Raw genomic sequence first — 451801 nt, forward strand, 5'->3', positions numbered from 1 at the left:
CGGCGCACCGTGCTGAACATGATGACTGCTCGCGGCGTGAGATCCTCGCGCCCCTCGTACGCATAGCGATTGTTCGACATACGGCCCTCGTGGTTGTTCGAATGACCGCAGACCTTAGCAAAGCCGAACACGCTCGCCATCCCTGTATCATTCGGTCAAGCGTGTAATAGGCCGCTTGACCAGGCCGCACGGCGAAAGGCGCATCGCGCAATTGTTTAAGAACAGTTTCGGGAACGGTCCCGCGATACGCCCTCTTTCGCCTCCAGCCTCGCCCATGCCGCACGTCGACAGGGTGCGCGCGCCATCCGCCGCGCTATCCTTTCCCACCTCTCGTTCACTCGTCACACACCATGAGCACACGCTACAACCGCCGCCAGCGCAAGAAACTCCACATCGGCGAATTCCAGGAACTCTCGTTCAACGCCACCGCGCATTACCGCAACGACATGACCGACCTCGAGCGCGGCCAGTTGATCGATGCGTTCATCGACTTCGTCGAAGCGAACGGGCTGCTGACCGTCGCGTCCGCGGACGAAGGCATCGGCGCGTACGTGATCTCCGGCGCGCCGCGCGGCACGACGACCGACGCCGATCGCGAGCTCGTGCGCGGGTGGCTGGCCGCGCGTCCGGAGCTGAAGGACGTCCAGGTCAGCGAATTCGCCGACGCGTGGTATCCGGACGCCTGATCTCCCGGTTTGACGCTGCCTTCAGGCAGCGCCCCGCCACCACGGCGGGCCAGGTCGACGTCGTTTCTGCAGAATGATCATGATGGCCGCCGGCGTTGCGGCGCTCTCGTTGCTGTCCGCGTGCGGCAGCTCGGCGCGTTGAGCCAACGCACCGACGGTAGCAGCGCCGGCGCCCGCATCGTCGTCGATCAGTCGCCGGAGCCGCCCGCGACGGCCTCCGATCCCTTCCTTTTCCCGACGGTCCGCCTGCAACCCGCCGTCGATATCGGTCCTGAAAGCAAGACACGTTAAACTCTCACCCTCGCGTGGTGCGCCGCCCGCACCCGCCATCCATCGCCAGCCGCGTGCCCTCGGGCCGCCCCGACCCATGGAGTGAGTGTCAATGAGCGGCGGACTCCCGTTTCCCGCATCCCGCAAGTCGTTGCCGTCCTCGACGGTCTTCCTGATCGTCGCCGTCGCCGCGCTGCTGTCCGGCTGCGGGCTGCTGCCGGTCCAGAACCCGCCCGCGCCGATCAGCGAGGCGCTCGTCGAGCCTGTCGAGGAAACCGCCGGCGAGCCGCTGACGATGCCGCCGGTGCCCGCGCCGACGCAACCGGAGGAACCGGAAGCGCCGAAGAAGCCGCACCGCGAAGTGGCGCGGCCGAAGCCCGTGCAGCGCCCCGAATCGCCGACCCCGCCGCCGCCTCCGCCCCCGCCGCTCGTCGCGACGCGCGCGCTCGACCGCACCCAGATCCATGCGCTGCTCGACAGCGAAGTCGCGCGCCGCAACGGCAAGGTGGTCGGCCGCGCGGTCGACATGGTGGTCGACGCGGGCGGCAAGCCGCGCGAGATGATCGTCAACCTGCAAGGCTTCATGGGGATCGGCGACCGCAAGGTCATCTTCCCGTGGAACGTGTTCCGCTTCACGCCGGGCGGCAAACAGGAGCCGATCGTGCTCGACGTGCCGTCGGGCGACCTGCCGCCGGCCGCGCGGCCGAAGGCCGTGCCGCTGTCGGGCTCGGCTGCGGCGTCGCCGGCGACGCGGCTGCCGATGCTCGACAGCGATGTCGAACGCCCGAACGGCACGAAGATCGGCCGGATCGTCGACGTGCTGATCGACCGCGGCGCGCAACCGCAGGCCGTCGTGCTCGACCTCGGCGGGCTCGTCAATACCGACCGCCGTTCGATCGCCGCGAGCTGGGGCGCGCTGCGCTTCGTCACGCGCGACAAGGCGCTGCACCCGCAGCTCGACCTGAACGACGCGCAGATCAAGGCAGCGCCGCCGTACGCGGCCGACAAGCCGATCGTCGCGGTTTTCCCGCCCGTTGCCCCGGCGGCAGCGGTGCCGGCTTCGTCTGCGAGTGCCACCCGATGACGATCAAGCATTCCGTCAGCGTTCGCAGTCTCCGGGCCCTCGACTGGCTCAACTTTTTCGTTGCAAACGTTCAAACCGGGTTCGGTCCGTTCATCGCGTCCTACCTCGCGTCGCACAAGTGGACGCAGGGCGAGATCGGCATGGTGCTGTCGATCGGCACGATCAGTGCGATGGTCAGCCAGGTGCCGGGCGGCGCGGCCGTCGATGCGCTGAAGAACAAGAAGGGCGCGGCCGCGTGGGCGATCGCGGCCATCATCCTGTCCGCGGTGCTGCTCGCGTCGAGCCCGACGATCGTGCCGGTAATCGCCGCCGAGGTGTTCCACGGTTTTGCGAGCTGCATGCTGGTGCCGGCGATGGCCGCGATCTCGTTCTCGCTCGTCGGCCGCGCCGACCTCGGCGACCGGCTCGGCCGCAACGCGCGCTGGGCGTCGATCGGCAGCGCGGTCGCGGCGGGCCTGATGGGGCTCACCGGCGAATACTTCTCCGCGCGCGCGGTGTTCTGGCTGACCGCCGTGCTGGCGCTGCCCGCGCTGTTCGCGCTCGCGATGATCCAGCCGACGCACCAGGTGATTCCGCAGTCGTCGAAGCCTGACGACGTCGACGAAGCCGGCGAGCGCGAAACGCTGCTCGAACTGCTGCGCGATCGCCGGATGCTGATCTTCGCGGCCTGTGTCGTGCTGTTCCACCTGTCGAACGCCGCGATGCTGAACCTCGCGGCCGGCGAAGTCACGGCCGGGATGGGCGAGAACGTGCAGCTCGTGATCGCCGCGTGCATCATCGTGCCGCAGGCGATCGTCGCGATGCTGTCGCCGTGGGTCGGCCGTTCCGCGCAGCGCTGGGGGCGCCGGCCGATCCTGCTGCTCGGCTTCTCCGCGCTGCCGGTGCGCGCGTTGCTGTTCGCCGGCGTCAGCAGCCCGTACCTGCTCGTGCCGGTGCAGATGCTCGACGGCATCAGCGCGGCCGTGTTCGGCGTGATGCTGCCGCTGATCGCGGCCGACGTCGCGGGCGGCAAGGGCCGCTACAACCTGTGTATCGGGCTGTTCGGGCTCGCGGCCGGGATCGGCGCGACGCTCAGCACGGCCGTGGCCGGCTACGTCGCCGATCACTTCGGCAACGCGGTCAGTTTCTTCGGGCTCGCCGCGGCAGGCGCGCTCGCGGTGCTGCTGGTCTGGCTCGTGATGCCCGAAACGCGCGTCGACAACGGCGACGCGACAGCCGACGAACCGGCGCCCGCCTCGCCCGAACAGGCGCATTGACGGCGGCGCGCCGCCGCTACCCGCTTCTTGGCCGATGCACGATGGATACGATCAGGACACTCAACGAAGCCCGCCAGCAGATCCAGCAGTCGATCTTCGATCTGTTCAAGGGGCTGTCATTCAGCGAGCGGCTCGCGCAAGGCGGGCTGATGGCGGTGCAGGCCGTGTGCGGCGCGTGCCTCGCGTATGCGATCGGCCGCGCGGTGCATAGCGAGCAGGCGGTGTGGGCGGCGATCACCGCGATCGCCGTCACGCAGCACAACTACTCGGACACGATGTCGCTGTCGCGCGACCAGTTCATCGGTGCGATGGTCGGCGGCGCCCTGGGCTTCGCCGGTGCGGCGTTGGGCGGCGATCGCCTCGTCGCGTATGCGATCACGGTCGCGGTCGTGATCGTCTGCTGCTGGTGCCTGAACATCGGCAGCGCGGCACGGCTCGGCGGCGTGACCGCGACGATCGTGCTGCTGTTCCCCGGCAACGGCCCGCTGTGGGACGTTCCGCTGATCCGGTTCGGCGAAGTGACGCTCGGCACGGTGTGCGCGCTGGGCGTGTGCTGGGCGATGTCGAGCATCGAGCGGCGCTGGTTCCGCCGCGCGGCGGCAAAGTAACGCGGCGCCGGGCAACGCGCCCGGCAGCCGGATGAACGATCGGAACGCTGCGTGACGGTGACGGGGACGGGCCGGGCGGTTACGGACCGACCCGCAGCACGATGCCCGAGCCGATCTGCACGAGCAGGTAGTCGCCGCCGACGCCGACCCAGTGATAGCCGCGCGGCGGCGCGCTCAGGTGATAGCCGCGCCAGTCGTCGACCACGTATTGACGATCGCGGAATTCGTCCGGCAGCCGGTCGCCCTTGTGCCAGTCGCGGCGCGGCCCGTCGGCCCAGCGCGGCGGCACGTCGTCGCGATGCATCGCGTGACCGGGCGGCACATGTTTCGGGCCATGCCCGCGATGCATGCCGGGGCCGCCGTGGTCATCGCGATTGCCGTGGTTGCCGTGATCCTGCGCCATCGCCGTGGTGGCGGCGCAGCCGGCCGCGATCAGGGCGGCCAGCATCGTGCCGTGCATCCTCTTCATTGTCCTTCCCTCCGTGGTGTCACGTCGAACAAGAAACGACCGGGCTTGCCCGATGAAGACTAGCACACGGCCGGCCGCATGACCGCGCGTCACGCCGCCTGCTGCTGGTACTGGATCCGGTGCAGGTGCGCGTAGAGGCCGCCGTGGCGCAGCAGTTCGTCGTGACTGCCCTCCTCGACGATCTTGCCGGCCTCGAGCACGAGGATGCGGTCCGCGCGCTCGATCGTCGACAGCCGGTGCGCGATCACCAGCGTCGTCCGGCCTTCCATCAGCCGCTCGAGCGCGGCCTGCACGTGGCGCTCCGACTCCGAATCGAGCGCCGACGTCGCTTCGTCGAGGATCAGGATCGGCGCGTCTTTGTAGATCGCGCGCGCAATCGCGAGCCGCTGGCGCTGGCCGCCGGACAACCGCATCCCGTTGCCGCCCACCAGCGTATCGAGCCCGTCGGGCATCGCGGCGACCGCGTCGGCGAGGTTCGCGGCCTCGAGCGCGGCCTGCACGCGCGCGCGGTCGGGCGTCTGCCCGTAGGCGACGTTCGCGGCGATCGTGTCGTTGAACAGCACGACGTCCTGGCTCACCATCGCCATCTGGCTGCGCAGCGCGTGAAGATCGTAGTCGGCAACCGGCACGCCGTCGACCAGGATCGTGCCGTCCGTCGGGTCGAAGAAGCGCGGCAGCAGGTTCACGAGCGTCGTCTTGCCGCTCCCGGACGGGCCGGCGAGCGCGATCATTTCGCCCGGCGCGACCTTGAACGAGATGCGGTCGAGCGTCGGCCGTTCGGCCGCGCCGTAATCGAACGACACGGAGCGGAACTCGATCTCGCCGCGCGCGTGCGACAGCGGCCGCCCGCCGCCTTGCGGCTCGGCCGGCTCGTCGATCAGCCCGAAGATCAGCTCGGCGGCCGTCATCCCGCGCTGCAGCGGCTGGTTGACGTCGATCAGGTGCTTGAGCGGCGAGATCACCAGCAGCATCGACGTGACGAACGCGACGAAGCCGCCGACCGTCGTCTGGTCGTTCGACGACTGCACGACCGCGATCGTGATCACGACCGCGAGCGCGATCGACGCGAGGAACTGCGTGAGCGGCTGCGCGAGGCCGCCCGAGATCGTCATGCGCATCGCATAGCCGCGCAGGCGCTTGCTCATCGTCGTGAAGCGGTCCATCTCGTACGCTTCGCCGTTGTGCACCTTGACGACCTTGTAGCCGCCGACCGTCTCCTCGACGATGTACGACAGTTCGTTGGTCAGCGTCTGGTGCTCGCGGTTCAGGCGGCGCAGCCGGCGGTTGATCTTGCTGACGAGCCAGCCGATGCCCGGCAGGATCACCGCGACGATCAGCGTGAGCCGCCAGTTCAGGTAGAACAGGTAGCCGAGCAGGAAGATCACCGTCAGCGAGTCGCGCACGAGCGTGACCATCACGCCCGTCAGCACCGACAGGATCTGGTTGACCTCGAACACGATCGCGTTGATTACCGTGCTCGCGGTTTCGCGCTGGAAGAACGACGCGCCCGTGTGGAGCATCCGCTGGAACATTTCGAGCCGCAGCTGCAGCAGGATGCGGTTCGATACGTAGTTGAGCAGGTAATTCGACGTGTACTGCGAGACGCCGCGCACCAGCGCGAGGCCGATCACCGCGATCGGCACGTACCATTTCGCGCTGTCGCTGCCGTGCGAGCCGAAGCCGTGGTCGAGCAGCGGCTTGAGCAGCGCCGGAATGCCGGCTTCGGTGGCCGCGACGACGCCCATCGTCATCACGGCGAGCACCACGATGCCGACGAGCGGCCGGATGTACGGCCACAGGCGCTTGAGGACCGTGAGCGGCGACGTGCCGGTGCCGTCCATCGGTTTGCGAAGAGTGTTCTGGGTTTCCAAGGCAATCCTTCTTGAGCCGCGATGCGGCGCCCGGCGCGTGGCCGCCCGGGTGTGCGCCCCGTCGGGCGGGTGCCGGAAAGGGCTCAACATTATAGCTGCACCGCCCCCGCGGGCACGCCCGTCGCCGATGCGGGCCGCGGCCGGGCCGAAGGTATACTGCCGCTCACCGTTTTCTCCGCCTTTCCGACGATTTCATGGCTGAACCCTCCCTCGGCGTCGCCCTCATCGCCCTCAACGCATCCGCGCGGCTCGCGCAGTGTCTCGATGCGCTGTCGTTCGCCGACGACGTCGTCGTGATCGACGGCGGCAGCACCGACGATACCGTCGCGATCGCGCAGGCGCACGGCGCGCGCGTGATCGTCGAGCGCGACTGGCCGGGCTTCGGCCCGCAGAAGAACCGCGCGCTCGACGCGCTCGGCACCGACTGGATCCTGTCGCTCGATACCGACGAAATCGTCACGCCGGAACTCGCGCGGTCGATCCGCGACGCGATCCGCGCGCCGGCCGCGCAGGTCTATGCGCTCGACCGGCTGTCGAGCTTCTGCGGCCAGTGGATCCATCACAGCGGCTGGTATCCGGACTGGGTGCCGCGGCTGTTCCGGCGCGGCACCGCACGGTTCTCGGACGATCTCGTGCACGAGCGCCTCGTATTCGATACCGCCGCGCAGCGCCTGACCGGCAAGCTGATGCACTACTCGTACGAGGATTTCGAAACGGTCGTGCGCAAGCTCGACGCGTATTCGACGGCCGGCGCGCGCCAGCGCCGCGCGGCCGGCCAGCGCGGCGGCTTCGGCAAGGCGCTCGGCCGCGGCGCGTGGGCGTTCGTGCGAACCTACGTGCTGCGGCGCGGGTTCCTCGACGGCCGCGCGGGCTTCATGATCGCGGTGTTCAACGCGGAAACCGTGTACTACCGCTTCCTGAAGCTCGGTCACGAGCCGACACGCTAGGCACCCGCCCGGTGCGCGATCGGCGCGGCGTTACAATGCCGGGTTGCGCGCACCGTGCGTGCCCGCCCGAGCGGCCGCGCTGCGCGCCGCCCGTCACGACGACCACCGAATCCGACCGCCATGTTCTCCATCATCATCCCGACCTGGAACAACCTGCCGTACCTCAAGCTCGTCGTCGACAGCCTGCGCCGGCATTCCGCGTACGACCACCAGATCATCGTGCACGTGAACGACGGCTCGGACGGCACCCTCGACTGGGTGCGCAACGAAGGGATCGAACACACCGCGTCGCCGACCAACATCGGCATCTGCCATGCGGTCAACCTGGCCGCCGCGCGCGCCACGCGCGACTACGTGGTCTACATGAACGACGACATGTTCTGCTGCCCGGGCTGGGACACGGCGCTCGTGCGCCGCATCGAACAGATGCCCACCGACCTGTTCATGCTGTCGGGCACGATGGTCGAGCCGGTCGACACGCGCAACCCGTGCGTGGTCGTCAGCAATTTCGGCCGCGACGCCGAGCAGTTCGACGCGGCGGGCCTCGTCGCCGCGACTCCGAAGCTGGTGCGTGCCGACTGGCTCGGCTCGACCTGGCCGCCGACGCTCGTGCACCGCGACTGGTGGAACCGCATCGGCGGCTACAGCAGCGAGCTGTCGCCGGGCATGAGCAGCGACAACGACTTCTCGATGAAATTCTGGGACGCCGGTTGCCGGATCTTCGTCGGCGTCGGCGACAGCCTCGTGTACCACTTCCAGCAGAAGAGCACCGGCAAGATCGTCAAGAACGACGGCCGCCGCCAGTTTCTGAACAAATGGGGCATGACGCAGGCGACGTTCGACCGCTACTACCTGCATCGCGGCGAGCCGCTCGGCACGCAGATCGCGCTCGATACACCGGTGGTGGAAGGCCGCCTCAAGCGCGCGCTGCTGCGCTCGCGGATCAAGCGCGCGTTCAGCTGATCCCGCCCCGAAAACCGCACGGAAACCTGCCCTGCTTCGCGTATACTGCGCCGTTCGTCCCGGGTCTCTCGCCGGGATAAGCGACGCGGCGCAGATGCCCGCAAGCCGCATTCGTCCATACGACAGGTTCCGATGCTTTCGTTTTCCGCTCCCGCCACGCGGCGCCTGACCGCCGCCCGCGCATTCGCCGTCGCCGCGCTCTGCATGGTGCCCGTTTCGACCGCGCTGACCAACGTGTTCTGCGGGCTGTTCGCCGCCGCGCTCGTGATCTCCCCCGAGTTCTGGCGCGACCTGCGCTCGTTCGTCGCCGACCCGGCTTCGCTCGCGGCGCTGCTGATCCTGGCCGCGCTGGCCGCGAGCGTCACCTATACGGTCGCGCCGCACAACAAGGCGTGGAACTGGGTCGCGAAGTACGACAAGCTGCTGCTGCTGCCGTTCGCCGTGCTCGCGTTCCGTCATTCGAACTGGGCGCCGATCGTGCGGCGCTGCTGGTTCGGCACGCTGTGCGTGATCCTGCTGCTGTCGACGACCAACTATCTCGGGCTCACCGCGATCGGGCCGGCGTATGCGACCCAACTGCCGCTGTCGCGCGCGTGGGTGTTCAAGAACCACATCGCGGCCGGCATGTTCGGCGCGCTGCTGTTCTACCAGGCGGCCGATCTCGCGCTCGCGGCCCGCACGGCGCTGTCGCGCGCCGCCTATGCGGCCGTCGCCGCGTGGTCGCTCGTCAACGTGTTCGTGATGCTGCAGGGACGCACGGGACAGGTCATCGCGCTGCTGCTGATCCTCGTCGTCGCGGTGCGTTTCGTGCTGTTGCTGCGCCGGCAGTCCGCGCTGCGCGCGGGGCTTGCCGCCGGCGTGCTCGTCCTGGCGGGCGTCGCGCTCGTGGTTGCTGCATGCACGGTCCACAACGGCCGGCTGACGAAGGTCGTGACGGAAGTGCAGCAATACCGGCAGAGCGATGCGGCCACGTCGACCGGGCTGCGCCTCGAGTGGTACAAGAAGGGGCTGGAGCTGTATCGGCAGCGCCCGGTGATCGGCTACGGTGCGGGCGGCCTCGAATCCGAATTCGAGAAGCTCACGGCCGGCAAGACGGCCGCCGAAGGGCAGCTCACGTCGAACCCGCACAACGAATACCTGCTGATGGCCGTGCAGCTCGGTACGATCGGCCTGCTGCTGTTCGTCAACCTGATCGTGCAGATCGCGCGCGGCAGCCGTACGCTCGATCCGCGCTCGCAGCACTTGCTGCTCGGGTGGCTCGCGATCTTCGCGATCGGCAGCCTCGCGAATTCGCTGCTGCTGGATTTCGCCGAAGGGCACCTGATCGTGCTGCTGGCCGGCATCCTGCTCGGTTGCGGCGAACGCGGCGAAGCGCTGCCGCGCGAAACGTCGGCGATCCGGCGCAGCGTGTAACGCACGCCGGCATACGTTCCGCTGCCCTGCCCGGCCGGGTTCGGGGCAGCGGACATCCACCGCCGATGCGGGCGAGCCGCGCGGCTCTCCGCGAAACACGCCCCTGCGAACGAAGAAAAACGCGCGCTTGCCGCGCGTCAGTCGGATCCGGTGCGGTGCAGCCGCGACGTGTCGACGACGATGTCGGCCGGGCCCGGCGGATTCAGCCCGAGCATCTCGGCTGCCGCGGCCTTCACGCGCTGCGCACTGAGATGAACGAGGCAGTCGCTGCGGCTGTCGACATGACGCTCGCAGCCTTCGTGCCGGCACGGCACGCAGTCGCCTTCCCCTTGCAGCAGCCACACGTTCCCGTGCCGGCCCGAGCCGCGCAGCGACCACGGATTCTCGGTCGCGGGCCAGTGCTGCGGCCACGGCCCCCAGCGCACGGGGTCGGACGGCCCGAACAGCGCGATCGTGTCGGTGCCGGTCGCGGCCGCGACGTGCGTCGCGCCGGTGTCGGGCCCGATGAAGAGCCGCGCGCGCCGCACGAGCTCCGCGCTCTCGCCGAACGTCAGGCGGCCGACCAGGTTCAGCACGTCGCCACCCGCCTCGCTCGCGACCTGCTCCGCATACTCGCGCTCGCGATCGGCCGGGCCGCCCGACAGCGCGACCGCGAAGCCCTGCTCGCGCAACCAGCCGATCATCTCTACCCAGCCGTCGAGCCGCCATTGCTTGTAGCGGAACATCGGATACGGATGCAGCACGACCAGCGGCTTGCCGGCGCGGATCGCGGGCGACTCGGCGAGCCACGCGTCGAAACGTGCGCGCCGCGCGGGATCGTCGCCGATGCCGGGCGCGACGACCTCGGACACCGGCTCGATGCCGATCACCGGCGCAAGCGCGAGCGTACTGACGACCGTATGTGCGGATTCATGGTGATTGATCGCGATCCCGTTCAGCATCATCCGCGTGAGCCACGTGACGCGGTTCGGGTCGACGAGGCCGACCCGCTTGCGACCGGCGAACCAGCTGTAGAAACGCGGCCGGTCGGAACTCAGCGCCGCGCACGCGAGATCGTAGCGGCGCCACATCGACAGCGCGTCGCGCAGCCGCTCGCCGAACCCCGCGCGCTGCGCGACCACGATCACGCGCCGCACGTCCGGATTGTGCTCGAGCACGCCCTCGGTGCCGCGAAACACCAGCATGTCGATCTGCGCGTCCGGCCAGCGGGCCTTCAGCGACCGGACGAGCGGTGTCGTCAGCAGCACGTCGCCGATACGGCGCGGCGCGGCAACGAGGATGGTTCTGGGCGGACGGGCGGAGGAAAACAGGGCCACGGTGATCGTCTGGCTGGCTGAACAAGGCTGGCAATGTACAGGATTTTGCAGCAGCCGGCGCGGCATCGCGCACCGGCCGCGCAGGCTGCCGCGATGCGGCCCCGCCGGCGCAGCGTCGTGCGGGACGCGGCCGCACGACGCGCCCGGCGCTACGATGCGATCGGCGCGATCGCAGGTGACGTGGCGGCGGCCGGTTGCGCGAGCGCCGTACCGGCCGCGGCTTCGTCGCGATGGCCGGCCTGCGGCAGCAGGTGGCGCACCGCGCGCTCGACCGCATCGATACCGATCGCGTCGACGGTCGGGCCCGCGCGCAGGATCACGTGCGGCACGCCGAGCGGATGCCAGCGCAGGTATTTCTCGGGACGATCCTCGAACAGGGCGGCCACCGGTACGCCGAGCGCCGACGCAAGATGCACGGGCGCGCTGTCGGCCGAGACGATCGCATCGAGCAGGCTCGCGGCCGCCACCAGCTCGGCGACCGACGAAGGTGCGACATGCCGTGCATTCACGTCGCGCCACAACTCGCCTTCGGCAGCGTGGCCGATGGCCGGATCGCGAAACACGATCACGTCGGCGACCGGTGCGAGGCGCTCGCCGAGGTCGCGCCAGCGGTCGGCGGGCCAGCGGCGCTCGACCGCCTTGTTCGACACGAACAGCCCGACGCGCGGCCTCATGCGCGCGCCGAGCAGCCGATGCCACGTTTCCTGCAGCGTGCGATCGGGATGCACCGACAGCGCGAGGCGATCGAGATCGGCGCAACCGAGTTCGGGCACGAGCCGGAAGCCCGACAACGCTTCGTGGCACATCGGCCGCCGCGCGACATGCTCGGGCTTGCGATCGTCGAATTCGGTCTCGGCATCGTGCCAGCGGCAATCCTTCGCGCGAAGCTGGCGCGCGAACTGCATGCTGCTGCGATGCATGCCGCCGTTCGGCACGATCACGAGGTCGAACCGCAAGCGGCGCAGACGGCGCACGAGGCGCAGCCGGTCGAGGAATGCGCGCATCCGGCCGGGACGATCGTTGCGCTCGCACTGGCGGCTGTACACGTAGGTGTGGATCGTATCCACGTCCGGGTTTCCGGCCAGCGCGGCCGCGTTGTAGCGGTTCGCGACCACATGCAGCTCCGCGCCCGTCCAACGCGCCTTCAGCGCGCCGAGAAACGCCGTCGTGCACAGCATGTCGCCCAGAAAATCAATCCGGATCACGAGGATCCGCTGCGGCGGGTTTCCATTGGCCATGGTCATGTGGGGACAATCAGTTTTTATCGTCGCGACGGGCCGTTCCACGGCATCCTGGTCCGAGGGCTTACCGTGCCGCGCGCTGCCGCACGCCGCACGGATCCCGCCCCTGTTTACGCGCGCTATCGGCGATGCTCGCCATGCGAACCCGCGGCACGCGTCGCGTTCGGACGGTCAGCGCGGGATTGTATAGCGTCCGGATGGCCAGCCCAAGACCCCGGCTGCCGCCACACGTAAAAACGGCCCGCCGCACCGCACGATGGCGATGCGGCGGGCCGCCTCTGCGCGACCGCCGCCGAAGCGGGGCGCGGTCAGTACGTGATTTCGACGACGCTGCCGTCGAACGCCGCGCGCAGATCCGCCAGCAGCACGTCGCTCGGCTTCACGCGCCACGCGTCGCCCAGGCGCATTTCGCCTTGCGCGCGCGCGTTGCTGTAGTGGATCTGGACGGCAAGCCCGTTCGGCAGCGGCGCCGGCGGGCGCCGACCGCCATCGCGCCCCCCGCCGCGCGGCGCGGGCGCTTCGACCACGTTCGCCGCGGCCGGATCGTCGTTCGACACGTGCGGCTCGAGCACGCGGCGCAGCGCGAGCGCGTCGGCGTTGCCGTTCATCGTCAGCCGCACGGCCTGCGCATAGCGGCTACGGGCGCGTTCGAGATCCATCACGGTATCGGCGGTGAAGCGAATGCCGCCGGTAAACGCGTCGTTGCGCGCCTGCCCCTGCACGATCAGCAGCTCGTCTTCCTTGAACAGCGCCTTGTTCGCCTCGAACTGTTCGTTGAAGATCGTGATCTCGCACTGGCCGGAGCCGTCGTCGAGCAGCGCGATCAGCATCTTGCCGCGCTGGGTCATCTGCGTGCGCAGCGACGCGATGATGCCGGCGACGAGCTTGTCGCGCCCTTCCTTCAGGTCGCCGACCTTCTGTCGCACGAAGCGGCGCACTTCTTCGCGATACGCGTCGAACAGATGACCGGACAGGTAGAAGCCGAGCGCGGCCTTTTCTTCCTGCAGGCGGCGCTTGTCGTCCCACGCGGGTTCGTCGACGAGCGCGTGCGCATGCGGCGACTCGGCGCCCATGTCGAACAGCCCGGCCTGCATCGCGTTCGCTTCGGCCTGGTCGGCCGCTTCCATCGCGAGCGGCACCGACGCGATCAACTGCGCACGGTTCGGGTTCAGCGAGTCGAACGCGCCGGCGCGGATCAGCGCCTCGACCGTGCGGCGGTTGACGACGCGCCGGTCGATCCGTTCGCAGAAGTCGAACAGGTCGGTGAACGCCTTTTCCTCGCGCGCACGCAGGATTTCCTCGATCGCGTTCTGGCCGCTGCCCTTCACCGCGCCGAGCCCGTAGCGGATCGTGCGCGAGCGCTTGCCGTCGGCTTGCGCGACCGGCTCGAACCGGTAATGCGACTGGTTGATGTCCGGCGGCAGCACGGCGAGGTTGTTCACGACGCAGTCGTCGAACAGGATCTTCACCTTGTCGGTGTCGTCCATCGCGAGCGTCATGTTGGCCGCCATGAATTCGGCCGGATGGTGCGCCTTCAGCCACGCGGTGTAATACGCGAGCAGCGCATACGCGGCCGCGTGCGACTTGTTGAAGCCGTAGCCCGCGAACTTCTCCATCAAGTCGAAGATCTCGTCGGATTTCTCGCGCGTGAGGCCGTTCTTCGCCGCACCCTCGGCGAAGATCTCGCGATGCTTGGCCATCTCCTCAGGCTTCTTCTTGCCCATCGCGCGACGCAGCAAGTCCGCGCCGCCGAGCGAATAGCCGCCGATGATCTGCGCCATCTGCATCACCTGCTCCTGATAGACCATGATGCCGTAGGTCTCTTTCAGGACGGGTTCGACGCGCGGATCCGGATAGTCGACCTTCTCGCGCCCGTGCTTGCGTGCGCAGAAGCTCGGGATCAGGTCCATCGGGCCCGGACGGTACAACGACACGAGCGCGATGATGTCCTCGAAGCGGTCGGGCTGCGCATCCTTCAGCATGCCCTGCATCCCGCGGCTTTCCAGCTGGAACACCGCGACCGTGTTGGCCTTCTTCAGGATCTGGAACGACGCCGGATCGTCGAGCGGCACCTGCGCGAGCGACCAGTCGGCCTTCGACGGATCGAGGCGGCGGATGTAGCGCTCGGCCCAGTCGAGGATCGTCAGCGTCGTGAGGCCCAGAAAGTCGAACTTCACGAGGCCGACGGCTTCGACGTCGTCCTTGTCGTACTGGCTGACCACGCCGCCGTCGTCGCCCTGCGTGTACAGCGGGCAGAAATCGGTCAGCTTGCCGGGCGCGATCAGCACGCCGCCCGCGTGCATCCCGACGTTACGCGTCAAGCCCTCGACGCGCTGCGCGAGATCGAGCAGTTGGTGGACTTCGTCCTCGTGGTCGTAGCGCTCCTGCAGCTGCGGCTCTTCCTTCATCGCGTCGGCAATCGTCACGTGCTTGCCGGGCTTGAACGGAATCAGCTTCGCGACGCCGTCGGTGAACATGTAGCCGAGGTCGAGCACGCGGCCGATGTCGCGCACGGCCGCCTTCGCGGCCATCGTGCCGAACGTGGCGATCTGCGACACGGCGTCCGCGCCGTATTTCTCCTTCACGTACTGGATCACGCGATCGCGGCCGTGCTGGCAGAAGTCGATGTCGAAGTCGGGCATCGACACGCGTTCCGGGTTCAGGAAGCGCTCGAACAGCAGGTTGTAGCGCAGCGGATCGAGATCGGTGATGCCGAGCGCGTACGCGACCAGCGAGCCGGCGCCCGAGCCGCGGCCCGGGCCGACCGGCACGCCGTTGTTCTTCGCCCAGTTGATGAAGTCCGCGACGATCAGGAAGTAGCCGGGAAAGCCCATCTTCGTGATGGTCCCGCACTCGAATTCGAGGCGCTTGTAGTACGTGTCGCGCTGCGCGTCGCGCTCGGCTTCGACCGGATACAACTGCGCGAGGCGGGTCTCGAGCCCTTCCTTCGACAGCTGGACCAGGTAGTCGTCGAGCGACATGCCGTCCGGCGTCGGGAACAGCGGCAGTTTCGGCTTGCCGAGCTCGAGCTTCAGGTTGCAGCGCTTCGCGATCTCGACCGTGTTCGCGATCGCCGACGGCAGGTCGGCGAACAGCGCGGCCATGTCGTCCTGCGTGCGGAAATACTGGTCGGTCGTGAAACGCTTCTGGCGCCGCGGGTTCGCGAGGATGTCGCCTTCCGAGATGCACACGCGCGCCTCGTGCGCGGTGAAATCGTCGTCGGTCATGAACTGCGTCGGGTGCGTCGCGACGACCGGCAGCTTCAGCGACGCGGCGAGCGTCGCGGCCTGCTGGATGTATGCCTCGGCGCCCGGCTGGCCGTAACGCTGCAGCTCGATGTAGAAGCCGCCCGGAAACACCCGCGCCCAGCGCTCCGCGTGACGGCGCGCGGCTTCTTCGTTGCCCGCGGCCAGCGCGAGCCCGATATCGCCCTGCTGCGCGCCCGACAGCGCGAGCAGCCCCTGCGCGAGCTCGCCGTCGAGCCAGCTCGCGTCGAGTTCCGCGCGGCCGCGGTACTGGTTCGTGAGCCACGCCTTCGACAGCAGCTCGCAGAGATTCAGGTAACCGACCTTGTCCTTGACCAGCAGCAGCAGCCGCGACGGCTTGTCGCGGTCGTCCGGATTGGCTATCCAGACGTCGCAGCCGGCGATCGGCTTGATGCCCTTGCCGCGGGCTTCCTGGTAGAAACGGACGAGACCGAATGCGTTGCCGAGATCGGTGAGCGCGAGCGCGCCCTGACCGTCCGCGGCGGCCGCCTTGACGATGTCGTCAATGCGCACGATGCCGTCGGCGATCGAGAACTCGGAGTGAACGCGAAGATGGACGAAGCGAGGATCTGACATGGGCGCTATTGTAGCCGCCTCGCCGCGCAGGCTGCCCAAAAAATGCCCGCTTTGGCCGTTCGGCCGATGCACGCGACGACGCGTCGCGCGGCTGGCCGATCGGCCGGATACCGATGCCCGCGCCGTTTGCGGGATAATACGGTTTTTCGAATCAACGCCCCGGCTTCGCACCCTTTTTTGCGGGCCGCCGTGCGGCCGTTTTCCCGTCGGACCATCATGACCATCGTCAACCTCGCCGCCTACCACTTCGTGTCGCTCGACGCGAACGAGCAATGGCGTCCGCTCGTCACCGCCCGCTGCAACGAACTCGGCCTGCGCGGCACGATCCTGCTCGCGCCGGAAGGCATCAACCTGTTCATCGCCGGCACGCGCGAAGCCACCGACGCGTTCATCGCGTACATCCGCCACGATCCGCTGTTCGAAGGCAAGTTCGCGACGCTGCAGTTCAAGGAAAGCCTGTCCGACTCGCAGCCGTTCCGCCGCATGCTCGTGCGCCTGAAGCGCGAGATCATCACGATGAAGAAGCCCGCGATCAAGCCGGAACTCGGCCGCGCGCCGTTCGTCGATGCGCGCACGCTGAAGACGTGGCTCGACCGCGGCCACGACGACACGGGCCGCCCGGTCGTGATGCTCGACACGCGCAACGCGTTCGAAGTCGACGTCGGCACGTTCGACAACGCGCTCGACTACCGGATCGACAAGTTCAGCGAATTCCCGGAAGTGATCGACGCGAACCGCGCCGATCTCGAAGGCAAGACGGTCGTGTCGTTCTGCACCGGCGGCATCCGCTGCGAGAAAGCCGCGATCCACATGAAGGAAATCGGCATCGACAACGTGTACCAGCTCGAAGGCGGGATCCTGAAGTACTTCGAGGAAGTCGGCGGCGCCCACTATCACGGCGACTGCTTCGTGTTCGATTACCGCACCGCGCTGAATCCGCAACTCCAGCCCACCGAGAACGTCACGTGCTTCGCGTGTCGCGCGGTCGTCACGCCGGAAGCGCAACGATCGCCGAGCTACGTGCCCGGCCAGTCGTGCCCGGCCTGCGCGCAGGCAGCCAGCGCCGCGTAACGGCGCGCCTCCCCCACGTCTCACCGCGCCCCGCCGATGAACCCCGGCTATCGCGGCCGCTTCGCGCCCTCGCCCACCGGGCCGCTGCACTTCGGCTCACTGGTCGGCGCGCTCGCGAGCTGGCTCGACGCACGCGCGCACGACGGCATCTGGCTCGTGCGCATCGAGGATCTCGACGGCCCCCGCACGGTGCCCGGCGCGGCCGACGACATCCTCGCGACGCTCGCGCATTTCGGGATGACGCCCGACGACCCGCCCGTCTGGCAGAGTACGCGCGACGCGGCCTACGCGGCCGCGCTCGAGCGGCTCGTCGCGGCGGGGCGCGTGTATCCGTGCGGCTGCACGCGCAAGGAAATCGCCGATTCGCTGCGCGCCGCGCATGAACGCCACACGACGCTCGCGTATCCGGGCACCTGCCGCACCGGCCTGCACGGCAAGCCTGCACGCGCATGGCGGCTGCGCGTGCCGGACGGCAGCGACGCGGTCGTCACGTTCGACGACCGCTGGCAGCACACGCAATCGCAGAACCTCGCGACCGAAGTCGGCGATTTCGTGCTGAAACGCGCGGACGGCCAATGGGCGTATCAGCTCGCGGTCGTCGTCGACGATGCCGACGCCGGTATCACGCACGTCGTGCGCGGCGCCGATCTGCTCGATTCGACCGCGCGCCAGATCTATCTGCAGCGCTGCGTCGGCGTGCCGACGCCCGCATACCTGCACGTGCCGGTCGTCGTCGATGCGAACGGCGAAAAGCTCAGCAAGCAGACGGGCGCGACGGCGCTCGAGCGCCACGATCCGCTGCCGGCGCTGCGGGCGGCGGCAGCGCATCTCGGTCTGGCGGAAGGCGGCGATCTACCGGGCCATACGATCGACGCGTTCTACGCGGCCGCGACCGACGCGTGGGCACGTCGCTTCGGGCCGCGCGCCGGTTGAACCGCCTGCGCGACACCGGCCCGTAGCGACTGCGTTCCGGCATCCGTCAGCGGCGCATCCGACCGCATGAAAGCGTGACGGAAGCCGGAGCACCTCGTCCGCTGCGACACCGCATCAAAATATCCAATCCCGCACGCGGCAAGCTTTCGCGGCCGCGCGCACGCCCCGCCCCGATCGCGTCGCCCAATGAAAAACGGGCACATGCTCGTCGCATGCACCCGCTTGTCCGGCAGCGCCGACGCGCCGCCGCTGCGCTCCGCCCGGCTTACGCCGACGGCTTGCGCGGCATCCCGAAGCCGCCGAGCAGCGCGGCGACCTGGCGCTTCGGCCCTTTCTTTTCCGGCTGCTGCGCGGGCTGCGCGTCGTCCGGCTGCTTCGCGGACGCCGACGGCTCGTACGGCTTCAGGAAGAAATCATCGACCGGCGCTTCGTGGCGGCGATGATGGCCGCCGCGCTCGGTGCTGCCCGACCGGCGACCCGATGCACCGCGATGCTCGTCGCGATCGCGCCGACCGCCGCGCTCGCCACCTCGTTCGCCACCGCGCTCGCTATTGCGCTCGCCGCCACGTTCATCGTGACGCTGGCGCGCCGGCTTGTCGAGCGTGAGCGTCTGCACGTCGAGCGGACGCTTGATCAGCTTCTCGATATCGGCGAGCTGCTTGCGCTCGTTCGGGCTGCACAGCGACAGCGCGTCGCCCGTCGCACCCGCGCGGCCGGTACGGCCGATCCGGTGCACGTAGTCTTCCGCGCTGAACGGCAGGTCGAAGTTGATCACGGCCGGCAGCTCGGCGATGTCGAGGCCGCGCGCGGCCACGTCGGTCGCGACCAGCGCTTCGATCTCGCCGCGCTTGAACGCGTCGAGCGCCTGCATCCGCTCGATCTGCGTCTTGTCGCCGTGAATCGCCGACGCGACCACGCCGTCGCGCTCGAGATTGCGCGCGAGCCGGCCCGCGCCGATCTTGCTGTTGCAGAACACGATCACCTGCTTGAGGCCGCGATCGCGCAGCAACTGCACGACGGCCGCCTGCTTGTCGCCCTCCGCGACGTCGTAGACGATCTGCGTGACGTTCGCGTTCGTCGAGTTGCTGCGCGCGACCTCGATCGTCTGCGGGTTACGCAGGTAGGTCGATGCGAGCTTCTTGATTTCGCCCGAGAACGTGGCCGAGAACAGCAGCGTCTGACGGTCCTTCGGCAGCAGGTTCAGGATGCGCTGCAGATCGGGCAGGAAGCCCATGTCGAGCATCCGGTCGGCTTCGTCGAGCACGAGGATCTGCACCTGGCCGAGGTTCGCCGTCTTCTGCTGCACGTGGTCGAGCAGGCGGCCCGGCGTCGCGATCAGGATCTCGACGCCGCGGCGCAGTTCGGCCGATTGCGGGTTCATGTCGACGCCGCCGAACACCACCGCGCTGCGCAGCGGCGTGTGCTTCGCATACGCGTGCACGTTCGCGGCGACCTGGTCGGCGAGTTCGCGGGTCGGCGTGAGGATCAGCGCCCGCACCGGGTGGCGCGCCGGGGACGCGCTCGTGTTCGCTTGCGGCAGCAGGCGCTGGATGATCGGCAGCGAGAAGCTCGCGGTCTTGCCGGTGCCCGTTTGCGCGGCGCCCATGACGTCGCGGCCGGCGAGCACGACCGGAATGGCCTGCGCCTGGATCGGCGTCGGCGTCGTATAGCCCTGCTCGACAATGGCTTTCAGGATATCGGGGGCAAGGCCGAATTGATCGAAGGTTGCGTCGACGGGCTTGGCGACAGAATCGGACATGGTGGCGTTTCGCTCAAAAGGCGCGGCGGGGACATCGTGCGTCAGGCCGGCCGGGGCCTGCGCTCATCACAATTCGGAAATAGACGGAGCCGCGGCGCGCCGCGCGGCGCCGCTCTGGCGCTTGGGACCGGTTCAATGCGAACGCTGGACGCCAGGCCGTGCGGACTCCGTTCGGCGCGAATGCCGGCGGAAAGGGCCGTATTGTAGCACCGTGCGGGCATCTGTCCGTGACAACGCCGCGAACGGTCGCGACGGCGGTTCGCGCGGCGGGTCTGCCCCGGCCTGCGGAGGCGAGCGGCTGGCCGATCGGCGTAGCCGTATCGGCGGATGAAAAATATCAGGGGTTCGATCGCGCAATCTCGCATCGGGATGCCCGCCGTCGGCCGCGCGTACGGGCCTTCAGCCCGGCGCAACCGGTCAGGGCGAACAGGCTCCGCGCCCGCTGCTCAGCCCTTCTTCTTTTTCTTATCGACCTGCACGCAATCGCCCAGCAGCGGCGGCGACTTCGGGTCGGCGATCTCGTCGCGCAGCGTCGCTTCCTTGCCTTTCGTCCACCACGTATAGCGGCCGGCCTGGTAGCGCGCGCCCGACCCCGACACCGTGTCGACGAACAGCATCTGCTTGCCGTCGACCGGCACGAGCGCGAAGCTCTGGCCGTTGCCCGCGAGCCAGTACGACACACGCACCGGCGCCTTGTGGTTCGCGCACTGGTAGACGGTAGGCTGGCGCGCGTCGGCGTCGATCTCTTCGACGGTCAGTTGCGCGGCATGCGCGATGGAAACGGCACTGCCGGCGAGCGCAAGCGCGGCGAGGGTTGGGCGAATCATGCAGGTCCTCTCACGAGACGGGTGGAAGCGCGCCATCGGCGGGCGCGCGGTTATTGTTTATCAGGCTGCGGGAAATCGCGTCGGCCGCCGGAATCACGGATCGATCACGTCCGCGCACGCATCGGTCGGCGCCGCGGCGACATGGCCGACGAGCGGCACGATCTTGAGCCCGGCCGACGCCACCCGGCACGGCGCGGCCGCGAGGCCGCAGCCCGCGAGACTCGCGATGAGCGCCAGCGCGGCGCCCAGCTTTCCAATACGCAACCACCTCGACGCCATCGTCGTCTCCTCGTTCCGTCAACGCGCCGACACGGGCCGCACGGCCGCGGCCGCGCGCTTCGCGCGTTCGCGGGCTTCGTCGACGGTCGCGCCGGTCGCCAGCGCGACGCCCATGCGCCGCTTCGCAAAACTCTCCGGCTTGCCGAACAGGCGCAGGTCCGCGCCCGGCACCGCGAGCGCGTCGCGCACGCCTTCGAACGCGATCCCGCGCTCGTCGAGCCCGCCGTAGATCACCGCCGACGCGGCCGGCGTGCCGAGCGCCGGATCGACCGGCAGCCCGAGAATCGCCCGCGCATGCAGCTCGAATTCCGACTGGCGCTGCGACGCGAGCGTGACGAGGCCCGTATCGTGCGGCCGCGGGCTCACCTCGGAGAACCAGACGTCATCGCCGCGCACGAACAGCTCGACGCCGAACAACCCGCGCCCGCCGAGCGCCTCGGTCACCTTGTGCGCGATCTCGCGCGACTTCTCGAGCGCCGCCGCGCTCATCGGCTGCGGCTGCCACGATTCGACGTAGTCGCCCGCCACTTGCACGTGGCCGACCGGCTCGCAGAAGTAGGTGCGCGTGTCGAGCGTCGCCGGGTCGATCGCGCGCACGGTCAGTTGCGTGATCTCGTAGTCGAAATCGACGAAGCCCTCGACGATCACGCGGCCGTGGTTCACGCGCCCGCCCGCCATCGCGTAGTCCCACGCGGCTTGCACGTCGGCGGCGGTCTTCACGACCGACTGCCCCTTGCCCGACGACGACATCACGGGCTTCACGACGCACGGCATGCCGATCTTCGCGACGGCCCCGCTGAAGGCCTCGAACGAATCCGCGAACGCATACGGGGAAGTCGGCAGGCCGAGTTCCTCGGCCGCGAGCCGGCGGATCCCTTCGCGATTCATCGTGAGCTGCGTCGCGCGCGCGGTCGGGATCACCTCGGCGAGACCGGACGCCTCGATCGCCGCGAGCGCGTCGGTGGCGATCGCCTCGATTTCGGGGACGATCAGGTGCGGGCGCTCGGCTTCGACGATGGCCCGCAGCGCGGCCGGGTCCGTCATGTCGATCACGTGCGCGCGATGCGCGACCTGGTGGCCCGGTGCGTCCGGATAGCGATCGACCGCGATGACTTCGACGCCGAGACGCTGCAACGCGATGATGACTTCCTTGCCGAGCTCGCCCGCGCCGAGCAGCATGACGCGCGTGGCCGAGGGTGAAAGCGGCGTACCGAGCCGCTGACCGATCTGCATGTGATTTCCCGCTGGTTCTGTTGGAGGACGAAAACGGCTTCGATGTTAACACGGGCATCGGAGCCGGTTTGGGCGGTTGGGCCGCACCCGCGCGCGATCGCGCGAGGCCCGCGGGCGCCCCGCGAACGTTTTCGCACGCGAAGTGTCGGCTCGCCTGCCGCGGGGCGGGTGCGTTACTCTTACGCCTTGATCAGAATCCGAAGAGGAACGAGGCTCATGTCCCACCTGTCTGCCGCCGCACGCGCACGCACCGGCCTGCTTCGCCCGTTGCGCGCGCCGCTCTGCGCGTTGACGCTTGCCACGCTTCTCGCCGCCTGCGCGATGCCGACCCATCCCGATTCCGCCGCCCCCGCGCCCGACCCGTACAACCCGGCCGCCGTCCAGTTGCTCGACGACACGAGCTGGGAACTCACCAGCTGGGTGAACGCCGACGGCACGCCACGCGCGATCCCGCACGGCGACAACGGCGAGCCGATCAGGCTCGCGCTGTCGACCGACTCGGGCATCCGGCGCGCGAGCGGGTTCTCGGGCTGCAACCGCTACATGGGCACCTACGCGATCAAGAACGGCCTGCTGAGCTTCGGCCCGCTCGCCGGCACGCGGATGGCCTGCCCGAACACGCTCGGCGGCCAGCTCGAATCCGCGTACCTCGACGCGCTCGCCCACATCGAGAAGACCGGCGTACAGATGCGCGCGCCCCAGCAATTGCAGATCGTGACGCAGGCCGGCGCAACACTGACGTTCACGCACCGGAGCCCCTGATGCACGGCGCGCGCGAAGGCCGACCGACCGCCTTCGCGTGGCGCGCGACGCGCATGTGCGATCCACGTGCGTCGCGCGGCGTGAATCGGAATCACGCCGCGTTAGAGTCTTGTTCGCCGGCCGGTTAAACTCGGCGGGTCGCGCCCCGCGCGCCCCTCCCCACTCCTGTTTCAAAGCATGCACACGGTTGTCTTCGGCTGGTTCGGCATCTCCGCCGTCTGGTTCCTCCTTCTCTTCTGGCGTCTCGTGCAGGCGATGCTGCCCGGCGGCGCCGGGCTCGCCGGCCGCGGCTCGATCCGCCTGTGGCTCGGCTTCGCCGCGGTATTCGTCTCAAGCGTCACGCTGACGAGCCCGCTGTCGGGCCCCGACACGAACGCGCTCGGCCATGCGTGCTCGGCCGGCTTCGCCCACGTGCTCGGCCCGATCGGCACGCCGGTCGCGATGGTCGTGCTGTTCTTCGCCGGCTTGCCCTGGCTGACCGGCATCGGCTGGCGGCAGTTCGCCGCGTGGGTCGACACGTCGTTCGGCGTCAAGCTGTCGCGCGACGGCGGCGACGACGACGCGCGCGGGATCGCCGACCTGCCGCGCAGCGCGCTGCATCGCGACGACGACGTCGTACAGCCGACCACCGCCCACACCGTCAACTCGATGGCGCCGCGCCAGAACGGCCGGTATTCGCGCCCGACGGTGTGGAAACCCGATCCGCAGGCGCGACCGAAGCCGCGCAGCAAGACGCCACCGCGTCCGCTTGCGGAGCCCGTCGCGCCGTCGGGCTGGCTGAAGCCGACCGCGCCGCAGCGCACGCCTGCGCCGGCCGCGCCGATCCCGGCCAGCGCGATGCCGCCGCCGACCACCGGCAGCACCGCCAGCCTCGCGCGCGCCGCGGCGAACGCGCAAATGCCGCGCCCCGCGCCGGCGCCGCTGCCGGCCGGATTCGAACCCGTCCGGCCGCGTCCGACCGCCGCGCGGCCGGCCGCCGCCGCGCTGACGCAGACGGCGCCGCGCGCCACGGTCACGCCACGACCGGCCGGTACGCAGCCGCAAACGCAGCGTCCGCCGGTGCGCCCGGTCGCGGGCACGACGGCAGCCGGCCTGTCGCCGGACGCGGCCCGACGCCGCCCGGCGCCCCCCGCGCCGGCGCGCGCGCCGCTCTATGCGTGGAACGAGAAGCCGGCCGCGCCGATTACGCCGGCGCCGAGCGTTCACGACACGCTGCGCTCGATCGAGGCCAGCACCGCGCAATGGGCGACGCTGGGCGGCGCGCAGTCGGGCGATGCGACGCACGCGGCGGCCCCAGCCGCTGCCGTGGCCGGCGTAACCGCGGCAGCGGGCAGCGTCGCGGCATCGGCATCGGCCGCCGCGTCGAACGCGTTCGTCTCCGCGGCGCACGGCGTCGCAGCCCAGGACGCCCATGTTCCGGCCGAATCCGCGACCTCACCCGCTTACGACGACGGCGCACCGATCGTGCTCGACGCCTTCATGCCGGCGGAATCCGGTATCGCGCAGGCTCCGGTCGGCGATTTGTCCACTCCTGCATTCGATGACGCTGAATCGAACGCACGGTGGAATCCCGGCATCGACGATGCCGCGTTCTCGCATCGTGCCGACGACGAGATCCGTCACGTCGACCAAGCGGCCACCGCGCCGTCGATCGACGCGCCCATCGACCTCGCGCGGTGGGAAGACGTCGTCAGCCCGGCAGCTTCTGCGCTCGACGTGTCGACCGAAAGCCCGATCGCCGAGTCGCTGGCGCACAGCGCGGGATCGGAGTCCACCCATTCAGCCTTCACGCCAGCAGGTGCTGCAGCCGTTCGCGATCCCGGCATCAGCGAGCCGACCGCGTCCGTCGATATCGACGACAACGACGACGCACAACCGGCGCCTGCAATCGATCGCGCTGCACCGGAAGCTGCCAAGCCGGTCGAGGCGGACCCCGCGGCACCGTTGTCGGCCGTCACTCAACGCGCGACGGCCGCTACATATTGGACTGCGCCGACGATGCAGCCTGCCGCGACGCAGACAACCGTCGCAGCGGAATTGCCGAAAGCGCCGGCGGTCCAGCCGTTTGCCGCAGCATCGACGGCTGCGGCTGTCGCCGCATCGCCGCAGGTCAGCACGGCGCCTGACTCGACTGCCCCCGCATCGAGCATCGCGCCCGTCGCCGCCGCCGTTTCGCCGGTCGGCGCGACCGGCACGGCGTCCGCTTTGCCGTCGCAACCGGCCGCATCGGCATCGCCTGCCGGTGTCACGGGCATGACTTACGGTTCGCTTCCCCCCGCTTCGACGCCCGGATCGACCGATGCGCCCGCCGCGACGCCATCGACGACCGGCGCGTCGGGTTCGACGTTCGGTTCGACTGCGCAAGCGCCTGCAACACCTGCGCCCGCCACCGCGACACCGGCGACTTTCACGTCCGCACCCATCGCTGCGCCGTCTTCCGCGCCGGCATCGACGTTTTCCACCGACACGGCAACCACATCGACCACGTTGACCGGCACGACGACCTTCGCTCCATCCGGCTCATCGAGCGCGGTCGCGCCGCAGCCGGCAATCGGCCTGCCCGCGTCGCCAGCCGCGTCCGCACCGGCGTCACCGTCCTTCAGCGCGATCGCGCCGACGACCACGGCCGCCGCGACGCCGGCTTACCAAGTCGCAGCCGCTGCAGGCGGATCGCCGACGTCCATCGGTGCGGCCACCGCGACGCAGGCGCCGTCGATCGCGACTGTCCCTGCCGCAGTCGCGACCCCGACGCTCACGACACAGCCCGCGCCTGCCGCCTCGTCGGCGAGCTGGTCCGTGTCGCATGACGTGACCGCCACACCGCCCGCGGCAACCGTCCCCGGCGCGAACCTCCCGCCCACGCCGGCAACCGTCATTTCCGCGCCGCCGCCCGTCGCGATCCCGCCCATCGGCGCACCGGCCACCGACGCAATCGAGACGACCGAACCGGCCCCGGCCGCGCCCCCCGCCCGCCCGCCGCGCCCGAACGCGTTCGAATTCCACGCGCCCGCGTCGTTCAACGTCGAACTGCCGACGCTCGACCTGCTCGAGCCCGCGTCCGACGACGTCGAAACGATCACCGAGGAACACCTCGCGCAAACCGCGCAAGTAATCGAACAGCGGCTGCAGGAATTCAAGGTGCCGGTGACGGTGGTCGGCGCATCGGCCGGCCCCGTGATCACGCGCTTCGAGATCGAGCCCGCGCTCGGCGTGCGCGGCAGCCAGATCGTCGGGCTGATGAAGGACCTGTCGCGCGGCCTCGGCCTCACGTCGATCCGCGTCGTCGAGACGATCCCCGGCAAGACCTGCATGGGTCTCGAACTGCCGAACGCGAAGCGCCAGATGATCCGCCTGTCGGAGATCCTCGAATCGCGGCAGTACCAGCATTCGCCGTCGCAACTGACGATCGCGATGGGCAAGGACATCACCGGCCACCCGGTCGTCACCGATCTCGCAAAGGCGCCGCACATGCTCGTGGCGGGCACGACGGGTTCGGGCAAGTCGGTCGCGATCAACGCGATGATCCTGTCGCTGCTGTACAAGGCGACGCCGGAAGACGTGCGGCTCATCATGATCGACCCGAAGATGCTGGAGCTGTCGGTCTACGAAGGCATCCCGCACCTGCTCGCGCCGGTCGTCACCGACATGAAGCTCGCGGCGAACGCGCTGAACTGGTGCGTCGGCGAAATGGAGAAGCGCTACCGGCTGATGTCGGCCGTCGGCGTGCGCAACCTCGCGGGCTTCAACCAGAAGATCCGCGACGCAGAGGCGAAGGAAAAGAAGATCGGCAACCCGTTCTCGCTGACGCCCGAGGATCCGGAGCCGCTGTCGACGCTGCCGCTGATCGTCGTCGTGATCGACGAGCTGGCCGACCTGATGATGGTCGCCGGCAAGAAGATCGAGGAGCTGATCGCCCGCCTCGCGCAGAAGGCGCGCGCGGCCGGCATCCACCTGATCCTCGCGACGCAACGGCCGTCCGTCGACGTGATCACGGGCCTCATCAAGGCGAACATCCCGACGCGCGTCGCGTTCCAGGTGTCGTCGAAGATCGACTCGCGCACGATCCTCGACCAGATGGGCGCCGAGTCGCTGCTCGGGATGGGCGACATGCTGTTCCTGCCGCCGGGCACCGGTTATCCTCAGCGCGTGCACGGCGCGTTCGTCGCCGACGAGGAAGTGCACCGGATCGTCGAGTACCTGAAGCAGTTCGGCGAGCCGCAGTACGAGGAAGGGATTCTCGACGGCCCGGCCGCCGACGGCGCGACGCAGGACCTGTTCGGCGATGCGCCGGATGCGGAAGCCGATCCGCTGTACGACGAAGCCGTCGCGTTCGTCGTGCGCACGCGGCGCGCGTCGATCTCGTCGGTGCAGCGTCAGTTGCGCATCGGCTACAACCGCGCGGCGCGGCTCGTCGAGCAGATGGAAGCCGCGGGCCTCGTGTCGGCGATGGGCATCAACGGCAGCCGCGAGGTGCTCGTGCCAGCCGCGGCCGACTGAGCAAGCCGGCAGCACGGCCGCCGGCATCGATACGGGCGCGCCGCGCAAGCGGCTGCCGCAAATACGAAGGGCGCTGCCTCGGCCGCGCCCTTCTTGCATCGACCGGGAATCGGCCGCGATTTACTGCGCGACCGGCACCAGCTTGAAGTCGACCGGCTTGCCGACCGCGACCTTCTGCGGATTCGCGCCGAGCTGCCCCGTTTCGACATCGCGACTGAACACGTAGAACGTGTCGCTGTCCTGGTTGCCGACGATCAGCCACTTGCCGGTCGGGTCGATCAGGAATTCGCGCGGCGTCTTGCCGAGGCTCGACTGGCGGCCGACGCGCTTCAACCGGCCGTCGGCCTGGTTCACCGCGTAGATCACCAGGTCGTTCGCGTCGCCGCGGTTGCTCGCGTACAGGAAGCGGCCGTCCGGCGACAGGTGGATCGCGCCGCCGCCGACCTTGCCCTTGAAGCCCGGCGCCGTCATCGGCACCGTCTCGACCGGCGTCAGCTTGCCGTCGCGATAGCCGAACACCTCGACCGACGCGTTGAGCTCGCTCGTCACATACGCGAAGCGGCCGTCCGCGCCGAACACCATGTGACGCGGGCCGGAGCCTGCCTTCACCGGCGTGTAGCGCGTGTCGGTCGGGCTGATCAGCCCGCGGCTGCCGTCCACCGTGTAGCGGTAGCCGTAGATCTTGTCCGCGCCGAGATCTTGCACGAACAGGTAGCGGCCGTCCGGCGAAAACACCGTCGAATGCACGTGCGCGCCGTCCTGGCGGCCCTTCACGGGCCCGGTGCCTTCGTGGTGGACCGCCAGCACGGCCTGGCCGGCCGCGCCGTCGTCGCGCAGCGGAAACACCGCGAAGCTGCCGCCCGGGTCGGCCGCGACCGAGTAGTTGGCGGTCACGAGGTACTTGCCGTCCGGCGACAGCGCGAGATAGCAAGGGTCGTTCCCTTCCGACGATACACGCTCGATGAAGCTCAGCGCGCCCGTCTTCGCGTCGAAGCGGAACGCGCTGACGCCGCCGCGCTGCGTCGCGGGCCCGTCGTCGCCGGGGAGTTCGTTGACCGCGTAGACGGTGCGACCGTCGCGGCTCGGCAACAGATACGACGGATTCACGGTCTTCGCCGACGATACCGGCGCGACGCTGCCGGTTTTGGTATCGAAGCGATAAACGTAGATCCCGTCGCTGCCGCCACCCGTATAGGTGCCGACGAGCAGGTTGTAGACGCCGTCGGCCGGGGCGGACGATTGCTGCGCGAATGCGTGGGTCGCGGACAGGGAAAGCACGATCGCGAAACCTTTCATCCAGTGAGCGAACCTAAGCGGCAACCCTCGTGTCGAAGCGCGTGCGTCACGCTCCCGTAAACGGTTGGCCATTGAATCCTCCTTGCATCGAGTCGCTTCAAGTGTTGAGATAGGACGAAACGCCGGCCGTTCATGCGCTCCGCCGCCCGGCCGAGTATACGGGGCGCGGCGCCCGGGCGTGAAGTCCGGGCCGCCGACGTCCGCATTGTGAACTCGAATACCCAAGGATCGCCTGCCCATGCCCGCCCTGATCGAAGACTACGCCCTCGTCGGCGACGGCCACACGGCCGCGCTGATCGCAAAAGACGGCTCCGTCGACTGGCTGTGCTGGCCCCGCTTCGATTCGGGCGCCTGCTTCGCGGCGCTGCTCGGCACGCCCGAGCACGGCCGCTGGCTGCTTGCTCCGGCCGCCGACGCCGCGATCACGCACACGACACGCCGCTATCGCGGCGACACGCTGATTCTCGAAACCGATTACGAAAGCGCCGACGGCGCCGTCACCGTGATCGACTTCATGCCGCCCGGCAACGGCTGGTCCGAACTGGTGCGGATCGTCGTCGGCCGCCACGGCACGATGAAGATGCGCATGGAGCTCGTGTTGCGCTTCGACTACGGCTTCTCGATTCCGTGGGTCACGCAACTGACCCGCGAGGACGGCATGAAGGCCATCGCGGGCCCCGATACCGTCGTGCTGCGCACGCCGGTGCCGCTCACCGGCAAGAACCTCCATACGCTCGCGGAATTCACGGTGAGCGCCGACGAGCGCGTGCCGTTCTCGCTCGGCTACGCGGCGTCGCACATGCGGCTGCCGCCGGCGCGCGACCCGCTGTCGATGCTCGCGCGCACCGAGAACTACTGGCTCGAATGGTCGGGCCGCTGCCAGGTGCAGGGCCGCTACGCGGCCGCCGTGCGCCGCTCGCTGATCACGCTGAAGGCGCTCGCGTACGAGCCGACCGGCGGCATCGTCGCCGCGCCGACCACCTCGCTGCCCGAGAAGATCGGCGGCAACCGCAACTGGGACTACCGCTACTGCTGGCTGCGCGACGCGACGATCACGCTGCTCGCGCTGATGCGCGGCGGCTACTACGACGAGGCGCGCGCGTGGCGCACGTGGCTTGGCCGCGTGATGGCCGGCTCGCCCGAGCAGATCCAGATCATGTACGGGATCGCCGGCGAGCGCCGGCTGCCGGAAATGGAGCTCGACTGGCTGCCCGGCTACCAGGATTCGCTGCCGGTGCGCGTCGGCAACGGCGCCGCGAACCAGCTCCAGCTCGACGTGTTCGGCGAGGTGATGGCCGCGCTGCATCTCGCGCGCGTGGGCGGCCTGCAGGCCGACGACACGGTCTGGTCGGTGCAGTGCGCGCTGCTCGACCACCTCGAGAAGATCTGGCAGGAACCCGACGAAGGGATCTGGGAAACGCGCGGCGGCCGCCGCCATTTCACGTTCTCGAAGGTGATGGCGTGGGTCGCGTTCGACCGCGCGATCAAGTCGGCGGAAATGTTCCGGCTGCCCGGCTCGCTCGACCGCTGGCGCGCGCTGCGCGAGCGGATTCATGCGGACGTCTGCGCGAACGCGTGGCACGAAGGCAAGCAGGCGTTCGCACAGAGCTACGGCAGCGACGAGCTCGATGCGAGCGTGCTGCTGCTGCCGCAGCTCGGCTTCCTGCCGCCGGAAGACCCGCGCATCGTTGGCACGGTCGACGCGATCGAACGGGAATTGCTGCACGACGGGCTCGTGATGCGCTACCGCACGACCGAATACGACGACGGCCTGCCGCCGGGCGAAGGCACGTTTCTCGCGTGCAGCTTCTGGCTGGTCGACAGCTACGCGCTGCTCGGCCGGATCGACGACGCGCATCGGCTCTTCAGCCGGCTGCTCGCGCTGTCCAACGACCTGGGCTTGCTCGCGGAGGAATACGACCCGGTGGCCGGGCGGCTCGTCGGCAACTTCCCGCAGGCGTTCTCGCACGTGGCGCTCGTGCATACCGCGATGAACCTGATGCACCATGAAGACGCGATGGCGCGCGCGGCCGGCCAGCCCGCGCCGGCCGTGGCCACCGGCCGCTGAGCGGCGGCGCGGGCCCTTGTTCATAGATCGTCAAATCGCAAAAATTTGATGAAAAAACCGGGAAATGTTGCATTGCACAAACGATCGTTGTCCGATATGATCGACGAGATTGTCCGGCTGCAATGCAACATGGCCGGCCGCTGACCCACACGGCACGCCGCGACGCCTCACGCCGCCCTTGCGCACCGTCCCCCCACGCGGGAGTAGCCTGCATGCTTTACCAACTGCACGAATTCCAGCGGGCGATGCTGAGCCCGCTCACGGCCTGGGCCCAGGCCGCGTCGAAGTCGTTCGCGAATCCGTCCAGCCCGTTCTCGCTGATGCCCGGCGCGCCGCGGATGGCGGCCGCCTATGAGCTGATGTATCGGCTCGGCAAGGATTACGAAAAGCCGGAATTCAACCTTCATCAGATCGTCAAGGACGGCCACAACATCCCGATCGTCGAGCAGACGATCATCGAGAAGCCGTTCTGCCGGCTGCTGCGCTTCAAGCGCTATTCGGACGATGCCGACGCCGTCACGCAACTGAAGGACGAACCGGTCGTGCTGGTCTGCGCGCCGCTGTCGGGCCACCACTCGACGCTGCTGCGCGACACGGTGCGCACGCTGCTGCAGGATCACAAGGTCTACATCACCGACTGGATCGATGCGCGGATGGTGCCGGTCGAAGTCGGCCCGTTCCACCTGCACGACTACATCGCGTACATCCAGGAATTCATCCGTCACATCGGCGCGCGCAACCTCCACGTGATCTCGGTATGTCAGCCGACGGTGCCGGTGCTCGCGGCGATTTCGCTGATGGCGAGCCGCGGCGAGGACACGCCGCTCACGATGACGATGATGGGCGGCCCGATCGACGCGCGCCGCAGCCCGACGTCGGTGAACTCGTTGGCCACGCAACACTCGACCGCGTGGTTCGAGAACAACGTGATCCACACGGTGCCCGCGAACTATCCGGGCGAAGGCCGCCAGGTGTATCCGGGCTTCCTGCAGCACACGGGCTTCGTCGCGATGAACCCGGAGCGCCACGCGCAATCGCACTGGGACTTCTACCAGAGCCTGCTGCGCGGCGACGAGGACGACGCCGAAGCGCACCGCCGCTTCTACGACGAATACAACGCGGTGCTCGACATGGCCGCCGAGTATTACCTCGAGACGATCCGCGTCGTATTCCAGGAATTCCGGCTCGCGGAAGGCACGTGGGACGTCGAGGGCGAGCGCGTGCGTCCGCAGGACATCAAGCACACCGCGCTGATGACGATCGAGGGCGAACTCGACGACATCTCGGGCAGCGGCCAGACGCACGTCGCGCACGAGCTGTGCACGGGCATCCCGCAGGACGACCGCCGCAGCCTGACCGCCGAGAAGTGCGGCCACTACGGGATCTTCTCGGGCCGCCGCTGGCGCACGATCATCTATCCGCAACTGCGCGACTTCATCCGCGAGCATGCGCCGGAGCCGAAGAACGGCGCGACGAAGTTGCCCGTCGATGCGCAGGATGCGACCGCGATCGGCGTCGTGCCGGCCGCCAAGCCGGAGCCGGAAACGGCGGTGCGCGTCACCGCCGCGAAACGCACGCGCGTGAAGGCGCCGGCCGTGACGGTCGCGCCCGCCAGGACGCCCGCCGCGAAGGCCGCGCCCGCGGCGAAACGCGCGGCAGGCAGCCCGCGCGCCAAAACCGTGCGGGCCCGCAAGGCCGCCTGACGCGCCGCATCCCGACGCAAAAACGCCGCCGTTGCTTCGCGCAACGGCGGCGTTTTTTTATTCGGCCGCGGCCGCGATGGGGCGGCTCGTCGGCTCCTGCGTTCGTCGCGTCAGCGCCGCAGCAGATAGGCGAGCAGCACCTCGGTGTTCATTCGGACCATCTCCGCGCGCTCGTCGGTGTCGGTGAAGTCGCGGCCGAGCGTCGCGGCGAGCGTGAAGCGGTTCGACACGATGTAGTAGCCGAGCCCCGACAGCGTCACGTAGAAGCGCAGCGGATCGACGTCGCCGCGGAACAGCCCCGCCCTCTGGCCGCGCATCAGCACGTTGCCGAGCTTCGCGACGATCGGCGACATCATCTCGCGAATCCGCGTCGACTTGTGCAGATAGCGCGCTTCGTGCAGGTTCTCGTTGTTGATGAGCCGGAGCAGCTCCGGATGGTCGCGGTAGTAGTCCCACACGAAATGCGCGAGCCGCGTGACGGCTTCGACCGGCGCGACGCCGTCGAGATCCAGCACGCGCTCGGCCTCCGTCAGCGCGGAGAACGCGTGTTCGAGCACCGCCGTGAAGAGCTGCTCCTTGCTGCCGAAGTAGTAATAGAGCATGCGCTCGTTCGTTTCGGCCCGGCGCGCGATCTGATCGACGCGCGCGCCGAACAGCCCGCCATTCGCGAACTCTTCGGCTGCCGCCATCAGGATGCGGCGGCGCGTGCCTTCAGGATCTCTTTTGATTTTTGGCTGATTCATGGTGGCGCTTTGCTATGTGAGCCGCTTGATTCGGACCGACACCCCACCGCCTCGGCGCCGGCCGCCCTGGAACGGGCGCGCCGCGGGCGGCCGCCCTCCTGCTGAGCCCCTGCAAAAAAGCGGTTCGATTATGCGCATAGACGGCGTCCGGCGCAATGCGGGAAATCGGCGATAATCGAGCTTTGGCAAACCTTTCCGGCCGCGCCCGACGCGGTCGAGAGCCATTCGGCGCCGCTGCGCCTGTTGTCAGCCTGTCGTCACCGTGACCGATTCCAAAACACTCGCGGATCGCATCGAAGATCTGCTTCCCCAGACGCAATGCACGAAGTGCGGCTATAACGGCTGCCGTCCGTACGCCGAGGCAATCGCCGCCGGCAACGCGAACTACAACCAGTGCCCGCCCGGCGGCGCCGAAGGCATCGCGCGCCTCGCGAGCCTGCTCGGCAAGCCGGTGATTCCGCTGAACCCCGTCAACGGCACCGAGCATCCGCGCGCGCTCGCGTTCATCGACGAAAACCTGTGCATCGGCTGCACGCTGTGCATGCAGGCGTGCCCGGTCGACGCGATCGTCGGCGCGCCGAAGCAGATGCACACGATCGTCGCGTCGCTGTGCACGGGCTGCGACCTGTGCGTGCCGCCGTGCCCGGTCGACTGCATCGCGATGCTGCCGGTGACCGGCGATCGCACGGGCTGGGACGCGTGGTCGCAGGAACAGGCCGACGCCGCGCGCGAACGCCACGACCTGCGGCTCGCGCGCCAGCGCCGCGAGCGCGAGGCCGCCGAAGCGCGCGCCGCCGCCCGCCGCGCGGCCAGCGCCGCGAAGCCGGCCGCGGAGGCATCGGCCGCGCGGCCCGGCTCGGCGGGCACGCCGGCCGCCGCACCGGCCGACGACGCCGAAGCGAAGAAACGCGCGATCATCGCCGCCGCGCTCGAACGCGCGCGCAAGAAGAAGGAAGAGCTGTCCGGGCAAGGCGCCGGGCCGAAGAACACCGAGGGCGTGAGCGCGGCCGTCCAGGCGCAGATCGACGCGGCCGAGGCGCGCCGCAAGCGGCTCGCCGAACAGCAGGCGCAGCGCGATGCCGACGCGGCCTCGGGCAGCAACGACCCCGACAACGACGCAGGCAGCGGCGATCCGGACGACCCGGCCGTGCCGCCCGACCAGAACGCTCCATGAACGCCAACAAACGACGCGCGATCTACGAAACGCTGCAGAGCCTCAATCCGCATCCGACCACCGAGCTCGAATACTCGACGCCGTTCGAGCTGCTGATTGCCGTAATGCTGTCCGCGCAGGCGACCGACGTGTCGGTCAACAAAGCGATGCGGAAAATGTTCCCGGTCGCGAACACCCCGCGACAAATCGTCGCGCTCGGCGAGGAAGGCGTCACCGAGTACATCAAGACGATCGGCCTCTATCGCACCAAGGCGAAGAACGTGGTCGCGACGTGCCGGATCCTGCTCGAGCGCTACGACGGCGAAGTGCCGGCCGATCGCGAAGCGCTCGAAGGCTTGCCGGGCGTCGGCCGCAAGACCGCGAACGTCGTGCTGAACACCGCGTTCGGCCAGCCGACGATCGCGGTCGACACGCATATCTTCCGCGTCGCGAATCGCACCGGGCTCGCGCCGGGCAAGGACGTGCGGGCCGTCGAGACCGCGCTCGAGAAGTTCACGCCGAAGGAATTCCTGCAGGACGCGCATCACTGGCTGATCCTGCACGGGCGCTACGTCTGCAAGGCCCGCCGGCCCGAATGCTGGCACTGCGCGATCGAGCCGCTGTGCGAGTTCCGGCCGAAGACGCCGCCGCCCAACGAGTGACGCGCGTCAGCCGCGACTGACGTATCCACGCATCGCACCGGCCGCTCGGGCCGCGCGCGATACCGGCCGGCGCCGTTGCGCGCCGGCGGCTTCCTCTTCCCCGTCATGCATTCGACGTCGCCGTCGCGTCGTCGGCGGCCGCGCCGCCCGCGCGCACGAGCGCCAGCACGGCCGCCAGGATCGCGACGCCGCCCGCCCACTGCAGCGGCGACAACGCTTCCCCGAACAGCAGCGCCGCGAGCGCGACCGTCACGACCGGTTCGAGCGTCGACAGCATCGACGTGCGTGCGGCCCCGAGCCGCTCGAGCCCGGAAAAGAACGCGAGCATGGCCGCGACCGTCGACACGAGCGCGATCGCGAGCATCGACGCCCAGCCGCCGGCCGTCGCGGGCCAGCGCGGCGGCGCGCCGAACGCCGCCGTTCGCATGACGGCGATCGCGACGAGCGTCGCGGTGGCCGACAAGCAGATGATCGCGGTGGTCGCGAGCGGATCGACGCCGCGCGTCGCCTTCGTGCCGCCGACGATGTACAGCGAGTAAATCACCGCGGCGGCCAGCGCGAGCGCGATTCCGAGCGGCTCGCCGTGCCCGCCGCCGACCATCAGCGCCGAGCCCGCGACGCACAGCACCAGCGCGACGGCCTTGGCACGCGTGAGGCGCTCGCCGAGCCACCACGCGGCCAGCAGCGTGACGAACGCCGGATACAGGTACAGCAGCAGCGCGACGAGGCTCGCCTGCGCGTGCTGCAGCGCGCTGAAATAGCAGAACGACTGGCCGACGTAGCCGAGCGCGCCCATCGCCACCAGCGGCGCGAGCGCCCGCCCGCGCGGCCAGGCGACGCGGCGGTGCCGCGCGATCGCCGCGAGCACCGCGCCGCCGATCGCGAAGCGCACGATCAACAGCCCGAGCACGTCGACGCCGGCCGCATACGCATAGCGGCCGAAAATCGCCATCGCACCGAATGCGGCGGCGGACAACGCGACGTAGAGCGCGCCCTGCAGCGCGGCGGACGAGGAGCGGACGATGGCGGTCATGATGAAAGATGAAAGCGGGCGAGCAACGCGCCGTGACGGGAATCGTCGGAGTGTAGCGGCGCGGCGGCGGCGAGCCTAGCCCGCGCTTACCCGTTGCGCGACGGGCGGCCGTAACACCCGCCCCGCCGCCCGCCTCCAGCCGCCCTGGTGGCCACCGCCAGCGCCGTCGGCCGCGCCGGCGTACAATGCGCAACGCGGCATGACGCCGCCCGAATCACGACGTTTCCCCACCATGTTCAATCCAAGCCGCGACGACGTGCGTCGCTTTTTCACCGAGACCTGGCGCAAGCAGCGCGCAGGCGAGATCCTGACGCCGCTGGAAGCGATCGCGGCCGACTGGATCGTCGAGCATCCCGAATACCACGACGAACTGGCCGACGCCGACGGCGCGGCCGCGCGCAACTACACGCCCGAGGAAGGCCGGACGAACCCGTTCCTGCACCTGTCGATGCACCTCGCGATCAGCGAGCAGCTGTCGATCGACCAGCCGCCCGGGATCCGCGCCGCGCACGACAAGCTGGCCGCGAAGCTCGACTCGACCCACGACGCGCAGCACGCGATCATGGAATGCCTCGGCGAGACGATCTGGGAAGCGCAGCGCACGAACACGCCGCCCGATACCGACGCGTACCTGCAGCGCATCCTGCGCCGCGCGTCGCGCGACTGAGTAGTGCCCCGGGGCCGGCACATCGACCTGCGCCGGGCCGCGGACAAAAAAATACCCCGCCGAGGCGGGGCATTCCTGCTGCGCGAGCCGCTGAGGCCCGTCGCGCTTACTTCTTGAACACGAGGTCGGTTTCCTTCAGCGACTCGATGTAGGACGCGATGTCCTTCATGTCGCTGACCGACAGGTTCTGGACCTGCGCCTGCATGATCGCGTTGTTGCGGCCGATCAGCGGGTTCGTCAGCCCCATCTGGTACTGGCGCATCGCCCACACGAGATAGTCGGCGTGCTGGCCGGCGAGGCGCGGGTACTCCGCGTTGATCGGCTTGTTCAGCTGCGCGCCGTGGCAGGCCGCGCAGTTGTGCGACTCGACCAGTTCCTTGCCCTTCGAGATGTCCGCTGCGTGCGCGGTACCGATCGCGAGGCCGGCCGCCAGTGCCACCGCCGCCGTCTTGAATGCGTTGTTCATGAATGCTCCTGTCCCGCCGGAGAGATCGGCGGCGCGCGCTTTACTTGTAGGGGTTGTCCTTCGTGTCGGCCTTCTGGGCGGCGTAGTACGCCGACAGATCCGCGATGTCCTGGTCGGTCAGCGAGCCGGCGATCGCATTCATCGACGGGAAGTGACGATCCTTCTTGCGGTAGGCCTTCAGCGCGTTCTCGAGGTATTGCTGGTTCTGGCCGCCGAGGACAGGCACCCGGTAGACCTCCGGGTACGCCGCGCGGTAGTCCTGGATGCCGTGGCAACCGATGCACATGGCGGCCTTGCTCGCCCCGTCCTTCGGGTTGCCGACCACACCGGCCGCCTGCGCGCTGCCCGCGAGCGCCACGAGCGCTGCGACAACGACGTGTTTGCCGACGAATTTGTTCATAGCTCTTGTAACCTAGCTTGAGGGGAAACTGGCGCCGAAGCGGCAACGGCCCGCGCCGTTTTGCTTGTCGGTCGCCACGCAGGCCAAAAAAAACGGCCAGATTGTACCGCGTCGGCGGGGAATGCGTCCATACGGCGCCCCGGCGGGCCCTGCCACAGCCCCGCAACGATACGCGGGCGCGGCCCGCCCGGACAGCCCTTCTGACTTATACTGGGTTTTTTTCCCGTTGAAGAAGAGCGCCGCCATGCGTTTCGAAGGGTCCTCGCAGTACGTCGCCACCGACGATCTGACGCTCGCGGTCAATGCCGCGCTGACGCTGCAGCGCCCGCTGCTGATCAAGGGCGAGCCCGGCACCGGCAAGACCATGCTCGCCGAGGAAGTGGCCGCCGCGCTCGGCATGCCGCTGCTGCAGTGGCACATCAAGTCGACCACCAAGGCGCAGCAGGGCCTGTACGAATACGACGCCGTGTCGCGGCTGCGCGATTCGCAGCTCGGCGACGCGCGCGTGAAGGACATCGCGAACTACATCGTCAAGGGCGTGCTGTGGCAGGCGTTCGACGCCGAGCAGCCGAGCGTGCTGCTGATCGACGAGATCGACAAGGCCGACATCGAATTCCCGAACGACCTGCTGCGCGAGCTCGACCGGATGGAGTTCCACGTGTACGAGACGCGCGAGACCATTCGCGCGAAGCACCGTCCGCTCGTCATCATCACGTCGAACAACGAGAAGGAGCTGCCCGACGCGTTCCTGCGCCGCTGCTTCTTCCATTACATCCAGTTTCCCGATCCGTCGACGATGCAGAAGATCGTCGCCGTGCATTTCCCGAACATCCGCGAGGAACTGCTGCGCGCGGCGCTCGAGAGCTTCTTCGAATTGCGCGGCGTGTCGGGGCTGAAGAAGAAGCCGTCGACGTCCGAGCTGCTCGACTGGCTGAAGCTGCTGCTCGCCGAGAACATCTCGGCCGACGCGCTGCGCAGTGCCGACGCGAAGCAGATCGTGCCGCCGCTCGCCGGCGCGCTGCTGAAGAACGAGCAGGATCTGAGCCTGCTCGAACGGCTCGTCTACATGAACCGGCACAACCGGTAACCCACCCGCGAAGGCCCGGCCATGCTGCTCAATTTCTTCTACGCGCTGCGCGCAGCCAAGCTGCCCGTCTCGGTGAAGGAATACCTGACGCTGCTCGAATCGCTGAAGGCCGGGCTGATCTCGCCGTCGATCGACGCGTTCTACTTCCTCGCGCGGATGACGCTCGTCAAGGACGAGCAGTACTTCGACAAGTTCGACCAGGCGTTCGGCGCGTATTTCCACGGCGTGTCCGCGCTGCCGTCCGAGGCGTTCGACATCCCGCTCGACTGGCTCGAGAAGCGCCTCGAGCGCGAGCTGTCGCCCGAGGAGAAGGCGCAGATCGAAGCGATGGGCGGCCTCGACAAGCTGATGGAGCGTTTGAAGGCGCTGCTCGACGAGCAGAAGGAACGCCACGAAGGCGGCAACAAGTGGATCGGCACCGGCGGCACGTCGCCGTTCGGGCACGGCGGCTACAACCCGGAAGGCGTGCGCATCGGCGGCCCGTCGAACGGCAACCGCACCGCGGTGAAGGTGTGGGAAGCGCGCGCGTACCGCGACTACGACGATTCGGTCGAGATCGGCACGCGCAACATCAAGGTCGCGCTGCGGCGGCTGCGCCGCTTCGCGCGCGAGGGCGCGGCCGAGGAGCTCGACCTGCCCGGCACGATCCGCAGCACGGCCGCGAACGCCGGCTGGCTCGACCTGCGGATGGTGCCCGAGCGCCACAACAACGTGAAGGTGCTGATGCTGCTCGACGTCGGCGGCTCGATGGACGACCACATCAAGCGCACGGAAGAGCTGTTCTCGGCCGCGAAGGCCGAATTCAAGCACCTCGAATTCTTCTACTTCCACAACTGCGTGTACGACCACCTGTGGAAGAACAACCGGCGCCGCCACTCCGAGCGCACCGCGACGTGGGACGTGCTGCACAAGTTCACGCCCGACTACAAGCTGATCTTCGTCGGCGACGCGACGATGAGCCCGTACGAAGTGCTGCAGCCCGGCGGCTCGGTCGAATACAACAACCCGGAAGCCGGCGCCGTGTGGCTGCGCCGCCTCGCCGACCAGTTCCCCCACCATGCATGGCTGAACCCCGAGCCCGAGCGGCTATGGGAATACCGGCAATCGGTCGCGATCATTCGCGACGTGCTCGGCCAGCGCATGTATCCGCTCACGCTCGCGGGCCTCGAAACCGCGATGCGCGCACTCAGCAAGTAACGACACCCACCCGCAGATACCCAGGCCGCATCCGAGCGGCCGCCCCGGAGAGAGCATGAACCCTTCGCCCACCGCGAGCGCGAGCCGCGCCGGCGGCCGCCGCTTTTTTGCCGATACGTCCGTGTCCACGCTCGTCGCCGGCTTCGTCGCGATGATGACCGGCTACACGAGTTCGCTCGTGCTGATGTTCCAGGCCGGCCGCGCCGCCCACCTCACCGATGCGCAGATCTCGTCGTGGATCTGGGCGCTGTCGATCGGCATGGCGCTGACGACCATCGGCCTGTCGCTGCGCTTTCGCGCGCCCGTCGTCGTCGCATGGTCGACGCCCGGCGCCGCGCTGCTGGTCGCGTCGCTGCCCGGCGTGCCCTACCCGGAGGCGATCGGCGCGTTCGTCGTGTGCGCGCTGCTGCTGACGGCCGTCGGCGTGAGCGGGCTGTTCGACACGCTGATGAAGCGCATTCCGGCCGGCATCGCGGCCGCGCTGCTCGCGGGCATCCTGTTCGAGATCGGCATCGAGATCTTCCGCGCCGCGCAGTTCCAGACCGCGCTCGTGCTCGCGATGTTCTTCACCTACCTGATCGTGAAGCGGCTCGCGCCGCGCTACGCGATTCCGACGACGCTGATCGTCGGCACGGCGGCGGCCGGCGGCCTCGGGCTGCTCGACTTCAGCCGCTTCCACATCGCGCTCGCGCAGCCCGTGCTCACGATGCCCGCATTCTCGATCGCGTCGATCGTCAGCATCGGCATTCCGCTGTTCGTCGTCGCGATGGCGTCGCAGAACGTGCCGGGCATCGCGGTGCTGCGCGCGGACGGCTATCAGACGCCTTCTTCGCCGCTGATCGCGACGACCGGCCTCGCGTCGCTGCTGCTCGCGCCGTTCGGCTCGCACGGCGTGAACCTCGCGGCGATCACGGCCGCGATCTGCACGGGCCCCGAAGCGCACGAGGATCGCGCGAAGCGCTACACGGCCGCCGTGTGGTGCGGCACGTTCTACCTGGTCGCCGGCATCTTCGGCGCGACGATCGCCGCGCTGTTCGCCGCGCTGCCGAAGGCGCTCGTCGTGTCGGTCGCCGCGCTCGCGCTGTTCGGCTCGATCATGAGCGGGCTCGCGAACGCGATGCAGGACGTGAAACAACGCGAAGCGGCGCTCGTCACGTTCATGGTGACCGCCTCGGGCCTCACGCTGCTGTCGATCGGCCCGGCGTTCTGGGGGCTCGTCGCGGGCGTCGTCACGCAGGTGATTCTGAACGCGCGACGCCCCGCGTGACGCGGCTCGCCGCCCGCCGCGGCGCGCGCCCGACGCGCCAAAACGTGCGCGACACGAATCGGGCCTAAAATGATGGATCGGAAGCGGCGCCCGGCGCCGCTTCGCTTCGCCGCCGCGCTCGCGCGGCCCGTGAGAACCCGGCGCCCCGCGCTCTTCTTCCGAATCGCCATGACTACCGCACTCGACCAGCTGAAGCAGTACACGACCGTCGTCGCCGACACGGGCGACTTCCAGCAGCTTGCGCAATACAAGCCGCAGGACGCGACCACGAACCCGTCGCTGATCCTGAAGGCCGTCCAGAAGGATGCGTACAAGCCGATCCTCGAGAAAACCGTCCGCGATCATCGCAACGAAAGCACCGATTTCATCATCGACCGCCTGCTGATCGCGTTCGGCACCGAAATCCTGAAACTGATCCCGGGCCGCGTGTCGACCGAGGTCGACGCACGCCTGTCATTCGACACGCAGCGCTCGATCGACAAGGGCCGCGAGCTCATCAAGCTGTACGAAGCGGCCGGCGTCGGGCGCGAGCGCATCCTGATCAAGCTCGCGTCGACGTGGGAAGGAATCCGTGCGGCCGAGGTGCTGCAGAAGGAAGGGATCAAGTGCAACATGACCCTGCTTTTCTCGCTCGTGCAGGCCGCCGCGTGCGCGGAAGCCGGCGCGCAACTGATCTCGCCGTTCGTCGGCCGCATCTACGACTGGTACAAGAAGCAGGCCGGCGCGGAATGGAACGAAGCGCGCGACGGCGGCGCGAACGATCCGGGCGTGCAGTCGGTGCGCCGCATCTACACGTACTACAAGACGTTCGGCTACAAGACCGAAGTGATGGGCGCGAGCTTCCGCACGACGAGCCAGATCACCGAGCTCGCCGGCTGCGACCTGCTGACGATCAGTCCCGATTTGCTGCAGAAGCTGCAGGAGAGCAACGACACGGTCGCACGCAAGCTGTCGCCGGACACGCTGCAGGACAAGCCGGCCGAGCGCGTCGCGATCGACGAGGCATCGTTCCGCTTCCAGCTGAACGACGAAGCGATGGCGACCGAAAAGCTCGCCGAAGGCATCCGCGTGTTCGCCGCCGACGCGGTGAAGCTCGAGAAGCTGATCGACGCGCTGCGCTGAATCGCGCCGCGCGTCAGCGGCTGTCAGCAAGCCTGACGACAGGCGTCAGCCCACGCGCTGAAAACGGCTGCGAATTTCGTGTTCGCGGCCGTTTTATTTTTCATTCCATCGTCAAGCGCGCGCACTACAATCCACGTCACGGGTACGACGGCCGCCTCCCGATGCACCCTTTTCCCCCAGTCAGTCTTGCACGACGCCACGCCAGCGCCGACGCGCCGGCATCGCACATTCCAGGAGACAACGATGCAAGTTCAACCGTACCTGACGTTCTACGGTCGTGCCGACGAAGCCCTTCAGTTCTACGAAAAGGCGCTCGGTGCGAAGACGATGTTCAAGATGCACTTCAAGGACGCCCCGCCGAATCCCGATTACCCGATGTCGCCGGAGATGGCCGACAAGGTGATGCACGCGAGCTTCACGATCGGCGAGTCGATGATCATGTGCTCGGACGGGGACTGCAGCCAGCCGGCGGGCGCCGCGCACGCCGGCTATTCGCTGTCGCTGAACCCGACGACGGTCGACGAAGGCCAGAAGCTGTTCAATGCGCTCGCCGACGGCGGCGAAGTGACGATGCCGTTCGGCAAGACGTTCTGGGCGCTCGGCTTCGGGATGGCGAAGGATCGTTTCGGCGTGCACTGGATGGTCAACGTCGAGGATCTGTCGCAGCGCGAGGAACTCGCGAAACGCGCGCAGGGCTGACGCAAGAACGAACGCCCGCCACCTTGCGGTGGCGGGCGTTTTCGTTGCTGCGCGACGCGTGCGCGGCACACGGCCGCGCACCGCCCGTATCAGCCCTCGACGACGTCGAGATAATCCTCCGGCCGCGTGCGATCCTCCGCATGCGTCATCCCCATCACGCGCACCAGCACGCTCACCGCCACCGACACCACCAGGTTCACGATCAGCGACCACACGGCCGCGTAGCCGGGAATCGCGAGGCCGAACAGGTGGATCGTGAAGATCGAACTCGCCAGCTTCAGCGAGACCGCCATCCACGTGCCGCACACGATGCCGGCCGCCCAGCCGGCCAGCAGGCCGCGATGGTCGAGCACGCGCGTGTACAGGCCGAGCACGATCGCGGGCAGCGTCTGGATGATCCAGATCCCGCCGAGCAGTTGCAGCTGGATCGCGTAGGTCAGCGGCAGCCCGAGGATGAACGCCACCGCGCCGACTTTCACGATCAGCGATACGAGCTTCGCGACGTGCGTTTCCTGGTCGTGCGACATATTGCGGTTCACGAACTCGCGATGGATGTTGCGCGTGTACAGGTTCGCGGCCGCGATCGACATGATCGCCGCCGGCACCAGTGCGCCGATGCCGATCGCCGCGAACGCGACGCCGACGAACCACGACGGGAAGTACTCGAGGAACAGCGCGGGCACCGCGAAGTTCGGGCCGAACGCCTTGAAGTACGGCGCGTACTGCGGCATGTCCTTCACGCCGGAGGCGAGCGCCATGTAGCCGAGCAGCGCGAGCAGGCCGAGCACGAACGAGTACGCGGGCAGCATCGCCATGTTGCGGCGGATCGAGTTGCCCGACGACGACGACAGGATCGCCGTGACCGAGTGCGGATACAGGAACAGCGCGAGCGCCGAGCCGATCGCGAGCGTCGCGTACGCGCTGTAGCCGTTCAGGCTCATCGCGTCGGGCGCCTTCAGCAGCAGCTTCGCGGGCGGCACCGCGGAGAAGATGTGCCCGAAACCGCCGAGCTTCGCGGGGATCACGATCACCGCGGCGGCGATCGTGACGTAGATCAGCACGTCCTTCACGATCGCGATCATCGCGGGCGCACGCAGCCCCGACGTGTACGTGTAGGCAGCGAGGATCGCGAACGCGATGATCAGCGGCAGATCGCCGACGAAGCCGGTCGTGTCGAAGCCAAGCGCGCCGATCACCACCTCGATGCCGACGAGCTGCAGCGCGATGTATGGCATCGTCGCCAGGATGCCCGTCACCGCGATCGCCAGCGCGAGCATCCGGCTGCCGTAGCGCGCATTGACGAAATCGGCGGCCGTCACGTAGCCGTGCCGCTTCGCGATGCTCCACAGCTTCGGGAACACGACGAACGCGAACGGATAGATCAGGATCGTGTACGGCAGCGCGAAGAAGCCCATCGCGCCGGCGCCGAACACGAGCGCGGGCACCGCGACGAACGTGTAGGCCGTGTAGAGATCGCCGCCGAGCAGGAACCACGTGACGATCGTGCCGAAGCGGCGTCCGCCGAGGCCCCATTCGTCGAGATGGGCAAGATCGCCGCGCCGCCAGTTCGCGGCCAGGAAACCGATGATCGTGACGCCGATGAACAGCAGAACGAAGACGAAGGTCGCGCCGAGATTCATTGCGCACCTCCCTGCGTGCCGCTCGCCTTCCATGCGTTCTTGGTCTTGAAATACACGAACGCGGTGATCACCGCGCTGATGAAGACCCACAGCAACTGGTACCAGTAGAAAAACGGAAAACCGAGCCATTGCGGTTCGATCTTGCTGTACGACGGTACCCAGACCATCGCGATCAGCGGCAGTACCAGCAGCCAGAGCCAGCGCTTGGCGGCCCGGTTGGCGTCGGCATCGTGAGCCATGACGTCTCCTCTTCTATCCCGGTTATCGATCTTGTTGAGCGGGTACGGCGCCGAGAGGAGCGGCAAAACGGGTAGGCTGCGGCTCCCCTGGCTTCGCGCCAGTATAGGAGCCGCGAGCACGCGGTCAAGCAGGGGCGAACCCGAGGTGATCCGCCCCTTGTCGTGCGGTTGCACCGGCCTGTCGCCGGTGCCTGCGACGTCAGATCGCGAACGCGGCGTCGCGTGCGCCGGTCGTGGCTTTCAAAGCTTTCACCCACTTGCGCGCGGGCAGCTTCAGCGTGTCCTCGATCAGCTTCGCGCGGGCTTCCAGTTGCGCGAACGGCACGTCGAGCGCGGGGCCCGAGAACGCGATCGCGATCCGGTTGCCGTCGTGCACTTCGGGCAGCGCGATCACGCGGTGATCGAACGCCGCGTTCAGGTGCTTCATGTTGCGCACGAAGCTCGGATGATCGCCGAACAGGTTGATCGTCGCGATGCCGGCGTCGGCGAGGCAGCCGCGCACCGCGCGATAGAACGCGACGCTGTCGAGCACGGGGCCGCGCGCGGTCGCGTCGTACAGGTCGATCTGGATCGCGCCGGTCGTGCCGCGGTTGGCCGGGTCGTTGACGAAATCCCATGCGTCGGCTTCGTGTACGACGAGGCGCGCGTCGTCGGGCGGCAGCGCGAACATCGTGCGCGCGGCGACGATCACGGCCGGGTTCAGCTCGACGGCCTCGACCTTCGCGTGCGGCAGGAAACGGTGCGAGAACTTGGTCAGCGCGCCGGTGCCGAGCCCGAGCTGGACGATCCGCCCGGGCGTTTCCAGGAACAGCAGCCACGCCATCATCTGCTGCGCGTATTCGAGCTCGATATGCAGCGGCTTCGAGATCCGCATCGCGCCCTGCACCCACTCGGTGCCGAAGTGCAGGAAGCGCACGCCGCCTTCTTCGGAGAACGTCACGGGCGCGAAGCGCGGCTTGCGCGGCGCTTCGAGCACCGGCACGTCGTCGTGTTCGTCGATGTCCGGGCGGCGCTTCACGCGCGGCGGCTGGAGTTTTTCCGAGCCGTTGTACGCGGACGGCTTGCGTTGCTTGAACGCGCGCGCCTCGGCGGACGCACGCTTGATCAGTCGGGTCATGTTGGTTGAATCTCGCTGGGTGATGCTGGATGACGCTGGATGGGCGGACGAGAGGATAGCATTGGTGGGGGGGCGGGGCCGGGGGGGGGGGGGGGGGCCCCCCCCCCCCCCGCCCCCCGGGGGGGGGGCGCGGGGGGGGGGGGGGGCGCGGCCCCGCCCCCCCCCCCCCCCCCCCCCCCGGGGGGGGGGGCGAGCGCGCCCGCCGCCGGTCCGCCTCGATGTTCCGGCCCATTCGACTGCTGATACGACGACGATCGACATCCGCGAAACCCGCCGCCAGCCCGATCCGGAACGCGATCGATCATTTACTTTCTTGCAATAAAAAGCCCGTTCGCCCGCCCGAACCTATGCCAAACTGAAACGGCATTCGGGGAGGCACACAGCGGCCATGACGCATACAGCGACGGACCACGCACCGCCAGATCGCCAGGGATGGCTCTCCAGAGAGCGGCTCGTCCTGTACAGCGCGGCGATCCTGGTGTTCCAGCTCGTGCTGCTGGGTATCTGGGCATTTTCGTACTGGGCGCTGCATCTGCCCGGCGTGCCGCCGCCGGGTATCGACTTCCGGGTATTCTGGAGCGCGTCTTTCGTTTCCCTCCACAGCGGGCCGCTCGCCGCTTTCGACCTTCACCAGATGTTCGCGACGGAAGCCCGATTGCTGCCCGACTTCCCGCCCGCGCAAATTTTCGCACCGTGGGTTTATCCGCCGACCTTCCAGTTGCCGGTTTATCCGCTGGCGCTGCTGCCCTATGCCGCTTCGTACAGTCTGTTCGTCAGCATCGGCATCGCAAGCGCGTTGGCGGCGTGCACGCTCGCGATGAAGGATCGCCCCCTGCCGTGGATCACGCTGCTCGCATTCCCTGGCATCTGGGTCGTGACGATCTGCGGGCAGAATTCCTTGCTGACCCTGGCGTTCGCTGCCGGCGCACTGGGATGGCTCGAACGACGACCTCTCGTCGCCGGCGTATGCGCCGGCATGCTCGTCATCAAACCGCAACTGGCGCTCCTGTTTCCGTTGCTGTTCCTCTGCGGCGGACATTTCCGCACGCTCGGCGCGATGGCCATCACGGCCGCGCTGTTCTGCGCGGTCAGTGCGCTGGTGCTCGGCGTGCCGCTGTGGATGCGCTTTTTCGACACGCTATCGTGGTTCAGCCAGTTGATCCTGGTGAACAATGCGGGCGGAATCTGGAGCGCGATGCCGACGCCGTTCGCGATGTCACGACGGCTGGGCGCCAGCCTGCCGACCGCCTTTGCCGTTCAGGCGGCCATCGCGATACCGGCCGTGATTGCGACCGCGGGTCTATGGGCGAGGAAGAAGCATGCAGACTTATGCGCGGCAGCGGCAATCGTCGCGACGCTGCTGACCCAGCCGTACCTCATCTACTACGATCTCGCGTGGCTGCTTCTTGCGATCATTTACGTGTGCAAATACGACCGGACGACCCGCGCGCTCCGGTGGACGGACCATGCGGTCATCGCGTTGGCGTGGTTGCTGCCGGGGCTCTCGTTTTTCCTCGTGTTCAGGCCCGCGATGGGGCAACCGGGCGCCGTCCTGTTGCCGATATTTCTGATACTGATCGTCTACCGCGCATCGCTTCATCGCGCGGCTGACGTAACAACATCGGTGGCCGTACAGGAATCGTCCGGCTAGCGCGCCGGCTCGCCGGCCCACCGCTAGACAGCCGCCAGAACCGGTCGCCATTTTGTCCAGTTTGACACCGGCGTCGATCAGCCAGCATGCTGCTGCGGCGCACGCATTTTCTTTCGACGTGACCGGTCGTACCGTAACGTCATCGAAGCCTGCCAACATCCGCTCTGACCATACCTGCTCCATCACACGGGATTTCGTAAGCATGAGTCACATCCACTTCATTGGCGGGGAAAAAGGCGGCGTCGGCAAATCGCTCGCGGCCCGCGTGCTGGCCCAGTATTTCATCGATCGCAGCATGCCCTTCGTGGGCTTCGATACCGACCGATCGCACGGCGCGCTACTGCGGTTCTATGCCGATTTTGCCGCGCCTGCCGTGCTCGACCAGCACGACAGCCTCGATCCGGTCATGGAATCCGCGCTCGAAGATCCGCAGCGGCGCATACTGGTCGATCTCGCGGCCCAGACGCGGCAACCGCTCGCCAAGTGGCTCGACGATTCGGACATAGTCGCTTTTGCAGAAGAACACGGCCTCACGTTGACGTGGTGGCACGTGATGGACACCGGACGAGATTCGGTCGATCTGCTGCGGCAATGGCTCGACGAATTCGGTGGACGAATCAAGCTGGTGGTGGTGCTGAATGAAGTCCGCGGCGATCGCTTCGAGATTCTGGAGGCATCCGGCGAACGCGAGCGGGCCGAAGCCCTTGGCGCCAGCGTGATTACGCTGCGCCGCCTGCTCGATACGACGATGCAGAAGATCGATCGACAAAGCGCGAGCTTCTGGGCCGCGGTCAATCATCCCGACCGCGCCGCCACGGGGCTCGGCTTGCTGGAGCGGCAGCGCGTCAAGGTCTGGTTGCATCGTACTTACGAGGCGCTGGGCACGCTCGCGTTGTAGCGCGGGCCCCGCCGACGGCGCGGCGTGTGCAGCGAGTGGCTCGAATGGCTCATGCCGGGAAAACCTGGAGGTTCAATGGCCGATCACGACAGACTGCATCCACTCCGTCCGTTCCTGAAAAACTGGGTTTGGGAGCACGGTCGAATCGGGACGCGCTATCTGGACTGCGTCGATGGCGAAATCAAGTTCGACGAAGGCAAGAAATCGCATTTCGCTGCGGAGCAATATACCTACGTGCCGCTGGGCAAGAACGCCGACGACGACGCATCCGCGGACGGTCCCGCGATCCACGAGGCGGGACTTGCCCGCTTTTTGCGGGCGGCGCAGATGGGCACGCCCGGGGAAGCCGGTTCCGTGGCGGAGGTTCAGCGCGCCGTGCAGGATTGCGTGGAGATCGGCCTGTTCAGCGCGTATCAATGGGAGGCTCGCCAGGCATTGGCCCGCTACGCGCAGGAACCCATGTTCGAGGACGAGATCCGCGCGGCGGTTGTCGACGACGTCCGGCGAACTTACGTCGGCATGCGAGAACAGCTGGCGCTGTACGATTTCAGCGTGCTCTACGGCTTGCCCACGCCGCTGCTGATCAGCGACACACCGTTCATCGACTGGCGCGTGACGACCAGTCCGGCACTTCCGTTCGTATCGCTTCCGCTGGGACCATACTGCCTGCTGGTAGGCGCGCCGTCGGGCAGGAGTAGCCGAATCGGCCCGGTGGTCTGGAAGGCCGCTGCCGCGATGGGGCCGTTGAAGGACCACAATCGCCAGATCGAGAAGCATGCACGTCTGTGGCTGGTGGCGACCACCGATGATCAACTCGTCGCTGCACAAAGTCGCATTGCGTCGACCACGGGCGCCAGGCAAGGCGCGGCGAAGCCCTGACCGGGAGAGACTCGGAATCCAACGCGTCTCAGGCGCGAAGTGCGCGCCAAAGCACCAGCTTCTGCTCGAACGACAACATCGCATTCGCCGGGCTCGACGAAGGCAACACGAGGGTTTCATAACCCGCCGCGCCGATCACATCGGCAAACCGCCCTGCCGTCTTGCCGTTGAAGCACACGCGCTTGAGCAACGGCGCATGCGCGCGCAACGAATCGAAATCGTTCGGCTTCGCATTCCTGATCGCGGAATCGAGACTGCCCTGTCGATGGCACGCATCGAGCACATCCCAGATGCCGATGCCGTGCGACAGCACGCGTTCGAGCCGCACGTCATACGCGAGCTCATGCAGCCCCGGCTCGCCGAGCACCGCACCCAACAATCGCCAGAACTGGTTGCGCGGATGCGCGTAGTACTGCGCGGCGTCGAGCGACGCCTCGCCCGGAAAGCTGCCGAGGATCATCGTGTGCGTATCCGGCGCGACGACCGGCGGAAAACCTTGCAGCATCACACGTCTCCGTGCGACCCGACCGATCGCGGCCCGTCGCCGTGCGCGGCGAGATGGCGCCACAGCGTCGGCAGCATGCACTCGGTGACCATCAGCGGCTTGCCGTGCCGCTGGAACACCGAGCGCCGCGCGGCAAACGCATGCGGCGCGCGCGCGCCCTGCAACGCATGGCTCGCGAGCGCATACAGCGGATGACCGGCGATCACGCGCCGGCTCACGAGCGCCGAGCGCTCGACCTGCGGATCGCTGTACAGCAGCTCCGCGAGCGGCCGCGTGCGCAGCCGCCGCATCGCCTGCCACACGCCCTTGCTGGCCGCGAGCGGCGCGATGCTGTGCGCGGCGACGTACGGCGTGCCATCGACCGACAGGATCACCTCGCGCACCCACATCGGCGCGCGCGGCGAGCTGGCTAGCGCGTCGGGCTCGTCGAACCACGGCGCGTCGACGGCCTCGCGCGTCACGCGCACGGTCACGCGGCCGAGCCGCGCGAGGTGCGCGGTCAGCGATCCGCCGCGCGTCAGCCAGTCGCGCTGGTCGAGCGTGCAGCCAGGCCGCGGCGTCTCGCGCCAGCCGGCCTGTGCGCCGTCGAATCGCATGCGCGCGTTCACGCGGCCCGCGACAGCAGCAGCGCGTTGGTCCGCTTCACGAAGCTCGCCGGATCGTCGAGCATGCCGCCTTCGGCCAGCAGCGCCTGATCGAACAGCAGATGGCACCAGTCGCCGAAATCGGCGCTGTCGGCGTTCAGCTGCTTCACGAGCGCGTGCTCCGGGTTGATCTCGAGGATCGGCTGCATCGCCGGTGCGTTCTGGCCGGCCGCCTTCAGCATCCGCTGCAGGTAGCCGCTCATGTCGTTGTCGTCCGCGACGAGACACGACGGCGAATCGGTCAGGCGGAACGTGACGCGCACTTCCTTCACCTTGTCGCCGAGCGCTTCCTTCATCTTCTCGACGACCGGCTTGATCGCCTCGCCGGCCTGCTCCTGCGCCTTCTTCTCCTCGTCGTTCAGCTCGCCGAGATCGAGATCGCCGCGCGCCACGCTCGCGAGCGGCTTGCCGTCGAATTCGTGCAGGAACGACAGCATCCATTCGTCGACGCGGTCGGTCAGCAGCAGCACCTCGACGCCCTTCTTGCGGAACACTTCGAGATGCGGGCTGTTCTTCGCGGCCTGCCACGTATCGGCGGTCACGTAGTAGATCTTGCTCTGCTCAGGCTTCATGCGCGACACGTAGTCGGCGAGCGACACGTCCTGCGCGTCGGTGTCGCCGTGCGTCGACGCGAAGCGCAGCAGCTTCGCGATGCGCTCGCGGTTCGCGTGATCCTCGCCCAGGCCTTCCTTCAACACCTGGCCGAACGCGCCCCAGAACGTCTTGTACTTCTCCTTGCCGACATCGTCTTCCGCGTTCGCGAGCTCCTCGAGCATCGACAGCGCACGCTTGGTCACGCCTTCGCGGATCGCCTTCACGTCGCGGCTTTCCTGCAGAATCTCGCGCGACACGTTCAGCGGCAGGTCGGCCGAATCGACGACGCCCTTCACGAAGCGCAGGTACTGCGGCAGCAGTTGCTCGGCGTCGTCCATGATGAACACGCGCTTCACGTACAGCTTCAGGCCGCCGCGATAGTCGCGGTTCCACAGGTCGAACGGCGCGTGCGCCGGCACGAACAGCAGCTGCGTGTATTCGCTGCGGCCCTCGACGCGGTTATGCGTCCACGTGAGCGGATCCTGGTGATCGTGCGCGATGTGCTGGTAGAACTGCGTGTACTGCTCGTCGGTGACGTCGCTCTTCGAGCGCGTCCACAGCGCGCTCGCCTGGTTGACGGTCTCGTCCTCGTCCTTCAGGACCATCTCGCCCTTTTCCTGATCCCACTCTTCCTTGCGCATCAGGATCGGCAGCGCGATGTGGTCGGAGTACTTCTGGATGATCGACTTCAGGCGATGCGACGACAGTAGCTCGTCCTCGCCTTCGCGCAGGTGCAGCGTGATCGTCGTGCCGCGCTGCGCGCGCTCGATCGCGTCGATCGTGAAATCGCCCTCGCCCGCGCTTTCCCAGCGCACGGCTTCATTCGCCGGCAGGCCCGCGCGGCGCGTTTCGACAGTGATCTTGTCGGCGACGATGAAGCCCGAGTAGAAGCCGACGCCGAACTGGCCGATCAGCGCCGCGTCCTTCTGCTGGTCGCCCGACAGCTTCGTGAAGAATTCCTTGGTGCCCGAACGCGCGATCGTGCCGAGGTTCGCGATCGCCTCGTCGCGGCTCATCCCGATGCCGTTGTCGTCGATCGTGATCGTGCGCGCGGTCTTGTCGAAGCCGATGCGGATGCGCAGGTTCGGATCGTTCTCGTACAGCGCGCTGTCCGCGAGCCCTTCGAAACGCAGCTTGTCGGCCGCGTCGGACGCATTCGACACCAGTTCGCGCAGGAAGATTTCCTTGTTGCTGTAGAGCGAATGGATCATCAGGTGGAGGAGTTGCTTGACCTCTGCCTGAAAGCTCATCGTTTCGTGTGCCATGGATGCTGTTTCCTCTTACTTGAACTGGAAAGGGGGGACGCCGGCGCCCGGCGCGCGATGCCGGCGGACCCATGAAGGACGGACCGTTTGGGACGGCCCGTCTGGGACGGCCCGGTTGGGACGACCGCCTGGCGCCAGCGGTTTGCGCGCGTATCTGGGGACGGCGCCGGGCATTTCAAGAGCCGGCCGGCCGCGCCGCGTCACGACGCGCGCCGCACCGCCGAATCGATATAGCGCGCCAGCAGCCCCGGCAGCGCCGGATCGCCGCAATTCGCGACGTTGAAGCGCATCCACGTGGACGGCGATTGCTGCGGCGAGAACAGGCTGCCCGGCGTCAGCAGGAAGCCGGCTTCGTGCGCGACCGCCGCGAGCGCGTCCGAATCGACGCCCGTGTCGGCCCACAGGAACATCCCGGCCGCCGGCATCGTGAAGAGCCCGAGCCCCGTGCGCTCGAGCATCCGCGCGGTCTTGTCGCGCACGCCGTCGAGCCGCGCGCGCAGCCGCTCGACGTGGCGCCGGTAATGCCCTTCGGTCAGGATCTTGTACAGCACGCGCTCGTTGAGCTCGGGCGTGGTCATCCCGACCAGCATCTTCTGGTCGGTGACGGCCTTCGCGATCTCCGGCGCGCAGGCGACATACCCGACCCGCAGGTTCGCCGCGAGCGTCTTCGAATAGCTGCCGAGATAGATCACGCGCTTCAACTGGTCGAGGCTCGCCAAGCGCGTGGCCGGGTAGCTCGGCGGGCACAGGTCGCCGTACACGTCGTCCTCGACGACGAGGAAATCGTAGGCCTCCGCGAGCTTCAGGATCCGGAACGCCTGCGCGGCCGACAGCGACGTGCCGGTCGGGTTCTGCAGCACCGAGTTGATCACGAGCATCTTCGGCCGCCACATCTGCACCAGGGTTTCGAGCGCGTCGAGGTCGGGGCCGTCGGGCGTATACGGCATCCCGACGAGTTGCGCGCCCTGCGCCGCGAAACGGCCGAACATCTGGAACCACGCGGGATCGCCGACGATCACCGCATCGCCCGGCCGCATGTAGATCCGCGAGATCAGGTCGATCGCCTGCGTGATGCCGGAAACCAGCACGATCTGTTCGGGCTTCGCGCCGATCTCGACTTCGGCGAGGCGCGTCTGCAGTTGCTGGCGCAGCGGCAGGAAGCCCTGCGCGGTGCCGAAGCCGAGCATCTGCGCGCCCGACTGGCGCCCGAGCGCGCGCAGCGCGCCGGTGATCAGCTCGCCGTCGAGCCAGCGGCCCGGCAGGTAGCCGAGGCCCGGGCCCTTCTCCGGGCTGACGGTGTGCAGCATGTTGCGCAGCAGCCAGACGACGTCGATCGTGTTGTGCACGGGCGCGGCCTCGGCCGTGCGCGCGACGCCGTCGGCCGGCTGCGGGCCGGCGCCCGTGCGCTCGCGCACGTAGAAGCCGGAGCCGCGCCGCGAGTCGAGGTAGCCCTGCGCGACGAGGCGCTCGTAGGCCTCGACGACGGTGAAGCGCGACACGCTCTTGTCGAGCGCGAGCTTGCGGATCGACGGCATGCGCATGCCGGGACGGAACACGCGCTCGTCGATACGCCGCCGCGCCCACTGGACCAGCTGGTCGACGAGCGTGAGCGTGGCCGTGTCGTGCGGCGCGGGAATCTGGGCGAGTGGGACGGTGGACATGGGCGGCAGCTCCAACTGTACCGAAGGCTATCGCGCCGATTGTACCGTTACTGTGCCGGTAGCGACGATTACAGTTGACCGGAATGGCGATCGTGCGGCCGCCGGTCCGACCCAGCCACACGTGGCGCTGCGCCCGCCGGCCCGCGTCGCGGCCGGTGCGCCGGCTGGTCCGCCCCCCGTCCGGCCCGTCGCCCGCCTACCATGACACTTTCGCTTCCCGACCGACGCTCATGCCAGCCCGCTCCCTGACACTCGACCATCTCGTGATCGCCGCGCGCACCCTCGACGAAGGCGTGCGCCATGTCGCCGACGCGCTCGGCATCGAACCGGCCGGCGGCGGCCGCCACCCGCTGATGCGGACCCACAATGCGCTGTTCGGCGCGTGGGGCGGGCTCTACCTCGAAGTGATCGCGATCGACCCCGACACGCCCGCGCCGGGCGACGAGGCGAAGCCGCCGCGCGCGCGGCTGTTCGGGCTCGACGACCCGTCGATGCACGCGCGACTCGCGCAAGGCCCGTTTCTCGCGCACTGGGTCGCGCGCGTCGACCGCCCGCGCCAGCTTGTGCTGTGGCAGCGCCAGTACCCGGCCCGCATCGCGCCCGTCGTCGCGATGCGGCGCGGCGACCTGAGCTGGGGCCTCACGGTGCCCGACGACGGCAGCTTCCCCGCGTGGCAAGGCGCGGGCGACGGCCTCGTGCCGTCGCTGATCCAGTGGGACAGCCCGCGCCATCCGGCCGAATCGCTGCCGAACGACGGCGTCGCGCTGAAGGCGCTCAAGGGCGTCCACCCGCATGCGGATACGATCCGCGAGCAGCTCGACTGGCTCGGCGCCGCCCACCTGCTCGACGTCGAATCCACCGACGGCCCACCGGCGCTCGTCGCCGAATTCGACACGCCGCAGGGCGCGCGCACGCTGCGCTGAGCGCCCACCCGATCACAACCACCCTGCAAGACGGAGACACCCACGACATGAATTCGCGCGAAACCCGGGGCATGCTGCTCGGCCTAATCGGCGTGATGATCTTCAGCCTGACGCTGCCGATGACGCGGATCGTCGTCTCCGAACTCAATCCGCTGCTCAACGGGCTCGGCCGCGCGCTCGCCGCCGCCGTGCCGGCCGGCCTGCTGCTGTGGTGGCGCGGCGAGCGGCTGCCGACCCGCGCGCAACTGAAGAGCCTCGCGATCACGTCGGCCGGCGTGATCATCGCGTATCCGGTGTTCTCCGCATGGGCGATGAAATCGGTACCGGCCTCGCACGGCGCGGTGGTCAACGGGCTGCAACCGCTGTTCGTCGCGCTGTATGCGGCGTGGCTGTCGCACGAACGGCCGTCGAAGGCGTTCTGGGCCAGCGCGGTGGCCGGCAGCGCGCTCGTGATCGCGTTCGCGCTGCGCGACGGCGGCGGCACCGTGCAGGCCGGCGACGCGCTGATGCTCGTCGCGGTCGGCATCGGCGCGCTCGGCTATGCGGAAGGCGCGCGCCTCGCGCGCCAGATCGGCGGCTGGCAGGTGATCTGCTGGGCGCTCGTCGTGTCGGCGCCGTTCCTCGTGCTGCCGGTCGGCTGGCTCGCTTGGATGCAGCACGCCGCGCATCCAGGCCCGCTCGCGCTGCGCACGTGGCTCGCGTTCGGCTACGTGACCCTCTTTTCGCAATTCATCGGCTTTTTCGCGTGGTACGCGGGGCTCGCGATGGGCGGCACCGCGCGCGTCGGCCAGGTGCAACTGCTGCAGATCTTCTTCACGATCGCCTTTTCCGCGCTGCTGTTCGGCGAAACGGTCACGTCGTCGACGTGGCTGTTCGCGGCTGCCGTGATCGCGACCGTGGTGCTCGGGCGCCGCTCGGCGGTCGCCACGGCGCCGCGCCCCGCTCGCGCCGGCTGATGAGCTGCGCCATAATGGACGTTTTGCCTGATCGGTTTTGCCTGACTGGCCGTGCTTACCCAGCCGCGAAGGCTTCATCGTGCCCGTACTGCCCACCCGGCAGCGTCGAAGCGATGCGCCCGAACGACCTTTCTTGACTGACCACGATATCCGAACGAGGAGACTATGAATCCGAACGACCTGCATCCGCCGCACTGGCAGCTTTCCGAACGCGCCCGCAAGCTGACGAGCTCCGCGATCCGCGAGATCCTGAAGGTCACGGAACGCCCCGAGGTCATCTCGTTCGCCGGCGGCCTGCCCGCCCCCGCGACGTTCCCGGCGGAACGCATGCGCGCCGCCGCCGACCGCGTGCTGCGCGACGCGCCGGCCGCCGCGCTTCAGTACAGCGCGACCGAAGGCTACCTGCCGCTGCGCGAATGGATCGCCGAGCGCTACAGCGTGCGCGTGTCGCAGGTGCTGATCACGACCGGCTCGCAGCAGGCGCTCGACCTGCTCGGCAAGGCGCTGATCGACCCGGACAGCCCGATCCTCGTCGAAACGCCGACCTACCTCGGCGCGCTGCAATCGTTCTCGCTGTACGAGCCGCGCTACGTGCAGGTGCCGACCGACGAGCAGGGCCTGCTGCCGGAAGGTCTCACCCCCGAACTCACGCAAGGCGCGCGCCTGCTGTACGCGCAGCCGAACTTCCAGAACCCGACCGGCCGCCGCCTGCCCGTCGAGCGCCGCCGCGCGCTCGCCGCGTTCGCGCAGTCGAGCCCGTTCCCGGTGCTGGAGGACGATCCGTACGGCGCGCTGAACTACCAGGGCGAGCCGCTGCCGACGATGCTGTCGATGGCGCCCGACCACGTCGTGCACCTCGGCACGTTCTCGAAGGTGCTCGCGCCGGGCCTGCGGATCGGCTACATCATCGCGCCCGAGGAGCTCCACTTCAAGCTCGTGCAGGCCAAGCAGGCCACCGACCTGCACACGCCGACGCTCACGCAGCGCATCGCGCACGAAGTGATCAAGGACGGCTTCCTCGACGAGCACATCCCGACGATCCGCGAGCTGTACAGCGCGCAGTGCGACGCGATGCTCGGCGCGCTCGCGCGCCACATGCCGGAAGGCGTCACGTGGAACCGCCCGGAAGGCGGGATGTTCATCTGGGTGAACTTGCCCGCGCAGATCGACAGCATGAAGCTGCTCGCCGCGGCCGTCGACAACCACGTCGCCTTCGTGCCGGGCGCGCCGTTCTTCGCGGAGAACGCGCAGCAGAACACGCTGCGCCTGTCGTTCGTGACGGTGCCGCCCGAAAAGATCGAGGAAGGCGTCGCGCGCCTCGGCAAGCTGCTGCGCGAGCGCCTCTGATCCCCCCTTTTTTCCCTGTCACGACTCTCTACGAGGAATCGAACGCATGGCTAACGTCTACGACAAACTGAAGTCGCTCGGCATCGAGCTCCCGACCGCCGGCGCACCGGCCGCGGCCTACGTGATGAGCGCGCAAAGCGGCAACACGGTCTACCTGTCGGGCCACATCGCGAAGAAGGACGGCAAGGTCTGGGCCGGCAAGCTCGGCGCCGATCTCCAAACGGAAGACGGCAAGGCCGCCGCCCGCTCGATCGCGATCGACCTGCTCGCCACCCTGCACGCGCACACCGGCGACCTGAACAAGGTCACGCGCATCGTCAAGCTGATGAGCCTCGTCAACTCGACGCTCGACTTCACCGAACAGCACGTCGTGACGAACGGCGCATCGGAACTGATCGCCGAAGTGTTCGGCGACGCGGGCAAGCATGCGCGCTCGGCATTCGGCGTCGCCCAGATCCCGCTCGGCGCGTGCGTCGAGATCGAACTGATCGCCGAAGTCGCGTAACGGGCGCCGCGCGATGCCCGGCCGTCTCGTTCGTTTCAAGCAGGTCGACGTGTTCACGTCGGCACCGTTCAAGGGCAATCCGCTCGCCGTGGTGTTCGACGCCGATTCGCTCGGCGACGACGCGATGCTCGAGATCGCCCGCTGGACGAACCTGTCGGAAACGACGTTTCTCTGCACGCCGACCGATCCGGAAGCCGACTATCGCGTACGGATCTTCACGACGGGCGGCGAACTGCCGTTCGCCGGCCACCCGACGCTCGGCACCGCGCATGCGTTCCTCGAAAGCGGCGCGCGGCCGCGCACGCCGGGCCGGCTGATCCAGCAGTGCGGGGTCGGCCGCGTCGCGCTGCGCGAGCAGACCGACGGCTGGGCGTTCGCCGCGCCGCCGGCACGCGTCACGCCGCTCGACCGTTCGGACTACGCGGTACTGGCCGCCGCGCTGCGCAGCGACGCGCTCGACCTGGACGCCGAGCCGTGCGCGGTGGACAACGGCGCGCCGTGGCTGGTCGTGCGGCTGAAGTCGGCCGACGCGTGCATCGGCCTGTCGCCCGATCCGGCCGCACTGGCGGCGCTGACCCACCGCTACGGCGTGGACGGCCTCGCCGCCTACGCGCCGCATGCCGAAGGCGGCCCCGCGACGTTCGAGATCCGCTGCCTGATGACGGGCGGCAAGTTCGGCATCCCCGGCGAGGACCCCGTCACCGGCAGCGCGAACGCCGCGCTGGCCGGGCTGCTGACGCGGCAGGAACGCCGCCCCGGCCCGTCGTATACGGCCCGCCAGGGCACGGCGATCGGCCGCGACGGCCGCATCTTCGTCAACTACGACGCGGACGGCACGACCTGGATCGGCGGTGACGTCGTCACGGTCGTCGACGGCACGTTCCGGTCGCCCGACTGACATTTCGCGATGTGCGATGGCGCCGGCTCGTCCGGCGCCCCGCGCTTTGCCCAGCTATCGCAAAAACGTTCCAGCCAGTAATATCGGGCCTAATCCGTTGTTTCGGAGGTCTGTCCATGGTTGCGCGTCCCGCGAACGAACAGACGTCGGGACAATCCGAACCATAGTCGGCCATCCAGACGGATGGCGCACGCGAGCAGGACGCCGCCCTCTTCGATGAGCTCCGCCCGGTCCAACCACACGCCGCCGAACCGGCCGCTGCGCGCGCCGCGCAAATCGCGCCGGCGTGCGCTGTTTGCCATCCCGCTGCTCGGGATGCTGGCGCTCGCGCTGCTGTGGGCCGTGATCATCGCGCGGCTGTCCGTTGAAAAGGACAGTGCGTACAAGGAAGCAGCGGCTTCCGCGGCGATCCTGTCGTCCGCGCTCGAACAGCATACGGTCAAGGCGATCCACCAGGTCGACCAGATCACCCGCTTCGTCAAGTTCGAATTCGAGAAGTCGCCGGCGCGCTTCAATCTCGCGAGCGCCGTCGAGAAAGGCGTCGTACCGAGTGACACGCTGATCCAGGTATCGCTCGTCAACGCGAAGGGCATCCTGTTCGCGAACACCGCCGAACTCCATCCGCAGCCGATCAACCTGTCCGACCGCGAGCACTTCAAGGTCCACCTCGCGCACAACGACGACCGCCTCTTCATCAGCAAGCCCGTGCTCGGCCGCGTGTCGAGCCACTGGACGCTGCAGATGACGCGGCGCCTGAACAATCCGGACGGCAGCTTCGCAGGCATCGTCGTGGTGTCGGAAGACCCGAGCTACTTCACGAACGATTTCTACAACAACGCGGCGATCGGCAAGGAAGGCGTGATCGCGGTCGTGTCCGACACGGGCGCGGTGCTCGCGCGACGCACGGGCTCGGTCAGCAATGCGCCGGGCGCGTTTTCGGCGTCGGGCGTCTACCCGATCGCGGAGCGCGTGACGGGCACGATCATCGATCCGATCGACGGCGTGACGCGCATCGTGTCGTACCGCCACCTCGACGGCTACCCGCTCGCGGTGATGGTCGGGCTGTCGCAGACGGAAGAGTTCGCGGACTACACCCACACGCGCAACGTCTACCTGCTGATGACGAGCTTCATCACGCTCGCGATGCTCGCGTTCTTCGGCGTCGCGACGGGCCTGATCGGCAAGCTGCTCGGGCGCGAGCGCGAAATGACGCAGCTCGCCGAATACGACCTGCTCACCGGCCTCGCGAACCGCTATGCGACGCTGCGCGGGCTGCGCAACGACGTGTCGATGCCCGCGAGCCTGTCGCGGCTCGGCCTGCTGTTCATCGATCTCGACAACTTCAAGACCGTCAACGACACGCTCGGCCACAACGCCGGCGACATCGTGCTGCAGATGACCGCGTCGCGCCTGGCCGATGCGGTCGGCGACGAAGGCTCGCTCGCGCGCATCGGCGGCGACGAGTTCGTCGTCGTGATGAAGGGCGACGACGTCGAGCGGCGCGCGGTGCGGCTCGCGGAAGCGATCATCCGGATGTTCAGCGAGCCGTTCGACGTACGCGGCAGTTCGTTCGTGCTGCACGCGAGCATCGGCATCGCGCTGCACACCGTCGCGAACGAAAGCGAGATCGACCTGCTGAAAAAGGCCGACCTCGCGATGTACAGCGCGAAGGACGCCGGCAAGAACTGCTACCAGTTCTATGCGCCGCACCTGTCGCACCGCGCCGACCACCTGATGCGCTGGGAACAGCAATTGCGCGTCGCGCTCGCCGAGGGGCAGCTGTTCCTCGCGTATCAGCCGAAGATCGACCTCACGCACCGCACGATCACCGGCTTCGAGGCGCTCGCCCGCTGGGATCATCCCGAACACGGCGTGATCTCCGCGAACGAATTCATCTCGATCGCCGAATCGACCGGCCTGATCGTGCCGATCGGCGACTTCGTGATCCGCACCGCATGCGCGCAGATCGCACGCTGGCACGACGAAGGCCACGACACGCTGACGCTTGCGGTCAACATCTCGCCCGTGCAGTTCTGGCGCGGCGACCTGATCGAGACGATCTCGCAGGCGCTGCAGGACACCGGCATCGACGCAAACCGGCTCGAGATCGAGATCACCGAAACCGCGATGATGGAATATCCGGAACTCGTGTCCGAGAAGATCGTCGCGCTGAAAAAGCTCGGCATCCGGATCGCGCTCGACGATTTCGGCACCGGCTATTCGTCGCTGTCGTACCTGCACCGCTTCTCCGTCGACACGCTGAAGGTCGACCGCTCGTTCGTGCAGGCGATTCCGACCGATCGCAGCGTGTGCGTGATGGTGTCGTCGATCGTGCATCTCGCGCGCTCGCTCGGGCTGACCGTCGTCGTCGAGGGCACCGAAACCGAGGAACAGATCACGTGGCTGTCCGCGCTCGGCGAAATCGAGGCGCAGGGCTTCCTGTTCTCGCGCCCGGTGCCGGCCGATGCGATTCCCGCGCTGATCGCACGCTTCGGCGTGCGCGGCGATCATCCGAACGTCGTCGCGCATCGCGCGACCGGCAGCACGGGCGGCTGAGCCGCACCGCCGCAGCCGCGGCGCGCGTTTGCGCACCGCCGCAATTGTTACGTTTTCCGATCCGTTCGTTCAGTTCATTAACTAGCGTTTTCGCGCATGGTAGTGTCACGATGCGCGGCGGACAATCGGGAGGGCCGACGTGTCGGCGGGCCGTTGCCACGGCCTTACGCGAGAGATCTGGCCCTGCGCCAACCACACAATCATGACAACCGTCGAAGTCGAAGCGACCGCGCGTGTCGAAGAGGCACCGGCATCCCTATGGACCTTGTTCAAGGTCGTCGCCAGCATTTCGGCCGTCTCGTGGGGCGGGCTTTCGATGATGGCGCAGCTCGAACGCCACTACGTGGAGCGGCTGCAGCGCATCGAGCCGCACGTCTTCGGCGATCTCGTCGCGCTCGCGTGGCTCGTGCCGGGCCCCGTCGGCTGCAATGTCGCCGTGCAGGTCGGCCAGACGCTGCATGGCCGTGCCGGCGCATGGATCGCCGGCATTGCCAGCGTGCTGCCGTTCTCGGTCCTGATGACGCTGTTCGCGATCTTCTATCAGACGCCGCTCGTGCGCTCGCTGGCCGCGCCGGTGCTGATCAATCACTTCGGGATGGTGCTCGCCGCGCTGATCGGCGTCACGTGGGTCAAGCAGTTGCGCTCGCTCGCGCGTACGCGGCTCGAACAGGCGATCGCCGCGTTATCGACGATTCTGCTTGCTTTCGCGCATAGTCCGGCCGCTTTCGTCGCGATTCTGTTCGCCGCGTTCGCAGCGGGCTGGCTGACGGGGCCGTCGCAACGCGACACGGTCGATTTCACGCTGTCCAGGCGCGATCGCGGCCTGCTCGTGCTGCTCGGCGTGCTCGTCGTGCTGTTCGCGGTGCCGCTGCCCGGCGATTACCAGGCGGATCTGCTGTGGCCGCGCCTCGCGGGCGCCGGCATGACGCTGTTCGGCGGCGGCTTCTCCGCGCTACCGGTGCTCAAGACGCTGTTCGTGTCGCCGGCGACCGGCATCTCCGATCACGACTTCACGCTGGCGTTCGCGTTGTCGCCGGTCGCGCCGGGGCCGTTGCTGAACGTCGTGCCGTTTCTCGGCTACCTGACCGACGGCTGGGCCGGCGCGCTGCTCGCCACCGCCGCGCTGTTCATTCCGTCCGGGTGCCTCGTCGTGTTCGCGCAGAACCATCTGTTCCGGCTCAAGCGCCATTCGCGCTTCGAGCACGGGATGCGCCTGCTGCGCGCGGCAACGACGGCCTTTCTCGTGGTCGCCGTCGTGAAGATCCTGCATCGAGAACCGGCCGACCCGGTTTACTGGCTGACGGGCGCGTTCGCGACGCTGTGCTTCACGCGCTTCAAGGTGCCCGTCTATGCCGTGTACGGCGTGGTCGCCGCCGTGTGCAGCGTGTGGCTGTGGGCCGCGCACTGACGGGCGGCGGCCGTCGCCCTGCTCGCGCTGGCCGGCCTGACTCCGTCAACCGGCCTGCACCGCGACCCGGCGCGCGATCCAGCGGGCGCGCAGCGCGTCGTACGCGAGGTTGAAGCAGAACGTGTAAGGCAGGAAGAACAGCACGATGCCGAGGTCGAGCAGCAGCGCCTCGACGAGGCTCACGTTCAGCCACCACGCGGCAACCGGCACCACCATCGCGACGAGGCCGAGCTCGAACGTCACCGCGTGCGCGATCCGCATGCCGAGCGTGCGCGACCACCCGGCCCGCCGCTCGAAGCGGTCGAACAGCGTGTTGAAGGTCATGTTCCACGCCATCGCGATCAACGACACCATCACCGTCAGCACGCCGACGTGCGACACCGGCATGTCGAGCAGCCACGCGCCGATCGGCGCGCACAGCGCGATCGCCACCAGTTCGAACGTCAGCGCGTGCAGCAGGCGTTCCGTCACCGTTTTATTCGTCTGTTTCATGATGCTCTCCGATGCATGACTTGATTCATGCTGGCCATTCTGATCGGCACAACCGTGTTAATCCAGTTTGATATCATCGGTTTTACCGATATGAAGTCACCAGGAGCCCTGCATGCACCACGCCCCGGAAGCGCTGCTCGCATTCGCCGAAGCGGCACTGCTCGGCTCGTTTACGGCCGCGGCCCGCAAGCTCGGCAAGCGTCAGTCGACCGTGTCGGAAGCGATCGCGAATCTCGAGATCGATCTCGGCGTGCAGTTGTTCGACCGCTCGACGCGCACGCCGACGCTCACCGATGCCGGCCGTGCGCTGCTGCCGCAGGTGCAGCGCGCGCTCGAGGCCAGCGCGGCGATCGACCGCACGGCCGCCCGGCTCGCGCACGGCGAGGAAGCGCGGCTCACGCTCGTCGTGTCCGATACCTACCAGTCGAAGCGTTACGAGGAAACGTTGATGGCGCTCGAACGGCGCTTTCCGGCGCTCGAGCTCGAATGCCAGATCGCCGAGCACGACGACGTGCTCGACCTGATCCAGCAGGGTCGCGCGCAACTCGGGCTGATGGCCGCGCGCGCGGCCTACCCGGCCGATATCGGCGCGGCGACGGTGGCCGAGGAATCGGAGATCGGGCTGTTCGTCGGCCGCACGCACGCGCTCGCCGAATACGGCGACGCCGAGGTGCCGCACGCGGCGCTGCGCGACGTGCGCGAACTGCGCCTCAATACCTACGTGAAGACGGAAGGTCGCGGCACCGACGACCGGATCGTCGTCGGCACGCAGCACTGGCTGGCGCCGAGCTACCTGATGCTGCTGGAGATGGCCGTACTCGGGTTCGGCTGGGCGGAACTGCCGCGCTGGATGGTCGAGCACTTCGCGCGCGACCGCCTGTGCGAGCTGCGCGCGCGCGGCTGGCCACGCCGTGTACGGGTGGATGCGGTCTGGTCGCGCAACCGGCCGCTCGGGCCGGCCGGCTCATGGCTGCTCGACGCGATGCTGGCCGCATAGCGGCGCGCGCCGCCGGGCGTGCGGCCGACGGCCGAGGGCGAAGGGCTGACGCCGGCCGGTCAGAAACCGCGCGACAGCACGGCCGCGCCGATCGTGACGACGCCGAGCACGAGGTTCACGACGACCAGCAGGCGCACCGCATTCACCGCGCGGGCACCGTCCGGCCAGTTCTGCGCCTGCACCGCACGGCGAATGCGCGGGAACAGCGCGAAGCGGATGTGCCCGAAGATGAGCATCATCACGACGCCGAGCCCGGCCATTGCATGCAGCGACCACGTCGCGTGCGCGCCGCCGAAGCTCATCAGCAGGAAACCGCCGGACAGCAGGATCACGATCACGGCCGCCGACACCCAGTTGAAGAAGCGGCCGAACACGCCTTCGATCAGCGGCAGCCGCAACTGCGGCGACAGGTCGGACAGCGCGGGGCGCAGGCAGAAGTGCGCGAAGACCATCCCGCCCACCCACACGGCGACGGCCAGCAGGTGAAGAAACAGCGCGACGGCAACGGCGTGGGACATGGGGACGATCCTGTGATGAGTGGGGTGCAGCGAACGGCCGCGTCGCACGCGGCATCAAGCGACGTTCGACCCGTCAGCCGCGCGGCGGTTCGGACCCTCGACGCGATTTCACACTATTTTGCAAATTCCGCGTGACAGCGCCACGCTTGCTTACCCGCATTCCTGCGCCGGAAAGAAAAAGCCGCACGCCCGCCGAAGCGGACGTGCGGCCTTCGATCGCGGCCGAACCGGGCGAACCGGACGGTCCGGTCGACCGCGCGGCGTCAGCCCAGCAGCGGACGCAACTCGGTGACGACCTTGAGCTTCGTGTCCGGCGCGCGGCCCTTGCGGGCGCGCTTGCCGATGTGCGGCGCGAGCCCGGCATACGACAGCGTGTCGTCCTGCACCTTGCCGCCGCGGCCGGTGCCGATCAGCACGACGCCGGCCGGATCGATCGCCAGCGCCTGCACGAGCGTTTCCTTGTCGTCGAGCGCCATCAGGATCACGCCGCGCCCGCCGCCGGACAGCGTCTTCATCTCGTCCATCCCGAACACGAGCAAGCGCCCGCCGCTCGACAGACACGCGACCTGCGTCGCGTTCGGCAGCACCGGCATCGGCGCGAGCGGCACCGCGCCCGTATCGATCGTCATGAACGACTTGCCGGCCTTCAGGCGGCTCACCATGTCGCCGACCTTCGCGAGGAAGCCGAAGCCGTTGCTCGACGCGAGCAGCAGTTGCTGGTCGGCCGGCGCCGCGTAGTAGTGCATCAGGTGCGAGCCCGATTCGAGCTCGATCAGCGACGTGACCGGCACGCCGTCGCCGCGCCCGCCCGGCAGCACCGACACGTCGACCGAATACACGCGGCCGCTGCTGCCCCACGCGATCAGGCGATCCGGCGTGCGGCACTGGAACGCCGCGTAGAGATGGTCGCCCGCCTTGAACGTGAAGCCGGCCGGGTCGAGCCCGTGACCCTTCAGCGCGCGCACCCAGCCCTTCTGCGATACGACCACCGTCACCGGCTCGTCGACCACCTTCGCCTCGAACGTCGCGCGCTTTTCCTGCTGGATCAGCGTGCGGCGATCGTCGCCGTACTGCTTCGCGTCGGCCTCGATCTCCTTGATCATCAGCCGCTTCATCGCGCTTTCGTTCGCGAGCAGGTCCTCGAGCTTCGCCTTCTCGTCGCGCAGCGCTTCGAGTTCCTTCTCGATCTTGATCTTCTCGAGCCGCGCGAGCTGGCGCAGCCGGATTTCGAGGATGTCCTCGGCCTGCCGCTCGCTGAGGCCGAACGCGCTCATCAGCGCGGCCTTCGGCTCGTCCGACTCGCGGATGATGCGGATCACGTCGTCGATGTTCAGGAAGACGATCATCCGCCCTTCGAGGATGTGGATGCGGTCGTCGACCTTCGCGAGACGATGGCGACACCGGCGCGTCATCGTCAGCTGGCGGAACTTCACCCATTCGTCGAGGATCGTCAGCAGGCCCTTCTGGCCCGGCCGGCCGTCGGCGCCGATCATCACGAGGTTCAGCGTCGCGTTCGATTCGAGGCTCGTGTACGCGAGCAGCGTGTTCACGAATTCCGTCTGGTCGATCGTGCGCGACTTCGGCTCGAACACGAGCCGCACCGCCGCTTCCTTGCCCGACTCGTCGCGCACCGCGTCGAGCAGGTCGAGCATCGCCTTCTTCGTGTTGAGTTGTTCGGGCGTGAGCGTCTTCTTGCCGAGCTTGAGCTTCGGGTTGGTCAGCTCCTCGATTTCCTCGAGCACCTTCTGGCCCGACGTGCTCGGCGGCAGCTCGGTGACGACGAGTTGCCACTGGCCGCGCGCGAGATCCTCGATCTTCCAGCGCGCGCGCACCTTCAGGCTGCCGCGGCCGGTTTCATAGGCCGCCGCGATCTCGGTGTCGCTCGAGATGATCTGGCCGCCGCCCGGGAAATCCGGGCCGGGGATCAGGTTCATCAGCTCCGCGTGCGTGAGCTTCGGATTGCGGATCAACGCGACCGCCGCGGCCGCGACTTCGCGCAGGTTGTGCGACGGGATTTCGGTGGCGAGGCCGACCGCGATGCCCGACGCGCCGTTCAGCAGCACGAACGGCATGCGGCTCGGCAGCGTCTTCGGCTCCTCGAACGAGCCGTCGTAGTTCGGCATGAAGTCGACCGTGCCCTGGTCGATCTCGTCGAGCAGCAGCTTCGCGATCGGCGTGAGCCGCGCTTCCGTGTAACGCATCGCCGCCGCGCCGTCGCCGTCGCGCGAACCGAAGTTGCCCTGCCCGTCGATCAGCGGGTAGCGCAGCGAGAAATCCTGCGCGAGACGCACGAGCGCGTCGTACGCCGACTGGTCGCCGTGCGGGTGGTATTTACCGAGCACGTCGCCGACCACGCGCGCCGACTTCACCGGCTTCGCGTCGGGGCCGAGGCCCATTTCGTTCATCGCGAACAGGATCCGGCGCTGCACCGGCTTCTGGCCGTCGCACACGTCGGGCAGCGCGCGGCTCTTCACGACGCTGACCGCGTAGCTGAGATACGCCTGCTCCGCGTAGTTGCCGAGCGTCAGCGCGTCGCTCTCGGGCGCGTCGGGGCTGGCAAAGAGATCGGAAGTATTGTCGTCCATCTGAATTCCGTATTCGTAAGTGGCGTGAGGCCGGGCCGGGCGTCATGCCCGGCCGCGCGGAAGCTCCGCTTAACGCTTAAATATCCGCTTCGACGTCGTTGCCCTTTTCCTCGAGCCAGCCGCGCCGCGCGGCTGCCTCGCCCTTGCCCATCAGCATCGTCATCCGGGCGACGGTCGCCTCGTAGTCGAGCTCGCCGAGCTTCACCGGCATCAGGCGGCGCGTGTCGGGATTCATCGTCGTGTCCCACAACTGCTCGGCGCTCATTTCGCCGAGGCCCTTGAAGCGGCTGATGCTCCACTGCGTGTCGCGCACGCCGTCCTTGCGCAGCTTGTCGAGGATCGCTTCGAGCTCGCCGTCGTCGAGCGCATAGAGCTTCTGCGCGGGCTTCTTGCCGCGCGCCGGCGCGTCGACGCGGAACAGCGGCGGGCGCGCGACGTACACGTGGCCGCGCTCGATCAGTTGCGGGAAATGCTTGAAGAACAGCGTGAGCAGCAGCACCTGGATGTGCGAGCCGTCGACGTCCGCGTCCGACAGGATGCAGATCTTGCCGTAGCGCAGGTTCGACACGTCGACGGTATCGTCCGGGCTGTGCGGATCGACGCCGATCGCGACCGAGATGTCGTGCACCTCGTTGTTCGCGAAGAGACGATCGCGCTCGGTTTCCCATGTGTTCAGCACCTTGCCGCGCAGCGGCAGGATCGCCTGGTATTCCTTGTCGCGGCCCATCTTCGCGGAGCCGCCCGCCGAGTCGCCCTCGACGAGGAACAGTTCGTTGCGCGCGATGTCTTCCGTCTCGCAATCGGTCAGCTTGCCCGGCAGCACCGCGACGCCCGAGCTCTTGCGCTTCTCGACCTTCTGGCCGGCGCGCGTACGCGCCTGCGCCTGCTTGATCACGAGTTCGGCGAGCTTCTTGCCGTGCTCGACGTGCTGGTTCAGCCACAGTTCGAGCGCCGGACGCGAGAACGACGACACGAGCTTCACCGCGTCGCGGCTGTTCAGCCGTTCCTTGATCTGCCCCTGGAACTGCGGATCGAGCACCTTCGCGGACAGCACGAACGACACGCGCGCGAACACGTCTTCCGCGAGCAGCTTCACGCCCTTCGGCTGCAGGTTGTGCAGTTCGACGAAGCTCTTCACCGCCTGGTAGAGACCGTCGCGCAGGCCCGACTCGTGCGTGCCGCCGGCCGGCGTGGGGATCAGGTTCACGTACGACTCGCGCACGAGCGAGCCTTCCTCGCTCCATGCGACGACCCACGATGCGCCCTCGCCTTCGGCGAAGGTTTCGTCGGTCGAACGCGCATCGGCGAAACGCTCGCCTTCGAACAGCGGGATCAGCAGCTCGCTGCCGTTCATTTCGTCGAGCAGGTAGCCGCGCAGGCCGTCTTCATACTTCCACGTCTGGCGCTCGCCGGTCTTTTCGTTGACGAGCACGACCTCGACGCCCGGCAGCAGCACGGCCTTCGAGCGCAGCAGGCGCTGCAACTCGCCGAGCGGCAGGTTCGGCGAATCGAAGTATTTCGGATTCGGCCACACCTGCACGCGCGTGCCGGATTTCTTCTCGCCGCGGCCCGCGCCTTGCGTGGACAGCGGCTTCACGACGTCGCCGTCGGCGAAGCCGAGTTCGGCGATCTTGCCGTCGCGCCATACCGTCACGTCGAGACGCGTCGCCAGCGCGTTCGTCACCGACACGCCGACCCCGTGCAGGCCGCCCGAGAACGTATACGCGCCGCCCGCGGCCTTGTCGAACTTGCCGCCCGCGTGCAGGCGCGTGAACACGATCTCGACGACCGGTACGCCCTCTTCGGGGTGCATGCCGAACGGGATGCCGCGGCCGTCGTCTTCGACGGAGACCGACTGGTCGGCGTGCAGCGTGACCGTGATCTGCTTGCCGTAGCCGCCGAGCGCCTCGTCGGACGCGTTGTCGATGACTTCCTGGATGATGTGCAGCGGATTCTCGGTACGGGTATACATGCCGGGCCGCTGCTTGACCGGCTCGAGACCCTTGAGCACCTTGATCGATGCTTCGCTATAGGCCGCGCTGGGTTTCTTCGTTGACATAGGCGCTGAATTTCGTCATTCATCGGGACGTTGTCCACACCTCGTGTGGATAACGTCGTGGACAAAACGTTGAGTTCCGTAAAAAAGCGAATCGAAACAACGGTGTGCTTGGACTGCTCCGAAAGCGGGCGCGCGGCGTGTGCGGCGCGACCCTGGACGCGCGGTATTTTACTGGTTCCGCGTGGCGCGCCAATCGCGGGATCGGCGCGCACCGCGCGCGTCACACCGGCTTGCGCTTCGCCTCGAGCGTTTCCCACCGTTCGAGCGCGGCGAGCAGTTCGTCGTCGATCGCCGCGAACCGCTCGGTCAGGCGCGTGCCTTCCTGCGGATCCTTCGCGAAAATCGCGCCGTCCTCGAGCTGCGCATTGATCGTCTTCTGCTCCGCTTCGAGCGCGGCGATCTTCTCCGGCAGCGAATCGAGCTCGCGCTGCTCGTTGAACGACAGCTTCACCGTGCGCTGCGCGTTGCGGCCGGCCGCGCTCTTCGCCGGTTCGTCCTTCGCGGGCGCCGCCTCCTTGACCGCGCGCTTCGCCGCTTCCTGCTGCGCGAGCTGCTCCGAGCGCTCGCTCTGGATCTGCCAGTCGGTGAAGCCGCCGACGTATTCGCGCCACTTGCCGTCGCCCTCGGCCGCGATCACCGACGTCACGACGTTGTCGAGGAACGCGCGATCGTGGCTGACCAGCAGCACCGTGCCGTCGTAGTCGGCCAGCAGTTCTTCGAGGAGTTCGAGCGTCGGGATGTCGAGGTCGTTGGTCGGTTCGTCGAGCACCAGCACGTTGGCCGGGCGCGCGAACAGGCGCGCGAGCAGCAGCCGGTTACGCTCGCCGCCCGACAGCGACTTCACCGGCGAACGCGCGCGTTCCGGCGCGAACAGGAAATCGCCGAGATAGCTCATCACGTGCTTGCGCACGCCGCCGATCTCGACCCATTCGCTGCCGGGGCTGATCGTGTCGGCCAGGCTCTTCTCCTGGTCGAGCTGCGCGCGCATCTGGTCGAAATACGCGACCTGCAGGTTCGTACCGGTGCGCACCGTGCCTTCGTCGGGCTTCAGGTCGCCGAGAATCAGCTTCAGCAACGTCGTCTTGCCGGCGCCGTTCGGGCCGACGAAGCCGATCTTGTCGCCGCGCATGACCGTCGTCGAGAAGCGGTCGACCACCGTGCGGCCGCCGTAGCGCTTCGTCACGTCGGTCAGCTCCGCGACGATCTTGCCGGACTTTTCGCCCTGCGCGACGTCGAGCTTCACGTTGCCCTGCGCATTGCGGCGCTCCGCGCGCTCGTTGCGCATCTGCACGAGCCGCGCGATGCGACCGACGCTGCGCGTGCGGCGCGCCTCGACGCCCTTGCGGATCCACACTTCTTCCTGCGCGAGCAGCTTGTCGAACTTCTCGTTCTCCACGCGCTCGACTTCGAGCTGCTGCGCCTTGCGCGTCTGGTACGCGGAGAAATTGCCCGGGTACGACAGCAGCCGGCCGCGATCGAGCTCGACGATGCGCGTCGCGACGCGATCGAGAAACGCGCGATCGTGGGTGATGAACAGCAGGCCCGCGCGCTGCGCGACGAGCAGCTCCTCGAGCCAGCGGATGCCGTCGAAGTCTAGGTGGTTGGTCGGTTCGTCGAGCAGCAGCACGTCGGGCTGCAGCACCAGTGCGCGCGCCAGCGCGACGCGCTTCTGCATCCCGCCCGACAGCGCGTCGACGCTCGCGTCGCCGTCCGTCAGGCCGATTTGCGCGAGCGTCATCGACACGCGCGTACGCCAGCTCCACGCGTCGTGCGCGTCCAGCGACGACTGCAGCGCGTTCATCCGCGCGAGCAGCGCATCGTGCTCGGCGCCCTCCGGTATCTCCGCGAGGCGGTGCGCGATCGAATCGTATTCTTCGAGCAATTCGCGCGTATGCCCGAGCCCCGACGCGACCGCGTCGAACACCGTCGCGCCTGGCTCGAATTCGGGCTCCTGCGGCACGTAGACGGTCACGAGCTCCTGCTGGCGCGTGACCAGCCCGTCGTCGGGCTTCGCGAGATCGGCGACGATCTTCAGCAGCGACGACTTGCCCGCGCCGTTGCGGCCGATCAGGCCGACCCGCTCGCCGGCTTCCAGCGAGAAATCCGCGTGATCGAGCAACGCGACGTGACCGAACGCGAGCTGCGCGCCGGTAATGGAATAGAGCGACATGGGGAGACGGCGAAGAGAGAAATCGGAAGCGCCCATTGTACCGGGCGCGGAGGCCGGCATCGGCTCGGCTGGATGGACGAGTGCCGCGGGGCGTTTCCGATGGGCGCCGACGCGGTATCGTGGGCGGTGTGGCCGACCTCCGGTTTTCGGATGCCGGCTACGGTTTGCGTGCCCGCATGAGCACGCGGATGCGGGCCGGATGCCAGGGGCCGGCCGATCGGCAGATCCCCCGCGGCGCATCGCGCGCCAGCGCGGGATGCACGGTTATTTCACGTTGATCGTGATCGTCGAGCTCAGTTCGGGACCGTACGAACGGTGCGCGCCGTCACCGAATTGCAGCGTCAGCGTGTGCTGGCCGGGCGGCAGCTTCACGTCGGTCTCGGTCTGGGCCTTGCCGAAATGCAGCGAACGTTCGCTCGCCGGGATCACGTCGCCTTTCGGAATCGGCCGGCCGTCGATCAGCAGGTGATGGTGACCGGTATCCGGCGTCATGTCGCCGGCCGGCTTCAGCGCCATGCCTTCGAGACCGAACTTCACATGCACCGGATTCGACACCGTCGCACCGTCGCTCGGCGCTTCGAAATACACGCGCGCCTCGGCCCGCGCGATCGTCGACACGGCCATCGCCGCGACGCATACCGCACCTGCGATCCACTTTCTGTTCAGCATCGCATTCTCCTTATGATTGGACAGCCTCGGAAGCATACACCGCACGAACAGCGGGCGTGTTTCAGTTGCGTTGTTCGCGATGCGTACGTTTAAAACGACGTTGCGCTGGCGTTCGACGAAATTCCGGTAACATTGCGCCTTTCGTCCGCCAGCGAGGCTGCGGACGGCATCGCCGAATTTTCTTTATCCCGAGCGCAACATGAGCGAAGTAACCGAATACCAGAGCTGGGTCTGCCTGATTTGCGGGTGGGTCTACAACGAAGCGGAAGGGCTGCCCGACGAAGGCATTCCGGCCGGCACGCGTTTCGCCGACATTCCCGCGGACTGGCGCTGCCCGCTGTGCGACGTGGGCAAGGAAGATTTCGTCGTCGTCGATTTCTGAGTTTCTGTTTCGGTCGCGGGTGATCTCGCGATACGCGCGTCGCGGGTGCATTCCGCCCCGCCGACGCGCCGCGCGTTTGCTATACTCTGCGCGCTGTCCACACCGCCGTCCGGCTCGCGGTTTTTCGCGCGATTGCCCGGATATGGCTCTCCCCGTAGTTCAATGGATAGAACAAGCGCCTCCTAAGCGCTAGATACAGGTTCGATTCCTGTCGGGGGGACCAATCATGCTCTGTGCCCCTCAGATTCACAAGAACTCCCCCTCAAGCAACAACAACCGTAAACTCCACCCCCGACTCAAAATCCAGCGTCGTGGTCGAAAACCGCGGATCCGCGTCGAGGTAGTGCTTGTACGGTCGAACGGCGTCCTCGGCCGTGTACATGTTGTCGGCCAGTACAACCGCCCCCGGCCGTAGCAAGCGCTCGATCTGCTTGAACAGATTCAGATAGGCGTCGGCCCATACGTCGATAAACACCATGTCGACGGCACCGTCCAATTCGGCAACCGTCTCGAATACATCGCCCTCGCGCAAGTCGACATAGTCGTCCAGGCCCGCTGCTTCGACGTGAGCCCGCAAACGCGTGCACTTGAGCGCATCGCCTTCGGTCGCGATGACGACGCCACGGCCGAACGTACGCAGCGCGTCGGCGAAATACAAAGTCGACACGCCGCAGGAACTGCCGAGTTCGAGGATTCTGGTCGGCCGTTGCGCCAGCACCATGTTGCGCAGGAACCTTCCCGTTTCCGCCGACACGGCCAACGATAAAGCACTGCCTCCCGAGGACTCGAAATCTTCGGTGAACAGGCCGAACGTTTCGAGAAAACGCCCACGCAGCCTCGGCGCGAGTGCTTCGTATTCGTCGACGAGCGTCGGAAACGCCTCGTTCGGCCCCTGGAACTGCGCGCGTGCGCGGGCGATGATTTCGCTCTGGCTCTCTTCATGAAGCCGTTGCAAAAGAGCGTTGGTGGTAGAAACCAAGTGCGTTCCTTGATGAGTTTGATCACGTAGACGGCGTATCCGGCAGCAGCCATCTGCCATCAGGCCTGCTGCTGCGCCGCTCCATCATCGGCAAGCACGAGCGACGCTATGCCCTTCGAGCAAGCGTGATCGCGCGTTCGGGACATGCCGTCACGCAAAGCCCGCATGATCTGCACGCGTCCGCATTCGGCGTGTATGCGACTTTCATCCCATGCACGCGCAGCTTCAACCGATGCATCAAACCAAGATCGAGATAATCGGCCTGATCGATGCGATGGATCTCGAACACGTCTTCAGGGCAAACGGTCACGCAATCCCCCTTCCCTTCGCAACGTTTCAGATTGACGACCGGCGCAATCACGCCCGCCTTCTGCTTGCAGTCGACTGTTGATTTCTCGCGCATGTTCACTCCTCGGTAGGCCGCTTGCCGCGCGATCGCCATGCGGCCCGGAATTGCTCGCGTTCTTCGGGCGTCATGGCTTCCCACTTCCGCCAGTGACGCCGGCCGTGCCAGCCGCGGTGTCCGCGGAATCCGCCGAACAGGATGCGGCTCAATACGAGCAAGCCCAGCGCATGGGCGAAATCAATCGTCCGGGCACCGACGAATAACCCCGGCATCACCGAGTTCCACAGCATCATGACGACCCACCCGAGCACGCCGATGGCGACCACCACGAGCAGCGCCTTGCCCGCACATCTGATTCGAAAATTCATCCGTCGACTCCTCTAGATATCCAGTTCGTCATAAATCGGTTGCAGTCGCGCACGCAGATGCAGAACCGCATATCGTTTGCGCGCGAGCAGCGTATTGAGCGTGACGCCGCTTTCCGCGGCCATCTCCTTGAAGGACCGCCCTTCCAGTTCGTGCGCGATAAAAACCTCGCGTTGATTCGCCGGCAGTTCGTCGAGCGCATCCTGCAACGCCTTGAGCAACAGCGTGCGAGCGTAGAGCGCTTCAGGACCAGCATCGTGCGACGGTAGCGCGAGATCCAGGCGATACTCGCTGTCCGCGTCGTCGTCGGCATCGAGCAGATCGGCCAGCGGCTGCTCCTTCCTCTTGCGAAAACGATCGATGATGCGATTACGCGCGGTACGGAACAGCCACGCGCTCGCCTGTTCGATTGGCGCCGGAAGCCGATAAGCCTGCACGAATTCGTGAAGCACATCCTGCAGAACGTCCTCGGCATCGTCCGGGTCGCGAATCCGACGCCGAATGAAATTCCCTAGCCTCGTTCGTTCACGCATCACTGTCGCGGTGATGTCGCGGTCTGGGTCGGTCATCGTTTGCGAAGTGGGTGGCGGTTCCATGCGTCTGAAGACGTTTCAGGCGCGCGAATATTGTGGCGAATGTGGAAAATTTCCGGCTATACGCGTCGGCTTCACTGCGTTGCAGTGGCTTCAAGGAACAGGCCCGATATGGCACCGGGACTGCCGCCGCACGAATCGATTGACTCTAAGCCTCAACCCGAAGTACACTTCGCGCCGCGGGGTGGAGCAGTCTGGCAGCTCGTCGGGCTCATAACCCGAAGGTCGTAGGTTCAAATCCTACCCCCGCAACCAAATGCCGAAGCCCGCTTTGCGAAAGCAAGCGGGCTTTTTGCTGTCTGGGGGATATTGCCGCGCATGCGGCGCAGCACACGAAGATGGGTAGTCGACCGTTCACCGTGACGTGCGACACGCGATCGCACCTCGTCCATTCTCCGAGGACATGCAGCGAACATTGCGTAGAATTCCGAACCTTCTTCGGTTCAGCACACGGACTTCTCGAATGATTCGAACGATCGCGGCGCTCGCCGCGCTTTCAGCGATAACCGCCACGGCCAACGCCGCCGACACCGGCACGGCGCCTGCCAAGCAACGCTACGTCAGCCCGGGCATCGCCAACGTCACTGCCTCGGCAGCCCCTCGCCCGGAAAGCACCTCTCCCGACGCGCGGTGCCGGGAACTGGCCGCCGGCATCGATGCGCTCACGCACTCGCCCGACCGCGGCCACCGAGTCGTGCGCGGCATGGGCCCGGACGGCAAGCCGCGCAACGAACTGCACGCGTACGACAAACGGGCCGACCTGGAAGCCGAGCACGTGCGCCTCGGCTGCCAATAACGAACCACGACGAACAACGAGCGCGCCGTTACCCGGCCTACTCACGCCGGGCATCGGTCTTTACGCGTTCGCGCCGCCGTCGATCGTCAACCCGGTCCCATTGATCGACCGCCCTTCCGGCCCGACGACGAACGCCACGAGCGCAGCCACGTCGTCGGCCTTGCCGTACTGCTGAATCGCCATCCGCGAACGTTGCGCATCGGCATGCTCGCCATCGGCGGGGTTCATATCGGTATCGGTGGAACCCGGATGCACGATGTTGACCGTGATGCCGCGCGAGCCGAGATCGCGCGCGAGCCCCTGCGTCCAGCCGATGAGTGCGGCCTTGCTCGCCGCATAGAGGCTCATCCCCGCATCGGGCACGCGTGTCGCGAGGCAACTGCCGGTCGACACGATGCGCCCGCCTTCCCCGAGATGCCGCGCCGCCGCCTGCGACGCGACGATCACCGCGCGCACGTTCACGTTCAGCGTCGCGTCGATATCGTCGAGCGTGAGGTCGTCCAGCGCGCCGGCCCGGAAAATCCCCGCGTTGTTGACGAGAATGTCCAGGCCGCCGAACGCTTCCGCGGCACGATCGACCGCGTTGCGCACGGCCACCGGATCCGCGCTGTCGGCCTGGATCGCGATGGCGCGACGGCCCAACGCCTCGATGCCGGCGACGACGGCCTGCGCCCGCTCGGCCGATTTTTCATACGTGATCGCCACGTCCGCGCCGTCAGCCGCCAGCCGTTTCGCGATCGCCGCGCCGATGCCGCGGCTGCCGCCCGTGATGAGTGCACGCTTGCCCTGAAGTCGATTCATGTCGGTTCCTTTCCTCATTTATGTAACAACCGACACAGAATGTGGGAAGTTGCGCCGCACAGTCAATTGATTTATTTTATCGATCGATACAGATATCGACGAAGGAACGGACGCAATGGCTGAACGAGGCCGACCGAGAAGCTTCGACAAGGAAGCGGCGCTGGATCGCGCGATGGAGGTGTTCTGGCGTCTCGGCTACGAAGGCGCGTCGATGACGGACCTGACGGCCGCGATGGGCATCGCGTCGCCGAGCCTGTATGCGGCCTTCGGCAGCAAGGAAGCGTTGTTCCGGCAAGCGCTCGAGCATTACCGCGCAACCGAGGGGCGAGAAATCTGGGGCGGTGTCGAACGGGCGGCCAGCGCGCGCGACGCCGTGCAGAGTTACCTGATGGATACCGCACGCGTGTTCACGCGGCGCTCGAAGCCGGCCGGCTGCCTGATCGTGCTGTCGGCGCTGCATCCGGCCGAACGTTCCGATATGGTCCGGCAAACGTTGATCGCGATGCGCGAGGGCACGGTCGACGCGCTGCGGGAACGCCTCGTGCAAGGCGTCGCGGCAGGCGAAATATCAACGCACGCGAACCTCGACGCGATCGCGCGCTACTACGTGACGGTTCAGCAGGGCATGTCGATCCAGGCGCGCGACGGCGCGAGCCGCCGCGATCTGGAGGCCGTCGCACAGGCCGCGCTGGCCGCATGGCCGGCGCTCGTCGGCACGAGCAGCGCGGCCGGTGTATAGGTAGCGGCAGGACACCGCCGAAAGGAAAGATTACTGCTTCGCCGCTTGCTGCACGTCTTTCGACGCATGCCACACGCGATAGCGCACGTCGAAACCGTCCGGTACATAGACGACGAGCGGCAGGCGGCTGTTGTAGCGCAGCAGTTGACCGTCACTGCGCACTTGCACGAACCGTTGCTGCGGCGCCTGGCCCGGGCACGCCATCAGTGTCGACGCCGGCCCCTTCACGTCGGTGAGCCGGTAGTACGTATAGCCCCAGCCCTTCACGTCCTCGGCAGTCAGCTCGCCGCCGAACCACTGCTGGTTGCAGTCGGTCTGCAGCGTCTTGCCGATCATCAGCTCGACGCGCGCGTCGCCCTCGTTCTCGAGCGCGGGCAGCGCGATCACGACGCGCTGCTGGCCGGTCGCCGCCTGCGGAAACATCTTGATCGACTCGGCCGACACGGCGGGCGCGGAAGCCGGCGCGGCCGCGCATGCGGCGGCGGTTGTCACGCAGAAGGCGGCCAGCGCGGCCCGGATCGCGAATTTCATTGATGTGCTCCTGAAAAACAAATGAGCCCCCGATGCTAACACTTTCGTCACACGACCTTACGAGGCTGTAATTTGGCGACACAATTGCAAACAGCCGGCAATCCCCGGGCGCGGTACTTATAGCGGAACCAACGGAGAACATCATGCTGAAGCTCATTGCTGCCGCCGGCGTCGCCACCCTGCTGGCCGGCTGCGTCGTCGCCCCGGACGCCGGATACGGCTACGGGCAGCCTTACTATTCCGATCCCGGCTATGCGTACGCGCCGTCCCCCGTGTACGGCACGGTCAATATCTGGGGCGGTGGCGGCGGACGCGACTGGGATCGCGGCCGCCGCGACTACCATCGCTGGGACGGCGATCGCGGCGATCGCGGCAACCGCGGCAACGGCTGGGGCCGCGGCGGCGGACACCGCGGCGACTGGAACGAAGGCGGCGGTGGCGGCGGTCATCGCCACTGACGCGCAATTGCAACCGTTTGTATCCGCGCACGGCGCGCCGAAGGCCGGCGGCGCATCGCTCCGGCCAACGAACCGGCCGCACAAAAAGACAAAGGCCCTCGCATCGAGCGAGGGCCTTTCGTCGTCCGGCCCGGCGAAGCGAGCATCGACGGGTAACGGCCAACCGGCCCGAAACCCGCGCGCGCTCACCAGCCGGCAGGCCGCGCGTAGCCGCCCTGCACCGGCGCCCCGCACACGTACGCGCGCTGGTAACGGTCGTAGCAATAGTTCGGGCCGTCGTCCTGGTACTGCACCTGCTGATAGGTCGGGTAGGCAGGCTGCTGGTACGCGGGCGCCTGGTAGTACGTCGGCGGCTGATAGGCCGGCGCCTGGTACGCGGGCGCCTGATACGCGACGGGCGGATTCATCGCGGACGTCACGATCGCGCCGAGCACCGCGCCGCCGATCAATGCGCCGATGACGGCGCCGCCATCGCGGCCGTGCGCGGACGCCGGGCCCGCGACCGCGAGCGAACCGGCAAGGACACACACTGCGGCAATCTTTTTCATGATGGACTCCCACGCGAAGTGGTACTGGATGCGATGCATTGTGGCGGGACGCGGCCGTAATAGATGCAGCAAGTGGTAACGCGCGATTACCGGTATCGCTCGCGCCGAAACGCGTCGTCGCCGTGCTACGATTTTCGGCAGACAGGAGACGCCTTCATGCAGCCCGAAACCGCCCGCCGTTTCGATACCGAATTCGCACCGCGCATCGCGCAGGCGATCGCCGCATTCTTCGCCGATCACGTTCAGACCGACGTCGTCCCCTATGGCGGGCACGGGCACCCGACGCGCGTGCAGATCCGCAGCGCGCCGCACGAGCACGTGAGCGGCTTCGTGTATCCGCTGAACCTGGAACTGACCTGGGACACCGACGAAATCGAGCGGCTGATGGAGCCGGACGGCCCGCAGCGCTTCGAGCACTATCTCGCCGCGTTGCCGAAAAAGCTGAGCGCATGGCAAAGCGCACGCGACATCGATCTCGCGTCGCGCACGCAGGCCGACCCGCTCGTGCGGCTCGGCGGCCTCGACTTCGAAGGCTGAATGCGCGCGCCAGCAGACCCCCGCGCGACCTGGCGTCGCGCGATGCGGCCCGGTGATACACTCGACCGGCCCCGTTCCGGCGCAGCCGCGCCGGCCGGGCCGTTCATCGCCGCCGCCCCTGCACATGGTTGCGCACGCAACCGGCTCGCGGGCGCGCGGACAACCACGCTCTCGCTCCCGTCATGAACGCCGATACCGGCCTGCCGCTTCCGCAACGCTACTGGGCGATCGTCTGCGTCGCCCTGGGCATCACGCTCGCCGTGCTCGACGGCGCCATCGCGAACGTCGCATTGCCGACCATCGCGCGCGACCTGCACGCGTCCGACGCCGCGTCGATCTGGATCGTCAACGCGTACCAGCTCGCGGTCACGATCACGCTGCTGCCGCTCGCGTCGCTCGGCGAACGCATCGGCTATCGCCGCGTCTACATCGCCGGCCTCGCGTTGTTCACCGCGGCATCGCTGGGCTGCGCGCTCGCCGGCTCGCTGCCGATGCTGGCGGTGATGCGCGTGATCCAGGGGTTCGGCGCGGCCGGCATCATGAGCGTCAACGCGGCGCTCGTGCGAATGATCTACCCGTCGTCGATGCTGGGGCGCGGGCTGTCGCTCAACGCGATGGTGGTCGCGCTGTCGTCGGCGATCGGGCCGACGGTCGCGTCCGCGATCCTGTCGTTCGCGTCGTGGCCGTGGCTGTTCGCGGTCAACGTGCCGATCGGCATCGCGGCCGTGCTCGGCAGCGTGCGCGCGCTGCCGGCCAACCCGCTGCACGACGCGCCGTACGACTTCGCGAGCGCGCTGATGAACGCCTGCGTGTTCGGCCTCTTGATCACGGCCGTCGACGGGCTCGGTCACGGCGAAAGTCATGCGTACGTCGCGGCCGAACTGGCCGTCGCATTCGTGGTCGGCTACTTCTTCGTGAAGCGCCAGTTGTCGCAGCCGGCGCCGCTGCTGCCGGTCGACCTGATGCGCATCCCGATGTTCGCGCTGTCGGTCTACACGTCGACGGCGTCGTTCACGTCGCAGATGCTCGCGTTCGTCGCGCTGCCGTTCTGGCTGCAGAATTCACTCGGTTTCTCGCAGGTCGAGACGGGCCTCTACATGACGCCGTGGCCGCTCGTGATCGTGTTCGCCGCGCCGCTCGCGGGCGTGTTGTCGGACCGCTATTCGGCCGGCATCCTCGGCGGGATCGGGCTGGCGCTGTTCGCCGCCGGCTTGCTGTCGCTCGCGACGATCGGCGCGCACCCGGGCACGGTCGACATCGTGTGGCGGATGGCGCTGTGCGGCGCGGGCTTCGGGCTGTTCCAGTCGCCGAACAACCGCGCGATGCTGTCGTCGGCGCCGCGCGAGCGCAGCGGCGGCGCCGGCGGCATGCTGAGCACCGCGCGCCTGACCGGTCAGACGCTCGGCGCCGCGCTGGTCGCGCTGATTTTCGGGCTCGCGCCCGACCGCGGACCGACGATCGCACTCTATGTCGCCACGGTGTTCGCGGCGGTGGCCGCGGTCGTCAGCCTGCTGCGCATCGCGTCGCCGCGGCCGGACACGGCGGCCTGACACCGTCGTGCGCCGCACCCGCGTCGGGCGTCATGCGGCGTCGAGCGCGTCCATCACGAAGCGCACGCGCGCCTTCACGCTCACGCGCGGCAACTCGATCAACCGATAGCCGTACGACGTATAGCACTCGACCATCGCGTCATGGGTGCGCACCGCTTCCGCGAAATCCTGCCGACGCTCGGCGTCCTGCGCATAGATGTCGGGCCAAGGCGGCGCGATGAACACGCGCCGGTGATAGCGGAAACGCCGCGCCGCGGCTTCCGCGTGCGCGGGTACCGCCAATCCGGTCAGCTTCAGATAGCCGATCACGTCCGGCACGCCGCGGTCGAAGAACACCGGCCCGCGCGCCTGCCGCGCGAGATGGTAGGACCGCATCTCCCAGCCCAGCATCAACTCGGCGAACGCTGCCGGGTCGCGCCACGGCAGTGCTGGACCGTCGACGGCCATCTGGTCGCGGATCACGCCGCGTCCGGCTTCCTGCGAGCGTGCGAACCCGGCGCGCTCGAGCGCATCGAGCAACGTGCTCTTGCCCGAACCGGGGCCGCCCGTCACGACGAAGAAACGGCCGGCCGTATCGCCTGCCGTTTCTTCGTCGCTGCCGGCGCCCGGCGCGCACTCACGCATGCGCAACCCGCCGGCCCGCGCGCTGCGTGACCGACGCCGCCGCGGCGACACTGCGCAAGTCGGCGACGAACGTGTCGCGCCACACCGACAGGTCGTTCTCGCGCAACCGCGCGAGATTCTCCTCGTGACGCGCCTGCCGCTCCGCGAGCGGCATCGATAGCGCACGTTCGAGCGCCTCGGCCATCTGCGACAGGTCGTACGGATTGACGAGCAGCGCGCCGGTCAGCTCGGCTGCCGCGCCCGCGAACTCCGACAGCACGAGCACGCCCGGATCGGCCGGATCCTGCGACGCGACGTATTCCTTCGCGACGAGATTCATCCCGTCGCGCAACGGCGTCACGTAGCCGACCTGCGACATCCGGAAGAACGCCATCAGCAGGTTGCGCTCGTACTTCCGGTTCAGGTACTGGATCGGCGTCCAGTCGAGTTGCGAGAAGCGGCCGTTGATGCGGCCGGCCTCGCCTTCGAGCGTTTCGCGGATGTGCTGGTAGGTCTGCACGTCGGAACGCGTCGGCGGCGCGATCTGCAGCAGCGACACGCGCCCCTGCCAGCCCGGCGCATTCGCGAGCATCCGTTCGAACGACTGGAAGCGCTCGACGAGCCCCTTCGAGTAATCGAGGCGGTCGACGCTCATCACCAGCTTGCGGTCGCCGAGCGCCTCGCGCAGCATCTTCACCGGCTTGCGCGTGCCGTACTGGACGGCCGCCTGCGCGATCGCGTCGGGATGCACGCCGATCGGATAGGCCGCGACCTTCACGACGCGGCCGTGCGCGTGCAGCATCCCGTCCTCGCTCGCCGCGCCGATGCCGCGCCGCTCGATGTAGTCGGTGAACGCCTGTTTGTCGGCGTCGGTCTGGAAGCCCGCGACGTCGTACGCGCACATGAACTTCACAAGTTCCTCGTGCGGCGGCACGAGGCGCAGCATGTCGGGCGACGGAAACGGGATGTGCAGGAAGAAGCCGATCGGGTTCTTCACGCCGAGCTCGCGCAGGCAGTGCGCGAACGGCAGCAGGTGGTAGTCGTGCACCCAGATCAGGTCGTCCGGACGCAGCAGCGCGGCGAGCTGCTTCGCGAGCATCGCGTTCACGCGCAGATAACCGGCGTACTCCTGCCGATCGAAGCGCGCGAGATCGCCGCGGTAATGGAACACCGGCCACAGCGTCGCGTTCGAGAAGCCGCGGTAGTACTGGTCGTAGTCGCGCCGGGTCAGCCCGACCGTCGCATACGTCACGTTGCCGTCCCGCTGGATCGCGGGCTCGGCATCCGGCGCCCCGACGATCTCGCCGTTCCAGCCGAACCAGACGCCGCCCGTTTCCTTCAGCGCGTCCATCACGCCGACGGCCAGGCCGCCCGCGCTTGGGCGCGTGTCCTCGCCGGCGGCGACACGATTCGATACCACGATCAATCTGCTCATGCGACTTCCCCTCCTCGATTCGATTGGCTGGCGCGCGACGCACGCCAAAGCAGGCGCGGCGGCCCGAAGGCGGCCGCGCGGCGACTCAGTTCCGAGAATTGCAATGAAATACGGCGATGGAATGCGGCGATGGAATGCGGCGACGACCGTATCAAGCGTCCTGCTCCTGACCGAGGTCGCGTTGATAGTCGAGCCCTTCCGGGCGAGCACCGCCCTGGTTGTGATCGCCGTCCGACGGTGTCTCGTCCGGCGCGCCCGCAGGCGGTGCCGAAGGCGCGTCGGTCCGCGGACGCGGCGGCACTTCCGGATGGTCGGCCGCCGCGACGGGGGGCCGGGGTGACAACCGTTTCGAACGGCGCATGGCTGGGTGTCTCATATGCGGCGCGGCTCGAGGCCGTCGTAGAAACATTCCATAGCAAAATAGTCTAGGTCGCTTGATCGCATCCGAAGGTAACAATTACCTTCAATTTGTAACGTTTCGACCCCTCGCCGATCATCTATCCGACAATAACGCCGCCCGCGCGCACGCGGCGCGCCGCACGGCGATTTGTCAAAGCTTTGCAGTTTTCCTATGACAATTGCGAAACAATGACGCGGCATCAGGGCGTGCACGCGCCGCCGCTCACCCAGACAGGACTTGCACTCAGGGATGAACATTCGTTTCGAATCGCCGCGCCGGGCCACGCCGGCGCGCGTCGTGCTGGCCGTGATCGCCACGGCCGCACTGCTGTCCGGCTGCAATTCGCTGTACAGCGAAGGCGCGACGGCCGGCGCCGGTATCGCGGGCGCCGCGATCGCCTCCAAGGTCACCAACAATGCCGCCGTCGCGACGGGCATCGGCCTCGGCGCCGTCGCCGGCGCGCGCGCCGGCGTCCAGTACTCGCAACGCGTCGCGCACCGCTACACGCAGGAGCAGATCGCGAAGGCGGCCGGGCCGCTCGACGTCGGCGGTGTCGCGCCGTGGTCGACGCACCATTCGTTCCCGATCGAGGACGACGAGCAGGGCCGCGTGACGGTCAGCCGGATGATCAGCGTCGGTCCGCTCGACTGCAAGGAAATCGTGTTCGCGGTCGATACGCCGGCGAAGGCCGACAAGGCCGCGCAATCGGCGTTCTACGTCGCCACGATCTGCCGCGACGGGCCCGTGTGGAAATGGGCATCGGCGGAACCGGCGACCGAACGCTGGGGCGCGCTGCAATGAGCGTCGCGATCCGTATCGCGGCGATCGGCGCGCTGTGCGCGGCGACGGTCGCGCTGTCGGGCTGCGGGTCGGTCGGCGCCGCCAGCGGCGCGCTGGCCGGCGCGGCAACGGGCCTCGTCACCGCGAACCCGGCGGTCGGCGTCGGCGTCGGCATTGCCGTGCAGGCCGCGACCGACGAAGCCGTCAACCGCACGATGAAGCAACTCCATCAGAATCAGCAGGACGCGATCGCAAAGACGGCCGGCAGTCTCGCCGTCGGCGAAGTGAAGCCGTGGAAGGTGAAGAACACGCTGCCGCTCGAAAACGGCGAAGGCGAAGTGCGCGTCACGCGCGCGTACTCGTCGGCGCTCGCGCTGTGCAAGGAATTCGCGTTCTCGGTGAAGGACGGCGACAAGGCCGACTGGTATTTCGCGAATGCGTGCCAGCAAGGCACGCACTGGAAATGGGCGTCGGCGGAGCCGGCCGTTGATCGGTGGGGGAATTTGCAGTAATCGCGCGATGCGCCGCGCGTCATCGTGCGCGGCGCCCGTGGCGCTCTGCGTGCTCGCGACCTGCCGTGGTTACAGACGCGCGCGAAGCTGCGCCACCCTTTCCTTGATCTTCGCGGACAGCGCATCGTCCGGGTTGTAAGTCAGGCATCGCTCGAGATCGGCGATCGACGCATTGATATCGCCCAGCGTCTCGTATGCCCTGGCGCGATTGAAATAGACGAAAGGCTGGTCGGGATTGAGCTTCAGCGCCTTGTCGAAGTAATCGAGCGACTTCTGGTAGGCACCGCCTTCGAGGTAAATCGTCGCGAGCGTGCAATACGCCGATGGGTCCGTGTACCCCAGCTCGATGGCCCGGTTCAGATCGTTCAGCGCGAGATCCGTCTTCTTGATCATCGCGAAGGTCGTGCCGCGATCCGCATACGTCGCTGCGTTTTCCGGCGCCACTTTCAGGATGTCGCCGTACAGTCCAAGCGCATCCTCGATGCGCCCCTGCGACACGAATCCGCGTGCCCGCATGCGCATCGGTGAAAAATCGGGATTCTTATCGGTCATTCAACTTAACCATAGAAAATTTCGTGCGAACCTGGGTATACCGACCATCCAACATGCTTATCCGCCGGGCGATCAAATCGATGCGCCCGTACGTTGATTAAACGCGGCCCGCATGACGTCTGGGCTGATCATCTCCATGCGGCTCAACTCGGCAAGGACCGCCGCGAGAATGGCATCGACCCCAGGATCCACAGCTCTCATCTGCTTCAACAAAGAAGGCTGGAAGGCCTCATCCTCATTAATGCCCGACTCCCCGGTCTGGCGCCGCGCACGATACAGCACGCCGACCCAATAGCGAATGCGCTCGAGTGGACTCCACCCAGCATAAGTACTTGGAAACTTCGCTTTTTCGATTGCTTGCCGAACGACGGTCTCGACTTCAGCAAGAAACCGCATGAAGAACATCTGCTCCCCAACTGCAAGCTTCGACGACGTAATTGGATCGTATGCCGTATAGGTCTCATAGCGAACGTCGGTATGGACCCCAAGTCTATTGCCTACTTTGACTCGGATCCCGTCCCGCAGAACAATCTCCCGCTCCGCAGGAAATCGCGCTTCACGCTCGCTGCGTGACAGAAAACGCCCCAATTTTGACGAATACTCGACCTCATGCTGACTGCCGATTTTCGAGTCGGAATACCAAACGACGATCGTTTGAGACTCTGCATTCTCGAACGCCTTCAAAAAAATGGCCTCGGGAATCAACACTCTCAATGCTGAAGGTAGCGAGGAGTAAGGTAGTCTGTCCCGCTTCAACATCACAATTGCTCCAAAATAACTCGTCCGAATTCATCCACCCCTACCACCTCAAACTTCACACCTGGAGGTATCACCGTTTCTGATGAATAAACCGGCTTCTCGATCAGACCGTGGTAATTTACTCCGAACGCAAGATCCGAAATATCTTTCGCCTTATCTGTATAAATAACAACATTCCGGTCGCCAACTATCGATTGATCGATCCCCGATATCTGTTGCTGACGGGCGGGCGCGCTCGCGCGCCGATTGAAGCACACCGCACCGATCCGGCATTAAACGCGTGTTGAAGGGGGAGGACGGCGGCGAAAGTGAACGAAGCGTGGGCGCCGAAGCGTGAAACCGGGCGCGACATCCTCGGCGAACGCCATCCGCGGCGCTTCCGGCAGGAGCACGATCCGCCAGGCGGGTGTCCATGGGGACCGGCGCCCATTGCGAACGCCAGGGCGGGCCACGGGCCCTTGGCCCGCAGCGGCCGAATCAACCCGCTTGGGGGCATCCGGGCGACTCCAGCGGAACGTGCAGGAATCGCCCTGTCAACATCAGGACTCGACGTCCTCGAGGCTGAAGATCTCGGTCTGGTCGTTGTACGAGAAGATCTCGCCGTAACGGCCCCAGTCGATCACCGCGTCGAGCGTTTCCTCGGCCGCGCCGTCCGACAGGAAATCCTCGAGCTCCTGCTCGAAGCGCACGCGCGGCGCGCGATGGCCCGGGCGCTCGTTCAGCACCTTCTTGATCCGCGCGGCGAGCGGCACGTGCTTCAGCAGGTGATCCGCGAACATCAGCTTGCGCTCCTGCGTGCCGAATTCCGCGAACACGCGCCCCGGCGGCGTCAGGAACACGTCGCCTTCGCGCACGTCCGCGAAGCCGAGGTACTGCAGCACTTCCGCGATCGGGAACAGGTCGTCGACTTCCAGATGCAGCGTGCGTGCGATTTCCGGCATGTCCGCGCGGCCGTGGTACGGCGCCATCGCGAGCGTCTCGATCAGGCCGGCCATCAGGTTGGTCGACACCTGCGGCAGCCAGCTGCCGAGCTCGAGCCCCTTCTTCGTCGCCTCGCCGGTCTGCCGCGCGGTCATCTTCGCGTAGATGTCGTCGACGAGCTTGCGGAACGCCGGGTCCAGACGATTGCGCGGGTGCTTGAACGGCACCTTGATCTCGGCGATCACGCGGCCGGGGTTCGACGACAGCACGAGGATCCGGTCGCACATGAACACCGCTTCCTCGATGTTGTGCGTGACGATCAGCACCGACTTGATCGGCATGCGGCCCTGCGTCCACAGGTCCAGCAAATCGGTACGCAGCGTCTCGGCCGTCAGCACGTCGAGCGCGGAGAACGGCTCGTCCATCAGCAGAATGGTCGGATCGACGACGAGCGCGCGCGCGAAACCGACGCGCTGGCGCATCCCGCCCGACAGCTCGCGCGGATACGCGTTCTCGAAGCCGTCGAGACCGATCAGGTCGATCGCGGCGAGCGCACGCTCGCGCCGCTCGCGCGCGCCGACGCCGAGCGCTTCCAGCCCGGCCTCCACGTTCTGCAGCACGGTGAGCCACGGGAACAGCGCGAAGGTCTGGAACACCATCGCGACGCCTTCGGCCGGGCCGCGCAGCGGCTTGCCGAGATAGGTCACTTCGCCGCCGGTCGGCTCGATCAGCCCGGCGATGATCCGCAGCAGCGTCGACTTGCCCGAGCCCGAGCGGCCGAGCAGGCCGACGATCTCGCCTTCGCGCAGCGACAGGTTCGCGTCGTCGAGCACGAGCAGCTCGCCCTGCGTCTTGTTGAAGCCGCGGCAGACATGATCGACGCGCAGGATTTCTTCACCGAGGCGCGGCGGCTGGGACGTCTGGACGGGGGCGTTTACAGCATTCGGATTGTGCATCGCGTTTCGCTCTCAATCGGTCTCAGTCGAGCCGCAGCTTCGCTTCGGCGAAGGCATACAGCGGGCGCCACAGCAGGCGGTTGAACAGGGTGACGAACAGGGACATCACGGCGATGCCCAGGATGATCTTCGGGAAATCGCCGGCGGCGGTGGTCCGCGCGATGTAGGCGCCGAGGCCATGCGCCTCGATCCGGGTGCTGCCCCACTGCACGGCTTCCGACACGATGCTCGCGTTCCACGCGCCGCCCGAGGCGGTGATCGCGCCGGTCACGTAGTACGGGAAGATGCCGGGCAGGATCGCCTGACGCCACCACTGCCAGCCGCGGATGCGGAAGTTGGTCGCCGCTTCGCGATAGTCGTTCGGGTAGGACGTCGCGCCGGCGATCACGTTGAACAGGATATACCACTGCGTACCGAGCACGATCAGCGGCGACAGCCAGATGTCCGCATTCAGGTGGAAACGCGCGATCACGATCACGAACACCGGGAACAGCAGGTTCGCGGGGAACGCGGCGAGGAACTGCGCGAGCGGCTGCAGCTTCTCGGCCAGCTTCGGACGCAGCCCGACCCACACGCCGATCGGCACCCAGATCAGCGACGCGATCGAGATCAGCACGACCACGCGCAGCAGCGTGATGAGCCCGAGCACGAGCACGTGGCCGACTTCGGCCATCGTCACGCCGGTCGCGACGAAGCTGACGACGCGCCACACGATATAGGCCGTGCCGAGCAGCACGAGCCCCGCCCACGCGATGTCGACCGTGCGCGACGCCTTCTTCTCGACGCGCGGCAGCGTAAAGCGCATCGCGCCCGACAGCGGCAGGCGCAGCGGGATCCGCGCGGCCTTCGCGAAGAACCAGCCGGCCGGCACGAGCAGCTGATGGATCAGCCGCGTGCGGCGCACGAGGTCGAGCAGCCACGATTGCGGCGCATCGCCCGACGCGGTGTTTTCCATCCGGAACTTGTCGGCCCACGCGATGAGCGGGCGGAACAGGAACTGGTCATACGCGAGGATCACGACCGTCATCGTCAGGATCACCCAGCCGATCGCGCCGAAATTCTTGTCCGCGATCGCCTGCGCGAGATACGCGCCGATGCCCGGCAGCGTGATCGTCTGGTTGCCGACGGTGATCGCCTCCGACGCGACGACGAAGAACCAGCCGCCCGACATCGACATCATCATGTTCCAGATCAGGCCCGGCATCGAGAACGGCACCTCGAGCTTCCAGAAGCGCTGCCAGGACGTCAGGTGGAAGCCGCGCGACACCTCGTCCAGGTCGCGCGGCACCGTGCGCAGCGACTGGTAGAAGCTGAACGTCATGTTCCACGCCTGGCTCGTGAAGATCGCGAAGATCGCGGCCAGCTCGGCGCCGAGCACGCGGCTCGGGAACAGCGCGAGGAAGAACGTGACCGTAAACGAGATGAAGCCGAGCACCGGCACCGACTGCAGGATGTCGAGGATCGGGATCAGCACCATGCCCGCGCGGCGGCTCTTGGCCGCGAGCGTGCCGTAGACGAGCGTAAACGCCAGCGACGCGACCATCGCGGCGAGCATCCGCAGCGTGGTGCGCAGTGCATATTCGGGCAGGTTCGACGGATCGAGCGAGATCTTCTGCGTCTGCAGCACGCCGATCGGCGCCAGCGTTTCGTGAAAGCCGACCACCGCCATCGCGATCAGGCAGATGATCAGCGGAAAGGCGATGAAGTCCCACCGGTTCGGCAACACGCGCCACGCGGATGCGTTGGCGGTCCGGTTCGGATTGAAGAATCCGACGTTCATCAGGCGCCCTCCCCGGTAAGGCCGATCGAAGCCGGCAGTCGATGTTGATTCATGGCAAAGCGCACGGGCGCGGTAATTCGATTGACTGGCGATCTCGCGCACGCGGCGCGCCGTGCGTGCATGCGCTGCCGCGGCCGGTCGAGCCGGGCCGCGACGGCACGACACTACACCAACCTGTATTTCAGGTACAACCGTCCGGGGACGGCGCAGGCAACGCATGGATCGTGCCCGGCGCGTGGACGGATGGCGGGCGCGCGGTACGGAACAGCCTGGCCGCAGTCCGGCGGCCGGCACGCAGGCCCGAATTATGCCGTGATCCGGCCCGGCCGTGAACCCGCCCCCCGCACGCGGGCACAAACCGTGTCCGGGATCAGCAGCCGGATACGGCGAAGCAGGTATGATCGGGGCTAGCCCCCGGGGTCCGGTTCGGCCGTGTCGCCGCAACACGCACGCGCGCCGTGTCGACCGGCCCCGGGGATCGACCGACGAGCGGGAGGAAGGGAATGGCAGGAAACTTGGTGATCGTCTGTCGCGATCAGGATGCCGACGCGTTCTATGAACTCATGCAGGAGTACGGGTCGTTCCAGACGCGGCTGTCGTCCACGGCGTGGTACCTGAACATGAACGTCGTGCCGGAATCGCTGCAGGAGGAAATCCTGGAGCGCCTCGGCCGGTATACGACCGTCTATATCTTCGAGGCCACCACGGTGACCTACAACACGATCGACAGCAACGCGGCCGAGACGCTCGGCACGCTGTTCGGCGAATGACGCCGCGCGGCGCCCGCCCGGCCGGGCAGGCGCCGCACCCGCTCATGCGGCCTGTGCGTGGGATTCGTCGTCTTTCGGCACGGCGTCGAACGGGAACGTCATCGACACGCGCAGGCCGCCTTCGGGGCGATTGCCGATGTCGCATGCGCCGCCCAGCCTGAGCACGAGCCGCTCGACGATCGCGAGCCCGAGCCCGCTGTGGCCGTTCCCGCCGCGCGCGGGATCGAGCCGCACGAACGGCCGCGTGGCGGCCGCGAGGTCGCGCGGCGCGATGCCGCCGCCGCTGTCGCTGACCGACAGCACGTAGCCGGCCGGCGTGCGCGCCGTCTCGACGAGTACGGGCGGTGCGCCGTACGCATGCGCGTTGTCCAGCAGGTTCGACAGGATCCGGTCGAGCGTCGCCGTCGGCAGCCGGAAGCCGGGATCGGCCTCCAGCCGCGTCTGGACCGCCGGCGCGTTCGGCGCGACCGCGCGATAGCTGCGCGCGATCCGCTCGCACGCGTGATCGACCGGCACCGGCTCGCTGCGGTCGGCCCCGCCATGCGCAAACACCAGGAACTGGTCGACGATGTGCGACATCGAGTCGACGTCGCGCACGACGCCGTCGCGCAGCCGCGCGTCGTCCATCATTTCCGCCCGCAGGCGCATCCGCGCGAGCGGCGTGCGCAGGTCGTGCGCGACGCCGGCCAGCATCACCGCGCGATCACTGTCGGCCTGCGACACCTGCTCGACCATCTGGTTGAAGCCGTGCGTGAGCTGGCGCAGTTCGCGCGGCCCGCGTTCGCGCAGCGGCGGCACCGGCTGCCCGCGGCCGAAACGCGCGACCGCGCGAGCGAGCGAGCGCAGCGGCTGCTGTAACTGCCAGGCCGCGAACAGCGCGGCGATCACGCCGGCCGAGAAGATCGTGCCGAGCCACAGCAGCATCCGGTCGAGCGAGCGCGGCGGCCGCAGCGGCTGCACGGGCACCACGATCCAGTTGCGGTCGGCCGGCTCCTTCACCCACAGCACGGGCGGATGGCCCGGTGTGCCGATCTCGACCTGCGTGCCAGGCGGCATCCGGTCGCTCACGTCGTCGCGGAACCGCTTCAGCGGCGGCGGCAGCCCCGCATCGCCGCCCTTCGGCACGTCGGCGCTGTCCGGCGACACGAGCCGCACGCGCGACGGCAGCGGCTGGTCGGGCGTGCGCGCGACGTGCTGGCGCACCGCGTCGACGAGGAACGCGGCCTCCTCGACCGCATAGCGCGTCTGCATCTGGTTGCGCTCGAGCCGCATCGCGAAGAACCACGCGAAGTGCGACAGGAGCAGGACGCCAACGACGAGCAGCGCCAGCCGCCCGAACAGCGAATCAATGGGTTTGCGCATGGGCCTCGCCGTCGGGCACGAACACGTAGCCGCGCCCGCGCACCGTCTGGATGAAGCGCGGCGTCGACGGATCCGTTTCGAGGATGCGGCGCAGGCGCCACACCTGGACGTCGATGCCGCGGTCGGTGCCGTCGTACTCGGGCCCGTGCAGCAGCTCGAGCAGCCGCTCGCGCGTGAGCGTGCGCAGCGCGTGGTTCACGAAGATCTTCAGCAGCGCGAATTCGCTGCTCGACAGCGTGGCCGGCTTGCCGTCGACCGACAGCGTGCGCGCCTGGAAGTCGAGCAGGAAGCGGCCAAACGCGAACGGCTCGCGCTGTTCGGGCGCGGCCGCCGACGGCGTCGCGCGGCGGCGGCGCAGCACGGCCTGCACGCGCGCGAGCAGCTCGCGCGGGTTGAACGGCTTGCCGAGGTAGTCGTCCGCGCCGAGCTCGAGCCCGACGATGCGGTCGACGTCGTCCGCGCGCGCGGTCAGCATGATCACGGGGATGTCGTCGCCGGCCGCGCGCAGCTGGCGCAGCGCGGTCAGGCCGTCCACGCCCGGCATCATCAGGTCCAGCACGATCAGGTCGGGCCGCTCGCGCTCGAGGCGCTTCTCGAGCGTCGCCGCGTCGTGCAGCACGGACACTTCCATCCCCTGGCGCACGAGATAGTCGCGCAGCAGGTCTCGGAGTTCTTGGTCGTCGTCGACGATGAGGATCTGGGTAGTCATGGCTCGAAGTTTACCGCGCGAGGACGGAGTCGAAGAACGAAACAAAGGGGCGAAAGGGTTACTGCGGGTTACCGCGCAAGGGAACTGTAATGCGCGGTAACCGGGTCGCCGCCCCGCGTAACACCCGTCGGAGCCTGCATCGCTAACCTGCGTCTTACCGGATGCGGTACCCGACTTTCCCGGCACCGCATCGCCGGACCCTTTGGATACAAGGAGTTTCTGAAATGTATAAGAAGACTTCCCGCGTGGCCATCGCGGCCGCCACCGTGCTCGCTCTCGCATTCGGCACCGCGCATGCCGCGCCGCCCGACGACATGCCGCCGCCGGGCGGCCCCGGCATGCACCGGATGCACGACGGGCACGAAGGCGGCCCGTTCGGCGCGATCATGAAACTGCACGACCAGCTAAAGCTCAATGCGTCGCAGGAGCAGCAATGGCAAGCCGCCGTCAATACGATGAAGCAGAACCGTGACGCGATGCGCAAGAGCCACGAGCAGATGCGCGAGCAGTTCAAGGCGCAGCAGAACCAGCCGATCCTCGACCTGAGCGCGATGCATTCGGCGCGCCAGCAGGCGGAAGCGCAGAACGCGCAGCTGCGCGAGCAGACGTCCGCCGCGTGGCTCACGTTCTACAACGGGCTGAACGACCAGCAGAAGACGATGGTCAGCACCGTGCTCAAGCAGCAGTTCGCGAAGATGGAACAGCGCCACGAGAAGATGAAGGCGCGCTGGGAGCAGCATCGCGCGGCCGCCAAGGGCGCGTCGGCGCCGGCGCAGTAAGCCGGCGGGCCGCTCGCACGGCGGCACCGAACGGGGACGCAGGCATCGGCCTGCGTCCCCTTTTTCGTTTCAGGCGACGTCGAACAGCAGCACCTCGGCGCTCCGGCCGCGCGCGAACGCCACCGCGTCCACGCCGCCGATCCGCGCGCCGTCGCCGGCGGCCAGCGCGCGGCCGTTGACCTCGACCTCGCCGCGCGCCACGTGCACGTAGACGCTGCGCCCGGCCGGCACGTCGAACGCCGTCGTCTCGTCGCCGTCGATCAGCCCCGCGAAGATGCGGGCATCCGCCCGCATCGACAGCGCGCCGTCGCCGCCGTCGGGCGCCGCGACGAGCCTCAGGCGCCCGCGCTTCTCGTCGTCGGCGAAACGCCGCTCCTCGTAGCCGGGCCGCCCGCCCCGCTCGGCCGGCTGCAGCCAGATCTGCAGCAGATGCAGCGGGCGGTCGCGCGACGCGTTGGTTTCGCCGTGCATGAGCCCCGTGCCGGCGCTCATCCGCTGGATGCCGCCGGTCCGGACGATCGCGCCGCAGCCGAGGCTGTCGCGGTGCGCGAGCACGCCATCCAGCACGTAGGTGACGATCTCCACGTCGCGGCGCGGCTGCATCCCGAAACCGCGCGTCGGCGCAATCAGATCCTCGCTCAGCACGCACAGCGCGCCGACGGGCGGACGCACCGGCGCATGCGCGGTGCGGCAGGCAGACGAAAAACTGTGACTCGATTCGAGCCAGCCGTGGCGCGTATGCCAGCGGTCTTCGGCGCGCAGGATCTGGAACATTGGGGTGGACGCTCGGGGGCGCAGATGTTCTGTTCGGGTTTACCTCCACTGTAGGGGGACGTCGAACGCGCCACAATCCGCCGCCCGCGCACCGCATCGTTGCAGCCGCGGAACCAATTGCCGGAATATTCGTTGCGAATACCGCGATTACCGCAACAGCCGATTCGAGGAATCGGTCGACCGTGCCGGATTGCCGTTTTCCGGGTATCGCGTTCGGGTAAAATACCGCCCTTTTGGCGTTCGCCGTTCCGGCGGCCGCCAACGTCAGAGCGCCGATCGGCGATTTTTGGCCGTCTAGAATACGCCGCGGCGCCCGGTTCGACCGGCCGCGAGCGCCCCCGGAAAGTCAGCAACAGAAGGATGGAAATGAAGAAGGCCGCCCTGTGCGCCGCCCTCGCCCTCGTGGCGGGCAGCGCCTTCGCGAAGGAGTGGAAGACCGTGCGGATCGGCGTCGACGCCAGCTACCCGCCGTTCGAGTCGACCGCGCCGAGCGGCGAGATCGTCGGTTTCGACGTGGATCTCACCAAGGAAATCTGCAAGCGGATCAACGTGAGATGCGTGTGGGTGGCGCAGGATCTCGACGGAATCATCCCGGCGCTGAAGGCGAAGAAGTACGACGTCATCGTGTCGTCGCTGACCGTCACGGACAAGCGTCGCGAACAGATCGACTTCTCCGACAAGGTGTACGACGCACCCGCACGGATGATCGCGAAGACCGGCTCGCCGCTGCTGCCGACGGTCGCGTCGCTGAAGGGCAAGCGCGTCGGCGTCGAGCAGGGCTCGACGCAGGAAACCTACGCGAAGGCGTACTGGGAACCGCAGGGCGTGACGATCGTTCCTTACCAGAATCAGGACCAGGTCTATACCGATCTCGGCACGGGCCGCCTCGACGCGACGCTGCAGGACGAACTGCAGGCCGACTACGGCTTCCTGCGCACGCCGCGCGGCAAGGGCTTCGCGTTCGCCGGGCCGGAAGTGAAGGATCCGAAGACGATCGGCGACGGCACCGCGATCGGCCTGCGCAAGGAAGATACCGACCTGAAGCTCAAGATCAACCGGGCGCTGGCCGACATGCACAAGGACGGCACCTACGACCGGCTGTCGCACCAGTACTTCTCGTTCAGCGTCTATTCGGCGCCGGCCCGCTGAACGCGGCCCAAGCAGCAGCAGCGGATGCGGGGGCGGCCCCGCGTCCGGGCAGTACAGGCAGTCAACCACGCGCCGCCCGCCCCTTGCCCGTCGCTCGCGCGGCGGGCGGGCCCGGCACCGTTGCCGGGGCGGACGGTCATGATACGCACGGGGCGTTCCGCGCAGCTTGGCGGACGCGTGTTTCGCGGCGCACCGCGTGCGCCGTCAGGGACCACACCAGGGACCCCATATGTTTCTACAAGGCTACGGCCCGCTGATCCTCGCCGGCACCTGGCAAACCGTCAAACTGGCGGTGCTTTCGCTTGCGCTGTCGTTCCTGCTGGGGCTGCTCGGCGCCGGCGCGAAGCTGTCGCGCAACCGCGTGACGAACGGCGTCGGCACCGTCTACACGACGCTGATCCGCGGCGTGCCCGATCTCGTGCTGATGCTGCTGCTGTTCTACAGCCTGCAGATCTGGCTGAACATGGCGACCGACGCGCTCGGCTGGGACCAGATCGACATCGACCCGTTCCTCGCCGGCGTGCTCGTGCTCGGCTTCATCTACGGCGCGTACTTCACCGAGACGTTCCGCGGCGCATTCCTGTCGGTGCCGCGCGGCCAGCTCGAGGCCGGCAGCGCCTACGGGATGACGAACTGGCAAGTATTCACGCGGATCATGTTCCCGCAGATGATGCGCTTCGCGCTGCCGGGCATCGGCAACAACTGGCAGGTGCTCGTGAAGTCGACCGCGCTCGTGTCGATCATCGGTCTGGCCGACGTCGTGAAGGCGTCGCAGGACGCCGGCAAGGGCACGCTGCGATTCTTCTTCTTCACGCTGATCGCGGGAGCGGTCTACCTCGCCATCACGACGATCTCGAACTTCGTGCTGATGTGGCTCGAAAAGCGCTACTCGACCGGTGTCCGCAAGGCTGACCTATGATCGAACTCATCCAAGAATACTGGCGCAACTATCTGTACACCGACGGCTATCGCATCACCGGTGTCGCGATCACGCTGTGGCTGCTGGTCGTGTCGATCGGCCTCGGCTTCTGCCTGTCGGTGCCGCTCGCCGTCGCGCGCGTGTCGAAGCGGAAGTGGCTGGCGGGCGCCGTGTGGCTGTATACGTACGTGTTCCGCGGCACCCCGCTCTACGTGCAGCTGCTGCTCTGCTACACGGGCCTGTACAGCCTGCAGGCGGTGCGCGGCACGCCGATGCTCGATGCGTTCTTCCGCGACGGGATGCACTGCACGCTGCTCGCGTTCACGCTGAACACCTGCGCGTACACCACCGAAATCTTCGCGGGCGCGATCAAGGCGACGTCGTACGGCGAGATCGAAGCCGCGCGCGCGTACGGGATGTCGCCGTTCACGATGTATCGCCGCGTGATCCTGCCATCGGCGCTGCGCCGCGCGCTGCCGCTGTACAGCAACGAAGTGATCCTGATGCTGCACGCGACGACGGTGGCCTTCACCGCGACCGTGCCGGACATCCTGAAGATCGCGCGCGACGTGAACTCGGCGACCTACATGTCGTTCCACGCGTTCGGCATCGCCGCGCTGCTCTACCTCGTGATCTCGTTCACGCTCGTGTGGCTGTTCCGCCAGGCCGAGCGCCGCTGGCTCGCGTATCTGCGCCCGCAAGGCAAGTAAGTTTCCGCAGGACTAATCGAATGAACTCCCAGACCCAGAAGCTTTTCGTCGACGATCTCCACAAGCGGTACGGCGACAACGAGGTGCTCAAAGGCGTGTCGCTGAGGGCGAACTCGGGCGACGTGATCAGCGTGATCGGCTCGTCCGGCTCCGGCAAGAGCACGATGCTGCGCTGTATCAACTTCCTCGAGCAGCCGAACGCGGGTCGCATCTTCGTCGACGGCGAGGAAGTGCGCACCGCGCTCGACAAGACGGGCGCACTGCGCGCGGCCGATTCGAAACAGCTGCAGCGCGTGCGCACCAAGCTGTCGATGGTGTTCCAGCACTTCAACCTCTGGTCGCACATGAACGTGATCGAGAACGTGATGGAAGCGCCGGTGAACGTGCTCGGCATCCCGAAGAAGGAAGCCGAGGACCGTGCGCGCGAGTATCTCGAGAAGGTCGGCCTCGCGCCGCGCGTCGAGAAGCAGTATCCGTCGCATTTGTCCGGCGGCCAGCAGCAGCGCGTGGCGATCGCGCGGGCGCTCGCGATGCATCCGGACGTGATGCTGTTCGACGAGCCGACCTCCGCGCTCGACCCGGAACTGGTGGGCGAAGTGCTGAAGGTGATGCAGAAGCTGGCCGAGGAAGGCCGCACGATGATCGTCGTCACGCACGAGATGGGCTTCGCGCGCAACGTGTCGAACCACGTGATGTTCCTGCACCAGGGCCGCGTCGAGGAACAAGGCGTGCCGGCCGAGGTGTTCGCGAACCCGAAGAGCGACCGCCTGCGCGGCTTCCTGTCGGGCAGCCTCAAGTAACGCCCGTCACGCGCCACGCCCGAGCGGGCGCCCGCGGTTCGCCGCGCGGCGCCCGTTTTGCGTTTACGCGGCGCTCACCGGCGTGCCGTCGGCGAACGCGCGCAGTTCGTCGCCCGCCAGCCGGTAACGCACCCATTCGCTCTGCGGCGCCGCGCCGACGCTTTCGTAGAAGCGAATCGCCGGCTCGTTCCAGTCGAGCACGCTCCATTCGAAACGCCCGCAGCCCGAGTCGACCGCGATCCGCGCGAGCGCCTTCAGCAGCCGCAGCCCCGCGCCGGCGCCGCGAAAACGCGGCGATACGTACAGATCCTCCAGATACAGCCCCTGCCGCGCGAGCCACGTCGAATACGAGAAGAAATACACGGCGAAGCCGGCCGGCTCGCCGTCGATCTCGCACATCAGCGCCCGCGCCGGCGAGCCTTCGCCGAACAGGCTGCGTTCGAGCGATTCGGGCGTCGCGACGACTTCGTGCTCCGCTTTCTCGTAGACGGCCAGTTCGGTGATGAAGCGCAGGATCTGCGGCACGTCGGCGACGGTGGCGGAACGGATATCGATTTGCACGGGTTGAGCCCTCCTCCGGCCCGGGATGTGAAACGGAAAACGGCGCCGCGCAGCCCGCAGCCGCGCTGGCGCCGTTCAAACCGTCATGCTACGTTCATGCGATGCCTGCAGGAAGTGCAGGTTCTTCATCCAGACCTGAACATGATGCATCCCGATCTGCGCCGCCTCGACCTGAACCTGCTGCTCGTGTTCGACGCGCTGTACCGCCACCGGTCGGTCGCAGCGGCCGCGCACGAGCTCGCGTTGAGCCCGTCGGCGTTGAGCCATGCGCTCGCCCGGCTGCGCGACGCGATCGGCGATGCGCTGTTCGTGCGGCTCGGCAACGAGATGCAGCCGACCGTGCGCGCCGACGACATCGCCACGTGGGCCGGCGACGCGCTCGACGCGATGTCGAAGGGGCTCGCCCGCGCGCGCCGCTTCGATCCGGCGCAAAGCGACCGTACGTTCGTGTTCGCCGCGACCGACTACACGGCATTCGCGGTGCTGCCGGCGTTCGTCGCCCGCATCCAGCACGTGGCGCCGCACCTGCGCATCCGCGTCGTCCATTCGGACCGCAAGATTTCCGTCGACGAGCTCGCGGCCGGCCGCATCGACTTCGCGCTCGGCTACCACGAGGAATCGGCGGCCGACGCACCGGGCATCGAGGATTTCGACTGGTTCTCCGACGATTACGTCGTGATCGCGAGCGCCACGCATCCGGACATCCGCCGGCGGCTGACGCTCGACCAGTACCTGGCGGCGCGCCACGTGGTCGTCACGCCGTGGAACGAGTCGCGTGGCGTCGTCGACTACGTGCTCGACCGGCTCGGCCTCGCGCGGCACGTCGCCGTGCAGTTGCCGACCGTGCTGGCCGCGCCGTTCGTGATCGCGGAGTCGGCACTCCTGATGACCGTGCCGAACCGCGCCGCGCAGGCGCTGCGGCACGCGGCGCCGATCCGCATCTTCCCCGCGCCGTTCGAAATCCCGCGCTACACGGTGAAGGTCTACTCGCATGCGAAGCATGCGCGCACCGACGCGCATCGCTGGATCCGCGCGCAGTTGCTCGACGCACGGCCGAGCGCGGACTAGCCACAGCGCGTTTCGGCCGGGCGTTTCGGGCACCGATCGGCGATGGCTGCAATCGCCGGAATCATTACGAAATACTTACCCATTTCGCGACTTTCGCGCTTACGCCGGCGCCTTTGCAACGTCAATAGTGGCAATCCTTGAGCCCTATCCGCCGAATCCATGTCTCCCTTGTGGGACAAGGGTTTTCCGGTAATCGAGAACCCTTGGGAGCCCTGTTGCGCACCGTGTTGCATGGCAATTTGGCGACAGCGGTTAGTCAAACAACGATTTCCGTCGCCACAAAATTGTATTTTTGCTAAATTAGTAACCAAAGTAGCAAAACGAAGTTCGTGAAATGTAGTTTAGCTTCACGACACAACAAGGAGACCCCGCAGGCCGACCCGGCTGCGCGGGACCGCTCAACGGTTTTCCGTCTGCTTGCCCGCGTGCCGCGCTTACCGGCCCTGCACGAGGTCTCCCTGGTTATCCCGCTTTTGCCCGGCGCTCGCGCTCCGGGCATCTCGTGCAGTCTGGGTTGACTTTTTGACAGGGTATGGAGGAGATGATGAAGAAAGCTTTGGTCGCGGCGGCGCTGATGGCTGCTGGGGTGGTGACGGCGCACGCGCAGAGCAGCGTCACGCTGTATGGCCGCCTGGATGCAGGTATCGAGTACATGAACGGCCTGCAAAACGGCCACCAAGTGCGCGCGGAAAGCGGCGACTGGGGCACGAGCCTGTGGGGCTTGAAGGGTAGCGAGGACATCGGTGGCGGCAACAAGGTCCTGTTCCACATCGAAGGCGCGTTCAACACGATGACGGGCGGCTTCAGCGGCTCGATCTGGGATCGTTTCGCGACCGTCGGTATCTCGAACGACCGCTACGGTACGCTGCTGCTGGGTCGCGAGCTCGCGATCGCCAACGGCGTGTGGGATTTCGACCCGTTCGGCCAGTCGGCCTGGTCGACGGCCTCGCTGGTGCGCGGCCGCAACTGGAACAAGACCAGCAACAACGTGTCGTACCAGTCGCCGTCGCTCTACGGCCTCGACTTCTACGGCCAGTTCTCGTTCTCGAATTCGACCAGCTTCAACGGCAACACGACGGCCGGCCAACCGGGTCGTGCAATGGGCGGTCAGGTCACCTACACGAACTCGCTGTTCCAGTTGCGCGGCATCTACGACGAAACGCGCGACAGCAACGGCCGCTTCTCGGACGTGTTCAACTACTCGCGCGAATACTTCGCGGGCGTGAACGTGTTCCTCGGCCAGTTCAAGGTTCAGGCGGCCTACCAGGCATCGCGCGCGGACGGCAGCGGCGGCCCGGCAGTGAACGCCGGCGTGACGGGTACGCAACAGGTGTGGGGCGGCGTGACGTGGCAGGCGACGCCGGCAGCGGCGCTGATCGCGGCCGTGTATCACGTGAACGCGAACCACGGCGGCGGCAACGCGAACATCTACACGATCGGCGGTTCGTACAACATCTCGAAGCGCACGCTGTTCGACCTGCAGGCCGCGACGGTGCGCAACAGCTCGTCGGCCAACTTCGGCCTGAACGCGAACGGTGCGGGCACCGCCGTGTCGACCGGCAACCCGCATCTGGGCGGCAGCCAGACCGGCGTCTACGCCGGCATCCAGCACCTGTTCTGATCAGGCGCCGTCAAAGAACGATTCGACAACACTTTCCACGCTGCTGCGAGAGGCGCGTATCGGTGCGGTACCCAACCGGGTATCCGCACCGTTTTTTCTTGGGCGGCGGATTCTTGCGACCCGTGGCCCGCTCGGCCGAAGCGGCCGGGAAGTGATTGAACGGCGCGGAAGCGGCGGCGCTCAGACGGCCGCTTCGTTCTCTTCGCCGGTACGGATGCGGATCACGCGCTCGACGTCCGACACGAAGATCTTGCCGTCGCCGATCTTGCCGGTGCGCGCCGCACCGATCACCGCGTCGATCACCTGATCGACCTGCGCTTCCGCGACGACCACCTCGATCTTCATCTTCGGCAGGAAATCGACCACGTATTCCGCGCCGCGATACAGCTCGGTATGGCCCTTCTGGCGGCCGAAGCCCTTCACTTCCGTCACGGTCAGGCCCGTGAGACCGACTTCGGCGAGCGCTTCGCGGACTTCGTCCAGCTTGAACGGCTTGATGATGGCGGTGATGCGTTTCATGATGGTTGTCCCTCAATGCTCGTTTGGATGAAAAATCGCGTTCCCGATTGTAAGCCGGCGGGCCGCCTCCGGCCCAGCACCGGTCAATCGAGCCGTTCGGTAAAACGTGATGTGATCGGGTAGCGCCAGTCGCGCCCGAATGCGCGATGCGTGACCCGGATGCCGATCGGCGCCTGGCGGCGCTTGTATTCGTTGATCTTGATGAGCCGCGTCACGCGCTCGACGTCGGCCTGCGCGTAGCCGGCCGCAACGATCTCGGCGAGCGGCCGGTCTTCTTCCATGTACATCCGCATGATCGCGTCGAGCACGTCGTACGGCGGCAGGCTGTCCTGGTCGGTCTGGTTCTCGCGCAGCTCCGCCGACGGCGCGCGCGTCAGGATCCGCTCGGGAATCACGTCGCGCAGCGCGTAATCGGTCGTTTCGTTGCGATAGCGGCAGAGTTGGTACACGAGCGTCTTCGCGATGTCCTTGATCACCGCGAAACCGCCGGCCATGTCGCCGTACAGCGTGCAGTAGCCGACCGCCATCTCGCTCTTGTTGCCGGTCGTCAGCACGATCGAGCCGAACTTGTTCGACAGCGCCATCAGCAGCGTGCCGCGGATGCGCGCCTGGATGTTCTCCTCCGTCGCGTCTTCCGCGCGGCCCGCGAATTCGTCCGCGAGCGCGGTGCGGAATGCATCGAACATCGGCGCGATCGCGATCTCGTCGTAGCGCACGCCGACGCGCCGCGCCATTTCCGCCGCATCGGTGGTCGAGATGTCGGCCGTGAAGCGCGACGGCATCATCACCGCGCGCACGCGCTCCGGCCCGAGCGCATCGCATGCGATGGCCAGCACCAGCGCCGAATCGACGCCGCCCGACAGCCCGATCAGCACGCCGGGAAAACCGTTCTTGCCGATGTAGTCGCGCACGCCGGTCACCAGCGCGCGGTACACCTGCGCGTGCGTCGACAACCCGGGCGCGATCGCGCCAGGCAGCGGCCGCGCGCCATCGAATTCGACGATCGCATGCCCTTCGTCGAACTGCGGCATCTTCGCGACGAGCGCGCCGTCGCCGTCGAGCACGAACGACCCGCCGTCGAACACGAGTTCGTCCTGGCCGCCGACGAGGTTCACGTAGACCATCGGCAGCCCGGTCTCGCGAATCCGCGCGCGCAGGATGTCGATGCGCACCGCCTCCTTGTTCATGTGATACGGCGAGCCGTTCGGGATCAGCAGCACCTGCGCGCCGGCCGCCTTCGCGATCTGCGCGGCCGACGCATGCCACGCGTCCTCGCAAATGATCACGCCGTATTTCACGCCGTTCAGCTCGAACACGAGCGGCTCGGTATCGGTCGCGAAGTAGCGTTTCTCGTCGAACACCTCGGCGTTCGGCAGATCCTGCTTGCGGTAGGTGCCGACGATCTCGCCGCCGACGATCAGCGACGCCGCGTTGAAGGTATCGGTGGGCGGCACGCCGCGCTCGATCGGGCGGTTTGCATTACCATCGACGGCTGACGCGCTGCCCGCCCCCGCACCGCGCAACGGATGGCCGACCAGTACCGCGAGCCCGTCGAACGCCTTCAGTGCGTCGGCGAGCGCATCGAGCGCGGCGGCCGCCGCCGCGTAGAACGCGGGTCGCAGCAGCAGGTCTTCGGGTGGATAGCCGGACAACGCGAGTTCGGGGGCGACCATCAGTTGCGCACCATCGTTGTGCGCGGCGCGCGCGGCCGCGACGATGCGCGCGACGTTGCCGGCGAAATCGCCGACGGTGACGTTGATCTGGGCGAGAGCGAGTCGGGTCTTCATGGCGGGGGCGGCGCAACCCGGCGGCGCGCCTTGAACGGCTGACGAAATCGATCCGGGCGCGGGCCACGGCGGCCCGCATCCGGCAACATCCAACGGTACGGATTCACGCTTGAAACACGAACGCATCGATTATCGCACGGGCATCCTGTCGTCCCCCGCCGAGGTGCCGGCCGACGAATGGAACGCGCTGCTCGCGGGCGACGCGCAGCCCACGCCGTTCCTGCGCCACGAATTCCTCGACGCGCTGCACGTCGCGCGCTGCGCGGTGGACGACACCGGCTGGTCGCCGCACTTCGTCACGCTGACCGACACGCGCACCGGCCGCCTCGCGGCCGCCGCGCCCGTCTACGCGAAACAGCATTCGTACGGCGAATACGTGTTCGACTGGGCGTGGGCCGACGCGTACCAGCGCAACGACCTGCCCTACTACCCGAAGCTGCTGTGCGCGGTGCCGTTCACGCCGGTGCAGGGCACGCGGCTGCTCGCGGCCGACGACGACGCGCGCCGCCGGCTCGCGGCCACGCTGCTCGCGTTCGCCGAGCAGAGCGACGTGTCGTCGCTGCACGTGCTGTTTCCGACCGGCGACGAAGCGCGCCTGCTCGAATCGATGGGGATGATGCTGCGCGAAGGCGTGCAGTTTCACTGGCTCAACGACGGCTACCGCCACTTCGACGATTTCCTCGCCACACTCGAGCAGAAGAAGCGCAAGAACATCCGCGCGGAGCGGCGCAAGGTGCACGACGCGGGCGTGACCTTCCGGCGGCTGACCGGCGATCAGATCACCGACGCCGACTGGCGCTTCTTCTCGCGCTGCTATCGGCAAACGTACCGCGAGCACTATTCGAGCCCGTACCTGAACCTCGACTTCTTCCGCACGATCGGCACGACGATGCCCGAGAACCTGCTGCTCGTGATCGCGGAAGCCGACGGGAAACCGATCGCGAGCGCGCTCGCCGTGTACCGGCGCGGCGAGCACGGCGGCGGCACGCTGTACGGCCGCTACTGGGGCGCGATCGAACACGTGCCCTGCCTGCATTTCGAAACCGCCTACTATCAGTTGCTCGAATTCTGCATCGAGGCCGGACTCGACACGTTCGAAGGCGGTGCGCAGGGCGAGCACAAGCTCGCGCGTGGTTTCCTGCCGACCGTCACGCACTCCGCGCACTGGCTCGCGCATCCGGCGTTTTCCGATGCGGTCGCGCGCTTTCTCGAGCGCGAGACCGAGCATATCCACGCGTACGTCGACGAACTGCGCGAACACGATCCGTTCCGGCGCAACACCGGCTAGCGCCGTCCGGCGCGCCGCGCACGCGGCGAAGCCACGCAAGGGCCTCGCCGCCTGCCGTCCGGCTACCGCGCGTTCAGTGCGCGGCGAGCGTCACCGTCTGCGACAGCGCCTGCGGATCGCGCGACGACGCGGCCGCCGACAGCGCGTAGCTGCCCGCGCCGATCCGCCATGCGTGCGCGCTCGCATCCCACACGGCGAAGCGCTGCGCCGGCACCGCGACGTTGACCGTGCGCGCCTCGCCCGGCTGCAGCGCGACCTTGGTCCAGCCGACGAGCCGCTTCGGCGGCTCGCCAAGCGACGCGGGCAGCGCCGCGTAGATCTGCACCGTCTGCGTACCGGCGCGCGCACCGGTGTTCGTCACCGTCACGCCGACCGTCACGTTGCCCGCGGCGTCCGCCTGCGCGGACATCGCCGACAACGCATACGTCGTGTACGACAGCCCGTAGCCGAACGGGAACAGCGGCTCGATCGCCTTCGCGTCGAACCAGCGATAGCCGTACGCGAGCCCTTCCGCATAGACGTTTTGCAGGTTCGACGGATCGATCGTCGGCTGCGGCAGGTCGGCCTCCTGCTTCGGGAACGTGAGCGGCAGCCGGCCCGACGGGTTCGCGTCGCCGAACAGCAGGTCGGCGATCGCCTGGCCGCCCTGCGCGCCCGGATACCACGCGTCCAGCACGCCATGCACGTTCGCGAGCCACGGCATCAGCACCGGGCTGCCGTTCTCGAGCACGACGATCACACGCTTCGCCGTCGCGGCGACCGCGGCGATCAGCGCGTTCTGGTCGTATTGCTGGTTGTACGGGTCCGCCTTCGCATCGGGCAACGACAGGCTCGCGAGGTCGAGCCCTTCCGTCTGCCACTGCGTGGCGAACACGATCGCGACATCGGCCTGTGCGGCCGCGCTCGCCGCGGCATTCGCGTCGGTCCCGTCGAGATAGCTGACCGACGCGTTCGGCGCCTTCGCGCGGATCGCCGCGAGCGGCGCGGACTTGTACCAGGTCGCGCACCCGCCGAACAGCATGCCCGCCGGTTGCTGGCAGGACGTCACCGCGTTGCCGTCGATCGCCGGCACCGCACCCGAGCCGCCGCCCGACAGCACGCCCGCGTCCGCATGCCCGCCGATCACGACGACCGACTTGAGCGTGCCCGCGGCGAGCGGCAGCACCGGCTGCGTGTCGCCCGGCGCGGCCGCGTTCTTCAGCAGCACCGCCGCTTGCCGTGCGATCGCGAGCGCGTCGGCATTGCCGGCGGCCTCGTCGATCGCGCCGCCCGGCTTCGGCGGCGCATCCATCACGCCGATGCGGATCAGCGTGCGCAGCTTGCGCTGCACCATGTCGTTCAGCCGCGCGACAGACACGCTGCCGGCCTGCAGCGCCGCGCGCAGCTTCGCATTGAAGTACGAGCCGAGCGGCGCGTTGCCGTCGTCGGCCGCGCCCGGCTGTTCCTCGTCGAGCCCCGCCTGCACGGCCGCGACCGTCGAATGCGTCGCGCCCCAGTCCGACTGCACGACGCCCTTGAAACCCCACTCGTTCTTCAGCACCGTCGTCAGCAGATACGGGTTCTCGCACGCATACACGCCGTTCAGCTTGTTGTACGCGCACATCACGTTGCCCGGCTGGCCGTCCTTCACGCCGATCTCGAACGCGAGCAGCTCGGCCTCGCGCATGGTCCGCTCGTCGACGACCGAATCGACCGTCATGCGGTTGGTTTCCTGGTCGTTGAACGCGAAATGCTTGATCGTCGCGATCACCTTCCGCGCCTGCGTGGCCTGCGTGCGCGCGGCGCTCAGCGTGCCCGCGAGCACCGGGTCCTCGCCCATGTATTCGAAGGTGCGGCCGTTGCGCGGCTCGCGCGCGAGGTTCACGCCGCCGCCGAGCCCTTCGGCGAAACCGAGCGCGCGCAGTTCGAGCGCGATGCGCGTGCCGTAGGTGCCCGCGAGCGCCGGGTCCCACGTCGCCGCGAGCGCGACCGGCGCCGGCAGCGCGGTCACGCGCGCATTCTTCACGTTCACGCCGCCCGCCGAATCGGCGCTGCTGACGGCCGGAATGCCGAGCCGCGGCACGCCCGGGATGTAGCTCGCGCCGTTCAGCGCGTCGGCCGGGAACGGGCCGCCCAGGCTGAGCGCCGGCATGCCGGTGCCGTGCACGAGCTGCAGTTTCTCGTCGGTCGTCAGTTGCGCGACGAGCGCGGCCGCGCGCTGGTCGGCTGCCGCGTCGGGGTCGGTCGGGGCGTGAATGTCGTCGCCGCCGCACGACGCGAGCAGCACCGTGAGCGCGCACGCGGACGCAATCGTCGAACACCGGAACAGCGAAGTTTTCATTGATCCTCCAGAATCGTTCTGTTGTACTTGTGGCCACTCCAAGTCTAAAAATCGACCGGTCACCACGCTTGACCGGCAGGAGCATGCGTTGACCTCTCGCAGCGGGGACAAACCCGAACGGCATGACGACAGGGAGACAGACATGGAGTTGCAGCAGAAATCGGTATCCGTCCGGATCTACCGCTGGCTGTGCGAAGACGCGCGTGCGAACGGCATCGATCCCGCACCGCTTTACGAAACACTCGGCATCGGGCCGGCCGAGCTCGCCGACGACACGCGCCGCATCGCGGGCGATCGGCACGTGGCCGCGCTGCAATTGATGGACGACTGGCCGCTGTCGTGGCACCGCCCGCCGCCGCAGGTCGTGCCGTGGCTCGTGCCGTTTCCCGAACTCGCGGGCATCACGTGCAACGCGGCGACGCTGCGCGACGCGCTGCACGGCTACCTGCACTATCGCGAGCTGATCGGCAACGTCGACTGGGTGTTCGCGCACGAGAACGGCGACGCGATCGCGCTCGAGTACGTGAACGAAGGCGACGGCCGGCACGGGGGCAGCGCGTTCGCGAACCTCGCGATCCTCGCGGCGCTCGCGCGCCTGTACGACCCGCACGTGCGCGTCGACGACGCCGCATTCGCCGGCCGCGCGTTCGCGCCCGTTGCCGCGCTGCGCGACATGCTCGGCGCGCCGGTGTCGTTCGATGCCTCACACAATCGCATCGTGCTGCGCTCCGCACACTTCGACACGCCGTTCGAGCGCTACAACGCGCCGCTCGCCGGCATCCAGCGGCATGCGGCCGACGCCGCACGCGAACGCGTGCGCGCTCGCTCGACGTTCGGCTCGTCGGTCGAGCAATGCGTGCGCGACTGGCTGCGCACGTCCGACGACGCCGACGTGCCGACCGATACGCTGATGCAGCACGTCTGCACGCGCTTCGCGATGTCGCGCTGGACGTTGCGCCGGCGCCTGCATCGCGAAGCGGTCGGTTTCCATGCGCTCGTCGCGCAGGCGCGGCTCGGCGAGGCGCGCGACCTGCTGCTCAACACGCAGTTGCCGATCGGCGAGATCGGCGTGCGCGTCGGCTTCCGTTCGACGAGCGCGTTCACGCGCTTCTTCACGCGCGAACTCGGCGCGGCGCCCAGCCGCTTTCGCGACGGGCACGGCGACCGACGGCGTTGATGCACGGTTTTTCTGAGACACTGGCGGCTTCGCATCCCGCCGCCCTGCCATGTCCTGGTTTCTGTATCTGATCGAATGCGCCGACGACAGCGTCTACACGGGCATCACGACCGATGTCGCCGCGCGCTTCGACGAACACGCGTCCGGCAAGGGCGCGCGCTACACGCGCTCGCGCAAGCCGCGCGCGGTGCTCGCGGCGTTTGCGCTGCCCGACCGGTCGAGCGCGTCGCGCGCCGAATACTGGGTGAAGCGGCTCGCGCCCGCGAAAAAACGCGAGCTCGCGGCCGGGTTGCGGACGCTTGAATCGGTGCTGCCGGCGGTGGTCACGCTCGACGAGAGCGGCGACACGGCCGGGACGAAGGCGACGGCGCGCGGGCGGAAGAAGGTGAAGGCGGAAAATGTCGACGCTGCGGCGGAGACGGCTGCAACGGAACAGGTTGCCGGGAAAAAGGTGAAGGCCGGGAAAGTGGTCGGGGCAGTAACGGCCGCGAAGACGGCGAAGCCTGCGAAGGGCAAACAAGCATCGAAGTCGACGAAGGCGAGTCAAGCCGCACCGGACGCGAAACGTGCAAAACCCGTCGGCGATGCAGCCGCAAAAAAGACCTCGTCGCGTCGCACACCGGTAAAGAAAACCGACCTGCCCGCATCCGCGTCGTCAAAGAGGAAGGCACCGGCCGCCGCCGGCAAACCCGCCGCGAACGCACGCGAAGACGCCGCTTCCGCACCGGCCCGCCGTCGTTCGGCCACGAAAGCCGCCGAAGCGACCGCGCCGTCCGTTGCCGCGCCCCGCGCGAAACGCGCGAAGAACGCACCGGCTACCTCGCTGCCGCCCGTCTCCGCGTCCGCCCGCCGGAAAACCGCGCGCGCAAAACAAAACCGCGCGGCCTCCTGACGAGACACGCGCGGTTCGCGTTCCGTACGAGCCGGCCGTCGGCCGGCACGCCGCTTACTTCTTGTAGTTCGCGGCGCCGTCGGTGATTTCCTTGTGCGCGGCTTCGATGCCGGCCCAGCCTTCGACCTTCACCCACTTGCCCTTCTCGAGGGCCTTGTATTGCTCGAAGAAGTGCTTGATCTGGTCCTTCAGGTACTCGGGCACGTCGTCGATCGTCTTCAGGTTCGCCGTCATCGGGCAGATCTTGTCGTGCGGCACCGCGACCAGCTTCGCGTCAACGCCCGACTCGTCGGTCATCTGCAGCATGCCGAGCACGCGCGAGCGCACGATCGAGCCGGCCAGCAGCGGGAACGGCGTGATCACCAGCACGTCGACCGGATCGCCGTCGCCCGACAGCGTCTGCGGGATGTAGCCGTAGTTCACCGGGTAGCGCATGCCCGTACCGATGAAGCGGTCGACGACGAGGAGGCCCAGTTCCTTGTCCGCCTCGTACTTCACCGGATCGCTTTGCGCGGGAATCTCGATGATCACGTTGAAATCTTGCGGCAGGTCCTTGCCGGCCGGAACATGATTGAAGCTCATGAGCACTCTCTGTAGGTCGATGGGAATTCGGGACAGGGCGCCGCGGCCGATGCACGGCCGCGGGCGTCCCCCAAAAAGGAATGCGCCATTATAGCCAATCGACCGGTGGCGTCCGGATGACGATCGGCGCGATAATCGTTCCGGATGTCGACCGCCGAACCGGCGGCGGCGTGGCACGTCGATCACAATGCATGGGCCCGAGGCGGTGCCAAGGCGCCGACCCGGGTCGACCGCGGTGCGTGGGGGCCGGGCAAGCGCTGAAGCGCTTGCTTGAATCGACCGCTATGCATGGGACCCAGGTAAGCGCTGAAGCGCTAACTTGAATCGACCGCTATGCATGGGACCCAAGTAAGCGCTAAAGCGCTAACTTGGGTCGACAGGAGGACGCATGGAAGAGGCGAAGCACTTCATCGCGGGCGAATGGACGTTGCCCGCGCAACTGGAAACCATCGCGGTGGTCGATCCGTCCGACGGCCAGCCGTTCGCGACGATCGCACGCGGCACCGCGCCCGACATCGAGCGCGCGGTCGCTGCCGCCCGCGACGCGTTCGCGGGCCCGTGGGGCGCCGCGAGCGCCGCCGAACGCGGCCGCGCGCTGATGCGGCTGTCGGCGCGCGTGGCCGATTCGATCGAGGAACTCGCCGCGATCGAGGCGCGCGACACCGGCAAGCCGCTGAAACAGGCGCGCGCCGATGCCGCCGCGCTCGTGCGCTACTTCGAGTTCTACGCGGGCGCCGCCGACAAGCTGCACGGCGAAACCCTCCCCTACCAGGCCGGCTATACGGTGCTGACGGTGCGCGAGCCGCACGGCGTCACGGGCCATATCGTGCCGTGGAACTACCCGATGCAGATCTTCGGGCGCAGCGTCGGCGCGGCGCTCGCGGCCGGCAATGCATGCGTGGTCAAGCCGGCCGAGGACGCGTGCCTGTCCGTGCTGCGCGTCGCCGAGCTGGCCGCCGAGGCCGGGCTGCCGGCCGGCGCGCTCAACGTCGTCACCGGCTACGGCCATGAAGCGGGCGCCGCGCTCGCCCGCCATCCGGGCATCGATCACATCTCGTTTACGGGTTCGCCGGCCACCGGCAAGCTGGTCACGCAGATGGCGGCCGAGAACCACGTGCCGGTCACGCTCGAACTCGGCGGCAAGTCGCCGCAAATCGTGTTCGCCGATGCCGATCTCGACGCGGCGCTGCCCGTGCTCGTGTCCGCGATCGTGCAGAACGGCGGGCAGACGTGCTCGGCCGGCAGCCGCGTGCTGATCGAGCGCGCGGTGTACGAGCCGCTCGTCGAGCGCCTCGCCACCGCATTCAACGGACTGCGCGTCGGCCCGAGCCGCGCCGATCTCGACTGCGGCCCGCTGATCAACGCGAAGCAGCAGCAGCGCGTGTGGGATTTCCTGTCCGACGCGCAGCACGACGGCATTCCGATGGCCGGACACGGGCAGGTCGTCGCCGACGCGCCCGAAAGCGGCTTCTATCAGGCGCCCGCGCTGTTGCGCGACGTGCCGCCGTCGCACCGGCTCGCGCAGGAGGAAGTGTTCGGCCCCGTGCTCGCGGCGATGCGTTTCGTCGACGAGGACGAAGCCGTCGCACTCGCGAACGGCACGCCGTACGGCCTCGTCGCGGGCATCTGGACACGCGACGGCGCCCGCCAGATGCGGCTCGCGCGGCGCCTGCGCGCCGGCCAGGTGTTCATCAACAACTATGGCGCGGGCGGCGGCGTCGAACTGCCGTTCGGCGGCGTCGGCCATTCGGGCCACGGCCGCGAGAAAGGCTTCGAGGCCCTGTACGGTTTCACCGCGCTGAAGACGATCGCGATCCGGCACGGCTGAGTGCACGGCACGCCACAGGCAGCCGGCAGCAGCCGGCAGCCCGTCGGCACACGACGACTCTCATTACCAGCACAGGAGACACACCATGCGGTTGAGCGGCAAGACGGCCATCGTCACGGGCGGCGGCTCGGGGTTCGGCGAAGGCATCGCGAAGACGTATGCGCGCGAAGGCGCGAACGTCGTCGTCAACGACCTGAACGGCGCGGCGGCCGAGCGCGTCGCGAGCGAAATCGCGCTCGCGGGCGGCAAGGCGATCGCGGTGGCCGGCGACGTGTCGAAAGAGGACGACTGGCGCGCGCTGCTGCAGGCCGCGCTCGACGATTTCCATGCGGTGCAGATCGTCGTGAACAACGCGGGCACCACGCACCGCAACAAGCCCGTGCTCGACGTGACGGAGGCCGAGTTCGACCGCGTGTACGCGGTCAACATGAAGAGCCTGTTCTGGTGCGTGCAGACCTTCGTGCCGTACTTTCGCGCACAGGGCGGCGGCGTGTTCGTGAACGTCGCGTCGACGGCCGGCGTGCGGCCGCGCCCGGGCCTCGTCTGGTACAACAGCACGAAGGGCGCGATGATCACCGCGAGCAAGTCGCTCGCGGCCGAGCTCGGCGCCGATCGCATCCGCGTGAACTGCATCAACCCGGTGCTCGGCGAAACCGCGTTGATGACCGAGTTCATGGGCTGCGAGGACACACCGGACAATCGCCGCCGCTTCCTTGCGACGATCCCGCTCGGCCGCTTCTCGACGCCGCAGGACATCGCGAACGCCGCGCTGTATCTTGCGTCCGACGAAGCCGAATTCATCACCGGCGTGTGCCTCGAAGTCGACGGCGGACGCTGCATCTAGTCGTACCGGGACGCTCGATCGCCCCGTCTTGCTTCGCACGAAACCGGATTGGACGCCGCGGCGTCTGCGCCGGCCAACTACAACGACAGCGGTACACGGGATCCAGGTAACCGCCAAAGCGCCAACTTGGATCGACCGCAAAGCATGGGATCCAAGTAAGCGCTAAAGCGCCAACTTGGATCGACAGGAGACAACATGGCAACATCGACGCAATCGCTGCCGGGCTCGTCCGGCGCATTCGAGGAAGCAACCTATCGCAAGGTGTCGTGGCGGCTCCTGCCGCTGCTGCTGCTGTGCTACGTGGTCGCGTATCTGGACCGCGTGAACGTCGGGTTCGCGAAGCTGCAGATGGCGAGCGACCTGAACCTGAGCGATACCGTGTACGGGCTCGGCGCGGGGATCTTCTTCTTCGGCTATTTCCTGTTCGAGGTGCCGAGCAACATCATCCTGCACAAGGTGGGCGCCCGCGTGTGGATCGCCCGCATCATGGCGACGTGGGGCGTGATCTCGATCCTGACGATGTTCGTCACGACGCCCGCGATGTTCTACGTGATGCGCTTCCTGCTCGGCGTCGCGGAAGCAGGCTTCTTCCCCGGCGTGATCCTCTACCTCACCTACTGGTATCCCGCGCACCGGCGCGGCCGGATGACGACGTTCTTCATGACGGCCGTCGCGCTGTCCGGCGTGATCGGCGGGCCGATCTCGGGCTTCATCCTGAAGGCGTTCGACGGTGTAAGCGGCTGGCACGGCTGGCAATGGCTGTTCCTGCTCGAAGGCATTCCGTCGGTGCTCGCCGGCGTACTCGTGTTCTTCGCGCTCGACGAGCGGATCGCGAAGGCGACGTGGCTCACCGACGAAGAAAAGGCGCTGCTCGCCCGCAACGTCGACGCCGAGGAAGCCACCAAGGAAGACCCGCCGCTCGGCGCCGTGATGTCGAGCCCGCGCGTCTGGCTGATGGCGCTGATCTATTTCTCGTTCGTGATGGGGCTCTACGGCGTCGGCTTCTGGCTGCCGACGATCATCAAGGCGACGGGCGTGACCGACACGGTCATGATCGGCCTGCTGTCGGCGATTCCGTATGCGGCCGCGGTGGTCGCGATGATCCTGATCGCGCGCAGCGCGGACAAGCGCCGCGAACGCCGCTGGCACCTCGCGATTCCGGCCGCGATCGGCGCGCTCGGCCTCGTGCTGTCGGTGATCTGGGCCCACCAGACCGCGCTCGCGATGCTCGGCCTCACGCTCGCGACGATCGGCATCCTGACGACGCTGCCGCTGTTCTGGAGCCTACCGACCGCCTTCCTCGGCGGCACGGCCGCCGCGGCCGGCATCGCGATGATCAACTCGATCGGCAACCTCGCGGGCTTCCTGAGCCCGTACCTGATGGGCTGGCTCAAGCAGATAACGGGCAGCAACGATGCGGGCATGTACATGCTGGCCGGGTTCCTCGTGCTCGGCGGGCTGCTGGCGCTGTCGGTGCCGAAGCGGCTCGTCGACAAGTGATGCGCGGCGCGTAAAGGCGCGGCCGGATCGATCGAACACGCCGGCCGATTGCCGGCCCGTTTCTCCCCGATACGCCCCGACGTCCGGCATGGCCGGCCGCCGGGGCGTTTTCGATTCCGGACGGGCACAACCCGGATCGGCCGAGTGTCTCGCCCATCCGACGGCAGCCCCTTTATCACTCAAATTATTCCCTTATGCTCCTTTATATATGGAACAATAAAGACAATTAAGGAATTATCGATAGCTCATGTTCCACACCGTCGAAGACACCGCCGCCCGCCTGCGCGTCCATCCGAAGACCGTCCTGCGGTTCATTCGCGACGGCAAGCTGCGCGCGACGCGGGTCGGCCGTGCCTACCGCATCCTCGACGCCGACCTCGCCGCGTTCGCCCGGACGGAGCCGGCCTCGCCCGCGCCGCGTGCGGTGCGCGTCACCAGCATCGTCGACGTTCCCGATGCGTCGCAGTCGCTGCACCAGTACCTGTCGCGGTCGCTGCACGCGATGGCGTCCGGCCGCACATCGTACGTCGACCCCGTGCGAATCGACGTCACGTTCGATCCCGCCTCGAGCATGGTCAAGATCATCGTGACCGCGACACCGGCCGACACGGCCGCGCTGATGTCGTCGCTCGACATGCTGCTCCAGCAAAGCGGGACATGAGCGCAATCTTCAAGTCACCCCGCCATGCCCGCGCGATTCGCGCCGCGTACGCGGCCGCGCTGTCGCACTGGCCGGCCGGGCATCGGCGCGTCACCGTGCAAACGCGTCATGGCGCGACGCACGTCATCGCCTGCGGCCCCGAACACGCGCCGCCGGTCGTACTGATCCACGGCGCCCAGACGACGGCGGCAAGCTGGCAGCATCACGCGACCGACTGGGCGACGCACTTCCGGCTCTACGCGATCGACGTGATCGGCGAAGCGGGACCGAGCGCGCCGTCGCGCCCGCCGCTCGCGGGCGACGCCTATGCGCAGTGGCTCGACGACGTGCTCGACGGCCTGCAGGTGTCGCGCGCCGCGTTCGTCGGCATCTCGCTCGGCGCGCGAACGGCGCTCGACTTCGCGTTGCGGCGGCCGCCGCGCGTCACCCGGCTCGCGCTGCTCTGCCCGTCCGGCATCGGCAGGCAGAAGCCGTTTCTGTGGTGGGCGCTGCCGCTGTTGCTGCTTGGCGATGCCGGGCGCGCATGCGTGCGGCGGCGCGTGCTGGGTCGCCTGCCACCCGCATCGACGCCGGCCGAACGGGACGCGCTCGCACTGATGCGCGCCGTCGATCGCGGCGTTCGGCCGCGCATCGAGCCGATTCCGGTATTCGACGACACCATGCTCCGCACGTTATCGATGCCCGTGCTGGCGATCGTCGGAGGCCGCGACGTGATGCTCGATTCCCGCGACACGCAGGATCGCCTGACGCGCCTCGTGCCGCACGCGCAGGTGCGGTTTCTTCCCGAGCAGCCTCACTTCATCCGCGGACAGCGCGACACCGTGCGCACTTTTCTCTCATCGACGGACACGCTCGACATGCCCCATCGAATCGTTCAGGCCGCCGGCAGCCGCGTGCTGGTCCGCGATCCTTCCGCCGGCCTCGTGCAACGGGAAAGCGACGCGCTCGATCTCGTCGCGCTCGCGCACGAGCATGAAGCCGACTGGATCGCGGTCGCGGCGGACACGCTGCATGACGACTTCTACCGGCTCGACAGCAGGCTGGCCGGCGTCGTGCTGCAAAAGCTGGCCAACTACGGCGTCCGGCTCGGCGTGGTCGGCGACATCGACCGCCGGCTCGCGCGCAGCGAAGCGCTGCGCGCGCTCGTTCGCGAGTGCAATCGCGGAAAATCGGTCTGGTTCGTCGCGAGCGAGGACGACCTGCTGCGCAGGCTCGGCGCGTAACGCGCCGCAGGCCGCTCCTGCCTCGCCACAGGCGAAAAAAAGCCCCGAAGGCCGATCGGCGTTCGGGGCTTTTTACGCGGCGCAGCGCAGCGCCGCGTCACACGACGGTGATCGCGAGCGCGCTTTCGCGGTAGTGCTTCGCGGCCTTGTCGGTTTCGCCGAGCTGCTCGAACAGGCGGGCGAGCGCGCGATGCGCGCGCACCTTCAGCGCCTCGTTGTCGGCCAGCTTCAGCGCCGATTCGAGGAACGACTGCGCCTTGCCCCACAGCTGCTGCTGCTGGCAGAGGCGGCCGAGTGCGAACAGCAGGTCGGCATCTTCCGGATGATCCTTCTTCCAGCCTTCGGCCTTCTGGATCAACGGCAGCGCATCGGCGCCGGCCGTATCCGGGTAACGGCGCAGCAGGCGCGCATCCCAGTTGTGCGCGAGCGCGTCCTCGACGATACGGCGCGCTTCGTTGCGGCGCTCGAGCGGCACGAGCAGCTCGGCCGCGAGATCGGCCAGGCGCGGCGACTGGCGCTCGACCGGCGACAGCGACTGCCACACCTCGAGCAGCGCATCCGGGTCGTGCCGGCGCTCGCGCAGCAGGTTTTCCGCCGCCTGCTGGCGCAGCCGCACGGCCGCGGCCGGATGCAGCGCCTCGCGCTTTTCGAGCGCCTTCGCGAGCTTCAGCACCTCGGCCCAGTTCTTCAGTTGCTGCTGCGCACGCAGCGCGACCTGCTGCGCATGGATGCGCTTGCCGCCGGCCTGCATGTCGGCCAGCGCGGCAAGCGCGCCGTCCGCATCGCGGGCGTCCGCGCGCATGTCGGCCGCGGCGAGCAGCCGTGCATCCTGCCATTCGGGCGCGTCGACCTTCGACAGCCAGTCGTCGCGGCGCGTGTACTCGTGCATCCGGTGCGCGGCCGTGGCGCCGACGAGACTCGCGGCGCCCAGGTTCGCATCGACCGACAACGCTTCACGCGCGGCCTTCTCCGCACGCGAGAAGCGGCCCGCGTACAGGTTCGCGATCGCATCGCGCAGCGACGCCTGCGCCTTCTCGTTGCGCGAACGCGCGCGATACGCGGCGACCCGCTGCGGCATGCGCCAGATGTTGCGCACGATGCGCAGCAGCGCGTACACGACGATGAACAGCACGACGATGGCGATCACGAACAGGTTCAGCGACACGTCGATCCGGTACGGCGGATAGACGAGCAGCACCTGCCCCGCGTCGAAACGGCCGACGGTGGCGAGCGCCGCAGCGATCGCGAACAGGACCGCGAGCCAGACGATTCCTCGAAGCGTCATCGTTACCCCCGGCTCTTGAACTGCTGAACGGCGTTCAGGCTCGTGTTCAGGTTCGGCACCGCGACCGTCAGCGATGCGCCGTCAACCTGCCTGAGCAGATCCTCGACGGTCTGCGTGTCCTTCGACGCCTGATCGAAATACTTGCCGAGCGACGCCTGCGCGGCGTGCAGGTCGGCCTTCATCGCGCTGTCGTTGCGCGCCAGCAGCGACAGCCGTGCGGTGAGCAGGCGCAGCTTCACGTTCTCGCGCACGAAGTAGCCCTGGTCGGGCGACGCGAGCATCGCGTCCGCGTTGTCGATCCGGCGCACCTGCACGAGGCCTTTCAATTGCTGGCCGAGGCCGGCCGAGAACGCGTGCCACCACACCTTCCAGCGCGGCTCGCCGGCGGCGACCGACGACGCGGCGTCGGCCGGCGCGGCCTTCGGCGCCGCGTGCGGCACGATCGCCTCGCCGGACAGCGGCAGCGCGTCGATCTTGGCGATCGCGTCGTCGAGCTTGATCGCGAGGCCGGTGAGATCGGCTGCCGGCGCGGCCTTCAGCTTCTCGATGTCCTGCGCGAGCGCCTTGCGCACCGTGACGGCCTGCGCGCTCTGCGACGTCGCGAGACGCGCGTCGGCGTTCTGCAGCGCGATCAGCGCGAGCTGCGTGTTGCCGGTCAGTTGAAGCTGCTGGCTCGCGCTGGACAGCATCTGGTCGACTTCCTCGAGCATCCACGCATCGCGGTTGCGCGACAGGTCCTGGTATTGCTGCTGCAGCGCCTGCTGCGCGCTCTGCGCATCGGCGAGCTTGCCGTCGAGCTGCGCGAGCTGCGTGTCGACCTGGTGCGTGCCGGCGAGCGCCTGCTCGGTCTTCGTCCGCGTTTCGGCCGCTTGCGCGTCGAGCGCCTTCTGGCGCGCGACGAACGTGCCGTCGAGCCGGTCGATCTTGCGGTTCAGCGCGTAGCCGCCGACACCCGCCGCGCAGCCGAGCACGACGACGACGAACCACAGCACCGCGCTGCCGCCGCGGCGCGCACGCGGTTCGGGCGCGCGATAAGGAGGGCTGGACGGCGGCGCGGAGGCAGCGGCCGGCTGGGAAGCGACGCTTTTGGAATCGTTGGTATCTGTCATGCGTTTAGTCACCGGTGCGGCTGTCGCCGGTTGGACGGCCTCGTCGGCCATCGTTCGAAACGCGCGGACGATGCGCTCATCGCCCGCGCCAGTCAGCGTAATCCTATCAAAACCCAATGCGCGCGCGGTCTGCTCGATCCGCGGGTGCGGCGTGACGAGCGGCGCATGCTTCAGCGCGTCGATCTCGGCATCGTTCAGGTGGGCCCGCGCGAGCGCGTGCAGGTTGCGCACGCCTTCCGAGCTCGTGACGAGCCACGCGTGCGGCTGGCCGTCGAGCAGCGCGTGCACGCGCTCCCACGCGCCGACGCGCGGCTCGGGCACGACGCGCCGGTACGCGGCGACGAGCGTGACGTCCGCACCGGCCTCGCGCAGGCGCTCGGCGAGCCATTCGCGCCCGCCGTCGCCGCGCACGATCAGCACGCGCTCGCCCGCCAGCGCCTGCGCGCCGCCGAACGCGGCGTCGATGCTCGCGAACAGGCTTTCCGAATCGTAATGGGGCACGCCGCCGTCGGCCGGCGCCTGCGGCGCGATCACGCGATGCGCGGGCGCCGCGATGCCGTGGCGCTCGAGCGCCGCGACGCTGCCGGGCCCGACCACGCCGACCGGCAGCGCGTTCGGCCAGATCGCGCCGTAGCGCGCGAGCGCGCGGTCGATCGCGTTCGGCGACACGAAGATCACCAGCGCGTAGTCGGCCAGCGCCGCGAACGCGGCGTCGAGCGGCGCCGGATCGTCGACCGGCGCGATATCGATCAGCGGGAATTCGAGCACGTCGCAGCCGGCGTCGGCCAGTTGCGACGCAAGCGCGTCGGACTGGCCGTCCGGACGCGTCAGGACAGCGGTGAACGCGCGCGCGCCGCCCGCCATCAGGCGTCGCCCTTGCCCGCGGCCTGCGAGCTCGCGAGCAGCGCCTGGACGATGTCGAGCGCGCCTTGCGCCTCGAGTTCGTCGGACACCGCGCGGCCGAGTGCGAGCGCATCGGCGACGGTCACGACCGCGCCGCACGCGTCGGCCGTCAGCACGCGCTTGCCGTCGGTGGTCGACACGCGGCCCGTCAGGTACAGCTCGCCCGCGCGCCACACCGCGTGCGCGGCGAGCGGCACCTCGCAGCTGCCGCCGAGCGCGCGCGACACCATCCGCTCGGCCTCGACCGCGAGCGCGGTCCGCGGGTCGTGCAGCGGCGCGAGCCACGCGGCGACGTCGTCGCGGTGCGCGGCGATCTCGATGCCGAGCGCGCCCTGGCCGGCCGCAGGCGGGCTGGCCTCGACATCGAGCAGCGCGCGGATCCGCGTTTCGAGGCCGAGGCGCTTCAGGCCGGCGGCCGCGAGGATGATCGCCGCGTAGTCTCCGCGGTCGAGCTTCGCGAGGCGCGTGTCGAGGTTGCCGCGCAGCGGCAGGACCTCGAGATGCGGATAGCGCGAACGCAGCATCGCCTCGCGGCGCAGGCTCGACGTGCCGACGACCGCGCCGGCCGGCAGCGCGTCGAGCGACGCGTAGTCGTTCGACACGAACGCATCGCGCGGGTCTTCGCGTTCCATGATCGCGGCGAGCGAGAAGCCGTCGGGCAGCGCCATCGGCACGTCCTTCAGCGAATGCACGGCGAGATCGGCGCGGCCGTCGGCCAGCGCGGCCTCCAGTTCCTTCACGAACAGGCCCTTGCCGCCGACCTTCGACAGCGTGCGATCGAGAATCTGATCGCCGCGCGTCGTCATCCCGAGGATTTTCACGTCACAAGCTGGATATAATTTGCGCAGCGCATCACGCACATGTTCGGCTTGCCACATCGCCAGGCGGCTCTCGCGCGAAGCAATCGTCAACGTCGCGGGCGGCTGTGCCTGCTGCGGCCCGGCCGCGGGGGTCTCGGAATTCATTGCTGGAACATCGAAGGACGGGATTGAAGATCGAACAATGGTAGCACGCACGCCCCGGCCCGCCCGGGCCCGAAGCCTGCGCCCGGCCTGCTTCCGCGCGGGTCGCGGCGCCGTTGTGCGGATGTGTCGCACGTAGCTGGTTGCTTGACCGCAGTTCCCGCAGTTTCCGCAGTTCCTTTTGACTCGAGCTTTCCCAAGGAAACCCATCGTGAAGTCTTCCGGATCGGCGCGTACGGCGCGCCGCAATGCTGCCTTGCCCTCCCCCGACGCCCCGACGGCCACGCTCGCGACCGCCGCGAACGGCCGTGCGAAAACGGCAACGAAACCCACGGCAACGAAACCGAAAGACCCGATACGTCAGACAAAACGCGCGACGAAAGCCTCCAGCCCCGCCGCCCGCCAGGCGGTCGCGCCGAAGGCCGGCACCCGCACGCGCGACGACAAGGACCGCCCGCTGTTCGAGGACATCCGCTTCCTCGGCCGCCTGCTCGGCGACGTCGTGCGCGAACAGGAAGGCGATACGGTGTTCGACGTCGTCGAGACGATCCGCCAGACCGCGGTCAAGTTCCGCCGCGAGGACGACAGCGAAGCCGCGCAGACCCTCGAGAAGAAGCTGCGCAAGCTGACGCCCGAGCAGACGGTGAGCGTCGTGCGCGCGTTCAGCTATTTCTCGCACCTCGCGAACATCGCGGAAGACCGTCACCACAACCGCCGCCGCCGCATCCACGCGCTGGCCGGCTCCGCGCCGCAGCCCGGCACGGTCGCGTATGCGCTCGACCAGCTGAAAACCACCGGCAACGCGTCGAAGCGCCTGCTGCAGCGCTTCTTCGACGATGCGCTGATCGTGCCGGTGCTGACCGCGCACCCGACCGAAGTGCAGCGCAAGAGCATCCTCGATGCGCAGCACGACATCGCGCGCCTGCTCGCCGAGCGCGACCAGGAGCTGACCGCTCGCGAGCGCCAGTACAACGAAGCGATGCTGCGCGCACGCGTGACCGCGCTGTGGCAGACGCGCATGCTGCGCGACTCGCGCCTGACGGTTGGCGACGAGATCGAGAACGCGCTGTCGTACTACCGCGCGACGTTCCTCGACGAACTGCCCGCGCTGTACGGCGACATCGAGGCCGCGCTCGCGGAGCACGGCCTGTCGGCCCGCGTGCCCGCGTTCTTCCAGATGGGCAGCTGGATCGGCGGCGATCGCGACGGCAACCCGAACGTGACGGCCGCGACGCTCGACGAGGCGATCAACCGCCAGGCCGCGGTGATCCTCGAGCACTATCTGGAACAGGTGCACAAGCTCGGCGCCGAGCTATCGGTGTCGAACCTGCTGGTCGGCGCGAACGACGCAGTGAAGGCCCTCGCGGCAGCATCGCCCGACCAGTCGCCGCATCGCGTCGACGAACCGTATCGCCGCGCGCTGATCGGGATCTACACGCGGCTCGCCGCGAGCGCGCGCGTGCGTGTCGGCGAAGGCACGGTGCCCGTGCGCAGCGCGGGCCGCGGCGCGCCGCCGGTGCGCGCGATTCCGTACGAGGATTCCGAAGCATTCGTCGCCGATCTGAAGGTGCTGACCGCGTCGCTCGACGAGCACCACGGCGCGTCGCTCGCCGCGCCGCGCCTCGCGCCGCTCGTGCGCGCGGCCGAAGTGTTCGGCTTCCATCTGGCGAGCATCGACCTGCGCCAGAGTTCCGACATCCACGAGGCGGTGGTCGCCGAGCTGTTCGCGCGCGCGGGCGTCGAGGCCGACTATGCGGCGCTCGCCGAGGAAGACAAGCTGCGCGTGCTGCTCGCCGCGCTCGCCGATCCGCGCCCGCTGCGCTCGCCGTACCTCGACTACTCGGCGCTCGCGCAGAGCGAGCTCGGCGTGTTCGAGAAGGCGCGCGAGGTCCGCGCGCAATTCGGTGCGCGTGCGGTGCGCAACTACATCATTTCGCACACGGAAACCGTCAGCGACCTCGTCGAGGTACTGCTGCTGCAGAAGGAGACGGGCCTGCTCGAAGGCACGCTCGGCGTGCCGGGCAGCGACGCGCGCAACAGCCTGATGGTGATTCCGCTGTTCGAGACGATTCCCGACTTGCGCGACGCGTCGCGCATCATGCGCGAATACTTCGCGCTGCCGGGCATCGACGCGCTGATCGCGCACCAGGGCGCCGAGCAGGAAGTGATGCTCGGCTATTCGGACAGCAACAAGGACGGCGGCTTCCTCACGTCGAACTGGGAGCTGTATCGTGCGGAACTCGCGCTCGTCGACCTGTTCCGCGAACGCAAGATCACGCTGCGGCTGTTCCATGGCCGAGGCGGCACGGTCGGCCGCGGAGGCGGCCCGACCTACCAGGCGATCCTGTCGCAGCCGCCGGGCACGGTGAACGGCCAGATCCGCCTGACCGAACAGGGCGAGGTGATCGCGAGCAAGTTCGCGAACCCGTCGATCGGCCGGCGCAACCTCGAGACGGTCGTCGCCGCGACGCTCGAGGCGTCGCTGCTGCCGCAGTCGAACGCGCCGGCACAGTTGCCCGCGTTCGAGGCCGCGATGCAGACGCTGTCCGATTCGGCGATGGCCGCGTACCGCGCGCTCGTCTACGAAACCCCGGGCTTCACCGACTACTTCTTCTCGTCGACGCCGATCACCGAGATCGCCGAGCTGAACATCGGCAGCCGCCCGGCGTCGCGCAAGCTGCAGGATCCGAAGCAGCGCAAGATCGAGGATCTGCGCGCGATTCCGTGGGGCTTCTCGTGGGGCCAGTGCCGGCTGCTGCTGACCGGCTGGTACGGCTTCGGCAGCGCGGTGAGCGCGTATCTCGACGGCGCGCAGGACGACGCCGAACGTGCGAAACGCGTGACGCTGCTGAAGAAGATGAACAAGACCTGGCCGTTCTTCGCGAACCTGCTGTCGAACATGGACATGGTGCTCGCGAAGACCGATCTCGCGGTCGCGTCGCGCTATGCGCAGCTCGTGTCCGACCGCAAGCTGCGCAAGCACGTGTTCGGGCGGATCGTCGCGGAATGGGAGCGCACGTCGCAGGCGCTCGCGGAAATCACCGGGCAGGAAGGCCGCCTCGCGACCAACCCGCTGCTCGCGCGCTCGATCAAGAACCGCTTCCCGTATCTCGATCCGCTGAACCACCTGCAGGTCGAGCTGATCAAGCGTCACCGCGCGGGCGACACGAACGCGCGGCTGCGCCGCGGGATTCACCTGACGATCAACGGGATCGCGGCCGGCCTGCGCAACACCGGCTGATCCGCGGGCCGCGCGGCGCCGGACGTGTTCGGCGCCGGCCGGGATAACGAAAGCCGCGATACGCGTCGATGCGTATCGCGGCTTTTTTCATGCGGCGACGAAATGGCGCAACGGCGCAGCGCGCGCCGCACGCTCAGTGCGCGTCGATCAGCAACGCATCGTGCTCGAACGAACCGTCGGGCCGCACCGCGTAATAGCCGCGCACCTCGTCCGGCGCACGCGCCCACAGCGCGCGAATGCCTGCGACGCTGTCGGCCGGCGTGCGGATGCGCGCGACCCACGTGTCGAAATCGATCGGCAGCCGCCAGCGGCTGTGCACCTGCGCGTCGAAACCGGCGGTGCGGAACATCGCGAGCCATTCGTCCGCACGGTAGTCGCGCACGTGCGACGCGTCACGCAGCACTTCCGCGGCCTGCAGGTACGTATCGAGCAACGGATGGTCGTTGCCCGCGATGTCGATCATCAGCACGCGGCCGCCCGGCTTCAGCACGCGGCGCACCTCGGCGAGCGCCGCGCGAACGTCGTGCCAGTGATGCGCGCTCATCCGGCTCACGACCCAGTCGAACGTCGCGGTGTCGAACGGCAGCCGCTCGGCCGGCCCCTGCTGCGTGCGGATGTTCGCGAGCCCGCGCTCGCGCGCGGCCGCGTCGACGGTCGCGAGCATCGGCGCGGCGAGGTCGTACGCGACCACGTCGCGCACGTGCGGCGCGACCGCGAAGCTCGCGTGGCCGGCGCCGCAACCGAGGTCGAGCACCGCCGCATCGGGCGTCGCACGCACCGCGTCGGCGAGCGTCTGCAGGTCGGCGCCCGTCGCATGAACCGTGCTGGTCAGATAGGCGGCGGCCGTCGTGCCGAATGCGTCGGCGACCTGGTCGTGGTGTTTCATCGTTCGCTCCTGTCCTGGATGCAGTCGGCCGACCGACGCTTCGGCGCGCGATCCGGCCCCGTGCAACGTATTGTGGGGGACGCCCGCTGCCCTGCCAGCGCGCGAGCCGCTACAATAGGCCGGCGTGTGTACCAGTACAAGTTAAGCAGTTATTCTGGTATTCGATCCACCTGTCTGATCGTTCGATCGTTGCCGCGTTTTCGCTTCCACTTTGCCGTTTCCGCATGAGCCAACTCTCCTCCGCCCCCGTCCCGCCGCTCGACGCCACGCCTGCCCGCGCGCTCGGCGAATTCATCCGCGCCCACCGCGAGCGGCTGTCGCCGCAGGCCGTCGGCCTGCCGCCCGGCCCGCGCCGACGCACGCCGGGGCTGCGGCGCGAGGAAGTCGCGCAACTGTGCGGCGTCAGCCCGACCTGGTACACGTGGATCGAACAGGGTCGGCCCGTGTCGGCCTCGGCCGACGCGCTGGCCCGGATCGCGGTCGCGTTGCAGCTGTCGAAGGCCGAGCGCGCGTATCTGTTCGAGCTCGCCGCGCAGCGCGACCCGGCCGAGCCCGACGTCGCGGGCGGCGACCTGCCGCCGACGCTCGCCGCGACCGTCGCGGCGATCGCGACGCCCGCCTACGTGCTCGACCGACAATGGAACGCGCTCGCGTGGAATGCGCCGGCTGCCGCGCTCTTTTCCGGCTGGCTCGACGGCGAACACGACCGCAACCTGCTGCGTTTCACGTTCATGTCGCCGGCCGCCCGCACGCTGATCGTCGACTGGGAAACCCGCGCCCGGCGGCTCGCCGCCGAATTCCGCGCCGATGCGATCCGCCACCTGACCGATGCGCCGACGCGCGCGCTGATCGACGCGCTGACGGCCGGCAGCGACGCGTTCGCGCAGTACTGGGCGTCGCAGGACGTGTTCGAGCGCGAAGGCGGGCTGCGCGAATTCGACCATTCGGCCGACGGCCGCGTCGTGTATCAGCAGATCACGCTGAAGCCCGCGCACCGCGAGGACCTGAAGCTCGTCGTGCTGGTGCGCGACTGAGCGCGGCTCAGAAGCTGATCGTCGCGGTAATCGTGTCGCTGTAGTTGCCGGGCGCCGGCGTCGCTTGCGCGGGCACGCGGCCGTACACGGTGATCGCCTGCGCGAACCCGCTGCCGGTGCCGGTCGCCATCGACGTGCCGGCGGTGCCGTCGCCCCATGGCTGCGTGAAGCCGCTGTCCTGATAGAGCTGGTAGCTGACCGACCCGCCGCCCGCGCGCTGCATCGTGCGTGCGGCGACGTTGCCGCTGCCGCCGCCGTTCAACGCGATCCGGAATGCGTCGCCGTTCGTGCAGCGCGCGCTGATCGAGCCGCTCGCGGTCAGCGCCGACGCCAGCACGCCTGCCGGCGGAAACGCGACGCCGGTCGCGCTGATGATGCAGTTGTTGACGACGGTGGCGGTCGTCGTAACCGTCATCGTGCCGGCCGTCGACTGCGACACGCACGGTGTCGGCAGCACGCCGAGCAACGAAAAACTGTAGCTGTATGCGGCCTGGTTGCCGCTGAAACTCTGCGTATAGACGGTGCTGTCGTTGTTCACGGTCGGCACGGTCGGCTGGTTCGGCGCGATGCGGCCGTAGATGGTCACGTTCGCACTCGCGGACGTGCCGAGCGCCGGTTTCGTCAACGTCAGCGAGATCGGCGTCGTGCCGCTGCTCACGGCGCCCCAGGGCTGCGAATAGCCCGCATCCTGATACAGGTCGTACTGCATCTGGTTCGTCCCGTTGCTCAGGTAGCGCGGACTCGTGCCGCCGAGGTTCACGCACACCAGCACGCCGGTGTTCAGGCTCAGCACGTCCCACGTGCAGTTCACGGTCATCGTGGCCGTCGTCGTGTACGCCTGTTGCGTGATCGGGCTGACCGAGCCGAAGCTCGGCGCCGGCGGCGTCACCGTGCACGTATCCGCACGCGCGGGCATCCACGGCATGCCGAGCAGCGCGGCCAGCAGCAGGTACGCGAGCGCGCGCATCCAGCGGCGCGCCACGTCGAAGCCGTCATCCGCCATGCATCTCCCCGAAAAAAACCGTCCGCCCGATCGGGTTCGCGGACCGGGTCGCGCCGTCATCCGTATCGGTCCGCGCATCGATCGTTCGCACTGTTACTTGATCCATATCAATAGGCCGATGGAATCCGTCCGCCCCCCCCGGACAATGCCCGCCAGGTCGGCGTTTTCTCCATTGCGCGCGACCGAAGCGGTGGAGTAGTCTTCCTCCAACGACAGAGCGGTAACGGCGACCGGCAACAGACCACGCGGCAGGCACTCCGCGGCCGGGCGACCCCTTGAACGGCAGGAGACAATCATAATGATAGATTCCCGACGTCGTGTTTTTTCAGTCATGCTCGCAGCCACGTTCGCGTTCGCGCCGGTGCTGCAGCCCGTCACCGTTGCCGCAGTCTATTCGAACGGCACGGCCACCGCACAATTCAACGTCACGCTCACGATTCAGGCGAACTGCACGATCGCCGCGAACCCGCTTGCATTCGGCACGACCGGCGTGCTCGCGTCGACGCTCAACCAGCAGACGACGGTCTCCGTCACCTGCACGAACTCGACGCCCTACAACGTCGGGCTCGACGCCGGCACGGTGAGCGGCTCGACCGTCGCCAGCCGGCTGATGGGCGGCACCACGACCGGCAATACCGGCACGACGGTCGGCTACCAGCTCTATCAGGACTCGGGCCACTCGACGATCTGGGGCAATACGCAAGGCACCGACACGGTGGGCGGCACCGGCACCGGTTCCGCGCAGGTGCTGAACGTGTACGGCCAGGTGCCCGCGCAGGCGACGCCGAAGCCCGACACCTACCAGGCCTCGGTCACCGCCACCGTCTATTTCTAACGGGCCGTGCGATTGTTCCCGCGCGCGTTGGCCGCGCTGTACGTCGGATGGGCGGCGGCGGTCTCGCATGCCGCCACGCTGCAGATCACGCCCGTGACGATCGAGCTGCCGCCATCGGCGGCCGCCGCGAGCATGACGCTCAGCAACCCGGGCGGACGGCCGATCTACGGCCAGGTCCGCACCTATCGCTGGACGCAGGAAAACGGCACCGACGTGATGACGCCGACCGACGCGCTCGCCGCGTCGCCGCCGCTACTGCAGATCGACGCGAACGCCGAGCAGTTGATCCGGCTCGTACGCACGAGCCGCGGCACGCCGGCCGCCGAGGAGAGCTATCGCGTGCTGATCGACGAACTGCCCGCACCGGGCACGCCGGTCGACAACGGCGTGACGATCCGGCTGCGCTATTCCGTGCCCGTATTCGTCGAGCCCGATGCCGCGCCAGCGTCCCCGCGCCTCGACTGGCGCGTCGAACCCGACGGGACCGGCATGCGGCTCACGGTCGACAATCGCGGCGGACGGCGGGCGCAGATTTCCGCGGTCCGGCTGGTCGATGCGCGAGGCGGTGTCCACGAGGTCACGCGCGGGCTGCTCGGTTATGCGCTCGTGGGCAGTACGCGACGCTGGCCGCTCAAGCTCGACGCCGGCACGCCGTTCGTCAAGATCCAGGCGACCGTCAACGCGCAGCCGGTCGAAGCCCGGCTGACGGCGCCCTGAGCCACCCGAGCAGGATCGCACGACGGTGCCCGTGCCGACGCCGAGCAAGACCCTCCGGCCCGACTGCCCCGTACGACACGCCGGGCCCGGCCGGCCCACCGCCGCGCCGCTCGCGCTGGCGCTGATACTGGCGCTGCGCGCGCTCGCCGTATGCGCGCAGCCGGCGCCGGTGCCGCCCGCCGCCGCGTCCGAAGCCGCGGCGCAAGCCGACGGGCTGTATCTCGACGTGTCGCTCAATGGCGAACCGACGCACCGGATTGCCCGGTTCCGGCAGATCGACGGGCGGCTGTATGCGGCGTCCACCGACCTGAACGACCTGGGCATCGCGACCGGCGGCCCCGCGAACGCGCCGTCGAACACGCTCGTCGCGCTCGATACGCTCGCGGGGCTGCACTACGACTACGACGCCGGCCGGCAGACGCTCGACCTGCGCGTGCCCGATGCACTGCGGATTCCGCACACGTTCGATACGCGCGCGCTCGCCGCCGCGCCGCCGGCCACGTCCGGCCGCGGCTTCGTGCTGAACTACGATGCGTACGCGCAAACCGTCGCGCGCGCACCGCTCGCGGTCTGGAGCGAGGCGCGCTATTTCGATCCGGCCGGCGTACTCAGCAGCACCGGCATCGCGTACCTGTACGACGATCGCCGGCGCTACGTGCGCTACGACACGTCCTGGACCCGCTCGAATCCCGGCACGCTCACGACGACCCAGGTCGGCGACACGATTTCGTCGTCGCTGTCCTGGACGCGCTCGCTGCGCCTGGGCGGCGTGCAGTGGCGCAGCAATTTCGGCCTGCGCCCCGACCTCGTCACGTTTCCGGTGCCTGCACTGTCCGGCAGCGCGGTCGTGCCGACGTCGGTCGACCTGTACGTGAACAACGTGCGCCAGTTCAGCGGCAACGTGCCGAGCGGGCCGTTCGTGATCAACAGCGTGCCGGGCATCACCGGCGCGGGCAACGCGACGGTCGTCACGCGCGACGCGCTCGGCCGCGCGATCGCGACGTCGATTCCGCTGTACGTCGATACGCGCCTGCTCGCGCCCGGCCTCGCCAGCTATTCGGTCGAAGCCGGTTTCCTGCGCCGCGCGTACGGCACCGATTCGTTCGACTACGCGCGCACGCCGGCGGCGAGCGCCTCGCTGCGCTACGGGATCAGCGAGCGGCTGACCGTCGAAGCGCACGGGGAAGCGACGGCCGGCGTCTACAACGCCGGCGCCGGCGTGCTCGCGCGCCTCGGCGAGCGGGGCGTGGCGAACGCGTCCCTGGCGCTCAGCGCGCCGGGCAGGACCGGCGTGCAGGCCGGCATCGGCTACCAGTACGTGACGTCGCGCTTCTCGATCGACGCACAGACGCTGCGCGCATTCGGCGACTACGTCGACCTGGGCAGCCGCGAAGGCGTGCCGGTCTCGCGCGCCACCGATCGCGTGACGGTGTCGTTCCCGTTCCTGCGCGCGCAAACGCTGTCGTTCAGCTATCTGGCCCTCAAGTATCCGGGCGTCGCCGCGTCGCGGATCGGCTCGCTCGCTTACCTCGTCAACCTCGGCGGCCTGACCTCGATCACGTTCAGCGGCTTCCAGGACTTCCGGCAACGCGACGCGCGCGGCTTCTTCGTGAGCCTGAGCATCGGGCTCGGCGGCAACGCGTCCGTCTCCGCGAACGCCGGGCGGCAGAACGGCGAATCGACCTACACGCTCAACGCATCGCGGCCGCCCGACTACGGCGGCGGCTTCGGCTGGAACGTGCAGGCCGGCGCCAACGCGGGCACGCGCTACGGGCAGGGCCAGCTGCAGTATCTCGGCCGCGCCGGCCAGCTCACGCTGCTCGCGCAATCGTTCGACGGGCGCGGCAACGCGGCGGCCGACATCACGGGCGCGTTCGTGCTGATGGACGGCCGGGTGATGACGGCGCGCCGCGTCGACGACGGCTTCGCGCTCGTCTCGACCGACACGGGGCGCGTGCCCGTGCTGCACCAGAACCGGCCGATCGGCGCGACGGACCGGGCCGGCTACCTGCTGGTGCCCGACCTGAATGCGTACCAGAACAATCGCGTCGCGATCGACGGCAGCGCGCTGCCGGCCGACGCGCGGATCGCCGACACGACGCTCGACGTCGTGCCGCAGGCCCGCTCCGGCGTGCTCGCGCACTTCGCCATCACGCGCTACAGCGCCGCGTCGATCGCGCTGCACGCGCCGGACGGCACGCCGCTTCCGCCGGGACTCGCGGTCCGCCACGTCGAAAGCGGCCAGCGCACGATCGTCGGCTACGACGGCCTGACCTTCGTCGACGGCCTCGTCGAGACCAACCACCTGGAGATCTCCGGCAGCGGCCGCGACTGCACCGTCGAATTCGCGTACCGGCGGCCGGACGACGGCACGCTGCCGCGCATCGGCCCGCTGACCTGCGGCCCGCGGTAGCGCGCGCCGGCCGCCCGCTTCGCGAATGTTAGAATCGCGGGATTCCCTCGGCGGCCCACGGCCGCCCAACTCCCCTTCGAAGAATCGCCATGACGTCCCAACTGCACAAAAAGGGCGAGGCCTGGTCGGCCCGCTTCTCGGAACCGATGTCGGAGCTGGTCAAGCGCTACACGTCGTCGGTGTTTTTCGACAAGCGCCTCGCGCTCGTCGACATCGCCGGCTCGCTCGCGCACGCGAACATGCTCGCCGCGCAGAAGATCATCAGCGCCGACGACCTGGCCGCGATCGAACGCGGGATGGCGCAGATCAAAGGCGAGATCGAGCGTGGCGAATTCGAATGGCAGCTCGACCTGGAAGACGTCCACCTGAACATCGAGGCGCGCCTGACCGCGCTGATCAGCGATGCCGGCAAGCGCCTGCACACGGGCCGCTCGCGCAACGACCAGGTCGCGACCGACATCCGCCTGTGGCTGCGCGGCGAGATCGACCGCATCGGCGGCCTGCTGAACGACCTGCGCGGCGCGCTGATCGACCTCGCGGAACAGAACGCCGACACGATCATGCCGGGCTTCACGCACCTGCAGGTCGCGCAGCCGGTCACGTTCGGCCACCACCTGCTCGCGTACGTCGAGATGTTCTCGCGCGACGCGGAACGCATGCGCGACTGCCGCACCCGCGTGAACCGCCTGCCGCTCGGCGCGGCCGCGCTCGCGGGCACCAGCTACCCGATCGACCGTCATGCAGTGGCGAAAACGCTCGGCTTCGACGGCATCTGCGCGAACTCGCTCGACGCGGTGTCCGATCGCGACTTCGCGATCGAATTCACGGCGGCGTCCGCGCTCGTGATGACGCACGTGTCGCGCTTCTCCGAAGAACTCGTGCTGTGGATGAGCCCGCGCGTCGGCTTCATCGACATCGCCGACCGCTTCTGCACCGGCAGCTCGATCATGCCGCAGAAGAAGAACCCGGACGTGCCCGAACTCGCGCGCGGCAAGACCGGCCGCGTGAACGGCCACCTGATGGCGCTGCTCACGCTGATGAAGGGCCAGCCGCTCGCGTACAACAAGGACAACCAGGAAGACAAGGAACCGCTGTTCGACACGGTCGACACCGTCGCCGACACGCTGCGGATCTTCGCGGAAATGGTCGCCGGCATCACCGTGAAGCCGGATGCGATGCGCGCGGCCGCGCTGCAGGGCTTCTCGACCGCCACCGACCTCGCCGACTACCTGGTCAAGCGCGGCCTGCCGTTCCGCGACGCGCACGAAGCCGTCGCGCACGCGGTGAAGATCTGCGACGACCGCGGGATCGACCTCGCCGACCTGACGCTCGACGAAATGAAGCAGGAGCTGCCGAACGTCGCGCACCTGATCGGCGACGACGTGTTCGGCTACCTGACGCTCGAAGGGTCGGTCGCGAGCCGCAACCATCCGGGCGGTACCGCGCCCGACCAGGTGCGCGCGGCCGTCAAGGCTGCCCGCGCCGCGATCGGCAAGTAACGGCCCGCCGTCCCGGACGGACGCCTTCGGCGTCCGTTTTTCATTCGGGCGGCCGTCGCGCCGCCCGTCGCTTCCCCGCTTCACCGCTTCACGGACGCCCACGATGACCTTCTCCGCCGCGCTCTTCGACATGGACGGCCTGCTCGTCGATTCCGAGCGGACCATCATGAACACGTGGATCGACGTGTCGAACGCGCACGGCGTCGTGCTGACCGAGATCGATTACCTGCAGATCGTCGGCCGCTCGTTCGCCGAAGGCCAGGTGATCCTCGCGCGGCTGATCGGCGACGCCGACACGTTCGACGCGGTGCGCATCCGCGTGCGCGAGCAACTCGCCGCCCCCGAACCCCATCCGAAGTTTCCGCTGAAGTCGGGCGCGCTCGCGCTGCTCGAAACGCTCGCGCAGGCCGGCATTCCGTGCGCGGTCGCGTCGTCGTCCGCGCGCGACGTGATCCGTGCGCGGCTCGACGCGGTCGGCGTGCTGCCGTTCTTCCGCGCGATCGCGGGCGGTGACGAAGTCGCGCGCGGCAAGCCCGACCCGGCCGTCTACCGGCTCGCGGCCGAGCGTCTCGGCGTGCCGGCGCACGCGTGCGTCGCGTTCGAGGACAGCGACTTCGGCGCGCAGTCGGCCGCCGGCGCCGGCGCCGCGGTCGTCACCGTGCCCGACCTGAAAGCGCCGACGCCCGACATCGTCGCGCTGAGCCTGCACGTGCTCGCGTCGCTCGACGACGCGGTCGCGCTCGTGCCGTCGTGGTTCGGGCTGCAGGGCATGTCGCAGCCCGCGTAGGCGATACACCGCTCCAACGCAAAACGGGCACCCGAGGGTGCCCGTTTCATCATGTCGCCGCAGTCAAAAGCGGCGCGCCTTTACCGATTGCCGGCCGTCTCCGACAGCCGCTTCATCGTCGCGATGCGCGCGCCGATCAGGTCGACGCGTCCGTCCTCGCCGACGAGCGGCGCCGTCGCATCGCGGAACGCCACCCACGCGCGCTGCGCGCGCACGAGCGTCGCGGCCGAATGCGCGGGCATCTTGCGGTGCAGCTTCTGGTAATAGCGGTTCAAGTCGAATAACGCGTGTTCGCATGCGGCGTCCTGCGCGCACGGCCGCACGCGGCGGATCGCCGGATCGCGCGGCGCATTCGCCGGCTTGGCGCCGGCCGGCGCGACCCCACCGGCACCGCCCTGCGCACCGCTCGTCGCCGCGACCGGCACGGCGGCGGGCGGCGGCGCATAGCGATCGGCCGCGCCGCGCAGCGCCAGCGCGCGATCGCGCACCGGCTGCAACTGCAGGTCGGCGCTCGACATCGCATACGCGGTGCCGCGCGTCGTGTCGTACACGGCCTTCAGCAGCAGCACTTCGTCCTTGCGCCACGTGAGCCAGCGGCGCTGGCTGTCCTGCCAGCCGCGCTTCGCGTCGGCCGGCGCATCCTTCAACAGGCGCTGGTACGCGCCGTCCATCACGGCCTGCCACTGCTGCTGCGCTTCGCCCATGCACTGGATCTGCCCGGCCGGCGACGACCGATCGCGCCGCGCGAGGCATTGCCGCATCGCGACGTCGATCGGGTCGGCCGCCGCGACTTCCGCATGGGCGACACTCGCGCCCGCGAGCGCCGCCAATCCTGCCGCCCAGACGACGAGCGCGGCCAGCGCCGCGCGCATCGTCCGGATTCGTCCGTGCGCCGCCATCAGTCGCGCACGCAGTCGACGAAGTACTCGACGCGGCCGTTCACCTCTTCCGCGACGAGGCCGTGGATGTCGGTGTGGAAGCCCGGGAAGCGTTCGTTGAAGTCGCGCGCGAACCGCAGGTAGTTCACGATCGTCTTGTTGAAGCGCTCGCCCGGGATCAGCAGCGGAATGCCCGGCGGGTACGGCGTGAGCAGGATGCTCGTCACGCGGCCTTCGAGCTCGTCGAGCGGCACGCGGTCGATCTTGCGGTGCGCGAGCTTCGCGAACGCGTCCGACGGCTTCATCGCCGGTTCCATGTCCGACAGGTACATCTCCGTCGTCAGGCGGGCGATGTCGTTCGCGCGGTACACGTCGTGGATTTGCGTGCACAGGTCGCGCAGGCCGACGCGCTCGTAGCGCGGATGCTGCGCGACGAATTCCGGCAGCACGCGCCACAGCGGCTGGTTGTTGTCGTAGTCGTCCTTGAACTGCTGCAGCTCGGTCACCATCGAGTTCCAGCGACCCTTCGTGATGCCGATCGTGAACATGATGAAGAACGAGTACAGGCCGGTCTTCTCGACGATGATCCCGTGCTCGGCCAGGTACTTCGTGACGATCGCGGCCGGAATGCCGGTCTCGCCGAACTCGCCGTCGACGTCGAGCCCCGGCGTGATGATCGTCGCCTTGATCGGGTCGAGCATGTTGAAGCCTTCCGCGAGCGGGCCGAAGCCGTGCCAGTGGTCGTTCGGCTTCAGCATCCAGTCTTCGCGCGACCCGATACCTTCCTCGGACAGGTTGTCCGGCCCCCACACGCTGAAGAACCAGTCGTCGCCGTATTCGGCGTCGACCTTGCGCATCGCGCGGCGGAAGTCGATCGCCTCGGCGATCGATTCCTCGACGAGCGCGGTGCCGCCCGGCGGCTCCATCATCGCGGCCGCGACGTCGCACGACGCGATGATCGCGTACTGCGGGCTCGTCGACGTGTGCATCAGGTACGCCTCGTTGAAGCGGTGCTTGTCGAAGGTGCGGTTCTCCGAATCCTGCACGACGATCTGCGACGCCTGCGAAATGCCCGCGAGCAGCTTGTGCGTCGAGTGCGTCGCGAACACGAGCGCGCCGGTGCGCGGACGGCCGTCGCCGATCGCGTGCATGTCGCGGTAGAAATCGTGGAACGTCGCGTGCGGCAGCCACGCTTCGTCGAAGTGCAGCGTGTCGAGCAGGTCGCCGAGCAGGTCCTTGATCATCTCGACGTTGTAGACGACGCCGTCGTACGTGCTCTGCGTGATCGTCAGGATCCGCGGCTTCATGTCCGGGTTCTGGCGCAGCGCCTCGCGCGCGAACGGGTTCGCCTCGATCTTCCGGCGGATGTTCTCCGGCTTGAATTCGTCGCGCGGGATCGGCCCGATGATGCCGAAATGGTTGCGCGTCGGCGTGAGGAACACGGGGATCGCGCCCGTCATCGTGATCGCGTGCAGGATCGACTTGTGGCAGTTGCGGTCGACCAGCACGATGTCGCCCGGTGCGACCGTCGCGTGCCAGACGATCTTGTTCGACGTCGACGTGCCGTTGGTCACGAAGAACAGGTGATCGGCGCTGAAGATGCGCGCCGCGTTGCGCTCGGACGCCGCGACCGGGCCGGTGTGGTCGAGCAGCTGACCGAGTTCGTCCACCGCGTTGCAGACGTCCGCGCGCAGCATGTTCTCGCCGAAGAACTGGTGGAACATCTGGCCGAGCGGGTTCTTCAGGAACGCGACGCCGCCCGAGTGCCCGGGGCAGTGCCACGAGTACGAGCCTTCGTCCGCGTACTTCACCAGTTCCTTGAAGAACGGCGGCGCGAGCGAATCGAGATAGACCTTCGCCTCGCGGATGATGTGGCGCGCGACGAACTCCGGCGTGTCCTCGAACATGTGGATGAAGCCGTGCAGTTCGCGCAGGATGTCGTTCGGCAGATGGCGCGACGTGCGCGTCTCGCCGTACAGGAAGATCGGGATGTCCGCGTTGCGGCGGCGCACTTCGGTGACGAACGCGCGCAGCTCGATGATCGCGGTCGCGAGCTCCGGCAGCTCGCCGTCCGGGCCGGTTTCGCCGAGCATGAGTTCGTCGTCGTCGATCGACAGGATGAAGCACGACGCGCGGCTCGATTGCTGCGCGAACGACGTCAGATCGCCGTAGCTCGTGAGGCCGAGGACTTCGACGCCCTCCTTCTCGATCGCTTCGGCCAACGCCCGGATGCCGGAGCCCGAGATGTTCTCGGAGCGGAAATCTTCGTCGATGATGACGACGGGGAAACGAAACTTCATGGGCGATTCTCCAAAAAGAACGACCGCGGCGCGTCACGCGCAGCGGTCACCCGGAAACTGGTGAGACGTTATGCAACCAGATCAGGTTTTCGGCAGCGTGACACCGCGCTGCCCCTGATACTTGCCGCCGCGATCGGCGTACGACACGTCGCACACCTCGTCGCTTTCGAAGAAGAGCACCTGCGCGACGCCTTCGTTCGCGTAGATCTTCGCGGGCAACGGCGTGGTATTCGAGAATTCCAGCGTGACGTAGCCTTCCCATTCGGGTTCGAACGGCGTCACGTTGACGATGATCCCGCAGCGCGCATAGGTCGACTTGCCGAGGCAGACGGTCAGCACGGTGCGCGGGATGCGGAAATATTCGACGGTGCGGGCCAGCGCGAACGAATTCGGCGGGATGATGCACACATCGCCCTTGAAATCGACAAACGAACCCTCGTCGAAGTTCTTCGGATCGACGATCGTCGAGTTGATGTTCGTGAAGATCTTGAATTCGTCCGCGCAGCGGATGTCGTAGCCGTAGCTCGACGTGCCGTAGCTGACGATCCGGCGGCCGTCCTCGGACGCGCGGACCTGATCGGGCACGAACGGCTCGATCATCTTGTGCTCTTCGGCCATGCGCCGAATCCATTTGTCGGACTTGATGCTCATATCTGGGCGCCTGGAAACGCTGCGTGACAATCAGGGAGGGCCGCTCGCGCGAGGCGGCGGCCGGGAAAGGCGGACATTTTACGCGATCATCGGCCCACGCACGCGGCGGCCGTCAACGGATCACGCCGCAAGCCAGCGCAGGCCCCGCGCCATGCTGCGAAAACGCGGGGTCGCTCGCGTCGCGGTGCACCAGCGCCGCGCGGTTCATCGCCGAGCGCACGCCATCGAGGGCCAGATCGGGCGCGACGATGAAGCCGGCCGCGACGCCGTTCGCATCCGCGTGGATGTTGCCGAGATCGCCGGCGACGCGCGCGCCCGCGCGCAACCGGTCGGCGGCCGGCGCGAACACCTGGCCGGCGCTCGAGCCGTCGCCCGCGTTGCAATCGCCGCGTTCGTGCACCTGCAGCGCGTGATCGCTGTTCGGCGGCAGGCCGACCAGGTTGTAGGTGACCTGCACGCCGTCCGGGCGCTCGACGAACGTCACCGCGCCACGCGCCTGCGAGCCGACCGTCGGCTGCAGTTGCGCGTCGGCCCGTTTTTCGTGCGACGAGGAAAAGGAGGTACAGCCGGCCAGCAGGCCCAGCGCGGCGGCGGCCAGCAGCGCGCGCCGCGCGCGGCCGGCGCGCACGCCGTGATGTCGTTGTTTCATTCGATCCTCATGCCGGCTGGCGACCGTTCGAGACGACGGCCGCGCCGGGCGGGTAAAGGGACCCGGGAAAAGTCGCCATGATACCGCGCCTCGCGGCGCAGCAAACAGCGTGAGGCCCCGCCCCGCAAGGGTTTTACGTATTTTGAACAACGATCGACGGGAACTTCGACGTCATGTCGCGCGATCGCTCGGCAATCGCCAGCGCGACCCCACGCGCGATGTCGCGGTAACGACGCGCGAGCGCGCCTTCGGGATCGGCCGCGACCGTCGGCGTGCCGCTGTCGGCGCGCTCGCGGATCGCGATGTCGAGCGGCAGGCTGCCGAGCACGGTCACGTCGTAATCCTTCGCCATCCGCTCCGCCCCGCCGGCGCCGAAGATGTGCTCCTCGTGGCCGCAGTTCGAGCAGACGTGGATGCTCATGTTCTCGACGATGCCGAGGATCGGGATCCCGACCTTCTCGAACATCTTCAGCCCCTTCTTCGCGTCCAGCAGCGCGATGTCCTGCGGCGTCGTGACGATCACCGCGCCGGTGACGGGCACGCGCTGCGCGAGCGTGAGCTGGATGTCGCCCGTGCCCGGCGGCATGTCGACGATCAGGTAGTCGAGCTCGCGCCAGTTGGTCTGGCGCAGCAGCTGCTCGAGCGCGGACGTGGCCATCGGGCCGCGCCACACCATCGGGTTGTCTTCCTCGATCAGGAAGCCGATCGAGTTCGCCTGCAGCCCGTGGCCGACCAGCGGGTTCATCGACTGGTTGTCCGGCGACTCGGGGCGCTGGCCGTGGATGCCGAGCATCGTCGGCAGCGACGGGCCGTAGATGTCGGCGTCGAGAATGCCGACCGACGCGCCTTCCGCGGCGAGCGCGAGCGCGAGATTGACGGCCGTCGTGCTCTTCCCGACCCCGCCCTTGCCCGACGCGACCGCGACGATGTTCTTCACATTCGGCAACAGCTTCACGCCGCGCTGTACCGTATGCGCGACGATCTCCTGCGACACGGCGACGCGCGCGTCGCGCACGCCCGGCACGGCCTGGAGCGCTGCGGCGACGCGCGCGCGCACGTCGTCGTGCTGGCTGCGCGCCGGATAACCGAGCACCACGTCGAGCGCCACGACATCGCCGTCGATCGCGACGTTGCGCACGCCCTTGTTCGCCGCGTACGGGCGGCCGGTATTGGGGTCGACGACTGCCGCCAGCGCGGCGTCGACTTGGGCCCGGTCAATGCTCATCGAAACTCCGTGAAAACGTTTTTCTCGCGCGCAAAACGTCAAAAAATATCAAATTCCGCGGCGAAATTCGGGAAAAGTGAAAGAATCTGTTGCACGCCATTGCGCGAACGCGCGACCCGGCGCACTCTTCGCGTGCGGCATGCTATAGGGCCAAATCGGCCACTCACCGCCTATATTGTAGAGGCTGACGCGTCGCACTGCCCGAACAGCCACGCTGACGGACAGGGCATGCGAGCGCCTCGGCGGCTGCCGCGAGCGCCGGCCGGCCTTCCTTTTTCGGACGGCCCGCGCAGGGAGCCATCACTGTTGTTTGTCGTCGTTGTCGACTCGTTCAACCAAGAGAGGAATCCAAGATGAACATGAAAATCGCGACTCGCCTGTCCGTCTTCGCACTCGCCGGCGCGCTGCTGGCAGGCTGCGCCACGCAGCAAGGTAACAACACGGCCGTCGGTACCGGCACGGGTGCGGCGCTGGGCGCGGGCATCGGTGCACTGGCCGGTGGCGGCAAGGGCGCGGCGATCGGCGCGGGCGTCGGCGCACTGGTCGGCGGCGTGACGGGTTACAACTGGCAAGCGATCAAGAACAAGCTCGCGCCTTCGGCAGCGCAGACAGGCACGCAGGTCACCGAGCAGCCGGACGGCTCGCTGAAGCTGAACGTGCCGAGCTCGGTCACGTTCGCGACGAACCAGTACGCGATCACGCCGGCGTTCACGCCGCTGCTGAACGACCTGGCGACCACGCTGAACCAGAACCCGCAAGTGACGGCGTCGATCGTCGGCTACACGGACAGCACGGGCTCGGCGCAGCTGAACCAGACGCTGTCGCAGAATCGCGCGCAAAGCGTCGTGAACGCGCTCGTGCAGCGCGGCGTGAACGGCGGCCGTCTGTCCGCGCAAGGCATGGGCCCGTCGAACCCGATCGCGGACAACGCGACCGAAGCCGGCCGCGCGCAGAACCGCCGCGTCGAGATCTACCTGCGCGCGCCGCAACAGCATCAATAAGCGCGACCACGAGAGGAAATGTGCGGGCGCCGCGCCCGCACTGCCCCGCCTGACAAGGCGTTGGGCGGGGCCGGTAACAAATCGAAAAAATTTTCGAACTTCTGTCGCAGGCCGTGGTCAGTATTTACGGTACGCGGCTGGTGTTGCCGGCGCGTCACCATTCTCCTCTTGTCGTTGTTGCTCCGGGGCCGTATCCGCCCCGGTTTTTTTTGCCCGCAGAATTCGTGTTGCGCTGCAGCACAACCCCCCCCGGCACGCCGCGCGGGCGCCCCTGCCCGTTCCGGCGCCCGGTCCGCGGCGCCCGCCCGCCGCGCTGGCCCGCGCCCCTGCTAGAATCGCGGTTTCCCGTCGTTTTTCCCGCTGTTCTTCTCCAGACACTATGTCCGCATCCGACCTCACCTCCGTGCAGGCTGCGGCGCCGCAAGGCAGCCGCCAGATCCTCGTTACGTCCGCACTGCCCTATGCCAACGGGCAGATCCACATCGGCCACCTGGTCGAGTACATCCAGACCGACATCTGGGTGCGGACGCTGCGAATGCATGGCCATGAGGTCTACTACATCGGCGCCGACGATACGCACGGCACGCCGGTCATGCTGCGCGCGGAGAAGGAAGGCGTGACGCCGAAGCAGCTGATCGACCGCGTGTGGACCGAGCACAAGCGCGACTTCGACAGCTTCGGCGTGTCGTTCGACAACTTCTACTCGACCGATTCGGACGAGAACCGCGTGCTGAGCGAGAAGATCTATCTCGCGCTGCAGGAAGCCGGCCTGATCGCCGAACGCGAAATCGAGCAGGCCTACGATCCGGTCAAGGAAATGTTCCTGCCGGACCGCTTCATCAAGGGCGAGTGCCCGAAGTGCCACGCGAAGGACCAGTACGGCGACAGCTGCGAAGTGTGCGGCTCGACGTACCTGCCGACCGAACTGCTGAACCCGTATTCGGTCGTGTCGGGCGCGACGCCGGTGCGCAAGACCTCGAAGCACTACTTCTTCCGCCTGTCCGACCCGCGTTGCGAATCGTTCCTGCGCGAATGGGTGAGCGGCCTCGCGCAGCCCGAAGCGACCAACAAGATGCGCGAATGGCTCGGCGACGCCGGCGAAGCCAAGCTCGCCGACTGGGACATCTCGCGCGACGCGCCGTACTTCGGCTTCGAGATCCCGGGCGCGCCCGGCAAGTATTTCTACGTGTGGCTCGACGCGCCGGTCGGCTACTACGCGAGCTTCAAGAACCTGTGCGACCGTAACGGCATCGATTTCGACGCGTGGATCCGCCCGGGCTCGACGGCCGAGCAGTATCACTTCATCGGCAAGGACATCCTGTACTTCCACACGCTGTTCTGGCCCGCGATGCTCGAGTTCTCGGGCCATCGCACGCCGACCAACGTGTTCGCGCACGGCTTCCTGACCGTCGACGGCGCGAAGATGTCGAAGTCGCGCGGTACGTTCATCACCGCGCAGAGCTACATCGACACGGGCCTGAACCCCGAGTGGCTGCGCTACTACTTCGCGGCGAAGCTGAACGCGACGATGGAAGACATCGACCTGAACCTCGACGACTTCCAGGCGCGCGTGAACAGCGATCTCGTCGGCAAGTACGTGAACATCGCGAGCCGCGCAGCCGGCTTCCTGATCAAGCGCTTCGACGGCCGCGTGCAGGACAGCGCGATGAATCATCCGCTCGTCGCGAAGCTGCGCGATGCGATTCCGCAAATCGCCGCGAGCTACGAAGCACGCGAATACGGCCGCGCGCTGCGCCACACGATGGAGCTCGCTGACGAAGTGAACGCGTACGTCGACGGCGCGAAACCGTGGGATCTCGCGAAGGATCCGGCCAACGCGGTCGCGCTGCACGAAACCTGCAGCGTGAGCCTCGAGGCGTTCCGCCTGCTGTCGCTCGCGCTGAAGCCGGTGCTGCCGCGCGTCGCCGAAGCGGTCGAGGCGTTCTTCGGGATCGCGCCGCTCGCGTGGGCCGATGCCGCAAAGCCGCTGTCGTCGGCGCAGCCGATCAAGGCGTACCAGCACCTGATGACGCGTGTCGACGCGAAGCAGCTCGAAGCGCTGCTCGCCGCGAACCGCGATTCGCTGCAGGCCGAGGCAACGGGTGCGGCCGCCGCGAGCGCGAACGCCGCGAAGGATGCGAAAAACAACGCGAAGGCGAACGCGAAGCCGGCCGCCGCGAACGGCGCCGACGATGCACCGATCTCGATCGACGATTTCGCGAAGATCGACCTGCGCATCGCGAAGATCGTCGCGTGCCAGGCCGTCGAGGGCTCGGACAAGCTGCTGCAGCTCACGCTCGACGTCGGCGAGGAAAAGACCCGCAACGTGTTCTCGGGCATCAAGTCCGCGTACCAGCCCGAGCAGCTCGTCGGCAAGCTGACGGTGATGGTCGCGAACCTCGCGCCGCGCAAGATGAAGTTCGGCCTGTCCGAAGGGATGGTGCTCGCCGCGTCGGCCACCGACGAGAAGGCGGAACCGGGCCTCTACATCCTCGAGCCGCATAGCGGCGCGAAGCCGGGCATGCGCGTGAAGTAAGCGAAACGCGCTGCTGCTGGCGCAAAAAAGCCCCGCACGGTTTGAATCGTGCGGGGCTTTTTTATCGCTGTCCGGTACGCCGGCCCTCCGTCACCGCTGCCCGAACCACCGGTCGAAGCGCCGCGTGTAGTTCAAGTCGACGCCCTGGAACGTGCCGCCGTACGCGGACACCGACCAGAAGCGCGTCAGGTTGATCGTCGCCTTGAACGCGTTGCTCGCCGATTGCAGCCCCTGCTCGAAGCCGAGCACGAACCGCTCGTTGATCGCCTTCGACACCAGCACGACCTGCGGATCGGTCAGTCCGACTTCGCTGCGGCCGACCGACACCTCGTCGAGACCGAAGGTCTGCGCGACCCGCTTGCCGGTCACGCTGCCGAGCAGCCCGAGCGCCGCCGTCATCGCCCCCTGCTGACCGACGTTGTTGCCCTGGTCGGTGCCGTGCCCGAACAGCAGCCACGACAGCTTTTCGTTGTCCGTCACGTTCGGCTCCGACACGAGCTTGACCGTCGGCGACTGGATCGTCCCCGTCACCTGCACGCCGGCCTCGACCTCCTGGTTGCGCCGCATCGCGAGGATGTTGACGCCGGGGTTCGCCACCGGGCCGTTGAACGTGAAGAAGCCGTTCTCGACCGCGAGCTTGCGGCCGAACGTCGTGTACGTCGAGCCCTCGGTCACGCGCACGTTGCCGATCGCGCGCAGCGGCACGCCCGGCGCGCTCATCACGGTGATCGTGCCGCGCAGCCCGAGATCCGCACCGTGGCCCTTGAAGCGGAAGTTGTTGCCGAGCCCGACGTCGATGTTCGCGCGCGGCGCCAGCGACGGCGCCGGCTTGTTCTCGACCGGCTTCGGCTTCGCGGCCGCGGTGCCGGTGGGCGTCTCGCCGCGCACCGTGCCGTCCGGCTGCACGATCACGACGTCGTCCGACAGATGCGGCGCCGATTGCTCGGGCAGGTCGAACAGCGCGCGATCGACGACGAACTTGCCGTCGATCGCCAGCGCGCCGCGCGGCCCGTCGTTCGCGACGGTGGCCTTGCCCGACAGCGACAGCTTGCGATCCGGCGCCGCGAACAGTTCGAGCTTGTCCGCGACGATGCTCGCGGTCAGGTCCGGCGCCTCGCCGTCGAGGCGCACGCGGCCGAGCGCGCGCAGCGTGCCGTCGCCGCCGTGAAACTCGACCTGCTGGAATTCGACGAGGTTGTCCGACAGCTTCACGCGCACGATGCCGTCCTTCAACTGGACGCCCTGGTCGATCAACGTCGCGGACAGCTCGTCGCCCGTCAGCGTCCCCGACAAGTTCGGTTTCACCGGCGTGCCGGACACCGTCAGCTTCAGCGCCGCGCGTCCGCCGAGCAGGTAGCTCGGGCCGAACAGGTTGCCGGTGGTCTTCAGCGCCGGGATGTCGGCATCGATGCGGCCCGACAGCGGACCGTCGTCGACGATGCCGAACACGCCGTCGCGCAGCGCGAACGGCACCGTGACGTTCGCGTCCAGCGTGCCGATCCGGCTCGCCTTCGCGAGCCCGGTCACGTTGAGCCGGTTGCCGGGCGCGAAGCTCGCGCGGGCGGACAGGTCGGTCAGGCCGAGCGACGCGATGCCGCGCCCGGTCTCGATCGTCACGTCGCCGCCACGACGCTTCACCTGCACGTAGCCCGTCGCGTTCGCGCCGAGCGAGAAATCCCAGTCGGCATCGAGCACGACGTCGGTGCGCATCGGCGGCCGCTGGCCGGTCAGCACCTGGCGAACCTCGAGGAAACGCGCGACCGATGCGCCGGTCACCGAACCGGCCGAGCGCATCTGGCCGCGATCGAATACGAACGATTTCAGGTCGATCGCCGCGCCTTCGAGCGTGAGCCGCGTCGCGCCGAGCGTCACGCGGCCGGCGCCGGCCGATATCGTCAGCGGCGCCTGCAGCGCGAGCGCCGGCGTGCCGCGATTCGCGAGCCGCGTGACGGTGCCGTCCCAGCGCATGCCGTCGCGGTTCTCGACCACGCCGCCGTTCGCCGCCAGCGTCAGGTCGATCACGCGGCCGCCGGCCATTCCGAGCGCCGACGCGTCGAGCGTGTGCTTCGCGCGCGTGCCGTCGAGGTTCGCGCGCAACGACTTCAGCTTGAACGAGCCGAGCGCGATGTCGGCCGCGTCGGCCGTGAACACGAGCGCGCCGTGCGCGCCGTCGCGGATGTCCGCGCGGCCCTGGGCGGTGCCGATCCGGTTCGAACCGACGACGACGTGCTCGGCCTTGTAGGTGGCCGTCACGTTCGGATGCGCGAAGCTGCCGGTCAGGTCGCCCTGCGCCTGCACGAGCCCTTCGACGCCGAAGCCGAGCCGGTCGAGCTGCGGCGCGTCGACGACGAAGCGCAGCCGGTCGCCGGGTGCGCCGAAGCTGCCGCGCAGGTCGACGTGGTTGCCGGCGATCGACAGGTTCGCGTTGCTCGGCAGAATTCGTGAGCCGGCGAGCTGCACGACGCCGGCGCCGGTCAGCGGCACGCCGTCGTACAGGCTGTCGGCGAGCTTGAAGGTCGCCTTCGTCGATACCTGCGGCGCGAACGCGCCCGACGCGGTCAGCGTGCCGGACACGCGCGTCTCGCCGCGCTTGGCCGGCGCCTTGGCCGCTTTCGCAGGCGCCTTGCCGCCCGCCTTCGGCGCGCTCATCGCGGCGAGCAGCAGCGGATCGAACGCGGTCAGTGTCGCCTTCGCGTCATAGGTCGAATGCGCGTCGTGGCGGAACACGCCCGTCAGGTCGATGCGGCCCTTGCCCGCAGTCACGCGCGTATCGGTCAGCACGGTCTGCTGCTGCGTCAGCGCGACCTTGGCCCGCGCGCCGAGCGCGAGCTTCGGGTCGTTCAGGTTGAAATCGACGGTCGTCACGTCGCCCGCGAGCGTGACGCCGAGCGGGCCGCCGAGGCGCATCGGTCGCAGCTCGGCGACGAACGCGTTCAGGTCGAGGTTCGCGATCTTCAGGTCGAAGCGGCCCTTGCCGCCCGCGAGCATGCCGCCGCCGGTCACGCTGCCGTCGCGGATCAGTTTCAGCGCGAGACCGTCGATGCGCTGCGCGTGCGCGTCGAGATGCACGCTCGCGTGCGCGTCGATCACCGGCAGCAGATGGTCGCCGAGCGTGCCGGGTTTCGCGTTGACGATCGACACCGGGCCCGTCACCGCGAAGCCCTTCGCGGGCGCCGCGCCGGCCGGCGCGCTCACCGGCGCGAGTTCCGCGCGCACCGCGAGATCGGCCGCAGGCGCGCCGGGCGACAGCGCCTGCGGGTTCACGTGGTCGAACGCGAGCGACGCACGCGTGAGCGGCACCGTGCCGAACGGCGCGGCCTCGACGTGCGCGCGCCCGTTCAGCTTCATCCCGCTCGCGGAGACGTCGGCGACGAGCGCTTCGAGCGACCCCGACACGTTCGCGCTCGCGTTGACCGGTTCATCGGCGAGTTTGCCCACGTAGGTGGCGTCGCCCGTCAGCGCGAACGGCTTCACGCCGTCGAGCTTCGCGCGCGCGGTCAGCGCGCCGTACGGCGTATCGACGCCGTCGAGCACGAGTTCATGGTGGCGGCCGTCGCTGCGGCCGTTCAGCGCGAGATGGTCGAGCTGCGTCGTCGACGTGCCTTCGTGAATGGCGAGACGAGCGACGCGCAGGTCGTCGATCCGCACCTGCAGCGGCAGGCTCAGATTCTGCGGCGTCGTACTCGGCGTCGACGGCCCCGGCACGATCCGCACGTCGATCGTGCCGGCGCGCAGATAGGCGACAGACAGCCGCCACGGCGCGCGCGTCAGTGCCCAGAGGCCGTCGAGCCGGTCGATGCGGACCTCGGTGCCGGTGCCGTCGGGGCTGGTCCATGCGAACCCGCGCAAGCGCACGCCGGTCGCGAGCGAGCCGCCTTCGAGCGTGCCCGCGAGCCGCGTGCCCAGCACCTTGCCGGCTACCTGCCACGCGAGCCGCGTGCCGCGCTCGGTCGTCACCGCGCCCAGCACGAGCCCCGCCACCAGCACGACGAGCAGCACGACCGTCGCGAGCGTCCACGCGACGACCCGCCACGCGCGGCCGCGGCGCGGCACGCGCGGCGGCGTGCCGGGCGCGCCGTCGGGCGAATCCGGATCGTGAGGCGGCGGCGTGTCGTTCGGGTCCTTCGTCATGCGGTTCGTCGTGCGGTCGTCGTCAATAGGGCGGCAGGTTCAGAAAGCGATGCCGAGCGTCAGGTACGGGCGCACGCTGTGGTTGCGCAACCCGTACGCGACGTCGACGTTGATCGGGCCGACCGGGCTGCGCCAGCGCGCACCGACGCCCACGCCCGGGTAGAACACGCGCTCGCCCCACGCATCGGTCGCGGTGCCGATGTCGAAGAACGTCGCGGCGCCCCAGTCGCGGTTGAACCAGTGCTGGTATTCGGCCGTCCCCGTCATCAGGTACTTGGTCGGCAAGACGGAGCCGTCGACGCTGTTGCCGATGCTCTGGTAGCCGTAACCGCGCACCGAATTCGAGCCGCCGGCGCGGAACAGCAGCGACGCCGGCACGCCGGTCGAACTGCCGCTCGTGAACACGCCGCCGAGCTCCGCGCGGAACACGAACAGGTCGCGCTTGCCGATCGGCAAATACTGCTGCCCGCGCGCGTAGCCGCGGATGAAGGTTTCGTCGGCCAGCACGTGCTTGACCGCGAAGCCGGCCTCCGCGTGAATCAGGTTGCCCGAGCGCGGAAACAGCGGATCGTCGACGTTGCGGCGGGTCCACGCCCACTGCGGCACCAGCGCGCGGCTCGTGGTCGGCCCCGCGCCGTTCTGGTCGAGCCGGTCCTGGTAGTACATCAGCGAATACGCATAATCGATGAACTGGCCGGTGCGCGTGCGCTGCACGCCGACCCGCGCGCTGTAGATGCGCGTGTCCGACACGTTGGTGTTCGTGTACGACGCGAGCACGCTGTTGGTCCAGCCCTTCTCGCCCGGCGGCATCGACAGCTGGACCTGCCCGTACTGCTGGATCTGGTCGACCCGGCCCGACACGGTCAGCGGCCACGCGGCGCCGAACGTGTCGAGATACGTATAGGAACCCTGCACGTGCGGCCCGGTGTCGGTCGCGAAGCCGACGCCGCCGCGGATATTGTTGTACGGAAACTCGCTGACCTTCACGTGCACGGGCGTGCGATCGGGTTTCGACGTATCGTCGCCGACGTCGATCGCGACGCTCGCGTAGTACGGCGTGTTCTGCAACTGCCGCTGCAGTTCGGTGATCCGCCGCACGTCGTAGATCTCGCCTTCCGACAGCGGATTGACGTTCGTGACGATCCTTTCCGGATAACGGCGCACGCCGTCGACGTCGACCTTGCCGATCGTGAACGTCGGACCGCTGTCGAACGCGACCGCGAGCGTCGCGCGCTGCGTGCGCGGATCGATGCGCGCCTCGGACGACGCGATCTTCGCGCCGAGATAGCGGCGCGACTGCAGTTGCCGGAGCGCCGCACCCTTCGCGTCGTCCCAGTCGGACTGCGTGAACGGGTCGCCCGGCTTCATCGAGAACGCGAACCGCGTCGCGGTCTCCTGCTTCGGATCCTCGGTTTCCACCGGCCCCTTGAACGTCAGGTCGACCGTCGACACGACGGTCTGCTTGCCCGGATCGACCGCGATGCGCACGTCGCGCTTGCCGTCGCGGGTGCGCACGTCGGTGCGCACGACCGGCGAGAAATAGCCGGCCGTCGCGGCCAGGTCGCGCACCTGCTGCGGCGTGGCGGTCACGAGGAAGTCGAACTGGTCGTCGCTGATGTCGTCGCGCTTCGCGAAGCGGGCGATGTCGAGATGCGTCTTCAGGAGCTTGCGGATCGAGCGCGGCGCGTCGATGTCGACGTCGTACTTCGCGTGGGCCGGCAGCGCGAAGCACGCGGCCAGGCAACCCGCGAGGGCCGCCCGCGCGACGCGGGCCGCGGCGTCGGCGCGATCGCGTGCCGCGCGCCGGCCCGCGTGATGCGCCGTGTGTGCTTGCTGGTTCGACTGCCCCGCCAAATATGACCTCGCCGTCCTGGAGTGTTACGGTTTCGTGGAAAACCCTGTATTTGACCACAGGGCGCCGACGTCACGGCCAAACGATTGTGAAAGAGTGCCAAGGCCGCGGCAGGGCCACCGCACGACGCCCGCCAGCGCCGGCCCGCGGATTCGACGCTCGATTGGCGCCGGCTGTTCCCCGCGATGCGGTAAAATCCCGCCATCGAGAATCCGGCGCATCGTGCGCCGCCCGAAACGGAAGATCCAGCCATGCCGTACCAGTCCGACGTCACGCAGTTCCTGAACCAGCTCAAGCAGCAGAAGCCGACGCTCGAGGAAGAGCAACGCAAGGGCCGTTCCCTGCTGTGGGACAAGCAGCCGATCGATCTCGAAGAGCGCGCCGAGCAGCAGGAATCGCGCGTGAAGCAAACGTCGTACGTCTACTACCAGAACTTCTGACGACGTGAGCGCCGCCGACGAGGCCAGCGCCGCCCGGCAGGACGACGCGATCGCCGCGCCCGCGGGCGCCGATTCGACGCCCGACACGGTCGACGGTGTCGCGGCGTTCGCTCGCCTGTACGGCGAGCCGCTGTTCAAGCTGCCGCAGGATCTGTACATCCCGCCCGACGCGCTCGAGGTGTTCCTCGAGACGTTCGAAGGCCCGCTCGACCTGCTGCTGTACCTGATCCGCAAGCAGAACTTCAACGTGCTCGACATCCCGATGGCGCAGGTCACCGCGCAATATCTGGGCTACGTCGACCAGATCCGCACGTCGAACCTCGAGCTCGCGGCCGAGTACCTGCTGATGGCCGCGATGCTGATCGAGATCAAGTCGCGGATGCTGCTGCCGGTCAAGAAGGCCGACACCGGCGAGGAAGCCGAGGATCCGCGCGCCGAACTCGTGCGCCGGCTGCTCGAGTACGAGCAGATGAAGCTCGCCGCGCAGCGGCTCGACCAGTTGCCGCAGCTTGGCCGCGATTTCCTGCGCGCCGAGGTCTACATCGAGCAGAGCGTCACGCCGCGCTTTCCCGACGTGAATTCGGACGACCTGCGCGCCGCGTGGGCCGACGTGCTCAAGCGCGCGAAGCTCGTCCAGCACCACAAGATCTCCCGCGAGGAGCTGTCGGTGCGCGAACACATGAGCCTGATCCTGCGCCGGCTGCAGAACGCGCGCTTCATGGAATTCGCCGAGCTGTTCGACACGTCGCGCGGCGTGCCGGTCGTCGTCGTGAACTTCATCGCGATGCTCGAACTCGCGCGCGAATCGCTGCTCGAGATCACGCAGGCCGAACCGTTCGCGCCGATCTACGTGCGTCTCGCTTACCTGCCCGCGTAAGGGCCGCCCCGCCGCTCCCCGTTCCCCGGTGTATCCCGACGCTCGACGCTTCGCCGCCGCGAATGGCCGTCCGGCGGGTATCCGGCACGTCCCACTATAAAGTGAACGATCGTTCTTTTATCGATGCGTCGCGCGGCCAAATCCTCTACAATCCGCCGACACCCGATGCGCCGCCCGCGCGCCGGCGTTCTCCGCTTCGACCCCGATGCCGCTGCCGCGGCGTCAACGCGCGCCTGCGCGAGGAACCCGCTACCCGATCATGAAAGTCATCAGCTCGATCCAGGAACTGCGCGACCAGCTGCGCGGACAGAACCGCACGGCGTTCGTGCCGACGATGGGCAACCTGCACGAAGGGCACCTGTCGCTGATGCGCCTCGCGCGCCAGCACGGCGACCCGGTCGTGGCGAGCATCTTCGTCAACCGGCTGCAATTCGGCCCGAACGAGGATTTCGACAAGTACCCGCGCACGCTCCAGGACGATATCGAGAAGCTGCAGCAGGAAAACGTGTACGTGCTGTTCGCGCCGACCGAGCGCGACATGTACCCTGAGCCGCAGGAATACCGCGTGCTGCCGCCGGACGATCTCGGCGGGATCCTCGAGGGCGAGTTCCGGCCCGGCTTCTTCGCCGGCGTGTGCACGGTCGTCACGAAGCTGATGTCCTGCGTGCAGCCGCGCGTCGCCGTGTTCGGCAAGAAGGACTACCAGCAGTTGATGATCGTGCGCCGGATGTGCCAGCAGCTCGCGCTGCCGGTCGACATCATCGCCGCCGAAACCGTGCGCGACGACGACGGCCTCGCGCTGTCGTCGCGCAACCGCTACCTGACGACCGACGAGCGCAACGAAGCGCCCGAACTGGCGAAAACGCTGCAGCGCGTGCGCGACAGCGTGCTCGGCGGCGAACGCGATCTCGGCAAGCTCGAGCAGCATGCGCACGCGCACCTGGCCGAACGCGGCTGGGTGCCCGACTACATCGCGATCCGCCGCCGCGCGAACCTGATCGCCCCGAGCGCAGCCGAACTCGAAGCCGGCGAACCGCTCGTCGTGCTCGCGGCCGCGAAGCTCGGCGCGACGCGCCTCATCGACAACCTGGAAATCTGACGCGCGGCCCGCCGCGCCTCTCACGACGCATCACGGAGACACCATGCAGCGCCACATGCTCAAATCGAAGATCCACCGTGCGGCGGTCACGCACTGCGAACTGCACTATGAAGGTTCGTGCGCGATCGACGAAGACCTGCTCGAAGCGGCGGGCCTCATCGAAAACGAACGGATCGACATCTGGAACATCAACAACGGCGAGCGCTTCTCGACCTACGCGATCAAGGGCGAGCGCGGCAGCGGGATGATCTCGCTGAACGGCTCGGCCGCACGCCGCGCGCAGCTCGGCGACCTCGTGATCATCGCGGCATTCGCGATGGTTGACGAAGCGGAACTGCAGGCCGGCTGGAAGCCGAAGCTCGTGTTCATCGACGAAGGCAACAAGATCAAGGGCCACCGCGATCACGTGCCGACGCAGAACTGGACGTGACCTGAGCGGGGCACGCCCGCATGCCGCGGCATGCGGTGCAGCGATGCCGCCTGCGACCGAAGGGCCGGACACCGTACGCGACGGGATCCGGCCCTTCTCATTGGATGTCGCGCCGGCCGGACGGCCGGGCGTTCAGGACGCGGCCTTGACGGCCTTCTCGGCCTTCGGCGCGCGGCGCTCGGCCCATTCGACGATCGGCCGCCACTGTTCGAGATCCTTCTCGACGCGGCTTTTCGCGACATCCCACAGCGTCAGGCCGTGTGCGGCGATCTGCACGTAGTTCTGCGTGTCGCGCACGTAGCCGAGCACCGGCAGGCCGAGCCCTTCGACGAACCGGTGCAGCTGGTCGGACGAGCGCGTGCGCGCGTCGACCCGCATCCCGACGATCCCGACCTCGACGCTGCCCTTGCGCACGGCCTTCTCGCCGGCAAGGCGTTCCAGAAACTGCTGGGTCGCGAGAATATCGAACATCGACGGCTGCAGCGGCACGATCACCTTGTCGGCCAGTTGCAGCGCGACGTTGAGCCGCGTGCCGTGCAGGCCGGCCGGCGTATCGATCACCGCGTATTCGAGGCCGCGCGGCGGCTTCGACGGCGCCTCCGGATCAAGCGCCCACGCCTCGATCGCCGGCAAGCCGGCCGGCCGCAGGTCGAGCCACGCATGCGCGGACTGCTGCCGGTCCAGGTCGGCCAGCGCGACCCATGCGCCCTGCGCCGCGAAATAGCCGGCTAGATTGGTGGACAGCGTGCTCTTGCCCACGCCGCCCTTCGGATTCGCCACCACGATGACCGTCATGAATTCCCCCGAAAAAGCCGCGCGGCGCCGGCCGCATGGCAGGCGCCGCTCGATTGCGGATACAGGGAGCGATGATATCGGCAAACGGGGGGTCACCGGAACCGGTCGCACCGAACCTGTGCCCCTTTCGTCTGCTTTCCTTCACGTCACGCGCGCTGGACCGCGGCCTCCCGCGCGCCGAGCGCGAACGCGCCGCCGCCCAGCAGGGCCTGCACGGCCAGCGTGACGGCCCAGAACGCCGGATATTCCCAGCCGCCGTGCGGCGACGAGAAGCCCCAGCCGTTCGGCAGATGCGCGGCGACCGCGCCGAGCATGAACGGCAGCAGCACCAGCGCGGCGATGCGCACGCGGAACCCCGCGAGCAGCGCGAGGCCGCCCGCCAGTTCGACGAACGTGGTCAGGTACGCGAGCCAGCCCGGCAGGCCGATCGACGTGAAAAACTGCGCGGTGCCCGGCAGCGTGAAGACGAATACTTTCTGTGCGACGTGCGCGAGGTACAGCACGCCGAGGGCGACGCGCAGCAGCGTCGCGGCGAAATCGTTCAGGCGATTGGCGTTCATGACGGATTCCTTGGTGAGTGGATGGAATGGATCGCACTCTATTCGAATCCATTCGGCCGATAAACGCGCCAGCCCGCTTAAATTACCTCCATTCAGGAATGAATCGACGCAAAAAAAGGCATGACCGATCATGCCCTGCGTCCTTCCTGCTCAGTAACCGCTCTTGCCTTGCGTGGCGTCACCGCCGGACTGGCCGCCGCCCGGCGCATACGAATCGCAGGCATGCGCGGCCGCGGACGCGCCCAGCAGCGCCGCGAGCAGGACGCTCCACCACCATCGAGCCCTCATCGTCGCCCTCCTTCGGGCGGACCTCCGCCCTCCTCTGTTGTACGCGATCGCGCGGAAAAAGCGAGAGTCGACCGGCGCGGTTTCAACGAAACTCGGCGTACAGCGCGTCGAGGTCGAGGTGCTCGGCGAACGTGTCGGCCAGCCGCTCGAGCGACGCCTCGCGCAGCGCCGGGTAGTCGATGCGGGCCGCGCCGTCGAGCCCCGCCCACGCGAGCAGCGCCGCGCAGGCGTCGGGCGCGTCGAACAGCCCGTGCACGTAGGTCGCGAGGATCTGGCCGTCGGCCGATCTCGCGCCGTCGGGACGCATGCCGTCCTGCGCGGCATCGGCGGCCAGCGTCAGCGCGGGCGTCGCGAGCGCCGGCCCGCGCGTGTCGCCCATGTGAATCTCGTAGCCGCGCACGGCCGCCGCGCCCGGCAGCGCGAGTCGACCGGTCACGTTCTTCAGCGTCTTGTCGGGCTGCAGCGTCGTGTCGAACTCGAGCAGCCCGAGCCCCGGCACGCTGCCGGGCGCGCCTTCGAGGCCGAGCGGATCGTCGAGCGTGCGGCCGAGCATCTGCATGCCGCCGCAGATGCCGATCACCTTGCCGCCGTAGCGGAGATGGCGCCGGATCAGCGCGTCCCAGCCCGCATCGCGCAGCCACGCGAGATCGCGCTGCACGCTCTTCGAACCGGGCAGGATCAGCAGGTCGGCGTCGGGCACGGGGCCGCTCTTCCAGTACGTGAATTCGACCTGCGGATGCGCGCGCAGCGGATCGAAATCGGTGTGGTTGCTGATGCGCGGCAGCGCGGGCACGACGACGCGCAACACGCCGGCATCGCCGCGGGCGGCGGCACTGCGCGCCTGCGCGGGCAGCATGTCCTCGGCGTCGAGCAGCAGCCCGTGCAGATACGGCAGCACGCCGAACACCGGCTTGCCCGTCTGCGCGCGCAGCCAGTCGAGCCCCGGTTCGAGCAGCTTGAGGTCGCCGCGGAAACGGTTGATCACGAAGCCGCGCACGCGCGCGCGCTCGCTGTCCGACAGGCAGGCGAGCGTGCCGACCAGATGCGCGAACACGCCGCCGCGATCGATGTCGGCGACGAGCACGACCGGGCAGTCGACGCGCTCGGCAAAGCCCATGTTCGCGATGTCGCCGTCGCGCAGGTTGATCTCGGCCGGGCTGCCGGCGCCTTCGACGATCACCGTGTCGTAACCGGCGCGCAGGCGCGCATACGACTCGAGCACCGCATCGAACGCGACCGGCTTGTAGTCGTGATACGCCCGCGCGTCGAGGTTCATGCGCGCCTTGCCGTGAATGATCACCTGCGCGCCGCGGTCGCTCGTCGGCTTCAGCAGCACCGGATTGAAATCCGTATGCGGCGCGACGCCGGCGGCCAGCGCCTGCAACGCCTGCGCGCGGCCGATCTCGCCGCCGTCGACCGTCACCGCGCTGTTGAGCGCCATGTTCTGCGGCTTGAACGGCGCGACGCGCACGCCGCCGCGGCGCGCGAGGCGGCACAGGCCCGCGACGAGCGTGCTCTTGCCCGCGTCGGACGTCGTGCCCTGGATCATCAGCGTGCCGCGCGGCCGCAGCTCGGGTGCATTCATCGTGTGAAAGGTGTCGCGAAGCAAAGGCGGCATTATCGCCCGCGCCGGGTCGCCCGCGCCGTTACAATCACGCGATGATTCCGCACGACCTCACCTTCGTCCTCGGCGGCGCGCGCTCGGGCAAGAGCGCGCATGCCGAGCGGCTCGCCGCCGATAGCGGCCGCCCCGTCACCTACATCGCGACCGCGACCGCCGCCGATCCCGAATTCGCACAGCGCATCGCGCATCACCGCGCGCGCCGGCCGGCCGACTGGGGGTTCGCCGACGCGAGCGTCGATCTCGCCGGCACGCTCGCGCGGCTCGACGATCCGCACGCGTGCCTGCTCGTCGACTGCCTGACGCTGTGGCTCACGAACCTGCTGTGCCCCGCCGACGGCGCACCGCTCGACGACGCGCAGTACGCGGCCCAGGTCGAGCGGCTCGAGCACGCGCTGCGCGGCGCGCACGCGAAGGTGATCGTCGTCAGCAACGAGATCGGGCTCGGCGTCGTGCCGCTCGGGTCGGTCACGCGCCGCTACGTCGACGAGCTCGGCCGCCTGAACCAGCGCGTCGCCGCGCTCGCGACGCGCGTCACGCTGCTGGTTGCCGGGCTGCCGCTCGACCTCAAGGCGGGCGCGCCGTCATGCTGATGCTGTCGCTGCCCGTCGTCGCGATGCTGGCGGTCGCGGCCGCGATCGTCGACCGCGCCATCGGCGAGCCGGCCGGCTGGCATCCGCTCGTCGCGTTCGGCCGCGTCGCCGCGCGCATCGAAGCCGCGCTGAACACGGGCCGGCGCGGCCGCGTGGTCGGCGTCGCCGCGTGGCTCGCGGCGGTCGTGCCGCCGGTGGCCGTCGCGGCATGGCTCGTCGCCGTGCTGCCCTGGCCGTTCGCGGCGGCGCTGCACGTCGCGCTGCTGTGGTTCGCGCTCGGCGCGAAGAGCCTCGCCGACCACGTCGCGCCGATCGCCGCCGCGCTGCTGCGGCACGACCTCGACGCGGCGCGCACGCTGACCGCGCGCATCGTGTCGCGGGACACGAGCAACGCGGACGAAGGTGCGCTGTCGCGCGCGGCCGTCGAATCGGCGCTCGAAAACGGCAACGACGCGATCTTCGGCGCGCTCTTCTGGTTCGTCGTCGCGGGCGGCCCCGGCGCGTTGCTGTTCCGGCTCGCGAACACGCTCGACGCGATGTGGGGCTACCGCACGCCGCGCTTCCTGACCTTCGGCTGGGCCGCCGCGCGCCTCGACGATGCGCTGAACTGGATTCCCGCGCGCCTCACCGCCGCGAGCTACGCGCTGCTCGGCGACACGGCCGCCGCGTGGCGCTGCTGGCGCACGCAGGCGCGCCACTGGGACAGCCCGAACGCGGGCCCCGTGATGGCCGCGGGCGCCGGCAGCCTGAACGTGCAGCTCGGCGGCCCGGCCGTCTATCACGGCGAGATCGAGGATCGGCCGGCGCTCGGCACCGGCGCCACGGCCACCGCCCTTCACATCGTCGCCGCGCTGTCGCTCGTCACGCGCACGCTCGCGCTGTGGCTCGCGCTGCTGGTCGCGAGCGGCGCACTCGTCATGGCCTCCCATCATGTCTGATTCATCCATCGCGCACGGCGGCAACCTGCACGAAGCCGCCCGCCGCCACGGCATTCCGTACGACGCGTGGCTCGACCTGTCGACCGGCATCAATCCGGTCGGCTACCCGGTTCCGCCCGTGCCGGCCGACGCGTGGCGCCGGCTGCCCGACGACGGCGACGGCCTCCCGGCCTGCGCCGCGCGGTACTACCACGCGCCCGACGCCGCGCACGTGCTACCGGTTGCCGGCAGCCAGGCCGCGATCCGCGCGTTGCCGGCGTTGCTGTCGGCCGGCGACGCAGGCGTCGCGGCGCTCGCGTACGGCGAATACGCGCCCGCGTTCGCGCGCCACGGCCATCGCGTCGTCGCGCTCGACATCCGCGCGGATACGCTGCCCGCGACGCTGCGCCACGTCATCGTCGGGAATCCGAATAATCCGACCGCCGAATTCGTGCCGACCGCGCGCTTGCTCGGCTGGCACGCGCAACTGGCGGCACGCGGCGGCGCGTTGATCGTCGACGAAGCGTTCGCCGATACGGGCGCGACGCCATCGCTCGCGCCGCAGGTCGATCGTCCAGGGCTCGTCGTGCTGCGCTCGGTCGGCAAGTTCTTCGGGCTGGCCGGGATCCGCGCGGGCTTCGTGCTCGCGGATCCCTTGCTGATCGCCGCGCTGCGCGACGTGCTCGGCGCGTGGACCGTCAGCGGCCCCGCACGCCATGCGGTCGCCGCGGCATTCGCCGACCGCGCATGGCAGGCCGCCGCGCGCGAGCGGCTCGGGGCCGACGGCGAACGACTGGCCGCGTTGCTGCGCGCGCACGGCTTCGCGGTGCGCGCGACGCCGCTGTTCAGCTGGACCGACGATCCGCGCGCCGCGGCGCGGCCAGCGGCGCTCGCGGCGCGCGGGATCTGGACGCGGTACTTCCCGACGCCGTCGAGCGTGCGCATCGGCCTGCCGGGCAGCGAAGCCGAATGGCGGCGCCTCGGCGATGCGCTCGCACATTGCGCACCGCTGCTGCAGCGGGCCTCCGCATGAGTTCACGCGTGTTCCGTCGGCTGACGCCAGCCGCGCTGCTGGTCGCGCTCGCTCACGCGCCGCTCGTCCACGCCAACGTCACGACCCGCGACGACGCCGGCAATACGGTCACGCTGCCCGCGCCCGCGCAGCGCGTGATCAGCCTCGCGCCGCACGCGACCGAGCTCGTCTACGCGGCCGGCGGCGGTGCGAAGCTCGTCGGCACCGTCACGTACAGCGACTATCCGGCCGCCGCGCAAGCGGTGCCGCGCGTCGGCGACAACAAGGCGCTCGATCTCGAACGCATCGCCGCGCTGAAGCCCGACCTGATCGTCGTCTGGCGGCACGGCAACGCCGAGCGGCAGACCGACGCGCTGCGCGCGCTGCACATCCCGCTGTTCTTCAGCGAACCGAAGCATCTCGACGACGTGTCGTCGTCGTTGCGCCGGCTCGGCACGCTGCTCGGCACGCAACCGGCCGCCGATGCCGCCGCGGCCGCCTTTACGCGGGACATCGCGACACTGCGCGCACGCTACGCGGCACGCCCGCCCGTCGCGATGTTCTTCCAGGTGTGGGACCGCCCGCTGACGACGCTCAACGGCACGCACCTGATCAACGAAGTATTCGAACTTTGCGGCGGCCGCAACGTGTTCGCGTCGCTCAAGCCGCTTGCGCCGACCGTGACCGACGAGGCGGTGCTCGCGGCGAATCCGGAAGCGATCGTGACGACGAGTGCCGGCGCGACCCGCTCGAACGAACCGCTGCCGAGCCTCGCGCGCTGGCGCGCGTGGCCCGCGCTGACGGCCGTGGCGCGCAACAACCTGTTCGCAATCGACGGCGATCTGCTGACGCGGCCGGCGCCGCGGATCGCGCAGGGTGCGGCCGCGCTGTGCGAGGATCTGGAGGCCGCGCGTGCGCGGCGGCCGGCGCGCTGATTTCCGGCGGGTTGCGGTGCATCGTGCACCGGTGCCGGATGCGTGCGGTGCTCGAAACAGATCGCTCCGTGCGCAGCGCAGTTCACATGCAGACGCAAGTGCGCCTATGCATCCCAGTGCACGACTTCCCACGTTCGCGCGGCGCCCTCCCTGCGCAGCCACACCGCCCCGCCCGTCGGCACCGGCCGCGACAGCAACGTGTCGAGCGGCACGCGCAACACATGCGACGCGAATGCGCGGATCACGCCCGCATGCGTGACGACCCATTGCGGTCCGTCGAACGCCGCAAGCGCATCGGCCTGCCGCGCCACCCGCGCGACGAATCGCGCGACGCTTTCTCCGCCGTGCGCGCACGCATGCATCAGGTCGGCCGCCCACGCATCGAGCGCTGCGCGATCGATATCGTCCCAGCGCTGCATTTCCCACGCGCCGAAATCCATTTCCTGCCAGTCGTCATCGCCCAGCAGCGGTACGTCGAATGCCCGCGCGAGCCGTTCGGCAACCGACGCGCAGCGCGTCAGCGGGCTCGTCCGCACCTGTTCGGGCGACGGCGCACTTAGTTCCGCCAGATGCATGCGCACGGCCTGCGCGCCGCCATCGGCCGATTCGGCGAGCGGCACGTCGCTGCGCCCATAGCAGACGCCCGGCTCGATGCCGACGGCCGGATGACGGATCAGGACGACGTCCATCCGAGCACCACCAGATAGATCGCCAGTTCGCCCAGTTGCTGCGCGAAGCCGAGACAGTCGCCCGTATAACCGCCGATCCGCTTCACGAAATAGCGGGCCGCCCACGCGCGCACGAGCACGAGCGCCACGCAGGCGGCAACGCCCATGCGCCAGTCCGGCCAGAACAGCCACGGCAGTCCGAACACCGCCGCGACGCACGCCGCACGTGCGTCCATTCGTTGCGCGACCGGCTTCGCCTTGCCTTCGGGCCGCACGTAGTCGAGCGTCATCAGCAGGCTCACGGCCATCGCGCGGCTCGCCGCGTGCGCGGCGATCATCGTCCATGCGGCGCGCAGCGGCAGCATCGACGCCAGCGCCTGCCATTTCAGGCCGAGCGCGATCACGAGCGCAACGGCGCCGAACGTGCCGATCCGCGAATCGTGCATGATGCGCAGCACGTCGTCGCGCGTGTAACCGCCGCCGAACGCATCGCAACTGTCGGCGAGGCCGTCTTCGTGGAACGCGCCGGTCGCGAGCAGCGTCGCGGCCATCGACAGCCCGACCGCGATCGATGGCGGCAGCACGCGCAGCGCGACGAGATAGACGAGCGCGCCCCACGCGCCGACGCACGCGCCGACGAGCGGGAAATAGCGCGCGGCCTGGTCGAGATCGCCGGCCGCGTAGCCGATCGAGCGCGGCACGGGTACGCGCGTGAAATAGCCGAGCGCGACGAAGAAGTAGCGCAGCTCGGCGCGCATGCCGCGCACGCGCTCAGGCGTCACGATCGTCGACGCCGGCGGATTCGAAGCTCGCCATCTCGCTGAGGAACGCGGCCGCCGCGCGCACCAGCGGCAGCGCGAGCGCGGCGCCCGTGCCTTCGCCGAGCCGCAGGTCGAGCGCGAGCAGCGGCTTCGCGCCGAAATGCTCGAGCATGCGCCGGTGGCCGGCCTCGTGCGACGTATGCGAGAACACGCAGTAGTCGCGCACGCCGGGCGCGATGCGCTCGGCGACGAGCAGCGCGGCGGTCGCGATGAAGCCGTCGACGAGGATCGTCATCCGCTCGCTCGCGGCCGCGAGGTACGCGCCGGTCATCATCGCGATCTCGAAGCCGCCGAACGTCGCGAGCACGTCGAGCGGCGCGATCGCATGCGAGTGCTTGACGAGCGCGCGACCGAGCACCGCACGCTTGTGCGCGAGGCCCTGATCGTCGAGGCCCGTGCCGCGGCCGACGCAGGCGTCGATCGGCACGTCGAGCAGGCGGCTCATCAGGCACGCGGCCGACGACGTATTCGCGATCCCCATCTCGCCGAAGCCGATCACGTTCGTGCCGAGCGACGCGTGCAGGCGCACGCGCGCCGCGCCCGCGGCCAGCGCCGTCATCGCTTCTTCACGCGTCATCGCGGGTTCCGCCGCGAAGTTGCGCGTGCCGCGCGCGACCGGAACCGACACCAGCCGGTCCGACAGCGGCAGCGGCGACGCGACGCCCGCATCGACGATCTCGAGCGTGCTCTGCGCGACGCCCGAGAACGCGTTGATCGCCGCGCCGCCGGCGAGGAAGTTCGCGACCATCTGCGCGGTCACCGCCTGCGGATAAGGGCTGACGCCCTCGGCCGCGATCCCGTGGTCGCCCGCGAACACGATCGTCACCGGACGCTGCACGACCGGCCGCTCGGTGCGCTGGATCAGGCCGATCTGCAGCGCGAGCGCCTCGAGCTGGCCGAGGCTGCCGGGCGGCTTGGTCTTGTGGTCGATCACATGCTGCAGGCGCGTGCGCAGCGCGTCGTCTAGCGGCGCGATCGCGGGCGGGAATTGGGTCGAAGTGGTCATCGAGGGGCCGTATGGTGGGCGCGGCATGCGCCGCGCATCGGAAAATTCGGAACGGGAAAGATCATTGTCGCGCGGGCCACGCCGGCAACAGCGCATCGCGGCCGTTCTCGCGGATCAGCACGAGCGGATAGCCGAACGCGTCGCTCGCGCGCTCGGGCGTCAGCACATCATGCACGCGGCCGGCCCACGCATGCCCGCGACCGTCGAGCAACAGCGCATGCGTCGCGAAACGCCGCGCGAGATTCAGGTCGTGACACGAAAACATCACCGTGCGCGGGCCCGCCGCGAGCCAGGCGGCCAGCGCGGTCAGGCAGTCGATCTGGTGATGCAGGTCGAGATGCGCGAGCGGTTCGTCCAGCAACATCAGCGGCGCATCCTGGCACAGCGTCGCGGCCAGCGCGACCCGCTGCCGCTCGCCGCCCGACAGCGACATCACGTCGCGCGACGCGAGCGGGTTCAGGTCGAATGTCGCGAGCGCCTCGCGCGCGGCCGCGCGGTCGCCGTCGCGCTCCCAACCCCAGCCGCCGAGATATGGAAAGCGGTTGAGCAGCACCGTGTCGAACACGGTCGCGCTGAACGCATCGTGCAGTTGCTGCGGCATCAGCGCGCGGCGCTGCGCGAGTTGCTCGGGACGCCATGCGGCAAGCGGCCGACCGTCGATCTCGACGTGTCCGCCGGCGGGCGGCTGCAGTCCCGCGAGCGTGGCGAGCAGCGTCGTCTTGCCCGCGCCGTTCGGCCCGGCGACGCACCAGATCTCGCCGGGGCGGAACGCGTGCGTGAAGCGGTCGAGCAGCGTGCGCGCGCCGGCCTTCAGCGTCAGGTCGACAGCCATGTAGCGCATGTCGCCGGCAGCGGCGTGCGGTGCTGCGGTGCCTGTCATCGCATCGGCCTCCTCAGCAACATCCACAGGAACACGGGCACGCCGATCAACGCGGTCATCACGCCCACCGGCAATTGTGCGGGCGCGATCGCGGTGCGCGCGAGCAGGTCGGCCGCCATCACGCCGCCACCGCCCGCGAGCATCGCGGCCGGCAGCAGCATCCGCTGGTCGTTGCCGAACGCGAGCCGCAACGCGTGCGGCACGACGAGGCCGACGAAGCCGATCGTACCGGCCGTCGTGACCGCGGCCGCGGCGGCCAGCGACGCGACGAGATAGATCCGCACGCGCAGCCGCGCGACCGGCACGCCGAGCGCCTGCGCGGTCGCGTCGCCGCGCAGCAGCACGTTCAGTTGCGGCGCGGCCGGCAGCGCGGCGCATGCGCTCAGCAACAGCGCGCCCCACGCGAACCACGGCGCCGTCGCGCCGTTCAGGTCGCCGGTCAGCCAGAAGATGATGCCGCGCAGCCGTGCATCGGACGCGAGCGACAGCAACAGCGTGACGAGCGCGCCCCACCCCGCCGCGATCACGACGCCCGTGAGCAGCAGCCGCGGCGATGCGTCGCGCGATTCGCCGCGCCACAGCTCGCGCCTCGCGAGACCGAGCACGAGCGCGACCGAGACGAGCGAACCGGCGAACGCCGATGCGTCGACGAGCCACCATGCGCCGCCCGCGATCATCGCGACGAGCGCGAAGCCGGCCGCGCCGCCGGACACGCCCAGCACGTACGGCTCCGCGAGCGGATTGCGCAGCAGCACCTGCAACAACGCGCCGGCCAGCGCGAGCAGCGCGCCGCACGCGAAACCCGCGAGCGCGCGCGGCAGGCGCAGCGTCCGGACGATATCGGCAAACAAGGTATCGCCGCCGTGCGGCACGAGCGACGCGAGCGCCTGCCACGGCGACATCGGCACGCTGCCGATCGACAGCGACGCGACGAACAGCAGCGCGACCATGGCGGCCAGCGCGGCCCAGATGACGGTGGCGCGCGCGGCGCTCATGCGGCGCACGGCCGCGCGCCCGACGCGCGGTGCATCCGCTTGCGGTGGCCGGCCGGGCGCGACAGGGGCGCGTGGCGAACGATTGGGGTCGGCATCGAAGAACGTTCCGTGAAGCATTGCGCGCCCCGCTTCCCCGCAGGCCGCGCGTCATGGAGCCCTTGCGGGCTCCCCGTCTCGGCCGGTATCCGGGCTGGCGGCGGTCCGGCTCGCCTTCCCGCGCGATGACGCGCAGTGGCCCGCGCCTGCGTGCGACCTGCACGCGAAACGCGCCAGAGCCGGCCTGCGTCACGCGACGCGGCCGCTTACCGTTGCGGGGGCAGCGCAGGTTGGCGCGCTCGCGGAGCCCGCACCCTGCTTCCCGTTTAACCGCGCATCCTGCGCGCGAGCACCGAGGCGGCGCCAGTTTAGGAGCCGGTCGCGCGAGCGTCAAGGAAGCGTCCGGACCGGCGTCGGACATGCCTATTCGCGGCAAGAAGCAGGGGTGTTACGACTGGAAACGTTACAGATGTCGGATTGCGCGGTATTCCGCGCTAAAATGCTGGGTCTTTAGAGGACGCAGCAAATGCTCAACGAACTCGAAACCCTGTCTCAAAATATTGGCCGTCTGATTTCGCTGAACAAGCGCTATCACTCGGAACGGCTCGCGCTCGAGGAGCAGGTCGCGCAATTGCGCGCGGAAGCGGATACGGTCCGCGCGGAACTCGCGCAGCTGCGCGACGAACGCAATGCGCTCGCGGCCGAGCGCGACACGCTGTCGGCGAAGATCGACGACGCCCAGGTGAAACTGAACGCGATTCTCGAAAAGCTGCCGCGCTCGAAGAGCGCGGAGCAAGCCGACAACCAGCTCGACCTGCTGGATGCGCAGGCGCGCACGGATGGCGATGACGCGGCCAGCCACGGAGAACATGCATGAGCACCAAGCAGATCGAAGTCTCGATTCTCGGTCAGCCCTATCGGCTCGCCTGTTCGGCCGAGACCGAAGCGGCGCTGCTCGAAGCGGTCGCGCGCGTCGATGCCGAAATGTCGAAAATCCGCTCGAACAGCTCGGTGCGCGGCACCGATCGCATCGCGGTGATGGCGGCGCTGTCGCTTGCGTCGGAATTGCTGCGGCTGCAAACGAGCGTGCGGCACGGTGAAGCATTTCCGGCGGAAGAAATCCGTCGTACAATGCACCAGATGAACGAACAGCTCGGCGCGGTGCTCGCACAGCACGAGACGCAGTAACGTTTGAAACGATGCGTCGATTCCGCTTGATCTCGACGGTCAACGGTGGTCAAATTGGCGCATCGAAACACAGTTCAGTCAGCTTCCCTGCCTGGTTCGCCAAGGTCATATATTCCTTGAACCAATGCCATGTGCACGGTTGCGGAAATTTGTAGCACGGGCGCGCGCGTCACTCTGTCTGATGTACCCGAAGTGCTGCTAACTGCGACCAATTCTGAACCTCAGGTTCAGGATGCCGGCCTAGCGGCCAAGGCGGGGGCCTATCCAACGGCATCGGGAACTCCCGATGCCGTTTCCTTTTTGAGGGGCTGTTTGCATGCGGAACGCGCATGCGAATGCCCGAAATCGCTCGCAGGGCAAGAAGTGAGGAGCGCCGTTTGGCCGAGCCAAACAAGTGACGAGCGACGCCGCCATGCGGGCGATTTCGGGCATTCCCGTGAATTGTATTTTTCGTTTGGGGTGCGCGTTCCGCATGCAAACAGACCCTCATGCCCCTTCTGCGTCGATTACGATCCATGCAATATTGGCTGATGAAGTCCGAACCGGACGAAGCAAGCATCGACGATCTCGCCAACGCACCGCAGCGCTCGCTGCCGTGGACCGGCGTGCGCAATTATCAAGCGCGTAATTTCATGCGCGACACGATGAAGATCGGCGACGGCGTGCTGTTCTATCACTCGAGCTGCCCCGAGCCGGGCATCGCGGGCCTCGCCGAAGTATCGTCCACGCCCTACCCCGATCCCACACAGTTCGATCCGAAAAGCCCCTATTACGACCCGAAATCGACGCAGGAAGCGCCACGCTGGCTGCTCGTCGACGTGCGCTTCGTGAAGAAGTCGCCGCTCGTGCCGCTCGCCGCGCTGCGCGAGCACGACGAGCTCGCCGACATGCGCGTGCTCGCCCGCGGCAACCGGCTGTCGATCACGCCCGTCACGCGCGCGGAATGGCGGTTCATCACCGAAAAGTTGATGAAGTAGGCACCGGCCAAAAGGTCAAATCTGTTCAGTACGCACTGCCGCAACGGAACTCGCGGCGCTTTCGCGCAGCCTAAGCAACCGCTGTCGGCCGATCGGCCGGCCGTCGTTTTTTTCGTCGCGCGGTACGCCCGCGTCGCGCACGCGTGATCCGCGTGCGCGCCCTCGCACAAGGAGTCCAACAATGACCAAGAAATCCGCACTCGCGCTGTCGCTCGCTCTCGCCGCCGCCGTTCCCGTCGCGCTGACGCTCGCGTCGCCCGCCGCGCACGCCCAGACGGCGAACCCGCACTTTCCCGAGCCGGCCGGCGTGCTGTCGCTTTCGTCGCAGGCCAGCGCCGACGTGCCGCAGGACATCATCCACATCACGCTGTTCTACGAGCAGCAGGCCAAGGACCCGGGCAGCCTCACCGCGCAGCTGAACCAGCGCGCGGATGCGGCGCTGTCGCAGGCGAAGGGCGTGTCGGGCGTCACCGCGCACACGGGCGCGTTCTCCGTGTATCCGAGCACCGATCGCGACGGCAAGATCTCCGCATGGCGCGGCCGCACCGAGGTCGCGCTCGAATCGCGCGATTTCGCCGCGGCGTCGAAGCTGGCAGGCCAGTTGTCGAACCTGATGCAGGTTGCGAACGTCGAGTTCTCGCTGTCGCCGGAAGCGCAGCGCACGGCCGAGCAGAAGCTCACGACCGAAGCGATCAAGTCGTTCCGCGCCCGCGCGGACGAAGCCGCGAAGGCGTTCGGCTACAACAGCTACACGATCCGCGACGTGAACGTCGGCAGCGGCCGCAACGTGCAGCCGTACCCGCGCATGATGGCGATGGCCGCGGCGCCGATGGACAGCGCGAAGATGAGTGCGCCGATCGCGGTCGAAGGCGGCAAGGCCACCGTGTCGGTCACCGTCAACGGCTCCGTGCAGATGAAGTAACGCAGTAACGCGCATCGCGCCGTTGTCGGAAACGAAAACGCCGGCCCGAGGGCCGGCGTTTTTCATGTGCATCCGGGTAACCGATGCGCACGCCGATCGCGCGTACATCGATACCGCGTCATGCAGCGACCTCACGCAGCCACTTCAAGCAGCCGCATTCGCGTTCGCCGCGCGACGGCGATACGCCCAGACCATCATCGCGATACCCGCGAGGATCATCGGCAGCGACAGCCACTGCCCCATCGACAGGCCGAGCGCGAGCAGGCCGAGGAAGTCGTCGGGCTCGCGCGCGAACTCGACCGTGAAACGTGCGAGGCCATAACCGATCAGGAACAGCGCGGATATCGCGCCCATCGGCCGCGGCTTGCGCGCGAACAGGAACAGCACGAAGAACAGCGCGATGCCCTCGAGCGCGATTTCATAGAGCTGCGAAGGATGGCGCGGCAGCATCTGGTATTGCATGAACACGTCGGCGAGATGCCACTTCTCGACGAGTGCCGGATGTTTCGGCAGCCATGCCGCGTCGTCGCGCATCGCCCCCGGGAACAGCATCGCCCACGGCGCCGTCGGATCGGTCACGCGGCCCCACAGCTCGCCGTTGATGAAATTGCCGAGCCGCCCCGCTGCCAGCCCCAACGGCACCATCGGCGCGACGAAATCGGTGACCTGCAGCCAGTGCCGCTTGCGCTGCCACGCGAACAGCATCATCGCGAGCGTCACGCCGAGGAAGCCGCCGTGAAACGACATGCCGCCTTCCCACACCTTGAACACGTCGAGCGGATGCGAGAAGTAGAAATCGGCCTTGTAGAACAGCACGTAGCCGAGCCGGCCGCCGAGCACGGTGCCGAGCACGCCGTAGAACATCATGTCGTCGATGTCCTTCGCGGTCCAGCCCTGCGCGGCGACATACGGCAGCTTCAGGCGGATCCGGCCGACGACGATCGCCGCGATGAAGCCGACGAGATACATGAGGCCGTACCAGCGCACGGCCAGCGGCCCGAGATGGATCGCAACGGGGTCGAAATTCGGGTGAATGATCATGGGTTAGCGAAGAAGTTTTCGAATACGGTACGGCCGTCGCACACGTGCAGGACCGCGCGTTGGACGGCGCCCGCGCGCCATCGTTCACGTCACGCGGCCGGACCCTGCGCGCGCACGACGTCGATGAAGCCGGCGAGCACGGGGCTCACGTCGCCGGTGCGCCACACGAGGCCCGTCTCGACGACCGGCGCGTGGCCCGCGAGCGGCCGGTAGACCACGCCGGTGCGCCGCAGGTTACGCAGCGATTGCGGCACCAGTGCGACGCCCATGCCGGCCGACACGAGGCTGACGATCGTCTGCATCTGGATCGCCTCCTGGCCGATGCGCGGAGTTTCCCCCGCCGCGCCGTAGCAGCCCGTAATGATGTCATAAAAGCCGGGCGCCAAACGGCGCGGAAAGATCACGAGCGGAAACGCGGCGACGTCGGCGAGCTGCACGGGCTCGTCCTCGGGCGCGTCGGACGCCCCGGCCGGCATCGCGACCACCAGCGGCTCGCGCACGACGGGCAGGTACGACAGCCCGGCCGCGTGGCGCGGCGGCACGGGCGGAATGACGAGCCCGGCGTCGATGCGCCCGGCGACGAGTTCGTCGATCTGCACGTCGCTCGTCGCTTCCGTGAGCTGCAGCCGCACCTGCGGATAGCGCGCGCCGAACGCGCGCAGCAATGACGGCAGCAGCCCGTAATCGGCGGTCGACACGAACGCGAGCGACAGCGAGCCGGCCTCGCCGCGCGCGAGCCGCCGCGCCATCGGCGGCAGCGCATCGGCCGACGCGAGCAGCCGGCGCACCTCCGGCAGCAGCGCCGCGCCGACCGCCGTCAGCGCGACCGAGCGCTTGGTGCGCACGAACAGCGCGACGCCGAGCGCGTCCTCGAGCGCGCGGATCGCCTGCGACAACGGCGGCTGCGTCATCGACAGCCGCTCGGCCGCGCGGCCGAAATGGCGCTCGTCGGCGACGGTCGCGAAATAGCGCCACTGGCGCAGGTCGGGGATCGGATCGGCCATGCTCGACTCATTCGTAAAACGACTTAATAGGCGACAAATAATATATTGGACATCCCAGAACGGAAACTCCATGCTTGATCGACCCACCCGGCGCACTGTTCGCGCCGGCGTCGCCAAAACAACGATGGAGCTCCCCATGTCGTACAACCGCCGCTCTAAAAACATCACGCAAGGCGTGGCCCGTTCGCCGAACCGCTCGATGTACTACGCGCTCGGCTACCAGAAGGACGATTTCGACAAGCCGATGATCGGCATCGCGAACGGCCATTCGACGATCACGCCGTGCAATTCCGGCCTGCAGCGGCTGTCGGACGCGGCGGTCGACGCCGTGAAGGCGGCCGGCGCGAACCCGCAGATCTTCGGCACGCCGACGATTTCGGACGGCATGTCGATGGGCACCGAAGGGATGAAGTACTCGCTCGTGTCGCGCGAAGTGATCGCCGACTGCATCGAAACCTGCGTGCAGGGCCAGTGGATGGACGGCGTGGTAGTCGTCGGCGGCTGCGACAAGAACATGCCGGGCGGCATGATCGCGCTCGCGCGCCTGAACGTGCCGGGCATCTACGTGTACGGCGGCACGATCCGCCCCGGCAACTGGAAGGGCCGGGACCTGACGATCGTGTCGTCGTTCGAGGCCGTCGGCGAATTCACCGCGGGCCGGATGTCGCAGGAGGATTTCGAAGGCGTCGAGAAGAACGCGTGCCCGACGTCGGGTTCGTGCGGCGGGATGTACACCGCGAACACGATGAGCTCGTCGTTCGAGGCGCTCGGGATGTCGCTGCTGTATTCGTCGACGATGGCGAATCCCGACCAGGAGAAAGTCGATTCGGCCGCCGAATCGGCGCGCGTGCTGGTCGAGGCCGTGAAACGCGATCTGAAGCCGCGCGACATCATCACGAAGAAATCGATCGAGAACGCGGTGTCGGTGATCATGGCCACCGGCGGCTCGACCAATGCGGTGCTGCACTATCTCGCGATCGCGCACGCGGCCGAGGTCGACTGGACGATCGACGACTTCGAACGCATCCGCAAGCGGGTACCGGTGATCTGCGACCTGAAGCCGTCGGGACAGTACGTCGCGACCGACCTGCACCGGGCCGGCGGGATTCCGCAGGTGCTGAAGATCCTGCTCGATGCGGGGCTGCTGCACGGCGACTGCATGACGATCACCGGCCGCACGATCGCCGACGAGCTGAAGGACGTGCCGGCCGCGCCGCGCGCGGATCAGGACGTGATCTTTCCGATCGACCGCGCGCTGTACAAGGAAGGCCATCTGGCGATCCTGAAGGGCAATCTCGCGGAAGACGGCGCGGTCGCGAAAATCACCGGCCTGAAAAACCCGGTGATCACGGGCCCGGCGCGCGTGTTCGACGACGAGCAGAGCGCGATGGATGCGATCCTCGGCGACCGGATCCGGGCGGGCGACATCCTCGTGCTGCGCTACCTCGGCCCGCAGGGCGGCCCCGGCATGCCGGAAATGCTCGCACCGACGTCCGCGATCATCGGCAAGGGGCTTGGCGAATCGGTCGGCTTCATCACGGACGGCCGCTTCTCGGGCGGCACCTGGGGCATGGTGGTCGGCCACGTCGCGCCGGAGGCGTTCGTCGGCGGCACGATCGCACTGGTGCAGGAAGGCGATTCGATCACGATCGACGCGCACCGGCTGCTGCTGCAACTGAACGTCGACGATGCGGAACTCGCACGCCGCCGCGCCGCGTGGCGGCAGCCCGCGCCGCGCTATACGCGCGGCGTGCTCGCGAAATTCGCGGCGCTTGCCCGGCCGGCGAACCAAGGGGCGGTCACGGGTTGAGGCAGGGCACCATCTCATGCGACCCCGATAAACGGGCCACCGGGGGAACGCGCAAAACGTGCTTCCCCTTTGCTTCTATAATGCGCGGACCATGAAGCCGGCCATCCCCGCCGGCGGAGAACCGCATGAAACAGACGATATTGCGCGTGCTGCTCGCGACGCTGCTGACCGGCGGCGCGGCGGCGGCGCGCGCCGACCAGGCCGACGGGCTCGCGCTCGCGCAGCGCAAGAACTGCATGGCCTGCCATGCGATCGGCAAGCCGCTGATGGGTCCGTCGTTCCACGACATCGCCGGCAAGTACGCGACGCGCAACGACGCCGCCGATTATCTTGCGCAATCGATAGTGAAAGGCAGCGTCGGCGTATGGGGCAGCGTGCCGATGCCCGCCAACACGCAACTGACGGGCACCGAAGCCCGCACGCTCGCCCAGTGGGTGCTGTCGGTTCGCTGAATCGGATATCCGCGCGACGCACCGACGCGGTGTGCAGGGCGTGGCAGGCAGGCAACCGCGTACCGCCCGACCGGCGGCACATCACCGCCGGCTTCGCAGGCCCTTACTGGACCGCCCCCTTTTCACCGCCGCGAGCGATTGCCGTTCAGCCGGAGTGACCGGCGCGGCGGCGGGCGATCTCTTCATCGACCGCATCGCGTACCCAGTCCATCACCTCTGTTTCCAGCGCGAGGGCGACTTCGCGCGTGACCTGGCCGACCAGCCAGGCCGAATGCTCGTGCAGCGCATCGCGACAACGCGCTTCGATGGCCTCGCGCCCCGGCCCGGTCAGATAGTTCGTCAGGCGATTGCGAAGCCGTTCGGCGATGTGCTGCGCATCTTCCGGCGTCAGCGCGGCGGCGTCCGATGCTTCCGGTTGCAGCGCTGCGCTCGGCAGGACCGCCTCCGGCATTGCCGCGTCCGGCGCGTGCCCGGCCGCTTCGTGCGCAATCGGAGCGAACGTGTGCTGCGGCAGACCGTCTTCGACCAGCGACGAGCGCAGCGGCGCCGTCATCACCGCCACCTCTTCGGCAACTACGTGCTCCGATGCGCCGGGTCCGGCCGGCGCATCGGTGTCGCCCGCAGCGGCGGCCATCGCCACGTCGCCCGGCAGTTCGACGGTCGGCACGTGCGGTGTCGGCACGGGTTCGACCACGACGGAATCGGGGTCGGCTTCGGTTTGACGGGATTCGGCCGGCGCGGCCGCGGCGGCGCCCGGTGCGATCACGTCGGTGAGCACCGGAATCGCCGCGCTTCCGTGCGGCCCGGGTGCGGCAGACGCGGGCGAGCGCGCCGGCGCCGGCTTGCCGGGCACCAGCACGTCGGTCAGCGTCGGGATCGAGGATGAATCGGCTTCTGTCACGGGAACACTCCGTCGACGGTTGCGGCTAGCCGCCCTGCTTGTAGTTGTTCAGCGCGTAGCCGCGGTCGCGGTAGAACCGGTAGCGGTCGCGGCCCGCGGCCAGCTCGTCCGGCGCGTTGCCGACCACTTCGAGCAGGCGCTCGAAGCGGGCGAACTGCGCGGGCACGGTCGCGCCGAGGTTCAGCAGCACGTGATGATGCGGCGCGCGGTCGAGATCGGCGGCCAGCACGATCGGCGTACCGGCTGCGTGCTCGCTGTCGACGCCGCAATGCGGGATGAAATCGAGCGGCGAGAACGTCCAGAGCCGCTCGTCGAGCGCGCGCAGGCGCGCGGGCTCGGCGAGCACGACGACTGGCTGCCCGGCCAGATAGGCCTTGCGCAGCAGCCGGCACGCGTACGCGAGCGAATCGCCGACGTTCGAGTGGAAATCGATCCGCGTCATTGCCCGCGCACCCGCGGCGTCGTCAGCCCCGCCATCACTGGCCGGCGCGGTCGATCAGGAACTGCGCGAGCAGCGGCACCGGACGCCCCGTCGCGCCCTTCGCGGCACCGCCCTTCCATGCGGTGCCCGCGATGTCGAGGTGAGCCCACGGATAGCTGTCGGTGAAGCGCGACAGGAAGCATGCGGCCGTCACGGCGCCGGCCGGACGCCCGCCGATGTTCGCGAGATCCGCGAAATTCGACTTCAGCTGATCCTGGTATTCGTCGTCGAGCGGCATGCGCCATGCCGGGTCGTTCGCCTCGCGCGATGCGTCGAGCAGTTCGCCCGCGAGCGCGTCGTTGGTCGAGAACAGCCCGCTGTTGTGGCCGCCCAGCGCGATCACGCACGCGCCCGTCAGCGTCGCGACGTCGATCACGGCGGCCGGCTTGAAGCGCTCGGCATACGTGAGTGCGTCGCACAGGATCAGGCGGCCTTCGGCGTCGGTGTTCAGGACCTCGATCGTCAGCCCCTTCATGCTGGTGACGATGTCGCCCGGCTTCGTCGCGTTGCCGCCCGGCATGTTCTCGCAGGTCGGCACGATCGCGACGACGTTGATCTTCAGGCCCATCTCGGCGACCGCGCGGATCGTGCCGAGCACCGAGCCCGCGCCGCACATGTCGTACTTCATCTCGTCCATGCCTTCGCCCGGCTTCAGCGAGATGCCGCCCGTATCGAACGTGATGCCCTTGCCGACCAGCACGACCGGCGCGGCCTTCGCGGCGCCGCCCTGGTAGTGCAGCACGATGAACTGCGGCGGCTCGACCGATGCGCGCGCGACCGACAGGAACGACCCCATCTTCAGCGCCTGGATCTGCTTGAGCCCGAGCACTTCGGCCTTCAGGCCCCAATCCTTCGCGATCTGCTTCGCGGTGTTGCCCAGGTAGGTCGGCGTGCAGACGTTGCCCGGCAGGTTGCCGAGGTCGCGGGTCAGATCCATCCCGTTCGCGAGCGCGACGGCCTGCTTGATCGCGACCTTCGCGGCCTTTTCGTCGGCCGGATCGACGCTGAACACGACGCGCTTGAGCGTGTGCGACGCCGGTTCCGGCTTGCTCTTCATCTGCGTGAAGCGGTACGTCTCGTTGCGCAGCGCGAGGATCGCGGCGCGCACGCCCCAGTCGGAGCTGCGCTCGTCGACCGGCAGTTGCGCGAGCGAGAACGTGACCTGGACGACCTTGGTCGCCAGCAGCGCGCGCCACGCGGCCGTCACCGCATCGTTGTAGGCTTTCTGATTGAAAGCATCCTGCTTGCCGAGCCCGACGAGCAGCACGCGCGACGCGCCGATGCCCGATACTTCGTGCAGGAACAGCGTCTTGCCGCGCTTGCCGTCCATGTCGCCGGCCTTCACCACGCGCGAGATCAGCCCCTTGGTGGCCGTGTCGATGTCGAGCGCCGCGCCCGACAGCGTCTGCGCCTCGAAGATGCCGAGCACGATGCAGTCGGACTTCCCGGTCAGGAACCCCTTGGCTTCGCCTTTGCTCCAATCACAGCCTTTTATGCTAAAGTCCATCGCGCTTGTCCTCGGATAAAATCTGGGCTAAGGATGAAAGCCGCAATTATCCGCTATTTTTCCCGTGGCGGCGCGAGCGCCCCACCACGCGTGCGCAGCCTCCCGCCCTCTTCTCATCAAGAATGATCTTCGAACGCTCCCTCCAGCGCGAGCTTGCGTATACGGCTGGCGCCGTGTTCATGGTGCTGCTCACGATCATGCTCACGACGATGATGATTCGCATCGTCGGCTACGCCGCGTCCGGCGAAATCGATCCGCGGGACGTGCTCGTGCTGATCGGCCTGACCGTGATCGGCTATCTCGCCGTGATGCTGGTCGTCACGCTGTTCGTGTCGATCCTGTTCGTGCTGACCCGGTGGTACCGGGACTCCGAAATGGTCGTGTGGCTCGCGTCTGGCGTGAGCCTCACCCGCCTCATCAAGCCAATCGGCGTGTTCGCCGCGCCGATCATCCTGCTGATCACGTTCTTCGCGTTCGTCGGCTGGCCGTGGTCGAACCAGCAGAGCAAGCTGATCAAGGCGCGCTTCCAGCAGCGCGACGAAATCTCGCTGCTGGCGCCCGGCCAGTTCCGCGAATCGGCCGCGAACCATCGGGTGTTCTTCATCGAGAAGATGTCGCCCGACCAGAGCAAGGTGCAGAACGTCTTCGTCACGTCGACGGAAAACGGCAAGCTCAACGTGGTCGTGTCGCAAACCGGCCATACGGAAACCTCGAAGGACGGCGATCGCTTCGTCGTCCTCGAGGACGGCCGCCGCTACGACGGTACGCCCGGCCAGCCGAACTTCAAGATCATGGAGTTCGAGCGCTACGGCGTGAAGATCACGAGCAAGCCGGTCGTCAACGTGCAGACCACCAACAGCACGCCCACGCCCGACCTGCTGCGCAACCCGACGCGCGACAACCTCGCGGAATTCGCGTGGCGCGCGGGGCTGCCGCTGATCGCGATCAACCTGATGGTGCTCGGCATCCCACTCTCGTACCAGAACCCGCGCCGCAGCCGCACGATCAACCTCGTGATGGCCGTGCTGATCTACCTCACGTACTCGAACCTGCTGAACGTCGTGCAGGCGCAGATCGAGCAGGGCAAGATGTCGTTCGGCGTCGGTCTGGTCGGCCTGCACGTGCTCGTCGCGGCGATCGTCGCATTCATTTTCTGGTTGCGCGTGCGCAATCGTCCGCTGTTGACACGCGCGCTGTTCGGCCGCTCGGGAGCATGATCGATGCGGCTCTATGAAAAGTACTTCGCGCGGCAAATTTACGTCACGTTCGTCTTCATCCTGTTCGCGTTCTCTGGTCTGTTCTTCTTCTTCGACCTGATCAGCGAACTGAATTCGGTCGGGCACGGCAACTACAAGTTCGGCTACGCGGTGCTGCGCGTCGCGCTGCAGACGCCGTCGCGCTTCTACGAGATCATCCCGGTCGCCGCGCTGATCAGCGCGATCTACGTGTTCGCGCAGATGGCCGCGAACTCGGAATTCACGATCTTCCGCGTGTCGGGCCTCGCGACCAACCAGGCGCTGCGCTCGCTGCTGAAGATCGGCGTGCCGCTCGTGATCGTCACCTACCTGATCGGCGAATTCGTCGGCCCGTACGCCGACCAGTTGTCCGAACGCGTGCGGCTGCAGGCGCTCGGCGCATCGGTGTCGTCGAACTTCCAGTCGGGCGTGTGGGTGAAGGACACGCTCGCGGCCCGCGAGAACGGCGAGCAGGTCACGCGCTTCGTCAACGTCGGCAGCCTGTCGCCCGACTCGACGATCAGCAACGTGCGCATCTACGAATTCGACTCGAAATTCCAGCTGCAGAACGTGCGGATCGCGCAGACCGGCCGCTACGAGCCGCCCGGCCACTGGCTGCTGACGGGCGTCACCGAAACCGAGCTGACGCCGATCAAGCCGATCAGCGGCCAGCCGGCCGATGCGCTGAACCCCGTGTACCGGTCGCAGCAGGTGTCGCTGCCCGAATACCGGCTGCGGTCCGACCTGACGCCGCAGATCCTGTCGGTGCTGCTCGTGTCGCCGGAGCGCATGTCGATCATCAACCTGTTCCGCTACATCCAGCACTTGCGCGAAAACCAGCAGGACACGCAGCGCTACGACATCGCGCTGTGGCGCAAGCTGCTGTATCCGTTCGCGGTGTTCGTGATGCTCGTGCTGTCGCTGCCGTTCGCGTATCTGCACACGCGGGCCGGCGTGGTCGGCGTGAAGGTGTTCGGCGGCATCATGCTCGGCATGAGCTTCCAGCTGCTCAACACGCTGTTCTCGCACATCGGCACGCTGAACACGTGGCCCGCGCCGCTCACCGCCGCGACGCCGGGCCTCATCTATCTCGCGCTCGGCCTGTTCGCGCTCAAATGGGTCGACCGGCACTGAGCGCCGCGTCGCGACGGAGGCTTCGACATGCATTCGCACGGTATCGTCCTGTTCGGCCACGGCGCCCGCGACCCGCGCTGGGCCGAGCCGTTCGAGCGGCTCGCCGCGCGGCTGCGCGGCGCCTCCCCGGCCGCGCAGGTGTCGCTCGCGTTCCTCGAACTGATGACGCCGTCGCTCGGTGAGGCCGTGGCCGCGCAAGTCGCGGCCGGCTGCGCGCGCATCACCGTGGTGCCCGTATTCTTCGGCCAGGGCGGCCATGTCCGCCGCGACCTGCCGCAGCTCGTCGACGCATGCCGCGCCGCGCATCCGGGCGTCGAGATCCGTTGCGCGACGGCGGTCGGTGAAGACGACGGCGTGCTCGACGCGGTCGCGCGCTATTGCATCGAGCAGGTCGGCGACGACACGTAGCAGCCGGCGCATTCGTCGTACCCAACGAAAAAGCGCCGGCATCTGCCAGCGCTTTTTTCGTTTGGGACTGCGTTCGAGCCGCGCTCAGGCGGCATTGCGGATTGGATCGCCCGCCTGCGCGAGCCGTGCGCGTTCGGCGAACGCATCGCCGATCATCAGCAGGCTCGGCTCCGCCGGATCGAGCCACGCCTGCGCGTCGCCGGCCGCCATCTGCGCGAGCGTGAGCGTCAGCGTGCGTTCGCGCGCGGTGCTGCAGGCCTCGACGATCGCCACCGGCGTCGCCGGCGCACGGCCGGCGTCGATCAGCTCCTGCGCGATGCCGGGCGCGCTGTCGCGGCCCATGTAGTAGACGATCGAATCGGCGCGTGCGGCTTCGCGGATCTCGTCGCTGCCCGGTGCGCGGCTGTGCGTCGCGAACGCGACGCTGCGCGACACGCCGCGCAACGTCAGCGAACGCTTCAGCGTCGCCGCGCCGGCCAGCGCTGCGGTGATGCCCGGCACGACCTCGTAGTCGATGCCGGCCGCTTCGAGCGCCCGCATTTCCTCTTCGGCTCGGCCGAACAGCATCGGATCACCACCCTTCAGCCGCACGACGCATGCATGCTCGCGCGCCGCATCGACGATCTGCTTGTTGATGAAATGCTGCGCGGTCGAACGCTGCCCGCAGCGCTTGCCGACCGCGATCTTGCGCGCGCTCGGCGCATAGTCGAGCATCGCGGGCTCGACGAGCGCGTCGTGCAGCACGACGTCGGCCTGCTCGAGCAGCCGCACGCCGCGTACCGTGATGAGATCCGCGGCGCCCGGCCCTGCTCCGATCAGATATACCTTGCCCATGTTTGTCGCTTCGCTAGGGTCCTGCCGCGGCGGCCGGTTCGCCGCCGCGCAGATTGACGATTACGCCGAGAACGCGCGGATCATGCCCGCGGCGACCGTGTGATGCGTCGCCTCGTCGATCAGCACGAACGCGCCCGTACCGGGGTGCGCATCGTAGGTGTCGCAGACGATCGGCTTCTGCAGCGTCAGCGCCACGCGGCCGATGTCGTTCATCTTCAGTTCCTGACGGTCGGTCGCGTGCGACAGCGTATGCACGTCGAGCACCTGCTTGACCGCGCCGATCTTCGCGAAGACCGTGCTGGTGGTCTGCTTCAGCAGGTACTTGCGCTGCTGCGACAGCGGCGCGTCGTCGAACCAGCACAGGTCGGCTTCCAGCTTCTTGGCCGGCTCGACCGGCTCGGCCGTCGTGACGAACATGTCGCCGCGCGACACGTCGACGTCCTCTTCGAGACGGATCGTCACCGTCTGGCCCGCGAACGCGTGCGCGACCGACGCGGTGCCGCCCGGCACCGGTGCGACGATCTCGGCAACGGTCGCGGTGCGGTTCGACGGCAGCACGACGATCGCGTCGCCGACCTTCACTTCGCCCGACTCGATCCGGCCCATGTAGCCGCGGAAATCGTCGGCCGAGCTGCCGTCCTGGCGCGCGACCCACTGCACCGGGAAGCGCAGCGCGTCATGCGCCTGCGTCTCGACCGGCAGCGACTCGAGCACGTCGAGCAGCGGCTCGCCCGCGTACCACGGCATGCGCTCGCTCGCGCCGACGATGTTGTCGCCCTTCAGCGCCGACACCGGCACGAAGCGCACGTCGGTCAGGCCGAGCTGCTTCGCGAGCGCGACGTACGCGTCGCGGATCTCGTTGAAGCGCGCCTCGCTGTAGTCGACGAGGTCCATCTTGTTGATCGCGACGATCACGTGCTGCAGCCCGAGCAGCTTGACGATCGCGCTGTGGCGCTTGGTCTGCGGCAGCAGTTGCACGACGCCGTTCTCGACCGTGATGCGCGTCGCGTCGATCAGCACGATCGCCGCGTGCGCGGTCGATGCGCCCGTCACCATGTTGCGCGTGTACTGCTCGTGGCCCGGCGTGTCGGCGATGATGAACTTGCGCTTCGCGGTCGCGAAGTAGCGGTACGCGACGTCGATCGTGATGCCCTGCTCGCGCTCGGCTTCGAGGCCGTCCGTCAGCAGCGCGAGATCGAGCTCGTCGCCGACCGTGCGCTTGTTCTTCGCGCGCGACAGCGCGGACAGCTGGTCGGACAGCACGGCCTTGCTGTCGTACAGCAGGCGGCCGATCAGCGTGCTCTTGCCGTCGTCGACGCTGCCCGCGGTGATGAAGCGCAACACGCCGAGGTCTTCGTTGTTCTCGATGATGCTCATGATGTGAATGTCCTCGTGTGCTTCAGAAATAACCTTGCTTCTTGCGCTGTTCCATCGCGGCTTCGGATGCCTGGTCGTCCATCCGGGTCGCGCCGCGCTCAGTGATCTCGGTCACCGCCGTCTCGGCGATGATCTTCTCGACGTCGTCCGCGTCGCTCTCGACCGGGCACGTGCAGCTGATGTCGCCGACCGTGCGGAAGCGCACTTGCGCGAGCTCGCTCGTCTCGCCGTCACGCATCGGCGTGAGCGGCGTGACCGGCACGAGCAGCCCGTTGCGGCGCACGATCTCGCGCTGGTGCGCGTAGTAGATCGACGGCAGTTCGAGATTCTCGCGTGCGATGTACTGCCACACGTCGAGCTCGGTCCAGTTCGAGATCGGGAACACGCGCAGATGCTCGCCCTTGTGCAGGCGGGCGTTGTACAGGCTCCACAGTTCCGGGCGCTGCGCCTTCGGGTCCCACTGGCCGAATTCATCGCGGAACGAGAAGATGCGTTCCTTCGCACGTGCCTTCTCTTCGTCGCGACGCGCGCCGCCGATCAGCGCCGTGTAACCGTGCTGCTCGATCGTTTCCAGCAGCGTGACGGCCTGCGCGGCATTGCGCGAATCGGTTTCGCGGCGCAGCACGACCGTGCCGCGCTTGATCGAATCCTCGACGTGGCCGACCACCAGCTCGGCGCCGAGCTCTTGCGCACGGCGATCGCGGAAGTCGATCACTTCCTCGTAGTTGTGGCCCGTGTCGATGTGCACGAGCGGGAACGGCAGCGACGTCTTGCGGCTCGCGCCGAGGCCGAAGGCCTTCAGCGCCAGATGCAGCACGACGACCGAATCCTTGCCGCCCGAGAACAGCAGCGCCGGCTTGCTGCATTCGGCAACGAGTTCGCGCAGGATGTGGATCGACTCGGCTTCGAGCCAGTCGAGGTGGCCCATGCGGCTGCTGTCGCCGGTGGGCGGGGCAAAGGCGGATTGCTCGAGCGTCGTGCTCATGATTTCAGTCCTTCTCTTCTGGGTTCGTGCCGCCCGCTGTCGCAGGCGGCGCAATATTCAGTTTCTTGTCGGTCTTCAGTGCGCGGCGCCGGCTTCGGCGTTCGCGGGAATCGGCGTGATCGTCGTGATGTGCAGCCCGCATTCCTTCGTGTCGCGCGACTCCCACCACCAGCGGCCCGCGCGGCTGTCTTCGCCCGGACGGATCGCGCGCGTGCACGGCTCGCAGCCGATGCTCGGGTAGCCGCGCGCATGCAGCGGGTTGACCGGCACGTCGAACGCCTTAAGGTACGTCCACACGTCGGCTTCCGTCCAGTCGGCGAGCGGGTTGTACTTCGCGATCCCGCGCGCTTCGTCCTGTTCTTCCTCGTGCAGCTCCGCGCGCGTGACCGACTGCTCGCGGCGCTGGCCCGTGACCCACGCGCCGACGTCGGCCAGCGCGCGGTTCAGCGGCTCGACCTTGCGGATGTGGCAGCACGACTTGCGCAGCTCGACGCTCTCGTAGAACGCATTCAGACCGTGCTCGGCCACGTACTGGTCGACCGCGTCCTGCCGCGGATGGAACTGCTCGATCTCGTAGCCGTAGCGCTCGCGCACGCGGTCGATCATGCCGAGCGTTTCCGCGTGCAGGCGGCCCGTGTTCAGCGAGAAGATGCCGATCGACACGCCCTTCGACAGGATCGCGTGCGTGAGCAGCATGTCTTCCGCGGCGAGGCTGCTCGCGAATTTCACCTTGTCGTGACGCTCGCCGATCTGCGCGAGCAGCGCGTCGAGGCGCTCGACCTTCGCGGCAAGCTCCGGCGTCAGCGCGGTGACGGTGCTCATGCGCTCACCTTCGTGTCGACCGCCGCCTCGCGGCGGCGGAACAGCGGCGCCGGCTCGTCGAACGCGCCCTGGTAACGCTGCGTGAATTCCGTGAACGCATTCAGCGCGTCGTGGATGTCCTTGTCGGCACGCACCGCGAATGCGTCGAAGCCGCAACGCGACATGTACAGCAGCTGGTCGCGCAGCACGTCGCCGATCGCGCGCAACTCGCCGGTCCAGCCATGGCGCTCGCGCAACAGGCGCGCGATGCTGTAGCCGCGGCCGTCCGCGAAGCGCGGGAAATCCACGGCGATCAGCGAAATCGCGCCGAAGTCGGCCACGAGATCGGCCGGTTCGCTGTCCGGCGCGAGCCACACGCCGAGCTCGTCCTTCGTCTTCGCGGCGACGAGCGCCGCGCGCTCGGCCTGCCACCACGCGAACGGCACGAGCACCTTGCCGGCCGGCAATGCGTCGACCGCGGGCAGCGCACCGTCTTCCGCCGCGCGCACGACCTGCCATGCGTCGTCGATCACTGCGCGGTTCTTGATAATCGAAGCCATCTGCAAATTCCCTCTACCCGGTTGGTTACGCGTTCACTGCCTGGCGCGCCGCATACACGCGCTCCTTGAACGGTGCGATGCCGATGCGGTCGTACGTGTCGACGAAGCGCTCGCCGTCGATGCGTGCCTCGACGAACGTATCGATCAGCTTCGCGATCACGTCGGGCACTTCTTCCGCCGAGAACGACGGCCCGATCACGCGGCCGAGGCGCGCGCCGTTGCGGCCCGTGCCCTGCTCGCCGCCGAGCGACACCTGGTACCACTCGGCGCCGTCCTTGTCGACGCCGAGGATGCCGATGTTGCCGACGTGGTGGTGACCGCACGAGTTCATGCAACCGGAAATGTTCAGCGATAGTTCGCCGAGGTCGTACACGTAGTCGAGATCGTCGAAACGCTGCTGGATCGCCAGCGCGATCGGGATCGACTTCGCGTTCGCGAGCGAGCAGAAGTCGCCGCCCGGGCACGCGATGATGTCGGTCAACAGGCCCACGTTCGGCGTCGCGAAACCCGCCGCCTTCGCCTTTTCCCACAGCGCGAACAGGTCGCGCTTCTTCACGTTCGCGAGGATCAGGTTCTGCTCGTGCGACACGCGCAGCTCGCCCAGCGAGTACGCGTCGGCCCAGTCGGCCACCAAGTCCATCTGCGCGTCGGTCGCGTCGCCCGGGGCCACGCGGTGATCCTTCAGCGACAGCGTGACGGCCGCATAGCCCGGCACCTTGTGCGGCGCGACGTTACGCTCGACCCAGCGCGCGAACGCCTTGTTCTCGAGCAGATGCTGTTCGAACGATGCGTCCGTGTCGGGCAGCTTTTCGTAGACGGGCGGCTTGAAGTATTGCGACACGCGGTCGAGTTCGGCCTGCGTGAGCGTCGACGGGCCGTCCTTCAGGTGCTGCCACTCTTCCTCGACCTGCTGCGCGAACTTCGCCGGCGACAGCGCCTTCACGAGGATCTTGATCCGCGCCTTGTACAGGTTGTCGCGGCGGCCGTAGCGGTTGTACACGCGCAGCACGGCTTCGCAGTACGTGAGCAGGTGCTGCCACGGCAGGTCTTCCTTGATCACCGCGCCGATGATCGGCGTGCGGCCGAGGCCGCCGCCCGCGAGGATGCTCGCGACCACCTCGCCCTGCGCGTTCTTCTTCAGGTACACGCCGAGGTCGTGGATCTGCACGGCCGCGCGGTCGTGCTTCGAGCCCGACACCGCGATCTTGAACTTGCGCGGCAGCCACGCGAATTCGGGATGGAACGTCGACCACTGGCGCAGGACCTCGGCCCACGGGCGCGGATCGATCTCTTCGTCCTGGGCGACGCCGGCGAACTGGTCGGCCGTGATGTTGCGGATGCAGTTGCCCGACGTCTGGATCCCGTGCATCTGCACCGACGCGAGCTTCGCGAGGATCTCGGGCGTGTCTTCGAGCTCGATCCAGTTGAACTGGATGTTCGAGCGCGTCGAGAAGTGACCGTAGCCGCGGTCGTGTTCGCGGGCGATGCGGGCCAGCATCCGGAGCTGGTCGCTGCGCAGGTTGCCGTACGGAATCGCGATGCGGTGCATGTACGCATGGCGCTGCATGTACAGGCCGTTCTGCAGACGCAGCGGACGGAATTCGTCTTCGCTCAACTCGCCCGACAGCCGGCGGCGCACCTGGTCGCGGTACTGCGCGACTCGCTCGTCGACGATCGTCTGGTCGTATTGGTCGTACTGATACATTCGGGGACCCCAGGGTTTTCGTGGTGACCGCGCGACGTCCTAGCCACGTCGCGCCCGAATCTCCGTTCCGTCGTCATCGCCGCCAACCGAGGCCGGCTGGATTGCTAATGACGAAAACAGATATCCATATTTGAAAAACTCCGGTGAATCGTAATAAACTCGCCTTATATTTCAAACGACTAAAAAATTCTGTTGATATGCGGAAGGGTTATAAATGAACCTGCACCAATTTCGCTTCGTGCGCGAGGCCGTCCGGCAGAATTTCAACCTCACCGAGGCCGCCAAGGCGCTCTACACGTCGCAACCAGGGGTGTCGAAGGCGATCATCGAGCTCGAGGACGAGCTGGGCGTCGAGATCTTCACGCGGCACGGCAAGCGCGTGCGCTCCCTCACCGAGCCGGGCCGGATCATCCTCGCGTCGGTCGAGCGGATTCTCCAGGAAGTGGAAAGCCTGAAAAGGGTCGGAAAAGATTATGCGGCGCAGGACCAGGGCAACCTGACCATCGCGGCGACCCACACGCAGGCCCGCTACTCGCTGCCGGCCGCGATCGCCGAGTTCAAGAAGCGCTTCCCGAAGGTGCACCTGTCGATCCTGCAAGGCAGCCCGACGCAAGTAGCCGAGATGGTGATCCACGACCAGGCCGATCTCGCGATCGCGACCGAGGCGATCTCCGACTACAAGGAGCTCGTGTCGCTGCCGTGCTTCCAGTGGCATCACGCGGCCGTCGTGCCGGCCGACCATCCGCTGCTCGAACGCAAGCCGGTCACGCTGGACGATCTCGCCCAATACCCGCTGATCACGTACGACGACGCGTTCGCGGGCCGCAAGAAGATCAATCATGCGTTCGCGCTGCGCGGGCTGTCGCCGGACATCGTGCTCGAGGCGATCGACGCCGACGTGATCAAGACCTATGTCGAACTCGGCCTCGGCGTCGGCATCATGGCCGACATCGCGTTCAATCCCGAGCGCGATCGCGGCCTGCGGCTGATCCCGGTCGGCCACCTGTTCGGCAGCAACGTGACGCGCGTCGCGCTCAAGCAGGGCGCCTACCTGCGCAGCTATGTGTATACGCTCGTCGAACTGCTGTCGCCGACGCTGAACCGCAAGCTGATCGAACAGGCGCTCAAGGGCGAAGCCGAATCGTATGAGCTTTGACGGACAGGTATGAACACAGGGGCGCCTGTCGCGCCCCGTTTTGTTGCCCGACGGAGATTCCCGCATGACGCTTCCCGCCCTGCCACGGCTGCCCGCTTCGTTGCGCCGCGCCGCCGGCGCCGCCCTCGTCCTGGCCTGCGCGGCCGCGCATGCCGACCTGAAGGTCGGCGTCGACCTGTCGTCGACCGGCCCGGCCGCCGCGATCGGCATCACGAGCAAGAACGCGATCCTGATGTGGCCGAAGACGATCGCCGGGCAGCCCGTGCAGGTCACGGTGCTCGACGACGCGTCCGATCCGGGCGCCGCGGTGCGCAACATCCGCAAGCTGGTCGACGAGGATCACGTCGACGTCGTGGTCGGCCCGAACATCACGCCGGCCGCGCTCGCGGCGCTCGACGCGGTGGCCGCCGCGCAGACGCCGATGATCACGCTGGTCGGCTCGGGCTCGATCGTCGAGCCGCAGGAAGGCGCGCGAACCTGGGCGTTCAAGATGGCGCAGAGCGACCGCGCGATGGCCGACGTGATGACGCGCTACATGGCCAACCACGGCGTGAAAACGGTCGGCTTCATCGGCTTCGCGGACAGCTATGGCGACAGCTGGCTCAACGAATTCACGCGCTTCGCGGACCTGCGCAAGATCCGCGTGATCGCGACCGAGCGCTTCAACCGCACCGACGCGAGCGTCACGGGTCAGGCGCTGAAGCTGATCGCGGCGAAACCCGACGCGATCCTGATCGCCGGCGCGGGCACGCCGACCGTGCTGCCGCAGCGCACGCTGATCGAGCGCGGCTACAAGGGCGCGATCTACCAGACGCACGGGATCGCGACGCCGGAATTCATCAAGCTCGGCGGCAAGGATGTGGACGGGACGCTGTTCCCGACCCAGCCGGTCGTCGTCGCGCGCACGTTGCCGGCCGACCATCCGGCCCGCCAGGCCGCGCTCGCGTTCGTCGATGCGTACGAGACGAAGTACGGCGCCGGCACGGTCACGCAGTTCGCGGGCGATGCGGCGGGCGTGTATCCGCGCCTCGCCGATGCGGTCGGCCGTGCGCTGAAGGCCGCGCAGCCCGGCACGCCGGCCTTCCGCACGGCGCTGCGGCGCGAACTCGAACGCGCGCACGAGCTCGTCGTGCCGAACGGCGTCGTCAATACGAGCGACAAGGATCACGTGGGGCTCGACCAGCGCGCGAGCGTGATGGGGATCGTGAAACAGGGCCGGTTCGTCTATCTGAGCCAGTGACTTGCATGCCGGGCACCGGGCTGCTTGCCCGGTGCCCCGTTTTCCGCCATAATCCGCGTTTCGCCGCGCACCACCGTATGCGCGGCCAGGATCAAGCCCAGGTGGTGAAATTGGTAGACGCAGGGGACTCAAAATCCCCCGCCGCAAGGCGTGCCGGTTCGATTCCGGCCCTGGGCACCAGTCTTTCGCAGCGTCATGCGCTGCCTTTGTCGAAACCCGCGCAAGCTCGCCGCTTCGCGGGTTTTTTGTTTATGGTGCGCGTTCCGCACCGCACCCAGTGATCGACGGCGGCCTGCCGCCCGGTACGCTCAGGCCATCAACTCGCGGACGAAATCCAGAAACACCCTCACCTTCGCCGAAACGAGATTCGACGCGTGGTGATACGCATAAAGCGGGAACGTCTCGTCCGCCCACTCGGGCAACAACTGCACCAACCGCCCGTCGGCCAGCACGTCCCGCGCATAGAGCTCGAGCAATTGCGCAATGCCGACACCGCCCAGGCACGCGCCGAGCAGCCCGCCCGTATCGTTGACCGTCAGCCTGCCGGCGGCGTCGACCGGCACGACTTCCTTGCCGCGATGAAACTCCCATTCGTACGGCCGCCCCGTCACCGGATCGCGGATCAGCACGCACCGGTGAGCGTCCGCGAGATCCCGAGGGTGCCGCGGTTCGCCATGACGCGCGACGTAGGCCACCGACGCGCAGGTCAGCACGCGCGTCTCGAGCAGCAGCCGCGCGCGATATGACGACGGCTCCGGGATGCCGAAGCGCACCGCCACGTCGAAGCCGTCGGCGACGAGGTCGCCCATCCGGTCCCGCACGCTGATTTCGACCGACAGGTCGGGAAAGCGGTCGAGAAATTCCGCCATCCGCGGCGCCAGCACGTAGTGGCCGAACGTGCCGTCCACGTTGACCCGCAGCCGCCCCCTCACGCGCGCCTTCGACTGGCCGGCGTCGAGCGCCGCCTCCTCGATGCCGGCCAGCAGCGGCGCGACCGCCTCGTAAAAGCGTCGCCCTTCGTCGGTCAACGTGATCGCGCGCGCCGTCCGGTTGAAGATCCGGATGCCGACCCGCTCTTCCAGCCGGGCGACGGCGCGACTCACCGCCGGTTGAGTCAGCCCCATCGCCTCGCCCGCCCGCGCGAAGGTGCCGGCCTCGATCACCGCCGAGAGCACGCCGATACCGCTGAGCAATCTGCTGTCGAATCCCATGAGACATACTTTCAGTCATTCATTGACTGATGATTATTCATTATTTTTATTGATCGAGGAAGCCTACAGTAAGTCCTGTCGCCGGATCGAACGGCATTCAACCTTCATCAGGAGCAGGACATGAGCACATCGGAACAAGTCGCCCTCGTCACGGGTTCGTCGCGCGGCATCGGCGCGGAAATCGCACGCCAGCTCGCCCGGGACGGCTTCCGGGTCGTCGTCAACTATGCCGGCAGCGCCGGCCCGGCCCGCGAAGTGGTCGACGCGATCGTCGCCGACGGCGGCCATGCGGTCGCGGTGCAGGCGAACGTCGCCGATCCAGCGGCCGTGGCCGCGCTGTTCGACGCCACCCGCGACGCATTCGGCGGTCTGGATGTGGTGGTCAATTCCGCAGGCGTGATGAAGCTGTCGGCCATCGCCGACTGCGACGACGCGCTGTTCGACGAAACGTTCGCGATCAACGTGAAAGGCACGTTCAACGTCTGCCGCGAAGCGGCCAGGCGGGTGCGCGACGGCGGGCGCATCATCAACCTGTCGACCAGCGTGATCGGCATGCGCATGCCGACGTACGGCGTGTACGTCGCCAGCAAGGCCGCGGTCGAAAGCCTCACGCAGGTGCTCGCGCAGGAAATGCGCGGGCGCGGCGTCCGCGTGAACGCCGTCGCGCCGGGACCGGTCGCGACCGAGCTGTTCCTGCAGGGCAAGAGCCCCGAACTCATCGATCGGCTCGCGAAGCTGAACCCGCTCGAGCGGCTCGGCCAGCCCGACGACATCGCGCGCGTCGTCGCGTTCCTCGCCGGCCCGGACGGCGCGTGGATCAACGGCCAGATCCTGCGCGCCAACGGCGGCATGTGCTGACGGACCGCTCACCGCCGCCTCATCTTTCCGCCAGGAGAATGCTCATGAACCAAGTCGTCCTCGTCACCGGCGCGTCCAGCGGCTTCGGCTTGCTGACGGCCCAGGCGCTCGCCCGCGCCGGTCACACGGTCTACGCATCGATGCGCGAGAGCGCCGGGCGCAATGCGCCGCGCGTCGCCGCCATCGCCGCCTATGCGCAACAACACGGCGTCGACTTGCGCAGCGTCGAACTCGACGTCGGCGACGACGCCTCCGTCGAGGCCGCCATCGATCGCGTGATCGCCGACAATGGGCGTCTGGACGTCGTCGTCCACAACGCCGGCCATATGGTGTTCGGGCCGGCCGAAGCGTTCACGCCCGAGCAGCTTGCGCAGCTCTACGACGTCAACGTCGTGTCGACCCAGCGCGTGAACCGCGCGGCGCTGCCGCATCTGCGCCGCCAGGGCCGCGGCCTGCTCGTGTGGGTGTCGTCCTCGTCGGCGCGCGGCGGCACGCCGCCGTTCCTCGCGCCCTACTTCGCCGCGAAAGCCGCGATGGACTCGCTCGCCGTGTCCTACGCGGCCGAGCTCGCGCGCTGGGGCATCGAAACGTCGATCGTCGTGCCGGGCGCGTTCACGCGGGGCACGAATCACTTCCTCCATGCGGGCAAGCCGGCCGATACCGCCGTGCAAGCCGCCTACGACGGCGGGCCGTACGCGGGCGTCGCCGATCAGGCGTTGAAGGGCCTCGCCGCGCTTGAACCGGCGGACGCCGACGCGGGCGCCGTCGCCACGGCGATTGCCGAACTCGTCGCGGCGCCGGCCGGCAAGCGCCCGTACCGCGTGTTCGTCGACCCGTCGCAGGACGGCGCCGAGGAAGTGTTCCGCGTCGGCGATCGCATCCGCCGCGAGATGTTCAGGAACATCGGCCTGGGCGACCTGCTCGCGCCGCGCATCGACGGCTGATCGTTCGCGCGCCGGGCCGGCCGGCGCGCGTCAATCCCGCTCGCAGAACCGGAGAATCGCGTCCGCGACCGCCGCCGCGGATTCGCGCTGCGGGAAGTGCCCGATTCCGTCGAGCACCTGCCGCTCGTAGCGCCCGGCGAAGAACCGCTCCCGCCCGGCCGAGCTGTCGGGATGGTTGCAGGTGTCCGCGCCGCCATGCAGCACGAGCGTCGGCACCGCCAGCACGGGCGCCGGGGTCAGCCGCGCGTCGTCGTCGGCATAGGCCGGCGCGCCCGGCGCGAAGCCCCAGCGCTGCCGGTACGAATGCAGTACGACGTCGATCCAGTCGGGTCCGTCGAACGCGACGGCTGCCGCGTCGAAATCGCTGTCGCGATACCAGCCCGGCGGCGACCACGTATCCCACATCAGGCGCGCGAACGCGCGGCGGTCGTGGCGCAGCGCCTGCTCGCCGCGCGGCGTCGCCATGAACCAGTGATACCAGTAGTTGCGCGCCTGCTGCAGCGACAGCGGCTGGGCGGGATCGTTGGTGCCGTACCCGACCGACAGCATCACCAGCTGCGATGCGGCACCGTCGCGCAGCCCGCACGCGTTCGCGGCCGCGCGGGCGCCCCAGTCGTGCCCGACCAGCACGGGCCGCTCGATGCCGAGCACGTCGACGAATTCGAGCAGGTCGCGCCCGAGCGCCGCGAGCTGGCCGCTGCGCGGCACGGATGCGTCGCGAAAGCGCGTCGGCGCGAAGCCGCGCAACGCGGGCGCGAGCACGCGGTAGCCGCGTGCGGCCAGCCCCGCGGCCACCGCCTCCCAGCCGACCGGGCTGTCCGGCCAGCCGTGCAGCAGCACGGCCACGCGCTCGCCGCGCGGGTTCCATTCGAGATAGGCAACGTCCAGCGACGCGGTCGTCGCATGCGTATAGGTCGTCATCGTGTACTCCGTCAGGTCAGCATGAACATCCGATGGTAGGTCGGCCTTTCATCACGATTCGCGGAGTATTATGATTCACTCTTCGAATATTGCGTTGAATCGATCCATGGAACCGCCGACCGATCCCGCGTCGACCGCGCTCGACATCGCGCTGCTGCGCACCTTTCTCGAAGTCGTCGACAGCCGCGGGTTCGCGCCGGCCGCGGAACGGCTCGCACTGACGCCGTCCGCCGTCAGCGGCCACATCAAGCGGCTCGAACAGGCGGCCGGCACCGTGCTGCTGGCGCGCACGACCCGCCGGATCGCGCTGACGCCGGCCGGCGACACGCTGTACGCGTACGCGCGCAACATCGTCGACATGGAGCGCGAGGTGCGCGCGCGGCTGCGCGGCGCACCGGCGCACGGGCCGCTGCGAGTCGGCGCGTCGGAGGATTTCGCGGGCACATGGCTGCCGCAGGTGCTGCGCACGTTCCACGACGGCCATCCGCGCACATCGATCGAACTGAAAGTCGGCATCACCGCGTCGCTGCTACGGGAGCAATCGCTGGGCCGGCTCGACGTCGTGTTCGGCAAGCAGTGCCGACAGGTCGACACGCCCGGCGAACTGCTGTGGGAGGAGCCGCTCGTGTGGGCATTCGCGGCCGATACGGCGCTCGACGCCGAGGAACGCGTGCCGCTCGCGCTGTTTCCGGAACCGTGCGTGTACCGGGAAGCCGCGGTGTCCGCGCTCGCGGCGGCGCTGCGGCCGTTTCGCGTGCTGTTCGAAAGCGCGAGCATGGCCGGCTGCATGTCGGCCGCGCTCGCCGGCTTCGCGGTCACGGCGCTCGCGCGCAGCCAGTTGCGCGACGGCCTGCGCGCGTGCGGGCCGCACGACGGCCTGCCGGCGCTGCCGGCCGCCCGCTTTTACGCATTTGCGTCGAAACCCGCCGGCGTCGGCGCCGCGCTGATCGACGCGGTGCGGGCCACCGGGCGCACGCGGCAGTTCGCCGACTGAGCACGCGCGGCGCGCTCGCCGCACGGGCCGCCGTCTCGCGCCGGCGCCGATCGAGCGGCGTCACGAGTCGGTGATCGGCGGACGGCCGCGGATACCGGCACGATGCCGCTTTCAGTCGCCGCTGTCGCTCGCGCCCGCGTCGTTCAATGCCTCCACCATCAACGCGCCGAACCACTCGATGAACGCGTTGAGCCGCCTCGAGCGATGCCGGCGGTGCGGATACACGGCCGACACGTCCATCGGCTCGGCGCGGTGGCCGGGCATCACGTCGACGAGTGCGCCGCTTGCCAGCAGATGCTCGACGTCGAAGCGCGGAATCTGGATCAGCCCCATTCCCGCGACGCAGCTGGCGATGTAGGTTTCGGCGTTGTTGACGATCACGCGGCTCGGCAGCGTCAGCATGTGCCGCTGCCCGTCCGCGCAATATTCCCAGCCGAGTTCGCGCCCCGTCGTCGGCGACGCATAGCCGATCGCCCGGTGCCCGTGCGCGAGCGCATCCGGATGCTCGGGCACGCCGCATTCGCGCAGGTAGTCGGGGCTCGCGCAGTTGATCAGCGTGAACTGCCCAAGCGGCCGAACGACGAGGCTGCTGTCCGCGAGCCGCCCGACGCGGATCGCGCAATCGACGCCCTCCTGCACGAGGTCGATCGCGCGGTCGGTGGACCCGAGCGACAGTTGCAGCTTCGGGTGGCGGCGAAACAGCGACGGCAGCGCGGGCGCCACGACGCGGCGGGCGATCCGGCTCGGCACGTCGACGTTCAGCCGCCCGACCACGTCGCGGTCGCGGCGCCGGAACAGGCGGTCGAGTTCGTCGGCCTCCGCGAGCAGGCGCCGGCCGCGTTCGAGCAGCAGCGCGCCGTCGGCGGTCAGTTGCACCTGGCGCGTCGTGCGGTGCAGCAGCCGCGTGCCGAGCGCCGTCTCGAGTTGCTGGACGGCCGCCGACACGGTCGCGCGCGGCACGTCGAGCGCATGCGCGGCCTTGATGAAGCTGCCCATCTCGGCAACCTGCAGGAAGATCCTGACCTGATCCAGTTTGTCCATCGACGGGAAACCCGGGTTCGAACGACGGTCGGCGCCGGCCGCCACGCAGCGCGGCTGGCTTCGGCGACAAGAGAAAACGGGCGCGCGGCCTCGTGGCTGCGCGCCCGTCCATTGTCCACGCAAACGCGCCATTGCGGCGCGCCGCGCGGCCGCAAGCGGCCCGGTTACTTGGTCGTATAGCCGCCGTTGATCAGGATCGTCTGGCCCGTGATCCACCAGCCGTCGGTCACGAGATGGCGGATGAACGGCACGACGTCCTCGATGTCGGTCAGCCCGGTCTTGCTGAACGGCGACAGCGCGGCGGCCGTCTTGTGATACGCGACCGCATCGGCGCCCTCGGCCGGATAGAAGAACGGCGTGTCCATCGGGCCCGGCCCGACGGCCGTCACCGAGATCCCGCGTGCGCCGTACTCCTTCGACGCCGCGCGCGTGAAATGCTCGACCGGCGCCTTCGATCCTTCGTACGCCGCGTAGAACGGCGTGAACGCGCCGAGCAGCGACGTCACGAGCGTGACGAGCTTGCCGTGATCCTCGAGATGCCGCCCGGCTTCCTTGATGAAGAAGAACGCCGACTTGCTGTTGACCGCGAACATCTCGTCGTACTCGGCCTCGCTGATCTCGGTGAACGGCTTCTTCAGCACCTTGCCGACCGTGTTGATCGCGATGTCGATCTTGCCGAAGCGCTGCTTCGCGTCGTCGAACAGCTTCTCGACCGCGGCGGCCGTCGTCAGGTCCGCCTGGAACGTCGCGGCTTGCGCGCCAGCCGCGCGCACCGCCGCGGCCGTCTCCTCGGCCTGCGCCTGCGACGCCGCGCTGTTGTAGTGAATCGCCACCGCCTTCGCGCCGTGGCCCGCCAGGTCCCGCGCGATCAGGCCGCCGAGATTCTTTGCGCCGCCTGCGATCAGGACGACCTTGTCTGCGAGCGTATGAGTTGCCACGGTTGACTCCTTTTTTCGTTGAACGAAGCTAGGAGTGTAGGCATACGCGACGCGCCGATCAGCCGGTCGACGCTGGATGGATTATCCAGAAAACCGATCCAATCGAAGCCGCGCAAGGTGATCTGCCGCACCGACGGCGGCGCCGGATTCTGCGACCGATTGCGGCGCCGCCGCCGGCCGGCTCAGCGCGCGTACCGCGCCGCGTCGATCTTGCCGAGCAGCCACTGCATGCCGGCCAGGTGCTGCTGGTCGTGGCTGCACAGGTAATGGACCAGCCCGCGCACGGTCAGCGAACCGTAGCCGTCAAATTCGCCGGTACGCTCGAACTGTTCGGGCGTTAGGCGCGACAGCAGCGCCAGCGTCTCGCGTCGTGCGTCGCGAATCGCCGCGAGCACGTCGGACGCATACGCGTCGTCGTAGCGCCGTTCGATCGCGAGCGCGTCGCCATCGATCGACACGAGCAGCGGGTGGTCTTCGTCGAGCATGCGACGCAGCCGCACGTGATAGCAGCCGCACGTGATAGCCGTCGATCTCGATGTCACGCACGTGGCAGAGCTGCCCGAGCGGCGAGAAGTGCTCGCTCGGCATGCCGGCCCAGTTGTCGGGGGTCCAGCGCGCATAGCCGTCGGGCACGGCCGCGAAATGCGCTTCGAGCTGACGGGGAAAATCGGCGAGTGCGTCGAGCGTCGTCGGATTCATGCGGGAGCCTCCCTGTCGGATGAAGGCGAGCGGCAATCCTGGCACGGGCCTGCCGCCGCCGTTGCGTCACTTCACGCTGAAGCCGTACGCGCCCTGCGTGCGATGCCCGTCGGTCGCGACGGCCACCCACTTCACCGTGTACGCGCCCGTGCCGGGCGCCGCGAGCGGCACCGTCATCCGCTTGCGGTTCGACGCGTCGATGCGCGCGCGGCCGTCCGACACCGTCTTGCCGGCGCCATCGACGACGACGATCGAGCTGAATGCCGGCTCCAGCGGCTCGGTGAAGTCGATCGTGACGGCGGCCGGTGCGGTGGCCAGCGCGGCGCCCGCCGTAGGGTCGCTCTTCGCGAGATGCGCGTGCGCGAACGCGGTCGACGAAACGGTCGCGGCGACGATGACGGCGGCCGCATGGCGGCCGAACGGGAATGAATCGAAACGCATGGACTGTCCGTGAAGAATGAACGGGCGCCGCGCGCGGCGCAGTTCCGGCAGCTTACCAGCGCAGACGCGTTCATGCCGGTCGGGCGCCGGCGCTTGATAGAATGCGCGCGCTATGGATCTCGAAAGCATTCTCTACACCCAGGGCTTCGGCTCGCGCCGCCAGTGCCGCGGCCTGATCGAAGCAGGCCGCGTCGCCGTCGCGGGCGCCGTCGCGCCCGACCCGGACGCCACCTTCGATACCGACGGCCTCGTGTTCACGGTCGACGAGACGGCCTGGCCGTTCCACGCACGCGCGTATCTCGCGCTCAACAAGCCGGCCGGCTACGAATGCTCGCGCGATCCGCAGCACCATGCGAGCGTGTTCAGCCTGTTGCCCGCGCCGCTCGTCGCGCGCGGCGTGCAGTGCGTCGGCCGGCTCGACCAGGACACGACCGGCCTGTTGCTGTTGTCCGACGACGGCCAGTTCGTGCACGCGTACACGTCGCCGAAGCGCAAGGTGCCGAAGACCTACGTCGCGACCGTGCGCCACCCGCTCGACGATGCGCAATTGCACGCGCTGCGCACCGGCGTGCAACTACATGGCGAGCCGAAGCCGATCGCGGCCGTCGCCGCGGACGCCCGCGCCCCGCACACGCTCGCGCTGACCGTGCTCGAAGGCAAATACCACCAGGTCAAGCGGATGGTCGCGGCGGCGAGCAACCGCGTCGAATTGCTGCACCGCGAAAGCATCGGCGGGTTCACGCTGCCGGCCGATCTCGCGCCGGGCGCATGGCGGTGGCTCGACGAAGCCGACCTTTCCATGCTGCGCAATCCCGTCCAAACCCTGTAAGGGAAAATCCGCACGACCGTTCGGTGCCTGGCGGCCTCTCGACCGCAGGTTCCCCCGCTATACTGAAATCACAAGCTGCAAGAGCGGCGATGCAGGGGGAGACATCATGAACATCAACCATTCTTTCGAACTGTCGTCCGTGATGATCGCGTTCGCGGTCATCGGCGTCATCGTGATCGGCGGCCTGCTGGCCGCGATGCATCTGAAGCACAAATATCATCCGAACCTGATCGGCGCGCTGATCGGTGCGCTGCTGTGCTTCCTGCTGATCGAGGCGTTACCGGCGCTCACCTGACGCACCGCCCGGCGCGAGCGTTTGAAGGAAATCGTCTACGGTCGGATAGCGCAACGTCACGCACAATTCGGCCTTGAGCCGTGCGTTGGACAGGCGCCGCGACTCGCGCATGAACGACAGCAGCGTCGGCTCGAGCACGCGCTCCGCGTCCGCGCGGCTGACACGCGGCGGCTTCGGCAGGCCGAGCACCTGCGCGACCCGGTCGAAATACTCTCCCATCCGCAGTTCGGTATCATCCGACGCGTGCACGGCGCGCGCCGGCTTGCCGCGCTCGGCCGCACGACGCAGGATCGCCGCGAGATCGTCCGCGTGGATGTGATTCGTGTACACGTCGTCGGCCGGCTCGAGCGCCGGCGTACCGCGCTCGAGCCGCGCGACCGGCAGACGGTTCGCCGCATAGATGCCGGGAATGCGCACGATGCGCGCGGACAGCACGCCGCGCACCGTCGCCGCACGCAGTTGCCGCTCGGCCGACACGCGCCGGAACGCGCGCGGGTTCGCGGGGCGCAGCGGGTGCGTTTCGTCGATGCGCGCGCCGCCGCAGTCGCCGTAGACGCCCGTCGTGCTGGCGTAGACCAGCCTCGGCGCGCGAAGACCCTCGGGTACAATACGCGCTGCCCGAACGGACGCGCCGGCCTGTCGCGCCGCGCCGCGCAGCGTTCGGAGCCGGCCGACTGCCGATGCCGGCGGTACCGCCGGCCGACGCGCGGGCATGGACGTTGCGGCGATCAGTGCACGCGTGCGCCGGTCGTCGCGGCCGCCGGATGGCGGCGGCGCGAGATGCAGGATCGTGCGGGCAAGGCCCGCGAGGCGGCCGAGCGTCGCCCGGCGATCGAGGTCGCCGACGATCGGCGTCGCGCCCGCGGCGCGCAGTTCGTCGCGGCGAGCCGGGTGGCTCGTCAGCGCGAGGATGCGCAGGTCGGGGCGCGCGTCACGCCATTGCGCGACGCAGCGCATGCCGACGTCGCCGCAGCCGACGATCAGTACGCGCGGCCGGCGCAGGATTCGTGTCGCGATCATGTTGGTTGCGAGATCAGTAGCCGCCGTTGCGCGACGCGCAACGGTTTTGCATTGTAGCTGCCGTGCGCGACATGCACGGTCCCCCCATTTTGTTCTAGTTTGGTTCTATGGCATTCAACGTCACTCTCAAGCAAAGCGGCCGGCAATTCCAGGTCGAGTCGGATGAAACCGTGCTGGCGGCCGCGCTGCGCCAGAACGTCCATCTGCCGTACGGCTGCAAGAACGGCGCGTGCGGCTCCTGCAAGGGCCAGATCGTGTCGGGCCAGATCGAACAGGGCCCGCACGCCGCGTCGGCGCTGTCCAACGACGAACGCACGCGCGGCCTCGCGCTGCTGTGCTGCTCGAAGGCGCAATGCGATCTCGAGATCGACGTGCGCGAAATCGCCGGCGTCGACGGCGTGCAGGTGAAGAAGCTGCCGTGCCGGATCGCCGCGCTCGAACGCAAGGCGGACGACGTGATGGTCGTGAAGCTGCAGTTGCCGGCCAACGAACGCCTGCAGTACCTCGCGGGCCAGTACGTCGAATTCATCCTGAAGGACGGCTCGCGCCGCAGCTACTCGATGGCGAACGCGCCGCACGAGGAAGGCCCGATCGAGCTGCACATCCGCCACATGCCGGGCGGCAAGTTCACCGACCACGTATTCGGCGCGATGAAGGAGCGCGACATCCTGCGCTTCGAAGGCCCGCTCGGCACGTTCTTCCTGCGCGAGGATTCCGACAAGCCGATCGTGCTGCTCGCGTCGGGCACCGGCTTCGCGCCGATCAAGGCGATCATCGAGCACGTGAAGCACTCGGGCATCACGCGTCCGATGACGCTCTACTGGGGCGCGCGCCGCAAGAAGGACATCTATCTCGCCGAACTCGCCGAGCAGTGGGCGCGCGAGATCCCGAACTTCAAGTATGTCCCGGTGCTCTCCGAGCCGGACGACGCCGACCGGTGGACGGGCCGCACGGGCTTCGTCCACCGGGCGGTGATCGAGGACCTGCCCGATCTGTCCGGCCACCAGGTCTACGCGTGCGGTGCACCGGTGATGGTCGAATCCGCGCAGCGCGACTTCACGCAGCACCACGCGCTGCCGGCCGACGAGTTCTACGCGGACTCGTTCACGAGCGCCGCCGACCTCGCGCATCCGGTCTGAGCGGCGGGCGCGCCCGCGCCCCGCTGCGCGCCGCCGTGTCACATCCGTGGCATCGCGGCGGTTTACAGTGGGGCGCGGGATGCCTTATGCTTGCGCACATGAACCGCTTCCTGTCCGCTCTCCGACGTCGCCGCTCGCCGCTCCGCCCGGATGCCGCCGGCTCGTCACGGACTCGCGCGTAACCCTCCTCCGCTTCACCGGTTACGCACAAGCTGTTCGACCCACCAGCCACGGCCTTCCGTGGCTTTTTTATTGCCCGTTTCCCTTTCAACGCCCGCTGGAGTCTGCTGCCATGCCCCTGAACGATTATCCGATCGACTCGCTGATGTACATCACGAACCGCCCCGACATCGTGTTTACGCACGGCAAGGGTTCGTGGCTCTACGATCACACGGGCAAGCGCTATCTGGACTTCATCCAGGGCTGGGCCGTCAACAGCCTCGGCCACTGCAACGACGGCATCGTCGAAGCGCTGAAGACACAGGCCGAAAAGCTGCTGAATCCGTCGCCGGCGTTCTACAACGAGCCGATGGCGAAGCTCGCGGGCCTGCTCACGCAGCACAGCGTGTTCGACAAAGTGTTCTTCACGAACAGCGGCGCCGAGGCTAATGAAGGCGCGATCAAGCTCGCGCGCAAGTGGGGCCGCAAGTTCAGGAACGGCGCGTACGAGATCATCACGTTCGACCACAGCTTCCACGGCCGCACGCTCGCGACGATGTCGGCCAGCGGCAAGCCGGGCTGGGACACGATCTACGCGCCGCAGGTGCCGGGCTTCCCGAAGGCCGAGCTGAACAACATCGAGTCGGTCGAGAAGCTGATCACCGACAAGACCGTCGCCGTGATGCTCGAGCCGATCCAGGGCGAAGGCGGCGTGATCCCGGCCACGCGTGAATTCATGCAGGCGCTGCGCGCGCTGACGAAGCAGCACAACCTGCTGCTGATCGTCGACGAAGTGCAGAGCGGCTGCGGCCGCGCGGGCACGCTGTTCGCGTACGAGCTGTCCGGCATCGAGCCGGACGTCATGACGCTCGCGAAGGGCATCGGCGGCGGCGTACCGCTCGGCGCGCTGCTGTCGAAGGCCGATGTCGCGGTGTTCGAGGCCGGCGACCAGGGCGGCACGTACAACGGCAACCCGCTGATGACGGCGGTCGGCTATTCGGTGATCTCGCAGCTCGTCGCGCCCGGCTTCCTCGAAGGGGTGCGCGCGCGCAGCGAGTATCTGAAGCGCAAGCTGCTCGAGCTGTCGGAGGAACGCGGCTTCGAGGGCGAGCGCGGCGAAGGCCTGCTGCGCGCGCTGCTGCTCGGCAAGGACATCGGCCCGCAGATCGTCGAGAAGGCGCGCGACATGCAACCGGACGGCCTGCTGCTGAACGCCGCACGGCCGAACCTGCTGCGCTTCATGCCCGCGCTGAACGTGACGACCGAGGAAATCGACCAGATGATGGCGATGCTGCGGTCGATCCTCGACACGCTGTAAGGAGACCGCCGCGATGAATGCCGCCGCCGATGCTGTCGCGATCCGCCCGTTCGAACGCGCCGACACCGATGCCGTGCTCGCGGTATGGCGCGACGCGTTCCCGCAGTACGATGAGACCGGTGCGCCCCCGCACCGCGATCCGCTGCGATCGATCGAGCTGAAGCTCGCGACGCAGCCGGAACTGTTCTTCGTCGCGATCAGCGGCGCGCGCGTCGTCGGCACGCTGATGGCCGGTTTCGACGGACATCGCGGCTGGCTCTACTCGTTCGGCGTCGCGAACGACGCGCGCCGGCTCGGCGTCGGCCGCGCGCTGATCGCGCATGCGGAACGCGCGCTCGCCGCGCGCGGCTGCATGAAGATCAACCTGCAGGTGCTGCCCGGCAACGACGATGCATGCCGCTTCTACGCAGCGCTCGGCTATCGCGTCGAGGAACGCATCTCGTTCGGCAAGACGCTGCCGGTCGCGTAAAACCGCCGACGGCCGCCGCGCGGCTCAGCGCGTGATCGGCCCCGCGCCCGGCAGCGGATTGCCGAGCGCGTCGGTCGGCACGGCCTGCTGTTCGAACGCCGCGAAATACGCGGCCCACTGCGTGTCGCTCACGCGCACGAGCAGCGCGCCGTCCTGCCACACGTCGTTGTGATCGTTGTGGTCGTCGCCCGCGCGATGCAGGTAGTTCGGACCCGTCGAGCCCTGGTTCATGTGCGTGTCGTGGATGCCGTTGCCTTGCGCATAGGTGCGGCCGAACACGACGACGTCGAGCCCCTGCGACTGCGCGGCGTTCACGAGCCGCAGCAGCGACGGGATCGGCTCCGGATGCTCGGTGCCGTCCATCACCGCACTCGCGCGCCACGCGCCCGTGTCGCCCAGGATGTCGCTGCGCAGATAGTCGAGCGCGGGCAACGCCGTTTGCCCGGTCAGGTCCGTGTAGCCTTCGGCCGCGGCCGCGAGCGTCTGCGTGACCGGATGATGGAAATCGTAGACGAGCTTGTAGTTCAGCAGGTCGTCCGCGTCGTTGGTACCGACGTTGATCGCGACGTCCCAGTCGCCTGCCGGCAGCGCCAGCGTCAGGTGAACGTGATACTGGATCTCGCTGCCGTGCGGCGAACCCTTCAGCTTCGCGATCGACTTCACCTTCGCCTTCACGAAACCGTAGTCCAGACTCATGCGCGTTCTCCGTGTGCCGATGGGTAATCGATGCTACGCGGCCCGTGTGTCGGTTTGCGGGCTGCGGGCGGCCGGCGCGCCAGCCGCATGCACGATCCAATAGTCGAATGGAGTCGCCTTCGTGCGCACAGTTCGACGCGAATCGCCCCATACGAAAAAAAGCCGTCACGGTTTCCCGTAACGGCTTTCGACAGCCCGGGTGCGACGCGCGCAACCGGACTCGTTCGTTCGATCGCTTACTCGCCCAGATACGCGGCGCGCACCTTCGGATCGTCGAGCATCTGCTTCGCGTCGCCTTCCATCGTGACCGTGCCCGAGTCCATCACGTAGCCGCGATCGGCTGCCTGCAGCGCGAGGCGTGCGTTCTGCTCGACCAGCAGCACCGTGATGCCTTCCTTCGAGATCTCGCGCACCACTTCGAAGATCTTCTCGACCATGATCGGCGACAACCCCATCGACGGCTCGTCGAGCAGCAGCAGCTTCGGCTTGCTCAGAATCGCGCGCGACATCGCCAGCATCTGCTGCTCGCCGCCCGACAGCGTGCCCGCGAGCTGCGTCGCCCGTTCCTTCAGGCGCGGGAAGAAGCCGAACATCCGGTCGACGTCCTTCTTGATCTGGTCGTTGTCGTTGCGCAGGTACGCGCCCATCTGCATGTTCTCGATGATCGACATCCGCGCGAAGATCCCGCGGCCTTCCGGCACCATCGCGAGGCCGCGCTTGAGCAGCTCGTGCGACGGCACGCCCTTGATCGACTTGCCGTCGTACTCGATGTCGCCCGCCGAGTACGGCTTCAGGCCGGTGATCGCCTTCATCGTCGTGGTCTTGCCGGCGCCGTTCGCGCCGATCAGCGTCACGAGCTCGCCCTGGCGGACTTCCATGTCAACGCCCTTGACGGCCTGGATGCCGCCGTAGTTGACCTGCAAGCCCTTGATTTTCAACATTGCCGCTGCCATCAGTGCACCCCTGCGCCGAGATATGCCTCAATCACCTTCGGATTCTTCTGCACGTCCTGCGGCAGACCCTCGGCGATCACCTTGCCGTAATCGAGCACCGTCATCCGGTTGCACAGCCCCATCACGAGCTTCACGTCGTGCTCGATCAGCAGGATCGTGCGGCCGTCCGAACGGATCTTGTCGAGCAGGCGCGTGAGTTCGACCTTCTCGGTCGCGTTCATCCCGGCTGCCGGCTCGTCGAGCGCGAGCAGCTTCGGGTCGGTCGCCAATGCACGGGCGATTTCCAGCCGGCGCTGGTGACCGTACGACAGGTTGCGCGACGTGTAGTCCGCGTACTGCAGCACGCCGACGTAGTCGAGCAGCTCGATCGCGCGTTCCTTGATCTCGCGCTCTTCCTGACGTTCGGCCGGCGTCTGGAACACCGCGCCGAGCAGCCCGTGCTTGGTGCGCACGTGGCGGCCCACCATCACGTTCTCGAGCGCCGTCATCCCGCCGAACAGGCGGATGTTCTGGAATGTGCGCGCGATGCCGGCCCTGGCCACCTGGTGCACGGCCGTCGGCGTGTAGTTCGTGCCGTCCAGCTTGAAGTCGCCGGAGTCCGGCGTGTAAAGGCCCGTGATCACGTTGAAGAACGTGGTCTTGCCGGCGCCGTTCGGGCCGATCAGCCCGTAGATCTCGCCTTCCTTGATCTGCAGGCCGACGTCGGACAGCGCCTGCAGCCCGCCGAAGCGCTTGTTCACGCCCGAGACGGACAGTCGGATTTGCTTGTCGCTCATGTGTTTATCCCCTTGTCCGTAGGTTACGCGCGCACCGGCTTCTTGCTGTTGCGCTTCGCCAGTTTCGCGATCTTGTCCTCATGCTTCGGCGCGGGCCACAGGCCTTCCGAGCGATACAGCATGATGATCACCATCGCGAGGCCGTACAGCGCCTGACGGATCACTTCCGTATCGACGATGTCATGACCGAACAGCGCATGCTGCAGCGGGCTCATCGTCGAACGCAGGAATTCCGGGAAGATCGCGAGCAGCACCGCACCCAGGATCACGCCCGGGATGTGGCCCATGCCGCCGAGCACCACGCACGCGAGCACGACGATCGATTCCCAGAACGTGAACGACTCGGGCGACACGAAGCCCTGGAACGCGCCGAACATCGAGCCCGACAGGCCGCCGAACGACGCGCCCATCGCGAACGCGAGCAGCTTCACGTTACGGGTGTTGATGCCCATTGCCTTCGCGGCGATCTCGTCTTCGCGGATCGCGGCCCACGCGCGGCCGATACGCGAGTGCTGCAGACGCGTACACACCCAGATCACCAGCAGCGAGCAGAGCACGAACAGGTAGTAGTACATGTACACCGACGGCAGCTGGAAGCCGAACAGCGTATGCGTCTGCGACAGGTTGAAGCCGCCGACGTGCACCGGATCGATGCCCGTGATCCCCTTCGGGCCGTTGGTGATGTTCACCGGACGGTCGAGGTTGTTCATGAAGATCCGGACGATTTCACCGAAGCCGAGCGTGACGATCGCCAGGTAGTCGCCGCGCAGGCGCAGCGTTGGCGCGCCGAGCAGGATCCCGAAGGTCGCCGCGAGCGCCATCGCGATCGGCACGATCAGCAGGAACGGCACGTGCAGGCCGTTCGGCGCGAGCGCCGCGATCCACTCGAACTGCGAGGTCAGGTGCGGCGAGCTCAGGAGCGCCGCCGTGTACGCGCCCACCGCGTAGAACGCGATGTAGCCGAGGTCGAGCAGGCCGGCGAAGCCGACCACCACGTTCAGGCCCAGCGCGAGCATCACGTACAGCATCGCGAAGTCGAGCACGCGGACCCAGTAGTTGCCGCCGGCCGAGCCGATCACGATCGGCGCGGCGATCACGAGGACCGCAGTGAGGAGGCCGATGACGACGGTCTTGGCGGTGTTGCGCTCTTCGACGAGCGACGTCGACGATTCGATCGGTTGAATGGATGTCATGTTGTTTGCTCCCCTTCCGTTACGCGCGGTCCGCGACCCGTTCGCCCAGCAGGCCGGACGGACGGAACACCAGCACGATGATCAGCACGACGAAGGCGAACACGTCCTGGTAGTTACTGCCGAATACGCCGCCCGTGAGGTTGCCGATGTAGCCGGCCCCGAGCTGCTCGATCAGGCCGAGCAGCACGCCGCCGACCATCGCGCCGCCGAGGTTGCCGATCCCGCCGAGCACCGCGGCCGTGAACGCCTTCATGCCGGGGATGAAGCCCATGTAGAAGTGCACGTTGCCGTATTCGGACGCGATCATCACGCCGGCCAGCGCGGCGAGCGCGGAGCCGATCATGAACGTCGCGGAGATCACGAAGTTCGGGTTCACGCCCATCAGGCTCGCCGTATTCGGGCTTTCGGCGATCGCGCGCATCGCGCGGCCGAGCTTGGTCTTGTGCACGAGCAGCAGCAGGCCGCCCATCACGAGGAACGCGACCGCGATGATCACGATTTCGGTGACCGAGATCACGGCGCCGGGCGTCGTGTCGGTGGCCTTGATCACGTTGATCGGGTCGGTCGGCAGCAATTGCGGGAACGGCAGCGGGTTGCGCGACCAGATGATCATCGCAGCCGTCTGCAGCAGGATCGACACGCCGATCGCGGTGATCAGCGGCGCGAGGCGCGGCGCGCGGCGCAGCGGCCGGTACGCGACGCGCTCGATCGTGAAGCCGACGAACGCACAGACGACCGCGGCGATGCCCAGGCCGATCGTCAGCGTCGCGACGTTGCCGAGTCCGGGAAAGTGATTCTGCAGCACGGTGATGGCCGACAGCGCGACCATCGCGCCGATCATCAGCACGTCGCCGTGCGCGAAGTTGATGATGCCGAGAATGCCGTACACCATCGTGTATCCCAACGCGATGATGGCGTACACACTGCCGAGCACCAGCCCGTTGAGAACCTGCTGGACGAAAATATCCATTTAAAGCTCCTTGGCCCGTGCTGCCGGAGGACGTTGCGCCCCGCGGGTAAGCGAGGAATCGCGCCTTCTCGGCGACACTGCGGGTACTAGTCGATACCGGTAAGGGTGGATCGTCCCGGCGCGCGCCGCCCGGCCTGTACGGCCGGACCTGCCGCCGGAGCGGATACAAAAACGGCACCGCACTGATCCGGTGCCGTCATGAGTCCCGTCGCTAAATCGTCACGACATCGAGGACGGTGTTCGTGGCCTCCTTGAAGTCGTGGGGCAGCATGCCGAGACGGCCGTCGTCCGGTTTCCCGGCATCCGTGCCTTGGTCCGTCCGGTGCCATGCAAGCATCGCGCCAGGACGGATCGGATTCCGCGCCACGTCGCCCGACAAGGCGTTGCGACGGCCGCGCCCGACGTTCGTCAGGACTGCATCGGAATCCATCGTACGAACCAGACGGCGCGCCACGACACGGTCGGTCGCGGCGGCGCGCTGTTTCGTCGAATCGAATTGAAGGGGGAACAGAGGCGTCTGCACGCTGCCGGCAACGCCGCGATCGTCCGGCTTCCGTCGACCGGCGGCTTGCCGCGATGCAGCCGGCATGCCCGCTGCCGGACCGGCCGCCGGTCCAAGCGCGTTGATTTCCTCGATCGTCAAACGTGCCCCGTTTTCCTTGTCCCTGCCCTGTTGCACGAGACGGCGCGCCGATGGCGCCGCCCGTCCGGTTCCGGCGGCGCGCACGCCGCTGGCCGATGGTGCCGCGAACCCCGCAGCCTTCCTGCCCGCCCCGTCGTCGCTCTTTTTGCTGCAACCGGCAAGCATTGCAACCGGTGCGGCGACGGACACGGCGTAAGCCAACTTCACATGCATTGAATGGTCTCCCGCGCCTTGCCAAAACCCGTTTCAAAGCCATTCCGGCTTGAAAACGGCCGCATTGTAACTCCATTTATAGGCCGCCAATATTCCTGATTCGATGGGGTTTTCCTGCATTGCAACCAATTTTGAGACACGATTGCGCGAGCCGAGAGCAACCGGGTTGCACCATCGCTGGGAATAATGGTTGCGATATGAATTTCGAGGCACAAAAAAAGCGCGCCGGGAAGGCGCGCTTCGGTGTTCCGCGGGGTGCGATGCGGCAATCAGGCGGCGGGCGGCAGGTTCAACCCGCGCGGCAGCGGAAACGACACGTTTTCCTCGATGCCGTCGAGTGCGCGGACGTTGCGCACGCCGAGTTCGCGCAGCCGCGCGATCACGGCCTGGGCGAGCACCTCGGGCGCCGACGCGCCGGCCGTCACGCCGATGCGGCGCTTGCCGGCGACCCACGCCGGATCGATCTGGTCCGGTGCATCGACCATGTACGCGGCCACGCCGCGCTTTTCGGCCACTTCGCGCAGCCGGCTCGAGTTCGAGCTGTTCGGGCTGCCGACCACGATCACGACATCGCATTGCGGCGCCATGAACTTCACCGCGTCCTGGCGGTTCTGCGTCGCGTAGCAGATGTCCTGCTTCTTCGGCTCGCGGATCTTCGGATACTTCGCCTTCAGCGCGCCGATGATCTCGGCCGCGTCGTCGACGGACAGCGTCGTCTGCGTGACGAGCGCGATGCGTTCGGGATCGGCGAGCTCGAGCTTCTGTACGTCCTCGACGCTTTCGACGAGGTGCATGCCGCGCTCGACCTGGCCCATCGTGCCTTCGACTTCCGGATGGCCCTTGTGCCCGATCATGACGATGTCGACGCCATCCTGGCGCATCTTCGCCACTTCGACGTGCACCTTCGTGACGAGCGGGCAGGTTGCGTCGTAAATGCGCAGGCCGCGCACGTCGGCCTCGTCGCGCACGGCTTTCGACACACCGTGCGCACTGAAGATCACGGTATTGCCGGCCGGCACTTCCTCGAGCTCCTCGACGAAGATCGCGCCCTTCTTCCTCAGATCCTCGACCACGTACTTGTTGTGGACGATTTCGTGACGCACGTAGATCGGCGCGCCGTGCATCGCGATGGCGCGCTCGACGATCTCGATCGCGCGGTCGACGCCCGCGCAGAAACCGCGCGGCTGGGCCAGCAGGATTTCGGCGTCGGCGGCGACGGTCTGCCCGGACAGCGTATCGGTGGTACTCATGATTACAGGATTCCGATGATTTTCACTTCGAACGTGAGCGCCTGGCCCGCGAGCGGATGGTTGAAGTCGAACAGCGCCGAGGTCTCGCTGACTTCCTTCAGCACCCCCGCGTAGCGACCGCCATCCGGTGCGTTGAACTCGATGAGTTCGCCCGGCGTGAAGTCGTCGCCGACCATCCCGTTCTCGCGCAGCGTCGACAGCGTCACGCGCTGGAGCATGTCGGGATTGCGGGGACCGAACCCCTGCTCGGGCGCTAGCTGAAAAGTCGAGTGGTCGCCGACCCGGAGCCCGAGCAGAATCTGTTCCAGCGACGGCGCCAGTTGCCCCGCTCCCAGCAACAGCGTGGCCGGCTTGTCCGAGAAGGTGTTGACGATGTCGGCGCCGTCGGCCAGTGCGAGCCGGTAATGCAACGTGACGTGGGAACCGGGCTTCACTTCGGATAGATCGATGAGGCTCATGAATTACTCGTTCGGTCGGCGCCCGCTACGGCCGAATGGCCCGGCGCAAAGCCAATATTGTAAGTCACCTGAGCGTGCAAGGCGGAAAGTGCGACGACGTCGCGCATGCCGCCCGCCGCCAATGGAGTTCAGACCATGCCATCACCCTGCCTCATCCTGCCGTCGGCCGAATGCCGCGACACCGCCGACGCGCCGGCCGATTCGCCGGCCCGCGTCATCCCGATCAACCGGCGCAAGCGCCGCCCGGCCGACTGGCGGCCCGAGCGGCCGCGCGAACGACTGCTGGAGCGCGGGCCGGCCGCGCTGACCGACGACGAGCTGATCGCGCTGCTGCTCGGCACCGGCAAGCCCGGTCACGACGTCTTCGTCATCGCCCGCGAACTGATCGATCAATACAAGTCGCTGCGCGGATTGCTCGAAGCGGGCGCCGACGATTTCGAGGCGCACCCCGGCATCGGCCCCGCGCGCTCCGCGCGGCTGGTCGCGGTCACCGAGATCGCCCGGCGCATGCTGGAGGAAAAGGCCCGGGACGGCATGCAGATCGATTCGCCCGGCGCCGTCGAGGATTGCCTGCGCATGAAGATCGGCACGCTCCCGCACGAAGTGTTCGTCGCGGTCTACCTGGACGCCCGCAACCGCATGATCGACATCGAGGAAATCGCGCGCGGCTCGCTCACGCGCATGGCCGTCTACCCGCGCGAGATCGTGCGGCAGGCGATGAAACAGAACGCCGCCGCGCTGATCGTCGCGCACAACCATCCGTCGGGCGCTGTGCAGCCGAGCGCGGAAGACCGCCGCCTGACCCGCGTGCTGAAGGACGCGCTCGAGCTCGTCGACGTGCGGCTGCTCGATCACGTCGTCGTCGGCGTCAGCGATACTTTTTCGTTCGCACGGGCCGGTTGGCTGTAGACTGTGGCGCGGCGGCCCTTCCCCAGGGCGCCGCAACGGCGAAGCGAAATTAGGTTTGATTTTTCTGAACTTTTTCTGCTAGAATCGCCGTCTGTCTTTTTTCCAACCAGTTCTAGCCATCGAAGGGCCTTGTCTGTAAGGGCTACGGCGTTCTGAGTGCAGCCATGGATCACGTGGCGGTGCGATGGAACCTTCACCGGCGATCGAACCCCGAATTTAGCGTATTAGGAGTGCTCTCATGGCACGCGTATGCCAAGTAACTGGGAAAGCGCCGATGAGCGGCAACAACGTTTCCCACGCCAACAACAAGACGAAGCGCCGCTTCCTCCCGAACCTGCAAAACCGCCGGTTCTGGGTTGAGAGCGAAAACCGCTGGGTGCGTCTGCGCGTCTCGAACGCCGGTCTGCGCCTGATCGACAAGAACGGCATCGATTCCGTGCTCGCTGACCTGCGCGCACGCGGCGAAGCCTAAGCCCAAGGAGCAGAATCATGGCAAAAGGCGCCCGCGACAAGATCAAGCTTGAGTCGACCGCTGGTACGGGTCACTTCTACACGACCACGAAGAACAAGCGCAACATGCCGGAAAAGATGGCGATCAAGAAGTTCGATCCCGTCGTCCGCAAGCATGTGGAATACAAAGAAACCAAGATCAAGTAATCTCCGGTTTCTGCCAGCCTGACGGCGACCGAAAAGCCCCGCTCCTGCGGGGCTTTTTGTTTTGGCGCGCGCGCTCGCGCCCGACGCGGTATGCTCTCCCCTTTCCGCGGCGACGACCGACGGAACGCAAGATCAAAAAGCGTAACGATGGAGATGCAGCATGAAATTCGACGTGGCGATCGTCGGCAGCGGCCTGGCAGGGCTGTCGGTCGCACTCAACCTGGCCAGCACGCGACGTGTCGCGCTGATCGCGAAACGTTCGATGATGGAGGGGGCAAGCGATCACGCGCAGGGCGGCATCGCGGCGGTCCTCGACTCGGCGGACAGCATCGAGAACCACGTCGACGACACGCTGGTCGCCGGTGGCGGGCTGTGCGACGAAGGCGCGACGCGCTACATCGTCGAGCACGGCCGCGAAGCGATCGAATGGCTGATCTCGCAAGGCGTGCCGTTCACGAAGGACGACGCAGCCGAACTCGGCTTTCACCTGACGCGCGAAGGCGGCCACAGTCACCGCCGGATCATCCATGCGGCCGATGCGACCGGCCATGCGGTGCTCGCGACGCTGTCGGCGCGCGCGCGCCAGCATCCGAACATCACGTTCTTCGAAAACCACCACGCGATCGACCTGATCACGTCGGACCGGCTCGGCCTGCCCGGCCGCCGCTGTCATGGCCTGTATGCGCTCGACGTCGACCACGACCGCACGATCACGATCGAGGCGCCGCATACGGTGCTCGCCACCGGCGGCGCGGGCAAGGTCTACCTGTACACGACGAACCCCGACACCGCGACCGGCGACGGCATCGCGATGGCATGGCGGGCAGGCTGCCGCGTGTCGAACATGGAATTCATCCAGTTCCACCCGACCTGCCTGTTCCATCCGTACGCGAAGTCGTTCCTGATTTCGGAAGCCGTGCGCGGCGAAGGCGGCCTGCTGAAGCTGCCCGACGGCACGCGCTTCATGCCCGCACACGATCCGCGCGCCGAGCTCGCGCCGCGCGACATCGTCGCACGCGCGATCGACTTCGAGATCAAGAAGCGCGGGATCGACTGCGTGTATCTCGACATCAGCCATCAGCCGGAAGCGTTCCTGCGCGAACATTTCCCGACGATTCATGCGCGCTGCCTCGAATTCGGCATCGACATCGCGAAACAACCGATCCCCGTCGTGCCGGCCGCGCACTATACGTGCGGCGGCGTCGTCACCGATCTCGCGGGGCGCACCGATCTCGCCGGCCTGTATGCGGTCGGCGAAACGTCGTATACGGGGCTGCACGGCGCGAACCGGCTCGCGAGCAACTCGCTGCTCGAATGCCTCGTGATCGGCCGCGCGGCGGCCGAGGCGATCGAAGCGGCCGGCTTCAACGCCCAAACGCCCACCGCACTGCCCGCATGGGACGAAAGCCGCGTGTCGGATGCGGACGAGGAAGTCGTCGTGGCCCACAACTGGGACGAACTGCGCCGCCTGATGTGGAACTACGTCGGCATCGTGCGCACCGACAAGCGCCTCGAGCGCGCGAAGCACCGGCTGTCGCTGCTGCGCGACGAGATCCACGAGTACTACGCGAATTTCCGCGTGACGCGCGATCTGCTCGAACTGCGCAACCTCGTCGACGTGGCCACGCTGATCGTGAAAAGCGCGTACTCGCGCCGCGAAAGCCGCGGGCTGCACTACAGCCGCGACTGGCCGCATACGCTGCCGAAGGCGCTGCCGAGCGTGCTCACGCCGCGCTCGCGCCGCTGAGCGGCGCGCTGCCCTTCCCGGCGGCGACCGCAGCCCAAGAAAAAAGCCGTTGGCGTGTGCGCGCCAACGGCTTTTTGTCTGACGAACGCGTTTCGGTCAGTCGACGATCCGCATCGAATAGTCGGTCGCCCGCACGTCCTTCGTCAGCGCGCCGATCGAGATACGATCGACGCCCGTCTCCGCGAACGCACGCACCGTATCGAAATTGACGCCGCCCGACACTTCGAGCACGGCCCTGGCCGCCGTCACGCGCACCGCTTCGCGCATCATGTCGAGCGTGAAGTTGTCGAGCAGCACCGACTGCGCGCGATGCGCGAGCGCCGTGTCGAGCTGCGCGAGCGTCTCGACTTCGACCTGCACCGGCACGCCCGACTCCAGCGCGAACGCCGCGTCGAGCGCCTCGCCGACACCGCCTGCCGCCGCGATGTGGTTCTCCTTGATCAGGATGCCGTCGTACAGCGCGAGACGCTGGTTCTCACCGCCGCCCACGCGCACCGCGTACTTCTGTGCGAGCCGCAGCCCCGGCAGCGTCTTGCGCGTGTCGAGGATCTTCGCGCGCGTGCCTTCGACGCGATCGACGTAACGGCGCGTCGCGGTCGCGACACCCGACAGCAACTGCAGGAAGTTCAGCCCGTTGCGCTCGGCCGTCAGCAGCGCGCGCGCCGGCCCTTCGAGTTCGCACACGGTCGAATCCGGCGTCATCCGGTCGCCTTCGCGATAGCGCCATTGCACGACGATCGACGGATCGATCCGGGCGATCACGCCCTCGAACCACGGCACGCCGCACAGCACGGCTTCCTCGCGCACGATGATCCGCGCACGGCGGCGCTCGCCGGCCGGCACGAGGCGCCCGGTCTGGTCGCCGGGGCCGACGTCTTCGGCGATCGCATCGGCCACGTTGCGCGCGATCGCTTCGTCGAATGCCGCGCCGTATTGGGCGCGGACGGCGTCGAACAGCGGGGAGACGGCGTTGCTCATGCGGGCCCCACGTTCGCGAACAGTTGCTGGTCGCGCTGCAGGTCGCCGCTCGCCTGCACGCGCTTCTTGTGTGCAGCCGCGAATTCGAGCATCCGGTCGATCGGCAAACGCGCGCGCTCGCCGATCGCCGGATCGACGAAGATCTCGTTGTGACCGCGTTCGAGCACGTCGGCGAGGTTCGCGAGTCCGTTCATCGCCATCCACGGGCAGTGCGCGCAGCTCTTGCAGGTCGCGCTGTTGCCGGCCGTCGGCGCGGCGATGAAGGTCTTGCCGGGCGCGGCAAGCTGCATCTTGTGCAGGATGCCGAGATCGGTCGCGACGATGAAGCGTTTCGCGTCGAACTTGACGGCCGCGTCGATCAGTTGCGTGGTCGAACCGACGACATCGGCCTGCGCCACGACGTTTTCCGGCGACTCGGGATGTACGAGCACCTTCGCGTCCGGATATTCGGCGCGCAGCAGGTCGAGCTCGATGCCCTTGAACTCGTCGTGGACGAGGCACGAGCCCTGCCACAGCAGCATGTCGGCACCGGTTTTCTTCTGGATATAGCTGCCCAGATGGCGGTCCGGCGCCCAGATGATCTTTTCGCCGCGCGCATGCAGGTCGGCAACGATCTCGAGACCGATCGACGACGTGACCATCCAGTCCGCGCGCGCCTTCACGGCCGCGCTGGTGTTCGCGTAGACGACGACGGTACGGTCCGGATGCGCATCGCAGAACGCCGAGAATTCGTCGACCGGGCAGCCGAGGTCGAGCGAACAGGTCGCGTCGAGGTCGGGCATCAGAATCCGCTTGTTCGGGCTCAGGATCTTCGCGGTTTCGCCCATGAAGCGCACGCCGGCGACGACCAGCGTCTGCGCGTCGTGATCGCGGCCGAAGCGGGCCATTTCGAGCGAATCCGCGACGCAGCCGCCCGTTTCGTCGGCCAGCTCCTGCAGTTCGGCATCCACGTAGTAGTGGGCGACCAGCACGGCCTTTTCACGGGCGAGCAACGCCTTGATGCGCGCCTTCAGCGCAGCGCGCTCCTCGGCGGACGGCGCGTCGGGCACCTTGGCCCATGCCTGTCCGACGCCACACACGGTCCCCGTTGCGATGGGCCGGTCGTACTCGACGGGTTTGATCGTCGATTGCATCTCCATATCTCCTGCCCCAAACCTCATACCAATCCCGGCGCCGCCGATCCGTCAAAAACCAGCGGCCCAAATGAAAAAACCCCGCCAACGCGGGGTTTGTGACGTCCTGAGATTCTAATCGATTTCGAATCAGGCGTAGCGACGCAGGCGTGTCGCGAATTCCTGCAGCGCCTTGATGCCGCTTTGTTCTGCGCGATGGCACCAATCCTGCAATTGCGCGAGAAGCTGTTCGCGCGATGCGGTCGAACGATCCCAGATCGCGGCGAGATCCTGGCGCAGCTGGAAGTACGTATGCAGCTTCTGGCTGTTCGCGAAGATTTCCGGCAGCAGCTTCTTCTGCGGCTCGTCGAGGCCGTCGGCGTCCTTGTGGAACCATTTGCGCGCGCCGCGCATCAGCTGGTACTTCTCGCTCGAACCGAGTTCCTTCAGATGCGCAAGCTCCTGACGGTACGCACGCTTCACGGCCTTGCCGTAGCGCGCCATCACTTCGTAGCGGTTCGACAGCACGGCCTGCAGCGTTTCCTGATCGAGCACCGTCTTCGGCTTGTTCAGGCGCGGCGTCGGCGCGACCTTCTTCACCTTCGCGAGACCGAAGGCCGACATGATGCGAATGTACATCCAGCCGATGTCGAACTCGTACCACTTGTTCGACAGCTTCGCCGACGTCGCGAACGTGTGGTGGTTGTTGTGCAGTTCCTCGCCGCCGATCACGATGCCCCACGGGAACAGGTTCGTGCTCGCGTCAGCCGAGTTGAAGTTGCGATAGCCCCAGAAGTGACCGAAGCCGTTCACGACGCCAGCGGCCCAGAACGGAATCCAGACCATCTGCACGGCCCACACGGTCAGGCCGAGCACGCCGAACAGCGCGACGTCGATCACCATCATCATGCTGATGCCGAGAATCGGGTACTTCGAGTACACATTGCGCTCGAGCCAGTCGTTCGGCGTGCCGTGGCTGAACTTGCGCATCGTCTCTTCGTTCTTCGCTTCCGCGCGGTACAGCTCGGCGCCCTCGAGGAACACCTTCCAGATGCCGCGCGTCTGCGGGCTGTGCGGATCTTCCTCGGTCTCGCACTTCGCGTGGTGCTTGCGGTGAATCGCGGCCCACTGGCCGGTCAGCATGCCGGTGGTCATCCAGAGCCAGAACCGGAAGAAGTGGCTCGCGATCGGATGCAGCTCCAGCGCGCGGTGCGCCTGGCAGCGGTGCAGGTAGACGGTCACGCCGATGATCGTGACGTGCGTGACGGCGAGCGCGAACAACGCGACTTGCCACCACGAAAAATGCAGGAGCCCGTGGGAAAGAAAATCGAGCACAGAATTCAACAAGGCAGTTACCCGTGATGAGAGCGACGCCACGCTGGCGTCAGAAGAATGAAAGCATACCGCGTGTAGACCAGAATTTTACTTCAACCGCTCCAAGTCTTTGTAAAAAATGAATATTTTCTTGCCCTGACGCAATCCGCGCGGTCCATGCGCGGACTCGGAAAGCCCCGCGATCCGGTTTCGGCCGCGGAATCGGTACGATTGACCGCCCGCGCCCGCTACGCCGGCGGCGCGTGCCCGTCCAGCGCACCGTTGGCCGCCGCGCCCGCCGCGAGAAAGCCGTCCGGCAGCCCGACCACGCGCACTTCGCGCTGCGGAAACGGAATCGAGATCCCGTGCTCGCCGAACAGCCGCCAGATGTTGCGGTTCACGCTCGAGCGCACGCCCGACGTGCCTTTCGCCGAATCCTCGATCCAGAAACCGAGCTCCAGATCGATCCCGTCCGCGCCGAAACTCACGAGGTACGGGGTCGGCGCCGGCTCGGCCAGCACGCGCGGCACGTCCTTCGCCGCGTCAGCGAGCAACGCGAGTGCCTGCTCGACGTCGCTCGTGTACGCGACCTGCACCGCGACCTTCGCATAGCCGCGCGTCAGGTACGACGACTGGTTCTGCACGACGTCGGTGATCAGCTTCTCGTTCGGGATCAGCGTCTCGTTGCCGTCGAGGCCGCGCACGACCGTGTAGCGCGTGCGGATCTGCGTGACGACGCCCTGCAGCCCGCCGACGCTGATCGCATCGCCGAGCCGCAACGAGCGGTCGAGCAGGATGATGAAACCCGACACGTAGTTGCTCGCGATCTTTTGCAGCCCGAAGCCGAGGCCGACGCCCACCGCGCCGCCGAATACGCCGAGCACCGTCACGTCGATGCCGACGAGCGACAGCCCGATCAGGATCGCCGCGAACACGAGCAGCGCGCGGCCGACCCGCGACAGCACGACCTTCAGGTTGGCGTCGAGCGTGCTCGCGCGCGACAGGCGATCCTCGAGCACCGAGCCGAGCCACATCGCGACCATCAGCGTCACGCACACCCACAGCGCGCCGGAGATCACCGACAGCAGCGTGAGGTGCGCGGTCGCGACCCGGAACTGCACGCTGTCGAGCCAGCCGAGCACGTCGCGCTGGATGCCGAGCACGGTCATCACCATCGCGGCCCACACGACGGTCGACACAATCTTCTCGACGATCGACAGCCACGCGTGCGTGTGGCCGTCGCGTGCGAACACGCGCCGCGCGAAGAAGAACAGCACGTAGATCAGCCCGATGCCGAACAGCGGCACGAGCGCGAGCGACAGCAGCGACGTCGACATGAACGGCTCGAACGCGAGCTGCGCGCCGCCGACGAACACGCTGCCGAACAGCGGAAACAGCGCACGCTTCAGGCTCTGCGCACCCGCGCCGGGCGCGCGCCCGGCCGCCCGCCGCCGCGCATCGATCCGGCCGTGCACGAAACGCGCGGCCACCCATGCAAAACACAGCGCACCGACGAGGATCGCCGCCTGCCAGATCATCACCGGCTGGTGGAAATCGCGAATCACCGATTCCAGCCGGTGCGACAGCAGGCGGCTCTGCAGATTCTCCATCGTCCGTCCGGCCGGTCGTTACTGCGCGGCGCGGCGTTCGAGCACCGCGGCGAAGAAGCCGTCGGTCGCATGACGGTGCGGCCACAGCGACAGGTAGTCGCCCGTCTCGAGCTCGATGCGCTGGTCGGCCAGCACCTGCTGCGCCGGCACCAGCACGAACTCGGGGTGATCGGCGAGGAACTGCTCGACGATGCGCTCGTTCTCGGCGTCGAGCACGCTGCAGGTCGCGTAGACGAGCCGGCCGCCCTTCTTCACGAGCCGCGCGGCGCTCGCGAGGATCGACGCCTGTTTCGGCGTCAGCTCGTCGATCGCGGTGCGCGTCTGGCGCCACTTCAGGTCCGGATTGCGGCGCAGCGTGCCGAGGCCGCTGCACGGCGCGTCGACCAGCACGCGGTCGATCTTGCCGGCGAGCCGCTTGATCTTCGCGTCGTGCTCGCTGTCGATCAGCACCGGGTTCACGTTCGACAGCCCGCTGCGCGCGAGGCGCGGCTTCAGCTTCGCGAGGCGCTTCTCCGAGATGTCGAACGCATAGAGGCGCCCGGTCGAGCGCATCATCGCGCCGAGCGCGAGCGTCTTGCCGCCCGCGCCCGCGCAGAAATCGACGACCATCTCGCCGCGCCGCGGCGCGACCAGCGAGCACAGCAGCTGGCTGCCTTCGTCCTGCACCTCGATCGCGCCTTCCTCGAACAGCTTCAGGCGCGTCAGCGCCGGCTTGCCGACCACGCGCACGCCGAACGGCGCGAACGGCGTCGCGCCCGCGTCGATGCCGCTCACGCGCAGCGCTTCGATCACCTGGTCGCGGCTCGCCTTCTGCGCGTTGGCGCGCAGGTCGAGCGGCGCCGGGTAGTTCAGCGCGGCGGCGAGCTGCGCAAGCTCGTCCGCGTCGAAGCGGGCCGACAGCGCCTGGTGAATCCAGTCGGGCAGGTTCGTGCGAATGCGCACGGGCAGGCTCGCCGGATCGATCTTCGACACGTGCTCGAGCCATGCGGACTCGGTGTCGGACAGGAACGGCTTCAGCGCATTGCGCCCCATCGTCTGCATCAGGCCGAGCAGCGTCAGGCGCCGCGCGGGCGTGCCGGTGCCGCTCTCGGCCAGATGCGAAAACTCCATCTTCCGGCGCAGCACCGCGAACACGGCCTCGGCGATCACGCCGCGCTCGGCATGCCCGAGCTTCGGGTGCGCGCGGAAGAACCGGCTCGTCGTCGCGTCGGCGGGGCCGGCGAACTTCAGCACCTCGGCGAGCAGGGTTTCGGTCTGGCCAATCAGGAATCCGTGCAGCTTCATACGCCCTCACTCGTTTCGGTTTGCGGTTGATCCGCGAAAATCCAGCGCGCCTCTTCGGGCGCGACCACTGCACGGCCGTCCTCGAGGCGCAAACGCCCCTCGACGAACCAGCGCACCGCGCGCGGATACAGCACGTGCTCGACCGTCAGCACGCGCCGCGCGAGCGCGGCCGCGTCGTCGCCGGCGCGCACGGGCACCGCGCCCTGCGCGACGATCGCGCCGCTGTCGAGCTCGGGAATGACGAAATGCACGCTCGCGCCATGCAGCGCGACGCCGGCATCCAGCGCCTGCTGATGCGTGTGGATGCCCTTGAAGCTCGGCAGCAGCGACGGATGGATGTTCAGCAGCCGGCCTTCGTATCGTCTGACGAATGCGGGCGTGAGGATGCGCATGAAGCCGGCGAGGACGACGAGATCGGGCGCGAAACGGTCGATCTCGGCGGCGAGCGCCGCGTCGAAGCTGTCGCGGCCGTCGAACGACCGGTGGTCGACCACCGCGGTCGCCACCCCGTGCGACGCGGCAAAAGCCAGCCCGGCCGCATCGGGCCGGTTGGCGATCACGGCGGCAATCTCGGCCGGCCAGCGTTCCTGCGCGCACGCGCGGACGATGGCCTCCATGTTGCTGCCGCGACCGGAAATCAGGATCACGAGTTTTTTCATCCGCGAATTTTACCATTCGCCCTCGCGTTTCCCGCCTTCTCGGCCGTCGGGCCGCCCGAACGTTTATAATCTTCTGCTTTGCGGCATCCCACCGCCCATTCCCCCGACGCTGCATCCGCTATCGTGAAAGTCTTCCGCGGCCTGCCCAACGCCGAGAGCCGCGCCCCGTGCGCGTTGACGATCGGCAACTTCGACGGTGTCCATCGCGGGCACCAGGCCCTGCTCGCGCGCGTGCGCGCGGCAGCGGACGCACGCGGCCTGCCCGTGTGCGTGATGACGTTCGAGCCGCACCCGCGCGAATTCTTCAACCCGGCCGGCGCGCCGCCGCGCATCGCGATGCTGCGCGACAAGCTGGAAGCATTGCGCGACCACGGGGTCGACCGCGTCGTCGTCGAGCACTTCAACCACACCTTCGCGAGCCAGTCGCCGCAGGCGTTCGTCGAGCGCACGCTGGTGAACGGGCTGCACGCGCGCTGGATGATGGTCGGTGACGATTTCTGCTACGGCGCGAAGCGCGCGGGCACCTTCGACACGCTGAAGGCGGCCGGCGAGCTGCACGGCTTCGAGGTCGAGCAGATGGGCACGGTGTCCGGCAGCGACGGCACGCGCATTTCCAGCTCCGGCGTGCGCGCGGCGCTCGCCGCGGGTGATCTCGACGCGGCCGCGCAAGCGCTCGGCCACGGCTACGCGATCAGCGGCCACGTCGCGCACGGCCTCAAGCTCGGCCGCGACCTCGGCTTCCCGACGCTGAACCTGCCGATCGCGCACAAGCGGCCGGCGCTCGCGGGCATCTTCGTCGTGCAGGTGCACGGCCTCGGCCCCGAGCCGCTGCCCGGCGTCGCAAGCCTCGGGCTGCGCCCGACCGTCGACGATTCGGGCCGCGTGCTGCTCGAAGTCCACCTGCTCGACTGGCACGGCGATGCGTACGGCAAGCTGATCCGTGTCGAATTCCTGAAGAAGCTGCGCGACGAGGCGAAGTTCGACGATCTCGAGGCGCTGTCGCGCGCGATCGCGCTGGACGTCGCGAATGCACGCGCTTATTTCGTCGAACGCGACCGTGCGCCGGGCAGCCGCGCGACGGGCTTCGCGACGTCGGCTACCGACCGAATTAGCTGATCCGGACGGCGGCGCCTCGCGCCGCACCCTCGCGCCGCCCCGTCGCGCGCCTACCCGATTCACGACGCCGAGCGTCCCCGATTTAGATAGCGATCCCATCATGAGCAACAAGAAAGCCGATTCGAAACCGCAGGCCAAGTATCCGGTCAACCTGCTCGACACGCCGTTCCCGATGCGCGGCGACCTGCCCAAGCGCGAGCCGCAGTGGGTCAAGGAGTGGGAGGAGCGCGGCATCTACGAGAAGATCCGCGCGGCCAGCCAGGGCCGGCCGAAGTTCATCCTGCACGACGGCCCGCCGTATGCGAACGGCGACATCCACCTCGGCCACGCGGTCAACAAGATCCTGAAGGACATCGTCGTCAAGTCGCGCAACATGGCCGGCTTCGACGCGCCGTACGTGCCCGGCTGGGATTGCCACGGGATGCCGATCGAGATCCAGATCGAGAAGCAGTTCGGCAAGTCGCTGCCGGCGGCCGAAGTGATGAGCAAGGCGCGCGCGTACGCGACCGAGCAGATCGAGAAGCAGAAGGTCGGCTTCAAGCGCCTGGGCGTGCTCGGCGACTGGGCGAATCCGTACAAGACGATGAACTTCGTGAACGAGGCGGAAGAAATCCGCGCGCTCGGCAAGATCATCGAGAAGGGCTACGTGTACCGCGGGCTGAAGCCGGTCAACTGGTGCTTCGACTGCGGCTCGGCGCTCGCGGAAGCGGAAGTCGAGTACAAGGACCGCACCGACCCGACGATCGACGTGATGTTCGCGTTCGCGGAACCGGAAAAGACCGCGCACGCGTTCGGCCTGCCGGCGCTGCCGCGCGCCGACGGCGGCATCGTGATCTGGACCACCACGCCGTGGACGATTCCCGCCAACCAGGCGCTGAACCTCCATCCGGAAATCGTCTACGCGCTGGTCGACACCGAGCGCGGGCTGCTGATCATTGCGCAAGAGCGCGTCGAAGCCTGCATGGCCGACTTCAAGCTGACCGGCCGCGTCGTCGCGACCGCGCCCGGCGTGAAGCTCGCGAACCTGCGCTTCCACCACCCGCTCGCCTCGACCCACCCCGGCTACCAGCGCACCGCGCCCGTCTATCTCGGCGACTACGTGACGACCGACACGGGTACCGGCGTCGTGCACTCGTCGCCCGCGTACGGTATCGAGGACTTCCAGTCGTGCAAGGCGCACGGGATGACCGATTCCGACTTCATCAACCCGGTGATGGGCGACGGCCGCTATATCGAATCGCTGCCGCTGTTCGGCGGCCTGTCGATCTGGGACGCGAACCCGAAGATCGTCGACGCGCTGAACGCGGCCGGCTCGCTGCTGCGCAGCGAGAAGTACACGCACAGCTACATGCACTGCTGGCGCCACAAGACGCCGATCATCTACCGCGCGACGTCGCAGTGGTTTGCCGGCATGGACGTGACGCCGCGCGACGGCGGCAAGACGCTGCGCGAGACGGCGCTCGAAGGCGTCGACGCGACCGCGTTCTACCCGTCGTGGGGCAAGCAGCGCCTGTTCAGCATGATCGCGAACCGTCCCGACTGGACGCTGTCGCGCCAGCGCCAGTGGGGCGTGCCGATGGCGTTCTTCGTGCACAAGGAAACCGGCGAGCTGCACCCGCGCACGCTCGAGCTGCTCGAGGAAGTCGCGAAGCGCGTCGAGCAGTCGGGCATCGAGGCGTGGCAATCGCTCGACCCGCGCGAGCTGATCGGCGACGACGCGAACCTGTACGAAAAGAACCGCGACACGCTCGACGTGTGGTTCGATTCGGGCACGACGCACTGGCACGTGCTGCGCGGCTCGCACAAGGATCAGCTGCAGTTCCCGGCCGACCTGTACCTCGAAGGCTCGGACCAGCATCGCGGCTGGTTCCACTCGTCGCTCCTGACGGCATCGATGATCGATGGTCGCGCGCCGTACAAGGGCCTGCTCACGCACGGCTTCACGGTCGACGGCGAAGGCCGCAAGATGAGCAAGTCGCTCGGCAACGGCATCGACCCGCATGAAGTCGCGAACCGTCTCGGCGCGGAAATCATCCGCCTGTGGATCGCATCGACCGACTACTCGGGCGAACTCGCGATCTCCGAGGAAATCCTGAAGCGCGTAACGGAAGGCTATCGCCGCATCCGCAACACGCTGCGCTTCCTGCTCGCGAACCTGTCGGATTTCGATTTCGCGCAGCACGCGGTGCCGGCCGACGAATGGCTCGAGATCGACCGCTATGCGGTCGCGTTCTCGCAGCAACTGCAGACCGAACTGCTCGGCCACTACGAGAAGTACGAATTCCACCCGGTCGTCGCGAAGCTGCAGACGTACTGCTCGGAAGACCTCGGCGGCTTCTACCTCGACGTGCTGAAGGATCGCCTGTACACGAGCGCCGCCGATTCGCGCGCGCGCCGCTCCGCGCAAACCGCGCTGTATCACCTGACGCACGGCCTGCTGCGCGTGCTCGCGCCGTTCCTGTCGTTCACGGCGGAAGAAGCGTGGAAGGTGTTCCAGCCGGCGAGCGACACGATTTTCACGGAAACCTACTATGCGTATCCGGAAGTCGCCGGCTCGGCCGCGCTGATCGACAAGTGGGCGCTGCTGCGCGACGTGCGCGGCAACGTGACGAAGGCGCTCGAGGAAGCGCGCACCGCGAACCGCATCGGTTCGTCGCTGCAGGCCGAAGTGGCCGTGCATGCGAGCGGCGCGCGCTACGACGCGCTGACGAGCCTCGGCGACGATCTCAAGTTCGTGCTGATCACGTCGGCGGCGACCGTCGTGAAGGTCGACGACGAAGCGCAGGAAAGCGTCGACGTGGCCGCGTCGAAGTACCAGAAGTGCGAGCGCTGCTGGCACTACCGTGAAGATGTCGGCGCACACGCCGATCATCCGACGCTGTGCGGCCGCTGCTTCTCGAACCTGTTTGAAAACGGCGAAATCCGGAGCGCTGCTTAAATTATGGCGAAGACCCTGTCGAAACCGGCCAGCGGCGCGCTCGCGCCCTGGCTCGGCATTTCGCTGATCGTGATCCTGTTCGACCAGCTGTCGAAGATCGCGATCCTCAAGACATTCGCGTACGGCGCGCAGCATGCGCTGACGTCGTTCTTCAACCTCGTGCTGGTGTACAACCGCGGCGCCGCGTTCGGCTTCCTGTCGACCGCGAGCGGCTGGCAGCGCTGGGCGTTCACCGCGCTCGGCGTCGGCGCGACGCTCGTGATCTGCTTCCTGCTGAAGCGCCACGGCCACCAGCGGCTGTTCAGCGTGTCGCTCGCGCTGATCCTCGGCGGCGCGCTCGGCAACGTGATCGACCGGCTCGTCTACGGCCACGTGATCGACTTCCTCGATTTTCACGTCGGCGCGTGGCACTTCCCGGCGTTCAACATCGCCGATTCCGCGATCACGGTCGGCGCGGTGCTGCTGATCTACGACGAGCTGCGGCGCGTGCGCGGCGCGCGCTGAGCGCGCATACTCCGTGTCGACGGCCGGCTTCGCGCCGGCCGTTCCGTTTGACCCCAGGAGGCCTGAGTTGGCACACGCAGAACTCGCAGGAAAACACCTCGTTCTCGGCCTGACGGGCGGCATCGCCTGCTACAAGATCGCCGAACTCACGCGGCTGCTCGCGAAGGCCGGCGCGACCGTGCAGGTCGCGATGACCGACGCCGCCACCCAGTTCATCACGCCCGTCACGATGCAGGCGCTGTCGGGCCGGCCCGTCTATACGAGCCAGTGGGACGCGCGCATCGACAACAACATGGCGCACATCGACCTGTCGCGCGAAGCCGACGCGATCGTGATCGCGCCCGCGTCGACGGATTTCCTCGCGAAGCTCGCGCACGGGTTCGCCGACGATCTGTTGTCGACGCTGTGCGTCGCGCGCGACTGTCCGCTGCTCGTCGTGCCCGCAATGAACCGCCAGATGTGGCAGAACCCGGCCACGCAACGCAACGCCGCGCAATTGCGCGCGGACGGCGTGTCGGTACTCGGCCCGGATTCGGGCGCGCAGGCCTGCGGCGAAGTCGGCGACGGCCGCATGCTCGAACCCGAGGCGATCTATGAAGCGATCGTCGCGCACTTCGCGCCGAAGGTGCTCGCGCACCGCCGCGTGCTGATCACGGCCGGGCCCACATTCGAACCGCTCGACCCGGTGCGCGGCCTGACGAACCGCTCCAGCGGCAAGATGGGGTTCGCGCTCGCGCGCGCCGCGCAACAGGCCGGCGCCGACGTGCATCTCGTCGCCGGGCCGGTCGCGCTCGACACGCCGTGGGGCGTGACCCGCCAGGACGTGCAGACCGCGCAGCAGATGTATGACGCGGTGATGCATGCCGTGAACGATGCCGACATCTTCATCGCGGTGGCCGCAGTCGCCGACTGGCGCGTCGACCAGCCGGCCGAGCACAAGATGAAGAAGACGGCCGACCGCAAGATGCCGGCGCTCGCGTTCGTCGAGAACCCCGACATCCTCGCATCGGTCGCGGCGCTGCCCGATGCGCCGTTCTGCGTCGGCTTCGCGGCCGAAAGCGGCGACCTCGACGTGCATGGCGACGAGAAGCGCAAGCGCAAGAACGTGCCGCTGCTCGTCGGCAACCTCGGCCCGCTGACGTTCGGGCGCGACGACAACGAAGTCGTGTTGTTCGAAGCGGCCGGCCTCACGCGCCTGCCGCGCGCGCCCAAGGACGAACTCGCGCATACGCTCGTGGCCGAAATCGCGAAGCGCCTGCCGGACAACCGCCTGATCTGATCCCTTGCGTGGCGGCAGACGCCGCCGCGCCCTTCCCGACCGATTCGACGACCGCATGAAACTCGACCTGAAGATTCTCGACGCGCGCATGCGCGATTACCTGCCCGCCTACGCGACCCCCGGCAGCGCCGGCCTCGACCTGCGCGCATGCCTCGACGCGCCGGTCACGCTGCAGCCGGGCGAAACCACGCTGGTGCCGACCGGCCTCGCGATCCACCTCGCCGATCCCGGCTATGCGGCGCTGATCCTGCCGCGCTCGGGCCTCGGCCACAAGCACGGAATCGTGCTCGGCAACCTCGTCGGCCTGATCGACTCCGACTACCAGGGCCAGTTGATGGTGTCGACGTGGAATCGCGGCCAGACCGAATTCGTGCTGAACCCGTTCGAACGCCTCGCGCAGCTCGTGATCGTGCCGGTCGTGCAGGCGCAGTTCAACATCGTCGACGAATTCACCGAGAGCGATCGCGGCGAAGGCGGGTTCGGCAGCACCGGCCGCCACTGACCCACACAGCACGAAAAAAGGGGCCACGGCCCCTTTTTCTTTTTGCGCACCGCCACGTGCAGCCCGGTTGCGCGATTCGCGCAGGCGCGGGTTCGCGACGCCGCGGTCAGCGCGCGTGTTGGTGGCGGTAGTGCAACGCGTAGGCGAGCGTCAGCAGCACGACGAACACGACACCGACCACCATCGTCATCCGGAATTCGCGCGTGAAAGGGGTCGTCAGCAGGATCGCCGCGACGAGCCCCGCACCGGCCAGGCTGCCGAACGGGTGCCCCCACATCCGGAACGCGAGCGCAGGGCCGCGATACCGCGCACGGAACCGCAGGTGCGTGACGAAGATCATCAGCCACGTGAACAGCGCGCCGAACATCGCGATCGCCATCATCACCGTGAACGCGGTATCGGGCGCGAGCGCGACCAGCACGGCCGCCACCGCGACGCCGCTCGTCGAGATCCACAGCGCCGCGCGCGGCACGCCGTTCGCGCCGAGCCGGCCGAACACCGCCGGCGCGAGTTGCGCGCGCGACAGGCTGAACATCATCCGCGTCGTCACGTAGAGCTGGCTGTTCATCGCCGACAGCGCCGCGATCAGCAGCACGAAGTTGATCACGCCCGCCGCATACGGCACGTGCGTCGCGGCCATCACCTTCACGAACGGGCTTTCGTCGGTGCCGGCCTGCGTCCACGGCACGATCGCGAGCATCAGCGCGAGCGTCAGCAGGTAGAACAGCACGAGCCGGAACACCGTCGAGCGGAATGCGCGCGTGACCGCGTGCTGCGGATCGCGCGCCTCGCCGGCCGCGATCGCGACGGCCTCGATGCTCATGTAGCTGAAGATCGCGACGATCACGGCGACCCAGGTGCCCCACGGCCCCTTCGGCATGAAGCCGCCGTGCGCGGTGTAGTTCACGAAACCGATGCCCGATGCGGGCGGCGCCGACCACACGAGAAACGCGCCGAGCACGATGAACACGACGATCGCCGCGATCTTCAGCAGCGAGAACGCGTATTCGACCGTCCCGTACAGCGTGACGCTCGCGAGGTTCACGGCGATCAGCAGCGCGGAAAATCCGATCACCCAGTACCAGCCGGGCACGGCCGGGAACCAGTACTTCATGAACACGGCGATCGCGCTGATCTCGGTACCGATCGCGAACACGACCGCGAACCAGTACGCATAGCGCACCAGGAAGCCCGCGAGCGGGCCGACGTAATGCTCGGCATAGGCGCCGAACGAGCCGGCCGTCGGATGCGCGACCGTCATTTCCGCAAGCGCGCCCATCAGCAGCAGCGCAATCAGTGCGCCGATCGCATAGGAAACCAGCACGCTCGGGCCCGCGAGCCCGATCGCGAATCCGCTGCCGAGGAACAGCCCCGTGCCGATCGCGCCACCGATCGCGATCATCGCCATCTGCCCCGACGTCAGCGCGTGGCGCAGCCCTTGTTCGCGCGCGACGATAGCGTCGAACGACCGTTGTTGTTGTGTCACTGCGTTACCACTCCCCTGCCCCACCATCGCGCCGCCGGCGCCGGATAAAACGAAACGGCGCGGAGAACTTCCCGCGCCGTTCGCATGAACAACGAATTATCGCTTACTCGACTTCGACCGTCTCTTCGTTCGGCTTGTGCGGCGGATTCGCCAGCTTGTCGAACGACAACTGCACCTTGTCGTTTTCGTCGACGTCGACCGTCACATGACCGCCGTTGAGAAGCTTGCCGAACAGCAGCTCGTCGGCCAGTGCACGCCGGATCGTGTCCTGGATCAGCCGCTGCATCGGCCGCGCGCCCATCAGCGGGTCGAAGCCGTGCTTCGCGAGATGCTTGCGCAACGCGTCGGTGAAGAGCGCGTCGACCTTCTTCTCGTGCAGCTGTTCCTCGAGCTGGATCAGGAACTTGTCGACCACGCGCATGATGATTTCCTCATCGAGCGAGCGGAAGCTGATGATCGCATCCAGCCGGTTGCGGAACTCCGGCGTGAACAGGCGCTTGATGTCGGTCATCTCGTCGCCGGTTTCGCGGCGCGTCGTGAAGCCGATCGTCGCCTTCTGCATCGACTCGGCGCCCGCGTTCGTCGTCATGATGATGATGACGTTGCGGAAATCCGCCTTGCGGCCGTTGTTGTCCGTCAGCGTGCCGTGGTCCATCACCTGCAGCAGCACGTTGAAGATGTCCGGATGCGCCTTCTCGATTTCGTCGAGCAGCAGCACGCAATGCGGCTTCTTCGTGACGGCTTCGGTCAGCAGGCCGCCCTGGTCGAACCCGACGTAGCCCGGCGGCGCGCCGATCAACCGGCTCACCGCGTGACGTTCCATGTATTCCGACATGTCGAAGCGGATCAGCTCGATGCCGAGCGTGAACGCCAGCTGGCGCGCCACTTCGGTCTTGCCGACGCCCGTCGGGCCGGAGAACAGGAACGCGCCGATCGGCTTGTCCATCTTGCCAAGGCCCGCGCGCGCCATCTTGATCGACGCCGAGAGCGCGTCGATCGCCGGATCCTGGCCGAACACGACGCTCTTCAGGTCGCGGTCGAGCGTCTGCAGCTTGCTGCGATCGTCCTGCGACACGCTTTGCGCCGGCACGCGCGCGATCTTCGAGATGATTTCCTCGATCTCGCCCTTGCCGATCGTCTTCTTCTGCTTCGACTTCGGCAGGATGCGCTGCGCGGCGCCCGCCTCGTCGATCACGTCGATCGCCTTGTCCGGCAGGTGACGGTCGGTGATGAAGCGCGCCGACAGCTCGGCCGCGGCCGACAGCGCACCCGACGAATACTTGACGCCGTGGTGCTCCTCGAAGCGCGACTTCAGCCCGCGCAGGATCGCGACCGTCTGCTCGACGCTCGGCTCCGTCACGTCGACCTTCTGGAAGCGCCGCGACAGCGCCGCATCCTTCTCGAAGATGCCGCGATACTCGGTGAACGTGGTTGCGCCGATGCACTTGAGCGTGCCCGACGACAACGCCGGCTTCAGCAGGTTCGACGCATCGAGCGTGCCGCCCGACGCGGCGCCCGCGCCGATCAGCGTATGGATTTCGTCGATGAACAGGATCGCGTGCGGACGCTCCTTGAGCTCCTTCAGCACCGTCTTCAGACGCTGCTCGAAATCGCCGCGGTACTTGGTGCCCGCCAGCAGCGCGCCCATGTCGAGCGAGTACACCTGCGCGTTCGCGAGGATGTCCGGCACTTCGCCGCGCGTGATCCGATACGCGAGCCCTTCGGCGATCGCGGTCTTGCCGACACCGGCTTCGCCGACGAGCAGCGGATTGTTCTTGCGGCGGCGGCACAGCACCTGCACGACGCGCTCGACCTCGGGCTCGCGGCCGATCAGCGGATCGATGCGGCCGTCCTTCGCCATCTGGTTCAGGTTCTGCGTGAACTGCGCGAGCGGCGTTTCCTTCTGCGCGTTCGCGTCTTCGCTTTCCGCGTTCGCGTCGGTCGACTTCGCGGCTTCGCCGCTGTTCGTCTTCGCGATGCCGTGCGAAATGAAGTTCACCACGTCGAGGCGCGTGACGCCCTGCTGCTGCAGGTAGTACACGGCATGCGAATCCTTCTCGCCGAAGATCGCGACCAGCACGTTCGCGCCCGTCACTTCCTTCTTGCCGTTCGACGTCGACTGGACGTGCATGATCGCGCGCTGGATCACGCGCTGGAAACCGAGCGTCGGCTGGGTATCGACATCGTCGGTGCCCGGGACGGTAGGTGTGTTGTCGTGGATGAAATTGCGCAGGTTCTGACGCAGGTCCTCGATGTTTGCCGCGCACGCGCGCAACACCTCGGCCGCCGTCGGATTATCCAGCAGGGCCAGCAGCAGATGCTCGACCGTAATGAACTCATGGCGCGCCTGGCGTGCTTCCATGAACGCCATGTGCAGGCTGACTTCCAATTCCTGGGCAATCATGCTTCCTCCATCACGCACTGCAGCGGATGCCCTGCCTGCCGCGCATGGGTAACGACTTGCTCAACCTTGGTCGACGCGATGTCCCGCGTATAGACCCCACATACCCCTCGTCCTTCGCGATGGACCTTCAGCATGATCTGCGTGGCCGTCTCGCGATCCTTCTTGAAATACTCCTGGACCACCATCACGACGAACTCCATCGGGGTGAAGTCGTCGTTCAGCAGCACCACCTTGTACATCGAAGGCGGCTTCAGCTTCTGCTGCTTGCGTTCCAGGACGGTACTGTCCTGCTTGTCCGGGATAATCGCCATACACCCATTCTAAACAACTCGGACAGGCCCGCAATCCTGCCATTACCCGACCGACCGGCCGGCGCCCTCCCCGGTATCCCGGAACACGCGATCGCCTTCGCGCCATACGAAAGCCGGCTGCGGTGCCGGCTTTCACGCGTGGCGCGGAACACGAACCGTCAGGGGGAATCGCACCGGAACGTCGTGTCCGCATCCAGTATCCCACAAGCCGGGACGACTCGAACGCGTGTCACTCGAGCCTGGTATATGAGCCGATTATGCGGCTTTTCAAGCCCTCGCGCTTGGCCGCATGCAGCCAGGCAAAGCCGGAAAAACCCTGAAAATGGGTTCTTTACAACGACCCTCTAAACGTCTAAAAATTCCACTTGACACTCCAATAAAGAGCGCCAACAATCAAGCTGGCACTTTTTTCAATTCGCCGGTTGGCGAAACGAAAGGGGCCGAGGTGAGCTTGTGAGGGGGGAACGGCTGCATTTTCCGGTCGTTTAGCTTTTCGAGCGTGCTCGTGGTAAGTAGCAGCGACTGTGTGACAGGGGAAGTAGGAAATGGCAACTGGTATCGTTAAATGGTTCAACGACGCGAAGGGCTTCGGTTTCATCACTCCCGACGAGGGCGGTGAGGATCTGTTTGCGCACTTCTCGGCTATCACCATGAATGGCTTCAAGACGCTGAAGGAAGGCCAGAAGGTGAGCTTTGACGTCGTCCAAGGGCCGAAGGGCAAGCAAGCGTCGAACATCCAGGCCGTATAAGGCATCGGATATCTGACGAAGAAACCCGGCGCATTGCGCCGGGTTTCTTTTTTTGAGGCCGGCCCGTCGATAATCGATTGGCCGGCCTTTTCGTTCAATCCCGACCGTTGAACGCATATTGTCTCGTCGCGCATGCAGATCGGATAACGAATCCGCGCGTGAAACACATTCGCGGCTTAGTTACACGACCTTCAGCGTGCCCATCATGCCGAGATCCTCGTGTTCGAGAATATGGCAGTGAAACATGCGCTCGCCCGGCATGTCTTGCGTGACGAGAATCGACACGGTTTCGCCGCTGCGCACGTTCACCGTATCGCGCCATGCGCGGAACGGCTCGCTCGTGCGTGAACCACCCGACGCCCGCTCGATCACCTGGAACTGCGTGCCGTGCAAATGGAACGGGTGATCCATGTCCGTCGTATTGCGGATCTCCCAGCGCTCGACGTCGCCGCGGCGGCTCGTCAGCGTCGCGCGGTGCGGCGCGTAGGTGTCGCCGTTGATCGTGAAGCGCATGCCCGCCGGGCGGCCGTGCGCGCCGCCCTTCATCATCGCGTCCATGTCCATTTCCTCGCCGAACGCAACCGTCTTGTGCGCGGCCGGTTCGCCCAGCGGCCGCACCGCGCGCAGCGTGGCAGGCAGCGCGCGGGCCGCGGCGGGCGCGAACGCGACGTCGGCCAGCGCCAGCGCCGGGTCGGGCGGCAGGCTGCCGTGACCGTCGTCGTGCGACATCGCCATCTTGCGGCGGTCGTACTCGGCCGCCTGCAGCACCGCGCGCGACGCACGGTCGCCGGCGCGGACCAGCAGCTCCGCGCGCTCGCCCGGCGCAATCAGCAGCGACGTCACGCGCCGCGGCGCATCGAACAATCCGCCGTCGGTGCCCACGTGCTCGAACGCGCGGCCGTCGTCGAACGCGATGCGCAGGTAGCGTGCGCTGCACGCGTTCCAGACCCGCCAGCGTTCGTCGCCCGCGACATCGATGCGCGGCCGGCGCGCGCCATTGACCAGCACGAACTGGCCTTCACGGCCGTTCATCCAGTCCATCATGTCGTTCGGCGCAATCGTGCCGTCGCGTGCAAGCTTCAGGTCCGACACGAACAGGTGGCGCTCGGGCCAGCCGGCGAGCGGATCGTCCGCGGCGCGCACGACGAACGGGCCGGCCAGCCCGCGGAACACCTGCTCGGCGGTCATCATGTGCGGATGCGGGTGGTACCAGTAGGTGCCGGCGCTGCCCTTCGGCAGCGTGAAGCGATACACGCGCGACGCGCCGGGCGCGACGGGATCGGACGGGTTGCCGTCCTGGTCGGGCGGCACCGGCAGGCCGTGCCAGTGGATCGTCGACGGCTGCGGCAGCTTGTTGACGAACCTGATCTCGACCGTATCGCCCTCGCGCACGTCGATCAGCGGGCCGACGACGGGCCCTTGCGTGCCCGCGCCGAACTGCCAGAACGCGGTCGGCCGCGCGCCGCGCAGCAGCGGTCGCGCCACCGGTTGAGCAACCAGCGTGGCCCGGAACGTGCCGGGCTCGCGGCTTTCGTTGGCGAGCGTGCGCAACGTCGCGAGCGGCGCGCCGGCCGGCAGCGCGTCGGCGGCCGCGAGCGCGCCCGGTGCGAGCTTGCCGTGCTGCGCGTGCGCCGACATCCCTGACATACCCGTCATACCCGGCATGTCGTCCATCGAATCCATGCCGGCCATGCCCGCGTGACCGGCATGCTGCGCCCATGCGGTGCGCGCCAACAGCGATGCGGCCGCGACACCGATGGTGCGCGACAGGAAGGTTCTCCGTCTCATCAATCGATCCTCGTCGTTCATACAGCGCCGCGCGACAGCCGCGGCGGTCACGTCATCATAACCGCAGGGCCGGATCGAAAAGCGCTGCCGCCGGGCGGGCGGCGATACGCCGCAGCAAGCATCGCTACCGCGCCGGATGCGGCGCGACGATCAGCATCGCCAAACGACGCTTCGGCAGCCATCGCTGCTCATCTGCCGTCCCTTTGCGCGTTGCGCCCGCCCCCCACGTTCCCCCCATCCGCTGCATCGACGATCCGTCAACCCGTCAATTTTTCACGATGCGGAACAAGTCCCTGCGTTATAAAAATTCGTGGTGCAGGGCACAAATTTCCCGTTTCGCGATGCCGAAAAACGTTCCGCCATACAAAACGATGTCAATAATTATTTGTTTTTAAAAGAGAATTTTTGTTTCGAGAAGCCGTTCTACATGCACCATCCGGGCGAGTCGCGGACGTAGACTTTGTTCCATGCACTGACGCTTCGCCACGACGTTCGACACGGAACCCGGCGCAAAGCAGTCAGTCGGGCCACGGCCGGTCGATCCGGCAGGCGGCACAACAGAATCGCTTGTGATCAGAAAGGGAGAACGGAAATGAAGGGATTTCGCTTTGGTTCAGCGCTTGGGTCGTTCTACATCCTGCCGGCAAACGGCGGCTGGGAAGCGACGTTCGGCAACGCTTCGCTCGGTGCGTTCTCGTGCCCCGAAGTCGCAGCCGACCGCATCTCCCGCGGCGACTGCGCGCAGCCGTCAGAACTGGACACGGCCACGCTCGAAGTGCCGGACGAAATCGCCGAATGGGAAATCGTTCACGTCTGAATGGCACGCCTGCAACGAAAAACGCCCCGGGCGACCGGGGCGTTTTTATTGGGTGTCGGGCGGCGAACGGCTCACCGCGCCGCGTCGACACACACATCGGCTCGCGCGAGTGCGCGCCCGGGGTCAGGCGACCGCGTCGACGATGCCGTTCAGCGTCGCGCTCGGGCGCATGGCCTGGCTCGTCAGGTCGACGTTCGGACGGTAGTAGCCGCCGATCGCCTGCGGCTTGCCTTGCGCGGCCGCCAGTTCCTCCAGGATGCGCGCTTCGCTGTCGGACAGCGCCTTCGCCACGCCCTCGAACTGTGCCTTCAGCGCGGCGTCCTCGGTCTGCTCGGCCAGCGCCTGCGCCCAGTACAGGCACAGGTAGAAGTGGCTGCCGCGGTTGTCGAGGCCGCCGACCTTGCGCGCCGGCGACTTGTTCTCGTCCAGGAACTTGCCGGTCGCCTGGTCGAGCGTCTTCGCGAGCACGAGCGCCTTCGGATTCTGGTACGCGTTGCCGAGATGTTCGAGCGACGCGGCCAGTGCGAGGAATTCGCCGAGCGAATCCCAGCGCAGGAAGCCTTCCTCGACGAACTGCTGCACGTGCTTCGGCGCGGAGCCGCCCGCACCCGTTTCGAACATCCCGCCGCCGGCCATCAGCGGCACGATCGACAGCATCTTCGCGCTGGTGCCGAGCTCCATGATCGGGAACAGGTCGGTCAGGTAGTCGCGCAGCACGTTGCCGGTGACCGAGATCGTGTCCTTGCCCGCGCGGATGCGCTCGAGCGAGAAGCGGGTCGCGTCTTCCGGCGTCATGATGCGGATGTTGAGGCCGTTCGTGTCGTGATCCTTCAGGTAGCGTTCGACCTTCGCGATGATCTGCGCATCGTGCGCGCGCGCCGGATCGAGCCAGAACACGGCCGGCGCGCCGGTCGCGCGGGCACGGTTGACCGCGAGCTTGACCCAGTCCTGCACCGGCGCGTCCTTCGTCTGGCACATGCGCCAGATGTCGCCCGCCTCGACCGCGTGCTCGAGCAGCACGTTGCCGGCTTCGTCGGTGACGCGCACGACGCCGTCCGCCGGGATCTGGAACGTCTTGTCGTGCGAACCGTATTCCTCGGCCGCCTGCGCCATCAGGCCGACGTTCGGCACGCTGCCCATCGTGACCGGATCGAACGCGCCGTGCTGCTTGCAGTCCTCGATCACGGCCTGGTAGACGCCCGCGTAGCAGCGGTCCGGAATCACGGCCTTCGCGTCGTACAGTTGGCCGTCCGGGCCCCACATGCCGCCCGAATCGCGGATCATCGCCGGCATCGATGCGTCGACGATCACGTCGCTCGGCACGTGCAGGTTCGTGATGCCCTTGTCCGAGTTGACCATCGCGAGGCGCGGGCGCACCGCGTACTCGGCCTTGACGTCGGCTTCGATCGCTTCGCGCGTGTCGGCCGGCAGGTCCTTCAGGCGCGCGTACAGGTCGCCGATCCCGTTGTTCGGGTTGAAGCCGACCTTCGCCAGTACGTCCGCGTGCTTCGCGAGCGCGTCGCGGTAGAACACCGACACGAAGTGACCGAACAGGATCGGGTCCGAGACCTTCATCATGGTCGCCTTCAGGTGCACCGAGAACAGCACGTCCTGCGCCTTCGCGTCGGCGATCTGCGCTTCGATGAAGCGGCGCAGCGCGTTGCGGCTCATCACCGACGCGTCGATCACTTCACCGGCCTTCACGGCCGTCTTTTCCTTCAGCACCTTCTTCGCGCCGTCGGTCGTCGTCAGTTCGATCTTCACGCTGCCGGCATCGGCGATCAGCGCCGACTTCTCGCTGCCGTAGAAATCGCCTTCGGTCATGTGCGCGACGTGGGCCTTCGACGTGGCCTTCCACGCGCCCATCTTGTGCGGATGCTTGCGTGCGTAGTTCTTGACCGACAGCGGCGCGCGGCGGTCGGAGTTGCCTTCGCGCAGCACCGGGTTCACCGCGCTGCCCTTGATCTTGTCGTAGCGCGCCTTGACGGCCTTCTCTTCGTCCGTCGACGGATCTTCCGGATAGGCCGGCAGCGCGTAGCCCTGCGCCTGCAGTTCGGCGATCGCGGCCTTCAACTGCGGCACCGATGCGCTGATGTTCGGCAGCTTGATGATGTTCGCTTCCGGCTTCAGCGTGAGCTGGCCCAGTTCGGCCAGATCGTCGGAACCCTTCTGCTCCGACGGCAGGACGTCTGCGAATGCCGCGATGATGCGGCCGGCGAGCGAGATGTCGCGCGTTTCGACGGCGACGCCCGACGAACGCGTGAAGGCCTTGACGATCGGCAGCAGCGAATAGGTCGCGAGCGCCGGCGCTTCGTCGGTGAGGGTGTAGATGATCTTGGGCGAAGTGGACATGGTGGTCAAAGCATTGCTACGTGATGATGGGACTGAGGAGCGCCGGCGGTAACCGGCGGGAAGCGACCGGGTCGATCGCGAAAGGGGCGCGCCGGCTCAGCCGGGCGGTGGTGTTGCGAGGGCCGTCATGTTCTACCTTGCAGGGCATGCGGCCGCCTCGCGGCGCCGCGGCCCGCATGCCGGGCCACCCTGCCAACAAACCTGCCATCCACGAAACGCTCCGGCGCCGGCAGTCAGCGCCGGGGCGGCCGGCAACCTGCCGGCCCACCCCGGAAGGGGTCTTACATGTTCTCGATCAGCACTTCGCCGAAGCCGGAGCACGACACCTGCGTCGCGCCTTCCATCAGGCGCGCGAAGTCGTACGTGACGCGCTTCTGCAGGATCGACTTCTCCATCGCGGCGATGATCGTGTCGGCTGCTTCCGTCCAGCCGAGGTGGCGCAGCATCATTTCCGCCGACAGGATCTCGGAACCCGGGTTCACGTAATCCTTGCCTGCGTACTTCGGCGCCGTGCCGTGCGTCGCCTCGAACATCGCGACCGAATCCGACAGGTTCGCGCCCGGCGCGATCCCGATGCCGCCGACCTGCGCGGCCAGCGCGTCGGAGATGTAGTCGCCGTTCAGGTTCAGCGTCGCGATCACGTCGTATTCGGCCGGGCGCAGCAGGATCTGCTGCAGGAACGCGTCGGCGATCGAATCCTTGATCACGATCTCGTTGCCCGTCTTCGGGTTCTTCACGCGCATCCACGGGCCGCCGTCGATCAGCTCGCCGCCGAATTCCTTCTGCGCGAGCGCGTAGCCGGCGTCACGGAACAGGCCTTCCGTGAACTTCATGATGTTGCCCTTGTGCACCAGCGTGACCGACTTGCGATCGTTGTCGATCGCATACTGGATCGCCTTGCGCACGAGACGCTCGGTGCCTTCGGTCGACACGGGCTTGACGCCGATCCCGGACGTTTCCGGGAAGCGGATCTTCTTCACGCCCATCTCGTCCTGCAGGAACTTGATCACCTTCTTCGCCTGCTCGGAGCCCGCGGCCCATTCGATGCCCGCGTAGATGTCTTCCGAATTCTCGCGGAAGATCACCATGTCGATCTTCTGCGGTTCGCGCACCGGCGACGGCACGCCCTTGAAGTACTGGACCGGGCGCAGGCACACGTACAGGTCGAGCTCCTGGCGCAGCGCGACGTTCAGCGAACGGATGCCGCCGCCGACCGGGGTCGTGAGCGGCCCCTTGATCGACACCACGTATTCCTTCAGCACCTGCAGCGTTTCGTCCGGCAGCCACACGTCCGGACCGTACACCTTGGTCGCCTTCTCGCCCGCGAAGATCTCCATCCAGTGGATCTTGCGCTGGCCCTTGTACGCATGCGCGACCGCCGCGTCGACGACCTTGATCATGACCGGCGTGATATCGAAGCCCGTACCGTCGCCTTCGATATAGGGAATGATCGGCTGATCGGAAACGTTGAGCGAGAAGTCCTTGTTGACGGTGATCTTGTCACCGCCCTCCGGAACCTTGATGTGCTGATACGGCATGATCGACTCCAGTGACGTGGCTGAGCAGGTGATGCTGGTCGAAGCTGCGCGCGCGGCGGGGCGAGGCATGGCCACCCCGTGACGACAACAGCGAGCCGCTATTCTAGCGCCCCAACCGGGCACTTCGGCGCGAACCGCGGCACTGCGTATCAAGACCTCACTTATGTCTTATATAAGACAGAGGACTTGCCGTTCCGTATTATGCATTAAGATTCCGCCATTTGCCATAGACCGCCCGCCCCCGCTTCCCGCGGGGCGCCGGGCGGGCGCCCCGCCATGAACCTGATCGCCCTCAACAAGCCGTTCGGCACGATTTGCCAGTTTTCCGCGCACGAGACGCGACCGTCGCTCGGCGACTGGGTAAAAACGCCCGGCGTGTATGCGGCCGGCCGGCTCGACGCGGACAGCGAGGGGCTGCTGCTGCTCACCGACGACGGCGCGCTGCAGGCCCGCATCGCGGAGCCGCGCCACAAGCTGGTGAAGCGCTACTGGGCGCAGGTCGACGGCGCGCCGGGGCCGGCCGACCTGAAGGCGCTCGCACGCGGCGTCGACCTCGGCGACTACGTGACGCGCCCGTGCCGCGCCGAATTCATCGAGCCGCCCGACACGCTGTGGCCGCGCAATCCGCCGATCCGCTACCGCGCCGCGATCCCGACCACGTGGATCGAGCTGGCGATCACCGAGGGCAAGAACCGGCAGGTACGCCGGATGACGGCGGCCGTCGGCTTCCCGACGTTGCGTCTGGTGCGCGTCGGCATCGGCGCGCTCGATATATTCGCGCTCGGCATTGCGCCGGGCGAAACAATCGCGCTGCCGCCGCGCGCGCCGTGGGACGGTTTCGCGCCGGCCGGATGACGAATCGGGGACGCGCGAATTTTTCGTCATCTTTTTCGTCAACCACCCGCGCAGATCGCGCGTTAAATCACGCAGATGCCAACCTTAGCTATCCGGCATTGGCAGCCGAACCCGTGTTTGCGTCACGAAAGCGACGTTTTATTCGAATACGATTCGGCGCCCGCAGCGCAAAGAGAAATTTCTCGAAGCGTCTGTCAACCGAAAGGTGGATGGCACCGTTAGACGACATGACTCCTATTGCCGGGTCATTTGGTTAATTAACTAAAGCTGAGGAACACAACATGAACAAACTGATCGCCGCTCTGGTCGCTGGCCTCTTCGCAACGGCTGCTTTCGCACAAGCTTCGGCTCCGGAAGCTGCTCCGGCAGCAGCAGAAGCTGCTTCGGCACCGGCTAAGCACGCTGCCAAGAAGCACCACGCTGCCAAGAAGCACCACAAGGCATCGAAGAAGGCTGCAGCAAGCGACGCAGCAGCACCGGCAGCTGCTTCGAACTAAGTAAGCAAGCTGTAATAACGCAGTCAAGAACACGCAGTCCTGCCGTTCTTACGGCGTTGAAAGGCAGATCACCGCAAGGCGATCTGCCTTTTTCTTTTTTGTGCCCGCCGGCGCGCATCGCGTACCATGCGGGTCTCGTTTTCCAGACAGGAGCCATGCTGTGCACTTCTCCCTGCGCCCGTCGCTCGGCCGCCTTGCGCGCGCCGCCGTGTTTCCCGCCGCCCTCGCCGTCCTCGCGCTCGGCATGCAGGCCGCCGGCGCGCAAGTGCCGCCCGGCGCCAAGCAGCCGAGCGAGTTCCCGCGCGTGAAGCTGCGCGCCGGCATGTACGTGATCGACGCGGCCGTCGCCGCGAACGACGCCGACCGCGAACAGGGGCTGATGTACCGTTCGCAGCTCGCGCCGAACGAAGGCATGCTGTTCGTCTTCAACGAGAACGCCGTGCACTGCTTCTGGATGAAGAACACGCTGATTCCGCTGTCGATCGCGTTCATCCGCGCCGACGGCACGATCACCGACATCGACGAGATGCGCGCGGAAACCACCGACAACCACTGCCCGCGCAACAACGGCGTCTATGCGCTGGAAATGAGCAAGGGCTGGTTCGCCGCGAAAGGCATCAAGCCCGGCATGAAGCTCGACGGCCTGCCGAGGGCCCAGTAACCGCAGCGGCCCGCGCGGCGGCCTTGCATCGCGCACCGCGCACCGACCGAAAAGCCGGCCGCCCCTTGTTTGTTATCGGGCGCCGGCTTTTTTTTCGCCCGCCGGCGGCGCCCGCCTTGATTCGGCACCCGCTGCCCGCATCTGCAAAAGCCACGGACAAGCGCTATCCTTTAAATCTCGCTAGTTCCAGCCCGGGCCGGCACCCAATCAGCCGGCCCGCTTACGATCCGAACCACCAGGAGGTTCACGTGCCCCGCAAAACCCCCATCGAGCGCTATAGAAATATCGGGATCAGCGCTCACATCGATGCCGGCAAGACCACGACGACCGAGCGCATCCTGTTTTACACCGGCGTGAGCCACAAGATCGGTGAAGTGCACGACGGCGCGGCCACGATGGACTGGATGGAGCAGGAGCAGGAACGCGGCATCACGATCACGTCGGCCGCGACCACGGCCTTCTGGAAGGGCATGGCCGGCAACTATCCGGAACACCGGATCAACATCATCGATACGCCCGGGCACGTCGACTTCACGATCGAAGTCGAGCGCTCGATGCGCGTGCTCGACGGCGCGTGCATGGTCTACGACTCGGTCGGCGGCGTGCAGCCGCAATCCGAGACCGTGTGGCGCCAGGCGAACAAGTACAAGGTGCCGCGCATCGCGTTCGTCAACAAGATGGACCGGATCGGCGCCGACTTCTTCCGCGTGCAGAAGCAGATCGGCGAGCGCCTGAAAGGCGTCGCCGTGCCGATCCAGATTCCGATCGGCGCGGAAGACCATTTCCAGGGCGTCGTCGATCTCGTGAAGATGAAGGCGATCGTGTGGGACGACGAAAGCCAGGGCGTGAAGTTCACGTACGAGGACATCCCCGCGAACCTCGTCGAGCTCGCGCACGAGTGGCGCGAGAAGATGGTCGAGGCCGCGGCCGAAGCGAGCGAGGAACTGCTCGAGAAGTATCTGCACGACCATGAATCGCTGACCGAGGACGAGATCAAGGCCGCGCTGCGCCAGCGCACGATCGCGAACGAGATCGTGCCGATGCTGTGCGGCAGCGCGTTCAAGAACAAGGGCGTGCAGGCGATGCTCGACGCGGTGATCGACTACCTGCCGTCGCCGGTCGACGTGCCCGCGATCCTCGGTCACGATTTCGCCGATCCGGAAAAGCCGGCGGAACGTCATCCGAGCGACGACGAGCCGTTCTCGTCGCTCGCGTTCAAGATCATGACCGACCCGTTCGTCGGCCAGCTGATCTTCTTCCGCGTGTATTCGGGCGTCGTCGAGTCTGGCGACACGGTGCTCAACGCGACGAAGGACAAGAAGGAACGGCTCGGCCGGATCCTGCAGATGCACGCGAACGAGCGCAAGGAAATCAAGGAAGTGCGCGCGGGCGACATCGCGGCGGCCGTCGGCCTGAAGGAAGCGACCACCGGCGACACGCTGTGCGATCCGGCCAAGCCGATCATCCTGGAAAAGATGGAATTCCCGGAGCCGGTGATCTCGCAGGCCGTCGAGCCGAAAACGAAGGCCGACCAGGAAAAGATGGGCCTCGCGCTGAACCGTCTCGCGCAGGAGGATCCGTCGTTCCGCGTGCAGACCGACGAAGAGTCCGGCCAGACCATCATTTCGGGGATGGGCGAGCTCCACCTCGAAATCCTGGTCGACCGGATGAAGCGCGAGTTCGGCGTCGAGGCGACGGTCGGCAAGCCGCAGGTCGCGTATCGCGAAACGGTGCGCACGACGGCGGCCGACGTCGAAGGCAAGTTCGTCAAGCAGTCGGGCGGGCGCGGCCAGTACGGCCATGCGGTGATCACGCTGGAGCCGAACCCCGGCAAGGGCTATGAGTTCCTCGACGAGATCAAGGGCGGCGTGATTCCGCGCGAGTTCATCCCGGCCGTCGACAAGGGCATCACCGAGACGCTGAAGAGCGGCGTGCTCGCGGGCTACCCGGTCGTCGACGTGAAGGTGCATCTGACGTTCGGTTCGTACCACGACGTCGACTCGAACGAAAACGCGTTCCGGATGGCCGGCTCGATGGCGTTCAAGGAAGCGATGCGCAAGGCGAAGCCGGTGCTGCTCGAGCCGATGATGGCCGTCGAGGTCGAGACGCCCGAGGACTTCATGGGCAACGTGATGGGCGACCTGTCGAGCCGGCGCGGCATCGTGCAGGGGATGGAGGACATCGCGGGCGGCGGCGGCAAGCTGGTGCGCGCCGAGGTGCCGCTCGCGGAAATGTTCGGCTATTCGACGTCGCTGCGTTCGGCCACGCAGGGCCGCGCGACATACACGATGGAGTTCAAGCATTACGCGGAAACGCCGGCGAACGTGTCGGAAGCCGTGATCAACGCGAAAGTGAAGTAAGCGCCGCTCGCTCGCGCTTCGGCGCATGCGCACAAGGCCCGTCCGGTTCATTCCGGACGGGCTTTTTTTCGTCCGGCGCACATCGCGTTCGCGGCTTGTCGATCGGCGTGCCGCGCTTTTTTTCGCGTGCCACAATGGATGGCGTTTCGTCAGATGGAACCCGCCCGATGCCGCCCACCCCTGCCCTGCGCCGCCTGCTGACCCTCTATGCCGGCCTGATCGCCGCGAACGTCGCCGTCTGGCTGTGGGCGCTCGCGGTGCTGCACGACCATCCGCTGCTGCTCGGCACCGCGGCGATCGCATACGGGCTCGGGCTGCGTCATGCGGTCGACGCGGATCACATCGCCGCGATCGACGTCGCGACGCGCAAGCTGATGCAGGACGGCCAGCGTCCGGTGAGCGTCGGCCTGTTCTTTTCGCTCGGTCATTCGACGATCGTGATCGCGGCGACGCTCGGTATCGCGCTGACAGCGTTCGCGCTGCGCGACCGGTTCGATGCATTCCGCGAGATCGGCGGCACGATCGGCACGGCGGTATCGGCTACCTTCCTGCTGGTGCTCGCGTGCGTGAACCTGATGATCCTGCGCGACGTGTGGCGACGCTATCGCGGCGCGTCCGGGCACACGCACGACGGCGCGCACGAGCATCGTCCCGCCGGACTCGTATCGCGGTTGCTGCGCCCGCTGTTCCGGTTCGTGTCGAAGAGCTGGCACATGTATCCGGTCGGCGTGCTGTTCGGGCTCGGTTTCGATACTGCAACCGAAATCGGCCTGCTCGCGATCGCCGCCGCGCAGGCGAGCCAGGGGCTGCCGGTCTATACGGTCATGCTGTTTCCCGCGCTTTTCACCGCCGGCATGACGCTGATCGACTCGACCGACAACGTGCTGATGATTCAGGCATACGGCTGGGCAATGGACGATCCGCAGCGCAAGCTGCTCTACAACGCGAGCATCACGTTCGTCTCGGCGGCCGTCGCGCTGGCGATCGGCGGGATCGAGGCAGCCGGCCTGCTGGCCGACAAGCTGTCGCTGACGGGCCCCGTGCGCGACACGCTCGACGCGCTCGGCGAACGCTTCGGCTCGATCGGCTACGGCATCGTCGCGCTGTTCCTCGTCTGCTGGATCGCGTCGATCCTGTTCCACCGCTGGCAACGCGCGGCCGACGCGCCGGCGCGCTGAACGACTCCTCCGACGTTTCATTCCGGAAACAAAACGCTCCCCTACGACGTTGCATGCGCGGTCACGCGACTGCGCCCGCCTTTACCGACGGGCCCGAGCGGCCGATGGCACGAATCTCGCAGAGTGAGATTCGCACGGCGGGCCCGCGTGCCGATCCGCGTTCGCGGCTGACGTCCAGCGTCGGCCAGAAGGCGATCGGCCGACGATAGGACTACGAATCTTTTACGCCCCCCTGCACCACACGTAAATCGTCGCGCGGCTACGAGGCATCGCGCGCATGGGGAGGCCATGATGCATAAAACGAAACAACCGTTCCGCGCGGCGGGACGGCGCCCTCGTGCAACCTTGCTGGCCGTGGCCGCGTTCGCGTGCTGCTGCTCGTATGCGGTCGCACAGAACACGACGCCTGACGCCGCGCCCGACGCGAACGCCAGCGCGGACACCATCATGACGCTCGTCGAGAACGCATCGCCGTGCGCCGCCAATCCGGCTGCGTGCGCGGTACACGTGTATGCCGGCCGGGGCGTCGGTAATGGCGGCGCCGGTGCGGGCGGCAGCGGAAACGGAAACGGCGGCGGCACCGGGAATGGGAACGGTAGCGGCGGCAACAACGGGAACGGCGCCGTCGGACCTGCGGGTGTCGGCGGAACGACAGGCGGAACCTCCGGCAGTACGAACGGCACGGGCCGCGGAGGCAATGCGTCCGGGAACGGTGGTTCAGGTGGTGGGACTTCGGGTGGTGGGACTTCGGGTGGAGGCACCTCGGGTGGCGGCACTTCCGGTGGCGGCACTTCGGGTGGCGGTACCTCGGGTGGCGGTACCTCGGGTGGCGGTACCTCGGGTGGCGGTACCTCGGGTGGCGGCACTTCCGGTGGCGGCACTTCGGGTGGCGGTACCTCGGGTGGCGGTACCTCGGGTGGCGGTACCTCGGGTGGCGGCACTTCCGGTGGTGGCACTTCCGGTGGTGGCACTTCCGGCGGCGGCACTTCGGGTGGCGGCACTTCCGGTGGCGGCACTTCCGGTGGCGGTGGCCACGGTGGTGGTGGCGATGGTGACGGCGGCGGTCACGGTCATGGCGGCGGTCATGGCGACGGTGGCGGTCACGGCGACGGTGGCGGCCATGGTGACGGCGGTGGTCACGGCGACGGCGGCGGCCATGGTGACGGCGGTGGTCACGGCAACGGCGGCGGCCATGGCGATGGTGGCGGTCACGGCAACGGCGGCGGCCATGGCGATGGTGGCGGTCACGGCAACGGCGGTGGTCATGGTGGCGGCGGCGGTCACGGCAACGGCGGTGGTCATGGTGGCGGCGGCGGTCACGGCAACGGCGGTGGCGGTGGCGGTGGCGGTGGCGGTGGCGGTGGCGGTGGCGGTGGCGGTGGCGGTGGCGGTGGCGGTGGCGGCGGCGGCGGCGGCGGCAGCGGCGGCAGCGGCGGCAGCGGCGGCAGCGGCGGCAGCGGCGGCAGCGGCGGCAGCGGCGGCAGCGGCGGCAGCGGCGGCAGCGGCGGCAGCGGCGGCAGCGGCGGCAGCGGCGGCAGCGGCGGCAGCGGCGGCAGCGGCGGCGGCCATGGTAACGGCGGAGGTGGCCACGGAAACGGCGGTGGTGGCGCGGGCAACGGCGGCGGTAACGGCAATGGCGCCGGTGGCAATGGCGGTGGAAACGGTAACGGCGGGAGCGGCGGAAGCGGCGGCGCCAACGGCACCGGCGGCCACGGCAATGGCGGCGGCAACGGTAACGGCAATGGCAGTGGCGGCGCCGGCAACGGCGGGGCCAACGGCGTCGGCAACGGCCGTGGCGCCGGCAACGGCAACGGCGGCGGTCCCGGCAACGGCGGATCGTCGGGCGGCCGCCACTGACCCGAAGCGTTGCCCGGCTGAAGTCGGTCAGAGCATCTCGAGCGCGCGCTTGCTGTGCGGCGGACGGAAATACGCGTCAAGCTGCGCGCGCTCGTCATCGCTGAACACGACATCGAGCGCGGCGCGGTTGTCGCGCACGTGCTCGATCCGCGACGCCTTCGGAATCGCGAATACACCCGGCTGCGCGAGCACCCATGCCAGTGCGACGCGCGTCACCGACACGCCGCGCAGCCGCGCGATGTCGTCGAGCGGCGAGCGTTTCGGCAGCCGCCCGTGATCGACCGGGCTGTACGCCATCGCCGGGATCCGACGATCGGCCAGCCACGGCAGCAGGTCGAACTCCGGACCGCGTCGCGCGATGTTGTAGAGAATCTGGTTGGTGGCGCACGCCCCGCCGCCCGCGTCGTCGACGAGTTCGGCCATGTCGGCCGTATCGAAGTTGCTCACGCCCCAGTGCCGGATCTTGCCCGCACGCTGCAACGCGTTGAAACCCTCGACCGTTTCCGCGAGCGGCACCGAACCGCGCCAGTGCAGCAGGTACAGGTCGAGGCGATCGGTACGCAGGCGCTTGAGGCTCGCGTCGCACGCGGCGGCGACGCCGCGCCGGCTCGCATGGTGCGGATAGACCTTGCTGACGAGGAACACGTCGTCGCGCAGGCCCGCAAGCGCGTCACCGACCAGTTCCTCGGTCGCGCCGTCGCCGTACATCTCCGCGGTATCGACCAACGTCATTCCGAGCTCGACGCCCTCGCGCAGCGCGGCGATCTCGTCCGCGCGCCGCGCCGGCCGCTCCCCCATTTCCCAGGTGCCCAGGCCCAGCTTCGGAATCGTCTCGCCGTTCGGCAAAACGACCGTGGCGATCGTGTCTGTCATGCGTTTCCTCGTGGCGGATTCGTGGCCGCACACCGCGGCCGAAGCATCGGATACGACGCATCAGTGTAGTCAATCGGTGCGCCCCCGGCCTATTACGCGGCAAAAACCGGCTATAACGGCGCGGCATGATGACTTAGAATGGCCGCAACCTGATCGATACCCATTGTATGAAGGCACCCACGGACGACCGCTGGCAGGACCTGCGCCCCGACCCCGACAACGATACGCCGCTCTACCTGCAGCTCGCCCGCAAGCTCGGCGATGCGATCCACGACAACCGCTGGACGGCCGGCGAGGCGCTGCCGTCCGAGCGCGTGTTGTCCGAAGCGCTCGGCGTGTCGCGCATCACCGCGCGCAAGGCGATCGCGCTGCTCGTCGAGCAAGGCCTGATCCGTCGCACGCAGGGCGCCGGCAACTTCATCCAGCCGCGCTACGAGGATCCGCTGTCGCGGCTGTCGAGCTTCAGCGAAATGCTCGAGCGCCGCGGCTTCAAGCCGAGCTCGCAGTGGCTAGCGCGCGAAATTCAGCCCGCGAACCGCGACGAAGTGATCCAGCTCGGGCTGTCGCCGGCCGCATCGGTAACACGCCTGAAACGTCTGCGTCTCGCCGACGGCATCGTGATGGCCGTCGAGAATTCGACGTTCCCCGCGACGCTGATTCCCGATCCGCAGGCGATCGTCGGCTCGCTGTACAGCTATCTCGAAGCGCGCGGCACGCCGATCGTGCGCGCGCTGCAGCATTTCCGCGCGGTCAACGCGACCGACGAGATCGCCGAGCAGATGGGCATCGCCCCGCACGACGCGCTGCTGCTGATCACGCGGATCGGCTATACGTCCGACCAGCGCGCGATCGAACTGACCGATACCTACTGCCGCAACGACTACTACGATTTCGTCGTCGAACTGCGCAAGTAACGCGACGCGCGTCGCCGGCGCTCACAGCCAGCGCGCGTCGTCGGTGCCGAGCGGCACGGGCGGCCGCGCGAACGACGGCGGCGTCGCCGACAGTCGCTCGGCCGGCCGCACGGTGTCGAGCACGCCGAACGGCGACGCGATGCGGTCGATCCGGTCGCGCACGTCGGCCAACGCGAGATCGGGCGCGTGCAACCCGTCCGGCACCGCGCCGAACGACTGCAGCCAGCGCCCCGTCTGCGCGAGCGACATCCGCACGTGCCAGCTTCCCCCTTCGCGCGCCCGCCGCGCGAGCGCGATCATCGCGCCGAACGCCGCGAGATACCCCGTTGCATGATCGAGCGCCTGGCACGGCAGATGGCGCGGCCCGCGCGCCTGCACGGCCTGCTGCTCCTGCCATGCGATTCCGCTCGCCGACTGCACGAGGCTGTCGAACCCGCGCCGCTTCGCCCATGGCCCTGCATGCCCGTACGCCGACACCGACACGTAGACGATGCCGGGCCGCCGTTCGGCCAATGCCTGCGGCGCGAAACCGCGCGCCGCGAGCGCGCCGGGCCGGTACGACTGCAGAAACACGTCCGCCTCGCGCGCGAGCGCGCGCAGCGTATCGACGCCTGCCGCGTCGCGCAGATCGATCCGCGTCGAGCGCTTGCCACGCCCGTTGTCGATCACGAGCGGCGCGATGTTCGGCAGGTGCGGACCGTTGACGAGCAGCGTCTGCGCGCCGTGGGACGCCAGCGTGCGGCCCGCGACCGGCCCCGCGATGATGCGCGTGAGATCGAGCACGCGCACACCGGCCAGCGGCTGGCCGGCTTCGCCGCGGCCGATCGGCTCGGCCGGTGCGTCGCCGATCCGCTCGATCTCGAACAGCGGCAGCGACGCGATCGCGTGCGCCTGCTCGTGCGCCGCCCATTCATCAGGGGTTCTGATCAATGCCGCGCACAGGCCGGCGTCGGCCAGCGCGGTATCGAGCGCCTCGCCGTCCCACGTACGGATCGCGGCGGCGACGTCGGCGGGCTGCGGGCCGCAGCCGAGCACGTCGAGAATGCCGTGCAAATGATGCGGGAAATTCGCGTGCAGCTGAATCCATCGTCCGTCACCCGTCTCGAAGAAGCCGGTCACCGGATGGCGCAGCTCCGGCGGCGGCCCGTCGTCCACGCGCAGGTAGCGTTCGCTGCGGAACGCCACGAGCGCGTCGCGCACCGATACGTCGACCGATTGCGCCACGCCCGTTCGCAGCCGATGGCATTCGGCTGCCGCGAGCCCGGCCGCGGCGATCGTCGCGGCAGCGAGCGTGCCGACATGAAACGTCGACGGCAGCGTCGGGTCCTGCCCCGTCACGGTCGTGCGGGCCAGCGCGTCGCGCTCGCCACGTGCGAGTTGCCAAAGATGCGCCAATGCGGATTCGGGTGTCATGGTGGAGGAGACGCCGTTGAGGAGACGGAATCGAGTCTAGAATTCGCGACAGGCGCGATCAATCTTGATTGCGCGAATCAATACATAACGAATAGTCGTAACGGGCCCGCGCTTCATGCGCGGCGACAGGAGCCACCGGCATGACATCCGTCAGTGCGCAGGAAGCCGCGGGCATGCTCGGCGTCAGCGTGAGCACGCTCTACGCGTACGTGAGCCGCGGCCTGCTGCGCTCGCTGCCCGACGGCGCGACGAAGCGCCGCCGCTACGACGCCAACGAGGTGTGCCTGCTCGCGCGCCGCCGCGCCGATGCGAAACGCGCGGGCGGTGTCGCCGAACGTTCGCTCGACTGGGGTGTGCCCGTCCTGGAATCGCGGATCACGCAGATCGCCGACGGCCGCCTGCGCTACCGCGGCGTCGATGCACTCGCGCTGGCCGACGCGGCGACGCTCGAAGAAACGGCCGCGCGGCTGTGGGACTGTCCGCCCGCGCGGCTGGCCGCCGCGTCGCTCGCTTCCAGCGGTTTCGATGCGGCGCAGTGGGACGACTGGGCGCGTCGCTGGGCGCATCTCGCACCGCTCGAACGCACGCTGGTGCTGCTGCCGGCCGCGGCCGCATCGCTGCCGCGCCTGTGGGCGCAAGAGCGCGATGCGCAGCTCGATGCCGCGGCGCTGCTGCTGCGCATCGCGACGGCTGCGCTCGCCGGCATCGCGCCGGGCGACGCGCCCGTGCACCGCCAGCTCGCGGCCGCGTGGCGCGTGCGGCGGCGCAACGAAGCCGACCTGCTGCGGCGTGCGCTCGTGTTGTGCGCCGATCACGAACTGAATCCGTCGACCTTCGCGGTGCGCTGCATCGCATCGACCGGCACCCATCTGTTCGGTGCGATCTCGGGCGGGCTCGCGGCGCTGTCGGGGCCGCGTCACGGCGGCGAGACGTTCCGCGCGGGCACGCTGCTCGACGAAGCGGCCCGCGCCGCTGATCTCGATCGCTACCTCGCGCTGCGGCTGGCGCACGACGAACGCGCGGACGGCGGGCGCACGGCCCTGTCCGGCTTCGCGCACCCGCTGTACCCCGACGGCGACCCGCGCGCACGGGCGCTGCTCGATGCGCTGCATGCGACGGCGCCCGACCGGCCGGCGCTGCGCGCGGCGCGCGCGCTCGCCGCACGCGTCGATGCGGCGACGGGCCTGCGGCCGACGATCGATTTCGCGCTCGCGGTGCTGGAGCGCACGCTCGCGCTGCCCGACGGCGCGGCGTTCACGCTGTTCGCGGCCGGCCGCACGGCCGGCTGGATCGCGCACGCGCTCGAACAGTACGCGGACGGAAAGCTGATCCGGCCGCGCGCACGCTACGTCGGCAGCGACGCGGCCGGGTGACGCCGGCCGTCACGCCATGCGGCGAACGGGCGCCACCACGCGGGCGCGGTGCGCACGGCCGGCACCGCCAATGGCCCGAACGCGAACGTCGCGCCACGCGGCCCGGCGCTGACCCACGCGCGCGTGCCGGGCAGCAACGTCAACGATTCGCCCGCGCCCAGCCAGTGATCGTCTGGCCGGCCCTCGACGGTCACCCACACGTCGCCTTCGGCCACTTCGAGCAGCGTACGATCGACGATCCGCCACCGTCCGGCCGGCTCGTCGCCGTCCATTACGTAAAGTCGCAGTTCGCGCATCGCAGCCTCCTGGTCGCACCGGTTCGATGACACCAGTATTTCGGAGAGCGGCCGCACCCGGACAGATACGGCCGCGTACAGTTCCGGCTGAACTGTACTGGCCGCCCGACGGGGACAGGCAGCCGGCCGCCGCGCCGGCCCGGTCCGGCCGGAACCGCACGACATACCGCGCAGAACCTGCACGGCGCGGCGGCTTTCCCTACAATGTCGGCTGTCCCGCGCCACCGCCCCCGCCGTCATGTTCCAAAGCCCGCCCGCCGCCGCTCCCGGCGAAAAAAACCTCACCGTGATGCTCTGGCTCGTTGCGACGGGCTTCTTCATGCAGACGCTCGACGCGACGATCGTCAACACGGCGCTGCCGTCGATGGCCGCGAGCCTCGGCGAATCGCCGCTGCGGATGCAATCGGTCGTGATCGCGTACTCGCTGACGATGGCGGTGATGATCCCCGTGTCGGGCTGGCTCGCCGATACGTTCGGCACGCGGCGCGTGTTCTTCAGCGCGATCCTGGTGTTCTCGCTCGGCTCGCTGCTGTGCGCGAACGCCCATACGCTGACGCAGCTCGTCGCGTTCCGCGTCGTGCAGGGCGTCGGCGGCGCGATGCTGCTGCCGGTCGGGCGGCTCGCGGTGCTGCGCACGTTCCCGGCCGAGCGCTACCTGCCCGCGCTGTCGTTCGTCGCGATTCCGGGCCTGATCGGCCCGCTGATCGGGCCGACGCTCGGCGGCTGGCTCGTGAAGATCGCGTCGTGGCACTGGATCTTCCTGATCAACGTGCCGGTCGGCGTCGCGGGCTGCATCGCGACCTTCTATTCGATGCCCGATTCGCGCAACCCGGCCGCCGGCCGCTTCGACCTGAAGGGCTATCTGCTGCTGACGATCGGGATGGTCGCGATCTCGCTGTCGCTCGACGGGCTCGCCGATCTCGGCATGCAGCACGCGGCCGTGCTGGTGCTGCTGATCCTGAGCCTCGCGTGCTTCGTCGCGTACGGGCTGTATGCGGTGCGCGCGCCGCAGCCGATCTTCTCGCTCGAGCTGTTCAAGATCCACACGTTCAGCGTCGGGCTGCTCGGCAACCTGTTCGCGCGGATCGGCAGCGGCGCGATGCCGTACCTGATCCCGCTGCTGCTGCAGGTGAGCCTCGGCTACTCGGCGTTCGAGGCCGGGCTGATGATGCTGCCGGTCGCGGCGGCCGGCATGTTCTCGAAGCGGATCATCACGCGCCTGATCACGCAGCACGGCTACCGCAAGGTGCTGCTCGCGAACACGATCATGGTCGGCGTGATGATGGCGAGCTTCGCGCTGATGCGCGACACGGTGCCGGTGTGGGTGAAGGTCGTGCATCTCGCGCTGTTCGGCGGCTTCAACTCGATGCAGTTCACCGCGATGAACACGCTGACGCTGAAGGATCTCGGCACCGGCGGCGCGAGCAGCGGCAACAGCCTGTTCTCGCTCGTGCAGATGCTGTCGATGAGCCTCGGCGTCACGGTCGCCGGCGCGCTGCTCGCGACGTTCACCGGCATGCTGCGCACCGTGACGCCGAGCAACACGCTGCCGGCGTTCCATGCGACGTTCGTCTGCGTCGGGATCATCACGGCCGCGTCCGCGTGGATCTTCGCGCAGCTCGCGCCCGAGATCCGCAGCACCGCGCGCAAGACCGACCCGTCCGAGCGCGCGTGACCGGCGGCGCGCGCCGAATCGGGCCCGCGCGCACCATCGCGGTGCAACGCGGCCCGGCACGCGTGCGCGTATCGACCGCGACCGGCGGCCGCACGTGGCGCCCTGCCGTGCATGCTTCTTGCTCGCCTATTCTGTAGGTAAACTGGCAGTCTTCCTTCGGCCGACATCATGAGCATGATCGAAATCGATCCCCCCGGCTTTCAGCCGCCCCGCCCGGTCGCCGGCGACGACGGGAACCGGCGCACCGTGCTGTACGGCGGCTACACCGTGTTCAGCGTGTTCCAGCCCGTTTTCTCGGTGTCGCACCGGCGCGCGATCGGCTATCACGCGTCGCTGCGCGCGCACGACGAGGAAAGCCGCCAGGTCGCGTCGCACGAGGTATTCACGCAGGCGGCGCGGCGCGGCGACCTGCTCGAGCTCGGCCGGCTCGCCGAATCGTTGCATCTCGGTAACTTCCACGCGTTCGACAGCCACGACGAATGGCTCTTCCTGAGCCTGCATCCGGCCGCGCTGATGGACACCGTCTACGGCGACGCGCTGCTCGCGAACCTGAAGGCGCTCGGGCTGCCGCCGCACCGCGTGGTGCTCGAGGTGCCCGAGCAGGCCGGCGGCGAGACGCCGCGCTATGCGGCGATCATCGACGGGCTGCGCAAGGCCGGCTTCCTGATCGCGCTCGTCGGGTTCGGCGCGAAGCACTCGAACGTCGATCGCGTGTGGCATCTGCATCCCGACATCGTCACGCTCGACCGCGGCATCCTCGCGCAGGCGAGCGAGCACTCGCATCTCGAACGCGTGCTGCCGGGGCTCGTGTCGCTGCTGCACGAATCCGGCCAGCTCGTGCTGATGGGCGGCCTCTCGACCGAACGCGACGCGCTGATCGCGCTCGAATGCGACGTCGATTTCGTGCAGGGTCAGTACTTCGCGGGGCCGAGCGTCGATCCCGTGCAGCCGCAGGCCGCCGCGGGCTGCATGGATACGCTGTCGGCCGCGCTGCGGCTGCGCGTCGCGCAGCGCGAGCGCACGCAGTCGGAACGGCTCGCGCCGTACGTCGCCGCACTCGAGGAAGCGAGCCGCCGGCTCGGCGCGGGCGAATCGCTCACCGATGCGGCCACCGCCGTGCTCGGGCTGCCCGAGACCGCGCGCTGCTTCCTGCTCGACGCGTCGGGCCGCCAGATCGGCGACAACGTGCTCGCGCGCGGCAGCGTGTCGCAACGCGCGAAGCGCTTCCGGCCGCTGCTGCATTCCGAAGGCGCGAGCTGGGAACGCCGCCCGTATTTCATCGACGCGATGCGCGCGCCGGGCCGCGTGCACCTGACGCCGCCCTACCTGTCGATCAACGAGGCGCACCTGTGCGTGACCGCGTCGATCGCCGCGCCGGCCGCGACCGGCATGCAGGTGCTCTGCGTCGACATCAACTGGGAAGCAGCGCTCAGCCGCGAGTAAGCGCTCCGGCGCGCCGCGTTCACGCGTCGCCGGCCGCCTTGCGCACGATCAGCCGGTGCACGCGCTTGCCGGACGACGCGCTGACGACTTCGTGTTCGTCGATCACCTGCACGCCGGCGCCCAGCGCCGCATGCATCCGCGCCGAGTCGAGCGGCGTATAGAGGCGGCCGCGCTCGTCGCGCAACACGCCGTGTCCGGCCACCCGCCAGCTCAGGTACAACGTGCCGCCCGGCATCAGCAGATCGGCCAGCCGCGCGGCGGCGGCCGCCGCGTCCGCCTGTTCGAGATGCATGACGACCGTTTCGCACAGCACGTTGCGAAACGCGCCGGACGGTACGCCGGCCAGCGCCGGCAGCGCGGTCAGCTCGAAAGTCAGCCCGCGATGGCGACGCCGCGCCTCGTCGAGCAGCGCGGCGCTCGCGTCGTAGCCGCGCACGTCGAAGCCGCGCGACGCGAGCCAGGCCGTGTCGCGCCCCGCCCCGCAGCCGACGTCGGCGGTCGGTCCCGGCGTGAAATACTGTTCGAGCAGCGCGTACATGTCGTCGGGCGCGGCCGGGTCGAGCCAGTCCTGCGCGTATTGCGCGGCATGGGTGTCGTAGGCATCGAGAGTCGGGCGATCCGCCATGGCGAGTGCTCCGCAAAGGCGTCGTATGACGCACTCCGCATCTTAGTCGCTGCGCGCGGCCCGCGCCGACCGGGTTCGCGCGACGCCGGTCTACGGGGCCGGCACGTGGCCCGCACGCGGCGCCTGCGCGGTCAGATCGGCCCACCGCGTATCGCCGCGCCAAGCCCGACGCGCCGTCGCGCGTTCGGCGTCGTGGGCGCGCCCGCGCCGCACACGCAGACCGGCCCGGCCGGCCCGTCAGACATGCGAATGCGCACCGCCATGCACGGGACCGGCGCGCCGCTCGACTTCGCGGCGCACGTCGCCGCGCAGTCCCGCGAAAAACGCGACCTCGGCGACGACGAACAACGGCCCGACGATCAGGCCGACCAGATCGTCGACGAATGCCGGCTTGCGGCCTTCGAACCAGTGCCCGACGAACTGCACGATCCAGCCGACGACGAACGCGCCGACGCCGATCGCGAGCCATTGCGCGGTCGGCAGCGGCGCCAGCGACTGCGCGGCCCACAGGCCGAGCGCGAGCAGCACGGTCATCACGATCCCGAACCGCAGGTCGAGACGCAGGTAGAACAGCGCGGACACGACGGCGAGCAGCAGCGCCGGCGACAGCGCGATGCCGGCCAGCATCCCGAGCGCCGGCCGCGACAGCAGCACCTCGACCGCGAACACGATCATCGGGATGCCGACCAGATGCGTCGCGATGTTGCGCGCGTCGCGATGGTAGGCCGCATACTGGGAAAGATGGTCTTCGAGGGTCTTCATCGCGTCTCCTGATCGGTTGTTGAGCGCTATGATGCGCGTCACGCCCGAGAACCTCTGTCAGCTACCCGACATCGCGTGCCCATGCCTGCCTCGCTCGCCCCATACCTGCAGCAGCTCGAAGCGAACCCGTGGTTCGCCGCGCTGCCGCCCGCGTTGCGCGCGGAGCTGATCGCCCGCGCGACGCTGCGCCGGCTGCCGTCCGGCCACGCGCTGTTCCGGCGCGGCGACCCGCCGTGCGGACTGTACGCGGTCCTGGCCGGTTCACTCACGATAGGTGCGGTCGATCCGCAGGGCAAGGAGACGCTGCTGACGGTGGCCGAGCCCGTCACGTGGTTCGGCGAGATCGCGTTGTTCGACGGCCAGCCGCGCACGCACGACGCGATCGCGCTCGACGACGCGCTGCTGCTGCACGTGCCGCAGGCCGGGCTGCTCGCGATCCTCGAGACGACGCCGCAATACTGGCGGCAGTTCGCGCTGCTGATGGCGCAAAAGCTGCGCCTGAGCTTCCTGACCGTCGAATCGATGAGCGTGATGCCGGCCGCGCAGCGGCTCGCCGCGCGGCTGCTGATGATCGCCGAAGGCTACGGCGGCATCAGCGCCGGGCGCACGCACATCCGGCTGTCGCAGGAAACGCTCGCGTCGATGCTGTCGCTGACGCGGCAGACCACCAACCAGTTGCTGAAGGCGCTTCAGGCGGATGGCGTCGTGCGGCTGCACGTCGGCGAGATCGAACTCGTGGACATCGACGCATTGCGCCGCGCGAGCGGGCTCGGCGACGGCCCGTACTGAACGACGCGCAACGACATCTATCGGCCGCGATTGGCCGCGATTGGCGCCATGCGCTGCCCGCGGCCGCCGAGTTGCGCTATCGTGGCGACTCGTTCCGTCCGCCGCGCGCACCGCCTTGAACACGTCGACCGTCCCCGCCTCCGCCCGCCATCCGTGGCCCGTCTTCATCGCATTCCTGCGGCTCGGCCTCACGTCGTTCGGCGGCCCGGTCGCGCATCTCGGCTACTTTCGCGCGGAATTCGTCACGCGGCGCGGCTGGCTCACCGAGCGCACCTATGCCGATCTCGTCGGGCTGTGCCAGTTCCTGCCGGGGCCCGCGAGCAGCCAGGTCGGGATGGCGATCGGTCTCGCGCGTGCCGGCTATGCGGGCATGTTCGCCGCGTGGCTCGGTTTCACGCTGCCGTCGGCGCTGCTGATGATGCTGTTCGCGCTCGGCGTTCACGCAACGGGCGCGCCGATCGAAGCCGGCGCGTTGCACGGGCTGCGCATCGTGTCGGTCGCGGTGATCGCGCAGGCCGTGTGGGGCATGGCGCGCACGCTGTGCCCGGATGCGCGGCGCGTCACGCTGATGGCCGCGGCCGCGTGCGTCGCGCTGCTCGCGCCTGCTGCGTGGATGCAGGTCGCGGTGATCGTCGTGGCCGGCGCGGCCGGTCTCGTGCTGCTGCCGCAACCGGCACGCGATGCACACGAACCGTTGCCGCTGCACGTGTCGCGCCACGCGGGCGTGCTGTGGCTCGCGCTGTTCGCGGCGCTGCTCGTCGCGCTGCCGTCCGCAGCCCGCGCGCTGCGCTCGGATACGCTCGCTGTCGTCGACGCATTCTTCCGCACGGGTGCGCTTGTGTTCGGCGGCGGCCACGTGGTGCTGCCGCTGCTGCAGGCGGCCGTGGTCGCACCCGGCTGGGTCGGCGATTCGGCGTTTCTCGCCGGGTATGGCGTCGCACAGGCCGTGCCGGGGCCGCTGTTCACGTTCTCGGCCTTCCTCGGTGCGTCGCTGCGCGATGCGCCGAACGGCTGGCTCGGCGGCACGCTCGCACTCGTGTCGATCTTCGCGCCGTCGTTCCTGCTCATCGCCGGCACCGCGCCGTTCTGGGAGCGCCTGCGCCGCAGCGCGCACATGCAGGCCGCGCTCGCCGGCGTGAACGCGGCCGTCGTCGGGCTGCTGCTCGCCGCGCTCTATCATCCGGTCTGGACCGACACGATCGTCGCGCCGCGCGACCTGGCCGCCGCGCTGGTCGCGTTCGTCGCGCTGGTGTTCTGGCGCGTGCCGCCGTGGGCCGTGGTGATCGCGAGCGCGGCGCTCGGCTGGCTGCTCGGCACGGCCGGCTGAGCCAGCGAATGCCGCACGTTCGGGCCGCGCAAAAAACAAAAAGCCCTCGAAACGAGGGCTTTGCTTCGATGCCGCGCGCCGTGGCGGCGCGCAGGCGCCGGACTTACGCGAAGTTCTTCGCGGCGAAGTCCCAGTTCACGATGTTCCAGAACGCTTCGACGAACTTCGGACGCGCGTTGCGGTAGTCGATGTAGTACGCGTGTTCCCACACGTCGATCGTCAGCAGCGCCTTGTCGGCGGTCGTCAGCGGCGTGGCGGCGTTGCTCGTCGACACGATGTCGAGCGAACCGTCGGCCTTCTTCACGAGCCATGCCCAGCCCGAACCGAACGTGCCGACCGCGGCCTTCGTGAACGCTTCCTTGAATGCGTCGTACGAACCCCACTTCGCGTTGATCGCATCGCCCAGCGCGCCCGTCGGTGCGCCGCCGCCGTTCGGCGACAGGCTGTTCCAGAAGAACGTGTGGTTCCAGATTTGCGCGGCGTTGTTGAAGATGCCGCCCGACGACTTCTTCACGATCTCTTCCAGCGGCAGGTTTTCGAATTCCGTGCCCGGGATCAGATTGTTCAGGTTCGTCACATAAGCCTGATGGTGCTTGCCGTAGTGGTACTCGATCGTCTCTTTCGAGATGGTCGGCGCGAGTGCGTCTTCAGCGTACGGGAGCGGCGGGAGCGAATGAGCCATGGCGATTCCTTCGTTGAGTATGTAGGGAGGCTGTGTTGGATGCTGCCGAGCGTCCGATTGTAGGCGAGGACGAATAACCCCGCAAACTCACGGGCCATTTATCCGCGGTATGCGGAAAAGCGCTGCTGGCGCAACGCCGGGCAGGACGAGCCCGACGATGCGCAGCATCCGTTCCCGCCGCGATGCGCGTGTTGCGACGACACGCGTTTCGCTTGGCACCCGTTACGTCAGATCGTATCCGTCAGCCGTGGCTGCACGTCGGCGAGCGACACGTCGGCCGAGCCTTCGGCGAGATGCACGGTCAGGCGCCGCTGCGGCTTCAGCGCGTTCGGTGCGCGCACCGCGCGGCCCGTCTGCGCATCGATCAGCGCCGCATAGCCGCGCTCGAGCGTGCGCTGCGGGCTCAGCACCTCGAGCCGTGCCGCACAGGCCGACACACGCGCGGTGTCGCGTTCGTGACGGCGCTGCACCGCGCTCGCGAGACGTTGCGACAGCGCGGCGAGCGCGTGGCGCGCCTGGGACGGATCGGGCCGCGCGCGCTGCCAGCGCAGTTGCGCGAGCGCGAAACGCGCACGTGCATCGCGCACCGGCCGCGATGCCGCGGACGCGAGCCGCACCGCGAGCTGCTCGACGTGCGTGCGCTGCCGCTGCAGCCGCTCGGCCGGGCTCACGAGCCGCCGCGCAAGCCAGTCGAGCTGCTGCGCGCGCTGTTCGAGCCGGCGCGCCATGCCGCGCGCGAGCGCGCGCTGGCGCTCGTCGACCTCGCGCAGCAGCAGCGCGCGCTGCGGGCTCGCGAGTTCGGCCGCGCCAGTGGGCGTCGGCGCGCGCAGGTCGGCCGCGAAGTCCGCGATCGTGAAATCGGTTTCGTGCCCGACGCCGCTGACGACCGGCAGCTCGCTCGCCGCGATCGCGCGCGCCAGCGCCTCGTCGTTGAACGACCACAGATCCTCGATCGAGCCGCCGCCGCGACACACCAGCAGCACGTCGACCTCGCGCCGCGCGTTCGCGGTCGCAACTGCGGCGACGAGCTTTTCGGCGGAGCCGGCGCCCTGCACGGGGGCCGGATAGACGATCACCGGAATGTGCGGCGCGCGGCGGGCGAGCGTGGTCAGCACGTCGCGCAATGCGGCGGCCTGCAGCGACGTGACGATGCCGATCGCGCGCGGATGGGCCGGCAGCGGCCGCTTGCGCTCGGCGGCGAACAGGCCCTCGCCTTCGAGCTGCGCCTTCAGCCGCAGGAACGCTTCGTACAGGCGCCCCTGCCCGGTGCGCCGCACGGCTTCGACGTTGAGCTGCACCTCGCCGCGCGGCTCGTACATCGTGACGACCGCGCGCACCTCGATGCGGTCGCCTTCGCGCGGCGTGAATTCCGCGTACTGCGCGCGGCCGCGGAACATCACGCAACGCATCTGCGCCTGCTGGTCCTTGATCGAGAAATACCAGTGGCCGCTCGCGGCGCGCGTGAAATTCGACACTTCGCCGGCAATCCACAGCAGCGGAAACGAACGCTCGAGCATCGTCGAGATCGCACGATTGAGCGCCGAAACGGGAATCACTTCGTCGCCGCCGCGCGTGGCGCCGGGTGCGGAAAAAGGAGAATCGGAAAGCATGGGCGGTCGGATGAATGCTGGCGGCGTCACGATAGTCCGACGCGCGCGCGGCGTCCAGCGCCGCCGCATTCGCCACCGTGCGCGGAAGGTGTCCACACTCTGGCATTCGTCCGCGTAAAACGCCCGGAAACCGCGAAAAAAGCCAGACGATTCTTCGCAACACGTTGATTTTTATAATCTTTTAAACCTTTCGAAATGATTCTCATCCGATTCGATGCCCGCCGGGCGGGCGTTTGACACGATCGACCGGCGAGTTTTTCACAGAGTTATCCACAGGCCGTCGCGATCCGGCCCCGCGCGCCGCGGCGGCCGGTCGCGCTTGCCGCGCCGGCGTGCGGCGCGCTAGAGTGCCGCCTTCCACGGACCCCGCGGCATGCGCCGCCCAATGGAGAACCCGCCTTGACGAATCCGTCCCTCGCCGCGGCGCCCGACGCGCCGCGCCCGGCCCGATGAGCGCGCCCGGCGGCCCGCTCGCGCGACTCGAAGCGCGCCTGACGCGCGAATGGCAGCGGCGCGGCGCGCTCGCGTGGGCGCTCACGCCGTTCGCCTGCGTGTTCGGCCTGGGCGCGGCGCTGCGGCGCACCGCTTACGCGCAAGGCTGGAAGCAGCCGGTCGACGTCGGCGTGCCCGTCGTCGTGGTCGGCAACGTGACCGTCGGCGGCACCGGCAAGACGCCGACCGTGATCGCGCTCGTCGACGCGCTGCGCGCGGCCGGCTTCACGCCCGGCGTCGTGTCGCGCGGCTACGGCGCGAACGTGAAGGCGCCGACGGCCGTCACGCCGGCGTCTCGCCCGGGCGCGGCCGGCGACGAACCGCTGCTGATCGCGCGCCGCACCGGCGCGCCCGTGTGGGTGTGCCCGGACCGCGTCGCGGCCGCGCAGGCGCTGCGCGCCGCGCATCCGGACGTCGACGTGATCGTCAGCGACGACGGCCTGCAGCACTACCGCCTCGCGCGCACCGTCGAGCTCGTCGTATTCGACCACCGGCTCGGCGGCAACGGCTTCCTGCTGCCGGCCGGCCCGCTGCGCGAGCCGCTGTCGCGGCATCGCGACGCGACGCTCATCAACGATCCGTACAGCGGCGCGCTGCCGCCGTGGCCCGACACCTACGCGCTCGCGCTGACGCCGGGCGCCGCATGGCACCTCGACCAGCCCGCGCTGCGCCGCCCGCTGTCGCAATTCGCGAACGAACGCGTGCTCGCCGCGGCCGGCATCGGCGCGCCGGAACGCTTCTTCGCGACGCTGCGCGCGGCCGGCCTCTCGCCGGCGACCCGCGCGCTGCCCGACCATTACGCGTTCGCCGACAATCCGTTCGTCGACGATGCCGTCGATGCGATCCTGATCACCGAGAAGGATGCAGTAAAATTGGGCGCTTCCTGGCGCGACGCCCGACTGTGGGTAGTCCCCGTCGAAGCCGCGCTCGACCCTCGCCTCATTGCCCTCGTTGTGGAGAAACTCCGTGGACGCTCGCCTGCTTGAAATCATTGTGTGCCCTATCTGCAAAGGCCCGCTCCACTACGACCGTGCCGCGCAGGAGCTGATCTGCAACGCGGACAAGCTCGCGTACCCGATCCGCGACGGCATCCCGGTGATGCTCGTCGACGAAGCGCGCCAGACCGTCGAAGGCACGCCGGTCGATCCGGCCGGCCGCTGAACCGCCGCGCCGCTCGCCCGGCGCACCGATTCGACACTGGCGGCCCGGCCCCGGCCGGGTCGCCGCCCTCCGCCGGGCGACCGGCTTCCGGCGTCGCCCGCCCCGTCCTTCCCAGCGCTCCCCGATGACTCAGCCGCAACCCTTCATCGCCGTCATTCCCGCCCGGCTCGCGTCGACGCGGCTCCCGAACAAGCCGCTCGCCGATCTCGGCGGCAAGCCGATGGTCGTGCGTGTCGCCGAACGCGCGCGCGAAGCGGGCGCGCAGCAGGTGCTCGTCGCATCCGATGCGCAGAGCGTGCTCGACGCGGCGCGCGATCACGGCTTCGAAGCGGTGCTCACCCGCGCCGATCATCCGTCCGGCACCGACCGGCTCGCGGAAGTCGCGGCGGCCTTCGGCTGGCGCGACGACACCGTCGTCGTCAACGTGCAAGGCGACGAACCGCTGATCGACCCCGCGCTCGTCCGCGACGTAGCGTCGCACCTGGCCGCCCATCCGGCGTGCGCGATCGCGACCGCGGCCCATCCGATCCACGACGCGGCCGACGTGTTCAACCCGAACGTCGTGAAGGTCGCGCTCGACGCGCAGAGCGTCGCGCTGTACTTCTCGCGCGCGCCGATTCCGTGGAGCCGCGACGCGTACCAGCCGCACTGGCCCGACGTCTCAGCCATGCCAGCACCGGCTTTCCCGGTCTACCGGCACATCGGCCTCTATGCGTATCGCGCGCGTTTCCTGCGCACCTATCCGTCGCTCGCGCAGGCGCCGATCGAACAGGCCGAGCAGCTCGAACAGCTGCGCGCGCTGTGGCACGGCGAGCGCATCGCAGTGCTGATCACCGAGTCCGCGCCCGAAGCCGGCATCGACACGCCGGCCGATCTCGCGCGCGTGCAGGCCCTTTTTCAGCCGGGTTCAAAATAACCCGTGGCATAATCAGGCGATTGTGCGAGCCGTCCGCGACCAGCGCGTCCTCGCTTGACCCCGCCCGTGGCCCTGCCGGCAGCCGCGCGTCACTCGAACCGACGCGCCGCATCAGACCGGTCCGCCACGCGCCGTGCAAGCCCCGCGCCCGCCGTCGCCGACGCCTTTGAGTCTCGCCACACGAATCTACATACTTGGAGATATCACCATGCGTTTGATCCTGTTGGGCGCGCCCGGCGCGGGAAAGGGCACCCAGGCAAACTTCATCAAGGAAAAATTCGGGATTCCGCAAATCTCGACCGGCGACATGCTGCGTGCGGCCGTCAAGGCCGGCACGCCGCTCGGCGTCGAGGCGAAGGGCTACATGGATGCCGGCAAGCTCGTGCCGGACGCGCTGATCATCGGTCTCGTCAAGGAACGCCTGAAGGAATCCGACTGCGCGAACGGCTATCTGTTCGACGGCTTCCCGCGCACGATCGCGCAGGCTGACGCGATGAAGGACGCCGGCGTCGCGATCGACTACGTGCTCGAGATCGACGTCCCGTTCTCGGAAATCATCGAGCGCATGAGCGGCCGCCGCACGCACCCGGCATCGGGCCGCACGTACCACGTCAAGTTCAACCCGCCGAAGGTCGAAGGGCACGACGACGTGACGGGCGAACCGCTGATCCAGCGCGACGACGACAAGGAAGAAACTGTCAAAAAGCGTCTCGAAGTATACGAAGCGCAGACCAAGCCGCTGATCACGTACTACGGCGACTGGGCGCAGCGCGGCGAGGAAAACGGTTTGAAGGCGCCGCAGTATCGCAAGATCTCGGGCCTCGGAACCGTCGACGAAATCCGCGAGCGCGCGTTTGACGCACTGAAGTAAGCAGCGCGTCGCGCACCCGCAAGCCGCCCGTTCCGGGCGGCTTTTTTTCGCCTGCCGCGACGTGCACGCGCGTGCGCGTGTCGCCGCCGCAAGCGTCCGAGGCTCGACGGCGAAGTGATTCGCGTGGGCGGCGCGATCCGGATGCAGCCGAAGTAGCAACGGCACGCGTGCAAGAAAAACGCCCGCGATGCGGGCGTTCTTTCCGTGTGCGGGCAAGGGCGTGCCGGCGCGCTCAATCCTCGCCGTCGCGCTGCATCCGCTGCCGCAATTCGCTGACCTGCGACTCGACGACGGTCGCGTCTTCCGCCTCCGGCCGCTCGCCGAGATACTGCTCGAGATCCTCGAGCGCGGGACGCAGGTAATCGAGCCGCGCATACGCGAAGCCGCGGTCGCGCACCTCGTCGAGCTGCTCGGGCAACAGGATCACGAGCCGCTGCTGCACCGCGAGCAGCCGCTGCCAGCGCTCCGTCTGCAGATAGATCGTCTTCAGGTTGCGCAGCATCCGCGCGATGATCTCGCGGCTCGTCGCCGGCTGCAGCAGCGCGCGCAACGCGCTGTCGACGGCGCCGGCCGCGCGCGCGACGTACGGCTCGAGCATCTCGACCATCTCGGCTTCGGACAGCGAATGGCCGTTGGTCGGATCGATGATCAGGTCGCCGTCCGGCAGCGTCACGCGCAGCAGGAAATGGCCGGGAAACGACACGCCGCGCGCCGGCACGCCGATCTGCTCGGCGAGCTCCAGGTACAGCACCGACAGCGAGATCGGGATCCCGCGGCGCCGTTTCAGCACGGCGTTCAGGTGGCTGTTATCGGGGTCGTAGTAATCGTTGTGATTGCACGCGAAGCCGAGCTCGCGGAAGAAGAAGTCGTTCAGCGCGGCGACGCGGCCCTTCAGGTCCGTATCGTCGGCGAGCCGCCGGCGCAGCCGCGCCGCCAGCATGTCGAGTTCGGCCAGCGTGCCCTGCAGGTCGAGGTCGGGATACGCGTCCTGCGCCAGCGACAGCGCGGCTTCCGTGACGGGCAGACTGTCGTCGTCCGCCACGAGCGTGCTGAAGTAGTCGAGGACGCGGGTCATTGCGGTCGTCACTTGGCGCGCCTTCTGAAGTAAGCGTATTTGAAGCCCATCACCCACAACATACCGAAATATAGTGCAGCAAACAGCACGAGGCACGCGGCCATCAGCGCAATGCGATCGAGCGGCTGCGCGCGCATGCCGGTCCAGTCGAAATTGATCGCGCACCAGTGCATCAGGCCCGCGAGCACAAGCGCCGCGCCGACGAGCTGCACGAAAAAGCGCAGCCAGCCCGGCGACGGCTGGTAGATGCCGCGCTTGCGCAGCCCGAGGAACAGCAGCAGCGAATTCAGGCACGCGCCGACGCCGATGCTGAGCGTAAGGCCCGCGTGGCCGATCAGCGGCACGAACACGTAGTTCGACAGCTGCGTGACGATCAGCACGCCGACCGCGATCTTCACCGGCGTCTTGATGTCCTGCTTCGCATAGAAGCCCGGCGCGAGGATCTTGATCAGGATGATGCCGACGAGGCCGATCCCGTAGGTGGCCAGCGCGCGCGCGACCATCGTGACGGTATGCGCGTCGAACTTGCCGTAATTGAACAGCGTCGCGGTGAGCGGTGTCGCGAAGAAGAACAGCGCGAGCGCGCTCGGCGCCGCGAGCAGGAACGTGACGCGCAGCCCCCAGTCGAGCAGCGCCGAATACTCGTGCGAGTCGGCGTCGACGTGCGCCTTCGACAGGCTCGGCAGCAGGATCGTGCCGAGCGCGACGCCGAGCAGCGCGGTCGGGAATTCCATCAGGCGGTCGGCGTAATTGATCCACGACACGGCGCCCTGCCCGAGCCGCGATGCGATGTTGGTGTTGATGATCAGCGACAGTTGCGCAACGGACACCGCGAACGTCGCGGGCACCATCTTCGCGAGCACGCGCTTCACGCCCGGATGACGCAGCGCGCGCAGCGGGTTGATGCCGATCAGCGGCACCATGTCGATCTTCTTCAGGCCCGGCAACTGCACGAGAAACTGCAGCACGCCGCCGACGATGACCGCCCATGCAAGCGCGTAGACCGGCACCTTCAGGTGCGGCGCGACGAACACGGCCGCGGCGATGAACGCGACGTTGAGCAGCACCGGCGCGAACGCGGGCAGCGAGAAGCTCTTGTACGTGTTCAGCACGCCCGACGCGAGCGTGGTCAGCGAAATGAACACGATGTACGGGAACATGATCCGCGTCATCGTGACCGCGAGCGGGAACGCCTGGCCGTCGGCGTGCAGGCCGGACGCGACCGCGAACACGACCCACGACGCGCCGGCGATGCCGACGACCGACAGCACGGCCAGCGCCCAAGCGAGCACGGTGGACATCGCGTCGACGAGCGCCTTCGTCGCATCGTGCCCCTGCTGGTTCTTGAACTCGGCGAGGATCGGCACGAACGCCTGCGAGAACGCGCCTTCTGCGGACAGGCGGCGCAGCAGGTTCGGGATACGGAAGGCGACGTAGAACGCGTCGGTGTATTGACTGGCGCCGAACGCACGGGCGATCAGCGTCTCGCGGGCCAGTCCGGTCACGCGCGACAGCAGCGTGAAGCCGCTGACCGTCAGCAGGGCTCGGAATAGATTCATGGGGCGCTTATTATACGGACGTTGCGCGACCCGGCCACCGGCCGATGCCGAAAAGCGCGGCCGCCGGCGCTCCAGTTGGCGGACGTTACGTCGAACTTGCCACTCGCTTGATTTTGTTGCTATAATCGCCGGTTTCTGGGCTCGTACATGCACGGCAACTGCCGTTTTCATGTCCCGGCCTCGGTTAAAATCACCGTTTTTTTATGCGCCCCTGGGCAATCGTTCTCAGGGGACGGATCGAAAAGCAGCGCTTGGCCGTCAGGCTCCAAGCTCTGGAAACAGGACAGGATAAGGAACCGTCATGGCTAACTCCGCACAAGCACGCAAGCGCGCCCGCCAGGCCGCGAAGGCAAACTCGCACAACTCGGCGCTGCGCTCGAAATTCCGTACCGCGATCAAGTCGGTTCGCAAGGCTGTTGAAGCCGGCGACCAGGCAAAGGCTGCCGAGCTGTTCAAGGCTGCCGTGAAGACGATCGACACGATCGCCGACAAGAAGATCGTTCACAAGAACAAGGCCGCTCGCAGCAAGAGCCGCCTGGCCGCAGCCGTCAAGGGCCTGCAGGCAGCAGCGTAACTCCGGTGCGCCCGCTCACGCGGGCGTTCCTGTTTCCTGCGATCACGAAAAAGCCCGCCTAGGCGGGCTTTTTCGTTGCCTGCCGCCGGCGCATCGTGCGCGGCGGCAGTGCTTGCCTTGGGGGCGGGTGCGACACGCACCCTCGCCCGTCGGCATCAGTCACTTCTTCGTGTTGTAGTCCGGCAGTTCGCACGCCTCGGTCACGACGAGGTTGTTGTCCTTCGCGAAATTCAGCACGAAATCGAACGCCATCGGCTCGATGTCGCGCAACCGCGAATCGAGGATCACGCATTTGAGGTCGCCGAGCATCGTCGGGCGCACGTACAGCGAATACTTGAGACGCGCGTTCGGCCCGCTCGCCCCCGGCCCGAAGCAGGCCATCACACCGGCCAGACGTTCCGACCAGTCGCTCGGGCGAAACTTTTTCCCGTCTTTCGTGATGCCCTGGATGAAAAATTCGGTCGGAGGGGTTTCAGCCATGTGGTTACCCAAGTGACGGCCCGGCGATGCCCAGGCAACGGCGCCTGGATACGCGAACACAAAGCTGGAGGGTCGGCCGCACGCGCCGATCGATATCCCGAAAACGGAGCGTCGATGCGCGCCGCCGGTGGACTGCACCGGATGTGTGCAGCGCACGGCTTGTGTCCGGCAGAGCGCGAAAAGCCTTGCCTGCCGGGCTGGAGAAAACTTTCGAATTATACCGCAGCGCGCCATCGCGCGTCGTCCCGACACCCCTCTTCCCGCACGGCCGGTCGCGCGCGGCGATCCTGCCCCGCGTCTTTCGACGGCTTTTTCACGGCTCGTCAAAGCACAGAAAATCCTTTATGCTGCTTTGAGTTATCCACACCCGACGGCGGCGCCGTCCGGCCTCGCTGCCGGGTGAGACCCGCCGTATTTCGTTTCATGACCGCCAAAACCATTCGTCACTACCTGCAGTTCAAGGATTTCTCGCTGGAAGACTACGAGTACGTGCTCGAACGCACGGGTATCCTGAAGCGCAAGTTCAAGAACTACGAGACCTATCACCCGCTGCACGACCGCACGCTCGCGATGATCTTCGAGAAGAGCTCGACGCGCACGCGCCTGTCGTTCGAGGCCGGGATCTTCCAGCTCGGCGGCCACGCCGTCTTCATGAGCACGCGCGACACGCAGCTCGGCCGCGGCGAACCCGTCGAGGATTCCGCGCAGGTCATCTCGCGAATGGTCGACATCATCATGATCCGCACGTTCGAACAGGACGTGATCACGCGCTTCGCGCAGAATTCCCGCGTGCCGGTGATCAACGGGCTGACGAACGACTACCACCCGTGCCAGGTGCTCGCGGACATCTTCACGTACTACGAGCACCGCGGGCCGATCGCCGGCAAGACCGTCGCGTGGGTCGGCGACGCGAACAACATGCTGTACACGTGGATCGAGGCCGCGCAGATCCTCGGCTTCAAGCTGCGCCTGTCCACCCCGCCCGGCTATGCGCTCGACATGAAGCTCGTGTCGCCCGACAGCGCGCCGTTCTACGAGGTGTTCGACGATCCGAACGAAGCGTGCAAGGGCGCCGATCTCGTCACCACCGACGTGTGGACGAGCATGGGTTTCGAGGCCGAAAACGAGGCGCGCAAGCAGGCATTCGCCGACTGGTGCGTCGACGAGGAAATGATGGGCCACGCGAATCCGGATGCGCTCTTCATGCACTGCCTGCCCGCGCACCGCGGCGAGGAAGTGACGGCCGGCGTGATCGACGGCCCGCAGAGCGTCGTGTGGGACGAAGCGGAAAACCGCCTGCACGTGCAGAAGGCGCTGATGGAGTTCCTGCTGCTCGGCCGCCTCAAGCACTGACGCGCCGCCCAACGCACCCGCGTAAAAAAGCGCCGGTCGACGACCGGCGCTTTTCGTTTGGATGCGCGAAAACCGGCGCGCGCCGTTACAGGCAGACCGGTTCGGCCTCCAGCTCGACGCCGAACTGCGCGCGCACGTCAGCCTGGATCGCCCGCGCCAGCGCCAGCACGTCGGCGCCGGTCGCGCCGCCGCGATTGACGAGCACGAGCGCCTGGCGGTCGTGCACGGCCGCCGCCCCGAGTGCGCGCCCCTTCCAGCCGCAGCGGTCGATCAGCCAGCCGGCCGCGAGCTTCACCTGCCCGTCCGGCTGCGGATACGACACGACCTCCGGCACGCGGGCGCGCAGCGTGTCGAACTGCGCGGCGTCGATCACCGGATTCTTGAAGAAACTGCCCGCATTGCCGAGCACGAGCGGATCGGGCAGCTTCGCGCGGCGGATCGCGACGACCGCATCGAACACGTCGCGCGGCGTCGCCGCATCGGACGCGATGCCGCGCGCGTCGAGCTCGCGCGTGACGTCCGCGTAGCCGAGCCGCGGCGTCCATTGCTTCGGCAGCCGGAACGTCACCGCGACGATCGCGAACCGGCCGCGCCCTTCCCGCTTGAAGAAGCTGTCGCGATAGCCGAACGCGCAGCGCGCGGCGTCGAAGCGCTCGCTGCGCCCGGTCGCCAGCTCGACCGCGACCAGCGAATCAAAATACGCTTTCATCTCGAGGCCGTACGCGCCGATGTTCTGGATCGGCGCGGCGCCGACGGTGCCCGGGATCAGCGCGAGATTCTCGAGGCCCGGCATCCCGTGCTCGAGCGTCCACGCGACGAACGCGTGCCAGTTCTCGCCGCCACCGGCCTCGACATACCACGCGTCGTCGTCCTCGCGCACGACGCGGCGGCCCGCGATCTCGTCGAGCAGCACGATGCCGTCGAAATCGCGCGTGAACACGATATTGCTGCCGCCGCCGAGCACGAGCTGCGGCAGGCTCGCGACCCGCGGGTCGCGATGCAGCGCCTCGAACTGCGCCGCCTGCGTGATGCGCGCGGCGAAGCGCGCGCGCGCGGCGATGCCGAACGTGTTGTGCGCGGCGAGCGGATGGTCGGGAAGCAGCGACAGGAAGCAATCGTCAGGAGGCATCGGCATTCGCGGTCACGTCGGCCGGGCGGCGCATGGCCGGCCTTGGGCAAACGGAGGGGCATCGGTAAAATGGCAAACAGTCCGCAATTATAGCGAGTGCCCGCGCGCGAGCCGGGTGCCCGCATCTCAAGGGAGAATGCCATGCCATCGTTCGACGTCGTTTCCGAAGCGAACATGATCGAAGTGAAGAACGCCATCGAGCAGTCGAACAAGGAAATTTCGACGCGCTTCGACTTCAAGGGCTCCGACGCGCGCGTCGAGCAGAAGGAACGCGAGCTGACGCTGTTCGCCGACGACGATTTCAAGCTCGGCCAGGTCAAGGACGTGCTGATCGGCAAGCTGGCCAAGCGCAACGTCGACGTGCGCTTCCTCGACTACGGCAAGGTCGAGAAGATCGGCGGCGACAAGGTCAAGCAGATCGTCACCGTGAAGAAGGGCGTAACGGGCGACCTGGCGAAGAAGATCGTGCGCCTCGTGAAGGACAGCAAGATCAAGGTGCAGGCAAGCATCCAGGGCGACGCGGTGCGCATCTCGGGCACGAAGCGCGACGACCTGCAGAGCACGATCGCGATGCTGCGCAAGGACGTGACCGACACGCCGCTCGACTTCAACAACTTCCGCGACTGACCGGCCGCCGATCCGTCGCGTCATCCGGCCGGGCCCCGCGCACGCGGCGCGCCCGGCGCGCGGCCAGCCGCGCGTGCTCAGGCTTTCCCGCCGTCCTGCGCGCCGCCGTCCGCGGCCGCCTTCTTCTTGTCGCCGATCCGGCTCTCCTGCCCCGCGAGCAGCTTCGAAATGTTGCCGCGGTGACGCCACACGAGCAGCACGCTCATCGCCAGCACGGCCCACGCGACCGGGTTGTGGCCCGGCATGCCGAACAGGAACACGTCGAATACCGGCGCGAACACGGCCGCGACCAGCGCCGCGAGCGACGAATAGCGGAAAAAGAACGCGACGATCAGCCAGGTCAGCGCGGTCGCGAGCCCGAGCACCGGGTGCACGGCGAGCAGCACGCCGGCCGCGGTCGCGACGCCCTTGCCGCCCTGGAAGCGGAAGAACACCGGGTACAGGTGGCCGAGGAACACGGCGATCGCAACCCACGCGATCGCGACGTCGGGCAGGCCGAAGCGCCGGGCGAGCCAGACGGCGATCCAGCCCTTGAACGCGTCGCCGACGAGCGTCAGGATCGCGGCCTTCTTGTTGCCGCTGCGCAGCACGTTGGTCGCGCCGGGATTCTTCGATCCGTACGAACGCGGGTCGGCCAGCCCCATCACGGAACTGACGACGACGGCGAACGACACCGAACCGATCAGGTAGGCAACGAGGGCGGCGAGCAGGATCTGCATGCGGAGGACTCTTCTTTCAACGTATCGGGAAAGGGACGGCCGTGCGCGGCAAGCCGGCAGGCCGAAACGGCGCCCATTCTACCGAACGGGCGCGGGGTGCCACGAAGGTGAAACCCTCAGTCGACGCTCGCACACTGCACCGGCTGCGCGCCGAGCAGCGACGTGAGCACCGCCGGCGCGAGGCTGACGAGGTAGCCGCGCCGGCCGCCGTTCAGGTAGATCGTCGGCAGTTCGAGGATCGTCGCCTCGACGTAGACGGGCATCGTCTTGCGCGTGCCGAACGGCGACGTGCCGCCGACGAGATAGCCCGAATGGCGGTTCGCGACGTCGGGCTTGCACGGCTCGACGCGCTTCGCGCCGATCTGCCGCGCGAGATTCTTCGTCGACACGGTGCGGTCGCCGTGCATCAGCACGATCAGCGGCTTCGCGTGCTCGTCCTCCATCACGAGCGTCTTCACGACGCTGTGCTCGTCGACGCCGAGCTGGCGCGCCGATTCGCCGGTGCCGCCGTGCTCGACGTATTCGTACGGATGCTCGCCGAACGCGACGCCATGGCGGCGCAGCAACTGGGTCGCGGGGGTTTCGGACACGTGTCTGGATTTGCTCATGGCGGCATTTTAATGGCGAACGATCGGCGAGCGCGCGATGGCGTGCCCGCGCCGGCGGTATACTCGCGACCCGTTTTCCGCCGGCCCGCCGCATCGCCGTCGCAAGTGTGCCCATCATCGTTGCGAACATCGCGAAGCGCTATTGCCCGTTTGGCTGATTGTGGCGCGCGCGCCCTCATGGCACGATCGTTCGCAAATATCGTCGGCGCCGCCGGCCCCTCATCTGGAGACGCCATGTCCTCGCCCATCCGTTCATCCGAATCGCTCGACGTCGATGCGCTGCTCGCCGCGCTGCCGCGCCGCATCGCCGACGTGCCCGCGCACCGGGCCGCGCAGTCGCCCGCGCATCCGGCGCTGATCGAGGATGCTCGCCGGCTGTCGTACGGCGAGCTGGCGCAGGCCGTCGACGCGGCGGTCGCGCGGCTCGCGGGCCTCGGCGTGCAAGGCGGCGACCGCGTGATGATCGTCGCGGAAAACTGCGTCGCGCAGATCGTGCTGCTGTTCGCGGCCGCGCGCCTCGACGCCTGGGCGCTCGTGTCGAACGCGCGGCTGTCGGCCGCCGAGCTCGACGCGATCGCCGCGCATGCGCGTCCGAAGCTGATCGCGTTCACGACCGACGCATCGGCCGACGCGCGCACCCACGCCGAGCGGCTCGGCGCGACGCCCGCCGGCGCGCTGCCGGTCGACATCGGCGCGTGGTCGTATCGCGTCGATCCAAGCGCCCCCGCCGAACCGGTGGCCGCCGACGGCGCCGGGCAATGCGCGGCGCTGATCTACACGACTGGCACGACCGGTACGCCGAAAGGCGTGATGCTGTCGCACCGCAACCTGCTGTTCATCGCGGCGATATCGAGCACGCTGCGCCGCGTGTCTCCTGACGACGTCGTCTACACGGTGCTGCCCGTGTCGCACGTGTACGGGCTCGCGTCGGTATGCGTCGGCAGCCTCTACGCAGGCGCGACGCTGCGGCTCGCGCCGCGCTTCTCGCCGGAAGCCGTGCGTGTCGCGCTCGCCGACGAAGGCGTGACGATCTTCCAGGGCGTGCCCGCGATGCACGCGAAGCTGCTCGAACACCTGCACACGCACGGCCACGCGTGGCGCGCGCCGCGGCTGCGCTTCGCGTATTCGGGCGGCTCGCCGCTCGATGCGAACCTGAAGGCCCGCGTCGAGCGCCTGTACGGCGTGCCGCTGCACAACGGCTACGGGATGACCGAAAGCAGCCCGACGATCACGCAGACGCCGCTCGACGCGCCGCGCGCGGACAGTTCGGTCGGCGTGCCGATCCCGGGCGTCGACATGCGGATCGTCGCGCCGGACGGCACCGACGTGCCGCCGGGCGAAGTCGGCGAAATCCGCGTGCGCGGGCCGAACGTGATGCTCGGCTACTACCGCGACACGGACGCGACGCGCGCGGCCGTGTCGCCGGACGGCTGGCTGAGCACCGGCGATCTGGCGCGGCAGGACGCGGACGGCGCGGTGACGATCGTGGGCCGCAGCAAGGAGCTGATCATCCGCTCGGGCTTCAACGTGTATCCGGTCGAGGTCGAACAGGTGCTGAATGCGCATCCGGACGTCGTGCAGGCGGCCGTGATCGGCCGCGCGATCGACGGCAACGAGGAAGTGCTCGCGTTCGTCGAGCTGGTGCCCGGCGCGGCGGCGAACGAGGCGGCATTGCACGCGTGGTGCGCGGATCGGCTCACCGCTTACAAGCGCCCTGCGCATATCCGCGTGCTCGATGCGCTGCCGGCCGCGTCGACCGGCAAGGTGCTCAAGCACCGGCTACGCGAACTGGTCTGACGCCGCCGCCGGCGCGCTGCGCGCGTCCGCATTGCAGTCCGCGCCGCGCGAATGCACGCGCGGCACGCGTCAGCCGCGCGGGTGATGCTGCGCGTGCAGCGTCCTGAGCCGCTCGCGCGCGACGTGCGTATAGATCTGCGTGGTCGAGATGTCGCTGTGGCCGAGCAGCAGCTGCACGACGCGCAGGTCGGCGCCGTGGTTCAGCAGGTGCGTCGCGAACGCGTGCCGCAGCGTGTGCGGCGACAGGTGCGCGCGCACGTCGGCCTGCTGCGCGTGACGCTTGATGATGTTCCAGAACTGCTGGCGCGTCATCCCGTCCCCGCGCGCGGTCACGAACAGCGCATCGGCCGCGCGTGCGCCGAGCAGCGCCGGCCGCGCATCGCGCAGGTAGCGTTCGATCCAGCCGTGCGCGACTTCGCCGAACGGCACGAGCCGCTCCTTCGACCCCTTGCCCATCACGCGCACGACGCCTTCGTTGAGGCCGACCTCGACCGTCTTCAGCGTCACGAGTTCGCTCACGCGCAGCCCGCTCGCGTACATCAGCTCGAGCATCGTGCGATCGCGCAGGCCGAGCGGCGTGCCGATGTCGGGCGCGCCGAGCAGCGCCTCGACCTGCGCCTCGGACAGCGTCGACGGGAATCGGGCCGCCTGTTTCGCGGACGTGATCCGCAGCGTCGGGTCGGCGCTCGCGCGATGCTCGCGCACGGCCCAGCCGTAATAGCGGCGGAACACGGACAGCCGCCGGTTCGACGACGTCGCCTTGCCGTCGCTGCGCGCGGCGATGTAGCCGGTCACCATCGCCTCGTCGGCCGAGTCGAGCGGCGCGCCGTGCGTCGCGGCCAACCAGTGGGAAAACAGCACCAGGTCGCGCCGGTACGCATCGAGCGTGTTGCGCGCGAGCCCGTGCTCGAGCCACAGCGCATCGCAGAACACGTCGATCGACGCGCGGCTCGCGAGCAGCGCGGGCGATGCCGCAACGGCGTCGATCTCGCTGTCGTTGTCGGCGCGGGGGGAAATCATCGGTTCGCTCATTGGTACGGCACGCCCTCGTGCGCCAGCAGCCAGCGCTTCACTTTCTGGTAATAGCCGTTGTCGTCGTGGTTCGCGAATCCGCCGAGGCCGCCCGCCGCGACGACGCGATGGCACGGAATCACGAGCGGGAAGTAGTTCGCGCCGCACGCCTGGCCGACCGCGCGCGGCGCGCTGCCGATTCGCTTCGCGACCTGGCCGTAGGTCAGCACCGTACCGGGCGGGATGTCGCTGATCACGTCCCATACGCGGTGCTGGAATGCGCTGCCGACGTCGGCGAGCGGCAGGTCGAAGCGCGCCGATGCGCGCTCGAAATAACGTTCGATCTGCTCGACCGCGCGCTTCGCGAGCGCCGAGTCCGGATCGACCGACTTCATCGATTCGGGCAGATAGACGATCTCGCGCACCACCGCGGCATCCGTGCGGATGCCGACCTTGCCGAACGGCGCGTCGATGACTGCGTTGAACATGGACTTCTCCTGACCGGAATGCGCGCGGCCCTGCCCGCGCGCCGACGACACTTTACGCCGCCTTCACGCGGCTCGCAGCGCCCATTCGACATGCTCGCGCACGATCGGCGACGGATCGTCGGCGCGGGCGCGCAGCGCGGCGACGATCGCGGCGCGCGCCGGCGGCGCGAGCCGGTCCGCGCCGGTGCGCAGCGCATTGCCGAGCCCGACCGCGAGATTGCGCAGCCAGCTTTCGTAGCCGATGCGCCGGATCGCGCTGCCCTGCATCCGCGTATCGAACGTCTCGCCGTCCCACGCGAACAGCTCGACGAGCGTCGCGCGGTCGAGGCCGTGCCGCACGTCGAAGTCGGCGACGGGCGCGGCCTGCGCGAATTTGTTCCACGGGCACACGAGCTGGCAGTCGTCGCAACCGTACACGCGATTGCCGATCATCGGCCGCAGCGGCTCGGGGATGCTGCCTTTCAGTTCGATCGTCAGATACGAGATGCAGCGGCGCGCGTCGACGCGGTACGGCTCGACGATCGCGCCGGTCGGGCACGCGTCGATGCAGCGCGTGCAGCTGCCGCAGTGCGCGCCGGGCGCCTCGGGCGCGCTGTCGGGCGACGTGTGCGCGTCGGTCGGCAGCGGCAGGTCGACGTAGATCTCGCCGAGAAAGAACAGCGAGCCGGCATCGCGCTGCAGCAGCAGCGTGTGCTTGCCGCGCCAGCCGACCCCGGCCTTCTGCGCGAGCTCGACTTCGAGCACGGGCGCCGAATCGGTGAACACGCGGTAGCCGAACCCGCCGATCTCGTGCTCGATGCGCTCCGCGAGCGTCTGCAACCGGTTGCGCAGCACCTTGTGATAGTCGCGGCCGCGCGCATAGATCGACACGACGGCCGCCTGTGGATCGTCGAGCCGCGCCCGTTCGCGCGCGCGCCAGTCGTGCGGCGCGAGCGCGCCGGGCTCGTCGTCGGGCGTGTCGGCCGCGAGCGTTTCGGCCGGCATATAGGCGAGCCGCACGGAAATCACGCGTCGCGTACCGGCCACAAGTTCGGCCGGCCGCGCGCGTTTCATCCCATGTTTGGCCATATAATCCATTTCGCCGTGGTATCCGGCTTCCAGCCAGGCGGCAAGGCCCGCTTCGGCATCCGAGAGATCGGTGTCGCTGATGCCGATCGCCCCGAAACCCAATTCGCGCCCCCACGCCCTGATGCGAGCGGCGAGCGCACTCAACGCCGCATCGTCGAGCGCGCACGGCGCCGCGCCTTCGCCATGAGTCGAAGGCCTGTCGGATGCGGCGCGTTCCGGTAGTCGGTTCATCGCACTATTTTACGAGAATGCCAGCCACGTCCAGCCAACCGCCTCATGCCATGTTGCCCGCCCCGCTCGCGGAGCGCGTGATCGCGCTCGCCGACGAAGCTGCAACCGAGGCCTTCGGCACCCGCTTCGCGCACGCGCTCGACGCGGCGCGCATCGAGCTCGGCCGCGCCCATGCGTTCGACGGGCTGCAGATCCAGCTGGTCGGCGATCTCGGCGCGGGCAAGACGACCCTCGTGCGCGCGATCCTGCGCGGCCTCGGCCACCCGGGGCGCGTGCGCAGCCCGACCTATACGCTCGTCGAGCCGTACGCGCTCGAGCGCAGCGACGGGGAACTCGAGGTCTATCACTTCGATCTGTATCGATTCAACGATCCGGCCGAATGGTCCGATGCAGGCTTTCGCGAATATTTCAATTCCAGCGCGATCTGCCTCGTCGAATGGCCGCAACAGGCGGGTGCGCTGCTCGGCGTGCCCGATCTGGTTTTCTCGCTCGACGTGGATGGCGACGGCCGTGCCCTCACCGTCCGGGCGTACAGCGCTTCAGGAAAGGCATGTCTCGAAAGATGTTGATCAAACCGTTCCGCTCGATCGAATCGGCGGCCACCGCGACGCACAACTGGCGGCGCCGTCAGATCCTGCGCGCGGGGGCGTCGACGCTGGTGCTCGGTCTCGTCGCGCCGCGGCTCGCGCACGCGTCGTCGGTGCTCGGCGTGCGCGTGTGGCCCGCACGCGATTACACGCGCGTCACGATCGAATCCGACCAGCCGCTGCAGAATAGCCAACAGCTGCTGCAGGGTCCCGACCGCCTGGTCGTCGATCTGAACGGCCTCGACCTCGACCAGGCGCTGCGCGATCTCGTATCGAAGATCGCGCCGAACGATCCGCAGATCCAGTCGGTGCGCGTCGGCCAGTATCAGCCGCACGTCGTGCGGATGGTGTTCGACCTGAAAGGCTCGGTGAAGCCGCAGGTGTTCACGCTGCCGCCCGTCGGCACGTACAAGTACCGGCTCGTGTTCGACCTGTATCCGGCCGTCGCGCCCGATCCGCTGTCCGACCTGATCGCGCAGACGGAACGCAAGGAACAGGCGCTCAACGACACCGCGCGCGCGCAGCAGATGCAACCGCCGTCCACGCTGGCCGGCCCGGGCACCCCGCCGCCCGGCGCGGGCGCGGGCGACAACAGCGACGCATTCTTCCAGCGTTTCGCGCAGAACACCCCGGCCGCGCCGCATACGCCGCCGGCCGCCGGCACGCCGTCGACGCCCGCGAAGCCGGCCGTCAAGCCGCCGCCCGTCATCGCGCGCCGCGACGACAACGACGACGACGGGGACACCTACAAGTTCACCGCGCCAAAATCCGGCAAGGGCGGCACGGTACGCCTGCTGACGGTCGCGATCGACCCGGGCCACGGCGGCGAGGATCCGGGCGCGATCGGCGGCGGCGGCACGTACGAGAAGCACATCGCGCTCGACATCGCGAAGAAGCTGCGCGCGAAGATCGACGCCGCCCCGAACATGCGCGCGATGATGACGCGCGACGCCGACTTCTTCGTGCCGCTGAACGTGCGCGTGCAGAAGGCGCGCCGCGTCGGCGCCGACCTGTTCGTGTCGATCCACGCGGATGCGTTCACGACGCCGTCCGCGCGCGGCTCGTCGGTGTTCGCGCTGTCCGACCACGGCGCGACGAGTGCCGCGGCGCGCTGGATGGCGAACAAGGAGAATTCGTCGGACCTGATCGGCGGCATCAACATCAAGACGGCGGACGCGGCCGTGAACCGCGCGCTGTTCGACATGTCGACGACCGCGCAGATCCGCGACTCGCTGCGCTACGGCAACTACGTGCTGAAGGAAGTGGGCGGCATCAACAAGCTGCACAAGGGCTCGGTCGAGCAGGCCGGGTTCGCGGTGCTGAAGGCGCCCGACATTCCGTCGATCCTCGTCGAGACCGCGTTCATCAGCAACCCGGACGAAGAGCGCCGCCTCAACGACGACAGCTATCGCGACGAGATGGCCGACGCGATCTTCCGCGGCATCAAGCGTTATTTCGCCGCGAATCCGCCGCTCGCGAAGAACCGGATGGCCTGAGCGTCACCCGTTCCCTGCCGCCGGCACGCCGCGCGTGCCGGCGCGTCACGATGCCGCGAAGCGGCTCAGCAGTTTCCCGCCGAACACGTTCACCGCGAGCCCGCCCATCACGAGCGCGGCGCCGATCAGCTGCGATTGCGTCAGATGCTCGTCGAGCAGCAGCGCCGACGACGCGAGCCCGACGATCGGCACCAGCAGCGAGAACTGCGCGACCTGCGCGGCCGGGTAGCGCGACAGCAGGCGGCTCCACAGCCCGTAGCCGAGCAGCGTCGCGACGAACGCGAGATAGACGACCGCGAAGATCGACGCGCCGTCGAGCCCGGCGAGCGCGGTCGCGATCCGCCGCGGCCCCTCGAACCACAGCGACAGCAGGAAGAACGGCACGGGCGGCACGAGGCTCGCCCACACGACGAGCGACACGAGGTTGGCCTTCCCGACCTTCTTCGTGACGATGTTGCCGACGGCCCACATCGCGGCCGAGCAGATCGTCAGCAGGAAGCCCGCGAGCGTCATCGCGCGGCCGCCCTGCGCGGCGATCACGACGAGCCCGGCCGCGGCGATCGCGAGCCCGACCAGGTTCTGCACGCGCAGCCGCTCGCCGAGGAACAGCATCGCGAACACCAGCGTGAAGAACGCCTGCGATTGCAGCACGAGCGACGCGAGGCCGGCCGGCATCCCGACGTACATGCCGGTGAACAGGAACACGAACTGGCCGAGCTGGATCGTCGCGCCGTACAGCACCAGCAGCCGCCACGAAATCTGCGGCCGCCGCACGAAGAACACCGCCGGCACGGCCGCGAGCGTGAAGCGCAGCGCGCCGAGCAGCATCGGCGGCATGCCGTGCAGGCCGACCTTGATCACGACGAAGTTCACGCCCCACGCCAGGATCACGACCAGCGCGAGCAGCAAGTCCTTCGGGGCCATCATCGGCGTCTCCTCGATTGTCGAATTGTCGTTGTGAAGCCGGTCAGTCTACCGGGTTTCGCCGCCGCGCCCGATACCCGCGCGGCACATATGGAATCGGCGGCGGACGCGGTGGCTTGTGCCGCGCGGCGGACGCAGCACGACGCGTGCCTGCCGCGGCCGCCTCGCGCCGCCAGTACAATGACCGCCAACCCAGCCGTTCCCCACGAGGCCCGCCATGACCGACTCGATCAAAGCCCTGCTGAAGCCGCACGTGCGCGACATCGGCAACCTGCAGGTGCGCCGCACGCTGCCCGCGCTCGCCGCACGCCTCGTCGGCCCGTTCATCTTCTTCGATCACATGGGGCCCGCCGCACTGCCGGCCGGCACGGGGCTCGACGTGCGCCCGCATCCGCACATCGGGCTCGCGACGGTCACCTACCTGTTCGACGGCGCGATCCTGCATCGCGACAGCCTCGGCTCGCTGCAGGAAATCGTGCCGGGCGACGTGAACTGGATGACGGCCGGCCGCGGGATCGTCCACTCCGAGCGTACGCCCGACGCGCAGCGCGCGAACGGCCACACCGTGCACGGGATCCAGACCTGGGTCGCACTGCCGAAAACGCACGAGACGACCGAGCCGTCGTTCGAGCACCACGCGGCCGACACGCTGCCCAAGCGCGATGAAAACGGCGTCGCGCTGACGGTGATCGCCGGCGACGCGTTCGGGCTGCATTCGCCCGTGACGACGTTCTCGCGCACGCTGTACGTCGCGGCCGAATTCGCGGTCGGCGGCCGGCTCGAACTCGATGCGTCGCACGAGGAGCGCGCGGTCTACGTGGTCGATGGCGATCTCGCGATCGACGGTACGCCGGTGCCGGCCGAACGGATGGCCGTGCTCGCGCCGGGCGCGACGGTCGCGCTGACGAGCGGCAGCGGTGCGCGCGCAATGCTGCTCGGCGGCGACCGGATCGACGGCGAACGCTTCATCGAATGGAATTTCGTCGCGAGCAGCCGCGACGCGATCGAGCACGCGAAAGCGGCATGGACGCGCCAGGAAATGGGCAAGGTGCCCGGCGAGACCGAGTGGATTCCGCTGCCCGAATCGAAGCCGCGTTGAAAAAGCGGCGCGCCGCCCCCATCCTGACGATATTCGAACGGAAGAGAACGCCATGGACACCACGCTTGCCACATTCGAGAAAGACGTCATCGAGGCGTCGCTGGACACGCCCGTGCTGGTCGACTTCTGGGCGCCGTGGTGCGGCCCGTGCAAGACGCTCGGCCCGCTGCTGGAAAAACTCGAAGCCGATTACGCCGGCCGCTGGAAGCTCGTGAAGGTCAACGTCGACGAGAACCAGGAACTCGCCGCGCACTTCCAGACGCGCAGCATCCCGCACGTGATCGCGTTCGCCGACGGGCGGCCGGTCGACCAGTTCGTCGGCGTGCTGCCCGAAGGGCAGTTGCGCGCGTTCCTCGACCGGCTGCTGCCGGCGGCCGAGGAAGCCGAGCGCCGCGCCGCGCAGTACGCGATGGCCGAACAGCGCTTCGACGATGCGCTCACGCACCTCGAAGCGGCGCTCGCGCTGAACCCCGGCTACGACGACGCGCGCCTCGACCTGATCGAGCTGCTGCTCGCGCGCAACGAAGTCGACGCCGCGCGCGCGGAGACCGAGCGCCTGTCGCCGCAGACCGTGCAGAACGGCGACCCGCGCTACCAGGCGATCAAGACCCGTTTCGACGCGCTCGACGCCACGGCCGACCTGCCGCCGACCGACGCGCTCGAGGCACGCATCGCGGCGAACCCGGCCGATCTCGACGCGCGCTTCGACCTCGCGCAGAGCCTGATCGCGCGGCGCGCGTACGAAGGGGCGCTGGAGCAGTTGCTGGAAATCGTGACGCGCGATCGCGCATACGGCGACGACCTCGGCCGCCGCACGATGATCTCGGTGTTCGAACTGGCCGGCGATCGCCCCGACCTCGTCGCCGCATGGCGACGCAAGCTGAGCATGGCGCTCAACTGACCTGACGCGCGACTGGCCGGACCGCAACGGCCCGGCTGCATCGCCGTCTCGCCCGCGGCGCGCTCCCCGCGCCGGAGCGTCATCCTTCCCTGCCCGCGCGCCGCGCGCTCAGCCGGCCGCCTGTGCCGCGATCGCCCGCAGCGCATGCGCGGCCGCCGCGAAACCGAAGCTCGCGGTCACGCACACGCTCGAACCGAAGCCCGCGCAGTTGAGCCCCGCGACATGCGCGGCAGCGGACGGCTCCGCGCCGTCCTCGATGTCGCAGGCCGCCGCTTCCGGATAGATCAGCGGCTCGTCCGAATACACGGCGCTGACCTTGAAGCGCGCCTTCGGCCCGCGCGGAAAACCGTGCTGCTTGCGCAATTGCGCGCGCACCTTCGACAACAGCGGATCCTGGATCGTCAGCGCGAGATCGTCGATGCGGATGCGCGTCGGGTCGAGCTGCCCGCCCGCGCCGCCGACGACGATCAACGGCTGCCGTTTCGCGACGCACCATGCGATCAGCGCGACCTTCGTGCGCACGCTGTCGATCGCATCGATCACGTAGTCGAAGCCGCCGCCGAGCAGCGCGTCGAAGTTGTCGGGCTCGACGAAATCCTCGATCCGGTTCACGCGGCACGCGGGATCGATCAGCGCGATCCGCTCGGCCATCGCGTCGACCTTCGGCTTGCCGTAATTGCCGTCGAGCGCATGGACCTGCCGGTTCGTGTTGCTTTCCGCGACGTTGTCGAGATCGATCAGCGTCAGCGTGCCGACCGCGTTGCGCGCGAGCGCCTCGGCCACCCACGACCCGACGCCGCCGATCCCGATCACCGCGACGTGCGCCCGCTCGAACGCGGCGGCCGCCGGCGCGCCGTACAGGCGCGCGACGCCGCCGAAACGCCGGGCGCGATCCACGTCAAGCTGGATTTCCGGGGTCGGGGTAAGATCAGAAGAACGGGGCGGGGCAGCGTCGGCGGAGGACATGGCAGCAAGGAAAACGTAAGTCGTGCAGCCCTCTATTTTGCCTGAACTCCCCGCTCCCCCGCCCCACTGTGCACGCACGATTCTCGCGCGTTAGCTATACTGGCCCCAGATTGAAGCGTTTGCATAACATGACGACTCTCGCCGATCTTCGCATCAACTATTCGCGTGCTTCGCTCGACGAAGCCGATGCCGCCCCCGACCCGTTCGCCCAGTTCGATCGCTGGTTCAAGGAGGCGCTCGCCGCCAAGCTGCCCGAGCCGAACACGATGACGCTCGCGACCGTCGGCGCCGCCGGCCGGCCGTCGGCCCGAATCGTGCTCATCAAGGGCGTCGACGAACGCGGGTTCGTCTTCTTCACCAATTACGACAGCCGCAAGGGCCACGATCTCGCCGTGCATCCGCAAGCCGCGCTGCTGTTCTACTGGATCGAGCTCGAGCGCCAGGTGCGCATCGAGGGCCGGATCGAGAAAACCAGCGCGGAAGAAAGCGACCGCTATTTCGCGTCGCGCCCGCTCGGCTCGCGCATCGGCGCATGGGCGTCGGACCAGAGCACCGTGATCGACAGCCGCGCGACGCTCGAAGCGCGCGAGCAGGCCGTCAGCGAACGCTACGGCGACAACCCGCCGCGCCCGCCGCACTGGGGCGGCTACCGCCTCGTGCCCGACGCGATCGAATTCTGGCAGGGGCGCCCGTCGCGGCTGCACGACCGCCTGCTCTATACGCGCGACGCCGCGGCGGCGCCGGGCTGGACGATCTCGCGCCTGTCGCCGTAAGCGCGGCGCCGGCGTGCGCCGGTCGTGTCTCGTGTTGCATCCGGGTGCCTGCGCCGCAAGCGGTGGGCGCCGGTCAAGATACTTGGCTGTATTCGATTCAACGAACAAACGGAGAATCCAAATGTTCTGGGAAAAGAAGCTGGCACAGTGGGCGGATGAAGTACGGGCAAAAGCGAACATACCGGCGCGACTCGTGCTGTGGAACGGCGATCAACTCGATTTCGGCACCTTCAGCGCGCCGCAGGTCACGCTGAAGGTGAACAGCGCATCGGCGTTGCCGCTGCTGCTCGAACCGAGCCTCGACAATCTCGGCGAGGCGTACGTGAAGGGCAAGATCGACATCGAAGGCAAGCTGTCGGACATCATCAACATCGGCTACTCGCTCGCGCGCAGCACCGTGACGAGCGCGAGCAAGCTGGCCCGCGTGAAACGCTACTTCAATCACACGAAGAGCACCGACAAGAAGGCGATCCAGTACCACTACGACGTGTCGAACGCGTTCTACCAGCTGTGGCTCGACGAGAACATGGTGTACTCGTGCGCGTACTTCGAGAACGGCGACGAGGATCTCGCCACCGCGCAGATCAAGAAGATCGACCACATCCTGACGAAGATCCAGCTCGAGCCCGGCCAGCGCCTGCTCGACATCGGCTGCGGCTGGGGCGCGCTCGTGCTGCGCGCCGCGCAGAAGTTCGGCGCGACGTGTCTCGGCGTGACGCTGTCGCAGAACCAGTTCGACCTCGCGACCGCGCGCGTGAAGGCCGCGGGGCTCGAGGACAAGATCGAGATTCGTCTGCAGGATTACCGCGAGATCGACGGCCAGTTCGACCGGATCACGAGCGTCGGGATGTTCGAGCACGTCGGCCGCAAGAACCTGCCGCTCTACTTCTCGCGCGTGCGCGAGCTGCTCACCGACGACGGCATCGCAATGAATCACGGGATCACGTCGACCGACGCGGAAAGCGGCGAAACGGCGCTCGGCGGCGGCGAATTCATCGATCGCTACGTGTTCCCGGACGGCGAGCTGCCGCACATCAGCCTCGCGCTCGAAGCGGCGCAGCGCGGCGGCCTCGAGGCGGTTGACGTCGAAAGCCTGCGCCGGCACTATGCGCGCACGCTCGATATCTGGACGGAAAACTTCGAAGCGAAAGCCGAGGAAGCGAGAAAGCTCGTCGACGACGAAAAATTCCGCATCTGGCGCGTGTATCTCGCCGGCTGCGCGTATGCGTTCGAGCACGACGACGTGTCGATCTTCCAGATCGTGTGCCGCAAGGCCGGACGCAGCGCGAAAACGCTGCCGTGGTCGCGGCGCTACATGTACGAACACGCGCTGCCGCGCTAGGCGGCGCATCACGCAGGGCATGCATGGGTGACGGCAGGACGCGGCGCAACGCGCCGCCGCAACGACAGCCGCGCGACGACGCCAACGAGTCGCACGCCGACGGACAGTTCGATCTGTTCGGCGTGCCGACGGATGCCGCACGCGCGTCGCCGCCGGACGACGATCGCCCCGCCAGCGCCGATGAGCACGTGACGCCGGACGCGCAGGAGGACGCGCGACCGACGCGGCTTGCCCGACAGACCTCCCGCCCCGCCGCCGATGACGACGAGCCTGCCCCGTCGTCCGGCCTGCTGTGGGACGAACCGCCCCCGCCGGCCGCCGAGCCGAAGAAAGGCCGCCGCAAGCGCGGCGTACTGCCCGCGCCGATCTCGGCGGACGTGGCCGACGCCGCGGCAGGCCTGCCGCCGAACGTGCGGCTCGGTACGTCGTCGTGGTATTTCCCCGGCTGGAACGGCATCGTCTACGACGGCGATTTCGCGCAGACGAAGCTGTCGCGCGAAGGGCTCGAAGCGTACGGCGCGCATCCGCTGCTGAAGAGCGTGAGCCTCGACCGGTCGTTCTACGGGCCGCTGTCGGTGGCCGACTACCTGCGCTACGCGCAGCAGGTGCCCGACGATTTCCGCTTCGTCGTGAAGGCGCCGGCCGCGGTGACCGACGCGGTGATCCGCGGCCGGCGCGGCGAGCCGTCCGGGCCGAACCCGACCTTCCTCGATGCCCAGCTCGCGACCCGCGAATTCGTCCAGCCGTGTCTCGACGGGCTCGGCCGGAAAGCCGGCGTGCTCGTGTTCCAGTTCTCGCCACTGCCCGATCAGCTGCTCGCGGAGCCGGCCGCGCTGATCGACCGGCTGGCCGCGTTCTTCGCGGCGCTGCCGCCGCTGCCGCCGGACGCCGACGGCACGCGCTACGCGATCGAGATCCGAGACGCGAGCCTGCTCACGCCGCGCTTCATCCGCGCGCTGGCCGCGCTCGGCGTGCGCTACTGCGTCGGCCTGCACGCGCGGATGCCCGACCCGCTGCGCCAGGCCGCCGCGCTCGCACTGCTCGACGGCGATGCGCCGGGCCCGCTGTTCGTGCGCTGGAGCCTGCACGGCGGCTTCAAGTACGAGCAGGCGAAGGCGAAATACGAGCCGTTCGACAAGCTCGTCGACGAGGATCCGGCCACGCGCTCGGCGCTCGCAGAACTCGCCGCGCGCTATGCGCTGGCCGGGCAGCCGGTGATCATCACGATCAACAACAAGGCGGAAGGCTCCGCGCCGCTGTCGTGCATCGCGCTCGCCCGCGAAATCGCCGCCGCGTGCGCGCAGTGGCGCAACGAGGCGGCTTGACGCTGGTTTCGCCGGCTTGCGCCGCCGACGCTCAGGCGCCGCGCAGCGACTTCAGCCGGTGCGAGAACTTCTGCCGGAATTTCGCGAGCTTCGGCCCGATCACGACCGAGCAATAGCCCTGCCCCGGGTTCCGCGCGTAATAGTTCTGGTGATAGTCCTCGGCCGGCCAGTAGTTGCCGTCGAGCGGCACGACCTGCGTGACGATCGGCCGGCCGAACACCTGCTCGCGTTCGAGCTCGCGGATCACGTCGAGCGCCGTGTCGCGCTGCGCATCCGAATGCGTGAACACAACCGACCGGTACTGCGTGCCGACGTCGTTGCCCTGCCGGTTCAGCGTGGTCGGATCGTGCGTCGCGAAGAAGATCTCGAGGATCTCGCGATAGCCGATGCGCGCCGGATCGAACGTCACGTTGACGACTTCCGCGTGGCCGGTGTCGCCTTCGCAGATGTCGCGATAGCCCGGGTTGCGCGTATGGCCGCCCGCGTAACCCGACTGGACGGCCGTCACGCCGTCGACGTCGAGAAACACGGCCTCCGTGCACCAGAAACACCCGCCTCCGAGCGTCGCGGTTTCAAGCATCTCGTTCCCCATGAAATCAGTCCCTCGTGGATGAAGGCAGCCGGCACGCAGATGCCGACGCCGTCGTTTCGCGTCGCCGCCGCCCGCCCGCGGTGCGGGACGCAGCGGCACTCCGGCAAGTATCTCACTCGCGCGCGAAACTGGCAGATCACCCAGGTGCCGCGCCCGACTCGCCTGCACGATTCTCGTCTACACTTAGGCACGCGCTAGCGCGGCGGCAAACCCGCCGTCACGCGCGCAGCGTTCGATGCATGCCCGACCCTGATGCAAACATCATCTGCCGGAACATCGCTATGCATGCCTTAACAGAATTCACCCGCGTCACCCGCCCGGCCGCTGCCGCGCCGCGGGGCGCCGCTTCGACTGCTTCATCACGTTGCCGCCCGTCCGCCCCGCCGCCGGTGCGGCGATCCGGCCTGTCGCCGTCACCCGCTTTCCCCGCTTTCACGATCTGATGCACGGCGCCGCGCGTGGCACCGACACGTGCGTCCGTGCGTCGATCGCACCCGCCGGCACGATGCACCCCGCGCGGCCATCCCGACCCGCACGCCCGCAACGAACGGCCGTGCGTTCACGATCCCAACCCATCGAGGAGGCATCACCATGAGCATGCGACCCGACCCGACGTTTCACGCTTCGCCCGAGCTTGCGATGCAGGCGCCGGCGGAAGCGTTTGCCTATACGTTGTTGCTGAGCCCCGATTTTTCCAGACCCGACGCGCTCGCCGTGATCGACGTGAAGCCCGGTTCGTCGACGTACGGCAAGATCGTCCATACGGTGACGATGCCGAATACCGGCGACGAGTTTCACCATTTCGGCTGGAATGCGTGCTCGTCGTCGCTGTCGCCGCTCACCGGCCATGCGTTCCTCGAGCGCCGCTTCCTGATCATCCCCGGCCTGCGCTCGTCGCGCATCTACGTGATCGACACGAAGCCGCATCCGACGCAGGCGCGCATCCACAAGATCATCGAACCCGACGAGATCTTCGCGAAAACCGGCTATTCGCGGCCGCACACCGTGCATTGCGGGCCCGAGGGCATCTACGTGAGCACGCTCGGCGGCGCGGGCAAGGACGGCACCGACGGCGCGCCCGGCATCTTCATCATGGATTGCGAGACCTTCGACGTGCTCGGCCGCTGGGAGATCGACCGCGGCCCGCAGGACAAGCATTACGACTTCTGGTGGAACCTGCCGCGCGACTACATGGTGTCGAGCGAATGGGCGCTGCCGCCGCAATTCGAGAACGGGATCGTCCCCGAGGACCTGCTCGCGAACAAGTACGGGCACCGGCTGCATTTCTGGGACCTGCGCGCGCGGCGCAACGTGCAGACGATCGATCTCGGCGCGCAGCACCAGATGGCGCTCGAGGTGCGGCCCGCGCACGACCCGGTGCGCGAATACGGATTCGTCGGCGTCGTGGTCGACACGACCAATCTCGAAGGCTCGATCTGGACCTGGTGGCGCGAAGACGGCAAGTTCCATGTGAAGAAGACCGCGACGATCCCGGCCGAGCCGGCCACGGCCGACGAGCTGCCGCCGCTGCTGCAAGGATTCGGCGCGGTGCCGCCGCTCGTGACCGACATCGACCTGTCGCTCGACGACCGCTTCCTGTACGTGTCGTGCTGGGGCACCGGCGAGATGCGCCAGTACGACGTGTCGGACCCGCACAACCCGGTGCTCGCCGGGTCGGTGCGCATCGGCGGCATCGCGCGTCGTGCGCCGCACTCGAACGGCCGCGCGTTCGCGGGCGGCCCGCAGATGGTCGAGATCAGCCGCGACGGCCGGCGCGTGTACTGGACCAACTCGCTCTATTCGACGTGGGACGATCAGTTCTATCCGGACGGCGTGCCGGCCGCGCAGGTGCTCGCGCACGCGGGGCCGGACGGCGGGCTGACGCTCGCCGACGACTACTGGGTCGAATTCCCCGACGGCTATCGCGCGCACCAGATCCGGCTCGAAGGCGGCGACTGCTCGACCGACTCGTTCTGCTATCCGTCGGTCAAGCGTTGAGCGCCGGCCTTCCCGCGCCGTTCGCGCTGTGGGCGGCCGTGCTCGCGAGCGGCGTCTATCACGGGCTCAACCCGGCGATGGGCTGGCCGCTCGCGGTGTCGAACGCGCTGATGACGCGCCGCGGCCGCGCCCTCGTCGCGGCGCTCGGCTATCTCGCGGTCGGTCATGCGCTGGCCGTCTTCGCGGTGATGCTGCCGTTCGGGCTGCTCGCGGCGCTGCTCGCGTGGCAGTCGGCGATCCGGATCGGCGCGAGCGCGCTGGTGATCGGCTTCGGCGCGGTGCTGCTGATCCGCCGCCGGCATCCGCGGGCGCTCGCGCGGATTCCGCCGGCGCGGCTCGGCCTGTGGTCGTTCGCGGTCGCGCTCGCGCACGGCGCGGGGCTGATGCTCGTGCCGATCTACCTCGGTCTGTGCGGGCTGGATCGCGATGCCGGCCACCGCGCGGCGGCAACGCTCGTCGATGCGCATCTCGGGATGGCGCTCGTCGTCGCGGCCGTGCATGCGGCCGCGATGATCGCCGCCGGCGGCGGGCTCGCGTGGCTCGTGTACCGCTATCTCGGGCTGAAGTTCGTGTCGCGCAGCTGGTTCAATCTCGATACGGTGTGGGCGTCGAGCCTGATCGTCACGGGGGCGTTGTCGCTCGGGCTGGCGGCGGCGCGATAGCGCGGGTAGCGATCGCTCGCTGGCGCAACGACATGCCGCGCGGCATGGCCGCGGCGTTAAAAATGGGACAGAACCGCGCTGCCGGTCGCGCGCCGCAGTGTTCGCTACGTCACCCTGCCGTCGCGATGCGCCGCCCGACCGGGCCCGCCGGCCCCGATTCCGCTAAAATCGGGCCATGCGCACCCCTTCCCAATCGACCGCCTTGTCGTCTTTCGTCCGCCGCACCCGTCACGCCCGTGTCGTGGCGCGCCCGCCCGTCCCGTTCCGGATGGCCGCCCGATGAGCCAGGCCAATCCGCCGGATTTCGACGCGGCCGCGTTCCGGCAAGCGCTCGGCCAATTCGCGACGGGCGTGACGGTGATCACGACGCGCGCGCCGTCCGGCCAGCTGATCGGCATCACCGCCAGTTCGTTCAATTCCGTTTCGCTCGATCCGCCGCTCGTGCTGTGGAGCCTCGCGCACAAATCGGCGTCGACGCCCGTGTTCCGCGGCAACAGCCACTACGTGGTGAACGTGCTCGCGGCGTCGCAGCTCGACCTGTGCAAGCGCTTTTCGACCTACAAGGGCGACCGCTTCGAAGGGATCGCGCATGCGGCCGGCAACTCCGGGATGCCCGTGCTCGACGGCGCGCTCGCGTGGTTCGAATGCCACAACCGCAGCCGCTACGACGAAGGCGACCACGTGATCTTCGTCGGCGAAGTGGAACGCTGCGGCGTGCGCGCGGTATCGGACACGGCGCCGCCGCTCGTGTTCCACGGCGGCGGCTTCCACGGCCTCACACCGCTTTGATCGCCCCCGTGCGCGCCAGCCCGACCGGCGCGCCCGCTTCGTCCTTCAGCGTCTGCAGCACGATGTTCGAACGGATGTCCATCACGCCCGGCGCCTTGTACAGGCGGTTCAGCACGAAATCCGAATAGTGCTTGAGGTTGTGCGCGAGCACGCGCAGCAGATAGTGGCTCTCGCCCGTCACGACGAACGCGCCGACCACCTCCGGCCATTCGCGCAGCGCTTCCGCGAAGCGCTCGTGCCATTGATTTTCTTCGTTGCGCATCGACACCTGCACGAACGCCTCGAGCTCGAAGCCGAGCTTCTCGCGGCTCAGGCACGCGCGATAGTGCTCGATCACGCCCTGCTCCTCGAGCAGGCGCATGCGGCGCAGGCAGGCGGATGGCGAAAGCGAGATGCGTTCGGCCAGGTCGAGATTGCTGATTCTGCCCTCCTCCTGCAATACCGCCAGAATCCGGCAGTCGGTGGCATCGAGCGTGATCGCGTGCATTTTTGGTCCCCGTTTTCCCTCTGAGTCGAATTATCTGCCAATCCGGCGGATTGTCCATGTTTATTTCGCAAGCACTTTCTGCGAGCGTCCACCTATCATTCGAAGCATCGATTCACGCTTCGTCATGCCATGGACACACTCTGGGACATTTCGCCGCCGGTCAGCCCCGCCACGCCCGTGTGGCCGGGCGATACGCCGGTTTCCGTCGAACGCGTGTGGCGGATGGAGGCCGGTTCGCCGGTCAACGTCGCGCGGCTGACGCTGTCGCCGCACACGGGTGCGCACTGCGACGCGCCGCTGCACTACGACGCCGACGGCGCGCCGATCGGCGCGGTGCCGCTCGACACCTATCTCGGCCCGTGCCGCGTGATCCATTGCATCGGCGCATCGCCCGTCGTGCGGCCGGCCGATGTGGAAGCCGCGCTCGACGGCGTGCCGCCGCGCGTGCTGTTGCGCACTTATGCGCGCGCCGCGGTCGAGCAGTGGGACAGCAACTTCTGCGCGGTCGCGCCCGACACCGTCGACCTGCTCGCCGCGCACGGCGTGAAGCTGATCGGCATCGATACGCCGTCGCTCGATCCCCAGGAATCGAAGACGATGGATGCGCATCACCGCGTACGCGCGCACCGGATGGCGATCCTCGAAGGGATCGTGCTCGACGACGTGCCGACCGGCGACTACGAACTGATCGCGCTGCCGCTGAAATTCGCGACGCTCGACGCGAGCCCCGTGCGCGCGGTGCTGCGCGCGCTGCCCGCGCAGGCTTCCTGACTACCCGACCTACGACCTCACGTCATGATGATCAAGACCCGTGAAGATGCGCTCGCGCTCGACCGCGACGACCCGCTGGCCCCGCTGCGCGACCAGTTCTCGCTGCCCGACGGCGTGATCTACCTCGACGGCAACTCGCTCGGCGCGCAGCCGCGCGCGTCGGCCGCCCGCGCGCAGCAGGTGATCGGCGCCGAATGGGGCGAAGGCCTGATCCGCAGCTGGAACACGGCCGGCTGGTTCGCGCTGCCGCGCCGCCTCGGCGACAAGCTCGCGACGCTGATCGGCGGCGCGCCCGGCGAGACGGTCGTCACCGACACCATCTCGATCAACCTGTTCAAGCTGCTGTCCGCGATGCTGCGCCACCAGGCCGAGCGCGCGCCCGAGCGTCGCGTGATCGTGTCGGAGCGCTCGAACTTCCCGACCGACCTGTATATCGCGCAAGGGTTGATCGAGCAGCTCGGCGGCAACTACGAACTGCGCCTGATCGACGATCCGGCCGACCTGCCCGGCGCGCTCGGCGCGGACACGGCCGTCGCGATGATCACGCACGTGAACTACCGCACCGGCTACATGCACGACATGCCGGCCGTCACGCAACTGGTGCACGATGCGGGCGCGCTGATGTTGTGGGATCTCGCGCACTCGGCCGGCGCGGTGCCGGTCGATCTGAACGGCGCGCGCGCGGACGGCGCGGTCGGCTGCACGTACAAGTACCTGAACGGCGGCCCCGGCTCGCCCGCATTCGTGTGGGTGCCGCAGCGTCACCTCGCGCATTTCTCGCAGCCGCTGTCGGGCTGGTGGGGCCACCGCGCGCCGTTCGCGATGCAGCCGGGCTTCGCGCCCGATCCGGGCATCGCGCGCTTCCTGTGCGGCACGCAGCCGATCGTGTCGATGTCGATGGTCGAATGCGGGCTCGACGTGTTCCTGCAGACCGACATGCAGACGATCCGCCGCAAGTCGCTCGCGCTGACCGACGCGTTCATCGCGCTCGTCGAGGAACGCTGCGCGGGCCTGTCGCTGAAGCTCGTCACGCCGCGCGCGCATCACCAGCGCGGCTCGCAGGCGAGCTTCGAGCATCCGCACGGCTACGAAGTGATGCAGGCGCTGATCGCGCGCGGCGTGATCGGCGACTACCGCGAGCCGTACGTGCTGCGCTTCGGCTTCACGCCGCTCTATACGCGCTTCGCCGACGTATGGGATGCGGTCGAGACGCTGCGCGACATCCTCGCCACCGACGCGTGGAAGGCGCCCGAGTTCGCCGAACGCGGCGCGGTGACCTGAGCGGTATTGCGTGGCGCGCCGCCGCCGCATGCGCAGCGCGCGCCACGCGTTCGTCATTCAAATCTGGAGAAAGTCGTGAATTCTGGTCACATGCAGCCGCCCGGCGGCGACGCGCCGGCAGGCTGCCCGTTCTCGGGCACACGCGCCGCACAACCGGCGCAAGCCGCGCACGAGGCCCCGCACGTGCCGGGCGAGGCCAACGCTCAAGCCGGCTGGCACGACGCGCAGCTCGATTTCTCGAAGTCGATGAGCTATGGCGACTACCTGTCGCTGAATTCGATCCTCGACGCGCAGCATCCGCTGTCGCCCGATCACAACGAGATGCTGTTCATCATCCAGCATCAGACGAGCGAACTGTGGATGAAGCTCGCGCTGTTCGAGCTGCGCGGCGCGCTCGACGCGGTGCGCACCGACGCGCTGCCGCCCGCGTTCAAGATGCTCGCGCGCGTGTCGCGCATCCTCGAGCAACTGGTCCAGGCGTGGAACGTGCTGTCGACGATGACGCCGTCCGAGTATTCGGCGATGCGGCCGTATCTCGGCCAGTCGTCGGGCTTCCAGTCGTACCAGTATCGGCAGCTCGAATTCCTGCTCGGCAACAAGAACGCGCAGATGCTGCAGCCGCATGCGCACCGGGCCGACATCCTCGAACAGGTGCGCGCGACGCTCGAAGCGCCGTCGTTCTACGACGAGGTCGTGCGCCTGCTCGCGCGGCGCGGGTTCCCGATCGCGCCCGAGCGGCTCGAGCGCGACTGGACCCAGCCGATGCGGCACGACGAGACGGTCGAGGCCGCGTGGCTCGAGGTCTACCGTCATCCGCAGCAGCACTGGGAACTGTACGAGATGGCCGAGGAACTCGTCGATCTCGAGGATGCGTTCCGCCAGTGGCGCTTCCGTCACGTGACGACGGTCGAACGCATCATCGGCTTCAAGCAGGGCACCGGCGGCACGAGCGGTGCGCCGTATCTGCGCAAGATGCTCGACGTCGTACTGTTCCCCGAGCTCTGGCACGTGCGCACCACGCTGTAACGCACGCGATGCGTCCGCACGTCACGACGACGTGCGGGCGAGTTCGTCCCCTTCGCGCGGCTGCGTTTGCGCGCGCGACAGCCGCGGAATGTGCCGCCGCACCGCGAGCAGCGCAACGCACACCGCGCCCATCGCAACGGCCAGCATCGTCAGGTACGCGCCCGCGCCGCCCGCCGTGATCACGAGCGCGCCCGCGAACGCGCTGAGAATCGCGCCGAGCCGGCCGAACGCGAGCGCGCTCGCGGTCCCCGTCGCGCGCACGGCCGTCGGGTAGATGTACGCGCACAGCGCATACATCGTCGACTGCACCGCATTGACGAACAGCCCGTGCAGGCCGAGCCCGACGATCAGCCAGTTCGTGTGGCGGCTCGCGTCGACGCCCATCAGCCACACCGCGCTCGCGGCGCCCCCGATGCTGCACAGCGCGAGCGGCCAGCGCGACCCCGCGTGCGCGATCGCCCACGCGCACAACAGCGCGCCGATCACGCCGCCGAGGTTGTACGCGGTGAGTCCCGAGCCCGCAACCGACACGCTCAACCCGCTCGCCGCGAGCATCGTCGGCAGCCAGCTGAATGCCGCATACACGGCGAGCAGGCACATGAAGAACGCGCACCACAGCGCGACCGTGTCGCGCGCCTGCCCGCTCGCGAACAGCGCGCCGAAGCCGCCGCGGCCGCCCGGCGCGCGGGCGTCCTTCGCATCGGTGAACACGGTGCCCGGCGCGACCGGCCGCTGCATCCGCGCGAGCAGCGCGCCGAGTTCCGGCCAGCGCGCGGGGCGCCGCGCCAGATAGCGCGGCGATTCGGGCAACGCGCGCACGAGCACGAAGCCGAGCACGAGCGGCAACGCGCCGCCCGCGAAGAACAGCCCGCGCCAGCCGTAGCGCGGCAGCACCTCGTGCGCGAACAGGCCGGCCAGCATCCCGCCGAGCGGCACGCAGACGATCGTCGCGGTCACCATCATCGTGCGACGCCGCGCGGGCGTGTATTCGGCCGTCATCGTCGTGGCCGTCGGCAGCGCGCCGCCGATCCCGAGCCCCGCGCAAAAGCGCAGGATCGCGATCGTCGCGACGTCGGGCGCGAACCCGATCGCGCAGGTCGCGATGCCGAACAGGAACACGCTGCCGATCACGGCCTGGCGGCGGCCGAAGCGGTCCGCGACGATCCCCGCGCACGCGCTGCCGATCCCCATCCCGACCAGCCCCGCCGCGACGGCCGGCGCGAACGCGCCGCGCGTGACGCCCCATTCGCGGATCAGCACCGGAATCGCGAAACCGATCAACTGGCCGTCGAAACCGTCGAGCACGATCGCGAGCGCGGCGAGCAGCACCACGCCGCGCTGCATCGGCGTGAACGGCCCGTCGTCGAGCGTCGTGCCGATGTCGACCGAGGGCGGCCGCCGTTCATTCAGTGCGTCGGGCGTGCTCATGCGGCCTCCGATGCACCGCGCGTCGGCGGCAAGAGGCGCGAACGGCGCGCGGCAAGACAACGGTATTCGATGGTTTTCATGGCGTCTCCTGTTGTCCGGGCTGGCGCGCGCACGCGTGCCCGGATCTCATGCTGTGCAGCAGTCGACCGGCGCTCATCGATCGGCACCGGTGTCTCGTCCCATCCTTCAAGATCCAGCGCCGTTGCTTCGCGCGCACGGCATCCGTATCGTCATGCGGCGCCAGCCGGCCGCCGGCCTGTTGCTCAGTTCGTCCGCGCGTCGATCAACCGGACCAGCGCGAGCAGCGTCTCCGCATGCGGCACCGCGACGCCGGTTTCGCGTGCGGCCGCGACGACCTTGCCGCTGATCGCATCGATTTCGGTGCGGCGCCCCGCGAGCACGTCCTGCAGCATCGACGGGCGATGGCCGAGATGGTCGCGGATCGCATGCTCGACGTTGCGCGCGATGCGCTCGCCATCGACCGCGATGCCCTTCGCGCGCGCGACGGCGGCCGTCTCCGCCGCGATCGCGAGCGCGAGCCGCGGCCCGTCGTGATGATGGCCGAGCTGGTCGACGGTGCAGCCCGTCGCCGCGCACAGCGTGTTGAGCGCCGCGTTGAACGCGACCTTCTCCCAGATCGCGGCCCATACGTCGGCGTCGAGCGTGCACGCGAGCCCCGCGCGCGACAGCGCGTCGGCCACCGCCGCCGTGAACGGGCGCGCCGCGCCGTCGGCCGTCATCATGCGGATCGTGCCTGCGCCGTGCGAGCGCACGTGCGCGGGCCCGGCCGCATCGGCCGGCCACGTCGTCACGCCGACCAGGATGCGCTCCAGCGGCACGAACGCATTCAGCGTCTCGACGTTGCCGAGCCCGTTCTGCAGCGTCAGCACGAACGTGTCCGACGTCAGCAGCGCGCGCACGCCATCGAGCGCCGCGCGCGTGTGCAGCGATTTCGTGAAGACGATCAGCAGGTCGAACGGTGTGTCGGGCGCGCCGGCCGCGGCCGCATTCGCGGCTTCCGGTCGCACGGCCTGCAGCGTGCGAATGCGCCGTTCGCCGCGATCGTCGTCGATGCGCAGCCCGTCGCGGCGGATTGCATCGAGATGCGCATCGTTCACGTCGATCAGCGTGACGGCTTCGCCGCTTTCGGCGAGCCGCCCGCCGAACAGCGAGCCCATCGCGCCCGCTCCCAGAATCGCGATTCTCATCGTCGGCCGCCTCGTCAGAATGGGTAGTGGCGCGGGGCCGTCTGCACGGTGATCCAGCGCAGGTCGGTGAACGCGGCGATGCCGGCGTTGCCGCCGAAGTGGCCGAAGCCGCTGTCCTTCACGCCGCCGAACGGCATCTGCGCCTCGTCGTGCACGGTCGGGCCGTTCACGTGACAGAGGCCCGATTCGATGCGCGCCGCGACGCGCAGCGCCCGCGCGACGTCGCGGCTGAACACGGCCGACGCCAGCCCGAACGCGTTGTCGTTCGCGCAGCGGATCGCGGCCTCCTCGCCGTCGACGCGCACGATGCCCTTCACCGGGCCGAACGATTCTTCCGCATAGACGCGCATCGCCGGCGTCACGTGGTCGAGCAGCGTCGCCGGAAACAGCGTGCTGTCCGCCTTGCCGCCGCACCGCAGCGTCGCGCCGTGCGCGAGCGCATCGTCGATCAGCGCGTTGCAGCGCTCGACCGCCTTCGTGTCGATCAGCGAACCAAGGACGACCGGCCCGTGGCGCGGGTCGCCGAGCGGCAGCGACGCGGCCTTGGTGGCGAGCTTCGCGACGAACGCATCGGCGATCGACGCGTCGACGACGATGCGCTCGGTCGACATGCAGATCTGCCCGGAATTCGCGAACGCGCCGAATGCGGCCGCGGCGACCGCCGCGTCGAGGTCGGCATCGTCGAGCACGACGAACGGCGCCTTGCCGCCGAGCTCCAGCACCGCCGGCTTCAGGTGGCGCGCGCACGCTTCGGCGACGATCCGCCCGACCCGCGTCGAGCCGGTGAAATTCACGCGGCGCACGGCCGGGTGCGCGATCAGCGCGTCGACGACGGCGCCCGCATCGTCGGGCGCGTTCGTCACGAAGTTGACGACGCCCGGCGGCAGCCCGGCCTCCTGCAGCGCCTCGACGACCAGCCCGTGCGTGACGGGGCACAGCTCCGAGCCTTTCAGCACGATCGTGTTGCCGCACGCGAGCGGCAGCGCGAGCGCGCGCGTCGCAAGGATCACCGGCGCATTCCACGGCGCGATGCCGAGTACGACGCCGGCCGGTTGCCGCACGCCCATCGCGAGCGAGCCCGGCACGTCGGACGGGATCAGCTCGCCGCCGACCTGCGTGGTCAGCGACGCGGCCTCGACGAGCCCGCTCGCCGCGAGCTGCACGTTGAAGCCGGCCCACAGCGCGGATGCGCCCGTTTCAGCCGCCATCGCGGCGACGAACTGCTCTTGCTTCGCTTCAAGCGCGGCGGCCGCCTTCAGCAGCAAGGCGCGCCGCGCGCCTGGGCCGCGCGAGGCCCAGCCGGGAAACGCACGGGCAGCCGCATCGGCCGCCGCGCGCGCATCGTCGACGGTGCCCGCGGGCGCGGCCGACGCGATGTCGCCGTCGAGCGGGTTGCGGCGAACGAAGGTCGCGCCGCTGGACGAGTGGCGGCGTTCCCCGCCGATCAGCATCGCTACGGTTTGCATGGAATCTCCGGAAAGACGCGCGCGGCGCGTCAGGCAATCTCGACTTCGACGACGACCGGCGTCGCCGCACGCAACGCGTCGGTCAGCGTGTCGCGCAGGCGCGCCGCATCGGCCACGCGCACGCCGCGGCAGCCCATCCCTCGCGCGAGCGCGACGAAATCCAGGTCGGGCAGATCGGTGCCCTGCACCGGGTCGCTCGGGCCGAAGCCGAACACGGGCGCAAAATCCTGCAGCGCCGCGTAACGCCGGTTGTTCAGGATCACGAACGTGATCGGCAGCTTCAGTTGCGCGGCGCTCCACAGCGCCTGGATCGAATACAGGCTCGAGCCGTCGCCGATCAGCCCGATCACGCGCCGGCCCGGCCGCGCGAGCGCGACGCCGACGGCGGCCGGCATCCCGTAGCCGAGCCCGCCGCTGTCCATCGTGTAGAACGTGCCGCTGAGCGTGAACGGCAGATGCTCCTGCATCACCGGCCGCGCGCTCGGCGCCTCCTCGACGACGATGTCCTGCGCGTCGCGCACGTCGGCGAGCGTCTGCAGCGCGAACGCGACCGACATCCGCTCGCCGGCGGCGGGCGCATCGACGCGCACCCGCGGCGCGCGCGCCTCGGGCATCGGCCGCTCGGGCGGCGCGGGCCGCGCCAGCAGATCGCGCGCGGCGAGCCGCAAATTGCCGACGACCGCATCGCCCGACGGCGTCCACGCGGCGACGCCCGGATCGTCGACGAGCTGCACGAGCGTCGCGCCCGGCGGCACGTGCGGGCCGAAGCCCTCGATGTGATAGGTGAACGCGGGCGCGCCGAACGCGAACACGAGATCGTGCCCGTCGAGCCGCGCGACGATCTTCTCGCGGATCGCGCTCAGGAAGCCGGCGAACAGCGGATGGTCCTCCGGAAAGCTGCAGCGCCCGGACATCGGCGCGACGTACACGCGCGCACGGTGCCGCTCGGCGAGCCGCACGACGTCGTCCCACGCGCCCGCGCGATCGACGGCCGCGCCGACCACGAACGCGGGGCGCCGCGCGGCGTCGAGCGCGTCGCCGAGCCGGGCGAGCGCGTCCGGATCGGGCCGGACGACGCTGCTGACGTCACGGCGCGGCAGCCACTCGGCCGGCTGGTCCCAGTCGTCGACCGGGATCGACACGAACACGGGGCCGCGCGGCTCCTGCATCGCGATCCGGTACGCACGCGCGATCGCGGCCGGCACGTCCTGCGCGCGCGCCGGCTCGATGCTCCATTTCACGTACGGCTTCGGCAGCTCGGCGGCCTGCGTCGCGCCAAGGAACGGATCGAACGGCAGAATCGCGCGCGCCTGCTGGCCCGCGGTGACGATCAGCGGCGTGCGGTTCTTGAACGCTGTGAACAGATTGCCCATCGCGTTGCCGACGCCCGCCGCCGAATGCAGGTTGACGACCGCCGCGTTGCCAGTGGCCTGTGCATGGCCGTCGGCCATCCCGACCACGACGGCTTCGTGCAGGCCGAGCACGTAGCGGAAATCGTCGGGGAAGTCGCGGAACATCGGCAGCTCGGTCGAGCCGGGATTGCCGAACACGCGGTCGATGCCGAACTGGCGGAGCAAATCGATCACGGCGTCGCGGACGGTGATCGATGCGGCGGAATGGGACGGGGTGCCGGACATGCTCGGGCGTCTCCTCGATGGCTTGGCGGTTTCCACAGTATCGAAGCGCAAGCCATTCACGGATACTGTATTTTCTGCGAAAAGCCATTACGTCCCCGCATGACTTTCGATCTCCGACAATTGCGCGCGTTTACGACGATCGTCGCGTGCGGCAGCCTCGGCCGTGCGGCCGACGCGCTGCATGTCACGCAGCCGGCGCTGAGCCGGATCCTGAAGCGGCTCGAGGAGCAGGTCGGCGCGCCGCTGTTCGAACGCCATTCGAAGGGCGTGCAACTCACCGCGTTCGGCGAAGCGTTGCTGCCGCACGCGACGCTGCTGCAGCACGAAGCCGAGCATGCGCGCGAGGAACTGGACGCGATGCGCGGGTTCGCGAAGGGCACGATCAAGGTCGGCACGGTGGGCAGCATCGCGAGCCTGGTGCTGCCGGTCGCGGTCGGCCGCGTGCTCGACCGCTGGCCGAACCTGCGTGTCGAAATCATCGAGGGCGTGTGGGACCGGCTCGCGGAAGGGCTGATCAAGCACGAGATCGACCTCGCGCTGTCCGCGCACGGGCCCGATACCGACGAGATCGTCGCGATTCCCGAATGCCGCTGGGAAGATCGCAGCCATATCGTTGCGGCGCCGCACCATCCGCTGCGCGCGCTCGGCCGCGCACCGACGCTCGCCGATACGCTGCACGCGCGCTGGGCGATTCCGCCGCGCGGCACCGCGCCGTTCGACCACATGCGCGCGACCTTCGACGCGCACGGGCTGCCGTTGCCCGACATCGCGGTCGAGACGCGCTCGGTCATCACGCTGAAAAGCCTGGTCGCGCATGCGGGCTTCCTCAGCTGGATGGCCGAGCCGATGGTCGGCGCCGAACGGCGCGCCGGCACGATCGACACGCTGCCGGTACGCGAAGTCGTCGCGGTGCGCACGCTCACCGCGTTCCGGCGCCGCCACGGGATCCTGCCGGGGCCGGCCGGCAAGCTGCTCGACGAACTCGTCGCCCTCACGCGCGAAGGGCGCTGACGCCTTTTTCCGCCGGCGCCGCCCCACTCGCCCTGCCCCGTACGCCACCGCAGCGCACCATCGAAATGCCGTGTCCGCGCCTTGACTTTCGCTCGCCCGAATACGATCATTCGCTCACACAAAGAGCAAATGATCGTATTCGACAGGATAGACAGCCAGGAACAGGAGACACGGATGAGCGAATCGCCCTCCGCCCACGCGCCCGTGCTGCTGCACATCGGCGCGGGCTCGTTTCACCGCGCGCACCAGGCGTGGTATCTGCATCGCGTGAACGCGGCCGTGCCGGCCGACGAACGCTGGTCGCTGACCATCGGCAACATTCGTGACGACATGCACGCGACGATGGACGCGCTGGCCGCCCAGCACGGCGCGTACACGCTCGAAACCGTCACGCCGCAAGGCGAGCGCGCGTACGAGACGATCCGTGCGATCACGCGCGTGCTGCCGTGGTCGATCGACCTCGCCGCGCTGATCGACGCGGGCGCCGATCCAGCCTGTCGGATCGTGTCGTTCACCGTCACCGAAGGCGGTTACTACCTCGACGAACACAACCGGCTCGACGTCGCGAACGCCGATCTCGCCGCCGACCTGCAGGGCGCGCGCACGACGCTGTACGGCGCGCTCGCGGCGCTGCTCGCCGAACGTGTGAAGCGCGGCGCGGGCCCACTCACGCTGCAAAGCTGCGACAACCTGCGCAACAACGGCGCACGCTTTCGCGCGGGGATGCGCGAATTCCTCGAACGGCGCGGCGAAGGCGGCCTGCTCGCGTGGTTCGATGCGCACGTCGCGACGCCGAGCGCGATGGTCGACCGCATCACGCCGCGCCCGACCGCCGACGTGCGCGAGCGCGTGCGGGCGGCCACCGGCATCGACGACGCGTGCCCGGTGATGGGCGAATCGTTCATCCAGTGGGTGATCGAGGATCGCTTCGCGGCCGGCCGGCCGCGCTGGGAACTGGCCGGCGCGGAACTCGTCGACGACGTGCATCCGTATGAGGAAGCGAAGATCCGCATCCTTAACGCGACGCACAGCTGCATCGCGTGGGCCGGCACGCTCGCGGGCTACACCTACATCCATGAAGGCACGCACGACGCGGCGATCCGCCGCTTCGCGCACGACTACGTGACGCAGGACGTGATCCCGTGCCTCACGCCGAGCCCGCTCGATCTCGCGCGCTATCGCGACGTCGTGCTGGAGCGCTTCGGCAACCCGTACGTGCTCGACACGAACCAGCGCGTCGCGGCCGACGGCTTCTCGAAGATTCCCGGCTTCATCGCGCCGACGCTCGTCGAATCGTTCGCGCGCGGCGCCGCGCCGGTCGCCACCGCCGTGCTGCCCGCGCTGTTCCTGCGCTTTCTCGAACGCTGGGCGCGCGGCACGCTGCCCTATGCGTACCAGGACGGCGTGATGGACGACAGCAGCGCACGCGCGATCGTCGAAGCCGACGACCCCGTCGTCGCACTGTGCGCCAACCGCGCGCTGTGGGGCTCGCTCGCCGGCAACGCGGCGCTGTTCGATGCGTTGCGCGCCGGGCTCGCGCGCGTCGACGCCTGGCTCGCCGCGCGTTGACGACGCGCGCGCCGGCGCCCGGCCGCGCAGCCGGGCGAACCCGCTTGGCACAGGCCGTGCGGCACGGCTAAAGTAGCGGCTCCTCACCGACCGAACGGATCGCTCATGTATCTCGGCATCGACCTCGGCACCTCGGAAGTGAAGGTGCTGCTGCTGGCCCCGGACGGCACGGTGGTCGGCACCGCGGGCTCGCCGTTCACCGTGTCGCGCCCGCACCCGCGCTGGGCGGAACAGCATCCGGACGACTGGTGGCAAGGCACGCTCGCCGCGCTCGCGGCGCTGCGTGAACGGCATCCCCACGCTTTCGCGCAGGTGCGCGGCATCGGCCTGTCGGGCCAGATGCACGGCGCGGTGCTGCTCGGCCGCGACGACCGCGTGCTGCGCCCCGCGATCCTGTGGAACGACATGCGCAGCGCCGACGAATGCGCGCTGCTCACCGAACGTGCGCCCGACCTCCACGCGCTGGCCGGCAACCTCGCGATGCCCGGCTTCACCGCGCCGAAGCTGCTGTGGGTCGCGACGCACGAACCCGACGTGTTCGCGGCCACCGCGTGCGTGCTGATGCCGAAGGATTACCTGCGGTTCCGGCTGACCGGCGCGAAAGTGTCCGATCCGTCCGACGCGGCCGGCACGCTGTGGCTCGACGTCGCGCGCCGCGACTGGTCCGATGCGCTGCTCGCCGCGTGCGGGATGACGCGCGAGCAGATGCCGCGCATCGTCGAAGGCAACGCGCCGTCCGGCACGCTGCGCGCGGACGTCGCACGCGAGCTCGGGCTGTCGGAGGCCGTGCTGGTCGCGGGCGGCGGCGGCGACAACGCGACGAGCGCGCTCGGCATCGGCGCGATCCACGCGGGCGACGGCTTCGTGTCGCTCGGCACGTCGGGCGTGCTGAGCGTGGTCGGCGATCGCTTCATGCCGAATCCCGCGTCGGCCGTGCATGCGTTCTGCCATGCGATTCCCGATCGCTGGCAACTGATGAGCGTCGTGCTGTCGGCCGCGAGTTGCCTGCGCTGGGTCTGCAAGCTGACCGGCACCGACGAGCCCGCGCTGCTCGCCGAAGTCGAGGCGCTCGATCCCGACGCGCTCGCGGCGGCGCCGCTGTTCCTGCCCTACCTGTCCGGCGAACGCACGCCGCACAACGATCCATACGCGCAGGGCGTGTTCTTCGGGATGACGCATGCGACCGAGCGCGCGCACTTGGGCTACGCGGTGCTCGAAGGCGTGACGCTCGGCCTCGCCGACGGCCTCGACGCGCTGCACGCGGCCGGCGTCGAAACCGACCAGCTGTCGCTGATCGGCGGCGGTGCGCGCAGCGCGTTCTGGGCGCAACTGATCGCGGACGCGCTGAACGTGCGCACGCAGCAGATCGGCGGCGGCGAAACGGGCGCGGCGCTCGGCGCGGCTCGGCTCGGCTGGCTGGCCGTCGGCGGCGACGCGCATACGGTGCTGACCAAGCCGCCGGTACGCGCCGAATACGCACCGGATGCCGCTCGCCATGCGCGGCTGCGCGAACGCCTCGATGCGTTCCGCACGCTGTACCGTCACGTGCGGCCGCTGTACGAGCCGTCGCGCGCGCGGCTCGCGTAGGCGCGCTCCGTCGCACGGCCGGCCGCAGGCCAGCCGCGCGACATGCGTTACAGTGGATGCCGTCATGCGGCCCGCCGGCCGGCCCGCAGGGCGCCCCCCCCGATCCGAACCGAATCGCTATCGTGTCCAAGTCCTCAGAAAAACTCGATCTCGCCACGCGCGCCGCGTGGCTCTATTACGTCGCGGGCGACACGCAGAACGAAATCGCCGAAAAGCTGCAGGTGTCGCGCCCCGTCGCGCAGCGCCTCGTCGCGTTCGCGGTCGAGAAGAACCTGATCCGCGTGCGCGTCGACCATCGGCTCGCCGACTGTCTCGACCTCGGCGCGCAGCTGTCGAAACGCTACGGCCTCGCGATGTGCGAAGTCGTGCCCGTCGACGCCGATGCGCCCGACGCGATCGACCGCAAGCTCGCGGTCGCCGGCGCGCAGGTGATGGAGCGCTACCTGAACGAGACGCGACCGATGGTGATCGCGGTCAGCAGCGGCCGGACGCTGAAGGCCGCGGTCGCGCAGATCGCGCAGATCGACCGCCCGCAGCACCGGCTCGTGTCGATGGTCGGCGCGATCGCGGCCGACGGTTCGTCGAACCGCTACGACGTCGCGCAGTACATCTCCGAGAAAACCGGCAGCAAGCATTTCCTGCTGCCCGCGCCGCTGTTCGCCGACAGCGACGCCGAACGCGCGCAGTGGTGCAACCACCGGCTGTACCGGATCGTCGAGGCGCTGTCCGGCGAGGCCGACGTCGCGTTCGTCGGGATCGGCAACATCGGCCCGCACTGCCCGCTCTACGAAGACGGCTTCATCACCGAACAGGAGCGCGACGAGATGACCGCGCTCGGCGCGGTGGCCGAGCTGCTCGGCGTGCCGATCGACGCGCAGGGCACGCAGATCACCGTGTCGACGAGCGCGCGCGTGACCAGCGTCGCGCTCGCCACGCCGCCGAAGCTGCCGACGATCGCGTTCGCCGGCGGCCCGAAGAAACACGACGCGGTGATTGCCGCGCTGCGCGGCGGCTGGCTGTCGGGGCTCGTCACCGACGAAGCGTGCGCGCGCGCCGCGCTCGCGGCGAAGGCGGCCTGACGCGGCCATGGATCCTGCGCGGCGCTCGGCCGTACCGGCATTGCTTCGCGCTACCGCGGGGGACGCACGATCGACGCGCAAACCGCCGAACACCGACGCGTCACGCCGCCTTCGCGTGCACGCTCAGCCGCCGGAACGCCTGCCCGTTTTCGTCGAACAGGTGACAGTGCTCCGCCTGCGCATGCACGCGCAGCGCGTCGCCGGTGCGGTACGTGTCGAGCGGCGGAATCCGCGCGATCAGCCCGTCCGGCGCGACGGCCGATTCCGCATACAGATATGCGGCATCGCCGAGCGACTCGACGGCCATCGTCCGCGCGGCGACGCCCGCCGCCGCCGCATCGACCAGCAGATGCTCGGGCCGCACGCCCACGGTCACCGCCGCGCCGCGTTGCAGCCCCCCCGCGTCCACCGCGACACGCTGCGTCTCGCCGCTGTCGAAGCGCACGAGCACGCCGCCCGCATCGGCCGATTCGACCGTGCCCTTCAGGAAGTTCATCTTCGGCGAGCCGATGAAGCCCGCGACGAACTGGTTCGCCGGCGCGTGATAGAGCGCGTTCGGCGTGCCGACCTGCTGCACCGCGCCGCCCGACAGCACGACGATCTTGTCGGCGAGCGTCATCGCCTCGACCTGGTCGTGCGTCACGTAGATCATCGTCGTCTTCAGCTCGTCGTGCAGTCGCGCGAATTCCAGCCGCATCTTCACGCGCAGCGCGGCGTCGAGGTTCGACAGCGGCTCGTCGAACAGGAACACCTTCGGCTTGCGCGTGATCGCGCGACCGATCGCGACGCGCTGCCGCTGGCCGCCCGACAGCTGCTTCGGCTTGCGGTCGAGCAGATGATCGATGTGCAGGATTTTCGCGGCCTGCTTCACCGCCTGGTCGATCTCGGGCTTCTTCGCGCCGGCGAGCTTCAAGCCGAACGCCATGTTGTCGTACAGCGTCATGTGCGGGTACAGCGCATACGACTGGAACACCATCGCGATGCCGCGCTTCGCGCTCGGCACGTCGTTGACCTTCGCGCCGTCGATCAGCAGGTCGCCGTTCGAAATGTCTTCGAGGCCGGCAATCATCCGCATCAGCGTGGATTTGCCGCAGCCGCTCGGGCCGACGAACACGACGAATTCGCCGTCGGCGATGTCGAGGTTCACGTTGCGCAGCACTTCGGTGTCGTCGTAGCGCTTCGCGATGTTGCGCAGGAGCACGCTTGCCATGATCTGTCTCCGTTCGTTCGTGATGCGCCGCGTTGAAAGCGGCGCGCCTTCGTTCCTGATTGCTAGTTCGGCAGCACCTCGCCCGTCGCCTGCCAGCGCGCGACGTAGCCGGGCAGCTCGTGCATGTCGTCGAATACGTGACGCGCGCCGATGCCGCGCAGCGCGTCGATCTGGGCCGCCGATGCGTGCCCGCCGCCGATGAAGCCGAGCACGGTCATGCCGGCCGCGGCCGCGGCGGTGATGCCGGTCACGCTGTCCTCGACGACGAGGCATTGCGCGGGCACCGCGCCGAGCGTGCGTGCGGCTGCCAGATACACGTCCGGCGCCGGCTTCGGCCGCGCGACCGAATCCGCGCAGAACAGCCGGTCGCCGAAGAAGCGCGCGAGGCCGGTGCGCGCGAGCGCCGCTTCGACGTACGTGCGGTAGCTGTTGCTCGCGCAGGCCGTCGTCAGGTCGATCGCGGCCAGCGCCGCGTCGATGCCTTCGACCATCGGCGCATTCACGGCCGCCGCCTCGACCGCGCAGCGGATCGCGTCGACGTCGCCGGCCGATAGCGTGCGGCCCACGGCGTCGCTCGCGCCGGCCAGCACGCGCTCGATGCGCAGCCCGAGCAGCGGCATCACGGCCGGCCGTGCGTCGACCCCTGGCCAGCGTGCATCGAGTTCGCGCACGATCACGTCGGCGGCCACGGCCTCGCTGTCGATCAGCACGCCGTCGCAATCGCAGATCAGCACGTTCACGCCGTGACCGGTCGTACGTTTGCCAGCCGCACCTTTGCTTGCATCGCTCATTTAACCGCCCCGAACGTGAGCCCGCGCACGAGCTGCTTCTGCGACAGCCAGCCGACGATCAGGATCGGCGCGACCGCGAGCAGCGACGCCGCGGACAGCTTCGCCCAGAACAAGCCTTCGGGGCTCGAGTACGACGCGATGAATACGGTCAGCGGCGCGGCGTTCGAGCTCGACAGGTTGATGCTCCAGAACGCCTCGTTCCACGACAGGATCACGAGCAGCAGCGCGGTGGACGCGAGCCCCGGCAGCGCCATCGGCATCAGCAGGTAGACGATCTCCTGCCACGTCGATGCGCCATCGATCCGCCCGGCCTCCAGGATGTCCTTCGGGATTTCGTTGAAGTACGTGAAGGTCATCCACACCGCGATCGGCAGGTTGATCAGCGTGTAGACGATCACGAGCCCCGACACCGTATCGAGCAGCCCCGCGTTCTTCCACAGCAGGTAGATCGGCACGAGCACGCCGACCGACGGCATCATCTTCGTCGACAGCATCCACAGCAGCACCTTCTGCGTGCGGTGGTTCGGGAAGAACGCCATCGCGTACGCGGCCGGCACCGCGAACAGCAGCGAGATCACGGTGACGCCGGCCGAGATCAGGATCGAATTCCACGCGAACCCGAAGTAGTTGCTGCGCGCGAACACCTCGCGAAAGCTGTCGAGCGTCGGGATGAAGAACAGCGACGACGCGTACGCCTGCTGCTCGGTCTTGAACGCGGTGATCGCCATCCAGAAGATCGGGAAGAACAGCAACAGCGCGATCAGCCACGCGAGCGTGCCGGGCAGCGCACGCCGCACGAGGTCGAACACGGCCGGCGTGCGCCGGCCCGCCAAGGTCAGGTCGCTCATTTTTCGTACTCCCCTTTCAGGTTGCGCGCGAGCATCCGCACCAGGAAGAACGACACGACGTTCGCGACCACGACGGCGATGATGCCGCCCGCGGACGCGAGGCCGACGTCGAACTGCTGCAGGCCGAGCGCATAGATCAGGTACGACAGGTTGGTCGTCGCGTCGCCGGGGCCGCCGCCGGTCGTCGTGTAGATTTCCGCGAAGATCGACAGCAGGAAGATCGTCTCCATCATCACGACCACGGCGATCGCGCGCTTCAGGTGCGGCAGCGTGATGTAGAAGAACATCGCGATCGGGCCGGCGCCGTCGATGCGCGCGGCTTCCTTCTGCTCCTGGTCGAGCGACTGGATCGCGGTGAACAGGATCAGGAACGCGAACGGCAGCCACTGCCATGCAACGATGATGATCACCGCGGTCAACGGGTAGTCGGCGAACCAGTCGATCGGCGTCATCCCGAGCGCGCGCATCGCGTTCGCGACGAGCCCGTACACCGGATGCAGGATCATGTTCTTCCAGATCAGCGCGGAAACCGTCGGCATCACGAAGAACGGCGCGATCGCGAGCAGGCGCGCGACGCCCTGCCCGTAGAACTTGCGGTCGAACAGCACGGCCATCAGCACGCCGCCGATCACGGTGATCGCGAGCACCGCACCGATCAGCACGAGCGTGTGCCAGATCGCCGGCAGGAACGACGGATCGGTCGCGAGGAAGCGGTAGTTGTCGAACCCGGCGAAGCCCTTCACGTCCGGGTTCAGCAGGTTGTAGCGCGAGAACGAATACCAGATCGTCATCGCGAGCGGAATCGACATCCACAGCAGCAGCACCGCGACGGACGGCGACACGAGCCAGCTCGCGCCGCCGCGCGCACGGCGCGGCGCGCCGGGCGGCGACGACGCGTCGCCGACCGACGGCGCGTGAGCGTGACTCAGGGGAAGACGCAGGTGACGCATGACGGAGTCCCTCCGGTTGATGCGCGGGCGCGAACGGCCTGCCCGCCTGTCGGCCTCGCCGGCCCGCGCCGTGTGCGATGGCGCACGACGCGGGCCGCGCGACGGCTTGCGCGTTACTTCTTGTAGCCTGCCTGCCGCACTGCGCGGTCGGCGGCGGCCTGGCCCGCGGCGAGCGCCTGGTCGACCGACATCTGGCCCGCGACCGCGCCCGCGATCGACTGGCCGACCACCGTGCCGAACGACTGGAATTCAGGAATCCCGACGTACTGCACGCCCGTGTACGGCACCTTCTTCAGCGACGGATCGTTCGGGTCGGCCGTCTCGATCGCCTTCAGCACGAAGTCCGAGAACGGCGCGGCGGCCTTGTACTCGGCGCGCTGATACGTCGACGTGCGCGTGCCCGGCGGCACCGACGCCCAGCCTTCGTCCTTGCCGACCATCTCGATGTACTGCTTCGACGTCGCCCACGCGATGAACTTGCGCGCGGCGTCCTGCTGCTTCGACGTCTTCGGCACGGCCAGCGCCCACGCCCACAGCCAGTGCGAGCCCTTCGGCGTCGCGGCGACCGGCGCCGCCGCGAAGCCGATCTTGTCGGCCACCTGCGACTGCTGCTTGTTGTAGAGCATCCCGGCCGCGACCGTCGCGTCGATCCACATCGCGCACTTGCCCGATGCGGTCAGCGTCAGGTTCTCGTTGAAGCCGTTCGAGCTCGCGCCCGGCGGGCCGTTCTTCTTCAGCAGGTTCACGTAGAAATTGATCGCCTTCTTCCATTCGGGCGACGTGAGCTGCGCATTCCAGTTCTCGTCGAACCACCGCCCGCCGAACGTGTTCACGACCGTCGACACGTACGCCATGTTCTCGCCCCAGCCGGCCTTGCCGCGCAGGCAGATCCCGTAGGTGCCCTTCGACTTGTCGGTCAGCTTGTCCGCGAATTCGGCGATCTGGTCGTAGGTCGGCTGGTCGGGCATCTTCAGCCCCTTCGCCGCGAACAGGTCCTTGCGGTAGAACGTCATCGAGCTTTCGACGTAGAACGGCAGCGCGTACAGCTGGCCGTTGTACGACAGGCTGTCGCGCGCGGTCTTCACGATGTCGTTGAGGTCGTAGTCGGCGGGCAGCCCCGTGATCGGCGCGAGCCAGCCGCGCTTGCCCCACTGCGGCGTTTCGTAGGTGCCGATCGCCATCACGTCGAACTGGCCGCTGCCGGTCGTGATGTCGGTCGTCGCGCGCTGGCGCAGCACGTTCTCCTCGAGGATCACCCAGTTCAGCTTGATGTCGGGGTTCGCCTTCTCGAACGCCGGCGACAGCTTCTTCAACTCGATCATGTCGGGATTGTTCAGCGTCGCGATCGTCAGCGTGCCGGCGGACGCCGCGCAGGCCGCCGTCGCGAGCGCGGCTCCGGCGAAACAGCGTGCGGCGGCGTCGAGCATCTTTCGTTGCATGGCATGTCTCCTGTGATTGTTCGAAATGTCGTCGGTCTTGCGTGGTGTTGCGTCGCTTCCTTCGCGGCCCGTCATGCCGGCCGCTGCATCCCGCACGCGCGCGCATAGTGCGCGATCACGTCGCGTATCCGGTGGCGCACCCATGCGCGCGGCTCCTTCGCGAGGCCGCCCGCGCGGCACGCCGCGTAGACGTCCGGCAGCCACTGCGCGACGAGCGTCTCCGGCACCGGCTGCCGCGCGAGGTTGTCGAACAATTGCTCGACCGCGGCCGCGACGGCCGGCTGCAGCCAGTAATAGCGGATGCGGTCGCTGTAGCTGAACTGGCGCGCGAGCCGCTGCGCGGTCTCGTCGCCGCGGTAGTACGGCGCCCAGTGCTCGGGCTGCGCGCGCATCGCCGCGTCGACGACGTCGCGCAACCGCGAGCGCTGCGCGACGTCGTCGATCAGCGCGTCCTCGATGTACGTCAGCGCGAACAGCGCCTCGCGCAGCGCGAACGTCAGCGCGGGGCCGACCTTCAGCACCGCGAAGTGGTCGCGCACGAGCGCGGCGAGCGCGGCTTCGGTCTGATAATCGGTCGAATGCGCTTCGAATACGAGGCGCGGTGTCTGCAGGATACTCGCGCCGAGCGACGCCGCCTTCGCGCTGTCGTAGTCGAGCACGTGGCGATCGTCGAAGTCGACGCCCGGCTGCGCGACGATCGCGACGACGCGCATCCACGCATCGTCGAGCCCGGCCGCCGCGAACGCTCGGCGGTGCGCGTCGAGCGTCGCCGCGATGCTGTCGCTGCGCGTGACCGCGATCCGCGCGATCGCGTCGCCGCTCGCGTCGTTACTTGCCTCGCCGCTCACTTCGCCGCCCGGCGTCGGCACCTCGGTGCCGATCACGTAGACGGGCGCGATCCCGGCGCGCGCCGCCGCGTCTTCCGCGACGCGGCACAGCTCGGCCGCGCGCGCGGCGATCGTGCGATCGTCGAGCCGCGCCGGATCGTCCGCGCACGCCATGCTCGCATCGAGATGGATCTTTTCGAAACCGGCTTCGACGTAGGCCGCGATCATCGCGGCCGCTTCACGCATCGCGTCGGCCGCGCGGCGGTGCCGCCACGGGTTCGGGCCGAGATGGTCGCCGCCAAGCACGAGCGCCGACGGCGCGAGCCCGCAGCGTGCGGCGATCGCATCGACGTCGCGACGAAAATCGGCGGGCGTCATGCCCGTATAGCCGCCGAGATGGTTCACCTGATTGCAGGTCGCCTCGATCAGCAGCGGCGAGCCGTCGGCTCGCGCGGCTTCGCACGCGGCCTCCAGCACGAGCCGGTGCGCGCTGCAGATCGAATAGATGCCGCGCTGCGCGTCCGCGCGGTTCGCGTCGAAGATCATCCGCAGCACGGTGTCCGCGTGCGCGGTGCGCGTGCGCTCGGCAACGGTCGTCAGGCCGGACATGCGATACCTCGTTCGGTCAGGAAACGGTCGATCTCGGCCGCGCTGCTGTTGCCTTCCATCGGGCCGCGCCGCGTGACCGCGATCGCACCGGCCGCGTTCGCGCGGCGCAGCGCGACGTCGACGGCCAAGCCCGCGACGAGGCTCGCGACCAGCGTGCCGCCGAAGCAGTCGCCGGCGCCGGTCGGATCGACTTCGTCGACCGGAAAGGCCGGCGCTTCGGCCCGGTTCGCGCGATCGAACGCGACGCTGCCTTGCGCGCCGCGCTTGAGCACGACGCGCTCGAGCAGCGGATGCGTCGCGAGCAGGCCCGCGATCGCGCGCTCGGCCGGCTGCGGCCCGCAGAAGAACGGCAGGTCGGCTTCGCTCGGCAGGAACAGGTGACACGCGGCGAGCATCTCGTCGAGCGCCGCGCGCATCGGGCGGAAGCTCAGCATTTCGGGCCGCACGTTCGGATCGAACGACACCTTGGCGCCCGCGCGCGCGGCCTCGATCACGCCGCGCTGCACGGCCGCGATCGCCGATTCGCTCGTCAGCGACGAGCCCATCACGTGGAAGTAGCGGCAGCCGTCGAACATCGCGGTGTCGACGTCGGACGCATCGACGCACGCGGCCGCACTGGTCGAAAGCGTGAACACGAAACTGCGCGAACCGTCGTCGCGATACGCGACGAATGCGGTGCCGGTCGGGCGCGCGACGCGGCGAATGCGCGCGACGTCGACGCCGTCGCGGGCGAGCCGCGCGACGATCGCATCGCCGAACGCGTCGCGGCCGACACAGCCCGCATATGCGACGCGCGCGCCGAGCCGCGCGGCCTGATCGGCGAAGATCGCCGGCGCGCCGCTCGGGAACGGTCCTTCGAACAGGCCGGGCGTATCGAAACCCTGGCCGCGCTCGGCGGCGACGAATTCGGCCAGCAGTTCGCCGGCGACGACGATCTCGGCCATCAGGCGAGCCCTCCTCGGTCGACGGCGGGCGCCGCGTCGCGGGCCGGCCGGCAGGTGGCGCGTGCGAGCGGCAGCATTTTCAGCTCATCCAGTTGCCGCCGTCGACGTTCAGCGTCTGGGCGGTGATGTAGTCGGCGTCGGCCGACGCGAGGAACAGCGCGGCGCCCGTCAGGTCGCCCGGCACGCCCATGCGCCCGAGCGGCACCGCTTCGCCGACGAGCCGCTTCTTCTCGCCGAGCGGCCGGTTCTCGTAGCGTGCGAACAGCGCATCGACCTGCTCCCACATCGGCGTGTCGACCACGCCCGGCGCGATGCCGTTCACGTTGATCCGGTGGGGCGCGAGCGCCAGCGCGGCCGACTGCGTGTAGCTGATCACCGCGGCCTTGGTCGCGCAGTAGTGCGAAACGAGCGCCTCGCCGCGACGGCCGGCCTGCGACGACATGTTGACGATCTTGCCGCCGCGCCCCTGCTCGACCATCCGCTGCGCGACGGCCTGCATCAGGAAGAACAGCCCTTTCACGTTGACCGAGAACAACCGGTCGAACACGTCCCACGATTCGTCGAGGAGCGGGCGCATGTCGAACAGCGCCGCGTTGTTGAACAGAATGTCGACGCCGCCGAAGCGCTCGACCGCCGTCGCGACGATCCGCTCGATGTCGTCGCGGCGCGTGACGTCGGCCGTGACGGCCACCGCGCGGCCGGGGTTGGACTCGATCAGCCGCGCGAGCGAACCGCCTGCCGGCTTCACGTCGACGAGCACGCAGCGCGCGCCCTCGTCCAGATAGCGTTGCGCGACCGCTTCGCCGATGCCGCTTGCGGCGCCCGTCAGGATCGCGACCTTGTGTTCCAGTCTCACTGGCTGTCTCCGGTTCGTTCTTGCTGCACGACGGTCGCGAGGTGAGCGAACGCTCTCCGACCGATCAATTGCTCTGTTAGTGATCGAATGATCGGATACGCGATACGCGCTGTCAAGACGACGCGACGGCTTTCTATGACGCGCTGCGGCACGACGGCGCACGGCTGCATCCCGCCGCGCCCGCGCTGCAAGGCAAGAAGGGCACGGTGCGGCGCAGTGGCATCGATGCTGACGGGGATGGAGGAAGGACGGAAAACGGAATTGGCACTGCACGGCGCAGCGATACGTTATATCATCGCGATACTGTGTTTCATCGCCCTGCTTCACGCCATGGCTACCTCATCGTCCATCGACGCCCGGCTGTCCCGGGCCGACGCATTCGCCGCCGAGCACGGGCTCGCGTGGACGCCGCTGCGTCGCCAGGTCTACGAACGCGTGCTGGCCGCGCAGCGCCCGATCGGCGCGTACGACCTGCTCGCCGAACTCGAACCGCAACGCGGCCGCGTGCCGCCGACGACCGTCTACCGCGCGCTGGATTTTCTCGTCGAGCACGGCTTCATCCACCGGATCGAATCGAAGAACGCGTTCCTCGCGTGCTGCGAGATCGGCGTGCCGCACGAAGGCCAGTTCCTGATCTGCGATTCGTGCGGCGACACCGTCGAGATTCCCGGCAGCGACCTCGCGAAGCAGCTGTCCGCGAGCGAGCCCGCGCACGGATTCGAAGTCCATCACCAGGTCGTCGAGCTGAACGGCCTGTGCGGGCACTGCAAGCGCAAGCCCGCGCAGCGCTGACGCCGCATCGCGCGGCGCCTGCGCCGCCCTTCCAACGAGGAGTTCCATGTCCATTGCCCTGAAGCGCGCGCCGCGGCGCGCCCTGTCGCCTGCCCGCTGGCTCGCCGCGGCCGTCGCCGCGCTGTCGTTCGCCGCGCCCGCGTTCGCGCAGGCCGCGACCGTCAACGTCGTCGCCGCGGAGAATTTCTACGGCGACGTCGCGTCGCAGATCGGCGGCCGCCACGTCGCGGTCACGAGCATCCTCAGCAATCCGGACCAGGATCCGCACCTGTTCGAAGCGAGCCCGAAGACGGCCCGCGCGCTGCAGCACGCGCAGGTCGTGATCTACAACGGCGCCGACTACGATCCGTGGATGGGCAAGCTGCTCGGCGCATCGAAGCAGGCGAAGCGCGCGACGATCGTCGTCGCCGATCTCGTCGGCAAGAAGGCCGGCGACAACCCGCACCTGTGGTACGACCCGGCGACGATGCCGGCCGCCGCACGCGCGATCGCGGCCGAACTCGGCCGCGCCGACCCGGCGAACCAGGCCGAATACGATGCGAACCTGCAAAAGTTCGTCGCGTCGCTGAAGCCCGTCGACGACAAGGTCGCCGCGCTGCGCGCGAAGTACAAGGGCGTGCCGGTGACGGCCACCGAGCCCGTGTTCGGCTACATGTCGGACGCGATCGGCCTCGACATGCGCAACCAGCGCTTCCAGCTCGCGACGATGAACGACACCGAGGCGAGCGCGCAGGACGTCGCCGCGTTCGAGGGCGACCTGCGCAAGAAGCGGGTGCGCGCACTGATCTACAACAGCCAGGCCGAAGAGCCGATGACCAAGCGCATGCTGAAGATCGCACGCGACGGCGGCGTGCCGACCGTCAGCGTCACCGAAACGCAGCCGGCCGGCAAGACCTTCCAGCAATGGATGATCGGCCAGCTCGACGCGCTCGGCAGCGCGCTTTCAGCCGGCAAGTAAGTAATAGACGACCGTCACGACATGACCGCCACTCCCCACGCCCTCGCCCTCGATCGCGTCACGCTCGAACTGGGCGGCCGCACGATCCTGCGCGACGTCAGCTTCTCGATCGAGCCCGGCGAATTCGTCGGCGTGCTCGGGCCGAACGGCGCGGGCAAGACGACGCTGATGCGCGCGGTGCTCGGCCTCGTCCCCGTGTCGGCCGGCACGCTGTCGGTTGGCGGCGTGCCGGTCGTGCGCGGCAACGCGTCGATCGGCTACATGCCGCAGATCAGAAGCGGCCTCGCGAACCGCCGGATGCGCGGCTACGATTTCGTCGCGATGGCCGCCGACGGCCATCGCTGGGGCTTGCCGCACACGAACGCGGCCACGCGCCGCGACGTCGATCGCGTGCTCGATCTCGTCGGCGGCCCGTCGCTCGCGCGCCGGCCGCTGTCCGAACTGTCGGGTGGCGAGCGCCAACGGCTGCTGCTCGCGCAATGCCTGCTCGGCAACCCGAAGCTGCTGCTGCTCGACGAGCCGCTGATCAGCCTCGACCCGAACCACCAGCGCGGCGTCGTCGAGCTCGTGCGCAACGTGCAGCGCGAGCTCGGCATCACCGTGCTGTTCTCCGCGCACGAACTGAATCCGCTGCTGAACGCGCTCGATCGCGTGCTGTATCTCGGCAACGGCGTCGCGGCGCTCGGCACCGTCGACGAGGTGATCACGAAGCCCGTGCTGTCGCGGCTCTACGGATCGCCGATCGACGTGATGCGCGTGAACGGCAAGATCTTCGTGATGTCCGGCGACGTCGAGATCGAGAAACACGATCACGAACACGAGGACGACGACGGCCATTCGCACGGCGGTGGCGGCGGCCACGGCCATCACCACCACGGACACGCTCATCCCGGGCATTCGCACGATGTTTGAATACGACTTCATGATCAACGCGTTCGCCGCGTCGGGGATCGTCGCGGTGCTCGCGGGCATCGTCGGCTATTTCCTGGTGCTGCGCGGGCAGACCTTCGCCGGCCATGCGCTGTCGCACGTCGGCTTCACCGGCGCGACGGGCGCGGTGCTGCTCGGCATCTCGCCGATCTGGGGGATGGTCGGCTTCACGCTCGCGGCCGGGATCGGCATGGGCGCGCTCGGCGAAAAGCTCGCGGGCCGCGACGTCGCGATCGGCGTGATCCTGTCCGGCGCGCTCGGCTTCGGCCTGCTGTTCCTGCACTTCTACACGTCGTTCGCGACGCAGGTCACCGCGCTGCTGTTCGGCAACGTGCTCGCGGTGAGCCACGACACGCTCGCGGTGCTCGCCGCCATCGGCACGGTGAGCCTGCTCGCGCTCGCGCTGATCGCACGGCCGCTGCTGTTCGCGTCGCTCCAGCCCGAACTCGCTGAAGCGAAGGGCGTGTCGCTGCGCACGGTGTCGATGCTGTTCCTCGCGGTGTGCGCGCTCGCAGTGGCCGCGGCGACGCAGATCGTCGGCGTGCTGCTGGTGTTCACGCTGCTGGTCGGGCCGGCTGCCGCCGCGCAGAACGTGACGACGCGGCTGTCGACCGGCGTGCTGCTCGCCGCGCTGTTCGCGTTGTTCGAAGCGTGGCTCGGCATCGTGCTCGCGTATCACACCGACTGGCCGACGAGCTTCTGGATCACCGCGCTGTCGGCGCTCGTGTACGGCGCGAGCTTGTTGCGCAGGGCATGACGACTCGCATGCGTGCGGATGGCGTTACGTGATCGTTTTCCATGCGCACACTGCCGTTGCCGCGAGCATCAGGAACCCGACCCAGGGTTTGGCACCTGTGGCCCTGGACCTCGCGAGCAACACGACCTGTGTGATCGCAACGACCATGAGCAATGCATAGCTGACCAGCGTATGGTCGCCAGCTTCGTCCTTGATCGCATCGATCGCGACGGATGGATCGATTTCATGCATCCACGCATACTTGTTCCCGGTGATCGTGATAACGACGAGCAATCCGATGACACATGCGACATGAGTGACGAAGCGGAGGAGACGGGCCATGTTTGCATCCTGATGCATTACTGCATGAGCCGAGTGAAGCGCGACCAATGCGTAACGATGAAGTTACCGTAGCTGGTATTTTGTCTTATTTGCTCGAGAGACAACCCACTTCCTCGGTTGTAGCGCGCGCCGATGATGCGAATTTGATCCATCGAGAACGGATATTGGATCCCATCGCGCTTCGCCAACTGGGCGAGATGACGCGCAACCACATCGATATTAAAAATATCGCGTTGAAGGCAGCGGGCCAAACTCCGAAATTGCGACGCTGACATTTGCGACGGATCCATTCCAAGCGTTTGTGCGGCCGTGCGAAGCTGCATGCTCACCGGGCCGAACGATGTCATCGCTGGATGACGTGTCAGTGTCAGATGCCTGTCGACGAACGGCGGACCACTCCAGTCGAACGTGCGCACTTCGAATGCAACGCGATCGATGAATTCAGGGTCGCCACCAACCTCGATCCAACATACGCCCGCGAGCATTTCCCGAGGTAGACGGTGGCGCCCCGCTGCTGCTCGGATATGGGACTTGTTGTGCACGACCCACGCATCCTTGAACGCCTGGATGTATTTGATGCCACCACTCCATCGCTCGGGCACAAGTTTCCACGCAAACAGATTGATCAACCCCCCAGTTCGGGGAATTGTTTGATACCTCGCAAACCATGTCGCCCATTCAGGTCAAAGCCTCGCTCGAATTAATTTCACCACGATTGAATCGGCGATCATTATTCGGCGAATCGATTTGGCATCCTATAGAACGAGTACGAATTTGCGGCGGCAGGTGATTTTTCCGGGCGAATGCCCCGGTGGAATGCGTAACGATGGATGACAGCCACGTCGCCCGTTGGAGCGCAACGACGTGGCGTCAGGGACAACTCACCGCGCCAGCACGCGCGCATGATGCGCGAGGTGATCGGCGATGAACGTCGAGATGAAGTAGTACCCGTGGTCGTAGCCCGGATGGCGGCGCAGCGTCAGCGGCTGGCCGGCCTTCGCGCACGCGGCTTCGAACACGTCGGGGTTCAGCTGGTTCGCGAGGAATTGATCGGCGAGCCCCTGATCGACGAGGATGCCGTCCGCGAACTTCGGCGCATCGGCACGGGCGACCAGCTCGCTCGCGTCGTGCGCCTTCCACGCATCGCGATCGGCGCCGAGATAACCGGAGAACGCCTTCTCGCCCCACGGGCAGCGCGTCGGCGCGGCGATCGGCGCGAACGCCGACACCGACCGGTACAGGCCCGGATGACGCAACGCGAGCGTCAGCGCGCCGTGCCCGCCCATCGAGTGACCAAAGATGCCGAGCCGCGCGCCGTCGATCGGCAGCTCGGCCACGACGAGCTCGCGCAGCTCGCCGGTCACGTACGACTCCATCCGGTAATGCGTCGACCACGGCGCTTGGGTCGCGTCGACGTAGAAACCCGCGCCGACGCCGAAGTCCCACGCATCGGTCTCGCCCGGCACGCCCGCGCCACGCGGGCTCGTATCGGGCATCACGAGCGCGATGCCGTGCTGCGCCGCGTATTGCTGCGCGCCGGCCTTGATCGCGAACGTCTCGTCGGTGCACGTGAGCCCCGCGAGATAGAACAGCGCCGGCACGCGGCCCTGCGCGGCCTGCGGCGGCAGGTACACCGAGAACTTCATCGGCAGGCCGATGGCCGCCGAATCGTGACGGTAGAAACGCTGCTCGCCGCCGTGGCACGCATGCGAGGAAACGAGTTCGAGCATGGCGGTACGCTCCCGGTCAGTACAGCACGACCGAGCGGATCGACTCGCCGGCCTTCATCAGGTCGAAGCCTTCGTTGATCCGCTCGAGCGGCAGCGTGTGCGTGATCAGGTCGTCGATGTTGATCTTGCCTTCCATGTACCAGTCGACGATCTTCGGCACGTCGGTGCGCCCGCGCGCGCCGCCGAACGCCGAGCCCTTCCATTCACGACCCGTCACCAGCTGGAACGGACGCGTGCTGATTTCCTCGCCCGCTGCCGCCACACCGATGATGAACGACTGGCCCCAGCCCTTGTGCGTGCATTCGAGCGCCTGGCGCATCAGCTTCACGTTGCCGACGCATTCGAACGAATAGTCGGCGCCGCCGTCGGTCAGCTGCACGATGTGGTCGACGACGTTCTCGACTTCGTTCGGGTTGATGAAGTGCGTCATCCCGAACTTCTTCGCGAGCTCGACGCGCTTCGGGTTGATGTCCACGCCGATGATCTTGTCCGCGCCGACCATCTTCGCGCCCTGGATCACGTTCAGGCCGATCCCGCCGAGGCCGAATACGACCACGTTCGCGCCGACCTCGACCTTCGCCGAGTACACGACCGCGCCGACGCCCGTCGTCACGCCGCAGCCGATGTAGCAGATCTTGTCGAACGGCGCGTCCTCGCGCACCTTCGCGACCGCGATCTCCGGCACGACGATGTAGTTCGAGAACGTCGACGTGCCCATGTAGTGGAACAGCGGCTTGCCGTCGAGCGAGAAGCGCGATGTCGCGTCCGGCATCAGGCCCTTGCCCTGCGTCGCGCGGATCTTCTGGCACAGGTTGGTCTTGCGCGACAGGCAGAACTTGCACTCGCGGCATTCGGGCGTGTAGAGCGGAATCACGTGGTCGCCCTTTCTCACGGTGCCGACGCCGGGGCCGACGTCGACCACCACGCCCGCGCCTTCATGGCCGAGGATCGCCGGGAAGATCCCTTCCGGATCGGCGCCCGACAGCGTGTAGTAGTCGGTATGGCAGATGCCCGTCGCCTTCACTTCGATCAGCACTTCGCCAGCGCGCGGCCCTTCGAGATCGACTTCCTCGATCGTCAGCGGCGCACCGGCCTTCCATGCAATCGCGGCTTTCGTTTTCATCGTGTCACTCCTCTGTGTGTCGGTGAGATCGGCCCGGGCCGGCGTGCGGCGCCGGCCCGGGTTTCATGCAAGGCGGTCGAAGCCGTGCCGCGCGGCACGGCGCAAGAATATCGTGCTCGCCATGATGGCCGCTCCCGCCGCGCATCGCGTGCGCGAAACGGTCGCCGGCTTGCCAGGATGCGTCATCGCTGGCGCAAAAGAACAAGTGGTCGAGTTTAAACGCCCGTCGTGAACCATGCATCCGTGCGGGCATACAGATCGACGAAGCGCGCGTGGCGTACGGCCAGCAGGCGGTCGTCGTGCGGTGCCGCGACCGGCGCAGCAGCCGGCGCCAGCGCGCGCAACGCGTCTTCACGCCAATGCCCGATCGCGACGCCCGCGAGCAAGGCGGCGCCGCGCGTCGCGGCGTTCGGGCAATCGATCGCGTGCAGCGACGCGCCGAGCGCATCGGCGAGCAACTGGCGCCAGCGCGGATCGACCGAGCCGCCGCCCGCGAGACGCAGCGTCGTCACCGCGTCACGGCGATCGGCATCGCGGATCGCATCGAGCCCCGCGCGCAACGCGAACGCGACGCCCTCGAACGCGGCGCGCATCATCGCGCCGCGCGTGTCGCCGAGCCCGAGGCCGAGCCAGCCGCCGCGCGCATCGGGGTTCATCCACGGCGAACGCTCGCCGGTCAGGTACGGCAGGAAGCACAGCCGCTCGGACGCCGGCTGCGCGAACGCGTCGTCATACGCATCGGCCCATTGCGCGTAGCCGAGCCAGCCGCGCACGGCTTCGAGCGCGAGCCCGACGTTCTGCATCGCCGCCATCGTGTAATAGCCGCCGCCCGTCGCCGCACGATAGCGATGCAAGCCGCGCCGCGCGGGCGGCAACGCATCCGCGAGCACGACGATCTGCCCGCCGCTGCCGGTCGTCAGCAACGCATCGCCTGCCGCGGCCAGCCCGCTGCCGAGCGCCGCGCATGCGGTGTCGGCCGCGCCCGTCGCGAGCGGCACGCCGGCCGGCAGGCCGAGCGCGGCGGCGGCCTGCGCGCCGAGCATGCCGCAGCGCGCGGTGGACGCGCGAACCGGCGCGAAGCGGTCGGCCGTCAGGCCGAGCGTGTCGATCAATGCAGTGTCCCACGCGCCGTCGGGCGTCGCGAGCGCCGTTGCGCACGCGTCGCTCGGATCGGCCGCCACGTCGCCGCCGAGCGCGATGCGCAGCCAGTCCTTCGGCTGCACGGCCCAGCGCGCGGCGCGTAGCGCGTCGGGTTCGTGCGCCGCCAGCCAGCGCAACAGCGGGCCGGCCATGCCGGGCGCGACGGGGTTCGGGACGACGGGTAATCCGGCGACGGGCAATCCGGCGACGGGTAATCCGGCGACGGGTAATCCGGCGACGGGCCATCCGGCGGCAGGCCAGTCGGCCGCGTCCGCCTCGCGCACCGCGCGTGTGTCGGGCCACAGCAGCGCGGGCCGCACCGGCTGGCCGGCCGCGTCGATCAGCACGACGCCATGCATCTGGCCCGAAAAGCCGATCGCCGCGACCTGCGCACGCTCGTCGCCCGGCAGCCGCGCGGCCGCGCGCACGAGCGCCTGCCACCACGCGTCGGGCGCGATTTCCGCCCAGCCGGGCTGCGGCGACGACAACCCGTAAGGTTCGCTCGCGACGGCCCGCTCGACGCCGTCGGCATCGAGCGTGACGAGTTTGACAGAGCCGGTGCCGAGGTCGATTCCGAGCAGGCGCATGAGCTAAGAGGGATTCGAATGAACGGATGTCGATGATAACGGGATCGCGATGCGCACCGCGCTTTTTGCCGCCGCGTCGACGCATCGACCGTGGGGTCGGGCCGGCGCGTTCCACCGGGCTGCACCTTGCACGCAAAAGCGGCCGTTCGCGGGTTAACCCGGCACGATTTCCGAACACCGCTTTTTGCCACTATGCGGCCCGCCCGATACACACCATAAAGCACCCCATATTTGACAGGGGGGCCGGCGCTATTTTGAAGCGCTATAAAACCGGTACACCTCACTCCCGCGGCAGTTTCCCGATGATCGCCCCCCTGTTCCATACCGAAATGGCATATCGAACCAGCAAAGAACGGAATAGAACCCAGTGCTCTTGTTGCATGGATTCATTCCGAATAACTTCGTATCACCCCGAAAACAAGATCATGGAGTGAGACAGATGCAATCGAACACGGTCCATCCGTGCGATGAGGTGCTGCCGACCGGCAAGCTGGTAACGCTTGGCCTGCAACACGTCCTCGTCATGTACGCCGGCGCCGTCGCCGTGCCGCTTATCGTCGGCGCGGCGCTCAAGCTGCCGAAAGACCAGATCGCGTTCCTGATCAGCGCCGATCTGTTTTCGTGCGGCATCGCCACGCTGATCCAGACGCTCGGCCTGTGGATCTTCGGGATCCGCCTGCCGGTCATCATGGGCTGCACGTTCGCGGCCGTCGGTCCGATGATCGCGATCGGCACGAACCCGGGCCTCGGCATTCTCGACATCTTCGGTTCGACCATCGCGGCCGGCATCATCGGCATCGTGCTCGCGCCGACGATCGGCAAGCTGTTGCGGTTCTTCCCGCCCGTGGTGGTCGGCACGGTGATCGCGGTGATCGGGCTGTCGCTGATGGAAGTCGGCATCAACTGGGCGGCCGGCGGCGTCGGCAACCCCGAGTACGGCAGCCCCGTCTATCTCGGCCTGTCGCTGCTCGTGCTCACGCTGATCCTGCTGATCAACAAGTTCGGCCGCGGCTTCATCGCGAACATCTCGGTGCTGCTCGGCATCGTCGCCGGCTTCGTGATCGCGTTCGCGATCGGCCGCGTGAACACGGAAGGCGTGTCGCTTGCACCGTGGGTCGGCTTCGTGATGCCGTTCCACTTCGGCTGGCCGCACTTCGACCCGCTGTCGATCGTGACGATGGTCACGGTGATGTTCGTCACGTTCATCGAATCGACCGGCATGTTCCTCGCGGTCGGCGACATGGTCGATCGCCCGGTCAACCAGGAGCGCCTCGTGCGCGGCCTGCGCGTCGACGGCCTCGGCACGCTGATCGGCGGCATCTTCAACTCGTTTCCGCATACGTCGTTCTCGCAGAACGTCGGCCTGATCGGCGTGACGGGCGTGAAGAGCCGCTTCGTGTGCGCGACTGGCGGTGTGATCCTCGTGCTGCTCGGGCTGTTCCCGAAGATGGCGCAGGTCGTCGCGTCGGTGCCGCCGTTCGTGCTCGGCGGCGCGGGCATCGTGATGTTCGGGATGGTCGCCGCGAACGGCATCAAGGTGCTGTCGAAGGTCGACTTCGTGAACAACTCGCACAACCTGTTCATCGTCGCCGTGAGCGTCGGCATGGGCCTCGTGCCGGTCGTGTCGCCGCACTTCTTCTCGAAGCTGCCGCCCGCGCTCGCGCCGATCCTGCACAGCGGCATCCTGCTGGCGTCGGCCAGCGCCGTGATCCTGAACATCGTGTTCAACGGCGTGAAAGGCGAAAAGGATGCGCGCTGCGAGATTCGGCGCGCGGGGCACGATTTCGACGGGCGGCCCGCTGACGTGCATCACTGATCGCCTCGCGGCGAGCGTCCGCGCGGAGAAGCGGTAACGAAAAACGCCACGGCATGCCGTGGCGTTTTGCTTTGCGGGGACGGCGAAAGGCGGGGACGCACGGAGCGATCGTGCGAAGTGCGGTGTGCGATGACGGACACCAAGCACGCGTCGGCTTGTGGCGGCCGGCGCTTACCGCATGGTGCGCAAGGGGTTGCTGCACACCATCAGAACGGCGCTTCACCGGCTTCGACGACAAGATCGTTGCCATGTATGCCCGGGGCATGACCGTGCGCGAGATTCAGGGCTTCCTGCTGGAGCAATACGGCACGGAGGTCTCGCCCGACTTCATCAGTTCCGTGACCGACGAGGTCATGGCCGAAGTGACTGCCTGGCAGGGCCGACCGCTTGAGCCGATGTATCCGGTCGTGTTCTTCGACGCCCTTCGGGTCAAGATTCGCGAAGACGCCGTCGTGCGCAACAAGGCGGTGTACCTGGCGCTGGGCGTGCTGCCCGACGGCACCCGTGACATTCTGGGCCTCTGGATCGAGAACACCGAGGGGGCCAAGTTCTGGATGAAGGTGTTCAATGACCTGAAGACGCGCGGCGTTCACGACATCCTGATCGCTGTCACCGATGGTCTCAAGGGTATGCCCGAGGCCTTGGCGGTGGTGTTTCCGGCGACCACACTGCAAACTTGTATCGTCCATCTGATCCGCAACAGCCTCGATTACGCCAGTTGGAAAGACCGCCGAGGGTTGGCCGCCGCGATCAAACCGATCTACGCCGCGCCCAGCGCGGAAGCGGCCCAGGCCGAACTCGATGCGTTTGCCGATGGTCCGTGGGGTCAGAAATTCCCAACCGTCAGTAGCGCGTGGCGCAACGCCTGGGATCGCGTGATCCCGTTCTTTGCCTTTCCGCCGGGCGTGCGCAAGATCATCTACACGACAAACGCGATTGAAAATATCAACTCGCAGTTGCGCAAGATCATCAAGACCCGCGGGCACTTCCCGACCGACGAGGCAGCCACCAAACTCATCTGGCTGGCCCTGCGCAACATCACGGCGAATTGGGGTAGTGCAGCTCATGACTGGAAGACCGCCATGAACCAATTCGCTATCCTTTACGCAGATCGATTCGTCCGGCCTTCCGTGTAATTACTCAACCCGCCTTGAACACGGAAATCCTGACACCCCCTCAAAATGTGCAGCACTGCGCGGCGGCTCGCGGCCAAGGCCTCATTTCACTTGGCAAGGACATTCATGCGGGCAACCGGGAAGGAAGTCGATTTCTACTCGTCGGCCATTATCCGACACACCGCTCAAATGATGCGACTTATAAAGCCTGGCGTCGACGTCGATAGGTGCTCGACCAAGCCCCAATGTGACTAGAAGCCCCTTGATCCTTTCCGCGCGTTGTTGAGCCAGCACGTGCGGCTGTCTTTCGTCAGCTTCGGCAAGGCCACCGACAGACGTACGATCGAGATTGGGATATTTGAGTTGAAGGTCTATCGCCCAATTGGCCACCCTTGTGAGCTCATCGCCGGACACCTTGGCAGAATCTCTTTCAAACGAAACATCAAGCGTATGGACTGGGGAGCAGGCGAATGTCCCTGCCGAGAAAAATGCGAGTGCGATACATGCCCATATCAATTTTCCGTTGGACCCAATCAGATTCAACCAGGATCGCGCTGCCACACCGCCTCTAATCCTCATAGATAACATACCCGGCAATGCTATCCGCATTATCGATTGCGAGATCGGGGCGCGTCCGAGCCAATACCAAGCACTCGCGCATGAAATATTGATGATCCTGAGCGCCAAAAGTGTCGGCAAAATGAGTGCACTCATGAATCAGTGTCGACAACATCGAGTCCTTTGCACTGGATATGGGGCGCATCCCACAAAAATTCTCGTGGATACAAATAGTATGTGTAGCGGTGTCCGGGGCGCAAACATGCGCGACGGCACCATCAGGGTCCTTGTTATTCGGCGTACAACCAAGATATCGATCAAGCTCATCTGATTGGCGAACAAAATTTCCAGGCTTGAGATCGCGCATCACCCGACTTACTCGTGCGAGGCCGACTGTCAGACGTTGCCGAATCGTTTCATCGCTTGAGCCAAACCACGTTGCGACGCGCTGACGTTCGACCGCCCCCCACTTGCGCAAGTCTACGAGCCGTACATCAATCATTTGTACGGCTCTATCGCGTAACGTTAGAACCATACGGCGAAATTCCGCATCAGTCATGTTTGGGCAGATGGGTGGCCCGTTCGATATCAATGCCTCGATCAACGAACCTTCTTTCGTGTCCGTCATCGCCTCTGCAATCTCCACACGATCGCCGTCACTCATTCTGTTTCTCCGATGACCTCGAGCTTTACCGATTCGGCCTCCGGCGTGATCACTCGCACGGTATGCCCCTGCTCATCGGTAATCCCTGAAGCCAGCACGCCGCCACGGCAATCTGTGATCCAATACCGCACGCCCACAACAGGTTTCCTGGACTTCTTGTTGCGAATAACGAACTGCTGATCGTGGACTGCCGTGCCTCTTCTTACCGGGGCGACGCCTAAGCCATGCTTGCCCGTCAACCGCGCCACCTCGTCTGCGGCAAAGGTCATCTTCATGCCGCGCTCGGCATAGAAAACCGGTGGCGGCTTGCAATCGCAGACGTTGATATCACCACTCAACGCCCACGGCTTGCCGTTTGGCCCTGTGCCCGGCCAGCGTGGACCCACCGGGGCGACAAACCCTTCCTGCTTGCATGCCGTGCAGTACGTCTTCATGTACAGCGTTGCGATTTGCACGCGCGGCGGTGGATTGGAACAGGTTACGTCCTCCAATCCTTCTGTAATCGTGGCGCTGCCGCCCTGATCCCCTTTGGCAAGGAAATAACGAATCATGAGGTCTCGCCTCGATGCACAACGGTTGGACGCTTCGCCACGGTGAAGGCGTTAGCGGATACCAGACCATCACGCTCAGGGCTATCGGTAATGACGTCGCCGTTATCCAGTTCGCTACCGACGAAAGCCAGCGACTGGAAGTGTCCGTTATCCACCAGCCCAAGACCGCTTATGATTCGCGCGGTCGAACCGTCTGCGTAGTGAATTTGATCACCCACGACGCCAGCCTTGCCAAGCCCAACGCCGGTGTCCCACGTGCCGGTAGCTTCGCGCAATGCACCGCCTCGCGCGGTCGTGGCTCCTCGTACAGCCAACCTGTATCGCGGCAGTGCAGGCGGCGGCGCATAATCCTCGTTAAACAACCCTCCGGCCGTTTCGCCAACCGGTACGTGAATTCCCGACAACCGCTGAAGCGTTTCGACGATACGATCGCCGTTGCTCAACCTGCTACCCACCAGCGCAAACGGCTTGTCGCTGCAAATCGCATATTCGCCTGCACCATCCACGATGACGGCCTCGCTGCCATCCTCGTAAGTGACGACATCGCCAACACGGGCAACGACAAGCCCGGCGACTGTGAGGCCGCTCGTAGCCTCGGTTACCCGCCCACCGCGCTCAGTGAGCGCGCCGATGGTGGCAAAAAGATGGGTCGGTGCAGTCTGCTCACTCTTCATCCGGATTTCCTTTCTCGACAATGGGTGAGAAATGCTGCATGCACAATTTGCACGGACGAGAAAAAAGAACCAATCAGACGAGTTCGAATTTCGTATAACTAATCGTTATAAAGACCGTCCAACAGCAAATGAGCCTGAGTTGGGCGAAATGAGCGGGGATTTGGCGGCCGGGCGACAGGCTACCGGAGAGGGATGATCATCGATTGGGCGAAACGAGAATCTGCACGGTTAGTCCGTATGCGTCGTGCTCGACGGCGCCCGGCCCCTGGATTTCGCGCCCGCTGCAGATGTAGACGCGTGTCCCGCGTGGATCGCCGCAGCATTCCCACGCGAGGTTACCGCGCACTTAAGGACCAACAATCATGGACGAGCCTTACGTTTCCTTCGTTACGCTTCGCATCGTTCGTAACGGCCAGCTTGCGACAGGACTAACAACGTCCTGCCTGCGCGCGAAGCGACCGCACGCAGGCAGGATTACCGCATGTTACCCGTTCGTCGCCGACGCAGGCGCCGGAGCCGCCGCCTTGTCGTAGTCGACCGGTGCATCCGGTGCGCGCGGCGCTTCGCCGGCGCGCTGGATCCACCCACCGCCGAGTGCGCGGTACAGATCGACCAGGTTCGTCCAGCGCGCCAGGCGCGCGCTGATCAGCGACTGCTGCGCGGAGTACAGATCCGTCTGCGCGGTCAGCACCGACAGATAGCTGTCCACACCGTTCTTGTAACGCAGGTCCGACAGATCGAAGCGACGCTGCTGCGCGTGCTCGTTGCGCTCCAATGCCGCGATCTGCTGATCGTACGTGCCGCGTGCGGCAAGCCCGTCCGACACTTCGCGGAACGCCGACTGGATCGCCTTCTCGTAGTTCGCGATCTCGATGCGCTTCTGCACATGCGCGAGATTCAGGTTCGCGATGTTCTGACCGCCTTCGAAGATCGGCATCGTGATCTGCGGCGCAAACGACCACGCCGCCGTGCCGGCCTTGAACAGACCGCCCAGCGTCGGGCTGCCGGTGCCGAACGCGCCCGTCAGCGAGATCTTCGGGAAGAACGCCGCGCGCGCCGCGCCGATGTTCGCGTTCGCGGCCAGCAGCGTCTGCTCGGCCTGCATCACGTCCGGACGACGCGTCAGCAGATCCGACGGCAACCCGGCCGGCACGTCCGTCAGCAGGTTCTGCGCGTCGAGCGGCATGCCCGCCGGCAGATCGTCCGGCAGCGGCTCGCCGATCAGCAGCACCAGCGCGTTCAGCGCCTGTGCGCGCGCACGTGCCTGCGCCTGCTGGTTCGCGAGCGCCGTCTCGACTACCGTCTGCGCCTGACGCAGCTCGAGCTCGGAGCCCGTGCCGTTGTCGAATTGCAGCTTGGTCAGGTCGTACGACGCCTGCGCGGTCTTCAGCGTGTCCTCCGTGACCTTCAGCAGGTCATCGGTCGACAGCAGCGTCAGGTACTGATCCGCCACCTGCGACACCAGCGAGATCTCCGACGCCTGCCGTGCGTACGACGTCGACAGGTACTGCGCGAGCGCCTGGTCCTTCAGGCTCTGCACGCGACCGAACAGGTCGAGCTCCCACGACGCCGACAGGCCGACGTTGTAGGCGCGCGAGATGTACGGCGCACCGGTCTGCGAAAGACCCTGCGGCACGCGCTGGATGCTGCCCGTGCCCGTCCCGTCGAGCGTCGGGAACAGCCCCGCACGCGTGATCTGGTACTGCGCACGCGCGGCCTCGACGTTCAGCACCGACACGCGCAGGTCGCGGTTGTTTTTCAGCGCGATCTCGATCAGCCGCTGCAGGCGCGGATCGACGAAGAACTCGCGCCAGCCGATGGCAGTCGCCGCCTGGCCGTTCGCGCTGCGCGCGCCGGCCGCGCCCGGCTGCGTCGCGTAGACGCCACCGGCCGGGTACGCCTGCGCGACGGGCGCGTCGGGCCGCGTGTAATGCGGCGCCATCGTGCAGCCCGCGGCAAAGAGCGCGACTGCGATTGCAGTCAAAGCGTGTTTTTGCATCATCACTGTCCCTTGTTGCCTTGGTCGCCGTTGCCCGGCTTCTCTTCGTGGTGCGAGTGCTCCTGAGCCAGGCGCAGCGCCTCGTCGGCATCTTCCTTCTCGCCGCTGAAGATCGCACGGATCTTCACGAAGAACATCGGGATCATGAAGATCGCGAGGAACGTCGCCGTGATCATCCCGCCGATCACGCCCGTACCGATCGCGTGCTGGCTGGCCGAACCCGCGCCGTTGCTGATCGCGAGCGGCATCACGCCGAGAATGAACGCGAGCGACGTCATCAGGATTGGACGCAGCCGCAGGCGCGCCGCTTCCAGCGCGGCCTCGATCGGCCCCATCTTCTCCGTCTGCTGCAGTTCGCGCGCGAACTCGACGATCAGGATCGCGTTCTTCGCGGACAAGCCCACGGTGGTCAGCAGGCCGACCTGGAAGAACACGTCGTTCTCGAGGCCGCGCATCGTGGCCGCGAGCAGCGCACCGATCACGCCGAGCGGCACGACCATGATCACCGAGAACGGAATCGACCAGCTTTCATACAGCGCCGCGAGACACAGGAACACGACGAGAATCGAGATCGCGTACAGGATCGGCGCCTGCGAACCGGACTGGATTTCCTGGAACGACAGGCCCGTCCACGAATAGCCGATACCGACCGGCAGCTTCTTCGCGAGCGTTTCCATCGCGGCCATCGCCTGACCGGTCGACTTGCCCGGTGCGGCCTGGCCCTGGATTTCCATCGCCGACACGCCGTTGTAGCGCTCGAGCTTCGGCGAACCGTACGTCCAGTGACCGGTCGCGAACGCGCTGAACGGCACCATCCCGCCCGACCCGTTGCGCACGTACCAGATGTTCATGTCTTCCGGCGTCATCCGGAACGGCGCGTCGGCCTGCACGTACACCTTCTTGATCCGGCCGTCGGTGTCGAGGAAGTTGTTCACGTACTTCGACGCCCACGCGATCGAGAACGTCTGGTCGATCGCATCCGCCGTCACGCCCAGCGCATTCGCCTTCTCGCGGTCGATGTCGACCTTGTACTGCGGCGTGTCGTTCAGGCCGTTCGGACGGACACCCTGCAGCGTCGGATCCTTCGAAGCCATCCCGAGCAGCTGGTTACGCGCGGCCATCAGCGCGTCGTGGCCGAGACCGGCGTTGTCCGTCAGCTCGAAGTCGAAGCCGGCAGCGGTACCGAGTTCCGGAATCGACGGCGGGTTGAACGGAATCACGAGCGCGTCCTTGTAGCTCCCGTAACGCCCGAACATCCGGCCGATCAGCGCCTGCACCTTCTGGTTCGCATGCTGACGCTGCGAATAGTCCTTCAAGCGGACGAACACGAGACCGGAGTTCTGGCCGCGGCCCGCGAAGCTGAAGCCGTTGACCGTGAACGCCGATTCGACGATTTCCTTCTCGTCCTTCAGCAGGTAGTCGGAAATGTTCGCGAGCGTCTTCGCGGTCGTTTCCTGCGTCGAACCCGACGGCGTCTGCACGATCACGAACATCAGGCCCTGGTCTTCATCGGGCAGGAACGACTTCGGCAGGCGCACGAACAGCAGCCCGACCGCGACGATCACGACCAGATAGATGATGAGCCAGCGGCCCGAGCGCTTGATCACGTGGTGCACGCCGACGTGGTACTTGTCGCGGCTGGTGTTGAACGTGCGGTTGAACCAGCCGAAGAAGCCCTTCTTCTCCTCGTGATGCCCTTGCGGGATCGGCTTGAGGATCGTCGCGCACAGTGCCGGCGTCAGAATCAACGCGACCAGCACCGACAGCACCATCGCCGACACGATCGTCAGCGAGAATTGACGATAGATCGCGCCGACCGACCCGCCGGAAAACGCGACCGGCACGAACACCGCCGACAGCACGAGCGCCACGCCGACGAGTGCGCCGGTGATCTGGCCCATCGCCTTGCGGGTCGCCTCCTTCGGCGACAGCCCTTCTTCGGCCATCACGCGCTCGACGTTCTCGACCACCACGATCGCATCGTCGACCAGCAGGCCGATCGCGAGCACGAGGCCGAACATCGACAGCGTGTTGATCGAGAAGCCGACCATCGACATGATCGCGAACGTACCGAGCAGCACGACCGGCACCGCGATCGTCGGGATGATCGTCGCCCGCAGGTTCTGCAGGAACAGATACATCACGAGGAACACGAGCACGATACCTTCGAGCAGCGTCTTGACCACTTCCTCGATCGACAGCTTCACGAACGGCGTCGTGTCGTACGGATACTTGACGACGAGGCCGTGCGGGAAGAACGGTGCGAGCTCGTCGATCTTCGCGCGCACGGCCTTCGCGGTCGCGAGCGCGTTCGCGTTGGTCGCGAGCTGGATACCGAGTGCCGCGGTCGGCTGACCGTTGTACTTCGTGTCGAAGTTGTAGTTTTCGCCGCCGAGGCCGATCTGCGCGACGTCCTTCAGGCGAACCTGCGAGCCGTCCTGGTTGACCTTCAGCAGGATGTTGCCGAACTGCTCGGGCGTCTGCAGCAGCGTCGATTCGGTGATCGTCGCCTGCAGCACGGTGCCGGGCTTGGCCGGCGTGCCGCCGATCTGGCCGCCCGCGATCTGCACGTTCTGCGCGGTGATCGCCGAGCTGACGTCGACCGGCGTGAGGCCGTAGTTGGTCAGGCGGTTCGGATCGAGCCAGATCCGCATCGCGTACTGCGAGCCGAACAGCGTGACGGTACCGACGCCGTTCAGCCGGCTGATCGGATCCTTCACGTGCGACGCCACGAAGTTCGCGAGGTCGTACTTGTTCATGCTGCCGTCTTCGGAGTTGAAGGCGAGCACCAGCAGGAAGCTGCTGCTCGACTTCGTGACCGACAGACCGAGCTGCTGCACGACCTGCGGCAGAACCGGCGTCGCGAGCGACAGCTTGTTCTGCACCTGGACCTGCGCAATGTCGGCGTTGGTGCCCGGCGCGAAGGTCAGCGTGATCGTTGCGTTGCCCGAGTCGTCACTCGTCGACGACATGTACAGGAAGTTGTCGAGACCGCTCATCTGCTGCTCGATCACCTGCGTCACCGTGTCTTCCACCGTCTTCGCGGAAGCGCCCGGGTAGTTCGCGGTGATCTGGATCGATGGCGGCGCGATCGTCGGATACTGCGAGATCGGCAGCGTGAAGATCGCCGCAACCCCGGCCAGCATCAGGATGATGGCGATCACCCACGCGAAGATCGGGCGATCGATAAAAAACTTTGCCATGAAACAGGCTCCCTGTTATTTCGCGCTCGAGGCAGCGGCAGCACTCGCCGGCGCGGCGCCCGATGCGGCGGCACCGGAAGCGGCAGCGGCGCCGGACCCGGCGGCGGCCGGCGCGGCGGGGGCAGCAGCACCCGAGGCGGCATCGGCCGCCGGAGCGAGCTGCGCGGGGACCGTCTTCACGGTCGCGCCCGGGCGCACCTTGTCGACGCCTTGCACGATCACGTGATCTCCTGCCTGCAGACCGCCTTCGACGACCCAGTTCGGGCCTTGCATGCCGGTGGTCTTCAGCGGACGCGGCTCGACCTTGTTGCTGGCGTTCACCACCATCGCGATCGCCTGGCCCTTCTGGTCATGCGTGACGCCGATCTGCGGCACCAGGAACGCGTTCTCGTTCACGCCTTCCTCGATCCGTGCGCGCACGAACATCCCCGGCAGCAGCACGCGGCCGGGGTTCGGGAACACCGCGCGGATCGTCACCGAGCCGGTGGTCTGGTCGACCGTCACGTCCGAGAACTGCAGCTTGCCGGCTTCCGAATAGGTCTTGCCGTCTTCGAGGATCAGCGACACCTTCGCCGCGCCCGGGCCGCTCGTCTTCAGGCGGCCGCTCTGCACGTCCTGACGCAGCTTCAGCCCTTCGAGGCTCGACTGCGTGAGGTCGACGTACACCGGATCGAGCTGCTGCACCGTCGACATCAGCGTCGCCTGGCTCGCCTGCACGTATGCGCCCGGCGTCACCTGCGAGATGCCGACGCGGCCGCTGATCGGCGACACGACGTCCGTATAGCCGAGGTTGATCTGCGCGGTGTCGACCGCCGCCTTGCCGGCCGCGACGTCCGCCGCGGCCTGGCCTTGCGTGGCGACCGCGTTGTCGTAGTCCTGCTTGCTGACCGCGTTCGCCGCGACCAGCACCTTGTAGCGCGCGACCAGCGCGTTCTGCGTGACGAGGTTCGCCTGCGCCTTCGCGAGCGTCGCCTTCGCGCTGTTCAGCGCGGCGATGTACGGCGCCGGATCGATCTTGTAGAGACGCTGACCGGCCTTGACGTCGGTGCCTTCGGTGAATTCGCGGCGCAGCACGATGCCGTCGACCCGCGCGCGGACCTGCGCGACGAGGAATGCACTGGTGCGGCCCGGCAGGTCGGTGAAGACCGGTACGGCTTGCGGCTGGACGGTGACGACGCCGACTTCCGGCGTTTGCGGCGGCGGTGCCGATTCTTTTTTCCCGCACGCGGCCAGGAAAACGGCGGCCGTCGCGACAGTGATTAAGCGGTATGGAACCCGTTCGACGCGCATGGAGCGACCTCTGTGTATAACCAATGGAATAAGTGCCGCGCCCGAGCGGAGCGCAACACGGATGCGCCTCGCGGCGCTGATCGAACACCTGAATTACTGGACTGCTAGAGACTGCTGGATACAGCAAGTCGGCACGAGACCTCCGTGCCGACGGGACGCCGCGAACTGCGGACAAGTACTAGGGCGGGAATCAGCAGAGTGGGATATTAACTGATTGCCACTTGGGTCATTCGATCGTAGGGTGGTATTGTATATACATTCACGAATGTATGTAAAAAGCCCGTTTGTACGCCGCCGGCTGTCCAGTCTTACGAATTGTTACCGGAAGCAAGCATAGCCCGTCTGCATGACGGCGACGAGGGGTGGCGACCCTCTATTCACCGACGATCGATCCAATCAGGCCTGCACATGGTCAGACGTACCAAGGAGGAGGCGCTCGAGACGCGCAATCGCATTCTCGACGCCGCCGAACACGTGTTCTTCGAGAAAGGCGTGTCGCACACGTCGCTCGCGGACATCGCCCAGCACGCCGGCGTGACGCGCGGCGCGATCTACTGGCATTTCGCGAACAAGAGCGAACTGTTCGATGCGATGTTCAACCGCGTGCTCCTGCCGATCGACGAACTGAAGCGGATGCCGCTCGACGCGCCGGGCGGCAATCCGCTCGATAAGGTGCGCCAGATCCTGATCTGGTGCCTGCTCGGCGTGCAGCGCGACCCGCAGCTGCGGCGCGTGTTCAGCATCATGTTCATGAAGTGCGAATACGTCGCGGACATGGAGCCGCTGCTCCAGCGCAACCGCGCGGGGATGAGCGAGGCGCTGCACATGATCGACGCCGATCTCGCGGTGGCCGTGGGGCTCAAGCTGCTGCCCGAGCGGCTCGACACGTGGCGCGCGGCGCTGATGCTGCACACGCTCGTCAGCGGCTTCGTGCGCGACATGCTGATGCTGCCCGACGAGATCGACGCCGAGCAGCATGCGGAAGAGCTCGTCGACGGCTGCTTCGACATGCTGCGCTACAGCCCGGCGATGCTGAAGGACGGCGACTGACCGCGCGGCGCGTCGCACGCTCCGTCGCCGCGCGGGGTCAGGCCGCCTTCGCGCGCCGCGCGCGGGCCCGCCGGTTCGACGCGGCCACCGAATCGCGCGCCGGCATCGGCGCGCCGGCCAGTCCCGCGATCCACGCGTCGGTCGACATCACCGCCGCGAAATTCGACTGGAACACCACCCCGTACGCGCGGTGAATCTCTTCGGCGCTCACCGCGCCCGCTTCGTTCTCGTAGGGCAGCGTGCCCGTCGCGTCGTCCAGGTACTCGACCTTCAGCCCCGCATGCGCCGCCTGATAGACCGTCGACGCATTGCAGTTGTGCGTCATGTAGCCGGCCACCGCGAGCGTGTCGATCCCGTGCGCGTCGAGCCACGCGGCGAGATCGGTGCCGGCGAACGAGCTTGCCTGCGCCTTCTCGATCCGATGCGCGTACGGCCGGCTCGCGACCACCGCGTGCAGCGCGACGCCGTCGCTGCCGGGCGCGAAAATCGGCGCGCCCGCCGGCGCGACGTGCTGCACCACGATCACCGGCACGCCGGCCGCGTGCGCGGCGTCGATCGCACGGCCGATGTTCGCGAGCGACACGTCGAGCGGCGGATATTCGATCGGCAGGTTGCCCGTCACGTATTCGTTCTGCACGTCGATCACGATCAGCGCGCGGCGGTGGGCGGGACGGGAAGCGGAATGCGAGGCGGCATTCGACATGGCGAGCTCCTGGTCGGGAGGCGCTGCCCCGCCCCGGAGCGGGGCGGCCAGCAGTGCGATGCGATGCATTGTCGGGCCGCATGGCGTGCGTCGATAGTGGCCCGATAGCCATTCTTCGATAAAATCGGGCCATCGCCGTTCCGGAGTCCGCCATGCCCGCCGTCGCCTCGTCCCCGTCCGCTCCGACCGTCGTCGCCGTGATCGCGTACGACGGCATCAGCCCGTTCCATCTGTCGGTGCCATCGGTCGTGTTCGGCAAGGAACGCGACGCGGCCGTGTCGCCCGTGTTCGAATTCCGCGTCTGCTCGGCCGAGCGCGGCCCGCTCGCGACCACGGGCGGCTTCACGATCACCGCGCCGTACGGGCTCGACGCGCTCGACGATGCGGACATCGTCATCGTGCCCTCGTGGCGCGACCCGGACGAAACGCCGCCCGACGCGCTGCTCGATGCGGTGCGCGCGGTCGCCGCGCGCGGCGCCGAGCTCGTCGGCCTGTGCCTCGGCGCGTACGTGCTCGCCGCGGCGGGGCTGCTCGACGGCCGCCCGGCCACCACGCACTGGGCGTGGGCCGACGATTTCGCGCAGCGCTTTCCGCGCGTGCGACTCGATCCCGACGTGCTGTACGTAGGCGACGGCAATCTGATGACGTCGGCCGGCACGGCGGCAGGCCTCGACTGCTGCCTGCACGTCGTGCGGCGACGCTTCGGCTCGGACGCCGCGAACCGGATCGCGCGCCGCCTCGTGATCCCGCCGCACCGCCAGGGCGGCCAGGCTCAGTACGTGCCGCAACCGGTCGCCGCGCACCCGCGCGATGCGCGGCTCGCGGGCCTGCTCGATTGGGTGCGCGCCCATCTCGACGCCGCGCATAGCGTCGATTCGCTCGCCGAACGCGTGCTGATGAGTCGGCGCACGTTCACGCGTCACTTCCGCCAGGCGACGGGCACGACCGTCACCGCGTGGCTGCAGGCCGAGCGGCTCGCGCGCGCGCAGCATCTGCTCGAAACCACCGGACAATCGATCGACGCGATCGCGCAGGCGGCCGGCTACGGCTCGAGCGTGTCGCTGCGCCAGCGTTTCGCGGGCGCGCTCGGCACGTCGCCGTCTGCATATCGAAGGGAATTTCGCGGCGCCGGCGCCGGTAACGACGCGGGACGGTGATACGCGCCGTGCGGGCGCGACGCAGGCCGTGACGCGGAACCGGGCGACCGCTCAGCCGCCGTTGAACCAGCGTGCCGCGTAAAGCAGCAGCGCGACGAACACGATCATCGCCGCCCAGGCCCACACGGGCACCGTGCCGGAATCGCGATGCCGGAGCGCGCTCGCCGCCCGCCCGCTCAGCGTACCGCCGAGATGCGGCGGCAGCGAACGCTTCGTCGCGGCCATCAGCGATGCCGGCCGCAGAAAGACATGCTGGCGTCGCTGCGCGGCGGCGCTCGCGCGATTCGGCGCGAGGCCGTGCTTCGCCTGCACGACCGCGCAGAACTCGCGGAAGAACGCGTCGGTCCATTCGCGCAGCGCATTGTCGATCTGCCGCCCCGGCAACTCCGCGAGCGGCCCGCTCGCCGTCGCCCAGACCACGTACTCGATGCGCGTGGCGGTCGCATCGTCATCCGGCATCAGCACGAGCTCGACCTGGCCGCGCAGCGCGCCGAGGCCGTCGGCCCGCGCCTTGAAGTTGAGCACGCGGCGCGGCTGCCCTTCCGCGTCGCCCTGTTCGGCGGCCGCATGCGCGCGCACGTCGTAGCGGGCGCGCAGCGGGCCCAGCGGCACCGTGATCGTCAGCGCGAACTCGCCGTGCGCGAGTTTCACGAACGATTCGCAATGATCGAAGCTCGCACGCAGCAGCGCGAGATCCTCCAGCGCTTCCCGCACGACAGGCGGCGCGAGCGGTACGCGTAACGTGTCGTTCAATTCCATGACGCCTCCCCGATGAACGCGCGCCGCATCAGGACGTCTCGACGAGACTGTCGACCCGTGCGACATCGAAGGCGACGTAGTGCGCGAGCACGGCGGCCGCCTCCTTCGGTTCTTCGTAACTCCATGCGGCGTTCTCGATCACGCCGTCTTCCGTCTGCAAGTCGAAATGCACGGCCTGCCCCCTGAACGGGCAGGCGGTCGTGACGCCCGATTTCACGAGCCGGCGCATGTTGACGTCGCTGCGCGGCAGGTAGTGGATGTCCGGGAGCCCCGCTTCACGCACGGTCAGCGCGCCGTGCGAATCGGCATAGGTGATGCCGCGATGGATCACGCGCACGCGATGACGGTTCGGCACGATTTCGAGTCGGGGGTCGGCTGCATCGGACATCGTTTCTCCTTCGGGCGGCCGCCAGGCCGGGCAGGAAACGAAAAAGCCACGGCACGCATGCCGTGGCTTTCATTATGGGCGAAACTTCGTCCGATTGCGCGTCCCGGGCCCGGGCCGCGCGCGGGCGGCTACTGCGCACTCCACTGGAACGCGGCTTTCGCGCCGCCCTTCGCGCCGACCGTGACGGCGCGCGATTCGTCGCTGCCCTGGTACGACGCATGCACCGTATAGCGCCCCGGCGGCAGCTTCACCAGCATGTACGGCCCGCGCGCGTCGGTCGCCAGCACCTCGGTGCCCTTGCCGTCGACGATCCGGACATGGACGTCGGCCAGGAACTCGCCGCCCTTGCCGGTGAAGCGCAGCGCCAGCGGCCATGACGCCTCGTTACTCTGGAATGCCGTCGACTGGTCCTTGCCGATACCGCCCGACACATAGCTGATATCGCCTTGCTGGCTCGCGGCGGGCAGACCGTCCGACTGCGCGTACGCGCCGGTCGCACCGGCCGCGAGGCCGGCGGTCAGCGCCGCGGCGACGGCAAATCGGGACACGTTGCGTAGATGTTGCATGGCTCTCTCCTTGGGGTCGGAACACATACGGGGCGCAGCGTCACGCGATCGAGCGGCGGCGGCGCCCGCCGCGGCCGGCCGGGCCGGCCGTCGGCCGTGGCCGGTCAGCTCAGGTCGACCGGCACGAAGATCTGTGCATTGTCGCGCTGGATCAACAGAGCAAGACTGTTGCCCGCGCCCTTCACCGCGTCGCGCAACTGCTCGGGGCTCGTGACCGGGCGGCCGTTCACCGCGAGGATCACGTCGCCGGGCTGGATGCCCGCGTTGGCGGCCGGCCCGCCGGCCTGCTGCACGATCAGCCCGTGCGACAGGTTGTCGGCGTTGCGCTCCTGCGGCGACAGCGGCCGCACCGCGACACCCAGACGACCCTGCTCGACCGGCCCGCCGTCGTTCGACGCGAGCTTCGCATCGGCCATCGCGCCGAGCGTCACGCTGATCGACTTCTTCGACTTGTCGCGCCAGATCTGCAACTCGGCCTTCGAACCCGGCTTCAGGTTCGCGATCTGCGCGGGCAGCGACGTCGAATCGGCGACCGGCGAGCCGTTGACCGACAGGATCACGTCGCCCGGCTGCAGGCCGGCCTTCGCGGCCGGACCGTTGGCGTCGACCGAGCTGACGAGCGCACCGTCCGGCTTCGGCAGCCCGAACGAGCTCGCGAGCGTCTGGTTCAGCCCCTGCACGGCCACGCCGAGACGGCCGCGGCTCACGTGGCCCGTCTTCACGAGCTCGTCCTTCACCTTGATCGCCTCGTTGATCGGGATCGCGAACGACAGGCCCTGGAAGCCGCCCGTCTGCGAGTAGATCATCGAGTTGATGCCGATCACCTCGCCTTGCAGGTTGAACAGCGGGCCGCCCGAGTTGCCCGGGTTCACCGGCACGTCGGTCTGGATGAACGGCGTGTAGTTCTCGTCCGGCAGCGCGCGCGACTTCGCGCTGATGATGCCCGACGTGACCGTGTTGTCGAAGCCGTACGGCGAGCCGATCGCGACGACCCACTGGCCGACCTTGCTCTGCGCCGGATCGCCGATCTTCACGGTCGGCAGGCCGCTCGCGTCGATCTTCAGCACGGCGACGTCGGACTGCTTGTCGGAGCCGACGACCTTCGCCTTGTATTCGCGCTTGTCGGTCAGCTTGACCGTGACGACGTTCGCGCCGTCGATCACGTGCGCATTGGTGAGGATGTACCCGTCGGCGCTGACGATGAAGCCCGACCCGAGGCTCGCGCTCGGCTGGTCGTCCGGCTGCGCGTCGCCGCCCATGCCCGGCACCTGGCCGTAGAAGTGCTTGAAGAACTGGTAGAACGGGTCGCTCGGATCGATCGGCAGTTGCGGCTGCGGCGCGCGCCGCGACACCTGCTTCACGACATGCTTCGCGCTGATGTTCACGACCGCCGGGCCGTAGGTCTCGACGAGCCCGGAGAAATCGGGGATGCCGGTCTTGGCGGCGGCTTCGGCCGGCATCATGGCGGCCTGCGCGGGCGTGATGATCTGCGGATCGGCGCGGCGGGTACCGGCGAAATAGCCTGCCGACAGGGCGGCCGCCACGGCGACCGCGACGGTGCCGCGTGCAAGGAATCGGGTGTTCATCGTAGGACCTCCTCGTTGTTAGGACGCAGCGTAACGACCCTGACTTAAAGGAGGCTTAATCAGCCTTAAGCGGGGCTTAAGCGACCTCCGGCGCCGGGCCGGCCCCGCGTCCCTTCAGGCGGATTCGGAAGGCTGCGGCGCCTGGGCCGGCATCTCGGCATCGCGGAACACGACGCTGACGAGCAGGCCGCCCGCGGCCGCATCGCCGAGCGACACCGTCGCGCCCTGCTGCGCGGCCACGCGCTTGACGATCGCGAGCCCGAGCCCGCTGCCCGACACGTCGGTGCGCGCGCGCGCCGTGCTGTCGCGATAGAAGCGGTCGAACACGCGCTCGCGCTCGTCGGCCGGAATGCCCGGCCCGCTGTCGGCGATCTGCACGCACGCGCGGCCGGCCGCGTCGCGCGTCAGCGACACGTCGATGCGGCCGCCGTCCGGCGTGTACTTCACCGCGTTGTCGAGCAGGTTGCCGAACATCACGCGCAGCGCGCCGACGTCCGCGACGACGCTCGCCGCGCGCGTTTCCTCGAAGCCGAGATCGATGTCGTGCCGCTGCGCGAGCGGCGCATGCGCGGCCACGCATTCGGCGAGCAGCGCCTGCAGGTCGACCGGTTCGCGCATCGTCGCACCGTCCGGCTCGGCGCGGGCGAGCGCGAGCAGTTGCTCGGTGAGGCGCGTCGCGCGCGACACGCCGTCCTGGAGATCCGCGATCGCCTCGCGGCGCGATGCATCGTCCTTCGCGCGCGCGACGAGCTGCGCCTGGATCTGCACGGCCGCGAGCGGCGTGCGCAATTCGTGCGCGGCGTCGGCGACGAACGCCTTCTGCGTGTCGAGCGCCGACGACAATCGCGCGAGCAGCCCGTTCAGCGCCCGCACGAGCGGCTGCACCTCGAGCGGCAGCCGGCCGTCGGGCAGCGGATCGAGCGCTTCCGGCCGGCGCGCCTCGACCGCGCGCGTCACGCGGCCGAGCGGCGCGAGCCCGCGCCCGACGATCCCCCACACGGCCGCGCCGAGGAACGGCAGCAGCACGATCAGCGGCCACAGCGTGCGCAGCGCGACGTTCGCCGCGAGCCGGTTGCGCACCGACAGCGGCTGCGCGAGCTGCACGACGTTGTCGCCGACGATCGCGCCGTACACGCGCCATTCGCCGCGATCGGTGCGCTCGGTCGAGAAGCCGAGCTCCGCGCGCGGCGCGATCGGCGCGCGCGGATGCGAGAAGTACATCAGCACGCCGTTGCGGTTCCAGATCTGGATCACGATGCCTTCGTCGCCGTTGGTGCGCGAGCCGAACACCTGCGAAAACGGCTCGGACGGCAGCGCCGCGGCGATTTCCTGCAGCTGGTAGTCGAACAGTTCGTTCGCCTCGGCGAGCGCCTGCCGGTAGATGAGCCAGCCCGCCATGCCCACGCCCGCGACCACGATCGCGAGCAGCCAGATCAGCAATTGATGACGAATCGACCGCACGCGTCAGCTTTCCTTGACGACCATGTAGCCGAGCCCGCGCACGTTGCGGATCAGGTCCGAGCCGAGCTTCTTGCGCAGCGCGTGGATGTAGACCTCGACCGTGTTGCTGCCGATCTCCTCGCCCCAGCCGTACATCTTCTCCTCGAGCTGACTCTTCGACAGCACCGCGCCCGGCCGCGCGAGCAGCGCCTCGAGCAGCGCGAACTCGCGCGCGGACAGCGCGACGGGCGCGCCGTCGAGCGTCACCTGGTGCGCGGCCGGATCGAGCGTCAGCGCACCGTGGCGGATCAGCGACTCGCTGCGCCCGGCCTGGCGGCGGATCAGCGCGCGCATCCGCGCGCCGAGCTCGTCGAGATCGAACGGCTTGACGAGGTAGTCGTCGGCGCCCGCGTCGAGCCCCTTCACGCGATCGGCGACCGCGTCGCGCGCGGTGACGATCAGCACCGGCAGCGCCAGCCCGCGCCCGCGCAGCGTGCGCAGCACGTCGATGCCGTCGCGCTTCGGCAGCCCGAGATCGAGCAGCAGCAGATCGTACGTCTCGCCGCCGAGCGCCGTCAGCGCGGCGTCGCCGTCCTGCACCCAGTCGACCGCAAAGCCGTCCGAGCGCAGCGCCTTGCGCACGCCTTCGGCAATCATTCGATCATCTTCGACAAGCAGAATCCGCATCGGGCCACGCATCCATGGGGCGAGTCAAACACGGCGACCATTGTAGCGCCGCGAATCGCGTGCGCGGCACCCTGCAATGCAACAGTAAGGCGGATTGCAAGGGGCGTGCCGCGACTTGTCTCTACAATGTGCGCTTCGGCGCCCCGCGCGCCCTGCCCGAGCCCCCGCTTTTCCCGTATTCGCCCATGCCGATTTCCGATCTTTCCGCCCGGTTCGCCCCTCGCGCCCGCGTCTGCCTGCGGGCGGCCGCCGTCGTCGCCACCTGCACCGCGCTCGCGTTCGCGCCGCCCGCGCAGGCCCGCAAGAAATCCCACAAGGAAGCGCGCAAGAGCGCCGTCGTGTCGCCGGCCGCGCGCGCGGCCGGCCTGCCGGCATCGGTGCTCGTCGCGCTGCAGCGCGCGAAGGTGCCGGCATCGGCGATGAGCGTCGTGGTCGAGCGCGTCGGCGATCCGCAACCGCTGATCGCGTGGAATGCGAGCCGGCCAATGCTGCCGGCCTCGACGATGAAGCTCGTGACGACCTTCTCGGGCCTGTCGATCCTCGGCCCCGACTACCGCTGGCGCACGACCGCGTACACGGACGGCACGATCGACCCCGACGGCACGCTGCAGGGCAACCTGTACATCAAGGGCACCGGCGATCCGAAGCTCGTGCCCGAAGAGTTGATCGACCTCGTCGACAAGCTGCGCAAGGCCGGCGTCAAGCGCGTGGCCGGCGGCCTCGTGCTCGACAAGAGCTATTTCGCGGCGTCGACGCGCGACCTGCCGTCATTCGACGACGATGCAAGCGCGCCGTACAACGTCGGCCCCGATCCGCTGCTGTACGCATTCAAGGCCGTGTCGTTCACAGTCACGCCGGGCGACGACGGCAAGGTCGCCGTCGACGTGCTGCCGCCGCTCGCGGACCTGTCGATCGACAACCAGCTCGTCGAAGGCTCGGGCTCGTGCAGCGCGGCCGCCGCGGCCGCGCGCCCGACGCTGACCGCCGGCGGCGGGATCATGACCGCGTCGTTCGCCGGCGACTACCCGCTGCGCTGCGGCGCGCACACGACCAACCTCGCGATCCTCGATCACACGACGTTCTTCGCACGCGGCTTCCTCGCGCTGTGGCAGCAGGACGGCGGCACGATCGCGGGGCCCGTGAGCGAAGGCAAGGTGCCGACCACCGCGCGGCCGCTCGCCGTGCATCACAGCCCGGTGCTCGGCAGCATCGTCTACGACATCAACAAGTTCAGCAACAACGTGATGGCGCGCAACCTGTTCCTGACGATCGGCGCGGTCAGCGGCAAGCCGCCCGCGACGCCCGAGCAGTCGAGCCGCGCGATCCAGGCGTTCCTGCAGAAGAACGGCATCGCGATGCCCGATCTCGTGCTCGAGAACGGCTCGGGGCTGTCGCGCGAAGAGCACGTGAGCGCGCTGTCGCTCGCCGCGCTGCTGCAGGCCGCGAACGCGAGCCCCGTCGCGCAGGCGTTCGTCGATTCGCTGCCGATCGCCGGCATCGACGGCACGATGAAGAACCGCCTCACCAACGCCGGCGTGCTCGGCAACGCGCACATCAAGACCGGCACGCTGCGCGACGTGCGCGCGATCGCCGGCTACGTCGCCGGCGCGGACGGCCAGAGCTACGTCGTCGTCAGCTTCATCAACGACGATCGCGCGGAAGGCGCACGCGCCGCGCACGACACGCTGCTCGAGTGGATCTACGCGGGCGCGCACTGACGCTCCGCGCACCGCGCATCGGGCCGTCGTGACAACGCGGCCCGCGCTCCCGCTGCTCCGCGTCGCCCGCGAAATTTCGCGCTGCGCGGTTTGAAACGCCGCCGCCACCCTCGTGCAACGCGCTGTGCGCACGCCATGCCCGCAAAACGGGGCCGCACCGCCCGGCCCCGTGCAGTACGGATTCCGTAGAAACCCTGTCCTCAGAGGGAACCCTCTACGCTGCCCCCTCGCCTAGCGCGTGGCGATTGCGTAGGCTGTTGGCCTGACCGATATCTACAACGGGCCACACGCCCGGCCTCATGGCTTGCAGGGGAACGAAGGAGACACTCGCCCATGCGATTCGACGTCGAATTGCTTCTGCTCGCGCTGGCGCCCGTCTTCCTGCTCTGCATCGCGTGGGAGGCCTGGCACCTCGCCCGCACCCGTGCGCACGACCGCATCTATGCGTGGCGCGACACGCTGTGCAACGCGGCGCTCGCGCTGATGCACCAGGGCGCCGACAAGCTCGCATGGCTGTTCGTGATTCCCGTCTATGCGTACTGCTACCGGCACTATCGTCTTTACACGTGGCACGACGGCTGGCTGTCGTTCGCGGTGCTGTTCGTCGCGCAGGACTTCCTCTACTACGTGTTCCATCGCGCGAGTCATCGCGTGCGCTGGCTGTGGGCCGCGCACGTCGTGCACCACTCGTCCGAGCGGATGAATTTCTCGACCGCGTTCCGCCAGAGCCTGATGTACCCGGTCTCGGGCATGTGGCTGTTCTGGCTGCCGCTCGCGTTCGCCGGCTTTCCGCCGCAACAGGTCGTCGGCATCGTGCTGATCAACCTCGCGTTCCAGTTCTTCGTGCACACGCAGGCGATCGGCAAGCTCGGCTGGCTCGAATACGTGCTGAACACGCCGTCGATCCACCGCGCGCACCATGCGCGCAACGCGCGCTACATCGACCGCAATTACGCAGGCGTCCTGGTGATCTGGGATCGCCTGTTCGGCAGCTATGTCGACGAAACGCCCGACGATCCGCCGCAGTACGGAATCGTCGAGCGGCTCGGCTCGAACAACCCGCTCGTCGCGACGTTCCACGAGTGGGTGGCGATGGCGTCCGACGCGTGGCGCGTCGGCGGATGGCGCAACAAGCTGCGCGCGATTTTCGGCCCGCCCGAATGGGCGAGCGCTTATCATGCGCAGATTGCCGAGGCCGCGAACCAGGATCCGCGCACCGTGCCGCCGGCGGCTGCGCACGACCGATAAACCGTTTCAGCCAACGGCCGCCGCGCAGCCCGGAACCGAGCAGGCACGCGGCAGATGAGAAACACATCAGGGCCATATCTACGAGGAGATAGAACGATGCAGACACAACAACACGCACTTTCCCGCACGCGTGGGCGCATGCTGCGCACCGCGCAGGTCGCGATCGCCGGCGCCGCGCTCGCGCTGCTCGCCGCATGCGGCGGCGGCGACGACAACAACGGCAGCAGCGCGTCGACCACGCCGCCGTCGGGCGTGAAGATGCAAATCGTGTCGTTCGGCGACAGCCTGTCCGACGTCGGCACCTACTCGCAAATCAAGCTCGGCTTCGGCGGCGGCCGCTTCACGACCAACCCGGGCCAGGTGTGGACGCAGAACGTCGCGCAGTACTACGGCGACACGCTGCAGCCCGCCAACCAGGGCGGCTTCGGCATCCCGCTGCAGGCCACCGGCGGCCTCGGCTACGCGCAGGGCGGCTCGCGCGTGACGCTGCAGCCGGGCATCGGCCATGCGGACGCGAGCGTGCCGAACCCCGACTACGCGCAGGCGACCACCACGCCGATCGCCGATCAGGTCAAGCAGTACCTGACGCAGCACGGCAGCTTCAACGCCGGCCAGATCGTGCTGATCAACGGCGGCGCGAACGACATCTTCTACCAGGCCCAGGTCGCGCAGGCGCAAGGCAATACGCCGGCCGCGCAGCTCGCGGCGGCGCAGGCGATCGGCCTGGCCGCGCAGCAGCTCGGCGGAATCGTCCAGCAGATCGTCGCGGCAGGGGCCACGCACGTGTTCGTCGCGAACGTGCCGGACATCGGCGGCACGCCGCTCGCGCTGCAGGGCGGCACGCAGGCCGCGTTCACGCAACTGTCGGGCCTCTTCAACCAGACGCTGGCCGGCACGCTGGCCGCGCTGAAGGTCGACACCACGAAGGTCGCGGTGGTCGATTCGTTCACGTGGCAGGACGGCATCGCGGCCAACTACCAGGCGAACGGCTTCAGCGTGAAGAACACCGATACGGCCTGCAACCTGAAGGCGATGGTCCAGGCCGCGACGCAGTACGGCGTCGCGAACGCGACCGCGTTCGGCTCGTCGCTGTTCTGCTCGCCGCAGACCTACACGGTCGCGAACGCGGACCAGACCTACATGTTCGCCGACACGGTCCACCCGACCACGCGCCTGCATGCGCTGTTCGCGCAGTACGTCGAACAGCAGATCGCGAAATCCGGCGTCGGCAAGTAAGCCGCCGGCCACGCGCCCAAGCGAAAACGCCTGACCGGTTCGCGCCGGTCAGGCGTTTTTTCATTCTCGAGCGGAAGGCGAAGGCTGCGTCAGTCGCGCGCTTCGAACGCGGCCGCCGCGCGGCCGAGACGATCGTTGACCGCGATCCATTCGACGGTCTCGGGCAGCTTCTCGACGAGGATGCGCGCGACCTGCGCGCGGTCGAGCGCCCTCAGCATCCCGTACAGGTCGCGCGCATAGGCCTGCGGATCTTCCGGCGCCGCGATGAAATGCACGCCGTCGGCCTGCGCCCAGTGCGCTGCCCGCGATGCGCGCGCGACGAGCGCGACGCGCTCGCCGTCGGTTTGCGCGGCCGCGAGCAGCGGCTCGAGCGCGTCGAACGGCAGCAGCGCGAGCGGCGTGCGCGGCGCGTAATGCGCTTTCAGCGTGCCCGACGCGCGCGGCGCCGTCGCATCGCTGCCGTCCGGCAGCCTCGGTGCGCGGCCGAGCACGTCGGCGATCTGTTGCGGCGTCACGTGGCCCGGGCGCAGCAGCGCCGGGAAGCCGCGCGACAGGTCGAGAATCGTCGACTCGATGCCGACTTCGGACGCGCCGCCGTCGAGCACGTGCACGGTATCGCCGAACTCGTCGCGCACGTGCTGCGCGGTCGTCGGACTCACGTGGCCGAACCGGTTCGCGGACGGCGCGGCCACGCCGCCATGGCCGCCGCGCCGCGCGCTGAACGCGGCCAGCAGCGCCTGCGCGACCGGATGCGACGGACAGCGCAGCCCGACCGAATCCTGCCCGCCGCTCACGGCATCGGGAATGCGCGCATGGCGCTTCAGGATCAGCGTGAGCGGGCCCGGCCAGAATGCATCGATCAACGCGTGCGCGTCGGCCGGCAGGTCGTCGGCCCAATAGCCCGGGTCGCCGCCGGGCGGCAGATGCACGATCACCGGATGGTTCGCGGGCCGCCCCTTCGCCGCATAGATGCGCGCGACGGCCTCGGGGTTCGCCGCGTCGCCGCCGAGCCCGTAGACGGTCTCGGTCGGAAACGCGACGAGCTGGCCCGCGTCGAGCAGCGCCGCGGCCGCGTCGATCTGCGCGGGCGTCACGTGCTTCGGGAGATCGATGGACATCGGCCCGCGCCTCAGTCGAGCGGCACGCGCAGCAGGTGCGCGCACGCGGTGGCGGCGGCGACGGCTTCGTCGCGCGTCTCGGCCGTGAAGTTCACGTGGCCCATCTTGCGGCCGACGCGCGCTTCTTCCTTGCCGTACAGATGCAGGTGCGCGGCCGGCATCGCGGCGACCGTGTCCCACGGCGGCGTGACGGCGTCGGCCGCCGCACCATTGGGAAACCACACGTCGCCGAGGATGTTCAGCATCGCGGCTGGCGAATGCTGGCGCGGATTGCCGAGCGGCATGCGCGTCATCGCGCGCACCTGCTGCTCGAACTGGCTCGTTGCGCACGCATCGACCGTGTAGTGGCCGGAGTTGTGCGGGCGCGGCGCCATTTCGTTCGCGACGAACGAGCCGTCCTCCAGCACGAAGAATTCGACGCACAGCACGCCGACGTAGCCGAGCGTATCGGCGATCCGCACGGCCGCCTGCTGCGCCTCTTCGACGCGCGCGGCGTCGGCCGCCGGCGCCGGCACGACCGTCAGCGCGAGAATGCCGTTGTGATGCACGTTCTGCGCGAGCGGGAACGCGGCCGAGCGGCCGTCGGCGCCGCGCGCGATCAGCGCCGACACTTCGTATTTCAGCGGCAGGCGCTTCTCCAGCACGCACGGCACGCCGCCGAGCGCGGCATGCGCGTTGCGCGCTTCCTGCGCGGTGGCGACACGCACCTGGCCCTTGCCGTCGTAGCCGAGGCGGGCCGTCTTCAGGATGCCCGGCAGCACCGCGTCGAGCGCCGCATCGTCGAGCGCGATGAGCGCCGCCGCCGATTCGATCACGACGTGCGGCGCGACCGGCACGCCCGACGCCTCGATGAATCGCTTCTCCGCGATCCGGTCCTGCGCGACCGCGACGCAGCGGCCGGCCGGTGCGACGAACGTCGTGCGCGCGAGGAAATCGAGGCTCGCGGCCGGCACGTTCTCGAACTCCGTCGATACGGCGTCGCACAGGTCCGCCAGTTCGGCGAGCGCGGCTTCGTCGTCGTACGCCGCGCGCAGGTGGCGATCGGCGACCGCGCCGGCGGGGCTCGTCGGATCGGGATCGAGCACGGCGACGCGATAGCCCATCGACTGGGCGGCAAAGCAGAACATGCGGCCGAGCTGGCCGCCGCCGACCATGCCCAGCCACGCGCCGGGCAGGATCGGGGAAACGGAATCAGGAGTTGCGGTCATGTCAGTGGTCGGTCGCGGCGGAACGCGGAAAGGCCCGCCGCAGTAGGAAAATCCGGCGCCGGCCGCATCGTGCGGCCGCGCGCCATGCCGTCATTCCAGCGGCGGCAGCACCATCGCGTGCGCGGCTTCGTTCTGGCGCACGCGGAACGCGGCGAGCCGGTTCGCGTAGTCGACCGAGTTCCCGGACAGGATCGACACCGCGAACAGCGCGGCATTCGCGGCGCCGGCCTCGCCGATCGCGAACGTCGCGACCGGCACGCCCTTCGGCATCTGCACGATCGAGTGCAGCGAATCGACGCCCTTCAGGTATTTGCTCGCGACCGGCACGCCGAGCACGGGCACCGTGGTTTTCGCGGCGAGCATGCCGGGCAGGTGTGCGGCGCCGCCGGCGCCCGCGATGATCGCGCGGAGCCCGCGCTCGCGCGCCTTCTCCGCATAGTCGAACATCTCGTCGGGCATCCGGTGCGCGGACACGACCTTCGCTTCGTACGGCACGCCGAATTCCTGCAGGATGGCGACCGCGTGCTTCATCACGTCCCAGTCGGAACTCGAACCCATCAGCACGCCGATCAGCGGCGCGCTGTGCGTGTGGGCGGTCTGGACTTCACTCATTCTCTTATCTTCCTCGATCAGGCGAGCGACTGGCCCGTGATGCGCTCGAGCGCTTCCTGGTACTTCGCGGCCGTCTTCTCGACGACGTCGGCCGGCAGCGCCGGCGCCGGCGCCGTCTTGCCCCACGGCTGCGCCTCGAGCCAGTCGCGCACGAACTGCTTGTCGAACGACGGCGGGTTCGTGCCGACTTCGTACTGGTCGGCCGGCCAGAAGCGCGACGAATCGGCGGTCAGCACTTCGTCCATCAGATACAGCTTGCCGTGGTTGTCGAGGCCGAATTCGAACTTCGTGTCGGCGATGATGATGCCGCGCGTCGCCGCGTAGTCGGCCGCTTCCTTGTACAGGCGGATCGAGATGTCGCGGATCGTCGCGGCCAGCTCGGTGCCGATGCGGCGCTCGGTTTCCTCGAACGTGATGTTCTCGTCGTGCTCGCCCATCTCGGCCTTCGCGGCCGGCGTGAAGATCGGCTCGGGCAGCTTCTGCGCGTTCTGCAGGCCTTCCGGCAGCTGCACGCCGCACACGGCGCCCGACGCCTGGTATTCCTTCCAGCCGCTGCCGGCCAGGTAGCCGCGCACGACCGCTTCGATCATGATCGGCTCGAGGCGCTTGACGACCACGCCGCGGCCCTTCACCTGCTCGACCTCGTCGGCCGCGACGACCGCTTCCGGCGCGTCGCCCGTCAGGTGGTTCGGCACGATGTGCGCGAGCTTGTCGAACCAGAAGTTCGCCATCTGGTTCAGCACGCGGCCCTTGTTCGGAATCGGCTCGCCCATCACCACGTCGAAGGCCGACAGGCGATCGGTCGTGACGATCAGGAGCTTGTCGTTGCCGACCGCGTAGTTATCGCGAACCTTGCCGCGACCGAGAAGCGGCAGCGAGCGGAGCGTGGATTCGTAAAGGGTAGACATCGTCTTTTCGCAGATAAGGAGCCAAACAAAAAGGGAAACGCCGTTCCCCGCGGCAGGCGGGAACGGCGGTCTTGCAATACGTCGGCGAACCGGCGGGCGCAGCGCCCGGGCGGCTGCCGGCCGGCCCTTGTTCGGCCGGACGGAACGGCTGCCGGGGCCGGATCAAATCCGGCCGAACGGGCAGCCAGCCCATGCCCGGCGGCAGAACCGGGCGGGGCAATCGTACTACAGTCTCAGCGCACGACCTGTGCGAGCGCGCCCGACTTGTACTGCTCGGCGATCTTGTCGAGCGACACCGGCTTGATCTTGCCGGCCTGGCCTTCGCAGCCGAACGCGAGGTAACGGTCGACGCACACCTGCTTCGCGGCTTCGCGCGCGGGCTTCAGGTAGTCGCGCGGATCGAACTTGCCCGGGTTCTCGAACAGGTAGCGGCGGATCGCGCCGGTGATCGCGAGACGCAGGTCGGTGTCGATGTTGATCTTGCGCACGCCGTGCTTGATGCCTTCCTGGATTTCCTCGACCGGCACGCCGTAGGTTTCCTTCATGTCGCCGCCGAATTCGCGGATCTCGGCCAGCAGTTCCTGCGGCACCGACGACGAACCGTGCATCACCAGGTGCGTGTTCGGAATGCGTGCGTGGATTTCCTTGATGCGCTGGATCGACAGGATGTCGCCCGTCGGCTTCTTCGAGAACTTGTACGCGCCGTGCGACGTGCCGATCGCGATCGCGAGCGCGTCGCACTGCGTGAGCTTCACGAAGTCGGCGGCCTGCTCCGGATCGGTCAGCAACTGCTCGCGGGTCATCGTGCCTTCCGCGCCGTGGCCGTCTTCCTTGTCGCCCTTCATCGTCTCGAGCGAGCCGAGCACGCCGAGTTCGGCTTCGACCGTCACGCCGATCGAGTGCGCCATCTCGACGACCTTGCGCGACACGTCGACGTTGTACTCGTACGACGCGACCGTCTTGCCGTCGGCTTCGAGCGAACCGTCCATCATCACGCTCGTGAAGCCGCTGCGGATCGCGGCCGTGCAGACCGCCGGCGACTGGCCGTGATCCTGGTGCATCACGACCGGGATGTGCGGATACGATTCGACCGCTGCTTCGATCAGGTGGCGCAGGAACGGCTCGCCCGCGTACTTACGCGCGCCGGCCGATGCCTGCATGATCACGGGCGCGCCGACCTGATCCGCCGCCGCCATGATCGCCTGGACCTGCTCCAGGTTGTTCACGTTGAAGGCCGGCAGGCCGTAACCGTGCTCTGCCGCGTGGTCCAGCAATTGACGCATTGATACGAGAGGCATTGTGGAACTCCTTGGAATGAAAACCGGTGCGCCCTGACGCCGGCGCGGCGCTCACTCCCCTCTGAACCGGGACGGCGCGGCGCGGCTGAGCGTCGAATAGCCGCATTTTATCGCGAAGCGCCTCCGATTCCGACCGCCCGGTGGCGCCCGCTCGCAATTTGTTACGTTCGCACGGCACAATCGGGCCAAAAAGGAGAAAAAAAGCCGCGCGGGGCTTCGGACCCCGCGCGGCCTGCGCGCAAAAAAACGGTGCCGGATCAATTGCAGCCGATCCGGGCCGCCGGTCTGCCGGCCGGCGCGATGCGGTTCAGCCGGCGCTCAATAGTGCTCGCCGACCCGCACGATCTTCAGCGTGTTGGTGCCGCCCGCCTGCCCCATCGGCTCGCCGACGGTCAGCACGACCATGTCGCCGTGCTGCACGTAGCCCTGCTTGACGACGATCTCGAGCGCGGCCTGCAGCGCCGAATCGCGGTCGCTGTTGAAGTCGACGTGCAGCGGCGTCACGTTGCGGTACAGCGCCATCGTGCGCTCGCTGCCGACGCGCGGCGTCAGCGCGAAGATCGGCACGTGCGTGTAGTGACGCGACATCCACAGCGCGGTCGCGCCCGATTCGGTCAGCGCGATGATCGCCTTCGCGCCCAGGTGGTACGCGGTGAACAGCGCGCCCATCGCGATCGACTGGTCGATCCGCGTGAACGTGCGGTCGAGGAAGTCCTTGTCCAGCTCGACTTCTTCCGACTTTTCCGCCTCGACGCACACGGCCGCCATCGTCTCGATCGTGACGACCGGATACTTGCCGGCAGCCGTCTCGGCCGACAGCATCACCGCGTCGGTGCCGTCGAGCACCGCGTTCGCGACGTCCGACACTTCCGCGCGGGTCGGCACCGGCGCGTAGATCATCGATTCCATCATCTGCGTCGCGGTGATCACGAGCTTGTTCGACTCGCGCGCCATCCGGATCATCCGCTTCTGCAGCGCCGGCACGGCCGCGTTGCCCACTTCGACCGCGAGGTCGCCGCGCGCGACCATGATGCCGTCGGACGCGTCGAGGATGCTCTGCAGCGCCGGAATCGCCTCCGCGCGTTCGATCTTCGCGATCATCTTCGGCTTGATGCCGTACGGCGCGCCCGCGATGTTCGCGAGCTGGCGCGCCATTTCCATGTCGGTCGCGTTCTTCGGGAACGACACCGCGACGAGGTCCGCGCCGAGCGACATCGCGGTGCGGATGTCCTCCATGTCCTTCGCGGTCAGCGCCGGCGCCGACAGGCCGCCGCCCTGGCGGTTGATCCCCTTGTTGTTCGACAGCTCGCCGCCCACCTTGACGATCGTGTGGATCTCGTCGCCGAGCACGCGCTCGACGGTCAGCACGATCAGGCCGTCGTTCAGCAGCAGCAGGTCGCCCGGCTTCAGATCGCGCGGCAGCTCCTTGTAGTCGAGGCCGACGCGCTCGTCGTTGCCGAGTTCGCAGCCCGCATCGAGGATGAACGGCTGCCCCGGCACGAGCGTGGTCTTGCCGTTCTCGAACTTGCCGACGCGGATCTTCGGGCCCTGGAGGTCGGCCATGATCGCGATCTCGCGGCCAACCTTGCGGGCGGCCTCGCGCACCATTTCGGCGCGCTGGCGGTGATCGTCGGCCGTGCCGTGCGAAAAATTGAGCCGCACGACGTCGAGGCCCGCCTGCATCATCTGCAGCAGAATCTCCGGCGAACTGGATGCCGGGCCGATCGTGGCGACTATCTTGGTGGCGCGCTGCATGAAACTCCTCATCTGGATCAAGGTGGATGCGCTGGGTGAAACGCTGCGAGAGCCGGAACCGGCAGGCCCAGCGGCCGCCGTTCCGGGGGGCGTGCCGGTGCTGGCGCCCGGCATCGCTTTGTTCTGAATCTCGTGGTGCTGCACGGCCGCGTCGCCGGCGGCCGCCGGTGCGCGCGGGGCGGTGTTCGCCCGCGCGGGCGCGCGTGTGCGCTTGCCCGCGCCGGCCGGCTGCTCCGCTTTCGCGGAGCGCGCGGCCTTCGTCACCCCTGCGCGCGCCGCCACGCTCAGGCCGCCCGCGTTTCGAGCACTTCCACCGCCGGCAGCTTCTTCCCCTCGAGGAACTCGAGGAAGGCGCCGCCGCCCGTCGAGATGTAGCTGACCTGGTCGTGGATGCCGTACTTCGCGATGGCCGCGAGCGTGTCGCCGCCGCCCGCGATCGAGAACGCGGACGATTTGGCGATCGCTTCGGCGAGCGTCTTGGTGCCGTTGCCGAACTGGTCGAACTCGAACACGCCGACCGGGCCGTTCCACACGATCGTGCCGGCCTTCTCGAGCTGGCTCGCGAGCGCCTTGGCCGTATCGGGGCCGATGTCGAGGATCATGTCGTCCGCTTCGATGTCGGCGACCTGCTTCACCGTGGCCGCGGCCGTCGGCGAGAATTCCTTCGCGGTGACGACGTCGGTCGGGATCGGCACCGATGCGCCGCGCTCGCGCGCTTCGTCGATGATCGCCTTCGCCTCGGCGACGAGATCGGCTTCCGCGAGCGACTTGCCGATCGACAGGCCGGCCGCGAGCATGAACGTGTTCGCGATGCCGCCGCCGACGATCAGCTGGTCGACCTTGCCGGCCAGCGACTTCAGGATGGTCAGCTTGGTCGACACCTTCGAACCGGCGACGATCGCGACCAGCGGGCGCGCCGGGTTGCCGAGCGCCTTGCCGAGCGCGTCGAGTTCCGCAGCAAGCAGCGGGCCCGCGCATGCCACGGGCGCGTACTTCGCGATCCCGTGGGTGGTCGCCTCCGCACGGTGCGCGGTGCCGAACGCGTCGTTCACGTACACGTCGCAGAGCTTCGCCATCTTCTGCGCGAGCTCGTCCGAATTTTTCTTCTCGCCCTTGTTCACGCGGCAGTTCTCGAGCAGCACGACCTGGCCCGGCGCGACGTTCACGCCGTTCTCGACCCAGTTCGCGACGAGCGGCACGTCGCGGCCGAGCAGGTCGGCGAGACGCTTCGCGACCGGCGCGAGCGAGTCTTCCGGCTTGAATTCGCCTTCGGTCGGACGGCCGAGGTGCGACGTGACCATCACCGCCGCGCCGGCGTCGAGCGCGGCCTGGATGGCCGGCACGGACGCACGCACGCGCGTGTCCTCGGTGATGTTGCCCTGGTCGTCCTGCGGGACGTTCAGGTCGGCGCGGATGAACACCCGCTTGCCGGCGAGCTGGCCGGCGGCGATCAGGTCGGTAAGACGCTTGACTTGGCTCATGTTGAACAGATTGAAGTGGTGGATGGGGAAAGGGGGTTCACGCTGGACGTGCGCGGGCTGCCGCGAAAGGGCGCCGGATGCGGCCGTGGCTGGCGGTTCGCAAGACGCGCACGGGTAAAAAATCTCGAACGGGCATTCTAGCCGATCCATCCGGCAGACTGACCCGTGCGACGGCGAATTCCGCCTATTTGGGATCGCGCGCCGGAACGGACGAATTGCTGCATCGCAGCAAGACAGGCGCACAGCCGGCCGGCAGTGATCGGGCCGGAACGGCGGCGCATCAGAAGATCAGCCGCAGTGCGGTGAACACGAGCATCCCGATGACGATCGTGCCGAGCATGCTGCGCCGCCACAAAAACCAGCCGAGGCCGGCGAGCGCCGCGTAGAACGGATGATTGGACAGCCCGAACGACAGTCCGGCCGGCGTTTCGAGCACGTCGGGCAACACGACGGCGACCAGCGCGGCGGCCGGCGCGTAGCGCAGCGCGCGCTGCGCGCGTTCGGGCAGCACGGTGCGCTCGCCGCCGATCAGGAACAGCGCGCGCGTGACGGCCGTGACGATCGTCATCCCGACGATGACGATCCAGATCTCGGTCGCGCTCATTCGATGTCCTTTTCGTGCACGGTTTCGGTCCGGATGCGCCGCCAGTCGGCGCGCTCGACGAAGAAATCGGCCGCGCAGCCGGCCGCGAGCGCGGCGAGCACCGCGATCGGGAGCGCGAGCCGGTACGGCAGGTCGAACGCGATCAGCGACACGATGCCCGCGACCGCGACGGCCGCGAGCGTCGAGCGGTTCGCGACCGCCGACACCATGATCGGGATCAGCGCGAGCGTGCCGGCCAGCTCCAGCCCCCAGCTCGCGGGAAAGACGCTCGCGAGCAGGATGCCGGCGAGCGACGACACCTGCCACGACGCCCAGCTCGCGAGCGCCATCCCCCAGAAATACGCTTCCTTGCCCGGCACGCGGCCGTACGCGAAGCCCTGTTTCTGGAACAGCAGATAGATCACGTCGCCGTTGAAATAGCCGATCGCGAGGCGCCGCCACAGCGGCAGGTAGGAAAAATGGGGCGCCAGCCCGGCGCTGAAGATCACGAAGCGCAGGTTGACCATCGCGGCCGTGAGCAACACGGTCCAGATCGGCAGCTTCGCCGCGAGCAGCGGCAGCACCGCGAGCTGCGACGAGCCCGCGTAGACGAACAGCGACATCGCGCTCGCCTGCCCGAGCGTCATCGCGGACTTGCTCATCGCGATGCCGGTGACGAGCCCCCAGGACAGGATCGCCATCAGTGTCGGGGAATAGTCGCGCGCGCCCTGGATCAGCGCGAAGCGGTCGGTGGCGGACAATCGAGCGAGCATCGGAAAGCGGGCCGCAGCGGGCGGTTCGTCGGGACGCCGGCGCCTCCTGCCGTGCGACCCATCGTTATTGGAATCGGTACCGGACGATTATAGCGCCGGCCCCGTGCCGCCCGACCGGATCGTCCCCAAATGACGCTAAAATAAGCGTCTTTCCGGTTCAACGCTGCACACCACCCGCAGCACATCACCGCTTCCAGGAGAATCCTATGTCAATGGCCGACCGCGACGGCAAGATCTGGATGGACGGCAAGCTGATCGACTGGCGCGACGCCAAGATCCACGTCCTGACCCATACGCTGCACTACGGCATGGGCGTCTTCGAGGGCGTGCGCGCGTACAAGACGGCCGACGGCGGCACCGCGATCTTCCGCCTGCGCGAGCACACCAAACGCCTGCTGAATTCGGCGAAGATCTTCCAGATGGACGTGCCGTTCGACCGCGAAACGCTCGAAGCCGCGCAGCTCGCGGTCGTGCGCGAGAACCATCTCGAGTCGTGCTACCTGCGCCCGATCATCTGGGTCGGCTCGGAAAAGCTCGGCGTGGCCGCGAAGGGCAATACGATCCACGTCGCGATCGCCGCGTGGCCGTGGGGCGCGTACCTCGGCGAGGACGGCCTCGCGAAGGGCATCCGCGTGAAGACGTCGTCGTTCACGCGCCACCACGTGAACGTGTCGATGGTGCGTGCGAAGGCATCCGGCTGGTATGTGAACTCGATTCTCGCGAACCAGGAAGCGACGGCCGACGGCTACGACGAAGCGCTGCTGCTCGATGTCGACGGCTACGTGTCCGAAGGCTCCGGCGAGAACTTCTTCCTCGTGAACAACGGCAAGCTGTACACGCCCGACCTGTCGTCCTGCCTCGACGGCATCACGCGCGACACGGTCATCACGCTCGCGAAGGACGCCGGCATCGAGGTCATCGAGAAGCGCATCACGCGCGACGAGGTCTACACGGCCGACGAAGCGTTCTTCACCGGCACGGCCGCCGAGGTCACGCCGATCCGCGAACTCGACAACCGCACGATCGGCAGCGGCGCGCGCGGCCCCGTCACGGAAAAGCTCCAGTCGGCGTTTTTCGATATCGTGTCGGGCAAGAACGCGAAGTACGCGCACTGGCTGACGAAGGTCTGAGCGCGCCGCGCCACCGACCGCCCCACACAAGAGTGATAAGAGAAAGTCTCATGAGCGAAATCAAGGAAATGCCGCTGGTCGAGCTGACGGCCAAGGATCTTCCCGCCTACTGCCCGAACCCGGCCATGACGCGCTGGAATGCGCACCCGCGCGTCTTCATCGACGTATCGCACGGCGAGGCGCGCTGCCCGTACTGCGGCACGCGCTACAAGCTGCGCGACGGCGAGGTCGTCAAGGGCCACTGAGCCCCGGCGGCCGGGCCTGACGGCCCGCCGACCCGCAAGGCGGCGCAGCCGGCAGTCCGGCGCGCCGCCCTTCCCCATTCTGGCAACCCGAACGCGGCGCCCGTGCGCCGTGCTTCATTACGACATCGGAAGTCGACCTGATGCGTCGAGCGCTGGTTATCGCACCGAACTGGATCGGTGACGCATTGATGGCGCAGCCGCTTTTTGCGCTGCTGAAAAAGCTCCATCCCCGCATCGCGATCGATGCCGTCGCACCCTCCTGGGTCGCGCCCGTGCTCGAGCGGATGCCCGAGATCCACGATGTCTACGCGACCGATCTCGCGCACGGCAAGCTGCAGCTGCTGCGCCGCTGGCAGCTCGCGAGCGACCTGCGCGACGTCGGCTACGACGCGGCGTACGTGCTGCCGAATTCGCTGAAATCCGCGGTGATCCCGTGGCTCGCGAACATTCCGCTGCGCATCGGCTATACGGGCGAGCACCGCTACGGGCTGCTGAACGTGCGGCACGCGAACCCCGACAAGTCGGGCGAGCGGCCGCCGATGACGACCCATTACGCGGCGCTCGCGTACGCGCCGGGCGCGAAGCTGCCCGAGTCGATGAAGACGCTGCCCGCGCCGCGCCTGGACGCCGACCTGAACGAGACGGCGCGCGTGTCCGCACGTTTCAATCTCGATACGCGCAAGCCGCTCGTCGTGTTCTGCCCCGGCGCCGAATACGGCCCGGCCAAGCGCTGGCCGCCCGAGCACTTCGCGTCGCTCGCGACCATCGTCCACCAGTCGTTCCCGTATACGCAGATCGTCGCGCTCGGCTCGCCGAAGGATTCGGCCGCCGCGCAGGCGATCGCCGACCACGCGCCGAACGTGCGCAACCTGTGCGGGCAGACGTCGTTGTCCGAGGCGTGCGCGCTGATCGCGCGCGCGAACGCGGTCGTCACCAACGATTCTGGGCTGATGCACGTCGCCGCCGCGTTGCGCCGGCCGCTCGTCGCGTTGTACGGATCGACCGATCCGCGCCATACCCCTCCGCTGTCGGACCTGGCGAAGGTACAATGGTTACATCTCGAATGCAGTCCCTGCTTCGAACGCGAGTGCCCGCTCGGCCACCTGAAGTGCCTGCGCGAACTCGGTCCCGAGCAGGTATTCGGCGATTTGCGCGGCATGCTCGTCGGGCAGCGCTGACCCTGACCGGCAGCGTCGCACGGCGCGCCGGGCAATCCGATTCACCGGTGTACGGCGGCTCGATCCGGGCCGCCGTGCTGAATACGGCGCGCGATGCGCGCGAGAGACCACCCCGATGCCACGTTTTGCCCGCCTGTTCGAAGCTGCCGCCGATACGCTGAACGCCTACTACCAGGCCGTCGCGGATGCCAATCTCGACGCGCTGCTGGCGCTGTGGATCGACGAGGATTTCGCCAGCTGCGTGTGGGCGGACGGCGAGCATCTGCACGGCCTCGACCAGATCCGCAGCGGGCTGGGCAATCGCCTCGCGACGCGCCCCGTCACGATCGAGCCGCTCGACATCCGCGTGTACGACAGCCTCGGCACGGTCGTCTATACGATCGCCGAAGCGCATCAGCAGGCCGACCTGACGGCCGAACCCGACATGGTTTTCGCGACGTACGTGATGATCCACGAACGTGGCGAATGGCGCATCGCGCACATCCACGCGAGCCCGATTCCTGAACGAGCGGCCGGACAATTCGCCGCGAAGATCCGTCACGGGCAGGGTCCGCTGCACTGACGAAAAACGAAGCAACGCATTAGCGGGGCGATCATGAGTACGGCTTCTCCGCCCACCTCGCCGCTGACCGGGCCCCCGGCCCCCGACGACGATTCATTGCGCTATCGCGCACCGCGCTGGCTGCCCAACAGCCATGTGCAAACCATCGTGCCCGCGCTGTTCGCGCGGCGGCCGGTAGTCGGTTATCGGCGAGAGCGATGGGAAACGCCCGACCATGACTTCATCGACCTCGACTGGGTCGCGCACCTCGACAGCGCGGCGCCGGCGCCCGACGCGCCGCTGTTCGTGCTGTTCCACGGCCTCGAAGGCAGCTCCGGCTCGCACTACGCGCTCGCGATGATGGCCACCGCGCGCGCGCACGGCTGGCACGCGGTCGTCCCGCACTTCCGCAGTTGCAGCGGCGAGATCAACCGGCAGCCGCGCTTCTACCATCTCGCCGACAGCGCCGAGGTCGACTGGATCCTGCGCCGGCTCGCCGCGCAGCACCGCGGACCGCTGGTCGTGGCCGGCGTGTCGCTGGGCGGCAACGTGCTGCTGCGCTGGCTCGGCGAGCATCGCAGCGACACGTCGATCGTGCGCGCCGCCGCCGCGATCTCGACGCCGATCGACGTGCATGCCGGCGGCCGCGCGCTGTCGCAGGGCTTCGCGATGGTCTACACGCGCAGCTTCCTGAAGACGCTCAAACGCAAGGGGCTCGCGAAACTCGAACAGTATCCGGGGCTGTTCGACCGCGACGCGATGCTGCGGGCCGTGACGATGCGCGACTTCGACGAAGTCGTGACCGCGCCGCTGCACGGTTTCGCGAACGCGGACGACTACTGGACCCAGGCGACGACGCGCCCGCTGCTGCGCGCGATCGACGTGCCCACGCTGATCCTCAACGCCCGCAACGACCCGTTCCTGCCCGAATCGGCGCTGCCGGGCCCGGCCGACGTGTCGCCGGCCGTCGAGCTCGACCAGCCCGCGCACGGCGGCCACGCGGGCTTCATGACCGGGCCGTTCCCCGGCCGCCTCGACTGGCTGTCGGCGCGGGTGTTCGGCTATTGCTCGAAATTCGTCGACCATGGATGACATCGTCAGGCAGGCGCTCGCCAAATGGCCGAACGTGCCGCATTGCACCGGCTGGCTGCTGCTCGATCGGCGCGGCGCATGGCGGCTGCGCGACGACGCCGCGCAGGCGGCCGGCGAGCTCGGCTCGCCGATCCGGCATGCGGCGCTGAACGCGTTCATCGGCCGCAACTACGCATGCGACGCGCAGGGCCAGTGGTTCTTCCAGAACGGGCCGCAGCGCGTGTACGTCGAACTCGCCTATACGCCGTGGGTCGTGCGGCTCGCCGAGCATGACGGGCAGCTTGCGCTCACCGACCAGACGGGCGCCCCGTTCAAGCCGGAGGCAGCGTGGCTCGACGACGGCGGCGGCGTGCTGTTTCGCGACGCCGGCACGCCCGCGCGCATCGCGGCGCTGCACGATCACGACCTCGGGCTGTTCGCCGATCACGCGGATTTCGATGCCGAGCCGCCCGTGCTGCGCTGGCGCGACGGCCGTACGCTGCCGCTCGGCAGCATCGCGTGCGCCGACGTACCGACACGGTTCGGCTACGTCGCCAGCCCGGCGCGCCGCGCGCGCGACGCGGCCGACAGCGACCAGTGAGCCGCGGCGGCACCGGCCGCGTTCGCCGCGCGATGGCCGCTACCCGCGGCCGTTCTTCTCGTCGTCGCGCTCTTCCTTGTAGCGCGCCTCGAATTCCAGCAGCCGCGCGCCGATGATCGACTGCTCGTAGAACGACACGTCCTTCGCGTCGCGCGCTTCCTTCAGTTGCCGGATCGCCGATGGCCACGCGCCGTCGAGCGCCAGTTTCTCCGCCAGCGCGCGGCGCCGCGCGAGCACGTCGCCCTTGCCGTCGCTCGCCTTCGCGAGGTAATCCCACCAGTCCGGCTGTTCGGGGTCGGCCTTCGCCTGCGCCCGCGCGAGCGTCTGCGCGTCGGCGAAGCGGCGCGCGGCGATCAGCGCCTGCAGGTGCGCGACGATCGCCGCGTGCGACGCCGGCCAGCGCCGCTGCGCGAGCGCCGACAGCCGTACCGCGTCGTCGGTCCGGCCCGCGCGGCGGGCGATGTCGGCGGCCAGCACGTCGAGGCTCGGCGAACGGGTGGCCGGATCGTCGTCGCGCCGCTCGCGCTCGTCGAACGCGCCGCGCGCCGACGCGAGCGCCTTGTCCGCCGCATCGTACTGGCCGAGCAGCGTGTTCGCGAGCGCGATGCCGTACCAGTTCGCCGCGACGTTCGGCGCGGTGCGATCGTCGATCTCGAGCTGCATCCGGCGCGCCTCGGCCGAGATGTCGGTCGGCGCCCGGTTCTGCAGGATGCGCAGCCGCGCGCGCACGAACCCGTATTCGGCCGACTGGCGCGGTTGCCGGTACGGCGCGCGGCGCGCACGATCCTCCATGTCCGCAATCCGCTCGCCGGTCAGCGGATGCGTGCGCGCGTAGGCCGGCACGCCCGCATCGCCCATCGACGCGCGATCGAGCCGCTCGAAGAAGCCCGGCATCCCATACGGGTCGTAGCCGGCTCCCGCGAGCAACTGGAAGCCGACGCGATCGGCCTCGCGCTCGGCCGAACGCGAGAAGCGCAGCTGGTTGTCGACCGCGTACGCCTGCCCGCCCATCGCGATCGCGCTGCCGAGATCGCCGCTGCGCGCGAGCACGCCGGCCAGCACGCCGAGCAGCATCGTCGCGAGCGCCGTGTAGCCGCTCTTCTCGCTCGCGCCGATCATCCGCGCGATGTGCCGCTGCAGCACATGCCCCATCTCGTGGCCGACCACAGATGCGAGCTCCGACTCCGTCTGCGTCGTCACCACCAGCCCGCTGTTGATCCCGATGAAGCCGCCCGGCATCGAGAACGCGTTGATCTGCGGATCGCGCACCGGGAACAGGTCGAAGTCGGGCGTGTAGCCGCCGATGTAGCGCGCCGCCGCCGCGGCCGCGAGCCGCGCCGCCATCGCGTTCAGGTAGTCGCGCACGAGCCAGTCGTCGAGATAGTCGGGATCGCGCCGCACCTCGCGCATCACGCGCTCGCCCAGCCGGCGCTCGGCCCGCGGCGTCAGCGCGCCGCCGGAGCCGTCGCCAAGATCGGGCAGCTCCAGCGCACGCAGCGGCGCGCGCAGGCTCGCGACCGGCGCCGACGCACCGTCCGCGCCCGAGAACCGGCTCTCCGCGCCGCCGTACGTGCCGAACACGCCGGTCGCGATGCCGGACGGCACGGTGGATATCGACGTCGCGCCGCCCGCTGCCGGCTCGAGCGGCGGCGCGGCGGCGCTCTGCGCATGGCCGCCCGGCGGCAGCGCAAGCGCGGCCGACAGCGACACGGCAAGCAACTGTTTGACACGCATGGCAGGATGAATACGACGCCGTCCCGCGCGAGCGGCGCGCATCGCGGCGTTTGGTCTGAATATTCGGGTCATTGTACCGGCGCCGCGACGACTGTCCCGTGCCGCGCATGCGTCATCTGCGCGTCCGGCAACGCGAACGCCGCTGCTATGATAGGCGCCCGCTGCGCGGTTGGATCGGTTCGTCGCGCCGGTACGGGATTCGAAGCGCGGCTGATCACGGAGCCGGATCGACGGACGTGCGCGCGCACGCCGTTCCACGAGAGGAAGACATGTCAGGACTCACCCATTTCGATGCCGCCGGCCATGCGCACATGGTCGACGTCGGCGACAAGCAGGAAACGCGGCGCATCGCGATCGCGCGCGGCACGATCCGGATGCTGCCGGCCACGTTCGCGCTGATCCGCGACGGCAAGGCCAAGAAAGGCGACGTGCTCGGCGTCGCGCGCATCGCGGCGATCCAGGGCGCGAAGCGCACGGCCGATCTCATTCCGCTGTGCCACCCGCTCGCGCTGACGCGCGTGGCCGTCGACTTCGAACTCGACGACGCGCTGCCGGGCGTGCATTGCGTCGTGCAGGTCGAGACGTTCGGCCGGACCGGCGTCGAGATGGAAGCGCTGACGGCCGTCCAGGTCGGGCTGCTGACCGTGTACGACATGTGCAAGGCGGTCGACCGCGGGATGGTGATCACCGACGTGAGCGTGCGCGAGAAGCGCGGCGGGAAGTCGGGGGACTGGAAGGCGGAAGACGCGGCGGGCTGAACGGCCAGGGCGCAGCCGGCCCGCAAATTCGAGATAAAGCCGTTTATCTCATACAATTACCGGATTCCGCACGAGAGAGCGTGCGAACCAGCAAAACAGCACAACAAAGCGAGCCCTGGTGATGAATTCGCAAGCGTTAAGAAGCGCGTTGCTGGCCGGACCGGTCCAGCACGCGCGCCTCGTCAAGCTGGATACCCCGCTCGGCCCTGACGTCCTGTTGCCGCAGCGGGTCGCGGGCCGGTCGCGGCTCGGGCGCCATTTCGAGTTCACCGTCGATACCGTGTCGGTATCCGACGACGTCGAACTCAAGAAACTGATCGCGCAGCCGGTGACGCTCTGGATCCAGCAGGCCGACCAATCGTACGCGCCACACCACGGCTATGCGCATGCGGTCCGCCGGCTCGGATCGGACAGCGGCGTCACGCACTACCAGATCGTCTTTGCATCGTTCCTGCACTTCCTGAAGTTCCGCCGCGATCAGCGCATCTGGCAGGACCGGTCGGCCGACGACATCATCGCCGACGTGTTGAACCAGCACCCGCAGGCCCAGGGCCGCTTCACGTTCCAGCTTTCCCGGCCGCTGCCGTCGCGCTCGTTCTGCATGCAATACGAGGACGACTGGAATTTCGTGCATCGCCTGATGGAATCGGAAGGCCTGTACGGTTTCTGGGAACAGGACAAGGACGGCAAGTCGCACCGGCTCGTCATCGTCGATCGGCTCGATGCGTTGCCCGCGCTGTCGCCGCGAACCGTGCGCTTTCATCACGCGGGCACGGGCGACGAAGCCGACACGCTCGTCCAGTTCACCGGTACGCGCACGCTGCGCAGCGTCGCGCGCGCCACGCGCACGTTCGACTACAAGCAGCCGCCCACCGCGTCGAATCCGAAGGCCACCCACACGCCGACGATCGCGAACCAGGGCGACCTGCCGGGGCAGCTCGAAGTCTACGAATACACGGGTGCGTACACGTATCCCGAGCAGTCGCGCGGCGACCATCTGTCGAAGATCTGGATGGAAGAACAGGAATCGCAAGCGAAGCGCTTTCATGGTGTCGGCGGCGTGCGGCGCATGGACGCGGGACGCACGTTCGCGTTCGCCGATCATCCCGAACACGACAAGGACGATGCCGGTCAACGCGAATTCGCGGTGATCGAGACGACGTGGGTCATCGTCAACAACCTGCCCGTGGCCGACGAGTCGGCCGTTTTCCCGCACAGTCTGCAGGCCGAGATCGGCCGCATCGTGCAGGCAGGCGATACTCCGCTGTCGCGTGTGCGTCATCCCGACGGCACCGAGGGCTTCTATCAGATCCGCATCGAAGCGCAGCGCACGACGGTGCCGTTCCGCAGCCCGTTCGAGCATGCGAAGCCGCCGATGCACCTGCAATCCGCGATCGTCGTCGCCCCGCAGGGCGAAGAGGTCCACACGGACGCGCTCAACCGGGTCAAGGTCCGCTTCCACTGGGACCGCCTGAACGACGGCGACGAAAAGGCATCGTGCTGGCTCCGCGCCACGTCGTCCGATTCGGGCAACGGCTACGGCGCCGTTCACCCGCACCGCAGCGGCGAGGAAGTGCTGGTCGACTTCGTCGGCGGCGACTGCGATCGTCCGATCATCGTCGGCAAGGTCTACAACGGCGCGACGAGTCCGCAATGGCACAGCAACGGGATCCTGTCCGGATACCGGTCAAAGGAATATGCGGGCGCCGGCTACAACCAGCTGGTACTGGACGACGCGACGTCGCAGAACCGCGTGCACCTGTACAGCAGCCAGACCAACGCACATCTGCATCTGGGCTACCTGATCGACCACGCGGGCAACAACCGCGGCAGCTATCTCGGCAGCGGCTTCGACCTGCGCTCGGACGCCTACGGCGCCGTGCGCGCGAACCGCGGGCTGTACGTCACGACGCATCCGAAGCAGGCGGCAAGCCAGCCGCTCGACGTCGACGAGACGCGGGAGCAGCTCGTGCGCGCGGAAGGACTGATCGACGCGATGTCGCAGGTCAGCGCGCAGCATCAGGGCGAGTCGCTCGACCCCGGCCACTCGGCACTGAAGCAGTTCGCCGATGCGACGCGGAACAGCGTGAGCGGCGGCACGTCGGGCGGGCGGACGGCCGGCGGCGGAACCGGCAGCGCGAATGCGTTCAAGGAGCCGGTCATGCTGTTCGGCAGCCCGGCCGGCATCGGGATGTCCACGCAGCAATCCGCGCAATTTGCCGCGGACCAGCAGATCAACCTCGTCAGCGGACAAAGCACGCACGTCGCCGCCGGGAAATCGCTGGTCGCCAGTGTCCTCGACCGGATCAGCCTGTTCGCGCAAAACGCGGGGATGAAGTTGTTCGCCGGCAAGGGCAAGGTCGAAGTGCAGGCGCACGCGGACAACATCGAGCTGACCGCGCAGAAGGCGCTGAAGCTGATCGCCGTCACGCAGTCGGTCGAAGGCGCCGCGGCGAAGGAAATCCTGCTGACGTCCGGCGGCGCCTATATCCGCATCGCGAACGGCAACATCGAGGTGCATGCGCCCGGCAAGATCGACATCAAGGGCGCGCAGCATGCGTTCAGCGGCCCCACCCACCTGTCGCAAGCGATGCCGACGCTGCCGAACTCCAACGGCAACTACGACCAGGCGTTCATCGCGCACTGGGCCGGCACCGACATCCCGGTCGCGAACACGCGGTACCAGATGTTCTCGAACGGACAACTGATCTCGGAAGGCGTCACCAACGCGGCAGGCGAGACAGGGCTCACGCAGAGCCACGTGCCGCACGACGTCGTCGTCAAGTTTCTGGGGAAATCGAATGGCTGACGGACAACAGGACAAGGTGCTCGGAACCGGTGCGGCGATGCTCACCCCGACGGGATACCAGGATCGGCCGAAGGTACAGATCAACATCTGCGACAAGCATGTGACGCCGGCGGCGGATTCCATTATCGGAACGTGCCCGTACTACTACCGGCCGCTGCATGGCGAGTACTGGGAAACGGTCGAAAAAGTCAGCACGTCGAGTATCTGGGCAACCGTCAAGAAATTCGCGACGTCATGGGATCCGTGGAAAGACACGAAAGTTGCCCGTGAACTGCTGCATCGGCGGGAGAACCTGATACAAGCCGAAAGCACCGATTCCGACTGGTCCCGCCACGGCAATTTCATGATGCGTCATATCGGATGCGGGCATAAGCCGCCGGGATATTACGTCAGCTACGGTTACTACTATTGCTCGAATTACGGCAAATACCTGCTCCCGCAATTGAGCGACAAAGGCAAGGCGTGGCTTGCGAGCGCACGCTGGTTCCTGCAGCATTATCTGGAACAGGGTTTGCAGCAGAACATGCGCGGCGACACCATTTCGATCAGGGGCAAGAAGCCGAACAGCGGCGGTTGCGAGATGAACGTGCCGCAGTACGCGCTCGAACTGGATGACGACACCTTCAAGACGTACGCGTTCAAGACCCACCCTCTCGCCTATCTCGACGGCGGTCTGGCCGGGCTCGGGCCTGTCGATATGTACTACATCCTGAAGCAACCCAACGCCCAGGAATGGGGTGATCTCAGGACATTCTCCCAGGCATTCGACAGCGGTGTCGGCGTGGGCAAACAGTACGTCGACAATACCGTCGAATATGCGAAACAGGCCGGTGATGCCGTCAACGAACATGTCATCGACCCTGTTGCACAGGCAATCGAAAAACTGATGCCGAAATGAAATGACGAAAAAATTCCTGAAGCTGTCGCTCGGCGCGGCAGTCGTGCTCATTGTCTTGATTGTCGGGTTCTCATCTATGTCGAATGACTGGCAGGTCGTTTCCAACACTTTCATGAAGAACAGCAAGCCTTACGGCGGAGGCGACTTCGTGATATCGGGAAACGAGGCGATCACGCTGAAGATCAGCGATCCTGAAATCACGTTCAAACCGTACGCGGAATGGAAGGACAAGGAAAAAGCCGAGCCGGCCGAAGCCTGGATGAGCGACAGTCGCGAAACGCTGAACCGGACGTCGGTCGAATTCTGGCGCGGCCCGGTGAACGGCGACATGACGCGCCATTTCAAGCAGGTGGGCCAGACCGCCGCCTGGTGGCACGCCAAGGACTGGACGGTCGAATTCATCAGCACCGGCTGGATGGACTACAAGTCGCCTCAGCCTGCCGACGGGCTGACGCCGCACGTGACCAAGCTCTGGAAGTCGTCCAACGGCGGACGCGACTGGGTACAGCTCGCGTGGCCCGAAGATCGGAACATCGGTCGCCTGCTCTTTCTGGATCCGCAGCGCGGCTATGCGATCGGTTGGGGCCCGCACGTGTGGCGCACGTCCGACGGCGGTCAATCGTGGCGGGAAATCCAACTGCCACCGGGTGCTGCGGAGGCCGGCAAACCCCGCCGCACCTTTGACGGCATCGACCTCGGCCCGGACGGTACCTTGCGCGTGGCATACCACGTCGAGAAATCCGAGCATGCTACCGCCGGAAGCGTCGTCTATCGGCTGGGCTGGGAGCAATCCGGGTTCGCCCTGGAGGCCGTTTTGCCCGAACAGGTCGTCGTCAACCTGTCCTCGTCTCCAACCGCGTCGAATCACTATGCGCTTTACGCGCTGTCGCGCCTCGGCGAACCGCGCAATTTCGATAATCCCGCCGACAAGGGAAAACGCGTCGGCGCCATTTCGACCTGGACGAACGGCGAACCCGAGCAGGTGCGCCAGTTGCATTCGTTTGACGACGCACTGACGCTCGATAGTCTGAGCGTCGGCCGGGACGGATTGCTGCTCGTCTACGCGACCGACGCCAGCCGCAACGGCACACCGCTCGATCTCACGTTCGTCAGCAGCGACGGCGGGAAGACCTGGAACTCGAGCAGGGAGAAACCGGCTCAGGGCGGATATTTCAACGCCCAAACGAACACGCTGTATTCGCTGGTCGCCTATACGCTCAAGAAGCGGCAGTTCTGACCGTTCCGATGCGATTGCCGCGGACCGCCGTCGCGATTCGGATGCCGGCTCCGCGGCACCGCACATCGAGCGCACGGCTCGGCGGCCGCACGGATCGACTTTCGGTGGCCGCGTGCAACGGTGCGGCCATCGGCGCGCAGCCCGCCCGTCACTGCCCGCGCTGCGGCTCGAACACGAACGGTTGCGTCAGCAGGAAAGGATTCGCGGTCGCGCCAGTCTGTGCGCAGGTCGCGTGCGTCATCGCCTCGACGGCCGCGCGATCGGCCGCCGCGTTGCGGCTACTCGTCGTCACGGTCACGTTCTGCGCTTCGCCGGACGTCGTCATCAGCGCGCGCACGAGCACGGTAACCGGACGCGTGAGCGGTTTCGCGCTATCCGGATAGACGGCCCGGGGGATATGGCAGGTCAGCTTGCTTTCCTGCGACGACGACAGCATCGCGCAGCCGGAAAGCAGTACCGCGACGGCGGGCAGGATCAGGTAGGTCGAGCGAAGGGCCATGGTCGAATGTCGTTCTTCAGCACTGTTCTGGGCACATGCGTCGCGCGCCGGCAGCCTTTCGCCGGCCGCATCGCGTGTGTCGCACCGCGCCGCGGCCATCGGACCGGCGCCCCGTTACGGCCGCGCGGCCGAGCAATGCTCGACCGCGATCCTGCTCGGCGGAATGCCCGGATAGCCTGGACATTCTCCGTATTCACACCGGCTACGCGCCGCGCCGGCGGGCACGCGAGCGCTTTCGCGCATTGTGCACGCGCCGCCCGGTCAGCGGCGGCGATTTGACAATGGTTGACGCGAATCGCCGCCCATTCGGCTGGAATCCGCGCGATCCGCGACGTAATCGATACCCGACCGGATTGGCGCGCTATGCGCCGGGCGGCCGTCTTGCTCCGACGTCGGCCGCCGTCAGCGCGGCGCGGTAGACGCCGGAATTCCCCGTTCCGGCGTGCACGACACGCGTCAATCCGAATCGTCGTCGTCCGAATCGTCGCCCTCGTCGGCCGGCGCTTCGCCGTACTTCGCGACGACGGTCGCCCTGAACGTCTTCAGCGCCGGCTCCTGATCGCACAGCTTGTACAACGCGGCCAGCTGTTGCGGCCAGTCCTTCAATTCCTTCGCAAACACATGCAGGCGCGCGACGGTATCGAGCGCGTCCGCTTCGCGGCCGGCCAGCGCCTGCAGCACCGCATAGCGGCGCAGCACCGTGTCGCCGGGCAGCAGCGCGATCGCGCGCTCGTGCGCGGCGAGCTTGAGCGGCAGGTTGTCCGACGAAATCGTGAGCAGCGTCGCCGCACCGTAATCGCCCCACGCGCCGAACAGCAGCGACGGCGCATCGCGGTACTGCGCGGCCGGGCTGCTGCCGTAATAGAGCACTTCCGCGCGCTGGTAGTCGCGCAGCACGGGCACCGCCGCCAGCACGCCGCCGAACGACAGCACCGCGAACAGCCCGAATGCCGCACGCCCCGGCAGGATACGCAGCGGCTTCACCTCGAGCAGCCCGATCACGAACATCGCCGGCAAGAGGAAGAACATGTATTGCTGCGGATACTCGACCAGCGCATGCATCAGCAGGATGCCGATCAGCGCGAAGCCGAACACGCGCATGCTCGACTGCGGCGCCCGCACCGCACGCACGAACCACATGACGAGCGTGACGGCGAGCACGCCGAGCCCGACGAGACCGGACTTCGCGAGCAGGTCGATGAAGATGTCGTGCGAGTTGTTCGCGATCTCGACGCCGCCGAGCGTGCGCACGAGCGCAAACTGATGCGACGGGAATTCGCCCCAGCCGACCCCGAGCAGCGGATGCTCGCGGAACATCGCGAGCCCGTACTTCCACAGCGCGAGGCGCGGCGCGATCTGCCCGGCATCGCGCATCCGGTCGGCTGCCGACTCCGCGAGATTCAGGTGGTAGTGCACGTTGGCCCAGCGCACCGCGACGTTCACCGCGATGAATGCGACCGCAAGCACCACCGGTATCAGCCACGCACGCGCATTGCCCGGCGTGCGGCGCGATTCGACCCACGCCATCCAGAAGCCCGCGACGACCATCACCGCGACCTGCAGCCACGGCCCGCGCGACACCGTCAGCGCGAGACCGACCGACAGCACGAGCGACAGCGCGAGCCATGCCCACACCGCGAGCCGGCGCGTCTGCACCAGATACAGCGCACCCGCGAGCGCGAAGGCGATGTAGCTGGCCAGGTGGTTCGCCTGCGCCATGTTGCCGTACGGGCGGCGATCGACCGCGATGTTGTACACCACGACGAACGGCGAGACGGCCGATTCGAGGTGGAACAGCTGCACGATCTGGGTGCCGACCGCGAACACGCCGCCCACGAGCAGCGCACCGGCCATCATCCGCGACACGATTTCCGCCATCCCGTCGCGCGCCAGCGCATACCCGGCCTGCATCGCGACCAGCGCGGCGGCGAGATAGCCGACCGCCAGCCAGTTCATCGACGGCACCTTGAGCGGGATCAGCGCGACCTGCGCGATCAGCACCGCCGCAAAACCGAGCGGCGCCGCGAACGCCGCCGGCGCGGCAAACCGCTGGGCCGGGCGGCCGGTGCGCGCGAGCAGCACGACGGACACGCCCACCAGCAGATACAGCACCAGCGCGGAAAACTCCGAATAGAAGGTCGGGATCGGATACGTGTGATTCGTGATCGCGTACGGCACGATCAGGGCGACAGCCAGCGCAACGAGCGACAACGAACGGGAAAAAGTAGAAGGCATGAGCGAACCGGATGTCAGCAACCGGCGCACTATACAAAACTTTCCCCGCTCTGTGCGGGGCTGTCGCTCCGCGTGCCGGCGTCGGGCCGCAGCCCGGCCGGCCGAAGCGGCGGCCGGCAGGCCGCATGCGCGGCCGCTCTCCTTCTGCGCCAGCCTTATGCACGGCACTCCGCGGGCGCATATTTCGCGGGCAGCGTCGCGGCGTTACCGGGCAACGGCCCGGCGCCGGGCGCCGGCAGCGACGACGCGTCCTTGCCGGCGGCGAAGCATTCCCACGCAATCGCGCCCGCCTGTATCGCCCCCTTTTTGAGCGGCACGCGCGCGGTGGGCGCATCGGCCTTGTCGGGCGCGGACGGCACGAGCACCAGCGTATTCGTGCCGGCCGCGGCGACACGGGTGGTGAACGCAACCGTGATCTGGCCGGTGGCGCCATCGATCGCAACCGATTCGACGTTGCGGGTCGCGGCCGGCGGGCTGTAGCCGCCGTCGAGGCTCGCGCCGCTCGCGGCATTGTCGGCGACCGCGAGCCGCGCCGACGACGCGAGCGCAAGCCCCTCGCCGACGCGCGACCGTGCGAGGTAATCCTGGTACGCGGGAATCGCATAGGCCGCGACGACGCCGACGATCGCCAGCACGATCATCAGTTCGATCAGCGTGAACCCGGCCAGCCGCCAGCGCGGCGACGACCGGTTCGCGCGCCGCAGATCGGCGGCAACGCGACGGAACAGGGAAACGGAAAAGGCTTCGAACATGGCAGGCTCCGGAAACGAAAAACGCCTGCCGACAAAGGCAGGCGTCTCGATCGTAGCCAGCGGGCCGCGAAGCCGGCAGTCGGCCGGATGGCCAGTCAGTGCTGCGGCACGTCGCGGCGTTTCCTGAGCGCGTAACCGATCGCGACGACGAACAGGGCCCCGACGATGCTCGCGCCGTAAACCACTTCCGGCGTATCGAGCACCGGCCAGCGGTCGCCGACCGGGTCGTTCACGATCAGCCCGCCCGCGATCCAGCCGAGCAGCCCGGCGCCGAGCGCCACGACGACCGGGAAACGGTCGAGCAGCTTCAGCACTAGCGTGCTGCCCCACACGATGATCGGCACGCTGACGACGAGCCCGAAGATCACGAGCGCGATCCGGTGCGACGGATCGGCTTGCTCGGCCGCGCCGGCGATCGCGATCACGTTGTCGAGGCTCATGACCGCATCGGCGATCACGATCGTCTTCACGGCATCCCACAGCCGGTCGGCCGGCTTGATGTTGTCGTGCGCGTCGGCGGCCGGCGCCATCAGCTTGATGCCGATCCACAGCAGCAGCAGCCCGCCGCCGAGCTTCAGGAACGGCACGTCGAGCAGCGCGACCGCGAACGTGATCAGCGCGACGCGCAGCAGGATCGCCCCAGCGGTGCCCCAGACGACCCCGCGCAGCCGCTGGTTCGCCGGCAGGTTGCGGCATGCAAGCGCGATCACGACCGCGTTGTCGCCGCCGAGCAGGATATCGATGATGACGATCTGGAGAATGGCGCCCCAGTGCAGCGAGGTCAGGAATTCGAGCATGGCGGTGAGGAAAGGGCAGCGGCCGCCTCGCGGGCGACCCGGTTCATCGTCGGCACATGCAGCACGCATGCCCGGTGCTTACGAATTCATTGCGGGAGCATAACAAAAAACGCCGGCAAAGCCGGCGTTTTCTGCAGGACGAGCCCGATGGAAATACTTACAGCGCCTTCTTCAGCAGACGGCCCATTTCCGACGGGTTGCGCGTGACGGTGATGCCGCACGCTTCCATGATTTCCAGCTTCGCTTCGGCCGTATCCGCACCGCCCGAGATCAGCGCGCCGGCGTGGCCCATGCGCTTGCCCGGAGGCGCCGTGACGCCCGCGATGAAGCCGACGACCGGCTTCTTCATGTTGTCCTTGATCCACTCGGCGGCGTTGGCTTCGTCCGGACCGCCAATTTCGCCGATCATCACGACCGCATCCGTATCCGGATCGTCGTTGAACATCTTCATCACGTCGATGTGCTTCAGACCGTTGATCGGGTCGCCGCCGATACCGACTGCCGACGACTGGCCGAGGCCCAGTGCCGTCAGCTGCGCAACCGCTTCATACGTCAGCGTGCCCGAACGCGACACGACGCCGATGCGGCCCTTGCGGTGGATGTGACCCGGCATGATGCCGATCTTCAGTTCGTCCGGCGTGATCGTGCCCGGGCAGTTCGGCCCGAGCAGCAGCGTCTTGCGGCCTTCGCGACGCATGCGGTCCTTCACTTCGATCATGTCGCGCACGGGAATGCCTTCCGTGATGCAGATCGCGAGATCCAGATCGGCTTCGACCGCTTCCCAGATCGCAGCGGCTGCGCCTGCCGGCGGCACGTAGATGACCGACACGGTCGCGCCGGTTTCCGCCTTCGCTTCCTTGACGCTCGCGTAGATCGGAATGCCTTCGAAATCTTCGCCGGCCTTCTTCGGGTTCACGCCCGCGACGAATGCTTCGCGGCCGTTTGCGTATTCACGGCAGGCGCGCGTATGGAACTGACCGGTTTTGCCGGTAATGCCCTGCGTGATGACCTTCGTGTCCTTGTTGATCAGAATCGACATGTATTTTGACCTCTGTTCGATGGGCGTCGCGTGCAAGCCGCGCCGCCATGCGTATTCGATAGCGTTACTTGCCTGCGGCAGCCGCGACGACCTTCTGCGCAGCCTCTTCCATGCTGTCGGCCGAGATGATCGGCAGGCCCGAATCGGCCAGCATCTTCTTGCCGAGGTCCTCGTTCGTGCCCTTCATGCGCACGACGAGCGGCACGTTCAGGTTCACGGCCTTCGAACCGGCGATCACGCCTTCCGCGATCACGTCGCAGCGCATGATGCCGCCGAAGATGTTCACGAGGATCGCCTTCAGGTCGGGGTTCTTCAGCATCAGCTTGAACGCTTCCGTGACCTTCTCGGTCGTCGCACCGCCGCCGACGTCCAGGAAGTTCGCCGGTTCGCCGCCGAACAGCTTGATGGTGTCCATCGTCGCCATCGCGAGGCCTGCGCCGTTCACGAGGCAGCCGATGTTGCCGTCGAGCGAGATGTACGCGAGATCGAACTTCGACGCTTCGATTTCAGCCGGATCTTCTTCGTCCAGATCGCGGTACGCAACGATTTCCGGGTGACGGAACAGCGCGTTCGAGTCGAAGTTGAACTTCGCGTCGAGTGCGGTGACCTTGCCGTCGCCGGAGACGTTCAGCGGGTTGATTTCAGCCAGCGAAGCGTCGGTTTCCCAGAATGCCTTGTACAGGCCTTGCAGGATCGCGCGCGCTTGCGGAATCGATGCGGCCGGCACGCCGATCTTCGCGGCGAGGTCGTCGGCCTGCGCGTCCAGCAGGCCCGTCGACGGCTCGACGATGACCTTGTGGATCAGTTCCGGGTGCTTTTCGGCGACTTCTTCGATGTCCATGCCGCCTTCGCTCGAACCCATCAGCACGATCTTCTGCGAGATGCGGTCGACGACGAGGCTGACATACAGTTCCTGCTTGATGTCGGCGCCTTCTTCGATCATCAGGCGGTTGACCTTCTGGCCTTCCGGACCGGTCTGGTGCGTGACGAGCTGCATGCCGAGGATCTGGTTCGCGTATTCGCGCACCTGTTCGATCGACTTCGCCACCTTCACGCCGCCGCCCTTGCCACGGCCACCCGCGTGAATCTGAGCCTTCACGACCCAAACCGGGCCGCCGAGCTCTTCCGCCACCTTGACGGCCTCGTCCACCGAGAACGCCGGCTTGCCGCGCGGTACCGCGACGCCGAATTTCCGCAGGATTTCCTTACCCTGGTACTCGTGAATCTTCATGCGTGATTCCCTTCAGTCTGAGAGTTGGATGAAATGTCGCTTAAGACGCTTCTTCGAATGATTTCCGTTCATTCCTTCGTGCTGCCTTCACCGGGCAGATCCGGCCGAATCGGGCCATACCAGCGCGGGTAGTACTGCCGCACGACCTCGCCATCGAATCGCAGCGCGCGGCAGCGGCCGAGCTGGAAAGGCGGTTCGGCGTGCACGCCGTCATGGTCCGGCCCTTCGCCACCCTCCTCGCGCACGTTCCATACATCACCGGCGAACGCCTGGATCGCGGCCGTCGGCAGCACGGCGCACAGTTCGGTGAGATGGGAACAGCCTGCGACGCCGGCGAGCAGCCGGTTCGCGTTGCGGCGGAAATTGCGGAAGAGGTTGAGCCCGATGAGGGCCCGATAGGCGGGGGAAGCGGATTGACAGTGACCGGGATAGGGCACCCATTCCGAAGACGCTTCGGCGTCGACGACATTGAGGTCACGATCGATGGTCACGCGCAGCCAGAGTTCGTGGATCGGCAGGCCCTGAGGCCGGATGCCCGACGCAAGCGCGACATCGCGCGGCTTGTGGTCGGTCAGGCAGGCTTCGATGTCCCACAAGCCGTCGCCGCGCTCGTAGGCTTCCGCTCGGATTGCGCGTCGATGTCGCAACTGACGGGGCACGGGCTCGGATAGCGGCATGCTGGAGGTTGAGGCCGAAGAGGAAAACCCGTGGATTTTAGCATATTGGGTATTTGAGGCATTCGGCCCCGACGGCGGGTATTCCCGCCTGTCCGGAAGCGGTTGCGATGCAGCAAAATCGCGCGCCACGCGCGCGACCGGGCGGCTCAGTCATCGATCGGGAAATCGTCGCCGACCTTCAGCAACTTCACGATGGTCGCGCTCGAGAAGCCCCGCGCGGCCAGGAAGCGCGCCTGCTTCGCGCGCTCGGCAGGCGTTTGCGGCAGTGCACCGAATTTCTTGCGCCAAACGGCCTGCGCGCGCGTCCACTCGGTCTCGCGCAATTGGGCATTCACCTCTTCGACGAGACTGTCGCCGACCGCATGGCGCTTCAGTTCGCTGACGATGCGCGCGACGCCGACGCGCGACGCGCGACGATGCACGAGGCTCTCGGCGAAGCGCGCGTCGGACAGCCAGCCTTCCTTTTCCAGCGCATCGAGCACCGGGTCGACGGATTCGTCCTCGCCGACGTAAGGGGCGAGCTTGCGCGCGAGTTCCGCGCGGCTGTATTCGCGCCTCGACAGATAGCCGAGCGCGCGCCCCTTCAACGACCGCGGCGGCTTCGACGACTCGCGTTCGCGAGCGCCCGGGGCGTCGCTTGAAGCAGCGCCGCCGGAAGATGCGCCGAAAGACGCGCCGGATGCACGGCGTGTGCGGCGCGGATGCTGGCTGCTGCGCGTATAGACATCTTCCGTCGCGGGCGCATCGGCTGCGCGATCGCCCGGGGCACGAGCGCCCGGGGCTCGATCGCCCGGGAAGCGGACACCGGACACCCGACGGCGGGGGCGATCGTGTGCGTCGAACGATTCGTCGTCGTCGAACGGATCGTCCGGTGCGGCAATCTCAAACGAAACGAGGACATCGTCGGATGCCCTCGTCGCGGTGCGGTTCGCAGCGTTGCCGCCTGCGTCCCGCCGGCTGGCGCCCGAGGGTGCGGCTCGCCGGCCGGAGCGACCCGCCATTTCGGGCGTGTCGTGCTCCTCCGGCTCGCCAGCCCGACCTCGGCGCGCAACCATCACTCTTCTTCGTCCAGCGCCTCGGCTTCGTTGGCTACGCCATCGGGCATGCTGACGACACCGAGCGATTCGCGGATGCGGTTTTCGATCTCGCGCGCGATTTCCGGATTTTCGCGCAGGAATTCACGCGCGTTGTCCTTGCCCTGGCCGATCTTCTCGCCGTTGTAGCTGTACCAGGCGCCGGCCTTGTCGACGATCTTCGCCTGCACGCCGAGATCGATGATCTCGCCCTGGCGGGAAATGCCTTCGCCGTACAGGATGTCGAAGATCGCTTCGCGGAACGGCGGCGATACCTTGTTCTTGACGACCTTCACGCGGGTTTCGTTGCCGATCACCTCGTCGTTCTTCTTGATCGAGCCGATCCGGCGGATGTCGAGACGCACCGACGAATAGAACTTCAGTGCGTTGCCGCCCGTCGTGGTTTCCGGGTTGCCGAACATCACGCCGATCTTCATCCGGATCTGGTTGATGAAGATCACGAGGCAGTTCGTGCGCTTGATCGTGCCGGTCAGCTTGCGCAGTGCCTGCGACATCAGGCGGGCCTGCAGGCCCGGCAGCGAATCGCCCATCTCGCCTTCGATTTCGGCCTTCGGCACGAGCGCCGCGACCGAGTCGATGACGATCATGTCGATCGAGCCCGAGCGCACCAGCGCATCGGTGATTTCGAGCGCCTGCTCGCCGGTGTCCGGCTGCGAGATCAGCAGCTCCGGCACGTTCACGCCGAGCTTCGACGCGTACTGGACGTCGAGCGCGTGCTCGGCATCGATGAAGGCTGCCGTGCCGCCGATCTTCTGCAGTTCGGCGATGACCTGCAGCGTGAGCGTGGTTTTACCGGACGATTCCGGACCGTAGATCTCGACCACCCGGCCGCGCGGCAGGCCGCCGACGCCCAGCGCGATGTCGAGACCCAGCGACCCCGTGGAGACGACCTGGATATTCTCGGCCGCCTCGCCGTCGCCCATGCGCATGATCGAGCCCTTGCCGAACTGCTTCTCGATTTGCGCGAGCGCGGCCGCCAGCGCCTTGCTCTTCTCGGCGGTCATCCCGGAGCCCTTCTTGCTATCTTCCATGAATCGTCCTTTGCTATGATGAGCAGCGTCTGTTGGAGGCGCGCCCGCATCAAGCGCTGCCCACGAATGCAGACACTGTATAAAAAAACAGTGGTTTATGCAAGCCCGCAATGCGGGTTGCGTTGTACACGAATAACTTCGGAGACAGCCACGCCGGCGCGAACGCCCTGCCGGCATCGGTCAGCAACATGCGAATTCTCATCGCCGAAGACGACAGCATACTCGCGGACGGACTCACCCGGTCACTCCGCCAATCGGGCTATGCCGTCGATCACGTGAAGAGCGGCGTCGACGCCGACACCGCGCTGTCGATGCAGACTTTCGACCTGCTGATCCTCGATCTCGGGCTCCCGAAAATGTCCGGGCTCGACGTGCTCAAGCGCCTGCGCGCGCGCAATTCCAATCTCCCCGTGCTGATCCTGACCGCCGCCGACAGCGTCGACGAACGCGTGAAGGGGCTCGACCTCGGCGCCGACGACTACATGGCCAAGCCGTTCGCACTCAACGAGCTCGAGGCGCGCGTGCGCGCGCTGACCCGGCGCGGCGCCGGCGGCGGCCCGACGGTCGTGCGCCACGGCTCGCTCGCATTCGACCAGGTCGGCCGCATCGCGTATGCGAACGATCACGTGCTCGATCTCTCCGCGCGCGAACTCGGCCTGCTCGAGGTGCTGCTGCAGCGGATCGGCCGCCTCGTGTCGAAGGAACAACTCGTCGATCACCTGTGCGAATGGGGCGAGGAAGTCAGCAACAACGCGATCGAAGTCTACGTGCACCGGCTGCGCAAGAAGATCGAACCGAGCGGCGTGCGGATCTCGACCGTGCGCGGCCTCGGCTATTGCCTCGAGAAGGTCGCGCCCGCGACGCCGGCCGACACGGCGGCGCCCCAGCCCGCGGCCGCCGGCACGCCGCTGCGCTGACGCCGGGCGGCGCCGCGATGGCCACGCCGGCCCATTCCCCTTCCCGCCACCCGACCGGCGCGCCGTCGTCGGCTGCCGACGACGCGCGCGACGCCCGCTACGAGAACCCGTTCGCGCCGCCCGACGAAACCGAATCGCCCGAAACGCCGCGCCCGCGCTCGCTGTTCGGCGAAATCCTCGACTGGATGCTCGCGCCGCTGCTGCTGCTGTGGCCGATGAGCATCGCCGTCACCTATCTCGTCGCGAAGACGATCGCGAACGGCCCGTTCGACCGCGCGCTCGAGACCAACGCGTACGTGCTCGCCCGGCAGATCCATCCGGTCAACGGCGTCGCCGAACTGACGCTGCCGGAGCAGACGCGCGACTTCCTGCGCGCGGACAACATCGACAGCGTCTACTTCCAGGTGCTCGGCACGCGCGGCGAGCTGGTCGCCGGCGAGGCCGACATGCCGCTGCCGCGCGACGAGGACCGCCCGCCGCCGGGCGTCGTCGTGTTCCGCGACGACCTGCTGCGCGGCAACGACGTGCGCGTCGCATATACGACCGTCGCGCTGCCGCAGGCGAGCGGCGCGCAGCCCGTGCTCGTGCAGGTCGGCGAAACGCTCGACAAGCGCAACGCGCTCGCGAACGACATCATCAAGGGCGTGATCCTGCCGCAATTCGTGATCCTGCCGCTCGCGATCCTGCTCGTCTGGTTCGGGCTGTCGCGCGGGCTCGCGCCGCTCAACGCGCTGCAGGCGCACATCCGCGCGCGACGACCCGACGACCTGTCGCCCGTCGAGGCGCAGCGCGCGCCGCCCGAGATCGAACCGCTCGTCACGTCGTTCAACGACCTGCTCGCGCGGCTCGAACAGAACATGGCGCTGCAGAAACGTTTCATCGCCGACGCCGCGCACCAGATGAAGACGCCGCTCGCGGGCCTGCGCACGCAGGCCGAATTCGCGCTGCGCCACCCGGTGCCGCCCGACGTGCAGCGTTCGCTCGAGCAGATCGCGACGAGCTCCGAGCAGGCCGCGCGGCTCGTCACGCAACTGCTGGCGCTCGCGCGTGCCGAAAACCGCGCGAGCGGGCTGACCTTCGAGCCGGTCGAGATCGGCGCGCTCGCACGACGCACGGTGCGCGACTGGGTGCAGGCCGCGCTCGCGAAACGGATGGACCTCGGGTACGAAGGCCCGGACGACGACGCGCCGCTCGACGTCGACGGCAATCCGGTGATGCTGCGCGAGATGCTCGGCAACCTGGTCGACAACGCGATCCGCTATACGCCCGAAGGCGGCCGCATCACGGTGCGCGTGCACGCCGAGCCCGCGGCGCGGCGCGTGCATCTCGAAGTCGAGGATACGGGCCCCGGCATCCCGGCCGGCGAGCGCGATCGCGTCGTCGAGCGCTTCTACCGGATCCTCGGCCGCGAAGGCGACGGCAGCGGCCTCGGGCTCGCGATCGTGCGCGAGATCGCCACGCAGCACGGCGGCACGCTGACGCTCGACGATCACGTCTATCAGCACGCCCCGCGCCTCGCCGGCACGCTCGTGCGCATCAGCCTGCCGCTGGCCGCCCCCGCCCCGGATTAACCCTGACGCGCGCCGCCGCGGCGCGGCGCAAAAACGTCGAAACCGGCGATTTACCAACCGTTCGCGCTACGATCGGCGCGCGAAGCGGCCGATTCGACGCGGGTTAACGCGCAGTGGTTTTGTACGCGCGAGTCAGTGGGCCGTAAGTTTCCGTGCCAATAATCGTCGACAGGCCCGCCCCTCCCACGGCGGCCGCATATCTATATCAAGGGACTTGGAGACGATTCATGGCAACGTTAGGCGGGCAAATTTCGCACTCGCCGATGACGGGCGAAGAGAAGAAGGTGATCTTCGCGTCGTCGCTCGGCACCGTGTTCGAGTGGTACGACTTTTACCTGGCCGGCTCGCTCGCGGCCTACATCAGCAAGAGCTTCTTCTCCGGCGTCAATCCGACCGCCGCGTTCATCTTCACGCTGCTCGGCTTCGCGGCCGGCTTCGCGGTGCGGCCGTTCGGCGCGATCGTGTTCGGCCGGCTCGGCGACCTCGTCGGCCGCAAGCACACGTTCCTCGTGACGATCGTGATCATGGGCGTCTCGACGTTCGTGGTCGGCTTCCTGCCCGGCTACGCGTCGATCGGCATCGCCGCCCCCGTGATCTTCATCGCGATGCGGCTGCTGCAGGGCCTCGCGCTCGGCGGCGAGTACGGCGGCGCGGCGACCTACGTCGCCGAGCATGCGCCGGCCAACCGGCGCGGCTTCTACACCGCGTGGATCCAGACGACGGCAACGCTCGGCCTGTTCCTGTCGTTGCTCGTGATCCTCGGCGTACGCACGTTCATCGGCGAGGAAGCGTTCGGCAGCTGGGGCTGGCGCGTGCCGTTCGTCGCGTCGATCCTGCTGCTCGCGGTGTCGGTGTGGATCCGGCTGCAACTGAACGAATCGCCGGTGTTCCTGCGCATCAAGGCGGAAGGCAAGACGTCGAAGGCGCCGCTGACCGAAGCGTTCGGCCAGTGGAAGAACCTGAAGATCGTGATCCTCGCGCTGATCGGCCTGACGGCCGGCCAGGCCGTGGTGTGGTACACGGGTCAGTTCTACGCGCTGTTCTTCCTCACGCAGACGCTGAAGGTCGACGGCGCGAGCGCGAACATCCTGATCGCGATCGCGCTCCTGATCGGCACGCCGTTTTTCCTGTTCTTCGGTTCGCTGTCGGACAAGATCGGCCGCAAGCCGATCATCCTCGCGGGCTGCCTGATCGCGGCGCTGACCTATTTCCCGCTGTTCAAGGCGCTCACGCACTACGCGAACCCGCAGCTCGAACTCGCGACGCAGAAGGCGCCGATCACGGTCATCGCCGATCCGGCCGCCTGCTCGTTCCAGTTCAACCCGGTCGGCACGTCGAAGTTCACGAGTTCGTGCGACATCGCGAAGAGCGCGCTCGCGAAGGCCGGCCTGAACTACGAGAACGTCGCGGCGCCGGCCGGTACGCCGGCCCAGATCAAGGTCGGCGACACGGTGATCCAGACCTACGACGGCAAGGCGGCCGACGCGAAGGTGCAGGGCGCGGCATTCGACAAGACGCTCGCGTCGACGCTGAAGGGGGCCGGCTACCCGGCCAAGGCGGACCCGGCGCAACTCAACTGGCCGATGACGATCGTGATCCTGACGATCCTCGTGATCTTCGTGACGATGGTCTACGGCCCGATCGCGGCGATGCTGGTCGAGATGTTCCCGACGCGGATTCGCTACACATCGATGTCGCTGCCCTATCACATCGGCAACGGCTGGTTCGGCGGCTTCCTGCCGGCGACCGCGTTCGCGATCGTCGCGGCGAAGGGCAACATCTACTCGGGGCTCTGGTATCCGATCGTGATCGCGCTGGCCACGTTCGTGATCGGCCTGCTGTTCGTCAAGGAGACGAAGGACTCGGACATCTACGCGCAGGATTGATGTTGGCTGCGCAGCGGGGAAAGGCCGGCGGAGGCACTGCTTCCGCTGGCCGGCTCCCGCCCGCGATGGAGGCCGGCACGGGCCGCCGGCAACTTTTTTCGGGGAAGATGGAAAAAGGTATTGACAGCCGGCCGGCCGATCGACATAATTTGGGTCTTCGGCGAATTAGCTCAGTCGGTTAGAGCGACGGAATCATAATCCGCAGGTCCGGGGTTCGAATCCCTGATTCGCCACCAAATGCGAAAAGCCGCTGTTTCGAAAGAAACAGCGGCTTTTTTCATTGCTTCAGCGCACACGGTGCCGCACGTTGCCCGTCCTTCAGCCCGCGTGCTGCGCCGCGACTACGCCACCACCGCTCCGCGCTTCGCATCCCGTGCCTCCGCCCCCACCTTCCCCCGCCAGTTCTCCCCACCCTCCAGCGCCGGCGTCGACTCGAACACCTCCGCGATCCAGTCCGCAAACACGCGCACCTTCTGCGACAAATGCCGGTTGTGCGGATACACGATGGAAATCGGCTTCGGCTTCGGATTGCTGTCCGGCAGCACTTCGACCAGCGAACCGTCGAGCAGGTGCGGCAGCACCATGAACAGCGTCGGCTGGATCATCCCGAAGCCTTCGAGCCCGCACGTCACGTAGGCATCCGAATCGTTGACCGTGACGCTGCCGTTCATCCGCACCTCGAACGGCTTGCCGTCGATCATGAACACCCACGGAATCGCCCGCGCGCCGTGGCTCGAGCGGAAATTCACCGCATGATGTTCGACGAGATCGGCAATCTCGTTCGGTTCGCCGTGACGGGCCAGGTAATCAGGCGACGCGCACGTCACGCGCTTGAGCATCCCGATGCGCCGCGCGACCATCGACGAATCCTCGAGCGGCCCGACCCGGATCATGCAGTCGATGCCCTCCTCGACCGGATCGACGTAGCGGTCGGACAGCCCCAGCTCGAGCGTGATGTCCGGATAGCGCTGCCGGAAAATCGACAGCGACGGCAGCACGATGCGCCGCCCGAGCGAACTCGGCATGTGGACGCGCAGCATGCCGCTCGGCTTGCGGTTGCCGGCCTGGAAACTCGCGTCGGCCTCGGCGATCTCCGCGATGATCTTCATGCAATGCTCGTAGTACGCGGCGCCCTCCGGCGTCAGCGACAGCCGGCGCGTCGTCCGGTGCATCAGGCGCACGCCGAGCAGCGCCTCGAGATTCTGGATGATGGTCGTCACCGACGCGCGCGGCATCGCGAGCGTGTCGGCCGCCCGCGTGAAGCTGTTCGCGTCGACCACGCGGGTAAAAACTTCCATTGCCTGGATTCGGTCCATGCCGCTTCCCCTTCGAATCACCAACGGAACAGAATAGAGCCCGCGGCGGGCGCGGCACAAGCCCCCGCCTATTGTTGTCCAATCCTGAATAGTTTCGGTGCTTCGGACTCGAAACCGACCGGTTTCCGTTCAGTTCCGCGCAGCGCCTGCTCCGGCCCCGCTCATCCGTCGTCCGTTACCGCACGAACCGCTCGCGATATCCCTGCGGCGACACGCCGAGCACGCGCACGAAACTGCGTCGCAGCGTCTCCTCGGTACCGAAGCCGCAACGCCCGGCGATCCGCTTGACGGGCCACGCCGTTTCGCCGAGCAGGCGTTGCGCGGCCTCGACCCGGATCTGCTCGACCGCGCGCGCGGGCGTGCGGCCGGTCTCCGCACGATAGTGGCGCACGAAGCTGCGCTCGCTCATGCTCACGCGCTCGGCGAGCGCGGGCACCGACAGGTCGGCCGTCAAGTGCTCGGCCATCCACGCGTGCAGCTCGCCGAACCGGTCGGCAGTGCGCTGCATCGACAGCATCGTGCTGAACTGCGCCTGTCCGCCCGGACGCTTCAGGAACACGACGAGTTCGCGCGCGACGTCGAGCGCGGTCGCCCGACCGAGATCTTCTTCGACCAGCGCGAGCGCCAGATCGATGCCGGCCGTCACGCCGGCCGACGTCCACAGCGCGCCTTCGCGGATGAAGATCGGGTCCGGTTCGACACGCACGTTCGGGTAGCGCGCCGCGAATTCGTCGCAGCGCGCCCAGTGCGTGACCGCGCGCCGCCCGTCGAGCAGGCCGGCCTCGGCGAGCAGGAACGCGCCGGTGCAGACCGACGCCACGCGCCGCGCGCGCCCGGCCTGCTGCCGCACCCAACTCACCACCCGCGCATCCTTCGACGCCGCATGCACGCCCTTCCCGCCGGCGACGATCAGCGTGTCGGGACGGCGCGCGGCCGCGCGCAGCGACTCGGCCATCACGACGAGGCCCGACGACGTCTCGACGGGCCCGGCTTCGACGGCCACGACGCGCGGCGCATACGGCGCCGGCTGCCCGCGCTCCAGCGCGAGCTCGTTGACGGATGCGAACACCTGCAGCGGCCCCGTCACATCGAGCAGTTGCGCACGGGGAAACGCGAGGACGAGGATCGAACGCGGAGCGGCGGCGGGCATGGCGATTGGCTGAAAACGTGGGCGATATGGCAATTTCGCCAAACACTACGCGCCTAGAATCGATCTGTCCATCCCGTGCCGAACGGCGCGCGTTCCCTTCCCGACGGAGTCCTCGCATGAGCCTGCATATCGGCCTTCTCGTCTTTCCGGGCGTCCAGCAACTCGACCTCACCGGCCCGCACGACGTGCTCGCGTCGCTGCCCGACGCGGCCGTCCATCTGGTGTGGAAGTCGCGCGACGCGGTCGCGTCGAGCAGCGGCCTCGCGCTCGCGCCCACCTGCACGTTCGACGACTGCCCGCCGCTCGACGTGATCTGCATCCCGGGCGGGATCGGCATCAACGACCTGCTGCTCGATACCGAAACGATCGCGTTCGTGCAACGGCGCGCGGCCACCGCGCGCTACGTGACGTCGGTCTGCACGGGCGCGCTGCTGCTCGGCGTGGCCGGCCTGCTGCGCGGACGGCGCGCGACGACGCACTGGCGGTTCCACTCGCTGCTCGAACCGTTGGGCGCGATACCGGTGCGCGAGCGCGTCGTGCGCGACGGCAACCTGGTCACGGGCGGCGGCGTGACGGCCGGCATCGACTTCGCGCTGACGATCGCCGCGGAGCTGGTCGGCGACGAAGAAGCGCAGGCGATTCAGCTGCAGCTCGAATATGCGCCCGCGCCGCCGTTCGACGCCGGCTCGCCCGACACCGCGCCGGCTGCGGTCGTGACGCGCGTCACCGAACGGACGGCCGCCGGCTTCGAGAAGCGCAAGCAGATCGTCGAGCAGGCGCTGCGCGCAGCGTCGCGCTGAACGCGGATGTCGGAAAAATCACGGGAAAGCGGCACACACGCGTGCCGGAGAACACATTGATGAAGATCATCCGGAGTGCCGCATTCACGGCGGACCGCGCGTGGGGCGCGCTCGACATCGCGAACCTGAACGGCATCACGGTCCGGCTGCACTGGACCGACCAGCCGTATCGCTGGCACGTGAACGACGGCGAGGAGGTGTTCGCGGTGCTCGATGGCCGCGTCGAGATGCGCTACCGCGACGCAGGCGTCGAGCATGCGACGGTGCTCGAGACGGGCGACGTCTTCCATGCGACGGTCGGCACCGAGCACGTCGCGCATCCGCTCGGCGCCGCGCGCATCCTCGTGATCGAGACCACAGGCAGCGTCTGACAGCGGGCATCGGTGTCTCGACGCAGCGCGGACGACGACCGCCTGCGCGCGGCGGGGCTCAGCCCGAGATCGTCCCGGTCGCCTGCGACGGGATCAGTTTCGGCTGCGGCGTGCACAGACACTGGCACAGGTCGTGTTCGAGCGCGACGACCTTGCCCATCACGGTCATCGTGCGCTCGCCGCCGTCCGATACGATCACGCCCGGCGACTTGCACGCCGCGCAGAACACAGCTGCGCCGAGATAGGAGAGTTCGCGCCCGTCGAACGACGAATTGGCGATCCCTTCGAGCACGACGCCGCCGTGATCGGTCGTGTCGCCCTTCAGAATGAATTTGCGGCTCATGATGTCGGTTCTTCCCTCGGAAACGCCGCGCGACGCAACCGCGCACGGGCATCGTGAAACCGCCCGTCGGTCGCGGGCGTCCCGCGAGCATATCACCGCTGGCCGCGGCCGCGACACGGGTCCTCGGCGTGGGCCGCCCGCTGCAACACGTGTTCGCCGCGCACGGCCATCCGGCGGTCACGCGCGCTCACGCGCCGCGATGCGCCAAACCCGATTACCTGCGACTACCCGATCCGCCGTTCCGCCGAGGCCGTGCGCCGGCACGAACGCGCGAAGCTGCCAACGCAACAGGGACGTATACGGTTCGGCATCACATCGCATCGATAACGTCCGATTCTTTAACGAAAAAGTAGCCTATATTTTCGTACAATTACTAAATACAAATCCGTCAAAAAGGTTTAATTGCAATCTCAATCAAATCGCCAATTCAACGACTTTAATGCCTTGGAATCCACCATTCTCATACCGTTCGCACACCAGATAAATACGCGATTCCATAATAATAATTCGCGAAAAACGCCCGTTAAAATCCAGCAAACCGATAGATAGAATCAAGTCATCGTTTTCTATTTATCGATAAAAAATGGACGAACTCCTACCGATGCGACTATTCGTCAAGGTCGCCGAACTTCGCAGTTTCGCGCGCGCGGCCACGGAACTGAACATCTCCAATTCGTCGGCCACCCGCCTCGTGATGAGCATCGAGGATCGGCTCGGCGCACGCCTGCTGAATCGCACCACCCGCAGCCTGTCGCTGACCGACGCGGGCCACCTCTATCTGGCGCAGATACGTCACGTGATCGACGAGATCGACCGGGTCGAGGAAACGATCGCCTCGATGCATCACGAACCGATTGGATCGCTGAAAATCGCCGCGCCGGTCATGTTCGGCATGCACGTGCTCGCGCCGGCCATCGACGCGTTCAAGACGCGCCATCCGGCCATCGTGCCGGAAGTCACGATCGTGGACCGTCACGTCGACCTCGTGTCCGAGGGCTTCGACATCGGGCTGCTGCTGTCGCAGCACATCGGCAACAACTCCCTCGTGAAGCGCCCGCTCACGCGCATCAACCGGATCGTCTGCGCGGCGCCGCACTATGTCGAACGGCACGGCGCGCCGGCCCATCCGCACGATCTCGCATCGCACGCGGGCCTGGCATTCCATGCCGATTTCGCGGGCGAATACCTGTCGTTCGAACACGAACAAACGCGCATCACCGTGCGCCCGAACAAATCCGCATCGTCGAACAACGTCGGGTTGATCCGGAACTGGGCGCTGTCCGGCATGGGCATCGCGGTCCTGCCCGATTTCCTCGTCAAGCCGGATCTCGACGACGGCCGGCTGCTCGCGCTGCTGCCCGGCTATCGGCTCGAAGCCCTCGAGATGAATGTCGCGTACCCGACCCGCCGGCATTTTCCGCGCAAGGCACGGCTGTTCGTCGATCACCTGATCGAGCATTTCACCAGTTGAATGAACGGTGAAATCGCGCACCATTTTTCCACGCTGCGTCGCCGCCGCCCGCTCGACCTGCCCAGGGCCGGCGCACCGCGCCGGCTGGCGCCCCGACCGCCATCGACCCGTCGCCCGGCCGGCGCGGGCACGCCTGTTGCGCCGGCGCATCTCGGTAGTCAACCGGCCTTGGCAGCCCGCCGCGGAGGACTACACTAATCCTTAATGGGGTGTGGCCGGACAACCGCGCCCTCAGGGAGACGCCGCCATGAATCGGCCGCTGAATCGTATCCTCCCGCGCGTGACCGGTCCCGCATCGGTCTGGACGTGGGTCAAGTGGTCTTTGCTCGCCGCACTGCTGATCGCGGTGGCGATCGTCGCGCGGCTGGTGCAGACCGAGATCGAAACGTCCCGGCTGCAGGCGCGCTACCTGTCCGAGCTCACCCGCGACGTCGGCTATACGGTCGAGACGGGGCCGAGCGATCACATCCGCTTCCCCGGGAACGGCCCGTACGACCAGCGCTTCGGCTACGCGCTGATCCCCGCGTTCCAGCAGCGGCTGCTCGCGCGCGGCTTCGTCGTCAGCGAACAGGCGCGCGATTCGCAGCGGATGCTGTCGCTCGGCGAGCGCGGGCTATTTCTCCCTTACGAAGAGAAAGACCAGACGGGCCTGATGCTGTTCGATTCGACCGGCTCGCCGCTGTTCGCGACCGTGTTCCCGCAGCGCGTCTATGCCGACTTCGACACGGTGCCGCGCGTGATCACCGATTCGCTGCTGTTCATCGAGGATCGCTACCTGCTCGATGCGAACGAACCGAACCGCAACCCGGCGATCGACTGGGGGCGCTTCAGCCGCGCGCTGGCCGACCAGGCGCTGCACGTGGTCAATCGCCATCAGGCGCGCCCGGGCGGCAGCACGCTCGCGACGCAGATCGAGAAATTCCGCCATTCGCCCGAGGGCCGCACCGCGACGCCGCCCGAGAAGCTGCGGCAGATCGCGTCCGCGTCGGTGCGCGCGTACCTGAACGGCCCGCAGACGATGCTCGCGCGCCGCACGATCGTGGTGCGCTACCTGAACTCCGTGCCGCTCGCCGCGCGGCCGCACGTCGGCGAAATCACCGGCATCGGCGACGGCCTCGCCGCGTGGTACGGCCGCGACTTCAACGACGTGAACCGGGTGCTCTCCGCGCCGACGACCGGCGACAACGTCGACCAGCAAGGCAGGATGTTCCGCGAGGCGCTGTCGCTGCTGATCGCGCAGCGCGCGCCGTCGTACTTCCTCAACCGCGGCTATCCGGCGCTGCAGAAGCTGACCGACAGCTACCTGCGGCTGCTGTCGAACGGCGGCGTGATCTCGCCCGCGCTGCGCGATGCCGCGCTCGCCGCGCAGATCGAACGCAGCGCGCCGCCGGCCGCCGCGCGCGTGCAGTCGTTCGTGTCGCGCAAGGCCGTGACCTCCGCGCGCGCGTCGCTGCTGTCGGCGCTCGGCATCAGCGACCTGTACCAGCTCGACCAGCTCGATCTGCAGGCCACCAGCACGCTCGACAACGGCGTGCAGCAGGCGGTCGCGGAGCGGCTCGCGCGGGCATCGACGCGCGACGGCGCGCAGGCCGCCGGCCTGTACGGTTTCGAGATGCTGGCGCCGAAGGACGACCCGTCGCACCTCACGTACAGCTTCACGCTGTACGAGCACCGCAACGGCGCGAACATGCTGCGCGTACAGACCGACAGCGTGAACCAGCCGTTCGACGTGAATCGCGGCGGCCGCATCAACCTCGGCTCGACCGCGAAGCTGCGCACGCTGATCACGTACCTGCAGATCGTCGCCGACCTGCATGCGCGCTATGCGAACCTGTCGAACGCGGAGCTGGCGCGCGTGAAACCGGATCCGATCGACGGGCTGTCGCGCTGGGCGCTCGACTACCTGTCGCATACGCGCGACCGCTCGCTGCAGGCGATGCTGGATGCGTCCGTCGAACGCAAGTATTCGGCGAGTCCGGACGTGTTCTACACGGGCGGCGGCGCGCAGGTGTTCTCGAACTTCGAAAAGTCGGACAACGGCCGCATCCTGACGCTGCACGCGGCGTTCGAGCACTCGGTCAACCTCGTGTTCGTGCGGCTGATGCGCGACATCGTTCACTACGAAACGCTGCAGGCGGCCGGCCCGTCGTCGTCGTGGCTCAACGATCCCGCGCAGCGCCAGCATTACCTGCAGCAATTCGTCGACGGCGAAAGCCAGGTCTACGTGAAGCGCTACTACACGCGCTATGCGGGCAAGGCGCCCGACGACGCGCTCGCGCTGATGCTGCGCGACGTACGCAAGTCGCCGCCGAAGCTCGCGACGGTGCTGCGCAGCGTCGCGCCGAACGAATCGCTTGCATGGTTCGATGCGCAGATGCGCGCGCAACTGAAAGGCACGCCGGCCGCAACGCTGTCCGACGACGATCTCGCCGCGCTCTACGCGAAGTACGCGATCGACCGCTTCAACCTCAACGATCGCGGCTATATCGCGAGCGTTCATCCGCTCGCGCTGTGGACGCTCAACTACCTGCGCGTACACCCGGCCGCGTCGCTCGCCGACGTGCAGCGCGACAGTCGCGATGCGCGTTTCTACACGTATTCGTGGCTGTACAAGACCCGCTACCACGCGACGCAGGACCGCCGCATCCGCCGCATGGTCGAGCTGCGCGCGTACGCGGAAATCACGAAGTCGTGGCGCGCGCTCGGCTACCCGTTCGCGGAGGTGACGCCGTCCTACGCGGCCGCGATCGGCGCCTCGGGCGACCAGCCCGACGCGCTCGCGAAACTGATCGGCCTGATCGCGAACGGCGGCCAGAAGGCGCCGACCGAGACGATCACACGGCTCGATTTCGCGAAGGGCACGCCGTACGAAACCCGCTTCGTGCGCGCGGCCGCGCAGCCGCAGCCGATGCTGGCGCCGGAGATCGTCAACGTCGCGCACACGCTGCTGCGCGACGTCGTGCTCCACGGCACCGCGCGCCGCCTCGCGGGCGGGCTCACGCTGCCGGACGGCAAGACGCTCGACGTGTACGGCAAGACCGGGACGGGCGACCAGCGCTTCAACATCTATGCGCGCGGCGCGCGGCTGATCGAATCGCGCAAGGTCAACCGCAGCGGCACCTTCGTGTTCGCGATCGGCGACCGGTTCTTCGGCGTGCTGACGGCGACCGCGCACGAGCCGTATGCGGCGCGCTACGACTTCACGAGCGCGATGGCCGTGCAGTTGCTGAAGTCGATGGCGCCGGCGCTCGCGCCGCTGATCGAACGCCCGGCCGACGCCGGCACGCGCACCGCCGGCCCGGCGCCGCAAGCGGAAACGCCTGCGCCGAACGCGGCGGCCGTGCAACCCTCCTGATCCGATTGCGCCGCGCAGGCGCCCGCAACCGCGCGCCGCTCAGCGCGAGCGGCCGTCGTAGTGCGTGACGGGCAGCGCGTCGAGATCGACGCCCTCGACGCAGCGCACGTTGATCGCGGCCATTGCGGTGCCGTCCGGATGGACGCCTTCGCCGAATACATGAATCCCGCACCGCTTGCAGAAGCGATGCCGGATCACGTGCTTGTTGAACAGGTAGGTCGCGAGATTTTCGTCGGGCGTCAGCAGCTTCATGTGGTCGCGCGGCACGAACCACATCAGCGCGCCCTTGCGCTGGCAGATCGAGCAGTTGCACGCCATCACGCCCTGCAGGTCGCCTTCCGCCTCGAACGTCACGTCGCCGCAATGACAGCTTCCGCGATAAAGCATGGTCGTCTCCCGGTGCAGCCCGTGCGCAGCGCCGGCGCCCAGGCGGGACGCCGTTGGCCGGGCCGATCCAAACGCGTACAGTAGCGCTCGCACGCGCCGCACGCAATGTCCGGGCGGCGCCCATCCGTCATCGACCCAGGAGACCCTCATGCTCGAACTGCGCCCCGGCTGCGAATGCTGCGACAAGGACCTGCCGCCCGATTCGGCGGAAGCGCGCATCTGTACATTTGAATGTACGTTCTGCGCGACCTGCGCCGACGACGTGCTGAAGGGCCGCTGCCCGAACTGCGGCGGCGACCTGGTCGCGCGGCCGCGGCGGCCGGCGAGCCTGCTCGCGAAGTACCCGCCGTCGACGGAACGCATCCACAAGCCGGGCGGCTGCGCGAACGCCTGACGACACGGCGCGGCGCGGGGGCCGCCTCGCCCCGCTCCGTCACGACATCTCGATCCGCGCGCGCGTCACCGCGAGCAGCGTCGCCATCGCGCGGCGCGCGCCGTCTTCGTCGCGCACGCGGATCGCGTCGCTGACGGCCGTGTGCTCGGCAAGCGACGCGTTGTACACGTCCGCCCGGCGCGCGTTCAGCTGCAGTTGCGCCTCGAGCGTGCGATCGATCAGCGCGCCGAGCGGCACCAGCAGCTCGTTGCCGCCGGCCTCCAGCACGCTCAGGTGAAAGTGCAGGTCGGCGCGCACCCATTCGTCGACGTTGCGCGCGGCGGCCATCGCGCGCACCGCGCCGTCGATCGCGTCGAAGGCTTCGGGCGTATGGGTGCGCGCGGCGAGCGCGGCCGCGTGCGGCTCGATCATCTCGCGCATTTCCTGCAGCTTCAGCGCGAACGCGAGCGGCGGCGCGACGCGCGCATACCAGTCGAGCAGGTCGGCATCGAGCAGGTTCCACGCACGGCGCGGCCGCACGCGCGTGCCGACCTTCGGCCGCGATTCGACCAGCCCCTTCGACGTCAGCGTGCGCAGCGCCTCGCGCATCACCGTGCGGCTCACGCCGTACATCTCCATCAGGTCGGGTTCCCTCGGCAGCAGCGATTCGGGCGGGTAGTCGCCGCGCAGGATCGCCGTCGCGAGCCGGAAGGCCGTCTGTCCATGCAGGTCGCGTTGAATGATCGTTCTCCGTCGGGCGGGCTGCCCACTATCTGCGCATTAATGCTATTAATACTATTTTTTATTCGACTACGCTAGGATAACCGTGAAAGCACGGATCGTGCGCCGCGCCCGCGCGGGCGCGCCGGTCAATCATGGAGACACGCGTCATGAAAATCACCCGCCTCGAAACGTTCGTCGTCCCGCCCCGCTGGCTGTTCCTCAAGATCGAAACCGACGAGGGCATCATCGGCTGGGGCGAGCCCGTCGTCGAAGGCCGCGCGCACACGGTCGAGGCCGCCGTGCAGGAACTGACCGACTACCTGGTCGGCCGCGACCCGCTGTTGATCGAGGATCACTGGCAGGTGATGTACCGCGCGGGCTTCTACCGCGGCGGCCCGATCATGATGAGCGCGATCGCGGGCGTCGACCAGGCGCTGTGGGACATCAAGGGCAAGCATCACGGCGTGCCCGTGCACGCGCTGCTCGGCGGCCAGGTGCGCGACCGCATCAAGGTGTATTCATGGATCGGCGGCGACCGGCCGAGCGACGTCGCGAACAATGCGCGCGCGGTGGTCGAGCGCGGCTTCAAGGCCGTGAAGATGAACGGCTCCGAGGAACTGCAGATCGTCGACACCTACGACAAGGTCGAACAGGTGATCGCGAACGTCGCGGCGGTGCGCGACGCGGTGGGCCCGCACGTCGGGATCGGCGTCGACTTCCACGGCCGCGTGCACAAGCCGATGGCGAAGGTGCTCGCGAAGGAACTCGACCCGTACAAGCTGATGTTCATCGAGGAGCCGGTGCTGTCGGAGAACGCCGAGGCGCTGCGCGACATCGTCAACCAGACCAACACGCCGATCGCGCTCGGCGAGCGGCTGTACTCGCGCTGGGACTTCAAGCACATCCTCGCGGGCGGCTACGTCGACATCATCCAGCCGGACGCATCGCACGCGGGCGGCATCACCGAGTGCCGCAAGATCGCGACGCTCGCGGAAAGCTACGACGTCGCGCTCGCGCTGCATTGCCCGCTCGGGCCGATCGCGCTCGCCGCGTGCCTGCAGCTCGACGCGATCAGCTACAACGCGTTCATCCAGGAACAGAGCCTCGGCATCCACTACAACCAGGGCAACGACCTGCTCGACTATCTGCGCAACCCCGAGGTGTTCCGCTACGACGATGGCTTCGTCGCGATCCCGCAAGGGCCGGGGCTCGGCATCGACGTGAACGAGGAGAAGGTGCGCGAGATGGCGAAGACCGGCCATCGCTGGCGCAACCCGGTGTGGCGCCACGCGGACGGCAGCGTCGCCGAGTGGTGATGAACGCGTGAGATAAATAAGAAAGACGCGGGGTGCGGCGCGCGCCGCGCAATGCGTTCGACACGGCCGCCCGACAAGGCGGCCGTTCTTGCATCCGCGCCACGCCAGCGGCGCGCGCCAGCGCCCTGCGCCCTGCGCCGTTCGGCCGTCAGCCGAGCGCCGCGAACCCCGGCACGCTGAACGACAGCACGGCCGCCGCCACGAACACGCCGATCATCGTCATCCCTTCGAGATGCAGGATGTTGCGGAACGTGTACGCGTCCTCGGTCGACGCGGTGCGGCGCAGGCGCGGCAGCGCCGAGAAGCGGTTGAGCCCGCCGAGCACGAGCGCGAGCGCGACGAGCAGCAACTTCAGCAGCAACACGCGCCCCCACGTGCTGCCGTCGAGCGGCGCGAGCGAGCCGCCGAGCCCGCGGATCGCGTTGAGCACGCCGGTGCCGAGCACGAAGACGACCGCGACGATCGACGTGCGCGACAGGTGCTGGCCGATGCGGATCAGCGCGCCGCGCGCGACCGACGTCCCGAGCGCCGGCAACACCGCGAGCCCGCCCGCGAGCACGAGGCCGCCCCATACGGCGGTGGCCAGCAGGTGCAGCGTCTGCACGCCGACCGCCGCGGACAGCACGCCGCTGTCGGCCGCATGGCCGAGCGACGCCTTGCCGGCCGCGACCACGATCACCGCGAGCCACAGCACTGCATGCGCGACCGGGCCGTCCGGCTTCGCGAGCGCGACGATCGCGAGCAGCAGCGCGCCAGCGAACGCGACGCTCCACGCGAAGCCCGTATGCGTTTGCATCAGCATGACGGGAATCGCGGCGAACGCGCCGCCGAGCCCCGCGCCGCTCATCGTCGCGGCCTCGTAGACGAGCCAGCCGAGATCGGCGAGCACCAGCGCCAGCGCCGCCGCGACCAGCGAATGTTGCGCGCGCAGCCAGGCGGGGTGCGACGGCGCGATGACCGGCCGCGCACCGTCCTTGCCGAGCCACGCCTTGAGCAGCGCCGAGCCGACCGCCATCGCGAACGCCGCATCCATCAGCGCCGCGAGCGCGACCTGACCGATCCACAAGCTGTCGAACTTCATCGCGCGCACCCTCCCGCAAGCGGCAGGCCGGCAGTGCGGCGGCACCGGGACGGACAGCGGGACGGACAGCGGGACGGACAGCGGGAGGCAGGCAACGGCACGGTAGAAAACGTCATCGATGAATCCGGAAACGGGAGAAATGACTGGACCTGCGGCGGAGGCGGCGCCGCGCGACCCGCGAGTGTACGGTCTTCGATGGGGAAAACGCACGCCGGTTCACATGACCCCGGCGCAATGCGCGTCAAATTGTCGCAAGTCGCAAACGGACAGGAACCGATGTCCTTTTGCCAAATAGCCGTCATTACCCATCGATGATAGAATGCCGCGTCGCAGCAGCCCGGCTGTCCTGCCGTCCATGCGCCGAGCCGATCGTAGCCCGGACAAGGTCCCCGACGAATAAACATGGAGTCTCGTGTGTCTTCAAGACGCCTCTTCCGTCCGCTGCTCGCCGTTCTGATGATCGGCGGCGCGGGCCTTATGAGCGCTGCCCAAGCGCAGACCAAGCCCACGGAGCAAGCGCACGCCCAGCAGGCGCCGCTCAAGGCACCCGATACCATGGCCGAGCGCGTGCGCGGCTGTACTGCATGCCACGGCGTTCACGGCCAGGGCACGGACAACGACTACTTCCCGCGTCTTGCCGGCAAGCCGGCCGAGTACCTGTACAACCAGCTCGTCAACTTCCGTGACGGCCGGCGCAAGTACCCGCCGATGAACTATCTGCTGACGTACCTGAACGACGATTACCTGAAGGAAATCGCCGAGCACTTCTCGGCCGAACGTCCGCCGTACCCGACGCCGGCGAAGCCGACGCTGCCGGCCGCGACGCTCGCACGCGGCAAGCAGCTCGTCACGCAGGGCGACCCGTCCCGCAAGCTGCCGGCCTGCGTGGCCTGCCACGGCGCAGGGCTGACCGGCATGCAGCCGGCGATCCCGGGCCTCGTCGGCCTGCACGCCGATTACCTGAGCGCGCAGCTCGGCGCATGGCGCTCGGGCAACCGCCACGCGAAGGCGCCCGATTGCATGCACGACATCGCCGCGAAGCTTTCCGACGAAGACGTGACGGCCGTGACCGCGTGGCTCGCCGCGCAACCGGCGCCCGCCAACCCCGTGCCGGCCCCGGCGCGTTCGATGAAGACTCCGCTCGCCTGCGGCAGCGAACCGCAATAAGGCAAGGGAGACAGACACAATGAAACGCAAGTCCCTGTTTGCACTCTCGGCCGTCGCGATCGTCGCGGCTGCCGCCCTCGTGCCGGTCCTGTGGCCGGGCAACGACACGCTGCACGGCGCTGCCGCCGTCGCGGCCACGCCGGCCGACCAGGCCGCGCTGATCAAGAAGGGCGAATACCTCGCGCGCGTCGGCGACTGTATCGCGTGCCACACCGTGCGCGGCGGCAAGTCCTTCGCGGGCGGCCTGCCGATGGCGACGCCGTTCGGCACGATGTACACGCCGAACATCACGCCGGACGACCAGAACGGTATCGGCAAGTGGACGTCGGACGACTTCTACCGCGCGATGCACACCGGTCGCTCGAAGGACGGCAGCCTGCTGTACCCGGGCTTCCCGTTCGCGAGCTACACGAAGGTCACGCGCGCCGATTCGGACGCGATCTACGCGTACCTGCGTTCGGTCGCGCCGGTGTCGGTGCCGAGCCGTCCGCACGAACTGAAGTTCCCGTTCAACAACCGCAACCTGCTGATCGGCTGGCGCACGCTGTTCTTCAAGGAAGGCGAATACAAGCCGGATCCGACGAAGTCGGTCGAATGGAACCGCGGCGCGTATCTCGTCGAAGGCCTCGGCCACTGCTCGATGTGCCACACGTCGATCAACATGATGGGCGGCCCGGTGAGCTCGTCGGCGTTCGCCGGCGGCCTGATCCCGCTGCAGAACTGGTATGCGCCGTCGCTGACGAACGACAAGGAGCTCGGCCTCGGCGACTGGCACGTGCAGGAGCTGTCCGACCTGCTGCAGGCCGGCGTGTCGCAGAAGGGCGCGGTGTTCGGCCCGATGGCGGACGTGGTCCACAACAGCCTGCAGTACATGACCGACGAAGATACGCGCGCGATGTCGACGTACCTGAAGTCGATCCCGCAGAAAGCCGAAGCGCCGAAGAACATGCAGTACGAGCCGTCGAAGCAGTTCGGCAACGCGCTGTTCGACCAGGGCAAGAAGATCTACGCGGACAACTGCGCGACCTGCCACGCCGAAAACGGCGCGGGCAAGCCGCCGGCCTATCCGCCGCTCGCGGGCAACCACTCGATCATGATGGAATCGGCCGTCAACCCGATCCGCATGGTGCTGAATGGCGGCTACCCGCCGAGCACGTTCAAGAATCCGCGTCCGTACGGGATGCCGCCGTTCGCGCAGTCGCTGTCGAACCAGGAAGTCGCGGCGGTCGTCACGTATATCCGGATGTCTTGGGGTAACAACGGTACGCCGATCTCGCCGCAACAGGTGAGCGACCTGCGTTCCGCGCCGCTCGACTAAGAAGCGGCTCACACAAACGGGGCGCGGCTGCGGGAAACCGCGGCCGCGCCCTTTTGCTTTTTGGCTGTTTTGCGATGCAGGTTTGCCGCGCGGGCCGCGCGATGCATCGCCGATCATAAAACTCAAGAGTGGTATCTATGTCTTTCGAATCTCTCGGCCTGGCCGAACCGCTGGTCAAGGCGGTCAACGAGCTCGGCTACACGTCGCCGACCCCGATCCAGCAGCAGGCGATCCCGGCCGTCCTCGGCGGCGGCGACCTGCTCGCCGGCGCACAAACCGGCACCGGCAAGACCGCCGGCTTCACGCTGCCGATCCTGCAACGCCTGCATACGTTCTACGCGGAGCACCGTGGCGCGAAGCGTGCGGTGCGCGCGCTGATCCTCACGCCGACGCGCGAACTCGCCGCCCAGGTCGAGGAAAGCGTGCGCGCGTACAGCAAGTACCTGAAGCTGCGCTCGACCGTGATGTTCGGCGGCGTCAGCATCAATCCGCAGATCGATGCGCTCAAGCGCGGCGTCGACATCGTCGTCGCGACGCCGGGGCGCCTGCTCGACCACATGCAGCAGAAGACCATCGACCTGTCGGATCTCGACATCCTCGTGCTCGACGAAGCCGACCGGATGCTCGACATGGGCTTCATCCACGACATCAAGCGCGTGCTCGCGAAGCTGCCGCCGCAGCGCCAGAACCTGCTGTTCTCGGCCACCTTCTCCGATGAAATCAAGGCGCTCGCCGACAGCCTGCTCGATTCGCCCGCGCTGATCGAGGTCGCCCGCCGCAACACGACCGCCGAGAGCGTCGCGCAGAAGATCCACCCGGTCGACCGCGACCGCAAGCGCGAGCTGCTCACGCACCTGATCCGCGAACACAACTGGTTCCAGGTGCTCGTGTTCACGCGCACCAAGCACGGCGCCAACCGGCTCGCCGAGCAACTGACGAAGGACGGCATCAGCGCGATGGCGATCCACGGCAACAAGAGCCAGTCGGCGCGTACGCGCGCGCTGGCCGAGTTCAAGAACAGCACGCTGCAGGTGCTCGTCGCGACCGATATCGCCGCGCGCGGGATCGACATCGACCAGTTGCCGCACGTCGTCAACTTCGACCTGCCGAACGTGCCCGAGGATTACGTGCACCGGATCGGCCGCACGGGCCGCGCGGGCGCGACCGGCGAAGCCGTGTCGCTCGTGTGCGTCGACGAGAAGCAACTGCTGCGCGACATCGAGCGGCTGATCAAGCGCGAGATCCCGCAGGAAGTGATCGCGGGCTTCGAACCCGATCCGAACGCGAAGCCGGAGCCGATCCAGCAACGCCGCGGCCAGCAGCAACCGCGCGGCGGCGGTGGCGGCGGCAATCGCCAGCCGCGTGCCGGCGGCTCAGGCCAGCCGGCCGCGAAACGCGACGGCAACGCGCAACCGAAGGCATCGCAGCAGAAGACCGCGAAGCCGCGCACGCAAGGCGGCGCCGCTGGCAATAGCGGCGGACGTCCGGCAGGCGGCGCCAACGGCGCCCGCCCGGCAAACGGCAACGCCGCGCATCCGAACCGCAACCGTTCGTCGCGCAGCGGCCAGCGCGGTCACTGAAGCCGCGCGGCCGCGCGCCGCAGGTGCTCGATCTGGCGTTGCCAGCGTGCGAGCACCGCGGCGCGCTCCCCTTCCAGCGTGAACGTGACGCCTGTCGCGAGACGCGCATAGCCGACCCGCTGCGCATCGCCGTGCGCGATCGTCGCAGCGAATCCGGCCAGTCCGCCGAAGTCCCCTTCGAGCGGCCTCATCTCCAGTTGCGCCTGAAAAAACGCGCCGTCCGCGACCAGCGTCAACGCGGCCGTGCGCCGTTGCGCGATCGCGCGCGCCGCCCGCGACTGCGGCCAGAGCGCGATCAGCAGCGTGCGCGCATCGTGTGCGTAGATTTCGCCGACGCCGAGCAGCGTCGTGCGCAACTGGCCGTCGTCGGTCGCGACGATCAGCGACGCGGCGACGCCGGCATGACGCTCGAGCGCGGTGCCGTCGAACAGCGACACGACGGCGGACGGCCACGCATCGAACGTCCATTGTTCGAGTGCGTGGCGATGGGTATCGGTCATGATGGCGTGGCCCGGCTGCGGATCGGATGAGGATGCGCCAGCATACGCGCGACGGGCCGCCCCGCGGCGATCAGCGCAGGAAAACGTGCCGCGTGATCTTCGTGAGCGGATAGTGGACGCCCGGCTGGATCTTCGCGGGCAGGTCGAGCGGCTTGAGCAGCATCTTCACGCACATGTCGGCCGACAGGTTGCGCCGGACCAGCGAATTGATGCGCGCGGCGCGCTCGCGGTTGTACTGGCTGTCGCCGACGCGGTCCGGATAGCGGATCGCGAACACGTGGCGCAGCGCGATCTCGGAATCCTCGTTCTTGATTTCCATCACGCGGCGCGCAAGCGCACCGAGCACCGCGAGCCGGCCGTTGCCTTCGACCTGGTTGTACTTCTTGAAGAACTTGAAGAAGTGCTTGTAGTGACGCACTTCGTCCGTGCGGATGTTGTCGGTGATTTCCTTCAGCACCGGCTCGTCCGAGCATTCGTTGATCGCGCGATAGAGCGTGGCCGTGCCCGTCTCGACGACGCAGCGCGCGACCATTTCGAGCGCGCGGGTTTTTTCGAATGCCTCGACCGAGCACGTCTTCGAATACTCGGCGAAGAAATTCGCGAAGGCCGTATCCCAGTCGAACTCGGGCCACACGTGCGCGATATACGCCTTCAGCGCGCGGCCGTGCTGCAATTCTTCGGGCTCCCATGCATTGTTGAGCCATGCAGAGACTTCCGGATCGTCATTGAAGAATTCGCTCAGATTGCTCGTATAGAGATCCGAGCCGCTTTCGATGAACGACGACGCGCACAGCAGCAGTAGCAGATCCTCGTTCGCGGCGGCACGCTGACGATCGATCCGGTTCAGGTCGATGTCCTCGATACGCCACGGCATCACATGCGTCGTTTTGGTGTCCATGGTAGTGCGCTCCCAGTCGTCGCGCGGAGGCCGGCCCATGCCTGGGGCACAGGCGCCAGCCGATCCGCAGGCGGCGTTTTACTTGCGTTTATAGTGAGTCGGTCCGGCCGAACCATCCTGGCATCTTAGCCGGACTTTGAAGTTCGTGCTCCAGAGCACTGACCATACCCGACACGCGCAGTTCCACGGCGTCTGTTGCCGTTCGTTAGACGAGTCCTTCAAACCGCTTGCGCGCGGTCGACGAGATCCGCCGCATCAAACGAAACGGGCGGCCACCGGGCCGCCCGTAATGCTGGACAACTGCAAAGAAAGCCGGAAGCGATCCGTCAGAAACCGGCCGCGAGCCCGTCGCGCCGGCTGTCGCTCGCGGCCACGTAGCCGCGCTCGGGATCGTCGGGATCGAGGCGCCACACGAACTGCCCCGAACCGAAATCCATGTAAGGATCGTCGATCGACTGGATCGTATGGCCGCGGGCGGCCAGCGCGTCGACCGTCGCGCGGTTCATCGTCGCCTCGACGTCGAGCGTGAAGTCGCGATTGACCTTCCAGCGCGGCGCGCAACACGCGGCCTGCGGCTGCTGGCCATAGCCGAGCATCCGCACGACGGTCTGCAGATGGCCCTGAGGCTGCATGTCGCCGCCCATCACGCCGAAGCTCATCACGGCCTCGGTGCGGCCATTGGCTTCCGCGGTAACGAACGCCGGGATGATCGTGTGGAACGGCCGCTTGCCGCCCCCGACGACGTTCGGCGAAGCCGGGTCCATCGAGAAGCCGTGCCCGCGGTTCTGCAGCGCAATGCCGGCGCCGGGCACGACGAGCCCCGAGCCGAAGCCCATGTAGTTCGACTGGATGAAGCTCACCATCATCCCGCGCTCGTCGGCCGCCGACAGGTAGATCGTGCCGCCCGAATGCGGACGGCCGGCGGCGAAGTGCGTCGCACGCGCGCGATCGATCAGCTTCGCGCGTTCGGCGAGATACGCATCGTCGAGCATCTGTTCGGGCGCGACGTCCATCGCGCGCGGATCGGCGACGTAGCGATAGACGTCGGCGAACGCCAGCTTCATCGCCTCGATCTGCAGATGCTGCGAATCGACCGAGTCGACCGGGCACTCGGTCACGCCCGCCTGCTCGGCGATGCCGAGCGCGATCAGCGCGGCGATGCCCTGCCCGTTCGGCGGGATCTCGTGAATCGTGTGACGGCCGAAGCGCTTGCCGATCGGCTCGACCCATTCCGGCCGGTACGCGCGCAGGTCGGCTGCGGTCAGCGCGCCGCCGCCTTCGCGCGCGAACGCGGCGATACGCTCGGCGAGCGCGCCTTCGTAGAACGCCCGCGCGCCGTCCTTCGCGAGCGTGCGCAGCGTCTGCGCATGACGGGGCAGGCACACGCGTTCGCCGACGAGCGGCGCGCGGCCGCGCGGCATGAAGGTGTCCGCGAAACCGGGCAGGCCCTGCAGTTCGGGGACGGCCGCCGCCCACTTGTGCGCGACGATCGGCGGCACCGAAAAGCCGCGCTCCGCGATCTCGATCGCCGGCTCGAGCAGGTCCGCGAACGGCAGTGAACCGAACTTCGCGTGCAGCGCTTCCCAGCCCGCGATCACGCCCGGCACGGTGACGGTGTCCCAGCCGCGGGTCGGCTTGTTCGCGTTGCCGCGCGCGTCCTCGCCGTGACGCTTGCGGAAGTAGTCGACGTTCCATGCGGCCGGCGCGACGCCCGATGCGTTGAGCCCCGACAGTCGGTCGCCATCCCATACGAGCGCGAACGCATCGCCGCCGAGCCCGCACGATACGGGCTCGACGACCGTGATCGCGGCGGCCGCGGCCAGCGCCGCGTCGACCGCGTTGCCGCCCTTCCACAGCATCCGCAGCCCGGCCTGCGCGGCCAGCGGATGCGACGTCGACACGACGTTGCGCGCGAACACCGGAATACGGGTCGACGGATACGGGTTGTGCCAGTTGAAGCCACTCATCGAGACCACCTCGTCGAAAGCTGAATGAACGGGCCCGTGCGAACGGGCAATCCGCCATTGCAGCGCGATCGGCGCGATCGCACAAATTCATTTGTCACATGAATCCATGCCATTTCCGCATGAATCATGCGCGCCGATGTCCGGCAGGCCGGCCGAACGCCGTTGCCGCCCTTACAATACCCGCTCCGTCTCACGACACGACCATCGAGCCATGACCCGAGATCCCCGCCTCACCCTCAACGCGCGCCAGCAGGAATTGCTCGAATGGGTGCAGCGCGACGGCTTCGTGACCGTCGACGATCTCGCCGCGCACTTCGCGGTCACGCCGCAGACGATCCGCCGCGACGTGAACTGGCTTGCCGACCTGAACCTGCTGCGCCGCTATCACGGTGGCGCGAGCCTGCCGACCAGCTCGGAGAACGTGTCGTACACCGCGCGCCAGCGGATGTTCCACGACGAGAAGCGGCGCATCGCGGCGCTCGCGGCGTCGCACATCCCCGACCAGGCGTCGCTGTTCATCAACCTCGGCACGACGACCGAGGAAGTCGCGCGCGCGCTGAACCGCCATCACGGGCTGCACGTGATCACGAACAACCTGAACGTCGCGTCGATGATGAGCGGCTACCCCGACTGCGAGGTGCTGATCACGGGCGGCATCGTGCGGCCGTGGGACAAGGGCATCGTGGGCGAACTCGCGATCGACTTCATCCGGCAGTTCAAGGTCGACTACGCGATCATCGGCACGTCGGCGATCGAGGCCGACGGCACGCTGCGCGATTTCGACACGCGCGAGGTGCGCGTCGCCGAGGCGATCATGCAGCATGCACGCACGGTGTACCTCGTCACCGATCATTCGAAGGTCGGCCGCCCGGCGCTCGTGCGCCAGGGCCATCTGAGCCAGGTGCACGCGCTCTTCACCGACAAGCCGCTGCCGCCCGACATGGCCGATACGGTGGCCGCCGCCGGCACCCAGGTGTACGTCGCGGAATGACGGTTGCGATGCTGCACCGCACCTGAAACTTCAAGTGAAATCAAGAAGTTGGCGCCGCGCACGAACCGCTTGCGGCATGCCCTTCTGTCAAACGGAAAATTAACGGGGCACGATTTGTCGTTGCGTGTGCGCTCGACTAGACTCCAGTTCCCCGGCCCGTTCGCCGATCCGCCTGTGCCAGGGCGGTGCGAACTGCAGGGCCGGCGAATACAGCTTTCCCCCCAAGCCATACCCCGCGGGGTATCGCGCGTCGGCGTATGCGCCGGCCGCGCGGGCAGTCCGATTGCCATGGAGAGAACGATGCTGAGTCCGCATGAATTCGCCACGCTCTTGCTTGTGAAGGACGCGCCTGATCAGCGCGACATGGATCGGGATGAACTGGACATCCTGCTCGAACAACAGCTCGTCCGCCTGGAAGGGCTCGGCTCGGGGCGCAGATACTGCGTGACCGAGACCGGCGACGCCACGCTGCGATCCGTCAAGTACCGCTATTCGTAAGCCCCGCTGTTCCCGACCTTGACCTGATCGCGCGGCCGGCATCCGGCCGCGCGGTCGTTTCCGCCTCCCCGCCCGTTCGTCGCCGCCGGCTTCAACCGCCGCGCAGCGTCGGATCGACCGCCGCCCGCCAGCTGATGGCCTGCGCGCGCGCTCCGTTGAAATACGCGATCCAGCCCGCGCGCGCCGCTGCGTCAGGCGCCACATAGTGGGTCGAAAGTTCGTTTACGAACGCACAATAGTTCGCTTCGGTCAGCCCGCGATACCGCTTCGCGACGTACGCGTCGTACAGCGTCGAATAGACCGGCTGCGCGTCCGCGCCCCAGTCGCGCGCGGCGCCGCCGCACGACGTCTGCAGGTCGACGAACGACGGCGCCCGCCAGTTGCCGGCGAGCGGCGGCGTACCCGCGCCGCACCCCGCCAGAAGGATGGCGCACACGCCGGCCCACATCCCAATACGCATGATTCACCTCGCGAAACGGTCGATTTCGCCAGTATCGTCCGGGATCGTGTCGCGCGCTACTGGCCCCGCTTTATCGAACTTTACTTTTTCGATTTCGTTCGTTAAATTTCGAATTCGAACATTTCATGTTCGCCCTATTTCAACAGACGATAAGGACAGCAGGTGACCCAACCGAATCGCTACGATCTGCTCGTCGTCGGCGGCGGCATCAACGGCGCGGGGATCGCGCGCGATGCGGCCGGCCGCGGCCTGTCGGTCATGCTCTGCGAGCAGGACGACCTCGCGTCGCATACGTCGTCGTCCAGCACGAAGCTGATTCACGGCGGCCTGCGTTACCTCGAGTACAACGAGTTCGGGCTGGTGCGCAAGGCGTTGCAGGAGCGCGAAACGCTGCTGCGCGCGGCGCCGCACATCATGTGGCCGCTGCGCTTCGTAATGCCGCACATGCCGAACCTGCGCCCGGCCTGGCTGATCCGCATCGGCCTGTTCCTCTACGATCACCTCGCGAAACGCGAACTGCTGCCCGGCTCGCGCGGCATCGACATGCGCCGCCATGCGGCCGGCGCGCCGCTGATCGACTCGATCAAGCGCGGCTTCGTGTATTCCGACGGCTGGGTCGACGATGCCCGCCTCGTCGTACTGAACGCGATGGACGCGAAGGAGCGCGGCGCCGAGATCCTCACGCGCACGAAGCTCGTGTCCGCCGAACGCCGCGGCGACGAGTGGGAAGCGCGGCTCCAGCACGCCGACGGTTCGATCCGCGTCGTGCAGGCGCGCGCGATCGCGAACGCGGCCGGCCCGTGGGTCGGCGACGTGCTGCACGGCGCGCTCGGCCGCGGCGCACATCACAGCGTGCGGCTCGTGAAGGGCAGCCACATCATCACGCGCCGCCTGTTCGATCACGATCACGCGTACATCTTCCAGAACCCGGACAAGCGGATCATCTTCGCGATTCCGTACGAGCACGACTTCACGCTGATCGGCACGACCGACGTCGAATACACGAACGATCCCGCGAAGGTCGCGATCGATCGCGACGAGACGCAATATCTGTGCGATTCGATCAACCGCTACTTCAAGCGCAAGATCTCGCCGGCCGACGTGCACTGGACCTATTCGGGCGTGCGCCCGCTGCTGGAAGACGAGAACGCGGCGAACGCGTCGGCCGTCACGCGCGACTATCGCCTCGAGCTCGACGACGGCGCGGGCGCCCCGCTGCTGTCGGTGTTCGGCGGCAAGATCACGACGTTCCGCAAGCTCGCGGAAGAAGCCGGCGACATGCTGTGCCGCGCGCTCGGCCGCGACGCGAAGACCTGGACGGCCGGCGTCGCGTTGCCGGGCGGCGATATCGCCGACGCGAAGTTCGACGGGTTCGCCAGTGCGTTCGCGAAACGCCATCCGTGGCTGCCCGCCGCGCTCGCACGCCGCTATGCACGTGCGTACGGCACGCGTGCGGAGCGCGTGGTCGACGGCGCGACCTCGCTCGCCGACCTCGGCGCCGAAATCGCACCGGGCATCCACGACGCCGAACTGCGCTATCTGCGCGACGCCGAATGGGCGACCTGCGCACAGGACGTGCTGTGGCGCCGCTCGAAGCTGGGCCTGCACGTCGCGCCCGGCACGCTGGACGCCGTGACCGCCGCGGTCGACGCGTGGTTCGCCGCCGCGCATGCACCGCACGCCTGATTCGAATGCACATTGCAGTTGCCGTTGCCTGACCGACGTTGATTCACCGACGCGCCGCCCACATGCGGCGCGCATCACAACTAAGCCAATCCACGGATGGAGATGAGAGACATGCAGGACCAGTACATCCTCGCGCTTGACCAGGGCACCACGAGTTCCCGCGCGATGCTGTTCGATCGCCAGGGCAACATCGTATCGATCGCCCAGAAGGAATTCGAACAGATTTACCCGCAACCCGGCTGGGTCGAGCACGACCCGCAGGAAATCTGGTCGACGCAAGCCGGCGTCGCCGCAGAAGCCGTCACGCGCACGGGCCTGAACGGCACGTCGATCGCCGCGATCGGCATCACGAACCAGCGCGAGACGACGATCGTCTGGGATCGCGAGACGGGCCAGCCCGTCTACAACGCGATCGTCTGGCAGGATCGCCGCACGGCCGACTTCTGCGACTCGCTGAAGAAGCAAGGGCTCGAAGCAAAGGTGCGCGCGAAGACCGGCCTGCCGATCGACTCGTACTTCTCCGCGACGAAGATCCGCTGGATCCTCGACAACGTGCCGGGCGCGCGCGACAAGGCGCGCCAAGGCAAGCTCGCGTTCGGCACCGTCGACAGCTGGCTCGTGTGGAACTTCACGAAGCACGAGCTGCACGTGACCGACGTGACCAACGCGTCGCGCACGATGCTGTTCAACATCCACACGCGCGAGTGGGACAGCGAACTGCTCGAACTGCTCGACATTCCGCGCAGCATGCTGCCGGAAGTGAAGGCGTCGTCGGAGATCTACGGCCACACGAAGACCACCGTGTTCGCGTCGAAGATCCCGCTCGCGGGTATCGCCGGCGACCAGCACGCGGCGCTATTCGGCCAGATGTGCACGACGTCGGGCATGGTGAAGAACACCTACGGCACCGGCTGCTTCCTGATGATGAACACCGGCGACAAGCCGATCGAGTCGAAGAACAACCTCGTCACGACGATCGCGTGGCAGATCGGCGACGACGTGCAGTACGCGCTCGAAGGCAGCATCTTCATCGCGGGTGCGGTCGTGCAGTGGCTGCGCGACGGCGTCGGCCTCATCAAGACGGCCGCCGAAATCGAAGCGCTCGCCGCGAGCGTGCCGCATACCGACGGCGTCTACCTCGTGCCCGCGTTCGCCGGCCTCGGCGCACCGCACTGGAACGCGCGGGCGCGCGGCTCGGTGTTCGGCGTCACGCGCGGCACGACCGCCGCGCACCTCGCGCGCGCGGCGCTCGATGCGATCGCGTACCAGTCGCTCGACGTGCTGGCCGCGATGGAAGCCGACTCGGGCATCAGCATCGGCGAGCTGCGGGTGGACGGCGGCGCGAGCGCGAACGACCTGCTGATGCAGTTCCAGGCCGACCTGCTCGGCGTCGACGCGGTGCGCCCGCAAATCACCGAGACGACCGCGCTCGGCGCGGCCTATCTCGCGGGCCTCGCGATCGGCTACTGGAAGAACCTCGATGAAGTGCGCGACCAGTGGCAGCTCGATCGCCGCTTCGCACCGTCGATGCCGAAGGAGCAGGTCGAACAGCGCATGGCCGGCTGGCAGCGCGCGGTACGCGCCGCGAAGGCATGGGCCGACGACACCCAGTAATCCGAACGACTTCAAACGACATACAACAACACCGGCGGACCGCGCAGCGCGCGAGTCCGCCGTGACTTCGAGAGACAATCATGTCACCTTATATTGCAGAATTCATCGGCACCGCGATCCTCGTGCTGCTCGGCAACGGCGCGGTCGCAAACGTGCTGCTGGCAAAGACCAAGGGCAAAGGCGCGGACCTGATCGTGATCGTGATGGGCTGGGCGATGGCGGTATTCGTCGCGGTCTACGTGACCGCGTCGTTCAGCGGCGCGCACCTGAATCCGATCGTCACGATCAGCCTCGCGCTCGCGGGCAAGTTCGCATGGTCGAAAGTCGGCGGCTACGTGCTCGCGCAGATGCTCGGCGGGATGGCGGGCGCGCTGCTCGTGTGGCTCGCGTATCGCCAGCACTTCGCGAAGGAAGCCGATGCGGACCTGAAGCTCGCGGTGTTCTGCACGGCGCCGGCGATCCGCAGCACCACACACAACGTGCTGACCGAAGCGATCTGCACGTTCGTGCTGATTCTCGGCGTGCTGTATCTCGCGTCGCCGCAAGTCGGCCTCGGCGCGCTCGACGCGCTGCCCGTCGGCCTGCTGGTGCTCGGCATCGGCATCTCGCTCGGCGGCCCGACCGGGTATGCGATGAGCCCCGCGCGCGACCTGTCGCCGCGCATCATGCATGCGCTGCTGCCGATCCCGGGCAAGCGCGACAGCGACTGGCGCTATGCGTGGGTGCCGGTAATCGGCCCGCTGCTCGGCGGCGCCGCGGCGGCCGGCCTGTATCTGCGCCTGCACGCGATGGCCTGATCGCGGTGTGGACGAAGCGCGCGGCGTGCGCTGCCGCGCGCTTCACTCCCTTCTTTTCGTCTACCGGTCATTCACGGCCGCCATCAGCGATTTCAGCTTCACCGCGACGTCCGCGACCGCGGCCGGCGTCACGTCGATCCCGCGTTCGACCAGCATCCTCGCGACGCGCATTTCCTTCACGAATCCCGCTGCACGGCCGAAACCGCTGGCCGCGACGAGCCGTGCGCCCGCATCGAAATGGAAATGAATTTCCGCGTCGTCGCCGAGCACGCGCGCGACCGACTGCGTGCCGAGCGCCGGCTCCCCGGCCACCTGCAACTGCGCATCGTATTGATCGGACCAGAACCACGGTATGTCGCGATACGGTTCGTTCGCGCCGAGCATGTTGCGGGCGGCGACGTGCGCCTGCGTATCGGCGCCGTGCCACGTCTCCTGTCGAATCGGCAATCCCGATAACGCGCTCGGAAACACCGCGACGTCGCCGGCCGCGTAGATGCCGCGCGCCGACGTCTCGAGCCGCGCGTTCACGACGATTCCGCGCTCGACCGCGAGGCCCGCGTCGCGCGCCAGTTCGTCGGCCGGTTCGATGCCGATGCCGGCCACGACCGTGTCGGCGAGCAGCGTGTCGCCGTCGTCGAGCACGACGGCCAGCGCCCCGCCCGCGGTTCGCTCGATCGCAATCGGCGTCCGGTTCAGACGAATCGCCACGCCCTGCTCGTCGTGCAGCGCATGCACGCGCGTCGCAATGGCTTCCGGCACCGCGCGACCGAGCAGCCGCGGCGCGGCATCGAGCACGGTCACGCGGCAGCCGCGCCGTCGCGCCGACGCCGCGACTTCGAGACCGATGAAGCCGCCGCCGATCAACACGATCCGCGCGTCGGGCACGAGCCGCGCGCCGAGCGCGGCCGCATCGTCGAGCGTGCGCAACGCGACTACGCCGTCGAGCGCCGCGCCGGGGATGGCCAGGCGGCGCGCACGGCCGCCGGTGGCCAGCAGCAGCGCGTCGTAGCCGAACACGTGCCCGCCGGACACGCGCACTTCGCGTGCATCCGGATCGATGCGCTCGACGGTCGCGACGACCCGCTCGATGCGATCGGCCGCCCAGGCTTGCGCCTCGCGCAACCGGCATTGCGCCGCGCTGCGCTCGCCCGTCAGCACGCCCTTCGACAACGGCGGCCGCTCGTACGGCGGATGCGGCTCCGCGCCGATCAGCACGATGCGCCCGCGCCAGCCGCACGCGCGCAACACCTGCGCCGCGCGGCCGCCCGCATGGCCCGCGCCGACGATCGCCATCACCCGGTCGCTCATCATCGCGTCATACCTCGATCAGGATGCGGCCGTCTTCGATCTTCGCGCGGTACGTGTGCAGCTTCTCGCACGCGGGCGCCGACAGCGGCCGGCCGTCGCGCACGTCGAAGCGGCCGTTGTGCTTCGGGCATTCGATCACGTGATCCATCACGAGCCCGTCCGCGAGATGCACCTGCTCGTGCGTGCACAGGCCGTCGCTCGCATACACCTCGCCGTCGATCCGGTAGATCGCGTACGTGCGGCCAGCATGATCGAAGCGCGCGACATCTTCGTCGTCGATGTCGTCGAGCGCGCCGGTGTCGATCCATTGCGTCATGGTGTGTCTCCTTCGTTGGCAGGTTCGATAGCGGTCATGCACGCGTGGCATCCGGCACCGGCCGCACGACGTAATCGGACGGATCGCGCGTCTGCCGGATCAGCGCCGGCACGATCTCCGCATATGCGGCCAGCGTGCTGCGGTACGGCGGCGGCATGTCGGCCTTCACGGCGTCGTGCAGCTTCGGCAGCGCATGGAACGGCACCATCGGGAACATGTGGTGCTCGACGTGATAGTTCATGTTCCAGTACAGGAAGCGAAACACCGGATTCATCATCACGGTCCGGCAGTTGCGCCGGTGATCGAGCACGTTCTCGGGCATGCCGGCGTGCTGCGTGAGGCCGAAGTACAGGTACAGCCACGCGCCGTAGAGGCTCGGCAGCCCGATGTAGAGCAGCGGCAGGATCGTGCGCCAGTAGACCGCGGCGCCCGTCACGAGCGCGTAGATCGCGAGATGGATGCGCGACTCGCGCACGACCTTCGGCCATTCCGATTCGGGCACGTAGGTGCGCTCCTCGTCGTCGAGCCGGCCCGTGAACGACACCGCGATCATCTTGCGCAGCTCGCCGGCCACGTGCTTCAGCGCGACGACGTTCAGCGCGAGCGCGAGCCAGTCGGTCGGCTTCGGCGCGGCGATTTCCGGGTCGCGCCCGACGACCAGCGTATCGGTGTGATGGCGCGCATGGCTCCAGCGCCAGGCAGTCGCGCGGCGGAACACCTGGAACGACGCGACCTGGTACAGCGCGTCGTTCATCCAGCGCGTGCGGAACGCGGTGCCGTGCCCGCATTCGTGCCAGCGCGAATCGGCCGGGCTGCAGTACAGCGTGCCGTACACGAAGAACGCCGGGATCGCCCATGCCGAATGCGCACGCCACGCCAGCCACGCGAGCGCGCCGCTGAGCGCAATCGCCGCGTACCAGATCAGCGTGTCGCGAATCGCACGCGCATCGCCGCGCTGCATCAGTTGCTTCATCAGCGGTCGCGGCACCGCGCATCGGTACCACGCGGCGTTGACGAGCCCGGCGGCCGCCGCGCGATCGCCGGCGCCGCCAGTCATTCGGTATGCCTGACGGCGCGCCGCCGTGCGTTCGCGTGCCGGGTCGTCAGTATGGGCCACGTCTGTCTCCTGGGGGTCTTGTGCGCGGGAAGCGCGGCAAACGCTTCGCATAAGACCGAAATTAGGCGACCGGTCGCCCCGCCTCAATCGAAACGTTGACGAAATTTCGCCATCGCTTTAGCGTTCCCGACAACGCCACGCGGTCGATGGCGACCCTCACGATGGAGACGACCATGGCAGGTGAATCGGGGCCGCGCTGGCGCAAGCGCACCGCACGCTTCGACGAGATCGCGGCGCTCGCCGGCGTCAGCACGACGACCGTCGATCGCGTGCTGAACGAGCGCGGCAGCGTCTCCGCGCAGGCGCGCGAACGCGTGGTGGCGGCCGCTCGCCAGCTCGGCGTGCCGCGCCAATTGCCCGACACGCGGCACGGGCTGATCCACGTCGACGTGCTGCTGCCCGACACCGACGCGCCGTTCTTCCGACGATTGCAGCAGGCGCTGCAGCGTTCGCTGCAAATGCTCGACCGGCGCGTGGTCGTGCACCGGACGATCCTGCCCGCCGCCGACGACGCGCGCGCCGCCGCGCTGATCGAGCGGCCCGCGTACCGGCGCGCGGCGCTGATCGTCACCGCGCACGACACGGCCCGCATGCGAGATGCGCTGGCCGGCGCGATCGCGCGTGGCGAGACCGTCGTCACGATGGTCACCGACATCGGCGGCATCGAACGCGCGCACTTCGCCGGCATCGACAACTACCGCGCGGGGCGCACGGCCGGCTACTACATCGGCCGCCTCGCGGCACGCCCCGGCCGCGTGCTGCTGCTCGGCGGGCGCATGGGCTACCGCGCGCACGCCGACCGGATGGCCGGCTGCCGCGATCAGCTCGCCGACGCGTTCGCCGCCGTGCGCTGCGACGACGCGCCGGTCGAGACGCTCGACCAGGACGACCGCTGCTATCGCGCGGTGACGAGGGCGCTGCAGGCGCACGACGACGTGGTCGCGATCTACAACAGCGGCGCCGGTTCGGCCGGCATCGAAGCGGCGCTGCGCAAGGCCGGCGCGCTCGGGCGCGTGGTGTGGATCGGCCACGAGATGATCGACCTGCACCGCACCTTCATCGAAGCCGGCGCGATGGATCTCGCGATCGACCAGGATCCGGACGGACAGGCGATTTCCGCGCTGCAGCACGTGCTGCATGCGTGCGGCATCGTCGAACAGTCGCCGCCGGACGACCCCGTCGAATTCCGCGTGTTCTGCCTGGCGAACGTGAGGACGAGCGCATACCTGCAGGCGTGAATCGGGCCGTGCGACGCACCGTCTGCGCACGGCGAAAAAATCGACCGCGGCATTGGCGATTTTTCGTCAACGTTTGTCATGCGGCCCGCGCCGCGCATCCGTACATTGGACAGCCATCGATAGCCGACAACGGACAGGAGACGATGGCTGAACCGATCCTCATCGGCGTGAACCTCGACGGCGTGCTCGAACACGACGGGCTGCCGCCGCCCGCACCCGCCGAGCGCTTCCGGATGGTCGCCGCCGCCGGCGTGTTCGATTACATCGAAAAGAATCCGGCGCGCGGCGAGGACCTGTCGCCGTATTTCGCGCTGGTCGACCGCCACGCGCTGCCGATTCGCGTGATCGGCGGCATCTGGTGCGCGGGTCGCGACGAAGCGCATGTCGCGGAGATCGTCGCGGCGGGCGCACGCTTCGGCAGCACGGTGCTCAACGGCCAGCTGTTCGCGCATCACGCGGACGGCCATCGGCTGTCGGATCGCGAAGTCGCCGATTTCTATCTGCATGCGTACGCAGTGGGCGAGCCGGTCGGCTGCCTGCCGAGCCTCGAAGTGCACGTCGACATGTGGAGCGAGGATTTTGCGCGCGTGGCGCGCGTCGCGCGGCACGTCGAGCAGGCCGGCGCGCCGTTCCGGATCACGCTCGATCATTCGCATCTGCTGTTCAAGATCGGCAACCGCGCCGAGCTCGACGCAGCGGGGCTGCGCGAACCGGTCGACGGCGGCCGCGCGATGCTCGACCCGGCGTCGCCCACCGCGATCTACGCGGACTGGATCGCGCGCGGCTGGGTCCGGCATGCGCATGCGCGCAGCGTGAGCCCGAACAACCCCGACAACCGCTGGATGCGCCGCGCGGATGGCAAGCCCGGCCGCGGCATCCAGTACCCGTTCGTCGCACCCGCGCCGGGCGCGTATCACGGCGAATGGCGCGTGGACGCGCTCGACACGTGGAAGGCCGCGCTGCGCCAGTTGCTGCAGGCGCAGATGCAGGTTCACGCTCACGTGCAGCCGGCACGGCTCGAACAGATCAGTTGCGAGTTCATCCCGTTTCCCGACTACGGCGGCGGCGCACGCTATTCGATCTTCGACAACAACGTCGCGTGTGCGCAATGGCTGCGCGATACGTGGCACACACTCGCCGCGCGAGCCGGCACCGAATCCGAACCCTGCACCACTCACGCCTCAAGGACAGAACGATGAAGCACGCCCTCCACTTTTCGCTGAACCGGACGAGCGCGCCGCGCTTGCCGCTCGACCGCTACGTCGCGCTGTGCCGGCGCCTCGGCGTCGACACGATCGAGATCCGCAACGATCTCGACGGCGTCGAGCTCGCCGACGGCACGCCGGCCGCCGCCGTCCGCGCGACGGCCGAAGCCGGCGGCGTGACGATCCTGACGATCAACGCGCTGCAGCGCTTCGAGCAATGGAACGCCGAGCGCGCGGACGAGGCGACCGTGCTGGCCGACTACGCGGCGCAATGCGGCGCGCGTGCGCTGGTGCTGTGCCCGACCAACAGCCGCGCCGACACGCGCGGCGCGGACGCCCGCCACGCGGATCTCGTGACGGCGCTGAAGGCGTTGAAGCCGATCCTCGCGGCCCGCGGCCTGCTCGGCTTCATCGAGCCGCTCGGCTTCGAGGAATGCGCGCTGCGCCGCAAGTCGGACGCGGTGAAGGGCATCTACGCGGCAGCGGGCGAGCCGGTGTTCCGGCTCGTGCACGACACGTTCCACCATCACCTCGCCGGCGAGGACATCGTCTTCCCGAACCTGACGGGCCTCGTGCACATCTCGGGCGTCGAGGAGGCCGAGCTGCCGGTCGACCGGATGCGCGACGGCCACCGCGTGCTGGTCGGCGGCGCGGACCGGCTCGGCAACATCCGGCAACTGCGCGAACTGCTCGCGCGCGGCTACAGCGGTGCGCTGTCGTTCGAGCCGTTCGCGAGCGAGATCGCCGAAGCCGACGACATCGAAGACCGGTTGCGGGCGAGCATCGACTACGTGCGCGGCGAACTGGCGGATCGCTGAGCGCATCGGCAAGACGACACAATCCACGGGAGAACGGAATGATCGAATTCGCTTTGTTCGGCGCGGGCCGCATCGGCAAGATCCACGCGGCGAATCTCGCGCGCCAGCCGGGCGCGAAACTGAAATACGTGATCGACCGGCACGCGCCGTCGGCGCAAGCGCTCGCCGGCACGCACGGCGCGCAGGTCGCCGACATCGAGCGCGCGCTCGGCGACGCGTCGGTAAAGGCGGTCGTGATCGCGTCGAGCACCGACACGCACGCGGACCTCATCGTCGCCGCCGCGAACGCCGGCAAGGCGGTGTTCTGCGAGAAGCCGGTCGACCTCACCGTCGAACGCTCGCGTGCGTGCGCGGACGTCGTGCGGCGCGCCGGCGTGACCTGCATGATCGGCTTCCAGCGCCGCTTCGACCCGACCTTCGCGGCGCTGAAGGCGCGCGTCGAGCGCGGCGAGATCGGCGCGCCGGAAATGCTGGTCGTCACGAGCCGCGATCCGGGCGCGCCGCCGGCCGATTACATCCGCCGCTCGGGTGGCATTTTCAAGGACATGCTGATCCACGACTTCGACGTGTTCCGCTGGATCCTCGGCGACGAAGCGCAGACGCTGCATGCGACGGGCAGCTGCCTGACCGATCCGGCCGTGCACGACGCCGGCGACATCGATTCGACCGCGGTGACGATCCGCACGCGGCGCGGGTTGCTGTGCCAGATCAACACGTCGCGGCGTGCGGCCTACGGCTACGACCAGCGCTTCGAGCTGCTCGGCAGCCACGGAATGCTGCAGGCCGGCAACGTGCGGCCGACCGAGGTGAGTGCATGGCTCGCGGGCGGCATCGCGACGGACGTGCCGGAGCCGTTCTTCCTCGAACGCTACCGGCATGCGTACGCGGCCGAGATCGCGCACTTCGTCGACGCGTTGCGCGACGGCGCGCCGGTCAGGACGACGATCGACGACGGGCTCGCCGCGCTCGAACTGGCCGAAGCCGCGATGGCGTCGTGGAAAACGGGGCGCGTGATCGCGCTGTGACGCCGTGAACGGCGGCGACCCGCGCAAACAGGTTGCCGCTGCCGCATGGCCGGCGGCACTCCGGCACGACCGGCCGCAACGGCACGGCCGCATCGGGCAAATGTGCCGCCACGTCGCGCGGCCGGCGCGTGAAAGCACGTATGATGGCGAATCGATCGGCGTCGCCGATATTCCGCGTTTTCATCACCATGCTCGATCACCTCATCTGCGACTGCGACGGCGTGCTCGTCGACAGCGAAGTCATCGCCGACCGCGTGCTGCTCGACACGCTGTCCGCCACGTTCCCGAACCTCGATTTCGAAGCCGCCGCGAAGTCGGCATTCGGCCAGCAGACGTCGCGTTTCCTCACCGGCATCGAAGCCCGCTTCGGGGTCGAAATGCCCGCCAACTTCATCGAGACCATCGAGCACAACATCGAAATCGCGCTCGCGCAATCACTCGCGCCGATCAGCGGCGTGCGCGACGCGCTGCTGAAGGTCACGCTGCCGGCCGCCGTCGTGTCGAACAGCCGGCTCGTGCGCGTGCGCAGCTCGCTGAAGCGCGCGTCGCTCACCGAGATCTTCGGCGAGCGGGTATTCAGTTCCGAACAGGTCGCGCGGCCGAAGCCCTATCCCGACGTCTACCTGCACGCGGCGCAAACACTCGGCGTCGCGCCGGCGCGCTGCGTCGTCGTCGAGGACAGCATCTCGGGATTGAATGCCGCGCGGGCGGCCGGGATGAAGACGATCGCGTTCGTCGGCGCGAGCCACATCCCCGACAACTACGCGGACGCGCTGCGCGCGATGGGCATCACGCGGATCATGCGCAGGATGGACGAACTGCCGGCGCTCGTCGAAGCCGGCATGCGCGGCGAATTCGGCGACGCGCAGTCCTGATCGTCAGTCGGGCCGGATCGGGTCGATCCGGCCGCGCCACGGGCGCGCGAACGCGCCCGCCTTTCCTTCCACTCAGGCCGGCTCGCAGCAGCGTTCGCGCGCCGCCGCCAGCGCCTCGCGGAACGCGACGAGTTCCGCGATCGTCAGCATCGGCAGCCCGTGCCGTTGCGCGAAGCGCTCGACATCGTCGCCGCGCGTCATCGTTCCGTCCGGATTCATCAGCTCGCACAGCACGCCGGCCGGCTTCAGGCCCGCGAGGATCGACAGGTCGACCGTGCCTTCGGTGTGACCGCGGCGCGCCAGCACGCCGCCCGGTTGCGCACGCAACGGAAACACGTGGCCGGGGCGCACGATGTCGTGCGGCTTCGCGCCGTCGGCGATCGCCGCGCGGATCGTCGTCACGCGATCGGCGGCCGACACGCCGGTATGCACGCCTTCGCGCGCCTCGATCGATACGGTGAACGCGGTGCCGTTGCGGCTTTCGTTGGTCTGCACCATCGGCGGCAATTCGAGCGCGCGCACCGTGTCGTCGGTCAGGCACAGGCAGACGATGCCGCTGCACTCGCGGATCAACAGCGCCATCGTCTCGGGCGTGATGCGCTCGGCGGCGACGATCAGGTCGGCTTCGTTCTCGCGGTCGTGGTCGTCCTGCAGCACGACCGCGCGACCTGCGCGCATCGCGTCGAGCGCGGCGGCAATGCGCGGCGGCACCGGTTCGGCATCCAGCAACGGGAGATCGGCAAAGGCGTCGGCAGGCGCCGACGAAACGGACATCAAGGACATGTGAAACGCTCCTCGCAAATACGATTTGGGCGAAAAACGTTTCAGGGCATTGCAAACAGACAGAACGACAACCCGCTTCGCGTGCAGCGCGAAGCGGCCCTGACGGACATGACTATCTGCACATCTTCTCTCATCCGGACTGTGACCGTCGGCTCTGGCATTCGACCAGATCTGCTGACCCCGCGCGGATGCGCGGGCGCTCGCGGGCTCGCCGGCTTACGCCAGCCTACCGCCGGTGGGGAATTTCGCCCCGCCCTGAAGACGCACTGATTGCCGGACGGGAACACCCCGTCATCGGCGGGCCAAGCATACAACAGCCGCGCGCGACGCGCAGCGTAAAACCTTACTGACGACCCCGTCTAACGGCATCGTCCGAACGGCCGGCGGACGGAGCCACGATCGTGCGAAAAGCGCGGAGCGCAGCCGCGTCGCGCCGCCTGCGCGATCAGTTGACCGCCGCGTGCGCCGCGTCGGGCACGAGCCAGCGCGGCGGCACCTCCGGGCTCACCGTCACGCGGAACGCTCGCGCTTCGCTGTCGCCCGGGTTGCGCAGGCTGTACGGCTGGTCGGCGTCGAACACGATCGCGTCGCCGGTCGCGAGCAACTGGCGACGGTCGTGCACGCTCACTTCGAGCGTGCCTTCGCTGACGACAAGGTTGACCGTCGTGCCGGGCGCGCGGCGCGCGCCGGGCTCGGTATGCAGCGGCGCGATCCGCAGCTCGTGGAATTCGGCCGCCGCCGGCTCGCCTTCCGGATACAGCGCACGTGCCGAGAAACGGCCGTTCGAGCTGACGACGCGCGACGCGCGCTCGGCCGCCAGATGCTCGAAACCGTTCACCGCATGGCGCCGCAGGAACGCGGCGACCGACACCTTCAGCGCCGCGGCGATCTTGCACAGCACCTTGATCGACGGCACGCTGCGCGCGGATTCGATCTGCGCGAGCATCGCGCGCGACACGCCGGACAGCCGCGCGAGCGCATCGAGCGACAGTTGCCGCTCGGCGCGCAAGCGCGCGAGGTTCACGCCGACGACCTGTTCGAGGGCGTCGAGCGACGCGGCGCCGCGTCCGTCGGCGGCATTGCCGGACTCGAAGGAAGACACGTCGCGCACGAGCGCCAGGGATGAAGACATAGCATGGCCTCCGGGCCGCTGCGCGGCCCTGCGTAGGGGTAAGCCGGAATCGGAATCGGGTTGCGCCGGTCGTTGGCGCGTATCGAGACGCTATCACCCGGCCTGGTACGGGCAAACGAAGTTATCTTCACACCGTTATCAGCATCGCGGAGGAATGCGTTTCTCGCGAACCTTTTCCTGCCGCTATGGCATCGCCGCGCGGCGCGCCGTGGCGACGCTCACGGTGCCGCGGGCGCCGCGCCGCGCGCCGGCCCGCGCGCATCGAGCCGCATCGCGAGCCACGTGACGACCAGCGCCGCGAACGTCACCGCGACCGCGACCCACGGCAGCGCATCGAGCGCGAAGCCGTGTTCCAGCGCGACGCCGCCGAGCCACGCACCGCCCGCATTGCCGACGTTGAACGCGCCGATGTTCAGCGTCGACGCGAGATGCGGCGCGCTCGCGGCCTTCTCGACCACGCGCGCCTGCAGCGGCGGCACCGTCGCGAACGCGGCGATCCCCCACACGAATACGGTGACGGCCGCCGCGACCGGCAGGTGGCTCGTCTTCGCGAACACGGCCATCACGGCCATCAGCGCGACGAGGATCGCGATCAGCGACGGCATCAGCGCGCGGTCGGCGAGCTTGCCGCCGATCGTGTTGCCGATCGTCAGCCCCGCGCCGAACAGCACGAGGATCAGCGCGACCGCGCGCGGCGAGTAGCCCGACACGGTCTCGAGAATCGGCGCGATGTACGTGAACACGACGAACACGCCGCCGAAGCCGAGCACGGTCATCAGCAGCGCGAGCCACACCTGCGGCTCCTTCAGCACGCGCACTTCGTGGCCGAGGCCGACCGGCCCGCTGTCGTGGCGGTTCGGCACCAGCGCGGCCACGCCGCCGAGCGCCAGCACGCCGAGCGCGGCGACGATCCAGAACGATGCACGCCAGCCGAGCACCTGGCCGACGAACGTGCCGAACGGCACGCCGAGCACGTTCGACAGCGTGAGCCCGGTGAACATCAGCGCGATCGCGCTCGCGCGCTTGTCGGCCGGCACGAGCGACGCGGCGACCACCGCGCCGATGCCGAAGAACGACCCGTGCGCGAACGACGTGACGACGCGCGCGACCATCAGCATCGCGTAGCCGGACGCGGTCGCGCACAGCACGTTGCCGACGATGAAGATCGCCATCAGCAGTTGCAGCGCGGCCTTGCGCGGCATGCGGCTCGTCAGCACCGCGAGCAGCGGCGCGCCGACCGCGACGCCGAGCGCGTAGCCGGTGACGAGCAGGCCGGCCGACGGCAGCGACACGGCGAGGTCGTGCGCGACTTCGGGCAAGAGGCCCATGATGATGAATTCGGTGGTGCCGATGGCGAAGGCGCTGATCGCGAGCGCCAGGAGCGGAATGGGCATGACGTTCTCCGGAAGACGGCGGCTGCGGCGCCCGGTCGGTGCCGCACCGCACAAGAAAGCGGGATGTGCGCGCATTGTCCCGAAGACGCCTATATTTGATAATTGGCGTGGCATTTGAACCATTTTCAAATATTTCTGGAAAATCGCATGGACCGACTAGGCGACATCCGGCTGTTCGTCGAGGCTGCCGAACTCGGCAGCCTGTCCGCCGCCGGGCGCAAGCTGAACCTCACGCCAGCCGCCGCGAGCGCGCGGCTCGCGAAGCTCGAGGCAAAGATCGCGACGCGCCTGTTCGAACGCTCGACACGGCAATTGCGGCTCACCGACGAAGGCAAGCTGTACCTGAACTGCTGCCGCCAGGCGCTGCAGGCGCTCGACGACGCGGACGCGATGCTGCAGGAAGGCCGCAACGTCGTGAGCGGCAAGGTGCGGCTGTCGTCGACGTCCGATTTCGGCCGCCACCAGTTGCTCGACTGGCTCCACGAATTCACGACGCTGCATCCGGGCGTCACGTTCTCGCTGACGGCGTCCGATTCGTCGTCGAACCTGTGGCAGGACGAGATCGACCTCGCGATCCGCTTCGCCGCGCCGCCCGACGGCGCGCTGATCGCCCGCCGGCTCGCGACCAACCGGCGCGTGCTGTGCGCGGCGCCGTCGTTCGTCGAACGCCATGGCGTGCCGGCCGATCCGCACGATCTGGCCCGCTTTCCGTGCAACGTGATCACGATCGCGTCCGGCCCGATGAACACCTGGCACTTCACGCGCGGCGACGAAGTGCAGGTTCACACGGTGCCGGTGTCGACCGCATTCGAGACCAACGATGGCGGCCTCACCCGCGAATGGACACTGCGCGGCCACGGCATTGCGCTGAAGTCGCTGTGGGACATCGCCGACGACGTCCGCGCGGGCCGGCTGCGCGTGCTGCTGCCCGACTGGCGGCACCAGGACGCGCCGCTGCACGCGATCTATCACAGCAAGCGCTACATGGCGCCGCGCGTGCGCGTGCTGCTCGATTTTCTCGCCGAGCGCTTCGCGCGCGAGGAAGCCGCGCTCGACGACCTGCTGAACGCGTGCCGCTGACGGCCGCCTCGCCACCACTCCGGGGTCGGAACGTGAAAACCGGCGTCGCGCGCCCGCAACCGGCCGCCCGTCCGTCGTGGCGTGAAAAGCTATAATGGAAGGCTTTCCCGACGGCCTTTCCTGTCCGATGCGCGCCATTCGCGTGCCGCGCACGGCCGTCCCGATTCACCCTTGACGACGCCCCCAGGTCAACCACTGCGAACGGCGAATCCCCATGACCAAGAAAGTTTACGTAAAGACCTTCGGCTGCCAGATGAACGAGTACGACTCGGACAAGATGGTGGACGTGCTCAATGCGGCCGAAGGCCTCGAAAAGACCGACACGCCGGAAGACGCGGACATCATCCTGTTCAACACTTGCTCGGTGCGCGAAAAGGCGCAGGAAAAGGTGTTTTCCGATCTCGGCCGCGTGCGCGAGCTGAAGGAAGCGAAGCCGGGCCTCTTGATCGGCGTCGGCGGCTGCGTCGCGAGCCAGGAAGGCGCGTCGATCGTGTCGCGCGCGCCGTACGTCGACCTCGTGTTCGGCCCGCAAACGCTGCACCGCCTGCCGCAGATGATCGACGCGCGCCGCGCGAGCGGCCGCGCGCAGGTCGACATCACGTTCCCCGAAATCGAGAAGTTCGATCACTTGCCGCCCGCGCGCGTCGAGGGACCGAGCGCGTTCGTGTCGATCATGGAAGGCTGCTCGAAATACTGCAGCTACTGCGTGGTGCCGTACACGCGCGGCGATGAAGTGTCGCGCCCGCTCGACGACGTGCTGACCGAAGTGGCCGGCCTCGCCGACCAGGGCGTGCGCGAAGTCACGCTGCTCGGCCAGAACGTGAACGCTTATCGTGGCGCACTGACCGCCGGCTCGTCCGACATCGCCGATTTCGCGACGCTGATCGAATACGTCGCCGACATCCCCGGCATCGAGCGGATCCGCTACACGACGTCGCACCCGAAGGAATTCACGCAGCGCCTGATCGACACGTACGCGAAGGTGCCGAAGCTCGTGAGCCACCTGCACCTGCCGGTGCAGCACGGCTCCGACCGCATCCTGATGGCGATGAAGCGCGGCTATACGGTGCTCGAATACAAGTCGGTGATCCGCAAGCTGCGCGCGATCCGCCCGGACCTGTCGCTGTCGACCGACATGATCGTCGGCTTCCCCGGCGAGACCGAGGACGATTTCGACAAGATGATGGCGCTCGTGCACGAGATGCGCTACGACACGAGCTTCTCGTTCATCTACAGCCCGCGCCCCGGCACGCCGGCCGCGAACCTCGCCGACGACACGCCGCGCGAAGTGAAGCTCAAACGCCTGCAACATCTGCAGGCGACGATCGAGGAGAACGTCGCGCGCATCAGCCAGTCGATGGTCGGGAAGGTCGAGCGGATCCTCGTCGAGGGCCCGTCGCGCAAGGACCCGAACGAGCTCGCGGGCCGCACCGAGAACAACCGTGTGGTGAATTTCCCGGCGCCGCTCGCGTCGCACCCGCGCCTGATCGGCCAGATGATCGACGTGAAGATCAACCATGCGTACCCGCACTCGCTGCGCGGCGAGCTCGTGCTCGTCAGCGACGACGCGAGCGCGGCCACCCACTGACCGACCGACGCCCGACAGGAGCCCGACGCTACTTTGAAGACCGTCCAAGCACTGGAATTCACCGCCCCGCGCGACGACAACGCGCGCCTCGCCAACCTCTGCGGCCCGCTCGACGAGAACCTGCGGCAGATCGAACAGGCGCTCGACGTCACGCTCGCGCGGCGCGGCCACCGGATCACGATCCGCGGGCGCGGCGCCAAGCTCGCGCTCGCCGCGCTCGAAAACTTCTACAACCGCGCGCGCGATCCGCTGTCGGTCGACGACATCCAGCTTGCGCTGGTCGAAGTGCGCCACACGGCCGGCAACGGCCGCCAGGACACGCTCGACGTGCGCTTTCGCGGCGACCCCGATCATCCGTTCGACGAGCCCGTCGCGCAGCTCGACGCCAGCGAACCGGAGGAAGAGCCGGGGCCGAAGCTCTACACGCGGCGCGCCGACCTGCGCGGCCGCACGCCCGCCCAGCGCGAATACCTGAAGCAGATCCTGCAGCACGACGTGACGTTCGGCATCGGGCCGGCCGGCACCGGCAAGACCTACCTCGCGGTCGCGTGCGCGGTCGACGCGCTCGAGCGCGACCAGGTCAAGCGGATCGTGCTGACGCGCCCGGCCGTCGAGGCCGGCGAGCGGCTCGGCTTCCTGCCGGGCGATCTCGCGCAGAAGGTCGACCCGTACCTGCGGCCGCTGTACGACGCGCTGTACGACCTGCTCGGCTTCGACAAGACGGCCAAGATGTTCGAGCGCCAGATGATCGAGATCGCGCCGCTCGCGTACATGCGCGGCCGCACGCTGAACCACGCGTTCATCATCCTCGACGAGGCGCAGAACACCACGCCCGAGCAGATGAAGATGTTCCTCACGCGGATCGGCTTCGGCTCGAAGGCGGTCGTGACCGGCGACACGAGCCAGGTCGACCTGCCGCGCGGCCACAAGAGCGGCCTCGTCGAGGCGCAGCAAGTGCTCGGCGGCGTGCGCGGCATCGCGCTTACGCGCTTCACGAGCGCGGACGTCGTGCGCCATCCGCTCGTCGCACGCATCGTCGAGGCGTACGACGAGTTCCACGCGCAGCACCAGGACGGCTGAGCGGCGGCGCCCGAGCGCTGCCCGGCCCGGCCCGCCAGACGGCGCGCCGGGCTTTCTTTTGCCCGGGCGCCGCCCGGTCCGAATTCGGGCGCGATCGGCCGTTTGGTGTATCCTCAACGCGTCCCAATCGCCGCACGCGTCATGAAATCCTCTCGTTCCCGCAAGTCCGGCCGCGCCCCGTCCGCCGCGTCCGAATCCCCCCGCCTTTCGCTGTTCGACGCGAAGGGCAAAGCCCGGACCGTCAACGCGCAAGGGCTGCGGATCGACTTCCCGGACGGCCGCAGCCTGATGTTCGACCTGTCGGGCAGCTCGGGCGACGCGGCCGTCGCGATCGTCGCGCAGCACAACGATCCGGCGATGCGTGCGAAGCTCGCGCTGCAGCCCGAGCACTACGACAGCGTGACGCTGCACGTCGGCGCCGAGTTCGCGCCGCGCGAGGACGACCCCGAAGACGAGCCGCGCGCGCTGGAATTCGACCTGTCCGTGCAGTACGGCGACGAGATCACGAGCGACGTGCGCAAGACGCTGCCGAAGCGCAAGCTGATCGCCGAATGGATCGAGCCGGCGCTGTTCGCGAGCGCGCAGCTCACCGTGCGCTTCGTCGGCGAGAACGAAGGCCGTACGCTGAACGCCGGCTACCGCCACAAGGACTATCCGACCAACGTGCTGACCTTCGCGTACGACGCGGCGCCCGACGGCACCGTGATCGGCGACCTCGTGCTGTGCTGCCCGGTCGTCGAGAAGGAAGCGCACGAGCAAGGCAAGCCGCTCGCGGCCCATTACGCGCACCTGCTGGTACACGGCGCGCTGCACGCGCAGGGCTACGACCACGAGACGAGCGACGAGGACGCGGCCGAAATGGAAGCGCTCGAAATCGACATCCTCGCGAAACTGGGTTTCCCGAACCCGTACCAGTAAGCCGTCCGCCCGATGCGCCACGCCGCGATGCTGCCGCCCGCCTACCCGCCGTCGATCGGCGAAGGACGCCTGCTGACGGAAGACGAGCTCGCGGCGTCGCTCGCGCAGACGATGCGCGACTGGGACGGCCGGCAGGATCTCTGGCTGTTCGGCTATGGCTCGCTGATCTGGAATCCCGGGCTGCCGACCGTCGCCGCCGTACGCGGCAAGGTGCACGGCTACCATCGCGGGCTCTACCTGTGGTCGCGCGTGAATCGCGGCACCCCCGAACGGCCGGGCCTCGTGCTCGCGCTCGATCGCGGCGGCTCGTGCTCGGGCATCGCATTCCGGCTCTCCGGCCCGACCGCGCAGCCGCATCTCGAGACATTGTGGAAGCGCGAAATGCCGATGGGCTCGTACCGGCCCGCGTGGCTGCCGTGCTCGCTCGAGACCGGCGAACGCGTGAACGCGCTCGCGTTCGTGATGCGCCGCGACGCACCGACCTATACGGGCAAGCTGACCGACCCCGTCGTCAAGGAAGTGTTCCGCTGCGCGGCCGGCCGCTACGGCACGACGCTCGACTACGTGAGCCGCACGGTGGACGCACTGCGCGCGAGCGGCATCCCCGACCGCGCGCTCGAAGGGTTGCTGGCGCGATGCCGATGATCCGGCACACCGCGCGGGCGGCCGCCATGCGACCCCGCGCCGCCCGCGCATCCACACGAGGACACGCCCGATGAAATCGTCACGCCGGTCGCGTTGCAGGATCGCCGTGCTGCTCGTCGCCGCGAGCGTCGCGCTGTCCGGCTGCGGCATACTCGGCTGCGGCGGCGCCGCGACCAACGGCGCGGCCGCCGGCGGCTGCTCGGCCGGCATGCGGTTCTGAACGGCGCGCGACGCGTGCGCCGCCTGCGACGGAATGCCGCCGTCGCCGGCCGTTGCCCGCGTCCGGCCGCGCCGCCCTGCCCGCCGCCATTTTTTTGCCGCCGCGCCCCGCCGACGCTTTCTGCGATAGGATGGACCCGACGACGACGTCGCGCCCGGCGCGGCCGTCCGCGAGCGGGGCCCGCGCGAGCCGTCCACCCTGGCCGTACGGCCGGGTGACACGGTCGCGTCGTGCCCTTGGTGTATCCTTGCCTACTCCGTGACCGCGCGCCCCGGCATGACCCGGGCGCACCACCATGAACGATTCGTATCCCAGTCGTAAGCCAACCGACAAACCGCAAGAAAAGCGCTCGCTGCTCGAGCGCCTGACCGACTTCATCTCGCCCGAGCCCGAATCCCGCGGCGAGTTGCTGGAAATCCTCCAGGACGCCCACGAACGCAACCTGATCGACGCGGATTCGCTGTCGATGATCGAAGGCGTGTTCCAGGTCTCCGATCTGTGCGCCCGCGACATCATGGTGCCGCGCGCGCAGATGGACGCGATCAACATCGCCGACAAGCCCGAGGATTTCATCCCGTTCGTCCTCGAAAAGGCGCACTCGCGCTACCCGGTGTACGAGGAGAACCGCGACAACGTGATCGGCGTGCTGCTCGCGAAGGATCTGCTGCGCTTCTATGCCGAGGAAGAATTCGACGTGCGCGGAATGCTGCGCCCGGCCGTGTTCATTCCGGAATCGAAGCGCCTGAACGTGCTGCTGCACGACTTCCGCGTGAACCGCAACCACCTGGCGATCGTCGTCGACGAATACGGCGGCGTCGCGGGCCTGATCACGATCGAGGACGTGCTCGAACAGATCGTCGGCGACATCGAGGACGAATACGACTTCGACGAGGAAGCCGGCAACATCATCTCGGGGCCGGACGGCCGCTACCGCGTGCGCGCGCTCACCGAGATCGAGCAGTTCAACGAGACGTTCGGCACCGATTTCCCCGACGACGAGGTCGACACGATCGGCGGCCTGATCACCCATCATTTCGGACGCGTGCCGCACCGCGGCGAGAAGCTGCAGCTCGGCAACCTCGTGTTCGAAATCCAGCGCGGCGATGCGCGCCAGGTTCACGTGCTGCTGGTGCGCCGCAACCCGCTCGCCAGCCGTCGCGCCGAAACCTCGCACGAAGACTGACCGTTCCGCGCCAGCCGCGCCTCCTTCAACCGCTCGCCCTCTTCCGCTTCACATGGACGATCCGATTCCGTCCCGCCCGGCTGGCGGCCTTCTCGCGCCGGCGCCCGGCCGCGCGCTGCCGCGCTGGCACTATCCGGCCGCGCTGCTCGCCGGCGCGGCCAATACGCTCAGCTTCGCGCCCACGCCGCACGGCGGCTGGCTGCAGCTCGTCGTATTCGTCTGGTTTTTCGCGCAGCTGACGCGCACGTCGAACTGGCGCGGCGCCGCGCTCACCGGCGGCGCGTTCGGCTTCGGCAACTTCATCAGCGGCGTCTGGTGGCTCTACATCAGCATGCACGTGTACGGCGAGATGGCCGCGCCGCTCGCGGGCGGCGCGCTCGTGCTGTTCGCGCTCTACCTGTCGCTGTACCCGGCGTTTTCGGCCGGGCTGTGGTCGTTCTGCGCGGGCCATGCATGGCATCGCCGCGAGGCCGACCCGCGGCCGTTCTCGCCGACCTGGCACGGCGCGTTTGCGTTCGCGAGCGCGTGGGCGCTCGGCGAATGGCTGCGCGGCACCGTGTTCACCGGCTTTCCGTGGCTCGGCAGCGGCTACCCGCAGGTCGACGGCCCGTTCGCGGGCTTCGCGCCGGTGGTGGGCGTGTACGGGATCGCGTGGGTGCTCGCGCTGTTCGCCGCACTCGTCGTGCAGGCGCTCGCCGCCGCGCGGCCGTCGCCGGTGCGTGACGGCGAAGCCGGCGCATCGGGCGGCAACGCCCGCGTGCGCATCGCCGCGCCGGCCGGCATCGCCGTCGCCCTCGTCGCGGCCGGCCTCGGGCTGTCGCAGGTCACGTGGACCGTGCCCGCGAACGCGCCGCTCACCGTGCGGCTGCTGCAGGGCAACGTGAAGCAGGACATCAAGTTCGAGCAGGAAGGCATCGACGCGGCGATCAAGATGTACACACAGATGATCGTCGAGAAACCGGCCGACCTGATCGTCACGCCCGAGACCGCGATCGCGGTGATGATCCAGGAATTGCCCGAGCCGTTCGCCGTCGCGATCCGAAAATTCAGCGACACGACCGGGTCGGCCGTGCTGTTCGGCGCGGTCGGCGCGTCGGTGACCGAGGACGGCCACTACGTCGACTACACGAACAGCCTGTACGGCGTGACGCCGAATTCGCGCGACATCTATCACTACGACAAGCACCACCTCGTGCCCTTCGGCGAATTCATTCCGTGGGGCTTCCGGTGGTTCGTCAACCTGATGAAGATGCCGCTCGGCGACTTCGCGCGCGGCGCGCCGGTGCAGAAGCCGTTCCTCGTGCACAACCAGCCGGTGATGGCCGATATCTGCTACGAGGACTTGTTCGGCGAGGAAATCGCCGCGACGATCCGCGACAACCCGCAGCCGCCCGGCGTGCTCGTCAACGTGACGAACCTCGCGTGGTTCGGCGACACGATCGCGCTCGACCAGCATCTGCAGATCGCGCGGATGCGCTCGCTCGAGACGGGCCGGCCGATGCTGCGTTCGACCAATACGGGGATGACGGCCGCGATCGACGCGCACGGGCGCGTGCTTGGCCAGCTGAAGCCGTTCACGATCGGCTCGCTCGACGTGCGGATCGAAGGCACGAGCGGCTTCACGCCGTACGTGACGAGCGGCAACAACATCGTGCTCGCGGTGTCGTTCGTGCTGCTCGCGTTCGGCTTCACGTTCGGGCCCGGGCTGCGCCGGCGCAACGGCCGGCAACCCGGCGGCGGCGAAGCGGCGTGACGCGGCGGGCCGCCGTCGCGCCCGGCGGCCGCGCGTGACCGCGAACCGGCCGGCCGTTCAGGCCTGCCGGGACGATCGATCCGATTGCTCGGGCTGCGCGGCGAGGCTCCGCAGGTCGCGGCGCACCTCCTCCATCACCGGCGCCCACGCACCGAACGTCGGCTGCCGGTACAACGTCGCGGTCGGATACCACGGGCTGTCCCGGCGATCGAGCAGCCACGGCCAGTGCGGATTCACGTCGAGCAGCACCCACGTACGCGCGCCGAGTGCGCCGGCCAGGTGCGCGACCGACGTGCACACCGTGATCACGAGATCCAGCGCGCCGATGAACGCGGCCGTATCGTCGAAACTCGTCAATTCGTCCGTGTGGTCTTCGATCGTGAAACCGGCCGCGCGCGCGGCGGCGACATCCGCGTCCGCCCCCGGCTGCAGTGAATAGAACGTGACGCCGTCGATCCCGCGAAATGCATCGGTGTAGCGCTCGAGCCCGACGCGCCGGAACGGATTGCGCTGGTGGCCCGCACTGCCCGTCCACACGAGCCCGACCTTCAACCGGCCGTCGCCCGCGAGCCGCGCGCGCCATGCGTCTCGTGCGGCCGGCTCGGCCCGCAGGTACGGCACCGACGCGGCGAGCGTCGACGCCTCCATGCCGAGCATCAGCGGCAGGCCGATCAGCGGCACTTCGTAATCGAATGCCGGCAGCGCGTCGACGCCGCCGCCCGCGCCGAACACGTCCGCGTGCGCGCCGAGGCTGCGCTGCATCAGCGTGCCGAGCGCCGGAAACGTATTCCACGCGAGCCGGCCGCCCTCGCGATGCACGCGTTCGGCGAGCGGCGCGACGAAGCGACAGAACTGCAGCACGTCGCCGAGCCCCTGCTCGCCCCATACCAGCAGCGTCTTGCCGGCGAGCGGCTCGCCCTGCCAGCGCGGGCCAGGCAGCGCCGGCCGGCGGCCGCGCAATTCGCCGGCGCCGTCCCAGCGTGCCTCGTGGCCGCGCCAGCCGGCTGCGTAATTGCCGCGCACGAGCTGGATGATCGCGAGATTGAAGCGGAACGACGCGTCGTCGGGCGCCAGCTCGCACGCACGCGCCGCATGGCGCTCGGCGTCGTCCCAGCGCTGCGCCTCCTTCATCGCCATCGCGACGTTGTTCATCGCGAGCGCGTTGTCGGCCGCGAGATCGGCGAGCCGCGCGGCGCTCGCGAGCGCACCGTCGAGGTCCTGCATCGCGATTCGCGCGACGACGAGATTGATCCATGCCTGCACGTCCTGCGGATCGTGCTTCACGGCCGCGTCGAGCAGCGCGATCTCTTCCGCGCGCTCGCCGCCCGACAAGCGCAGCGCGATCGCGAGGTTGTTGCGCAGCGACGGCCAGCCGGCATCGATTGCTAGCGCCGCGCGGTACGGCGCGACCGCATCCGCGTGACGGCCGGCCATCTGCAGCGCGTAGCCGTGGTTGAAGTACGCGTCCGCGCCCGGCTGCGCGCGCGCCGCGCATTCGGCGAGCGCAATCGCGTCGTCCGTGCGCTGCCGCGCGACGAGCGTGGCCGTGAGCTGCGCGATCGCCGGCGCATCGACCGCATGCAGATGCGTGGCGGCGACAAGCCACAGTTCGTGCGCGGCATGCTCGCCGCGCGCCTGCGCGTCGGCGGCCTGTCCGAGCAGCGCGAGGAACGGCGGAAGCAGCGGAATCAGGATGTCGGTCGGTTCGTCCATGCGGTGAGCGTCGGCAAGCGGTGACGCGGCGCGCATCGCGCGCGCCGCAATACGCGCATCTTACCGCCCGCGCGAAGCGCCGCGGCATGCGCGTCGCGGCGGCCCGCACGCGGCTGCGCGACGCATGCGGGCGATGGGTGCGCAGGCCGCCGGAAACAGGCCGGCGGTGCCCGCATCGGCCTTCCGGCCGCATCCGGTCGCCGATCCGGTAAAATTACGCGTTTCAGCACACTAACAAGCCGCGCCGCCGCGCGAGCCGACCCTCCGGGCCCGCCCGGAGCGCCGCCCGCAACGGAGCGCCAGCGCCACGAAGGCTCTTCATGCTTACGTTTCAGCAAATCATCCTGACGCTGCAGTCCTACTGGGACAAGCAGGGTTGCGCCCTGCTCCAGCCCATCGACATGGAAGTCGGCGCGGGCACGTCGCACGTCCACACGTTCCTGCGCGCGGTCGGCCCCGAGCCGTGGCGCGCCGCGTACGTGCAGCCGTCGCGCCGCCCGAAGGACGGCCGCTACGGCGAGAACCCGAACCGCCTGCAGCACTACTACCAGTACCAGGTGGTGCTCAAGCCGGCGCCGGAAAACATCCTCGACCTGTACCTCGGCTCGCTGGAAGCGCTCGGCTTCGACCTGAAGCAGAACGACGTGCGCTTCGTCGAGGACGACTGGGAAAACCCGACGCTCGGCGCGTGGGGCCTCGGCTGGGAGGTGTGGCTGAACGGGATGGAAGTCACGCAGTTCACGTATTTCCAGGAAGTCGGCGGCCTCGAATGCAAGCCGGTGCTCGGCGAGATCACGTACGGCCTCGAGCGCCTCGCGATGTACCTGCAGAAGGTCGAGAACGTGTACGACCTCGTGTGGACCGAGTGGGAAGAGCAAGGCCCGAACGGCCCCGAGCTGCGCCGCCTGTCGTATGGCGACGTGTACCACCAGAACGAGGTCGAGCAGTCGACCTACAACTTCGAGCACGCGAACGTCGACCTGCTGTTCACGTTCTTCAACAGCTACGAAGCGGAAGCGAAGAAGATGATCGACGCGCAGCTCGCGCTGCCCGCGTACGAGCTCGTGCTGAAGGCCGGTCACACGTTCAACCTGCTCGACGCGCGCGGCGCGATCTCGGTCACCGAGCGGGCCGCGTACATCGGCCGCATCCGCGCACTGTCGCGTCTCGTCGCGCAGGCTTACTACGACTCGCGCGAGAAGCTCGGCTTCCCGATGCTCGGCAACCCGCCGGGCGTGCCGGGCCTCACCACCGACGCCCAGGACGCCGCGCAGCCGGCGTGGGCGCCGCCGCTCAAGGTCGAACGCAAGATCGATCAGGTCTGACGAGACGAGATTTATTCCAGATATGACGCACAATCATCCCGCCCCCCTGCTCGTCGAACTGCTGACCGAAGAGCTGCCGCCGAAGGCCCTCGCGCGCCTCGGCGACGCATTCGCCGAAGGTATCGCACAACGCCTCGCCGCGCGCGACCTCATCGAAGGCGAACTCGTGTTCGAACGCTACGCGACGCCGCGCCGCCTCGCGGTCGTCGTGCAGAACGTGCGCGCCGTCGCACCCGACAGACAGGTCCGCGAAAAGGTCCTGCCCGTGTCGGTCGCGCTCGACGCCGAAGGCAAGCCGACGGCGCCGCTCGCGAAGAAGCTCGCGGCGCTCGGCCACCCGAACGCGTCGATCGCCGATCTCGAGCGCGCGCAGGACGGCAAGGCCGAAGCATTCTTCATCAACTACTCGGCGGCCGGCGCCACGCTCGCCGACGGCCTGCAGGCCGCGCTCGACGAAGCGCTCGCGAAGCTGCCGATCCCGAAATTCATGACGTACCAGCGCCCGGACGGCTCGGACGTGAAGTTCGTGCGCCCTGTGCATCGGCTGACGGTGCTGCACGACGATCGCGTCGTGCCCGTCACCGCGTTCGGCGTCGACGCCGGCGACACCACGCTCGGCCACCGCTTCCTGTCGGACGGCCTGGTCGCGATCCAGCATGCGCGCGCATACGCCGACACGCTGCGCGACAAGGGCCGCGTGATCGCGCACTTCGCCGATCGCCGCGAAACGATCCGCACGCAGCTGAACGAACATGCGAACGGCGACACGGTCGTGATGCCCGAGTCGCTGCTCGACGAAGTGACGTCGCTGGTCGAATGGCCGGTCGTCTACCCGTGCCGCTTCGAGGACGAATTCCTGCAGGTGCCGCAGGAATGCCTGATCCTCACGATGCAGACGAACCAGAAGTATTTCGCGCTGACCGACGTCGCGGGCAAGCTGCGCTCGCGCTTCCTGATCGTGTCGAACATCGACACGAAGACGCCGGGCGAGATCATCGAAGGCAACGAGCGCGTCGTGCGCCCGCGCCTCGCCGATGCGAAGTTCTTCTTCGAGCAGGACAAGAAGAAGCCGCTCGCCGAGCGCGTGCCGCAGCTCGCGAACGTCGTCTATCACAACAAGCTCGGTTCGGCGCTCGCACGCGTCGAGCGCCTCGAGGCGCTGGCGGGCGAGATCGCCCCGGCGATCGGCGCCGATACCGCGCACGCGAAGCGCGCCGCGCGCCTCGCGAAGGCCGACCTGCTGACCGACATGGTCGGCGAGTTTCCGGAGCTGCAGGGCACGATGGGCACGTACTACGCGCGCCACGACGGCGAAGCCGACGACGTCGCGCTCGCGTGCGCCGAGCACTACCAGCCGCGCTTCTCCGGCGACGCGCTGCCGACCACGCCGGTGTCGACCGCCGTCGCGCTCGCCGACAAGCTCGAAACGATCGTCGGCATCTGGGGCATCGGCCTCGCGCCGACCGGCGAGAAGGATCCGTTCGCGCTGCGTCGTCACGCGCTCGGCGTGCTGCGCCTGCTGCTCGAAAAGCAGTTGCCGCTCGATCTGGTGGCGCTGCTGCGCACGGCCCATGCGCGCTTCGACGGCGTGCCGGGCGTCGCCGAATCGACCGACGCGATCTTCGCGTTCTTCATGGATCGCCTGCGCGGCCTGCTGCGCGAGCGCGGCTATTCGGCCGGCGAAATCGACGCGGTGCTGAGCCTGAACCCGACGCGCATCGACGACCTCGTCGCGCGCCTCGACGCGGTGCGCGAATTCACGCGCCTCGCGGAAGCCGAAGCGCTCGCGGCCGCGAACAAGCGGATCTCGAACATCCTGAAGAAATCGGAAGGCGGCGCGAACGGCGCGGTGCAGCCGACGCTGCTCGTCGAGGCGGCCGAGAAGGCGCTGCACGAACAGCTCGCGGCCGTCACGCCGCACGTGCAGTCGCAGCTCGAGGCGCGTGCGTACACGGGCGCGCTGTCGGCGCTCGCCGCGCTGCGCGCGCCGGTCGACACGTTCTTCAACGACGTGATGGTGAACGCGGAAGATCCGGCGCTGCGCGCGAACCGTCTCGCACTGCTGTCCGCGCTGCACCAGCAGATGAACTGCGTCGCCGACATCTCGAAGCTCGCCGCATAAGGGCCGCACGATGCCGACCAGCCCCAACCGAAAGCTCGTCGTCCTCGACCGGGACGGCGTGATCAACGTCGATTCGGATGCGTTCATCAAGACGCCCGACGAATGGATCGCGCTGCCCGGCAGCTTCGAGGCGATCGCCCGGCTCAACCACGCGGGCTATCGCGTGGTCGTCTCGACCAACCAGTCCGGTATCGGCCGCGGGCTGTTCGACATGGCCGCGTTGAACGAGATGCACCTGAAAATGCATCGCGCGGCAGCCGCGGTCGGCGCGCGCATCGACGCGGTATTCTTCTGCCCGCACACGGCCGAGGATCACTGCGACTGCCGCAAGCCGAAACCCGGCATGATGCAGATGATCGCCGAGCGCTTCGAGATCGATCCCGCTCACACGCCGGTCGTCGGCGATTCGCTGCGCGACCTGCAGGCCGGCGTCGCGGTCGGCTTCCAGCCGCATCTCGTGCTGACCGGCAAGGGCAAGAAAACGCTCGCCGCAGGCAATCTGCCGGACGGCACGAAAGTCCACGACGACCTGCGCGCGTTCGCGCTCGATTTTCTTTCACACGAACACGAGTGATGCGGCTGCCGCGCGCATCCTCCCCAACACCAGACTCACGCCGATGCGCTTCGTCCGCTCCCTGCTGCTGCTGATCTACTTCATCCTGTACACGGTGCCGTACGCCACCGCGTGCTTCATCGCGTTCCCGTTCATGCGCCCCGACGCGCGCTACTGGATGGCGGCCGGCTGGTGCAAGTCGACGCTGTGGGTCGTGCGCTGGCTGAACGGCATCCGCTATCGGATCGAAGGGTTCGAGAACCTGCCCGACGGCCCGGCCGTGCTGCTGTCGAAGCACCAGTCCGCGTGGGAGACGCTTGCGTTTCCGGCGCTGATGCCGAAGCCGCTGTGCTACGTGTTCAAGCGCGAGCTGCTGTACGTGCCGTTCTTCGGCTGGGCGCTCGGGCTGCTGCACATGGTCAACATCAACCGCAAGGAAGGCAAGAACGCGTTCAATTCGGTGATCCGCCAGGGCAAGAAGCGCCTGTCGGAAGGCGCATGGATGATCATGTTCCCCGAAGGCACGCGCACGCCGGTGGGCAAGCAGGGCAAGTACAAGACGGGCGGCGCGCGCTTCGCGATCGAAACCGGCACGCCGGTCGTGCCGATCGCGCACAATGCAGGTCGTGTGTGGCCGCGCAACTCGTTCACGAAATTCCCGGGCGTCGTCACGGTGTCGATCGGCAAGCCGATCCCCAGCGAAGGGCTGACGCCCGATGCATTGAACTCGCAGGTCGAAGCATGGATCGAAGCGGAAATGCGCCGCATCGATCCCGACGCGTATCGCCAGGCGGGCAACGCCGGCACGCGCGATGCCGCGCGCGCCTGACGCCCCGGATTGCAGCCGTTGCGTACGACAAAAAGAAGCGAACTGATGAAACAGCGTCCGCGGCCACGGCCTGCCGTCGTGGCCCTCGATCATCGCCAGATGGATCTGCCGCTCTTCGACGGGCCGGCCGCCGCGCCGTCGGCGCCTGCCGCCCCGCCGGCGCCGCCCGAAGCCGCCCCCGCCGCGCCGCTCGATCCGGGCCCGGCGCCCGATCGCTCGCGCGTGCGCACGTTCGCGCTCGACAGCCGCGTGCTCGAATACCGGCTGAAGCGCTCGGCGCGCCGCACGATCGGCTTCACGATCGACGGCAGCGGGCTGTCGATCACCGCGCCGCGCTGGGTCACGCTCGCCGACATCGAAGCGGCGATCGCCGAAAAGCAACGCTGGATCTTCGCGAAGCTCGCGGAATGGAAGACGCGCACCGAGCAGCGCGCGCTGCCGCAGATCGACTGGCGCGACGGCGCGCAACTGCCGTATCTCGGCAAGACTGTGACGATCGCGCTCGGCGCGGGCGCCGTCGCGTTCGATGCCGACGCGCTGCGGCTGTCGCTGCCGCTGCCCGTGCAGGCCGACATGCAGCAGATCAAGGATCGCGTGCAGGGCTGGCTGCAGGGCGAAGCGAAACGCATCTTCGGCGAACGCCTCGTGGTCTACGCGGAAAAGCTCGGCGTCACGTATTCGATGGTCGCGCTGTCGTCGGCCGCGACGCGTTGGGGCAGTTGCTCGAGCGACGGCAAGATCCGCCTGAACTGGCGGCTGATCCATTTCCCGATGTCGATCATCGACTACGTCGTCGCGCACGAGCTGTCGCACCTGCGCGAGATGAACCACAGCCCGGCCTTCTGGCAGACCGTCGAATCGATCTTCCCCGAGTTCCGCGAAGCGCGGCACACGCTCAAGCATCACCCGCCCGAGCTACTGCCGTCGCTTTGATGCGATCGGTCACGACGTAAACGCCAAACGGGCGATGCGGATCACGCCGCATCGCCCGTTTTCGTTGCCCGCGACGCGCCACGCGCCGCGAACCGCTCATCCGGCGTTCAGTGCGCCTTCTTCTGGATGAACTCGATCTTGTAGCCGTCCGGATCCTCGACGAACGCGATCACGGTCGTGCCGTGCTTCATCGGGCCTGCCTCGCGCGTGACCTTGCCGCCTTGCGCCTTGATCTTCTCGCAGGCCGCGTACGCATCGTCGACCGCCACCGCCAGATGGCCGAAGCCATTGCCGAGATCGTAGGACGGCGTCTCCCAGTTGTGGGTCAGCTCGATCACGGTGCCCGTGCTTTCGTCTTCGTAGCCGACGAACGCGAGCGTGAACTTGCCTTCCGGATAATCCTCGCGACGCAGCAGCTTCATGCCGAGCAATTCGGTGTAGAACTTGATCGAGCGGTCGAGATCGCCGACTCGCAGCATCGTATGCAGCAAACGCATGGGTTGTACTCCTGTGGGGACTTTCCAGAGCCGGAAATTCTACCGGAGTCGGGTGAAATTCGCCGGGGGCGCCTAGCCGGGGGCGCCTAGCCGGGGGCGCCTAGCCCGGAACGGCCCAACAAGCACGCGGCCGATGCCGCGTATCGGCTGCCTCGGCGCGAGCAAGCGCGCAACGACTGAAAGCGGCACGATCCGGCTCGCCCGGGCACCGCGTCGATCGGGTAACATCCTTCCACTTCGCACCAAAAGCGGGCATGCGCGCCGCCGCCCGACCGCGACCACCCATTTTTTCTTGCCGCCCCACTGCCGTGCGAAACCGTCGATTCGAGCGCGCCGGACGCGCCGCCCGCCTGACCTCCGTGCCGCAAGGCCCGACCAGCGAGGCGCGCCGATGACCGCGCTTGCCGCCGCCCGCGTGCGCCGCGCACTCGATACGCGCGCCGTCGGCCTGATGATGCTGCTGTGCGCGATCTGGGGCTTCCAGCAGGTCGCGATCAAGAGCACGAACGCCGCGATCGCGCCGATGTTCCAGGCCGGGCTGCGCTCGGTGATCGCCGCGGTGCTGCTGTGGGGCTGGGCCCGCACGCGCGGCACGCCGCTGTTTCAGGCGGACGGCACATTCGGTGCGGGCCTCGCGGCCGGCGCGCTGTTCGCCGGAGAATTCATCTGCGTGTTCTTCGGGCTGACGCTGACGAGCGCGTCGCACATGGCGATCTTCCTGTACACGGCGCCGTGCTTCACCGCGCTCGGCCTGCACCTGTTCGCACCCGGCGAGCGGCTGCAGCGCACGCAATGGGCCGGCGTCGGCCTCGCATTCGCCGGCATCGCGCTCGCGTTCGCGGACGGCTTCCTGAAGCCGCGCGCGCCCGGCGCATCGGTGCTGGCAGGGCTCGCCGGCGACGCGCTCGGGATCCTCGGCGGCGCGATGTGGGCCGCGACGACGGTCGTCGTGCGCTCGACGGCGCTTGCGCGGGCCAGCGCGAGCAAGACGCTGTTCTACCAGCTCGCGGTATCGGCGGTCGTGCTGGTCGCGCTCGCCGCGCTGTTCGGCCAGATGTCGTTCGCGCGGATCACACCGGTCGCGCTCGCGAGCCTCGCGTATCAGTCGGTGATCGTCGCGTTCGTCAGCTACCTGTCGTGGTTCTGGCTGCTGACGCGCTACAGCGCGTCGCGGCTGTCCGTGTTCACGTTCCTGCCGCCGCTGTTCGGCGTCGCGTTCGGCGTGCTGCTGCTCGGCGAATCGGTCGGCTGGCGCTTCATGTCCGCGGCCGCGCTCGTGCTGACCGGCATCGCGCTCGTCAACGCGCCGCCGCGCCGGCGGATGTGACGACCGGCGCAAATACACGCGGGCAACAAAAAAGCTGCCCGTCGGGCAGCTCTCTTCGATACAGCGGGTGGGCGGCTCGCGCCACGCACGTCATCCGGCCTTGCGCACCGCCGCCAGCGCCTGCGCGACACCGACGTATTCGGCCACGCTCACGTCCTCCGCACGGCGCGCGAGATCGAAGCCGAGCGCATCGAAATCGATCGTCTCGCGGTAGTCGCCCAGCGTGTTACGCAGCATCTTGCGGCGCTGCGAGAACGCGGCGGTGACGATTTCGCCGAGCAGCGCCGGATCGACGTCCGGCAGTTCGTGCGGCTCGTACGGAATCATCCGGACGATCGCCGAATCGACCTTCGGCGGCGGCTGGAACGATTCCGGCGGCACGTCGAGCATCTTTTCCATCACGTAGCGGTACTGCAGCATCACCGACAGCCGCGAAAACGCCTTCGTGCCCGGCTCCGCGACCATCCGCTCGACGACCTCGTTCTGCAGCATGAAATGCTGGTCGATCACCGCATCGGCGAACGTCATCAGGTGAAACAGCAGCGGGCTGGAGATGTTGTACGGCAGATTGCCGACGATCCGCAGCGACGGCTTGTCGCCGGGCATCGCGAGCGAGCGGAAGTCGAACGCGAGCGCGTCGCCCGCGTGCAGCTCCAGCAGCGCGCCGAAGCGTTGCTGCAGGCGCCCGATCAGATCGCGGTCGAGCTCGACCGCGTGCAGCGGCGACTCCGGCGTCGCGAGCCGCTCGATCAGCGGCCCGGTCAGCGCGCCGAGCCCGGGGCCGATCTCGACCATCCGCTGGCCGCGTGCAGGGCCGATCGTCGCGACGATCGAGTCGATCACGCCGTGATCGACGAGGAAGTTCTGCCCGAAGCGCTTGCGCGCGAAATGGCCTTGGTGCTGTCTGCTGTTCGACATCGACTGAGTAAAACGAAAAATACGACGAATGGGGTAAACCGGCAGCGTCAGGCTGCGCGGCGATGGCGCGCCATCGTGACGGCCGTATCGAGCGCGGCGATCATGCTGCCTGGATCCGCGCGGCCCGTGCCGGCCAGATCGAGCGCGGTGCCGTGATCGACCGACGTGCGGATGATCGGCAGCCCGAGCGTCACGTTGATGCCCTCGCCGAACGTCGCGTACTTCAGCACGGGCAGACCCTGGTCATGGAACATCGCGAGCACGCAATCGGCATCGGCCAGATGGCGCGGCTGGAACAGCGTGTCGGCCGGATACGGGCCGCGTGCGTCGATGTGTTGCGCGTTCGCGCGGGCCAGCGCCGGCGAGATCACGTCGATCTCCTCGCGGCCGAGATAACCGTTCTCGCCCGCGTGCGGGTTCAGGCCCGTCACGAGAATGCGCGGCGCGGCGAGACCGAAATCGCGCCGCAGGTCGCGATCGATGATCGCGAGCGTCTCGACGAGCCCGTCGATCGTCAGCGCGGCCGATACGTCCTTCAGCGGCAGGTGCGTGGTCGCGAGCGCGACGCGCAGCGGCCGGTGGCCGGTGCCGGCCAGCATCATCACGACGCGCGGCGTGTGCGTGCGTTCGGCCAGGTATTCGGTATGGCCGGTGAACCGCACGCCCGCGTCGTTGATCGTGCTCTTCTGCAGCGGCGCGGTAACGATCGCATCGTACCGGCCGGCCAGCGCACCGTCGATCGCCGCGTCGAGCAGCCCGAGCACGTAGCGGCCGTTCGCCGCGTCCAGCTTGCCCGCCTGCGCGGGCGCCGCCAGTGCGTGATGCGCGACCGACACCTGCGCGCCGCCGGCCAGTGTGGCCGCGTCGACGCCGACCGCGGCCGCACGCGCGTCGAGCAGTGCGGCATCGCCGAGCACGGTGAAATGCGCATCGGGCCAGCGCTGCGCGGCGTCACGCAGCGCCTGCACGGTCAGCTCCGGGCCGACCCCCGCGGGTTCGCCGGTCGTGATCGCGATCTGCAGCGCGGGCGTGGTCATCCGAGGCTCGCTCAGTTCGCCGGGCCGACGCCGCCGATCTTGTACTGCACGTACGACGAATCGCGCAACTCGCGCAGCCAGTCGGCATACGCCTGCTCGGCCTTGCGCTGGCCGATCGCCTGACGGGCGATGTCCATCTGCTGCTGCACCGACCCTTCCGCCTCGCGGCGGTTCAGCACCTGGATCAGGTGATAGCCGTATTCGGTACGGATCGGCTGGCTGATCTGGCCGTCCTGCAGGTTGTTCATCGCGCGCTCGAATTCCGGCACGGTCTCGCCCGGGCTGATCCAGCCGAGATCGCCGCCCTGCGACGCGGAACCGTCCTGCGAGTAGGTGCGCGCGAATTTCGCGAAATCGCCGCCGGCCTCGACCTGCTTGCGGATGTCGGCCAGTTGCTGGCGCGCCTGGCCTTCCGACTTGCCTTCGCCGACGCGCAGCAGGATGTGGCGCACGTGCGTCTGGACGATCTTCGGCGCCGCGGCGCTCGCGCCCTGGCTTTGGCGGCGATCGACGAGGCGCACGATTTCGAAGCCGTCCGGCACGCGGATCAGCGTCGGGTTGACCTCGCCCGGGCGCAGCTTCGACGCGGCGTCGACGACGTCGGGCGGCAGCGCGCTCGGCGCCTTGAAGCCGAGATCGCCGCCCTTCTTCGCGTCGTTCGCTTCGGAGTTGTTCTTCGCGAGGCGCTCGAAATCGGCGCCCGACTTCGCCTGCTGCAGCAGCGCTTCGGCCTTCTTCTGCGCGGCTTCGATGTCAGCCTGCGGCGCGTTGGTGGGCGCCTTGATGAAGATGTGCTGGAAGCGCAGGTCCTGCTGCTGCGATGCGTTCGGCCCGCGCTGGCTCGCGATGTAGTTCGCGACCTCGGCGTCCGACACCGTGATCTTGCCGTCGACCTCGCGCTCGCGCAGCTTCGACAGCATCAGTTCGGTGCGCGCGTCGCTCGTGAAGATGCTCCAGGGCACGCCCTGCGCCTCGAGGCGCGCGCGGTACTGGTCGAGCGTCATCCCGTTCGCCTGCGCGAGACGCTGCAGCGTGGCCTGCACGGTCGCGTCGTCGATGCGGATCCCGTCGTCCTTGGCCTTCTGCACCTGGATACGTTCGAGCACCATCTGGTTCAGCACCTGCGCGCGCAGCTGGTCGGCCGGCGGCACCGGCGCGTTCTGCTGCTGCAGGCGGCGTGCGATCAGGCCGGCGCGCTGGTCGAGTTCGCGGCCCGTGATCACGTCGTTGTTGACCACGGCGACGACTTCGTCGGCGAGCTGCGCACCTTGCGAACCGAGTGCCTGCGCCGCGGCCGGCGCGGCGGCGAGCAGCGCGGCGGACGCGGCGAGGCTGGACACGACTGCCGCGAAACGAAGGGTTTTCTTCATTGCCACTGAAACTCCATTGAAATCGTGCTGACCGGTGCAGACATGCCGGCGTTACTCGTAGTTGCTGAAGCGGGACATCGGCGGCGGCGGCGGCGGCAACGGCGTGTAGCCCGGCACCCCGGCGCGGAATGCGGACACGAGGCCGTTGTCGATGGTCGACAAGCCCTTGAGCGTCAGCTGCATCATGAAGCGCGTCGACGAGTTCTGCTGTCCCGACGAATTGATGCCGTTCGCGGCCCGCTGCACCCCGACCCCGAGCGCCCAGCAATCCGCGTCGTATTGTAAGCCGACCAGACCGTCGACCACGCGATCTCCGGCGAAGTCGTAGTTGAACCGGCCGATCGCATACAGGCGGCGCGTGAGCGGCCACTGCGCGGACACCAGGAACTGGTTGATCGGCTGGTTGTCGAGCGTGGTATTTGTGCGCGTATAGCGATAGCCGACGTTGATCACGCGGCGCTCGCCCGGGCTGTAGCCGAAACCGATACTCGACTTCACGAGCTGGTTGTTGTTCTGGTTGTACTGGAACGCCGTTTCCGACATGAAGCCCGAGCCGAGCTTCAGCGCGGCGCCGACGATCAGGTCCGAGTGGCGGGCCAGCACGGCGCTCTGCCCCGGGTTCAGCGTGACGCGCTGATCGGCGAAGTAGTACTGCTGCGCGATCACGAACCGCGCGCGCTCGTCGCCGGTGCGCGGATCGATGAAGCGCGACGTCAGGCCGGCCGTGATCCGGTTCGCATCGGCAATCCGGTCGTTACCGACGAACGTGTTCGGCTGGTAGATCTCCGCGAGGCCGAAGTCCGATTCCGCGGTGTCGAACAGCGGCGCGTTCGACTGATCGCGATACGGCGTGTACACGTAGTACAGGCGCGGCTCGAGGGTCTGGATGAAGTCCTGGCCGAACAGGCGCACCGAACGGTCGAAGATCAGGCCCGAATCGAAGCTCACGGTCGGGATCGACTCGGTGAAGCGCTTCGGGCTGTTCGGCGTGGCGGACGACAGGTAGTTCAGGTCGTACGACGCCAGGTGGTACTGGACCTTCGGCACCGCGAAGTAGCCGGGACCGTACACGCCATACGAAATGTACGGGTTGAAGACGACCCGGTCGCCCTGGGTCGCATCGGCGGTCGTGATGCGGAACCGCGAATAGTCGGCTTCTGCGCCGAAGTCGAACCCGCCGACGTTGTACTTCGTGTACTTCACGTTCAACTGCGGCTCGCGGCTGTACGGCGCGATCGACGGCGGCAGCGTCTGCCAGTGCTGGTAGCGCGCGAGCACCGACCACGGGCCGTTGTTGTACGTGAGGCCGGCTTCCTGCTGGTACAGCGTCTGCGTACCGTTGATGAACTGGTTCGCCGACCCGAGGTCTTCGGGATACGTGTTGTCCGAGACCTTGTTGAAGTAGACGTAGCCGCCGAAGCCGCCGCCGAAGTTCTGCTGGTGCTGCCAGTAGATCGCGTAGCGGTTGCGATGCGCGAGCCGGTCGTCCGGCAGGTAATTGGCCGTAAACGTACCCGAATACGACGGCGACAGATAGCGGAACGTCGCTTCGGTCATCACGCCGCGCCGCGAGATGATGCGCGGCGTGAGCGTCAGGTCGCGGTTCGGCGCGATGTTGAAGTAGTACGGCAGCGACAGCTCGAAGCCGTTGTTCGAGTTCACCGAGAACGTCGGCGGCAGCAGGCCGCTGCGCCGCTCGCCCGACAGCGGGAACGTCATCCACGGGCTCGCGAAGATCGGCACGCCCTGGAAGAACAGCACGCCGTTGCGCGCGGTGCCCTCGTCGGCGCCCGTATCGAAGTCGAAGCGGCTGCCCTTGATGTACCACGCGGGGTTCGTCGAGCACTGGCACGCGGTGTACGTACCGTTGACGAACACCGAGCGCTCGTTGTCGACCATGTCGACGCGCTCCGCGCTGCCCGACCCGCCCGTCACGTTGAAGTGATACTTCGGCGCGGTCATGAAGCCCTGGTTCGCCTCGATCTTCAGGTGCGCCTCGGGGCCGGCGAACGACGTGCCGCCATTGACCACCTTGACCTGGCCGTACGCATCGGCCATGTCGGTATCCTGATCGTAGTGGATCGCGTCGGCCTTCACGACGGCGTCGCCGCGCCGCAGCTCGGCCGAACCCTTCGCGGCGAGGTCCTGCTCGGCGGTGCCGCTCGTATGGTCGGCAATGACGAAGGCGGCCGGCTTCGCGCCGTCCTTCAGCGGATGATCCTCGAGCTGGGGCGCGAGACGCAGATCCCACGGCGAGTCGAGCGGCTGCGGCTGCGCAGCCGCGCCCGACAGCTGCGCGTACGACACGGCCGGCACGAGGCCGGGCACGGCCAGGAGCGCGAGCGCGAGCCGCCGTTTGCGCGGCGCCCCGTCACCGGGGAAAACATTCGGGAATAGCGGTTTGGGCGGCATCTATCGTTTGGCGAATCGCCCCTTGTCAACCGCGCCTGCACGGCACCTTCACGCGCGGCGGGCCGCGCCGTCGAGCCGCGACTGCGGCTCTTCGCAAACCGGGGAGGCGATCGGGCGGACGGCGCGACAGGCCGCGGGCCTGCACGGCGGAAGCTGACGCGGGGCGCGTCAAAAAAGTCGTGGGGTATTATATGGCAAGACGTTCCCCCCTCCGCCGAGTTTCATGACGCCCCCATCCGCCGCATCCCAGCCCGACGCCCGCCTCGACGCGCTCACCGCGTGGCTGCACCCGCTCGCCGAGCGCTACGCGCTCGATCTGTCGACCCTCGCGCCCGCGTCGTCGGACGCCAGTTTCCGCCGCTATTTCCGCGTCGCGTCGGCCACGCGCCCCGGCGGCACGCTGATCGCGGTCGACGCGCCGCCGCCCGAGAAGTGCCGCGAGTTCGTCCAGGTCGCGCGGCTGCTCGCCGGGGCCGGCGATCACGTGCCGGACGTGCTGGCCCACGATTTCGACGCGGGCTTCATGCTCGTGACCGATCTCGGCCGCACGTCGTACATCTCGGTGCTCGATCCGGCCGATCCGGGCGCGGCCCGTCCGCTGATGCGTGACGCCCTCGACGCGCTGATCCGCTTCCAGCTCGCGTCGACACCCGACGTGCTGCCGCCGTTCGACGAAGCGTTCCTGCGCCGCGAAATGGAGCTGCTGCCCGAATGGTTCGTCGGCCGCCACCTCGGCAAGCCGGTCACCGACGCGATGCGCGGCACGCTCGACCGCACGTTCGCGCTGCTGGTCGCGAGCGCGCACGCGCAGCCGCAAGGCTTCATGCTGCGCGACTTCATGCCGCGCAACCTGATGGTCTGCGAGCCGAACCCGGGCGTGCTCGACTTCCAGGACGCCGTCTACGGGCCGCTGACGTACGACGTCGTGTCGCTGCTGCGCGACGCGTTCATCAGTTGGGACGAAGAGTTCGAGCTCGACTGCTTCGCGTACTACTGGGAAAAGGCGAAGAAGGCCGGCCTGCCGGTCGACGCGGATTTCGGCGAGTTCTACCGCCAGCTCGAATGGATGGGGCTGCAGCGCCACATCAAGATCCTCGGCCTGTTCGCGCGCATCAACTACCGCGACGGCAAGCCGCACTACCTGAACGACCTGCCGCGCTTCCTCGCGTATGCACGCAAGGTCGCGCTGCGCTATCGCCCGCTCGTGCCGTTCGCGAAGCTGCTCGACGAGCTCGAGGGCAACGCGCCGGCCGACGTCGGCTACACGTTCTGACCGTCCCCACACCCAGTCGAACATGAGCACTACCCTCACCACGGCGATGATCTTCGCCGCCGGACGCGGCGAACGGATGCGTCCGCTGACCGACGCCCGCCCGAAGCCGCTGCTCGAAGCCGGCGGCAAGCCGCTGATCGTGTGGCAGATCGAGGCGCTCGCGCGGGCGGGCATCGACACGATCGTGATCAACCACGCGTGGCTCGGCGAGCAGATCGAGGCCGCGCTCGGCGACGGTTCGCGCTGGGGCGTGCGGCTCGCGTATTCGGCCGAGGGCGACGCACTCGAAACCGCCGGCGGCATCGCGCAGGCGCTGCCGCTGCTGGAACGCGACGGGCAGCCGACGGTGTTCGCGGCGGTCAGCGGCGACGTATACTGCGCGTTCGACTACCGGACGCTCGCGCCGCGCGCCGCCCGGATGGCCGCGCTCGACACGCCGGCGATGCACCTCGTGATGGTGCCGAACCCGCCGTTCCATCCGGCCGGCGACTTCGCGCTCGGCGACGACGGCCGTCTCGCGCTCGACGGCGCCGCGCGCTTCACGTTCGGCAACATCGGCCTGTACGACACGCGGATGTTCCGCGACGTCGCACCCGGCACGCGGCGCGCGCTGACGCCGTACTATCGCGCGACGATCGAAGCCGGCCGCGCGACCGGCGAACTGTACGAAGGGATCTGGGAGAACGTCGGTACGCCCGCGCAGCTCGGCGAACTCGACGCACGGCTGCGCGCCGCCGCGGGCTGATCGGACGACGGGCGGCGACGCCCCCGTCGCGCCGCCCTTGCGCTGCGCGCCACGGCACGCGGCACGCCGTCACGCCCCGTTACGCGGCCTCGGCCTCTTCCCCGCCCGCCGCCGCGCGCTGCTGCTGCAGCGCCCACATCTGCGCATACAGCCCGTCCGCGCGCACGAGTTCGTCGTGCGTGCCGCGCTCGACGATCCGCCCGTGGTCCATCACGAGGATCTGCTGCGCGTGCACGACCGTCGACAGACGGTGCGCGATCACGAGCGTCGTGCGATGCCGCGCGATCTGATCGAGCTCGTGCTGGATCGCGCGTTCCGAGCGGGAATCGAGCGCCGACGTCGCTTCGTCGAACAGCAGCACCGGCGGGTCCTTCAACAGCGTGCGCGCGATCGCGACGCGCTGCTTCTCGCCGCCCGACAGCTTCAGCCCGCGCTCGCCGACCGGCGTGTCATAGCCCTTCGGCAACCCTTCGATGAAATCGTGGATGTGCGCGGCGCGCGCGGCCGCGACCACCTCGTCGCGCGTCGCCGTCGGCCGACCGTACGCGATGTTGTAGTAGATCGAGTCGTTGAACAGCACGGTGTCCTGCGGCACGATCCCGATCGACGCGCGCAGCGATTCCTGCGTGACGTCGCGAATGTCCTGCCCGTCGATCCGGATCGCGCCGCCCGCCTGCCGGTCGAGATCGTAGAAGCGGAACAGCAGCCGCGACAGCGTCGATTTCCCCGACCCGCTGTGGCCGACCACCGCGGTCGTCGTGCCGGCCTCGATCGTGAACGTCACGTCGTGCAGGATCTGCCGCGACGGCTCGTACGCGAAGTTCACGTGCTCGAAGCGCACCTGCGCGCCGGCCACCGCGAGCGGCGGCGCATCGGGCCGGTCGGCCACTTCCTTCGGCGCCGACAGCAACCCGAACATCCGGTCCATGTCGGTCAGGCTCTGCTTCAGCTCGCGATAGACGACGCCGAGGAAATTCAGCGGAATGTACAGCTGCAGCATGAACGTGTTGATCAGCACGAGATCGCCAAGCGTCAGCTTGCCCGCGAGCACGCCCTGCGTCGCGCGCCACAGGATGAACACGAGCCCCGTGCCGATGATCGCCTGCTGGCCGAAGTTCAGCACCGACAGCGAGTTCTGCGAGCGGATCGCGGCCTTCCGGTAGCGCTTCAGGTTCTCGTCGTAGCGCTGCGCTTCCCACGCCTCGTTGCCGAAGTACTTCACCGTCTCGTAGTTGATCAGCGAATCGATCGCCCGCGAGTTCGCGCGCGAATCGAGCTCGTTCATCGTGCGGCGAAAATGCGTGCGCCAGTTGGTGACCTTCACGGTGAACACGATGTACGTGACCAGCGCCGCGAACGTCACGTACGCGTAGTAGGCCTCGTACTTGACCACGAAGAAGCCGAGCACGAGCCCGACCTCGACGAGCGTCGGCAGGATGCTGTACAGCGAATACGAAATCAGTTGCTGGATGCCGCGCGTGCCGCGCTCGATGTCGCGCGACATGCCGCCCGTCTGGCGCTCGAGATGAAACCGCAGCGACAGCCCGTGCAGATGCCGGAACACCTGCAGCGCGAGCTGGCGCACCGCGCTCTCGGTGACCTTCGAGAACAGGATTTCGCGCAGTTCGGTGAACAGCGACGTCGACAGCCGCACGAGCGCATACGCGACGACCAGCAGCCCGACGCCGCCCGCGAGCACGATGCCGGCCGACTGCTCGGCACGGCCGAGCGCGGTGAGCTGCTGCACGGCGGACAGGTGATCGACGATGCGCTTCATCACGACCGGCACGCCGAGGTTCGCGACCTTCGCCCCGATCAGGCAGCCGAGCGCGAGCGCGACGCGCCATTTGTAGGTGGTCAGGTACGGCAGCAGCGACCGGATGGTCTGCCAGTCGTTGCGAGGCCCGGTCGAAGCCGGCGCGGGCTCGCCGGAAGCGGGAAATCGGCGCATGGGGAAAGGTCCTGCGGCAATGCGGGACGCGCGTATCGGCGGCCGGCTCGCGCGCTTTCTCGTACAATTTGCGAACGTTGTATTGTCGCAGAAGCCGCTTCGCGCCGCTGCCGGCGGCCTCGCCGGCCAGCCTGCGCGCGGCGGCTCGTTTATTACAGGATGAAAGCCCCCGCCATGACCGATTCGACCCTCGAACTCCCGCAGAAGCAGCCCGCGCTGCGCGTCGTCCCGCAACCGCACGATGCGAACGTTCACGGCGACGTGTTCGGCGGCTGGATCATGTCGCAGGTCGACATCGCCGGCTCGATTCCCGCGAGCCAGCGCGCGAACGGCCGCGTCGCGACGGTCGCGGTCAATTCGTTCGTGTTCAAGCAGCCGGTATTCGTCGGCGATCTGCTGAGCTTCTACGCCACCATCATGCGCACCGGCAACACGTCGATCACGGTCGACGTCGAGGTGTACGCGCAGCGCATGCGCCTGATGGGCGAAGTCGTGAAAGTCACCGAAGCGACGCTCACCTACGTCGCGACCGGCCCTGACCGCAAGCCGCGGCAACTGCCGCCGCTCTGACGGCGGGCAAGCGCCGCGGTGCGGCAGGCGGCCGTCAGTGCGTGGCCGTCAGTGCGTGGCCGTCAGTGCGTGGCCGTCAGCCCGAACTCCCGCATCGCGGGCACGAAATCGTGATTCAGCGTCGGCTTGCGCGACAGCTTGACCAGCACGTAGCGCTGGAACGGCGCGAGCCGCTGCCACTGCGCGAGCGCGGGTGCCGGCAGCCCGGCCAGCGCGCTCTGCTGTACCAGCGACTCCGGTACCGCGTCGACGGCGCGCCAGGCCGGCTGCTCGTCCGGCTGGAACCATGACGGCTCCAGATCGGCGTGCGTGCGCAGCATTTCGAACAGCGCGTGATCGAAGTTGGGCTCGATCGCGGTGTCGTCGTCGGCCGGAAAGCGCGCGAGCAGCTTGCGGTCCTCGAGCGGCAGCAGTTGCCACTGGTCGAGCGAAATCCGCAGGCCGAAGCGGTCGAGATTGAAACGCACGATCATCGGGATGTACGTGAAGTTTTCCGACGAATCGTGTTCGAAGTTGAAGAGCAACGGAGCGTCGCTGAGTCCCATGGTCGTTACCTGACGTGGCGGATGCCGGCGCGGCCGGCTTGCCTGGGGTATTTTAGAACCTCTGCGCGCGGCCGGCGGCACGATCGTCGCCGGCCGTGCTTCGAATCAACGGGAGTGCTCGTGAATCCGACCCAATCAGACGAACTGCGCGACGCGTTGCGCGACGAACCGCGCGGCGCGATCGAGCTGCCCGTGAGCCGCACGCGCGGCGGCGCGGTCGAACCCGCGCACGACTTCGTCGGCCAGGAATGGCCGGTCGCACTCGTCTTCAACGGCATCTCGCACGCGGTGATGATGTGCACGCCATGCGAGCTCGAAGCGTTCGCGGTCGGCTTCGCGATCTCGGAAGGGATCGTCGCGCGCGGCAGCGACATCAAGGACATCGAGGTGATCCTGCACGCCGACGCGCCGCTGCCGCATGCGGAAGTTCATCTGGAAGTCGTCCAGCAGGCGTTCGCCGCGCTGAAGGACCGGCGCCGCGCGCTCGCGGGGCGCACGGGCTGCGGCGTCTGCGGCATCGAGAGCATCGACCTGCTCGACCTCGCGCCCGAACGCGTGCCCGATACCGGTTTTCTCGCGCGCCTCGCGCCCGACGCGCTGGCGCGCGCCGCGCATGCGTTACCGTCGCATCAGGCGCTGACGAAACTGACCGGCGGCCTGCATGCGGCCGCGTGGTGCGATGCAACAGGCGCGATCCGCACGGCATTCGAGGACGTCGGCCGCCACAACGCGCTCGACAAGCTGATCGGCTCGCTCGTGCTGGCGCGCGCCGATACCACCGACGGCTTCGTGTTCCTGTCGAGCCGCGCGAGCTACGAGCTCGTGCGCAAGGCCGCGCGGGTCGGCATCCCGCTGGTCGCGACCATCTCCGCGCCGTCGTCGCTCGCGATCGAAATCGCGAAGGCGGCCGGCTTGCGGCTCGTCAGCTTCTGCCGCGAAACGGGCCACGTCGACTACGGCACGGCCTGATCGCTCTCCCAACCGCGCACCGGCGAGCCACCGCCGGCGCGACCCGTTCCGTCAGTCGAACTGACGGAAATCCGGCTTGCGCTTCTCGAAGAACGCCGTCATCGCCTCGCGGGCCTCCGGCGCGCGCAGCATCTCGGCGAAATGGCGCGCTTCCTCGGCCATCCGCGCGGGCGTCGCCACGCCGCCCGTCTCCTTGAGCAGCGCCTTCGTCACACGCAGCGATGCCGCCGGCAGCGCCGCCAGCTTCGCCGCCTGCTTCGCCGCGAACGCGTCGAGCTCGGCCGCCGGCAGCACGCGGTTGACGATACCGATCCGGTGCGCTTCCAGCGCGTCGAACGCCTCGCCCAGCAGCAGCTTCTCGGCGGCGACCTGATGGCCGGCCAGGCGCGGCAGCAGTGCGCTGGACGCGGCTTCCGGGCACAGCCCGAGCTGCACGAACGGCAGCGAGAACGTCGCGGTGTCGGCCGCATAAACCAGATCGCAGTGCAGCAGCATCGTCACGCCGACCCCGACCGCGATGCCGGGCACCGCCGCCACGACCGGCTTGCTCGCGCTGCTGATCCGCGCCAGAAACTGGAACACCGATGCGGTGTCGTCCTTCGGCGGCGACTTCAGGAAATCCTCGAGATCGTTGCCCGCGCTGAAATTACCGTCGCTGCCGCGCAGCAGGATCACGCGCGTCGCCTTGTCTTCCTGCGCGTCGGCGAGCGCATCGGCCATCGTCTGGTACATCGCCGCCGTCAGCGCGTTCTTCTTCGCCGGGCGCGCGATCGTGATCGTCATCACGCCGTCGGCGCGTTCCACTTGAATGTCGGCCACAACCGTCTCCTTTGACTGTCTCTACCGGAATGAAAAAAACGGTGCGCGAGCTCGTGGCCCGCGCACCGTCGTCGCTTGTCGTCGCGTCCCGCTTACAGGCGTTCGATGATGCCCGCGGCGCCCATGCCGGTGCCGACGCACATCGTGACCATCCCGTACTTCAGGTTGCGGCGGCGCAGGCCGTGCACGACGGTCGCCGCGCGGATCGCGCCGGTCGCGCCGAGCGGGTGGCCCAGTGCGATCGCGCCGCCCATCGGGTTGACCTTCGACGGATCGAGGCCGAGATCGCGCATCACCGCCAGCGACTGCGCGGCGAACGCCTCGTTCAGCTCGATCCAGTCGAGATCGTCCTGCTTCAGGCCGGCGGCCTTCAGGGCGGCCGGAATCGCTTCCTTCGGGCCGATCCCCATGATTTCCGGCGGCACGCCGCGCACCGCGAAGCTCACGAAGCGCGCGAGCGGCGTCAGGTTGAACTCCTTCAGCACCTTCTCCGACACGACGAGCAGCGCGCCCGCGCCGTCCGACGTCTGCGAGCTGTTGCCGGCCGTGACCGAGCCCTTGTTCGCGAATACCGTGCGCAGCTTCGCGAGGCCTTCGAGCGACGTATCCGCGCGCGGACCTTCGTCGAGCTTGATCTCGCGCGTCTTCACGTCGACTTCGCCGGTCGCGAGGTTCGGGAACCGCTCGGTGAGCGTGTACGCAGCGATTTCGTCGCCGAATTCGCCGGCCTGCTGCGCGGCGAGCGCCTTGCGGTGCGATTCGACCGAGAACGCGTCCTGGTCGTCGCGGCTCACCTTCCACTGTTCGGCGACGCGCTCGGCCGTCAGGCCCATCCCGTACGCGATGCCGAAGTCTTCGCTGCGATCGAAGATGTGCGGCGACATCGACGGCTTGTTGCCCATCATCGGCACCATGCTCATCGATTCGCAGCCGCCCGCGAAGATCGCGTCCGATTCGCCGACGCGGATGCGGTCGGCCGCCATCGCGAGCGCGGTGATGCCCGACGCGCAGAAGCGGTTGACCGTCACGCCGCCGACCGTCTGCGGCAGGCCCGCGAGCAGCGCGCCCATGCGCGCGACGTTCAGCCCCTGCTCGGCTTCCGGAATCGCGCAGCCGATGATCGCGTCCTCGATCACCTTCGTGTCGAGACCGGGCACCTGCGCGACCGCCGACCTGATCGCGTGAACCAGCAGCTCGTCGGGGCGCGTGTTCTTGAAGACACCGCGCGGGGCCTTGCCGATCGGGGTGCGGCTGGCGGCGACGATGTATGCGTCTTGCAGTTGTTTGCTCATTTCAGACTCCTTGTCTGCTCGCTCAGTTACGCACCGGCTTGCCGGTCTGCAACATGCCCATGATCCGTTCCTGCGTCTTCTGCGTGCCGAGCAGCTCGACGAACGCGCGGCGCTCGAGCGCAAGCAGCCATTCCTCGTCGACGAGGCTGCCGGCTTCGACGTCGCCGCCGCACACGGCTTCGGCGATGCGGCTCGCGATCAGGTAGTCGTGGTCGCTGATGAAGCGGCCGTCACGCATGTTGACGAGCGATGCCTTGATCGTCGCGATCGCCGAACGGCCCGCAACCGGCACGTCCTTCGCGCGCAGCGGTGCGCGGTAGCCGGTGTCGGCCAGCGCACGCGCTTCCTTCTTCGCGGTGTCGAGCAGTTCGAACACGTTGAACACGATCGTGTCGGACGGCTTCACGTAGCCCATCGCACGCGCGTCGTGCGCGGACGCCGACACCTTCGCCATCGCCGCGTTCTCGAACGACTTCGTGACGAACTTCAGGATGTCGGTGGTCGCGTTCGCGGCCGCCGCGGCGTCCGCTGCGCGCAGCGCCGCTTCCTTCAGGCCGCCGCCGGCCGGCACGAGGCCGACGCCCACTTCGACGAGACCGATGTAGCTCTCGACGTGCACGACGCGCTTCGCGCTGTGCAGCATCAGTTCGCACCCGCCGCCGAGCGCGATGCCCGACACGGCCGCGACGACCGGCACGTTCGCGTACTTCACGCGCAGCATGCCTTCCTGGAACTTCTTCACGAACGGCTCGATGCCCTTCGCGCCGCCCATCATGAACGCGGGCATCGCCTCTTCGAGGTTCGCGCCGGCCGAGAACGGGCCGCCCGGCGTGCCGAGCTTCAGCGACGTCGGCTGCCAGATCACCACGCCCTTGTAGTCCTGCTCCGCGAGTTCGATCGCCTGCACGAGGCCGTCGATCACGCTCGGTCCGATCGTGTTCATCTTCGACTTGAACGACACGATCACGACGTCGTCCTCACCGGCACGGTCGTCGACCCACGCGCGCACCGCGTCGGTCTCGAACAGCGTCTTGCCGTACGTCTTCGGATCGGCGCCGGCTTCGCCCAGCAGCGGCGCGCGGAACACCTGCTTGCGGTACACGGCCAGGTCCGAACGCGGCACGAAGCGCTTCGATGCCGGCGCCCACGAGCCTTCGGCCGTGTGCACGCCGCCCTGCTCGGCGACCGGGCCTTCGAGCACCCACGACGGCAGCGGCACGTTCGCGAGCGCCTTGCCGGCCGCGATGTCTTCCTGCACCCACTCGGCGACCTGCTTCCAGCCGGCAGCCTGCCAGCCTTCGAACGGGCCTTCGTTCCAGCCGAAGCCCCAGCGGATCGCGAGGTCGACGTCGCGCGCGTTGTCGGCGATCGACTCGAGATGCACGCCGATGTAGTGGAACACGTCGCGGAAGATCGACCACAGGAACTGCGCATGCGGATGATCCGTCTCGCGCAGCAGCTTCAGGCGTTCCGCCGGCGGGCGCTTCAGGATGCGGCCGACGGTTTCGTCCGCCTTCGCGCCCGAATCGACGTAGCTGCCCGTCTTCGCGTCGAGCACCTTGATCGCCTTGCCTTCCTTCTTGTAGAACCCGCCGCCCGTCTTCTGGCCGAGCGCGCCCTGCTTCACCAGTTCGGCGAGCACGGCAGGCGTCTGGTAGACCGGGAAGAACGGATCGTCGGCGAGGTTGTCCTGCATCGTCTTGATCACGTGCGCCATCGTGTCGAGGCCGACCACGTCCGCGGTGCGGAACGTCGCCGACTTCGCGCGGCCGAGGCGGCTGCCCGTCAGGTCGTCGACTTCGTCGAAACGCAGGCCGAACTTCGCGGCCTCGGTGATCACCGCGAGGATCGAGAAGATGCCGACGCGGTTCGCGATGAAGTTCGGCGTGTCCTTCGCGCGCACGACGCCCTTGCCGACGACGCTCGTCAGGAAGGTTTCGAGCTGGTCGAGGATCTCCGGGCGCGTATGCGCGGTCGGGATCAGCTCGACGAGGTGCATGTAGCGCGGCGGGTTGAAGAAGTGCACGCCGCAGAAGCGCGCCTTCAGCTCGTCCGAGAATCCTTCGGACAGCTTCGTGATCGACAGGCCCGACGTGTTGGTCGCGAAGATCGCGTTCGGCGCGATGTGCGGTGCGACCTTCTTGTACAGGTCGTGCTTCCAGTCCATCCGCTCGGCGATCGCCTCGATCACGACGTCGCATTCGGCGAGCTTCGCGATGTCGTCTTCGTAGTTCGCCGCTTCGAGGTATTTCGCGTCGTCCTTCACGCCGAACGGCGCGGGCGACAGCTTCTTCAGGTTCTCGATCGCCTTCAGCGCGATCGCGTTTTTCGGGCCTTCCTTGGCCGGCAGGTCGAACAGCAGCACCGGCACGCGCGCGTTGACGAGGTGCGCGGCGATCTGCGCGCCCATCACGCCGGCGCCCAGCACGGCGACCTTGCGAATCAGGAAATTGCTCACGGGATGTCTCCGGATAGTGTCGTGCAGCGCGGGATGTGAGGGCTGCACGGCGAAGTGAGTACCAGGAACCGTTGCGTTCGGGCGGCGCGGCGCGCGGCGCGCACCGCCCGGACTCGCGTCAGAACAGCGATTCGTCGACTTCCATCATCGTCTTCGAACCGGCGCGCGCGGCGCGGATCGTCGCCGCCGTCTCGGGCAGGAGGCGCGCGAAGTAGAAGCGGGCCGTCGCGAGCTTCGACTTGTAGAACGGATCGCCCGACGCTTCCTTGTCGAGCGCGAGACGCGCCATGCGCGCCCAGAAGTACGAGAACACCAGATGGCCGACGGTACGCAGGTACGGCACGGCGGCCGCGCCGACTTCGTCCGGGTTCTGCATCGCCTTCATGCCGATTTCCATCGTCAGCTTCTGTACCTTGTCGCCGATGTCGGCGAGCGGGTTGATGAACTCGGCCATCTCCGGCTTCACGCCTTCGGCTTCCGCGAATTCGGTCACGAGCTTGCCGAACTTCTTCAGCTTCGCGCCCATGTCGCCGAGCACCTTGCGGCCCAGCAGGTCGAGCGACTGGATCGAGTTCGTGCCTTCGTAGATCATGTTGATCCGCGCGTCGCGCACGTACTGCTCCATGCCCCATTCGGAGATGAAGCCGTGGCCGCCGTAGATCTGCATCGCGTGATTCGTGCACTCGAACGCGTTGTCGGTCAGGAACGCCTTGATGATCGGCGTGAGCAGCGCGACGAGGTCGGCTGCTTCCTTGCGCACGGCTTCGTCGGCGTGCGACAGTTCCTTGTCGATCTGCAGCGCGGACCAGTACGTGAATGCACGCGCGCCTTCCGCGTACGCCTTCTGCGTGAGCAGCATGCGGCGCACGTCCGGGTGCACGATGATCGGATCGGCCGGCTTGTCCGGTGCCTTCGGGCCCGTGAGCGAACGCATCTGCAGGCGTTCCTTCGCGTACGTCAGCGAGTTCTGGTACGCGACTTCCGTGAGGCCGAGGCCCTGCATGCCGACGCCGAGGCGCGCGGCATTCATCATCACGAACATCGCGTTCAAGCCCTTGTTCGGCTCGCCGACCATCCAGCCCTTCGCGCCGTCGAGGTTCATCACGCACGTCGAGTTGCCGTGGATGCCCATCTTGTGTTCGATCGACCCGCACTTGATGCCGTTGCGCTCGCCCGGCTCGCCCGACGCGTCCGGAACGAACTTCGGCACGATGAACAGCGAGATCCCCTTCGTGCCTTGCGGCGCGTCCGGCAGGCGCGCGAGCACGAGGTGGACGATGTTCTTCGACATGTCGTGCTCGCCGCTCGAGATGAAGATCTTCGTGCCGCTGATCGAGTACGAGCCGTCGCCGTTCGGTTCGGCCTTGGTGCGCAGGATGCCGAGGTCGGTGCCGCAGTGCGGCTCGGTCAGGCACATCGTGCCCGTCCATTCGCCCGACACGAGCTTCGGCAGGTATTGCTGCTGCAGTTCCGGCGCGCCGTGCGCGTGCAGGCATTCGTACGCGCCGTGCGACAGGCCCGGATACATCGTCCATGCCTGGTTCGCCGAGTTCAGCATTTCGTAGAGCGCGTTGTTCACGAACGCGGGCAGCCCCTGGCCGCCGTAGTCCGGATCGCAGCCGAGCGCCGGCCAGCCGGCCTCGACGTACTGCCGATACGCTTCCTTGAAGCCGGTCGGGGTCTTCACGACGCCGTCGCCTTCATACGTGCAGCCTTCGCGGTCGCCGACCTGGTTCAGCGGGAACAGTACCTCGGAGCAGAACTTGCCCGCTTCCTCGAGGACCTGGTTGATCGTGTCGGCGTCGAGGTCCGCATGCTTGGGCATTTGCTTGACTTCGGCTTCGACGTTCAGAAGCTCGTGCAACACGAATTGCATGTCGCGCAGCGGCGCGGCGTACTGTCCCATGACTCTCTCCAAAGGTGGGCAACGGCTCGAGCTCCTGGCGGGCGGGTCACGCGCCGCTAACGGCTCTCGCTCTGATACGAAACAATCGTCTTTTCCAGCGCGGCCCACGTAAGGCGCACGGCGTCCGGCGAATGCAGGAAGCGTGCGTCGTGATGCAGGCCGAGCGTGAAGCTGTACAACTCGAAGAGCATCAGGTCCGGATCCGTATCCGCGCGCAGATGCCCTTCTTCCATCGCCTGCGAAATGGCGCGCAGCAACGCGGCACGCCAGGCGGTCACGCTCGCGATCAACTGCTCGCGCACGGGGCTGTCCGGCCGGTCGTCGTACTCCACTGCGCCGCTGATGTAGATGCACCCGGTCGTCACCTCCTGGATGCGCTTCTCGATCCAGCGCGCCAGCATCGCCCGAAGACGCGGCAGACCGCGCGACTCGCGCAGGCTCGGAAAGAACACCTCGTTCTCGAAACGATGGTGGTACTCGCGGACGACCTCCACCTGAAGGTCTTCGCGCGATCCGAAGTGCGCGAACACGCCGCTCTTGCTCATCTGCATGCGCTCGGCCAGCAGGCCGATCGTCAGCCCCTCCAGCCCGTCACGGCTGGCGAGGTCCAAAGCAGCTTCGAGTATCGCGGCACGCGTCTGTTCGCCTTTTCGCATAGCTATTTCTGTAACCGTTCGGGGGTTCGAATAAAATCGAACGGCCGTACTATTATTGAGTGCGGCCGCTCGCGAAACAAGGAAATTATTAGAAACCGGTGTCTAACCGAGCCGCTATTTTGCGCGATTCCGGCGGGACCGGAGCGGCTTTTCCGCACGAACGTGCGGACAGATTTTTTGAAGCGAATACTTAGTCTGCGTCAGTCGTAACCGCCGACCGTCAGCGCCTTCATCACGAGGCGGTACGTGTTGTACGCCAGCCAGTTCAGCAGCCGCTCGACGCGCGGGCGCGCGGCGTAGTGCGCGGCGTCGATTTCCCGGCCTTCGGCGAACGCGGTGGCGATCGCGTCGCGCAACTGGTTCGTCACTGCATCGTAGCGCACCAGCACGACGTTCGCTTCATTGTTCAGCATCAGGCTCAGCGCGTCCAGATTCGACGAGCCGACCGTCGCCCAGTTGTCGTCGATCACGGCGACCTTGCCGTGCAGGATCGTCTTGTCGTATTCGGCGACGCGCACGCCTGCGCGCAACAGCGCGTGATACAGGAACGGTACGGCCGTATCGAGCGCCGTGAATTCCTTGCGGCCGATCAGCACCTGCACGTCGACGCCGCGGCGGGCCGCGCCCGTCAGCGCGCGGCGCAGCTTGCGGCCCGGCATGAAGTACGGATTCGCGAGCAGGATCCGCTGGCGCGCCTGGCCGATCGCCGCGAGGTAGGCTTTCTCGATCGCACGGCGATTCACGACGTTGTCGCGCGCGACGAACGCGACGCTCGGCTCGGTCACGACCCGGAGCGCGCCGGCCTTGATCCACCGGTGGCTGCGCATCCAGCGCCGGAACATGTCCGGGAACGCTTCGCCGCCATGCAGCCCGGCCGCGTACTGCGCATACGGCTTGTGGCCGAACCGGATCCGGTGCCACTGCAGCTCGAACGCGGCGCGCACGTCGGACACCGCGGGCCCGGCCATCTCGACCGCGAAATCCCAGCGCGGGAACGGCAGCGTCGCGCTGCCCTGCGTGTAGTCGTCGACGATGTTGATGCCGCCGCAGAACGCGACCGCGTGATCGATCACCGCGAGCTTGCGGTGCGTGCGCGAGAAGCCAAAGCGGCCGAACAGGAAGCGGTTGTAGATGCAGTGCTCGACGCCGGCCTCGGCCCATGTGTCGAACAGCGGCAGGCGGGCGGTGCCGATGCCGTCGGTGATCACGCGCACGCGCACGCCGCGCTGCGCCGCGCGGATCAGCGCGTCCGACACCGGGCGGCCGGCCTCGTCGTCGCAGAAGATGTAGGTTTCGAGCATCACCTGCTCGCGGGCGGCGTCGATCCGATCGATCAGCGCGTGGAAGAATTCACCGCCGGTTTCGCACAGCCGCACGGTGTTGCCGGCCGTAAACGCGAGCCGCGACGCGGAGCCGCGCTCCTGCAGGAACATCTGCCGCAATTGCGCGAAGCGCTTGCGGGTCTCCGCATTCATGCGGACGAACCGTGCGGCGCACGCATGAGGGCCACGCGCGCGGGCAATTGCAGGATCGCCTCGGCGTTCGACGGCGAGAAGCAGCGCGCGGCCGCCTCGCGGAACGGCAGCCACGCATGGTCGACATGCTCGCGCGGCGACAGCGTCACGTCGACGCGATGCGGCACGCACAGGCCGAACCAGTGCTCGACGTTGCGCGTGACGCCCGGCGCATAGCGATGCAGGTATTGCGGATAGATCGTGTATTCGATCCGGTGATGCCAGTCGACGAGCGCGGTGGCCGGCACGTCCGGCGTGCCGACCGCGATGCCGGTTTCCTCGGCCACTTCGCGTGCGGCGGTGAGCGTGAGCGGCTCGTCGAGCGCGTCCTTCGAGCCGGTGACCGATTGCCAGAAATCGGGCTGGTCGGCACGCTTGATCACGAGCACGTCGAGTTCGGGCGTGTAGATCACGACGAGAACGGATTCGGGGATTTTCGGCGGCTTCGTCATCTTGGTTTCATGCGGCACAGGGCCGTGCGCGGGGCCTGTGCCCGAACGTGCGGCAAGTGCTGCGACTGTACCGCAAAAAACGAAAAAGGCGCACCACGGCGCCTTTTCGTTGGATGTCGCGCGCGCGGCGCCGCGCGCACGACCGGGTGCGAAAACGCGTTACGCCTTCGGCTGCTCCGGCTGACGCAGACGGATGTGCAGCTCGCGCAGTTGACGCTCGTCGACCGGGCTCGGCGCCTGCGTGAGCAGATCCTGCGCACGCTGGGTCTTCGGGAATGCGATCACGTCGCGGATCGAATCGGCGCCGGCCATCATCGTGACGATGCGGTCGAGACCGAATGCGATACCGCCGTGCGGCGGCGCGCCGTACTGCAGCGCGTCCAGCAGGAAGCCGAACTTCAGTTGCGCCTCTTCCGCGCCGATCTTCAGTGCGCGGAACACCTTGCTCTGCACTTCCTCGCGGTGGATACGCACCGAGCCGCCGCCGATTTCCCAGCCGTTCAGCACCATGTCGTACGCCTTCGCGAGGCAACGGCCCGGGTCGGTCTCGAGATACTCGAGGTGCTCGTCCTTCGGGCTCGTGAACGGGTGGTGCGCGGCGACGTAGCGCGCGTCTTCGTCGTCGTATTCGAACATCGGGAAGTCGACGACCCACAGCGGCTTCCAGCCGGCCTGGACGAGGCCATTCGCCTTGCCGAATTCCGAATGGCCGATCTTCAGGCGCAGCGCGCCGAGGCTGTCGTTGACGACCTTCGCGCGATCGGCCGCGAAGAAGATGATGTCGCCGTCTTCAGCGCCGGTACGCTCGAGGATCGCCGCGATCGACGCGTCGTGCAGGTTCTTCACGATCGGGCTTTGCAGGCCGTCGCGGCCCTTCGCCTTCTCGTTGACCTTGATCCAGGCGAGGCCCTTCGCGCCGTAGATGCGCACGAATTCCGTGTAGCCGTCGATGTCGCCGCGCGACAGCTCGCCGCCCTTCGGCACGCGCAGCGCCGCGACGCGGCCGTCCTTCGCGTTGGCCGGCGTGCTGAACACCTTGAAGTCGACGTCCTTCATCGCGTCGGTCAGCTCGGTGAATTCGAGCTGCACGCGCAGGTCCGGCTTGTCCGAACCGAAACGCGCCATCGCTTCCGAGTACGGCATCACCGGGAATGTCGCGTCGAGTTCGACGTCGATCGTCGTCTTGAAGATGTGACGGATCATGTCTTCGAACAGGTCGCGGATTTCCTGCTCGCCGAGAAACGACGTTTCGCAGTCGATCTGCGTGAATTCCGGCTGACGGTCAGCGCGGAGATCCTCGTCGCGGAAGCACTTGGTGATCTGGTAGTAACGGTCGAAGTTCGCGACCATCAGCAGCTGCTTGAACAGCTGCGGCGACTGCGGCAGCGCGAAGAACTGGCCGGCGTTCACGCGCGACGGCACGAGGTAGTCGCGCGCGCCTTCCGGCGTGCTCTTCGTCAGCATCGGTGTTTCGATGTCGATGAAGCCCTGCTCGTCGAGATACTTGCGCGCCTCGATCGCGACGCGGTAGCGCAGGCGCAGGTTGTGCTGCATCTGCGGGCGGCGCAGGTCGAGCACGCGGTGCGTGAGGCGCGTCGTTTCCGACAGGTTGTCGTCGTCGAGCTGGAACGGCGGCGTGACCGACGCGTTCAGCACGTTCAGTTCGTGGCACAGCACTTCGATCTTGCCGCTCTTCAGGCCGGCGTTGACCGTGCCTTCCGGACGGTTGCGCACGAGGCCCTTGATCTGCACGCAGAACTCGTTGCGCACGCCTTCGGCGGTCGCGAACATTTCCGCGCGATCCGGGTCGCACACCACCTGCACGAGGCCTTCACGATCGCGCAGGTCGATGAAGATCACACCGCCGTGATCGCGGCGGCGCTGCACCCAGCCGCACAGCGACACGGTTTGGCCCAGCAGGTGTTCGGTCACGAGACCGCAGTATTCAGTACGCATCGACATGATGTTTGCTTTCGTTCGGTTTGATCAACGGGCGCCGCAACGCGCGGCCCGGGCGATGATTCTTTACTTACAGCGGCGGCTCGACGGGACGACGGGCGGGCGCCGGAGCCGGCGCCGAAGGCGCCACGACGCCCATCGAGACGATGTACTTGAGCGCGGCATCGACCGACATGTCGAGTTCGATGACTTCGCTCTTCGGCAACATCAGGAAGAAGCCCGACGTCGGGTTCGGCGTCGTGGGCACGTACACGCTCACGTACTCTTCCGTCA

At 68.0% G+C, this 451801-nt stretch carries 414 protein-coding genes, 4 tRNA genes, 1 other RNA gene, 2 pseudogenes and 2 riboswitches (2 of these 423 running past the window's edge); of the genes and pseudogenes, 207 read left to right on the top strand and 214 right to left on the bottom strand.

Annotated elements, in window-relative coordinates:
- A protein-coding gene (locus JYG37_RS13975) for a hypothetical protein (RefSeq protein ID WP_050016386.1) crosses the window boundary here: on the bottom strand, nucleotides 1-140 show its 5' portion. The gene continues 40 nt to the left of window position 1, outside the view; 140 of the gene's 180 nt are visible here — the first part of the coding sequence; the start codon lies at nucleotides 138-140; its stop codon lies off the left edge, out of view.
- Nucleotides 141-350: 210 nt separating this feature from the next.
- Between JYG37_RS13975 and JYG37_RS13980 the strand changes: the two genes are divergently transcribed.
- The 4 genes from JYG37_RS13980 (at nucleotide 351) to JYG37_RS13995 (ending at nucleotide 3904) form a co-directional block, all read left to right on the top strand.
- The gene (locus tag JYG37_RS13980; RefSeq protein ID WP_050016383.1) at nucleotides 351-686 is read left to right on the top strand and encodes a YggL 50S ribosome-binding family protein; all 336 of its coding nucleotides are present in this window, start codon (nucleotides 351-353) and stop codon (nucleotides 684-686) included.
- Between the two features lie 382 nt (nucleotides 687-1068).
- Nucleotides 1069-2040 (top strand): PRC-barrel domain-containing protein, encoded by a 972-nt coding sequence (locus JYG37_RS13985; RefSeq protein ID WP_089488694.1) that lies wholly within the window; start codon nucleotides 1069-1071, stop codon nucleotides 2038-2040.
- On the top strand, nucleotides 2037-3296 hold the full coding sequence (locus JYG37_RS13990; RefSeq protein ID WP_050016379.1) for an MFS transporter: 1260 nt from the start codon (nucleotides 2037-2039) through the stop codon (nucleotides 3294-3296). Before JYG37_RS13985 ends, JYG37_RS13990 begins: the two co-directional genes overlap by 4 nt.
- 41 nt (nucleotides 3297-3337) lie before the next feature.
- The gene (locus JYG37_RS13995; RefSeq protein WP_124631394.1) at nucleotides 3338-3904 is read left to right on the top strand and encodes an FUSC family protein; all 567 of its coding nucleotides are present in this window, start codon (nucleotides 3338-3340) and stop codon (nucleotides 3902-3904) included.
- A gap of 79 nt (nucleotides 3905-3983) precedes the next feature.
- Here the strand turns inward: JYG37_RS13995 and JYG37_RS14000 are convergent, their stop codons facing one another.
- On the bottom strand, nucleotides 3984-4373 hold the full coding sequence (locus tag JYG37_RS14000; RefSeq protein WP_050016374.1) for an RcnB family protein: 390 nt from the start codon (nucleotides 4371-4373) through the stop codon (nucleotides 3984-3986).
- Between the two features lie 89 nt (nucleotides 4374-4462).
- On the bottom strand, nucleotides 4463-6214 hold the full coding sequence (gene msbA / locus JYG37_RS14005) for a lipid A export permease/ATP-binding protein MsbA (RefSeq protein WP_244137952.1): 1752 nt from the start codon (nucleotides 6212-6214) through the stop codon (nucleotides 4463-4465).
- Nucleotides 6215-6438: 224 nt separating this feature from the next.
- Between msbA and JYG37_RS14010 the strand changes: the two genes are divergently transcribed.
- The 3 genes from JYG37_RS14010 (at nucleotide 6439) to JYG37_RS14020 (ending at nucleotide 9567) form a co-directional block, all read left to right on the top strand.
- On the top strand, nucleotides 6439-7191 hold the full coding sequence (locus JYG37_RS14010; RefSeq protein ID WP_050016370.1) for a glycosyltransferase family 2 protein: 753 nt from the start codon (nucleotides 6439-6441) through the stop codon (nucleotides 7189-7191).
- Between the two features lie 120 nt (nucleotides 7192-7311).
- On the top strand, nucleotides 7312-8154 hold the full coding sequence (locus tag JYG37_RS14015; RefSeq protein ID WP_124554840.1) for a glycosyltransferase family 2 protein: 843 nt from the start codon (nucleotides 7312-7314) through the stop codon (nucleotides 8152-8154).
- A 132-nt stretch (nucleotides 8155-8286) separates the two neighbouring features.
- Nucleotides 8287-9567 (top strand): O-antigen ligase family protein, encoded by a 1281-nt coding sequence (locus tag JYG37_RS14020; RefSeq protein WP_213345506.1) that lies wholly within the window; start codon nucleotides 8287-8289, stop codon nucleotides 9565-9567.
- Nucleotides 9568-9704: 137 nt separating this feature from the next.
- Here the strand turns inward: JYG37_RS14020 and JYG37_RS14025 are convergent, their stop codons facing one another.
- The 3 genes from JYG37_RS14025 to dnaE form a co-directional block, all read right to left on the bottom strand.
- A complete protein-coding gene (locus JYG37_RS14025; protein ID WP_050016362.1) occupies nucleotides 9705-10883 on the bottom strand; it encodes a glycosyltransferase family 9 protein in 1179 nt (392 codons plus the stop codon).
- A 149-nt stretch (nucleotides 10884-11032) separates the two neighbouring features.
- Nucleotides 11033-12121 carry a glycosyltransferase family 9 protein gene (locus JYG37_RS14030; RefSeq protein WP_050016509.1) on the bottom strand — a complete coding sequence of 363 codons (1089 nt, stop codon included), beginning with the start codon at nucleotides 12119-12121 and terminating at the stop codon, nucleotides 11033-11035.
- 311 nt (nucleotides 12122-12432) lie between these two features.
- Nucleotides 12433-15966: a DNA polymerase III subunit alpha gene (dnaE, locus tag JYG37_RS14035; RefSeq protein ID WP_050016359.1), complete on the bottom strand. Its 3534-nt coding sequence runs from the start codon at nucleotides 15964-15966 to the stop codon at nucleotides 12433-12435.
- Nucleotides 15967-16182: 216 nt separating this feature from the next.
- On the opposite strand from dnaE, the gene JYG37_RS14040 reads away from it, so the two are divergent.
- Together JYG37_RS14040 and gluQRS are read left to right on the top strand one after the other, a co-directional pair.
- The gene (locus JYG37_RS14040; RefSeq protein ID WP_050016357.1) at nucleotides 16183-17037 is read left to right on the top strand and encodes a sulfurtransferase; all 855 of its coding nucleotides are present in this window, start codon (nucleotides 16183-16185) and stop codon (nucleotides 17035-17037) included.
- A 36-nt stretch (nucleotides 17038-17073) separates the two neighbouring features.
- Nucleotides 17074-17970 (top strand): tRNA glutamyl-Q(34) synthetase GluQRS, encoded by an 897-nt coding sequence (gene gluQRS, locus JYG37_RS14045; RefSeq protein ID WP_213345508.1) that lies wholly within the window; start codon nucleotides 17074-17076, stop codon nucleotides 17968-17970.
- A 265-nt stretch (nucleotides 17971-18235) separates the two neighbouring features.
- Here gluQRS and JYG37_RS14050 read toward each other — a convergent pair whose 3' ends face one another.
- From JYG37_RS14050 to purT, 4 genes are all read right to left on the bottom strand, one after another.
- On the bottom strand, nucleotides 18236-19729 hold the full coding sequence (locus JYG37_RS14050) for a DEAD/DEAH box helicase (protein WP_213345509.1): 1494 nt from the start codon (nucleotides 19727-19729) through the stop codon (nucleotides 18236-18238).
- Nucleotides 19730-20175: 446 nt separating this feature from the next.
- Nucleotides 20176-20556, bottom strand: a complete 381-nt coding sequence (locus JYG37_RS14055) for an MliC family protein (protein WP_124631390.1) — start codon at nucleotides 20554-20556, stop codon at nucleotides 20176-20178.
- Nucleotides 20557-20649: 93 nt separating this feature from the next.
- Nucleotides 20650-20835 (bottom strand): DUF6726 family protein, encoded by a 186-nt coding sequence (locus tag JYG37_RS14060; protein WP_050016351.1) that lies wholly within the window; start codon nucleotides 20833-20835, stop codon nucleotides 20650-20652.
- Between the two features lie 18 nt (nucleotides 20836-20853).
- Entirely contained in the window at nucleotides 20854-22068 is a 1215-nt protein-coding gene (gene purT, locus JYG37_RS14065) for a formate-dependent phosphoribosylglycinamide formyltransferase (RefSeq protein WP_050016349.1), read from the bottom strand.
- A gap of 216 nt (nucleotides 22069-22284) precedes the next feature.
- Here purT and JYG37_RS14070 point away from each other — a divergent pair, with 216 nt between their 5' ends.
- Both JYG37_RS14070 and JYG37_RS14075 read left to right on the top strand, forming a co-directional pair.
- Complete coding sequence (locus JYG37_RS14070) at nucleotides 22285-22830, top strand: META domain-containing protein (protein WP_050016347.1); 546 nt, start codon at nucleotides 22285-22287, stop codon at nucleotides 22828-22830.
- A 177-nt stretch (nucleotides 22831-23007) separates the two neighbouring features.
- Nucleotides 23008-27327, top strand: coding sequence for a DNA translocase FtsK (locus JYG37_RS14075; protein ID WP_124631389.1), 4320 nt, complete (start codon nucleotides 23008-23010; stop codon nucleotides 27325-27327).
- Nucleotides 27328-27447: 120 nt separating this feature from the next.
- On the opposite strand, the gene JYG37_RS14080 is transcribed toward JYG37_RS14075, so the two are convergent.
- A complete protein-coding gene (locus tag JYG37_RS14080; RefSeq protein WP_124631388.1) occupies nucleotides 27448-28695 on the bottom strand; it encodes a lactonase family protein in 1248 nt (415 codons plus the stop codon).
- Nucleotides 28696-28861: 166 nt separating this feature from the next.
- Between JYG37_RS14080 and JYG37_RS14085 the strand changes: the two genes are divergently transcribed.
- Nucleotides 28862-30691: a glycoside hydrolase family 15 protein gene (locus JYG37_RS14085; protein ID WP_050016342.1), complete on the top strand. Its 1830-nt coding sequence runs from the start codon at nucleotides 28862-28864 to the stop codon at nucleotides 30689-30691.
- Nucleotides 30692-30903: 212 nt separating this feature from the next.
- Complete coding sequence (locus JYG37_RS14090) at nucleotides 30904-32394, top strand: polyhydroxyalkanoate depolymerase (RefSeq protein ID WP_050016341.1); 1491 nt, start codon at nucleotides 30904-30906, stop codon at nucleotides 32392-32394.
- A gap of 110 nt (nucleotides 32395-32504) precedes the next feature.
- On the opposite strand, the gene JYG37_RS14095 is transcribed toward JYG37_RS14090, so the two are convergent.
- Entirely contained in the window at nucleotides 32505-33137 is a 633-nt protein-coding gene (locus JYG37_RS14095) for a TetR/AcrR family transcriptional regulator (RefSeq protein WP_050016340.1), read from the bottom strand.
- A gap of 262 nt (nucleotides 33138-33399) precedes the next feature.
- Here JYG37_RS14095 and rsxB point away from each other — a divergent pair, with 262 nt between their 5' ends.
- Nucleotides 33400-34311: an electron transport complex subunit RsxB gene (gene rsxB / locus JYG37_RS14100; RefSeq protein WP_089488705.1), complete on the top strand. Its 912-nt coding sequence runs from the start codon at nucleotides 33400-33402 to the stop codon at nucleotides 34309-34311.
- Nucleotides 34308-34952 (top strand): endonuclease III, encoded by a 645-nt coding sequence (nth, locus tag JYG37_RS14105; RefSeq protein WP_050018105.1) that lies wholly within the window; start codon nucleotides 34308-34310, stop codon nucleotides 34950-34952. Before rsxB ends, nth begins: the two co-directional genes overlap by 4 nt.
- A 103-nt stretch (nucleotides 34953-35055) precedes the next feature.
- Here nth and JYG37_RS14110 read toward each other — a convergent pair whose 3' ends face one another.
- Nucleotides 35056-35985 (bottom strand): DMT family transporter, encoded by a 930-nt coding sequence (locus JYG37_RS14110; protein ID WP_050018106.1) that lies wholly within the window; start codon nucleotides 35983-35985, stop codon nucleotides 35056-35058.
- Between the two features lie 199 nt (nucleotides 35986-36184).
- On the opposite strand from JYG37_RS14110, the gene JYG37_RS14115 reads away from it, so the two are divergent.
- Nucleotides 36185-36652 carry a DUF1841 family protein gene (locus JYG37_RS14115; RefSeq protein ID WP_371090871.1) on the top strand — a complete coding sequence of 156 codons (468 nt, stop codon included), beginning with the start codon at nucleotides 36185-36187 and terminating at the stop codon, nucleotides 36650-36652.
- A gap of 106 nt (nucleotides 36653-36758) precedes the next feature.
- Here the strand turns inward: JYG37_RS14115 and JYG37_RS14120 are convergent, their stop codons facing one another.
- Nucleotides 36759-37118 carry a c-type cytochrome gene (locus tag JYG37_RS14120; RefSeq protein ID WP_006478193.1) on the bottom strand — a complete coding sequence of 120 codons (360 nt, stop codon included), beginning with the start codon at nucleotides 37116-37118 and terminating at the stop codon, nucleotides 36759-36761.
- 40 nt (nucleotides 37119-37158) lie between these two features.
- On the bottom strand, nucleotides 37159-37518 hold the full coding sequence (locus JYG37_RS14125; RefSeq protein WP_006478192.1) for a c-type cytochrome: 360 nt from the start codon (nucleotides 37516-37518) through the stop codon (nucleotides 37159-37161).
- 244 nt (nucleotides 37519-37762) lie between these two features.
- Between JYG37_RS14125 and JYG37_RS14130 the strand changes: the two genes are divergently transcribed.
- The 5 genes from JYG37_RS14130 (at nucleotide 37763) to JYG37_RS14150 (ending at nucleotide 42890) form a co-directional block, all read left to right on the top strand.
- The gene (locus tag JYG37_RS14130; RefSeq protein WP_213345511.1) at nucleotides 37763-38605 is read left to right on the top strand and encodes an AAA family ATPase; all 843 of its coding nucleotides are present in this window, start codon (nucleotides 37763-37765) and stop codon (nucleotides 38603-38605) included.
- 21 nt (nucleotides 38606-38626) lie between these two features.
- The gene (locus tag JYG37_RS14135) at nucleotides 38627-39802 is read left to right on the top strand and encodes a vWA domain-containing protein (protein WP_050018108.1); all 1176 of its coding nucleotides are present in this window, start codon (nucleotides 38627-38629) and stop codon (nucleotides 39800-39802) included.
- Nucleotides 39803-39857: 55 nt separating this feature from the next.
- Nucleotides 39858-41069: a benzoate/H(+) symporter BenE family transporter gene (locus JYG37_RS14140; protein WP_050018109.1), complete on the top strand. Its 1212-nt coding sequence runs from the start codon at nucleotides 39858-39860 to the stop codon at nucleotides 41067-41069.
- 168 nt (nucleotides 41070-41237) lie between these two features.
- Nucleotides 41238-42191, top strand: coding sequence for a transaldolase (tal, locus tag JYG37_RS14145; RefSeq protein ID WP_050018123.1), 954 nt, complete (start codon nucleotides 41238-41240; stop codon nucleotides 42189-42191).
- A gap of 243 nt (nucleotides 42192-42434) precedes the next feature.
- Nucleotides 42435-42890 carry a VOC family protein gene (locus JYG37_RS14150; RefSeq protein ID WP_050018110.1) on the top strand — a complete coding sequence of 152 codons (456 nt, stop codon included), beginning with the start codon at nucleotides 42435-42437 and terminating at the stop codon, nucleotides 42888-42890.
- 89 nt (nucleotides 42891-42979) lie between these two features.
- On the opposite strand, the gene mctP is transcribed toward JYG37_RS14150, so the two are convergent.
- The 3 genes from mctP to JYG37_RS14165 form a co-directional block, all read right to left on the bottom strand.
- Nucleotides 42980-44530 carry a monocarboxylate uptake permease MctP gene (gene mctP / locus JYG37_RS14155; protein ID WP_050018111.1) on the bottom strand — a complete coding sequence of 517 codons (1551 nt, stop codon included), beginning with the start codon at nucleotides 44528-44530 and terminating at the stop codon, nucleotides 42980-42982.
- Nucleotides 44527-44769: a DUF3311 domain-containing protein gene (locus JYG37_RS14160; protein ID WP_006490660.1), complete on the bottom strand. Its 243-nt coding sequence runs from the start codon at nucleotides 44767-44769 to the stop codon at nucleotides 44527-44529. Before JYG37_RS14160 ends, mctP begins: the two co-directional genes overlap by 4 nt.
- 199 nt (nucleotides 44770-44968) lie before the next feature.
- Nucleotides 44969-45886: a class I SAM-dependent methyltransferase gene (locus JYG37_RS14165; protein ID WP_050018112.1), complete on the bottom strand. Its 918-nt coding sequence runs from the start codon at nucleotides 45884-45886 to the stop codon at nucleotides 44969-44971.
- A gap of 388 nt (nucleotides 45887-46274) precedes the next feature.
- Here JYG37_RS14165 and JYG37_RS14170 point away from each other — a divergent pair, with 388 nt between their 5' ends.
- The 3 genes from JYG37_RS14170 to JYG37_RS14180 all read left to right on the top strand — a co-directional run bounded on the left by JYG37_RS14170 (nucleotide 46275) and on the right by JYG37_RS14180 (nucleotide 49314).
- Nucleotides 46275-47537: a glycosyltransferase family 87 protein gene (locus tag JYG37_RS14170; protein ID WP_089488708.1), complete on the top strand. Its 1263-nt coding sequence runs from the start codon at nucleotides 46275-46277 to the stop codon at nucleotides 47535-47537.
- A gap of 202 nt (nucleotides 47538-47739) precedes the next feature.
- On the top strand, nucleotides 47740-48435 hold the full coding sequence (locus JYG37_RS14175) for a P-loop NTPase family protein (protein ID WP_213345513.1): 696 nt from the start codon (nucleotides 47740-47742) through the stop codon (nucleotides 48433-48435).
- 75 nt (nucleotides 48436-48510) lie between these two features.
- Entirely contained in the window at nucleotides 48511-49314 is an 804-nt protein-coding gene (locus JYG37_RS14180; RefSeq protein ID WP_050018114.1) for a hypothetical protein, read from the top strand.
- Nucleotides 49315-49342: 28 nt separating this feature from the next.
- Here the strand turns inward: JYG37_RS14180 and JYG37_RS14185 are convergent, their stop codons facing one another.
- The 4 genes from JYG37_RS14185 to JYG37_RS14200 all read right to left on the bottom strand — a co-directional run bounded on the left by JYG37_RS14185 (nucleotide 49343) and on the right by JYG37_RS14200 (nucleotide 53983).
- Entirely contained in the window at nucleotides 49343-49819 is a 477-nt protein-coding gene (locus tag JYG37_RS14185) for a DNA-deoxyinosine glycosylase (RefSeq protein WP_204383347.1), read from the bottom strand.
- Nucleotides 49819-50415 (bottom strand): chorismate--pyruvate lyase family protein, encoded by a 597-nt coding sequence (locus tag JYG37_RS14190; protein ID WP_175978831.1) that lies wholly within the window; start codon nucleotides 50413-50415, stop codon nucleotides 49819-49821. The genes JYG37_RS14185 and JYG37_RS14190 overlap by 1 nt, the downstream gene beginning before the upstream one ends.
- A gap of 8 nt (nucleotides 50416-50423) precedes the next feature.
- Entirely contained in the window at nucleotides 50424-52322 is a 1899-nt protein-coding gene (htpG, locus tag JYG37_RS14195) for a molecular chaperone HtpG (RefSeq protein WP_050018116.1), read from the bottom strand.
- A gap of 200 nt (nucleotides 52323-52522) precedes the next feature.
- Nucleotides 52523-53983, bottom strand: a complete 1461-nt coding sequence (locus JYG37_RS14200; RefSeq protein ID WP_050018117.1) for an aminotransferase-like domain-containing protein — start codon at nucleotides 53981-53983, stop codon at nucleotides 52523-52525.
- Between the two features lie 230 nt (nucleotides 53984-54213).
- Between JYG37_RS14200 and JYG37_RS14205 the strand changes: the two genes are divergently transcribed.
- The 7 genes from JYG37_RS14205 to JYG37_RS14235 all read left to right on the top strand — a co-directional run bounded on the left by JYG37_RS14205 (nucleotide 54214) and on the right by JYG37_RS14235 (nucleotide 62576).
- Entirely contained in the window at nucleotides 54214-54906 is a 693-nt protein-coding gene (locus tag JYG37_RS14205; protein WP_124554821.1) for a VOC family protein, read from the top strand.
- Nucleotides 54907-54953: 47 nt separating this feature from the next.
- Nucleotides 54954-55862 carry a DMT family transporter gene (locus JYG37_RS14210; protein ID WP_089488710.1) on the top strand — a complete coding sequence of 303 codons (909 nt, stop codon included), beginning with the start codon at nucleotides 54954-54956 and terminating at the stop codon, nucleotides 55860-55862.
- 165 nt (nucleotides 55863-56027) lie between these two features.
- Nucleotides 56028-57209, top strand: coding sequence for an aminotransferase-like domain-containing protein (locus JYG37_RS14215; RefSeq protein ID WP_050018120.1), 1182 nt, complete (start codon nucleotides 56028-56030; stop codon nucleotides 57207-57209).
- A gap of 46 nt (nucleotides 57210-57255) precedes the next feature.
- Nucleotides 57256-57714, top strand: a complete 459-nt coding sequence (locus tag JYG37_RS14220; protein WP_006478174.1) for a RidA family protein — start codon at nucleotides 57256-57258, stop codon at nucleotides 57712-57714.
- Nucleotides 57715-57727: 13 nt separating this feature from the next.
- Nucleotides 57728-58612 (top strand): PhzF family phenazine biosynthesis protein, encoded by an 885-nt coding sequence (locus JYG37_RS14225; protein WP_213345515.1) that lies wholly within the window; start codon nucleotides 57728-57730, stop codon nucleotides 58610-58612.
- Between the two features lie 216 nt (nucleotides 58613-58828).
- Nucleotides 58829-61168, top strand: coding sequence for a bifunctional diguanylate cyclase/phosphodiesterase (locus JYG37_RS14230; RefSeq protein ID WP_050018122.1), 2340 nt, complete (start codon nucleotides 58829-58831; stop codon nucleotides 61166-61168).
- Nucleotides 61169-61370: 202 nt separating this feature from the next.
- Nucleotides 61371-62576 (top strand): chromate transporter, encoded by a 1206-nt coding sequence (locus tag JYG37_RS14235; RefSeq protein ID WP_050017504.1) that lies wholly within the window; start codon nucleotides 61371-61373, stop codon nucleotides 62574-62576.
- Between the two features lie 45 nt (nucleotides 62577-62621).
- On the opposite strand, the gene JYG37_RS14240 is transcribed toward JYG37_RS14235, so the two are convergent.
- On the bottom strand, nucleotides 62622-63068 hold the full coding sequence (locus JYG37_RS14240) for a multidrug/biocide efflux PACE transporter (RefSeq protein WP_050017503.1): 447 nt from the start codon (nucleotides 63066-63068) through the stop codon (nucleotides 62622-62624).
- A 112-nt stretch (nucleotides 63069-63180) separates the two neighbouring features.
- Between JYG37_RS14240 and JYG37_RS14245 the strand changes: the two genes are divergently transcribed.
- The gene (locus JYG37_RS14245; protein ID WP_069618083.1) at nucleotides 63181-64065 is read left to right on the top strand and encodes a LysR family transcriptional regulator; all 885 of its coding nucleotides are present in this window, start codon (nucleotides 63181-63183) and stop codon (nucleotides 64063-64065) included.
- Nucleotides 64066-64124: 59 nt separating this feature from the next.
- On the opposite strand, the gene JYG37_RS14250 is transcribed toward JYG37_RS14245, so the two are convergent.
- The 5 genes from JYG37_RS14250 to JYG37_RS14270 form a co-directional block, all read right to left on the bottom strand.
- A complete protein-coding gene (locus JYG37_RS14250) occupies nucleotides 64125-64583 on the bottom strand; it encodes a CopD family protein (RefSeq protein ID WP_124679295.1) in 459 nt (152 codons plus the stop codon).
- A 263-nt stretch (nucleotides 64584-64846) separates the two neighbouring features.
- Nucleotides 64847-67168, bottom strand: coding sequence for a DNA topoisomerase IV subunit A (gene parC, locus JYG37_RS14255; RefSeq protein WP_050017500.1), 2322 nt, complete (start codon nucleotides 67166-67168; stop codon nucleotides 64847-64849).
- Nucleotides 67169-67244: 76 nt separating this feature from the next.
- The gene (gene parE, locus JYG37_RS14260) at nucleotides 67245-69227 is read right to left on the bottom strand and encodes a DNA topoisomerase IV subunit B (protein WP_050017499.1); all 1983 of its coding nucleotides are present in this window, start codon (nucleotides 69225-69227) and stop codon (nucleotides 67245-67247) included.
- Nucleotides 69228-69447: 220 nt separating this feature from the next.
- Complete coding sequence (locus JYG37_RS14265) at nucleotides 69448-71397, bottom strand: ATP-binding cassette domain-containing protein (RefSeq protein WP_425542612.1); 1950 nt, start codon at nucleotides 71395-71397, stop codon at nucleotides 69448-69450.
- Between the two features lie 264 nt (nucleotides 71398-71661).
- The gene (locus JYG37_RS14270; RefSeq protein ID WP_213345516.1) at nucleotides 71662-72066 is read right to left on the bottom strand and encodes a DUF4399 domain-containing protein; all 405 of its coding nucleotides are present in this window, start codon (nucleotides 72064-72066) and stop codon (nucleotides 71662-71664) included.
- 199 nt (nucleotides 72067-72265) lie between these two features.
- Here JYG37_RS14270 and JYG37_RS14275 point away from each other — a divergent pair, with 199 nt between their 5' ends.
- Both JYG37_RS14275 and JYG37_RS14280 read left to right on the top strand, forming a co-directional pair.
- Nucleotides 72266-72448: a rubredoxin gene (locus tag JYG37_RS14275; protein WP_006478164.1), complete on the top strand. Its 183-nt coding sequence runs from the start codon at nucleotides 72266-72268 to the stop codon at nucleotides 72446-72448.
- Between the two features lie 148 nt (nucleotides 72449-72596).
- Nucleotides 72597-72671, top strand: a tRNA-Arg gene (locus JYG37_RS14280).
- Between the two features lie 39 nt (nucleotides 72672-72710).
- Here JYG37_RS14280 and JYG37_RS14285 read toward each other — a convergent pair.
- The 4 genes from JYG37_RS14285 to JYG37_RS14300 all read right to left on the bottom strand — a co-directional run bounded on the left by JYG37_RS14285 (nucleotide 72711) and on the right by JYG37_RS14300 (nucleotide 74735).
- Nucleotides 72711-73427 (bottom strand): O-methyltransferase, encoded by a 717-nt coding sequence (locus JYG37_RS14285; protein WP_213345518.1) that lies wholly within the window; start codon nucleotides 73425-73427, stop codon nucleotides 72711-72713.
- Between the two features lie 106 nt (nucleotides 73428-73533).
- Entirely contained in the window at nucleotides 73534-73830 is a 297-nt protein-coding gene (locus JYG37_RS14290) for a 4Fe-4S binding protein (protein WP_080334379.1), read from the bottom strand.
- A gap of 2 nt (nucleotides 73831-73832) precedes the next feature.
- On the bottom strand, nucleotides 73833-74141 hold the full coding sequence (locus JYG37_RS14295; RefSeq protein WP_050017475.1) for a hypothetical protein: 309 nt from the start codon (nucleotides 74139-74141) through the stop codon (nucleotides 73833-73835).
- A gap of 12 nt (nucleotides 74142-74153) precedes the next feature.
- Entirely contained in the window at nucleotides 74154-74735 is a 582-nt protein-coding gene (locus tag JYG37_RS14300) for an RNA polymerase sigma factor (RefSeq protein ID WP_080334378.1), read from the bottom strand.
- A 175-nt stretch (nucleotides 74736-74910) separates the two neighbouring features.
- Between JYG37_RS14300 and JYG37_RS14305 the strand changes: the two genes are divergently transcribed.
- A tRNA-Met gene (locus JYG37_RS14305) sits at nucleotides 74911-74987 on the top strand.
- Between the two features lie 208 nt (nucleotides 74988-75195).
- Nucleotides 75196-75528, top strand: a complete 333-nt coding sequence (locus tag JYG37_RS14310) for a hypothetical protein (RefSeq protein ID WP_050017473.1) — start codon at nucleotides 75196-75198, stop codon at nucleotides 75526-75528.
- A 60-nt stretch (nucleotides 75529-75588) separates the two neighbouring features.
- Here JYG37_RS14310 and JYG37_RS14315 read toward each other — a convergent pair whose 3' ends face one another.
- Nucleotides 75589-76329, bottom strand: a complete 741-nt coding sequence (locus tag JYG37_RS14315; protein ID WP_209926417.1) for an SDR family NAD(P)-dependent oxidoreductase — start codon at nucleotides 76327-76329, stop codon at nucleotides 75589-75591.
- Between the two features lie 115 nt (nucleotides 76330-76444).
- Here JYG37_RS14315 and JYG37_RS14320 point away from each other — a divergent pair, with 115 nt between their 5' ends.
- Nucleotides 76445-77068, top strand: coding sequence for a TetR/AcrR family transcriptional regulator (locus tag JYG37_RS14320; RefSeq protein ID WP_050017471.1), 624 nt, complete (start codon nucleotides 76445-76447; stop codon nucleotides 77066-77068).
- A gap of 30 nt (nucleotides 77069-77098) precedes the next feature.
- On the opposite strand, the gene eco is transcribed toward JYG37_RS14320, so the two are convergent.
- Nucleotides 77099-77599: a serine protease inhibitor ecotin gene (gene eco, locus JYG37_RS14325; RefSeq protein WP_089488719.1), complete on the bottom strand. Its 501-nt coding sequence runs from the start codon at nucleotides 77597-77599 to the stop codon at nucleotides 77099-77101.
- 143 nt (nucleotides 77600-77742) lie between these two features.
- Between eco and JYG37_RS14330 the strand changes: the two genes are divergently transcribed.
- Nucleotides 77743-78057, top strand: a complete 315-nt coding sequence (locus JYG37_RS14330; protein ID WP_050017469.1) for a hypothetical protein — start codon at nucleotides 77743-77745, stop codon at nucleotides 78055-78057.
- A gap of 185 nt (nucleotides 78058-78242) precedes the next feature.
- Here the strand turns inward: JYG37_RS14330 and JYG37_RS14335 are convergent, their stop codons facing one another.
- The gene (locus JYG37_RS14335; protein ID WP_089488720.1) at nucleotides 78243-78644 is read right to left on the bottom strand and encodes a hypothetical protein; all 402 of its coding nucleotides are present in this window, start codon (nucleotides 78642-78644) and stop codon (nucleotides 78243-78245) included.
- A gap of 117 nt (nucleotides 78645-78761) precedes the next feature.
- On the opposite strand from JYG37_RS14335, the gene JYG37_RS14340 reads away from it, so the two are divergent.
- Together JYG37_RS14340 and JYG37_RS14345 are read left to right on the top strand one after the other, a co-directional pair.
- Nucleotides 78762-79142 (top strand): DUF5594 family protein, encoded by a 381-nt coding sequence (locus JYG37_RS14340; protein ID WP_050017467.1) that lies wholly within the window; start codon nucleotides 78762-78764, stop codon nucleotides 79140-79142.
- 182 nt (nucleotides 79143-79324) lie between these two features.
- Nucleotides 79325-80692 carry an MFS transporter gene (locus tag JYG37_RS14345; RefSeq protein ID WP_050017466.1) on the top strand — a complete coding sequence of 456 codons (1368 nt, stop codon included), beginning with the start codon at nucleotides 79325-79327 and terminating at the stop codon, nucleotides 80690-80692.
- Between the two features lie 30 nt (nucleotides 80693-80722).
- Here JYG37_RS14345 and JYG37_RS14350 read toward each other — a convergent pair whose 3' ends face one another.
- From JYG37_RS14350 to JYG37_RS34775, 3 genes are all read right to left on the bottom strand, one after another.
- On the bottom strand, nucleotides 80723-81316 hold the full coding sequence (locus JYG37_RS14350; protein ID WP_089488721.1) for an AAA family ATPase: 594 nt from the start codon (nucleotides 81314-81316) through the stop codon (nucleotides 80723-80725).
- Nucleotides 81309-82730 carry an alpha,alpha-trehalose-phosphate synthase (UDP-forming) gene (gene otsA, locus JYG37_RS14355; RefSeq protein ID WP_050017464.1) on the bottom strand — a complete coding sequence of 474 codons (1422 nt, stop codon included), beginning with the start codon at nucleotides 82728-82730 and terminating at the stop codon, nucleotides 81309-81311. Before otsA ends, JYG37_RS14350 begins: the two co-directional genes overlap by 8 nt.
- 151 nt (nucleotides 82731-82881) lie before the next feature.
- On the bottom strand, nucleotides 82882-83091 hold the full coding sequence (locus JYG37_RS34775) for a hypothetical protein (RefSeq protein WP_080334377.1): 210 nt from the start codon (nucleotides 83089-83091) through the stop codon (nucleotides 82882-82884).
- A gap of 288 nt (nucleotides 83092-83379) precedes the next feature.
- Between JYG37_RS34775 and JYG37_RS14360 the strand changes: the two genes are divergently transcribed.
- Together JYG37_RS14360 and JYG37_RS14365 are read left to right on the top strand one after the other, a co-directional pair.
- Entirely contained in the window at nucleotides 83380-83931 is a 552-nt protein-coding gene (locus JYG37_RS14360; RefSeq protein WP_050017463.1) for a hypothetical protein, read from the top strand.
- On the top strand, nucleotides 83928-84422 hold the full coding sequence (locus JYG37_RS14365; protein ID WP_050017462.1) for a hypothetical protein: 495 nt from the start codon (nucleotides 83928-83930) through the stop codon (nucleotides 84420-84422). The genes JYG37_RS14360 and JYG37_RS14365 overlap by 4 nt, the downstream gene beginning before the upstream one ends.
- A 69-nt stretch (nucleotides 84423-84491) precedes the next feature.
- Here the strand turns inward: JYG37_RS14365 and JYG37_RS14370 are convergent, their stop codons facing one another.
- The 5 genes from JYG37_RS14370 to JYG37_RS14390 form a co-directional block, all read right to left on the bottom strand.
- Entirely contained in the window at nucleotides 84492-84974 is a 483-nt protein-coding gene (locus tag JYG37_RS14370; protein WP_213345520.1) for a tetratricopeptide repeat protein, read from the bottom strand.
- Nucleotides 84975-85046: 72 nt separating this feature from the next.
- Nucleotides 85047-85682 carry a hypothetical protein gene (locus JYG37_RS14375; protein ID WP_235356304.1) on the bottom strand — a complete coding sequence of 212 codons (636 nt, stop codon included), beginning with the start codon at nucleotides 85680-85682 and terminating at the stop codon, nucleotides 85047-85049.
- Nucleotides 85683-85732: 50 nt separating this feature from the next.
- On the bottom strand, nucleotides 85733-85990 hold the full coding sequence (locus JYG37_RS14380) for a hypothetical protein (RefSeq protein WP_213345522.1): 258 nt from the start codon (nucleotides 85988-85990) through the stop codon (nucleotides 85733-85735).
- A gap of 282 nt (nucleotides 85991-86272) precedes the next feature.
- Nucleotides 86273-87610 (bottom strand): ABC transporter ATP-binding protein, encoded by a 1338-nt coding sequence (locus JYG37_RS14385; protein ID WP_006755837.1) that lies wholly within the window; start codon nucleotides 87608-87610, stop codon nucleotides 86273-86275.
- Nucleotides 87611-87632: 22 nt separating this feature from the next.
- Entirely contained in the window at nucleotides 87633-89390 is a 1758-nt protein-coding gene (locus tag JYG37_RS14390; RefSeq protein ID WP_050012012.1) for an ABC transporter permease, read from the bottom strand.
- Nucleotides 89391-89893: 503 nt separating this feature from the next.
- Between JYG37_RS14390 and JYG37_RS14395 the strand changes: the two genes are divergently transcribed.
- The gene (locus JYG37_RS14395) at nucleotides 89894-90160 is read left to right on the top strand and encodes a double-stranded DNA-specific endonuclease (protein WP_011545926.1); all 267 of its coding nucleotides are present in this window, start codon (nucleotides 89894-89896) and stop codon (nucleotides 90158-90160) included.
- 42 nt (nucleotides 90161-90202) lie between these two features.
- On the opposite strand, the gene JYG37_RS14400 is transcribed toward JYG37_RS14395, so the two are convergent.
- Together JYG37_RS14400 and JYG37_RS14405 are read right to left on the bottom strand one after the other, a co-directional pair.
- A complete protein-coding gene (locus JYG37_RS14400) occupies nucleotides 90203-91522 on the bottom strand; it encodes an ATP-binding protein (protein WP_050012013.1) in 1320 nt (439 codons plus the stop codon).
- Entirely contained in the window at nucleotides 91506-92231 is a 726-nt protein-coding gene (locus JYG37_RS14405) for a response regulator (protein WP_006493394.1), read from the bottom strand. The genes JYG37_RS14400 and JYG37_RS14405 overlap by 17 nt, the downstream gene beginning before the upstream one ends.
- 224 nt (nucleotides 92232-92455) lie before the next feature.
- Here JYG37_RS14405 and JYG37_RS14410 point away from each other — a divergent pair, with 224 nt between their 5' ends.
- Entirely contained in the window at nucleotides 92456-93010 is a 555-nt protein-coding gene (locus JYG37_RS14410; protein WP_050012014.1) for a Spy/CpxP family protein refolding chaperone, read from the top strand.
- Nucleotides 93011-93079: 69 nt separating this feature from the next.
- On the opposite strand, the gene JYG37_RS14415 is transcribed toward JYG37_RS14410, so the two are convergent.
- Nucleotides 93080-93784 (bottom strand): pirin family protein, encoded by a 705-nt coding sequence (locus JYG37_RS14415; RefSeq protein WP_089488724.1) that lies wholly within the window; start codon nucleotides 93782-93784, stop codon nucleotides 93080-93082.
- A gap of 366 nt (nucleotides 93785-94150) precedes the next feature.
- On the opposite strand from JYG37_RS14415, the gene JYG37_RS14420 reads away from it, so the two are divergent.
- The 4 genes from JYG37_RS14420 to JYG37_RS14435 all read left to right on the top strand — a co-directional run bounded on the left by JYG37_RS14420 (nucleotide 94151) and on the right by JYG37_RS14435 (nucleotide 97362).
- Nucleotides 94151-94933, top strand: a complete 783-nt coding sequence (locus JYG37_RS14420) for an ABC transporter substrate-binding protein (RefSeq protein WP_050012016.1) — start codon at nucleotides 94151-94153, stop codon at nucleotides 94931-94933.
- A 229-nt stretch (nucleotides 94934-95162) separates the two neighbouring features.
- On the top strand, nucleotides 95163-95852 hold the full coding sequence (locus tag JYG37_RS14425; RefSeq protein ID WP_006489645.1) for an ABC transporter permease: 690 nt from the start codon (nucleotides 95163-95165) through the stop codon (nucleotides 95850-95852).
- Complete coding sequence (locus JYG37_RS14430) at nucleotides 95849-96562, top strand: ABC transporter permease (RefSeq protein WP_050012017.1); 714 nt, start codon at nucleotides 95849-95851, stop codon at nucleotides 96560-96562. The genes JYG37_RS14425 and JYG37_RS14430 overlap by 4 nt, the downstream gene beginning before the upstream one ends.
- A gap of 20 nt (nucleotides 96563-96582) precedes the next feature.
- Nucleotides 96583-97362 (top strand): ABC transporter ATP-binding protein, encoded by a 780-nt coding sequence (locus tag JYG37_RS14435; protein WP_050012018.1) that lies wholly within the window; start codon nucleotides 96583-96585, stop codon nucleotides 97360-97362.
- Between the two features lie 63 nt (nucleotides 97363-97425).
- Here JYG37_RS14435 and JYG37_RS14440 read toward each other — a convergent pair whose 3' ends face one another.
- Nucleotides 97426-97923: a GNAT family N-acetyltransferase gene (locus JYG37_RS14440; RefSeq protein ID WP_050012019.1), complete on the bottom strand. Its 498-nt coding sequence runs from the start codon at nucleotides 97921-97923 to the stop codon at nucleotides 97426-97428.
- Between the two features lie 141 nt (nucleotides 97924-98064).
- On the opposite strand from JYG37_RS14440, the gene JYG37_RS14445 reads away from it, so the two are divergent.
- Both JYG37_RS14445 and JYG37_RS14450 read left to right on the top strand, forming a co-directional pair.
- A complete protein-coding gene (locus JYG37_RS14445) occupies nucleotides 98065-98991 on the top strand; it encodes a LysR family transcriptional regulator (RefSeq protein WP_124651403.1) in 927 nt (308 codons plus the stop codon).
- Between the two features lie 541 nt (nucleotides 98992-99532).
- On the top strand, nucleotides 99533-100612 hold the full coding sequence (locus JYG37_RS14450; RefSeq protein ID WP_213345524.1) for a porin: 1080 nt from the start codon (nucleotides 99533-99535) through the stop codon (nucleotides 100610-100612).
- A gap of 180 nt (nucleotides 100613-100792) precedes the next feature.
- Here JYG37_RS14450 and JYG37_RS14455 read toward each other — a convergent pair whose 3' ends face one another.
- A complete protein-coding gene (locus JYG37_RS14455; protein ID WP_006398637.1) occupies nucleotides 100793-101131 on the bottom strand; it encodes a P-II family nitrogen regulator in 339 nt (112 codons plus the stop codon).
- Nucleotides 101132-101214: 83 nt separating this feature from the next.
- Nucleotides 101215-102918, bottom strand: a complete 1704-nt coding sequence (locus JYG37_RS14460; RefSeq protein ID WP_050012022.1) for an NAD+ synthase — start codon at nucleotides 102916-102918, stop codon at nucleotides 101215-101217.
- 109 nt (nucleotides 102919-103027) lie between these two features.
- Here JYG37_RS14460 and JYG37_RS14465 point away from each other — a divergent pair, with 109 nt between their 5' ends.
- Complete coding sequence (locus JYG37_RS14465; protein WP_050012023.1) at nucleotides 103028-104206, top strand: GNAT family N-acetyltransferase; 1179 nt, start codon at nucleotides 103028-103030, stop codon at nucleotides 104204-104206.
- 73 nt (nucleotides 104207-104279) lie between these two features.
- Here the strand turns inward: JYG37_RS14465 and JYG37_RS14470 are convergent, their stop codons facing one another.
- On the bottom strand, nucleotides 104280-106526 hold the full coding sequence (locus JYG37_RS14470; RefSeq protein ID WP_213345526.1) for a glycoside hydrolase family 3 C-terminal domain-containing protein: 2247 nt from the start codon (nucleotides 106524-106526) through the stop codon (nucleotides 104280-104282).
- Nucleotides 106527-106668: 142 nt separating this feature from the next.
- On the opposite strand from JYG37_RS14470, the gene JYG37_RS14475 reads away from it, so the two are divergent.
- Nucleotides 106669-107703, top strand: coding sequence for a helix-turn-helix transcriptional regulator (locus JYG37_RS14475; protein ID WP_213345527.1), 1035 nt, complete (start codon nucleotides 106669-106671; stop codon nucleotides 107701-107703).
- 49 nt (nucleotides 107704-107752) lie between these two features.
- Nucleotides 107753-108595: a GIY-YIG nuclease family protein gene (locus tag JYG37_RS14480; protein ID WP_050012026.1), complete on the top strand. Its 843-nt coding sequence runs from the start codon at nucleotides 107753-107755 to the stop codon at nucleotides 108593-108595.
- A gap of 54 nt (nucleotides 108596-108649) precedes the next feature.
- Here JYG37_RS14480 and ppa read toward each other — a convergent pair whose 3' ends face one another.
- A complete protein-coding gene (ppa, locus tag JYG37_RS14485) occupies nucleotides 108650-109177 on the bottom strand; it encodes an inorganic diphosphatase (RefSeq protein WP_006489643.1) in 528 nt (175 codons plus the stop codon).
- A gap of 388 nt (nucleotides 109178-109565) precedes the next feature.
- On the opposite strand from ppa, the gene JYG37_RS14490 reads away from it, so the two are divergent.
- The 5 genes from JYG37_RS14490 (at nucleotide 109566) to JYG37_RS14510 (ending at nucleotide 115233) form a co-directional block, all read left to right on the top strand.
- On the top strand, nucleotides 109566-111005 hold the full coding sequence (locus tag JYG37_RS14490) for an aldehyde dehydrogenase family protein (RefSeq protein ID WP_050012027.1): 1440 nt from the start codon (nucleotides 109566-109568) through the stop codon (nucleotides 111003-111005).
- A gap of 85 nt (nucleotides 111006-111090) precedes the next feature.
- Nucleotides 111091-111849: an SDR family oxidoreductase gene (locus JYG37_RS14495; RefSeq protein ID WP_006478125.1), complete on the top strand. Its 759-nt coding sequence runs from the start codon at nucleotides 111091-111093 to the stop codon at nucleotides 111847-111849.
- A 195-nt stretch (nucleotides 111850-112044) separates the two neighbouring features.
- Nucleotides 112045-113349: an MFS transporter gene (locus JYG37_RS14500; RefSeq protein WP_050012028.1), complete on the top strand. Its 1305-nt coding sequence runs from the start codon at nucleotides 112045-112047 to the stop codon at nucleotides 113347-113349.
- Nucleotides 113350-113596: 247 nt separating this feature from the next.
- Complete coding sequence (locus tag JYG37_RS14505; RefSeq protein WP_050012029.1) at nucleotides 113597-114010, top strand: helix-turn-helix domain-containing protein; 414 nt, start codon at nucleotides 113597-113599, stop codon at nucleotides 114008-114010.
- Nucleotides 114007-115233: an alpha/beta fold hydrolase gene (locus JYG37_RS14510; RefSeq protein ID WP_050012030.1), complete on the top strand. Its 1227-nt coding sequence runs from the start codon at nucleotides 114007-114009 to the stop codon at nucleotides 115231-115233. Before JYG37_RS14505 ends, JYG37_RS14510 begins: the two co-directional genes overlap by 4 nt.
- A gap of 97 nt (nucleotides 115234-115330) precedes the next feature.
- Here the strand turns inward: JYG37_RS14510 and JYG37_RS14515 are convergent, their stop codons facing one another.
- The 3 genes from JYG37_RS14515 to hemC are packed head-to-tail and all read right to left on the bottom strand — an operon-like array spanning nucleotide 115331 to nucleotide 119495.
- Complete coding sequence (locus JYG37_RS14515) at nucleotides 115331-116518, bottom strand: heme biosynthesis protein HemY (RefSeq protein WP_050012031.1); 1188 nt, start codon at nucleotides 116516-116518, stop codon at nucleotides 115331-115333.
- 2 nt (nucleotides 116519-116520) lie between these two features.
- Nucleotides 116521-118491, bottom strand: a complete 1971-nt coding sequence (hemDX, locus tag JYG37_RS14520; protein WP_050012032.1) for a fused uroporphyrinogen-III synthase HemD/membrane protein HemX — start codon at nucleotides 118489-118491, stop codon at nucleotides 116521-116523.
- The gene (gene hemC, locus JYG37_RS14525; RefSeq protein WP_050012033.1) at nucleotides 118491-119495 is read right to left on the bottom strand and encodes a hydroxymethylbilane synthase; all 1005 of its coding nucleotides are present in this window, start codon (nucleotides 119493-119495) and stop codon (nucleotides 118491-118493) included. The genes hemDX and hemC overlap by 1 nt, the downstream gene beginning before the upstream one ends.
- A gap of 208 nt (nucleotides 119496-119703) precedes the next feature.
- Here hemC and ppc point away from each other — a divergent pair, with 208 nt between their 5' ends.
- Nucleotides 119704-122733, top strand: a complete 3030-nt coding sequence (gene ppc / locus JYG37_RS14530; protein ID WP_050012034.1) for a phosphoenolpyruvate carboxylase — start codon at nucleotides 119704-119706, stop codon at nucleotides 122731-122733.
- Between the two features lie 133 nt (nucleotides 122734-122866).
- Here ppc and JYG37_RS14535 read toward each other — a convergent pair whose 3' ends face one another.
- Nucleotides 122867-123619, bottom strand: coding sequence for a class I SAM-dependent methyltransferase (locus JYG37_RS14535; RefSeq protein WP_213345530.1), 753 nt, complete (start codon nucleotides 123617-123619; stop codon nucleotides 122867-122869).
- A gap of 224 nt (nucleotides 123620-123843) precedes the next feature.
- Here JYG37_RS14535 and JYG37_RS14540 point away from each other — a divergent pair, with 224 nt between their 5' ends.
- Nucleotides 123844-124653 carry a helix-turn-helix transcriptional regulator gene (locus tag JYG37_RS14540; protein WP_124554781.1) on the top strand — a complete coding sequence of 270 codons (810 nt, stop codon included), beginning with the start codon at nucleotides 123844-123846 and terminating at the stop codon, nucleotides 124651-124653.
- A 7-nt stretch (nucleotides 124654-124660) separates the two neighbouring features.
- On the opposite strand, the gene JYG37_RS14545 is transcribed toward JYG37_RS14540, so the two are convergent.
- Nucleotides 124661-125656, bottom strand: coding sequence for a Csu type fimbrial protein (locus tag JYG37_RS14545; protein ID WP_050012037.1), 996 nt, complete (start codon nucleotides 125654-125656; stop codon nucleotides 124661-124663).
- A 298-nt stretch (nucleotides 125657-125954) separates the two neighbouring features.
- Here JYG37_RS14545 and JYG37_RS14550 point away from each other — a divergent pair, with 298 nt between their 5' ends.
- The 5 genes from JYG37_RS14550 to JYG37_RS14570 all read left to right on the top strand — a co-directional run bounded on the left by JYG37_RS14550 (nucleotide 125955) and on the right by JYG37_RS14570 (nucleotide 131907).
- Entirely contained in the window at nucleotides 125955-126491 is a 537-nt protein-coding gene (locus JYG37_RS14550) for a Csu type fimbrial protein (protein ID WP_050012039.1), read from the top strand.
- Between the two features lie 6 nt (nucleotides 126492-126497).
- Nucleotides 126498-127208, top strand: a complete 711-nt coding sequence (locus tag JYG37_RS14555) for a fimbrial biogenesis chaperone (RefSeq protein ID WP_213345532.1) — start codon at nucleotides 126498-126500, stop codon at nucleotides 127206-127208.
- A 25-nt stretch (nucleotides 127209-127233) separates the two neighbouring features.
- A complete protein-coding gene (locus tag JYG37_RS14560) occupies nucleotides 127234-129621 on the top strand; it encodes a fimbria/pilus outer membrane usher protein (protein ID WP_213345534.1) in 2388 nt (795 codons plus the stop codon).
- An 89-nt stretch (nucleotides 129622-129710) separates the two neighbouring features.
- Nucleotides 129711-131120 (top strand): argininosuccinate lyase, encoded by a 1410-nt coding sequence (argH, locus tag JYG37_RS14565; protein ID WP_213345536.1) that lies wholly within the window; start codon nucleotides 129711-129713, stop codon nucleotides 131118-131120.
- A 103-nt stretch (nucleotides 131121-131223) separates the two neighbouring features.
- Nucleotides 131224-131907: an HAD family hydrolase gene (locus tag JYG37_RS14570; protein WP_050012043.1), complete on the top strand. Its 684-nt coding sequence runs from the start codon at nucleotides 131224-131226 to the stop codon at nucleotides 131905-131907.
- Between the two features lie 80 nt (nucleotides 131908-131987).
- Here JYG37_RS14570 and JYG37_RS14575 read toward each other — a convergent pair whose 3' ends face one another.
- The 5 genes from JYG37_RS14575 to apbC form a co-directional block, all read right to left on the bottom strand.
- Entirely contained in the window at nucleotides 131988-132806 is an 819-nt protein-coding gene (locus tag JYG37_RS14575) for a lysozyme inhibitor LprI family protein (RefSeq protein ID WP_050012044.1), read from the bottom strand.
- A complete protein-coding gene (locus JYG37_RS14580; protein WP_089488731.1) occupies nucleotides 132806-135085 on the bottom strand; it encodes an arginine/lysine/ornithine decarboxylase in 2280 nt (759 codons plus the stop codon). Before JYG37_RS14580 ends, JYG37_RS14575 begins: the two co-directional genes overlap by 1 nt.
- Before the next feature lie 81 nt (nucleotides 135086-135166).
- On the bottom strand, nucleotides 135167-135736 hold the full coding sequence (gene dcd / locus JYG37_RS14585; RefSeq protein WP_006398615.1) for a dCTP deaminase: 570 nt from the start codon (nucleotides 135734-135736) through the stop codon (nucleotides 135167-135169).
- Nucleotides 135737-135848: 112 nt separating this feature from the next.
- Nucleotides 135849-136385, bottom strand: coding sequence for a superoxide dismutase [Cu-Zn] (gene sodC / locus JYG37_RS14590; protein ID WP_050012046.1), 537 nt, complete (start codon nucleotides 136383-136385; stop codon nucleotides 135849-135851).
- Nucleotides 136386-136518: 133 nt separating this feature from the next.
- Nucleotides 136519-137610 (bottom strand): iron-sulfur cluster carrier protein ApbC, encoded by a 1092-nt coding sequence (gene apbC / locus JYG37_RS14595; protein ID WP_050012047.1) that lies wholly within the window; start codon nucleotides 137608-137610, stop codon nucleotides 136519-136521.
- A gap of 353 nt (nucleotides 137611-137963) precedes the next feature.
- Between apbC and JYG37_RS14600 the strand changes: the two genes are divergently transcribed.
- Nucleotides 137964-138611: a YiaD family glycine zipper/OmpA-like lipoprotein gene (locus tag JYG37_RS14600; RefSeq protein WP_050012048.1), complete on the top strand. Its 648-nt coding sequence runs from the start codon at nucleotides 137964-137966 to the stop codon at nucleotides 138609-138611.
- 379 nt (nucleotides 138612-138990) lie between these two features.
- Nucleotides 138991-141147, top strand: a complete 2157-nt coding sequence (gene metG / locus JYG37_RS14605; RefSeq protein ID WP_050012049.1) for a methionine--tRNA ligase — start codon at nucleotides 138991-138993, stop codon at nucleotides 141145-141147.
- A gap of 90 nt (nucleotides 141148-141237) precedes the next feature.
- Here metG and JYG37_RS14610 read toward each other — a convergent pair whose 3' ends face one another.
- On the bottom strand, nucleotides 141238-145278 hold the full coding sequence (locus JYG37_RS14610) for a translocation/assembly module TamB domain-containing protein (RefSeq protein WP_213345538.1): 4041 nt from the start codon (nucleotides 145276-145278) through the stop codon (nucleotides 141238-141240).
- Between the two features lie 39 nt (nucleotides 145279-145317).
- Nucleotides 145318-147132, bottom strand: a complete 1815-nt coding sequence (locus JYG37_RS14615) for an autotransporter assembly complex protein TamA (protein WP_050012051.1) — start codon at nucleotides 147130-147132, stop codon at nucleotides 145318-145320.
- A gap of 249 nt (nucleotides 147133-147381) precedes the next feature.
- On the opposite strand from JYG37_RS14615, the gene JYG37_RS14620 reads away from it, so the two are divergent.
- From JYG37_RS14620 to panD, 4 genes are all read left to right on the top strand, one after another.
- Nucleotides 147382-147570, top strand: coding sequence for a DUF3460 family protein (locus tag JYG37_RS14620; RefSeq protein ID WP_006478107.1), 189 nt, complete (start codon nucleotides 147382-147384; stop codon nucleotides 147568-147570).
- Between the two features lie 4 nt (nucleotides 147571-147574).
- Entirely contained in the window at nucleotides 147575-148447 is an 873-nt protein-coding gene (locus tag JYG37_RS14625) for a segregation and condensation protein A (RefSeq protein WP_021164248.1), read from the top strand.
- Between the two features lie 259 nt (nucleotides 148448-148706).
- On the top strand, nucleotides 148707-149546 hold the full coding sequence (gene panC / locus JYG37_RS14630; protein WP_089488927.1) for a pantoate--beta-alanine ligase: 840 nt from the start codon (nucleotides 148707-148709) through the stop codon (nucleotides 149544-149546).
- A 43-nt stretch (nucleotides 149547-149589) separates the two neighbouring features.
- Nucleotides 149590-149976 (top strand): aspartate 1-decarboxylase, encoded by a 387-nt coding sequence (panD, locus tag JYG37_RS14635; RefSeq protein WP_006484038.1) that lies wholly within the window; start codon nucleotides 149590-149592, stop codon nucleotides 149974-149976.
- 132 nt (nucleotides 149977-150108) lie between these two features.
- On the opposite strand, the gene JYG37_RS14640 is transcribed toward panD, so the two are convergent.
- The 4 genes from JYG37_RS14640 to JYG37_RS14655 all read right to left on the bottom strand — a co-directional run bounded on the left by JYG37_RS14640 (nucleotide 150109) and on the right by JYG37_RS14655 (nucleotide 153204).
- Entirely contained in the window at nucleotides 150109-150771 is a 663-nt protein-coding gene (locus tag JYG37_RS14640; RefSeq protein ID WP_050012053.1) for a ParA family protein, read from the bottom strand.
- A gap of 146 nt (nucleotides 150772-150917) precedes the next feature.
- Nucleotides 150918-151331: a DoxX family protein gene (locus JYG37_RS14645; RefSeq protein ID WP_124554773.1), complete on the bottom strand. Its 414-nt coding sequence runs from the start codon at nucleotides 151329-151331 to the stop codon at nucleotides 150918-150920.
- 150 nt (nucleotides 151332-151481) lie between these two features.
- Nucleotides 151482-151619, bottom strand: coding sequence for a hypothetical protein (locus JYG37_RS14650; protein ID WP_162838115.1), 138 nt, complete (start codon nucleotides 151617-151619; stop codon nucleotides 151482-151484).
- Nucleotides 151620-151701: 82 nt separating this feature from the next.
- Entirely contained in the window at nucleotides 151702-153204 is a 1503-nt protein-coding gene (locus JYG37_RS14655) for a cobyric acid synthase (protein WP_213345540.1), read from the bottom strand.
- A 74-nt stretch (nucleotides 153205-153278) separates the two neighbouring features.
- Between JYG37_RS14655 and cobU the strand changes: the two genes are divergently transcribed.
- Genes cobU through JYG37_RS14675 form a run of 4 tightly spaced genes read left to right on the top strand, consistent with a single transcriptional unit; the run spans nucleotide 153279 to nucleotide 156697 of the window.
- A complete protein-coding gene (gene cobU, locus JYG37_RS14660) occupies nucleotides 153279-153833 on the top strand; it encodes a bifunctional adenosylcobinamide kinase/adenosylcobinamide-phosphate guanylyltransferase (protein WP_050012055.1) in 555 nt (184 codons plus the stop codon).
- Nucleotides 153827-154771: an adenosylcobinamide-phosphate synthase CbiB gene (cbiB, locus tag JYG37_RS14665; protein WP_050012056.1), complete on the top strand. Its 945-nt coding sequence runs from the start codon at nucleotides 153827-153829 to the stop codon at nucleotides 154769-154771. Before cobU ends, cbiB begins: the two co-directional genes overlap by 7 nt.
- Entirely contained in the window at nucleotides 154764-155783 is a 1020-nt protein-coding gene (cobD, locus tag JYG37_RS14670) for a threonine-phosphate decarboxylase CobD (RefSeq protein WP_213345542.1), read from the top strand. The genes cbiB and cobD overlap by 8 nt, the downstream gene beginning before the upstream one ends.
- Nucleotides 155780-156697, top strand: a complete 918-nt coding sequence (locus tag JYG37_RS14675) for a cobalamin-binding protein (protein WP_050012058.1) — start codon at nucleotides 155780-155782, stop codon at nucleotides 156695-156697. Before cobD ends, JYG37_RS14675 begins: the two co-directional genes overlap by 4 nt.
- A gap of 104 nt (nucleotides 156698-156801) precedes the next feature.
- Here JYG37_RS14675 and cobC read toward each other — a convergent pair whose 3' ends face one another.
- The 5 genes from cobC to JYG37_RS14700 form a co-directional block, all read right to left on the bottom strand.
- Nucleotides 156802-157386: an alpha-ribazole phosphatase gene (gene cobC / locus JYG37_RS14680; protein ID WP_050012059.1), complete on the bottom strand. Its 585-nt coding sequence runs from the start codon at nucleotides 157384-157386 to the stop codon at nucleotides 156802-156804.
- The gene (locus JYG37_RS14685) at nucleotides 157371-158123 is read right to left on the bottom strand and encodes an adenosylcobinamide-GDP ribazoletransferase (protein WP_050012060.1); all 753 of its coding nucleotides are present in this window, start codon (nucleotides 158121-158123) and stop codon (nucleotides 157371-157373) included. The genes cobC and JYG37_RS14685 overlap by 16 nt, the downstream gene beginning before the upstream one ends.
- A gap of 13 nt (nucleotides 158124-158136) precedes the next feature.
- Entirely contained in the window at nucleotides 158137-159192 is a 1056-nt protein-coding gene (gene cobT, locus JYG37_RS14690) for a nicotinate-nucleotide--dimethylbenzimidazole phosphoribosyltransferase (RefSeq protein ID WP_050012061.1), read from the bottom strand.
- A 61-nt stretch (nucleotides 159193-159253) separates the two neighbouring features.
- The gene (locus JYG37_RS14695; RefSeq protein WP_050012062.1) at nucleotides 159254-160072 is read right to left on the bottom strand and encodes an ABC transporter ATP-binding protein; all 819 of its coding nucleotides are present in this window, start codon (nucleotides 160070-160072) and stop codon (nucleotides 159254-159256) included.
- Nucleotides 160069-161184: a FecCD family ABC transporter permease gene (locus JYG37_RS14700; protein ID WP_213345543.1), complete on the bottom strand. Its 1116-nt coding sequence runs from the start codon at nucleotides 161182-161184 to the stop codon at nucleotides 160069-160071. The genes JYG37_RS14695 and JYG37_RS14700 overlap by 4 nt, the downstream gene beginning before the upstream one ends.
- Before the next feature lie 42 nt (nucleotides 161185-161226).
- A riboswitch (cobalamin riboswitch) is annotated at nucleotides 161227-161475 on the bottom strand.
- Between the two features lie 154 nt (nucleotides 161476-161629).
- On the opposite strand from JYG37_RS14700, the gene JYG37_RS14705 reads away from it, so the two are divergent.
- From JYG37_RS14705 to JYG37_RS14725, 5 genes are all read left to right on the top strand, one after another.
- The gene (locus JYG37_RS14705; protein WP_006478092.1) at nucleotides 161630-161980 is read left to right on the top strand and encodes an ATPase; all 351 of its coding nucleotides are present in this window, start codon (nucleotides 161630-161632) and stop codon (nucleotides 161978-161980) included.
- Entirely contained in the window at nucleotides 161977-162291 is a 315-nt protein-coding gene (locus JYG37_RS14710) for a cell division protein ZapA (RefSeq protein WP_006478091.1), read from the top strand. Before JYG37_RS14705 ends, JYG37_RS14710 begins: the two co-directional genes overlap by 4 nt.
- Nucleotides 162292-162372: 81 nt before the next feature.
- A non-coding RNA gene (gene ssrS, locus JYG37_RS14715) (6S RNA) lies at nucleotides 162373-162554 on the top strand.
- A gap of 252 nt (nucleotides 162555-162806) precedes the next feature.
- On the top strand, nucleotides 162807-163268 hold the full coding sequence (locus JYG37_RS14720) for an EVE domain-containing protein (protein WP_006478090.1): 462 nt from the start codon (nucleotides 162807-162809) through the stop codon (nucleotides 163266-163268).
- A 181-nt stretch (nucleotides 163269-163449) separates the two neighbouring features.
- Nucleotides 163450-164190 (top strand): SIMPL domain-containing protein, encoded by a 741-nt coding sequence (locus JYG37_RS14725; protein WP_050012064.1) that lies wholly within the window; start codon nucleotides 163450-163452, stop codon nucleotides 164188-164190.
- Between the two features lie 144 nt (nucleotides 164191-164334).
- On the opposite strand, the gene lgt is transcribed toward JYG37_RS14725, so the two are convergent.
- Nucleotides 164335-165231, bottom strand: a complete 897-nt coding sequence (lgt, locus tag JYG37_RS14730) for a prolipoprotein diacylglyceryl transferase (RefSeq protein WP_050012065.1) — start codon at nucleotides 165229-165231, stop codon at nucleotides 164335-164337.
- 89 nt (nucleotides 165232-165320) lie between these two features.
- Nucleotides 165321-166235: a LysR family transcriptional regulator gene (locus tag JYG37_RS14735; protein WP_124631625.1), complete on the bottom strand. Its 915-nt coding sequence runs from the start codon at nucleotides 166233-166235 to the stop codon at nucleotides 165321-165323.
- Between the two features lie 136 nt (nucleotides 166236-166371).
- On the opposite strand from JYG37_RS14735, the gene ilvD reads away from it, so the two are divergent.
- Nucleotides 166372-168045: a dihydroxy-acid dehydratase gene (ilvD, locus tag JYG37_RS14740; RefSeq protein WP_050012067.1), complete on the top strand. Its 1674-nt coding sequence runs from the start codon at nucleotides 166372-166374 to the stop codon at nucleotides 168043-168045.
- Between the two features lie 125 nt (nucleotides 168046-168170).
- Nucleotides 168171-168497 carry a c-type cytochrome gene (locus JYG37_RS14745; RefSeq protein ID WP_050012068.1) on the top strand — a complete coding sequence of 109 codons (327 nt, stop codon included), beginning with the start codon at nucleotides 168171-168173 and terminating at the stop codon, nucleotides 168495-168497.
- A 145-nt stretch (nucleotides 168498-168642) separates the two neighbouring features.
- On the opposite strand, the gene JYG37_RS14750 is transcribed toward JYG37_RS14745, so the two are convergent.
- The 3 genes from JYG37_RS14750 to JYG37_RS14760 are packed head-to-tail and all read right to left on the bottom strand — an operon-like array spanning nucleotide 168643 to nucleotide 171386.
- Nucleotides 168643-169398 (bottom strand): DUF2486 family protein, encoded by a 756-nt coding sequence (locus JYG37_RS14750; RefSeq protein WP_050012069.1) that lies wholly within the window; start codon nucleotides 169396-169398, stop codon nucleotides 168643-168645.
- A 25-nt stretch (nucleotides 169399-169423) separates the two neighbouring features.
- On the bottom strand, nucleotides 169424-169840 hold the full coding sequence (locus JYG37_RS14755; protein ID WP_050012070.1) for a DNA polymerase III subunit chi: 417 nt from the start codon (nucleotides 169838-169840) through the stop codon (nucleotides 169424-169426).
- A gap of 34 nt (nucleotides 169841-169874) precedes the next feature.
- Nucleotides 169875-171386 (bottom strand): leucyl aminopeptidase, encoded by a 1512-nt coding sequence (locus JYG37_RS14760; RefSeq protein WP_050012071.1) that lies wholly within the window; start codon nucleotides 171384-171386, stop codon nucleotides 169875-169877.
- A gap of 122 nt (nucleotides 171387-171508) precedes the next feature.
- On the opposite strand from JYG37_RS14760, the gene lptF reads away from it, so the two are divergent.
- The 3 genes from lptF to JYG37_RS14775 are packed head-to-tail and all read left to right on the top strand — an operon-like array spanning nucleotide 171509 to nucleotide 174163.
- Complete coding sequence (gene lptF, locus JYG37_RS14765) at nucleotides 171509-172603, top strand: LPS export ABC transporter permease LptF (RefSeq protein ID WP_050012072.1); 1095 nt, start codon at nucleotides 171509-171511, stop codon at nucleotides 172601-172603.
- Nucleotides 172604-172606: 3 nt separating this feature from the next.
- The gene (gene lptG, locus JYG37_RS14770; RefSeq protein WP_050012073.1) at nucleotides 172607-173755 is read left to right on the top strand and encodes an LPS export ABC transporter permease LptG; all 1149 of its coding nucleotides are present in this window, start codon (nucleotides 172607-172609) and stop codon (nucleotides 173753-173755) included.
- Nucleotides 173756-173782: 27 nt separating this feature from the next.
- The gene (locus tag JYG37_RS14775) at nucleotides 173783-174163 is read left to right on the top strand and encodes a sirohydrochlorin chelatase (protein WP_050012074.1); all 381 of its coding nucleotides are present in this window, start codon (nucleotides 173783-173785) and stop codon (nucleotides 174161-174163) included.
- A gap of 84 nt (nucleotides 174164-174247) precedes the next feature.
- Here JYG37_RS14775 and cobA read toward each other — a convergent pair whose 3' ends face one another.
- The 6 genes from cobA to JYG37_RS14805 form a co-directional block, all read right to left on the bottom strand.
- Nucleotides 174248-174997 (bottom strand): uroporphyrinogen-III C-methyltransferase, encoded by a 750-nt coding sequence (gene cobA, locus JYG37_RS14780; protein WP_050012075.1) that lies wholly within the window; start codon nucleotides 174995-174997, stop codon nucleotides 174248-174250.
- A 60-nt stretch (nucleotides 174998-175057) separates the two neighbouring features.
- Nucleotides 175058-176374, bottom strand: a complete 1317-nt coding sequence (locus tag JYG37_RS14785; protein WP_050012076.1) for a sulfate adenylyltransferase subunit 1 — start codon at nucleotides 176372-176374, stop codon at nucleotides 175058-175060.
- A gap of 22 nt (nucleotides 176375-176396) precedes the next feature.
- Complete coding sequence (gene cysD, locus JYG37_RS14790; protein WP_050012077.1) at nucleotides 176397-177359, bottom strand: sulfate adenylyltransferase subunit CysD; 963 nt, start codon at nucleotides 177357-177359, stop codon at nucleotides 176397-176399.
- Nucleotides 177360-177434: 75 nt separating this feature from the next.
- The gene (locus tag JYG37_RS14795; RefSeq protein ID WP_050012078.1) at nucleotides 177435-178181 is read right to left on the bottom strand and encodes a phosphoadenylyl-sulfate reductase; all 747 of its coding nucleotides are present in this window, start codon (nucleotides 178179-178181) and stop codon (nucleotides 177435-177437) included.
- The gene (locus JYG37_RS14800; RefSeq protein ID WP_050012079.1) at nucleotides 178178-178720 is read right to left on the bottom strand and encodes a DUF934 domain-containing protein; all 543 of its coding nucleotides are present in this window, start codon (nucleotides 178718-178720) and stop codon (nucleotides 178178-178180) included. The genes JYG37_RS14795 and JYG37_RS14800 overlap by 4 nt, the downstream gene beginning before the upstream one ends.
- A gap of 25 nt (nucleotides 178721-178745) precedes the next feature.
- The gene (locus JYG37_RS14805; protein ID WP_124554760.1) at nucleotides 178746-180425 is read right to left on the bottom strand and encodes a nitrite/sulfite reductase; all 1680 of its coding nucleotides are present in this window, start codon (nucleotides 180423-180425) and stop codon (nucleotides 178746-178748) included.
- Nucleotides 180426-180639: 214 nt separating this feature from the next.
- On the opposite strand from JYG37_RS14805, the gene JYG37_RS14810 reads away from it, so the two are divergent.
- The 3 genes from JYG37_RS14810 to JYG37_RS14820 all read left to right on the top strand — a co-directional run bounded on the left by JYG37_RS14810 (nucleotide 180640) and on the right by JYG37_RS14820 (nucleotide 183001).
- Nucleotides 180640-181581, top strand: coding sequence for a CysB family HTH-type transcriptional regulator (locus tag JYG37_RS14810; protein ID WP_006478072.1), 942 nt, complete (start codon nucleotides 180640-180642; stop codon nucleotides 181579-181581).
- A gap of 64 nt (nucleotides 181582-181645) precedes the next feature.
- Nucleotides 181646-182821: an ABC transporter substrate-binding protein gene (locus tag JYG37_RS14815; protein WP_050012081.1), complete on the top strand. Its 1176-nt coding sequence runs from the start codon at nucleotides 181646-181648 to the stop codon at nucleotides 182819-182821.
- Between the two features lie 95 nt (nucleotides 182822-182916).
- Nucleotides 182917-183001 (top strand) — tRNA-Leu (locus JYG37_RS14820).
- Between the two features lie 128 nt (nucleotides 183002-183129).
- Here the strand turns inward: JYG37_RS14820 and JYG37_RS14825 are convergent.
- A complete protein-coding gene (locus JYG37_RS14825; protein ID WP_124631837.1) occupies nucleotides 183130-184032 on the bottom strand; it encodes a LysR family transcriptional regulator in 903 nt (300 codons plus the stop codon).
- 120 nt (nucleotides 184033-184152) lie between these two features.
- Between JYG37_RS14825 and JYG37_RS14830 the strand changes: the two genes are divergently transcribed.
- The gene (locus JYG37_RS14830; RefSeq protein ID WP_050017515.1) at nucleotides 184153-184890 is read left to right on the top strand and encodes an SDR family oxidoreductase; all 738 of its coding nucleotides are present in this window, start codon (nucleotides 184153-184155) and stop codon (nucleotides 184888-184890) included.
- A gap of 44 nt (nucleotides 184891-184934) precedes the next feature.
- A complete protein-coding gene (locus JYG37_RS14835; protein WP_213345544.1) occupies nucleotides 184935-185834 on the top strand; it encodes an SDR family oxidoreductase in 900 nt (299 codons plus the stop codon).
- A gap of 30 nt (nucleotides 185835-185864) precedes the next feature.
- Here JYG37_RS14835 and JYG37_RS14840 read toward each other — a convergent pair whose 3' ends face one another.
- Nucleotides 185865-186755 carry an alpha/beta fold hydrolase gene (locus JYG37_RS14840; RefSeq protein WP_213345545.1) on the bottom strand — a complete coding sequence of 297 codons (891 nt, stop codon included), beginning with the start codon at nucleotides 186753-186755 and terminating at the stop codon, nucleotides 185865-185867.
- Between the two features lie 106 nt (nucleotides 186756-186861).
- Here JYG37_RS14840 and JYG37_RS14845 point away from each other — a divergent pair, with 106 nt between their 5' ends.
- The gene (locus tag JYG37_RS14845; RefSeq protein ID WP_213345547.1) at nucleotides 186862-187749 is read left to right on the top strand and encodes a LysR substrate-binding domain-containing protein; all 888 of its coding nucleotides are present in this window, start codon (nucleotides 186862-186864) and stop codon (nucleotides 187747-187749) included.
- Nucleotides 187750-187860: 111 nt separating this feature from the next.
- Here the strand turns inward: JYG37_RS14845 and JYG37_RS14850 are convergent, their stop codons facing one another.
- From JYG37_RS14850 to copC, 4 genes and pseudogenes are all read right to left on the bottom strand, one after another.
- Nucleotides 187861-188790 carry a LysR family transcriptional regulator gene (locus JYG37_RS14850; protein WP_213345549.1) on the bottom strand — a complete coding sequence of 310 codons (930 nt, stop codon included), beginning with the start codon at nucleotides 188788-188790 and terminating at the stop codon, nucleotides 187861-187863.
- A gap of 164 nt (nucleotides 188791-188954) precedes the next feature.
- Nucleotides 188955-189728 carry an SDR family oxidoreductase gene (locus tag JYG37_RS14855; RefSeq protein WP_027785181.1) on the bottom strand — a complete coding sequence of 258 codons (774 nt, stop codon included), beginning with the start codon at nucleotides 189726-189728 and terminating at the stop codon, nucleotides 188955-188957.
- Between the two features lie 182 nt (nucleotides 189729-189910).
- Nucleotides 189911-190427, bottom strand: a pseudogene (locus tag JYG37_RS14860) (DinB family protein).
- 66 nt (nucleotides 190428-190493) lie between these two features.
- Nucleotides 190494-190868, bottom strand: a complete 375-nt coding sequence (gene copC, locus JYG37_RS14865; RefSeq protein ID WP_213345550.1) for a copper homeostasis periplasmic binding protein CopC — start codon at nucleotides 190866-190868, stop codon at nucleotides 190494-190496.
- A gap of 112 nt (nucleotides 190869-190980) precedes the next feature.
- Between copC and JYG37_RS14870 the strand changes: the two genes are divergently transcribed.
- Nucleotides 190981-191697: a pseudouridine synthase gene (locus tag JYG37_RS14870; RefSeq protein WP_124554753.1), complete on the top strand. Its 717-nt coding sequence runs from the start codon at nucleotides 190981-190983 to the stop codon at nucleotides 191695-191697.
- A gap of 106 nt (nucleotides 191698-191803) precedes the next feature.
- The gene (locus tag JYG37_RS14875; RefSeq protein ID WP_050017523.1) at nucleotides 191804-191992 is read left to right on the top strand and encodes a hypothetical protein; all 189 of its coding nucleotides are present in this window, start codon (nucleotides 191804-191806) and stop codon (nucleotides 191990-191992) included.
- On the opposite strand, the gene JYG37_RS14880 is transcribed toward JYG37_RS14875, so the two are convergent.
- Nucleotides 191975-193012, bottom strand: coding sequence for an NAD-dependent epimerase/dehydratase family protein (locus JYG37_RS14880; protein ID WP_124637676.1), 1038 nt, complete (start codon nucleotides 193010-193012; stop codon nucleotides 191975-191977). The genes JYG37_RS14875 and JYG37_RS14880 overlap by 18 nt on opposite strands.
- 107 nt (nucleotides 193013-193119) lie before the next feature.
- Here JYG37_RS14880 and JYG37_RS14885 point away from each other — a divergent pair, with 107 nt between their 5' ends.
- From JYG37_RS14885 to JYG37_RS14895, 3 genes are all read left to right on the top strand, one after another.
- A complete protein-coding gene (locus JYG37_RS14885) occupies nucleotides 193120-194151 on the top strand; it encodes a CDP-6-deoxy-delta-3,4-glucoseen reductase (protein ID WP_050017525.1) in 1032 nt (343 codons plus the stop codon).
- Between the two features lie 292 nt (nucleotides 194152-194443).
- Complete coding sequence (locus JYG37_RS14890; RefSeq protein WP_124679264.1) at nucleotides 194444-195628, top strand: acetylornithine transaminase; 1185 nt, start codon at nucleotides 194444-194446, stop codon at nucleotides 195626-195628.
- Between the two features lie 13 nt (nucleotides 195629-195641).
- A complete protein-coding gene (locus JYG37_RS14895; RefSeq protein ID WP_050017527.1) occupies nucleotides 195642-196097 on the top strand; it encodes a GNAT family acetyltransferase in 456 nt (151 codons plus the stop codon).
- Nucleotides 196098-196121: 24 nt separating this feature from the next.
- On the opposite strand, the gene JYG37_RS14900 is transcribed toward JYG37_RS14895, so the two are convergent.
- From JYG37_RS14900 to JYG37_RS14935, 8 genes are all read right to left on the bottom strand, one after another.
- Complete coding sequence (locus JYG37_RS14900) at nucleotides 196122-196793, bottom strand: DUF2278 family protein (protein WP_050017528.1); 672 nt, start codon at nucleotides 196791-196793, stop codon at nucleotides 196122-196124.
- 236 nt (nucleotides 196794-197029) lie between these two features.
- Entirely contained in the window at nucleotides 197030-197746 is a 717-nt protein-coding gene (locus JYG37_RS14905; protein ID WP_050017530.1) for an ABC transporter ATP-binding protein, read from the bottom strand.
- Nucleotides 197746-198522 carry an ABC transporter ATP-binding protein gene (locus JYG37_RS14910; protein ID WP_124631842.1) on the bottom strand — a complete coding sequence of 259 codons (777 nt, stop codon included), beginning with the start codon at nucleotides 198520-198522 and terminating at the stop codon, nucleotides 197746-197748. Before JYG37_RS14910 ends, JYG37_RS14905 begins: the two co-directional genes overlap by 1 nt.
- Before the next feature lie 23 nt (nucleotides 198523-198545).
- Complete coding sequence (locus JYG37_RS14915; RefSeq protein WP_006488940.1) at nucleotides 198546-199715, bottom strand: ABC transporter permease subunit; 1170 nt, start codon at nucleotides 199713-199715, stop codon at nucleotides 198546-198548.
- A 19-nt stretch (nucleotides 199716-199734) separates the two neighbouring features.
- Nucleotides 199735-200685, bottom strand: coding sequence for a branched-chain amino acid ABC transporter permease (locus JYG37_RS14920; protein ID WP_021160758.1), 951 nt, complete (start codon nucleotides 200683-200685; stop codon nucleotides 199735-199737).
- A gap of 211 nt (nucleotides 200686-200896) precedes the next feature.
- On the bottom strand, nucleotides 200897-201541 hold the full coding sequence (locus JYG37_RS14925) for an amino acid-binding protein (protein ID WP_124637679.1): 645 nt from the start codon (nucleotides 201539-201541) through the stop codon (nucleotides 200897-200899).
- 269 nt (nucleotides 201542-201810) lie between these two features.
- Entirely contained in the window at nucleotides 201811-202791 is a 981-nt protein-coding gene (ispH, locus tag JYG37_RS14930; RefSeq protein WP_050017533.1) for a 4-hydroxy-3-methylbut-2-enyl diphosphate reductase, read from the bottom strand.
- A 2-nt stretch (nucleotides 202792-202793) separates the two neighbouring features.
- Nucleotides 202794-203249: an FKBP-type peptidyl-prolyl cis-trans isomerase gene (locus JYG37_RS14935; protein ID WP_069233031.1), complete on the bottom strand. Its 456-nt coding sequence runs from the start codon at nucleotides 203247-203249 to the stop codon at nucleotides 202794-202796.
- A gap of 135 nt (nucleotides 203250-203384) precedes the next feature.
- On the opposite strand from JYG37_RS14935, the gene radC reads away from it, so the two are divergent.
- The 4 genes from radC (at nucleotide 203385) to nadB (ending at nucleotide 206562) form a co-directional block, all read left to right on the top strand.
- The gene (gene radC, locus JYG37_RS14940; protein WP_050017535.1) at nucleotides 203385-204158 is read left to right on the top strand and encodes a RadC family protein; all 774 of its coding nucleotides are present in this window, start codon (nucleotides 203385-203387) and stop codon (nucleotides 204156-204158) included.
- 238 nt (nucleotides 204159-204396) lie between these two features.
- Entirely contained in the window at nucleotides 204397-204630 is a 234-nt protein-coding gene (rpmB, locus tag JYG37_RS14945; protein WP_004186391.1) for a 50S ribosomal protein L28, read from the top strand.
- A gap of 17 nt (nucleotides 204631-204647) precedes the next feature.
- Nucleotides 204648-204815, top strand: coding sequence for a 50S ribosomal protein L33 (gene rpmG / locus JYG37_RS14950; RefSeq protein ID WP_006478046.1), 168 nt, complete (start codon nucleotides 204648-204650; stop codon nucleotides 204813-204815).
- Between the two features lie 160 nt (nucleotides 204816-204975).
- A complete protein-coding gene (gene nadB, locus JYG37_RS14955) occupies nucleotides 204976-206562 on the top strand; it encodes an L-aspartate oxidase (RefSeq protein ID WP_124631843.1) in 1587 nt (528 codons plus the stop codon).
- Nucleotides 206563-206658: 96 nt separating this feature from the next.
- On the opposite strand, the gene nadC is transcribed toward nadB, so the two are convergent.
- The 6 genes from nadC to purN form a co-directional block, all read right to left on the bottom strand.
- Nucleotides 206659-207540, bottom strand: a complete 882-nt coding sequence (nadC, locus tag JYG37_RS14960; RefSeq protein WP_050017538.1) for a carboxylating nicotinate-nucleotide diphosphorylase — start codon at nucleotides 207538-207540, stop codon at nucleotides 206659-206661.
- The gene (gene nadA / locus JYG37_RS14965; protein WP_050017553.1) at nucleotides 207537-208673 is read right to left on the bottom strand and encodes a quinolinate synthase NadA; all 1137 of its coding nucleotides are present in this window, start codon (nucleotides 208671-208673) and stop codon (nucleotides 207537-207539) included. The genes nadC and nadA overlap by 4 nt, the downstream gene beginning before the upstream one ends.
- 129 nt (nucleotides 208674-208802) lie before the next feature.
- Nucleotides 208803-209999: a DesA family fatty acid desaturase gene (locus tag JYG37_RS14970; protein WP_089488751.1), complete on the bottom strand. Its 1197-nt coding sequence runs from the start codon at nucleotides 209997-209999 to the stop codon at nucleotides 208803-208805.
- Between the two features lie 215 nt (nucleotides 210000-210214).
- Nucleotides 210215-211576, bottom strand: coding sequence for a mechanosensitive ion channel family protein (locus tag JYG37_RS14975; protein ID WP_124631844.1), 1362 nt, complete (start codon nucleotides 211574-211576; stop codon nucleotides 210215-210217).
- An 18-nt stretch (nucleotides 211577-211594) separates the two neighbouring features.
- A complete protein-coding gene (locus tag JYG37_RS14980) occupies nucleotides 211595-212860 on the bottom strand; it encodes an RsmB/NOP family class I SAM-dependent RNA methyltransferase (protein ID WP_050017541.1) in 1266 nt (421 codons plus the stop codon).
- Nucleotides 212857-213519 (bottom strand): phosphoribosylglycinamide formyltransferase, encoded by a 663-nt coding sequence (purN, locus tag JYG37_RS14985; protein ID WP_006478038.1) that lies wholly within the window; start codon nucleotides 213517-213519, stop codon nucleotides 212857-212859. The genes JYG37_RS14980 and purN overlap by 4 nt, the downstream gene beginning before the upstream one ends.
- A 123-nt stretch (nucleotides 213520-213642) precedes the next feature.
- Between purN and JYG37_RS14990 the strand changes: the two genes are divergently transcribed.
- The 5 genes from JYG37_RS14990 to dut all read left to right on the top strand — a co-directional run bounded on the left by JYG37_RS14990 (nucleotide 213643) and on the right by dut (nucleotide 219858).
- Nucleotides 213643-214635: a bifunctional riboflavin kinase/FAD synthetase gene (locus tag JYG37_RS14990; RefSeq protein WP_050017542.1), complete on the top strand. Its 993-nt coding sequence runs from the start codon at nucleotides 213643-213645 to the stop codon at nucleotides 214633-214635.
- A gap of 100 nt (nucleotides 214636-214735) precedes the next feature.
- Nucleotides 214736-217573, top strand: coding sequence for an isoleucine--tRNA ligase (gene ileS, locus JYG37_RS14995; protein ID WP_213345551.1), 2838 nt, complete (start codon nucleotides 214736-214738; stop codon nucleotides 217571-217573).
- 3 nt (nucleotides 217574-217576) lie between these two features.
- Nucleotides 217577-218077, top strand: a complete 501-nt coding sequence (gene lspA, locus JYG37_RS15000; RefSeq protein WP_213345553.1) for a signal peptidase II — start codon at nucleotides 217577-217579, stop codon at nucleotides 218075-218077.
- Between the two features lie 67 nt (nucleotides 218078-218144).
- Nucleotides 218145-219356, top strand: a complete 1212-nt coding sequence (coaBC, locus tag JYG37_RS15005) for a bifunctional phosphopantothenoylcysteine decarboxylase/phosphopantothenate--cysteine ligase CoaBC (protein WP_213345554.1) — start codon at nucleotides 218145-218147, stop codon at nucleotides 219354-219356.
- Nucleotides 219357-219411: 55 nt separating this feature from the next.
- A complete protein-coding gene (gene dut, locus JYG37_RS15010; RefSeq protein ID WP_050017546.1) occupies nucleotides 219412-219858 on the top strand; it encodes a dUTP diphosphatase in 447 nt (148 codons plus the stop codon).
- Between the two features lie 106 nt (nucleotides 219859-219964).
- Here the strand turns inward: dut and JYG37_RS15015 are convergent, their stop codons facing one another.
- From JYG37_RS15015 to clpS, 3 genes are all read right to left on the bottom strand, one after another.
- On the bottom strand, nucleotides 219965-221344 hold the full coding sequence (locus JYG37_RS15015) for an amino acid permease (protein ID WP_124593575.1): 1380 nt from the start codon (nucleotides 221342-221344) through the stop codon (nucleotides 219965-219967).
- 103 nt (nucleotides 221345-221447) lie between these two features.
- Nucleotides 221448-223748 carry an ATP-dependent Clp protease ATP-binding subunit ClpA gene (gene clpA / locus JYG37_RS15020; RefSeq protein ID WP_213345556.1) on the bottom strand — a complete coding sequence of 767 codons (2301 nt, stop codon included), beginning with the start codon at nucleotides 223746-223748 and terminating at the stop codon, nucleotides 221448-221450.
- Nucleotides 223745-224059 (bottom strand): ATP-dependent Clp protease adapter ClpS, encoded by a 315-nt coding sequence (gene clpS / locus JYG37_RS15025; RefSeq protein WP_006398529.1) that lies wholly within the window; start codon nucleotides 224057-224059, stop codon nucleotides 223745-223747. The genes clpA and clpS overlap by 4 nt, the downstream gene beginning before the upstream one ends.
- A gap of 545 nt (nucleotides 224060-224604) precedes the next feature.
- Between clpS and JYG37_RS15030 the strand changes: the two genes are divergently transcribed.
- Nucleotides 224605-224808 (top strand): cold-shock protein, encoded by a 204-nt coding sequence (locus JYG37_RS15030; protein WP_006488945.1) that lies wholly within the window; start codon nucleotides 224605-224607, stop codon nucleotides 224806-224808.
- Between the two features lie 180 nt (nucleotides 224809-224988).
- Here the strand turns inward: JYG37_RS15030 and JYG37_RS15035 are convergent, their stop codons facing one another.
- The gene (locus JYG37_RS15035; RefSeq protein WP_124631847.1) at nucleotides 224989-226596 is read right to left on the bottom strand and encodes a multicopper oxidase family protein; all 1608 of its coding nucleotides are present in this window, start codon (nucleotides 226594-226596) and stop codon (nucleotides 224989-224991) included.
- 592 nt (nucleotides 226597-227188) lie between these two features.
- Here JYG37_RS15035 and JYG37_RS15040 point away from each other — a divergent pair.
- Entirely contained in the window at nucleotides 227189-227413 is a 225-nt protein-coding gene (locus JYG37_RS15040) for a hypothetical protein (RefSeq protein ID WP_006478028.1), read from the top strand.
- A gap of 123 nt (nucleotides 227414-227536) precedes the next feature.
- Here JYG37_RS15040 and JYG37_RS15045 read toward each other — a convergent pair whose 3' ends face one another.
- Nucleotides 227537-229765: an NADP-dependent isocitrate dehydrogenase gene (locus JYG37_RS15045; protein WP_124631848.1), complete on the bottom strand. Its 2229-nt coding sequence runs from the start codon at nucleotides 229763-229765 to the stop codon at nucleotides 227537-227539.
- A 281-nt stretch (nucleotides 229766-230046) separates the two neighbouring features.
- Complete coding sequence (icd, locus tag JYG37_RS15050) at nucleotides 230047-231303, bottom strand: NADP-dependent isocitrate dehydrogenase (RefSeq protein WP_039368210.1); 1257 nt, start codon at nucleotides 231301-231303, stop codon at nucleotides 230047-230049.
- Between the two features lie 276 nt (nucleotides 231304-231579).
- Between icd and JYG37_RS15055 the strand changes: the two genes are divergently transcribed.
- The 6 genes from JYG37_RS15055 to JYG37_RS34780 all read left to right on the top strand — a co-directional run bounded on the left by JYG37_RS15055 (nucleotide 231580) and on the right by JYG37_RS34780 (nucleotide 238711).
- Nucleotides 231580-232158 carry a pseudouridine synthase gene (locus JYG37_RS15055; protein ID WP_006490892.1) on the top strand — a complete coding sequence of 193 codons (579 nt, stop codon included), beginning with the start codon at nucleotides 231580-231582 and terminating at the stop codon, nucleotides 232156-232158.
- 281 nt (nucleotides 232159-232439) lie between these two features.
- The gene (locus tag JYG37_RS15060) at nucleotides 232440-232655 is read left to right on the top strand and encodes a hypothetical protein (RefSeq protein WP_011352970.1); all 216 of its coding nucleotides are present in this window, start codon (nucleotides 232440-232442) and stop codon (nucleotides 232653-232655) included.
- A 160-nt stretch (nucleotides 232656-232815) separates the two neighbouring features.
- The gene (locus tag JYG37_RS15065) at nucleotides 232816-233316 is read left to right on the top strand and encodes a DUF192 domain-containing protein (protein WP_006490889.1); all 501 of its coding nucleotides are present in this window, start codon (nucleotides 232816-232818) and stop codon (nucleotides 233314-233316) included.
- A gap of 248 nt (nucleotides 233317-233564) precedes the next feature.
- Nucleotides 233565-235676 carry an elongation factor G gene (gene fusA, locus JYG37_RS15070; protein ID WP_023477042.1) on the top strand — a complete coding sequence of 704 codons (2112 nt, stop codon included), beginning with the start codon at nucleotides 233565-233567 and terminating at the stop codon, nucleotides 235674-235676.
- Between the two features lie 167 nt (nucleotides 235677-235843).
- Entirely contained in the window at nucleotides 235844-236854 is a 1011-nt protein-coding gene (locus JYG37_RS15075; protein ID WP_176016093.1) for a HoxN/HupN/NixA family nickel/cobalt transporter, read from the top strand.
- A 291-nt stretch (nucleotides 236855-237145) separates the two neighbouring features.
- Nucleotides 237146-238711: a hypothetical protein gene (locus tag JYG37_RS34780; protein WP_249745995.1), complete on the top strand. Its 1566-nt coding sequence runs from the start codon at nucleotides 237146-237148 to the stop codon at nucleotides 238709-238711.
- A 27-nt stretch (nucleotides 238712-238738) separates the two neighbouring features.
- On the opposite strand, the gene JYG37_RS15085 is transcribed toward JYG37_RS34780, so the two are convergent.
- Entirely contained in the window at nucleotides 238739-239584 is an 846-nt protein-coding gene (locus tag JYG37_RS15085) for an aldo/keto reductase (RefSeq protein WP_050017090.1), read from the bottom strand.
- A 167-nt stretch (nucleotides 239585-239751) separates the two neighbouring features.
- Here JYG37_RS15085 and JYG37_RS15090 point away from each other — a divergent pair, with 167 nt between their 5' ends.
- On the top strand, nucleotides 239752-240498 hold the full coding sequence (locus JYG37_RS15090; protein ID WP_006489667.1) for a GntR family transcriptional regulator: 747 nt from the start codon (nucleotides 239752-239754) through the stop codon (nucleotides 240496-240498).
- A gap of 21 nt (nucleotides 240499-240519) precedes the next feature.
- Here the strand turns inward: JYG37_RS15090 and JYG37_RS15095 are convergent, their stop codons facing one another.
- Nucleotides 240520-241911 carry a CoA transferase gene (locus JYG37_RS15095; RefSeq protein WP_204383372.1) on the bottom strand — a complete coding sequence of 464 codons (1392 nt, stop codon included), beginning with the start codon at nucleotides 241909-241911 and terminating at the stop codon, nucleotides 240520-240522.
- Between the two features lie 140 nt (nucleotides 241912-242051).
- On the opposite strand from JYG37_RS15095, the gene JYG37_RS15100 reads away from it, so the two are divergent.
- Nucleotides 242052-243284, top strand: a complete 1233-nt coding sequence (locus tag JYG37_RS15100) for a citrate/2-methylcitrate synthase (RefSeq protein WP_213345559.1) — start codon at nucleotides 242052-242054, stop codon at nucleotides 243282-243284.
- Here JYG37_RS15100 and JYG37_RS15105 read toward each other — a convergent pair.
- Nucleotides 243257-243580, bottom strand: a complete 324-nt coding sequence (locus JYG37_RS15105) for a DUF2917 domain-containing protein (RefSeq protein WP_124595613.1) — start codon at nucleotides 243578-243580, stop codon at nucleotides 243257-243259. The two genes, JYG37_RS15100 and JYG37_RS15105, sit on opposite strands and share 28 nt — an antisense overlap.
- 238 nt (nucleotides 243581-243818) lie before the next feature.
- On the opposite strand from JYG37_RS15105, the gene mdtD reads away from it, so the two are divergent.
- Complete coding sequence (gene mdtD / locus JYG37_RS15110) at nucleotides 243819-245255, top strand: multidrug transporter subunit MdtD (RefSeq protein ID WP_050017080.1); 1437 nt, start codon at nucleotides 243819-243821, stop codon at nucleotides 245253-245255.
- Between the two features lie 168 nt (nucleotides 245256-245423).
- Entirely contained in the window at nucleotides 245424-246698 is a 1275-nt protein-coding gene (locus JYG37_RS15115) for an EAL domain-containing protein (RefSeq protein WP_050017078.1), read from the top strand.
- A 19-nt stretch (nucleotides 246699-246717) separates the two neighbouring features.
- Here JYG37_RS15115 and JYG37_RS15120 read toward each other — a convergent pair whose 3' ends face one another.
- Both JYG37_RS15120 and JYG37_RS15125 read right to left on the bottom strand, forming a co-directional pair.
- Entirely contained in the window at nucleotides 246718-247323 is a 606-nt protein-coding gene (locus JYG37_RS15120) for a class I SAM-dependent methyltransferase (RefSeq protein WP_050017076.1), read from the bottom strand.
- 237 nt (nucleotides 247324-247560) lie between these two features.
- A complete protein-coding gene (locus tag JYG37_RS15125; RefSeq protein WP_050017073.1) occupies nucleotides 247561-248085 on the bottom strand; it encodes an Mpo1 family 2-hydroxy fatty acid dioxygenase in 525 nt (174 codons plus the stop codon).
- A gap of 81 nt (nucleotides 248086-248166) precedes the next feature.
- Here JYG37_RS15125 and JYG37_RS15130 point away from each other — a divergent pair, with 81 nt between their 5' ends.
- Nucleotides 248167-248874 (top strand): Crp/Fnr family transcriptional regulator, encoded by a 708-nt coding sequence (locus tag JYG37_RS15130; RefSeq protein WP_050017071.1) that lies wholly within the window; start codon nucleotides 248167-248169, stop codon nucleotides 248872-248874.
- A 115-nt stretch (nucleotides 248875-248989) separates the two neighbouring features.
- Complete coding sequence (gene chrA / locus JYG37_RS15135) at nucleotides 248990-250201, top strand: chromate efflux transporter (protein WP_124557691.1); 1212 nt, start codon at nucleotides 248990-248992, stop codon at nucleotides 250199-250201.
- A 103-nt stretch (nucleotides 250202-250304) separates the two neighbouring features.
- On the opposite strand, the gene sodB is transcribed toward chrA, so the two are convergent.
- Together sodB and xseA are read right to left on the bottom strand one after the other, a co-directional pair.
- Nucleotides 250305-250883 carry a superoxide dismutase [Fe] gene (gene sodB / locus JYG37_RS15140; protein WP_050017068.1) on the bottom strand — a complete coding sequence of 193 codons (579 nt, stop codon included), beginning with the start codon at nucleotides 250881-250883 and terminating at the stop codon, nucleotides 250305-250307.
- A 227-nt stretch (nucleotides 250884-251110) separates the two neighbouring features.
- Nucleotides 251111-252493, bottom strand: a complete 1383-nt coding sequence (gene xseA, locus JYG37_RS15145) for an exodeoxyribonuclease VII large subunit (RefSeq protein WP_213345560.1) — start codon at nucleotides 252491-252493, stop codon at nucleotides 251111-251113.
- 449 nt (nucleotides 252494-252942) lie between these two features.
- Here xseA and lpxK point away from each other — a divergent pair, with 449 nt between their 5' ends.
- From lpxK to adk, 4 genes are all read left to right on the top strand, one after another.
- Nucleotides 252943-253971 carry a tetraacyldisaccharide 4'-kinase gene (gene lpxK / locus JYG37_RS15150; protein ID WP_089488758.1) on the top strand — a complete coding sequence of 343 codons (1029 nt, stop codon included), beginning with the start codon at nucleotides 252943-252945 and terminating at the stop codon, nucleotides 253969-253971.
- Nucleotides 253952-254146 (top strand): Trm112 family protein, encoded by a 195-nt coding sequence (locus JYG37_RS15155; protein ID WP_006482216.1) that lies wholly within the window; start codon nucleotides 253952-253954, stop codon nucleotides 254144-254146. Before lpxK ends, JYG37_RS15155 begins: the two co-directional genes overlap by 20 nt.
- A 124-nt stretch (nucleotides 254147-254270) precedes the next feature.
- The gene (kdsB, locus tag JYG37_RS15160; RefSeq protein WP_050017063.1) at nucleotides 254271-255062 is read left to right on the top strand and encodes a 3-deoxy-manno-octulosonate cytidylyltransferase; all 792 of its coding nucleotides are present in this window, start codon (nucleotides 254271-254273) and stop codon (nucleotides 255060-255062) included.
- A gap of 208 nt (nucleotides 255063-255270) precedes the next feature.
- Nucleotides 255271-255933, top strand: a complete 663-nt coding sequence (gene adk / locus JYG37_RS15165) for an adenylate kinase (RefSeq protein ID WP_050017061.1) — start codon at nucleotides 255271-255273, stop codon at nucleotides 255931-255933.
- Nucleotides 255934-256165: 232 nt separating this feature from the next.
- Here the strand turns inward: adk and JYG37_RS15170 are convergent, their stop codons facing one another.
- Together JYG37_RS15170 and murJ are read right to left on the bottom strand one after the other, a co-directional pair.
- On the bottom strand, nucleotides 256166-257008 hold the full coding sequence (locus JYG37_RS15170; protein ID WP_011546044.1) for a SirB1 family protein: 843 nt from the start codon (nucleotides 257006-257008) through the stop codon (nucleotides 256166-256168).
- An 8-nt stretch (nucleotides 257009-257016) separates the two neighbouring features.
- A complete protein-coding gene (gene murJ, locus JYG37_RS15175) occupies nucleotides 257017-258567 on the bottom strand; it encodes a murein biosynthesis integral membrane protein MurJ (protein WP_050017059.1) in 1551 nt (516 codons plus the stop codon).
- Between the two features lie 301 nt (nucleotides 258568-258868).
- Here murJ and rpsT point away from each other — a divergent pair, with 301 nt between their 5' ends.
- Nucleotides 258869-259141, top strand: coding sequence for a 30S ribosomal protein S20 (gene rpsT / locus JYG37_RS15180; protein WP_006482211.1), 273 nt, complete (start codon nucleotides 258869-258871; stop codon nucleotides 259139-259141).
- A 159-nt stretch (nucleotides 259142-259300) separates the two neighbouring features.
- On the opposite strand, the gene JYG37_RS15185 is transcribed toward rpsT, so the two are convergent.
- Entirely contained in the window at nucleotides 259301-259621 is a 321-nt protein-coding gene (locus JYG37_RS15185; RefSeq protein WP_011546046.1) for a DUF3579 domain-containing protein, read from the bottom strand.
- A 423-nt stretch (nucleotides 259622-260044) separates the two neighbouring features.
- Here JYG37_RS15185 and argF point away from each other — a divergent pair, with 423 nt between their 5' ends.
- Nucleotides 260045-260974: an ornithine carbamoyltransferase gene (argF, locus tag JYG37_RS15190; protein ID WP_027785240.1), complete on the top strand. Its 930-nt coding sequence runs from the start codon at nucleotides 260045-260047 to the stop codon at nucleotides 260972-260974.
- 85 nt (nucleotides 260975-261059) lie between these two features.
- Here the strand turns inward: argF and murB are convergent, their stop codons facing one another.
- Entirely contained in the window at nucleotides 261060-262109 is a 1050-nt protein-coding gene (gene murB / locus JYG37_RS15195) for a UDP-N-acetylmuramate dehydrogenase (RefSeq protein WP_050017055.1), read from the bottom strand.
- Nucleotides 262110-262244: 135 nt separating this feature from the next.
- On the opposite strand from murB, the gene JYG37_RS15200 reads away from it, so the two are divergent.
- Nucleotides 262245-262730: a YajQ family cyclic di-GMP-binding protein gene (locus tag JYG37_RS15200; protein ID WP_006482217.1), complete on the top strand. Its 486-nt coding sequence runs from the start codon at nucleotides 262245-262247 to the stop codon at nucleotides 262728-262730.
- A gap of 77 nt (nucleotides 262731-262807) precedes the next feature.
- Here JYG37_RS15200 and plsY read toward each other — a convergent pair whose 3' ends face one another.
- On the bottom strand, nucleotides 262808-263449 hold the full coding sequence (plsY, locus tag JYG37_RS15205; protein ID WP_050017052.1) for a glycerol-3-phosphate 1-O-acyltransferase PlsY: 642 nt from the start codon (nucleotides 263447-263449) through the stop codon (nucleotides 262808-262810).
- 116 nt (nucleotides 263450-263565) lie between these two features.
- Complete coding sequence (ybaK, locus tag JYG37_RS15210; protein ID WP_047898865.1) at nucleotides 263566-264057, bottom strand: Cys-tRNA(Pro) deacylase; 492 nt, start codon at nucleotides 264055-264057, stop codon at nucleotides 263566-263568.
- Nucleotides 264058-264291: 234 nt separating this feature from the next.
- On the opposite strand from ybaK, the gene JYG37_RS15215 reads away from it, so the two are divergent.
- Entirely contained in the window at nucleotides 264292-265854 is a 1563-nt protein-coding gene (locus tag JYG37_RS15215; protein ID WP_204383377.1) for a class I adenylate-forming enzyme family protein, read from the top strand.
- 69 nt (nucleotides 265855-265923) lie between these two features.
- Here JYG37_RS15215 and xerD read toward each other — a convergent pair whose 3' ends face one another.
- The 3 genes from xerD to queG all read right to left on the bottom strand — a co-directional run bounded on the left by xerD (nucleotide 265924) and on the right by queG (nucleotide 268652).
- Entirely contained in the window at nucleotides 265924-266886 is a 963-nt protein-coding gene (gene xerD / locus JYG37_RS15220) for a site-specific tyrosine recombinase XerD (protein ID WP_050017047.1), read from the bottom strand.
- Entirely contained in the window at nucleotides 266883-267353 is a 471-nt protein-coding gene (locus tag JYG37_RS15225; protein ID WP_050017046.1) for a methylated-DNA--[protein]-cysteine S-methyltransferase, read from the bottom strand. Before JYG37_RS15225 ends, xerD begins: the two co-directional genes overlap by 4 nt.
- 63 nt (nucleotides 267354-267416) lie before the next feature.
- Nucleotides 267417-268652 (bottom strand): tRNA epoxyqueuosine(34) reductase QueG, encoded by a 1236-nt coding sequence (gene queG, locus JYG37_RS15230; RefSeq protein ID WP_050017043.1) that lies wholly within the window; start codon nucleotides 268650-268652, stop codon nucleotides 267417-267419.
- A gap of 17 nt (nucleotides 268653-268669) precedes the next feature.
- Between queG and tsaE the strand changes: the two genes are divergently transcribed.
- Nucleotides 268670-269221 (top strand): tRNA (adenosine(37)-N6)-threonylcarbamoyltransferase complex ATPase subunit type 1 TsaE, encoded by a 552-nt coding sequence (tsaE, locus tag JYG37_RS15235; protein WP_050017041.1) that lies wholly within the window; start codon nucleotides 268670-268672, stop codon nucleotides 269219-269221.
- Nucleotides 269203-270735: an N-acetylmuramoyl-L-alanine amidase gene (locus tag JYG37_RS15240; protein ID WP_050017039.1), complete on the top strand. Its 1533-nt coding sequence runs from the start codon at nucleotides 269203-269205 to the stop codon at nucleotides 270733-270735. The genes tsaE and JYG37_RS15240 overlap by 19 nt, the downstream gene beginning before the upstream one ends.
- A 45-nt stretch (nucleotides 270736-270780) precedes the next feature.
- Here the strand turns inward: JYG37_RS15240 and JYG37_RS15245 are convergent, their stop codons facing one another.
- On the bottom strand, nucleotides 270781-271659 hold the full coding sequence (locus JYG37_RS15245; RefSeq protein WP_185625052.1) for an EamA family transporter: 879 nt from the start codon (nucleotides 271657-271659) through the stop codon (nucleotides 270781-270783).
- Nucleotides 271660-271876: 217 nt separating this feature from the next.
- Here JYG37_RS15245 and JYG37_RS15250 point away from each other — a divergent pair, with 217 nt between their 5' ends.
- Both JYG37_RS15250 and trxA read left to right on the top strand, forming a co-directional pair.
- Nucleotides 271877-272758 (top strand): pirin family protein, encoded by an 882-nt coding sequence (locus tag JYG37_RS15250; protein ID WP_050017036.1) that lies wholly within the window; start codon nucleotides 271877-271879, stop codon nucleotides 272756-272758.
- Between the two features lie 52 nt (nucleotides 272759-272810).
- Nucleotides 272811-273659: a thioredoxin gene (gene trxA / locus JYG37_RS15255; protein ID WP_050017034.1), complete on the top strand. Its 849-nt coding sequence runs from the start codon at nucleotides 272811-272813 to the stop codon at nucleotides 273657-273659.
- Between the two features lie 108 nt (nucleotides 273660-273767).
- Here the strand turns inward: trxA and JYG37_RS15260 are convergent, their stop codons facing one another.
- Entirely contained in the window at nucleotides 273768-274625 is an 858-nt protein-coding gene (locus tag JYG37_RS15260; RefSeq protein WP_050017033.1) for a tRNA threonylcarbamoyladenosine dehydratase, read from the bottom strand.
- Nucleotides 274626-274753: 128 nt separating this feature from the next.
- On the opposite strand from JYG37_RS15260, the gene pdxH reads away from it, so the two are divergent.
- The 3 genes from pdxH to JYG37_RS15275 all read left to right on the top strand — a co-directional run bounded on the left by pdxH (nucleotide 274754) and on the right by JYG37_RS15275 (nucleotide 278065).
- Nucleotides 274754-275398 (top strand): pyridoxamine 5'-phosphate oxidase, encoded by a 645-nt coding sequence (gene pdxH, locus JYG37_RS15265; RefSeq protein WP_124631687.1) that lies wholly within the window; start codon nucleotides 274754-274756, stop codon nucleotides 275396-275398.
- Between the two features lie 121 nt (nucleotides 275399-275519).
- Nucleotides 275520-276740, top strand: coding sequence for a class I SAM-dependent methyltransferase (locus tag JYG37_RS15270; RefSeq protein ID WP_050017030.1), 1221 nt, complete (start codon nucleotides 275520-275522; stop codon nucleotides 276738-276740).
- Nucleotides 276741-276763: 23 nt separating this feature from the next.
- Complete coding sequence (locus tag JYG37_RS15275) at nucleotides 276764-278065, top strand: DUF72 domain-containing protein (protein ID WP_124557304.1); 1302 nt, start codon at nucleotides 276764-276766, stop codon at nucleotides 278063-278065.
- Nucleotides 278066-278096: 31 nt separating this feature from the next.
- On the opposite strand, the gene msrA is transcribed toward JYG37_RS15275, so the two are convergent.
- Nucleotides 278097-278657: a peptide-methionine (S)-S-oxide reductase MsrA gene (gene msrA / locus JYG37_RS15280; protein ID WP_213345561.1), complete on the bottom strand. Its 561-nt coding sequence runs from the start codon at nucleotides 278655-278657 to the stop codon at nucleotides 278097-278099.
- 591 nt (nucleotides 278658-279248) lie between these two features.
- On the opposite strand from msrA, the gene JYG37_RS15285 reads away from it, so the two are divergent.
- From JYG37_RS15285 to JYG37_RS15295, 3 genes are all read left to right on the top strand, one after another.
- Entirely contained in the window at nucleotides 279249-280655 is a 1407-nt protein-coding gene (locus JYG37_RS15285) for a selenium-binding protein SBP56-related protein (RefSeq protein WP_124557306.1), read from the top strand.
- On the top strand, nucleotides 280652-281317 hold the full coding sequence (locus JYG37_RS15290) for a hypothetical protein (RefSeq protein WP_050017023.1): 666 nt from the start codon (nucleotides 280652-280654) through the stop codon (nucleotides 281315-281317). The genes JYG37_RS15285 and JYG37_RS15290 overlap by 4 nt, the downstream gene beginning before the upstream one ends.
- Before the next feature lie 279 nt (nucleotides 281318-281596).
- Nucleotides 281597-282106, top strand: coding sequence for a flavin reductase family protein (locus JYG37_RS15295; RefSeq protein ID WP_050017021.1), 510 nt, complete (start codon nucleotides 281597-281599; stop codon nucleotides 282104-282106).
- On the opposite strand, the gene JYG37_RS15300 is transcribed toward JYG37_RS15295, so the two are convergent.
- Entirely contained in the window at nucleotides 282093-282593 is a 501-nt protein-coding gene (locus tag JYG37_RS15300) for an Lrp/AsnC family transcriptional regulator (protein WP_006477992.1), read from the bottom strand. The genes JYG37_RS15295 and JYG37_RS15300 overlap by 14 nt on opposite strands.
- Nucleotides 282594-282722: 129 nt before the next feature.
- Between JYG37_RS15300 and kynB the strand changes: the two genes are divergently transcribed.
- From kynB to kynA, 3 genes are all read left to right on the top strand, one after another.
- On the top strand, nucleotides 282723-283364 hold the full coding sequence (gene kynB / locus JYG37_RS15305) for an arylformamidase (protein WP_050017019.1): 642 nt from the start codon (nucleotides 282723-282725) through the stop codon (nucleotides 283362-283364).
- Nucleotides 283365-283391: 27 nt separating this feature from the next.
- Nucleotides 283392-284645 carry a kynureninase gene (kynU, locus tag JYG37_RS15310; protein WP_245170311.1) on the top strand — a complete coding sequence of 418 codons (1254 nt, stop codon included), beginning with the start codon at nucleotides 283392-283394 and terminating at the stop codon, nucleotides 284643-284645.
- A gap of 90 nt (nucleotides 284646-284735) precedes the next feature.
- Complete coding sequence (kynA, locus tag JYG37_RS15315; RefSeq protein WP_050017015.1) at nucleotides 284736-285671, top strand: tryptophan 2,3-dioxygenase; 936 nt, start codon at nucleotides 284736-284738, stop codon at nucleotides 285669-285671.
- A 21-nt stretch (nucleotides 285672-285692) separates the two neighbouring features.
- Here kynA and JYG37_RS15320 read toward each other — a convergent pair whose 3' ends face one another.
- The 4 genes from JYG37_RS15320 to mdlC all read right to left on the bottom strand — a co-directional run bounded on the left by JYG37_RS15320 (nucleotide 285693) and on the right by mdlC (nucleotide 291410).
- Nucleotides 285693-287099, bottom strand: a complete 1407-nt coding sequence (locus JYG37_RS15320; RefSeq protein ID WP_050017013.1) for an MFS transporter — start codon at nucleotides 287097-287099, stop codon at nucleotides 285693-285695.
- Nucleotides 287100-287362: 263 nt separating this feature from the next.
- The gene (locus JYG37_RS15325; RefSeq protein ID WP_050017011.1) at nucleotides 287363-288307 is read right to left on the bottom strand and encodes a ketopantoate reductase family protein; all 945 of its coding nucleotides are present in this window, start codon (nucleotides 288305-288307) and stop codon (nucleotides 287363-287365) included.
- Nucleotides 288308-288321: 14 nt separating this feature from the next.
- The gene (locus JYG37_RS15330) at nucleotides 288322-289773 is read right to left on the bottom strand and encodes an aldehyde dehydrogenase family protein (RefSeq protein ID WP_124631683.1); all 1452 of its coding nucleotides are present in this window, start codon (nucleotides 289771-289773) and stop codon (nucleotides 288322-288324) included.
- Between the two features lie 29 nt (nucleotides 289774-289802).
- Nucleotides 289803-291410 carry a benzoylformate decarboxylase gene (mdlC, locus tag JYG37_RS15335; RefSeq protein WP_124631682.1) on the bottom strand — a complete coding sequence of 536 codons (1608 nt, stop codon included), beginning with the start codon at nucleotides 291408-291410 and terminating at the stop codon, nucleotides 289803-289805.
- Nucleotides 291411-291509: 99 nt separating this feature from the next.
- Between mdlC and JYG37_RS15340 the strand changes: the two genes are divergently transcribed.
- The 4 genes from JYG37_RS15340 (at nucleotide 291510) to JYG37_RS15355 (ending at nucleotide 296656) form a co-directional block, all read left to right on the top strand.
- Nucleotides 291510-292421, top strand: coding sequence for a LysR family transcriptional regulator (locus tag JYG37_RS15340; RefSeq protein WP_050017005.1), 912 nt, complete (start codon nucleotides 291510-291512; stop codon nucleotides 292419-292421).
- 174 nt (nucleotides 292422-292595) lie between these two features.
- Nucleotides 292596-293990: a D-arabinitol 4-dehydrogenase gene (dalD, locus tag JYG37_RS15345; protein ID WP_124595542.1), complete on the top strand. Its 1395-nt coding sequence runs from the start codon at nucleotides 292596-292598 to the stop codon at nucleotides 293988-293990.
- A gap of 105 nt (nucleotides 293991-294095) precedes the next feature.
- Nucleotides 294096-295577, top strand: coding sequence for a xylulokinase (gene xylB / locus JYG37_RS15350; protein WP_124631681.1), 1482 nt, complete (start codon nucleotides 294096-294098; stop codon nucleotides 295575-295577).
- A 122-nt stretch (nucleotides 295578-295699) separates the two neighbouring features.
- Complete coding sequence (locus tag JYG37_RS15355; RefSeq protein ID WP_034174431.1) at nucleotides 295700-296656, top strand: sugar-binding transcriptional regulator; 957 nt, start codon at nucleotides 295700-295702, stop codon at nucleotides 296654-296656.
- Nucleotides 296657-296756: 100 nt separating this feature from the next.
- Here the strand turns inward: JYG37_RS15355 and JYG37_RS15360 are convergent, their stop codons facing one another.
- The 8 genes from JYG37_RS15360 to JYG37_RS15395 form a co-directional block, all read right to left on the bottom strand.
- Entirely contained in the window at nucleotides 296757-297866 is a 1110-nt protein-coding gene (locus tag JYG37_RS15360) for an ABC transporter ATP-binding protein (protein ID WP_050016998.1), read from the bottom strand.
- 62 nt (nucleotides 297867-297928) lie between these two features.
- The gene (locus JYG37_RS15365; RefSeq protein WP_050016996.1) at nucleotides 297929-298657 is read right to left on the bottom strand and encodes an HAD family hydrolase; all 729 of its coding nucleotides are present in this window, start codon (nucleotides 298655-298657) and stop codon (nucleotides 297929-297931) included.
- Nucleotides 298654-299505 carry a carbohydrate ABC transporter permease gene (locus JYG37_RS15370; RefSeq protein ID WP_050016995.1) on the bottom strand — a complete coding sequence of 284 codons (852 nt, stop codon included), beginning with the start codon at nucleotides 299503-299505 and terminating at the stop codon, nucleotides 298654-298656. Before JYG37_RS15370 ends, JYG37_RS15365 begins: the two co-directional genes overlap by 4 nt.
- Nucleotides 299502-300455, bottom strand: a complete 954-nt coding sequence (locus JYG37_RS15375; protein WP_011546081.1) for a carbohydrate ABC transporter permease — start codon at nucleotides 300453-300455, stop codon at nucleotides 299502-299504. Before JYG37_RS15375 ends, JYG37_RS15370 begins: the two co-directional genes overlap by 4 nt.
- Nucleotides 300456-300568: 113 nt before the next feature.
- Nucleotides 300569-301894: an ABC transporter substrate-binding protein gene (locus JYG37_RS15380; protein ID WP_006477974.1), complete on the bottom strand. Its 1326-nt coding sequence runs from the start codon at nucleotides 301892-301894 to the stop codon at nucleotides 300569-300571.
- Between the two features lie 71 nt (nucleotides 301895-301965).
- Nucleotides 301966-303330, bottom strand: coding sequence for a D-tagatose-bisphosphate aldolase, class II, non-catalytic subunit (locus JYG37_RS15385; protein WP_050016993.1), 1365 nt, complete (start codon nucleotides 303328-303330; stop codon nucleotides 301966-301968).
- Nucleotides 303318-304274, bottom strand: a complete 957-nt coding sequence (locus JYG37_RS15390; RefSeq protein ID WP_050016991.1) for a sugar kinase — start codon at nucleotides 304272-304274, stop codon at nucleotides 303318-303320. Before JYG37_RS15390 ends, JYG37_RS15385 begins: the two co-directional genes overlap by 13 nt.
- Nucleotides 304275-304353: 79 nt before the next feature.
- The gene (locus JYG37_RS15395; protein ID WP_050016989.1) at nucleotides 304354-305130 is read right to left on the bottom strand and encodes an L-iditol 2-dehydrogenase; all 777 of its coding nucleotides are present in this window, start codon (nucleotides 305128-305130) and stop codon (nucleotides 304354-304356) included.
- Between the two features lie 330 nt (nucleotides 305131-305460).
- Here JYG37_RS15395 and JYG37_RS15400 point away from each other — a divergent pair, with 330 nt between their 5' ends.
- From JYG37_RS15400 to JYG37_RS15415, 4 genes are read left to right on the top strand one after another with little or no spacing between them, the layout of a single operon-like run.
- Complete coding sequence (locus JYG37_RS15400) at nucleotides 305461-305922, top strand: Fur family transcriptional regulator (RefSeq protein ID WP_050017093.1); 462 nt, start codon at nucleotides 305461-305463, stop codon at nucleotides 305920-305922.
- A gap of 46 nt (nucleotides 305923-305968) precedes the next feature.
- On the top strand, nucleotides 305969-306880 hold the full coding sequence (locus JYG37_RS15405; protein WP_176016105.1) for a metal ABC transporter solute-binding protein: 912 nt from the start codon (nucleotides 305969-305971) through the stop codon (nucleotides 306878-306880).
- A 21-nt stretch (nucleotides 306881-306901) separates the two neighbouring features.
- Nucleotides 306902-307792, top strand: a complete 891-nt coding sequence (locus JYG37_RS15410; protein ID WP_050016985.1) for an ABC transporter ATP-binding protein — start codon at nucleotides 306902-306904, stop codon at nucleotides 307790-307792.
- Nucleotides 307785-308567: a metal ABC transporter permease gene (locus JYG37_RS15415; protein WP_050017091.1), complete on the top strand. Its 783-nt coding sequence runs from the start codon at nucleotides 307785-307787 to the stop codon at nucleotides 308565-308567. Before JYG37_RS15410 ends, JYG37_RS15415 begins: the two co-directional genes overlap by 8 nt.
- A 24-nt stretch (nucleotides 308568-308591) precedes the next feature.
- On the opposite strand, the gene JYG37_RS15420 is transcribed toward JYG37_RS15415, so the two are convergent.
- The 5 genes from JYG37_RS15420 to JYG37_RS15440 form a co-directional block, all read right to left on the bottom strand.
- Nucleotides 308592-308888, bottom strand: coding sequence for a hypothetical protein (locus tag JYG37_RS15420; RefSeq protein ID WP_050016983.1), 297 nt, complete (start codon nucleotides 308886-308888; stop codon nucleotides 308592-308594).
- A gap of 17 nt (nucleotides 308889-308905) precedes the next feature.
- On the bottom strand, nucleotides 308906-309517 hold the full coding sequence (locus tag JYG37_RS15425; protein ID WP_235356283.1) for a hypothetical protein: 612 nt from the start codon (nucleotides 309515-309517) through the stop codon (nucleotides 308906-308908).
- A gap of 252 nt (nucleotides 309518-309769) precedes the next feature.
- Nucleotides 309770-310618, bottom strand: coding sequence for an S-formylglutathione hydrolase (gene fghA / locus JYG37_RS15430; protein WP_050016980.1), 849 nt, complete (start codon nucleotides 310616-310618; stop codon nucleotides 309770-309772).
- A 16-nt stretch (nucleotides 310619-310634) separates the two neighbouring features.
- A complete protein-coding gene (locus JYG37_RS15435; protein ID WP_213345563.1) occupies nucleotides 310635-311741 on the bottom strand; it encodes an S-(hydroxymethyl)glutathione dehydrogenase/class III alcohol dehydrogenase in 1107 nt (368 codons plus the stop codon).
- Nucleotides 311742-311956: 215 nt separating this feature from the next.
- Nucleotides 311957-313468 carry a xylulokinase gene (locus JYG37_RS15440; protein WP_213345564.1) on the bottom strand — a complete coding sequence of 504 codons (1512 nt, stop codon included), beginning with the start codon at nucleotides 313466-313468 and terminating at the stop codon, nucleotides 311957-311959.
- 439 nt (nucleotides 313469-313907) lie between these two features.
- Between JYG37_RS15440 and JYG37_RS15445 the strand changes: the two genes are divergently transcribed.
- The gene (locus JYG37_RS15445; protein WP_050016976.1) at nucleotides 313908-315284 is read left to right on the top strand and encodes a nucleobase:cation symporter-2 family protein; all 1377 of its coding nucleotides are present in this window, start codon (nucleotides 313908-313910) and stop codon (nucleotides 315282-315284) included.
- A 209-nt stretch (nucleotides 315285-315493) separates the two neighbouring features.
- Nucleotides 315494-316420, top strand: a pseudogene (locus JYG37_RS15450) (IS256 family transposase); the annotation flags it as partial.
- Nucleotides 316421-316501: 81 nt separating this feature from the next.
- On the opposite strand, the gene JYG37_RS15455 reads toward JYG37_RS15450, so the two are convergent.
- The 7 genes from JYG37_RS15455 to JYG37_RS15485 all read right to left on the bottom strand — a co-directional run bounded on the left by JYG37_RS15455 (nucleotide 316502) and on the right by JYG37_RS15485 (nucleotide 325338).
- The gene (locus tag JYG37_RS15455) at nucleotides 316502-316960 is read right to left on the bottom strand and encodes a hypothetical protein (RefSeq protein ID WP_213345566.1); all 459 of its coding nucleotides are present in this window, start codon (nucleotides 316958-316960) and stop codon (nucleotides 316502-316504) included.
- Between the two features lie 7 nt (nucleotides 316961-316967).
- Complete coding sequence (locus JYG37_RS15460; RefSeq protein WP_124654459.1) at nucleotides 316968-317621, bottom strand: M35 family metalloendopeptidase; 654 nt, start codon at nucleotides 317619-317621, stop codon at nucleotides 316968-316970.
- Nucleotides 317618-318172, bottom strand: coding sequence for a PAAR domain-containing protein (locus tag JYG37_RS15465; protein WP_124557327.1), 555 nt, complete (start codon nucleotides 318170-318172; stop codon nucleotides 317618-317620). Before JYG37_RS15465 ends, JYG37_RS15460 begins: the two co-directional genes overlap by 4 nt.
- The gene (locus tag JYG37_RS15470) at nucleotides 318169-318846 is read right to left on the bottom strand and encodes a PAAR domain-containing protein (protein WP_124557328.1); all 678 of its coding nucleotides are present in this window, start codon (nucleotides 318844-318846) and stop codon (nucleotides 318169-318171) included. The genes JYG37_RS15465 and JYG37_RS15470 overlap by 4 nt, the downstream gene beginning before the upstream one ends.
- Before the next feature lie 484 nt (nucleotides 318847-319330).
- Nucleotides 319331-320848, bottom strand: a complete 1518-nt coding sequence (locus JYG37_RS15475) for an efflux transporter outer membrane subunit (RefSeq protein WP_176016111.1) — start codon at nucleotides 320846-320848, stop codon at nucleotides 319331-319333.
- Nucleotides 320848-324048 (bottom strand): efflux RND transporter permease BpeB, encoded by a 3201-nt coding sequence (gene bpeB / locus JYG37_RS15480; RefSeq protein WP_060734073.1) that lies wholly within the window; start codon nucleotides 324046-324048, stop codon nucleotides 320848-320850. The genes JYG37_RS15475 and bpeB overlap by 1 nt, the downstream gene beginning before the upstream one ends.
- Before the next feature lie 15 nt (nucleotides 324049-324063).
- Complete coding sequence (locus JYG37_RS15485; protein ID WP_089488777.1) at nucleotides 324064-325338, bottom strand: efflux RND transporter periplasmic adaptor subunit; 1275 nt, start codon at nucleotides 325336-325338, stop codon at nucleotides 324064-324066.
- A 408-nt stretch (nucleotides 325339-325746) separates the two neighbouring features.
- Between JYG37_RS15485 and JYG37_RS15490 the strand changes: the two genes are divergently transcribed.
- The gene (locus JYG37_RS15490; protein WP_176016112.1) at nucleotides 325747-326388 is read left to right on the top strand and encodes a TetR family transcriptional regulator; all 642 of its coding nucleotides are present in this window, start codon (nucleotides 325747-325749) and stop codon (nucleotides 326386-326388) included.
- Nucleotides 326389-326425: 37 nt separating this feature from the next.
- On the opposite strand, the gene JYG37_RS15495 is transcribed toward JYG37_RS15490, so the two are convergent.
- On the bottom strand, nucleotides 326426-327091 hold the full coding sequence (locus JYG37_RS15495) for a cysteine hydrolase family protein (protein ID WP_176016113.1): 666 nt from the start codon (nucleotides 327089-327091) through the stop codon (nucleotides 326426-326428).
- A gap of 152 nt (nucleotides 327092-327243) precedes the next feature.
- Here JYG37_RS15495 and JYG37_RS15500 point away from each other — a divergent pair, with 152 nt between their 5' ends.
- Nucleotides 327244-328248, top strand: a complete 1005-nt coding sequence (locus tag JYG37_RS15500) for a helix-turn-helix domain-containing protein (RefSeq protein WP_209928301.1) — start codon at nucleotides 327244-327246, stop codon at nucleotides 328246-328248.
- A 51-nt stretch (nucleotides 328249-328299) separates the two neighbouring features.
- On the opposite strand, the gene JYG37_RS15505 is transcribed toward JYG37_RS15500, so the two are convergent.
- The 6 genes from JYG37_RS15505 to JYG37_RS15530 form a co-directional block, all read right to left on the bottom strand.
- Complete coding sequence (locus tag JYG37_RS15505) at nucleotides 328300-329007, bottom strand: SRPBCC family protein (RefSeq protein ID WP_050014527.1); 708 nt, start codon at nucleotides 329005-329007, stop codon at nucleotides 328300-328302.
- 28 nt (nucleotides 329008-329035) lie between these two features.
- Nucleotides 329036-329395 (bottom strand): DUF427 domain-containing protein, encoded by a 360-nt coding sequence (locus JYG37_RS15510; protein WP_050014528.1) that lies wholly within the window; start codon nucleotides 329393-329395, stop codon nucleotides 329036-329038.
- A 128-nt stretch (nucleotides 329396-329523) separates the two neighbouring features.
- Complete coding sequence (locus JYG37_RS15515; protein WP_089488778.1) at nucleotides 329524-329961, bottom strand: carboxypeptidase-like regulatory domain-containing protein; 438 nt, start codon at nucleotides 329959-329961, stop codon at nucleotides 329524-329526.
- A 104-nt stretch (nucleotides 329962-330065) separates the two neighbouring features.
- Nucleotides 330066-331547: a DegQ family serine endoprotease gene (locus JYG37_RS15520; RefSeq protein ID WP_089488779.1), complete on the bottom strand. Its 1482-nt coding sequence runs from the start codon at nucleotides 331545-331547 to the stop codon at nucleotides 330066-330068.
- Nucleotides 331548-331661: 114 nt separating this feature from the next.
- The gene (locus JYG37_RS15525; RefSeq protein ID WP_050014534.1) at nucleotides 331662-333008 is read right to left on the bottom strand and encodes an ATP-binding protein; all 1347 of its coding nucleotides are present in this window, start codon (nucleotides 333006-333008) and stop codon (nucleotides 331662-331664) included.
- A 3-nt stretch (nucleotides 333009-333011) separates the two neighbouring features.
- Nucleotides 333012-333674, bottom strand: coding sequence for a response regulator (locus JYG37_RS15530; RefSeq protein WP_050014536.1), 663 nt, complete (start codon nucleotides 333672-333674; stop codon nucleotides 333012-333014).
- A gap of 185 nt (nucleotides 333675-333859) precedes the next feature.
- Between JYG37_RS15530 and dacB the strand changes: the two genes are divergently transcribed.
- The 3 genes from dacB (at nucleotide 333860) to JYG37_RS15545 (ending at nucleotide 337876) form a co-directional block, all read left to right on the top strand.
- Nucleotides 333860-335392, top strand: coding sequence for a D-alanyl-D-alanine carboxypeptidase/D-alanyl-D-alanine endopeptidase (gene dacB, locus JYG37_RS15535; protein WP_050014537.1), 1533 nt, complete (start codon nucleotides 333860-333862; stop codon nucleotides 335390-335392).
- A gap of 333 nt (nucleotides 335393-335725) precedes the next feature.
- On the top strand, nucleotides 335726-336640 hold the full coding sequence (locus tag JYG37_RS15540; protein ID WP_050014538.1) for a sterol desaturase family protein: 915 nt from the start codon (nucleotides 335726-335728) through the stop codon (nucleotides 336638-336640).
- A 96-nt stretch (nucleotides 336641-336736) separates the two neighbouring features.
- Nucleotides 336737-337876, top strand: a complete 1140-nt coding sequence (locus JYG37_RS15545) for an SGNH/GDSL hydrolase family protein (protein ID WP_050014540.1) — start codon at nucleotides 336737-336739, stop codon at nucleotides 337874-337876.
- An 89-nt stretch (nucleotides 337877-337965) separates the two neighbouring features.
- Here the strand turns inward: JYG37_RS15545 and JYG37_RS15550 are convergent, their stop codons facing one another.
- From JYG37_RS15550 to pyk, 6 genes are all read right to left on the bottom strand, one after another.
- A complete protein-coding gene (locus tag JYG37_RS15550; RefSeq protein ID WP_050014541.1) occupies nucleotides 337966-338994 on the bottom strand; it encodes an L-threonylcarbamoyladenylate synthase in 1029 nt (342 codons plus the stop codon).
- Nucleotides 338995-339005: 11 nt separating this feature from the next.
- Complete coding sequence (locus JYG37_RS15555; protein ID WP_213345568.1) at nucleotides 339006-340202, bottom strand: 5-(carboxyamino)imidazole ribonucleotide synthase; 1197 nt, start codon at nucleotides 340200-340202, stop codon at nucleotides 339006-339008.
- A gap of 90 nt (nucleotides 340203-340292) precedes the next feature.
- Entirely contained in the window at nucleotides 340293-340814 is a 522-nt protein-coding gene (purE, locus tag JYG37_RS15560; RefSeq protein WP_050014544.1) for a 5-(carboxyamino)imidazole ribonucleotide mutase, read from the bottom strand.
- A 17-nt stretch (nucleotides 340815-340831) separates the two neighbouring features.
- Nucleotides 340832-341722 (bottom strand): phosphoribosylaminoimidazolesuccinocarboxamide synthase, encoded by an 891-nt coding sequence (locus JYG37_RS15565; protein WP_027785305.1) that lies wholly within the window; start codon nucleotides 341720-341722, stop codon nucleotides 340832-340834.
- Nucleotides 341723-341955: 233 nt separating this feature from the next.
- A complete protein-coding gene (gene fba, locus JYG37_RS15570; protein ID WP_050014549.1) occupies nucleotides 341956-343020 on the bottom strand; it encodes a class II fructose-bisphosphate aldolase in 1065 nt (354 codons plus the stop codon).
- 318 nt (nucleotides 343021-343338) lie between these two features.
- Entirely contained in the window at nucleotides 343339-344775 is a 1437-nt protein-coding gene (gene pyk, locus JYG37_RS15575; RefSeq protein ID WP_050014704.1) for a pyruvate kinase, read from the bottom strand.
- Here pyk and JYG37_RS34990 point away from each other — a divergent pair.
- The gene (locus tag JYG37_RS34990) at nucleotides 344774-344902 is read left to right on the top strand and encodes a hypothetical protein (protein WP_256975618.1); all 129 of its coding nucleotides are present in this window, start codon (nucleotides 344774-344776) and stop codon (nucleotides 344900-344902) included. The two genes, pyk and JYG37_RS34990, sit on opposite strands and share 2 nt — an antisense overlap.
- 157 nt (nucleotides 344903-345059) lie before the next feature.
- Here JYG37_RS34990 and JYG37_RS15580 read toward each other — a convergent pair whose 3' ends face one another.
- The 3 genes from JYG37_RS15580 to JYG37_RS15590 form a co-directional block, all read right to left on the bottom strand.
- The gene (locus JYG37_RS15580; RefSeq protein ID WP_050014551.1) at nucleotides 345060-346256 is read right to left on the bottom strand and encodes a phosphoglycerate kinase; all 1197 of its coding nucleotides are present in this window, start codon (nucleotides 346254-346256) and stop codon (nucleotides 345060-345062) included.
- A 280-nt stretch (nucleotides 346257-346536) separates the two neighbouring features.
- Nucleotides 346537-346860 carry an AzlD domain-containing protein gene (locus tag JYG37_RS15585; protein ID WP_050014552.1) on the bottom strand — a complete coding sequence of 108 codons (324 nt, stop codon included), beginning with the start codon at nucleotides 346858-346860 and terminating at the stop codon, nucleotides 346537-346539.
- Entirely contained in the window at nucleotides 346857-347612 is a 756-nt protein-coding gene (locus tag JYG37_RS15590) for an AzlC family ABC transporter permease (protein ID WP_124631541.1), read from the bottom strand. Before JYG37_RS15590 ends, JYG37_RS15585 begins: the two co-directional genes overlap by 4 nt.
- A 206-nt stretch (nucleotides 347613-347818) precedes the next feature.
- Here JYG37_RS15590 and JYG37_RS15595 point away from each other — a divergent pair, with 206 nt between their 5' ends.
- The 6 genes from JYG37_RS15595 to JYG37_RS15620 all read left to right on the top strand — a co-directional run bounded on the left by JYG37_RS15595 (nucleotide 347819) and on the right by JYG37_RS15620 (nucleotide 352378).
- Nucleotides 347819-348742 (top strand): branched-chain amino acid transaminase, encoded by a 924-nt coding sequence (locus JYG37_RS15595; protein WP_006477940.1) that lies wholly within the window; start codon nucleotides 347819-347821, stop codon nucleotides 348740-348742.
- A 50-nt stretch (nucleotides 348743-348792) separates the two neighbouring features.
- Complete coding sequence (locus JYG37_RS15600) at nucleotides 348793-348987, top strand: zinc-finger domain-containing protein (protein WP_006482499.1); 195 nt, start codon at nucleotides 348793-348795, stop codon at nucleotides 348985-348987.
- Nucleotides 348988-349127: 140 nt separating this feature from the next.
- Nucleotides 349128-350165 (top strand): lipopolysaccharide heptosyltransferase II, encoded by a 1038-nt coding sequence (gene waaF / locus JYG37_RS15605; protein ID WP_050014556.1) that lies wholly within the window; start codon nucleotides 349128-349130, stop codon nucleotides 350163-350165.
- A gap of 115 nt (nucleotides 350166-350280) precedes the next feature.
- Nucleotides 350281-350727: a nuclear transport factor 2 family protein gene (locus JYG37_RS15610; RefSeq protein ID WP_050014558.1), complete on the top strand. Its 447-nt coding sequence runs from the start codon at nucleotides 350281-350283 to the stop codon at nucleotides 350725-350727.
- Nucleotides 350728-350760: 33 nt separating this feature from the next.
- Nucleotides 350761-351798, top strand: coding sequence for a YheT family hydrolase (locus tag JYG37_RS15615; RefSeq protein ID WP_050014560.1), 1038 nt, complete (start codon nucleotides 350761-350763; stop codon nucleotides 351796-351798).
- Nucleotides 351791-352378 (top strand): DUF2946 family protein, encoded by a 588-nt coding sequence (locus JYG37_RS15620; protein ID WP_176016118.1) that lies wholly within the window; start codon nucleotides 351791-351793, stop codon nucleotides 352376-352378. The genes JYG37_RS15615 and JYG37_RS15620 overlap by 8 nt, the downstream gene beginning before the upstream one ends.
- Nucleotides 352379-352417: 39 nt before the next feature.
- Here the strand turns inward: JYG37_RS15620 and JYG37_RS15625 are convergent, their stop codons facing one another.
- Nucleotides 352418-354112 carry a M48 family metalloprotease gene (locus tag JYG37_RS15625; protein ID WP_204383382.1) on the bottom strand — a complete coding sequence of 565 codons (1695 nt, stop codon included), beginning with the start codon at nucleotides 354110-354112 and terminating at the stop codon, nucleotides 352418-352420.
- A gap of 269 nt (nucleotides 354113-354381) precedes the next feature.
- On the opposite strand from JYG37_RS15625, the gene moaC reads away from it, so the two are divergent.
- The 4 genes from moaC (at nucleotide 354382) to JYG37_RS15645 (ending at nucleotide 359814) form a co-directional block, all read left to right on the top strand.
- Nucleotides 354382-354870 carry a cyclic pyranopterin monophosphate synthase MoaC gene (moaC, locus tag JYG37_RS15630; protein WP_050014564.1) on the top strand — a complete coding sequence of 163 codons (489 nt, stop codon included), beginning with the start codon at nucleotides 354382-354384 and terminating at the stop codon, nucleotides 354868-354870.
- 121 nt (nucleotides 354871-354991) lie between these two features.
- Nucleotides 354992-357679 carry a type VI secretion system Vgr family protein gene (locus JYG37_RS15635; protein WP_204383383.1) on the top strand — a complete coding sequence of 896 codons (2688 nt, stop codon included), beginning with the start codon at nucleotides 354992-354994 and terminating at the stop codon, nucleotides 357677-357679.
- Complete coding sequence (locus JYG37_RS15640; RefSeq protein WP_124631538.1) at nucleotides 357672-358577, top strand: hypothetical protein; 906 nt, start codon at nucleotides 357672-357674, stop codon at nucleotides 358575-358577. The genes JYG37_RS15635 and JYG37_RS15640 overlap by 8 nt, the downstream gene beginning before the upstream one ends.
- Nucleotides 358578-358653: 76 nt before the next feature.
- Entirely contained in the window at nucleotides 358654-359814 is a 1161-nt protein-coding gene (locus JYG37_RS15645; RefSeq protein WP_050014706.1) for a glycosyl hydrolase, read from the top strand.
- A gap of 148 nt (nucleotides 359815-359962) precedes the next feature.
- Here JYG37_RS15645 and JYG37_RS15650 read toward each other — a convergent pair whose 3' ends face one another.
- From JYG37_RS15650 to JYG37_RS15695, 10 genes are all read right to left on the bottom strand, one after another.
- Nucleotides 359963-360313 (bottom strand): TonB family protein, encoded by a 351-nt coding sequence (locus JYG37_RS15650; protein ID WP_124556531.1) that lies wholly within the window; start codon nucleotides 360311-360313, stop codon nucleotides 359963-359965.
- A gap of 456 nt (nucleotides 360314-360769) precedes the next feature.
- Nucleotides 360770-362548 (bottom strand): PglL family O-oligosaccharyltransferase, encoded by a 1779-nt coding sequence (locus JYG37_RS15655; protein WP_213345570.1) that lies wholly within the window; start codon nucleotides 362546-362548, stop codon nucleotides 360770-360772.
- A gap of 155 nt (nucleotides 362549-362703) precedes the next feature.
- On the bottom strand, nucleotides 362704-363300 hold the full coding sequence (locus JYG37_RS15660) for a pilin (protein ID WP_050014570.1): 597 nt from the start codon (nucleotides 363298-363300) through the stop codon (nucleotides 362704-362706).
- A gap of 95 nt (nucleotides 363301-363395) precedes the next feature.
- A complete protein-coding gene (locus tag JYG37_RS15665; protein ID WP_050014572.1) occupies nucleotides 363396-364097 on the bottom strand; it encodes a TerC family protein in 702 nt (233 codons plus the stop codon).
- A 157-nt stretch (nucleotides 364098-364254) separates the two neighbouring features.
- Nucleotides 364255-365136, bottom strand: coding sequence for a succinate--CoA ligase subunit alpha (sucD, locus tag JYG37_RS15670; protein WP_006477916.1), 882 nt, complete (start codon nucleotides 365134-365136; stop codon nucleotides 364255-364257).
- A 64-nt stretch (nucleotides 365137-365200) separates the two neighbouring features.
- On the bottom strand, nucleotides 365201-366367 hold the full coding sequence (gene sucC / locus JYG37_RS15675; protein WP_006477915.1) for an ADP-forming succinate--CoA ligase subunit beta: 1167 nt from the start codon (nucleotides 366365-366367) through the stop codon (nucleotides 365201-365203).
- Between the two features lie 68 nt (nucleotides 366368-366435).
- A complete protein-coding gene (locus JYG37_RS15680) occupies nucleotides 366436-367044 on the bottom strand; it encodes a DUF2889 domain-containing protein (protein WP_050014576.1) in 609 nt (202 codons plus the stop codon).
- Between the two features lie 146 nt (nucleotides 367045-367190).
- Nucleotides 367191-368099, bottom strand: a complete 909-nt coding sequence (gene recX, locus JYG37_RS15685; RefSeq protein ID WP_204383386.1) for a recombination regulator RecX — start codon at nucleotides 368097-368099, stop codon at nucleotides 367191-367193.
- Nucleotides 368099-369169: a recombinase RecA gene (gene recA, locus JYG37_RS15690; protein ID WP_011546125.1), complete on the bottom strand. Its 1071-nt coding sequence runs from the start codon at nucleotides 369167-369169 to the stop codon at nucleotides 368099-368101. Before recA ends, recX begins: the two co-directional genes overlap by 1 nt.
- Before the next feature lie 49 nt (nucleotides 369170-369218).
- Nucleotides 369219-369359 carry a hypothetical protein gene (locus tag JYG37_RS15695; RefSeq protein WP_204383387.1) on the bottom strand — a complete coding sequence of 47 codons (141 nt, stop codon included), beginning with the start codon at nucleotides 369357-369359 and terminating at the stop codon, nucleotides 369219-369221.
- Between JYG37_RS15695 and JYG37_RS15700 the strand changes: the two genes are divergently transcribed.
- From JYG37_RS15700 to JYG37_RS15715, 4 genes are all read left to right on the top strand, one after another.
- Complete coding sequence (locus JYG37_RS15700; protein WP_006497347.1) at nucleotides 369358-370086, top strand: response regulator transcription factor; 729 nt, start codon at nucleotides 369358-369360, stop codon at nucleotides 370084-370086. The genes JYG37_RS15695 and JYG37_RS15700 overlap by 2 nt on opposite strands.
- 17 nt (nucleotides 370087-370103) lie before the next feature.
- Nucleotides 370104-371657 carry a sensor histidine kinase gene (locus tag JYG37_RS15705; RefSeq protein WP_050014580.1) on the top strand — a complete coding sequence of 518 codons (1554 nt, stop codon included), beginning with the start codon at nucleotides 370104-370106 and terminating at the stop codon, nucleotides 371655-371657.
- A 227-nt stretch (nucleotides 371658-371884) separates the two neighbouring features.
- Nucleotides 371885-373543 carry an MFS transporter gene (locus tag JYG37_RS15710; RefSeq protein WP_050014581.1) on the top strand — a complete coding sequence of 553 codons (1659 nt, stop codon included), beginning with the start codon at nucleotides 371885-371887 and terminating at the stop codon, nucleotides 373541-373543.
- A gap of 159 nt (nucleotides 373544-373702) precedes the next feature.
- Nucleotides 373703-373779, top strand: a tRNA-Met gene (locus JYG37_RS15715).
- A gap of 105 nt (nucleotides 373780-373884) precedes the next feature.
- Here the strand turns inward: JYG37_RS15715 and JYG37_RS15720 are convergent.
- Together JYG37_RS15720 and JYG37_RS15725 are read right to left on the bottom strand one after the other, a co-directional pair.
- A complete protein-coding gene (locus JYG37_RS15720) occupies nucleotides 373885-374859 on the bottom strand; it encodes a LysR family transcriptional regulator (protein ID WP_176016125.1) in 975 nt (324 codons plus the stop codon).
- 175 nt (nucleotides 374860-375034) lie between these two features.
- A complete protein-coding gene (locus JYG37_RS15725) occupies nucleotides 375035-376009 on the bottom strand; it encodes a GlxA family transcriptional regulator (RefSeq protein WP_050014583.1) in 975 nt (324 codons plus the stop codon).
- A 116-nt stretch (nucleotides 376010-376125) separates the two neighbouring features.
- Between JYG37_RS15725 and JYG37_RS15730 the strand changes: the two genes are divergently transcribed.
- Nucleotides 376126-376809: a DJ-1/PfpI family protein gene (locus JYG37_RS15730; protein ID WP_050014585.1), complete on the top strand. Its 684-nt coding sequence runs from the start codon at nucleotides 376126-376128 to the stop codon at nucleotides 376807-376809.
- A 59-nt stretch (nucleotides 376810-376868) separates the two neighbouring features.
- Nucleotides 376869-377180, top strand: a complete 312-nt coding sequence (locus tag JYG37_RS15735; protein ID WP_050014587.1) for a cupin domain-containing protein — start codon at nucleotides 376869-376871, stop codon at nucleotides 377178-377180.
- A 58-nt stretch (nucleotides 377181-377238) separates the two neighbouring features.
- On the opposite strand, the gene JYG37_RS15740 is transcribed toward JYG37_RS15735, so the two are convergent.
- Nucleotides 377239-377523 (bottom strand): PAAR domain-containing protein, encoded by a 285-nt coding sequence (locus JYG37_RS15740; RefSeq protein WP_050014589.1) that lies wholly within the window; start codon nucleotides 377521-377523, stop codon nucleotides 377239-377241.
- A 583-nt stretch (nucleotides 377524-378106) separates the two neighbouring features.
- On the opposite strand from JYG37_RS15740, the gene JYG37_RS15745 reads away from it, so the two are divergent.
- Together JYG37_RS15745 and JYG37_RS15750 are read left to right on the top strand one after the other, a co-directional pair.
- Nucleotides 378107-378994, top strand: a complete 888-nt coding sequence (locus JYG37_RS15745) for a LysR family transcriptional regulator (RefSeq protein ID WP_089488790.1) — start codon at nucleotides 378107-378109, stop codon at nucleotides 378992-378994.
- A gap of 247 nt (nucleotides 378995-379241) precedes the next feature.
- Complete coding sequence (locus JYG37_RS15750) at nucleotides 379242-382349, top strand: transglycosylase domain-containing protein (RefSeq protein WP_213345572.1); 3108 nt, start codon at nucleotides 379242-379244, stop codon at nucleotides 382347-382349.
- Between the two features lie 39 nt (nucleotides 382350-382388).
- On the opposite strand, the gene JYG37_RS15755 is transcribed toward JYG37_RS15750, so the two are convergent.
- Nucleotides 382389-382736 carry a GFA family protein gene (locus tag JYG37_RS15755; RefSeq protein ID WP_050014595.1) on the bottom strand — a complete coding sequence of 116 codons (348 nt, stop codon included), beginning with the start codon at nucleotides 382734-382736 and terminating at the stop codon, nucleotides 382389-382391.
- 148 nt (nucleotides 382737-382884) lie between these two features.
- Between JYG37_RS15755 and JYG37_RS15760 the strand changes: the two genes are divergently transcribed.
- Entirely contained in the window at nucleotides 382885-383130 is a 246-nt protein-coding gene (locus JYG37_RS15760) for a DUF1272 domain-containing protein (RefSeq protein WP_006483256.1), read from the top strand.
- Between the two features lie 39 nt (nucleotides 383131-383169).
- Here JYG37_RS15760 and JYG37_RS15765 read toward each other — a convergent pair whose 3' ends face one another.
- Nucleotides 383170-383853: a FadR/GntR family transcriptional regulator gene (locus JYG37_RS15765; protein WP_124556520.1), complete on the bottom strand. Its 684-nt coding sequence runs from the start codon at nucleotides 383851-383853 to the stop codon at nucleotides 383170-383172.
- A 146-nt stretch (nucleotides 383854-383999) separates the two neighbouring features.
- Here JYG37_RS15765 and dgoD point away from each other — a divergent pair, with 146 nt between their 5' ends.
- On the top strand, nucleotides 384000-385148 hold the full coding sequence (dgoD, locus tag JYG37_RS15770) for a galactonate dehydratase (protein ID WP_213345574.1): 1149 nt from the start codon (nucleotides 384000-384002) through the stop codon (nucleotides 385146-385148).
- Nucleotides 385149-385296: 148 nt separating this feature from the next.
- On the opposite strand, the gene JYG37_RS15775 is transcribed toward dgoD, so the two are convergent.
- Nucleotides 385297-386229, bottom strand: a complete 933-nt coding sequence (locus JYG37_RS15775) for a CopD family protein (protein ID WP_050014599.1) — start codon at nucleotides 386227-386229, stop codon at nucleotides 385297-385299.
- A 402-nt stretch (nucleotides 386230-386631) separates the two neighbouring features.
- Here JYG37_RS15775 and JYG37_RS15780 point away from each other — a divergent pair, with 402 nt between their 5' ends.
- The 3 genes from JYG37_RS15780 (at nucleotide 386632) to JYG37_RS15790 (ending at nucleotide 390294) form a co-directional block, all read left to right on the top strand.
- Nucleotides 386632-387396 carry a c-type cytochrome gene (locus tag JYG37_RS15780; protein ID WP_050014600.1) on the top strand — a complete coding sequence of 255 codons (765 nt, stop codon included), beginning with the start codon at nucleotides 386632-386634 and terminating at the stop codon, nucleotides 387394-387396.
- A 19-nt stretch (nucleotides 387397-387415) separates the two neighbouring features.
- Nucleotides 387416-388714, top strand: coding sequence for a c-type cytochrome (locus JYG37_RS15785; RefSeq protein ID WP_050014602.1), 1299 nt, complete (start codon nucleotides 387416-387418; stop codon nucleotides 388712-388714).
- Between the two features lie 137 nt (nucleotides 388715-388851).
- Entirely contained in the window at nucleotides 388852-390294 is a 1443-nt protein-coding gene (locus tag JYG37_RS15790) for a DEAD/DEAH box helicase (RefSeq protein ID WP_176016130.1), read from the top strand.
- On the opposite strand, the gene JYG37_RS15795 is transcribed toward JYG37_RS15790, so the two are convergent.
- The 3 genes from JYG37_RS15795 to JYG37_RS15805 form a co-directional block, all read right to left on the bottom strand.
- Nucleotides 390288-390794 carry a hypothetical protein gene (locus JYG37_RS15795; protein WP_176016131.1) on the bottom strand — a complete coding sequence of 169 codons (507 nt, stop codon included), beginning with the start codon at nucleotides 390792-390794 and terminating at the stop codon, nucleotides 390288-390290. The genes JYG37_RS15790 and JYG37_RS15795 overlap by 7 nt on opposite strands.
- Before the next feature lie 70 nt (nucleotides 390795-390864).
- The gene (locus JYG37_RS15800; RefSeq protein ID WP_011546143.1) at nucleotides 390865-391692 is read right to left on the bottom strand and encodes a ferritin-like domain-containing protein; all 828 of its coding nucleotides are present in this window, start codon (nucleotides 391690-391692) and stop codon (nucleotides 390865-390867) included.
- A gap of 326 nt (nucleotides 391693-392018) precedes the next feature.
- Nucleotides 392019-393659: a gamma-glutamyltransferase family protein gene (locus JYG37_RS15805; protein WP_213345576.1), complete on the bottom strand. Its 1641-nt coding sequence runs from the start codon at nucleotides 393657-393659 to the stop codon at nucleotides 392019-392021.
- A 211-nt stretch (nucleotides 393660-393870) separates the two neighbouring features.
- On the opposite strand from JYG37_RS15805, the gene JYG37_RS15810 reads away from it, so the two are divergent.
- Both JYG37_RS15810 and JYG37_RS15815 read left to right on the top strand, forming a co-directional pair.
- A complete protein-coding gene (locus JYG37_RS15810; RefSeq protein ID WP_034208319.1) occupies nucleotides 393871-394650 on the top strand; it encodes a DeoR/GlpR family DNA-binding transcription regulator in 780 nt (259 codons plus the stop codon).
- Between the two features lie 300 nt (nucleotides 394651-394950).
- Nucleotides 394951-395148, top strand: a complete 198-nt coding sequence (locus JYG37_RS15815) for a hypothetical protein (RefSeq protein ID WP_050014609.1) — start codon at nucleotides 394951-394953, stop codon at nucleotides 395146-395148.
- A gap of 91 nt (nucleotides 395149-395239) precedes the next feature.
- On the opposite strand, the gene JYG37_RS15820 is transcribed toward JYG37_RS15815, so the two are convergent.
- Nucleotides 395240-395608: a hypothetical protein gene (locus JYG37_RS15820; protein ID WP_185641145.1), complete on the bottom strand. Its 369-nt coding sequence runs from the start codon at nucleotides 395606-395608 to the stop codon at nucleotides 395240-395242.
- A gap of 162 nt (nucleotides 395609-395770) precedes the next feature.
- Between JYG37_RS15820 and glpD the strand changes: the two genes are divergently transcribed.
- From glpD to JYG37_RS15835, 3 genes are all read left to right on the top strand, one after another.
- Nucleotides 395771-397294 (top strand): glycerol-3-phosphate dehydrogenase, encoded by a 1524-nt coding sequence (gene glpD, locus JYG37_RS15825; protein WP_050014611.1) that lies wholly within the window; start codon nucleotides 395771-395773, stop codon nucleotides 397292-397294.
- A 111-nt stretch (nucleotides 397295-397405) separates the two neighbouring features.
- On the top strand, nucleotides 397406-398908 hold the full coding sequence (gene glpK / locus JYG37_RS15830; RefSeq protein WP_050014613.1) for a glycerol kinase GlpK: 1503 nt from the start codon (nucleotides 397406-397408) through the stop codon (nucleotides 398906-398908).
- Between the two features lie 80 nt (nucleotides 398909-398988).
- The gene (locus JYG37_RS15835; RefSeq protein WP_050014615.1) at nucleotides 398989-399705 is read left to right on the top strand and encodes an MIP/aquaporin family protein; all 717 of its coding nucleotides are present in this window, start codon (nucleotides 398989-398991) and stop codon (nucleotides 399703-399705) included.
- 60 nt (nucleotides 399706-399765) lie between these two features.
- On the opposite strand, the gene JYG37_RS15840 is transcribed toward JYG37_RS15835, so the two are convergent.
- Genes JYG37_RS15840 through JYG37_RS15850 form a run of 3 tightly spaced genes read right to left on the bottom strand, consistent with a single transcriptional unit; the run spans nucleotide 399766 to nucleotide 402446 of the window.
- Nucleotides 399766-401016, bottom strand: a complete 1251-nt coding sequence (locus JYG37_RS15840; protein ID WP_124631530.1) for an NAD(P)/FAD-dependent oxidoreductase — start codon at nucleotides 401014-401016, stop codon at nucleotides 399766-399768.
- 4 nt (nucleotides 401017-401020) lie between these two features.
- The gene (locus JYG37_RS15845; RefSeq protein WP_089488796.1) at nucleotides 401021-401329 is read right to left on the bottom strand and encodes a non-heme iron oxygenase ferredoxin subunit; all 309 of its coding nucleotides are present in this window, start codon (nucleotides 401327-401329) and stop codon (nucleotides 401021-401023) included.
- 34 nt (nucleotides 401330-401363) lie between these two features.
- Complete coding sequence (locus JYG37_RS15850) at nucleotides 401364-402446, bottom strand: fatty acid desaturase family protein (RefSeq protein WP_185731884.1); 1083 nt, start codon at nucleotides 402444-402446, stop codon at nucleotides 401364-401366.
- A 173-nt stretch (nucleotides 402447-402619) separates the two neighbouring features.
- Between JYG37_RS15850 and JYG37_RS15855 the strand changes: the two genes are divergently transcribed.
- From JYG37_RS15855 to JYG37_RS15875, 5 genes are all read left to right on the top strand, one after another.
- A complete protein-coding gene (locus JYG37_RS15855; RefSeq protein ID WP_124631528.1) occupies nucleotides 402620-403684 on the top strand; it encodes a LacI family DNA-binding transcriptional regulator in 1065 nt (354 codons plus the stop codon).
- 143 nt (nucleotides 403685-403827) lie between these two features.
- Nucleotides 403828-404883, top strand: coding sequence for a xylose isomerase (locus JYG37_RS15860; protein WP_124631527.1), 1056 nt, complete (start codon nucleotides 403828-403830; stop codon nucleotides 404881-404883).
- Entirely contained in the window at nucleotides 404880-405707 is an 828-nt protein-coding gene (locus tag JYG37_RS15865; RefSeq protein WP_124631526.1) for a TIM barrel protein, read from the top strand. Before JYG37_RS15860 ends, JYG37_RS15865 begins: the two co-directional genes overlap by 4 nt.
- 38 nt (nucleotides 405708-405745) lie before the next feature.
- Nucleotides 405746-406732 carry an inositol 2-dehydrogenase gene (gene iolG / locus JYG37_RS15870; protein ID WP_050014627.1) on the top strand — a complete coding sequence of 329 codons (987 nt, stop codon included), beginning with the start codon at nucleotides 405746-405748 and terminating at the stop codon, nucleotides 406730-406732.
- 188 nt (nucleotides 406733-406920) lie between these two features.
- On the top strand, nucleotides 406921-407607 hold the full coding sequence (locus JYG37_RS15875; RefSeq protein WP_089488934.1) for an HAD family hydrolase: 687 nt from the start codon (nucleotides 406921-406923) through the stop codon (nucleotides 407605-407607).
- Nucleotides 407608-407679: 72 nt separating this feature from the next.
- Here the strand turns inward: JYG37_RS15875 and ribB are convergent, their stop codons facing one another.
- From ribB to JYG37_RS15890, 3 genes are all read right to left on the bottom strand, one after another.
- Entirely contained in the window at nucleotides 407680-408390 is a 711-nt protein-coding gene (gene ribB / locus JYG37_RS15880; RefSeq protein WP_050014629.1) for a 3,4-dihydroxy-2-butanone-4-phosphate synthase, read from the bottom strand.
- A gap of 118 nt (nucleotides 408391-408508) precedes the next feature.
- Nucleotides 408509-408657: riboswitch (FMN riboswitch) on the bottom strand.
- A 178-nt stretch (nucleotides 408658-408835) separates the two neighbouring features.
- The gene (locus JYG37_RS15885) at nucleotides 408836-409522 is read right to left on the bottom strand and encodes a helix-turn-helix domain-containing protein (protein ID WP_050014630.1); all 687 of its coding nucleotides are present in this window, start codon (nucleotides 409520-409522) and stop codon (nucleotides 408836-408838) included.
- A gap of 218 nt (nucleotides 409523-409740) precedes the next feature.
- A complete protein-coding gene (locus JYG37_RS15890) occupies nucleotides 409741-410916 on the bottom strand; it encodes an MFS transporter (RefSeq protein WP_050014634.1) in 1176 nt (391 codons plus the stop codon).
- Nucleotides 410917-411063: 147 nt separating this feature from the next.
- Between JYG37_RS15890 and JYG37_RS15895 the strand changes: the two genes are divergently transcribed.
- From JYG37_RS15895 to lnt, 8 genes are all read left to right on the top strand, one after another.
- Entirely contained in the window at nucleotides 411064-411996 is a 933-nt protein-coding gene (locus JYG37_RS15895) for a LysR family transcriptional regulator (RefSeq protein WP_050014635.1), read from the top strand.
- Between the two features lie 214 nt (nucleotides 411997-412210).
- The gene (miaB, locus tag JYG37_RS15900) at nucleotides 412211-413584 is read left to right on the top strand and encodes a tRNA (N6-isopentenyl adenosine(37)-C2)-methylthiotransferase MiaB (RefSeq protein WP_050014637.1); all 1374 of its coding nucleotides are present in this window, start codon (nucleotides 412211-412213) and stop codon (nucleotides 413582-413584) included.
- A gap of 33 nt (nucleotides 413585-413617) precedes the next feature.
- Nucleotides 413618-414664 carry a PhoH family protein gene (locus JYG37_RS15905; protein ID WP_050014641.1) on the top strand — a complete coding sequence of 349 codons (1047 nt, stop codon included), beginning with the start codon at nucleotides 413618-413620 and terminating at the stop codon, nucleotides 414662-414664.
- Between the two features lie 141 nt (nucleotides 414665-414805).
- Nucleotides 414806-415582, top strand: a complete 777-nt coding sequence (gene ybeY, locus JYG37_RS15910) for an rRNA maturation RNase YbeY (RefSeq protein ID WP_050014643.1) — start codon at nucleotides 414806-414808, stop codon at nucleotides 415580-415582.
- A gap of 12 nt (nucleotides 415583-415594) precedes the next feature.
- Complete coding sequence (locus tag JYG37_RS15915; protein ID WP_050014645.1) at nucleotides 415595-416227, top strand: gamma-glutamylcyclotransferase; 633 nt, start codon at nucleotides 415595-415597, stop codon at nucleotides 416225-416227.
- 70 nt (nucleotides 416228-416297) lie between these two features.
- Entirely contained in the window at nucleotides 416298-416447 is a 150-nt protein-coding gene (locus tag JYG37_RS15920) for a hypothetical protein (protein WP_162838123.1), read from the top strand.
- 295 nt (nucleotides 416448-416742) lie between these two features.
- On the top strand, nucleotides 416743-417630 hold the full coding sequence (locus JYG37_RS15925; protein ID WP_021160150.1) for a CorC family transporter: 888 nt from the start codon (nucleotides 416743-416745) through the stop codon (nucleotides 417628-417630).
- A gap of 52 nt (nucleotides 417631-417682) precedes the next feature.
- A complete protein-coding gene (gene lnt, locus JYG37_RS15930) occupies nucleotides 417683-419383 on the top strand; it encodes an apolipoprotein N-acyltransferase (RefSeq protein ID WP_124631523.1) in 1701 nt (566 codons plus the stop codon).
- Between the two features lie 57 nt (nucleotides 419384-419440).
- On the opposite strand, the gene JYG37_RS15935 is transcribed toward lnt, so the two are convergent.
- The gene (locus tag JYG37_RS15935; RefSeq protein WP_124631522.1) at nucleotides 419441-421096 is read right to left on the bottom strand and encodes a tetratricopeptide repeat protein; all 1656 of its coding nucleotides are present in this window, start codon (nucleotides 421094-421096) and stop codon (nucleotides 419441-419443) included.
- Nucleotides 421097-421416: 320 nt separating this feature from the next.
- Between JYG37_RS15935 and glyQ the strand changes: the two genes are divergently transcribed.
- The 5 genes from glyQ to JYG37_RS15960 are packed head-to-tail and all read left to right on the top strand — an operon-like array spanning nucleotide 421417 to nucleotide 426858.
- Nucleotides 421417-422421, top strand: coding sequence for a glycine--tRNA ligase subunit alpha (gene glyQ, locus JYG37_RS15940; protein ID WP_006488593.1), 1005 nt, complete (start codon nucleotides 421417-421419; stop codon nucleotides 422419-422421).
- Between the two features lie 22 nt (nucleotides 422422-422443).
- Nucleotides 422444-424543, top strand: coding sequence for a glycine--tRNA ligase subunit beta (gene glyS / locus JYG37_RS15945; protein ID WP_124631521.1), 2100 nt, complete (start codon nucleotides 422444-422446; stop codon nucleotides 424541-424543).
- A 10-nt stretch (nucleotides 424544-424553) separates the two neighbouring features.
- Nucleotides 424554-425117, top strand: a complete 564-nt coding sequence (gene gmhB, locus JYG37_RS15950) for a D-glycero-beta-D-manno-heptose 1,7-bisphosphate 7-phosphatase (protein WP_050014654.1) — start codon at nucleotides 424554-424556, stop codon at nucleotides 425115-425117.
- 43 nt (nucleotides 425118-425160) lie between these two features.
- The gene (locus tag JYG37_RS15955; protein WP_050014656.1) at nucleotides 425161-425925 is read left to right on the top strand and encodes a lysophospholipid acyltransferase family protein; all 765 of its coding nucleotides are present in this window, start codon (nucleotides 425161-425163) and stop codon (nucleotides 425923-425925) included.
- Nucleotides 425926-425970: 45 nt separating this feature from the next.
- A complete protein-coding gene (locus JYG37_RS15960) occupies nucleotides 425971-426858 on the top strand; it encodes a M48 family metallopeptidase (protein ID WP_050014658.1) in 888 nt (295 codons plus the stop codon).
- A gap of 107 nt (nucleotides 426859-426965) precedes the next feature.
- Here the strand turns inward: JYG37_RS15960 and gloA are convergent, their stop codons facing one another.
- Entirely contained in the window at nucleotides 426966-427355 is a 390-nt protein-coding gene (gloA, locus tag JYG37_RS15965; protein WP_050014660.1) for a lactoylglutathione lyase, read from the bottom strand.
- Nucleotides 427356-427746: 391 nt separating this feature from the next.
- On the opposite strand from gloA, the gene JYG37_RS15970 reads away from it, so the two are divergent.
- Complete coding sequence (locus JYG37_RS15970) at nucleotides 427747-428682, top strand: DMT family transporter (RefSeq protein ID WP_213345578.1); 936 nt, start codon at nucleotides 427747-427749, stop codon at nucleotides 428680-428682.
- A 90-nt stretch (nucleotides 428683-428772) separates the two neighbouring features.
- On the opposite strand, the gene rsmA is transcribed toward JYG37_RS15970, so the two are convergent.
- Genes rsmA through JYG37_RS15990 form a run of 4 tightly spaced genes read right to left on the bottom strand, consistent with a single transcriptional unit; the run spans nucleotide 428773 to nucleotide 434419 of the window.
- Nucleotides 428773-429600, bottom strand: a complete 828-nt coding sequence (gene rsmA, locus JYG37_RS15975; RefSeq protein WP_089488802.1) for a 16S rRNA (adenine(1518)-N(6)/adenine(1519)-N(6))-dimethyltransferase RsmA — start codon at nucleotides 429598-429600, stop codon at nucleotides 428773-428775.
- Between the two features lie 47 nt (nucleotides 429601-429647).
- The gene (pdxA, locus tag JYG37_RS15980) at nucleotides 429648-430637 is read right to left on the bottom strand and encodes a 4-hydroxythreonine-4-phosphate dehydrogenase PdxA (RefSeq protein WP_050014666.1); all 990 of its coding nucleotides are present in this window, start codon (nucleotides 430635-430637) and stop codon (nucleotides 429648-429650) included.
- Nucleotides 430638-430648: 11 nt separating this feature from the next.
- Nucleotides 430649-432007: a peptidylprolyl isomerase gene (locus tag JYG37_RS15985; protein WP_050014667.1), complete on the bottom strand. Its 1359-nt coding sequence runs from the start codon at nucleotides 432005-432007 to the stop codon at nucleotides 430649-430651.
- Between the two features lie 51 nt (nucleotides 432008-432058).
- A complete protein-coding gene (locus JYG37_RS15990; RefSeq protein ID WP_050014668.1) occupies nucleotides 432059-434419 on the bottom strand; it encodes an LPS-assembly protein LptD in 2361 nt (786 codons plus the stop codon).
- Between the two features lie 223 nt (nucleotides 434420-434642).
- Between JYG37_RS15990 and JYG37_RS15995 the strand changes: the two genes are divergently transcribed.
- Both JYG37_RS15995 and murU read left to right on the top strand, forming a co-directional pair.
- Nucleotides 434643-435692, top strand: a complete 1050-nt coding sequence (locus tag JYG37_RS15995; protein WP_050014669.1) for an aminoglycoside phosphotransferase family protein — start codon at nucleotides 434643-434645, stop codon at nucleotides 435690-435692.
- A 22-nt stretch (nucleotides 435693-435714) separates the two neighbouring features.
- Nucleotides 435715-436437, top strand: coding sequence for an N-acetylmuramate alpha-1-phosphate uridylyltransferase MurU (murU, locus tag JYG37_RS16000; protein WP_050014674.1), 723 nt, complete (start codon nucleotides 435715-435717; stop codon nucleotides 436435-436437).
- 79 nt (nucleotides 436438-436516) lie between these two features.
- Here murU and JYG37_RS16005 read toward each other — a convergent pair whose 3' ends face one another.
- The gene (locus tag JYG37_RS16005; protein ID WP_124556498.1) at nucleotides 436517-438388 is read right to left on the bottom strand and encodes an ABCB family ABC transporter ATP-binding protein/permease; all 1872 of its coding nucleotides are present in this window, start codon (nucleotides 438386-438388) and stop codon (nucleotides 436517-436519) included.
- A 174-nt stretch (nucleotides 438389-438562) separates the two neighbouring features.
- Here JYG37_RS16005 and JYG37_RS16010 point away from each other — a divergent pair, with 174 nt between their 5' ends.
- Nucleotides 438563-438958, top strand: coding sequence for an acyl-CoA thioesterase (locus JYG37_RS16010; protein WP_006485741.1), 396 nt, complete (start codon nucleotides 438563-438565; stop codon nucleotides 438956-438958).
- Nucleotides 438959-439020: 62 nt separating this feature from the next.
- Here the strand turns inward: JYG37_RS16010 and JYG37_RS16015 are convergent, their stop codons facing one another.
- Complete coding sequence (locus JYG37_RS16015; RefSeq protein ID WP_050014677.1) at nucleotides 439021-439503, bottom strand: nitrate reductase associated protein; 483 nt, start codon at nucleotides 439501-439503, stop codon at nucleotides 439021-439023.
- Between the two features lie 114 nt (nucleotides 439504-439617).
- Here JYG37_RS16015 and fdhD point away from each other — a divergent pair, with 114 nt between their 5' ends.
- Nucleotides 439618-440472: a formate dehydrogenase accessory sulfurtransferase FdhD gene (gene fdhD / locus JYG37_RS16020; protein ID WP_089488805.1), complete on the top strand. Its 855-nt coding sequence runs from the start codon at nucleotides 439618-439620 to the stop codon at nucleotides 440470-440472.
- A 51-nt stretch (nucleotides 440473-440523) separates the two neighbouring features.
- On the opposite strand, the gene JYG37_RS16025 is transcribed toward fdhD, so the two are convergent.
- The 9 genes from JYG37_RS16025 to JYG37_RS16065 form a co-directional block, all read right to left on the bottom strand.
- Nucleotides 440524-441291 carry an enoyl-CoA hydratase gene (locus JYG37_RS16025; RefSeq protein WP_050014678.1) on the bottom strand — a complete coding sequence of 256 codons (768 nt, stop codon included), beginning with the start codon at nucleotides 441289-441291 and terminating at the stop codon, nucleotides 440524-440526.
- Between the two features lie 92 nt (nucleotides 441292-441383).
- Nucleotides 441384-442583 carry an acetyl-CoA C-acyltransferase gene (locus JYG37_RS16030; RefSeq protein ID WP_050014680.1) on the bottom strand — a complete coding sequence of 400 codons (1200 nt, stop codon included), beginning with the start codon at nucleotides 442581-442583 and terminating at the stop codon, nucleotides 441384-441386.
- Between the two features lie 22 nt (nucleotides 442584-442605).
- Nucleotides 442606-445041, bottom strand: a complete 2436-nt coding sequence (locus JYG37_RS16035; RefSeq protein WP_050014682.1) for a 3-hydroxyacyl-CoA dehydrogenase/enoyl-CoA hydratase family protein — start codon at nucleotides 445039-445041, stop codon at nucleotides 442606-442608.
- 118 nt (nucleotides 445042-445159) lie between these two features.
- Nucleotides 445160-446947, bottom strand: coding sequence for an acyl-CoA dehydrogenase C-terminal domain-containing protein (locus JYG37_RS16040; RefSeq protein ID WP_124631517.1), 1788 nt, complete (start codon nucleotides 446945-446947; stop codon nucleotides 445160-445162).
- 56 nt (nucleotides 446948-447003) lie between these two features.
- Nucleotides 447004-447603, bottom strand: coding sequence for a TetR/AcrR family transcriptional regulator (locus tag JYG37_RS16045; protein ID WP_050014686.1), 600 nt, complete (start codon nucleotides 447601-447603; stop codon nucleotides 447004-447006).
- A gap of 200 nt (nucleotides 447604-447803) precedes the next feature.
- The gene (clsB, locus tag JYG37_RS16050) at nucleotides 447804-449078 is read right to left on the bottom strand and encodes a cardiolipin synthase ClsB (protein WP_050014688.1); all 1275 of its coding nucleotides are present in this window, start codon (nucleotides 449076-449078) and stop codon (nucleotides 447804-447806) included.
- On the bottom strand, nucleotides 449075-449569 hold the full coding sequence (gene nudB, locus JYG37_RS16055; RefSeq protein WP_089488935.1) for a dihydroneopterin triphosphate diphosphatase: 495 nt from the start codon (nucleotides 449567-449569) through the stop codon (nucleotides 449075-449077). Before nudB ends, clsB begins: the two co-directional genes overlap by 4 nt.
- Before the next feature lie 159 nt (nucleotides 449570-449728).
- Entirely contained in the window at nucleotides 449729-451531 is a 1803-nt protein-coding gene (aspS, locus tag JYG37_RS16060; RefSeq protein WP_011657896.1) for an aspartate--tRNA ligase, read from the bottom strand.
- Between the two features lie 67 nt (nucleotides 451532-451598).
- On the bottom strand, nucleotides 451599-451801 hold the end of the coding sequence (locus tag JYG37_RS16065) for a DUF502 domain-containing protein (protein WP_006477842.1). The gene runs 448 nt beyond the window's last position; 203 of the gene's 651 nt are visible here — the last part of the coding sequence; its start codon lies beyond the right edge, outside the window; it ends in the stop codon at nucleotides 451599-451601.

The sequence above is a fragment of the Burkholderia sp. LAS2 genome (assembly GCF_018417615.1).
GTDB classification, from domain to species: Bacteria; Pseudomonadota; Gammaproteobacteria; order Burkholderiales; family Burkholderiaceae; genus Burkholderia; species Burkholderia sola.

Coding starts and splice junctions, on each gene's coding strand:
- JYG37_RS15055 (WP_006490892.1), top strand. CDS start 231,580: ATGAACCTGATCGCCCTCAACAAGCCGTTCGGCACGATTTGCCAGTTT.
- JYG37_RS15660 (WP_050014570.1), bottom strand. CDS start 363,300: ATGTTCGAAGCCTTTTCCGTTTCCCTGTTCCGTCGCGTTGCCGCCGAT.
- lpxK (WP_089488758.1), top strand. CDS start 252,943: ATGAGCGCGCCCGGCGGCCCGCTCGCGCGACTCGAAGCGCGCCTGACG.
- JYG37_RS14875 (WP_050017523.1), top strand. CDS start 191,804: ATGAACATCAACCATTCTTTCGAACTGTCGTCCGTGATGATCGCGTTC.
- JYG37_RS15405 (WP_176016105.1), top strand. CDS start 305,969: ATGTCCATTGCCCTGAAGCGCGCGCCGCGGCGCGCCCTGTCGCCTGCC.
- dut (WP_050017546.1), top strand. CDS start 219,412: ATGAAACTCGACCTGAAGATTCTCGACGCGCGCATGCGCGATTACCTG.
- JYG37_RS14085 (WP_050016342.1), top strand. CDS start 28,862: ATGCCCGCCCTGATCGAAGACTACGCCCTCGTCGGCGACGGCCACACG.
- JYG37_RS16040 (WP_124631517.1), bottom strand. CDS start 446,947: ATGGGACAGTACGCCGCGCCGCTGCGCGACATGCAATTCGTGTTGCAC.
- JYG37_RS15820 (WP_185641145.1), bottom strand. CDS start 395,608: ATGCGTATTGGGATGTGGGCCGGCGTGTGCGCCATCCTTCTGGCGGGG.
- lgt (WP_050012065.1), bottom strand. CDS start 165,231: ATGATCATTCACCCGAATTTCGACCCCGTTGCGATCCATCTCGGGCCG.
- JYG37_RS15520 (WP_089488779.1), bottom strand. CDS start 331,547: ATGAACACCCGATTCCTTGCACGCGGCACCGTCGCGGTCGCCGTGGCG.
- JYG37_RS14685 (WP_050012060.1), bottom strand. CDS start 158,123: ATGCGCGCCGAGCTGCGCTACTTCTTCGTCGCGCTCGGCTATTTCACG.
- JYG37_RS15735 (WP_050014587.1), top strand. CDS start 376,869: ATGAAGATCATCCGGAGTGCCGCATTCACGGCGGACCGCGCGTGGGGC.
- JYG37_RS14215 (WP_050018120.1), top strand. CDS start 56,028: ATGAATCCGAACGACCTGCATCCGCCGCACTGGCAGCTTTCCGAACGC.
- JYG37_RS14095 (WP_050016340.1), bottom strand. CDS start 33,137: ATGAATCAGCCAAAAATCAAAAGAGATCCTGAAGGCACGCGCCGCCGC.
- JYG37_RS14190 (WP_175978831.1), bottom strand. CDS start 50,415: ATGCGATTCGACGGCGCACAGGCCGGCTGGCGCGAGACGCCGCGGCCT.
- JYG37_RS15885 (WP_050014630.1), bottom strand. CDS start 409,522: ATGTCTTCATCCCTGGCGCTCGTGCGCGACGTGTCTTCCTTCGAGTCC.
- JYG37_RS14270 (WP_213345516.1), bottom strand. CDS start 72,066: ATGCTGAACAGAAAGTGGATCGCAGGTGCGGTATGCGTCGCGGCGATG.
- JYG37_RS14510 (WP_050012030.1), top strand. CDS start 114,007: ATGAGCGCAATCTTCAAGTCACCCCGCCATGCCCGCGCGATTCGCGCC.
- dalD (WP_124595542.1), top strand. CDS start 292,596: ATGAGCGAATCGCCCTCCGCCCACGCGCCCGTGCTGCTGCACATCGGC.
- JYG37_RS14200 (WP_050018117.1), bottom strand. CDS start 53,983: ATGTCCACCGTCCCACTCGCCCAGATTCCCGCGCCGCACGACACGGCC.
- JYG37_RS14870 (WP_124554753.1), top strand. CDS start 190,981: ATGGATCTCGAAAGCATTCTCTACACCCAGGGCTTCGGCTCGCGCCGC.
- JYG37_RS15615 (WP_050014560.1), top strand. CDS start 350,761: ATGAGTACGGCTTCTCCGCCCACCTCGCCGCTGACCGGGCCCCCGGCC.
- ispH (WP_050017533.1), bottom strand. CDS start 202,791: ATGAGTACCACCGATACGCTGTCCGGGCAGACCGTCGCCGCCGACGCC.
- rpsT (WP_006482211.1), top strand. CDS start 258,869: ATGGCTAACTCCGCACAAGCACGCAAGCGCGCCCGCCAGGCCGCGAAG.
- trxA (WP_050017034.1), top strand. CDS start 272,811: ATGGACACCACGCTTGCCACATTCGAGAAAGACGTCATCGAGGCGTCG.
- JYG37_RS14370 (WP_213345520.1), bottom strand. CDS start 84,974: ATGACCGATAAGAATCCCGATTTTTCACCGATGCGCATGCGGGCACGC.
- JYG37_RS14030 (WP_050016509.1), bottom strand. CDS start 12,121: ATGGCCAATGGAAACCCGCCGCAGCGGATCCTCGTGATCCGGATTGAT.
- recA (WP_011546125.1), bottom strand. CDS start 369,169: ATGGAAGATAGCAAGAAGGGCTCCGGGATGACCGCCGAGAAGAGCAAG.
- JYG37_RS15040 (WP_006478028.1), top strand. CDS start 227,189: ATGAAGGGATTTCGCTTTGGTTCAGCGCTTGGGTCGTTCTACATCCTG.
- JYG37_RS15665 (WP_050014572.1), bottom strand. CDS start 364,097: ATGCTCGAATTCCTGACCTCGCTGCACTGGGGCGCCATTCTCCAGATC.
- JYG37_RS15705 (WP_050014580.1), top strand. CDS start 370,104: ATGGCCACGCCGGCCCATTCCCCTTCCCGCCACCCGACCGGCGCGCCG.
- JYG37_RS16010 (WP_006485741.1), top strand. CDS start 438,563: ATGACCGATTCGACCCTCGAACTCCCGCAGAAGCAGCCCGCGCTGCGC.
- JYG37_RS15585 (WP_050014552.1), bottom strand. CDS start 346,860: ATGAGCGCGACCGAGATCTGGATCGTCATCGTCGGGATGACGATCGTC.
- JYG37_RS15750 (WP_213345572.1), top strand. CDS start 379,242: ATGAATCGGCCGCTGAATCGTATCCTCCCGCGCGTGACCGGTCCCGCA.
- JYG37_RS15625 (WP_204383382.1), bottom strand. CDS start 354,112: ATGCGTGTCAAACAGTTGCTTGCCGTGTCGCTGTCGGCCGCGCTTGCG.
- JYG37_RS14800 (WP_050012079.1), bottom strand. CDS start 178,720: ATGGCTTCGATTATCAAGAACCGCGCAGTGATCGACGACGCATGGCAG.
- JYG37_RS15810 (WP_034208319.1), top strand. CDS start 393,871: ATGACCCGAGATCCCCGCCTCACCCTCAACGCGCGCCAGCAGGAATTG.
- JYG37_RS15815 (WP_050014609.1), top strand. CDS start 394,951: ATGCTGAGTCCGCATGAATTCGCCACGCTCTTGCTTGTGAAGGACGCG.
- JYG37_RS15440 (WP_213345564.1), bottom strand. CDS start 313,468: ATGCGCCTGCTCGGAATCGACCTCGGCACCGGCTCTGTCAAACTCGTC.
- JYG37_RS14320 (WP_050017471.1), top strand. CDS start 76,445: ATGGCTGAACGAGGCCGACCGAGAAGCTTCGACAAGGAAGCGGCGCTG.
- JYG37_RS15995 (WP_050014669.1), top strand. CDS start 434,643: ATGACGCCCCCATCCGCCGCATCCCAGCCCGACGCCCGCCTCGACGCG.
- JYG37_RS15330 (WP_124631683.1), bottom strand. CDS start 289,773: ATGCAAACCGTAGCGATGCTGATCGGCGGGGAACGCCGCCACTCGTCC.
- eco (WP_089488719.1), bottom strand. CDS start 77,599: ATGAAATTCGCGATCCGGGCCGCGCTGGCCGCCTTCTGCGTGACAACC.
- JYG37_RS14040 (WP_050016357.1), top strand. CDS start 16,183: ATGACCATCGTCAACCTCGCCGCCTACCACTTCGTGTCGCTCGACGCG.
- rpmB (WP_004186391.1), top strand. CDS start 204,397: ATGGCACGCGTATGCCAAGTAACTGGGAAAGCGCCGATGAGCGGCAAC.
- JYG37_RS14475 (WP_213345527.1), top strand. CDS start 106,669: ATGGAGTTGCAGCAGAAATCGGTATCCGTCCGGATCTACCGCTGGCTG.
- JYG37_RS15755 (WP_050014595.1), bottom strand. CDS start 382,736: ATGCTTTATCGCGGAAGCTGTCATTGCGGCGACGTGACGTTCGAGGCG.
- JYG37_RS14330 (WP_050017469.1), top strand. CDS start 77,743: ATGCTGAAGCTCATTGCTGCCGCCGGCGTCGCCACCCTGCTGGCCGGC.
- JYG37_RS14290 (WP_080334379.1), bottom strand. CDS start 73,830: ATGCGCGAGAAATCAACAGTCGACTGCAAGCAGAAGGCGGGCGTGATT.
- JYG37_RS15085 (WP_050017090.1), bottom strand. CDS start 239,584: ATGACAGACACGATCGCCACGGTCGTTTTGCCGAACGGCGAGACGATT.
- JYG37_RS14110 (WP_050018106.1), bottom strand. CDS start 35,985: ATGACCGCCATCGTCCGCTCCTCGTCCGCCGCGCTGCAGGGCGCGCTC.
- JYG37_RS15360 (WP_050016998.1), bottom strand. CDS start 297,866: ATGGCAAGCGTGCTCCTGCGCAACATCGCGAAGCGCTACGACGACACC.
- JYG37_RS14495 (WP_006478125.1), top strand. CDS start 111,091: ATGCGGTTGAGCGGCAAGACGGCCATCGTCACGGGCGGCGGCTCGGGG.
- otsA (WP_050017464.1), bottom strand. CDS start 82,730: ATGAGCAGATTGATCGTGGTATCGAATCGTGTCGCCGCCGGCGAGGAC.
- JYG37_RS15700 (WP_006497347.1), top strand. CDS start 369,358: ATGCGAATTCTCATCGCCGAAGACGACAGCATACTCGCGGACGGACTC.
- JYG37_RS15725 (WP_050014583.1), bottom strand. CDS start 376,009: ATGCCCGCCGCCGCTCCGCGTTCGATCCTCGTCCTCGCGTTTCCCCGT.
- parE (WP_050017499.1), bottom strand. CDS start 69,227: ATGTCAACGAAGAAACCCAGCGCGGCCTATAGCGAAGCATCGATCAAG.
- cobD (WP_213345542.1), top strand. CDS start 154,764: ATGTCTGATTCATCCATCGCGCACGGCGGCAACCTGCACGAAGCCGCC.
- JYG37_RS14550 (WP_050012039.1), top strand. CDS start 125,955: ATGATAGATTCCCGACGTCGTGTTTTTTCAGTCATGCTCGCAGCCACG.
- fba (WP_050014549.1), bottom strand. CDS start 343,020: ATGCCTCTCGTATCAATGCGTCAATTGCTGGACCACGCGGCAGAGCAC.
- JYG37_RS14335 (WP_089488720.1), bottom strand. CDS start 78,644: ATGCATCGCATCCAGTACCACTTCGCGTGGGAGTCCATCATGAAAAAG.
- JYG37_RS14850 (WP_213345549.1), bottom strand. CDS start 188,790: ATGGACAAACTGGATCAGGTCAGGATCTTCCTGCAGGTTGCCGAGATG.
- JYG37_RS15300 (WP_006477992.1), bottom strand. CDS start 282,593: ATGCACGCGATCACGCTCGATGCCACCGACTGCCGGATTCTGGCGGTA.
- JYG37_RS15470 (WP_124557328.1), bottom strand. CDS start 318,846: ATGAAGAGTGAGCAGACTGCACCGACCCATCTTTTTGCCACCATCGGC.
- JYG37_RS15875 (WP_089488934.1), top strand. CDS start 406,921: ATGCTCGATCACCTCATCTGCGACTGCGACGGCGTGCTCGTCGACAGC.
- JYG37_RS14220 (WP_006478174.1), top strand. CDS start 57,256: ATGGCTAACGTCTACGACAAACTGAAGTCGCTCGGCATCGAGCTCCCG.
- JYG37_RS15835 (WP_050014615.1), top strand. CDS start 398,989: ATGTCACCTTATATTGCAGAATTCATCGGCACCGCGATCCTCGTGCTG.
- moaC (WP_050014564.1), top strand. CDS start 354,382: ATGTCAGGACTCACCCATTTCGATGCCGCCGGCCATGCGCACATGGTC.
- hemC (WP_050012033.1), bottom strand. CDS start 119,495: ATGAATTCCGAGACCCCCGCGGCCGGGCCGCAGCAGGCACAGCCGCCC.
- JYG37_RS14845 (WP_213345547.1), top strand. CDS start 186,862: ATGGAACCGCCGACCGATCCCGCGTCGACCGCGCTCGACATCGCGCTG.
- JYG37_RS15780 (WP_050014600.1), top strand. CDS start 386,632: ATGGAGTCTCGTGTGTCTTCAAGACGCCTCTTCCGTCCGCTGCTCGCC.
- JYG37_RS15640 (WP_124631538.1), top strand. CDS start 357,672: ATGGCTGACGGACAACAGGACAAGGTGCTCGGAACCGGTGCGGCGATG.
- lptF (WP_050012072.1), top strand. CDS start 171,509: ATGATCTTCGAACGCTCCCTCCAGCGCGAGCTTGCGTATACGGCTGGC.
- nudB (WP_089488935.1), bottom strand. CDS start 449,569: ATGACGAAGCCGCCGAAAATCCCCGAATCCGTTCTCGTCGTGATCTAC.
- JYG37_RS15805 (WP_213345576.1), bottom strand. CDS start 393,659: ATGAGTGGCTTCAACTGGCACAACCCGTATCCGTCGACCCGTATTCCG.
- JYG37_RS14515 (WP_050012031.1), bottom strand. CDS start 116,518: ATGACGCTTCGAGGAATCGTCTGGCTCGCGGTCCTGTTCGCGATCGCT.
- nth (WP_050018105.1), top strand. CDS start 34,308: ATGAACGCCAACAAACGACGCGCGATCTACGAAACGCTGCAGAGCCTC.
- JYG37_RS14240 (WP_050017503.1), bottom strand. CDS start 63,068: ATGAAACAGACGAATAAAACGGTGACGGAACGCCTGCTGCACGCGCTG.
- ppa (WP_006489643.1), bottom strand. CDS start 109,177: ATGAGCTTCAATCATGTTCCGGCCGGCAAGGACCTGCCGCAAGATTTC.
- JYG37_RS15375 (WP_011546081.1), bottom strand. CDS start 300,455: ATGCGTCACCTGCGTCTTCCCCTGAGTCACGCTCACGCGCCGTCGGTC.
- nadB (WP_124631843.1), top strand. CDS start 204,976: ATGAAATTCGACGTGGCGATCGTCGGCAGCGGCCTGGCAGGGCTGTCG.
- glyS (WP_124631521.1), top strand. CDS start 422,444: ATGACGCACAATCATCCCGCCCCCCTGCTCGTCGAACTGCTGACCGAA.
- JYG37_RS15845 (WP_089488796.1), bottom strand. CDS start 401,329: ATGACGCAATGGATCGACACCGGCGCGCTCGACGACATCGACGACGAA.
- JYG37_RS13995 (WP_124631394.1), top strand. CDS start 3,338: ATGGATACGATCAGGACACTCAACGAAGCCCGCCAGCAGATCCAGCAG.
- JYG37_RS14150 (WP_050018110.1), top strand. CDS start 42,435: ATGCAAGTTCAACCGTACCTGACGTTCTACGGTCGTGCCGACGAAGCC.
- JYG37_RS15030 (WP_006488945.1), top strand. CDS start 224,605: ATGGCAACTGGTATCGTTAAATGGTTCAACGACGCGAAGGGCTTCGGT.
- JYG37_RS14445 (WP_124651403.1), top strand. CDS start 98,065: ATGATGCATCCCGATCTGCGCCGCCTCGACCTGAACCTGCTGCTCGTG.
- JYG37_RS15795 (WP_176016131.1), bottom strand. CDS start 390,794: ATGACCGATACCCATCGCCACGCACTCGAACAATGGACGTTCGATGCG.
- JYG37_RS16030 (WP_050014680.1), bottom strand. CDS start 442,583: ATGAGCAAACAACTGCAAGACGCATACATCGTCGCCGCCAGCCGCACC.
- JYG37_RS14805 (WP_124554760.1), bottom strand. CDS start 180,425: ATGTATCAGTACGACCAATACGACCAGACGATCGTCGACGAGCGAGTC.
- JYG37_RS14880 (WP_124637676.1), bottom strand. CDS start 193,012: ATGATCGCGACACGAATCCTGCGCCGGCCGCGCGTACTGATCGTCGGC.
- JYG37_RS15275 (WP_124557304.1), top strand. CDS start 276,764: ATGGGTGACGGCAGGACGCGGCGCAACGCGCCGCCGCAACGACAGCCG.
- JYG37_RS15790 (WP_176016130.1), top strand. CDS start 388,852: ATGTCTTTCGAATCTCTCGGCCTGGCCGAACCGCTGGTCAAGGCGGTC.
- JYG37_RS14910 (WP_124631842.1), bottom strand. CDS start 198,522: ATGAGCGACAAGCAAATCCGACTGTCCGTCTCGGGCGTGAACAAGCGC.
- purE (WP_050014544.1), bottom strand. CDS start 340,814: ATGAGTGAAGTCCAGACCGCCCACACGCACAGCGCGCCGCTGATCGGC.
- JYG37_RS14755 (WP_050012070.1), bottom strand. CDS start 169,840: ATGACGCGGATCGATTTCCACTCGAACGTCGGCGATTCGCTCGCGTAC.
- JYG37_RS14410 (WP_050012014.1), top strand. CDS start 92,456: ATGTATAAGAAGACTTCCCGCGTGGCCATCGCGGCCGCCACCGTGCTC.
- JYG37_RS14710 (WP_006478091.1), top strand. CDS start 161,977: ATGAGCACCAAGCAGATCGAAGTCTCGATTCTCGGTCAGCCCTATCGG.
- gmhB (WP_050014654.1), top strand. CDS start 424,554: ATGCCGACCAGCCCCAACCGAAAGCTCGTCGTCCTCGACCGGGACGGC.
- JYG37_RS15410 (WP_050016985.1), top strand. CDS start 306,902: ATGACCGCCACTCCCCACGCCCTCGCCCTCGATCGCGTCACGCTCGAA.
- JYG37_RS15035 (WP_124631847.1), bottom strand. CDS start 226,596: ATGAGACGGAGAACCTTCCTGTCGCGCACCATCGGTGTCGCGGCCGCA.
- murU (WP_050014674.1), top strand. CDS start 435,715: ATGAGCACTACCCTCACCACGGCGATGATCTTCGCCGCCGGACGCGGC.
- JYG37_RS15325 (WP_050017011.1), bottom strand. CDS start 288,307: ATGAGAATCGCGATTCTGGGAGCGGGCGCGATGGGCTCGCTGTTCGGC.
- miaB (WP_050014637.1), top strand. CDS start 412,211: ATGACCAAGAAAGTTTACGTAAAGACCTTCGGCTGCCAGATGAACGAG.
- JYG37_RS15620 (WP_176016118.1), top strand. CDS start 351,791: ATGGATGACATCGTCAGGCAGGCGCTCGCCAAATGGCCGAACGTGCCG.
- JYG37_RS15595 (WP_006477940.1), top strand. CDS start 347,819: ATGTCAATGGCCGACCGCGACGGCAAGATCTGGATGGACGGCAAGCTG.
- kynA (WP_050017015.1), top strand. CDS start 284,736: ATGCAGCCGCCCGGCGGCGACGCGCCGGCAGGCTGCCCGTTCTCGGGC.
- JYG37_RS14810 (WP_006478072.1), top strand. CDS start 180,640: ATGAACCTGCACCAATTTCGCTTCGTGCGCGAGGCCGTCCGGCAGAAT.
- JYG37_RS14480 (WP_050012026.1), top strand. CDS start 107,753: ATGTCCTGGTTTCTGTATCTGATCGAATGCGCCGACGACAGCGTCTAC.
- JYG37_RS15200 (WP_006482217.1), top strand. CDS start 262,245: ATGCCATCGTTCGACGTCGTTTCCGAAGCGAACATGATCGAAGTGAAG.
- JYG37_RS14130 (WP_213345511.1), top strand. CDS start 37,763: ATGCGTTTCGAAGGGTCCTCGCAGTACGTCGCCACCGACGATCTGACG.
- JYG37_RS15445 (WP_050016976.1), top strand. CDS start 313,908: ATGCAATCGAACACGGTCCATCCGTGCGATGAGGTGCTGCCGACCGGC.
- JYG37_RS14115 (WP_371090871.1), top strand. CDS start 36,185: ATGACGCCGCCCGAATCACGACGTTTCCCCACCATGTTCAATCCAAGC.
- JYG37_RS14080 (WP_124631388.1), bottom strand. CDS start 28,695: ATGGCCAACCGTTTACGGGAGCGTGACGCACGCGCTTCGACACGAGGG.
- JYG37_RS14645 (WP_124554773.1), bottom strand. CDS start 151,331: ATGAACGCCAATCGCCTGAACGATTTCGCCGCGACGCTGCTGCGCGTC.
- radC (WP_050017535.1), top strand. CDS start 203,385: ATGCCATCACCCTGCCTCATCCTGCCGTCGGCCGAATGCCGCGACACC.
- JYG37_RS15760 (WP_006483256.1), top strand. CDS start 382,885: ATGCTCGAACTGCGCCCCGGCTGCGAATGCTGCGACAAGGACCTGCCG.
- JYG37_RS15590 (WP_124631541.1), bottom strand. CDS start 347,612: ATGCTCGCTCGATTGTCCGCCACCGACCGCTTCGCGCTGATCCAGGGC.
- JYG37_RS14650 (WP_162838115.1), bottom strand. CDS start 151,619: ATGAGGGCTCGATGGTGGTGGAGCGTCCTGCTCGCGGCGCTGCTGGGC.
- JYG37_RS14120 (WP_006478193.1), bottom strand. CDS start 37,118: ATGAACAACGCATTCAAGACGGCGGCGGTGGCACTGGCGGCCGGCCTC.
- JYG37_RS15865 (WP_124631526.1), top strand. CDS start 404,880: ATGAAGCACGCCCTCCACTTTTCGCTGAACCGGACGAGCGCGCCGCGC.
- JYG37_RS15785 (WP_050014602.1), top strand. CDS start 387,416: ATGAAACGCAAGTCCCTGTTTGCACTCTCGGCCGTCGCGATCGTCGCG.
- cobU (WP_050012055.1), top strand. CDS start 153,279: ATGATTCCGCACGACCTCACCTTCGTCCTCGGCGGCGCGCGCTCGGGC.
- JYG37_RS14425 (WP_006489645.1), top strand. CDS start 95,163: ATGTTTCTACAAGGCTACGGCCCGCTGATCCTCGCCGGCACCTGGCAA.
- JYG37_RS15775 (WP_050014599.1), bottom strand. CDS start 386,229: ATGAAGTTCGACAGCTTGTGGATCGGTCAGGTCGCGCTCGCGGCGCTG.
- waaF (WP_050014556.1), top strand. CDS start 349,128: ATGCGTCGAGCGCTGGTTATCGCACCGAACTGGATCGGTGACGCATTG.
- JYG37_RS14160 (WP_006490660.1), bottom strand. CDS start 44,769: ATGGCTCACGATGCCGACGCCAACCGGGCCGCCAAGCGCTGGCTCTGG.
- JYG37_RS14540 (WP_124554781.1), top strand. CDS start 123,844: ATGAGCCAACTCTCCTCCGCCCCCGTCCCGCCGCTCGACGCCACGCCT.
- JYG37_RS14675 (WP_050012058.1), top strand. CDS start 155,780: ATGAGTTCACGCGTGTTCCGTCGGCTGACGCCAGCCGCGCTGCTGGTC.
- JYG37_RS14915 (WP_006488940.1), bottom strand. CDS start 199,715: ATGACATCCATTCAACCGATCGAATCGTCGACGTCGCTCGTCGAAGAG.
- JYG37_RS14460 (WP_050012022.1), bottom strand. CDS start 102,918: ATGAAGACCCGACTCGCTCTCGCCCAGATCAACGTCACCGTCGGCGAT.
- JYG37_RS15075 (WP_176016093.1), top strand. CDS start 235,844: ATGCCGCCCACCCCTGCCCTGCGCCGCCTGCTGACCCTCTATGCCGGC.
- JYG37_RS14020 (WP_213345506.1), top strand. CDS start 8,287: ATGCTTTCGTTTTCCGCTCCCGCCACGCGGCGCCTGACCGCCGCCCGC.
- JYG37_RS15490 (WP_176016112.1), top strand. CDS start 325,747: ATGGTCAGACGTACCAAGGAGGAGGCGCTCGAGACGCGCAATCGCATT.
- JYG37_RS14315 (WP_209926417.1), bottom strand. CDS start 76,329: ATGAATCGACTTCAGGGCAAGCGTGCACTCATCACGGGCGGCAGCCGC.
- glyQ (WP_006488593.1), top strand. CDS start 421,417: ATGCTTACGTTTCAGCAAATCATCCTGACGCTGCAGTCCTACTGGGAC.
- sodB (WP_050017068.1), bottom strand. CDS start 250,883: ATGGCTCATTCGCTCCCGCCGCTCCCGTACGCTGAAGACGCACTCGCG.
- JYG37_RS14600 (WP_050012048.1), top strand. CDS start 137,964: ATGAACATGAAAATCGCGACTCGCCTGTCCGTCTTCGCACTCGCCGGC.
- JYG37_RS14265 (WP_425542612.1), bottom strand. CDS start 71,397: ATGTCGCTCTATTCCATTACCGGCGCGCAGCTCGCGTTCGGTCACGTC.
- kdsB (WP_050017063.1), top strand. CDS start 254,271: ATGACTCAGCCGCAACCCTTCATCGCCGTCATTCCCGCCCGGCTCGCG.
- cobA (WP_050012075.1), bottom strand. CDS start 174,997: ATGGGCAAGGTATATCTGATCGGAGCAGGGCCGGGCGCCGCGGATCTC.
- JYG37_RS15920 (WP_162838123.1), top strand. CDS start 416,298: ATGAAATCGTCACGCCGGTCGCGTTGCAGGATCGCCGTGCTGCTCGTC.
- JYG37_RS14905 (WP_050017530.1), bottom strand. CDS start 197,746: ATGGCAGCGGCAATGTTGAAAATCAAGGGCTTGCAGGTCAACTACGGC.
- mdtD (WP_050017080.1), top strand. CDS start 243,819: ATGTTCCAAAGCCCGCCCGCCGCCGCTCCCGGCGAAAAAAACCTCACC.
- JYG37_RS15245 (WP_185625052.1), bottom strand. CDS start 271,659: ATGGCCCCGAAGGACTTGCTGCTCGCGCTGGTCGTGATCCTGGCGTGG.
- JYG37_RS14470 (WP_213345526.1), bottom strand. CDS start 106,526: ATGAAAACTTCGCTGTTCCGGTGTTCGACGATTGCGTCCGCGTGCGCG.
- JYG37_RS13985 (WP_089488694.1), top strand. CDS start 1,069: ATGAGCGGCGGACTCCCGTTTCCCGCATCCCGCAAGTCGTTGCCGTCC.
- JYG37_RS15380 (WP_006477974.1), bottom strand. CDS start 301,894: ATGCAACGAAAGATGCTCGACGCCGCCGCACGCTGTTTCGCCGGAGCC.
- JYG37_RS15475 (WP_176016111.1), bottom strand. CDS start 320,848: ATGATGCAAAAACACGCTTTGACTGCAATCGCAGTCGCGCTCTTTGCC.
- fghA (WP_050016980.1), bottom strand. CDS start 310,618: ATGCTCGAACTCGTTTCCTCGCATGCGTGCCACGGCGGCGAGCAGCGT.
- plsY (WP_050017052.1), bottom strand. CDS start 263,449: ATGCAGATCCTGCTCGCCGCCCTCGTTGCCTACCTGATCGGTTCGGTG.
- ybaK (WP_047898865.1), bottom strand. CDS start 264,057: ATGAGCAAATCCAGACACGTGTCCGAAACCCCCGCGACCCAGTTGCTG.
- JYG37_RS15515 (WP_089488778.1), bottom strand. CDS start 329,961: ATGCAACATCTACGCAACGTGTCCCGATTTGCCGTCGCCGCGGCGCTG.
- JYG37_RS15120 (WP_050017076.1), bottom strand. CDS start 247,323: ATGGCGGATCGCCCGACTCTCGATGCCTACGACACCCATGCCGCGCAA.
- JYG37_RS15710 (WP_050014581.1), top strand. CDS start 371,885: ATGGCAACGTTAGGCGGGCAAATTTCGCACTCGCCGATGACGGGCGAA.
- kynU (WP_245170311.1), top strand. CDS start 283,392: ATGATCAAGACCCGTGAAGATGCGCTCGCGCTCGACCGCGACGACCCG.
- JYG37_RS14640 (WP_050012053.1), bottom strand. CDS start 150,771: ATGACGGTCATCGTGGTGGCGAATCCGAAGGGCGGCGTGGGCAAGAGC.
- JYG37_RS15415 (WP_050017091.1), top strand. CDS start 307,785: ATGTTTGAATACGACTTCATGATCAACGCGTTCGCCGCGTCGGGGATC.
- JYG37_RS15650 (WP_124556531.1), bottom strand. CDS start 360,313: ATGGCCCTTCGCTCGACCTACCTGATCCTGCCCGCCGTCGCGGTACTG.
- JYG37_RS14455 (WP_006398637.1), bottom strand. CDS start 101,131: ATGAAACGCATCACCGCCATCATCAAGCCGTTCAAGCTGGACGAAGTC.
- JYG37_RS14535 (WP_213345530.1), bottom strand. CDS start 123,619: ATGAAACACCACGACCAGGTCGCCGACGCATTCGGCACGACGGCCGCC.
- JYG37_RS14700 (WP_213345543.1), bottom strand. CDS start 161,184: ATGCTTCACGGAACGTTCTTCGATGCCGACCCCAATCGTTCGCCACGC.
- JYG37_RS15390 (WP_050016991.1), bottom strand. CDS start 304,274: ATGGCCGAGATCGTCGTCGCCGGCGAACTGCTGGCCGAATTCGTCGCC.
- JYG37_RS15510 (WP_050014528.1), bottom strand. CDS start 329,395: ATGTCCGATGCAGCCGACCCCCGACTCGAAATCGTGCCGAACCGTCAT.
- xylB (WP_124631681.1), top strand. CDS start 294,096: ATGTATCTCGGCATCGACCTCGGCACCTCGGAAGTGAAGGTGCTGCTG.
- icd (WP_039368210.1), bottom strand. CDS start 231,303: ATGCCGTATCAGCACATCAAGGTTCCGGAGGGCGGTGACAAGATCACC.
- JYG37_RS15600 (WP_006482499.1), top strand. CDS start 348,793: ATGAGCGAAATCAAGGAAATGCCGCTGGTCGAGCTGACGGCCAAGGAT.
- JYG37_RS15935 (WP_124631522.1), bottom strand. CDS start 421,096: ATGGACGAACCGACCGACATCCTGATTCCGCTGCTTCCGCCGTTCCTC.
- JYG37_RS15185 (WP_011546046.1), bottom strand. CDS start 259,621: ATGGCTGAAACCCCTCCGACCGAATTTTTCATCCAGGGCATCACGAAA.
- ybeY (WP_050014643.1), top strand. CDS start 414,806: ATGAAATCCTCTCGTTCCCGCAAGTCCGGCCGCGCCCCGTCCGCCGCG.
- JYG37_RS14090 (WP_050016341.1), top strand. CDS start 30,904: ATGCTTTACCAACTGCACGAATTCCAGCGGGCGATGCTGAGCCCGCTC.
- JYG37_RS15840 (WP_124631530.1), bottom strand. CDS start 401,016: ATGATGAGCGACCGGGTGATGGCGATCGTCGGCGCGGGCCATGCGGGC.
- JYG37_RS15320 (WP_050017013.1), bottom strand. CDS start 287,099: ATGAGCACGCCCGACGCACTGAATGAACGGCGGCCGCCCTCGGTCGAC.
- JYG37_RS14570 (WP_050012043.1), top strand. CDS start 131,224: ATGACCTTCTCCGCCGCGCTCTTCGACATGGACGGCCTGCTCGTCGAT.
- JYG37_RS15170 (WP_011546044.1), bottom strand. CDS start 257,008: ATGACCCGCGTCCTCGACTACTTCAGCACGCTCGTGGCGGACGACGAC.
- JYG37_RS15720 (WP_176016125.1), bottom strand. CDS start 374,859: ATGGACCGAATCCAGGCAATGGAAGTTTTTACCCGCGTGGTCGACGCG.
- lnt (WP_124631523.1), top strand. CDS start 417,683: ATGGACGATCCGATTCCGTCCCGCCCGGCTGGCGGCCTTCTCGCGCCG.
- JYG37_RS14170 (WP_089488708.1), top strand. CDS start 46,275: ATGACGCATACAGCGACGGACCACGCACCGCCAGATCGCCAGGGATGG.
- JYG37_RS14890 (WP_124679264.1), top strand. CDS start 194,444: ATGCCCCTGAACGATTATCCGATCGACTCGCTGATGTACATCACGAAC.
- JYG37_RS15740 (WP_050014589.1), bottom strand. CDS start 377,523: ATGAGCCGCAAATTCATTCTGAAGGGCGACACGACCGATCACGGCGGC.
- aspS (WP_011657896.1), bottom strand. CDS start 451,531: ATGTCGATGCGTACTGAATACTGCGGTCTCGTGACCGAACACCTGCTG.
- sucC (WP_006477915.1), bottom strand. CDS start 366,367: ATGAAGATTCACGAGTACCAGGGTAAGGAAATCCTGCGGAAATTCGGC.
- JYG37_RS15505 (WP_050014527.1), bottom strand. CDS start 329,007: ATGGAATTGAACGACACGTTACGCGTACCGCTCGCGCCGCCTGTCGTG.
- JYG37_RS14075 (WP_124631389.1), top strand. CDS start 23,008: ATGCACACGGTTGTCTTCGGCTGGTTCGGCATCTCCGCCGTCTGGTTC.
- JYG37_RS15960 (WP_050014658.1), top strand. CDS start 425,971: ATGAAACAGCGTCCGCGGCCACGGCCTGCCGTCGTGGCCCTCGATCAT.
- gluQRS (WP_213345508.1), top strand. CDS start 17,074: ATGAACCCCGGCTATCGCGGCCGCTTCGCGCCCTCGCCCACCGGGCCG.
- JYG37_RS15240 (WP_050017039.1), top strand. CDS start 269,203: ATGTCTCGAAAGATGTTGATCAAACCGTTCCGCTCGATCGAATCGGCG.
- JYG37_RS14795 (WP_050012078.1), bottom strand. CDS start 178,181: ATGAGCACCGTCACCGCGCTGACGCCGGAGCTTGCCGCGAAGGTCGAG.
- panD (WP_006484038.1), top strand. CDS start 149,590: ATGCAGCGCCACATGCTCAAATCGAAGATCCACCGTGCGGCGGTCACG.
- JYG37_RS34775 (WP_080334377.1), bottom strand. CDS start 83,091: ATGCGCCGTTCGAAACGGTTGTCACCCCGGCCCCCCGTCGCGGCGGCC.
- JYG37_RS14435 (WP_050012018.1), top strand. CDS start 96,583: ATGAACTCCCAGACCCAGAAGCTTTTCGTCGACGATCTCCACAAGCGG.
- JYG37_RS15610 (WP_050014558.1), top strand. CDS start 350,281: ATGCCACGTTTTGCCCGCCTGTTCGAAGCTGCCGCCGATACGCTGAAC.
- bpeB (WP_060734073.1), bottom strand. CDS start 324,048: ATGGCAAAGTTTTTTATCGATCGCCCGATCTTCGCGTGGGTGATCGCC.
- JYG37_RS15730 (WP_050014585.1), top strand. CDS start 376,126: ATGAGCCTGCATATCGGCCTTCTCGTCTTTCCGGGCGTCCAGCAACTC.
- ileS (WP_213345551.1), top strand. CDS start 214,736: ATGAGCAACAAGAAAGCCGATTCGAAACCGCAGGCCAAGTATCCGGTC.
- JYG37_RS15565 (WP_027785305.1), bottom strand. CDS start 341,722: ATGTCTACCCTTTACGAATCCACGCTCCGCTCGCTGCCGCTTCTCGGT.
- apbC (WP_050012047.1), bottom strand. CDS start 137,610: ATGAGCATTGACCGGGCCCAAGTCGACGCCGCGCTGGCGGCAGTCGTC.
- JYG37_RS34990 (WP_256975618.1), top strand. CDS start 344,774: ATGAAACTCCTCATCTGGATCAAGGTGGATGCGCTGGGTGAAACGCTG.
- JYG37_RS15635 (WP_204383383.1), top strand. CDS start 354,992: ATGAATTCGCAAGCGTTAAGAAGCGCGTTGCTGGCCGGACCGGTCCAG.
- JYG37_RS15895 (WP_050014635.1), top strand. CDS start 411,064: ATGGACCGACTAGGCGACATCCGGCTGTTCGTCGAGGCTGCCGAACTC.
- dacB (WP_050014537.1), top strand. CDS start 333,860: ATGCCGATTTCCGATCTTTCCGCCCGGTTCGCCCCTCGCGCCCGCGTC.
- JYG37_RS15540 (WP_050014538.1), top strand. CDS start 335,726: ATGCGATTCGACGTCGAATTGCTTCTGCTCGCGCTGGCGCCCGTCTTC.
- JYG37_RS15465 (WP_124557327.1), bottom strand. CDS start 318,172: ATGATTCGTTATTTCCTTGCCAAAGGGGATCAGGGCGGCAGCGCCACG.
- dgoD (WP_213345574.1), top strand. CDS start 384,000: ATGAAAATCACCCGCCTCGAAACGTTCGTCGTCCCGCCCCGCTGGCTG.
- JYG37_RS14070 (WP_050016347.1), top strand. CDS start 22,285: ATGTCCCACCTGTCTGCCGCCGCACGCGCACGCACCGGCCTGCTTCGC.
- JYG37_RS16005 (WP_124556498.1), bottom strand. CDS start 438,388: ATGCGCCGATTTCCCGCTTCCGGCGAGCCCGCGCCGGCTTCGACCGGG.
- murJ (WP_050017059.1), bottom strand. CDS start 258,567: ATGAATCTATTCCGAGCCCTGCTGACGGTCAGCGGCTTCACGCTGCTG.
- JYG37_RS14350 (WP_089488721.1), bottom strand. CDS start 81,316: ATGCGTGAGTGCGCGCCGGGCGCCGGCAGCGACGAAGAAACGGCAGGC.
- JYG37_RS15645 (WP_050014706.1), top strand. CDS start 358,654: ATGTCGAATGACTGGCAGGTCGTTTCCAACACTTTCATGAAGAACAGC.
- JYG37_RS14500 (WP_050012028.1), top strand. CDS start 112,045: ATGGCAACATCGACGCAATCGCTGCCGGGCTCGTCCGGCGCATTCGAG.
- JYG37_RS14725 (WP_050012064.1), top strand. CDS start 163,450: ATGACCAAGAAATCCGCACTCGCGCTGTCGCTCGCTCTCGCCGCCGCC.
- JYG37_RS14395 (WP_011545926.1), top strand. CDS start 89,894: ATGGCAGGAAACTTGGTGATCGTCTGTCGCGATCAGGATGCCGACGCG.
- JYG37_RS15095 (WP_204383372.1), bottom strand. CDS start 241,911: ATGACACCCGAATCCGCATTGGCGCATCTTTGGCAACTCGCACGTGGC.
- lspA (WP_213345553.1), top strand. CDS start 217,577: ATGGCGAAGACCCTGTCGAAACCGGCCAGCGGCGCGCTCGCGCCCTGG.
- JYG37_RS14695 (WP_050012062.1), bottom strand. CDS start 160,072: ATGACAGGCACCGCAGCACCGCACGCCGCTGCCGGCGACATGCGCTAC.
- JYG37_RS13990 (WP_050016379.1), top strand. CDS start 2,037: ATGACGATCAAGCATTCCGTCAGCGTTCGCAGTCTCCGGGCCCTCGAC.
- mctP (WP_050018111.1), bottom strand. CDS start 44,530: ATGAATCTCGGCGCGACCTTCGTCTTCGTTCTGCTGTTCATCGGCGTC.
- gloA (WP_050014660.1), bottom strand. CDS start 427,355: ATGCGTTTGCTGCATACGATGCTGCGAGTCGGCGATCTCGACCGCTCG.
- JYG37_RS14000 (WP_050016374.1), bottom strand. CDS start 4,373: ATGAAGAGGATGCACGGCACGATGCTGGCCGCCCTGATCGCGGCCGGC.
- lptG (WP_050012073.1), top strand. CDS start 172,607: ATGCGGCTCTATGAAAAGTACTTCGCGCGGCAAATTTACGTCACGTTC.
- JYG37_RS14720 (WP_006478090.1), top strand. CDS start 162,807: ATGCAATATTGGCTGATGAAGTCCGAACCGGACGAAGCAAGCATCGAC.
- JYG37_RS14825 (WP_124631837.1), bottom strand. CDS start 184,032: ATGGGATTCGACAGCAGATTGCTCAGCGGTATCGGCGTGCTCTCGGCG.
- JYG37_RS15655 (WP_213345570.1), bottom strand. CDS start 362,548: ATGCCTTCTACTTTTTCCCGTTCGTTGTCGCTCGTTGCGCTGGCTGTC.
- JYG37_RS15855 (WP_124631528.1), top strand. CDS start 402,620: ATGGCAGGTGAATCGGGGCCGCGCTGGCGCAAGCGCACCGCACGCTTC.
- JYG37_RS15125 (WP_050017073.1), bottom strand. CDS start 248,085: ATGAAGACCCTCGAAGACCATCTTTCCCAGTATGCGGCCTACCATCGC.
- JYG37_RS14935 (WP_069233031.1), bottom strand. CDS start 203,249: ATGAGCCTCATCGATCTATCCGAAGTGAAGCCCGGTTCCCACGTCACG.
- JYG37_RS15500 (WP_209928301.1), top strand. CDS start 327,244: ATGCCCGCCGTCGCCTCGTCCCCGTCCGCTCCGACCGTCGTCGCCGTG.
- JYG37_RS14575 (WP_050012044.1), bottom strand. CDS start 132,806: ATGGCGGCGCACGGACGAATCCGGACGATGCGCGCGGCGCTGGCCGCG.
- JYG37_RS14360 (WP_050017463.1), top strand. CDS start 83,380: ATGAACATTCGTTTCGAATCGCCGCGCCGGGCCACGCCGGCGCGCGTC.
- JYG37_RS14580 (WP_089488731.1), bottom strand. CDS start 135,085: ATGAAGTTTCGTTTCCCCGTCGTCATCATCGACGAAGATTTCCGCTCC.
- JYG37_RS15925 (WP_021160150.1), top strand. CDS start 416,743: ATGAACGATTCGTATCCCAGTCGTAAGCCAACCGACAAACCGCAAGAA.
- JYG37_RS14895 (WP_050017527.1), top strand. CDS start 195,642: ATGAATGCCGCCGCCGATGCTGTCGCGATCCGCCCGTTCGAACGCGCC.
- kynB (WP_050017019.1), top strand. CDS start 282,723: ATGGACACACTCTGGGACATTTCGCCGCCGGTCAGCCCCGCCACGCCC.
- purN (WP_006478038.1), bottom strand. CDS start 213,519: ATGAAAAAACTCGTGATCCTGATTTCCGGTCGCGGCAGCAACATGGAG.
- JYG37_RS15225 (WP_050017046.1), bottom strand. CDS start 267,353: ATGTTCAACGCAGTCATCGACGCGCCGTTCGGCAAGGTCGGCATCCGC.
- cbiB (WP_050012056.1), top strand. CDS start 153,827: ATGCTGATGCTGTCGCTGCCCGTCGTCGCGATGCTGGCGGTCGCGGCC.
- JYG37_RS15370 (WP_050016995.1), bottom strand. CDS start 299,505: ATGAGCGACCTGACCTTGGCGGGCCGGCGCACGCCGGCCGTGTTCGAC.
- JYG37_RS15485 (WP_089488777.1), bottom strand. CDS start 325,338: ATGCGCGTCGAACGGGTTCCATACCGCTTAATCACTGTCGCGACGGCC.
- msbA (WP_244137952.1), bottom strand. CDS start 6,214: ATGGACGGCACCGGCACGTCGCCGCTCACGGTCCTCAAGCGCCTGTGG.
- JYG37_RS34780 (WP_249745995.1), top strand. CDS start 237,146: ATGCATAAAACGAAACAACCGTTCCGCGCGGCGGGACGGCGCCCTCGT.
- JYG37_RS14545 (WP_050012037.1), bottom strand. CDS start 125,656: ATGGCGGATGACGGCTTCGACGTGGCGCGCCGCTGGATGCGCGCGCTC.
- JYG37_RS15270 (WP_050017030.1), top strand. CDS start 275,520: ATGTTCTGGGAAAAGAAGCTGGCACAGTGGGCGGATGAAGTACGGGCA.
- JYG37_RS14055 (WP_124631390.1), bottom strand. CDS start 20,556: ATGATTCGCCCAACCCTCGCCGCGCTTGCGCTCGCCGGCAGTGCCGTT.
- argH (WP_213345536.1), top strand. CDS start 129,711: ATGACGTCCCAACTGCACAAAAAGGGCGAGGCCTGGTCGGCCCGCTTC.
- sucD (WP_006477916.1), bottom strand. CDS start 365,136: ATGTCGATTCTGATCAACAAGGACACGAAGGTCATCACGCAGGGCATT.
- xseA (WP_213345560.1), bottom strand. CDS start 252,493: ATGCTTTCCGATTCTCCTTTTTCCGCACCCGGCGCCACGCGCGGCGGC.
- JYG37_RS14655 (WP_213345540.1), bottom strand. CDS start 153,204: ATGAATGCACCCGAGCTGCGGCCGCGCGGCACGCTGATGATCCAGGGC.
- JYG37_RS14785 (WP_050012076.1), bottom strand. CDS start 176,374: ATGAGCATCATCGAGAACAACGAAGACCTCGGCGTGTTGCGCTTCATC.
- JYG37_RS15550 (WP_050014541.1), bottom strand. CDS start 338,994: ATGTCCATCGATCTCCCGAAGCACGTGACGCCCGCGCAGATCGACGCG.
- JYG37_RS14420 (WP_050012016.1), top strand. CDS start 94,151: ATGAAGAAGGCCGCCCTGTGCGCCGCCCTCGCCCTCGTGGCGGGCAGC.
- JYG37_RS15420 (WP_050016983.1), bottom strand. CDS start 308,888: ATGGCCCGTCTCCTCCGCTTCGTCACTCATGTCGCATGTGTCATCGGA.
- JYG37_RS14390 (WP_050012012.1), bottom strand. CDS start 89,390: ATGAACGTCGGATTCTTCAATCCGAACCGGACCGCCAACGCATCCGCG.
- JYG37_RS14300 (WP_080334378.1), bottom strand. CDS start 74,735: ATGGAACCGCCACCCACTTCGCAAACGATGACCGACCCAGACCGCGAC.
- cobT (WP_050012061.1), bottom strand. CDS start 159,192: ATGACCACTTCGACCCAATTCCCGCCCGCGATCGCGCCGCTAGACGAC.
- JYG37_RS14225 (WP_213345515.1), top strand. CDS start 57,728: ATGCCCGGCCGTCTCGTTCGTTTCAAGCAGGTCGACGTGTTCACGTCG.
- JYG37_RS14745 (WP_050012068.1), top strand. CDS start 168,171: ATGAAACAGACGATATTGCGCGTGCTGCTCGCGACGCTGCTGACCGGC.
- mdlC (WP_124631682.1), bottom strand. CDS start 291,410: ATGTCCGGCACCCCGTCCCATTCCGCCGCATCGATCACCGTCCGCGAC.
- htpG (WP_050018116.1), bottom strand. CDS start 52,322: ATGGCACACGAAACGATGAGCTTTCAGGCAGAGGTCAAGCAACTCCTC.
- JYG37_RS15385 (WP_050016993.1), bottom strand. CDS start 303,330: ATGTCCGGCCTGACGACCGTTGCCGAGCGCACGCGCACCGCGCACGCG.
- hemDX (WP_050012032.1), bottom strand. CDS start 118,491: ATGGCGGGCGGCGCGCGCGCGTTCACCGCTGTCCTGACGCGTCCGGAC.
- JYG37_RS15555 (WP_213345568.1), bottom strand. CDS start 340,202: ATGACCGCAACTCCTGATTCCGTTTCCCCGATCCTGCCCGGCGCGTGG.
- argF (WP_027785240.1), top strand. CDS start 260,045: ATGACCGCCAAAACCATTCGTCACTACCTGCAGTTCAAGGATTTCTCG.
- JYG37_RS16015 (WP_050014677.1), bottom strand. CDS start 439,503: ATGGGACTCAGCGACGCTCCGTTGCTCTTCAACTTCGAACACGATTCG.
- JYG37_RS15800 (WP_011546143.1), bottom strand. CDS start 391,692: ATGGACACCAAAACGACGCATGTGATGCCGTGGCGTATCGAGGACATC.
- JYG37_RS15860 (WP_124631527.1), top strand. CDS start 403,828: ATGGCTGAACCGATCCTCATCGGCGTGAACCTCGACGGCGTGCTCGAA.
- metG (WP_050012049.1), top strand. CDS start 138,991: ATGTCCGCATCCGACCTCACCTCCGTGCAGGCTGCGGCGCCGCAAGGC.
- JYG37_RS14925 (WP_124637679.1), bottom strand. CDS start 201,541: ATGCATGTGAAGTTGGCTTACGCCGTGTCCGTCGCCGCACCGGTTGCA.
- JYG37_RS15915 (WP_050014645.1), top strand. CDS start 415,595: ATGCGCCACGCCGCGATGCTGCCGCCCGCCTACCCGCCGTCGATCGGC.
- JYG37_RS15090 (WP_006489667.1), top strand. CDS start 239,752: ATGAAGGCACCCACGGACGACCGCTGGCAGGACCTGCGCCCCGACCCC.
- JYG37_RS14920 (WP_021160758.1), bottom strand. CDS start 200,685: ATGGATATTTTCGTCCAGCAGGTTCTCAACGGGCTGGTGCTCGGCAGT.
- JYG37_RS16045 (WP_050014686.1), bottom strand. CDS start 447,603: ATGCGAAAAGGCGAACAGACGCGTGCCGCGATACTCGAAGCTGCTTTG.
- JYG37_RS15060 (WP_011352970.1), top strand. CDS start 232,440: ATGAACAAACTGATCGCCGCTCTGGTCGCTGGCCTCTTCGCAACGGCT.
- JYG37_RS13980 (WP_050016383.1), top strand. CDS start 351: ATGAGCACACGCTACAACCGCCGCCAGCGCAAGAAACTCCACATCGGC.
- adk (WP_050017061.1), top strand. CDS start 255,271: ATGCGTTTGATCCTGTTGGGCGCGCCCGGCGCGGGAAAGGGCACCCAG.
- JYG37_RS14900 (WP_050017528.1), bottom strand. CDS start 196,793: ATGAGTCTGGACTACGGTTTCGTGAAGGCGAAGGTGAAGTCGATCGCG.
- JYG37_RS15130 (WP_050017071.1), top strand. CDS start 248,167: ATGCCTGCCTCGCTCGCCCCATACCTGCAGCAGCTCGAAGCGAACCCG.
- JYG37_RS15970 (WP_213345578.1), top strand. CDS start 427,747: ATGACCGCGCTTGCCGCCGCCCGCGTGCGCCGCGCACTCGATACGCGC.
- JYG37_RS14165 (WP_050018112.1), bottom strand. CDS start 45,886: ATGACCCGACTGATCAAGCGTGCGTCCGCCGAGGCGCGCGCGTTCAAG.
- JYG37_RS15890 (WP_050014634.1), bottom strand. CDS start 410,916: ATGCCCATTCCGCTCCTGGCGCTCGCGATCAGCGCCTTCGCCATCGGC.
- clpA (WP_213345556.1), bottom strand. CDS start 223,748: ATGATTGCCCAGGAATTGGAAGTCAGCCTGCACATGGCGTTCATGGAA.
- JYG37_RS14340 (WP_050017467.1), top strand. CDS start 78,762: ATGCAGCCCGAAACCGCCCGCCGTTTCGATACCGAATTCGCACCGCGC.
- JYG37_RS14760 (WP_050012071.1), bottom strand. CDS start 171,386: ATGGACTTTAGCATAAAAGGCTGTGATTGGAGCAAAGGCGAAGCCAAG.
- JYG37_RS14060 (WP_050016351.1), bottom strand. CDS start 20,835: ATGGCGTCGAGGTGGTTGCGTATTGGAAAGCTGGGCGCCGCGCTGGCG.
- JYG37_RS14275 (WP_006478164.1), top strand. CDS start 72,266: ATGAGCGAAGTAACCGAATACCAGAGCTGGGTCTGCCTGATTTGCGGG.
- cobC (WP_050012059.1), bottom strand. CDS start 157,386: ATGGACGTCGTCCTGATCCGTCATCCGGCCGTCGGCATCGAGCCGGGC.
- JYG37_RS14135 (WP_050018108.1), top strand. CDS start 38,627: ATGCTGCTCAATTTCTTCTACGCGCTGCGCGCAGCCAAGCTGCCCGTC.
- JYG37_RS14295 (WP_050017475.1), bottom strand. CDS start 74,141: ATGAATTTTCGAATCAGATGTGCGGGCAAGGCGCTGCTCGTGGTGGTC.
- nadA (WP_050017553.1), bottom strand. CDS start 208,673: ATGCAATCGACGATCAAACCCGTCGAGTACGACCGGCCCATCGCAACG.
- JYG37_RS15985 (WP_050014667.1), bottom strand. CDS start 432,007: ATGAAGAAAACCCTTCGTTTCGCGGCAGTCGTGTCCAGCCTCGCCGCG.
- JYG37_RS14620 (WP_006478107.1), top strand. CDS start 147,382: ATGCCGTACCAGTCCGACGTCACGCAGTTCCTGAACCAGCTCAAGCAG.
- JYG37_RS14505 (WP_050012029.1), top strand. CDS start 113,597: ATGTTCCACACCGTCGAAGACACCGCCGCCCGCCTGCGCGTCCATCCG.
- JYG37_RS15400 (WP_050017093.1), top strand. CDS start 305,461: ATGGCTACCTCATCGTCCATCGACGCCCGGCTGTCCCGGGCCGACGCA.
- pyk (WP_050014704.1), bottom strand. CDS start 344,775: ATGCAGCGCGCCACCAAGATAGTCGCCACGATCGGCCCGGCATCCAGT.
- ilvD (WP_050012067.1), top strand. CDS start 166,372: ATGTCGTACAACCGCCGCTCTAAAAACATCACGCAAGGCGTGGCCCGT.
- JYG37_RS14610 (WP_213345538.1), bottom strand. CDS start 145,278: ATGACGAAGGACCCGAACGACACGCCGCCGCCTCACGATCCGGATTCG.
- copC (WP_213345550.1), bottom strand. CDS start 190,868: ATGCGTTTCGATTCATTCCCGTTCGGCCGCCATGCGGCCGCCGTCATC.
- JYG37_RS15990 (WP_050014668.1), bottom strand. CDS start 434,419: ATGCCGCCCAAACCGCTATTCCCGAATGTTTTCCCCGGTGACGGGGCG.
- JYG37_RS14975 (WP_124631844.1), bottom strand. CDS start 211,576: ATGGAGAATCTGCAGAGCCGCCTGCTGTCGCACCGGCTGGAATCGGTG.
- JYG37_RS14180 (WP_050018114.1), top strand. CDS start 48,511: ATGGCCGATCACGACAGACTGCATCCACTCCGTCCGTTCCTGAAAAAC.
- clsB (WP_050014688.1), bottom strand. CDS start 449,078: ATGAATGCGGAGACCCGCAAGCGCTTCGCGCAATTGCGGCAGATGTTC.
- JYG37_RS14450 (WP_213345524.1), top strand. CDS start 99,533: ATGATGAAGAAAGCTTTGGTCGCGGCGGCGCTGATGGCTGCTGGGGTG.
- JYG37_RS14345 (WP_050017466.1), top strand. CDS start 79,325: ATGAACGCCGATACCGGCCTGCCGCTTCCGCAACGCTACTGGGCGATC.
- JYG37_RS15250 (WP_050017036.1), top strand. CDS start 271,877: ATGACCGACTCGATCAAAGCCCTGCTGAAGCCGCACGTGCGCGACATC.
- purT (WP_050016349.1), bottom strand. CDS start 22,068: ATGCAGATCGGTCAGCGGCTCGGTACGCCGCTTTCACCCTCGGCCACG.
- parC (WP_050017500.1), bottom strand. CDS start 67,168: ATGGACGACAATACTTCCGATCTCTTTGCCAGCCCCGACGCGCCCGAG.
- rpmG (WP_006478046.1), top strand. CDS start 204,648: ATGGCAAAAGGCGCCCGCGACAAGATCAAGCTTGAGTCGACCGCTGGT.
- queG (WP_050017043.1), bottom strand. CDS start 268,652: ATGAACCGACTACCGGAACGCGCCGCATCCGACAGGCCTTCGACTCAT.
- JYG37_RS15365 (WP_050016996.1), bottom strand. CDS start 298,657: ATGAGCGATGCAAGCAAAGGTGCGGCTGGCAAACGTACGACCGGTCAC.
- JYG37_RS14235 (WP_050017504.1), top strand. CDS start 61,371: ATGACAACCGTCGAAGTCGAAGCGACCGCGCGTGTCGAAGAGGCACCG.
- cysD (WP_050012077.1), bottom strand. CDS start 177,359: ATGAGCACGACGCTCGAGCAATCCGCCTTTGCCCCGCCCACCGGCGAC.
- JYG37_RS15215 (WP_204383377.1), top strand. CDS start 264,292: ATGTCCTCGCCCATCCGTTCATCCGAATCGCTCGACGTCGATGCGCTG.
- JYG37_RS15680 (WP_050014576.1), bottom strand. CDS start 367,044: ATGCCGCTATCCGAGCCCGTGCCCCGTCAGTTGCGACATCGACGCGCA.
- JYG37_RS14250 (WP_124679295.1), bottom strand. CDS start 64,583: ATGTCCCACGCCGTTGCCGTCGCGCTGTTTCTTCACCTGCTGGCCGTC.
- JYG37_RS15530 (WP_050014536.1), bottom strand. CDS start 333,674: ATGCGGATTCTGCTTGTCGAAGATGATCGAATGATTGCCGAAGGCGTG.
- iolG (WP_050014627.1), top strand. CDS start 405,746: ATGATCGAATTCGCTTTGTTCGGCGCGGGCCGCATCGGCAAGATCCAC.
- JYG37_RS15460 (WP_124654459.1), bottom strand. CDS start 317,621: ATGAGTGACGGCGATCGTGTGGAGATTGCAGAGGCGATGACGGACACG.
- JYG37_RS15745 (WP_089488790.1), top strand. CDS start 378,107: ATGGACGAACTCCTACCGATGCGACTATTCGTCAAGGTCGCCGAACTT.
- murB (WP_050017055.1), bottom strand. CDS start 262,109: ATGCCGATGCCTCCTGACGATTGCTTCCTGTCGCTGCTTCCCGACCAT.
- JYG37_RS15435 (WP_213345563.1), bottom strand. CDS start 311,741: ATGAAAACGAAAGCCGCGATTGCATGGAAGGCCGGTGCGCCGCTGACG.
- xerD (WP_050017047.1), bottom strand. CDS start 266,886: ATGAGCGAACCGATGATTTCCCCCCGCGCCGACAACGACAGCGAGATC.
- JYG37_RS14415 (WP_089488724.1), bottom strand. CDS start 93,784: ATGTTCCAGATCCTGCGCGCCGAAGACCGCTGGCATACGCGCCACGGC.
- JYG37_RS15955 (WP_050014656.1), top strand. CDS start 425,161: ATGCGCTTCGTCCGCTCCCTGCTGCTGCTGATCTACTTCATCCTGTAC.
- panC (WP_089488927.1), top strand. CDS start 148,707: ATGAAAGTCATCAGCTCGATCCAGGAACTGCGCGACCAGCTGCGCGGA.
- JYG37_RS15100 (WP_213345559.1), top strand. CDS start 242,052: ATGACATCCGTCAGTGCGCAGGAAGCCGCGGGCATGCTCGGCGTCAGC.
- sodC (WP_050012046.1), bottom strand. CDS start 136,385: ATGAAACAACGACATCACGGCGTGCGCGCCGGCCGCGCGCGGCGCGCG.
- JYG37_RS14980 (WP_050017541.1), bottom strand. CDS start 212,860: ATGAAGCTGCACGGATTCCTGATTGGCCAGACCGAAACCCTGCTCGCC.
- glpK (WP_050014613.1), top strand. CDS start 397,406: ATGCAGGACCAGTACATCCTCGCGCTTGACCAGGGCACCACGAGTTCC.
- JYG37_RS14245 (WP_069618083.1), top strand. CDS start 63,181: ATGCACCACGCCCCGGAAGCGCTGCTCGCATTCGCCGAAGCGGCACTG.
- JYG37_RS14010 (WP_050016370.1), top strand. CDS start 6,439: ATGGCTGAACCCTCCCTCGGCGTCGCCCTCATCGCCCTCAACGCATCC.
- JYG37_RS14385 (WP_006755837.1), bottom strand. CDS start 87,610: ATGCACAATCCGAATGCTGTAAACGCCCCCGTCCAGACGTCCCAGCCG.
- rsmA (WP_089488802.1), bottom strand. CDS start 429,600: ATGTCGAACAGCAGACAGCACCAAGGCCATTTCGCGCGCAAGCGCTTC.
- JYG37_RS15545 (WP_050014540.1), top strand. CDS start 336,737: ATGCAGACACAACAACACGCACTTTCCCGCACGCGTGGGCGCATGCTG.
- JYG37_RS14140 (WP_050018109.1), top strand. CDS start 39,858: ATGAACCCTTCGCCCACCGCGAGCGCGAGCCGCGCCGGCGGCCGCCGC.
- JYG37_RS14185 (WP_204383347.1), bottom strand. CDS start 49,819: ATGCTGCAAGGTTTTCCGCCGGTCGTCGCGCCGGATACGCACACGATG.
- tsaE (WP_050017041.1), top strand. CDS start 268,670: ATGCCAGCCACGTCCAGCCAACCGCCTCATGCCATGTTGCCCGCCCCG.
- dnaE (WP_050016359.1), bottom strand. CDS start 15,966: ATGTCAGATCCTCGCTTCGTCCATCTTCGCGTTCACTCCGAGTTCTCG.
- dcd (WP_006398615.1), bottom strand. CDS start 135,736: ATGAGCATCAAGTCCGACAAATGGATTCGGCGCATGGCCGAAGAGCAC.
- JYG37_RS15115 (WP_050017078.1), top strand. CDS start 245,424: ATGAGCATGATCGAAATCGATCCCCCCGGCTTTCAGCCGCCCCGCCCG.
- JYG37_RS14775 (WP_050012074.1), top strand. CDS start 173,783: ATGCATTCGCACGGTATCGTCCTGTTCGGCCACGGCGCCCGCGACCCG.
- tal (WP_050018123.1), top strand. CDS start 41,238: ATGACTACCGCACTCGACCAGCTGAAGCAGTACACGACCGTCGTCGCC.
- JYG37_RS15105 (WP_124595613.1), bottom strand. CDS start 243,580: ATGCGCGAACTGCGACTTTACGTAATGGACGGCGACGAGCCGGCCGGA.
- pdxA (WP_050014666.1), bottom strand. CDS start 430,637: ATGACCACGCCCGCGCTGCAGATCGCGATCACGACCGGCGAACCCGCG.
- JYG37_RS15295 (WP_050017021.1), top strand. CDS start 281,597: ATGAGCCAGGCCAATCCGCCGGATTTCGACGCGGCCGCGTTCCGGCAA.
- nadC (WP_050017538.1), bottom strand. CDS start 207,540: ATGAGCAACGCCGTCTCCCCGCTGTTCGACGCCGTCCGCGCCCAATAC.
- JYG37_RS14815 (WP_050012081.1), top strand. CDS start 181,646: ATGACGCTTCCCGCCCTGCCACGGCTGCCCGCTTCGTTGCGCCGCGCC.
- JYG37_RS14205 (WP_124554821.1), top strand. CDS start 54,214: ATGCCAGCCCGCTCCCTGACACTCGACCATCTCGTGATCGCCGCGCGC.
- recX (WP_204383386.1), bottom strand. CDS start 368,099: ATGGTTGCGCGCCGAGGTCGGGCTGGCGAGCCGGAGGAGCACGACACG.
- JYG37_RS14835 (WP_213345544.1), top strand. CDS start 184,935: ATGAACCAAGTCGTCCTCGTCACCGGCGCGTCCAGCGGCTTCGGCTTG.
- JYG37_RS14050 (WP_213345509.1), bottom strand. CDS start 19,729: ATGTCCGATTCTGTCGCCAAGCCCGTCGACGCAACCTTCGATCAATTC.
- pdxH (WP_124631687.1), top strand. CDS start 274,754: ATGACGACTCTCGCCGATCTTCGCATCAACTATTCGCGTGCTTCGCTC.
- ribB (WP_050014629.1), bottom strand. CDS start 408,390: ATGTCCTTGATGTCCGTTTCGTCGGCGCCTGCCGACGCCTTTGCCGAT.
- JYG37_RS14830 (WP_050017515.1), top strand. CDS start 184,153: ATGAGCACATCGGAACAAGTCGCCCTCGTCACGGGTTCGTCGCGCGGC.
- JYG37_RS14175 (WP_213345513.1), top strand. CDS start 47,740: ATGAGTCACATCCACTTCATTGGCGGGGAAAAAGGCGGCGTCGGCAAA.
- JYG37_RS14210 (WP_089488710.1), top strand. CDS start 54,954: ATGAATTCGCGCGAAACCCGGGGCATGCTGCTCGGCCTAATCGGCGTG.
- JYG37_RS15285 (WP_124557306.1), top strand. CDS start 279,249: ATGAGCATGCGACCCGACCCGACGTTTCACGCTTCGCCCGAGCTTGCG.
- JYG37_RS15580 (WP_050014551.1), bottom strand. CDS start 346,256: ATGAGCCAAGTCAAGCGTCTTACCGACCTGATCGCCGCCGGCCAGCTC.
- JYG37_RS14365 (WP_050017462.1), top strand. CDS start 83,928: ATGAGCGTCGCGATCCGTATCGCGGCGATCGGCGCGCTGTGCGCGGCG.
- JYG37_RS14885 (WP_050017525.1), top strand. CDS start 193,120: ATGGCATTCAACGTCACTCTCAAGCAAAGCGGCCGGCAATTCCAGGTC.
- JYG37_RS14430 (WP_050012017.1), top strand. CDS start 95,849: ATGATCGAACTCATCCAAGAATACTGGCGCAACTATCTGTACACCGAC.
- JYG37_RS15495 (WP_176016113.1), bottom strand. CDS start 327,091: ATGTCGAATGCCGCCTCGCATTCCGCTTCCCGTCCCGCCCACCGCCGC.
- msrA (WP_213345561.1), bottom strand. CDS start 278,657: ATGGGGAACGAGATGCTTGAAACCGCGACGCTCGGAGGCGGGTGTTTC.
- JYG37_RS15340 (WP_050017005.1), top strand. CDS start 291,510: ATGACTTTCGATCTCCGACAATTGCGCGCGTTTACGACGATCGTCGCG.
- JYG37_RS14400 (WP_050012013.1), bottom strand. CDS start 91,522: ATGCGCAAACCCATTGATTCGCTGTTCGGGCGGCTGGCGCTGCTCGTC.
- JYG37_RS14405 (WP_006493394.1), bottom strand. CDS start 92,231: ATGACTACCCAGATCCTCATCGTCGACGACGACCAAGAACTCCGAGAC.
- JYG37_RS14310 (WP_050017473.1), top strand. CDS start 75,196: ATGATTCGAACGATCGCGGCGCTCGCCGCGCTTTCAGCGATAACCGCC.
- JYG37_RS14230 (WP_050018122.1), top strand. CDS start 58,829: ATGAGCTCCGCCCGGTCCAACCACACGCCGCCGAACCGGCCGCTGCGC.
- JYG37_RS15695 (WP_204383387.1), bottom strand. CDS start 369,359: ATGTTGCTGACCGATGCCGGCAGGGCGTTCGCGCCGGCGTGGCTGTCT.
- clpS (WP_006398529.1), bottom strand. CDS start 224,059: ATGGCGATTATCCCGGACAAGCAGGACAGTACCGTCCTGGAACGCAAG.
- JYG37_RS15260 (WP_050017033.1), bottom strand. CDS start 274,625: ATGTCCTCCGCCGACGCTGCCCCGCCCCGTTCTTCTGATCTTACCCCG.
- JYG37_RS14840 (WP_213345545.1), bottom strand. CDS start 186,755: ATGACGACCTATACGCATGCGACGACCGCGTCGCTGGACGTTGCCTAT.
- JYG37_RS14705 (WP_006478092.1), top strand. CDS start 161,630: ATGCTCAACGAACTCGAAACCCTGTCTCAAAATATTGGCCGTCTGATT.
- JYG37_RS14015 (WP_124554840.1), top strand. CDS start 7,312: ATGTTCTCCATCATCATCCCGACCTGGAACAACCTGCCGTACCTCAAG.
- JYG37_RS15045 (WP_124631848.1), bottom strand. CDS start 229,765: ATGTCCACTTCGCCCAAGATCATCTACACCCTCACCGACGAAGCGCCG.
- JYG37_RS14125 (WP_006478192.1), bottom strand. CDS start 37,518: ATGAACAAATTCGTCGGCAAACACGTCGTTGTCGCAGCGCTCGTGGCG.
- JYG37_RS14735 (WP_124631625.1), bottom strand. CDS start 166,235: ATGGCCGATCCGATCCCCGACCTGCGCCAGTGGCGCTATTTCGCGACC.
- JYG37_RS14490 (WP_050012027.1), top strand. CDS start 109,566: ATGGAAGAGGCGAAGCACTTCATCGCGGGCGAATGGACGTTGCCCGCG.